A 450,183-nucleotide genomic window follows, 5' to 3' on the forward strand; every position below is an offset into this window, starting at 1 on the left:
TCCATTGTCCGGCAACGTCATGCCTGCATAGACGCCCGTCGCCATCACGAGTGGAGAGGCCGGACGTATAACCAATTCCTCATGATTATCGACAGCGGCGACGCCTAACGCAAAGGGAACGCCGGTGGCGGAACGCACGACCATGATCGCACGGGGTCCAGCCTGGACGGACTTTTGCATTCCCAGCACATCTTCCAGATCGATCATGGAGTGCCGCACTGATCGAATCGTCGCGATCTTGGCGCCGCCCACCTCCGCGACATGCAGCGTTTCATTATTATCGTGTAAAATCTCGACGACAGCTGCACGCGGGATGGCGAAATGCAGCCCGCCCGACCGTATGATGAGGCCCGGAATAATCGTCAGCGTCAACGGCACGCGCAGCACGATGCGCAGACCACGGCCGAGCTGATTGTAAAGTGCAATCACGCCGCCGATGCGCTCGACATTGGCGCGTACCACATCCATTCCGACGCCCCGGCCCGAAATGGCGGTGACGGCCTGCGCAGTCGATAAGCCCGGCTGGAAGATGAGGTCCAGCTTCTCCGCCTCGCTCATCTTGGCCGCCATGTCGCGTGACAGCTTGCCCGCGGCGACTGCCTTTTCCACCAGCCGCCCAGTATCGATGCCGCGGCCGTCATCGCTGATTTCGATCACGATCTGGTTGCCCGACTGCCGCGCCTGCAGCCTCAGAGTGCCCGCTTCTGGCTTACCCAGCGCACGGCGCTGCTCTGGTGTCTCGATGCCATGATCTATGCTGTTGCGCACGATATGGGTGAGCGGATCGACGACCATCTCCACCATCTCGCGATCCATCTCGACATCACCACCCTCGAGAACGAGGTCGATCCTCTTGCCAAGCTCGCGACCAAGGTCGCGAACCATGCGGGGAATGGCGGTGAACAGACGATCAACGCGTTGCATGCGCGTTTTGGAGATAGCGTCCCGCATGTCGGCCACGCAGGTCGATAGCCGTTCGAATGCGCTTTCCAACTCCGGATCGCCCGACCGTTCGCGCAATTTACGGGACAGTTCGTTGCGCGCCAGCACCATGTCCGACACGCCGTTCATCAACTGGTCGATCAGCGACAGCGGCAGGCGAATGGTACGGGGGACGGCTTGCACTCCGCCCTGACGCATCGTCTCGATGGCAGGCGCCGCTTCCTCTGCCGCGGAAGTCTGGTCGCGCTCGGCAAGGGCGCCAATTAGATAGTCGTCATTTTCGTCCGGCAATGCCGCGCCGATCGCTACCGCTTCAGCCAGTTCGGCAATACGATCCATGATGCCCAGCACGGCGCTGACCGTCGCCGGATCGGCGGTGCGCTTTCCTGCCCTGATTTCGGACAGCACATCTTCCGCCGCATGACTCAGCCGCTCAAAGCGCGGCAGATTCAGGAAGCCGCAACTGCCCTTAACGGTGTGAAAGAAACGGAAGATCGCGTCCAACCGGTCGCGATCGCTAGGGTCCGCCTCCCAGGCGACGACTTCGCCTGCCAGCGCCTCCAGCGTTTCCTGCGTCTCTGCTATGAATTCCTGAAGTAATTCGTCCATTCCCTTGGCCTTCACGGATGCGCGCGACGGCACCATGGGGATGGCGTGGTTAAAGGCCCGTTAAAGACGTTGGAGGCACAGCAAAAAGGGCGCCGCGACCCTCATCGCGACGCCCTTTCCGAATTGGAAAAGCGGAAGGCTTAATGGTCCGCCTTCTTTTCAGCAGCATCAGCGGCCTTCTCGCCAGCTTCACGCGTCGCGTCAGCCTTATTCTCCAGGGTGTCGGCGGCGTTTTCAGCAGCGGCTTCGGCATTACCGGACAGGTTGTCGGCCATCGCTTCCATATTTTCGGCCTGGTTGTCGATGGCGTCCGCCTGATTCTCGTATGCGTTCTCGACCTTGTTTTCCTGCTTGGAATCGCACGCAGCGAGCGCGATCAAGCTGGCAAGGCCAAGGACTGAGACGATGGTTTTCACGGCGTTTTCTCCTGTTGCGCCCCCCAGGGGCTGACGTCATTCGGCAAGAGGCCCGGCCGCGCAATGCGCCCGGAACTCTGACCGCGATCAACTGGTCGCACGGCAGATGGTTCCCACCGCACAACTCCTTTCGTCGCAGAAACGACTTATTTTTTCAAACTGTCCCGGATTTCGCGCAGCAGCATGATGTCTTCGGGCGTGGCGACAGGCGCCTCCGCGGGCTTGGGCATCAACCTGTTCACCGCCTTCACAAGCAGGAAGATGATGAACGCCAGGATCAGAAAATTCACGAAAACGGTGAGAAACTCGCCCCATCCCAGCATCGCGACGCCCGCGCTCTTCAGGTCGGTATAGCTTTCGGGATTGCCCTTGAACCCCGCCGGAATATCGCCGAGCCGGATGAAGTAGCGGGAAAAGTCGGCGCCCCCGAACAAAAAGCCGATTACCGGCATGATGAGATCATCGGTCAGCGACTTGGTAATCGTAGCAAAAGCGCCGCCGATAATCACGCCGACAGCCAGATCGATCACGTTCCCGCGATTGATGAATGTCTTGAATTCGGAAATCAGCCCCATTTACGAACCCCTTGTCCTGATTATGTGTTTGACAGGATGAGACGTTGCGCCTGCATCCACAACCACCTATTTCCGTCTTCGTAACAAAGCCGAGGATGTTCCATGACGATCCTGCGCCGTTTTTCCCCTGCCTTTCTCCTTCCGCTGCTGTCGGCATTCGCGCTTTCAGCCTGCGGCATCAACAGCGTGCCAGCCGCCGAGGAAGTGGCAAAGGCCAAATGGGCCGATGTCCAGGCGCAATATCAGCGTCGCTCCAACTTGGTCGGCAATCTGGTCGCCACGGTCAAGGCCGCGGGCAAGCAGGAACAGGACACCTTGGTCAAAGTGACCGAGGCCCGCGCCAAAGCCACCTCGGTCCAGGTGAATGCCGAAGACCTGTCAGATCCCGCGAAAGTTCAGCAGTTCCAGCAGGCGCAGGCGCAACTCAGCCAGGGTCTGGGCCGGTTGCTGGCGTCGGTTGAAGCCTATCCCGACCTCAAGACCAATCAGAATTTCCTTGATCTGCAGTCGCAACTGGAAGGCACGGAAAATCGGATCGCCGTCGCCATCCGCGACTATAACGAAGCCGTCCGCGCTTATAATACGCGCATCCGCACTTTCCCCGACGCGATCGGCGCAAAGATCATCCACGGCGCCAAGCCGATGACGCCCTTCCACGCGACGACGCCCGGCGCAGAGGAAGCGCCGAAGGTCGATTTCGGTAACTGACGCTCCGATGATCCGCCGCCTGCTCCTGATCCTTGCACTGCTGGTCTGGATACCCGCCGCGCAAGGACAGAGCTTCCCCGCTTTCGATGACAAGGGGGTGGTCGATGCGGCCAACCTCCTCGATCCCGCGCAGGAACAGGCGCTCAGTCAAAAGCTGATCGCGCAAAAGCGGGCGAGCGGACGGGCCTTGGTTGTGGCCACCATTCCCGACCTGCAGGGCTATGACATTTCCGACTTTGGCTACCGGCTGGGACGAGCTTGGGCGATCGGCGACAAAAACAGCCAAGGCGTCTTGCTGATCATTGCGCCCAACGAACGGAAGGTGAGGATTGAGGCCGGATATGGGGTCGAAGGCATACTGACCGATGCGCTCTCGTCCCAGATCATCCGCAACGCGATTACGCCCCGCTTCAAGGCGGGCGACATGGCGGGCGGTATCAATGCCGGCGTTGACCAGATCTCGGCGCTCCTCGCCCTTCCGCCCGATCAGGCAAGAGCGCGCGCCGCTCAAGCCGAGGCAGAAGCGCGGCAGCAGGATGATGGCAGCAGCGGCATCGCCGGCTTCTGGATCATCCTGTTTTTCATATTCTTCATCCTGTTACCGCTATTGTCGCGGGCGCGCGGCGGCAAACGCTATCGGCGCGGCGGCTTGAACGCTCCGGTCGTGATCTGGGGACCTGGCCTCGGTTCAGGCTGGGGCAGCGGCGGCGGTAGCTGGGGTGGGTCCAGCTGGGGGGGCGGCGACAGCGGCGGCGGCTTTTCAGGCGGCGGCAGCTTCGGCGGCGGCGGCGCATCGGGAAGCTGGTGATGCAACTTCTTTTCAGCCATGCCGACCATGACCTTGTGTCGGCCGCCGTTGCGGAAGCAGAGGCGGACAGCTCCGGTGAGATCGTCACCATCGTCGCCCGGCGTTCCGACAGTTATCATGATGTAGGGCTAAGCTGGGCTGCGGCCGCCATATTCCTTGCGCTGTCACTAATGGCCGCATTCCCCGCCCAGCTGCGCGCCTTTTTGTCGTCGCTGCTGCTCGACTGGGAACATGAGCTGACGGACTGGAAACTCCTGACCGGTATCACCGGCCTTCTTATCCTGAAGTTCCTGGCAGTGCGCTATCTGCTCGCCATCATGCCGCTTCGGATGCTGATGACGCCGCGCGCCACCAAGGCCAGGCGGGTCCGTCGCCGCGCAATCCTGCTTTTCCGAACCGCCGCCGAAGCGCGAACACGCGGCCGCACCGGCGTCCTGATATACCTCTCGCTTGACGAGCATCGCGCAGAAATCGTCGCTGATCGCGCCATCAACGATAAAGTGGCGCCAGAAGCTTGGGGTGACGCCATGGCAACGCTCATCGACTCGATCCGGTCCGGGCGCGCCGGAGAAGGAATGGCGCAGGCCGTGGGCAAGGTGGGAGCAATCCTGGCCACGCATTTTCCGCGCGAGCAGAACGACGTCAATGAATTGCCCGACAGGCTGATCGAATTATGAGTGAACAGGATATGGCCGCCGCAGAGGAAATCATGTGGGCCGGCCGCTTCATCACCGCCAAGCGGCGGGGCAGATGGGAATATGTGGGGCGCGCGCGTGGTATCCATGCCGCCGTGATCCTAGCGATCGATGAAGATGCGGACGGCACGCGCCACGTGCTGTTGGTCGATCAATTCCGCGTCCCGCTCGGCCGTCGTTGCATCGAGCTGCCAGCCGGGCTGGTCGGCGACAATGAAGAAGGCGAGGAATCGGCCCTCGCCGCAACCCGCGAGCTGGAGGAGGAGACTGGCTATCGCGCGGGGCGGATGGAGGCTGCGGGCGACTTTTACAGTTCGCCCGGCATGGTGTCGGAAAGCTTCTGCCTCTTCCGCGCCCACGATCTTCAAAAAACCGGCGAAGGTGGAGGCGTCGATGGCGAGGATATTCGCGTCCACCGCGTCCCGATCGCTGATGTGGCTGACCGGATCGAAGCTTGGCGCGCCGAAGGCTTCGCGATCGACGTGAAGCTGCTGCTGTTGCTGGGACCGGAGCTTAGCCGGTAAGCCGTCACGCTACCCTGTACCAGTCCGCCACCCGGTCCAACGCAAGCGTGAGCACCAGCTTGCCCGCCCGGCTGGGCCAGCCCAGCGCGCGCTCTGCCGCCGCAAGCCCCTCACCCGCACAGGCTACTCGCCATAATATATCGCTAAGCCCCGGCCCCGCGGCGGCGATGGCGGCATGGAAGCGTTCGCGTGCGGACAGCTGGGTCAGCGTCGGATCAGGAACGCAAGCCCCTGCCCTGTGCCCGCCTGTCCCCGGCGCCGCATCCCACCGCATAGTCACTCTGGGACCAAGGCCCGCCTTCTCCCAATCGGCGCGCAACAGGTCGCCCGCGCGATAATGGCGTTCGCTTAAATGCCCCCGCGCATGCAGCCAGGCGAGCGGCGATTCGCCCATATTCACCGCCACCGTCTGGACACAGCCAGCCGGGTCCTCGATCTTCTGCTTCACAAACTGGCTCCGCATCGCGCGCCTCCTGTTAGATGAACGATAGGAAGGGCCTTGCCATGACGAACCATTTGTAGGAAAGACGAAAAACCAAATAGGTGAAATATGAGACAGGCATGATCACGCGCATCAGAGAGGTCCGAAAAGCCAAGGGGCTGACGCTCGAACAGGTCGCGGCTCTCTGCCAGCCGCCGACCACTGCGCAGACGATCGGCAGGCTGGAAACCGGCACGCGAACCGTATCGGTCAACTGGGTGAACCGCATCGCCCAGGCGCTGGGTGTCGGATCATCCGAACTGGTGGCCTTGCCAGGACAAAGCGTCGTCCCGGTCGCCGCGCTGCTGGGTCCCGAAGGCGCACGCGCTCCAACACGCAACCTATCCTTCCCGCCCCCTGTCCCCGCCGACGCCATGATCGGCGTCCAGGTGTCCGCCAGCATCGGCGATTACCGCAGCGGCGATGAAATCTGGTGCCGCCGCATCGGCCCTGAAGAATTTGCAAGCGCGCTGAACCGCGACATGCTGCTTCCCCGCCACGCCGGCCGCTTCGTCTTCGGCAGGCTGATCGGCCGCGAAGGGGACCGATTGCACATCCTGCCGCTGGGCAGCGGCAGCAGACAGCAGGTCATCAGCGATCCACCCTGGGGCGCTGTCGCGGTCCAGTTGGTCAGACAATTATAGCCAAGGCACAGCTTCACCCCTAACTCTCGATTAACCGCGATGCCTTAAGGGAGACGGCATGACGCTGAATGTCCTAACGCTATCGACCCTGTTCCCGGACATGAGCCGCCCCAATTTCGGGGTGTTTGTCGAACGACAGGCCCGGGAACTCGCCAGCCGCCCGGATGTGAAGGTAACCGTGGTCGCGCCGCTTGGCGTCCCGGTCTGGCCGATCGGCCTGTCGAACCGCTATGCGCCGCTGCGCGCCCTGCCGCGGAAGGAAAGATGGCAGGACCTGACGGTGTACCGCCCCCTTTTCTCCACCATTCCCAAGATCGGCGCACGGATCAACGTCGGCAACATGACGCGGGCCATCCTGCCGCTGGTGCGCCACCTGCATGAGCAGCAGCCCTTCGACGTCATCGACGCCAGCTTCTTCTTCCCCGATGGTCCAGTCGCACAGCGCCTCTCTCACGCGCTCGGCATACCCTATTCGATCAAGGCGCGCGGCGCGGACATCCATTATTGGGGCAGGCGCCGAGACACTCGCGGCTTGGTCAAGCGCGCGGGAGACGAAGCTGCAGGTCTGCTCGCGGTTTCCAGCGCGATGCGCCGGTCGATGGCCAAGATGGGCATGGGGGCTGAAAAAATCCGCGTCCACTATACTGGCGTAGATCTCGATCGGTTCGAGATCGCCGACCGAGCCGCAGCCAAGGAAGCGCTGGGCTTTGAAGGCCCCGTGATCCTCTGCGTCGGCGCACTCATCCCGCGCAAGGGGCAGGATCTTCTGGTGCAGGCGCTTCCCCGCCTCCCAGGCGTCACGCTGTTATTCGCAGGCCAGGGACAATATCGCCGTGCCTTGGAAAAGCAGGCGGAGGAGCTGGGCGTCGATCGCCGCATCGGATTCCTCGGCTCTGTTCCCCATGACCGCCTGCCGCGTATCTACGCCGCCGCCGATGTGATGGCCCTTCCCTCATCCTCGGAGGGGCTCGCCAATGCCTGGGTTGAATCGCTCGCCTGCGGTACGCCGATCGTCATTACCGACGTAGGCGGGGCACGCGAACTGCTCGACCGTCCGGAGGCTGGCCATATCGTCGATCGTGATCCTGACGCCATTGCCACCGCCATCGGGGACCTTCTCACCAATCCGCCCGAGCGTGAGGCCGTGCGTGACACGGCGCTGCGCTTCACCTGGGAAGCAAATGGCGATCTGCTGCTTCATCATCTGAAAGGCATCGCCCGTAGCGGCTAGAGTATCAGCCGCGCCTTGCCATCGCTGGTTGGAAAACGTCCCTCATCAAAAGGGGTCTCGCCCCAACGCCAGGGCGTCAGCTCATCATAAGCCGGGTTGGAAATCGGCGCATGCCGCCGCAGATTCAGCAGCCTTTCGCCTTCATTGTGATAAGCGGTCAGCCGCGCATGCTCGCGATGGATTTCGGCGGGCCGCTCATAATGAAAAGCATCATGCCACCCCATCGCCCGGGCAACCTGGGTCAGGCTCCACCAGTCGGGCTTGGCTTCACCGGGCAGCGGAAACAGGCGGCGTTGACGGCTGATCAGCCGGTCTGCGCCCGTTATAGTCCCATCCTTCTCGATCCAGACCGGCGCGGGCAGTGCGAATACACGGTCCAGAGCAATCCCTTGCTCAATCCAAGCTGTGGACAGGATGACAGAAGGCACCTTCGCCAGGGCCGCGCGCAGCGGATGCCCCGCAGGCGGTAAGCCACCCACCAACCACAGCGCCTTGATCCCGCCATTCTCGATAGCCTCGACGAGCGCTGCGCCAGCCAAGCCGGTCGCCGCCGCCATCTGCCGCGCGCCCCAAAAACGCGCAGTCTGGGCGATGGCGTCGGCAGAAAAATCCCGATGCGCCGCCAGCTGCCGGCTATCGCAGCCCACCTCCCTTGCGCCCATCGCGTTGGGCGCGCGAGCTATGCCCGTTGGCGCTGCGCCCGGCGCGCCGATCCAGCCCATCGCCAGATGCAAATTGAGGATAGCCCTCGACAAGCTCAGGTCGTCCCCCTCCGCAGCGGGGCCATAGAGCGTCACCACCCGCCGCGCCGGTGTGAACAGGTCATAAAAGGCGCGAACCTCGCCATGCGCCAATCCGCAGCGGCGCGCGACGGACCAGAGATCATGATCCAGCCGCAGCCTGGTCCAAAAGTCCCCCGCCGTCATAACATGCCGCGCCATGAATACGTCCGCCAGACACCCGCAGTCGTGGGCATGCAGCAGCAGCCCGTTCAGCAGCACAGCTGCGCTCCCCGGCTCGACCTTCAGGCGCAGGTCAGCACCCACCTCCTCCTGCACATCTTCGTCCCCGGCCAGCAGGACGAGGCGCACCCCCCTCTGCTCGCGCGCTATTGCAATACGCTCGGCCAAGACCGGATGCCGCAGCAGCGCGGAGGCGCCGACGGCCAAGATCAGATCCGCCTGCTCCACATCCTCATAGGTGCCCGGCACGACATCTTCGCCCAGCGCCGCGCGATAGGCCGCCTCCATGCCACCGTCGTTCCAACAAGGCCCATCGATATGCGCCGAGCCGATGAAGCCCTTCATCAGCTTGTTGGCGACATAATAATCTTCGGTCAGCAGGTCGCCCGTAACATGCATCGCCACGCTGCCCGGACCATGACGGGCCAGCGTGTCTTTCAGTCGCCTCGCGACCTGCCCGATCATGCGACGCCAGGTCACACGCTGCCCATCCAGCACCGGATGGAGCAACCGCCCCTCCAACGGCAGCATCGCCGTCAGGGCATCACTCTGCCCGCAAAGCAGTCCGCCGTTGGCCGGATGCACCCGGTCGCCCGCGAAGGACATTTCCCGTCCCTCCCCCGTCACGGCGCGCACGCCGCAGCCGACAGCGCATTGGCCGCAAAGCGTTCGAACGACAGCCATAAAGCCGGATCAGCGGGACCCGATCATTTCTGGCACGCGACGATCGCCGCAATGACCGAGAGCGTTTCCTGCGGATCGCGCACACGCACAGTATCTAGGCCAAGTTGCTTCGCCGGATAGTCATTGCCGCCGGGGAAGATCGCATCACCGATGAACATCATCGCATCAAGCGCGATGCCGCTCGCATCCCGCAGCTTCTTAAGGCCATAAGCCTTATCGACGCCCTCCCGGGTGATGTCGATGGATGTCGCGCCGCCCATGTTGATCGACAGACCGGGCAGGCGTTCCCGCAAATCCGCCTGGATGATGCGACGCTTGGCGAAATCCGGGTCCCATCCTTCCTTCGCATGGATGGGGGCCTGCTGCCCCAGCGCGGAAAAGGTGATCTGGCTGCCGCGATCCTCGATCCGCTCACCCCAGGTCTGCTCCGGAACGAAGCCTGTCGCTTCCAGCGCCTGGTCGAACGCCGCGAGAATCTTCTGCTTCTGTTCATCGTCGAACAGTTCGGCATAGACCGGCGTCCACACGCCTTCGCGATGGGTATAGAGCTTCGTTCCGGTCGTCGGCATCAGCCACAGCCTGGACAGGTCGGCGCGGGCGGGCAGCCGACTTGCCACCTGCTTGTCGAACTGCGGCCAGTCGCCGCCGGAAATCACCGCGACATGGGCCACCGTCAGCAGGTCGGCCAACGCCTCTCCCATCTCTTCTTCCAGAGGCTGCTTGCTTTCCGCCAGCGTTCCGTCGAGATCGAAGGCGATCAATTCTTTCATAAGGGCAAGCTCCTGGAATCCTTGTCGGCCGCAGCTACCATCAATTGGGTGATCGGCAAATCCATATGCCTTAAGGAAACGACGCAGCCTATGTTCGATCAAATAGGGAGCGACTGGACGCTGCTGGGCCGCGGCAAAAGTTCCGAAGTGTTCAGGATGGGCGACGGCGAGGTCATCAAGATCTTCCACCCGGCCGTATCCGAAGACATGATAGAGCGGGAAGTGGCTGCAGCCCGGCTCGCGACATCGCTTCGCTTGTCAACGGCAGCGCCACGCCTCCGCGTCACGGTCGCGCGGAACTCCGCCTTGATCTATCCCGAAATAAGCGGTGTTTCGATAGCGGCGGCTATCCGCAAGAAACCGCTTTCGGCCGCCTCCTTGCTGCGCGACATGGCGGCCCTTCTCCACTCCGTCCACCGCCAGCCGGTATCGGGACTGCGCACCGTAAAGTCCGTGCTGCAAACCGACATAGACTATGGCCCTGCGCCCGATGCCATAAAGCGTGCCGCAATCGACTATCTGCAAGCTCTGCCGGAAGCGGATCATCTGCTCCACGGCGACTTCCATATCGACAATATCCTGCTCAGCGAGGGCGGCCTCGTGATCCTCGACTGGGCCAAGGCTGCAATCGGCGATCCCGCCGCCGATGCGGTGCGGAGTGAAATGCTCATGCGTTTTGGGGAAGGTCCTGCCGACGCCATCACCACGCTCTGGCGTGATTGGGCGGCGGGGCGGCTTGGCCGTGCCTATCGCGACGTGAGCGGCGTCAGCCAAGATCAGATGAGCCTGTGGCGACCGGTCGTCGCGCTCGCCTGGCTACGTGCGCGCCCGCCAGTCCGCAACCGGGCCTTCCATCGCTATCTGGATCAGGCGTTGCGAAGCGCCGGGCTTCCAACCGTCAATTGACGCTCGCCAGGCTGCCGCGCCGCATACGCCCATACCACGCTCCCTCCGCCCGCTTCGGTTCGGCGCAGAGGCGATCGACCGCATTGCCTACCAGCATCGCCAGACCCTGATCGCTCAGCAGGCCGCCGCGTATCAGGCAACGATCAATCAGCACCCGCCGGAAAGCTGCATATAGCGTCTGGTCGGGCGCACCCGGATTGAGCCAGAACTCGTCCAACGTGCCCTTATAAACCACGCCCGGCACCTTATAGACCGCATGTCCCAGAACCAGCACCGGCTTGTCCTGGTTGAGCGCCAGCGTGCCCACCGTGCTGTTCACCGTCACCACGCCCAGAGACCGGCCGACCACTTCGGCAATATCCCAGTCGGCGAGATAGAAGATCCGGTCCTCCACGCCATAATGGGCAGCAAGGCGACGGGTCAGACGCTCCCATGCGACCAGCCCTGAATCGAGGGGATGCCGCTTCACCAGCAGGGACGTTCCCTCTGGCGCATAGCGGGCAAAGCTCTTGATCACGAAACGCAGCGCCGCGCGCATGTTGCCAAAGGGCGAATGGACGCGAATTTGATAATCCGAATCGAGCTGCAGCGGCAGGGTGAAATAGGGTTTGCCCTTCACCTTCTCCCATTCGACCCGCGATGCGCGGATATCGCGCTTGCGCAGCATCAGCTTCTTGAACCATCCGGCGGCCTCCAACAGGAAGCTTTGCGGCCGGTGCGTGCGGTAAAAGGGAAAGATCGGCCGCATCATCGCTGACGCGAGCCCATTACGCGTTGTATTCACGGCCCGCTGCCGGAAGGTCGAAGGAATCTGCGGCTCCCGCCCACCCTCGGGCGGCAAGCTGCATGCTTGATCCAGATACCATTGGGGGTCGAGCGGTAAGGTGGAATTGCCGTTCACGCCGTCTTCCTGCAACGTCATGAAGTCCGGGCGGATATAGCCCTCCTCCAGCACATGCACCCGCAGGCCCCGCAACCGCGCCATCTTGTGCGCTGAAGCGTGATAGGGGCGGCAGTCGCCATAGAGGATCAGGTCGGTGACGCCATGCTGGACGATGAAATCGTCGAAGAAGAGCGGCCAGTTGCGGAAGGAGCCGCGATAGTCGGTGGCCTCCCCCGGCCAATCGACCTTATCGCCGCCATTGATGTTGATCCGCCGAGCCTCATGCCCCCGCACCCGCAGCGCGTCGGCCAGCATAGCAAAGAACGGTCCGTGCGGGCCCTGCAGGAAAAGGAAGGTCTTCGCCTGGCTGTCAGCCATGGAGATACTCGGCGGACAAAGTCATAAATCTTTGTAATTTCCCCTGTAGCGTCCGTAGCCGGATGAGCCATGAAATAGGTGACGTCGATCCGCTTCCCAGGCGCTCCACCATAATCTCGGGGCCGCAGGGCAACCGGGTTACCGGGTCCAGGTAACATGGATAGAGAATCAAGGCGGCGGCGACAAGCTGATCGATGGTCAGCTGACGCCCTCGCCGCGCGTTGGGTTTGGCCAGGTCCCGCGTCAGCCCCCATCCGGCGTAAAATGGCATGCCATGCACCGTCACCGGCCGGTCGCGCAACAGCGCCTCGAACCCGGCCAGTGAGGACAGCACATGCACCTCATCCACTGCCTGGACGAGCGACATGAGGGGCGCGCCGGTATCCAGGGCATCGGCATGCTGATGCACCACCGCATCGCTCAAATGACCGCGCCGCAATCCAGCCTGCACATCGGGATGCGGGCGATAGATGATATGGGCATCGGGCTCGACCCGCCGCACGCGCCGAAGCAGGTCCAGATTTCCTTCCACTCCAGCTCCGCCCAGCTGCACCGACAGGTCATCCTCAACCTGCCCCACAACCAGCACCGTCCGCTTGGCCGTGGGAAGGTCGAGCATCCGGCCCATCTCCTGCCCATATTTTGTGACCCCGGATGCCCGGATCGCGGCACGCAGTCGATGTGCGCGATCAAGCAGCGCAGGCGAAAAATCATGTGTGGCGAGCAGGCTTTCGAGATCACTCGGTCGCGAGGCATCATAATATATGCCCGTCCGGTCAATCACCACCGACCCTGGCGGCGTCAGCGTTGCGCCGAGCCCTTTCGACCGTAGAAAACCATCTTCAACGCGGGTGATTGGCACAGCCTTCTCCCGTGCCTCATCCAGTAAATCCGCGGGCACCCGCGACGGCCAGACGGCCAGCGATCCACCCGTACGCCGCGCCCGGAGCAGCCCCCCACGGGGTGAAAGGGAGGGTGGCGATCGCGCCCCATCCCACAGAAACCGCCGCATCGCCTCGCGCTTCCAAAAGGCCATGCCACTTGCGGCCGCAATATCGCGGTTTCCGTCCAAATGCCGCCGCCAGTCTGCAAGATGCGCCACCACGGCCTCGGCGCTGGCGGATGCACCGCTAAAGCAATCGCGATAGGCGGCCGCCGCGATCGCCCGCTTCGCCGCGTCACGCAGTCGCTCCGGCGAGACCGCCCCACCGTTGGGTCCATAGACCGGCACGCCCAGCAGACCCGCGATGATGGCCAGTTCATCGTCCGCATCGGCATGCACCGCCCGCGCCTGCGCAATCACGCTCCACGGATCGATAGGTTTCGCCGTCTCGCGCACGGGCAGGATCGCGACGTCCGCCTTATCCAGCCCCTTGAGCTCCACCGGACAGCCCGCACGTGCGACCAGTTTCACGCCTTCCCGCTGATGGCCCCAGAACGTGCCGCCTACCCGCGATTGTGCGATCTGCTCCAACAGGCTGTCAGGCACGACCGCTGCGTCAACCACGGCGCTGCTTACAGCGCTCACCGCAGCAACGGATGGCGCAATGCCGCGAAAAGGCGGTGATCGTAAAAAGGGCAGCGGCTTCATCCTATGAAGCTCGCGCAACAGACAGCGGAAGAGCAGATATGCACAAGGATTTCATGGTTGCCCCCGGCAAGGACGTCAAGCGAAGGCGCAAGCCGTCACATCGTCCAGCAGGCGCGTGATGATGTCGAAATAATCCGACCATCGCGGCGCAACCCATGTTTCAATGCGCGCCATCTGGGCCGTACGTTCGGGTGAGTCCGCCCGGCTATAGGCATTGATCATCTGCATCCAGCCGAGCCCGTCGAGCGGATCAAGATAGTCCGGTGCTGCGCCGCCGACTTCGCGATGGGCGACAATATCGCTGCAGATCACCGGCACGCCGACGGACAGCGCCTCGATCACCGGAATGCCAAAGCCTTCCTCGAACGATGGCATCAGCATCGCTCGTGCCCCCGCGACCAGCGCGTGCATCTCCGTATCGGGCACGCTGCCCGCCTCGATCACATGACCGCGCAATATCTCCGCGCGCTCCAGCATATCCACGACATTCTCATTTTCCCAACCACGGCGCCCGATCAGCACCAGCACCGGCGCCGCATCCCCCAGCCGCTCGACCAGCCGCCGCCAGACATTCAGCAGCAGCAGGTGATTTTTGCGGGGCTCGATGGTGGAGATATAGACGAAATAGGGCCGCGACGGCACGGCATGGCTTTCGCCGCCCACAAGATCGGGCGGATCTGCGCCGAAATGGGCGACGCAGAGGCTTCGTCCCTCCAGCCCGCGAGTCATATGCGGGGCCAGCGCATCGATGGTCGCCTGGCTGTTGCCGATGATGCCATGCGCATAGCGATCGATGGTGCGCACCCGCCTCAGATGCTCGGCCGCGCCTTGCGGCCGCGCGAATTCCGGATGGGTGAGCGGGATCACATCATGCACCAGCGTCACAAAGCGCGCGCCTTCCGCCCGCAGGATCGCACCGACCTGATCGGCGTCGTCCAGATGATGGGGCGAAACCTGCAGATAGACTTGCGGCCCCGTCGCGCGCGGCACCGGACGCGGCCGGAGCGCAATCAGGTGGCGGATGACCGCAGCCCTGCTCGCCGCTTCGTCCTTCACTTTGCTGTTGCGCCAGCGCGCGGCGGTGAACGCCAGGAAATGGCGCACGGCCGCCTCGTTCAGCCGCCCATAATAGCCCCCGGCCGGATGTACCGCGGCGAAGGAAAGCCTTTCCGGCATGCGTTCCAACAGCTCGCGCGCATAAACATATTCGACCCGGTCGATCCCGGTGGGCGCAGCATGGAAACTGCGCGAAAGCAGGCGCGAAATATCGAGGATGACCTCAGCCTCGCCCTCTCCCGCTAGGAAGCGCTGACTGGCGGGCTTGGATCGCAGCGCCAGCCGCGCGCCGGGCACCTTGAATGGCTTCAGCGCCATGTCAAAGCTCCTTCGCTCGCAACTGACCACTCATCGAATGAAACCAACAGTCTAGAACTGCGCACGAATCTCTTCCGCCAGCGCTTCAAGCGCCGCCGCGTCGGCGAAATTGCCCTGTGCATGGGCGGAAAAGCCGGTCGGCCCACCTACCCATCGCGGCACGATATGGAAATGCAGATGATAGACGGTCTGCCCGGCCGGTGCGCCATTAAATTGCGCGACATGGATACCGTCCGGGTTCAACGCCTTGCGCGTGGCGATGGCAACTTTCTTTACCGTCGCCATCACTTGGGCCAGCGCCTCATCCTCAACCTCCAGGATGTTGCGCGCCTTGGACCATTTGGAAATGACCAGGCTGTGCCCCTTCGACTGCGGCTGGATGTCGAGGAAGGCATAGCTATGCTCATCCTCATAAAGCTTCGTCGAAGGGATCTTGCCCTGAAGGATCAGCGCGAAGGCGTTGGCTTCGTCATAGGTGCCGTCAAGGCTCATGCCACTATTCCTCAGCTCACATATTGAGCTGTGGTTTTAGCGGCGACTTCCTCCGCCGTCACGCCCGGCGCGAGTTCAATGAGCTTGAAGGAGCTGTCATGATCGGGCCGCTGGAAAACGCAAAGATCGGTGACGATCATATCGACCACATTCCTGCCGGTCAGCGGCAAGGTGCAGGCAGGGATGAATTTGGGGCTGCCGTCCTTCGACACATGCTCCATGACGACGATGATCTTCTTGACGCCCGCGACCAGGTCCATCGCGCCTCCCATGCCCTTGATCATCTTGCCGGGGATCATCCAATTGGCAATGTCGCCATTTTCCGCGACCTCCATCGCGCCCAGCACGGTCAGATCTATATGCCCGCCGCGGATCATCGCGAAACTGTCGGCGCTCGAGAAGAAGACGGTGTTGGGCAGCTCGCTGATCGTCTGCTTGCCCGCATTGATGAGGTCGGCATCCTCCTCGCCCTCATAGGGAAAGGGGCCGATGCCGAGCATGCCGTTCTCCGACTGCAGCGTCACCTCGACCCCGGCTGGAATGTGGTTCGCCACCAGCGTCGGAATACCGATGCCGAGGTTCACATAAAAGCCGTCCTTCAGCTCCTTCGCCGCGCGCGCGGCCATCTGGTCACGGGTCCAGGCCATTATGCTGTCTCCCTCTGGCGCACGGTGCGAAATTCGATCTTCTTGTCATAGGGCGCGCCGATGATCATGCGCTTCACATAGATGCCGGGCAGGTGGATGCTGTCAGGGTCCAGGCTACCCACAGGCACCACTTCCTCCACCTCTGCCACGCAGATCTTGGCGGCAGTCGCCATCGGCGCGTTGAAGTTGCGCGCGGTCTTGCGGAAGATTAAATTGCCGCTCTCGTCCGCCTTCCAGCCCTTGATGATGGCAACGTCGGCGAAGATCCCGCGCTCAAGAATATATTCCTGGCCGTCGAAGACCTTGACTTCCTTGCCCTCGGCCACCGCCGTGCCCACGCCGGTCTTGGTATAGAAACCGGGAATGCCCGCCCCGCCAGCGCGGCAGCGTTCAGCCAGCGTCCCCTGGGGTGAAAACTCCACCTCCAGTTCGCCAGCCAGATATTGCCGCTCGAACTCCTTGTTCTCGCCGACATAGGAGGAGATCATCTTCTTGACCTGCCGCGTGCGCAGGAGCTTGCCCAGCCCCTCGCCGTCGATTCCGGCATTGTTCGACGCGATGGTCAGGTCCTTGACCCCTGAATCCCGGATCGCATCGATCAGCCGCTCGGGGATCCCGCACAGGCCAAAACCGCCAGCGCAAAGGTGCATGCCGTCGAAAAGAAGGCCCTCCAACGCAGATGCAGCATCGGGATAGAGCTTCTTCACCATCGCACTTCTCCTCCTGAACCCCGGCTAGGCCATAAGAGGAAGCCGCCGCAGCGTCAATTTGCTGCGGCGGCGAAAGTGATAGGGATCTGCAAACATTCGTTCGCTTCGAGCGCAGTCGAGAAGCGGAAAGCGCAGCTATGGCGTCTCTCGACTGCGCTCGAAACGAACGGCAGTTTTGTTCAGATCAACCCAGCCAGCGGACTTGAAGGATCGGCGTACATACGCTTACCCATCCGCCCGGCGCGATAGGCCATCCGTCCGGCCTCGACGCCTGCCTTCATGGCCGCCGCCATCAACACTGGGTCCTTCGCCTCGGCAATAGCGGTATTCATGAGGACGCCGGTGCAACCCAGCTCCATGGCTTGCGCCGCCTCCGACGCGGTGCCGACGCCCGCATCGACCAGCACCGGCAGCTTGGTCCCTTCCACGATCAGCCGGATCGTCACGCGATTCTGGATACCCAGGCCAGATCCGATCGGCGCGCCCAGCGGCATGATCGCCACCGCGCCCACGTCCTCCAGCCGCTTGGCCGCGATCGGGTCATCGACGCAATAGACCATCGGCTTGAAACCTTCCTTGGCCAATATCTCCGTCGCCCGCAGGGTTTCCACCATGTCGGGATAAAGCGTCCGCGCCTCGCCCAACACCTCCAGCTTCACGAGGTCCCAGCCCCCCGCCTCGCGCGCCAGCCGAAGCGTCCGGATCGCTTCCTCGCCAGTATAGCAGCCCGCCGTATTAGGCAGATAAGTGATCTTCCTAGGATCGATGAAATCGGTCAGCATCGGGGCCTTGGGGTCCGACACATTCACGCGCCGCACCGCCACGGTAACGATCTCCGCCCCCGACGCTTCGACAGCCGCCGCATTCTGCTCGAAATTCTTGTATTTCCCCGTGCCGACGATCAGGCGCGACCGGAAGGTCTTGCCCGCAACCGTCCAGCTGTCGTCATCGACGGCCGACACGTCGCCGCCGCCGACAAAGTGCACGATCTCCAGTTCGTCGCCATCTTCAACCAACACCTGCGTCAGCGTCGATCGGGGGACGACCTCCAGGTTGCGCTCCACCGCGACCTTTTCAGGAACGAAGCCCAACTCGCTCGCCAGTTCCGCCAGCGTGATGCCCGCGCGCACCCTGCGATGCTCGCCGTTGATGTGGATGGATAGGGTGCCGTCGATGTGCAATGCTCTGTTCCCAGAAAGAAGGTGTCTCGACTTGGCGCGACACGAAAGGCTAAAGGTCACCGCGCATATAGGGGCCGCCACGGCCCCGCCGCAACATGCTTAGGGGAAATGCCATGGCCGACGCGCGGAAAATCTATGTGTTGAACGGCCCGAACCTCAACATGCTGGGCACGCGTGAGCCCGAAATCTACGGCTATGACACGCTGGACGACATTGCCGAACGGATGGAGGATGCGGCTGGCCGCGCCCATGTGGAGATCGACTTCCGCCAGTCCAACCATGAAGGCCATCTGATCGATTGGCTTCAGGAGGCGCATGCCGAAGGGGCCCATGCCGTCCTCATCAATCCAGGCGGTCTCACCCACACCTCCATCGCGCTGCACGACGCCATCAAGGGCATCAGCGTGCCGGTGATCGAAGTGCACCTGTCCAACCCCCACGCGCGCGAGCCTTTCCGTCACAAAAGTTATGTGGGCCTGGCCGCGAAGGGAACGGTGGCGGGCTTTGGCCCAATGTCCTATATGCTCGCGCTCGAAGCCGCGCTCGAACTGTAGGCGTCCAAGCATTTCGGCGCTCAAAAGTTGCGCTTGGACCCAAATGCGCATAGGCGCGGGCAACAGTAACGATAATTCACCGTCCAGGGACTTCAAATGAACGACAAGGCTGAAAAGGGCGCAATGCAGGTGGACGTCCAGTTGGTGCGGGATCTTGCCGCTTTGCTCGACGACACCAACCTGACGGAAATTGAGGTGGAGGACGGCGATCGCAAGATCCGCGTCGCTCGCAAAGCTGGCGGCGGCAACGCCATCGCCTACGCGCCCGCGCCCTTGGCAGCGGCCCCCGTCGCTGCCGCCGCTCCTGCCGCAGCGGCGCCAGCCGAACCCGCCGCTGGCGCCAATGCCGTCCGCTCGCCGATCGTCGGTACTGCCTATCTCGCGGCAGAACCGGGTGCTGCGCCCTTCGCTCCGATCGGTTCGACCGTGAAGGCGGGCGACACCGTGCTGATCGTGGAAGCCATGAAGGTCATGAACGCCATCACCGCGCCCAACGCGGGCACGGTCAAGGCCGTGCTGGTCGATAACGGCCAGCCGGTCGAATATGACCAGCCGCTGATCGTCATCGAATAAGGCCGCGCAACACATGGCCATCGAAAAGCTGCTGATCGCGAACCGCGGCGAAATCGCGCTCCGCATCCATCGCGCCTGCCATGAAATGGGCATCAAGACGGTGGCGGTCCATTCGACCGCCGACGCCGACGCCATGCATGTGCGCCTTGCCGACGAAGCGATCTGCATCGGGCCGCCCGCGGCCAAGGACAGCTATCTCAACATCGCCGCGATCATCTCCGCCGCTGAAATCTCCGGTGCGGACGCAATCCATCCCGGCTATGGCTTCCTGTCGGAAAACGCCCAGTTCGCGGAAATCGTGGAGGCACATAACCTCGCCTTCGTGGGGCCGAAGCCCGAACATATCCGCATCATGGGCGACAAGGTCGAGGCGAAGCGGACCGCAGGCGCGCTCGGCCTGCCGCTGGTTCCCGGCTCCGACGGCGCGCTCTCCAGCGTCGAGGAAGCACGCGAAGTCGCCGCGAAGATCGGCTACCCGGTGCTGATTAAGGCCGCTTCGGGCGGCGGCGGTCGCGGCATGAAGGTCGTACCGAACGAAGACCAGCTCGAAACGTTGATGAAGCAGGCGGGGTCAGAGGCGAAGGCCGCCTTCGGCGACGACACTGTTTACATGGAAAAATATCTGGGCAACCCCCGGCATATCGAATTCCAGGTCTTCGGCGACGGCAATGGCAATGCCATCCATCTGGGCGAGCGCGACTGCTCGCTCCAGCGCCGCCACCAGAAGGTGCTGGAGGAAGCGCCCTCCCCCGTCCTTTCGACCGCCGAGCGCGACCGGATGGGCGAAGTCGTCCGCAAGGCGATGGCTGACATGGGCTATCGCGGCGCGGGCACGATCGAGTTCCTGTGGGAAAACGGCGAATTTTACTTCATCGAGATGAACACTCGCCTGCAGGTGGAGCATCCGGTGACGGAGATGATTACCGGCGTCGATCTCGTCCGCGAGCAGATCCGCGTCGCCGAGGGCAAGCCCTTGTCCGTCGAGCAGCAGGACATCGAATTCCACGGCCACGCCATCGAATGCCGCATCAATGCCGAGGACCCGCGCACCTTTGCGCCGTCACCGGGCACCGTCACCAGCTATCATGTACCGGGCGGCATGCATGTCCGCGTCGATAGCGGCCTTTATCAGGGCTATAAGGTGCCGCCCTATTATGACAGCATGATCGGCAAGCTGATCGTCTATGGCCGCACCCGCGAAGGCGCGATCATGCGCCTGCGCCGCGCGCTGGAGGAATATGTGATCGAGGGCATGAAGACCACGATCCCGCTCCACCAGAAGCTGCTGAAGGACCCCGAGTTCCTGAAGGGCGACTACACGATCAAATGGCTGGAAGAGTGGTTGGCAAAGGACGACGCCGCGTGACGAAGGCGACCATCTGGCACAATCCCCGTTGCTCCAAGTCGCGGGCCGCGCTCGCGATACTGGAAGGCACGCCGGGGGTGGATGTCGAGGTCGTCGAATATCTCAAGACCCCGCCCAGCCGCGCCCAAATTGAAACGGTGCTGGCCAAGGCGGGCGTCCGCCCTTCCGAAGCCCTCCGCAAGGGTGAAGGCTTCGTCAAGGAAATCAGCCTCGACGTCAACGACGACAAGGCTGTGCTGGACGCCATGGCCGCGCACCCGATCCTAATCGAGCGCGCCATCGTCATCACCGAAAAAGGCGCGGTAATCGCCCGCCCACCCGAACGTGCGAGCGAGGTTCTCAACTAAGAGCCGTCACCCCGGACTCGATCCGGGGCTGCGGCCATCTGTGTAGAAACCCGATGCCGGATCAGGTCCAGAATTACCCGCCCATATGGCATTACCGCACCCGCCAGCGATAATCCTCTTCCCGCACTTCGGTCACCGCATATCCATCCGGGTCTCGCGCAGGTCGGAAACGGTAGCGCTCCATGATGATGCGGCAAGTCATCGCGTCCACCTCGGCATAGCCGCTCTTTTCGATGATCTCACACTGATCGACATGGCCTGATGGGCCGATGGCGTAGCGGACGCCGATCTTTACCCGGCCCGCTCCACGCAGCCAGTCCGGAAAATCCGAATTCCGAAATCGGCCGCCGGTCTGCCTCGCCCGCGAGAATGCTCCGCCGTCGCCAGCGCCAGTGCCAGTCCCAGCGCCCGTACCATCGCCGCTGCCCCCCGACCCACTGCCGCTTCCCGCACCTCCCCCACCCGAGCCCAAGCCATCGACCGCTCCAGCGGGCGGGGCTGCGGCGGGCGAAGCGGGGGCCGGCACAACTATAACGGGAACAGGCGCAACAAGCGGCAGTCTCGCCACATCCTCCTCAGTAGCCCGAGGGCGAGGGGCAGGCGTAGCGCCTCCTTCACGACTGGTTTCACGGACTTTTGCCGGTTTAACGGGCTCAGGCTTTTCTTCAACCAGCGGCTTGAGATCGAACAGCGTCAACCGCGCATCATCCACCGCCCGCAACAAAGGCGTGGCGCGCAGCCCCATTATAAGCGCGTAGCCGATGACGAGATTGACAATGAGCGCCGCGAGCGCCGGAGCGATCTTTCCCCGCCCCGGCCATCGCTGCGCCCAATTGCTTCTCATCTCGGAAAGGTCCGTGCGCCTGGCACGGCGGCCTGTCGCTTAACGGTAAACGCGGTTGCCGTTGCGATCGATATAATATTCGCGTCCACGGCTGTCGCGATGCCACCTGCGTTCGCCGTCCGACGTCGCTACGCCTACAGCCGCACCACCCGCAGCACCGATGGCCGCGCCTTCGGCAACGCCCAGGCCAGGGACGATGGCCCCGGCAACTGCACCGCCGACCGCGCCGATCCCGGCGCCGCGCAAGCCATCACGCGTCGTCTCACGCGAACAACCGCCAACACTGGCAGCAGCCGCCAGACCTGCAACAAGCAAAACTACATTCTTCATGATCCGTCTCCACATTGGTGACTTATGAAACGACAGAGACGCCGATTGGTTCGATTATCATTTCACGGGCACCGGGCGGCCGGACAAAGACCACACTGGAGCGCTTCGGGATAACTCGCTATCCCCTCGCCCATGCCTCAGAATCATCTCTACCTTGTCGATGGCAGCGGCTATATTTTCCGCGCCTATCACCAGCTTCCCCCGCTCACCAACAAGCATGGCCAGCCCGTGGGCGCGGTCTATGGCTATACCACCATGCTCTGGAAGCTGGCCGAGGAACTGGGCAAGGCGGAAGGCCCTACCCATCTCGCAGTGGTGCTGGACAAGGGCAGCCACACCTTCCGCAATGACATGTACGACCAGTATAAGGCGAACCGCCCACCCGCGCCGGAGGACCTGGTCCCGCAATTCCCGATGATCCGCGACGCGACCCGCGCCTTCTCCCTCCCCTGTATCGAGGAAGCGGGGTTCGAGGCCGACGACATCATCGCCAGCTATACCAAGGCCGCCGTAGCGGCGGGCTGGCACGTCACCATCGTCAGCTCCGACAAAGACCTGATGCAGCTCATCCAGCCCGGCGTCGATATGTACGACACGATGAAGAATGAGCGGCGCGGCGCCGACTATGTCATGACCAAGTTCGGCGTGCCGCCGCAGCAATTGGGCGACGTCTTGGCCCTCATGGGCGATAGCGTCGATAACGTCCCCGGCGTGCCCGGCATCGGCCCCAAGACCGCGGCCAAGCTCATTACCGAATATGGCAACCTGGAAGCGGCGCTCGAAGCCGCGCCCGCCATGAAGAAATCGAAGATGCAGGAAAATCTGATCGAGCATGCCGACATGGCGCGCCTGTCACGCAAGCTGGTGGCGCTTCACGATGGCATGGACCTGCCCGAGCCGCTGGAGGAGTTGACGCTCAAGGGCATCCCGCCCGAACCGCTGCAGAATTTCCTCGAACATCATGGCTTCAAGTCGCTGTTGACCCGCCTCGGCGCGCCCGCTGCGGCCGTGGCAATCGCCACCGCAGCCGCCGCGGTTACGGAGGTCACGCCGCCCTCGGCCCCCGTTCTCGAAGAAGAGCCGCCCATAGACCGTAGCCTCTACGAAACGGTGGTGACGGAAGAATCGCTCGACCGCTGGATCGCCGCCGCCCATGCCCAGGGCCATGTCGCCGTCGATACCGAAACGGACATGCTGAATTGCGTATCCTGCGCGCTGGTGGGGATCAGCCTCGCCGTTGGGCCGAACGCCGCCTGCTATATCCCGGTAGGCCATGGCGGAAAGGACATGTTCGCGGAAAAGCCGGAACAGCTTCCCCTCCCCCTCGTCCTCGCCAAGCTGAAGCCGCTTCTCGAAGACGACAGCGTCCTCAAGATCGGCCAGAATCTGAAATATGATCTGACGGTCATGCGCCGCCACGGCATCGAAATCGCACCCTATGACGACACCATCGTCATGAGCTTTGACCTCGACGCTGGCCAAAGCCTCGCAGGCCACGGCATGGACGAAGCAGCGAAGGTCCACCTCAACCACATTTGCATCAGCTTCAAGGACGTCTGCGGCACCGGCAAGAACCAGATCAGCTTCGCCGAAGTCCCGCTCGACAAGGCCACCGAATATGCCGCCGAGGATGCGGACGTGACGCTGCGCCTGTGGAAGCTGTTCAAAAACCGGGTCGCCAATGAAGGCGCCACCCGCGTCTATGAACTGGTCGATCGCCCGCTTGTCTCCGTGATCGCCAGGATGGAGCATGAAGGCATCAAGGTCGATCGCGAAGCCCTGTCCCGCCTCTCCGCCGAATTCACAGCTGAAATCGCCAAGCTGGAAGGTGAAATACACGGCTTGGCGGGCCAACCCTTCGCCATCGGCTCGACCCAGCAGCTGGGCGCGATCCTGTTCGACAAGATGGGGTATAAGGGCGGAAAGAAGGGCAAATCCGGCGCTTACTCGACCGACGTCACCATCCTGGAACAGCTGAAGGCGCAGGGCGCGGAGATCGCCGGAAAAATTCTAGACTGGCGCCAGCTCTCGAAGCTCAAATCCACCTATACCGACGCGCTGCAAGCCCAGATCAACAAGGACAGCAGCCGCGTCCACACCAGCTACTCGCTCTCAGGCGCGCAGACCGGCCGCTTGTCCTCGACCGACCCCAATCTGCAGAATATCCCAATCCGCACCGAAGTCGGCCGCCAAATCCGCCACGCCTTCGTTGCCGAGCCCGGCAATGTCATCCTGGCGGCGGACTATAGCCAGATCGAACTGCGCCTTGCCGCGCACATCGCCGACGTTCCCGCACTGCGCGACGCATTCCTGGCAGGCGAGGACATTCACGCCGCCACCGCCCAGCAATTGTTCGGCGAGGTGAACCGCGACACCCGTGGCCGCGCCAAGACGATCAACTTCGCCATCCTTTACGGCATTTCCCGCTGGGGTCTCGCCGGGCGGCTGGAGATCAGCGCCGACGAAGCGCAGGACATGATCAGCCGCTATTATGAGCGCTTCCCCGGCATCAGCCTCTATATCACCGAAACGCTCGAAAAGGCCCGCGCACGGGGCTACACCGAAACGCTGTTCGGCCGGAAAACTTGGTTCCCGCGCATCAAGGCGCCGGTCCAGCATGAGCGCCAGGGCGCCGAGCGCGCCGCGATCAACGCCCCGATCCAGGGCACCAGCGCCGACATCATTAAGCGCGCCATGGCCCGCATGGGGCCAGCCTTGGCCGCCGAAGGGCTGCACGATGTGAAGATGCTGCTTCAGGTCCATGACGAACTGGTCTTCGAACTGCCCGAAAGCCGGGTTGAACAAGCCAGCGCCATCATCCGCCGCGTCATGGAAAGGGCCGCCGAACCGATCGTGAAATTGAGCGTGCCGCTAGGCGTGGATATCGGCCACGGCCTGAGCTGGGGGGCGGCGCACTGACCGACAATCGTCATCCCAGCGCAAGCTGGGATCCCGGGCGGCAGGTAGCTTCACCATCCCAGCGTTGGCTTCGCCGCCCTTCGGGTCGCTGGGATGGCGACACTCTTAATTCCGCGCGTATCTGTCCTCATAACGGACGATATCGTCCTCACCCACATAGGACCCGGTCTGCACCTCGATGAACACCATCGGGATACGCCCCGGATTTTCTATCCGGTGCACCGCTCCCACCGGAACATAGACGGACTGGTTCTCGGACAGCAGTTGGACCTCCTCGCCCACGGTCACTTTCGCCGTGCCCTCGACGACGATCCAATGCTCCGAACGATGAAAATGGCTCTGCAGGCTGAGCGATGCGCCGGGGAGCACGGTGATCCGCTTCACCTGAAAGCGCGATCCCACGACCAGACTTTCATACCATCCCCAAGGCCGGTGATCCTTCGGAAACGCTTCCGCCTGTGAAGCGCCCTTGCGCTGCAATGCCTCGACCACAAGCTTCACATCTTGTGTGCGCGATTTGTCAGCGATCAGCACCGCATCATTCATCGCGACAGCCACGATGTTGTTGAGGCCGAGACCGACAATCTCAAGCCCCTCGCTCTCCGACCGCAGCAATGTATCGCGGCAATCGATGGCCGTCGCCGAACCGGACAGGGCGACCCCCTCCTCGTCCGGCTGCGAATGGCTCCACACCGCGTCCCAGCCGCCCAGGTCAGACCATTCCGAGTCATAGGGCACGACGGACAGATTTTCCGCCCGCTCCATGATCGCATAGTCGATCGCGATATTGTCCGCCTGGCTCCACGGCTCGGCGGCAAGCCGCAGGAAGCCCAGGTCGCTTTCGGCCTGCTCCACCGCCGCCCGCACCGCCGCAAATATGGCGGGGGCGTGACGCTCAAACGCGGCAACCAGATCCTTTGCTGCAAACAGGAAGATGCCCGCATTCCACAGATAATTGCCCGTCGCGAGCATCTCCTCTGCGCGCGCCGCGTTGGGCTTCTCAACAAAGCTCGCCAGCTTGATCGGCTGGCCGGACCCATCGGGCTTTGCTGCCGCCTCCAGATAGCCATAGCCCGTTTCCGGCCGCGTCGGGCGGATGCCGAACGTCACGAGATCGCCGTCGCGCGCCGCCGTCAGCCCCTTGCCCACCGCGGCATGAAAAGCCGCCACATCCGGCACGACATGGTCAGACGGCGCAACCAGCATGACCGCGTCCGGGTCGCTCGTCAGCAGGTGCAGCGCCGCCGCCAATATGGCGGGCGCAGTGTTGCGCCCTTCAGGCTCGATCAGGATCGCCGCCGGATCGATATTCTCCAGCGCCAATTGCTCGGCGATGATGAAGCGGAACAGCGAATTGGTCAGCACCAACGGCCGGGCGAAAGCGAATTGCTCGCTCTCCCCCGACAACCGCCGGGCGGCCGAACGGAACAGAGTTGTCTCGCCCAGCAGCGGCACAAACTGCTTGGGATAGGATTTTCGTGACAAAGGCCACAACCGCGTGCCCGAACCTCCAGCCAGAATGACCGGAGTAATTTGGAAAGTATCGGCGCTGGAAATCGACATAGCCCTGTTCGTGCAATGGAAACTGACGAACCTCTAGCCGCCCGCCGCACATAGCTCCAACATAAAAAAGGACGGCGCGATGGCCGTCCTTCCTTTAATCGAACAGCTCCTCCAGGAAGCTCTTCTTGCGCTTCTTCTGATAATAGGGACCATCGTCACGATAATCACGATCCGGCCGATAGTGCGGCTGCTGCTGGGCTGGCGGGGCGGCAGGCGCTGCTCCCTGCGCCGACCGCTCGATGATCTTGTCCAGTTCACCCCGGTCCAGCCACACGCCGCGGCACTGCGGGCAAAAGTCGATCTCGACCCCCTGCCGGTCGGTCATGGAAAGTCCGACATGACAGACCGGGCAGAGCATGGCCGACACGGCTTCAGGCGTGCGCATCATTATTCCCGATCGCCAGTCAGGCTGAGCAGCATCTGGAACAGGTTGACGAAGTTCAGATACAGCGACAGCGCGCCCATCACCTGCATCTTCTGCGCCACCTCATGACCGGCATAGTGGAAATAATCCGACTTGATGCGCTGCACGTCCCAGGCAGTCAGGCCGGTGAAGACCACGACGCCAATGATCGAAATCACCATCTGCATGGCCGAAGAGCCGATGAAGATGTTGATGAGGCTGGCGACCAGGATACCGATCAGGCCCATGATCAGGAACGAGCCCATCTTCGACAGGTCACGCCCGGTGGTGTAGCCCCACAGCGCCATCGCCAGGAACATGACCGAGGCCGAGAAGAATGCCTGGGCGATGCTGCCGCCGGTAAAGACCAGGAAGATGCTGGCCAGCGACACGCCCATGACGACCGAGAAAGCCCAGAAGGCCATCCGCGCGCCCGCAGTCGTCATCTTTTCGATGCGGAAGCTGAAGAAGAACACAAAGGCCAGCGGCGCAAAGATCGCCACCCACTTCAGCGGCGTGCCGAAGATCGCGGCGGCTAGTACGGGCGTATTGCCGATAAAGGCGGCGACGAGGCCGGTAATGACCAGGCCGATGCCCATGTTGCGGAAGACGCCCAGCATGTGACTGCGCAGCCCGGCGTCATATTGCGCCGCCTGCGTCGTCCCATAATTCGGTGTACGAACGGGATTGTTCACGGCGTTGAAACTCCATCCTTCAAAACAGATTGCTTGGATCGAGTGGCCCGGCGCGGTCTTCGTGAGGCTTTTGAGGGGGGCGCAAAAGCCCACGAACCTGCACCGAGCGCACTCGATGCGGTCCGACATCACGACCAGCTCCCCGCAGGAAGCCAGCCGCCAGAGGGGCCCGGCCCGCACAAGCAATATCGGTAAGGAAACGCCTCAGCGCAAGTGATCGGCCCATCAGCAACAATTTGTTACAAAGGCGGAGGACAGGCCTCGACAAGATCACCCACGGTTGACGCCCGCCCCGAACCGCCGCATGGCTGCGCCTCATGAGCGACCAGTTCACCCCCGCCGAGCAGCACGCCGACGCTCCCCTGCGCCTCTTCAACAGCCTGACCCGCGCTGTCGAACCCTTCGCCCCCATTCAGGCGAACCACGCGCGCGTCTATAGCTGCGGCCCTACGGTCTATAACTACGCCCATCTCGGCAATCTGCGCGCCTATGTCTTCACCGACACGCTGCGCCGCACGCTGTTGTGGAAGGGCCTGGACGTCACCCACATCATCAACATCACCGATGTCGGCCATCTCACCAGCGACGCCGACGCAGGCGATGACAAGATGGAGGCCGCCGCCCGCGCCCAGGCAAAGAGCATCTGGGACATAGCCGCGCATTACACGGACGCCTTCAAGCAGAATATCGCAGACCTCAACGTCATCGCGCCCAGTGAGTGGACCGTCGCCACCGACTATGTCCCGCAGATGATCGAATTCGCGAAGAAGATCGCACCCGCGCATTGCTACGAACTCGACACCGGCCTCTATTTCGACAGCAGCACCGTGCCCGACTATGGCGCACTGGCGGGAGGCCGCGACGATGCTGCCCATGCCCGCATTGATCCGGTCGCAGGCAAGCGCAACCCGTCCGACTTCGCGATCTGGCGCAAATCCCCGCCCGGCGAGCAGCGCCAGATGGAATGGGACTCCCCCTGGGGCAAGGGCGCACCCGGCTGGCACCTCGAATGCTCGGTGATGAGCGAGGCGCGGCTCGGCCATCCGTTTGACATCCACACCGGCGGCATCGACCATCGCGAAATTCACCACCCGAACGAGATCGCGCAGAATCAGGCCTATTGCGGCTGCAACGACGCGCAGCCCGGCTTCACCGGCGCCCGCTGGTGGATGCACAACAACTTCCTGGTCGATCGCCAGGGCAAGATGAGCAAGTCGAAGGGCGGCTTCACCACCCTCTTCTCCTTGATCGACGCGGGCGTGCACCCGCTCGCCTACCGTCTGCTATGCCTCGGCGCTCATTATCGCAGCGAACTGGAGTTCAGCGGCGAAAGCGTCGCCGCTGCGCTTACGCGCCTCAAACGCCTCGTCATGGGCGTCGAGAACCTCAAGAGCCGCGCTGAAGGCGTCACCTGGCAATCACCGCGTCTCGACTATTTACGCGCCAACCTGCACCCCAAGTTGGCGCCGCTACTGGAGCAATTCGACGCCGCGCTCAGCGACGACCTCATGACGCCCCGCGCATTGCCGCTACTTGAAGAGACGATCGCGCTCAAGAAGGTGCCCGTCGATGAGAAACTCTGCCTGATCGCCGCCTTCGACCAGGCGTTGGGCCTCAATCTGCTGACGCTCAGCCGCGCCGACTTGCGGCTCCAGCCCAAGGATGTTCAGATCACTCCGGACGAGATCGAGGCGGAACTCGACCGCCGCCAGACCGCCCGTGCCGAAAAGGACTTCACGCTGTCCGACGAGATCAGGGACGGCCTGATCGGACGCGGCGTGGAGGTGATGGACGGCGATCCTCTGCGCTGGGACTGGCGCTTGAATATAGGGTAAAAGCCTTATTTACCAAACCGTTACGCCTTCGTCATAATAAGCCGAACCGTGCCGCCGCTGCGCCGGTTCCGCTGGACAGCAGATCGCGAAGGGCGCACCTTCTGCCCATGAAATGGCACATCTTGGCGATCATGAGCGGCCTCGCCGCGGCGGCGCCGCCCCCAGCCAGGACGCAGGTCTTCATGTTCGAAACCGGCACGACCCTGCTCACCAAATGCCGTAACAAAGCGCCGGAATATGCGCTCGCCTGCACGGCCTACATCGTCGGCGCGGTGGACGGCATAAAGAAAGACGTCTTCATCGGCCGAACCCACGCGAATTGCTGGCCCGACCAGATGCAGGCCGAAGACGTGCGGCGCATCGTCGTCGCCTATCTGGAACGCTATCCTGACCAGCGCAAGGCGCCTGCCTCGGTACTTGTCAGCGTCGCGCTGAACGGCCGTTACCCCTGCGAGAAGTAAGCCTGTCCTCGCAGCACCCACGCTCCCGCAGCTATAAACTTGCTTTAACCCCTTCATCAGCGTAGGGGCGGCCCCTATTTTTACATCTTTTGGGAGACTCACTGTGGCGGCGAAGTGGACGCCGGAAAGCTGGCGGGAGCATAAGGGCATTCAGATGCCCGTCTATCGTGACGCGGAGGCGCTCGCCGCCGTGGAGGCGCAGCTCAGCCAGTTTCCCCCGCTCGTCTTTGCCGGCGAAGCGCGCAACCTGAAGCACGACCTCGCCAAGGTCACCAATGGCGAGGCTTTCCTGCTGCAGGGCGGCGATTGTGCCGAGAGCTTCGCGGAGTTCCACCCGAACAACATCCGCGACACCTTCCGCGTGCTGCTCCAGATGGCGGTGGTCCTTACATTCGCGTCCAAGCTGCCGATCGTGAAGGTCGGCCGCATGGCGGGCCAGTTCGCCAAGCCGCGCTCGGCCGACACCGAAACGATCGGCGGCGTGGAACTGCCCAGCTATCGCGGCGACAATGTCAACGACATTGCCTTCACGCCCGAAGCGCGGGAGCCTGACGCGCAGCGCATGGTCCGGGCCTACAACCAGTCAGCCGCGACGCTGAACCTGGTGCGCGCTTTCTCGACCGGCGGTTACGCCAGCCTGGATCGGGTGCATGGCTGGATGCTCGATTTCATGGGCCGCAGCCCTTGGGCCGCGAAGTTCGAAGCCATGGCGGATCAGATCGGCCAGGCGCTCGACTTCATGCGCGCCTGCGGTCTGTCGCCCGAAACCGTGCCGCAGCTCGGCGGAACCAGCTTCTACACCAGCCATGAAGCGCTGCTGCTCCCCTATGAGCAGGCGCTGACCCGGCAGGATTCACTGACCGGCGACTGGTATGACACGTCCGCGCACATGCTTTGGATCGGCGACCGCACGCGGTTCGAAGGCTCGGCGCATATCGAATATCTGCGCGGCATCGGCAATCCGATCGGCATGAAGTGCGGCCCGAGCCTTGAGCCCGACGCCCTCATCCGCCTGCTCGACATCTTGAACCCCTCGCGCGAGGCGGGCCGCATCACGCTCATCACGCGCTACGGTCATGACAAGATCGAGGCGGGCCTGCCCAAGCTGGTCCGCGCGGTGCTGCGCGAAGGCCATCCGGTGGTCTGGTCCTGCGACCCCATGCACGGCAATGTCATCAAGGCGGCCAATGGCTACAAAACCCGCCCGTTCGACCGCATCCTGGCCGAAGTGCGCGGCTTCTTCGCCGTGCACCGTGCCGAAGGCAGCTTCGGCGGCGGCATCCATGCCGAAATGACCGGCCAGAATGTGACGGAATGCACCGGCGGCGCCATCGCCATCACCGATGAGGGCCTAGCCGACCGCTACCACACCCATTGCGACCCGCGCCTCAACGCGGCGCAGAGCCTCGAACTCGCCTTCCTGCTTGCGGAAATGCTGAACGAGGAACTGAAGGAACGCCGCGTCGCGGCCTGATCCTTCGCAACGGTCATAGACAATCCCGCCGCGTGAATGGCTCGCGGCGGGATTTTTTATGGCATGATCGCCTGCGCACCCGCTTTGTTTGAGCGGATTATTTCGCCCCCATAATCCTATCCTTTCTTCCAATCAGACCAAGCTCATCTCCGTTCGGGCTGAGCTTGTCGAAGCCCTCCGCTTTCTTCAGGAGGCGCACTTCGACAGGCGCAGCCGGCGTGGAGGGAAGAAGGACCACTCATGACCCAAGCCATGGCCATCGAAACCCGCAGCTTCTACGATCTGCGCGCTTTTGCCCGCGCCGCCGCAATCCCATCCGAAGCATATGGCGACCCCTTCCTGACCAGCCGCGCCGCTCTCGGCCTTCCCGAAGGTGCAGTCTCGATCTACCTCATCGCCCTCCCCCAGGGCCGCGGCCGGGTGCAAAGCCTGCCCGATGACGAGTTCCTCATCCTTCTCGACGGCACGCTCACCCTCGAAACCGCGGAGGGCGCCACGCAGCTTTCCACCAATCAGAGCGCCGTCATCACAAAGGGCACTGGCTTCACCTGGTCCTCGCGGGAAGGCGCACGACTGATCGCGATGCGCCGCAACGGCAGCCCGGAGGCCCCGCCCGCCATCATTCTCATCGATGAAGACGCCCCGCTCGAATCCTCGGGCACGCCCCTCGCCGAACTGCTGGTCGGCCCGACGCCTAGCTGCCGCAACTTCACCGATTATCGGTCAGCAGACGGCGAATTCGTCTGCGGCACCTGGGATTCCACGCCCTATCACCGCCTCTCCATGGCCTATCGCCACTATGAACTTATGTACCTGCTCGAAGGCAACGTGACCTTCATTGATGGCGCAGGCCGCGAGGGCACTTTCCGCAAGGGCGATATCTTCCTGGTGGAGCAGGGCGCGCATTGCAGCTGGGACAGCCGCGAGCATGTGAAGAAAGTCTATGCCATTTACCGGCCCATCTGACGGGTACGGTCCCGACGGGCTGCGCAAATACCCCCCCTTTGCGCAGCCCGTCACAAGGGCGTAACAATGCTGTGATTGGGTCCTTGCTTTTGCGGTGCAGCAATATAGCCTCCGCATATGGCAAAGGATCCGGCATTGGCGACCATCGCCGTTTACAGCCTCAAAGGGGGCGTGGGTAAAACCACCTTCGCGATCAATCTGGCCTGGGCGTCCGCCTGCATTTCGAAAAGGCGGACGCTCCTCTGGGATCTTGATCCGCAGGCCGCGTCCAGCTGGCTTATCTCCACCGACAGCAAAAGCCGCGACGCCGCGCAGGCGATCTTCAGCAAGGATGTCGAAGTCCGCAAGCTGATCCAGCCATCGACCGTTCAGGGCCTGGACCTGATCGCCGCCGACACTTCCCTGCGCAGCCTCGATCATCTGTTTCGGGAAATGGACAAGAAGAAGCGGCTCGCCAAACTGATCGAGACTGTCGGCAAGGATTACGACCGCATCATCCTGGATTGCCCGCCCGGCCTCACCGAAACCAGCGAGCAAGTGCTGCGCGCCGCCGACATGATCGTGATCCCGGTCATCCCCTCCCCACTGGCTCAGCGCGCGATGGGAGAGGTCGCCCGCTATCTCGTCCAGCGGGGCGGCAGCCATCCGCCGATCATGCCCGTCTATTCCATGGTCGATCGCCGCCGCGCCCTCCACCGCGCCGCGATAGAAGCACAGCCCGCATGGCCTGCCATCCCCATGGCCAGCGCGGTCGAACAAATGGCCGTCCGCCGCAAACCACTAGGCGCCTTCGCCGCCACTTCTCCACCGGCACAAGCGTTCGGCAATCTATGGACGGGGATCGAACGCCAGGTGCAGAGCCGCTAGGTTCCAACGCCCTTCGTTCGCACACGCCTTCCCGTTTCGAGCGAAGTCGAGAAACATGGCGCAGCCTGCTCTAAAAGACGCAAAGCAAACCGCATCACCCCACAGCCCTGAGCCACGCCACGCCAATCCGGCATGACGAGCACAGCGGCCGTAAAGTGACCCGTCGCTATCTCAGGCAGCGATGTCGTAAGGCCGAATTTCGCCCGTCAGATAAAGGTTGCGCGCCTTCGACCGGCTGAGCTTGCCCGAACTGGTGCGCGGCAGCGTGCGCGGCGGCACCAGTTCGACGACGCAGTTCATGCCGGTGATCGCCCGGACCCGCTCGCGAATCTGGTCGCGCAGCCGCGTGCGCTCATCATTGTCGGACGTGCGGCAATGCACCAGCACGGCGGGCGCTTCCTCGCCACCCGGCGTGGTGATGGCGAAGGCGGCGATGTCGCCCTGCTTGAAGCCCGGCAGTTGCTCCACCGCCCATTCGATATCCTGCGGCCAGTGATTCTTGCCGTTGATGATGATCATGTCCTTGGCGCGGCCGACGATGTAGAGATAGCCATCGCTAAGATAGCCCATGTCGCCCGTGTCCAGCCAACCGTCGAGCATGCAGGCGTCGGTCGCCTCCTGATCTCGGAAATAGCCGACCATCAGGCTTGGGCCGGTCGTCCAAACCTTGCCAATCTGCCGCTCGCCCAGCACGCCGCCATCCTCGTCGCGGATTTCCACGATCATGTCGCGCGCGGGCTTCCCGCAATTGACGATCGAGCGGAAGCGCTGTGGACGGCCCTCGGTCGCGTCGCCGCCCGACAGGTCGGTTTCTTCGACCAACTCGACGATGATGCCCTCGCCCGGCGGCATGATGGTGACGGCCAGCGTCGCTTCGGCCAGGCCATAGCTCGGCAGGAACGCCTTGGGTGAAAAGCCCGCATCGGCGAACGCATCGACAAAGCTCTGCATCACGTCCGGCCGGATCATGTCCGCGCCATTGCCCGCCAAGCGCCAGCGCGACAGGTCGAAGCGATCCGCTGCCTTGGTCTGGCTCGACATGCGGCGTGCGCAAATGTCGTAACCAAAGGTCGGCGAATAGCTGATAGAGGTCCCCTCGTTACGGCTGATCAGGTCCAGCCACGCCAGCGGACGGCGGGCGAAATCCTCGGTCTTCATATAGTCGGTCGATACCTGGTTGGCGACGACCGAGAGGAAGCAGCCCACCAGACCCATGTCATGATACCAGGGCAGCCAGCTGATGCAGCGGTCGCTATCCTGAACCTCCATACCATGGCTATGCGCGGCGAGATTGCTCAGCAGCGCGTGATGCGTCACCGCCACACCATGGGGGAAGCGGGTCGAACCGCTGGAATATTGAAGATAGGCGATTTCCTCGCCCTTCGCCTGCGGCAGTTCGCAGGGCACGACGTCTCGCGCGATGAAATCCTCAAAAGCGATGCTCTCGACCGCCTTTTGCCGCCCGGATTCCCCCGCCATCTCTTCCAGTTCCTTCGGGAAGAGGAAAAGCATCGGGTCACAGCTCGACAGCTGGACGTTGAGCTGATCGATATAGCTTTCCTTGCCGCCAAAGCTGGTCGGCAGCGGCAGCGGCACCGGCCAGGCGCCCGCATAGATGATGCCAAAGAAGAGCTGCGCGAAATCCACGCCGGTCTCGGCGACCAGCGCCACGCGATCTTCCGGCTTCACCCCATGGGCGATCAGTCGATGAGCGCAGGCGACCGCATCATCCCGCAGTTCGGAAAAAGGATAGGGCCGCGACAGATTACCGCGAGCATCATGGAAATTCAGCCCCCGCTGTCCCCGCGCCGCGTAATCAAGTGCCTCGCCCAGCGTCTCGAAATCAGAGAAGCGGCGCGGAAGGGCGTCATTTGTCGGCGTCGGTGCCATCATGCTTTGCGAACCCGTCATATTGGTGTCACCCAATGTCAATCTTGTCATCCGGGCGGCCCGCTATCATCTTTGAAGCGAGGATGCACCGGATATTGCATTCCAGCGTCGTCTTCTACAGCATAAGGCGCGGTAAAATTCCGGCCCCACTGTGGCATAATCAAGGCGCGCGCTGCATAAGCATTGCCCATGAAGGCGCTGACATGACCGGCAAACGTCCCCGCCCGCCGCTCGACGGCGACAGCCTGCGCGAACTTGCGCTGCGCTATGTCGGCCGTTTCGCCACCAGCCGGGCGAAGCTGCTCGCCTATCTCAACCGCAAGCTGCAAGAGCGCGGCTGGGGCGGCGAGGACCCGCCACAGCCCGACCTGCTCGTCGATCGGCTGGCCGAGCTACGCTATGTCGATGACCGCAGCTTCGCGGTCATGAAAAGCGCATCGCTCGCCCGCCGCGGTTATGGCTCCCGTCGCGTCGCGGAAACCCTACGCGCGGACGGCATAGCCGAAACCGACCGCGAAGAGGCCGACGCCCATACGCAAAGCGAGGCATGGACCACCGCAGATCGCTTCGCCCGCCGCAAGCGGCTCGGCCCCTACGCTCAGACTCGCCCCGACCCCAAGCTGCGCGAAAAATGGATCGCCGCCTTCCTCCGCGCCGGTCACAGCTACGACATAGCGCGCCGCTGGACCGACGCCGCCCCGGGCGAACCGCCAGAACCCGACTAAATCCTCCCCGCAAGGAGAGGCGGGCCAGCCACAGGCTGGGGAGGGGGATTGCGCCCTATCCTCAAACATGTACCTCCCATCATATGAAGCACCTCCCCCTCCTGCTCCTCCCCCTCCTCGCCGCCTGCTCGCCTACAGCGCCAAAGGCCGAGAAATCCTCGACCCCCGCAACCCAGCAGGCCGCCCTCCTCCCCCTCGCGATCCACACCGCCAAGGGCACGCATCGCTTCGCCGTTGAGACCGCCGTCACCGAAAGGCAGCAGGAACAGGGCCTCATGTTCCGCAAGGCGATCGCCGCTGATGGCGGCATGCTCTTCCCGATGAACCCGCCGCGCACCGCCAGTTTCTGGATGAAGAACACGCTGATCCCGCTGGACATGCTCTTCATCCGCACGGACGGCAGCATCGCCTTCATCGCCGCCAATACCCAGCCCTATTCGCGCGAACCTGTATCGGCGGGCGTTCCCGTCACCGCCGTCCTTGAACTACGCGGCGGGCGGGCGGCGGAACTTGGCATAGCCGAAGGAGACCGGGTCTCCTGGGGCAAGTGCGCCGACCCCGCAGGCAAGAGCCGGCCCGGCCTCGATTTCTGCCCGCCGCAGGCACGCTGACGCCATATCCGCCTTGCCAATGACCCGCCTCGGGCTTAAGCGCTTCGCCCATGGGAATCCTGGCCAAGATCTTCACCTGGTGGAATGGCGCGACCATCGGCACCGCACTCTACACCTCCCGCAAGGGTAAGAAGGTGGGCGAAGACCATCAGGGCAATATCTATTATGAAGGCGGCGCGGACGTGCATGGCCGCACACGCCGCTGGGTGATCTACAACGGCAATAATGATGCGAGCCGCGTGCCGTCCGAATGGCATGGCTGGCTGCATCATACGATCGAAGGCACGCCGGAAAGCTTCCTGCCCCCGGCGCGCATCTGGGAACGCGATTATACGCCGAACGCGACCGGCACGCCCAACGCCTACCGCCCCTCCGGCGCGCTGGAAAAAGGCGGTCAGCGGCAGCGCGCCACGGGCGATTATGAAGCGTGGAGCCCCGACGCATCATGATCCGGCGTCCGGCGGGGACGCCCCTGCCGATCCTGCCCCTTGCCCCCTTGCTCGGCTCGCTATTGATGCTGGCGGCGTGCGGCGGCGATGAGCTTCCCACCGCCAATCAGACCGGCCCGGTGAAGATCGAAGGGCAGAAGATCCGCAACAGCGGTTCCTCCGCGCTGCCCGGCACCCCGATGGCGGAACGGGTCGCCGTGATCGGCCTCCTCAACAAGCGCAACGGCATCACCACCGATCTCACCATGCAGCCTGGCGACGCCCTGCGCGCGGGTGATGCGATCGTCCGCCTCCAAGCGTGCGAGACCACCGCGCCCTGGGAAAATGTGCAGGAAACCGGCGCCTTCGTGCAACTCGACGTACGCAGCACCGCCGACAATAAATGGCGCCGCAACTTCTCTGGCTGGCTGTTCAAGGAACGGCCCGAACGCAACGTCGTGCAGCACCCGATCTATGACGTCTGGGTCAGAAGCTGCACGATGTCCTGGCCCGAAAGCGGCCCCGGCACAGTGAAGCTCGGCAGCAAGGGCGAGCCTCCGGCCGACGCGTCACCCGCCAGCGGCGCGAACGCCAGCTCCGCCCAGCCTCCCGAACCTTCCGCCAATACGGAGCGCCCCGCCCCCAGCGGCACGTCACCCAGCGCCCCCGCCAGCAACCCCAGATAATCCTGCTGGCTGATCTCGATCGCGCCCAACGACCGCAAATGCTCGGTCATGAACTGGCAATCGAGCAGCGTGAACCCGGCAAAGAGCATCCGGCCGGTGAGCCAGGCTAGCGCGACCTTCGACGCATCGGTCCGCCGCGACACCATGCTTTCGCCGAAAAAGGCTTGCCCCAGCGCAACGCCATAAAGCCCGCCGACCAATTCCTCACCGTCCCAGACCTCGATCGAATGGGCAAAGCCGGTCTCATGCAGGTGCCGATATGTCCGCTCGATCTCGCGATTGATCCAGGTGGACGGCCGATCCTCCGCGACCTGCGCACAAAGCGACACGACGCCGCCAAAGTCGCGGTTCGCCGTGACCCGAAACCGGTCCCGCCGGATCGTCTTGGCCAGCGAATGGGACAAGTGAAAGCCACGCAGCGGCATGATCGCGCGGCGCTTGGGCTCAATCCAATAGACCTCCTCCGCATCCCGGTCATCGGACATGGGAAACACGCCGATGGAATAGGCCTGCAACAGGACCAGAGGATCGATCGTCATCAAACAGAGACTTAGCGAGCCCAACGCAAGCGCGCCAGAGGGCCTTTGGTCGTAAACCCAATCGCACCTGCTCTCGATTTACCTCTCTCGCACGCGGGGGAGGGAGAGACCCGCCGCAAAGCGGTGGGAGGGGTGAGGGCCTGTTGCGCAGTACACCCGCACCAACTGCGCCCGGCCAGTAAGCCGCCCGTCAGAACATGCAGCCGCCTCAGGGCCTCACGACTTCTCCATCTTCCTTGGTGAACGTGTCGGGCACCCGATCCAGCAGCGTGAATACGATCTCGGACGGCCGGCATAGCTTCGTGCCCTTGGGGGTGACGACGATCGGGCGGTTCACCAGGATCGGATGCTCAACCATCGCCGAAAGAATTTCATCGTCTGACACCGTATCTGTCAGCAAACCAAGTTCGGCTGCGGGAGTGCCCTTTCCCCGCAGGACATCGCGTGGCGACGCGCCCATGTCCGAAAACAGCCGCTCAAGCAGGGCACGCGTCCAGCCCACCTTGGCATATTCCACTATCTCAGGGACATAAGCCGCTGCTTCGATCATCGCGAGTGCGTTGCGCGAAGTACCGCAGGCAGGATTGTGGTAGATGGTGATCGGAAAGGTATCAGACATGAGGCGGCTCCTCCAAGATGAGCCAGCCGAACACCAGAAGCGCGACGACCGCGCCCGCAATCTGGCTGGCGATGAACAAGGGGACCGACGGTAGAGCGATCCCGGCAAAGCTGTCGGTGAGTGAGCGAGCCAGCGTCACGGCCGGATTGGCGAAGGAGGTCGATGCCGTGAACCAATAAGCGGCGGTGATATAAAGGCCAACGGCGGTAGGCGTGAACTCGGGCCGGGACCGCTGCGTCGTCAATATCGTGCCGATCAGCCCGAAAGTGGCGATGGCCTCCGCAAGGCCCTGCCCCCAGCCGTCGCGCAGTTTGGTGGAGATTTGCCACAGCGGCTCGCCAAACATGACATGGGCGGCCCATACGCCGATCACCGCGCCATTGAATTGCGCCGCCACGTAGAACAGCGCCAAGCGCGGCGCGGTATCTCCCCGCAACAGGAAAGTCAGCGTCACCACGGGGTTGAAATGTGCGCCCGACAGCGGCGCAAACATGTGGATCAGGACGACGAGACCCGCACCTGTCGCGATCGTGTTGCCCAGCAACGCGATCGCATCATTACCAGCGGCCAGCCGCTGTCCCATGATGCCGGAACCGACGACGACCGCCAGCAGCATCGCCGTTCCCAACGCCTCGGCGGCGATATTTCGAGCAAAGCTCATCGGGGCGGGCAACATTGGGCGGCTTCGGCGATTTCCGCCAGTGGCGCGCATATCTCGGGCCGCCCTCCGCAACAGTCCGACACGAGGAAGCTGAGAAGATCGCGCATCCCTTTAAAATCAGCAGAGTAGATCACCGACCGGCCTTCGCGGCGGGACTGGACCAGACCTGCATGTCCTAAAATGTTCAGATGGGTTGAGAGCGTGCTGGGCAACACCCCCACTTCGCGCGATATCTCTCCGGCGGCCACACCTTCCGCGCCTGCGCGCACCAGCAGGCGGAACACAGCCAGCCTGTGGCCATGCGCCAGCGCCGAAAGCGCTTCGACCGCATCAGGCAACCCCACCTGTTCAGGCATGTTCAACGGCGAAATCCTTAGTTCGATATTTCGATCATATCCGAAATATCGAACTATTCGATGCGTGGCAATGGCCGCTTTGGATCAAGATGGAATGGACTCTGCGCTCGCTCACGCAGCGCCCCCACGCTCAATCAACAGGAATGAAGCGAAGCGTCCCTACGCGCCGCACCACGCCACTGTCCGTTGGATGGTTGATCCCATCCATCACCGGCACTTCCGAAAAGTCGAACGGGCTCACGCCATCGAGGCAGGCGACGTTCACCCCATATTCGCCGGGGTTCGACCGTCGCTGGTGGTGCGTGTAGATGCCGCATCGGGAGCAGAAGAAGTGCTGCGCCGATCCTGTATTGAACCGATAGCTCGTCAGAACATCCTCGCCGCGAACGATATCGAGCCCGCCGACCTTAGCCGAAACAGCGATCGCGCCCCGCATCCGGCAGTAGGAACAGGTACACCGGCGTGCGCTGTTGAGGCCATCGCTCAACTCGACTTCGAACCGCACCGCGCCGCAATGGCACTGGCCGCCCTGTCTGTGCGCATCAGCCATTCTATGACCCCTCACCTGCCTCACGCTATTTTATTCCCCTCGCCGGGGACCGCGCAAGACCGTTCCGCCAAACAAAAGGGCGAGCCTCGCAGCCCGCCCTTCATCATTTTACCTGGCGCAGCGTCTTAATAGACGCGCGCCTTGGGCTTGATATATTCCGCCTCGTCCGTGAGCGTATAGTCGTGCACCGGGCGGTAATCGAGCGACACCTTGCCGCCCTTGCCGCCCCAGCCTTCGAACCAGCTGACGGTGTGCTTCATCCAATTGTCGTCGTCGCGGTTCGGGAAATCCTCATGCGCATGCGCGCCGCGGCTTTCCTTGCGGTTTTCCGCGCTGACCATGGTGCAGACCGCCTGGGACATCAGGTTGTCCAGCTCCAGCGTCTCGATAAGGTCGGTGTTCCAGATCAGCGAGCGGTCGGACACGCCGACATCCTGCATGCTGGCATTGACCTGCGCCATCTTGGTGACGCCCTCGCCCAGCAGCGCGCTGTCGCGGAACACAGCGGCATGCTTCTGCATAGTATGCTGCATTTCCAGACGGATCTTCGCCGTCGGCGAACCGCCCTTGGCGTTGCGATAATGGTCGAGGCGGCTAAGCGCCAGATCGGCCGCATCCTTGGGCAGCGGACGATGCGAGCCGTTGGGCTTGATCGTTTCCTTAAGGTGCAGGCCGGTCGCACGGCCGAACACGACAAGGTCGATCAGCGAGTTGGAGCCCAGGCGGTTCGCGCCATGCACCGACACGCAGGCCGCTTCGCCGACCGCATAGAGGCCCGGCACCACGACTTCGGGATCGTCGCCGACCTTCGTCACCACCTGGCCATGATAGTTACAGGGGATGCCGCCCATATTATAGTGAACGGTCGGCGTCACCGGCAGCGGCTGACGGGTCAGATCGACGCCCGCGAAAATCTTGCCGCTCTCGGTGATGCCCGGCAAACGCTCGGCCAGCACCTTGGGATCGATATGATCGAGGTGCAGGAAGATGTGGTCCTTGTTCGGACCCACGCCACGCCCTTCGCGCATTTCCATCGCCATCGAGCGCGACACGACGTCACGCGACGCTAGATCCTTCGCCGAGGGGGCATAGCGCTCCATGAAGCGCTCGCCTTCGGAGTTGGTGAGGTAGCCGCCCTCGCCGCGCGCGCCTTCGGTGATCAGCACGCCCGCGCCGTAGATGCCGGTCGGGTGGAACTGCACGAACTCCAGGTCCTGGAGCGGCAGGCCCGCGCGCAGCACCATGCCGCCGCCGTCGCCGGTGCAGCTATGCGCCGAGGTGGCGGAGAAATAGGCACGGCCATAGCCGCCGGTCGCCAGCACCACGGCCTTCGAACGGAAGCGGTGGATCGATCCATCTTCCATGCAGATGGCGATGACGCCGCGGCACTCACCATTTTCCATGATGAGGTCGATCGCGAAATATTCGATGTAGAAGTCCGCGTCATACTTCAGGCTCTGCTGATACAGAGCATGCAGCATCGCGTGGCCCGTACGGTCGGCGGCGGCGCAGGTGCGCTGCACCGGCGGGCCTGCGCCCATATTCTGCATGTGGCCGCCGAAGGGACGCTGGTAGATGGTGCCGTTCTCGTTGCGGCTGAACGGCACGCCCGCATGTTCCAGCTCGATGACGGCTGCGGGCGCTTCACGCACCATATATTCGATCGCGTCCTGGTCGCCCAGCCAGTCCGACCCCTTCACGGTGTCGTACATGTGCCAGGTCCAGTGGTCCGGCGAATTGTTGCCCAGCGAAGCCGCGATGCCGCCCTGCGCGGCGACCGTGTGGCTGCGGGTCGGGAACAGCTTGGTGATGCAGGCGGTCTTCAGGCCCGCTTCGGCGCTGCCCATGGTCGCGCGCAGGCCCGAACCGCCCGCGCCCACCACGACCGTGTCATAGGTATGATCGATGATCTTGTAGGCTTCGCTCATTACTTGACGATCCCCGTGAAGGCGATCTTGGCGATCGCGAAGATACCAGCGGCGGCGCCAGCGATGGTGTAGAAGTTCAGCAGCAGGATGCAGAAGAAGTTCAGCCCCTTGTCGTGAACATAATCCTCCAGCATCACCTGCATGCCCAGACGCAGATGGTAAAAGACGCTGACCAGCATCAGCATCAACGGCACGGCCACCAGCGGATTGGCGATCCAGTTGCGGACGCTCTCATAATCCAGCCCCGGCAGGCTCACCAGGCTGAAGATCAGCCACAGCACCAGCAGCAGATTGCCAACGGCGGTATAGCGCTGCGCCAGCCAGTGATGCGCACCATGGCGCGCCGATCCAAGGCCACGGACGCGGCCGATTCCGGTTCCCGTTCCCATCAGATTTTCCCCGAAAAGATGGTGGCCCACAGCGCCACGGTCGCAAGGATCGACAGGACCGGGATCACCAGCGACCAGGTCTTGTTCGTGTTCAACTCATAACCCGCGCCCATGTCGAGCACGAAGTGGCGCAGGCCCGACATCATATGCTGGAAGAAGAACCAGCTGATGCCGATCATCACCAGATAGCCGAAGGGCGAAGTCGCGCATTTGACGAAGGTCGCATAGGCGTCCGGACCCATGGCGATCGCCATCAGCCACCAAACCACGCCCAGAATTCCAACGGTGGCAAGACCGTTGCCGGTCACCCGGTGCAGGATGGAGATCGCCATCGCTGGCCCCCATTTCCAGATCGTCAAATGCGGCGAGAGCGGCCGGCTCGTGGTTCGCGCCATATCTACCTACGTCCCTGATGCTTGTCCCTGATTCCCGTCCCCTTAGGAGCGAACGGTCAAGAGGGCAAGCCGCCCGCTCCCCGCGCCCGATCGATCGCGGCTAAGAACTGATTAACCAGATCGCGCTATCACCCGGCGGACAAACAAGAGAATTGAGGTTTGCCGCTTATGACGTCCGTCGCCGCATCGAAGAGCGCAATGATCGCCAGTATGGCGGAGATCGATCCCACCGGTGAATTGGCCGCGGGGCTTCGGGAAATCCGCGACCTGATCGGCGACGGCGCGTCTGCCGCCGCCCGCACTTTCTTCGACAGCTATATGGAACAGTCGCATCTGCGCAGTACCCTGGCCGCCTCGACGATCGCGAAGATCGAGACGGAGGCCCATGAATATGTGCGGCAGAAGCTGAGCTTTTACGAAGCGGGCAGCTGGGCGGGCTCCTGCATCGCCTGCGTCCGGCTGGCGCGCAAGCGCAACCTGCCGCTGGGCGTGGTGCTGACCGCCGTGTCCGAAGCCAACAAGCAGATTAACAGCATGATCTGGCAAAAGGCCGCCGATGATACGACGCGCCAGCGCCTCGTGAATGTCATCACGATGGTCAGCATGGTCGATGCCAGCATGATGACCAACGCTTTCGCGGGCGATGAAGCAGAGGCGCAGCGCGATGAGCGCCAGCGGATCAGCACGCTGTTCGAACAGCGCATCATGGGGGAAATCGACGGCGCCTCGCAGCTCGGCGAATCGCTCCGGGAACAGGCGAAGGACGCCTCCGCCGCCACGCGCGGCATGTTGGGCAAGGCGTCGGAAGTCGCCGCCGCCGCCGAACAGTCGGCCATCGCCATGCGCGAAGCCGCCCGCACCTCCGCCGGCCTCATCCGCGCGATTGAGGATGCCCGCACCGAAGTCGAAAGCGCCGCCGATGTGGCGCAGCGCGCCGCCCGCCAGTCGGGCGACGCGGTCACCATGTCCGCCACCCTGTCGGAACATGCCAAATCGATCGAATCGATCCTCGGCCTCATCCGCGACATTGCGGGCCAGACCAACCTGCTCGCCCTCAACGCCACGATCGAAGCCGCCCGCGCGGGCGACGCAGGCCGGGGCTTTGCCGTCGTCGCGCAGGAGGTAAAGAGCCTCGCGAACCAGACCGCCCGCGCCACCGACGAGATCGCGGGCAAGATCGCCGATATCCAGGCATCCACACGCCAGTCGGTCGAAACCAACGAACGCATCCGCGACACGGTCGGCGAAGTGCAATCCAGCGCCGACCGCATCCGCCACGCCATGGATGCCCAGGCGCAAACCGTCACCATGATCACCGCCGCCGTCGATGAAACCGCGCTCGCCGCCGATTCGATGTCGGGCACCATTTCCGCGATCCGCCAGGATACGGAAGTCGTCGCCTCCGAAATCGACCAGCTCGAACGCGGCTTCATGAGCGTCGAAGGCAAACTCGCCAGCCTCCGCGCCGCCTCCTCCGACTTCGGCCGCCAGGTGGCCTGAGAGCGACCGGGCCAAAGCCGCCGTTCAATCACCCCTCCCTTTCAAGGGAGGGGACGGAGGTGGGTCGCCGGGTAAGCGGCGCTTGTTCTTCAGCCCCACAGAAACACGCTTCCCCCGCCCGTACCCGCCCCAAATCGCGCCAGACGTCACACGGCCGGACAACGCACCCGCTTCCCCTCCCCCCATCAAAGTTCTAAAGGCCGCGCCATGACCGACGCTGCCTCTCCCACCGCCCAAAGCTGGAAAGTCACCCTGCCCTGCACCCGCGCGGAGGCGGAGGCGATCGACGGTGACATCGCGGCCTTCGCGCTCATGGACAAACCGCCGGTCCTGATGACCAGCGAAGCCGCGCCCGATGATGAAAATGCCTGGCGCCTCGACGCCTATTTCGAAGGCGAGCCAAGCCCCGCCGCCATCAAGCTCATCCGCACTCTGGTCCCCAGCGCCGCCGGCGCCAAACCGCAGATCGAAAAGCTTCCCGACGAAGATTGGGTGACGCTGAGCCAGCAGGGCCTCGAACCCGTCACCGCAGGCCGCTTCCACGTCCGCAACCTCGCCACCGATCCCGAACAGCCCGGCCATGTCAATTTCCTGATCGAGGCGAGCCGCGCCTTCGGCACCGGCCAGCATGAAACCACCGCAGGCTGCCTCCTGATGCTCGACCGCATGCGCCGGATCGGCATGCGCTTCGGCAATGTCGCGGACATCGGAACCGGCACCGGCTTGCTCGCCTTCGCCGCCTTGCATCTCTGGCCTCGCGCCTATGCGACCGCGTCGGATATCGATCCCGTCGCTGTCCAGATCAGCGCAGAAAATGCCGCCGCCAACCGCATGACCGTGGGCAAGGGCTTGGGACAGCTGGCCCTCTACACCGCCGCTGGCGTCGATCATCCCGCCATTGCCACCCGCGCGCCTTACGACCTTTTGATCGCCAACATCCTGGCAGGCCCGCTGATCGAACTCGCCCCCTCGCTCTGCGCGATGGTGGAGGAAGGCGGCACCATCCTGCTCGCAGGGCTGCTGAACGAACAGGCCGACGCCGTCCTCGCCGCCTACCGCTCCCAAGGCATGCGCCTCGCCGAACGCACCGACCGCGGCGACTGGCCCACCCTGCGCCTACGCAAACGCCCCCGCATCGGCTGGAAACGCCCAAAACGCATCGACCGCCAAGCCCGAGGCGAAGCGCCGGGATTCGGGAGTTTGTAAGCTCGTCTGTTTTTAGCAACGCCGATAAGCGGCCCCGGCCAGCTGCCGAATGCTCCTAGCCACCTCAGCCTTGCTCCGGGCTATGGGGAACAATCAATATCCCGATTCAGGGAGCCGGCTGAGTTGAAGGCAGCCGAATGTCTCTGCGCACGATCCCCGTTTCGTCCTGAGCTTGTCGAAGGACATTAGCGCCCTTCCCATTGCGTATACGCTTCCAGAGCCGCAGCGCGAGGGGGCCAGGGCCGTCTCCTCCCAACCAATGACAGTCGCCAGTTCTTCGTCACCCCGGACCTGATCCGGGGTCCCTTTCTCCCTCTCTCGGGCGTTCAGCCCTCCAAACACTTGCCACAACCCTCCAGCCCCTTACTCTCGCTTCAGCAATCACCACTTAGCGAGGCCGTCATGCCCATCACCCGCCGCGTCACGACCCATGAAGGCCCCGGTGGCACGTTCGAAAGCCTCGCCGTTTTGGACGCCTCCGCCCAAGCACCCTGTCCCGGCATCCTCCTCTTCCCCAATGTGCTAGGAACGAAGGAAGCCGACTTCGCCTATGCCGAAAAGATCGCCACCCTCGGCTACACCGTCCTCGTCGCGGACATCTACGGGCAGGGCAAGCGCACTACCCGCGAAGATCCCGACATGGGCTGCTACATGGCCGAACTGAACGCCGACCGCGCATTGCTGCGCGACAGGGTCAACAGCGCGCATGCCGTACTCAAAGCGCTGAAAGAAGCGGATGAAAGCCGCACGGCAGCGATCGGCTTCTGCTTCGGCGGCAAATGCGTGCTCGATCTCGCCCGCAGCGGCGCGGATATTGCGGGCGGCGTCGCCTTCCACGGCGTCTATGACGCCCCGCCCTTCGCCAATGCCGCCATCACCGCCAAGCTGCTGATCTGCCACGGTTGGGATGACCCCATCGCGCCACCTGAAGCCACCGTGGCCCTGGCCACCGAACTGACGCAAGCAGGCTGCGATTGGCAGATCCACGCCTATGGCCATACGGGCCACGCCTTCACCGATCATGCGGTCAACATGCCCGACAAGGGTCTCGCCTACAGCGCCGACGCCGACCAGCGCAGCTTCCGCTCGATGAAGGACTTCCTAGGCGACCTGCTCGGCTAACCCCACCTCGTCATCCCAGCGTTGGCTGGATGACCGGCGTTTAATCCTCAAATCTCGCCGATCATTTCCGCCAGCACGCTCAGACAGTCCTTCGCCAACTGCATCGACCGCGCGGGCGACCAGCCAAACTCAGCATCCGGCAGGTCGTCATTATCCTTGAACGGCATTTCCAGCGTCATTGCCACCGCGCCGAATCGCTGGGCGATCTGGTTGGTGGACATGGACAGGTTCGCCTTGCCCGCCGCCGACAGCGGATAGCCGCGCTCCGTCTGGAAATCCGGCGTCCGCAGCGCCAGCGTATCCCGGAACCGATTATAAAGCCCCAGCTGCCGCTCGGTCAGTCCAGCTATCCCCTCGAACCCCGCCAGGAATACCGCGGCGATCGCTTCATCACCATGCACGTCCATCGCGAAGTCAACGCCCGTTTCGTCCATCGCGCCGCGCACAAGGAAGACTTCCGGGCTCCGCTCCATCGAAGGCTCATGCCATTCGCGGTTGAGGTTCACCCCCACCGCATTGGTGCGCAGATGCCCGCGGCGGCTGCCGTCCGGGTTCATGTTCGGCACGATATGGAAGGTCGCTTGTCGGCGCAGCAGCCGCGCAACCGAATCCTCCTCATCGCACAGCCGCTCCAGCGCGCCTTCCATCCACCATTCCGCCATGCTCTCGCCCGGATGCTGGCGCGCATAGAGCCACACCTTCTTCGGCCCCTCGCCCAGCGTCAGCAGGTCGAGCGGCTGTCCATCCAGCGTCACGCCCAGTTCCCGATGCTCGACCCCCGGCTGGCAAGCCGCCCAGGCGATCAGGTCATGGTGCCGCTCCATCGAATAGGGCGCGAAATAGGCGACCCAGACCGCATTCACGTCCGGCGACAGGCGGATGGTCAGCGTGCCGTTGGCATAGCTCGTTTCCGCCTGCGTCCAGGTTTCGCGATCCTCGCTGACCCGCGCCTTGTAGCCGGGCCAGCCGTCGGGATAGGCCGACGTCCCGCAATTGGTGATCGCCAGCTCCACCTCGCGGCCCGCCACGCCAGCCACGCGAAAATGGAACCATTGATAGAAGTCGCTCTGCTGGTCCTTGACGATCTCCAGCTCAGCGCGAACCTGCTCACTGGTATCTCTGATGGAAAGAACGCGAATATTCCCGCTGTCGAAGGCGCTGCTGATCGATATGGTCATTTGACGGTTATAGTGCGGCCTGATTCACCCGGATAGCCCCCGATCAGCGCGCTGGCGAGCTTTTGCGCGGCCAGGCCCGGCTGCGCGGCAGGCGTTCCTTCCCGCGCCTGGCTCACCGCCCGGCCTTCCCAAACCGTCGTCGAATCGGCTCGCCGCCGGATCTGCACCTGCAACTCGGTCGTGACGACATCCTTGGGCCGTCCCGACAGGTTGATCCCGATCCCCAAGCCGACTCCCGAATAGCCGCCGCTTCCCACTGCGCCGCCGACGCCGACGCTCACCGGCCGCCCGTCATTGCCATAGCCCGCCGGGCGGAAGCTCCGCCGAAAGCCCACCAGCGCGACATAATCACTCCGCGCGGCTGTAGTGGTCGGACCAAAGCCCACCCGCTGCAATTCCTGCTCCACCGCCGCCGCATAGGTGCGGAATTCCAGCCCCGCGTCGGGATTGGCGGGCATTTCCTCCACCACGATCGTGCCGCTCCGCGCCGGATCGCCGACATGGAACCGCGTCACTTCGACCGGCGGCACCGCCGTCGCGCATCCTGCCAGCGACAGGGCGAGGAAGGAGGAAAGGAGGATCTGCTTCATCATGCTAGTCTCCAAGAAGGACGCGTCAGCCCATACACGCCGCCGCTCCGGCATTTCCTTCAACGCGTGAAGCCACGGCTTTGCTGCATGCAGGATGAACGGGGCAAAAGAGCGGCTACCCACCCTTGACTTTCGCCTGCCCCGCCCATAGGGGCTGCGCTTCGATTTTCCGATCACGCAAAGATTCATCAAAGGCTGGTTCCATGAAGATCCGCAACTCGCTCAAGTCGCTCAAGGGCCGTCACCGGGATAACCGCGTGATCCGCCGTCGCGGCCGCACCTATGTCATCAACAAGACCAACCGCCGCTTCAAGGCCCGCCAGGGCTAATTGAACGGAGTTGTAGCCGCCGTCATCTTCGACGTCGGCCAGGTCCTCTACCATTGGGAGCCCCGGCTCCTCTACGAGCGCCTGATCGATGATGATCGGGCGCTCGACGCGTTTCTGCGCGATGTGGTCACCATGGACTGGCATGTTCAGCACGACATGGGCCGCCCCTTCGCGCAAACCAGCGCGGAACTGATCGCCCGCCACCCTGAGCATGAATCGCTGATCCGCCTCTGGGGCGAACGCTTCATCGACAGCGTCCAGCCCGCCGTCAGCGGCATGCCCGAACTGGTGCGAGACCTCTACCAGCGCGGCGTGCCGCTCTACGCTCTCACCAACTTCAGCGCGGAATTCTGGGTGCCTTTCCACGCCCGCGAAGCCACGCTCTTCGCCCACTTCCGCGACATCCTCGTATCCGGCGCGGAAAAGCTGGTGAAGCCCGATCCCGCCATCTACCGCCTGGCCCTCGACCGCTTCGGCCTCCGCCCGGAAGAAACGCTGTTCATCGACGATCGCGAGGAAAATATCGCCGCGGCGCAAGCGCTAGGCATCCGCGGTCACCTGTTCCGCGATGCCCCCACGCTCCGCCGCGATCTAGCCGCGCTCGGCCTGCTGGACGCTATTCCCGTCCCTTAAGCTCGTCGCCCCGGATCGCGGCGACATGCAGCACGTTGGTCGAACCTGGCGTACCGAAGGGCACCCCCGCCAGCACCACGATCTTGCCGCCCTTCTGGGTCATGTCGTGCCGCAACGCCATGCGCCGCGCCTTGCCGACCATCTCCTCGAACGTGCCGATATCCTTGGTCCGCACCGCATGCACGCCCCAGGTCAGCCCCAGCTTGCGCGCCGTATCGAGCCGCGGCGTCAGCGCCAGGATCGGCGTCAGCGGCCGTTCGCGCGCGACGCGGCGCACGGTGCTGCCCGATGAGGTAAAGCAGGTGATGGCGCTCGCCCCCACGACCGACACGATGCCCGCCGCGCCTTCCGCCAGTGCGTCGGCCGTGGTCGCATCGGGCTTGGTCACGGTAAAGTGCAGCCGCTCGACATAGCCGGGATCGCGCTCCACGCTATGGGCAATGCTGTCCATCATCGTCACCGCTTCTTCGGGCCAATCGCCCGCCGCCGTCTCGGCCGACAGCATGATCGCGTCCGCTCCATCATAAACGGCCGTGGCGACGTCCGACACTTCCGCGCGCGTCGGCGTCGGCGCCTTGATCATCGATTCGAGCATCTGGGTCGCCACCACCACCGGCCGCCCCATGCGCCGCGCGGTCGCCACGATCTGCTTCTGCAGCGGCGGCACCGCCTGAGGCGGCAATTCGACGCCCAGGTCGCCGCGCGCCACCATGACGCCATCGGCCAGCTCGATAATCTCCTCCAGCCTCTGCACCGCCGCCGGCTTCTCGATCTTCGCCATCAACGAGCCATGCCCGCCCATCAGCTTGCGCGCCTCAGCCAGGTCCTCCGGCCGCTGGACAAAGCTCAGCGCGATCCAGTCGCACCCCTGCTCGACCGCGAAGCTCAGGTCGCGCCGATCCTTCTCCGTCAGCGCAGGCACCGGCACGACCACATCAGGGACATTCACCCCCTTGCGGTTGGACAGCGTCCCGCCCACTTCGACGATGGTGTCGATGCGCCCGTCCGTCACCGCCTTCACCCGCAGCACCAGCTTGCCATCATCCAACAACAGCCGCGTTTCAGGCACCAGCGCCTCATAAATCTCCGGATGCGGCAGGTTGACCCGGCGTGCGTCGCCCGGCGCTTCATCCCGGTCCAGCACGAATGGTGCGCCGGTTTCCAGCACCGCAAGCCCGCTCTTGAACGTGCCCACGCGCAGCTTGGGCCCTTGCAGGTCGCCCAGGATCGTCGTCGGTCGCCCGAATTCCTTCTCCAGTCCCCGGATAGTGGCGATCCGCGCAGCATGCTCCTCATGCGCGCCATGGCTCATATTGATCCGGAAAGCGTCTGCCCCTGCGACAAACAGCGCCCGAATCACTTCCGGGCTATCGCTCGCGGGGCCAAGGGTCGCCAGGATGCGGACCTTGCGCGAGCGGGGCGGCAATTTCGTCATTCGTAAATGCTCCTGACCGTCATGGTCGCCTCTGGCTTGCCAGGGCGCCGTTTTCGATTATCCGTGCTGCACGACAGGATGATGTAGATCAGCGAAAGGATCGCCGTGGCCGACACCATACTCACAGATGCGGTTGCCGCAACCGCCTTCCGCCGCCTGATTGCGCATTTGCAGCATCGCACCGACGTTCAGAATATCGACCTGATGGGCACGGCAGGCTTCTGCCGCAACTGTTTGGCCGACTGGATCGCGCAAGCCGATGGCTCGCTGAGCCGCGAAGAAGCGCGCGAAATCGTCCACGGCATGCCCTTTTCCGAATGGAAAGAGCGCCATCAGAGCGAAGCGACGCCCGAACAATTGGCAAAGATGCAGGAGAGTGTGGCGAAGAACGCCGACAGCCATTAGGAGCAGTCGCCAACCCGATTCACATTCTTCTGGAGATTTGAAATATGAGCGAGGGCAACGTCGCCGCCGATCAGCTACGCCTTCTCATCGAACGCATCGAGCGTCTCGAGGAAGAAAAGAAAGGCATCGGCGACGACATCAAGGATGTCTATCTGGAGGCGAAGGCGACTGGCTATGATCCCAAGATCATGCGCCAGATCATCCGCCTGCGGAAAATGCCGCAGCATGATCGGCAGGAAATGGAAGCCATTCTCCAGACCTATCTCTCTGCACTGGGCATGGAATAAACCTCACTCCGTTCGCCCTGAGTAGCCGCTGAGTTATCGAAGCGGGGTATCGAAGGGCCTTGCCAGCCGCCATGCTTCGATACGAGACTTCGACAAGCTCAGTCTCTACTCAGCACGAACGGGAGAAGAAGATGTCCGAGATCATCGTCAGCACGACCAGCCGCCTGGAAGGGCGGCCCGCCAAGGAATATCTCGGCATCGTCACCGGCGAGGTGATTGTGGGTGCCAACCTCTTCCGTGACCTGTTCGCCAGTGTGCGCGACATCGTCGGTGGGCGCTCGGGCGCTTATGAGGATGTCCTCCAGCGCGCCCGCGAACAGGCGATCGGCGAAATGCGCATGCGCGCTGCGACGCTGGGCGCCAATGCGGTCGTCGGCGTCGATCTTGATTATGAAGTGCTGGGCTCCAACGGCTCCATGCTGATGGTCTCCGCCTCCGGCACCGCGATCCTCGTCTAGTTGCGCTTGGCAAATGCGCCCGCTAGAGAGCGCGCTTCGGATCACAGACAAGTTTAGGAGCAGGCCGTGGCCGGCCATAGCAAATTCAAGAACATCATGCATCGCAAGGGCGCGCAGGACAAAAAGCGCTCCTCGATGTTCTCCAAGCTCAGCCGCGAAATCACCGTCGCGGCCAAGATGGGCATGCCCGACCCGGACATGAACCCCCGCCTCCGCCTCGCCGTCAACGCGGCCAAGGCGCAGTCCATGCCCAAGGACAATATCCAGCGCGCGATCGACAAGGCGCTGGGCGGCGACATGGAGAATTATGAGGAAATCCGCTACGAGGGCTATGGTCCGGGCGGCGTCGCCATCATCGTCGAAGCGCTGACCGACAACCGCAACCGCACCGCGACCAACGTCCGCACCGCCTTCTCCAAAAATGGCGGCAATCTGGGCGCGTCCGGCGCGGTCAGCCATGGTTTCGACCGCATGGGCCTCATCACCTATCCAGCGACCGCTGGCGATGCCGACGCGATCTTCGAAGCCGCTCTGGAAGCAGGCGCGGATGATGTGTCGTCCAACGAGGACGAACATGAAATCTGGACTGCCATGGACGCGCTCCACGAAGTCGCCAAGGCACTCGAATCCAAGCTCGGCCCGGCCGAAGGCGCCAAGCTCGCCTGGAAGCCGCAGACCACCGTGGAAGTCGATGAAGCCAATGCAGCCACCCTGCTGAAGCTCGTCGATACGCTGGAAGATGACGACGACGTCCAGACCGTCTGGGGAAATTACGAAGTTTCCGACGCCGTCATGGAGAAGCTGGGTTGATCAACCCCTTCCCTCTCCCCTCGCGGGAGAGGGTTGCGCAGCCTTGGCGGCTCCGCCCCCTAGGCGAAGCTGGGAGAGGGGGCAGCGCCCTCTCCTCTCGCAACTCCCCTCTCCAACTCCGGCTAACCGGCGGGCCGGAAAGCCTGCCTATCCTTTCCCCTGAAGGGACGAGGAAAATCCGATGATCATCCTCGGCCTCGACCCCGGCCTCGGCATCACCGGCTGGGGCCTGATCGCTGCGGACGGCAATCGCCTCACCCACATCGCCAACGGCCAGATCAAGACCGATGCCGCGATGCCGCTGGCGAGCCGCCTGCTGGCGCTCGACCTCGCGCTCGCCGACCTCATCCTCGAACATCAGCCCAATGGCGCGGCGGTCGAAGAAGTGTTCGTGAACGTGAACCCGCAATCCACGCTAAAGCTCGGCCAGGCCCGCGGCGTCGTCCTGCTCGCAGCCTCCCGTTCCGGCATGGAAGTCGGAGAATATGCCGCCCGCCTCGTCAAGAAATCGGTCGTCGGCGTCGGCAACGCGTCCAAGGACCAGGTCCACGCCATGATCGCGCGCCTCCTCCCCGGCGCGAAGGTCGCTGGGCCGGACGCGTCCGACGCTCTCGCCGTCGCCATCACCCACGCCCACCATCTCGCCAGCGCCCGCCGCATCCCCCGCGCCTGACTACTACCGTCATTCCAGCGAACGCTGGGATCTCATGACGCGCCCACCACCAACCCCATCCCCGTTCGTGTCGAGCGATGTCGAGACACGTTTAGCACTATCGCCCCCTGTCCCGCACTCGCCTCACCGCCAATCAAACCGCAAAGGCGCCTCCCGGAACGCAAAGCGGTCCAGATGCTCCGCCACGACCTGCTTGAACCGCTCCACATCGGCGTCCTCTTTGGGCTCGATCGTCACCGCCAACATATCCGCCCCAGCCGTCAGCCGGATCGGCCCCATCGGAAAGGCGATCACGCCCTTTTCCGCGTCGAACTCCGTTTCGAACTTATGCCCCCAATGTTTGCACAGTTGCTGCAGATAGCGGCTACCCTGGGCAGTCGGCACATTCGCTGTCAAAACCATGTCAGAGCCTTTCAATCTTGCTGGCGGCCTCGTCGATCAGGGACGCAACGTCGAACATGGTCTCGCGGTCCGCGCCCTCACGTTCCAGCCGCGCCCGGACGGCGATCGACAGATTGTGCATCGCCCGCCGGATCGGCGCGCCATCGACTTGCTCGGCCCGTCGCGCCAGCGACGTAAGCAGCTCCATCGCCTCTTCCAGCGCCGCCCTGTTCTCCGCCAGATGCGCACGGCCCGCGTCGCTGATCGCAAACAGCTTGCGACTCCCCGCGCCCGGCTGTTCCACGATCAGGTCCATGTCCGCCAACAGCGTGAGCGTCGGATAGACGACTCCCGGGCTCGGCGCATAGGCTTCGCCTGACCGGCTCTCGATCTCGCGGATCAGGTCATATCCATGGCGCGGCTCCTGGCTCAGCAGTTCCAGCAGGATCAACCGCAGCGCCTCATTACTGAACAGCCGCTTCCGCCCTCCCCGGCCACCACCGCCGCCGCCCATCGGCCCGTCGCCAAATGGCCCACGCCCGCCGCCATGCCGCCCATGATGCCCGGCCATAGCCGCGAAGCGCCCGTTACGCCCTTGGCCGCATTCAGATCTAAAAAAGTGCATAAACCTATTCTCGTTGTTACTAGATACACTACGATATATCTTAAATGCGGCGAAAATCAAGAGTGCGTTCTTCTCGCTATTTCCTTCATCAAAAAACCCCTCCGGTCCAAAGACCGAAGGGGCAAAAACGCTTAAACAAAGGGAAAAAAGCGTCAGTCCGGCTTCTTGGCCACACTCACCAGAGCAGGCCGCAACAGCCGGTCCTTGATCGTATAACCCGCCTGCATTTCGATCATCACCGTTCCCGGCTCGACCTCATCGGACGGTACTTCCATCATCGCCTGATGCTTGTTGGGATCAAGCGGCTGGCCGACCGAAACCATCTTCTCGATGCCGTTCCGCCCGAACACGCTCTCCAGTTCCCGGCCCGTCGCCTCAAGCCCGGCGACCAGCCCCTTGAACTTCTCGTCCTCACGCAAATCCGGCGGGATCGCCTGCAGCGCCCGCCCCAGATTGTCCGCCACCGACAGCATATCCCGGGCAAAGGATGTCGCGGCATAGGACCGCGCATCCGTCAGTTCCTTTTCCAGCCGCCGCCGGACATTCTGAGTCTCGGCATGGGCGTACAGCACTTCCTGCTTCGCCGCCGCCAGCTCGCCTTCCAGGGCAGCCACCCGCTCCGCCGCAGCATCGCCCACGGGCGCTGCATCTTCGGGCAGTTCGTCAACGACTTCGGTATTTTCAATATTCAGCTTGTCTTCACTCATCTCATCAATCTCGACAACGTCTGCGCAGTGAAGTCCACCATGGGGATCACCCGCGCATAGTTCAAGCGCGTGGGGCCGATCACCCCGACCACGCCGACAACGCGGCCATCGCCGCCCCGGTAGGGCGCGGCTATGACCGAAGAACCCGACAGGGAAAAGAGCTTGTTTTCCGAGCCGATGAAGATTTTCGTCGCGCTCCCCGCCAGCGCGCTTTCAAGCAGGCGGGAAATCTCCTGCTTACCCTCCAGCTCATCGAGCAATTGCCGCACGCGTTCAAGGTCCGCAGCAGTCCCATCGTCCAGCAGATGCGCCTGCCCCCGCACGATCAGTACGGGACGGTCATCCGCATCATGAGACCAGACGGCGATGCCTCGTTCCACCAGTTCGCGCGCTGCGCCCTGAAGCGCGTTCCGCTCGCCTTCCATCTCGCGCCGCAACGCCTCTCCCGCTTCCCTCAACGTCATGCCGGCGAAGCGGGCGGACATGAAGTTGGCAGCCTCATTCAGCATCACTGACGTGACGCCTTGGGGCATATCGAGCACGCGGTTTTCGACTGACCCATCCTGCCCCACCAGCACCGCGAGCGCCTGCCGCTCATTCAGCGGGACAAAGCCGAACTGGCGCAGCACCGGCTCCCTCTTGGGAACCATGACGATTCCCGCACAAGCCGACAGCCCAGAAAGAGCCGCAGTGGCCGCGGAAAGCGCCTCTTCGATCGGACCGCCCTCGGCGACGCCCGCCTCAATCGCCCGCCGCTCCTCAAACGAAGGTTCAGCCGCCTGCATCATCCCATCGACAAACAGGCGAAGCCCCGTCTCGGTCGGCATCCGCCCTGCCGAAGTATGAGGCGCGGCGAGTAAGCCCAGCTCCTCCAGATCCTGCATGACGTTGCGGATCGATGCGGGCGACAGGCTGAGCGACGCGATCTTGCTGATCGTCCGCGACGCCACGGGCAATCCGGTGCCGAGATAACTCTCGACTACCAGGCGAAAAACGTCGCGCGCCCGCTCATTGAGTTCGGTGACCGGTGTTACCGCCATGGACCTCTATCTAGGCAAGCACCGGCTCGCACTCAAGTCGTGCTAACGGTTGGGCGCCGGCTTCACCATCGCACTGATGTCCAGCACCTTCGGAATGGTCGCGATAGCTGCCCGCAGCTTGCCATAAGCCGGGTCCATGCAACCAGACTGGAATTCCAGCCGCGTTGAGGGCAGGTCTCCTCTGGACCATTCAAGCGTGTAGGCGGGCATGTCAGTGGCGAAGCGGGTGCAATTCTCGCCATGAGCGATTCGCCTGACCGTTCCCGCAGCCGGCCGGAACTGCGCCAGCGTTGCACGCAAGCGGCGATATTGCGCCGGCGTCACGGTAAAGCGCGTCGCCCCAGGGACCGCCGTAAATCGCTCCGGTTCCAGCAGCCCCGACCCGTCCGGCGTGACTTGCAGGCTGTAGCTTGGGCAAACGCCGAAGCATGGACCTGCCGAAAAGCGAATCGTATCCCCGGCCGCGACCGGCTTTTCCAGCTCCGGCCGCTCCCCTGCGCATCCCGCCGTCAGGGCGAGGCCCGCCAAAATCATCATCCATCGCAACTGCATGGCAGGCTTCCTATCATCTTTCCCGCGTATCGCCACTGGCATGACGTCACGCCCGGCGCTAAGCCCCACCGACTGATCGCTTCGGAGAATTATTTTATGCGTCCTTCCGGCCGCGCGCCCGACCAGATGCGCGACATCACCATGGAGCCCGGCTTCACCATTCATGCCGAGGGCAGCTGCCTCGTCAGCTTCGGCGACACCCGGGTGCTATGCACCGCATCTGTCGAGGAAAAGGTGCCTCCTTTCCTGCGCGGCAAGGGGTCGGGTTGGGTCACGGCCGAATATGGCATGCTGCCCCGCGCCACACACACGCGCGGCAGCCGCGAGGCGGCCAAGGGCAAGCAGTCCGGCCGCACCCAGGAAATCCAGCGCCTGATCGGCCGATCGCTTCGCACGGTCGTCGATCTTAAAAAGCTGGGTGAGCGTCAGATCGTCATCGATTGCGACGTCATCCAGGCTGATGGCGGCACCCGTACCGCCGCGATTTCTGGCAGCTGGGTCGCCCTGCGCATCGCCATCGACAAGCTGCTGGCCTCCGGCGCGCTGACCGAAGATCCAATCCTGCAGAAGGTCGCGGCGATCAGCTGCGGCATCTACAACGGCACGCCCGTCCTCGACCTCGACTATGCCGAAGACAGCAATGCCGAAACAGATGCCAACCTGATTCTCACCGGCGATGGCAAGTTCGCCGAAGTCCAGGCGACTGCCGAAGGCGCCGCCTATGACGAGGAAGAACTGCTCCGCCTGCTCCGTCTCGCCCGGATCGGCTGCGCACAAATCTTCGCGGCGCAGGACAAGGCGACCGGCCGATAATTTCCCCCAAAATCCGTTCGCTTCGAGCTTATCGACAAGCGATAGCGCAATGCGCGCGTTTCTCGACTAAGCTCGAAACGAACGGGGCGAGGTATTCAAAACGATGAGCGACGACTTCGGACAGGAACAGGCGATCCGCAAGCTGGGCCCAGGCAAGCTGGTGATCGCGAGCCACAATCCCGGCAAGGTGCGGGAAATCGGCGAACTGCTCGCCCCCTATGGCATAGAGACTGTCTCCGCGGCCGCGCTCGACCTGCCGGAACCTGAGGAAACCGGCACCACTTTCGTCGCCAATGCGGAGCTGAAGGCGATGCAGGCGGCCGACTTGTCTGGCTTACCCGCGCTCGCGGACGACAGCGGCCTCTGTGTTGAGGCACTAAACGGCGATCCCGGCATCTTCTCCGCCCGTTGGGCTGGGGAAACAAAGGATTTCGGCGTTGCGATGAAACTGGTCTGGGACGCGATAGAGGCCAAAGGGCCAGGCGCGGGACATGGCGCGCACTTCGTCTGCGCCCTCGCGCTGGCGTGGCCCGACGGTCATGTCGAAGCGTTCGAAGGCCGTGTCGATGGAACGATCGCCTGGCCGCCGCGCGGCGACAAGGGCTTTGGCTATGACCCGATCTTTCAGCCGCTTGGCCACGCCATCACGTTCGGCGAGATGGACCCCGCGAAGAAACATGCGATGAGCCACCGCGCCGACGCCTTCGCCCAACTGGTTTCGACCGTCTTCTGACAAGTCCGGCGGGGGCGTCTATTCGCCCCCGCTTGCAAACACTGATCCGCGTGCGCTCACCGCATCGAGCGGCCCCTTGCCAAACTCGTTACCGGCAGGGAAATAGCGGCAGACAAGATATTCATAATTCTGCCCGTCCGCGAGCGCGCAACCTACTTTGCGGGTGCCGCGCCATATCATCTGCGTATAGTGGCCAACATCTTCCCATCGTCCGGATGTGCTCACATTGGGCAGCTTGCCGCCGCGACGGAACAGCCGCCTTTCATCCAGGAAGGAGCCGATCATTACTTCATAGCTATAAAGCCGCCGTGGGCCCATCCACAGATTCTCGCCGCTTGGGACTGCACGCGACGCACGCGGCGAATGCTGGAAGCGATTGGTGAGAGCCATCTGCCGCGCATAGCGAGCGGCATCCTGCGCCAGGGCCGCATCCCAGGCGAGCGGCGAAATGCCAAGCGATTCACGCTCGTCATTATGCATGCCCAGGACGACGTCGCGGAGCAGCCAGTTATCGCGCTCCGCCTCTTCCATGCCGTGATAGGCGGCCGGCATGACTGTCTGCGGCATCGCCGCCCGCCGCGCGGGCGCTGCTGCGACGCCGCCGACTGGAATAGCTACCATCGCTGCCGCCGCGATCGCTGGCCGCGCAGCCCAAAGCCGTCTAAAGACGCCCCCAATCATGCCCCTGTCCCCGCTCGAGTCCCCCGCGCCTGCGCCCGAACCTATGGCCTTATATGTGCACTGGCCATTTTGTGTTTCAAAATGTCCCTATTGCGATTTTAACAGCCACGTCCGATCGGGCATCGATACCGAAGCCTGGCGCGATGCGCTGCTAGACGACCTTGCCCATGAAGCATCGCTGAATGGCGGGCGCGGCCTGTCCTCGATCTTCTTCGGCGGCGGCACGCCCTCGCTGATGCCGCCCGCTATTGTTGCAGGCATCATCGATGCGGCGTCGGATTATTGGCAGCCGACCAGCGACATCGAAATCACCTTGGAGGCCAATCCAAGTTCCGTGGAAGCGGCGCGATTTGCCGATCTCGCGCGCGCGGGCGTCAACCGCGTATCCCTTGGCATCCAGGCCCTCGATGACCAGGCATTGCATTTCCTCGGCAGGGCCCACGATGTCGCCGAGGGGCTTGCCGCGCTGAACGTCGCGCAATCCGTTTTTGACCGAGTGAATTTCGATCTGATCTACGCACGGCCAGACCAGACCGAAGCCGAATGGGAAGCCGAGCTAACACGAGGACTCGCCTTCGGCACGGACCACCTGTCCCTCTACCAATTGACTATTGAGCCCGGGACCCGCTTCGCCACCCTGGTCGCCCAGGGCAAAATGACACCCGCCGATCCAGATCATGCGGCTACGCTGTACGAGCAGACACAGGCCATGACTCAAGCTGCTGGCCTCCCCGCCTATGAGATCAGCAACCATGCCAGACCCGGCCAGGAGAGCCGCCACAATCTAACCTATTGGCGGTACGGCAGCTATGCCGGTATCGGTCCGGGCGCCCACGGCCGCCGCGGGGGAGTGGCGACGCTGCGCCACAAAAAGCCAGAAAACTGGATGACCGCAGTGCGCCGTAACAGCCATGGCCTGCAAAGCGAGGAACCACTCGCCCCCGCTGACCGCGCTCGCGAGGCGCTCATCATGGGCCTGCGGCTGGCGGAAGGCGTCGATCTTGGCCGGATCGCCGCAATGTCAGGATTGGAGCCCGACATGCTGGTTGATGAGCAAGCTGTTACCCGCCTGGCCAAGTTAGCTCTGGTGGAGAGAGACGGCCAACGACTGCGCATCACCTCTGCGGCGATGCTGCTGCTAGACGCGATCCTTCCAGAAATAGTGCAGGTCTGATCCGGCGAGCCGGAACGCGCTCAATTGGCCGAAGCGACGCCCTCGTCCGACATCAACTGCTGAAGCTCGCCCGCTTCATACATTTCCATCATGATGTCGCTGCCGCCGACAAATTCGCCCTTCACATAGAGCTGCGGAATGGTCGGCCAGTCAGAAAAAGCCTTGATGCCCTGGCGAACCAACTGATCCTGCAAAACATCAACGCTTTCATAGGCGACGCCCAGATGCTCCAGGATAGCAACAGCGCGGCTGGAAAAGCCGCATTGAGGGAATAAAGGCGTCCCCTTCATGAAAAGCACCACGTCACTGCTGTTGACGATATCGGCGATCCGCTGTTGCACGGCGTCGGTCATGGGTCGGTCCAGTCCTGTAGGGCGCCGCTGGCAAGCCGCGGCGCGCATGAAAATCGTACGCGGTTAGTTGGGAACGGCGGTGGTCAGTTGCAAGGCATGAAGCACCCCGCCCATCCGGCCGCCAAGGGCCGCATAGACCGCACGCTGCTGAGCCACCCGGTTCAAGCCCCGGAAGCTTTCCGACACCACGCGCGCCGCATAATGATCGCCATCACCGGCCAAGTCGGTAATCTCGACCTCAGCGTCCGGAATAGCCGCCCGGATCATGTCTGCAATTTCGTCGGCAGCCATCGGCATGAGAAAAGTCCGTTCTGCTTACTGAGCTTCAATGAAGTGACGACGGGCGATCACCTGCTGCTCTTCCAGAGCGGTGCGCACCCCTGCCTCGTCTATCTCAACGCCAGCCTGGGTCATGTCACCCACGAGCTTGCGGATGACGTCCTCATCGCCCGCTTCCTCAAAATCCGCCTGCACGACCGCCTTGGCATAGGCGTCGGTTTCTTCGGGCGTCAGACCCATTTTGGCAGCGGCCCATTCGCCCAGCAGCCGATTGCGCCGCGCCTGGATGCGGAACTGCATCTCCTGGTCGTGGGCAAACATATTTTCAAAGGCCTTCTCGCGGTCGTCGAAAGTCGTCATGCCTGTGCCCTGTTAAAAGAAGCTGGATTATCAATCGAAATAGGAAGGTCGGGACGGTTACGCAACGGTGGGAACGAGCCAAGGCCGCAGCCCGGCGTCCTTCGCCTCGAACTGACTGATCGTATCTGCCTGTCCCAGCGTCAACCCAATCTCATCGAGCCCGCCAAGCAGACAGTGCTTGCGAAACGGATCGATCTCGAACTGGAAACGGTCCTGAAACTGCGTGGTGACGGTCTGCTGTTCCAGATCGACATGGATCGGGTCGGTCTTTGCCACTTCCATCAGCCGATCGACCGCTTCCTGCGGCAGGACGACCGTCAAGATGCCATTCTTGAACGCATTGCCGGAGAAGATGTCCGAAAAACTCGGCGCGATCACCACCTTGATGCCCAGGTCAGCAAGGGCCCAGGCCGCATGCTCACGGCTGGAGCCGCAGCCAAAATTGTCGCCTGCGATCAGGATCGGGCTACCGGCATATTCCGGATCGTCGAAGACATTGCCCGGCTCCTTGCGCAGCACCTCAAAGGCACCCTTGCCCAAGCCTGCCCGGGAAATGGTCTTCAGCCAATGGGCAGGGATAACGATGTCCGTATCGACATTCTTCATCCCGAACGGATAGGCCCGGCCGTCAACGATAGTCAGCTTTTCCATCAATTCGCCTGCTTGCTCTCCAGACGGCGCGTATCTTCCGCGCGCCCCAGGGTCGCCGCCATTGCGGCACTGGCCAGCGCGCCCAGCGCCAGCAGCCAGAACACCTTCTTCATGCGACCACCTCTCCCTGTTTTTCGTTCAGCAATTCCCGCACATCGGTGAGATGCCCCGTAATGGCCGCGGCTGCAGCCATGGCCGGAGAAACAAGGTGGGTCCGCGATCCCGGACCCTGGCGGCCCATGAAATTGCGGTTGCTGGTGGAAGCACAACGCTCGCCCGCAGGCACCTTGTCAGGGTTCATACCGAGGCATGCCGAACAGCCCGGTTCGCGCCATTCAAACCCGGCATCCTTGAAGATGCTGTCGAGTCCCTCGGCTTCGGCCTGCTGCTTGACGAGACCTGATCCAGGCACGACGAGCGCCTGCTTGATACCGTCAGCGATGTGACGGCCCTTCAGCAGCGCAGCAGCGGCGCGCAAATCTTCGATACGGCTGTTGGTGCAGCTCCCGATGAAGATATGTTCGACTGCCACATCCTCCATACGCTGCCCTGCAGACAGGCCCATATAGTCGAGCGACTTTTGCGCGGCGGCCCGTTTAGAAGGATCGGCAAAGCTTTCCGGACTCGGCACGACGCCCGTGACCGGCACGACATCCTCAGGGCTGGTGCCCCAGGTCACATTGGGCACGATGTCCGCCGCGTCGATGACGATCGTCTTGTCGAACTGGGCGCCTTCGTCGGTGTGCAGTGTCTTCCAGTAGGCGACCGCCGCATCCCATTCCGCGCCCTTGGGCGCCATGGGCCGTCCACGCAGATAGGCGAAAGTTTTCTCATCCGGCGCAAACAAACCGGAACGGGCACCCGCTTCAATGGACATGTTGGCGACAGTCAGGCGGCCCTCGATCGACATGTCGCGGAATACCGACCCGCGATATTCCATGACATAGCCGGTGCCGCCCGCGGTGCCGATCCGGCCGCAGATCGCCAGCGCGACATCCTTAGGCGTAACGCCAAAGCCCAGTTCGCCCTCCACGACGACTTCCATGGTCTTCGACTGCTTCAGCAGCAGCGTCTGGGTGGCGAGCACATGTTCGACTTCGGACGTGCCGATACCGAAGGCCAATGCGCCCAATGCCCCGTGCGAGCTGGTGTGACTGTCACCACAGACCAGCGTCGTGCCTGGCAGGGTGAAGCCCTGCTCCGGCCCGACGACATGGACGATCCCCTGCTCCAGGTCGGCATCACCGATCAGACGCACGCCAAATTCCGGCGCGTTCCGCTCCAGCGCGGCGAGTTGCTGCGCGCTTTCGGGATCGGCGATCGGGATGCGATTGCCCTGCGCGTCGCGGCGAGGCGTAGTCGGCAGATTATGATCCGGTACAGCGAGCGTCAGTTCAGGGCGGCGCACGGGGCGGCCGGCGATCCGAAGACCCTCGAAAGCCTGGGGGCTCGTCACCTCATGGACGAGGTGGCGATCAATATAGATGAGGCAGGTTCCATCAGGGCGGCGCTCAACAACATGCGCGTCCCAGATTTTCTCGTACAGCGTGCGGGGCTTGACCATAACAAATTCCCCCTAGACCCAGACCGGGTCCGGCGAAAGGGGGAATGGAGCCAATATTTCCTGTTTCCGGCAGTAGCGCCCCTGGGAGAGCAGCGTCAGGATGCGCGATCGTCCTGGATGATGCGTCCAGCAGCGCCAACCTCCGCCTCATGGCTCTCTTCGCGCCACGTCTCTGCCAATGCAGCAGCCTCCCACTCCTGTATCGCGGGATGAGCGATCATCTGATCGACCCATTTCCGCGCGACGGGCCCAACATCAAGATCATAGGTCCGCACCCGAAAGGCGACCGGCGCATAAAAGGCATCAGCCGCTGTAAAGGCCGGGCCCGCAAGAAATGGTCCGCCGAATCGCTTCAGGCCATCGCCCCACAGTTCCGCCAGCCGCGCAATGTCCCGGTTGAGGTGCGGCGAGGGCAAGTCCCGTTCAACGCGCACCCCGACATTCATCGGGCACTCATTGCGCAAGGTTGAAAAACCGCTGTGCATCTCGGCAACGGCACATTGAGCGAAAGCACGTGCGCCCTCCTCCTGCGGCCAAACCCCAGGATGGCGATCGGCAAGGTAGAGCGTGATGCCCAGCGAGTCCCAAGCGGTCCGATCACCGTCAATCAGCACAGGAACCTGCCCTGTAGGAGAGAAGGCGCGGAAGGCGGCATAATTCACGCTATGCACGAATGGCTCGAGCCGATCCGAGAACGGAATGCCGAGAGCCTTCATCAGAACCCATGGGCGAAGCGACCAGCTCGAATAATTCCGATTGGCGGTGATGAGGGTGTAAGACATGGGCGCTTCTCCTGCCAAGGCCACGTTTCGCGACCTTATAGGGCCGGGCGGGCGCGGAAAAGCTGGAACACAGAGGCGGAGCTTCTATGCCGCAGCGAGCCACTCCAGGGCAGCCTGTTCGGTATCGAAATAGCCATAGTCGCCATCCGCCTGCTGCAACCGCTTCGTCTGCATCCGCAGAAGCATGGACGGCGAAACGATCGCTATCCGGCCAGGCTTCGCGTCTCTGTTCGCATAAGATATGCGGCCAAGCGCCTCGCTGACCTCCAACGTATGTATTTCTGTGCGGCAGGTGTTGAGCAGCGTGTCGCAACCATCTGCCGCGACCCTCACCACGTCGGCAATCGCCTGCGCGAAATGCTCGACGACGTCGAGATTCCAGAAGCCATAGGTGATGATTCTGATCAGCTTGCGGCTGCTGTCATAACTGACCTCGAAAAAGCCTTCCAATTTCCGCACATCCCCTCCTCAGCACGGAGGCAGCTATTCGGCCTCCCGCAAATCAAGCCAGGCAACCACATCATTTTCGGTGGCGATGAACAGCCCGTCCTGGACATCCTGCGGCTGTTGTCCGGCGATAAGCACAGCTTGGCTTAACGGGCCGTAAAAGAGGGTCGTCGCGGCCCCTCCTTCTTCGGAGTCGCTCAGGTGATAGAGGCGTACGGTTGCGGAATCATAAGTGCTGCGCATCGCACCGTTATCGACCGGCGGAACGCCTTGTGCAAGCTGAGGGCCGTTAGCGGCGGTCAGTCTGCTTGATGCCGTTCGCCAGGCGATTCGCCCCGATTTTCACCGCGTCATCCGTGAAATTGGCAACGAAGCTGCTGCTGCGCTGCAGGCCCGGCACGAAAGATGCGCTGTTGCCTGCGATGGACAAGCCGCCGCTGTCATGCTCCCGCCCTTCGGGCGCGACAGTGATGAAAGCGCTGTAATTATCCTTGTTCCGGCCCTGCACCATCTCATTGCGGCTAATTTCACCGCTGGCGCCATTGGACAGATCGATCATGTAGTTGGTGAGGCGACCACCGCTATCGTCGAAGCTGTTGTCGTTGATCGTGACGCGCGGCGTGCGTGTTTTCAGATAATGGCCGCCATCGCCCTGATCAAAGCGTGAGCGCGTAACGGTGAGCTTGCCATAACGACCGATATAGATGCCATGAGCGCAATCCAGGTCACGGTCACAGCGGCCCAGATGGCGAAAGGTCGATTTATCGATGGCGACGCTGTTACCCGGCGCATCCCCGCTCAATATTCCTTCTTCGCTGTTGCGGAAGAGGCTGTTGGTCACGGTCAGGTTGCCGCTTTCCAGGCGGATGCCTGCGCCATTGCCGTCGGGCACGCGCAAATTCTGGAAGATGATGCCATCGACACTGCTTGATCGGCCACGCAGCACCAGCGCGGCCTTTCCCTCGCACGGCATGCCGTCCAGGATGACGCTGCCCGGCGTCTGGGCCTGGAACGCGACCTCTCCTGCTTCCTGCACAGCACATTGGGCGTAGGAGCCGGGTGCGATCAGCACCGTGCCCTTGCCATCGCCAATCGCCGCAACCGCATCCTTGAGCGAGGCATAGCTCCGCCCGCCTTCGGCTAAGGTGAAGGGCGTGGGCGTGCCTTGTGCCAAGGCGGCCGCTCCGGCGGCCGCGAAGACGAGCAGTGTGGTGGATAAGATGCGCATATCGAAAGTCATAGGCGCGAGCGGCCGCGCGTCCAATGCGAAGTCATGGTTAACAAAATGCTGTTCCGGGATGGGACAGGTCGTGCTGCGCGCCCCCGGCTGACTCAACAATCGCAGGACGATGAATATAGGTGCAGAAATGCTTCAACTCCGGCGAGACAAACTCTAAGCCTGTTGCACGCATGACCGTGGCCGCCATCCTGCTCCGACCGATTGCCGTCCTATTGGGCGGCGCGGCGCTTCTTGCAGGCTGCTCGCAGGAGGCAAGCGGACCAGTGGCGGTCAGCGTCATAGGATCGCCAGCCGATCTCGACAAACCGCTGGAGAATCTGCCGGATCCTGGCGCCAAGCTGATCCTGGAGGCGACGGCTCAGGGATTGGTGGCGTTCGACGCAGCCGGCGAAATTTTACCCGCCCTGGCGCAGCGCTGGATCGTCGAGGATGAGGGGCGCAGCTACATCTTTCGGCTGCGCCGCGCCAATTGGCCGGATGGAGAAAAGGTTACGGCGGTCGATGTTTCACGGCTGTTGATGGCCCGGATTGAATCGGTGCGGCGGTTGGATCCGGAAGGGCCGCTCGATGCAGTGGAGGCCGTGGTGCCGATGACCGGGGAAGTGATAGAAATTCGGCTGGCCGCCCCCCGCCCATATCTGTTGCAGATGCTGGCGCAGCCGCAAATGGCGCTGCTATCACGCGAAGGCGGGACAGGTCCGTACCGTCGCGAACGCTGGGGAAAGGCGCTCATTCTCAGCCCTGTGGACCGGGTTGGCAGTGGCGAGGATGAGCCGCCGGCGCAGCCTGGGGAAACACGTATCTTGCGGGCGGAGAGGGCTGCGCTGGCGATCATCCGCTTCCGTGAGGGCAAGGCCGCCATGGTGCTCGGCGGCCGCTTTGCCGACCTGCCGCTGCTGGTGCCGGCAGGGGTCGATCGTGATGCGGTGCGGATCGATCCCGTACAGGGGCTGCTCGGGCTGGCGGTTACGGGCAAAGGTAAGTTGCTGGACGATGATGGTGTGCGGCGCGCGATCAACATGGCCATCGACCGCACTCAGTTGCCGGTGTTGTTCCCGCTAGGCGGCTGGGCGATCACCGAACAGATCGTGCCCAGCCAGCTCGACCTGCCGGGGCCGCCCACGCAACCTGACTGGTCGGATAGGAGGATGGACGAACGGCTGGCGCAGGCGGCCGCAGCGGTGGCGCGGTGGCGCAGCGACAATGGCGATCCGCCTGTGTTGCGTGTCGCCCTGCCCGAGGGCCCAGGCGCAACGGCATTGTTCGGCCTGATCCGGCATGATTTGCGCAGGATCGGCCTGCAAGTCGAGCGGGTGGCGAAGAAGGGTGAGGCCGATCTCCGCCTGATCGACGAGGTTGCTGCCTATGACAGCGCACTTTGGTATCTGGGGCGGATCGGCTGTGCGCGGAAGGTTCATTGTTCAGCTGAGGCCGATACCCAGTTGCAGGCCGCGAGCCTGGCCAGCAGCCTGCCCGAACGGATGGCGCGGATAGCCCAGGCCGAGGCGCTGATGCAGGCGCATAATGGCTATATCGCGCTGGGCACGCCTGTGCGCTGGTCACTTGTGACCCGGCGCCTGAACGGATTCATGGCCTCTCCCCGCGCCCGGCACCCATTGAACCATCTGTTGCGCAGCACCAACTAGGCTCCATTGGAGGAGCAGAATGGCGTTTTCGCAAGACCAGTTCGATCGCATGGTACGTGATATGCCGGGCTTTAGCCGTGATCCCGCCTCGATCCGGCGGCGGATAGAGGCGATGGAGGCGATGCTGGAGGGGCTGTTCGTCATCCCCGGCACCAACCGGCGCGTGGGGCTGGACAGCCTGGTCGGGCTGATCCCGGTGGTGGGCGATTTGGCGACCGCCGCGATGGGCGCGTGGATCGTTTGGGAAGCACGCAATCTGGGCATGCCGAAATGGCAATTGGCGCGCATGGCCGCGAATGTCGGGTTCGACACGCTGGTGGGGGCGATCCCCCTTGCAGGCGATGTGTTCGACTTCCTTTTCAAGTCCAATACGAAGAATCTGCGGATCATTCGGAGGCATCTGGACAAGCATCATCCATCGACCGTCACGATCGAGGGTTAGAGACTAATTTGCCGGTGCTTGCGCGTTGGGATCGAGGTTCAGGATCAGCGCGGGGCGGCGGGCCGGAATTGGCATAGGCCGTTGCAAGCGGGCAAAGGCCGGACCGGGCTCGATCCGCAGGCGGCTGCTGGCTTTCACGCCGCGCTGCCGGGCGGGGCAGCGGGCGAATTCCATCGTGCGGTCCATGCACAGCCAGAGCTCGCTTAGATTTCCGCGCGTGGTTCGGACCAGCATCATCTCCGGTTTGAGAGCGGGGTTCGCATGGGCGAAGGCGGCGGCGAACTGTCCTGCGGTCAGCGTGTCGCGGCGCGCGAGCGCGTTCATATCGGGATAGCGGATCGAGTCGTAAAGGGCGCGGGCTAGGTTGAAATACAGGTCCGGCTTGGTTGTCATGCAGCTCCCATGCTTGGCCCATTCATGCTGGAGCAGCTGGGCGGAGGGCGTCGTGCAGAGATTCTGGCGGATCACCTGGCGCGAGAGCAGATCGGTGGCGCGGCAGTATTGCGGCCAGTCCTTCCCGACCCCTTCGGGCCACAAACCATGCAGGACAAAGCCGAACCGGCCGTTGCGGCCGCCGCATTGGAAGACGCTGCTGCTCCCCCGGGCGGTAGCGCAATATTGGGGCGACCAGCTAAGCGCCAGCGTATAGCCGCCGATGGGAAGGAGACGGCGCGGTTCGCCATTGTCGGGCAGTTCCAGGCGCGGGCGCGGGATCTGCGCGGGCAGGCTGCACCCGGCCGCCTGCGCCAGGGCGGTGCCGGGCGCGGCCAGCAGCAGGACTGCCGCAAGGGCTTTATGCAAAGGCGAAGTCCAGGCCGATGTCGGCGGCGGGCGCGGACTGGGTGAGGCGGCCAACGCTGATATAGGTGACGCCGGTTTCCGCCTTGGCGCGGATGGTCTGGAGCGTGACGCCGCCCGATGCTTCGGTCGGCACGCGGCCGCCCACAAGGGTGACCGCACCGCGCAGGGTGGGCGCGTCCATATTATCGAGCAGGAGGTGCGTAGCTCCGGCGGCAAGCGCCGGTTCGATCTGGTCGATGCGATCGACTTCGACGATGATCCTCTCGATCCCGGCGGCGGCGGCGCGGCGGACCGCTTCCTCGACCGATCCGGCGACGGCGACATGATTGTCCTTGATCATCGCCGCGTCCCACAGGCCCATGCGGTGATTGGTCGCGCCGCCTTGCCGAGTCGCATATTTCTCAAGCATGCGCAGGCCCGGGATGGTCTTGCGCGTGTCGAGCAGCGTGGCGCCGGTGCCGAGGATGGCATCGACATAGGCGCGAGTCATGGTGGCGATGCCCGTAAGGTGCTGGACGGTGTTGAGTGCCGACCGCTCGGCCGTAAGCATCGCACGGGCCTTGCCCCGGATGCGCATGATGTCGGTGCCGGCAGCGACGCTGTCGCCATCCTCTTTCAGCAGCTCGATCTCCACCTGCGGGTCGAGCGCGCGGAAAAAGGCGGCGGCGATAGGCAGCCCGGCGAGCGTCACCGCGTCGCGGCTGTCCATCACCCCGTCAAAGATCGCGTCGGCGGGAATCACCGCTTCGCTGGTGACGTCGCGGCCGTCGGGACCGAGATCCTCGGCCAGGGTGGAGGCGATGAAGGCGTCGAGGTCGAAGCCGGGGAGTGAAAAGACAGGAGAATCAGCGCGCATGGCCGAGCGATGTGGCACAGTCGCCGGGCGGTTGACAGTCCCTCTGAGTGGGTCGAGGCTAAGTCCGGACGATCAGCGGAGACCCGGCATGAGCGAGGAACCCGAATCTATCCGCGAAATTACCATCACCCGCCTGATCGATGCCCCTGCCCATCTGGTCTTCGCGGCTCATGCCGATCCGGTGCATGTAAAACGCTGGTTCGGTCCGGTCGGCTGGCCGCTCAGCACATGCGAGATGGATTTCCGGGTGCGCGGGCACTTCCGGTTCCAGATGACGAGCGACAAGGGCGAATTGGGGCCGCCCTTTGGCGGGACCTATCTGGAGATCGTGCCCAACCAGCGCATCCGCTACGACAACAGCTTCGAGGCGCCCGGATCGCCGGTGATGGTGACGACGGTCAGCTTGGCCGAGGATGCTGAAGGGCGCACGCTGCTGACGCATCATACCGTCTTTGAAAGCAAGGCGATGCGGGACGATTATCTGGGTCAGGGGTTCGAGGCTGGGACGAATTCCGGGCTGGATCAGCTGGAAGAAGTGGTACGCGAGATGGTGGCGGAGACGGGCGGGGGCTGACCCCGCCCTTCCGCCCGATCAGCGGTTGCCGACGTCGCCTTTCCCTATCGTACCGCTCGCCATTTCAAGCATGCGGTCGAGGCTTTTCTTGGCGGCGAGGCGGAGTTGCTCATCCATTTCGATACGCGGCTGTAGGTCGCGCAGCGCCAGGTAGAGCTTCTCCATCGTGTTGAGCGCCATATAGGGACAGACATTGCAGTTGCAGTTGCCGTCCGCGCCCGGCGCACCAATGAAGGTCTTTTCGGGAACCGCCTTCTCCATCTGGTGGATGATGTGCGGTTCGGTGGCGACGATCAACGTGTCGCCGGTCATCGTCTTGGCATATTGCAGGATGCCGCTGGTCGAGCCGACATAATCGGCATGGTCGACGATGTAGGGCGGGCATTCCGGGTGCGCGGCGACCGGCGCGTCGGGATGCTGCGCCTTGAGCTTCAGCAGCTCAGTCTCGCTGAACGCCTCATGGACGATGCAGACGCCGGGCCAGAGCAGCATGTCCCGGTCGAACTTACGCATGAGATAGCCGCCGAGATGCTTGTCCGGGCCGAAGATGATCTTCTGGTCCTTGGGGATCTGGCTCAGGATCGTTTCCGCCGACGAGGAGGTTACGATGATGTCGGAGAGCGCCTTCACCTCCGCCGAGCAGTTGATGTAGCTCAAGGCAATGTGATCGGGATGCGCCTCGCGAAACGCCTTAAACTGCGCGGGCGGGCAGCTGTCCTCCAGTGAACAGCCAGCGTCCATATCGGGCAGGACGACGATCTTTTCGGGAGAAAGAATCTTTGCGGTTTCCGCCATGAAGCGCACGCCGCAGAAGGCGATGACATCCGCGTTGGTTTCCGCTGCCTTGCGCGACAGTTCCAAGGAGTCGCCGACGAAATCGGACAGGTCCTGAATTTCAGGCTTCTGATAATAGTGACCGAGGATGACGGCGTTGCGTTCCTTACGCAGCCGGTCGATCTCCGCGCGCAGGTCGATCCCCTGCGGGATTCCGGTGATGGCGTTCATATCCCTACTCCTCACGGCCCATTGCAGCGCGCCCCTAGCGGGCGTTGCGCCAATTGGCCAGCATCTGTTGATCCTCGTTCAGCGCAGCTGCCACCTGCCATCCCCGATGGCGGCGGCGATACCCCGCCCATCGAGGTCGATCAAATGTGCGAGGACAGAGCGCCCCGCGGCGGGGTGAAGCCGCGGATCGACGCCCTTGTACATCTCCGCCACCATGTCGGGTATGTGCGAGGCGCCGTTGCGCTCCAGGAAGCGCACTATCTGTCCCTCGCGCTGCTTGCGGTGCCCCATCATGCCGCGCACCAGCCGCCGGGGATTATCCACGGCATCGCCATGGGCGGGATAATAGACGGCATCTTCCCGGTCGAGCAGGCGCTGCATCGAACGCATATAATCGGCCATGTCACCATCGGGCGGCGAGATGACGCTGGTCGACCAGCCCATGACATGATCGCCGGTGAGCAGCGCGCCCTCCTCCACCAAGGCGAAGCAGAGATGGTTGGAGGTGTGGCCCGGCGTCGCGACGGCTTCGAGCGTCCAGCCCTCTCCCGCCACCTGTTCGCCATCGCCCAGGATGCGGTCGGGCTGGTAGGTGGCGTCGAACGCGGCGTCGGCGCGGGGACCATCATCTTCCAGCGTCAGCGGCGCACAGCCGATGATCGGGGCGCCGGTCAGGTCGGCCAGCGGCCGGGCGGCCGGGCTGTGGTCGCGATGCGTGTGAGTGCACAGGATCGCGCGGACCGGGCGGCCATCTATGGCGGACAACAGGGCGGCGATATGCTCCGCGTCATCGGGGCCCGGATCGATCACCGCCAGGTCCGTGGTGCCCACAAGATAGGTCTGCGTCCCCGTATAAGTGAAGTGCGACGGGTTGGGCGCGAGCACACGGCCCACGCGCGGCGAAATCTGCCGAAGCGCGCCGGTCGGCATATCGGGGTCATGAGCGGTGGCCATGCGTCCCATGTGCCCATTTCGGGGGGATTTTCAAGGGCGTCGGGATGAGGGGATTCCGTTTGGGACGCGCCTGCCTTACTGTCATCCCGCCGTTCGCTTCGAGCGAAGTCGAGAAGCATGGGCTTACCGTGTCTTGACTTCGCTCGACACGAACGGAGGTGGAGAGCCGAACATTGAATGATCTTGTGGAAACATGGCGCTGTCATCTGGCGTTGGATCGGAGGCGCTCGACCCATACGGTGCGCGCCTATGTGGCAACGGCCGAGCGGTTGATCGCTTTTCTGGGGGAGCATCGCGGGGAAGCGATTACGACGGAGTTGCTGGGGAAGATCGATCAGGCGGATCTGCGCGCTTTCCTGACGGCGCGGCGGATGGACGGCATCGGCAATGTGTCCGCAGCGCGCGAATTATCGGCGGTGCGTGGCTTCCTGAAGTTCACGGGCGGCGAGGAGGCGCGGGTGCCGCTGCTGAAGGGACCGAAGGTGAAACGCGGATTGCCCCGGCCCGTGTCACCTGACGAGGCCGTAGCGCTGGCGGAGGATATTGCCGAGACGGCGCGGGAAAAATGGATCGGCGCGCGCGACTGGGCGGTGCTGCTGCTCCTCTATGGCGCCGGACTGCGAATCGGCGAGGCGATGGGGCTGCTGGGCGATGTACTGCCGCTGGGTGAAACCTTGCACGTTACCGGCAAGCGGGGGAAGGCGCGCATCGTGCCTCTGCTGCCCCAGGTGCGAAGCGCGATCGAAACCTATGTAGCGACCTGTCCCTGGCCGATGGAGCGGGCGGCTCCGTTGTTCAGGGGCACGCGGGGCGGCCCGCTGTCGGCGGCCATCCTGCGCCGAGCGGTGCAAGGCGCGCGGGGACGGCTGGGGCTTTCGGAGCGGACCACGCCGCATGCGCTCCGGCACAGTTTCGCGACGCATCTGCTGGGGCGCGGGGCGGACCTGCGATCACTGCAGGAATTGCTGGGCCATGCCAGCCTGTCATCGACGCAGATCTATACGCAGGTGGATGCGGCGCATCTGCTGGATGTGTATCGCAACGCGCATCCGCGGGCTTAGAGTATCATGCTAAATCAGGATCACTCATACGTCCCTTCGCCCTGTTCAAGGCCACTGGTCTCGGTTGACTGTCGAAAGGCTTCCCTATCTTGAAGAAAAGGTAGGGGGCTTCCACAAGTTCAGCCAGAATAGGGCGCAGGATGCTAGCCGCGCGGCTTCCAGGTGAAGAGACGCCAGAGATAGAAGATAACCGCGCCCACGACGCAGGCTGTGGCGACTGGCCCTACATATTTGTCGATGTCCCGAAAATTCTGGCCGAGAATATAGCCGGCATAGGCAAGGATGATATTCCAGATCAGCGCGCCACCGGCGGTCCAGGCGAGGAATTTGAAATGTCCCATCCGGAACAAGCCTGCGGGCAGCGAGATCATGGTGCGGAAAGCGGGCAGGAAGCGGAAAACGAAGACGACCACCTGACCATATTTGCCGAATATATGGTCGAGGGCCTCCACATCCCTCCATTCCAGCGTCGCCCAGCGGCCATAGCGATCTACCAGGGGCTTCAGGCGCGCAAAGCCCAGTATATGTCCGACCAGATACCAGAAATAGTTGCCCACGGTCGTGCCCAGCGTGCCGACAAGCAGCAGCCATTCCATCGCCATGCGGCCCTGCCCTACCCGGATGCCGCCGATACCCATGATGAGTTCGGACGGAATGGGCGGGAAGACATTTTCGATGACCATCAGGGCGAAGATGCCCCAATAGCCGCCCGCATCGATCAGGCGCAGGACCCAGTCTGTCACTTCCCGTCATTCCAGCGGTAACTGGAATCTCCTGCGGACACAGCTTGAGACACGAAATACCAGCCTACGCTGAGATGACGGTGACCGTTCAAGCGGCCGCTCGTGCAGCGAGGCGGGCGTCGATCGCATCCCAGATCATGCCGCCCGTGTCGGTGCCATTGAAGGCGTCGATCGAGACGATGCCGGTGGGCGAAGTCACGTTGATCTCCGTCAGCCATTCACCGCCGATCACGTCGATGCCTACGAACAGCAGGCCACGGCGCTTGAGTTCCGGGCCCATGGCGGCGCAGATTTCCAGTTCGCGATCCGTGAGTTCGGTCTTCGCCGCCGACCCGCCGACTGCCAAGTTCGATCGAATCTCACCCGCGCCGGGGATACGGTTGATCGCGCCCGCGATTTCGCCATCGACAAGGACGATGCGCTTGTCGCCCTGCGCGACGCCGGGAATGAAGGCCTGGACCATGAAAGGTTCGACCCATGACGCGTTGAACAGTTCCACCAGCGCGGAGAGGTTCGCGCCGGACTGGCCGACATGGAAGACGGCGTTGCCTGCGTTGCCATAAAGCGGCTTCACGACGACTTCGCCATGTTCGGCAAGGAAGCTTTTCACCTCGGCAAGGTCGCGGGTGATCATGGTGGGCGGCATGAAGCGCGCATAGTCTAGAACGAACAGCTTTTCGGGCGCGTTGCGGACTGAGCCGGGGTCATTCACCACCAGCGTTTCGGCCTGCACTCGTTCGAGCAGATGGGTGGCGGTAATATAGCTGAGGTCGAAGGGCGGGTCCTGGCGCATCAGCACGACATCGACGTCGCGACCAAGGTCGAGCAGTTCGGTTTCCCCGAAGGCGAAATGGTCGCCCTCCACCTTCTGCACCTTCACCGGCCGCGCCTTCGCCAGCACGCGGCCGTCGCGATAGGTAAGGTCGGGCGCGAGATAATGGTAGAGCCGATGCCCCCTCGCCTGCCCCGCCAGCATGATGTGGAAGGTCGAATCGCCCTTGATGTTGATCCCTTCCATCGGGTCCATCTGCACGGCCACGGTCAGAGGGTTGAGTTGGGTCATCCGATACGCTTCCTTCCAAATCCGTTCGTGCTGAGTAGGACCGAGCCTGTCGAAGTCCAGTATCGAAGCACTGCCATGCACTCACCCGTCGATACGACCCTTCGACAAGCTCAGGGTCCGCTCAGGGCGAACGGAGGTTTGAGTTACCCCCCATGCCAGACATTCGCCAGATGGCGCGGCGGGCGGCCCGGTGCAAGGAGGATCACGTCGATCCGCATGTCGTCACCGGGCTTGGCAAGGTCATAGAAGAGCATTTCGGCCGCCGCGGCGACGCGCGAAGGCGGCGTTCGTCGATGGCGAGGTCGAGATCGGTGCCGGTCGCGCGGGCCTTGACCTCCACGAAGGCGAGCATGGAGCCGCGCCGGGCGACGAGGTCCACTTCGCCCGCAGGCGTGCGCAGGCGGCGGCCGACGATCTGCCAGCCCTTTAGCCGCAGCCACCAGCCCGCAAGGCGCTCCGCTTGGCGTCCGCGCTTTTCCGCCTGCTGACGCTTCACCCCTTGAGCTCCATGGCGCGGGTGTAAAGGGCGCGGCGGTCGAGGCCGAGCTTCTTCGCAACTTCGCCGGCGGCCTTGGAGACGGGCAGGCGCTCCATGGCTTCGATTAGGGCAGCGTCGGCGTCTTCGGCGCTGGCCCGGGGCGCTTCGCCGGGCGGGCCGACTATGACGACGATCTCACCTTTGGGGGGTGCGTCGGCATAGCGGGCGGAGAGTTCCGACAGGGTTCCGGTCTGCGTTTCCTCGAACGCCTTGCTGATCTCTCGCGATACGGCGGCTTCGCGATCGCCCAACCCTTCAGCCATGGCGGCAAGGCTTTCGGAAAGGCGCGGGCCGCTTTCGTAGAAGATGAGCGTTGCGCGCAGGGCGGCGACTTCGGCGAAGGTGTCGGCGCGCGCCTTCTGCTTGGCAGGCGGGAAGCCCATGAAGAGGAAGCGGTCGGTGGGAAGACCTGAAAGCGTGAGCGCGGCGATGGCGGCGCTGGGGCCGGGAAGCGTTATGATCCTGCGCCCGGCGGCGCGGGCGTCACGGACCAGCTTGTAGCCCGGATCTGATATGAGCGGCGTTCCGGCGTCGGAGAGAAGCGCGACCGATTCGCTCGCCATCCGCTCGATCAGGCGCAGGCGGACCCCTTCCGCGCTATGGTCGTGATAGGGGACCATCGGTCGATCCGAGCCCGCGTGGCGCAACAGACGTGCGCTGACCCGTGTATCTTCCACGGCAACCACATCGGCAAGGCGCAGGACTTCCGCCGCGCGAGGGCTAAGGTCTCCAAGGTTGCCGATCGGCCCCGCAACGATGTAAAGCCCGGGTTCCAGCCCAGAAGATTGAGTTTCCATAAGGACGCCAGATGACAGAGACGGATGCCCTCCGGCAAGCGGACATGTTCGCGGCCCTGAAACGCGGTGCACGCATTTTGTTCGCGGCGACCGCGTTGCTGGCCGCAGCCTGTCAAACGGTCGTGCCGCGCGGCCCCAGACCGGCACCCGGCGAACCTGTGCCCAGCAGCCCCGACGTAACCCAAGGGCTGCCCACCGACTCGATGCGGCATCGCGTCGCGCTGCTGGTGCCGCTAAGCGGGCCCAATGCAGGCGTCGGCCAATCGATCGCAAATGCGACGACGCTGGCGCTGCTGGACACCAGGGCGGACCGGGTGCGCATCACCACCTATGACACAGGGCTCGGCGCGGCGGCTGCGGTCAACAAGGCGCTGGCCGAGGGCAATCGTTTGATCCTGGGTCCACTTCTGGCGGAGGATGCGCGGATCATCGGCCCTATCGCATCGCGCGCGAATGTGCCGGTGATCAGCTTTTCCAATGATGTGAGCGTCGCCGGGAACGGCGTTTATATCATGGGCTACAATCCCAACCAGTCGATCGAGCGGGTCGTGGAGTTCGCGCGGGGAAAGGGTCTGTCGAAATTCGGCGCCCTGGTGCCCAAGGGCGTCTATGGCGAGCGGTCCGGCACGGCGCTGCTGCGCGCGGTGGAGCAGACGGGCGGCACGGTGGTGTCGATGCAGACCTTCGACAGGTCGGCGGCGTCGATAACGGCGGCGGTGAAGAAGCTGCAGGCATCGTCCAGCTATGACGCGCTACTGATCGCGGATAGCGGCCGCGTAGCGTTGCAGATCGCGCCGATCGTGCGGAAAAATGGCGGTGCGGGTGCGCGGCTGTTGGGAACAGAACTATGGAATACCGACAATAGCCTCGCGGCGAGCCCGGTGCTGCGCGGCGCGTGGTTCGCCAGCGTGTCGGACGGGCTCTATGGCCAACTCGCGGGCAAATATCGCGCGCGCTACGGCAGCTCGCCTTTCCGACTGTCGGCGCTTGGCTATGACGCGGTGCTGCTGACAGTGCGAATCGCACGCGATTGGAAGCCTGGCACGACGTTCCCGGCGGCGAGGCTGCGCGATCCGGGCGGCTTCTCGGGGATCGACGGCGCGTTCCGGTTCGGGCGCAGTGGCGTGGCCGAACGGGCGCTGGAGGTGTCGGAGGTTGGCGCTGGGACCTATACGGTCGTGGCGGCGGCGCCCAAGGCATTTAGCGAGTAGGAACTCTTTCTCCGCTCGGACGGAGCCTGTCGAGGCCCCCCTTTCTTTTGGGAAAAGTGGCGCACTTCGACAGGCTCAGGACGAACGAGATAGTGCTAGTCCTTGATCCGTCCCGTCGGCAGGATCAGGGGCAAGTCGCGATCCGGTTCGATGCAAGCGGAAATGCCATAAACCTCGGCGAGGCTTTGCTCGGTCAACACCTCCAGCGGCGCGCCATCGGCCACGAGCTTGCCCTTGTCCATCAGCAGCAGGCGGTCGCAATACCGTGCGGCCATCCCGAGATCATGGAGCACCGTGACGACCAGGGATCCCGCGCTTGCTTCAGCCTTCAACAGGTCCATGACATCGATCTGATGCCCCGGATCGAGCGCGGCGAGCGGTTCATCGGCGATCAGGCCGGGCGCACCGACCGCGAGCGCGCGGGCAAGGAGGACGCGAGCGCGTTCGCCGCCTGACAATTCGGTGGCCACACGGCCTTTCAAATGAAGGACGTCGGCGCGGGCGAGAGCGGCATCGACCAACGCTTCGTCGTGGGGAGACAGGCGGGAGAGCGGCCCGAGATGAGGCATGCGGCCTAGCGCGACCAGCCTTTCCACCAGCAACGGCCAGTGCAGCGTCTGTCCCTGCGGCAGATAGGCAATGCGGCGGGCGATCTCCTGGCGCGAGAGGCGCGCCGCGGGGCTGCCATCAATCTCGATTTCGCCGCCGACGAGCTTCGTCAGGCCGAGCAGGGCGCGAATCAGCGTCGATTTGCCCGCGCCATTGGGACCGATGATGCCGACCAGCTGGCCGGGCTCCAGCGCAAGGGTGACGCCATCGACTGCCGGATGGCGGCCGAGGCGGACGGAAATATCCTGCGCACGGATCGTCACCATAGCCGCCGTTCCCGCATCAGATGGACAAGGAAGACCGGGACGCCCAGCAGCGCGGTGAGGACCCCGAGCTTGAGTTCGCTGCTGGTCGGGATCAGGCGCACGCCGATGTCGGCCAGCGTCAGCAGCGCCGCCCCGCCCAGCAGCGACGGAAGCAGGACGGCGGAGGGCGAGCGGTCGGTTAGCGGGCGGACGAGATGCGGGACGATGAGGCCGACAAAGCCGATCGCGCCCGACACGGCGACCGCGCCGCCGACGCCGATCGCAACGCCCAGCATGATGCGCAGGCGCGCCTTGCCTAGGTCCGCGCCAAGGGCCTGCGCCCCCTCCTCCCCCAGTGTCAGCGCGTCAAGGGTGCGACCATCGGCGATGAGCAGCGCCGCGCCGATGAGGACACAGGGAAGCGCAATCCAGACATGGGCGTAGCTGCGATTTTCCAGGCTGCCCATCAGCCAGCTCATGATCTCCATCGCCGCGAAAGGATTGGGCGAGAGATTGAGCGACAGGCTGATCCCCGCCCCCGTCAATGTCGCGACGGCGATGCCCGCGAGGATGAGCGTCAAGGGGCTTTCCGAAGGACCCGCGAGCAGGAACAGTGCGGTGATCGCAATGAGGCTGGTGGTGATGGCGAGCAGCGGGAGAATGGCGGGATGCAGTTGCGCGAGGCCGAAATAGAGGGCACAGACGGCCCCCAAGGCTGCGGCGTTGGATGCGCCCAGCACCGATGGCTCCGCGAGCGGGTTGCGCAGATAGCCCTGGAGCGATGCGCCAGCGAGCCCGAGCATGGCGCCAACGATCAGGCCGAGCAGCATGCGGGGCAGGCGCAGGTCGATGAGGATAGCGCGGGCGATCTCGTCGCCCCCTCCACCAAGGACGGCCAGGATGCGCGGGAGCGACAGCGGGACAGCGCCCAGCGTGAGCGAGCCGAGCGCGGCCACAAGCGTGAGCGCGATGAGCGCGGGCATCAGCAGCGGATGACGCCGGGCGGTCATGGCTTGCGTCCTTGCAGGTGCTTGGTAGAGCTTCGCGACACCGTGGGGGACGCGACAGGATGCGAGGCAGGACTATCATCGCGGCGCTCTGTGTGCTGGGGCTGACGGGTGCGGCCGCCCCTGCTCCCAAGCGGATCGTGTCGCTCAACACCTGCGCGGATCAATATGTGCTGGCGCTTGCCGATCCCCGGCAGATCGTCGCCCTCAGCCCCTATGGCCATGATCCGGAACTGTCGGCAGCGGTGGCGAAGGCGCGCCGGTTTCGCACGCTCCGCCGCCCCGCCGAGGAGGTGCTGGCGATGCGGCCCGATCTTTTGATCGGCCTTCCCGATGGTGCGGGAAGCGTGGTCGGCGCCCCGCCGGGCCAGTGGCGAACGCTGGGGCTGGCCAGTGCGGACAGTCTGGTCACGATCCGGGCCCAAATTCGTGAGGTCGCCGCGGCGGTCGGACATCGCGAGCGCGGGGAGGCGCTGATCCGGCGCATGGATCGCGATCTTGCCCCGCTGCCTCAGGCTGGACGCGGCGGGGTCGCAGCCTATTATCAGCGGCGCGGCTATATGACCGGGACGGGTACGCTGGTCGATGAACTGATCCGGCGCGCGGGGCTCGTCAATCTGGCGGGGAAGCTGGGCAAAGCCTCGCTTGCCCAGGTACCGCTGGAGGAGATGATCGCGGCAAGGCCCGATTGGCTGATCGTCGAGAGCGGCAGCGAGAATGTCGTCGATCAGGGAACGGAGATGCTGCACCATCCGGCGCTGCGTTCCATCCCCCGCATCCGCGTTCCGCAGGCGTGGACGGTGTGCGGCGGCCCCGCCTATGTGGAGGCCGCGCGCAGTATCGTGGCGCAGGTCACCGTTGCGCAGAATTGAGGGGCTGAGGCTCACGCCAGCCCCTCTCGCCAGGCTTTAGAAGCGGACACGCACGCCGCCAAAGGCCGAGCGGCCATAGGTGTTGTAACCATAGACCGTCGAGTATTCTTCATCGGCGAGATTGTCGATGCGGCCGTAAATCTCGAGATGTTCGTTGATCGGGAAGGATGTACGGACGCCCAGCAGAGCATAGCCGTCAAGTCGCTGCGTATTGGCAGCGTCGTTGAAGCTGTCGCCCACCATGGTCAGCGTAGCGCCCATCGACAGGCCGAAGGACCAGACATAGTCGGCCGAGACGCTCACCGCATTCTTGGCACGGCGGGGCAACAGCTTGCCTTCGTTGATGCCGCCTTCCGACCGGTCGATCGCGTCGATATAGCTGTAGGCAGCCGTGACGGTGAGCGCATCGACGGGCTTCAGCGTGACGGCGGCCTCAACACCCTTGGCCCGGGTCCGGGTCAGGTTGATATATTGACCGAAGGGCAGGATGAAGCCGTCGAAATAGAGCTGGTCGCGTGTGTCGCGGCGGAAGGCGGTGACGGAGATCATCGCGCGGCCGCCCACGACGCTATGATCGAAACCGATGTCGTAGCTCTTCGACTTTTCGGGCCGAAGGGCGGGATTGCCGTTGAAGCCATCATAAAGTTGATAGAGCGATGGCGCCTTGAAGCCTTCGCCATAGCTGGCGCGGATGTTGGTGCGGCCAGCATTGGGCGTGTAATTGGCGTTGGCGCCGAGCGTGGTCGCACCGCCGAACTGGCTGTGATCGTCGTGGCGCACGCCGCCGGTGAGCGAGAGGCCGGTGAAGGGCTTCACGACGGCGAGGGCATAGACGCTGTCGATATTCGCCTTGGCGCCGCCGCTGCCGAAGCCGTAGAAATCATAATCCGGCCGCTCATGCTCATAGCCGAAGACCAGCTTGGCCTGATCAATGGGCTGATAGACGCCCTCATATTCGAAGCGAAGGTTGGTGCCCGAATAGCCATAATCCCCGAAGGGCGAGAAATAGTCGCGATCGTTACGAAGCCAGGTGACGGCGCCCCGCTGGGTCAGCTTGCCGTCGAACAGGGCGAGGTTGATGCCCGCATAGCCGACATATTGGTTCAGCTTGCTGCTGTCCGTCGACTCCATCGGCGCGCCGAAGAAGATGTCGGTGTCGAGATCGGCGTGGATATAATAGCCGCGCAAATCGAGGCTGAGATTGTTGGTGAAGGCGAGCTTCAGCTTGGCGTGGGTGGCGATATTCTCATAGCCGTCCTTTTCCGTGCCGCCCTGGGCGGCGGAAATGCCGTCAGTGCGAAAATAAGCGACGCCCACGCCGCCCGACGCGATGCCGCTGCTGCCGGACACATCGGCTTTGGCGTTCAGCGTGTCGGCATAGCCATAGTCGATCGAGGCGCTGCCGCCGAAGCCTTCGGCAGGCTCGCCGGTCATGATGTTGACGACACCGCCAATCGCCTGGCTGCCATAGACGACCGAGTTGGAGCCGCGCAGTATCTCGACTCGGCGGATGTTGCCGGTCAGGAGATTGCCGAAGTCATAGAGATCGCCGATGCCGCTGGGGTCGTTGACCTTGACGCCGTCGAGCAGCACCAGCGTTTGCGTCGTTTCCGCGCCGCGGATCGAGATACCCGTAACCCCGCCCACCACATCAGCACGGTTGAACCGTACGCCCGGCGTCGTGATCAGCAGGTCGGCGATGCTGACCGACTGGCGCGTTTCGATGGTCTGTGCGTCGATTACGGTGACGGCCTGGCCGACTTCATCGCGAGGCTGCTCGATGCCGAGCGCGGTGACGATGATCTCGTCATTATCCCCTGCGAGCGCGGGGGTGGCGGCGAGAAGCGCCAGCAGTGAAATTCCGGTCTTGAACATGTTCGTCTTCCCTGAGCGTCAGGCGACTCTTGGGCGAGGGTCTCCGCGCAAACGGCCGGACACGCGGTAAGGACAGACGCCAGCGCCCCGCCCCGCGCACCGATGCGGCCCCCGCCGCTTCGCGTCGCTCAGACGGAAAACACCGTGCCCGGACCTATCCCTGGATCCTGGACAAGAGCGACCATGCGCTGGCAGGTCTCCTGGCTCGCGGGTCAAGGCAGCGATGCACGGCCTTCCCGGGCCGTCTGGCCCAGTGGCTGGCCCCCATCGCCTCCCCTTTGAAGACGGCGGGTTCCACAGTGCATCGCGCTCGCCGCTTACAGTTGCAGGGACAGCCGCGGAATTGGATAGCCACGCTATCCGCACCGCATTCCCTTTCAAGCCCAATGGGCACCGGCGCGATCTTCTTATGTCAGCGGTTGCCCGCTCACGCGCCGCGCCATAGGGGAAAGCAGAGGTTCTGCCAAGGAGTGGATCGATGCGATTGCTGGGCGCGGTGCTAGCCGGTGGGCGATCCAGCCGGTTCGGGAGCGACAAGGCGCTGGCCGTGATGCCGGACGGGCGCATCCTGCTGGAGCATGCGATGGCGGCGATTGCGCCGCATGTGGAGGCGGTGGTGGTTTGCGGCCGGGCGATGGAGGGGGTGACGGGCCTACCCGATCGGCCTGCCCCAGACATGGGGCCGCTGGGCGGGCTGAACGCGGCGCTGCATCATGCGGCAGGCCAGGGCTTTGACGGGGTGCTAACGATCGGGTGCGACATGCCGGTCTATCCGGCCGCGCTGGCGGAGGCGCTGACCGCAGATGGCGCGGCGGTGCTGAAGGGGCAGCAACTTGCCGGGTTCTGGCCCGCTTCGCTGGCGGGAGAGCTGGACGCGCACCTGGCCGAAGAGAATAACCGCTCCATCTATGGGTGGCTGGAGCGGATCGGCGCGCAGATCGTGGACCGGGCGGATATCGTGCTGCCCAATATCAACCGGCCGGAAGATCTTGATGGTTTGCGCTATCAGGACTGAGCCTGTCGATGCCCCTTACCTTCCTTCCAACTAAGGCAGGGGCATCGACAAGCTCAAGGCGAAGGTGCGGAGGGCTGAGCCTTCAAGCCTGAAGAGCGACGCTTGCGGCGACCTCACCAGGCATGGCCGTGCCCGCCACCGCTTCGCCAATCAGAAGCAGGGTCGGATCTTCATCGCTGATCGTGGCGACCAGGAAGGCAAGCGCGGACAGCTTGCCGCGGATCAGCCGTTCGCTGGGGAGCGAGACATTGACCGCCACCATCACGGGCGTTTCCGGATCACGCCCAGCGGCGATCAGCTGGCGGCTGATCTCTCCGGCAGCGGCGCGACCCATATAGATGCCGAGCGTGCCGCCGGGTCGGGCCAGCGTTTCCCAGTCGAGCTTGAGCGGTTCGCCGGCCTTCAGATGCGCCGTCACCAGGGTCAGGCCCCGCGCCACGCCGCGTAGGGTGAGCGAGGCATGGCCACTCGCCGCCGCCGCGCTGGCCGTGGTGATGCCGGGGCAGATGCGGAAGGAAATGCCGTCTGCGGCCAGATGCTCCATTTCTTCCGCCGAACGACCGAAGACGGAAGGATCACCGCCCTTGAGGCGCACGACGCGCTTCCCGGCCTTGGCAGCGGCGAGGAGCAGGTCGTTGATGCTTTCCTGCGCCTTGCTGTGTCGGCCCGAACGCTTGCCGACACTCACCCGTTCGACCCCCTCGGGGATGAGGTCGAGTACGCCGGGCCCCACCAGCGCGTCATAGAAGACGATCTCCGCTGCCGCGATCAGCTTTTCGGCCTTCCGGGTGAGCAGGTCCGGGTCGCCCGGACCTGCGCCCACCAGCCAGACCTGTCCGGGGGCGATAAGCTCATTCTGCTGCATGGAGTGTCTCCTGCGGAATTTGGGTCAGGATGTTGGCGAGCGCGGGGCGGCATGATCCACAATTGGTGCCCGCGCCGATCGCCTTGCCGATGGCGGGCACATCGACGAGATTCTGCTCGCGTATGGCGGCCATGATCTGATTGAGGCCGATGTCGAAACAGACGCAGATGGTCGGCCCCTTGTCCGGCTGGTTGCCCGGCCCCCGCGCGGCTAGGACGGAGGCGCCCACCTCTTCGACCTGGAGCTGGCCGATCAGCCAGTCGCGCGACGGGAGCAGGCCGGTCTTAGTGACGATCAGGATGCCCGCGAGCTTCCCTTCCGCGATGATCGCGACGCGGCGGGTGCCGCGCGTCTGGTCGATGGCTTCGACCCGATCACCCTTCGGCAGGCAGGCTTCGAGCCGCACCGCATCCCCATTGCCCGCGACCTCGTAAAGCGCACCGCCCGTCACGGTGATGCGGGTCGCCCAGAGGCAGGGGACCTTGGCGGGCTGCTCACCGCGCAGGATCAGGAAGCCCTTCCATTCGGTCGAGACTTTCTCAAGCGCCGCCGGGGTCGCCTTGAAGCCGGGCTGGCCCGAATGCGGATCCACCAGGGGACGGGGCAGCAGGCCAGTGCGGCCGCCGGTCGAAATCTGGTCGGTCCAGTGGATCGGCGTGAATATCTCGCCGACGCGCTGACCTTCACTGACGCTGGCGCGAAAGAGGCTGTTCCCCTGCGCGGTAGAGACGCGGGCGAGATCACCATCGGCGATGCCCAGCGCCTGCGCGTCCTGCGGATGGACTTCGACCAGCGGTTCCTCGCGGTGACGGGCGAGCTTGGGCGCAAGGCCGGTACGCGTCATGGTGTGCCACTGATCGCGATAGCGCCCCGTGTTAAGCGTCAGCGGCCATGCTTTTAGCGGCTCCTGCAACTCCAACTGCTTGGTAAGAACCAGCCGCGCCTTGCCCTCCGGGGTCGAGAAGCGGCCATCGGCGAAGGGCTTGTCGCCGCCCCAGCGGAAGGGCTCCATCGTCTCATAGGCGTCGTTACCGATGGTGGCGTGGCTGCGCAGGTTGAGCACGCGCTGGCCGTCATTCTGATAGGCGGTCAGGCGCGCATGTTCGCGCCAGATGTCGGCGGGCCGATCATAGGCGAAGGCGTTGCGCCAGCCCATGCGGCGCGCGACTTCGGTCACGATCCACCAGTCGGGCTTGGCCTCGCCGGGCAGCGCCAGGAAGGGACGCTGGCGGCTGATGGTGCGGTCCGAATTGGTAACGGTGCCGTCCTTCTCGCCCCAACCGGCGGCGGGCAGGCGAACGTCGGCATAAGCGCTGGTGTCGGTGTCGGCGATGATGTCCGAGACGACGACGAAGGGGCAGGCTTCCAGCGCCTCACGCACGCGGTTGGCGTCGGGCAGCGAGACGGCGGGATTGGTCGCCATGACCCATAGCGCCTTCACCCGGCCTTCGTTGATCGCGCGGAAGAGATCTACGGCTTTCAAGCCCGGCTTGGTCGCCATCTTCGGCGCAGCCCAGAAGCGGCCCACTCGCTCCACATTTTCAGGCGCAAAGTCCATGTGGCTGGCGAGCGTCGAGGCAAGCCCACCGACTTCGCGGCCGCCCATCGCGTTGGGCTGGCCGGTGATCGAGAAGGGCGCGGCGCCCGGCTTGCCGATGCGGCCGGTGGCGAGGTGGACGTTGACGATCGCGTTGACCTGATCGGTGCCGCGGATCGACTGGTTGATGCCCTGGCTGAACATCGTGACGGTGCGCGGGGTCGCGGCGAACAGCCTGAAGAACTGCTCCAGCAGCGCGGGTGCGATGTCGCAGGTCTTGGCCGTGCTCCACAGATCATGGCCGGTGCGGATATGCTCCCAAAAGCCTTCGGGTGCGTTCACATGCTCGGCCATATAGGCTGGGTCGGCGATGCCTTCCTGATCGCACCAGGCGAGCAGACCGTTCATCAGCGCGACGTCGGTGCCGGGCTTTACCGGCAGGTGCAGGTCGGCGCCTTCACAAGTCTCGGTGCGGCGCGGATCAATGACGACCAGCTTGGTGCCGCGTGCGGCGCGGGCGGCCTGGATGCGCTGATAGACGATCGGGTGGCACCAGGCGGTGTTGGAGCCGACCAGCACGATCAGGTCCGCTTCCTCCAGATCGTCATAGCTGGCGGGCACGACATCCTCGCCAAAGGCGCGGTTGTGGCCGGCAACCGCGCTCGACATGCAGAGGCGGCTGTTGGTGTCGATGTTGGAGGAGCCGATGAAGCCCTTCATCAGCTTGTTGGCGACATAATAATCTTCGGTCATCAACTGACCGGACACGTAGAAAGCCACGCTGTCGGGTCCGTAGCGCTCGATCGTCTCGCGAAAGCGCTTCGCCACCATGTCGAGCGCCTTGCCCCAGCTGGCGCGCTTGTCGCCGATCATCGGGTGCAGGAGGCGGCCTTGCAACCCCACCGTCTCGCCAAGATGCGTGCCCTTGGAGCAGAGGCGCCCGCCATTGGCGGGATGCGCTTCATCGCCCTTGATCGTGACCGACCGGGGCCCGGTCGGCGTGGCCGAAATGCCGCAACCAACGCCGCAATAGGCGCAGGTGGTGCGGATGGCCTGAGTCATGCTCTTACCTCTTGTCCAAGAGAGAGAATTGGGTGGAGGCGCATGCCGCAAGGGATGGCCAGCATGCAACCCCCACCCGGGTCCCCGCCGTTGTGGCTGGGGACCGGAAGCTCAAGCCGCCGCCTTCATCTCGGTCGGGCGGGCGATCAGGATGCGACCGCCCTCCTCTTTCACCGCGATGGTCGGCGTGCAGCCTTCATCCGCGCCCTGCGCTTCGCCCGTCTTCAGGGCGATGTTCCAGTTATGGAGCGGGCAGGCGACGCTATGGCCATGGACGATGCCCTGGCTCAGCGGGCCTTTCTTGTGCGGGCATTCATTGACCAGCGCGAAGACCTTGTCGTCGCCGGTGCGGAAGACGGCGATTTCCTTTTCGCCGGCAATCCGCACGGTGCGCGCGCCACGCTGGGGAATGTCGGCCAGCGTTCCGATATCGATCCAATCGGTCATGTCGTTCACTCCGCAGCGATGGCGATGGGGTCGAGATGCTGATGCAGTTCTGCATTCGCACCGGCTGCGCGTTCGGCCCAGGGATCATCCTGGCTGAAGCTCTGCGAATAGAGGAAGCGGGCACGCAGGGCCTCACGGCCAGCGTCGTCTTCCACGATGCGCTGCTTGACATATTCGACGCCGACACGCTCGATCCAAGGCGCGGTGCGCTCCAGATAGCGGGCTTCCTCGCGATAGAGCTGGGTGAAGGCGGCGCAATAATCGAGCGCCTCCTGCTCGGTCGACACCTTGCACAGCAGGTCGGTGGCGCGGACATGGATGCCGCCATTGCCGCCGACATGCAGTTCGTAGCCCGAGTCCACACAGACCACGCCAAAGTCCTTGATCGTCGCCTCCGCGCAATTGCGGGGGCAGCCCGACACGGCGATCTTGAACTTGTGGGGCATCCACGATCCCCAGGTCATCCGCTCGGTCTTGACGCCAAGGCCGGTGGAGTCCTGCGTGCCGAAGCGACACCATTCGGACCCGACGCAGGTCTTCACCGTGCGCAGCGACTTGCCGTAAGCGTGACCCGACACCATGCCCGCGGCATTGAGGTCGGCCCAGACGGCGGGCAGGTCTTCCTTCTTGATACCGAAAATGTCGAGACGCTGGCCGCCGGTGACCTTCACCATCGGCGCATCATATTTCTCGACCACGTCGGCGATCGCGCGCAGCTCACGCGGGTTAGTGAGGCCACCCCACATGCGCGGAACGACCGAATAGGTGCCGTCCTTCTGGATGTTGGCGTGCATGCGCTCATTGACGAAGCGGCTCTGCTGGTCGTCCTGATATTCACCCGGCAGCGCGCAGAGCAGATAATAGTTGAGCGCGGGGCGGCAGGACGAGCAACCGTCCGGCGTCGACCAGTGCAGCTTCTGCATCACTTCGGGGATCGAGCGCATATTCTGCGCCACGATTTCGCGGCGGACATCGTCATGGCCGAAGCTGGTGCATTTGCACATCGTCTTCGGGCCGGACTGAACGTCGTCGCCCAGCACCACCGCCAGCAAATTCTCGACAAGGCCGGTACAGCTGCCGCAGCTGGCCGAAGCCTTGCAGGATCCACGCACCGCATCGAGGCTGCAATTGCCCGCTTCGATGCAAGCGACGACCTGGCCCTTGCTGACGCCGTTGCAGCCGCAAATCTCGGCATCGTCCGAGAGCGCCGCAACGGCCGCCTTAGGGTCCAGTGCGCCCCCTCCAGAGGCGAAAGCCTGGCCGAAGATCAGCAGGTCCCGGATCTCGCCGACATCCTCGCCCCGCTTGAGCAGGTCGAAATACCAGCCGCCGTCCGCCGTATCGCCGTAGAGCACCGCGCCGATGACCTTGTCATCCTTGACCACGACACGCTTGTAAACGCCGCGCGACGCGTCGCGCAGGACGATGTCCTCGCAACCTTCGCCGCCCGAGAAGTCACCAGCGGAGAAAACGTCCAGGCCCGCGACCTTGAGCTTGGTCGAGGTGACCGAGCCCTTATAGCCCGTATGCTGGTCGGTGAGGCCGTCCGCGAGGCTGCGGCACATGTCCCAGAGCGGGGCGACGAGGCCATAGACATTGCCGTCATGCTCGACGCATTCGCCAACGGCGAGGACGTCAGGGTCGCTGGTGACCATATGGTCATCGACCTTGATGCCGCGATTAACGTCGAGGCCGGCTTCGCGCGCCAAGGCGGTCGAAGGGCGGATGCCCACCGCCATCACCACCAGGCTCGCCGGGATTTCGCTGCCATCCTTGAGGCGGACGCCCTCGACCTTGCCGTCGCCATAGATCTCAGCGGTGTTGGCGCCGGTCAGGATGGTCTGGCCGCGGCCTTCGAGCGCTGTCTTAAGCAGCCAGCCGGCCGCTTCGTCCAGCTGCCGCTCCATCAGCGTGTCCATGAGGTGGATGACGGTCACCTTCATGCCGCGCAGGGTCAGGCCGTGTGCGGCTTCCAACCCAAGCAGACCGCCGCCGATCACCACCGCGCTGCCGCCGCCATTCGCGGCCTCCAGCATGGTGTCGACATCCTTCATGTCGCGGAAGCTGATGACACCGGGCAGATCCTTCCCCGGAACCGGGATGATGAAGGGATCCGACCCGGTGGCGATCAGCAGCTTGTCATAGCCAACAGTGCGACCCGACTGGCTCGTGACGGTCTTGGCGGTGCGGTCTATTCCCGTCACCGGATCACCCGCGATCAGCTCGATATTATTTTCCGAGTACCATTCGCGGCTGTTGATGATGATGTCATCGAAGCTCTTCTCCCCGGCCAGAACCGGCGAGAGCATAATGCGGTTATAGTTCACATAGGGCTCGGCGCCGAAGATGGTGACGCGATAGCGTCCCGCATCCCGTGCCAGCAGTTCCTCGATCGCGCGGCAGCCGGCCATGCCGTTGCCAACAACCACCAGATGCTCACGAACATCGTCGGAGGGCACGAAGATTTCCTCTTCGCTGGCCGTCTCCGGTCCGGTGTTGTTCTGAAAATCCATCCCTTGACTCCAGAATAAAAAAAAGCCGCCATCCGGACACCTGGGCTTTGAACCCAGAGGTCTGGATGGCGGCTTTGCCATCATTCACGCTTCATGCGATCCGTCCATGGACCCAGTCAGCTATGTAGTTCGAGGACAACCTTGCCCTTCGCATTGCAGCATAAATGAATCACGGGTCGGGTCAAGTGATTCCTTAGCCAAACTTTTCTTTGCAAACTGCGAAAGTGAACCCTTCGCAAACGCGAAAAGGGCGGCAGCCTTCGCGGGCCGCCGCCTCCTCTCCTGCTAATTCATCAGATGCGCGCGGCGCTGCTCCATGTCGCGCGCCAGCGGGCGCGGACCAGCGAAATGCCGAGGAACGCGACCACGCAAAGGCCCGCGAAGATCAGGAAGCCGGGCGCGAAGCTGCCGGTGAACTGCTTGGCGATGCCCAGCGACGAGGCAAGGTAGAAGCCGCCGATGCCGCCCGCCATGCCGACCAGCCCGGTCATTACGCCGATCTCCTGCTGGAAACGCTGCGGCACCAGCTGGAACACCGATCCGTTGCCCACACCCAGCGCCAGCATCGCGGCGACGAAGAAGCCCAGCGCGGACACCAGGGTCGGCGCATAGGACACACCGGCGAGCGCCAGCGCGGCGGCGATATAGACCATCATCAGCGCCTTGACGCCGCCGATCTTGTCGGCGAGCGCGCCGCCCATCGGACGGACCAGCGACCCGGCGAACACGCAGCCCGCGGTGCAATAGCCCGCAACGATCGGGGTCAGGCCGAACTGGTCGGTGAAGTAGATCGGCAGTGAGGCAGCAAGGCCCACGAAACCGCCAAAGGTCACCGCATAGAAGCCCATCAGCCACCAGGCGTCAGCCGACTTGAGCGGCCGGAAATAGTCGACCAGCTTCTTCGGAGCGGGCGCATTGGGCGCATTCTTCGCCATGAACATATAGGCGATGAAGACGATGGTCAGCGGAATGCAGGCAAGGCCCAGCACCGAGTTCCAGCCGAACAGCTTGGCTAGGATCGGCGCGAAGAGCGAAGCCAGCACCGTGCCCGAATTGCCCATGCCGGCGAGGCCCATGGCCTTGCCCTGATGCTCTGGCGGATACCAGCGGCTGGCTAGCGGCAGCGCGATCGCGAAAGAGGCACCGGCAAAGCCCAGGATCACGCCCAACGCCAGCGTGCCACCAAAGCTGTTGACGCCCATGAACCACGCCGTCGCAAGGCCGACGATAACGATCACCTGGCTGATCGCGCCCGCCTGCTTGCAGCCGATGCGATCGACCAGCAGGCCATTGACCACGCGCAGCAAAGCGCCTGCGAGCGTCGGAACGGCGACCATCAGCCCCTTTTCAGCAGGCGTCAGGCCCAGCGTCTTGGAAATGGACGGCGCGAGCGGCCCCAGCAGCACCCACACCATGAAGGCGAGGTCGAAATAGAGGAAGGCAGCGATAAGGGTCGGCGTGTGGCCAGCTTTCCAGAAGCTGGTCGGAGCGGCTTGCCCCTCTGCGCCTTTCTCGCTGTCCCAATAAGCAGTTGCCATGATGACGTCCTTCAATCTTGTGAAATGGACACAAAAAAAGCCGCTCTCCGGACGCTCGTTCTTCACGAGACCCGGCCAGCGGCTTTGCTGCAAAATTCTGTTTGGAGAGCGCGACCCCATCCTTGGGCGTGCTCATCCGTAAACGCGCTTCGTCGCGCGACCTCTCCCTTATCTAATGATTCGCCTCATGTTGCAAGGCACAATTTCCTGAAGGACGCTGTGGCCGCGTCGAGCCAAAGCTAAAAACTCGCCAGAAAATCCTCGATCCGTTCGGGGTCGAACACGCGTCCGTCGAAGAATCTGTCCGGTCCCAACGTCAGTTCACCCCGCTTGGAGCCCACGGCCAGCGGCGTGGCGACAGCGCCTTCCACCTTCATGCTGGCTCCGGGGATAGGCACATTGCTCTCTGCGAGTGCGCGGCGAAAAATATCCGGCCGAAAGACCGCTCCCGCCTTCGCCGCATTCTCCGGCGTATGCTCCACCATCTTCCAGCGGACCATCTGCGAATACAACCACAGCGCCTGACTGCGCCAGGGAAAGGGCGTGGCCTCACGGGAAAAAAGCATGAAATCAGGCATGTCGAGCGACGGCATGTCCGCCCGCGCCGTGATGCGGCCGGACAGCGCGCGCTGGATCAGGTCGGCGGGCTGATCGACGAAATGCGGTTGAGACAGCAGATGCGCCAGTGCTTCGTGGTTGGCGGGCTCGTCGCACCAGGCGGCCGCCCGCGCGAGCGCTCGGATCAAACCATCAACGACATGGGGATTTTCTTCCAGCCAGGGCGTGCGAAAGGCCAACACCTTCTCGACTCCCCGCTGCCAGATGCGCTCCCCGATCGCAACCGCTTCGGCAAGGCCGGCATCAACCGCGGCGCTACCCCAAGGTTCGCCCGCAATGAAACCGTCGATCTCGCCCGCGCGCATGGCTTCCACAGTTAGCGAAGGGGGCACGACGCGCAACAACACGTCCCGGTCGGGATCGACACCCGCGCTCGCCAGCCAATAGCGCGACATGAGAGAGTGGCTCGAAAAGCGATGGACGACGCCGATCACGGGCTTGCGCTTCCAAAGCCCGATCGCGGCGGCAAAGTCATGCGCGGTCCCCAGCGGATCGTCGAGCCGGGCAGCCACATCCGGGTCGAGCGCCTGGGCGAACTCCTTCGCCATCACCAGCATATTGCCGTTAACATTCAGCTTGTAGGGCGCGGAAAGAGGCGCAGGTTGCTGGCTCAGACCCAGCGTGACGGCGATGGCGAGCGGAGCCAGCATATGCGCGGCCTGCACCTGCCCAAAGGCAAGCCGGTCGCGTAACGTCGCCCAACTGGTGGTGCGGACAAGGTCGAGCGTGATGCCCTCTTCTTCTGCGAAGCCCTTTTCCCGCGCCACCGCCAGCACGGCAGAATCGGTCAGCGGCAGATAGGCGATGCGCAATGCTGTCGTCACAGGCCCCCTCCCAACAGGTCGCTGGCCGTAATCAGAGCCTGAGCGACATCCACGATTTTCTTCCCTTGATTCATCGCGCTCGACCGCAGCAGCGTATAGGCGTCCGGTTCGCTGAGGCCACGCTGGCTCATGAGAATGGATTTGGCGCGGTCGATGATCTTGCGGTCGGACAGCGCGGTGCGCGCCTCGTCCAACTCGGTCTGCAGCCGGGCAAACGCGTTGAAGCGGCGCACCGCCAGTTCCAGCACGGGCTTCACCCGCTCCTTGCGCAACCCATCGACGACGTAGGCGGACACGCCCGCATCGATCGCGGCGCCGATCATCGATTCGTCCGATTGATCGACGAACATGGCGATCGGCCGGGCGAGAGCGCGGCTGACCGAGAGCATTTCCTCCAGCGTGTCGCGGCTGGGACTGCCAAGATCCATCAGCACGACATCAGGCGCCATGCGTTCGAGCCGCGCAACGAAGCCGCCGCGCGGGGGAACGATATGGATGTCGTCATAGCCTGCTTCGCGCAGTCCTTCTTCCAGAACCGTCGCGCGCAGGCCACTGTCATCGATGATGACGATTCGCATCTGACCCAGCCCTTTTGGCCCTTCAGTGACCGCGATGCCGCGCCGCGTCAATCGGTGCCGGGTGTCACCGGTTGCCAGCAGCACGGCCCTGCTATATTAGCACGAACCAGTTTTCGGAGGATCATCAACATGGACATGCACCTGATCGCGCTGCCCCAACGCTCTGCTTTCAGGAAGTTTTTTGTCCATGCCTTCGATCATTCTCTCTCGTTTAAGCTGGTCCGCGCCTGACGGGACCAGCGTCCTTTCGGACCTCGATTTTCGTTTCACTTCCGAGCGGATTGGGCTTGTCGGACGCAATGGCGTCGGCAAATCGACGCTGCTCGCGCTCATCTCCGGCCGACTGAAGCCAGGCGGAGGAAGTGTCCAGCTCAATGGCAAGGTGGCCGAACTGCGCCAGACGGTGCAGGTCAATCCCGGTGAAACAATCGCCGACCTGTTCGGCGTTCGGGACGCTGTAGCGCTGCTCGTCAAGGCGGAGCGCGGGGAAGCCACAGTTGATGAGTTGGAGGCGTGCGATTGGACGCTGTCGGCCCGGCTGGAGGAAGCGCTGGCCGAGGTCGGCCTCACCGCCGCCCTGGAAACAGAGTTGGCTAAACTGTCCGGCGGCCAGCGCACGCGGGCGGCGCTTGCTGGAGCGGTTTTCGCCAAACGCGACTTCCTGCTCCTGGATGAACCGACCAATAATCTGGATGCGGAAGGCCGAACCGCGCTCATTGCGCTGCTGGGACGCTGGCGTGCGGGAGCGATCGTTGTCAGCCATGACCGCGCCCTGCTGGAAGAGATGGACGCGATTGCCGAACTGACCAGCTTGGGCATCAACCGCCACGGAGGAAACTTCTCGTCTTGGCAGGCGCGTAAGGCGGTCGAACTCGCAGCGGCGGAACAGGACCTCGCCCAGGCCGAAAAGCGGATGAAAGACGTCGCCAAGCGAACGCAAACGGCTACTGAGCGCAAGCAACGGCGAGATGCCGCAGGTGCGCGAAAGGGAGCGAAAGGCGATATGCCGCGCATCCTGATCGGCATGCGCAAGGACCGGGCCGAGGGCTCAGGCGGCGAAGCGGCCCGGCTCGCGGATCGCTTACGGCTGGAGGCCGCAGAGGCCGCGAGCGCCGCGCGCGAGCGGATCGAACGGGTCGAAAGTCTGACGGTCGCGCTGCCATCGACGGGCCTATCGGCGGGGCAAAGGATCGTTGTGATGGACCATATGACCGCGGGTCGGGCGGGGGGCAAACCAGTGCTCCACGACTTATCGCTAAATATCACCGGCCCCGAACGGATCGCGACCAGCGGCCCCAATGGCGCAGGCAAATCGACGCTGCTGCACGTCATCGCGGGCACCCTGTCCCCATTGTCGGGGCGCGTCGATCGGCCCGTCGCCTGCGCACTGCTCGACCAGCGGGTGGACCTGCTCGACCCGAGCGCCAGTATCGCCGAAAATTTCTCGCGCTTGCACCCTCAAGCGACGCATAATGAGGTGCGAGCGGCGCTGGCGCGCTTCCGGTTCCGCGCGGACCTCGCGTTGCAAAGCGCCGGGAGCCTTAGCGGCGGACAGTTGCTGCGCGCCGGGCTGGCCTGCGTGCTGGGCGGTGCGGTGCTCCCGCCGCTGCTGATGCTGGACGAGCCGACCAACCATCTTGACCTCGATAGCATCGCCGCGATCGAACAAGGGCTGGCCGGTTATGACGGCGCGCTGATCGTCGTGAGCCATGACGAGGCATTTCTGCGCGCCATCGGGATAAGCCGGGAAATCCGCCTCGGTCAGTGAGCGGCCGACATGTCCACTCGGGCGGTCGGCTTGGGCGCGATCCAGACCAGCGCCCCGGCGAGGAACAGGACCAGCGCGGCGACGAAGAAGACATTGTTCATCGACAGCACGGTCGCTTGCTGATCGACCAGATCGGCGATCATCTGCGGCGTCTGTGCAGCGGTTATGCCTGTTCCGGCCAGCGAGGAGCCTACGCCCGGATCCAGCGCGGACACCAATCCGTCGCGCGCGACGCGTTGGCCGTTGCCCCAGCCAGTGAGGACGATCGAGGTGGAGATCGCAACGGCAAGAGTTCGCAGGAAGCTCTGCATGCCCGCTGCCGAAGCGGTTTCCTCCGGCCGTACGGAGCCCAGGGTCAAGGTGGTCAGCGGGATCATGAAGAAAGGCATGGCGAAACCCTGGACAACCTGTGGCAGCGCCAGCGTCCAGAAATCAGCCGTAGTGGTCCAGCCAGAGCGCCAAAGCGTGACAAAACCCATCCAGATCACCGACCCGGAAATCAGGAAGCGCACATCGATCTTACCCACGGCGCGTCCGGCGAAAGGGGCCGCCAGAATCGCGGTCATCGCGGTGAAGGCGGTCACGAAACCCGCCGAATAGGCCGTGTAGCCCATCGACATCTGAAGCCATTGCGGGATGATGACGATGCCCGCAAAATAGGCGCCAAAGCACAGGGACAGCGTCACCACGCCCGATGTGAAGCCGACATGGCGGAACACCCGCAGATCGACGATCGGATGCTCTTCGGTCAGTTCCCATATGATGAAGACGAGGAAGCCGACCGCGGCCATCACGGCCAGCGCGACAATCATCGGATCGCCGAACCAATCATGGTCGCGGCCCGTATCCAGCATGATCTGAAGGCACCCGATCCAGAAGACCAGAAGGCCAAGACCTATATAGTCGATCGGCAGCTTGCGTCTTTCGGTTTCGACAGGCCCCAGCAACGCCATCGCCGCAAAGACGCAGACGGCGGCGATCGGAAGGTTGATGAAGAAGATCCAGTGCCAGCTCCAATTGTCGCTGATATAGCCGCCGACGATCGGCCCGACCGCGGGTCCCGCCAGCGTGGTCATGGCCCACAGCCCCATCACCTTCGCACGCTGTTCGGGCGGATAGATGCGCATCAGCAGCGTCTGCGACATCGGCATCAGCGGACCGCCGCACAAACCCTGCCCGATCCGGCAGGCGACGATCATGCCGAGCGTGGTCGATAGACCGCACAGCAAGGAGAAGAGCCCGAAGCCGATCATGCCCCAGATGAAGAGGCGCACCGTCCCGAACCGCTGGGCAAGCCAGCCGGTAAGGGGCACGCAGATCGCTTCCGCCACAGCGTAGGATGTGATGATCCAGGTGCCTTGGTCCGGCGAGATGCCGAGATTTCCCGCGATGTGCGGCACCGACACATTGGCGATCGTCAAGTCCAGCACGACCATGAAATTGCTGAACGCCAGCACCATCCCCGCCAGCATGCGCTGGCGTGGATTCAGCGGAAAGGTTTCGGCCGCGCCGGTCACCGCACGGCTCCTCAATCGCCCGACAGATCGATTTCGACCTCGGTCGAAAGCCCCACGCGCAGCGGATGTGCGGCCAGTTCCTTGGGATCAAGCGCGATGCGCACCGGCAGGCGCTGAACCACCTTGATCCAGTTGCCGGTCGCGTTCTGCGCCGGGATCAGCGCCATGGATGAGCCTGTGCCGCCCGAGAAACCGATGACCTTGCCATGATAGACGACGTCGCCGCCGTAGATGTCCGCCACCACCGTTGCGGGCATGCCAATGCGGACGCGACGCAGCTGCCGCTCCTTGAAATTGGCATCGACATAGACCTGGGCAAGCGGAACGATGCTCATGATCGGGTTGCCCTGCGCCACACGCTGGCCGACCTGCACCTGTCTGCGCGTCACGACGCCATCGATGGGCGCACGGATCACGGTGCGATCAAGATCCAGCCGTGCATTTTCGAGTTTCGCTTTGGCGGCGAGTACGGCGGGATCGGTTTCGATCGTCGATCCGCGCACCAGCGCATCATTGGCCGCCAGCTCCCCTTCTGCCGCGCCCTGGGTCGCCTTGGCTGTCGCCACCCCTGCCCGCGCTTGCGCCAGCCCCGCCCGTGCAGAGGCAAAAGCCTTGCGCGCGCTGGTGACCTCATCGCCCGACACTGCGCCTTGGGGCGCAAGCGCCTCGCGCCGCTGCAGATCGATGCGCGCCTTGTCATAGTCGGCCTGCGCGGCTGCGAGTTGAGCGTTCGCTTGAGCGATAGCGGCTCCCCGCGCGTCAACCTGCGCGGCGAGCGAGGTGCTGGTTGCTGCTGTCTGGCGGAAACGGCGGCGCGCTTCGGCAAGGTCCGCTTCCGCCTGCGCTATGGCGATCCGCGCGTTGGTCGGGTCGAGCCGCACCAATATGTCGCCGCGCTTCACCGCCTGCGTGTCGGTCACCCGCACCTCGATCGCCTGCGCGGAGATGAGCGGTGTGACCTGCGCGATTTCCGCATTCACATAGGCATTGTCGGTGCCGACATACGTGCGGCCGACCAACAGATACCAAAGGCCATAGACGGCCCCGAGGATGAGCACGGCTAAACCCAGGCGGACCAGCCATTTCTTGCGCTGTTCCATCCGCGCGCTCTTATCGACCGTGCCGGCTTCGGACGTGAATTCGGGGGCTGCATCAGCCATTGGAGAGGTCCTTGGACGAAGTGCCGCTGGCGGCGAAGCCGCCACCCAGCGCACGAATGAGGGCAATGTCCAGCGTGAAGGCGCTGGCTTCCAGCTCCGCAACGGACTGACGCGCCGCGAGCAGCTGGTCTTCGACGTTCAGCACATCGAGATAGGTGAACAGGCCGCCGCGATAGCGTTTCTGCGCGATCGCATAGGCTTCTGCCGACGCCGCCAACGCCGCGCGCGCTTCCGTCAGCCGCTGGTCGAGGATGCGGCGGCTAGTGACGGCATCGGCCACTTCCCGATAGGCGCCCAAAACGGTCTTGTCATAGTTGGCCACCGCTTCGTCAAAGGCCGCGCGAGCGCCGCGATAGCGACCTCTGAGTTCACCGCCATGGAAGATAGGCAGGCTGATCGCCGGACCGACTGTGCCGAACAGCGAATCCTTACTGAACAAGGTGTCGAGGAAGGAACGCGGGCCTGATGCAGATTGGTCCAGGAAGGAAGTATTGTATCCCAGCGACTGGACGCCGACGAGTGCACTCAGGCTGATGGCGGGGAAGAAATCCGCCCGCGCCACTTTGATGCGCTTGGCCGCTGCCTCCGTACGGGCGAGCGCCGCGGCAATGTCGGGACGGCGCGCCACCAGGTTGGTGGTGACGTCGGCCGGCAGACCAAGTGGAGCGAGGTTGCCCAGCCGAGGCTGCGCGATCGCAAGCCCCCGATCAGGACCCGCGCCGATCAACGCCGCGATCTGATGACGGCGAACCGCGATCGACTGGTCTATGCCAGCCAGCGTCGCCCGCGCAGAAGCGACCGTCGCGTCAGCCTGCCGTACGCTGCCGCGCGTTTCGAGGCCGTTGCGCTGCCGCTGCGTCACCAGCTTCTGGCTGGCGGCGCGGATATCGAGCGCCCGTTGCTGAATCGCCCGTTGGTCGTAAAGCCGGGCGAGATCGGCATAGGCGTCTGCAACCCCGGTGGTGAGCGCCAACCGCGCCTGCTGCGCATCAATGCGCGCCGCCTCCGCCTCCGAAGTGGCTGCGGCCAACGCCGCGCGGTTCTTGCCCCACAGGTCGAGGTCGAAATTGAAATCCAGCGCAACCTGCCCGGTGCCAAGCCATCCCTTGGGCACGAAGTCCTTGGGGAAGCCCATATTATAGCTCTGCTTGGTCGCAGCGGCTGATCCCTTCAGATCGACCGACGGCAGGAGCGGCGCTCCAGCCTGCTGTGCGGCGGCGGACGCTTGGCGGAAACGAGCGGCGGCGGCCGCCATATCGGGCGAGGCAGCAAGCCCCTCTTCCATCAGGCCGTCAAGTTGGGGATCGCCATAGACCTTCCACCAACCCTCCTCAGGCCAGAGGGCACTGCCCTGCCCCAAGGTCTGGGACGCCGCGACGCTTTGTGCCGTTCGGGGAGTCGGCTTGGAACCAAGATCGGGCACCGACGCGCAGGCGGCCAAGGCCAGCATCGCCGCTGCCGAAGCGCCGGTACGCAAGGAAGGGATGAAACGACTCACGGACATATAAACCGTACTAACTGGTATGAAAAATGCCCTTGCTCCTGCTACAGAGCCTTGTCAATAAAAATATCGTACTCTATGGTACGCTTTTATGACAGAATCGACCGACACCCCTTTGATGTCCCGCCGCGAAGCGCGCCGACGTGACCGTCGCGGCGCTATAATCGCGGTGGCGCGGCGATCGTTCCTGGAAAATGGCTATGCAGCCACGACCATGTCTTCAATCGCTGCTGATCTGGGTGGATCGAAGGGGACATTGTGGAGCTATTTCCCGAGCAAGGAGGAATTGTTCGCCGCGGTATTGCGTGATGCGACGGAAACCTATCATGCCAGCCTGATCCAGTTGCTCGATCCGCGCGGAGAGCTTGAGCCGACCCTCCTTCGCTTCAGCCATGATTTGTTGCGCAAGGTGACGTCGCCCGAAGCGATCGCGCTGCACCGGCTCGTCGCCGCGGAAGCCAGCCGTTTCCCCGAAATGGGCGCTATCTTCCTCGAACTAGCGCCACTCCACACGCGCAATCTGCTCGCGCGGTTTCTGGAGGGCTGGATGGAGCGAGGGCAATTGCGGCGCACCGATCCGCAACTGGCGGCAAGGACCCTGGTCGTCCTGACCCTGTCGGGCTGCCACCAGCAGATGATCTGGGGCAATAGCGAACCGCCCACGGCAGAGCAGATCCAGACGGATGTCGCCTTCGCCGTCGATTGCTTCCTGCGCGCCTACGCGCCTGATGGGGAAGCGCGGCCACAGGCAAGCGCGCATTAACCATTTCTTTGCGCAGTTATCCTAGATCAAGCTGTGCAGGAGATGCACGCGATGCAGTTTTTCAAGCCCAATGCCGTCCGGCGGAGCGCAAACAGCGACAATATCGGGACGGGCGTTCCGCAGCGCCGCCGCCGGTTGTTGCTGATTGATGAGGATGACACCGCCCGCGCGGTGATGGCGCGCCGGCTGTCGCACCTGAACTATGACGTCGCCCTAGCGGAAAACGGCTTTTTGGCGCTGAACTGCCTGCTCGCTCGTCCCGTCGATGTCATCATGATCGACATGAACCTGGTCATCCTCCCCGGCATCGCGACGATGAGGAAAATCCGTGCCGCAGGGCTGGCGGGCCAGGCAAGCTTCGTCATGATCGCCGGGCGCCAGGACAGTATCAGCGTGGTGGAAGCGCTGGAGGCGGGGGCCGACGATCATATCACCAAGCCGTTCGACTTTGACGTGCTGGACGCGCGGCTGCGCCATCTCTGCCAACGCGCAGACGAAGTGAGCGCGCTTGCCCGACATAATGCGGAACTGGACGCGCGCATCGCCCGGCGCGCCGTGGAACTGGGCGAGACGCGCGATGCGCTTCAGGAACTGCAAGCCGACAGGGCGCGCCTGGTCTCGTCGATCCAGGCGCTGAACGAGGAGATTGCGCGCTTGAGCGCCAGCCGGAACTGAAGGTCAGCGCCTCAACCAGTGGGTTGCGGCGAACCAGCCGCCAATCCCCGCCGCCATCGCGACACATACCGCCACCACGCCCCAAAAGGCCCAGGCTTCATGGGCGAAGGGGATGCCGTTCACGTTCATGCCCAGCAGGCCGGTCAGGAAGGTCAGCGGCAGGAAGACAAGCGCCACGACGGAAATGATCAGCGCTTGCCGGTTCATCTGTTCGGCGCGCAGGTCGGTCAGTTCTTCATGCGCAAGCGCGGAGCGTTCGCGCACCGCCTCCAGTTCCTCGGCCATGCGGGCGCAACGGTCAGCCGCTTCCTGCAGATGCAGCCGGTCGTCTGCGTGGAGCCAGGGCGCATCGGCGGCCGACAGCCGTTCGAGCGCCTGCCGCTGGGGCGCGATGAAGCGGCGGTAGCTGATCGCCGTGGCGCGGATCTCCGAAACCTCGCGCCGCACCTCGGGCGACCCGGTGTCGCTCAGCGTGCTTTCAATCTCATCCAGATTGTCGCCCAGTTGTGCGATCTCCGGATCAAGCGCCTCGGTGATTTCCTGCGCGAAGGCTGCGATCAAATCGCCGGGGTCGTGGATCGTACCTGCCAACATGCGCTTCATCACAGGCTCGAAGGCGGCGAGCGGACGGTAGCTGACCGAAATGACGCGCGCCTGTTCGGCCCACAGGCGGATCGACACCAGCGGATCGCCGGAAGCGTCATCCTCACTCCCCAGCCCGCGCAGGTTGATGAGCGCACCATGGGCCATCAGCGTGCAACGGGGCCGTGTTTCCTGCGCCAGCAGAGCGGAGAGCGCCGCTTCCGGCATGTGATCGCAGCGGGAGACGATGTCGCGCGCATCCTCCCGCCAGCCGTCGGCATGAATCCAGCTGAAGGTCGCATGATCGGCCTCCGCGCAAAAGGCGTCGAGGGTGATTTCCCGGGCATGGCCGCCCTCATTGACGAAGACCCGGCTCATCGCGGTAGTTCCAGCCAGAGCGAGAGACCTTCGCCCGGATCGGCCGGCGGCGCGGCCGCCCGGATGCGCGCAGCGTCGGCGCGGGCGCGGTCGAGAATTGCGGGCGGCACTTCCGGTGCATGATAGATGCGGTCGGCCTCCCCCAGCAGGCGCGCGGCCCGCAGCGTCAGGTCGTCAGGCTCGCCGGACAATAGAGAGATGTGAATGAAGCGAGAGGCGGCCGCATCGCCCTTCTCGGCCAGCCACAACGGCACCCGGTCCGCCGCATCGTCGCGCATGGGATCGATCACCCCGCCAGCCGCCAGCCCAGCGTCGATCGCGCGGCGGCGCGCGCTCGCATCGGGCCAGCGCGCGCGGATCGCGGCGCGGGCATCGTAAAGCGCGGTGGCAAGCGAACCGAGCTTCTGCGGCAGCAGCGCCTCGATCCGCTGGCGCAGCGCCTTGGCGAGCCCCGCCGACGCGCCACCCGTACCGATGGCGATCAGCACCGGATCACGATCGATGATCGCAGGCAAAGTAAAGTCGCACAGGTCAGGGCGGTCGGTAGCGTTCACCAGCACGCCCCGCGCCTTGAGCCGGGCGACCGTCGCGTCGTCGCCATCGGCCACGATGGCGATTGCGGCCTCATCACCCTCACCCACAATGCGCGCGCCCGCGCGTTCGAGCAGACGCCGCTTGGCGTCCGCCGCTTCCCCTTTTCCAGTCAGGATGACGGCCCTGCCCGTCAGCGCCAGGAAAACGGGCAGGCTCTTCATCAGTCCTTGACCCAATCCGGGATGCTATCCGCTTCGATCAGCGCCTGGATCGGCGGCCGCGCGCGGACCACGGCCCATTTGTCGCCGGAAACGAGAACTTCGGGCGTCAGTGGACGGCTGTTATAGGTCCCGGCCATGGTTGCGCCATAAGCGCCTGCGGTCATGAAGGCGACCAGATCGCCCGCCTGCACCACATCCATGTCGCGGTGCATCGCGAAGGTATCGCCCGTCTCGCACACTGGGCCGACCACATTGGCGGTCGCCCGTCGTCCCACCGGATCGACTGCGCGAATGTCGTGCCAGGCGTCATAGAGGCTGGGACGCATCAGATCGTTCATCGCCGCATCGACGATGACAAAAGGCGCCTGCGCCCCCTGCTTCACCCGCACGACACGGGACAGCAGCGCGCCCGCATTGCCGACGATGACGCGGCCGGGCTCGAACATCAGGCGGACGTTCCATCCCTGGGTCACACGCGTCACCATCTCGCCATAGGCTTGCGGAAGCGGCGGGATCGGCAGCGACGGATCATAGGGCACGCCAAGGCCGCCGCCCAGATCGGCGGTGCGGATCGCATGACCCGCGGCGCGCAGCTGCTCGATCAGCGCGCCTACCTTGGTGAAAGCGGCTTCCAGCGGCGTCAGGTCGGTCAGCTGGCTGCCGATATGAACGGCGACGCCCTGCACATCCAGGCCGGGAAGATCGCGCGCGGCGGCGTAGCTGTCCAGCGCACGATCATAAGGGATGCCGAACTTGTTTTCAGACTTGCCGGTCGAGATCTTCGCATGGGTCCCTGCATCGACATCGGGGTTGATGCGGTAAGCAACCGGCGCCTTCTTCCCCATCGACAGCGCGACTTCGGACAGCATTTCCGCTTCCGGCTCGCTTTCCAGGTTGAACTGGAAAATGCCATGCTCCAGCGCGAGGCGCATTTCCTCGGCCGTCTTGCCGACACCGGAAAAGACGATGCGGTTCGCCGGAATGCCTGCCGCGATCGCGCGCAGAAGCTCACCGCCCGAAACCACGTCCGCACCCAGCCCCAGCTTCGCCAGGGTCGCCAGCACCGCGCCATTGGGGTTAGCCTTCACCGCAAAGGCGATCAGCGGGTCGCTAAGCTGCGACAGCGCGTCGCGAAAGACATTGACGTGGCGCGTCAGCGTGGCGGTGGAATAGATATAGACGGGCGTGCCGACCGCTTGCGCGATCTGTGCCATCGGCACCTGCTCCACATGCATGGCGCCGTTCACATAGTCGAAATGGTCCAAGGCTTCTTTGTCCTAGCGGGTCTTATCGGGGCTGGCTTTCAGGCGGCAGGTCGAACGGATCATCCTTGCGCTGCTGCGACTGGGTGAGCAGTTCGACGTTGCGCTCGGGCCGCGCCTGGGTCGATGGGGTCATGAGTTGCTGCGCGGTGGGCGCGGCGGCGGCGCCTACCGGCACGGCAGGCATCTTCTGCCCCGCGACGGGTTTCAACGGCTGACGGCCGCCACAGGATGCCAGGGCGAGCGCCAATGCACCAAGCGCCAGTCCCCGGGCGAGGCTAATCCTCATGCCTTCTCCTTCCGCGCCTGCGCGATCCGCGCCCTCACCTGATCGGGCGCGGTGCCGCCATGGCTCTTGCGGCTGGCGACCGAGGCATCGACCGTCAGCACTGCATAGATGCGCTCATCGATGCGCGGGTCAATGGCTTTCAACGTCTCGATCGGCAGGTCGGCGAGCGGCGTGCCCGCGCTTTCCGCCGCCGCGACGGCACGGCCGGTGATATGATGGGCTTCGCGGAAAGGCACGTTCGCCTCCCGCACCAGCCAGTCGGCCAAGTCCGTGGCGGTGGCAAAACCGCTCTCCGCCAGCGCACGCATGCGGTCGGTGCGGAAAGTCACCGTCTCGATCATGCCGGTCATCGCCGCGATCGATAGGCCGATCAGGTCATGCGCTTCGAACACCGGGGGCTTATCGTCCTGCATATCCTTCGAATAGGCAAGCGGCAGGCCCTTCATCGTGACGCACAGCGCATTCATGCAGCCCATGATCCGTCCTGCATGACCCCGCACCAGTTCGGCGGCATCGGGATTGCGCTTCTGCGGCATGATCGAGCTGCCGGTCGAATAGGCGTCGGGCAGCTTGATGAAGCCGAAGGGCTGGCTTGCCCAGATGATGAACTCCTCCGCCAACCGCGACAGGTGCAGCGCCAACTGGGTCGCGGCCATCAGATAGTCGAGCGCGAAGTCGCGATCCGACACGCTGTCCAGGCTGTTGTCGGTCGGCTTGGCAAAGCCCAAGGCCGCCGCCGTTGCGTGGCGGTCGATCGGGAAGCCCGTCCCGGCCAGCGCCGCCGCGCCCAGCGGGCATTCGTTGAGGCGCGCACGCGCATCCGCAAAGCGGCTGCGGTCGCGGCGGACCATCTCACGATAGGCCATCAGGTGATGGCCCAACGTCACCGGCTGTGCCGACTGGAGATGGGTGAAGCCCGGCATCACCGCATCGTCATGCTCCTCAGCCCGGGCGAGCAGCGCCTGCTGCAACTGCTCCAGTCCCGCCTCCACCTCGTCGATGGCGTCACGCACCCACAGGCGAAAATCGGTCGCCACCTGATCGTTGCGGCTGCGCGCCGTATGCAGCCGTCCGGCGGCCGGGCCGATCAGTTCGGCAAGGCGCGACTCCGTGACCATGTGAATATCTTCCAGGTCCAGATTCACCGGCACGCCGCTCGCTTCATATTCGGCCGCGATGGTGTCGAGTCCGCCACTGATCGCCTGCGCGTCTTCCGCGCTGACGATGCCTTGCTTGGCCAGCATCGCGACATGCGCCTTGGACCCGGCGATGTCCTGCTTCCACAATCGCTTGTCGAATGGGATGGAGGCATTTATCTCGCGCATGACCGAAGCCGGGCCGGCCGCAAAGCGCCCGCCCCACATGCTGTTGGAGCCGTCCCCCGTGCGAACTTCCTTGCCCTGCGTAATGACACTGCTCCTGCTGGCTGGCCTCGGCGCGTGCGATAGGCAATCACCGGCTCCGGGGCAAGGTCAAGCAAATAGCAGCGCCGAAGTCCCGGCGGCCAGCGGCGAGGCCAAGGAGCCTGCGACAAGCGGCAAGGGTGAATTCAGCTATACGATCGACCGATCGAAGGCGGGGAGCCCCGCCCCCGATTTTACCTTTGCTGGACCGGACGGCGCGGATGCGACGCTCAAGGATTTCGTGGGCAAGCCGATGCTGGTCAATCTCTGGGCAACCTGGTGCGCGCCCTGCGTGGCGGAAATGCCGACGCTGGACGCGGTCGCGAAGAATTATGGGGCCAAGGGGCTGGCCGTGCTCACCATCTCGCAGGACAGCCAAGGTGAGAGCGCGGTGAAGGCTTTCTTCCAGAAGCACGAGCTGCCCCACCTTAAGGGCTGGATCGACCCGGAAAATCAGTTCGGCTTTCACTATGCCACCGGCATGCTGCCGACGACAGTGCTCTACGACGCGCAAGGCAAGGAGATGGCCCGCGTGGTTGGGGCGCTCGACTGGAACAGCAAGGAAGGTCGCGATCTGATCGACGCGGCGCTGGCGTCCTGAGTCCACTCTACCACGAAGAACCAGCAGACGTATGGCGGCAGAAAATCCGCCATCCTCCCTGCATGCAAAATGCGCCGGCAAATTGCGCGTTTCTCAACCAGCTCATTGTGCGCTGCAATAGCGGCTAATCCGCGGCCCTTCGTCTTTCCCACTGCACGATAAATCAACAATCAGGGGGCAATAGATGAAACGACTATCCGCTCTTCGACTTTCTCTTATTCTGGCGTCCTCATGGTCCGCCTGCGCCATTGCGCAAGAAGCACCGCAAGAGCCGCAGGCCGATGACGGCGGTGCGATCATCGTCACCGGTACCCGCGCGGTCGGCATGCAGGCCGCCGAAGCCGCAGCCCCTGTCCAGGTGCTGAGCGAAGAGGCGATCAGCCATGTGGGCCAGCCCAATCTAAACCAGGTGCTGACCCAGATCGTCCCCAGCTTCACGGCGCAGACGCAGGGCACCGACCTTTCCAGCTTCTCGCTGTCCGCCCGCCTGCGCGGCCTTAGCCCCAACCACACGCTGGTGCTGGTCAATGGCAAGCGGCGTCATGGCAACGGCATTCTTCAGGTGATCTCGGGCGCGTTCCAGGGTTCGGCCGCGCCCAGCATCGACCTCATCCCGCCGGATTCCGTCGCCCGCGTCGAAGTGCTGCAGGAAGGCGCGGCCGCCGTCTATGGCACCGATGCGATCGCGGGCGTCATCAACTTCATCCTGAAGGACGAAGATGAGGGCGGCAGCTTCAAGGTCACCGGCGGCCAATATTATGATAGCGAAGGGGAGCTTTTCTCCGCCTCCGGCAATATGGGCTTCAAGCTCGGCGAAGACGGCTTCTTCAACCTGACGCTGTTCCACCGCCGACAGGACTATACCACGGTGGGCACCGGCCAGGTGCAGATCACGCGCGCCGACGGCACGCTGCAATCTAACACGCCCGCGCAATGGTCGAACCTGGCCGGCGATGCGCTGGCCGGCATCAACGGCGGCCAGCCCCGCACGAAGCTGACGCTCGGCTTCTACAATATGGGCTATGATTTTGGCGGCGTCGAACTTTACAGCTTCGGCGATTACGCCCGCCGCGAAGGCTGGGCAAGGCAAGGTTACCGCCATCCCAAGCGCATCTGCTACGAAACCGGCAATCTGGGCGGCAGCGTAACGACCGCGCCCTATAATCCCAACATCTGCTATAGCGATACGGGCGTATGGGGCATGGTCCCGCTGCAGCATGTGGTCGAGGACGAATATAGCTTCACGATTGGCGCGAAGGGCGAGTTCGGCGGGGGCTGGAACTATGACATCAGCGGCACCTACGGCGCACAGAAGGACAGCATCTACACCGAACAGTCCGCGCATCGCGAACTCTGGCAGGAAAGCTTCGCAGCGGGCGGCGTAGCCCGCGCCATTACGCCCAGCAGCGCCTATGACGGCGGTTTCAAACTGGCCCAAACGACCATCACCACCGACATCCGCAAGGAATTCGAAGTCGGGATGGCCAACCCGCTAACGCTGGCCTTTGGCGGCGAATATCGGAAGGACGAATATGAGATCCTTCAGGGCGACGCGGTTTCGACATATAAGACCGGCGTCCAATCCTTCCCTGGCTACAAGGCGACCGACGCGGGCGACTTCCAGCGTAGCTCCAAGGCCGCCTATCTGAACCTGATCGCTGAACCGGTTGAGGGCTGGAGCGTCGATCTTGCCGGACGCTACGAAGATTATACGGACTTCGGCGATACGGCGATCTGGAAAGCCACGACGCGCTATGACCTCTCCGACGCCATCGCGATCCGCGGCACCGTCAGTACAGGCTTCCGCGCACCGACTCTCGCCGAACAGAAATATTCGACCATCAATGTCGGCCCGACCAGTGCCGTCGCCCAGTTGCCCGCCGGCACACCCGCCGCGGCGCTGCTCGGCTTTGGTCCTTTGAAGCCGGAAAAGTCGAAGAATTTCTCGGCTGGTATCGTGCTGCGGCCGGTGCCGAAGCTGGCGATCACGATCGATGGCTACCTCATCAAGATCAAGGACCGCATCACCGGAACGGCCGCGCGCAACGCGGTGCTGAACGGCGTGGTTCAGCCGGGGGCAGCCGACATCCTGAACGCGCTCAGCGCCGCAGGTATCGTGCTTGATAGCGCGCTCTTCACCAACGGCACGATCGGTGTGTCGAGCTTCACCAACGGCATCGACACCCGCACCTGGGGCATCGATTTCTCCGCCACCTATCCGGTCGCGCTGGACTTCGGCTCGCTCAACCTATCGCTGACCGCCAACTACAACAAGACGAAGATCACCGACAACAAGGTCGGCTATCCGATCTTCAACGCCGCGTCGGAAAGCAATATCGAACGATCCAACCCTGACTATAAGGTTGTGGCCAATGCCCTGTTTAAGAGCGGCAAGTTCTCGCTGAACCTGCGTGAAACCTTCTACGGCAAGACCAGCGTGCTGGTGCGTCCCGCCTTCACGTCCACCGCGGGTGGATCGATCGTGATACCGGAGGGCGGCTTCCTGATCGCCGATGGCGCAGGCGGCGCTAACCAGCTCTACTTCAACGGCGTGGTCAAGGCGACGGCGATCACCGATCTGGAAGTGGGTTACGACTTCACCGACTTCGTCAAATTTTCGGTCGGAGCGAACAACCTGTTCAACAAGCGGCCCGAAGTGCCCAAGCTGCTGCAGGGCGTGACAGTGCCGGTCGGCGTGTCGCCCTATCAGAACGGCGCTGGCGCCTATAACAGCTATTATGGTCACGGCCCCTACAGCACGTCAGGCGGCTATTATTACGCTCGACTGGATTTTAAATTCTGAAAGCTCCTGCGGGTCGCGAAGGAAGGCCGGTCCGGTTCGCCGGGCCGGTTTTTTTCGATCCTACCCCTAGACCGTCACCCCAGCGAAAGCGGGGATGACGAAAGTTAAAGCGGTCGCGCCTCGCGCACCACCAACACCGGCACACCGTCGCGCACCGGAAAGGCCAGACCGGCCGCGTCCGACACCAGTTCATCCCGCTCCGCATTCCAACGCAGCGGCGTGCGCGTCACAGGGCAGACGAGCTTGGACAAGAGATACGGGTCCAGCGCCGCACTCATTGCATCGTCGCCCCGCCATTGCGCTCGATCCGGCCGACGATCTGCATCAACTGGATGATCCGTTCCGACCGCTCGTTCAGCGTGTCCGCCTCCAGCAGCGTCTGCTTGGCGGCGGGATCGAACGGAGCGATCTGGGCGATGCCGTTAACGAGCGACATATCGTCCAGCCGCGACACGGCGGTCCAATCGACGACATAGCCCAGCGCATCGGCAAAGCGCCGCGCCTCCTGCTCCAGCGCCGCGCGTTCGACGGCATGGAGCACCTCATCCTCCGGCGCCTGTTCGACGTCCGCCTCAATCTGGCGGAAGGCGGTGGCGACATCCAGTTCGCGGATCACGCGAAAGCGCGCCAGCCCCTTAAGGATGATGTTAAAACGGCCGTCCTCCAGCGCTTCGATCTCGCTGATATGGCCCAGGCAGCCGACGTCGAACAGCGGCGGCTTGGGCCCTTTCTCCCGCGGCTGGATCATGCCGATGCGGCGGTCGCGCGCCATCGCGTCGTGGATCAGCGCCCTGTAGCGCGGCTCGAATATATGCAGCGGCAGGTCCATGCCCGGCAGCAGCAGCGCGCCCGACAAAGGGAAGATGGAGACGCGGGCGCGGTTCACTGGGGGAGCCGTCAGGAAAAGAGGATTTGCGACAATTTCCGGCGCTGCGCCGCGACCCAAGGGTCCTCAAGGCCCGTGGCTTCGAACAGCTTGACCAATTGCGCGCGCGCCGCGCCGTCATTCCAGGCGCGGTCGCGGCGGACGATCTCCAGAAGTTCATCAGCCGCCCGGTCGCGATCGCCATTGGCCATCAACCCGCCCGCCAGTTCGAAACGCGCCTCATGATCGTCGGGATTGGCCGCAACCTTCGCTTCAACGCCCGACAGGTCGGACACCGGCCTTGCGTCGCGAGCGAGCGCGATGGCGGCGCGGGCGCGATCCACCGCTTGATCCTTCGCCACATCGGCGGGCAGTGCATCCAGCACCGCCTCAGCCTCGTCCAGCCGCGCCAGCGCAACCAGCGCCCGCGCATGGCCGGAGGCGACCTCTGCATTGTCCGGCGCCATCGCGCCAATCTGCTCAAATATAGAGAGCGCGCGATCATATTCGCCGCCCGCCAGCATTTCCTCGCCCATTTCGATCAGCGGCGCGATCTCCTGAAGCTGCGCCTTTTCATCCGATTCGATCGGTAGCTGAGCAAGCAACTGGTCAAGAAACTGCTTCAGCTGTCCCTCGGTCCGCGCCTGGCTCAAGTCGGCGACTGGCTGGCCTTGAAACACCGCATAGACGGTCGGGATCGACTGCACGCGGAATTGGGCGGCGATGAACTTATTCTCATCGACATTGATCTTCACCAGCTTCACGCCCTTGGGCGCATAGTCGGCGCAGACCTTCTCGATCACGGGGGTCAGCTGCTTGCAGGGGCCGCACCATTCGGCCCAGAAATCGACGATGACGAGGCTGGTGCGCGACGGGTCCACCACGTCACGGCGGAATGCCTCCACCGCCTCCTTGTCGCCATCACTCAGTCCAAGGGTCGCCACTGTCTTCGTCTCCTGCCTTCATGCGGTTGGGTGCCGCCTCCATACAGCGCCTTATGTGGGGCGTCACCCTGTCCGCACAAGATCAGAAGGTATAGCCGACGCCCACCGCGCCCATCCATTGATTCTTCGATCCCGCGATGCTGACCACGGGCGAGTCCGCATAGTCGCCCAACATGCGCGAATAGCCGCCCAGCGCGAACAGGGCCCAGCCCTTGCGCAGGTCGCCCGACAGGGACAAACCGCCAGTCAGGTTCACGCCGACCTTCTTAAAGCCGGAGCTATCGCCCGCCGCCGAATAGGCGGGGAGCCCCGACGCCAGCGCCCCGGCGGCATCGACATCATAATAATAGCGGCCATATTTCTTGCCGACATAATCGGCCGACACGCCAAGGCCGACGAAGCTGCGCGTCGATAGCGGCGCGAAATATTCGATCGCCGGGGTGACGACATAGCTGTCATGCGCGCCCGCTACATCCTTGGTGATAGCGACGCGGACGGACAGATTGTCATAATCGCTGGTCAGGACGCCGGTCTTGCCGATCCCGACAAAGCCGCCCACTTCCACCGCCACGTCCCGCTCCCCTAGCGCGCGGACAGCGGCGTCCTTGATGCTCTTGCGGCTGGATCGGTCGAAGCGCACGCCAGCGACCGGCCCCAGCTGGAAATCTATGCCCTCGCCCCGATTGGGAATGGCGTCGATGTAGAGGCTGGGCCCGCGCGTCCAGAAGGCGAAATCGCTGACCTTCCCGCGCAGTTGAGGAACCGGGATCACCCGATAGTCGTCCGACCCCTCGTAGCTGGGAATGACTGCCGCACCGACACCTACGGTGAGGACATTGCTGTCTTCTACTTGAGCAAAGGCAGGATGAACGGCGCTCAGGGCGACGAAAGCTATCCCTGCAGCGAGAATTTGACGATGGTTCATAAATCCCCTGTTCCACGAAATAGTCAGCAGCCTAGAATGTTTCGCTGCCATTACGGTTCCAGTTCGGGGCAATCAGAGGAAATATTTGATCTTTATTTCCTGCCTGACCGCTGATCCCGCCACCGGGAACTGCGCGGAACGGAAGCTGGGCGCGCCGAAGCGGATGGCGGGATTGCGGGAAAAGCCGACGCCTTCGCGCGGGATGCCTGCGAACGTATCCAGCTTTCCATTGCCATTTTCGTCGTGGATGATGGCGATGGCATAGTCGCCGGGCGCCACCTCTCCCAACGGGATCGCCCCTGACGCCACTGGGACCGTCAGGTGCCGCTTGTCAGGATCATGGCTGCAATCGGGGAAATAGGCTGGCGAGCGCGTAATGCAGACGAGCAGGTTGCCCTTGCCCGATCGCAAGTCGCGCACGCCCATGCTGAGCGGCTGCGGCTGATTGTCCGGAGCAGCGCCCGGCAGGGTTACCAACATCGCAACCAAAAACAGCAATCTCGCCCTCATGCGCGCCCCTTTTCAAAGTCGCCCAACCCCCGATCGGTCCCGCACAGGCGGTCCCATACACGGAAATAAAGGCCGTAATTGCAGCTATAAAGCTCATGATGCCGTTGATGATGGCTGGCCGTGATCAACCAGCGCCCGGCCGGCCCCTGCACCAGCCAGCGCGGAAACATCTCCCACCCCATATGGTTCGACACGCCCATGACAGTCATGATCGCCAGCACCGCGCCCAATGCGCCGACATGAATGGGGATCAGCAAGACGAGCGCCGGAATGACGAGCGCCCCCGTCAGCGCTTCCCAGGGATGAAAGCTCATCGCCGCCCAGGCCGTGGGCGGGCGGCTCGCATGATGGACGGCGTGAGCTATGCGGAACAGGCGAGGCCGGTGCATCCAGCGATGGGTCCAGTAAAACCAACTGTCATGCGCCGCGAGATAGAGCAGCACCGATACCGGCAGATACCAGAGCGGAAAGGCATGAACGTCCGTGTAGATTCGCGTCCACCCCTGCGCTTGCCAGCCCCAGGCTATAATACCTGCCGGAATGCCATAGATCAGCGCGGACGCCAGCGACCAGCCGATCTCCCGCCTGACCTGGTCCCCAAGATGCGCGTAAAGCCCGGGCTGGCGCACATGCGTCGCCAGCGCGAAGCCGCCGCTGGTCAGCAGATAACGCACGCCCACGATGGCGCTCATGGCGAGAGCAGAAAGGAGGAGCGCGGCGGCCATCACCGCCAACTATAAGGAGCGCGGCGCGTCCCGTCACCCCATCGGCGCGTCAAGTGCGCGGCCGCGCCTGCCGATAGCTGCCCAGCATCCGCACCCATTTGCTGTGGAACTCCAGTTCCGCCAGCGCCCGGTCGATCGCCGGATCACCGGGCATCCCTTCGATGTCGCAGAAAAACTCGGTCGCGGCGAAGCTCGCCCCGCGCTGATAGCTTTCCAGCTTGGTCATGTTGACGCCGTTGGTCGCAAAGCCGCCCATCGCCTTGTAAAGCGCAGCGGGCACATTCTTCACCTCGAACAGGAAGGTCGTCATCACCGGACCGACGCCGGGTTCCGGCATCTTGGGCTCACGCGACAACACCAGGAAGCGCGTCATATTGTCGTCGCTATCCTCGATATTCTCCGCCACCAGCTTCAGGCCGTACAGTTCCGCCGCGAGATAGGGTGCGACCGCACCCTCCCCCGGCTTCTTTGATTCTGCGACCAGAGCGGCCGCGCCTGCGGTATCGGCATAAGCCACCGGCTGGATGCCCCGCTCACGCAGATAGTGGCGGCACTGGCCCAGCGCCTGCGGGTGGCTCATCGCGCTTTTGACCGGCGCGTCATCGATCGCCATCAGGCAGTGCCGGATGCGCAGGAAATATTCGTCGATGATGTGCAGCCCCGATTCGGGCAGTAGGAAATGCATGTCGGCGACCCGGCCATGCAGGCTGTTTTCGATCGGGATGATCGCCCGCGCGGCCTGCCCATTGCGCACCGCATCGATCGCATCTTCAAAGGCGAAGCAGGGCAGCGGCACGCAATCGGGCGCGTAATCCAACGCCGCCAGATGCGAATTGGCGCCTGGCGCGCCTTGATAGGCGATCGCGCGCGAGGGATCGGCTGCCGCCTTCGCGGCCAGGTCCGCGACGATGACGCGGGCGGGGGCGGGATAGTTTTCCATCGGTGCGAGCGCGCTTAGGCACTCCTTCGCACGCGCGCAAGCATGCGCAGGGCAGCGCTCCTGCAAAAGCGGGCGTCAGGGCGTTCAACCATGCTTGCGCGTTCGCTCTTGCGCCATTATGGCAGCGCGCTAAAGGGGGCGCGGAAACCAAGCCGCCAGAACAAAATTCAAGGGAATCCAAGCGAAATGGCCGATCGTTTCAACACCGTTGCAGGCTGGGCGTTGTTTGCGGGGATCGTTGCGCTGGGCGGCGGAATCGTCAGCTCCAAATATTTCCATGACGAACGCCCTGAGAAGATGGGCTATGCGATCGAAGGCGTGGAAGCCGAGGGCGAAGGCGGCGCAGCTGCTGGTCCGGGCCTCAACACCCTGCTTGCCAGCGCCGATGTGGCCGCCGGTGAGAAGGTGTTCGCCAAGTGCGCCGCCTGCCACACCGTGAACCAGGGCGGCGCCAACGGCATCGGTCCGAACCTCTACGCCACCGTTGGCGAGGGCATCGGTCAGGGCAAGGGCGGCTTCGCCTTCTCCGACGCGCTCAAGAGCAAGGGCGGCAACTGGACGTTCGAGGCGCTGGATCACTGGCTGACCAGCCCGCGTGAGTTCGCGCCGGGCACCAAGATGACCTTCGCGGGCCTCGGCAACCCCGCCGACCGCGCCAACCTCATCGCCTGGCTGAACACGCAGGGCTCGAACCTGCCCCTGCCCGCCGCCGACGCCGCACCGGCGGAAGCGAGCGCCACGCCCGCTGAAGCCGCAAGCAACGCGACCAATGCAGCGGAAAGCGTCGCGGGCAAGGCCCCAGCCAACGCCGCACCCGCCACCGGCCCGGCCGCTGCTGGCAAGTAACAGGCTTTCACCGAAACTAAAGGGGCGCGGCACTGATTGCCGCGCCCCTTGCGTTTACAGCATGCAGCCGTGAATAAGAATCGCTCGAGCTGACCTGTCGAAGCCTGTTCTGAGCGCCTGATGCGGCAGTAGGGAAAGACGCCTCACGCCAACCTGCGGAACGACAAATTCAGAGCAAACCGCCGCGATTGCGAATAGCTATGACGGACCGGTCCTCCGCCAATTCTATGACCATGTCAGCCCAGCGGGGAAGGTCATCAAGCATATGACGAGTCAGCCGTTCATAATGCTGGATGAAGCGGGCAATTTCTTTACCAGACATGACGCCTGGTGAAGGCGCGCGGCCGCGTAATTCTTCTTCTTGCTCATTCCGCCAGCGCAAGACCACATCAAAGCTTGGTGCAGCGAGAAAAACAAGCCGGTCGATGCGGGCAAACAGCGCCTGATAGCTGCCCGCCAATGCGCTGTTTACGAAATGACGCCAGATGCCCTCTGCGTCTTCTTCTCGCTCCAACTGATTCACGGGGGAAGCCAAGTCTGCCTCTGATTGGGGGCGGGCGCCTACGCACCAGCCTTCCAACAGCAGCAGCCGAGTGCCGGGCGCTGCTTCTTCCCACGCGCTGTCCGGCAATCGATCGTCGGCAGCCTTGTCAAACCGGGGCAACGGTGCCGCCTCCCCACGCTCCAATGACGCGATGATCCCAAGGCCAAGGTCTATATCATGCGTTCTCGGCACCCCGCGCGTGCGCAACAGCGGGTGGCTGGCGCGGCCGAGCATCTCACGCTCAACTCGTGTGCGATAAAGGTCGTCGATCGACAGCAGCGCGGTGGGCACGCCGTTTCGATCGAAACGCTCCTTCAGTGCGCGTGCCAGCGTGGATTTGCCGCTTCCTTGCGCGCCACACAGGCCGATAATCGTCAGCGAGGTGTTCAGCCCGGACAGGGCTTGCTGGACGAGATGCTCTAGCGCTTGGATAGCGCTGCCATTGTTGCCCGGTGCATCGCCAGGCAGCGTGGTCACCGCTCCGCCACCAGCAGCTTGTCGATCTTCCGCCCGTCCATATCGACGATCTCGAACCGCCATCCCTGGTCATCGATAAAATCGCCCACCTCGGGCAATCGCTTGAGCAACCAGAGAGCGTGACCGGCGACGGTCGCATAATCCCGCCCTTCCGGCAGGTCGATCCCAATCCGGTCCGCCAGCAGGTCCACCGGCATCTGCCCCGACACCAGCAAGCTGCCATCCTCGCGCTCGACAACATCGGGCTCATCATGGGCGTCCCGATCCGACGCGAAATGGCCCGCGATCGCGGACAGCAGGTCTGCGGGCGTGGCGATGCCTTCGAAATGGCCATATTCGTCATGAACCATGACCATGGGCACATCGGCACGGCGCAGCACTTCCAGCACATCCATCGCATCGACCTGATCGGGGACGACCTCCACCCGGCGCATCAGGGCTTCAAGGTTGAGCCGATCTCCCCGGAACAGCGCGGTCATGATGTCGCGCGCCTGGACGACGCCGATAATATCTTCAACCGTTCCGCGGCCCACAGGCAGTCTGGTGTGCGGCGTTTCGAGCAATCGGGCGCGGATCGTTTCGTCGTCGGCGCTGATGTCGATCCAATCGACGTCCATGCGCGGGGTCATCACTTCGCGTACCGGCCGGTCGGCGAGACGGACAACGCCAGAGATGATCGCGCGCTCGCTCTCCTCGATCACCCCCGATCGGCTCGCCTCGGCGACGATCAGGTGCAGTTCCTCTGCCGTCACATGGCTCTCGGATTCGCGTGTCATCCGCAACAGGCGGAAGATGAGCGCGCTCGATCCGTCCAGCACCCAGACAATCGGCGCAGTCAGCCTCGACAGCCACAGCATCGGCGTCGCCACCAGCGCCGCAATGGGTTCGGGCGCGCGTAGGGCGAATTGCTTGGGCACCAACTCCCCGACGATCAACGAAGCATAGGTGGTGAGGCCGATCACCAGCGCAAAGCCGAGATTGGCCGCGCCGCTAGGTGACAGGCCCAGCCCCTGCAGCCGTTCGCCCACCGGCCCGCCCAGGCTCGCGCCCGAATAGGCACCCGCGACGATACCGATAAGGGTAATGCCGATCTGCACGGTCGAGAGGAACTTGCCAGGATCGCTCGCGAGCGCCAGCGCGGTCTGCGCCCCGCGCCGCCCCGCCTTCTCCATCGCCTGAAGTCGTGGGCGGCGGGCGGAGACGATCGCCAGTTCCGACATGGCGAAGACGCCGTTCAGCGCCACCAACGCCAGGATGATGACAAGATCTGCCCAAGGAAAGGGCGTCGGAGCGTGCGGGGGGATCGTGGCCATGGCGGTCAGCTACGCCCTATAACCTTGTTTCTTACAATTTCACAACCGCCGCATCACACGGGGTTCAGTTCGCTTGTGGAACAAAGGACGGCGCTCGACCATTGGGTAGTGCATCCGATCCTTTCGGGCGCACGATAATAAGGGAATTGAATCTATGCGGATTTCTCATCGCATCATGGGCGCGGCAGGCTTGGCCGCGATGCTAGCGACGACGGCGTGCACGACCGACCCCAACACCGGGCAGCGGCAGATTTCGAAGGCGGCGATCGGCGGCATCGGCGGCGCGCTGGGCGGCTATCTGCTGGGCGACCTGGTCGGCGGGCGGCGCGACCGGACCGAGAAGATCCTCGGCGCGGGCATCGGCGCGGTCGCGGGCGCGGGCATCGGCGCCTATATGGACGCACAGGAACGCAAGCTGCGTGAGGAAACCGCTGGCAGCGGCGTTGATGTGATCCGCGACGGTGACAATCTGGTGCTTCGCATGCCGTCCGGCATCACCTTCACCACCGACAGCGCCGCCGTTCAAACGCAGTTCCGGCCGACGCTGGACGATGTGTCGTCTGTCCTGGCCCAATATCCCAAAACCTATATCGACGTGTACGGCCACACGGACAGCGACGGGTCCGACGCTTATAACCAGACCCTGTCGGAACGCCGCGCGCAGTCCGTGGCGGATTACCTTACCACCCACGGCGTCCAGTCGGCCCGCATCGCGACGCGCGGATTTGGCGAGACCCAGCCGATCGCCTCCAACGAAAGCGCCGAGGGCAAGGCAAGCAACCGCCGCGTCGAAATCAAGATCGCGCCGGTAACGGAGAATGACGTCCGGGCTTAAAATCCCCGTTCGCTTCGAGCGAAGCCGAGATGCCGCGCAAGCGGTTTCTCGACTTCGTCCAACCGCGGGTTAAAAACTCGCCTTCAACCCATCGATCACGAACTGCGCCGCGAGCGCGGCCAGCAGCACGCCGAGCAGCCGGGTTATCACCGCCTCGATCTTGCTGCCCAGTAGCGCCATGATCGGCCCCGCCGCCAGCAGCGACCCAAGCATCAGCGCCAGCGTCACCACGACCGCGCCCATCACGACCAACCGTTCGCTGATGCCATCGGCCTGCGACATCAACAGCATCACCGTCGCGATCGATCCTGGCCCCGCGATCATCGGCATCGCCATGGGAAAGACCGAGACATCCTCCACTTCCGGCGTCTCGGCGATCTTGTGCGCCCGATCCTCGCGCCGCTGGGTGCGCTTCTCGAACACCATGTCCATCGCGATGATGAACAGCATGATGCCGCCCGCAATGCGGAAACTGTCGAGCGCGATGCCGAGCACGCCCAGCAGCTGCTTCCCCCACAGCGCGAAGATCAGCAGGATCACTGCCGCGATGCCCACTGCGCGGATCGCCATGACACGCCGCTGCGCGTGGCTCGCGCCGGTCGTCAGGCTGGCATAGATCGGCGCGCAGCCCGGCGGATCAATGACGACGAACAGAGTCACGAAGGCGGAGATGAACAGCTCGATCATGCGCCCGGCGCCGCTACCTTGTCATCGATCACCACATCATAGCCGCTGCCATTCCATGCGCGCACCCTGACATGGCGGCTGCCATCGGCCGCAACATCGGCGGTCCAGATCAGGCTGTCATCGGCGGGCGGCGCTGGTGTCTTCGCTCCGGGCGCGGGGCGAGCGCCGAGCCCCGGCTCCCGCCGCTTGCATGTCGCCACCTTCCCCACCAGAAACTCCGGCGCTTCCCGCGGCGCGGCCAGCGTGTCGCCATGATCCAGCACCCATTTCCACGCGCCATTCTTTTCGCGCCGCCAAATGGTCGTGAAATAGCCGACGGAGCCGTCCGGCCGCCGCCAGTTGCCGGTGCTGGCGGCAAGGTTGCCATCGCAGGATACATGGATGACGGACGGCGTCCAGCTCACCGGCTTGGGCGGATCGGTCCGTCCTTTCAGCCACTGTTTCGCCATCACGCGCTGCGGCACGAACATCACCGCATCGTCAGCCGCCGTTTCGCGGAAGGCAGTCCACTGCCCCTTGTCCCGCGCCAGGCGATTGAAAGCGATCTCGGCCGCAAAGACCGAACTCGGGTCCGGCTGATACCGCATCGGCGGCCGCGCGGCCACCAGCCCCAACAGGCTGGCCGCGATCAGAGCCGCCCGCGCTGCCTTCACAATCCCTCCGGCTTCGCCAACCCAGCGCGCGCATGCGCCGCGACCAGCGTATTGCGCAGCAGCACCGCGATCGTCATCGGCCCTACTCCGCCCGGCACCGGCGTGATCGCCCGGACATGGGCCAGCGCCTCGGCCGTGGCGACGTCGCCAACGATCCGGCTCTTGCCATCTTCCGTGTCGGTCACGCGGTTGATGCCAACGTCGATCACCGTGGCGCCGGGCTTGATCCATTCGCCCTTCACCATTTCGGCGCGGCCGACCGCCGCCACCACAATGTCGGCCCGGTGCACGACCGAAGCCAGATCGCGCGTCCGGCTGTGCGCGATGGTGACCGTGCAATTTTCCGCCAGCAGCAGCTGCGCCATGGGCTTCCCCACGATGTTGGAGCGGCCGACAACCACCGCCTCCATGCCCGTCAAATCGCCCAACTCATCCTTCAACAGCATGACGCAGCCCAGCGGCGTGCAGGGCACCAGCGCCTCCTGCCCGGTCGCCAGACGACCGGAATTGACGACATGGAAGCCGTCCACGTCCTTGGTCGGGTCAACCGCGCCGATGACCGCGGCTTCATCGATATGGCCGGGCAGCGGCAGCTGGACGAGGATGCCATCCACCCGGTCGTCCGCGTTCAGTTCCTCGACCAGGTCCAGCAGCTCTTCCTCGCCGATGCTGGCAGGCAGCTTGAACTCCAGGCTTTCCATGCCCGCCTCGACCGTCATCTTGCCCTTGTTGCGGACATAGACGGAACTGGCCGGGTCCTCGCCCACCAGCACCACGGCCAATCCCGGCTTGCGGCCGGCGCTTTTGACGAAGGCAGCGACGCCGTCCGCCACCTTGCCCCGCAGCGTGGCGGCGAAAGCCTTGCCGTCGATGATCTTGCCGATGGTCATGCTGCCTCAACCCGTCCCTTGATGATGGTGGAAAGCCGTAAAGCCATCATCGCCGCATTTCCTGAGCCGTCAGACGGTTCAATCTGACTTGGAAATGCTCCAGCGCCAACGCTTCACCGCCGCCCTTGATCCGCAGCCGCTTTAGCCGGTTGCTGTCGCCCGATTCCAGCGAAATCGCGCTCCGCGGCCAATCCAGTTCCTTGGCGAGCAGCGCAATCAGCGCCGCGTTCGCCTTGCCCTTTTCGGGGACAGCGCGGACGCGCGCGCCCAGCCAGTCAGCGCCCTTCTCGTCCGTCCACCGTCCACCCAACTCCTCCCGCGCGGCACCGGGCGTCAGGCGGACGGAAAGCAGCAGGTCGTTGCCGTCCTGCCGCCAGACGCTCACACCAGCCCGAAGAGCGGCGGCAATATGGCCTGGCGGATGATCAGGATGGCCAGCAGCACGACCATGGGCGACAGGTCCAGCGCGCCCAGATCGGGCATCACCCGCCGGATCGGATTGTAGATTGGCGCCGTCATGCGATCGAGCGCAACTATGACGGTGCGGACCACATCGCTTGAGGTGTTGATGACGTTGAAGGCGATCAGCCAGCTCATGATCGCCTGGATGATGATGATCCACCACAGCACATCGAGCAGGATGACGATGATCTGATAGAAGGCGTAGGCCATGCGGTCTCCGAATTGACTGCCGATGCTCTAGCCGAGGGGGACGGCGCACGACAAGGCTTAGCGCAGGATTCCAGCGCCTTTCCCCTCGTCATGCCAGCGAAAGCTGGCATCTCCTCTGCCCGGGCGCAGCCTCGCCTTGCAAGATCCAGCTTTCGCTGGGATGACGAGGGAGAGAACAACCGGCAGCGTATGACTTACCGGCGCACTAAAGTGCCCGCACCGCGCTTCGTGAAGATTTCCAGCAGCATAGCATGGGGAACCCGGCCGTCCAGGATGACGGCGGCGTCCACTCCGCCTTCCACAGCCTTCACGCAGGTTTCGAGCTTGGGGATCATCCCGCCGCTGATCGTGCCATCCTCTTGCAGCACCCGGATTGCCGCGGGATCGAGGTCAGTCAGCAGCTGCCCCTGCTTGTCGAGCACACCGGCCACATCGGTCAGCAGGAAGAAGCGCGAAGCCTGAAGCTCGGCCGCAATCGCGCCCGCCATCGTGTCCGCATTGACATTATAAGTATGTCCATCCGCACCAATGCCCACCGGCGCGACCACCGGAATGATGCCGCTTTGCGAGAGCGTATCGAGGATAGAGCGATCGACCTTCACCGGATCGCCGACAAAGCCCAGATCGACATTGCGCTCAATCCCCGAATTGGGGTCCGCCTCCCGCTTGCCCAGCACCTTCTCGCACAGGACCAGGCCACCGTCCTTGCCGGAAATGCCGACAGCCTTGCCACCCGCGCCAGCGATCCAGCCCACGATCTCCTTGTTGATCGAACCGGCCAGAACCATCTCCGCAACCTGCGCCGTCTCCTTGTCGGTCACGCGAAGGCCACCGACGAACTTCGATTCGACGCCCAGTTTCTTCAGCATCGCGCCAATTTGCGGGCCGCCGCCATGAATCACGACGACATTGATGCCGACCGCCTTCATGAGCACCACGTCCTCGGCGAAATCACGCGCCGCCTCCGGGTCGCCCATGGCATGGCCGCCATATTTGACCACAAAGGTCTGCCCTGCATAACGCTGCATATAAGGCAACGCCTCAACGAGGGTTTCAGCCTTGGCGAGGAGTGCGGGATCGGGCGCGTGCTTGTTATTCATGCGCGCGCGCATACGGCCTAATGGGTGCGGGGGCAAGTTTTGGGCTGTTCAAGCCATTCCCCTCCCGCAGGCGGGAGGGAAGCAGGTAGTTGCCTCACCACGCCAGCCGATACTTCACGCCCATGGCCTGCGCCAGATGCCGCTGCCGCCGCTCGACCGCCTCGCCGAACAGTTCTGCATCCACATTCCGCAGCCGCAGCTCCAGCGTATCGCCGACCATCTCCAGCTTCGAGGCTAGCAACGGCCCCTCGACACCGCCGGAAAGCCGCTGGCCGAGCCGGATCGCAAGGCCCCAAAGCGTCGCCCGCTTGAGCGCGGCAGCCGATGCCAGCCCTTCAATGGCGGGCGGAACCGTAGCCCCGCCGCCGAAATTGCTATGCAGCGCCTGCGCCAGCATCGCCCGTTCAGGCGCGGTGATGCCAACCCAATTGCTGTGCAACGCGATCTCGACGCCGCGTTCGGCTCGAAAATCAGGGTTCGCGCGCCAGCCCACATCGGCCAGCAGGCAAGCAGCCCTGCGGATGCGTCGCCAGGATGGTTCATCATCCTCGAACAGCGATGCGATCCAGCGTTCGATCATGTCGCCATGGCCGACGAAGCGCCCCTGCGCCTCCCCTTCCGCCTCGGCCGCGACCAGCAGCGGATCGTGCGCGCGAATCTCCGGCGGCAAATCCTCGAACAACAGCCCTTCGCGCAGGCCATAGGCGGACACGATCAGTTCGCTCGACTTCAGTTGGCGCACGACAACCGACAGCAGCGCGGCGGCGTCCGGCAGCGTGGGAACGCGTGACCCGGTGATCGCCGGAATATCCTTCAATCGCGCGCGGCCGACATGCGACACGATTCGCGTCAACTGCTCCGCCCGGGACGCGGGCATCGCATATTGATGCACCACCGGCAGCGGGAAATGGGTGAGCTGCATGTCGAAGCGGGCAAGCGAGCGCCAGGAACCGCCCACAAGGTAGAAGGGCACGCCCGGTTCGACGACCCAGCCCGCCTTCTCCAGCATCTTCTTCACCTGCCGCTCCAGGACGGCAGGGCCTTTCGCGCGGATCTGGGGCAGGCGCAGCACGCCCAGCGGCAGCGAAATGGTGTCATGCACAGCGCCATCGCGCACCCGTGCCAGCTCCAGGCTGCCGCCGCCCAGATCGCCCACCACGCCATTGGCCCCAGGAATGCCCGACAGCACGCCATGGGCCGCCGCGATCGCTTCCTGAGCCCCGGAAAGCAGCTCGACCTTAAGTCCCATCGCACGCGCGCGCAGGATGAACTCCTCGCCGTTGGCCGCGTCCCGCACTGCGGCCGTGGCGACACAGCGGACGTCCTGCACCTCCATTTCGCGGCAGAGATGGGCGAAACGTCCCACTGCGCGCAGCCCGCGCTCCATCGCCTCCGGCTCGATGCGGCCGGTCTTGCCAAGTGACGCGCCCAGCCCCGCCATCACCTTTTCATTGAAGAGGGTGAACGGAATGCGGCGGGGTCCGTCATACACCACCAGGCGGACGCTGTTGGAGCCGATGTCGATGATCGCCGTGCGCGCATTGGCATGCTCTGGCGATGTCGCCATCGTCTCGGCGATGGCGCGCACCTGGCTCAGCATGGAGTTCATGCGGGTCAGGCTCGCCCGCGCAGGCGTAGCGTCGGGACGGCTTCGCTATCCAGCGCCGCACCCCGGCCCGACAGCGACGGATTGGTCATGAAATAGCGGTGGAGATTGAAGGGGCGATCGCTTGCGCGCACGCGGGCATAGTGGCCATCGCTGTCCAGCTCCCAGCTCTGCTCGGTATCGATGAGATTCGCCACCATCACCTGGTCCAGAATCTGGTCGTGCACGGTCGGGTTTTCCACAGGAGCCAGAAATTCAACGCGGCGGTCAAAGTTCCTCGGCATCCAGTCGGCCGAGCTGATGAACACCTTCGCACCGTTATTGGGCAGCGCCTTGCCATTGCCGAACACGGTGATGCGGCTATGCTCCAGGAACCGGCCGACGACCGACTTCACCCGAATATTCTCCGACATGCCCGGCACGCCTGGACGCAGGCAGCAGATGCCGCGTACGATCAGGTCGATCTGAACCCCCGCATTGCTGGCGGCGTAGAGCTTTTCGATGATTGCCGGATCGACCAGCGAGTTCATCTTGGCCCAGATGGTGCCGGGCCGGCCCGCGCGAACATGCACGATCTCCGCCTCGATCAGCTCGCACAGGCGATTACGCAGGTCGCGCGGCGACATGACCAGCTTTTCCAGCGCCTGCGGCTCGACATAGCCGGTGATGTAGTTGAACAGCGCCGCCGCATCGCGGCCATAGGCCGGGTCCGCGGTGAAGAAGCTCAGATCGGTATAGATGCGCGCGGTGATCGGGTGATAATTGCCCGTGCCGAAATGACAGTAGGTGCGGAACGCCTCGCCTTCGCGGCGGACGACCATCGACACCTTGGCATGGGTCTTCCAGTCGATGAAGCCATAGACAACCTGCACGCCCGCGCGTTCCAGCGCGTCGGCCCACATGAGGTTCTGTTCCTCGTCGAACCGCGCCTTCAACTCGACCACTGCCGTCACCGACTTACCCGCCTCCGCCGCGTCGATCAGCGCGCGGATGATCGCCGACTGCTTGCCCGCGCGATAGAGCGTCTGCTTGATCGCGACGACATCGGGGTCGGATGCGGCTTGTTTCAGGAACGAAACGACAACGTCGAACGCTTCATAGGGGTGATGGACGACAATGTCCTTCGCCCGGATCGCGGCAAAGCAATCCCCGCCATATTCGCGGATTCGTTCAGGAAATCGCGGCGCATAGGGTTCGAACTTCAGGTCCGGCCGGTCCTCATCCACCACGCCGGACAGGTCGCCGATGCCGACAAAGCCCTCCACCTCGGCGATAATCGCCTCATGCCCCTGGAGCATGTCCTGCAGCATTTCCTCGACCGGCTCGGGAATGCGCTCCTCTATCTCCATCCGGATCACGCGGCCCCGGCGGCGGCGCTTGATGGCGCTGCGGAAATAGCGGACCAGATCCTCCGCCTCTTCCTCGATCTCAATATCGCTGTCGCGGATGATGCGGAACACCCCGCTGTTGCGCACGCGGTAGCCGGGAAAGAGATCGGCGGAAAAGCGCCGGATCACCGCCTCCAACGCCATGTAGCGCGCATGGTCGCCCGGTATCCGCACGAAGCGAGCGAGCGAAGACGGGATCATCACCAGTTCGCGGATCGGCTGCTTGTCCGACAGCCGCTCCAGATCGAAGACGATCGAGAGCCCCTGGTTGGGAATGAAGGGGAACGGATGCGCCGGGTCAAGCGCTTGGGGCGTGAGGATCGGGAAGACCTGGCTCAGGAAATGGTCGCGCAGCCATGTCTCGCTGGCCGCATCCATCGGGCTGGACGGGCCGATGACCTCGATGCCGACCTTCGCAAGTTCACCATGCAGCGCGCCCCAGACCTTCTGCTGAGCGCCCATCAACCGCGCGGTCTCCTCCGCGATCGCGCCAAGCTGCTGCGCTGGCGTCAACCCATCGGCGGAGCGCATGTCGACGTCCTGCAACTGCTGCCCCTTCAGGCCCGCCACGCGCACGCTGAAAAATTCGTCAAGATTCGCGCCCGAAATCGACAGGAAGCGCAGCCGCTCCAGCAGCGGATGCTCGCGGTTCATCGCTTCCTCCAGCACCCGCTGGTTGAAGGCCAGCCAGGACAGCTCCCGGTTGAAATAGCGGTCGCTGGGCAGGGTCAGGCTGGCAGAGGGATCAGCTTCGGCCACGTCTCTCTCAATTTGATGAGGGGTGCGGATCATCGGGCATTATAGGCAAGAATCCGGCCGCTTGCAGGGCCTCTTTCGCCATAGCGGCAGAAATCTTACGTCCAGATGACAGCGCCGCCTCGTTCAGCAGCCGCGTCACGCCTGCAATCGCCGCATAGCTGCGCTCTATCCGGCGCAGCAGCCATTCGGGCAGGTCAGCCGCATAATTAGCGCCCATCGCTCCCAGCGCCCGTTCGACCAGCGCGCGAGCGAGCGGTTCGTCGGGCTCCTCAATGGCGATGTGCGGCGCCGCTGCCAGCCGGGATTTAAGGTCAGGCAGCGTGACATCCCACAGCGTCGGCGCACGCAATCCGATCAGAAGCAGCGGCCTGCGGCTGGTCTGCGCATCATTCCAGGCGTTGAAAAGAAGGCGGTCCTCCTGCCCTTCCGCATCGTCGATGACCCTGCCGGCGCTCATGGCCGCAAAGCGCCGGCCCAGCATCGACCGGCCGGAGAGGGAAGGACCGCTCAGCACGCTGATCGCCAGCGGCCAGTCGCGCCAACCTTCCAGATGACGCACGGCGACGCTATTCGCATCGCTGACCAGGAAGTCCCCGTCCGTCCCCTGCCCTGGCCAATCAAATGGCAGGCTGATCTGCCTCATTGCGGCGCTGCCGCTCCTGCAGGCGCTGCGCCGCCTCCACGCCGGATACGCAGGGCGGAGCCAGAGCCGGAGACCGTGAAACCCCGCGCCTGAAGCGCCGCGCGCAGCGCATCGGCTGTGCCGTCGAAGCTCACCTGCATCACCGATGTGCCACCCAGCGCCAGGCTGCTGGTGATCGCGGACCGCACGCCCAGGATCGAGCGAACCGCCGCCTCACCCTGCGCGACCGATCCGGCGTCCGGCGTGTCGAACTGGATCGAGAAGCTGCTGGTGGCAGCGGCAGGAACAGGCGCCTCCAGCGTTTCCACAGGCGCTTCGGTGGTGTTTTCTATCTCCAGAGCATCCGGATCAACCGGCTCCTCGATGATGAGCGAGGGGTCGGGCCGCAGGCGTCCATCATTAAGGGCAGCGGTATAAAGCTGGTCGATCCGCCGCGCTGCTTCATCCAGCATCTGCGGAATGGCGCTTTCGGCGGAAGCGCGCAGGGAGAAGCTGCCGATCAGCCGGTCATCGGGACCATAGCGCGCGGTGAAGGTGCCCGTGACAGGACCACCAGGCCATTGCCGCTCCAGCCGCGCGATCGGCACCACCACATCGGCCGCGCCATATTGGTCGAGCAGCACGCGCCACCAGAGACGCCCGCGACGCCCCACCTGGCCGGCATTGAGCAGGACCGGGTCGGCGATTGATCCGGCGACGCGCACATAATCGATGGCGCTGTCGCCGGTGCGGAACCGCGCCCAGGCTTTCTGCCATTCATTGATCCGTTCGTAGGACACGGCCGATCCCCCGTCCCACATCACCGGGATGACGAGCAGCGGCGGCGAACGCATGACATGGCCAGACACGCCCAGCAACTGACCCGTGCGCGCGCGGTCGAACAAAATGCCCAGCGTTGCGACATAGCGGGTGGGGCCGATCTGCTCATATTCGATTTCGACGCCGGAGATCATGCCTTCCAGCTGCGAATCGGACAGGCTGGGCACGCCTGCATTGCCGTGGGTGCGCGTCCAAAGCATGCGCCAGCCCTGCCGCTGCGCCAGCCGCCATCCGGCAAGGCGCGCGCTATTGGCATCCTTGCCCAGCACATCGACCTTGATGCCGCTCACTTGATAGTCGCCGCCGCTGGCGATCGGGGGCACGCCGCGCTCCCCCTCCATCTGCGCGAACAGCGCCGCCGCTGCGAGACCAAGGACGATGGCGCCCAATATCTGCGCGGGACGCGACAGCAGGCGAAGCAGCTGCGATGGCCGGAAATTCAGGCGGGGCAAGGCAGGGGACAGGCTCACGCGCGCCCTTTTGGCGGGATTTCCCCCATCTGCCAAGCGCCAACCCATTTCCCGTTCCGTTTTCCGCGCCATTGTGCACTCTCTGGGTTGCCGCATTTTCTTAAGCCGCCAGATGTTTCCATCTGGCTCGAAAATGCTTTAGGGGGCGCGAGCATGAGCGACACCGAATCCTACAGCTACGCCAAGGCTGGCGTGGACATCGCGGCAGGCAATGCGCTGGTCCGCGCCATCGCCCCTCTTGCCAAGGCGACGCGCCGCCCCGGCGCCGACGCCGAACTGGGCGGCTTTGGCGGCTTCTTCGACCTCAAGGCCGCCGGCTATGACGATCCGCTGCTGGTCGCGGCCAATGACGGCGTCGGCACCAAGCTGAAGCTCGCCATCGACCATGATGCGCATGACGGCGTGGGCATCGACCTTGTCGCCATGTGCGCCAACGACCTTATCGTTCAGGGCGCGGAGCCGCTTTTCTTCCTCGACTATTACGCCACCGGCAAGCTGGAGAGCGGCGTCGCCGAGCGCGTGATCGCGGGCATCGCCGAAGGCTGCAAGCAAGCTGGCTGCGCACTGATCGGCGGCGAGACCGCCGAAATGCCCGGCATGTATGCGGCCGGGGATTATGACCTTGCCGGTTTCTGCGTCGGCGCGGTGGAGCGGTCGCAGGCACTGACCGGCAACAAGGTGAAGGCCGGCGATGTGCTGCTCGGCCTCGCCTCCTCGGGCGTGCATTCCAACGGCTTCTCGCTGGTCCGCCGCCTCGCCGCGGACAAAGGCTGGAAGCTCGACCGCCCGGCGATCTTCGACAATGAAGTGCTGCTGATCGACGCGCTGATGGCGCCGACCCGCATCTATGTGAAGGCGCTGCTGCCGCTGGTGCGCGGCGGCAAAATCAATGCGCTGGCCCATATCACCGGCGGCGGCCTGCTGGAAAATATCCCGCGCGTTCTGCCCGACGGCTGCCATGCCATGGTCGATGCCGATGGGTGGGAACAGCCGCGCCTGATGGCCTTCCTCCAGGTGCAGGGCAATATCGAGCCGCAGGAAATGGCGCGCACCTTCAACTGCGGAGTCGGCATGGTGCTGGCGGTGGATGCGGACGTTGCCGATGCCGTGGCGGCCGAGCTGGAAGCGGCAGGCGAAACCGTGGTCCGCGTCGGTGTCGTGGAAGCGGGCGAGAAGGGCTGCACCGTCAAGGGATCGCAAGAAACCTGGAGCGCCAAGGCCGACTGGACCGCCACGCATCTGGGTTAGCAATTATTCCCACCGTTCGTGCGGAGTAGGGACTGAGCTTGTCGAAGGCCCGTATCGAAGCAAGGGCGGGGCGCAACATCCTTCGATACGCCGCATCGACTTCGCTCAGCGGCTACTCAGGACGAACGGAGGTCGTTCGATTATGGCCAAGGCAAAAGTCGGCGTTCTGATTTCCGGACGCGGCTCGAACATGGCGGCGCTGCTCTACGCCGCCAAACATCCGTCCTGCCCCTATGAGATCGTGCTGGTCGCCGCCAACGACCCGGAAGCCGCTGGCCTGACACTGGCACAGGCGGAGGGTATCCCCACCTTCGCGCAAAGCCACAAGGGCCTGAAGCGCGCCGAGTTCGACCAGATCATCGACGCGGAACTGCGCAAGGCAGGCGCGGAATATGTCGCCCTTGCCGGTTACATGCGCCTGCTCTCGCCCGAGTTCGTCTCCGGCTGGGAAGACCGGATGCTCAACATCCACCCCAGCCTGCTCCCCAAATATAAGGGCCTCGACACCCATCAAAAGGCGCTGGATGCGGGCGACAGCCATGCCGGTTGCTCCGTCCATGTCGTCACCAGCGAACTGGATGACGGCCCTGTGCTGGCGCAAACCGAGGTCGCCATCCTCCCCGGCGACACCGCCGACACGCTTGCCGCGCGCATCCTGATCGCCGAGCATCAACTTTATTCCCGCACCCTCGCCGACTTCGTGACCCGCGAGCGCCAGCCCGAATGGCTGCTAAACAAGGTGCGCGAACGCGCCCTCGCGCTGCCCCAGGCGGACGAGGTCACATCCCACGGCATGCCCTGCTTCGGTATCGAGAAGGGCAAGAAATTCGCCTATTTCAGCCAGGATCATCATGGCGACGGCATCACGGCGGTGCTGGTCAAGACGACCGCGCCGGAAGAACAGGCGATGCTGATCGACAGCGATTCCGCTCGCTACTTCCGCCCGGCCTATTTCGGCGACGGTTGGGTCGGCATCCGCCTCGACCTGGGCGACACGGATTGGGATCAAATCGAGGACCGGCTACACAAAAGCTGGCGTGAAGTCGCGCCCAGGAAGCTGCTGGGCCTGATGGACGTGGCCGAAGAATTCTAACAGCAGCCGTTCGTTTCGAGCGATGGTGGGGAAATCCCTTCCCGAATGTTCGCGCCATCCCCATAAAGATCAGCCATGACCGACATAACCGCCCCCGCCATAGAGATCACCAACCTCACCAAAGTCTATAAAGGTGGCAAGCGCGCGCTCGACAATATCAACCTGTCCATCCCGCGCGGCCAGATTTACGGCCTGCTCGGCCCCAATGGGGCAGGAAAATCCACGACGATCAACATCCTCGCCGGGCTGGTGAACAAGACGTCGGGAACGGCCAAAATCTGGGGCTTCGACATCGATCAGAACCCCCGCAATGCCAAAAACTCGATCGGCATCGTGCCGCAGGAAATCGTCTTCGATCCCTTCTTCACGCCCTTCGAGACGTTGGAAAATCAGGCGGGCTATTATGGCGTGCCGAAGGAACGCCGACGCTCGCTGGAACTGCTCCGCGCGGTGCATCTGGAGGACAAGGCCCATGCCTATGCCCGCACCCTGTCGGGCGGCATGAAGCGGCGGCTGCTGGTGGCGAAGGCGATGGTGCACAGCCCGCCGATCCTCGTGCTGGACGAACCGACTGCCGGCGTCGATGTGCAGCTACGTCAGCAGCTGTGGGAATATGTGCGTGAACTCAATGCGCGCGGCGTGACGATCGTGCTGACGACCCATTATCTGGAAGAGGCCGAGGAGCTGTGCGACCGCATCGGCATCATCAACCACGGCCGCCTCATCACCGACAAACCTACCCGCGAGTTGATCGCCATGGCGCAGGAGAAGGTGGTGCAGGTCACCGTCGATCGCGACATAACCGCCACGCCCGACGCACCCTGCTTCGAGAAAGTCGAACTTTCCGATCCACGCACGCTGACGATCACCTACATGAAGGACCGCGCCAACGCAGGCCAAGTGCTGAGCGCCGTGCAGGCGAGCGGCCTTTCCATCGTCGATGTGGTGACGCGCGACCCGGACCTGGAGGACGTGTTCCTCCATCTGACGGCGGCTGCGTGAGGGAAGACGATCCTGTTCCCCCTCCCGCTAGCGGGAGGGGCGATTGGGGTCGGGCAATCGGGAGGTGGGCCCGCGCAACGCTTCAAACGACGCAACACAGCGCGCGCCAAGAGCTGAGAAACGCCGCTCCCCCACCAGAACGTCTCTTGTGGCAACAGCTACGCGCCCGCAAACTCCGCTATAAATTCAACCGTCAGCTACCGATCGGCCCTTACTTCGCCGACTTCCTGTGCCGCGAACTTAACCTCATCATTGAAATAGACGGAGCGAGCCACGACCGCAGCGTTGATTATGATGCGCGCCGAGAAGATTACTCCCGCTCCCGAGGCTATCCAATCTTGCGCTTTTCAAATGCTGATGTGATGGAAAACCTTGAAGGCGTTGTGTCGCATGTCCAGGCGACGCTTGCCCAGGCCCACCCCCAGTCCCTCCCGTCAACGGGAGGGGAGTAAGGTTTCGAATGCCCACCACCACCCATGACGTCGTCATCATCGGCTCCGGAGCCGCCGGGCTCACCGCCGCGATCAGCCTGGCGCAGGACCGCAAGGTGTTGGTGCTCGCCAAGGCGGCGCTCGACAGCGGCTCCACCAACTGGGCGCAGGGGGGCATTGCCGCCGTACTCGACGCAGGTGACAGTTTCGAGGCGCATGTCCGCGACACAATGGTCGCTGGCGCGGGGCTCAACAATCGTGAGACGGTCGAGTTCGTCGTCTCCGAAGCCCCTGCGGCAATCGATCGGCTGGCGGAACTCGGCGTCCCCTTCAACGGCGGCGAGGAATTTGGCGAACGCTGGCACCTGACGCGCGAAGGCGGGCACAGCCATCGCCGCATTGTCCATGTCGATGACGCCACCGGCCATGCCGTGCAGGTCGCGCTGCTGAAGGCCGCACGCGCCAATCCCAACATCACTCTGCTGGAGGACATGGTCGCCATCGACCTCATCACCAGCCGCCACGCAGAGAAATATTCGGGAGACGGTCACGTTTGGGGCGTTTACGCCTTCAACAAGAATAGCGGCCATGTCGATGCGCTGCTTGGGAAAGCGACGATCCTGTGCACCGGCGGGGCGGGCCGCACTTATCTCTTCTCGACCGCGCCGCGAGGAGCGACCGGCGACGGCATCGCCATGGCCTGGCGCGCGGGCTGCCGCGTCTCCAACATGGAGATGAACCAGTTCCATCCGACCTGCCTTTACAATCTGGAGGTCAAGAATTTCCTGATCACCGAAGCCGTGCGCGGCGAAGGCGGCCACCTGAAGCTACCGCCCGGCGTACCCGGCGGCGGAGAGCGGTTCATGCCACGCTTCGACCCGCGCGCCGAACTAGCTCCCCGCGACGTCGTCGCCCGCGCGATCGACCATGAGATCAAGCGCCTCGGCCTCGACTATGTCCATCTCGACATCAGTCACAAGCCGCCGGAGTTTGTGCGCACCCACTTCCCGACCATCTATGCGCGGCTGCTCGACCTCGACATCGACATCACCAAAGAACCGATCCCCGTCGTCCCGGCGCAGCATTATACCTGCGGCGGCGTGGTCATCGACCTGGACGGCCGCACCGACCTGCCCGGCCTCTATGCCGCTGGCGAAGTCACGGAAAGCGGCCTGCACGGCGCCAACCGCCTCGCCTCCAACTCGCTGCTCGAATGTTTCGTGTTCGGCGAAACAGCGGCGAAGCACATCCGCGCCCATTGGGACGAACTCCCCTCGCCCCCGTCGATCCGGCCGTGGGACGAAAGCCGCGTCACCAACAGCGATGAAGAAGTGATCGTCCAGCATAACTGGAAGGAAATCCGCCGCTTCATGTGGGATTATGTCGGCATCGTCCGCACCACCAAGCGGCTGGAGCGGGCGCAGCACCGCATCGACCTGCTCGCCAAGGAAGTGGACGAATATTACGGCCATTTCCGGGTGACTTCGGACCTGATCGAACTGCGTAATCTGCTGGAGGTCGCGCGCCTCGTCGTCCGCTCGGCGCTCAAGCGCAAGGAAAGCCGAGGGCTGCACTATACGCTCGACTATCCGGACATGCTGCCCGAGGCCGTGGACACGGTTCTGACGCCCTGATCAGGGGCTGAGGAAGTCCCTCACGACTGTCGCGAAGCGCGCGGGTTGGTCCGCCATGACGACATGACCGCTAGGACCGATCGGCACCAGACGGACGCCTTTCTTGGCGGCATAAGCAGCACGGAAGGTGCGCCCGATGGCGTTCGCCTGCGTCGGGTCTGCGCCCACCGCATAGACAACCTCCATGGGCGCGGCGATCCGGCCAAGCTGCGGCTCAAGGTCGATGCTCGCCAAGTCCCGCAGCGCATTGGCGATGACGTCAGGATCGCTCCCCTTCGCGCCCGGAGCCTGCGCCAATATCTGCGCCAGATAGGTCCGCCCCGCCTTGGTCCCCGTAAAATATTGACTCAACTGATCGGCCAGATAGCCCATGCCCTGCGCGGTGCCGCCGACCATCGCCGCGCCCTCAGGCAGCATATCGACCACCATCAGCCGCCCGGCCAGACCCTTCAGCCCCAACATCATCGCCAGAGTGCCGCCCATGGAATGGCCAATGATCGCCGGACGCTCCAGCCCCGCCGCCCCCATATAGCGCGCAACCTCATCGGCCAGCGGCTGCACCAGCGGCCCGCTGGCATTGGCATCGGCCGCCAGCCCCGCAAAACCGCGCACATGAACGAGGTGCCAGCGGCAGCCCGGCACCGCCGCCATCAGGCCATTCCATAAACCCGGTCCGCTCGCCAGCCCGGCGATCAGCACCACGTCGCGCCCCGTGCCCCGCACCGTCACCGCGATCCGCCGCGACGTGAAGGGGGCAGCCAGCGCCGCGCCGCCCAGCATCACCCCGCCGGCCGCTGCCATGCCGCTCAGCAGCAGCGTGCGCCTATCCACAAGTCCAGCCATCATCGCGCTCTCATCACCCGTCGCGGCTTAACCTTAACTGAGCGCAAGCAGCAGCCCGTTCAGACTCCTTACATCGCAATTGTGGAATCATTCATCGCATGAACCTTGTCAGCAATGAGGCCCGCGCCACGAAGGACGAGTGGGAGAGCGCGGGGACGCACATGAATGATGGAAATAACGGGCGCGGGTTGCGCCCTGATGGCGGTTCGGCCCGCCTTGTCTTGTTGATGGCGGCGCTGTCGGCTTGCGTCAGCGCGCCTGTCGAACCTCAGGCCAAAACACCGCAGCGGGTGCAGCCGACCACATCGACCTATCCGATCAAGCCGGTCGCCAATCCGCCCAAGCCGTTCCAGGCGCTGGACGTCGATCAGCGCGAAACCCCGCCGCCCGCTCTCGTCAGCGTCGTGCGCAACCTTGGCCAGAGCTTCAATGGCAAGGTCGGCATCGCCGTCCGCCGGATTGGCAGCGACTGGACCGTGGCATGGAACGGCAGCGCCCTCTTCCCGCAGCAGAGCGTGTCCAAGCTCTGGGTGTCGATGACCTTCCTCGATGCGGTCGATCGCGGCAAGATCCGCCTGTCCGACACGACGACGATCACGCGCAAGGACCTTACCCTCTTCCACCAGCCGACAGCCGCTCTGGTCGGCAATAGCGGCTGGACCACCAGCTATTCCGATCTGATGCGCCGCGCGATGACACAAAGCGACAACACCGCCAACGACACGCTGCTGCGCGCCGTGGGTGGGCCGGAAGCGGTGCGCAGCTATCTTGCCCGCCGCTACATCAAAGACATACGCTTCGGCCCCGGCGAGCGGTTACTGCAGGCGACCGCGGCGGGCTTGGAATGGCGGCAGGATTATTCGATCGGCCGCAGCTTCTATGCCGCGCGCGACAGGGTGCCGATGGCGGCGCGCGTCAAAGCGCTCGACAATTATCTCGCCAGCCCCCCCGATGGCGCAGCGCCCTCGTCCATCGTGAATGCGCTGGCAAAGCTCAAGGAGGGCAGCATGCTCTCCCCCGCTTCCGCGCAATTGCTGATGTCGATCATGAGCGAGGCAAAGACCGGACCGCAGCGGATCAAGGGCGGCGTGCCGGCAGGCTGGCACTATCTGCACAAGACCGGCACCGGCCAGATTTTGGGCGCACGCTCGACCGGCTTCAACGATGTCGGCATCATGACCGCGCCGGACGGCACCAGCTACGCCGTGGCGGTGATGATCGGCAGCACCACCGAGCCCATACCCACGCGCTGGCAGCTCATGCAGGCCGTGGCGAAGGCGGTCGCCGCCAATCACGAGAAACGGTAACCTAATCCTCCCCATTGCAAGATGGGGAGGGGGGACCATGCGCAGCATGGTGGAGGGGCGACGGTGAAACCGTCGCTGTCGCGAAGGGCCCTCCACCATTCGCATCGCGAACGGTCCCACTCCCCACGCTTCGCGCAGGGAGGATATCCAGAGGTCAATCCATGTTCGGCCGCAACCAGCGCTCCGCCGTCTCCAGATCGACCCCGCGGCGCTGCGCATAATCTTCCAGCTGATCGCGACCCACCCGCGCGACGCCGAAATATTCCGCCTGCGGATGGCCGAAGTAAAAGCCGCTGACCGCCGCAGTCGGCAGCATCGCAAAGCTTTCCGTCAGCGTGATCCCCGTCGCATGATGCGCGTCCAGCATGTCGAACAGCAGCGGCTTCAAACTATGCTCCGGGCAAGCCGGATAACCGGGCGCGGGCCGGATGCCGCGATATTGCTCCTTGATCAGCGCCTCATTGGTCAGCTGCTCCCCTTCGGCATAGCCCCACAGCGCGGTGCGGACATAATGGTGCAGCCGCTCGGCAAAGGCTTCCGCCAGACGATCCGCCAGCGCCTTTAGAAGAATGTCCGAATAGTCATCGATCGCGGCCTTGAACCGCGCCAGATGCGGCTCGATGCCGTGGATCGACACGGCAAAGCCGCCCATCCAGTCGCCATTGGGGCTGATGAAGTCAGCCAGGCACATATTCGCCCGCCCCTCGCGCTTCGCGATCTGCTGGCGCAGCATCGGCAGGCGGACATGATTTTCGTCCTCGACATGGACGATGATGTCGTCACCCTCGCGGCGGCAAGGCCACAGGCCGCACACACCGCGCGCGGTCAGCCATTTCTCATCAATGATGCGGTCAAGCATCGCCTGCGCGTCGTTGAAAAGACTGGTCGCGCTTTCCCCCACCACCGCATCTGACAGGATCGCCGGATAATTGCCCGCCAATTCCCAAGCGCGGAAGAAGGGCGTCCAGTCGATATAGTCGCGCAGATCCTTCAGGTCCCAATCGGGAAAGCGATGCACGCCGGGCAGGCGTGGCTTGCCAGGCTTCAGGCTCTCGTCGATCTCAAACCCGTTGGCGCGCGCGTCTTCGATCGGCACCAGCGCACTATGCCCCTTGTTCGCACGGGCGACGCGCACATGCTCATAGTCGTCCTTTGTCTTCTGGACGAAATCGTTTTTCTGCGTTTCGGAGACCAACGCCGTCGCCACGCCCACCGCTCGGCTGGCGTCCAGCACATGCACCACAGGCCCGGTAAAGGCCGGATCGATGCGCAGCGCCGTATGCACCTTCGACGTGGTCGCCCCGCCGATCAGCAGCGGCATGGTCATGTTGGCGCGCTGCATTTCGGCAGCTACCGTCACCATCTCGTCCAGCGACGGCGTAATGAGGCCCGACAGGCCGATCATGTCCGCGTCATTCTCGTTTGCGGCCTTGATGATGTCCTGCCAGGGCACCATCACGCCCATGTCGATCACCTCAAAGCCGTTGCACTGCAGCACGACGCCGACGATATTCTTGCCGATATCATGGACGTCGCCCTTGACCGTCGCCATTATGATCTTGCCCTTGCCCTTGGCGCCCGGCTCCTTGGACGCTTCGATGAAGGGCAGCAGATGCGCCACCGCCTTCTTCATGACGCGCGCCGATTTCACCACCTGCGGCAGGAACATCTTGCCCGCCCCGAACAGGTCGCCCACGACGTTCATGCCGTCCATCAGCGGGCCTTCGATCACCTCGATCGGCTTCACGGCGGCGAGGCGGGCTTCCTCCGTATCCTCGACAACATACATGTCGATGCCCTTGACCAGCGCATGCTCCAGCCGCTTGGCGACCGGCCAGCCGCGCCATTCCTGCGCCGCCTTTTCGGACGCCGCGTCCTTACCCTTATAGCTTTCGGCCAGCGCCACCAGGCGATCCCCGGCTTCAGGATCGCTATTCAGCAGCACATCCTCGCACGCCTTGCGCAGCGCCGGATCGATGGCGTCATAGACGTCGAGCTGCCCGGCATTGACGATCGCCATGTCCAGCCCCGCCGGGATGGCGTGGTAGAGGAAGACCGAATGCATCGCCCGCCGCACCGGCTCATTGCCGCGGAAGGAAAAGGAGAAGTTCGACAGCCCGCCCGAAATATGGACATGCGGGCAGCGCGCCTTGATCTCACGGCACGCCTCGATGAAGTCCATGCCGTAATTATTATGCTCCTCGATCCCGGTCGCGACCGCAAAGATATTGGGATCGAAGATGATATCTTCAGGCGGGAAGCCGATGCTCATCAGCAGCTTGTAGGCGCGCTCGCAAATCTCGACCTTGCGGGCCTTGGTGTCTGCCTGCCCCGTCTCGTCGAAGGCCATGACCACCACCGCCGCGCCATAGGCCATGCAGAGCCGCGCATGATGCAGGAAAGCCTCTTCGCCCTCCTTCATGCTGATCGAGTTCACCACCGGCTTGCCGGACACGCATTTCAGCCCCGCCTCGATCACTTCCCATTTGGAGCTGTCGATCATCACCGGAACACGGCTGATGTCCGGCTCGGAGGTCATGAGCTTGAGGAAGGTCGTCATCGCCTCGACCGCGTCGAGCAGGCCCTCGTCCATGTTGACATCGACGATCTGCGCGCCGTTCTCCACCTGATCGCGCGCGATATCGATGGCCGCGGCATAGTCGCCCGCCATGATCAGCTTCTTGAATTTGGCCGATCCGGTGACGTTGGTGCGCTCACCGATGTTGACGAAAGTGGCGGTGGAGGTCTTGGTCATTTCAATTCTCTTCTCCCCTCCCGCAAGCGGGAGGGGCCGGGGGTGGGCCGTCTCGGGATGGCGCCTGGATCAGCCCACCCCCTAGCCCCCTCCCGCCTGCGGGAGGGGGAATAATCTTACGCCGCGATATGCATCGGTTCGAGGCCCGCAAGCCGCGTCACCACCGGCAACTCCGGCACCACGCGAGGCTTATGCCCCGCCAGCGCCTTCGCGACCGCGCCGATATGAGCAGGCGTCGTACCGCAGCAACCGCCGACCATATTGACCAGCCCCTCATCCACCCACTGGCGAATGAGCGAAGCGGTCGTTTCCGGCAGCTCATCATACTGCCCCAGCTCATTGGGCAGCCCCGCATTGGGATAGGCCAGGATCAGCGTATCGGCATTCTTCGCCAGTTCGCTCAGATAAGGCCGCAGCAAATCCGCCCCGAAGGCACAGTTCACCCCGATGGTCAGCGGCTTCAAATGCCGCAGCGAATACCAGAAGGCATTGATCGTATGCCCCGACAGGTTCCGCCCGGACATGTCGGTGATGGTGAAGCTCAGCATCAGCGGCACCGGCCGCCCGGCCGCAGCCTCGGCCTCCCGCGCCGCCATGCCTGCAGCCTTGGCGTTCAGCGTGTCGAAACAGGTTTCGACCAGCAGGAAGTCCACCCCACCCTCGATCAGCGCGTCGCACTGCTCGCGATAGTCGGCCTTGAGCGTATCATAGTCGACCTCTCGATAGGCCGGGTCGTTCACATCGGGCGAGATCGACAGCGTCTTGTTCGTCGGCCCGATCGACCCCGCCACGAAACGCGGACGCCCATCCTTTGCCGTAGCGGCCTCGCACGCCTTGCGCGCGATGTGGGCAGCGGCGATGTTGATCTCCCGCACCAGATGCTCACAGCCATAATCGGCCATGGCGATCTTGGTGGACGAGAAGGTGTTCGTCTCGATCATGTCCGCCCCGGCGTCGAGATAGGCGGTGTGGATGCCCTCGACGATATCCGGCCGGGTCAGACAGAGCAGGTCGTTATTGCCCTTCTGATCCTTCGCCAGATCGAGCGACCCACGATAATCCGCCTCGGTCAGCCCATGCTTCTGGATCGACGTGCCGTAGCCGCCGTCGAAGATCATGATCTTTTCCGCCGCCAAGGCGCGGAATAATTGTTCAGCGGTCATATTTCGTCCAACTCCGCCCAAAAATTCAGCCGTTCGTCCTGAGTAGGGGCTGAGCTTGCCAAAGACCCGTATCGAAGGAACCTTCGATACGCCATTTCGACTTCGCTCAATGCTACTCAGGACGAACGGAACTCAACATCTTACGCCATCGCCGCCACCTGCGGCCGAAGCCCGAGCAGATGGCAGATCGCATAGCTCAGTTCCGCCCGGTTGAGCGTATAGAAATGGAAGTCGCGCACCCCACCCGCATAAAGCTTGCGGCACAGTTCCGCCGCCAGCGTCGCGGACACCAGCTGCCGCGCAGCGGGCAGGTCGTCCAGCCCCTCGAACAGCTTGCCCATCCAGCCGGGAACATCGGTGTTGCACATGGCCGACATGCGCTGAACCGCCGCGAAATTGCTGACCGGCATGATGCCGGGGATGATCTCCGCATCGATCCCCGCCGCCGCAACCGTGTCGCGGAAACGGAAGAAGGTGTCCGGCTCGAAGAAGAATTGCGTGATCGCCCGGCTCGCGCCCGCGTCCAGCTTGCGCTTGAGATTATCGATGTCGCTCTGCGCATTCAGCGCGTCGGGATGCGTCTCGGGATAGGCCGCCACCGAAATTTCGAAAGGATGCCGCTTACGCAGCCCTTCGACCAGTTCCGCCGCGCCTTGGTAGCCTTCCGGATGCGGCTCGAATTTGCAGCCCGCCTCAGGCGGATCGCCGCGCAGCGCGACGATATGCCGCACGCCTGCTTCCCAATAGGCGTCCACCACCTCGTCGATCTCGGCCTTGCTCGCCGCCACGCAGGTCAGATGCGCCGCCGCCGACAGGGGCGTTTCCTTCGCGATCCGCGCCACCGTGTTATGCGTCCGCTCCCGCGTCGAACCGCCCGCGCCATAGGTGACCGATACGAACTTCGGCGCCAACGGCGTCAGCGTCTCGATCGCGGACCAGAGCTGCTCCTCCATCTTCTCCGTCTTGGGCGGGAAGAATTCGAAGCTCACATTCAGGTCGCCCGCGAGGTCCGCATAGAGCGGCGCGTCCAGCGCCCGCCGGGCCTCTTCGACGGAAGGAAAGGAAAGTGTCATGCGGAAAGTCGTCCTTCATGTCGCAGGATGCGCGCGCCCAGACGCCGCCCCAGCCATAATACCACCGTCAGTTCCTGGCCGGGCATCACCTCCACCCGCTCCAGTTCCAGGCCCGCCTGCGCGAACCAGCTTTCGATCTGCTCGTCGGAAAAGCCCAACCGCGCATGCTGGTCGCGCAGCCGCAGCTCTTCCCTCTCATGCGCCGCAAAGTCCGCGATCAGCACCCGGCCCCCTGCCGCAGTCACCCGAGCCGCCTCGGCGATCACTACCTCGGGCGCCTGCGCATAGTGCAGAACCTGGTGCAGCACCACCGTGTCGATGCTGCCCGGCTCCAGCGGAAGCGCGCCGAAGTCGCCCAGCACCAGCGCATATTTGCCCCCTGCATCCTCAGGCAGCTTGGCACGCGCCAGGCGCAACATGTCGGGGCTGCGATCAAGCGCTGTGACCTGATCGGCCGACGGGCCGAACAGCTCGATCATCCGCCCGGTGCCGGTGCCGATATCCAGCAAATGCCCGATCGCCTCCGCCCCCAGCAGCGCCGTCATCGCGGCTTCCACATCCACATCAGGCACATGCAGCGACCGGATCGCGTCCCATTCCTCGGCATGTTCGGCGAAATAGCTCTCCGCTGCGCGCGAACGGTCCGCCCGCACCGCCGCCAGCCGGGCAAGGTCGGCCTTCTGCCACAGCTCTTCGCTTTCGGACGGGACCAACTGATCGAAAAGCGTCAGGAACGGCGCGATCGCGACGGCTTGCCCCAATCGCAGAAAAACCCAATTGCCTTCCTTGCGCCGCTCGACCAATCCCGCTTCGGCAAGGATGCGGACATGGCGGGAAACGCGCGGCTGGCTTTGGCCCACGACCTGCGCGATCTCCCCGACCGCCAGCTCCATCGCGCGCAGCAGATAGATGATACGCAGCCGCGTCGGATCGCTCAAAGCTCTGAAGATGTCGAGTGCGGCGCTCATGCTTTATCCATATAAAGAAATCTTTATATACGTCAATGGCCGCGCCGCGACTTCCCTTTACCACTTCGACAAAAGCCAGCAAAATGGCGAGTCGCATGAATGGGATTGCCATGAGTCGCCCAATTCATTACGAATCGGCCCCGCAGGCGCAAAGGGGGGTGAACTTTTCTCCGAGAGTGGTCTGCACTGTTTTTATCTCTGAGAGGGGTTTGCCCATGACCAAGTCGATTGCTCTTTCGCTCGTTCTCGCCGCGTCGCTCGGCCTCGCCGCTTGCTCGGGTAACGCCGACAACGCCGCCAATGCTTCGGCCAACGCTGCTGAGAATGCTTCGAATGCTGCCGACAATGCCATGAACGCCGCTGAGAACGCTGCCGTGAACGCTGCCAACGCTGCTGAAAACGCCAGCAACGCTGCCGCGAACGCCACCGCCAACGCGATGTAATTCCCTTTCGGGATATGTTGGGAACAGGGCCGCCCGGCAACGGAGCGGCCCTTTTCTATTGGGCTTGGGTGACAGCTCCACCCCCAGCCCGCGGCGGGCAAAAAAAAGGGCCGCCCAACGGGCAGCCCTTCTTCTTTAATAATGCGGACCGTAATCAGCAGTCGCGATCGATCGCCCGGCCGGCCAGCGCACCCACGCCCGCGCCAACGATGGCGCCCGTCGTGCCGTCACCCCGGCGTCCATAGCGGCCGCTGCCCTTGCCGATCTCATTGCCGAGCAGGCCGCCCGCGATCGCACCGATGATGGTCCCGCCGGTCCCATTGTCCCGGCAACGATAGCCGCCCCGGTAACCGCGATAATAATTGTCGCGATAATAGCGGTCGCCACGATAGCCGCGATAATAGTCGCCGCGATAACCACGATAGCCCCTGTCGCCGCGATAATAGTCGCCGCGTTCATAACGGCCCCAGCCATCGCGCGCCTGGGCCGGCGCCGCACTGACGGCGAGAGAGGCAGCGCCCATTGCCAGCGCCGCCCCCATATTGATCAAAAACTTGGTCTTCATGGCGTTGCTCCTCAAAATCTTGCCATCGATCCCGGTGCATATTGGTGTTGCCCGCACCATCGATTGCACCCCTTTTGCCCGATTCGCATTGAGCCAAGCCTGAATGGGCGTGTCAGCCGCCGTTCAGATAAAATCACCTCAGTCCAAATGCTTGTCAGCGCTTTCTCGTGATCCGCCATTCTACGCTTAAAAAGAGCACATGTCCCATGCGCGGACTGATTAGGCAGGAAGGCCATTGGTTCGCGGCACCGGATTGCTTATGGCGGGGGCGATGCGCCGAATATTGATCGTTTTGCTCCTTGCGATCCTGCTGTTGCCGGCGCCGCACAAGAATAAGCCTGAATTGTTTGGCCCTGGCCCCCTGCTCGTCACCGCGCGGGCGCTGCCTTTAAGCGCTACGGACCCGGCGATCCACAGCAGCGGCGCGCTCGACTATCTCGGAGGCTGGCAGCTCAGCAGCCCCCATCGCGGCTTCGGCGGCATCTCCTCGCTCCTGGTCGATGGGCGGGACGAAGTGCTTGCGCTGAGCGACTCCGGCACGTTAATGGGCTTCACCCTCCATCCCGGCCCCGGCAGCCGCCATCCCTTCATCGCGCCCCTGCCGGTGCGAACGCAGGACCAGGATCAGCCCTGGTGGGCCTGGGATTCAGAAGCGATTGCCCATGATCCGGTCACGGATCGCTACTGGGTCGGCTTTGAAATGCTCCAGCGCATCTGCCGCTATGCGCCCGGCTTTTCGCGGGTAGAATCCTGCCGCACATGGCCGGAGATCGAAGCATGGCCGGAGACCGGCTCGATAGAATCGATGGCGCGCCTGCCGGATGGCCGCTTCCTCGTGATCGCCGAGATGGGGATGAGGGGCGACGGCACCCACGATACGCTGCTGTTCAGCGGCGACCCTGCGGAGAGCGCCACCCCATCCCCCATCCACCTGCGCTATGTGCCGCCAAAGGGATACAGGCCCACGGACGCCGTTGCGTTGGATGGACGGCGCTTGCTGGTGCTGAACCGCCGCGTCACGCTGAAGGACCTTTTCACCGCCACCTTGGCGGTGATCGAACTGCCCGCCAGCCCCCGCCCCGACGATCGCCTGTGGGCCCGCCCGATCGCCCGGCTCGCGCCACCGCTCTTGGCCGACAATTTCGAAGGGCTCGCAATCACCCGCGAAGGCAGCAGGATTATCCTGTGGATCGCGTCAGACGATAATCACGAATTTTTCCAGCGCACCCTGCTGCTGAAATTTGCGCTGAAGCAGGGCAGGCCCGACATTCCCTAACCGTCACCCCGGGCTCGACCCGGGGTCCCGCTTATTCGGAAAGCGCAGGAAGGAAGCGGGACCCCGGATCACATCCGGGGTGACGGATTGCCCATCCCGAATCCGCCTCGACCCTCGAGCAACGCAAAAAAGCGGCCCATCGCCAGGCCGCTTCTTAAAGCCGAATATCGAACCGAATCAGGCGGCCGCAGCAGCCTGCTTCTTCACGATGTCGCGCTTCAGGCGGCGCGCCTTCAGCGACAGCTTTTCATCGTTGGTCTTCAGCAGCCAGTTGTCCAGGCCGCCATTATGTTCGACCGAACGCAGACCATGGGTCGACACGCGCAGCTTCACGGTCGTTTCCAGCGTTTCGGAGATGAGCGACACGTTCTGCAAGTTGGGCAGGAACACGCGCTTCGTCTTGTTATTGGCGTGGGAAACATTGTGACCCACCTGGCGGCCCTTGCCGGTCAACTCGCAAATGCGCGACATAGTCAATCAACCTTGTAGTTCATGTACGTTCGGAAAGCGGCGCCACTAACCGGATTCCCACCGCGCGTCAAGCCGCTCCGCCCGATGGTCGGACCGCTTTCGCAACCCTTTTCCCCGCTCGGACGTTTGCTGCCCATAGAGGAAAGGAAGGCGCAATGCGACTCATTGGCGGCTTGTTGCTGATTGTGCTGCTGCTGCTGGCTGGGGGCATCGCCACCGGCTTCATCAACCTGCAGAAAACGCAGGAAGGCAGCCTGCCCAAGATCGCGGTAGAGGGCGGGCAACTGCCTAAATTCCAGGCCGATGTGGCGAAGGTCGAAGTAGGCACCCGCAACGAAACGGTCGAAGTACCGACGGTGGACGTGAAAAAGCCCTGATCATTCCGTAACGCAGGAACATGCTGTAGGGGGCGGTGTCATGGTGCCGCCCTTCCCACTGCCCTCCCCCATGCGCCGGGCGCTTGACCTCGCCATCGCGGCTGAGCGCGCGGGCGAAGTGCCTATTGGCGCAGTCGTGACGCGCGATGGACAGATTATTGGAGAGGGCGAAAACCGCAACCGGCGGGATAATGATCCGACCGCCCATGCCGAAATCGTCGCCTTGCGCGCGGCGGCGGCGCAAATTGGCGATTTCCGCCTCACCGGCTGCGACCTCTGGGTGACGCTGGAGCCCTGTCCCATGTGCGCGGGCGCCATTTCCCATGCACGCATCGCCCGCCTCTATTATGGCGCGTCCGATCCCAAGGGCGGCGCGATCGAGCAAGGTCCCCGGCTCTTCACCCAGCCCCAATGCCTGCACCGGCCGGAGGTCTATGGCGGGCTGGGCGAAGCAGAGGCGTCAGCGCTGCTGCGAGACTTTTTTGCCGTCCGCCGCTGAATAATCGATCCGGTAGAGCGTATAAGGCAGGGTGAAGCCGCTCTTGAGCGGCACACGATGCAGCCAGCTTGGCACATCGCCCCGCATCATCCCCGCATAAAAGCCGCGCGGGCTGCGCGACTGATAGACGGTCCCTTCCGGGAAGCCGGGGCAGATCAGCAAATAGGTGGCGTGATGCCGCGCCGCGATCGGACGGAAAGCCTCGGGCGACCCGTCAAAGGCATGGTGCAGGTCCAGGATCACCTTGCCATTGCGATGATAGGGGCCGGCAAGCGCTCTGTGATGCGTCGTCGCGATCAGGCGCGGCCCAAGATCGACCATGGTGAAAATGGTAGCGGGGGGCAGCTGGTTCAGCACTTCCAACGCTGGCAGCGAGCGGCAACGGCCATTGGCCTTGTTGATCGTCTGATACCTGGTCTTGACCCCGGGCTTCTGCGGCTTGGGCTTCTCGCCCGACACAGCCGCCCATAGCTGGTTCATCTGTGGATAAAGAGGTGTTGCGAAGGCCGCTGTCGCGAGCAGCGCGGTTCCCGCGATGCCCAATATGCGCGCCAGGGGCCTGCCGAAGAAGACCGCCTGGATCACGCGATGCGCGGCCCAGGCCGCGGCCGGGATAGCCAGCAGTTGCGCCGCAGGGCCCGCACGCAGCTGCCAGAAGAGCAAGGCGGTCGAAAAGAGCATCATCAGCCCCACCGTCGCCCAGGCCCACAGCCGGTCACTGTCGCGCCGCGATTCCCATAGCGCCCAGATCAGGCCGAACAGTCCCGCCACCGGAATCGCCATCAGCGGCACCACCAGGCTGCGCGCCTGCACTGTGATCGGCTTGGCTTCCCGGATGTTGGCCAGCCACAACCGCTCCAGCTCGGGCGAAATCTGGTACGCGCCGGTCAGGCATTGGGGCCAGTTGAACCAGGCGAAGGCCGCGACGGCGGCCCCAACCACGATACCCGCCCCCAGCCGTGCAGGCCAACTGCGCAGCGGCAGCAGTGCGAGCAGCGTCATGCCAGCGCCGACCGCGCCGAAGATCGCGACCCAGATCGGCGAGATCGCATCGCACACCATCTGCCGATTGGCGTAGCTCGCAAAGATCAGGAACAGGATGGATACCGATCCTGCGAGGCTTAGCGCATAGGGCAGCATCCGCCGCCCCGCGCCTTCCTTGAACACCCAGCGCAGCGCGATCAGCGCCCCGCCTGCCGCCAGATAGACGATCATCTCCATGCCGATGGCGATCGACAGCGCGCTGCTGACCCCCGCGATGATGCCACCGCGCAGCCAGTTGCGGTCAATCAGCCCCGCCAGCATCGTGACGGTCAAGGCCAGCTGCCAGCCATGATGATCGATGCGCATCGGCACGAACATGCTGATCCCCATCTGCGCGGCGAAGGGGGCCAGCGCGGCCAATATCCAGCCATTGCCGCCAGCGAGCCGCCGCGCGATGAAACCAAGCGCCAGCATCAGCGGCAGCAGCGGGATCATCGGCGCGATCGCGCACGCCAGCCGGTCGGCAAGCCCCTGTTCGACGAACGCGCGGAAGAACAACATCAGGGCGGCGATCGGCAGATCGACCAGACGCGACCAATGGATGTCGAACCCTGCGGGCGGGTCCAGCCGATATTGCCGCAGGTCGTACCAACCCTGCCCGGCCAGCCAGTCCTTCACCTGGACGAAGCGGATATTGTCGTCCGTGTCGTTCAGGGTCAGCCAATGGATAGAAGGCCAGCGGGAATAGAGCAGCCATGCCACGGCCACGACCCACAGGAGGAAGGTCAGCCATTTCCAGTGCCGCTCCGCCCTTGTGGACAGCATGGTCAAGGCGCGCATCGCACGGCCGCGCAAGGGAACACCGCTTTGCAAGTTCATGGCGGGTGGATTAGAGGCTCCGCATCAAATCGCAACGGGGCCTTCATGAAATTGCTGTCACGCCTGCCGCCGGAAAGACAGGCCCTGTTCTGGCAGATCGTCCGGTACGGCGTCAGCGGCCTCTTCATCACCGCTTGCCAGGCGGCGATTTACTGGACGCTGGCGGCGTTGGTCGGATGGCATCCGCAAATCGCCAACGTCACCGGCTATCTGGCTGCGGTCATGATCGGCTATGTCACGCACAGCGCCTTCACCTTCCGCGGACATGGCGGCGATGCAGGGCATGCGGCGCGGGGGATCAAGTTCGTCGCGGTCTCACTACTCAGCTACGCCCTCAACGCCCTCTGGGTATTCCTCTGCGTCACCCATATGCAATGGCCGGAATGGTCTCCCATCCCGGCTATGATTTTCGTGACGCCGGCAGTGATGTTCGGCCTCAACCGCCAATGGGTTTTTCGTTGAAACTCAGTGCACGAACCGCGCCACCACATCCCGATAGGACCGGCTGACCTTCACCTGAGCGCCCGACTCTAGCACCAGGAAACATTCGCCATTAGTATGCGGCTTCACCTGCCGAACTTGACTTAGGTTAACGATCGTCGACCGATGCACCCGCTGGAAATTCCTGGGGTCCAATCTTTTCTCCAGATCCTTCATGGTTTCGCGCAAAATCAGCGAATTATCGGCAGTATAAATACACATATAATCGCCCGCCGCGTCGATCCGCTCGATCGAATCTACGTCCACGCGGAAAATCTGGCCCCGATCCTTGATATTGATGAGCTTTTCGAAGCGATTGGAGGACGGCGCATCCTCGTCGCCGCCAGCGTTGAATTCATTCATCGCGTCCGGCGCAACCTCGGCCAGCACTTCGCGCAGCTTTTCCGCCTCCTGCACCTGCTTCTTTTCAGAAAGGCGCTGGCGTACCCGGTCGAGCGCATCGGCGAGGCGCCCTTCATCCACCGGCTTCATGAGGTAATCGACCGCCTGCGCCTCAAAAGCGCGGATCGCGTGGTCGCTATAGGCGGTGCAGAATATGAAAAGCGGCGGCTCGACTTCCATCAAGCCCTGGACGACAGAAAAGCCATCAAATCCAGGCATCTGAATGTCGAGGAACACAAGGTCGGGTTTATGCGTCTTGATTGCTCGGATGGCTTCGCGGCCGTTCGAGCAGGTTTCTACGATTTCGACATCCTCATGCGCTTCCAGACGCAGCTTGAGGCCTTGGATAGCCAGGCTTTCGTCGTCGACGAGGATTGTTCTTATGGTCATGCGGCCACTTTCGATGGTTCATCCAGATTAAGCGGCATTTCGATCTGCACCGAAAAACCGCCTGGCGTGGAACGCGTTTCAAAGCTCTGTCGTTCCCCGAACGCCTGAATCAGGCGGTCACGGATATTCGCCAAGCCAACGCCTGTTCCTTCGCTTGACGGATTGTTCGGGCGGGTGAACCCCTCGTTCAATCCCGGACCCGTGTCCGACACGACGATCCGGACGTTTTCACCGGCAGGCTGCGCTGTAATGGAGATTTCCGCACCTTCTTCCTTGGGCGTCACCGCATATTTGATCGCATTTTCGACCAGCGGCTGCAGCAGCAGGGAAGGCAGACGCGACTGCGCCACGGCGGGATCGATGTTAAAGACGGGCCGCAACCTGTCCTCGAACCGCATCTTCTCAATCTCCAGATAGAGTTTCAGCGTTTCCACCTCCTGCTCGATCGTCACCTGCGCCGTCGGCTCATTGATCAGTGTATAGCGCAGAAAGGAGGACAAGCGTGAGAGCATTGCATTCGCCCGGTCCGTTTGCTTCAGCAGCACCAGCGTCGAAATGCTGTTCAGCGTATTGAACAGGAAATGGGGATTGAGCTGATAACGCAGCATGGCGAGCTGCGCGCTTGAAGCCTGGTTTTCCAGCCGCAGCAGCTGATCGGCCTGCTCCTCCACCGTCAGGTAGAAGTTGATCGCATAATAGAGCGCAGACCAAGCTCCGAGCAATGTAATGCTAAGATAAAAGGCACCCAGGAAAAGCTGGAGCCCCGCTGTATCACTGCCGCGATTTTGCGTGGAAAACACCCAGGCGTCGATAAATGCCACCAGTCCCGCCGCGGTGACCACGGTCACGATCGAAGCGCCCCAGGTAACGATCGGCCGCTGTCTCTGCAGGAAACGAAAGATCACCGCGATCAGCAACGTCACCGAATAGCCGGTGACCGTCGAAATCATCACCGGGATTAGGCTGGAGAGCGGCTGACCATTGGCGATGGTCGAAGAGCCGCGGAGCAGGAAAGCGCCCGCCCAGCCTACTGATTGCAGGTTCCAAAAGGCGCGGTTCTTGTCAGCAAAGAAGGGCTGAGGCTGGATGCGATGCACAGACATTGCCGCCAGCCTAGAACATCCGGCAAAAAAGTGGGAACCGCTTTTTTGCCGGGACCTGCCCTAAGCAGCCGCAGCGGGCTCCGAACCCATCGGCGTAATCTCGTCGGGACAGAGCCACACCAGATCGCTCAATTCCAGCGGCCGCCCGTCATGCGCCTGAATGGTCATCTTCCGGATCGGTTGGCCATCACGCCGATCAGCCAGCACTTGGGAGGACACAGGACCGCAACCCCACTTTTCTCCCCACTGCCGCAGCGCGATCATGACGGGGGCCAACTCCTGACCCTTTTCCGTCAGTCGATATTCAATCTTGCGCCGGTCGCACTGCATCGGTTGCCGCAGCATGATGCCGTTTTCCACTAGCCGCGCCAGACGATTGGCCAGGATGTTGCGGGCGATGCCCAGGGTGGATTGAAATTCCTCGAAATGCCGGATGCCGGACAGAGCGCCTCGCAAGATGAGAAAAGACCAGCGCTCACCCATCGCTTCCAATGCGCTGGGTAGCGCGCATTGTTCCAGATCCTGCGCCAGATTGTGCTTCATCGTCCTGCCTAGATAGCTCAAAGCCACAGCCGTTGCAAAAGCGCGGCCATTTTACGCCAAGATGGGATTTTTTTGTTGCACAGCAAGATGCTTCCCGGACAATCGGGTAACAATGCTGCGTCAATATGAACTTGTTGAGAGAGTGAAACGCTACGATCCGAACGCGGACGAAGCGATGATCAACCGCGCCTACGTCTTTTCCGTTCAGAAACACGGGTCCCAGAAGCGCGCCAGCGGCGACCCCTATTTCAGTCATCCCATTGAGGTCGCGGGCATTTTGACCGACTTCAGCCTGGATGACCAAACGATCGTCACCGCGCTGCTGCACGACACGATCGAAGATACGCTTGTCACCTATGAGGAGATTGAAAATGCGTTCGGCAAGGATGTCGCGCGCATGGTCGATGGCGTGACCAAGCTGTCGAAGATTGAGGCGATGTCCGAAAATGAACGGGCGGCGGAAAATCTGCGCAAATTCCTGCTCGCCATGTCGGACGACATCCGCGTGCTGCTGGTGAAGCTCGCCGACCGGCTGCACAATATGCGTACGCTGCACTTCATCAAGAATGAAGCGAAACGCCGCCGCATCGCGCGCGAGACGATGGATATCTATGCGCCGCTCGCCGAGCGGATCGGCATGTACGACTTCATGCGCGAAATGCAGCTCCTGTCTTTCCGCGAGTTGGAGCCGGAAGCTTATGACAGCATCACCAAGCGTCTGGAACAGCTGAAGGAAGGCGGGCACGACAAGGTCGATCGCATCGGCGCGGAACTGCAGCTGCTGCTGGGCGGGAAGAACCTGCCTGTCACCGTTTCCGGCCGGGAGAAGCACCCCTACTCCATCTGGAAGAAGATGCAGGAACGGCACATCAGCTTCGAACAGCTGACCGATGTTATGGCGTTCCGCGTCATTACCGAGACGACGGAAGATTGCTACCGCGCGCTGGGCGTCATCCACCAGACCTACAAGATGGTTCCGGGGCGCTTCAAAGACTATATCTCCACGCCCAAGCGCAACGGCTACCGCTCGCTGCACACGACCGTCATCCATCAGGACAATGCCCGTATCGAGGTGCAGATCCGCAGCCGCGACATGCACCATGACGCGGAATTGGGGCTCGCCGCGCACTGGGCCTACAAGCAAAAGGGCGACGCGGCGGACCACCACGCCGCTTGGCTGCGCGACCTGGTTGAAATTCTGGAGCAGAGTCAGGACGCGGACGAGCTTCTCGAACATACCCGCATGGCGATGTACCAGGACCGCATCTTCGCCTTCTCCCCCAAGGGCGAGCTGCATCAGTTGCCCAAGGGCTCGACCCCGGTTGATTTCGCCTATGCAGTGCACACCTCGCTCGGCAACCAGACGGTGGGCGCGAAGGTCAACGGCCGTGTGGTGCCCCTCCGCACGCCGCTTGAAAATGGCGATCAGGTCGAAATCCTGAAGTCGGAAGGGCAGGAACCGCAACCGGGATGGCTCACCTTCGCCATAACCGGCAAGGCGCGGGCCGCCATCCGCCGGTTCATCCGGCAAAAGCAGCGGGGCGAGGAAATCGCGCTCGGCGAAAAGCTCTACGACGAGATTATCGGCCGCCTCTCCCCCGAACTCGCCAGCGAACTGGGAGAAAAGGCGCTGAAAGCCGCTCTCAAACGCTTGAAGCTTGAGGATCGCGGCGCGCTGATGATCGCCATCGCCACTCATCGCTTGCGGGATTCAGAGGTCATGGAGGCTCTTGTTCCGGGATCGACCAGCGCCGAGGGCATGGAAGAAGCGCATCCCCGCCAACATGCGCCGGTCTCCATCCGCGGCCTGACGCCGGGCATTGCCTATAATCTGGGCGACTGCTGCCATCCCGTCCCCGGAGACCGCATCGTCGGCGTGCGCCGCACCGGCGAGCCGATCGAGGTCCATACCATTGATTGCCGCTCGCTCGAAGCCGGCCAGGACGACGATTGGATCGACCTTGCCTGGGACAGCAAGTCCAAGGGAGGCACCGCGCGGCTTCAGGTGATCGTCAAGAACCAGCCGGGTGCGCTCGCTGCCGTCGCCAATGTGTTCGGCGCGACGAAGGCGAACATTCTCAACCTCCAGCTGGTGAACCGCGAAGGGCCGTTCCACACCGACATTATCGACCTGGAGGTAAGCGACGCCCAGCATTTGAACCGCATCCTCTCGGCCCTTCGCGCGCTGGATGCCGTGGTGCAGGCAGACCGGGTGTAGGAGAGTGAGGGGTGGACCCCAGCTCTCCATTTAAACACCGTTCGGTTCGAGTAGGCTTCGAGCTTGTCGAGAAGCCGTATCGAGAAAGTGGTCCTCAGGTGCGTCTCGACTTTGGTTCTCGACAAGCTCGAACCTTCGCTCGAAACGAACCGGCTTTATGAGGGGCCACTGCTGATCGGATCCGACGCTGCTCCCCCCAACTGTAACCCGCACGCCACGGCTTACCCAAAAACATCCTATTTGTCTCGAGAACCCATTCTTCCCTGTCCTACATCCCTCCGACCTGCTTATCCCGCCCCGGTCTTTGAAATATCGGCCCTGCTTCTCACGCCGCCTACGCGCGCCTGCGCACGCGCGCGCATATGGTGTGAACTTCGACGGAAAACGGCCGTTTTCCGCCATTCGCCACGCCCAACCGCCAGATTTTGCGTGACAGGGCTCCTACAAATATGTAGGGGCGCCCGCAGCGGACCCCCGGCAGCAATGTCGATGGTCTTCCGTCCGAGACAGTTGGTGAAGGGAATTTGCCCTTCTTAATCTCCAACCTAGACGGGGAAAAGTTCTTTACCGGCCGGGCCTTTGCCCTGTCCGGGTCTGCCTGTTTTCCCATGAGGATGCGGGCCAGTCGATCTCTCCCCTTCGGACCAATGCCCCGTGATTCGTCGCGGGTTTTTGCCGTTCATCGGGTCGTCCGATGGACATGAAGTGGAGAATGGCATGGATCGTAATCAGAAAGCTGAGGTCGTTTCCGCGCTGAACGCACATCTGGCAGAAGTTGGCGTGGTCGTCGTGACCCGCAACCTCGGCATGACCGTCGCCCAGTCGACGGACCTGCGCCAGAAAATGCGCGAAGCCGGCGCGACCTTCAAGGTTACGAAGAACCGCCTCGCCAGGATCGCCCTTGAAGGCACCGACTATACCAGCCTCAGCAGCCTGCTGACTGGTCCGGTCGCTCTTGCCTCCTCGGCCGATCCGGTCGCAGCCGCCAAGGTTGCGGTCGAATTCGCCAAGACCAACGACAAGCTTGAGATCGTTGGTGGCGCGATGGGCGAAGTGCTGCTGAACGCGGAGGGCGTCAAGGCGCTCGCCTCGATGCCGTCGCTGGATGAACTGCGTGCGAAGATTGTCGGGCTGCTCGTTGCACCCGCGACCAAGCTCGCGACCGTCACCCAGGCGCCGGCTGCGCAGCTCGCGCGGGTCTTCAACGCCTATGCGGAAAAGAACGCGGCCTAAGGGCCCCGGCTTTTCCGGCAAGACAGGTTTTCAACTCTCATATCAGGGGCACATGCCCCGCCCAGAAGGGAATATAGTAACATGGCAGACATCAACGCACTGGTCGATCAGCTCTCGGCCCTCACCGTCCTCGAAGCCGCTGAGCTCTCGAAGGCTCTGGAAGAAAAGTGGGGCGTTTCGGCCGCCGCTGCCGTCGCCGTCGCTGGCCCGGCCGCTGCCGCTGCCGCTCCGGCCGCTGAAGAGCAGACCGAATTCGACGTCGTTCTCACCGGCGACGGTGGCAAGAAGATCAACGTCATCAAGGAAGTCCGCGCCATCACCGGCCTGGGCCTGACCGAAGCCAAGTCGCTCGTCGAAGGCGCGCCGAAGGCCGTCAAGGAAGGCGTTGGCAAGGACGAAGCCGAGAAGATCAAGAAGCAGCTGGAAGAAGCTGGCGCGACCGTCGAGCTCAAGTAATCGGCCTGGCTCCGCATCATGCAGAGCTGACCGGTCCAGCATAGCTGGAATGGGGCGGTATCTTCGGATGCCGCCCTTTTTCTGCGCTTCCCCGGAGAGGGGCCTCGAGTGTACGGTAAACCTTCGCCACTCTTCCTTCGTCCTGAGTAGCCATTGAGCTTGTCGAAATGGCATATCGAAGGAGTGGCCTGTTATGTCCTCCGGTCACATGAGGAACCGCCAACCTCGTCCAATGCCGCGATCAGCGCCCCGCCCAGATCCGCCAGCGCCGTACCGTCAAGCTCCCTTTCTATCCCGTCCTCCAAAGCCGACGCCCGCACGCTGACCTCTCGATAGCCGAAGATGGCGGCGATCCCCGCCAACCCATGGGCCAGTCGCAACAACTGCGGAAGGTCGCCCTGCCGGAGCGCCACAACCATTTCCGCTCGGTCTGACGCTGCCCGCCGGTGGAAGCGCTCACGCAGCATCTCCATCTTCTGATCCGGCCCGCTCATCAACGGAGCAAGGTCCGCACCGTTGCCGCCAGGGTCATGGGATCGAAAGGCTTGGCCAGCACCGCGCAGGCGCCGAGCGACTTCAAGTCATTCACGTGGCGCGGATGCGTCTTGGCAGTGATGAACGCCACAGGGATGGATTGCGTGGCTGGATCAATCCCCAATGCCGTCAGCGTCGCGGGTCCATCCATGCCGGGCATCATAACGTCGAGCAGGATAAGCGCAGGTTTCCATTGCTTCGCCTGCTCCAGTGCTTCGCTGCCCGACGCCGCGGTTCTGACTTGCAGTTCAGGGTCCAGCTCCAGCGACATAGCCGCGATTTCCCGCAGGTCAGCCTCATCATCGACATACAGGATGCGAGTCATCTCCGCTTTCCCTTCTTAATCTATGGGGGAAAGAGGCAATTCGACCAGGAAAGTCGCCCCCCTCTCCGCTGCCGGATCCAGCGCGATGGTCCCGCCATGCGCCTCGACAATGGCCTTGCTGATGGCGAGGCCCAAGCCGGTGCCGTTATGGCCAAGCTGATGCGCACCATCCTCCTGTTCGAAACGCTTGAACAGCCTCGTCTGAAATTCGGCTGAGATGCCAGGCCCGTCGTCGGCGACACATATGCGAGCCACTTGGCCCGCGCGCTCAAGCGAAACGCGCACATGCCCTCCGGCGGGCGAGAATTTGCAGGCGTTCGACAAAAGGTTGGCCATCACCTGGCAGACACGGTTCCCGTCAACCTTGGCGATGACGGGCGCGGCGGCCGGATCGAAATCGACCTGTACGCTGAACCGCTGCGCATAAGGCTCGATCTGCTCAACCGCCTCGGCCAGCAGAGCGCCCAGGTCGTGGTCCTCAAAATGGAAGGCCAGCTTGCCCGACTGCAGCTTATCCATGTCCAGCAGGTCGTTCACCAGATGGATCAACCGTTCGGCATTCTTACTACCGATCGCGACCAACTGCTTGGCGCGCTCCGGCAACTCGCCCGCAGCGCCGCCCGCCATGAGACCCAATGCGCCGAAAATAGCGGTCAGCGGCGTCCGAAGTTCATGGCTCACGGTCGAAACAAGCTCATCCTTGATCCGGCTAATCTGTCTTTCCTGCGTGACATCGCGGGCAGTCATGATGAACCGCCCACCCCTGATTGACTCCCGGCGAATGTCGAGGATGCGACCGTCGCGGCGCTGTATTTCCAAGCGGCGGCTATGATTGGTACGAATGGATTGGACAAAGCCAGCGACGATCTGATCAGGATCGCCAGGCCCCAATTCGCCGCGTTGGGCCGTGAGACGGATGAGATTGCATGCGTCCACTCCGTCATCCACGCTGTCGGGGGCATAGTCGAACAGATCGACAAAAGCCTGGTTCCACAACATCAGCCGCAGGTCTTGATCGACCACGGCCACCCCGCCGCTGACATTTTCCACCGTCAGTTTCAACAACTGCCGTTCTTCATCCAGCTTACGGCGATGCTCCTCGGCCGCGAAGCCTTCAACCCGCAATTCGATCAAATCGATAACTGTCCGCGCCAGTTGGGCTAGGAGGCTTTTGTCCTGCTCACTGAACAACCGAGGCTTGTAATCAATGATGCACAGAGTGCCTATGGGTTGCCCATTGGCCACCCGCAGCGGCGCGCCAGCATAAAAGCGGATATGCGGCTCGCCCCTCACCAGCGGGTTACCGCGGAAGCGCGCATCCTGCATCGCATCGGGCACCACCATGACGTCTCGCTGCAGGATCGCGAAAGCGCAAAATGCGATATCGCGCGAAGTGTGAGTTTGGTCGATGCCGCAGGCCCCGCGGAAGCATTGCGTGTCCGACCCGACGATCGACACAAGCGACATGGGCACATCGAACAGGCTTGCTGCTAACTGGGTTATACGATCAAACGCTAATTCGCGGCCAATGCCACCAAGGCGGTAATGTTCCAGCGCCTCCAACCGATCGAGCTCGTCCTCCGGAATCGGCGGCTTTGCCGTTTCGGCGTTCGTCTGCTGACGATCCTGCGATACCGGCATGGGTTCCTGACGTTGCGAAATGTGGATTGCGTAATCCACACCTTAATCCATCTGAAATCAACAACTTCCTTGAAGGCTGCCGTCAGAGCGGATCGGGATGGGGATAGAGATAACGATCGTCGAAATCAGCCACGGCCTTTAACCCGTCCAGGTCAAGTATCTGTGCCTCCCCACGCCGATAGTTGAGCAAGCCCCGGTCCCGTAACAGCCGCAATGTGCGGTTGACATGAACCGCCGTCATTCCCAAGCTCTCGGCAAGCTGTGACTGGCTCATGCCCAGATTAAAGCTGACACCAGTCCTGCCGACGACCTTCAGCCGGAAATGAAGTTCGCAGAAAAGCGCGGCCAATCTTTCCACCGCGGATCGCTGGCCGAGCGACAGTTCCCATTCGCGATTTATGCAGGCGTCCAAATTAGTGCTGAACCAATAGAGCCGGCCCAAGCGCGGCCATTTCTCAATGAACTGCCGTATATGCTCATGCGGCACGAGCGCGATAGTGCAGTCCGTCAGCGTCATGACATCATGTTCGAGCCGCTTCAGCGTGAAGCCATGCAGGTCCACGAAGTCGCCCGCCACATGGATTTGCGTAATCTGCCTCTTGCCGTCGGCTAGGTCCTTCAGGCGGCACATGACGCCATCCAGCAGCAAGGTGCTCACCTCCAACCGCTCCCCTTCCTGCACCACAGCCGTGTTGCGGAGGACGGTCCGCCCGGGAGGCACGATAGCGCGCACCGCCTGTTCCTCTTCGAGGGTCAACAAGTGCCGGAACCTAAGCTTGGCGAGATGGGGCTCTACCATCGCGGTCTCCTGGGTCGAGCCGGAGACACACAGCCTCGCTGAAACACACCCGCCCGAATTGTATGCCCGATTCACTCCTGATGTCGATCCAGCCTGTGAGATCAACGATGCCCTTTATCACCTCTTCGCTGAGGATGGAGCGAATACTCCGGATAGCGAAGGCACGGGGATCGTCATCATCTTCCAGCTCGCGGCCCTCATCGTCCGCAGTAAAGCCGGTGCCGTTGTGGAGATCGAAATGAAGGCGGCGCATGGCGGGAGAACGCCGCCCCCCTGTTGGAAGTTTCCCGGCGGGCTGAAGAGGCGCCAAATGATTATGGCGCCTCATCGACCCTCCGTCTGATTAGCGCTGGGCAATAAGAATGGGGCGGTCGGCTTCTGCCTGTGCCATCGTTTGCGCCCGGTGTTCAGCACGCAGACTGGTCAGCATATTTTCCCTTTCCGTGGCGTCATTCGCGACGATGACCCAGGCTTCAAATTTGGACCCTGAGCGGACATCCTGCGGCAAGGGGTATAGGGAACCAATCGATCGGATCGCACGCATCGAAATGCGATTGATGCTGGTCGATGCGGAAGACCCAGCCAAGGCGATATTTTCTGGCTTGCCCTGTTCTCCCAATCGGAATTGCACACGCGCATAGCCGGTCGAAGCGCTGTCGCGGTAAAGCAATGTTGCTTGGCGGATGCTCCGCGACAGCCTCGATGCGGTCCGGTCCGTCCATTTCTCATAACTTATTGCGTCTTTGTCAGGCGCCACGACCGTCAGTTGGCCGGGGCCCTGCCGCGCACCTGCAGCTACGGGCAAAGCCAGGAAGACGCAAAGCGCCGCCATCACAGGTTTGGCATACATAGAGGCCTCCTCTGTCTATTTGTTGATTTTCACTGAGAGCTACTGCGGCAGCGTCGGACCGGCCGAGAGCAGCGGAAACTGTATATTGCATACAGGGCCGCATGGGTAATAAATATACCCCAACAATGTCATCGGGATATGAATATTTCATGTACGCTTCAGGTTGCGACAAAAAACGTCTTTGGCAGCCGCCTTTTTGTCTTCGCAGGAAGAAGATCGGCTAAGTCTCGGCTGTTGCTGCCTTTTAGCTCGTTTCCGCTACGGCACGGCCTAGACGACTCGCAGTGTCAGCTATTAATGGCCAGTCCTACGGCTTCCGCGACCTTAATCCCATCGATCGCTGCGGACAGAATGCCGCCTGCATAACCCGCACCCTCACCCGCAGGATATAGACCCGCAACGTTTAGGCTTTGAAGGTCCCTGCCCCGAGTGATGCGGATCGGGGATGATGTGCGGGTTTCAACGCCCGTCATAACTGCATCGGGATGATCATAATTGGCGATCTGGCGGCCAAACACGGGCAGCGCCTCCCGGAAAGCATCGATCACGAAGGCAGGCAGGCAGCGCGACAGATCGGTCATGGTGACGCCAGGTTTGTAGGACGGCACAACCTCCCCAGGTTCGGTCGAGGCACGTCCAGCCAGGAAATCCCCGACCTTCTGCCCGGGAGCCCAGTAGGAGGAACCGCCCGCAGTAAAGGCCATGCTTTCCCAATGGCGCTGGAGATCGATTCCCGCCAGCGGCCCGCCCGGATAATCCCGTTCCGGCTCAATGCCGACGACAAGGCCTGAATTGGCGTTGAACTCGGCGCGGCTATATTGGCTCATGCCGTTGGTGACGACACGACCTTCTTCGGATGTAGCCGCGACCACCCGGCCTCCCGGGCACATACAAAAGCTGTAAACGGTGCGGCCATTCTCGCAATGATGCGCAAGGCTGTAGGCGGCCGCGCCCAGCGCAGGATGGCCAGCGCACTTGCCGTAGCGCGCGCGATCGATCCAACCTTGCGGATGTTCTATGCGGACGCCGATCGAAAAGGGCTTGGCTTCAATATGGACGCCGCGCCTGTGCAGCATCTTGAACGTAGGGCGCGCGCTGTGCCCCACGGCCAGCACGACATGATCCGCTTCGATGAAACTGCCGTCCGATAAGTGGAGGCCACGCAAACGCTGCGAACCGTCGCCCTGCCGCTCCAGTTCCAGTTCTTCGACCTTATGCTGCCAGCGATATTCGCCGCCCAATCCCTCGATCTGGCGGCGGAGGCTTTCCACCATGGTGACAAGGCGGAAGGTGCCGATATGCGGATGCGCCTCGGTCAGGATGTCGTCGGGCGCGCCTGCCGCGACAAATTCCTCCAGCACTTTGCGGCCTAAAAAGCGTGGGTCCTTCACCCGGCAGTAGAGCTTGCCGTCCGAAAAGGTCCCGGCTCCGCCTTCCCCGAACTGGACATTGCTGTCCGGGTTCAGTTCAGCGCGCCGCCACAGGCCCCAGGTGTCCTTCGTCCGCTCCCGTACCACCTTGCCGCGATCGAGGATGATGGGGCGGAAACCCATCTGCGCGAGGACCAGCCCTGCGAAGAGCCCGCAAGGGCCCGCACCCACCACGACGGGGCGCTTACCCGACCAATGTTGTGGCGCATGCGTGACGAAGCGATAGTCCGTGTCGGGGCGTGGCCGCACATCATGGTCGCCCACCAAGCTGTCCAGTATAGCCTGCTCGTCGATCAGTTCGACATCAACGGTATAAACGAGCTGGATCGCATTCTTCCGACGCGCGTCATTGCCCCGGCGGACGACGACATGACGGATCAGCTCCGACGCTCCGATTCCCAGCCGCGTGCAGATGGCGGCGGGCATCGCCTCGGCCGGGTGGTCGAGGGGGAGTTTAAGGCCGGACAGACGCAACATGGCGCCGCCTCTAGCCCCATTTACCGCCCCGCTCCACCCCCTCATGAGGATAGGCCGCTGCCTTTTCAGAGACGCGCGCGCAGCCCCGCATAGATGGCGCGCCGTTCGATCGGGTAGAAGGTGGCCTGACCAACGTACCCGACCACCGCGCTTATGTCGCCAATCGCCCGCTTCTTCATCAGATTGCGTGCATCGACGAATAATGTGACGCCGGAGCGCAACTCAGTCTGCGCGGCAAGATTGAGCGTGGCATAGCCGTCCACGCGCTTGCTGTTCTGATAGTCAACCCACGCACCCTGCGGGACCCATTCGACTGCGGGGGAAAAACTGGCGCGCTCAGTGCCCAGGCGCAACTCCCCACGATAGACATGGCGTGGCACAACCGGCAGGCAATTGTCGCCGTAGAGCGCGTCGCCTCGAAAACGGAAGTCGCTATATTGATAGACCTGCCGCAGAAGCGCCCAAGGCGTGAGCGTCACGTCCAAACCCGCTTCGATGCCTTGGTGCCTTGTGCGGTCAGCGTTGAAGGTCGCCGCAGGTATCACGCCCGGCTGCACATTATATTGCAGCATCTCGCCTTTGATCTCGGCGCGATAGAGACTGACATCCCAACGCGCGATGCCCCAACGACCGCGCGTTCCGACCTCCGCGGTCCAAGCCCTTTGCGCAAACAGTGGGGTGAAGCCGGGGGCGCCGCCAGCAGGAGCCTGTCCCAACTCGATGAAGCCCGGCAGTTCGACCGATCGGCTATAGTTCGCATAAAATTGCGCCGTCTTGGAGGGTTCGAACAACAAGCCCAACTTGGGAGCGAAGCTGTCGAACTTCGCCTCCCCGCTGCGCGCCGGGGCAAGGCGATTGTCGAGCCGACGCTCGCCATGGGTGTAGATGCCGCCAGCGATCAGCCATAACCCTGGCAGCGGCGCGATCCGCGCCTCGCCATAGCTGTTGATGGTTTGGGCATGCGCTTTCTGCAGAGAGGTGAGCGCGCCCGCCTTGCCATTTACGTTGAGGAACTGGCGGAAGTCGCCACGGCCGAAGCGCGCCTGACTGCCTAACGTCAGTGCGACCGGTAGACCGCCAAGTTCTCCTGCCAAATCCAGGCTGGCGAAGAGGCCGCGATCTTCCGAGTTCTGATCCACGACCTGATAGATCGGGTGATTGAGCGACTTGCTGTTGTAATAAGCGCCAAAGGCCAATTGGCCGCCATCCAGTTGAACCATGGTGCGGTTCTGAAGCCGGATTGAATCGATGTTGCGCGCCTGATCTCCAATTGAGTTGCCCTTGCCTGGATCGTTCAGCGCGTCGGCTTCGTTGAGTGCGCCTGACAGCTTCTGCCGGATGGTCTGAACGCTGGCGTAGAAGCGGGTCTCCACCCGGTCACTTAGTTTCAGGCCCACATTGACGTTGAAGCGCATGGCCTTGCGCCGCCCATGATGACGGTCGCCATCGGATCGATCTGCAGTGACCGCCGCCCAGGCGTCGCCCTGCTCGTCGGCATAGCCGTAAGCCGCCTTGGCGCGCAGCGTGTCGAACGAGCCGCCGTCGATTCGCGCTTCCACTCCTGGCGCACTCCTCCCGGTGGGCGTGACCGCGTTGATCGCCCCGCCCAAGGTGGATCCGCCCAGGCGCAGGGCGTTGCCACCGCGATAGACTTCGAGATGCTGGAAGACCTGCGGGTCAAGCTCCTGGAAGTCGCCGTTATCGTCGGCCATGTTGATCGGGATGCCGTCCTGCAACAGCGTCAGGCCGCGCATGTGGAAGGCGCGCGATAGGCCGGAGCCGCGGATCGAGATGCGGACTTCCTGGCCGAAGCGGGGCTGGGTGTAAACGCCCGGAGAGAAGCTCAGCGCATCGCGGAGGGAGACGGCGAGCTTGTCCTGAAACTCCTCTGCGGAGACCACATTCGCGCCGCCGGCGGTGCGATCGGCACGCTCGGCGGCAGCTTCGATCACGGGGCTGGCGGTGACGATAATGCGGCTTTGGTCGGCAGCTTCATCGGCCAAAGCGGGAGCGGACAGAAACGAACAGGCAAGGACGCACAGCGAAGCGCCGCGCGCAAGGGTAAGAGCGGACATGATAAGAAACCTCGAGAAATAGGGACGCACCGGTGGCGGCGCGGAAAGGCCGAAATTCAGGAGGCGGCGGGTGGTCCGGAGGAAGGTGGCGGCGGCGCGGAAAGGCGCGCGATCAGGCCGGTCTTGAGCGCGAAGGCAATGGGGCCGAACGCCCGCTGCCAGGAGGGCAGCGGAAGGTCAGAGAGGATGAGCGGCGGGACCGCAGGTTGGACGGAGGCCGCGAATGCGCAATGCTGCTGCACTGGCGCGCCTTCATCCTGCCGGTGGGGCGCTTTTTCCCGATCAACCAGCACATTGACGGCGCCCTGACCGGTACACAGCGTCACCACTATCCCGCGATCGGTGCGGACGGGCATGAAGCCGGACGGGGCGATCAGTTGGATGGAAAGGACAAGCAGAGCCAGCGCGGCGAGAAGGCCGCGAGCGCTTTCCGATTGTCTGATTGCCCCCAACATGATGCGGCTCGCTTAGCGGCGAGGGGAGTTGCTGTCATCAGGCCAAATCGTCCATGATCTGCAAATTGATGAATGAAATAGCGAAAAAAAACGGTTTTGGAGGGGCAGCAGGATCGCGCTTGACGTTAACGTAAACCTCTCCTAGCTAGTGGCCATGGATCAGCGCAGCAGCATCGCGGGCATAGAACTGCCCGACCATAAGGAACGGCAGACCTATACGATCACCGATCTGTCGGAAGAGTTCGGCGTAACGGCGCGCGCGCTGCGCTTTTATGAGGATGAGGGGTTGATCGCCCCGGAGCGGCATGGGCTGGCCCGCATCTATTCGCGGCGGGATCGCGCCAGGCTCGCCTGGATCCTGCGCGGCAAGCGGGTGGGCTTCAGCTTGGCCGACATTCGCGAGATGATCGACCTGTATGACGCGGACGAGGAACATGAGGAGCAGCGGCGCGTCACCGTCGCGAAATGCAAGGGGCGGATCGAACTGCTTACCCGGCAGAAGAGCGACATCGATGCGGCCATCGCCGAACTGTCCGATTTCGTAAAGGCGTTGGCCAAGCCCTGACATCCCCACCCCCGCAGAACAGAAAAGCCCGGAGAGAAGAAGATCATGCCCAGCTATACCGCCCCGCTTCGCGAGACCCGCTTCGTGCTCGACCATGTCGTGGGGCTCGACCGCTATGCCAATCTGCCGGGATTCGAGAATGCGACGCCGGACCTTGTCGAGGCGATCCTGGCCGAAGGGGGCAAGATGGCGGAAGAGGTGCTGTTTCCGTTGAACGCCGTTGGCGACAAGGAAGGCTGCATCCGCCATCCCGACGGCAGCGTAACGACTCCTCCTGGGTTCAAACAGGCATTCGATACCTATGTTGAGGGCGGCTGGACGACGCTGCACGCGCCGGTCGAATATGGCGGCCAGGGCCTGCCCAATGTCGTCGCATCGGCGGTGGGCGAATATGTGCTGTCCGCCAATCACAGCTTCGAAATGTATCATGGCCTGACCAGCGGCGCCGTCTCCGCCCTCATCGCCAAGGGCAGCGAGGAACAGAAGCAAAAATATCTGCCCAACATGGTATCGGGCAAATGGACCGGCACCATGAACCTGACCGAACCGCATGCCGGCACCGACCTTGGCCTCATCAAGACCAAGGCAGTGAAGCGGGATGACGGCAGCTACACCATCACCGGCACGAAAATCTTCATTTCGTCCGGCGAGCAGGACCTGACCGAAAATATCATCCACCTCGTCCTCGCCAAGACGCCCGACGCGCCGGAAGGCAGCAAGGGCATCTCACTTTTCGTCGTGCCCAAGGTGCTGGTGAATGAGGATGGATCGCTGGGCGAGCGCAACGCGGTGTCCTGCGGGTCGCTCGAACATAAGATGGGCATTCACGGCAACGCCACCTGCGTCATGAATTATGACGGAGCCAAGGGCTGGATCGTGGGCGAGGAGAATAAGGGCCTTGCCGCGATGTTCATCATGATGAACGCCGCGCGCATGTGGGTGGGCATGCAGGGGCTGGGCCAGGCGGAGATCGCGTTCCAGAATGCGGTCCATTATGCCCGCGAACGGAGGCAGGGCCGCGCACTGACTGGGCCCAAGGACAGCCAGGAGAAGGCCGACACGCTGTTCGTCCACCCCGACGTCCGCCGCATGCTGATGGAAGCGAAAGCGCTGACCGAGGGCCTGCGGGCGCTGATGCTGTGGGGCGCGCTGCAGGTCGATCTGGCGCAGCATGCCGCGACGGATGAAGAACGGCAGGCGGCCGATGATCTGGTCCAGCTGCTGACCCCGGTGCTCAAAGGCTATGGCACGGACAAGGGCTTTGACGTCGCGGTCATGTGCCAGCAGGTGTTCGGCGGCCATGGCTACATCTGGGAAAATGGCGTTGAGCAATATGTGCGCGACGCCCGCATCGCTCAGATTTACGAGGGCACCAACGGCATACAAGCGATGGACCTTGTCGGCCGCAAGCTGCCGATGAATGGCGGTCGCGGGCTACAGGCTTTCCTCAAGATCGTTGCTGACGATGTGGCCGAGGCCAAGGGCAATGAGAAACTGGCGAATGTTGCCCAGGCGTTGGAAAAGGCCAGCGGACAACTGGGCGCGGCCACCATGTGGCTGATGCAGAACGCCATGCAGAACCCCGACAATGCCGGGGCTGGCGCGGTGCATTATATGCACATCCTTGGCATCGTTTCGACGGGGCTGATGTGGCTGCGCATGGCGAAAGCCGCGGCCAGCCTGCTGGAGGCGGACGATAGTGATGCGCGTTATCTGGAAGCAAAGCTGGTCACGGCCCGGTTTTTTGCGGAGCGCATCATGCCCGATGCCGGGGCGCTCAGGCGGAAGATCGAAGGTGGGGCGGAGAGCCTGATGGCGATTGACCCGGATATGTTTGTGGCGGCTTGAGGCGGGGGCGAAGGCCCTTTCAATCGTCATTCCGACTGGCTCGCATCGCCGTTCCTATCCGGCCTCTAGAGATCCCAGCTTCCGCTCGGATGACGAGGATGGGAGTCCAGATTTCAGCGTTCGATAGGTGATGAGCGCGCCATTTCAAGACATGATGCAACATTGCCACAGCTTGTTGTGCAATGCGGCATGCCTTTGTTTACAAGACTTTACTCCTCCCGATGAGCCAATCTAGATCGCGCCGGACGAAGATTGGAATCAGGAGAAGTCCTATGAAAAAGTTCATCGCTTCGGCGCTGCTGCTCGCCAGCGTTTCCGCACCGGCCTTTGCGCAGGATGCAGTGCCCTTCTCGGGCCCTTATATCGGCGGCGTCGTTGGTCTGGACCATGTTGATCTCAACTCGGTCAATCACGACAGCGGCCTGCTCTATGGCGGCGTGATCGGCTATGACGTCAACGTCAACGGCGCTGTCTTCGGCGTCGAAGGCGAGTATGCGGATTCCGACGCCAAGGAACTGGGCGTTCGCACCGACCGCGACATCTATGCCGGCGTGCGCATCGGCGGTGAAGTCGTCCCGAACGTGCTGGCTTACGCCAAGGGCGGCTACACCAATGCCCGCTTCGAAGACGCGGCCGGCGACGGCACCAAGCTGGACGGCTATCGCCTGGGCGCGGGCCTCGAAACTACCGTGCAGGGCTTCATCGCCCGCGCTGAATATCGTTATTCGAGCTATGAGCAGGTCGGCGGCACCAAGCCTGAGCGCCACCAGGCTGCACTGATCCTCGGCTACCGCTTCTAAGAACCGGCAAGCATCAAAGGAGGGGCATCTCACGCGGTGAGGTGCCCTTTTTTGCGTGCCATGGGGCACCCTCAGGGCAACGAGGGGCAGAGCATGATCGTGCGTTGACGCAAACAGAATAGAACCATATCGTGCGATAATAACAAGCTGCGAGGGCAGCGGGGCGATCCACGGGACTATCCGATGATCGAATGGTGGAGGATGGTCACGCGTCACAGGATGAACATCGTTGGTCTGTTGGTCATGGCTGGCGTGCATGGCGCGACCCCGGCGCTAGCCCAGTCGAAAGCAAACCCTATTGAAGCGGATGGGACGGTGAACGTCCCAGCCTACCGCCTTCCGCCCTCGGTATATCTAAGTGACGAAGCGAAGAAGGCCCTTCCCCGCCGTCCTTTTGACGCCAATGACATGCTGACGCAGCTGATCAAGAAAGGCCGGGTTCCGGCGACCCGGCAGATGATGGCGCAAGGCATGGCGACCGCTGTCCGCAAATTGGCGGAACAGCATAAGGTTACATATCGCGAAGTCACTATGGGCGGCGTGCACGGCTATCTGGTCACCCCCGCCAAGCAGAGTGAAGGCGGCAAACGCGGCAACATCCTGATCAATCTGCCCGGTGGCGGCTTCATCATGGCCACCGCAGGGGGCGGATTGCAGGAATCCATTCCGTTGGCCGGGCGCACTGGCTTTGAAATTCTGACCATCGATTATCGGCAGGCGCCGGAGGCTGTTTTCCCCGCCGCCAGCGAAGATGTTGCGGCGGTCTATCGGGAGTTGCTGAAGACGCGTAAGCCCTCCCAGATCGGGATTTTCGGCAGCTCTGCGGGCGGCCTGCTGACCGCGCAGGCGATTGCCTGGTTCCAGCATGTGAAACTGCCCTCACCCGGCGCAGCGGGCATATTCTGTGCGTCCGCCGATGCGCGCTGGGCAGGTGACAGCTGGTATTCCTTCAAACCGATGCAGGGTTTGACGGCGCCTGCCACGCTTGATGAGCGCTTCTATTATGGCGATCATGATCTTTTGGACCCGCTCATGTCGCCGATGATGTCGCGCGACGTACTGCGCTTCTTTCCCGCCACTTTACTGCTGACGTCTCTGCGGGCAGGCGAGGTCAGTGCGGCCGTCAACACACATCGCGAACTGATAAAGGCCAAGGTGAGCGCTGACCTTCATGTCTGGGACGGTCTGGACCATTGTTTCTTCGCCAACCAGGCTTTGCCCGAAGCGCAGGAAGCGCTGGATGTCATGACGGACTTTTTCCGTCGCAACCTTCGGAAATAACATCAGCTAATATGCAAAAAGGCCGGGGCAGTTGACGCTGCACCCGGCCTTTCCAATTGCTGAAAGAGCGGAGCGCTCAGTCGCCCCACAATTCCTTGAGCTTGCTGAAGAAGCCGGTGGATTGAGGACATTCTTCGCCGGTTTCCGTATCGCGGAAGGCTTCCAGCAATTCCTTCTGCTTGGCGGTGAGGCGGGTCGGGGTTTCGACCTCCACCTGGATGACGAGATCGCCCTGCCCCCGGCCATTCAGCACCGGCATGCCTGCGCCGCGCTGGCGGATCTGCTTACCCGATTGGATGCCGCTCGGGATTTTGATCTCGTGCCGCTGGCCGTCGAGGCCGGGCACTTCGATGCAACCGCCGAGCGCCGCCGTGGTGAAGCTGACCGGCGCGCGACAGAAGAGCGTCGTACCGTCCCGTTCGAAGAGCGAATGGCGCTTCACATGCAGGAAAATATAGAGGTCGCCTGAAGGCGCACCGCGCGCTCCCGCCTCACCTTCGCCCGAGAGGCGGATGCGGGTGCCTTCATCGACGCCAGCGGGAATGTTGACCGAGAGGGTCTTGGGCTTGTCCACCCGGCCTTCGCCGCGGCAAGTGCGGCAGGGGCTTTCGATCACCTGGCCCGCGCCATGACAGCCGGGGCAGGTCCGCTCGACCACGAAGAAGCCCTGCTGCGCGCGGACCTGGCCATGACCGCCGCAGGTGCCGCAGGTCTTGACACCGGTGCCGGGCTGCGCGCCCGATCCGTCACAGCTTTCGCAGGAGGCCGATACTTCGATTTCGATCTCGGTCTTCTTGCCATGATAGGCTTCGTCGAGCGTGATCTCCATGTCGTAGCGCAGGTCCGCACCGCGCCGCTGCGCCTGACGGCCGCCGCCGCCAAAGCCGCTCTGGCCGAAGATCGTCTCGAAAATATCGCCCAGGTCAGAAAAGCCGCCCGCGCCGCGTCCGTTGAAGCCGCCGCCGCCGCCATTTTGGGCATTGGTATAGGCCGCATGGCCATAGCGATCATAGGCGGCGCGTTTCTGCGGGTCCTTGAGGCATTCATAGGCTTCGGAAACGGCCTTGAACCTGGCCTCGCCGTCCGTGCATCCCCCGGTCTTGTCCGGGTGATATTTCATCGCCAGCTTGCGATAGGCGCTCTTGATCGTGCCCGCGTCTGCCGTGCGCTCGACTTCGAGCAGTTCGTAATAGTCCAATTCGCTACTCATCTCGCCCCCGGCGCGCGCACGTCCCCCGACTTCGCCCCGGGCGAACGGCGATGGCAATCACCATATCCGTTCGGTCCGAGCGAAGTCGAGAACCGTTTCATCGCCCTTAAGCCTTGTTGTCGTCCACTTCCGAAAATTCGGCATCGACGACATCATCATCATCAGCCTTCGGAGCGTCCGCGCCCGGCGACGCGGCACCGGCCTGTTCCTTCTCGTAGATCGCCTGGCCGAGCTTCATCGCGACCTGAGCGAGTTCCTGCGCCTTTGCCTTCATCGCTTCGACGTCGCCGCCTTCAACGGCCGACTTGGTCGCGGCGATCGCCGTCTCGATCTCGGACTTGAGGGCAGCGTCCACCTTGTCGCCATGCTCATTGAGCTGCTGCTCGGTGGTGTGGATCAGGCTCTCGGCATTGTTCTTCGCCTCGGCGCCTTCCCGCCGCTTCTTATCCTCTTCGGCGAAGCGCTCGGCATCCTTGACCATCTGTTCGATGTCGGCGTCGGACAGGCCGCCCGAAGCCTGGATGCGGATCTGCTGTTCCTTGCCGGTGCCCTTGTCCTTGGCATGGACGTTGACAAGGCCGTTGGCGTCGATGTCGAAAGTGACTTCGATCTGCGGCACGCCGCGCGGCGCGGGCGGGATGCCGACCAGGTCGAACTGGCCCAGCAGCTTGTTGTCCGCCGCCATTTCACGCTCGCCCTGGAACACGCGAATCGTCACCGCCTGCTGATTGTCGTCGGCGGTCGAATAGACCTGCGACTTCTTGGCGGGGATCGTGGTGTTGCGGTCGATCATGCGGGTGAACACGCCGCCCAGCGTTTCGATGCCCAGCGACAGCGGGGTCACGTCGAGCAGCAGAACGTCTTTGACGTCGCCCTGCAGCACGCCCGCCTGGATCGCCGCGCCCATGGCGACGACTTCGTCCGGGTTGACGCCGGTGTGCGGTTCCTTGCCGAAGAATTCCTTCACGGCCTCGCGCACCTTGGGCATGCGGGTCATGCCGCCGACGAGGACGACTTCGCTGATCTCGCTCGCGGAAATGCCAGCGTCGGCCAGCGCCTTCTTGCAGGGGTCCATCGTGCGCTTGATGAGGTCGGTCACCAGACGCTCCAGATCGGCGCGGGTGATGTTCTTCACCAGATGCTTGGGGCCATTCTGGTCAGCGGTGATGAAGGGCAGATTGACTTCGGTCGACTGCGCCGAGGACAGTTCGATCTTCGCCTTTTCAGCGGCTTCCTTCAGACGCTGTAGCGCCAGCTTGTCCTTGGTGAGGTCGATGCCCTCATCCTTCTTGAAGCCTTCGGCCAAATATTCGACCAGCTTGGCGTCGAAATCTTCGCCGCCCAGGAAGGTGTCGCCGTTGGTGGACTTCACTTCGAACACGCCATCGCCGATTTCGAGGATCGAGATGTCGAAGGTGCCGCCGCCAAGGTCATATACCGCGATCGTCTTGCCGTCCTGCTTATCGAGGCCGTAGGCGAGCGCGGCCGCGGTCGGTTCGTTGATGATGCGCAGCACTTCGAGGCCCGCAATCTGGCCGGCGTCCTTGGTCGCCTGACGCTGGGCATCGTTGAAGTAGGCCGGAACGGTGATGACCGCCTGCGTCACTGTTTCGCCCAGATAGCTCTCGGCGGTTTCCTTCATCTTCTGCAGAGTGAAGGCGGAAATCTGCGAGGGCGAATAATCCTTGCCGCCCGCCTGGACCCATGCGTCGCCATTGCCACCCTTCACGATGTGATAGGGGACAAGCTCCATATCCTTCTTAGTGGTCGGATCGTCGAAGCGGCGACCGATGAGGCGCTTCACCGCGAAAATCGTGTTGTCCGGATTGGTGACGGCCTGACGCTTGGCGGGCTGGCCGATCAGGCGCTCGCCATCCTTGGTGAAGGCGACGATCGACGGCGTGGTGCGCGCGCCTTCTGCATTTTCAATCACCTTGGGCTTGCCGCCGTCCATCACAGCAACGCAGCTGTTGGTGGTGCCAAGGTCAATGCCGATTACTTTTCCCATCTTGTCCTCTTTGAACCCCAATTCATTCAGCGGTTGACGGCCCCATACCTCACGAAAGCGCCAAGGCAAGACCGGTTTGCGGATGGGATATAGGCGCGATCTTTCTTGGCACAAGAAGTGCGTGCGATTACCGTGACAACCGACCGGAAACGAGACAGTCACGAAAGTGGAACGATGCGCGCCCTTCTCCCCTACATTGCCTTGGCCACCCCCTTTGCGCTGGCCGCCTGCGGCGATCCCGCTCCGACCTATATCGACCAGGCATGGGTGCGCCTGAGCCCCAACAAGGAGACGCCTTCGGCCGGTTATTTCGTGGCGCATGGCGGGGACGCGGCGACTCAGCTTCGCGGCGTGCTGACCGACTATGCGCTGAAGGTCGAGATGCATGAGAGCATGGACCATGACGGCATGATGATGATGCAGAAGCTGGATTCGGTGGACATCCCCGCCAAGACCAAGGTCGCCTTTGCCCCCGGCGGCAAGCATCTGATGATCTGGGGCGTCAATGATACGGCGATCAGCCGGGGCAAGATGACATTCACCTTCCTGCTCGCCAATGGCGACCGCCTGCTGGTGGACGCGGTCATCCAAAAGCCCGGCGCTGCCGCCCCCGCCCCTGCCCCTGCCCCTGCCTCCAAGGATGAGCCCAAGGCGCATTGACCAGCCGCGCCCTCACCCCGGCGGAGGTCGCGCTCGCCCGATCGATCTTCGGCGATGCGATCGCTTATGAGCAGGTGCGGGCGCATCATCGCAAATGGTGGCCGCTCCAGCCGGACCGCGTGACCATGGCGCCGGACGGGCACCTGTGGTTCCCTCCGAAGGGCGGGCTGTTCTGCGCCGACTTCTGCGATCAGCCGCTGCACCTGCAGGGGCATTTCATCCATGAGATGACGCATGTGTGGCAAGCGCAGCGGGGCGGGAAATGGTATCTGCCGCTGATGCGGCACCCCTTTTGCCGCTATGGTTACAAGATCGTGCCGGGACGGCCGTTCCAGCATTATGGGCTTGAGCAGCAGGCGGAGATTGTGCGGCATGCCTTCCTGATGCGGAAGGGCGCGCGCGTCGATGGGAAGCCGCCGCTGGAAGTTTATGAGGCGTTGCTGCCTTTTGGACCGAGTTAGGGTAGGTTGCGCTTATGCGCATGATGACCGCCCTCCTCCCGCTGGCCGCTTTCCTCGCCACGCCTGCGCTGGCCGATACGGCGCAGCGAGCCGGGCATTATTATCTGCGCGGGGTGATGGAGACGGGGTCGGAATTGTTGCTGCGTCCTGACGGGCGTTTTCAGTGGTATCTTGTTTATGGCGCGCTCGACCTGTTCGCCGAGGGGCGGTGGCAGGAGAAGGATGGCGCGGTGCTGCTCACCGCGGAGAAAACCAAGGATGTGCCGGAGCCCGGCTTTCAGACGCTGACGCTGACCATCAAGGATAGCGCACTGGTGCAGCCGGACGGGCGCGGCGCCTATATTCGGCCGTCAGACGAGAAGGACTGAGGCGTCCTCAGCTTACCGCTGCCTCCAGCAGGCGGATGCTGCCCGCGTCGGCATCGATTTCCGCGCGCACGCCCAAGGGAAGACTGAACTGGTTTGCGACATGGCCGATCGCTGCGCCTTGAAAAGCGGGCACGCCCAACGGCGCAAGATGCTGCTGCAACACTTCCGACACTGTAAAGCCGCCATAGGATGGTCCGGTGGGGCCGCAGCCGGTGCATTGACCAAAGACCACGCCCGCGAGCTTGCCCAGCACCCCGGCAAGCGACAATTGGGTCAGCATACGGTCAATCCGGTAGGGCGCTTCGTCCACATCCTCAAGGAACAGGATCGCGCCGCTGAACTCGGGGAGCCAGGGCGTTCCCATGAGTGCAGCCAACACCGCAAGGTTACCGCCCAGCAGCCGTCCGCTCGCACGGCCGCCGCGAAAGGTGCGAATGCGGCCGCCCAGCGGGACTAGCCGGTCTTCCTTCCCCGGCGGGTTCGTGAGCGTCGGGGTCGCCCCATCGAAGGCGATGGCGCGGAAGGCGTCCCAGCTGAACTGCGGCCAGCTGCTCGCGGCATTCGGACCATGGAAGGTGGCAAAACCAGCGCGCGCCGCGAAAGCGAGGTGGAGGGCGGTGATGTCGCTGAACCCCACCAGCAGCTTCGGATTGGCGCGAATCGTAGCGAAATCCAGATGGGGCAGGATGCGGGCGCAGCCCCAACCGCCGCGCACGGCGAATACGGCGCGCACCTCCCTGTCGGCGAACATCGCGTTTACATCTGCCGCGCGATCGGCGTCCTTGCCCGCGAAATAACCATAGCGCTCCGTCAGATGCGCGGCGGGCTTGGGCTTCAACCCCATGGCGGCGATGGTTTCCTTGACCAGATCGAGGTCGAAGGCGTCGTCGGTGAAGCCCGCCGGTTCGATCAGCCCGACCGTGTCGCCGGGGCGCAGCCGGGGCGGCTTGATCAACCCCGGTGAAGGAGACTTCGCCGCGATCAGCGCGCCGCCCATGCCAGCCAGCATCATTCGCCTGTCGAGCGCCGCCGGTCCGCTCAAAAAGCGCTCCCATCCTTGCGCTGATAGCCGCCCCTCGACCAACGCAGGTCGATGTCCGGATAATGCGCGTCGCCGGTTGGGACTCGGCCGAAGGCGAGCAATTCGCAATCGCCGTCGCTTTCATTGACGAGATGGTGGCCGTTCGGTTCCCCCTTCGGGAATGCCGCCATGTCGCCCGGTTGCATCGCGACGCGCCCATCATCCTCCACCAGCACCGCCTGCCCGCTCAGAACGACGACAAATTCATCCTCATCCTCATGCCAGTGGCGTTGCGAGGAGGCAGCGCCCGGTTTCAGCACGACATGGCTAACGCCGAAATCCGCAAGTCCGCTGTCAGGGCCTAGTTTGCGTACCCAGCGTCCATAGACGGCAGCGGCGAAGGGGACCGGATAACCGGTCCTGTTCGTCTGCTGTATGGCTGCAAGATTGATCTTGGGCATGAACCTTTCCTCCGGCTGGCAAAGGCGCTCTGCTTTCGCTAACGCAGCGCCATGAGCATGACCAGCACCAATGCCGACATAGTGGACATAGCACGGAAGCTGATCGCCTGTCCTTCGGTCACGCCGGCGCAGGGCGAAGTTTTCGCCGTGCTGGAAGCGATGCTGGTTCCCCTGGGCTTCACCGTCGATCGCTTCCTCGTGGGCGAAGCGCCTGACGGTCCCGTCGAAAATCTGCTCGCCTGGCGGACGACGGGCGCCGGTCCGCACTTCGCATTCGCCGGGCATCTGGACGTGGTGCCGCCGGGCGAGGGCTGGGCCAGCGACCCGTTCACGCCTGAGTTGCGTGGCGACCTGCTTTACGGCCGGGGCGCGGTCGATATGAAGGGCTCCATCGCTGCCTTTGTCGGCGCGCTGGGTAGCCTTTCGGAAGATTTGGCGGGCACGATCAGCCTGATCATCACCGGGGATGAAGAAGGCCCCGCCGTTTACGGCACGCTGGCCCTGATGGACCGGATGGCGGCGCATGGCCTGCGCCCCGACCTGTGCCTGGTGGGCGAACCGACATCATCGCAGCGACTGGGAGACGTCATCAAGATCGGCCGGCGTGGATCGGTGAACATGTGGATCAGGGTCGATGGCACGCAGGGGCATGTCGCCTATCCGCACCTTGCCGACAATCCGATCCCGCCCCTCATCCGAATCCTGTCCGCCATCGATGCGGAGGTGCTGGACGAGGGAAATGACTGGTTTCAGCCGAGCAATATCGAGATCACCGATCTTGAGGTCGGAAATCCTGCGACCAACGTCATTCCAGCGGCAGCAAAGGCGCGTATCTCGATCCGCTTCAACGATCAGCATAGCGGGGCGGAGTTGATCGAGCGGATCAGCGCAATCGCGGCGGTTGAGGGCGGCGTAGTGACGGCGAAGATCAGCGGCGAGCCTTTTCTTACCGCGCCCGGTCCGCTGTCCGACCTTGTGGCGAGCGCCATTAGGGAGGTGACCGGGGTTGAGGCGGAGCTGTCCACGACCGGCGGGACATCCGACGCGCGCTTCCTCTCCCGGCTTTGCCCTGTGGTGGAGTTCGGGCTGAACAATGCGACGATGCATAAGCTGGATGAAGCGGTCGCGGTGCAGGACCTTAGGGCGCTGGGGGAGATTTATGCGCTGATCGTGCGGCGGGCTTTGGGCGGTTGCTGACGATAGCCGTCATGCTTTCGGGCGAGCGGTTCAGACGATCCGGCGATCGCTCATCCTAGGCGCAGCGAAGCGGGCGAGATAATCCTCCTCCCCCGTCGGCCGGGCGAAATGATAGCCCTGGAACAGGGTGCAGCCGATCACGCGCAGCATGTCCATCTGCGCTTCGGATTCGACGCCTTCCACCACCACTTCCATGCCGAGGCCCTGGATCAGGCCGACGACGGCGCTGCAGATCGTCCGCGCCTCGGCCGAAATGGCGATGTCGCGCACCAGGCTGCGGTCGATCTTGACGCGATCGATCGGCAGTTCCTTAAGGCGCGAGAGGTTGGAATAGCCGGTGCCGAAATCGTCGATGGCGATCCGCACGCCTTCCTGACGCAGCGCCCATAGCTGACCCAGGACCCGCTGATCCATTTCCATCGCCAGTGATTCGGAGATTTCCAGCTCCAGCATATGCGGAGGCGTCTGGTGCGCGGCCATGGCGTGGCGCAGGCGCAGGAAGAAGTCCGCCTGCGACAATTCGCGCGACGAGATGTTGACGGCGATGCGCTGCCCTATGTCCGCCTTCGCCCAGCGCGCGGCGGTTTCGCAGACGCGGCTCATCACCCAGTCGCCCAGCGCGACGATCGCGCCGCTTTCCTCCGCCACCGGTACGAAGAAGCCGGGCATGACGAGGTCACGTTCCGGATGCGCCCAGCGGATGAGGGCTTCGGCGGTGACGACGCGGCCGCTGATCGCTTCGACCTGCGGCTGGAACTCCAGGATGAATTCGTCGCGTTGCAGGGCGAGCAGCAGGTCGCGCTCCAGTTCGGCCCGGTCGGCAGCCTCCAGCGCCAGTTCGGCGGTGAACATCTCCGCGCGGTTACGGCCTTCGTGCTTGGCGTGGTACATGGCGATGTCGGCCGAACGCAGCAGCGCGGAGAGGGTGTCGCCATGATCGGGGTAGCAGGCGATGCCGATCGAAGCGCCGAGTTCAATATGCTGGCTGCCAAGATCGAACCGCTCGCTGAGTGCGAACTGAATGGCGCGGGCGATGCGGCTGGCGGCCTCCCGGCCATGGAGGTCAGGGAAGAACATGGTGAATTCATCGCCCGCGAGGCGGCCAAGCACGGCATCGCTCAGGCCAGCGCTGACCTGCGCCATGACGACTTCGCGCAGCCGGCCGGCGACGCGGGCGAGCAGTTGATCGCCCGCGGCATGGCCGAGCGTGTCGTTGACGCCTTTGAAGCCATCAAGGTCGATGAAGAAGAGTGCTGCGGCGTGATCGCCCTCCCGCTCGGCGAGCAGCCGTTCGACCTGACGGCAGAAACTGGTTCGGTTGGCGAGGCCAGTCACCTGATCGAAAAGGGCGAGCGCCTGCACATGGTCGAGATTGGTGCGTACCTGGCTGAACAGGCTGGTCATGGCCACGGACAGGTCGGGAAGCTCCGCCGCGATTTCAGGGGCGACGGGCGATTGCAAATCGCCGTGGGCGGCCGCGACCAGCCTTTCCGTCGCGGTATCGATGGCGTCGGCGGTGGTGGCGACGGTCTGGCGCGCGGACGCCCAGCTCATCGTGCCGCATAATATTGCGATGATCAGCGAGCGGCCGATGCCGACAATGTCGGTCGCCTGATCCTGTCCCAGAACGAGGGACAGGGTGAACACCAGCGCCCCCGCGGCGCAGGCGAAGGCGGTGGCGCGGCTTTTCAATGTCACGCCTTGCATGTGCCTCCCGCCCCAGAGCGCGGCTCGACGATGAGCCACGGATCAGCAGGGTATGAAGGACGCTGGTTAAGAAAAGGTCAGTGCCTGCGCCGGGCGATCCTATTTTTTGCGGCGCAATATGACGTAGAGCGCGCCTTCTCCGCCATGGCGCGGATGGGCGAGGCGGACGCTAGCGATGCGGTCGGCATAGGCACTGGTTTCGAGCCAATGGCCGATCTCTGCGCGGATCGCGCCACGGCGTGCGTCGCGGCCGAATCCGCTGGCTTTGGGCGGTTTGCCCGTCACGATCAGCAGGATTCGGAGATCGCGGGACAGGGCCGTGGCGAGGGCCTGGTTTAATCTGGCATGGGCGGCGGAAAGGCTGTGGCCGTGTAGGTCGATCGCCATGTCCGGGACCAACGTGCCGCTACGGATTCGGCGTTCCCAAGTGGAATCGAGCGTGGCGGCCGGAGCGCGGGAGGGGCTCGGGACAGTGGGACGCAACGGGGCGGGTGTTAACCCTGGGGGCGCAGACACTGCGAGCGCGGGCGGCGCGTCGATGGGGCGCGAACCGGGCCGCAGGGGCCAAACAGACCGGGTAAGCGCGCTCCAGAGCGCCTGTTCCTCAGACGAAAGATGCCGCCGGGCCATGGCCAGAGACGCTCACTGGCGCGAAAGGCGAGCCGCCGAACCTATCGGCAGCAGGATGAGCGCGCTTCCGCGTGCGGACATGCCGCCGGCGACCGACCGGGCGCGGTCTCCGGCGCCCCAGAAGCTGTCGAAGCGGTTGGCGCCCTTGATCGCGCCGCCGGTATCCTGCGCGATCCACAGGCCATTGGGTTCTGCGCGATCAAGCGAGAGCAGGACGGGAGCCCCGAGCGGCACATATTTGGGATCTGCGGCCACCGTCGCCTCCGCCGTCACGGGCACGCCCAGCGCACCGAGCGGCCCCGCGCCGGTCAGCTCCCGAAAAAAGACGAAGCTCTTATTCTCGTTCATGATCTGCGCGCCCTCCTCAGGGTTGGCGCGCAGCCAGGCCATGATGTCCTGCATCGAGCCCGCCTGGATCAGCCCGCGATCCTTCATCAGCTTGCCTATGCCGGTATAATCCCGGCCATTTTGCCCGTCATAGCCGATCCGCATGACGCCGCCATCGGGAAGCAGAAGGCGACCGCTGCCCTGTACTTGCAGGAAGAAGAATTCCACGGGGTCCGCAGCCCAGGCGATCTCCAGGCCCCGGCCCGCCAATGAGCCGGTGACGATCTGCGCCCGATCATCGAAGGGGACGAAGTTGCTTCCCTGCACCTTGCCGCGAATCGTCTTGCCTTTCAGGCTATCGCTGAACAGGCCGAGATTGACATCGATCAGGTCGGGCGGGCGGCGGTATATCGGGATCTGGTAACCGGGCTGGCGCGTACGCGATCCCGCTATTTCCGGTTCATAATAGCCGGTGACGAAGGCTGTTCCCGGCCCCACCTGCACGGCTTCGAAATTGCGCGAGAAGAATTCATTGGCGTTCGCGTCAGGCCAACTGGACGCGGCGGCGCAGGCGCTGTTCCAATCCGATCCTCGAGTGAGCCCGCTCTGGTCGGTGCGGCGCATCAGCGAGGGACAAGAGATGCGGAAAGCCTCTAATGCCTTTCGGGCGCGTTCTCCGGCGGGGATCAGGCTGGCAATTTCAGGACCCCGAGTGACCCCTGTGGCAAGCGCCGTTCCGGTATCGGTGACTGGAACCGGAGGCGGGGTCACCGGCAACGCCGGGCGCGGCGTGGCGGGACGCGGGCGGGCCGCCGTCTCACCACCGCGTGACGGACGCGCGGGAGCAGGCCCCGTTGCGCCAGGAGGAATCACACCGCCCGCGCACGCCGATAGCAGCAGCGCCGCGAGTAGCGGCGCGCCCGACTTACGCAGGCTCATGCAGCCTCGTCGGTTTCGCTGAGCTTCCAGTTGGGATCAGTGCTGCGCAGGTCACGCGTGAAGGTCCAGATGTCGTTTGTGCCGACCGCGTCGGTCAGCGACCCGGCAACGACATTGCCATCATGGTCGCGGGTGACGGCGGCGATGTCGGCTTCGAACCGCAGCGACACTTCGGCGATCCGGCCGTTGACGCTCGCATCGACGATCTGCGCCTTTTCGATGCGGACCAGGCGATTGTCGAGGACATGGCCAGCCGCTTCACGCTGCGCGATCGATTCTTCGAAGGACGCCAGTACATCGGCGTCGCAGAGCCATTCCAGTTCCGAACGGTCGCCGCGCCAGAAGGCTTCGAGCACCATTTTGTACGCAGCCTTCGCGCCTTCGACGAATTGCGGCACGTCGAAGTTGCGGTCAGCGGCGATCAGCGCGCGCACGCCCAATTCGCCACCCGAAGCGATCAGGCCATCGGCAAGGCGAACCGAATCACCGGGAAGGTCGGTCATCGGACGCGGCTGAAGCACAGTCACTTTAGCCCGCTCCTCGGCCGGACGCAGCGCAGGCTCCTGCTCATGCCCCGTCCGCTTACCGAGGACGGAATAGAGCCGCAGCGCCAGAAAACCGGCGATGAGGGCGAGGATGACAATTACATACACGGGGCCAGGCACCCTTTGGTCTAGATCTAGAATGACAACGCAACCAACATAGGCATGTTTCCCCCAAATTCAAATGGCCGCTTTGGCAGCCGCCATTGCCCTGCCCCGCCGCCCCTGCTAAGCGCACGGGCCATTGTCCCGGGCGCGTCGCCTGCGGATCAACAGGGAAAATCAGGGAACACAAATGGCCGACGAAGCCGATAGCATCCAGACCGCCAACGTGGGCAACGGCGCGGACACGAGTCCGCAAATCGCGCTGATCAGCCAATATGTGAAAGACCTGTCGTTCGAAAACCCGAACGCTCCGACCGTCTATCAGTGGCCGGACCAGCCGCAGATCGACGTCCAGTTCAACATCGGCGCCGACAAGGTCGGCGAAGAAGTGGTCGAGGTTTCGCTGAAGATCGAAGTGAAGGCGACCGCACCGCAAGGCACCGCCTTTGCCGTCGAACTGCTCTATGCCGCGATCTTCGGCATGCGCAACGTGCCCGACGAACAGCTTCAGCCCTTCATGCTGGCCGAAGCGCCGCGCCTCATCTTCCCTTTCGCCCGCCGCGTGCTGGCGGACGCGATCCGCGACGGCGGCTTCCCGCCGCTGCTGCTGGACCCGATCGATTTTGGCGCTCTTTACGAACAGCAGGCGCAGGCCATTGCACAGACGGCGGGTGAGCCGGCCGGCCACGCCTGAGCGCGCGCATCACCGTTCGTGCTGAGTAGGGACTGAGTGTGTTGAAGCCCCGTATCGAAGCATATTTATACCTGTCCTTCGATACGCCACTTCGACGTTGCTCAGTGGTTACTCAGGACGAGCGGGGTATGGCATAGTGAAACTCGTCAAAGCGCTTGGCTCGGTCGGCGGGCTGACGCTTGCCAGCCGCGTGCTGGCGCTGGTGCGGGATTCGCTGGCCGCTCGCTATGTCGGCGCGGGTTTCGCGTCGGACGCCTTCAATGGCGTGGCCTTCCGTCTGCCCAACATGTTCCGCGCTCTCTTTGCAGAGGGCGCCTTTTCCGCCGCCTTCATCCCGATGTTCAATCGCAAGGCCGCCGGACCGGGAGGTGTTGCGGAAGGCTATCATTTCGCCGAGCGCGCGCTGGCCGTGCTGCTGCCAGTCCTGATCCTTTTCACCGTCGTGCTGGTCGCCGCGGCCTGGCCCATCACCTGGCTGTTGTCGGGCGGATTTTCGCGGCAGAACCCGACACCTGAACAATTCGCGTTCGCGGTGCTGCTGTCTCGCATCACACTGCCCTATCTGGCGTTGATCAGCCTTGCCTCGCTGCTGGGCGGCATATTGAACTCACTCGACAAATTCTGGGTCAATGCGGCCGCGCCGATCCTGCTCAACCTGGCGATGATTGCCGGGCTGTGGCTGTTCCATGGCGCGGATGAATATGAAACCGCGCGGGTCCAGGCTATTTCGGTGACCGTCGGCGGCGCGCTGCAATTGCTCTGGCTGATATGGGCCTGCCGCCGCGCGGGCGTGTCGATGAAATTGAAGCGGCCACGCCTGGACGCCGACGTACGCGAGCTGTTGCGCCTGATCGTGCCCGCAGCAGCGGGCGCTGGCGCGTCGCAGATCAACTTGCTGATCTCGACCGCCCTGTCGGGGTGGCTGCTGGCGTCGGGATCGATCACCTATATTTATTATGCCGACCGGTTGAACCAGCTGCCGCTGGGGCTGATTGGCATTGGCCTGGGCACCATATTGTTGCCGACGATCTCGCGCCTGCTATCGACCGGGCAGGACGCCGTGGCGATGGAAACGCAAAATCGGGGGATCGAGCTGGCGCTGTTCCTCACCTTACCCGCAACCATCGCCTTCATCACCGTGGCTGAGCCGATCGTGCGGGGCCTGTTCCAATATGGGCGTTTCACGGTCGAGGATGCGCGCCGGTGCGGCTGGGCGCTGTCGGCCTTTTCAATCGGCCTGCCATCCTATGTCCTCGTGAAGGTGCTGACGCCCGGCTATTATGCGCGCGGCGACACGAAAACGCCCGTTCGTTATGCGATGCTTTCGATCCTTATCAACATCATCGGCAATATCGCACTGATCCCGCTGATGGCCCGCGTGGGACTGGGGCATGTCGCGCCGCCGCTGGCCACCGCGCTGTCCTCCACCGTCAACGTCGCGATGCTTTATGCAACACTGGTGAAGCGCGGCCATTTCACGGCCGATGCTCAGCTACGCCGGCGGCTACCCCGCCTCGCGCTGGCGGCGCTGGTGATGGGCGGCGCGCTGCTGGCGGGGGAAAGCTTGTTAGAGCCGTGGCTCGGCGGCGCGATGGTCCAGCGTTACATAGCTCTCGCCATGCTTGTCGGCGCGGGGATCGCCCTTTACGGGGTGGCCTGTTTCCTTACGGGCGCTTATCGGGTGTCCGACCTCAAGGCGCTGATGCGCCGTCGGGGATCAACCGCAACATCGAAGAACGGATAGAAGAATGCGCGTCCTTTCCGGCATCCAGCCGACCGGCAATCTACACCTGGGCAATTATCTGGGCGCGATCCGCAACTGGGTGCGGATGCAGGATGAGATGGACGCGAGCAGCCAGTGCTTCTTCTTCCTGGCGGACATGCATTCGATCACCGCGCATGAAGGGCGCGAGCAGCGCATCCGCAATGTGCGCGACATGGCGGCGGCTCTGGTCGCGGCCGGGATCGATCCGGATCGGTCGGTGCTGTTCAACCAGGCCCGTGTTCCGGCCCATGCAGAGCTGTGCTGGTTGCTGAACGGCACCGCGCGGATCGGCTGGCTCAACCGCATGACCCAATTCAAGGACAAGGCGGGCAAGAACCGCGAGGGCGCATCGATCGGACTGTTCGTCTATCCCGTCCTGCAGGCAGCCGACATCCTCGTCTATAACGCCACCCATGTGCCCGTGGGCGAGGACCAGAAGCAGCATCTGGAACTGGCGCGCGACATCGCCACCAAGTTCAACACCGACTTTGGGGTGGAGTTGTTCACCCTGCCCGATCCGATCATCCCCAAGGAGTCGGCGCGCATCATGTCCTTTCGCGATGGCACGGCGAAAATGTCCAAGTCCGATCCCAGCGACATGAGCCGCATCAACCTGACCGACGATGACGACGCGATCATGCAGAAGGTGAGGAAGGCGAAGACCGATCCCGAACCGCTGCCTGAGCGCGCAGAGGGCCTTGTGGGGCGGTCGGAGGCGAACAACCTTGTCGGCATCTATGCGACGCTGGCCGGGATGAGCGCCGACGCAGTGTGCGCAGAATTTGCTGGCAAGGGCTTTGGCGCGTTCAAGCCTGCGCTGGGCGAGTTGCTGGTGGAGACGCTTCGGCCGATCCGCACCCGCTTCCTGGAACTGCGCACCGACGATGCCGCGTTGGATGCGATCCTGAAAAAGGGAGCCGCCAAAGCGTCGGCTGCGGCCGAACCGACGCTGCGCGCCGCCTATGACGCAATGGGCCTGATGCGCTGAAGCATGACTGCCGGTAGTGACGGGAAGATGATGGCCGCGCCGTCTTGAAGGATGGCCGGACATGATTTGCGCCCGCGCGCCCTGTGCGAGCGTTCAAATGATGTTCAGTTGCGTTCTGCTACGCCAGAGCGCAAGGTTGTAACAGGCTTACCGCCTACAGGACGCAGAACAATGACTCTTTTCAAGAAGATCGGACTGGCTGCGGCGCCCGCTCTGGCGCTGGTGGCCCTGTCTGGCTGCGCGACGTCGTTCAAGGCGGACGTGGCCCGCTTCCAGCAGCTACCCGCCCCCGCCGGGCAGAGCTTCATCATCGTAGCCGACGATCCGCGCCTGGCAGGCGGTCTTGAATTTTCGCAATATGCGGGCCTCGTCGGCCAACGCTTGTCGCAGACGGGCTATGTGCCTGCGAGCGATCCGGCGCGAGCCGACCTGATCGTCCGCGTCGCCTATCATGTCGATAATGGACGGGAGAAGGTGCGATCGACCGGCTTCGGTCCGCCCGATCCATTCTTCTACGGCGGTTGGGGCTGGCGCGGGCGTTGGGGCCGTCCATGGGGGTATGGCTTTTATGATCCCTGGCTGTTCGGCCCAGGATATAGCGATGTCAGCAGCTATACCGTCTATACCAGCGATCTTAGCATGAAGATCGACCGGGCGGCGGATAACCGGCGGCTGTTTGAAGGCAAGGCGAGCGCGCAGTCGCTGTCAAACAGGCTGACTTATCTGGTGCCCAATTTGATCGACGCCATGTTCACGGGCTTTCCGGGGCAGAATGGCGAGAATGTGAAAATCACCCTGCCGCCTGAGCGAAAAGGCTGAATGGATCGAAACGGGGCGGCTCCCAGCCATGCCCGATTGGCCCGGCGGTCTGTGATCGCCGGGCTTTTCTTTTGCGGAGTCAGGGAAGCCGGCGAGCAGTCAGTATCGTGACGGGTTGGTCGAGCATCTGGCCCTTCATTACGCCCTCGCCCGCCGTGGCCGATTTGGGCGCGACGAGGATCGCGCGGACGGCGTCCATCCCGTCCACCACATGGGCGAAGACGGCAAAGCCCTGATTATCGCCAGCGGCTTCGGGATGGGCGTCCATGCCGGGCATCTTGCCCAGCACGATGAAGAAGTCGCCTGTCGCGCTCCCCGGCGCGTAGCGGGCCATGGAGAGTGCGCCGTCATCATGGGTGAGGCCGGTTTGCGTGGTCGGCTCATGCGCGATGGGCGGCAGGACGCGCGCCGGAGCATTTTGCGTGCCGCCTTGGACGAAACCATAATCGGGCGAGCCGACGCCGCGATAGAAGCTGGTGCCGTCAAACCTCTTCTGATCGACATAGCGCAGGAAATTGCGTGCGGTGATGGGCGCCTTGTCCGCATGGACCGCGATGACGATGCGCCCCGCGCCGGTATCGAGCGCGACGCGTACGTCGGCTGGTGGAGGCGCCGGCGCGGGCTGCGCGGCAGCGGGTGAGAGGGACAGGAGAGCGGCGAGCAGCAGGGCGGCGGAGCGGATCATGGCTCTCACCCTAACCCCGTCGCCACCCTCTTGTCAGCGTCAGTTTTCCAACTGACGCAGCAGCGCGCGAATGTCCGCGTCGATATCCGCGTTGGTCTGGCGCAATTCCTCTATCGTGCGAACGGCGTGAATGACCGTGCTGTGATCACGGCCGCCGAAGATGCGGCCGATTTCGGGAAGCGAACGCGGCGTCATCTTCTTGGCGAGATACATGGCGACCTGACGCGGACGAGCGACGGCGCGGGCGCGGCGCTTCGAGCGCATCTCGGACGCGTCGATCTTATAATGTGCGGCGCAGACCTTCTGAATTTCGTCCACGGTGATGCGGCGGGCGTTGGCGCGGACGGCGTCGGCCAGCATGCTCTGTGCAAATTCGAGATCGACCGAGCGGCCGGTCAATTGGCCATAGGCGATCAGCTTGTTGAATGCGCCCTCCAACTCGCGGATGTTCGAGCGGATCGAACGGGCGAGGAAATCCACAACCGCGTCAGGCACGGGCGGATCGCCCGCGATGGCCCGCTTGGCCTCCAGGATGGCGAGGCGTAGGTCGAGGTCGGCCGGGCGAATGTCCGCCACCAGCCCCCCCGCAAGGCGCGAGAGGATGCGGGCGTCGATCGAATCAAGCATCTGCGGCGCACGGTCGGCCGTGACGACGATGCGAGCGCCCGAATCGATGAGGTCGTTGATCGTGTGGAGAAATTCTTCCTGCGTCGATCCCTTGCCAGCGATGAACTGGATATCATCGATCAGCAGCAGCCGCGCAGCACGCAGGCGCGCCTTGAACAGCATGGTTTCATTCGCGCGCATGGCGTTCACAAATTCCATCATGAACCGCTCGGCCGACATGTAGAGTACCGGCGCGCTCGGCGAATGGATGGAGAAATGCTGGGCGATGGCGTGCAGCAGGTGCGTCTTGCCCTGCCCGGTGCTGCCATGGATGAAGAGCGGGCTGAAACGCGGCTGAGCTTCGCCAGCGACGGCCTGCGCCGCCGAAAAGGCGAGATGGTTGGAATCGCCCGTAACGAAATCGGCGAAGCTGTGGCGCGGCTGGAAATTGCAGGCGGCGACGGCTTCGGCCGGGACGGAGCCGAGCGCCGGGGTAGCGTCCTGCGCCGGAGCGGCTTCGAGCAGGCGCGGACCGACTGCATTGGGCGCACGGCGCAGCCGCACCTCCCGCACGCCGACACCTGCACAACGCCAAGCCATGCGCAGCCGGTCGCCGAAATGGCCGGACACGAAATTGGCGGTGAAGTCGGACGCGAACAGCAGATCCAGCGTCTGGGATTCCGGGCAATAGTCGCCCAGTTGGCCAGCCTTTAGCCACTGGTCGAACATGCGCGGACCGATATCCCGGCGGAGCCCCGTACGGATGGCGTCCCAGGCGGATTCGAGGCGCGCATGATCATGCGAAGCCTGAGCGCTCGAATTTCCTGACACTGCCGCTAAACCCTTCATAAACAGTCGACCCCCATCAACTGTGCCCCTGACGGACAGGAGCTATCAGACACATGAAACCGTTTTGAAAAGCGTGTGCTTTCCAACGCAACTGTGCCGAACAACCCAATGACGATCGCCGAGATTCGATTCGAGTGGCGATCAGAGAGTTGAAAATAGACAGGCAATCTCCGCCGGATCAAGGGCGGGCCGGGTCAAAAATGTGAAATAAAGGCGTTGACTCGGAAAACCGGGAAAAACGGATGGATTGGTATTTTTATCAATAATTTCAATTATTTAGCAAATATACGGTCCCGACGGCTTTTCCCCGAATCATGAGAGAATCGCGGAAATCCGCGAGTCTCCGTTACGGCCGCGTGACGGAATCATGAAAAAACCCGCCCCGCAGTGCGGGACGGGCTTTCAACCTGTTCGACGATCGAGTGGTGCGGCTCAGGCGAGCGCGCTGACGCGCTTCGTCAGGCGGCCGAACTTGCGGGCCGCAGTATTCTTGTGCACGACGCCGCGGGCCACGCCGCGCGCCAGTTCCGGCTGGACCGTCTGCAGCGCCGCAGCCGCAGCCGCCTTGTCGCCAGCGGCGAGAGCAGCTTCGACCTTCTTCACCAGGGTGCGGATCCGGCTGATGCGGGCGCCGTTGATTTCGGCACGGCGTTCGTTGCGGCGGATGCGCTTCTTGGCTTGCGGCGTATTGGCCATTTAAAGTCCTCGGTCTCGTCAAATCTCGTGAAAAGAGCCGGTAGGAATCGCCCACCAGCCCCTGTGAAGGTGCGCCCCTTACAGGGGATAAGCCGCATCGTCAACGGTTGGGGACGCGCTATTTCTGGCATTTTGGGCAGTAAAAGGTGGACCGCCCCCCATCCACGCGACGCCGGATCAGCCCGCCACAGGTGCAGCTTTCACCCTCCCGGCCATAGACGCGCCACTGTTTGGAGAAATAACCTAGCTCCCCGTCCGGCCGGGCATAATCACGCAGAGTTGAGCCCCCCGCAGCAATGGCGGCCGTTAACACGTCGCGAATCGCATCGGCCAGCAGTGCGAGGCGGGCGCGGCTGATCCGCCCTGCTTCGCGCATCGGGGAAATCCCGGCCATGTTGAGCGCCTCGCAGACGTAGATATTGCCCAACCCCGCGACTATGCGCTGGTCGAGCAGCGCGGCCTTGATGGACGTCGCCTTCCCCTTCAGCGCTTGCGCGAGATAGGCGGCGGAGAAACCGGGTCCCAAAGGTTCCGGCCCCATGCGCGTGAACGGTGCATAGGTTTGCCAGGCATCGCTGCGCACCAGATCAAGCGAACCGAAGCGCCGGGGATCATTCAAGGAGAGCAGCCGACCCGCCCCTGTCTCCAGCAGCAGATGGTCATGCGCGCCGATCTCCGCCGGATCGATCCGCCAGCGCCCCGACATGCCCAGGTGAAAGATGAGCGTATCGCCGCGATCCGTTTCGATAAGTCCATATTTGGCACGGCGGGAGAGCGAGGTGACGGTCGCGCCGGTCAACCGCTGCCGCAGGTCCACCGGGATCGGGAAACGCAGGTCGGAGCGGCGCGGCTCGACGCGGGTAAGGACGGCGCCCTCCAAAACCGAGCGCAGGCCTGCGACGGTGGTTTCGACTTCCGGCAGTTCGGGCATTCAGATCATCCTTGGAGAAATACATATGATCGGCCGTTTCTCGACTGCGCTCAAAATGAGCGGCTGGGAGAAGTGCCTGAACATTTTCGCTGATCTGGGGTGTTTCCTCGGGACATGCAAATGCTCTAGGAGGCTCGGCCATGAACGACACTGCTTCTTTCGGCTATCGCGATGTGGATGCTTCTGAAAAGCAGGGGATGGTGCGGGCCGTCTTTTCCAATGTCGCGTCCAAATATGACCTGATGAACGACGCCATGTCCGTGGGCGCACACCGGCTTTGGAAGGACCAGTTCATCGGGCGTGTGAAGCCGCGCAAGGATGAAGCGATCCTGGACATGGCGGGCGGCACGGGCGATATCGCCTTCCGCTTGGCTAAGCATGGTGCGCGGGTCACGGTGTCGGACATCAACCCGGAAATGCTGGCCGTCGGTGTCGAGCGGGCCAAGAAGAAGGGGCTCGAAGGGCTGATCTGGTCGGAACAGAATGCGGAAGAGCTGACGTTCAAAGACCGCAGCTTCGATGCCTATACGATCGCCTTCGGCATCCGCAATGTGACGCATATCGACAAGGCGCTGCGTGAGGCCCACCGGGTGCTGAAGTTCGGCGGGCGCTTTTTCTGCCTGGAATTTTCGACCACCACCTGGCCGGGCTTTTCCGATGTATATGATGTCTATTCGCATCGGCTGGTGCCCAAGCTCGGCAAGCTGTTGGCGGATGACGAGGACAGCTATCGTTACCTCATCGAATCGATCCGCCGCTTTCCGCCGATGCCCGAGTTTGAGCGGATGATCCGGGAGGCCGGGTTCGTCCACACGAAGATCGAGCCGATCCTGGGCGGATTGGTGGCGATCCATTCGGGGTGGAAGATTTGATGGCGGCGCAGGCCAGTACGAAGCCCAGTCCTTTCAAGGCAACGGGTCACCTCCCCAATCCCTCCCTTGAAGGGGAGGGGCTAAACTAGGATGCCTTCTCATCTGACGCATATCTGGCGGCTACTGAAATGGGGCCGGACCTTGGCGCGGCATGGGGCGTTGCGGGGGATAGAGCGCGATCCGCTGACGCCGACGCCGGTGCGGCGGCTGGTGCGGCTGGCGCGGGTGGGCGCGCGGGTGCCCAAGCAGCCGCGCTATGCCGATGCGTTTCAGGCGATCGGCCCGGCGGCGATAAAGCTGGGGCAGACGCTGGCCACCCGGCCCGATCTGGTTGGCGAGCAGGCGGCGGACGACCTGCTGCGTCTGCAGGATGCGCTGCCGCCAGTGCCGTTCGCCACAGTGCGAGCACAGATCGAGCAGAGTTTCGGGCGGCCGTTGGAAAGCATGTACCGCGATTTCGATGAAGTGCCGGTCGGCGCGGCTTCGATCGCGCAGGTGCATCGCGCCATCACCCAGGACGGCCGCGACGTGGCGGTGAAGGTGATCCGGCCGGGCGTTACCGATCAGTTTAATCGCGATATCCAGACCTATGAGTGGGCGGCAGCCCATATGGAGATGCTGGGCGGCGAGGCGTCGCGGCTGCGGCCCCGGCTGGTTATCGCCAACATGAAGCGCTGGACCGCTCGCGAGCTGGACTTGCGGCGTGAAGCCGCCTCCGCATCGGAACTGAGCGAAGCGATGGAGGCGATGCCGGGTTATCGCGTCCCCGCCATCGATTGGGATCGCACGACCGGCAAGGTCATGACGATGGAATGGATCGACGGGATCAAGATCTCCGACCGGGAGGCGCTGATCGCGGCGGGCCACGACGTCAAGGACCTGGCCGCCCGGCTGGTCAACGCCTTCCTGCGGCAGGCGATTGCCGAGGGCTTCTTCCATGCCGACATGCATCAGGGCAATCTGTTCGTCACCGCCAATGGCGACATCGTCGCAATCGATTTCGGCATCATGGGCCGGATCGACCGGCGCGCGCGGATGTGGCTGGCGGAGATTCTCTACGGTCTGATCACCGGCAATTACAAGCGCGTGGCCGAGATCCATTTCGAGGCGCAATATGTGCCGGGCCATCATAATGTCGAGGAGTTCGCGACGGCGCTGCGCGCGGTTGGCGAGCCGATGCGCGGAAAGCCGGTACGCGAACTGTCGGTGGGCGGGATGCTGGACGGGCTATTCGCCATCACGCGCGACTTCGACATGCAGACCCAGCCGCACCTGTTGCTGCTGCAGAAGACGATGGTGATGGTGGAGGGCGTCGCGACGGCGCTCGACCCCGACATCAACCTGTGGGAGACAAGCGGCCCCTATGTGCGGGAATGGCTGCGCGCGGAACTGGGCCCGGAGGCCAAGGCGGCCGATGCGTTGATCGAGAATTGGCGGACGCTGCAAAGGCTCCCGGGTCTGGTGCGCCGGATGGAGGAAGCCTTCCCCGAGAAGGGTGGCGCGCCGCCGCCGCCGCCGCTGAGCGAAGTCAGGCTGATCCGCATCGGCGGCGGGTGGCGCTATGCCGCTGTCGCGGGTGTTGCTGCGGTGGCTGGAGCGGTCGTTACGGCGCTGCTACATCTGCAGCTATGACTCAGTCTCGCATCCTCCTCATCGTCTCCGGCGGCATCGCGGCCTATAAGTCGCTGGAACTAGTGCGACTGCTGAAAAAGCGCGGCATCGCGGTGCGCGCGGTGCTGACCGAGAGTGCGGGCAAGTTCGTGACGCCGCTCGCTTTTGGCGTGCTGACCGAAGACCATGTCTATGGCGACATGTTCGACCTTAAGGAAGAGCGCGAGATCGGGCATATCCAGCTGAGCCGCCAGGCGGACTTGGTGGTAGTAGCGCCCGCGACGGCGAACATCCTGGCGAAGATGGCGAACGGCATTGCCGATGATCTGGCGACCACGCTGCTGCTGGCGACCGACAAGCCGGTGCTGGCGGTGCCCGCGATGAATGTGCGCATGTGGCATCATCCGGCGACACAGCGGAACCTGAAGCAGCTGCGGGCCGATGGGGTGCAGGTGATGGAGCCGGACGACGGCGAGATGGCTTGCGGCGAATATGGCAAAGGCCGACTGCCTGAGCCGGAAGCGATTGCGGCCGAGGTAGAGCGGCTGCTTGCACGGCCGGGCTCGAACGATCCCCTGGCGGGGCAGCCTGATTTCGAGACAGTGGAACGGCCCCTGAAAGGACGTCACATCCTCGTGACCGCTGGGCCGACGCATGAGCCGATTGATCCGGTGCGCTATATCGCCAACCGATCGTCGGGGAAGCAGGGCTTCGCCATCGCAGCTGCCGCTGTAAAGGCAGGGGCGCGTGTTACGCTGGTGGCGGGGCCGGTGCATTTGCCGACACCTGCCGGGGCGGACCGGATCGATGTGGAAAGCGCGCGGGAGATGCTGACCGCCGTTGAAAAGGCGCTGCCCGCCGATGCGGCGATCATGGTCGCGGCGGTTGCCGACTGGCGCACAGCGGACGCGTCGGGCCAGAAGCTCAAGAAGGATGGCTCTGGCAAGCCTGCGCCGCTGACACTAATCGAAAATCCAGACATTCTCGCTACGCTGGGCAAGCATGGACAGCGCCCTTCCCTGCTGATCGGTTTCGCTGCCGAGACGGAGAAGGTCGCCGAACATGCGCAGGCGAAGCTGGCGCGCAAGGGGGCCGACTGGATCGTCGCCAATGACGTTTCGGGAGACGTGATGGGCGGCGACAGCAACAGCGTGCATATCGTCACCGCGCAGGGCGTCGAAAGCTGGGAGCATCTGCCCAAGGACGACGTCGCCACCCGTATCATCGAAAAGGTCGCCAATGCCCTTCCACCTCTCACCCATTGAAATTCGCCTGAAGCGCCTGCCTCATGGCGCGGGGCTGCCTGTTCCCATCTATGCGACGGCCCATGCGGCGGGGATGGACGTGGTGTCGGCGGAAGATGTGATCATCGTGCCGGGCGGACGGCATGCCGTGGCGACTGGCTTCGCCATGGCGATTCCCGAAGGTTATGAGGTGCAGGTCCGGCCGCGCTCCGGCTTGGCGCTGAAGCATGGCATCAGTCTTCCCAACACGCCCGGCACGATCGATGCCGATTATCGGGGGGAGTTGAAGGTCATCCTGATCAATCTGGGATCGGAGCCCTTCGTCATCGCGCGCGGCGACCGGATCGCCCAGCTGGTGGCGGCGCCGGTGCAGATGGCCCGCTTTGCCGAGGTTGAGGAACTGGACGAGACGGTGCGGGGTTCCGGTGGTTTCGGATCGACCGGAGTGACGTCATCATGACCCCTGCCCCGCTGACGCTCTCCGACGAGCAACTGGAACGCTATGCGCGCCATATCGTCCTCAAGGAGATCGGCGGCGCAGGGCAGGCGCGGCTGTTGTCGGCGGATGTCGCGGTGATCGGCGCGGGCGGGATCGGCAGCCCGGCGATTCTCTATTTGGCGGCGGCGGGCGTGGGCACGATCCGCGTCATCGATGATGATCATGTCGCGCTGTCCAACCTGCAACGGCAGGTGCTGTTCGGCACGGACGACATCGGCGCGGCGAAAGCGGAAAGCGCCATGGCGGCGGTCGCACGGCTTAATCCCGATGTGAAGCTCATCCCGATCAACGCGCGAATCGATGCGGACAATGCCGCGCTGATGCTGCGTGACGCCGATGTGGTGCTGGACGGATGCGACAGTTTCGCGACGCGGCTGGCTGTGGCGGATTGCGCGCAAAGGCTGCGTATCCCGCTGGTGTCGGCGGCCGTGGGATCGTTCGAGGGCCAACTCGCCACCTACCGGGGGTGGGAGAGCGGCCAACCCTGTTATCGTTGCCTGGTGGGCGACCCGCAGGATGCACCGGAGCGCAACTGCGCAGAGACGGGCGTGATCGGCGCGCTGACTGGCGTCATGGGGAGTTTGGCCGCGCTGGAGGTGATCCGCGCGCTGGTGCCTTTTGGCGCGGATATGGCGGGCAAGTTGCTGCTGGCAGACCTGCTGGCAATGCGCTTCCGGACCGTTTCAGTCGCCAAGGACCCAGGCTGCAGCGCGTGCGCCGCAGAGCTATGCGCGAACTGAGAATTATCGTTGCGACCGCCGATGCCGAGCGGCTGCGTGGCGCGCTCGTGCTGGCAAGCGCGCAGGCGGCGTTGGGCGGGCGGGCCAGCATCTTCCTGCAACTTGACGCGGTAGCCCTGCTCGCACCCACTTTTGAAGCGCCGAGGGATGCGGCGCATGGCGAGGCCGGGTTGCCGACGCTAAGGCAATTGATTGCAGAGGCGTCGGGATTGGGCGTCGCACTTCTCGCCTGTCAGAGCGGGATGGCGCTGCACGGCATTGGCGCGCAGGACTTGCCGGACGATATCGCAGTGAGCGGACCCATTGCCTTCCTGCAGGAAACGGGCAAGGAGGCCCGCCTGATCTTCGCCTGATCAGAAGGGCTTGCCCCAGAATTTCGCGACTTTCGGGTCTTTGGCACAGGAACTGCGGAGCGCCTGCCATTGCGCCGGGTCGAGCGCGGAACGATAGCGCGTGCCTGGCTGCATCGCTGCGGCGAAGCGGCGGCGGCGGTCGGCGGAAAGCGGGTGGGAGGAGAACCAAGTCATCGCCCTTGCGCCTGTCCCTGCCTCCTTACCGCCGATCCGCTCGAAGAAAGCGGCCGTGCCCGCGGGGGAGATGTTCGCGCTGCGCATTTGCTGAATGGCGACCTCGTCAGCTGCAGTTTCGGCCTCGCGGCCGTAGCTCATGGCCAGTACGCCGTTGAGATAGCCGCCCGCATTGCCGCCTGCTCCGCCCAGGACGACACTGAGGCCGAGTTGGCGGATGAGGCCCGTCATCGTGTCACGGTGGCGGACATGGCCGAGTTCATGGCCCAGAACGCCAGCGACCTCGTCAGGCGACCCGGCCTGCTGGATGAGCCCGTCGAACAGGATCACGCGGCCGCCCGGCAAAGTGACGGCATTCACCATCGGGATGTTGGCGAGCGCGATCTCGCGCGCTTCATGCTGCGGATCGACCTGCGCGACCAATGTGCGAAGCGCGGCGTCCCCGGCAGGCGTGTGGCAGAAGCGGCCGCCGAAGTCGCCCACCATCGCATCGCCCATGCGGTTTTCCCAGCTGCGCGGGATAAACGGTGCAACGATTCCTGGCGCTTCGGCTGCGCCCCAGACCACCAGCACCGCCGCTATGGTGAACAATGCCGCCGCTGGCCAGAATCCGAGACGGTCGATCCATCCACCATAGCGTGCCCCCTTGGGCAGATGGGCGGCAATGCCGTCAGGGGCTTCCCCGGCAAAGCCCATACGCCAGCCGGGAATGGCGCTGTGTCCATAGGCGGAGCGCCCGCTTTCGACGCCGATGACAGTGAGATCGGACCAAGCCGCAGGCGCGCCAGCCCACCCACTTTCCGGCTCTTCAAGCACGAAGCCGTCCGCAGCCTGGCGAAGCAGCACGCTTCGCCGGACCGCGGTGACACCGTCATAATGCCAGAGCCGGAAATCCGACATCGGCGTCAGAAGGCGCCCACGTCGAGCGCGTCGAGAAGGCCCTCACCATGGCGGCTTGTCTTCGTCTGCGACTGGGTGAGTTCGTCCGTATAGATCTCGCCGGTCGCTCCCATATGGGCGACGAAGAATTTCCAGTGACGATATTGCAGGAAGATCGATCCGACGCCGAGCGTGCAAGTGACGAGGGCAATGTCGCCAAGGAACAGCAGCAGCCAATCCTTGGTGCGAGCGCAGAATTGGAAATTGAGGCCAGCAAGCGACAGTCCCTCGACCGCCTGGCGGAAGAATTTGGCGTAGAAGGCGAGCGCGATGAGGCCCATGCCCAGATATAAGGCAAACACCAAGCCGATGATCGCCAGGATGCCAGCGACTGCCGCGCCTCCAGCATTCTGCATGTCACCGAACGGGATGGCCATGGTAGCGATAATGCCGCCGACCACTACAAGGGCGATCGGAAACAGATAGAAGAGCAGGAACCGCTTGAAGGCCGGGCCGTGATCCCCCGCCGCCTCGAACAGGTGCGGGCCGAAGCTCATCTTGTTCCAGCGCTCGTTCCACAACGACATCATCGACCAGGGAATGAGCAGGCCGAGGGCAAGGCTGCCCACAGCGCTCTTCCACATATAGGAGACGCCGTAGCCAAAGCCCTGATCGTCGCTGCCGCCACGGATGCCGTGCCACCAGGTTCGGCTCAGCCGGTAACGCAGCGCGCGGAATCGGGCGACACCGACCATATAGAATATCCCGCCAAAAGCGGCCAGCGTCAGAATGGCCGCCACGCCGCCATGCCCCTGGAGGATCAACGCCTGCGCACTGAATTGAAGAATCAGGAAGGGCACGCCGACCATCGCGACCACCATCAGGAAGCCAAGGAACAATTCCTTGCCCGTCCCGGTCCATTCGAGCCGGTCGTCGATGAAGCGCGTGTTCGCCCAAAGATAGCACCGCGTCCGCGTCGTCGCCCAGAAGCGATAGATGCCCAGCGTGACGATCGTCAGCAGAAGATTAGTGAAAGCGATTGGCGCATATTCACGCCAGCTTCCTTCAAAGGCGAAGCTGTCGCCGTAAAAGCGTTCCTGATCCATGGATCCCCCCTGTAGTCCCCGACGGGAGAAGACTATGAGCCGGACGGCGGGTCAAGGGGGATCATGCTGACGGACCGCTTGCGTCAGAATTGAGCGTAACGCTCATTGCCGATGAAGCCGAGTTTCTTCACCCCGGCGCGACGGATGTCCGGAGCACTTCATCCACCGCGACGTAGCGGGCGGCGGCGTCCGGTTCGAACTGCAACTCAGGCTCGACCGGCATCCGCAGGGACGCGGCGAGATATTGGCGGAGCGTGATCCGGTCAATCGCCGCCCCGTTCCAACGGATCAGGCCGTCGGCATCAATGCTGACCTTGTTCTTGATGAGGTTCATATCGACAGAGCGTTCTATCCGCCCTTGCGGAAGATCAACACCGACGCTGTGCGTCTGGATCGGGATGGTCAAGATGAACATGATCAGCAGCACCAGCATCACATCGATCAGCGGCGTCGTGTTCATCTCGCCCATCGGATGTTCCATTTGGGCCGTGTCGGATTGCGCCAAGCTTAAAGCCATGAACCCCTCCTATTGAATGTTATATCAACACATGAATTATGCTTGTACGGGCTGCGCTTGGCAAGAGTGCTTCTATTGACAGGCCGGGCCGCCCATTTATGGGGAAAGCGCGGCATTTTGCGCCGCTTCATCCACTCACAGAAAGACCCGACCCTTGTCCGCCATGCTCAAGATCACCCTGCCCGACGGTTCCGTGCGCGAAGTCGCGCCCGGCACTACCCCGGCGGACATTGCAGCGGCGATCGGGCCGGGTCTGGCCAAGGCGGCCATCGCCGCGCGCGTCGATGGAGAGTTGCGTGACATCATGCGGCCGCTGGAAAATGACGCCCAGCTGGCGCTGGTGACGTCGCGGGACGAGGCCGACGCGCTGGAGCTGGCGCGGCATGACTTCGCGCATATATTGGCAGAGGCGGTGCAGGCGCTGTTTCCGGGCACGCAGATCACCTTTGGCCCTTCGACGGACGATGGCTTCTACTATGATTTTGCACCCAAGGACCGGCCATTCACCGAGGAGGATCTGCCCGCGATCGAGGCGAAGATGCGCGAGATCATCGCCGCCGACAAGGCGCTGCGCCGCGAGGTGTGGAAGCGCGAGGACCTGATCGCCCGCTGGCGGGCCGACGGCGAGACGTTCAAGGCCGAATGGGCCGCAGAACTTCCCGAAGGCGAGGAGTTGACGGTTTACTGGTCGGGCGGGGACTGGCTCGACATGTGCCGGGGGCCGCATCTCGCCTCCACGGGGAAGCTTGATCCGGCGGCGTTCAAGCTGACGCGCGTGTCGGGCGCGTATTGGCGCGGCGATCAGAAGAATGCGATGTTGAGCCGCGTCTATGGCACTGGCTGGCTCAACAAGAAGCAGCTCGAGGCGCATCTCCACAAGCTGGAGGAAGCGGGCAAGCGCGACCATCGTAAGCTGGGCGCGGAAATGGACCTGTTCCACCTCCAGCAGGAAGCGCATGGGTCGGTCTTCTGGCACCCCAAGGGCTATCTGATCTGGCGCGAACTCGAAGCCTATATGCGCCGCGCCATCGACGATGCAGGCTATCGCGAGGTCAAAACGCCGCAGGTGATGGACGCGCGCCAATGGGAGCAGTCCGGCCATTGGGGCAAATATCGCGAGAATATGTTCGTGATCCCCGACGAGGTTCCCAATGTCGAGGATGAAGGGCCGCTGGTGTCGGACGATGCCGACTGGATGGCGCTGAAGCCCATGAACTGCCCGGCGCACATCCTGATCTTCAAGCAGGGGATCAAGAGCTATCGCGACCTGCCGCTGCGCTTCTATGAAAATGGTTGCTGTCATCGCAACGAACCGCATGGCGCGCTCCACGGACTGATGCGGGTGCGCCAGTTTACGCAGGACGATGCGCACATCTTCTGCCGTGAGGATCAGATCGTCGAGGAAGTGCGCGCCTTCTGTGCGCTGGCCGATCGGATCTACAAGGATTTCGGCTTTACCTATTCGATCAAGCTGGCGTTGCGCCCGGACAAGCGCTTCGGCAGCGACGAGATGTGGGACAAGGCCGAGGAAGAGTTGCGCAACGCCGTCGCGGCGGCGGGGCTCAACACGCCTGAATATGGCTGGGAGGAGTTGCCGGGCGAAGGCGCCTTCTATGCGCCCAAGCTCGAATGGCATCTGACCGACGCAATCGGGCGGACTTGGCAGGTCGGCACGATCCAGTCGGACCGAGTGCTGCCCGAGCGACTCGACGCATCCTATGTGGCCGAGGATGGCGAGCGGCACCGGCCGGTGATGCTCCACCGCGCGATTTTCGGCTCCTATGAGCGCTTCATCGGCATATTGATCGAACATTATGCGGGTAAATTTCCGCTCTGGCTGGCGCCAGTTCAGGCAGTCGTTGCGACGATCGTATCGGACGCCGATGGCTATGCCCAAACGGTCGTGGAGCAGCTCCGCGCGGCCGGCATTCGGGCCGAAACCGACCTGCGCAATGAGAAGATCAACTATAAGGTACGCGAGCATAGCCTGGCTAAAGTGCCCAATTTGCTGGTCGTGGGCCGCCGCGAAGCCGACGAAGGGACGGTGGCCCTGCGCGAACTTGGCAAAGAAGGGCAGAGCGTTCTTTCGGTCGAGGACGTCATTGCACGTCTTGCAAAAGAGGCGCTCGCCCCCGATATGCGCTGAGGCAGCGATGCCACATGGGGCCGGTGAATCCGCAGATGCGGGCTTGCCGCCCCTTTCGGCTTTGCGCTAAAGGGCCGCCAGAGCCATTTTTGTGATTACCATAGGAGAAGCCGCTATACGTCCCCCAATGATGCGCCGCCCGATGGCGCCGCCGCCTAAGTCCGGTCCCCGTTACAATGAGTTCATCACGGTGCCCAAGGTACGCGTGATCGACGACGAAGGCGAAAATCTGGGCGTGATGTTTACGCAGGAGGCCATGGAGCGCGCTTATGAGATCGGGCTGGACCTGGTCGAAGTGTCGCCGACCGCCGATCCGCCGGTTTGCAAGTTCCTGGACATCGGCAAGTTCAAGTACGAGGCCCAGAAAAAGGCGAATATCGCCCGCAAGACCCAGAAGACGCAGGAACTCAAAGAGATCAAGATGCGTCCCAACATCGACGATCATGACTATGATACGAAGATGAAGAAGGTCCATGACTTCATCGGCGACGGCGATAAGGTGAAGATCACCCTGCGCTTCCGTGGCCGCGAACTGTCGCACCAGCAGCTCGGCATGCAGTTGCTCCAGCGCGTGGCGGAAAATGTGGGTGAAATCGCCAAGGTCGAAGCCTATCCGCGCATGGAAGGCCGCCAGATGCTGATGGTGCTGGCGCCGAAATAAGCTTTGCGGCTTTAGAATGAAGTTGTCGGGCGGGGTCTGGATGCAGGCTCCGCCCGATGTGTTTTGCTGCGGCTTTACGAAGCTGCGGCTTCGGGACATTATAGCGGCGTTCGCGCGACTGGCGAGATGAGGTGGCGTAGCATCGGGGAAAGCGAATCGGATACGCCGTTCGCCTAGGCACCCTCTTCGAACGCGGAGCAGTGCCATGGCCATGAATAATGGGGTATATGACCCGAGCGGCATCTTCATGTGGCGTCGGATTGACGAGCGGCTGACCACCTCTGGCCAGCCCAGCGAGGAGCAATTGGCTGCGCTGGCTGGTCTAAATGTCACGCATATCGTCAACCTGGGCCTGCACAGCCATGATAAGGCGTTACCCGACGAAGCGGCGAGCGTCCGCGCGCTGGGCATGATCTACATCCATATTCCCGTCCCATTCGACCAGCCGTCGGAGAGTGATTTCGAGCGGTTCCGGGAAGTGATGGCGGCGCTTGCTGACAAGACCATCCATGTCCACTGCATCGCCAATTTGCGAGTTTCGGCCTTCCTCTACCGTTATAGGCGAGACATACTCCATTGGGAGGAAGCGGAGGCGCGCGCGGAGATTGAGCGCATCTGGCGGCCAAGTGACGTTTGGGCCGAATTCATAGGGGACGTATCGGGCGCAACGTCACCGCATCGCTATGCGGGGCGAGATTATTGATCGAGCAGGACAGCGATCAGTTCGGCACGATCAGATATTTCTCACCCGTGCGCCGAGCGTTGTACGTCAGGACGGCGTCTCGCGCGAGTGCGTCTCGTAGCGAGATGCGGGCCTTGTAGTGACTGGCGAAAGTGGTGGTGAGGCTGTCGAGGACGCGTTGGCGCATGCGCTGCGCGGTGTCGGCCCCCGCACTTTGCAGGAAGGGGAAGAGCAGCCAACCGCCGACATTCCAGCTGAAGCCGAAGCTGCGCGTGAGGATCGTCGGGGAGGTGTCGAGCATGCCGTAAATATAGGCTTGCTTGGGACTATCCGATCCATAGCGGCTGTACGGGGCGTCCTTGGCTGCGGCCAACTCCATCGCGTGAAGGATCTGGCTGACAAGCGTGCCACCGCCGATTGCGTCGAAGGCGATGGTTGCTCCGGTCGCAGCGATGGCGCCCTGGAGTTGAGCGGCAAAATCATCCTTCGAGCTGTCGAGCACAATGTCTGCGCCCAAATCCCTGAGGATCGCCACCTGCGCTTCGTTGCGGACGATGTTCACCAGCGGGACGCCATCCTCCTGACAAATGCGGACCAGCATCTGGCCGAGATTGGAGGCGGCGGCGGTGTGGATTATTGCGCGATGCCCTTCCCGCCGCATGGTCTCGACAAAGCCGAGCGCGGTGAGCGGGTTGACGAAAGCTGCCGCGCCCTGCTCCGCCGTCACGTCATCCGGCAATGCGATGCAGGCGCCTGCCTGAACTAGACGATATTGCGCGAACATGCCGCCCGCGATGAGCGCCACGCGCTTGCCAAGCAATGCCTGAGCGTCTGGGGCGTCACCGGCGGCGATCACAGTGCCCGCGCCTTCATTGCCGACCTCCATCGCCTGGCCCACCCGGCCCGCCATGGCGCGAAGAGCGGCGTCGGACATCGGGGCGATGACCCGGTCTCCGCTATAATCCGCATTTTCGAGATCGGCGGCCGGGAAGAGCAGGCCGAGATCGGACGGGTTGATCGGGGCGGCTTCCACTCGGACCAGCACTTCATTGCCCTTGGGCGCAGGGAACGCTTCTTCGGCCAATTCGACGATCAAGCGGCCATCGGCGTGGAGGGTGGAAAGAAGCTTCAAACCGCGCGTGCCGCTCATATTCGTTTCCCTTATTAGGCGGAGGGGCGATCAGTGTAGAGTTTCGGGAACATCGCCTTGAACGCCGCCAACTTAGGCATGTCCCAGCGTTGAATATAGGGGTGGCGCGGGTTTCGGGTGAGGAAATTCTGGTGATAGGCATCGGCCGCCTGGAAGCCGGAGAAGCGTTCCACGCGGGTGACGATGGGATCGCGCCAAAGGCCCGCTTTGCCGAGCTGGCCGAGATAGGCACGCGCCGCCTTGTCCTGACTGGGTGAAAGTGGGAACAGCGCGCTGCGATATTGGGTGCCGCGATCGGGACCCTGATAGTTGAGAGTCGTGGGATCGGCGATCACTGAGAAGAAGACGCGCAGCAAGGTGCCATAGCTCACTTGCTTGGGATCATAGGTAACCCGCACCGCTTCGGCGAAACCGGTGTCGCCCCCGCTGACGCGCTCATAATCGACCTTGAAGCTGCTCGGCCCCCCGGCAAAGCCAGAGGTGACGAGGCGAACGCCCTTCACATGGGAGAAGACGCCTTCGACGCCCCAGAAGCAGCCACCGGCGAAAACCGCTGTCTCCAGTTTGCGGGTGGGGGCGGCATCGACAGCAGGCGGGGGTGCGAGGACGGGGCGTTCGGCGCGCAGGGGAGAGACGACGGCGAGCGCCGCCAGAAATGCAAGAAGGAAACCGTCAGAGCGACGCATTGTCCGCAACTTGCGGAGCGGCGCTGGCCGAAGCGGCCATGGCGGGCGTCGTGAGGGCGGGAGGAGCGCTCGGCTGGAGGGCGAAGACGCCAACTGTTCCCAGGACGAAACCGCCCAGGAAGCGCAGGAACAGGTCGGATTTCAGGAATGCCAACATGGCGCTGTTCCTTTTTATCTTGGCCCGCAACGGGATTAGCAGCGGGTAGCTTAGCCAGTCGTTAACAGGCGAAATTAGGTTGTTAATTGAAATGGGATATAATCGGCTACGCCCTCTCTGCAAGACGGCGCGCGGGAAAATAACCGTTTCCGATTGTGGCGTAATGGGAAGAACAGAGGCTGCTGCCGCAGTTTTCCTTCCGCCGCCATTTGCGAAGCAAAGCGGCCCCCCCATCTGTCGATGGGGAGGGTTGGGAGCTTATTTTAGAGCGGCGCAGGCTTCTTGGATGCGCTTGCACGCCCTGGCCAGCACCTCTTCCGATGTTGCATAGCTGATGCGGAAGGCAGGCGAGAGGCCAAAGGCCGCGCCGTGGACGGCGGCGACACGGGCTTCGTCGAGGAAATAGCCGATCAGCTTCTCATCGCTGTCGATCAGCTGACCCTTAGGCGTGGTCTTGCCCATCACGCCGCTAGCGTCGGGATAGACGTAGAAGGCGCCTTCGGGCGTCGGGCAGTCGAGGCCCGGCGCGTCGTTGAGCATCGATACGACCATGTCGCGGCGGCGCTTGAAGGCCGCGTTGCGTTCCTCAAGGAAGTCCTGATCGCCGGTCAGCGCGGCGACGGCCGCGGCCTGGCTGATCGAGCAAGGGTTGGAAGTGGACTGCGACTGCAGCTTGCCCATCGCCTTGATGATCCATTCAGGGCCACCGGCAAAGCCGATGCGCCAGCCGGTCATGGAGAAAGCCTTAGAGCAGCCGTTGACCGTCAGCGTGCGCTCGTAGAGGTCCGGGCAGACCTGCGCGATGGTCGCGAAGGGCGTCGGCGCGTACCAGACATGCTCATACATGTCGTCCGTCATGATGAGCACCTGCGGGTGGCGGCGCAGCACTTCGCCCAGATCCTTGAGCTCGCTCGCCGAATAGGCCGCCCCCGAAGGGTTGGAGGGCGAGTTCAGGATCAGCCACTTGGTACGCGGCGTGATCGCGGCATCAAGCTGCTCGGCGGTGATCTTGTAACCCTGGCTCGCGGGACCTTCTACGAAGACGGGCGTGCCGCCCGCGAAGTTCACGATATCGGGATAGCTGACCCAATAAGGCGCGGGAATGATGACTTCATCGCCCACATCGACGGTCGCGACGAGCGCGTTGAACAGGGTGTGCTTGCCGCCAGAGTTCACGCTGATCTGGCTGCGCTTGTAGGTAAGGCCGTTGTCACGGCTGAACTTGAAAGCGACCGCGTCCTTGAGCTCGGCGGTGCCGTCCACATCGGTGTAGCGGGTCAAGTTCTTGCGGATCGCGGCGATGCCCGCTTCCTTGACGAAATCGGGCGTGTCGAAGTCGGGCTCGCCCGCCGAGAGACCAATAACATCGACGCCATCGGCTTTGAGGGCATTCACGCGCGCGCTCATCGCCAGGGTGGCGGAGGGCTGGATGCGGCCGAGGGCAGCGGAAGTCTGGCTCATCGTGACACTCTTTCTGAAGGATTGCCTAGAGTCCGCGTCAGGCGGACGGGGGCTCCTTAGTGCGCTATGGGTTTGGGGGCAACCGCCAGTTGGCGTGGGATGGCCCTTGCCTGCCATTCCAGCGAAAGCTGGGAGACGGGAGCTTAGGCAGCGTCAGGCTCACTTCACCAGCGAAGCGGCGACCATTCCCCGAGCGGCGTTGCCGATGAAGAAGCCATTTTCCAGATCATGGGGCTTCAATTCGCCCTCCACCGCCTCGCCCATGTCGAGGAGGCTGCGGCGAAGAACGCCGGGAAGGATACCGCGCGTCAAGGGCGGCGTCACCAGCTTGTCACCGCGCTCGACGAAAATCGAAGAGAAGCAGCCTTCGGTGAGAAAGCCATTGCGATCGGTCATCAGCACCTCATAGGTGCCGCCGCGCCGCAGGGCATCGCGGTAAACCGCGCGGTCAGTGGTCTTATGGACGAGCCGTGGGTCGTCGCCGGGAACCTCACGCGGCACGATCGAAACCTGCATGATCGCCTGGGGCCAGGTGCGATGTTCGCGCACCTCGATCGCGATCGAGCCACGGCGGGACACGAGCAGGCGCAGGCGGCTGCGTTCGCGCAGGCGGAAGGTCGCGGCCTGAAGTTCATTGCGCACGTCATGGCGGTCAAAGATGAAGTCCAGCGCAGTAGCGCTCGCCTTCAGCCGTTCAAGATGCAATTCCAGCAGCCTGATCCCGTCGATCGGATCGAAGGCCATGGTTTCGAGCAGGTCGAACCGTCCGTCAGCCAATGACATCGAAACTATTCAAGCCCCCTTAGCCCAACTGTTCCTGCGGCGGTGAGAAAGCGCCCTTTGGCCAGGCATTCCGCCCATTCGGATGCCGCATCCGAGTCCGCGATGATGCCCGAACCCAATCCGAGGCGCCCCTCACTGCTGCCTTCTTCAACCCAAATGGTTCGAATGGCAACATTGAAGGCGGCATCGCCATTGGGATCGATCCAGCCCATCGCGCCGGTATAGACGTCGCGCGGAAAAGCTTCGACCGCGTCGATGATCTCCATCGCCCGCACTTTGGGCGCGCCGGTGATCGAGCCGCAAGGAAAGAGGACGCGCAATATGTCGATCGGGCCAAGGCCGGGCAGCAGCCGCGCGCGGATGGTCGAAACCATCTGATGGACGGTAGGATAGGTTTCGACATGGAAGAGGTCGGGAACCGTCACCGTGCCTGCGCGCGCGACGCGGGAAAGGTCGTTGCGCAGCAGATCGACGATCATCAGATTTTCGGCGCGTTGTTTGGCGTCAGTCTCAAGCTGCTCCGCCAGCGCCGCATCGCGCGCCGGATCGACGGCGCGTCGCGCGGTGCCCTTCATTGGCCGGGCGGTGAGTTGGCCGCGCACATTGGTGAAGAACAGCTCCGGTGAAAAAGAGAGGATATTTTGCGCGCCGGTGCGGATGATGCCGCCATAGCCCGCGCGCTGCCGAGGGCGAATTGCGGCATAGAGCGCCATGACGTCGCCAGTGAAGCGTGTGGCGCAGGGGAAGGTCAGGTTCACCTGATAAATGTCGCCTGCGCGGATATATTCCTGCACGCTGTCGAAGGCGACCCGATAGGCCTGTTCGTCCACGAGCGGCCGGGGTGGCTCAATGCCTGCGGTGGCGGGATCGGGCAGGAGGTCCGGCATCAGATCAGGATCGATCAAGCGATGACCTTCAAACAGGCCGAACCAGAGCAGCGGCATGGCGGGCGGGCGACCCTTTTGCCCGGCGGCGAGCTGGAGCAGCCGGTCCTCCAGCACCAGTCCCGCTTCATAGCTTATATAACCAGCGGCGTGCAGGCCCCTCTCTCCGGCTTCGGCGAGACGGTCGAGCGCGGGCTGCACATCCTCAAGCCGGTGGGCGACGATAACGTCCACCGGGTCGCGATAGAGGCGCGCCGGGGCGGGATTACGCTCTCGCGCATCGTCGAATAGGACAAAGGCTTCGGAAGGACCCGGCAGTCGCATCGCGCCCTCTTAACAGCCTTTTGGAGAGGCGAAAGGGTCATGGGCGCTTTATCCATGGCTTGATCCATGGGTTGCGCACCCTCTCGCTTGACCATAGGGACGGGCGCATGAGCAACCACCCTGCCGCAGACATCGCCGAACGGCCGCTTCGCCCCGCATTGACGCGAGCGCTGCGGGGACGTTGCCCGGCGTGCGGCGAAGGGGCGATGTTCGCTGGCTTTCTGAAGCCCAGTGCGGCGTGCGAGGCGTGCGGGCAGCCATGGGACTTGTCGCGGGCGGATGATTTTCCCGCCTATATCGTCATCCTGCTGTTGGGGCACATTTTGGTGCCGCTGATGATCGAGGTGAACAGCGCGCTGGCGATCCCGCTGGGGGTGCAGGCGGCGCTATGGCCTGGGCTGGCGGTGGTGTTGGCTGCGATCATGATCCAGCCGGTGAAAGGCGCGGTGATCACCTTTCAATGGGCGCGGCGGATGGATGGGTTCGCACAGACGAAGGGCTGAATACGCTCCGTTCGGTCAGGCAGGGTCGATAACGGAAAGAGCGGGACGGTTTCTCGACTTCGCTCGAAACGAACGGAGATTTGAGCGCGAACCAGTAAGCCCTTTTTTTGGCACCCAGCTCGCTAGAGATGACTTACGCCGGTTTGCGTAGGAAATTGCGTTCCATCGCTTCGCGCAGGCTAGCATCGATGACGCGGCGGCCTTCCGAACCGTGGGTGACGACTGTGGTGTCGCAGGTGGCGACGCAGACGCCCTTCTGGAAGGCGGCGGAGCTGACCGTCCAGCTTGTGCGACCGATATGGCCGATGCCGCAATGCACCTCGAACGGATAGGGGAAGTGCGATTCCTCAACGAAGTTCAGCGACACGGCGGCGACCAGCCAGCGCACGCCCTGTTCCTGGGGATGACGGCCAAGATGATGATGAAAGCGGATGCGGGCGGTTTCGAAGATGCCGGAGATGGCCACATTGTTGATGTGGCCCATCGTGTCGATATCCTGGAAGCGCGTGTCCATGCTGGTGATGAAGCTGTAGGCTTCGGGGCTCAAGCGCCAGGATTCGGGTTTTGCCATGTCCTGCTTTCCAACCAGTTATATCCTAAAGGCTCTTAGCCAGTGCGGGCGGCGATGCAATCGCCGCAGGAAAATTGGCCAAACTGCGACCTTTTTGACACAGGCGATGTTAGCTGCAGCGCAAAAAGGAACGCTGTGTTTCCGCTTGCAGCCATGGACTTTGACCCGGCGGTTTCATAGCGTTGGCGGATCTGCCTTACCCTCGGTCGAGGACCTATGCGCCGCTACAGCCTTATCGCCATCTTCCTCCACTGGGCGATCGCCGCCCTCCTGGCTTTTCAGATCGCCGTCGGGTCGGCGCTGGAGGATTTGGGCGCGCGGGGCTTCGCGCTTTTCCAGCTGCACAAGTCGATTGGCATCACGATTCTGGCGCTGACGGTCGCGCGCGTGGTCGTGCGCTATACAAGGCCGCGTCCGGCGCCCGTCGAGGGCGGCTGGCAGGGCGCATTGGCGAAGGGGGTGCATGGCGGGCTGTACCTCTTCATGCTGGGCGCGCCGCTGACCGGGTGGGCGCTGGTATCGACGGCCAAGGTCAAGGTGCCGACGCTGGTCTTCGGGATCATCCCCCTGCCCCATCTTCCTTTGCCAGCCGGAGCGAATGACCCGGCCCTGGCGGCGCATGCACTGCTGGCCTGGGTCGGCATCGCCTTGTTTGCGCTGCATGTCGCGGGCGCGTTGCGGCACCACATATTGCTGCGTGACGGCCTGCTGTGGCGAATGATGCCGGCGCGATCGCCGCTGCTGCTGGTGGCGCTACCCGGCCTGATGGCGGCCGGCTTCCTGCTGGGGCGTCTCATCCTGCCTGCGCCTGCGCCAAAGGCTGCAGCCGCGCAGGAAAAGATCCTCACGGTCGAGGAACAGTCGCCGACCGATACAACCGCTGTGGCCGACAATGCCGTGAATGCAGCGCCTCCGGCCGAAGTGGAGAATAGTGCAGCCGAGCCGGTGGGACCGCCGCCCGCCTGGACCGTGCAGCCGGGCGGAACCATCGGCTTTTCGGTGGGCAATGGCGGCGACACGATCCGGGGCAGCTTCTCCAGATGGACGGCGAAGATTGTGATGGACCCCGACCATCCTGAAACCGCCGACCTTCGCGTCGAGATCGATCTGGCGAGCGCGAGCGTGGGGGATGCCTATCAGGACGGCATGCTTGCAGGGGACGAGTTTTTCGGCGTGGCCGCGCATCCCAAGGCGGTCTTCACGGTCAAGGGCGCGGAAAAGACCGGCGCGAACAGCTACCGCGCGTCGGGAACGCTGACCTTGAAGGGGGCGAGCGAGCCGCAGGCCATTCGCTTCACCCTGTCCGGCGCGGGCGCAAAGCGGAAGGTATCGGGCTCAGCCAGCATCGCGCGCGCCGCCTTTGGCGTCGGCAATGGTGAAAGCAGCACGGGCCTGGACCCCAAGGTAGCGCTCAATTTCCGGTTCAATGCGAAGGCCGAATAAGCGGGCATGGATTTGCCGCCGCGCTTATGCCAAAGCGCGAGCATGAGCGACCAGCCGCAAAATGTCCGCATCGAGGATGGAGTCTTTCTAGGCTTCGTGCTGCTGGTGTCGGTCGGTTTCGCGCTGGTGATCGAGCCGTTTTTCGCGGCGATCCTGTGGGGCGTGATCGCCGCAATCCTGTTTGGGCCGGTGAACCAGAATCTGCTGCGGCAGATGCCGGGTCGGCGCAACAGCGCGGCGGGGCTGACGTTGCTGCTGATCGTTGCGGTCGTTATTTTGCCCGCGATCATCCTGGCCGTCGCGTTGGTGCAGGAAGCTACGCTCTTCTACGGCAAGGTGCAGTCGGGCGAGATCAATATCGCGCATACATTCTATCAGTTCCAGGCGCGGTTGCCGGACTGGGCGTCGGCGATGCTGGCGCGGGTGGGCATCACCAATTTCGCGACGGTGCGCGAGGCGCTGAGCCAGGGGATCGCCAACAGTTTCCGGTCGGTGGCGGCGCAGGTGTTCCAGATCGGGCAGAGCGCGTTCAGCTTCTTCGTGGCGTTGAGCGTGACGCTCTACCTCACTTTCTTCCTGCTGCGGGACGGGCCTGCGCTGGCGGCGCGGCTGGACCGGGCGGCGCCGCTGCGCTCCACGCACAGGCGCGCGCTGATGGAGCAGTTCGTCGTCGTCACCCGCGCCACCATCAAGGGCAGCGTTGTCGTCGCCATCGTCCAGGGGATGATCGGAGGCGTGGTCTTCTGGGCGCTGGGGCTGCAGGGGCCGCTGCTCTGGGGCGTGCTGATGGGCTGCTTCTCGTTGATCCCAGCCGTCGGAACGGGGCTCGTCTGGGTGCCGGTCGCGCTCTATCTGCTGGCGACGGGAGCGGTGGTCAAGGGCATTATCCTGATCGTCTGCGGCCTGTTCATCATCGGCATGATCGACAATCTGTTGCGCCCGATCCTGGTTGGACGCGACACCCGTATCCCAGACTATGTGGTGCTGATCACCACGCTGGGCGGGATCGACATGTTCGGGTTCAACGGCATCGTCATCGGCCCGGTGATCGCAGCCCTGTTCATCGCCACTTGGAACATCGTAACGCGGATGCGCACCGGCAACGGCATTGAAGGGCCCCTTACCCAGGAAGAGCCGCTACCCCCTGCCCCTGCTCCATGATAGGTTGAGGAGGCCCACGACTCCACAGGAGGGAGATGATGGCACTCTCGATCGGCAGCAAGGCCCCCGACTTCACCGCGCAGACCACGCAAGGGCAGATCAGCTTTCATGAATGGCTGGGCGACAGTTGGGGCATCATTTTTTCACACCCCAAGGATTTCACCCCGGTCTGCACGACCGAACTGGGCTATCTCGCGCGGCTGACGCCGGAATTCGAGAAGCGCAATTGCAAGGTGATCGGCCTGTCGGTCGATCCCGTCGGCAATCATGAGCGCTGGTTGGGCGACATAAGGTCCGCGACCGGCGGCGATGTCACCTATCCCATCATCGGCGATAGCGACCTTAAGGTAGCCAAGCTCTACGAGATGCTGCCTGCCGAGTCAGGCGATACGTCCGAGGGGCGAACGGCAGCGGACAATCAGACGGTGCGAACGGTCTATCTGATCGGTCCCGACAAACTGATCAAGGCGATGCTGAGCTATCCCATGAGCAGCGGGCGCAACTTTGACGAGGTGCTGCGCCTGCTCGACAGCTGCCAGCTCACCGCCAAGCACAAGGTCGCTACGCCGGTGAATTGGAAATGGGGCGAGGATGTAATTATCGTACCGTCCGTGTCGGATGAGGAAGCAAAGGAGCGTTTCCCGGACGGGTGGAACAGCGTCACGCCCTATTTGCGGGTCGTGCCACAGCCTCAGGAATAGGCGCCATGTTCTTCGCGGTCTTCCAGGATGGCGAAGGGTGCAAATCCTACATTATCGCCAACGAGCAGTGCTGCGCCGCGGCCATCATCGATCCGGCGCTGGATCAGGTGGACCGTTATCTGGGCGAGGTGAACAAGCAGGGATTGCGCGTCCGCTACATCATCGACACCCATACTCATGCCGATCATTTCTCCGGCGCGCGGGCTTTGCGGGAGGCGCTGAACGCGCCGATCGTCATGCACCGATTTTCGCCCGCGCCTTATGTCGATCTGCATGTCGAAGATGGCCATTCGCTCCCCCTGGGCGACATGCGCATGCATATCCTCCACACGCCCGGCCATACGCGCGATTCGATGGCGATCCATGTCGAGGATCGGGTCTTTACCGGGGATACGCTGCTGATCGGCGGCACCGGACGCAGCGATTTGCCCAGTGGCGATCCGGAACAGCTATATGACAGCCTGTTCCGCAAGCTGCTGGCGCTGCCAGGCGATACGCTGGTCTATCCAGCGCATGACTATAAGGGACGGGAGAGTTCCACCATAGCTGAGGAGCGGGTGACCAATCCCCGGCTCGCCAAGGTCGATCGCGCCGAGTTCGTCGCAATGATGAACAGCCTCAACCTGTCCGCCCCCACCCATCTGACCGAAGCGCTGCGCACCAACATGTCCGGAGGCAAGACGGTACGCCAGCTATTGCAGGAAGCGGCGGCCAAGGTGCCATTCATGGCGATGGCCGAGTTGCGGCAGCGGCTGGTGCAGAGGGCGAACGACTTCGTGATATTGGACGTTCGAGAGAAAGAGGCGTTCGCCGCGAGTCATGTGCCGGGCGCGACCCATGTGCCGCGCGGTCAGTTGGAACTGCGGGTGAATGAGGTGCTGCCCGATCCGCATGTCGAGATACTGACCGTCTGCGAACTGGGGAAGATTTCGACCCTGGCCGCCGCCACTTTGCGCGAGCTGGGATTTCCGCGCGCGACCGCGCTTGACGGAGGAATGGCGGCCTGGCGGGAGCAGGGCAATCCTGTGGAGAGCGGTTTGACGGCCTGAAGCCAAGCCGCTTTGCTGATGACCAAAATTTCATGATCGGCACATCCTCCGCCAAGACATGGGGGTCTAGTGGCCATTGGTTTAGAGCAACGTAGCCTGATCAGCATCACTCCCCGCCCGTTCGACCAGAGCTAGTCGAAGGGCTTTTCTTCTCTTCAGATAGCAAGAGCGGGCTTCGACAGGCTCAGCCCGAACGGGATGAGCGGGTCGCAAAGGGCGGATGAGGCGGTGGCGGTTCCTGGCCCGTTCTCGACATAAGCATGTTCGTGCGACGGGACTTCAAGGCAAGCAGATGACGAGACCTATCTTCTTCGATCCGACTGGGCGGCGGGGGCTGTGGGCGCGGCGATCGCTTGCAGCGGGCTTGGTCGTGATGCTGCTGACCGCACTCGCCTTTGCCACGACATTGATTGAGGTGCCTGCGGGCACCGCGCTCCCCCTGCCCTTTCCCCACCTCCACGCCGCGCGGCTGGTCGGCCTGTCTGACGGGCGTCATTCGCTGCGGTCCTGGCTGCCCCATTGGCTGGGTGGGCGGCGCGGGCAGGTGAAGCATAAACTGTCGATCGGCTTCTACGTACCCGATGATGAGAATAGCCTGGCGTCGCTGCGGCGCCATGCAGGACAGCTGGATTGGGTAGCCCCCGCACTGGTGAGCGTGGCCGGGCGAGGCCATGCGCTGCACATCATCGACGACCCGCGCTTCGACCGGCTGATCGCAAGCCAGCCTCATGCGCCCAAGATCTTACCGATGGTGCAAAATATCGGCGGTGGAAGCTGGGAAGGCGGGAATGTCGCGCGACTGCTCGCCAGCCGGACGGCCAGCCACCATGTCGCCGGCCAACTCGCAGCCTTTGTAGCGCAGCGGCATGCGGCGGGGCTGGTCATGGATTTCGAAGCACTGCCCGAAAGCGCGACCGGTGATTATCTGCGCTTCCTGCAGGAACTGCGACTGGCCCTGCCGGCGGGCGCGCATCTGGCGGTGACGGTCGCGGCGGAAGAACAGGGCTGGCGCCTCCGCCAATTCGCGCGGGTTGCGGATTAGGTGATCTTCATGGCCTATGACCAGCATTGGCAAGGCGGGACGCCGGGGCCCATCGCCGCACAGACTTGGTTCGCGCAGCATGTGCAGGATGCGTTGCGGGCGATTGGTCCCGAGAAGATCGTCGTCGCGCTCGGCAGCTACGCCTATGACTGGCATGATGGCGGGACAGACGCGCTGTCGCTCGACGAAGCCTGGCTCGCGGCACATGACAGCAGCGCGACAGTCCGCTTCGACGCCGCGAGCGGCAATGCAGGCTTCGCCTATGATGAAGGGACGAGGCATCACCAAATCTGGATGCTGGATGCGGCAACCTGCTGGAACGAGATGCGAGCGCTCAAGCGCTTGGGCATCGCAGGGATCGCTCTTTGGCGGCTGGGCAGCGAAGACCCCGGTTTCTGGAACGACCTGGCCGCCTTCCGGTCGGGCGGGCTGCCGGACCTGCGCCACGTCGCGAGCTTATTGAACACCGATGTGGAGGGGACCGGCGAGATATTGCGGATCACGGCGACGCCCAGCGAGGGCGCGCGCGACGTGCAGTTCGACAATGACGATCTGATCGCGCGGGAACGCTATCGCCAATTGCCGACCCCCTATCAGGTTCAGCGGACCGGCGCGCAGCCTCATATGGTGGCGCTGACCTTCGATGATGGCCCCGATCCCAAATGGACGCCGAAAATCCTGTCGATCCTTGAGCGGGCGCATGTTCCCGCCACCTTCTTCGTTGTCGGCGAAAATGCGCTGGAACATCCGGGGCTGCTCCGCCGCAACGTCGCGGACGGGGACGAAATCGGCAACCACACCTATTCCCATCCCAATCTGGCGACCGCTTCACCTGGGCAGACGGAACTGGAATTAAACGCCACGCAGCGGCTGGTGCAGGCTTATACCGGGCGCAGTACGCGGCTGTTCCGCGCGCCCTATTTCGGGGACGCAGAGCCAACGACGGCCGATGAGCTGCAGCCCGCCCTGGCGGCGCAGCGGGCAGGCTATACGGTGGTGGGCCTGCATGTCGATCCCAATGACTGGCAGCGGCCGCAAGCGGACAAGATCGTGCGGGAAGTCGATCGGCAGGTGGGAGACGTCACGCCCGACAGGTCGGCGAACATCATCCTGTTGCATGACGGCGGCGGGGAACGGTCGCAAACGGTTGCCGCCCTCCCTCGCATCATCGCCAACCTGCAAGCGCGCGGCTATCGCTTCGCCCTGGTGTCCCAGCTTGCGGGGCTGAACCAGGCCGATGCGATGCCGCCGGTCAAGGCGAATGATCTGACCGCGGTGCGGATCGATGTCGCGATCTTCATTCTGCTGGCCGGAGGATCGGCGCTGCTCGGCTGGTTGTTCTACCTCGCCATCTCGCTGGGGATCGGACGCGCCGTGCTGATGGCCTCTTTGGCCTGGTTCCAGTCCCGCCGGGACCAGGCCGCGCCGCCGGTGCATCAGCCGAGCGTGTCGGTCATCATTCCCGCCTATAATGAGGAGCGGGTAATCGAGGCGTCGGTGCGTCGGGTGCTGTCCAGTGCCTATCCCGGATTGCAGGTGATCGTCGCCGATGACGGATCGAGCGACGCGACAAGTGCAGTCGTCGCCCGCGCGTTCGGCAGCGATCCGCGCGTGCAACTGGTGACGCTGGCAAATGGCGGCAAGGCGGCTGCGCTGAATCGCGCGCTGCTGCATGCCGATGGCGACGTCATCATCGCGCTGGATGCCGACACGCAGTTCGAGCCCGAGACGATCGGCCGCCTGGCGCGCTGGTTCGCAAACCCGGAGATCGGCGCGGTGGCAGGCGACGCGCGGGTGGGTAATCGGGTCAATCTGGTGACCCGCTGGCAGGCGCTGGAATATATCACCGCCCAGAATTTGGAGCGGCGCGCCCTGGCGGGTTTCGACGCCATGACGGTGGTGCCGGGCGCGGTCGGCGCCTGGCGGCGGCGAGCGCTGGACGCGGTGGGCGGCTATCCCGAAGACACGCTGGCGGAGGATCAGGACCTGACCATCGCGATCCAGCGCGCGGGATGGCGGGTCACCTACGATCCCGATGCGGTCGCCTGGACCGAAGCGCCGGAAAGCTTCAAAGCGCTGGCGCGTCAGCGCTATCGCTGGGCGTTCGGGACGCTGCAATGCCTGTGGAAGCATGGCCCCATCCTGCGCGAACGCCGGCCGACCGGGCTGGCGCTGGTCGGCCTGCCCCAAGCCTGGCTGTTCCAGATCGCCTTTGCCGCGATATCGCCGGTGATCGACCTGGCGTTGTTGCTGTCGGTTATCAGCACCATCTTGCGTGTGCAGCAGCATGGCTGGGCGCAGACCAATGGCGATGTGGCCGCGATGGCGCTTTACTGGCTGATCTTCACCGGGATCGACATAATATGCGGCTGGGTGGCCTATCGCCTGGACGGCCGCAGCCCGCCTTATCCCGCGCTGCTGCTGGTGGCGCAGCGCTTCATCTATCGGCAGATCATGTATTGGGTGGTGATCCGCGCCATCGCATCGGCCATCGGCGGCTGGGTCGTCGGCTGGGGCAAATTGGAGCGGTCGGGCCGGGTGGCTATGCAGCAGCCCGCGGCCGCATGACCCTTGCGTGAACAAAGCTTAACGTGACCGGCCGCGACTTTCCCGCCATGGTCCAGGACAGGCGGAACGGAGACCATGCCCCCTGTACCCTCCTCCGTTCCGCCGAACCGATGAAGGAGAGCGACTGCATGAGGCGTGGCTTGGGCGATCCTGCTGTCACGGGCGGTTTGCTCGCAGCGCTGGCCCTGTGCACCCTGCTCATCAGCCTTGCTTTCTTCCTCCACTTGCGTCGCGATCCGATGGGCGAGGCGGTACGTGGCCGGATGTTACCCGGCCTTACGATCGGCGCGACGGGACCCGCGCTGACCGTAACCAGCATAAGATCGGGAGGAGAAGCAGCCCGGCATGGGGTTGCCGTGGGGGATGTCATCGTCGCGATCGACGGAAAATCCTTTCGCTCGCTGGATCAGGCGGAGGCTTATCTGATAAGCCAGCCCAGCGATGATGTCGTGCTGGATCTGAGGGGAAGCGGTGGGCGGCATGTCGTCGCGCTGGATCGGGGATTGCGATGAGCCACAAATTGCTGGTGGTGGAAGATGACGAGGCGACAGCGGCCTATATCGTCAAGGGGCTGACCGAAGCAGGCTTCACCGTAGATCATGCCGCGGACGGCCGCGAAGGCTTTTTCCTGGCAAGTGACGGAAGTTATGGTGCAATCATACTCGACCGCATGATGCCCGCCATGGATGGCATGTCGGTGTTGAAGGCGCTGCGCGCCGCCGGCATCGACACACCGGTTCTCATCCTGTCAGCACTCGGCACGCCGGAGGATCGGGTGGAAGGGTTGACGAGCGGATCGGACGATTATCTCGTAAAGCCATTCAGCTTCGCCGAATTGCTGGCGCGGGTCCAACTTCTGCTGCGGCGGGCGGGCGCGGGCAATGCCGTGGTCACCGTCTTGCGGCACGACGACCTGGAAATGGACCTGATGGCGCGGCGGGTGAAGCGGGGCGGCAAGGCTGTCGATCTGCAACCGCGCGAGTTCCGGCTGCTGGAATTCTTCCTGCGCCATGCCGGGCAGGTGGTGACGCGCACCATGTTGCTGGAAGGCGTGTGGGATTATCATTTCGACCCTGGCACAAATGTGATCGATGTGCATGTGAGCCGCCTTCGCCGGAAACTGGACGACGGGTCTGAGCGGCCACTGCTCCATACGGTGCGGGGCGCGGGCTATCGCCTTGGCCTTGCCGCATAGGGGCGTGCGGCGCTGGCCGCCGATCCTGCGATCCTCGATAGCTCGGTTCATCGGACTCGCCTTTCTGGGGCAGTTTCTTGTGACTGGGGGCGTGCTGCTTTACGTCCAGCAGGCGAGCCAGCGCACGGTGATCGCCGCTGAGCGGGAGGCGGCGGACGAACTGCGCGACGACCTGATCGCTCTCTATCGCGCCGGGGGATCAGACGCGGTGCGCAGGGATGTCGCGGAGCGATTCCGGGCGAGCCGGGACGAAAATGTCGCGATCCTGCTGGCGGACCGTCATGGAAAGGCGCTGGCTGGCAATCTGAGCGCCTGGCCCGCCACGGTGCCCGAGCGGACAAGCTGGCGCAGCATCAATCTCTATCGCGTCGGCCGCGTCGAGCCCGAGCCGATCGGCGTGGTCGCGCAGCCCCTGGGCGATGGCAACCGCCTGCTGACAGGGGTGGTCGTCGCAAACAGCCTGCGCCTCGCCGCCATTCATGAGGAAGCCCTGAGCATCGCCTTTGCGGTCAGCCTGGTCCTGACGCTGGCCATGGCGATCATCCTCGGCCGCATCCTGGCAAGGCAGGTGTGGGGCATCGCTGCAACGGCACAGGAGGTTGCCGTGGGCGCGCTGCACCACCGTGTCGAGACGGACGGCAGCGGTGATGCGTTCGACCGGCTCGGCCAATCGATCAATGCTATGCTGGAGCGGATCGACAGTCTGGTCAGCCAATTGCGGATGATGACCGATGGGCTGGCTCATGACCTGAAATCGCCGGTCACGCGCCTGATGACCGTAATCGAGCAGGCCAGCACGCGCACGCAGGACGAGGGTGCGCTCGATGCATTGGACGAGGTACGGCGAGAGGCCGAAACGTTGCAGGCGATGCTGTCCACCGCGCTGCTGATCAGCCGGACGGAGGCGGGCTTGGGCGCGGACATGCTGCGTGAAACTGACCTTGGCAGACTGCTGGCTGACATCGCGGAAATCTACGGGCCGCTGGCTGAGGAAAGCGGCTTTGCGCTGACGGTGGAAGCGCCGGAGGAACCGCTGCTTTTTCCCGTACATCGGGAGCTGTTGAGCCAGGCGGTCGCGAACCTGATCGAAAATGCGCTGAAATATGCGGATGCGGGCGACCATATCCTGCTGACGGCGGCGCACCTGGACGCCCGCACCGCGCGCATCAGCGTCAGCGATAATGGATCGGGCATAGCGGCCGGCCAGCATGAGGAGGCGCTGCGGCGTTTTGGCCGCCTGGACCCGGCGCGCGGCAAGCCGGGGTCAGGGCTCGGCCTGTCGCTGGTCCGCGCGGTTGCGCGGCTCCATCATGGGACTGTCATGCTGCAGGATGCGGGCCCCGGATTATGCGTAACGCTGGAACTGCGCCGCTCCGGCTGAACATGGTCAGGAAGCAGGGCTATCCGCGACACCGCATTAAGAGGTGACATTATCCGCAATGTCCTCCGCCAGGCGATCCAGTTCGGCTGGGCGCTTTCTCTTGCTGATCAAGGCGTAAGCAAGTTCCCCCTCCTGCCAATAGGCAACCGTCTTGCCATTGCGGGTAAGCACCGCGGGTTTCGCGGGCGCTACGCCATCGTCGCGGACTGCAAAAAGCGAGACCGGGCGGCTGATATCATTGGTGATGGTCATTTGCAGGCTGGGGCCGCTGTCGGAGGGGAAAAGCTGGACATCGGTTACGCGCCAACCCCGAGGCAGGATCGGAAGCGCGATGCGGGCGTATGAGCCGACTTCGCCGACGTTGAACACCGCAGGGGGCGAACGCCGAAGGGCTGCCCGCATTTCCGCCACATGGTGCGATTGCAAGGCTTCCTGAATGAAATATTCCTCCGCCTGCCCCCGATCGACGGGAAGGCCCTTTCCGACGATGAACCAGCCACCCGCCAGCACCAATAAGGCCGCGGCGACGCGCGCAAGGTTCGCCGCTCCCCGATGGCGGCTGAGCGAGGCGGGACGCGCGCGAGAGCTTCTGTGCGGAAGGGGGATTACGCTGGCCGCAGGCGGATTGGCGACGGCGCTTTGGCGATGAAAGACTGCGTCGAAATGCTGGCCCGTGTCGTCGGGATTGACGCGCTTGAAGCCATGACGCTCCAGCAGGCCGAACACCTCGCTAGCCTTGGCGCCGTAGCGGCCAAGATTGCGGTCATCGACTTCGACGACGGCCGCGCGGGTCTGCGGCAGGTCGAGAATCGGCTGCAATCCCTGCAGCACCGCATATTCAAATCCCTCCACGTCAATTTTCACGGTGATGGACCTGTCGCCGATCAGCTTGAGGAGGCCGGGAAAGTCGCTGATCGACAAGGTCATGACCCGCTCGCCCGTCTGAACAGGCTCATTTGCGATGGAGAAGCGGCCGGAGTGGCCAGACGCGCTGTTATCGAGCAGTTCGGGCTGGGTCAGCGCCGCAAGCGCCATATTAAAGGGCAGGACATTGTCCAACGCATTGAGGCCGATGTTCCGGACGAGCTTGGCGAAGGTGGAAAAACACGGTTCGAAGGCGACGACCAGCCCATCGGCCCCGACCTGCTCGGCCGCCAGAAGCGTGAAGACGCCGCAATTGGCTCCAACATCGATGAAACAGTCGCCCGGCTGAAGATTTGTCACTTCATTGGACACCCGCTCGCCATATTTACCCGTCAGCCCAAGCAGATGAGTCCGGTCCCGGACATCGAAGCCAAGGCAAACATCGCCATAGCTGGACCGGACCGGCGTGCCATCCAGCATCGCGGCAAAGGGTGACAGCAGCCGCCATTTGCCACGGAAGCGAGGCAGGTGATGAATATAGAGGTTCAACAGCCAAGATCGAACCATCCTGGAATCAGGCATCAGCGCACCTCGCTTTAATCCCGAACATGTCTAAGCCACGCTATCCGCCAATGGTGAACTTTTCCGGGTTACTCCCCTTGCCGGTCACCTGAGAATCGAGGCACCGCAACCTACATGCGGTCCGGCGCTACTCCGCCGCGACGGCCTCTACGATTTTGGGGGCTGGCGCGCCTGTAAGCCAATGGCTGAGATCCTTCTGCAGAATGTCCTGAAGGATAAGGATGTCCTCGCGGTAGAACTCCCGAAGCATCTGCTGCAATTCCTCGGTCAGGGGCGGGTAACGAACCGGCGCCGCCAAAGATGCCCGCAGCTTCACCATCCATGGGTGAGAGCGTAGTGGGTCGAGGATCGGCCGTATCGGTTGAAGGATACGGCGCAGCGGCAGCGGCAGCATCGGGCTGGCGCTGTCATTCTTGCGGCTCGCAACTTCTTCCGGTGCGATATGCACGGGTACGCCGATATGTGCGCACACATCCGCTACCGCCTTTTCGGGTGCCTGCCGCAGCGATTCATACAGGATCACGTGAATCTGGTGGCGCGGATAGTGCAGTAGGAAGCGCCCTAGATGCGCGCCGTAAAGGCCGCCGGTCAGAAAGCGTGCCCCTTCCGGCTTCGCGCCTTGAAGATATTCGCGCAGATCGCCGCTCACCCATCCCCGCCGGAACAACATGCAATAGTCGGAATATGCGCGCCGAACCGGATCGCGCAGCTGGACGATCAGCCTGGCTTCGGGCAACGCGCTCGCCATACGGACGGCCGCCAGAGGATGAGCGAAATAGTCCGCCGACTTTTCCCCCACAATCCTGCCCGCCGGGGCGGGATCGAAGAGGGAGGCATACCATGCCGGCCCCCGCTCATATTCCGAACTGAAATAGTGCGGTTCGGCGTCAGGCAGCCACAGCTGAGGATGATTGCGGAGTTGATGTGCGATCCAGGTGGTCGCGCCCTTTACAGCGCCGATCACGATAAAGGCTGGCTGGCGATCAGTCATGGCCGTTCGATTTGCCTTTCCAGTCGTGGACACAGCAGTGCTATTTCCGGCGGCAGAAGGACGCGGATTTTGCGAGCATTAGCCAAAGGCTTGCCCGCTCCGACGTCCCGGATCATCTGCCTTTCCCCATCACGAGGATTTCCAGAATTTTCGCCAGGTTAGGCGAATATCGGCCTGCGGGCAGTTGTGCATCGGTACGAACCGATGAGGGGTAGCGCCACCACTCTTTTGGGTAGCAGGCACCCCAAGAAACTCGACACCTACCCGAAAGGATGCACCAGCCGCGCGACGGCTGTTCATCAGTATAGGTCGCGAAATGGTGCCGTTAATTTCAATGGCTTCCCCCTAAGATGAGCCAAGTCCCCGGTCGCGAACGGGGTGAGCCGTCAATCGCCGGAACAGATTGGCGCAGGCATCAGAAAGGACGCTGCCCGTGCAGCATGAAATGGCATGAAAATCATTGTCGTCGCCAGTCTTGCCTATTCGCTGATCAACTTCCGCGGGCGCCTGATCGCCGCGATGATAGAGAATGGGCATGAGGTCCTGTTGTGCGCGCCGGACCATGATCCGGAAATCGAAGCCAGGTTGAAGGCGATGGGGGCAACCTATCTGCAGATGCCGATGGCCCGTGCCGGCATGAATCCGTTCATCGATATTGTGACGCTGGCATGGCTGGTTCGCTGCTTCTGGCGCGAACGCCCGCAGGCCGTCCTGGCCTACACACAAAAGCCCATCATCTATGGCGGCATCGCAAGCCGATTATTCCGCAACATCGACTTCTACGCGATGGTGAGCGGCCTTGGCCATGTATTCAGCGACGGCGGATCGCGCCTGCTGACCTGTGTTCGAGCGATCGTTTCCGTCCTTTACCGGCTGGCGATCGGCAAGTCCAAGGCGGTATTCGTCTTTAACAGCGACGATCGCGGCGAGATGTTGCGGCACCATATCATCAAGCCGGAAAGCCGGGTCATACAGGTGCCGGGATCGGGCGTGGACCTGTCCCACTATGCGCAGGCTCCCCTGCCGGACGGGCCGGCGGTGTTCCTGATGATCGCACGGCTGCTGCGGAACAAGGGCCTGATCGAATATGTCGAGTCAGCAAAGATCGTGAAGGCCCGGTTTCCTGAAGCGCGCTTCCTCCTGCTGGGGCCGCTCGATGAAAACCCGGCCGCCATTTCCCGCGGAGATATTGCGCAATGGCACGAGGACGGGATCATCGAATATCTTGGCGAGACGCGCGACGTACGCCCCTATCTGGCGGGGGCGAGCATTTTCGTGCTGCCCAGCTGGTATCGCGAAGGGTTGCCCCGCACCATATTGGAAGCAATGTCGGTGGGTCGTGGCGTGATCACGACCGATATGCCGGGTTGCCGTGAACCGATTGTCCAGGGGATCAACGGCTTTGTGGTCGAACCGCGCAGCGTCCGGGCGCTTGCGGACGCGATGCTCACTGTCTGCGCACAGCCGGAGCTGCCCTTGCGCCTCTCCCGCGCTGCGCGAAGGACGGCGGAGGAGCGTTATTCGGTTGAGCGGGTGAATGCCATGCTGCTTTCAGCCATGGAGATAAAGGGCGTCAGCGCCGATCGAGGCGGAAGACCTGCCCTGAACGGGCGGTTGGCGGCCGGAGAATCCTGATGCCAACAAGGCGATTGGTCGATGTCCTGCTTGCTTCCACGGGGCTTGTGCTGTTCGCTCCGCTGATGGCGGTGATTGGCGGCTCTATCCGCATAGTGGATGGCGCGCCGGTGTTGTTCAAACAGACCCGAGTGACGCGGGGAGGCCGGCTGTTCGAAGTGCTCAAGTTCCGCACGATGAACGACAGGCGCGACTCCGAAGGGCGGTTGCTGCCCGACAGCATGCGCACCACCGCGCTGGGCGGCTTCCTCCGGCGCTTTCGCCTGGATGAACTGCCGCAGCTCTGGAACATCCTGACGGGCGCCATGACCCTGATCGGGCCACGACCGCTGCTACCCCCAACGATCGCGCAAGCCGGTGAGAGGGGACGGTTGCGATGCACCGTGCGGCCCGGCCTTACGGGATGGGCGCAGGTCAATGGCAACACGCTGCTGAACGATCAGGACAAGATCGCGCTGGACCTTTGGTATATCGCGAACCGCTCCTTGCGGCTCGACCTCACCATTCTTGCGCGCACCGTCAGGGTTGCTTTGGGCGGCGAGCGTTTCAACCTTTTGTCGATAAGGAGGGCGCATGAAGGCCATACTCGTAGGCGCGGTTGAAAGCACCAAGATCGCCCTCAAATGCCTCGCCGCCTCGGCCAAATGGGATCTGGCTGCCGTCTTCACGCTTCCGCCGGATCTTTCCGGGCGTCATTCCGATTTCGTCGATCTTGCCGAGGAGGCCGCAAGAGCGGGCACGCGGATCGTGCGCACCGCGAACATCAATTCCGATACTGCCCTGCAGGCGATCCGCGAGATGGAGCCGGACTATATTTTCGTCATCGGCTGGTCGCAGATTTGCGGTGAGCAGTTCAGGGCGACGGCAAGCAAAGGTGTGGTGGGCTATCATCCTGCGCCCCTGCCCCGCCTGCGCGGGCGCGCGGTCATCCCCTGGACCATCCTGCTGGACGAGCCCATCTCCGCCTCCTCCCTTTTCCTGATCGACGAAGGCGTGGATAGCGGCCCCCTGCTTGGCCAGCGATATTTCCACCTGGCGCCCGACGAGACGGCGGCGACGCTTTACGCCAAGCATATGGCGCGGTTGGAAGAGATGCTGCCTATGGTGCTGGAGGATATCGCCAGCGGATCCCCGATACTGTCGATCCAAGATGAACGCTGCGCCACCTATGCCGCGCGTAGGCGGCCCGAAGATGGCCTCATCGATTGGGCGCAGCCTGCATCGGCCGTCTGGCGCTGCGTCAGGGCCTGCGGCGATCCCTATCCGGGGGCGTGGACCAGCTATGGCGATGACCGGATCGTCATAGAGGCGGCCGTTCCCATACCGCTCCACCATCATGCCGCAGCATTGGCGGGTCAGATTGTGGAGCGGGGCGAAGGGGGCTTCACCGTGAAATGCGGCGACGATCAGGGGCTGCTTGTATCGCGATGGCGGACGGCTCGAGAAAAGCCCTTGCCTAATCACGCCATATTGGGGCGGCCGAAGGCGGCGGCATGACAATGATAGACAATATTCAGCGCGCCATGGTGATCGCTCCCCACCCGGATGACGAAGTGCTGGGGTGCGGCGGGACGATCGCGCGCCTGGTCTCGCTCGGCCGCCATGTCGAGGTCGTCGTGGCGACACGGGGCAGCGCGCCGATGTTCGATGCTGAACAGGTCGAGAAGGTACAGACTGAGGCGCGGCGGGCACATGCCATGCTGGGCATCGCGCGCACGCATTTTTTGGACTTTCCCGCAGCGATGCTGGATTCCCTACCGCGTGCCGAGCTGAACCAGGGCATCGGCACGCTCGTCGCCCAATGCCGCCCCGACGCCCTGTTCATACCCTTCGTCGGTGATTTGCACTTCGATCATGGGCTGATTTTCGAAGCGGCGATGGTGGCGGCAAGGCCGGTCGGCGCGCACTATCCCGCGCGCGTGCTCGCTTATGAAACCGTGTCGGAGACGAACTGGGCGGCCCCCTATCTAGGGCCAGCATTCCAGCCAAACCTGTTTGTCGATATAAGCGGCCATCTCGATCGCAAGATCGAGGCATTCAGCTGTTTCGCGTCGCAGGTGCGCCCCTTCCCCAACGAACGATCCGTCGAAACATTGCGGGCGCTGGCTCAAGTCCGGGGCAGCTGCGTTAACCGGGAAGCGGCCGAAGCATTCGTCCTGATCCGGGAGGTGTCCTGACATGGACTTGGCCACGACAAGCCATCGAGAAGGTTCCGCACTATTGGGCACGGAAATGGAGCAAGGGACACCCGGCGGGCGGTCGCTGCGCATGATGTTGAGCTCGGCAGGCCGCCGGGTCAGCCTCTTGCGCAGCTTTCGTGAGGCGGCAGGTGCGTTGGGCGCAGACCTGACCATCTTCGCATGCGACATGACGCCGGAGTGGAGCCCAGCCTGCATGGAAGCGGACAAGGCCTTTGCTGCGCCTCCAGCGGAAAGCGGCGAGTTCATCCCGGCGATGCTCGACATCTGCAAGGGTGAGCAGATCGGGTTGGTCGTGCCTACCATCGACACCGAACTGCTGGCCTATAGCCAGGCGCGGGACCAGTTCAGCGCCATCGGCTGCCATGTTGCCGTGAGCGACGAGCCGCTGGTTCAAATGGCGCGCGACAAGCTGGCGACGGCGACCTTCCTGGCGCAGGCCGGCCTCCCCTCCCCCCGCACCATTGCGCTCGAGGAGTTTTTGGACGGCGCTGCAAACCTTACACTGCCGCTCCTCGCCAAGCCGCGGCATGGCAGTTCGAGCCGCGGCATCATGATGGTGCATGATCGCGAACAGCTGCTGGGCCTGAAGAAGGCCGAACCCTATATTTTGCAGGAATATCTGCACGGCCGTGAATTCACCATAAGCCTTTATTTCGATCAGGAAGGCGCGCTGAAATGCGCGATCCCGCACGAGCGGCTGCGCGTGCGTTCAGGCGAGGTGGAAAAGGGAATCACGGTTCGCGATCGGGCGCTGCAGGACGTCGCCTGGCGGCTTGGCGAAAGTCTGCAGGGCGCGCGCGGCGCCCTGTGTTTTCAGGTGCGCGTGGATGCGAGTGGCGCGCCCTCCATTTTCGAGATCAACGCGCGTTTTGGCGGAGGCTATCCCTTGGCGCATCAGGCGGGCGCGCGCTTTGCCTTATGGATGCTGGAGGAACGGCTCGGGCTGCCCAAGACAGCGGATGACGGCTGGCGAGATGGCGTACTGATGCTGCGGTTCGACGATGCGGTCTTTGTCTGACCCAGGAGAGGCCATGCGCCGTCGGTTCAGCCGGGTGATCGTCTTCGACCTGGACGACACGCTATATCTGGAGCGTGATTATGTGTTCAGCGGCTTCAAGGCGGTAGGCCGATGGGCTGCGGCCGCCTTGGGTGTCAGTGGGCTCGGGCAAGTTATGCGCAACCGTTTCGATGCCGGTTGCCGCACAAAAATCTTCGACGACAGCCTGAGGGACTTGGGGATTGACGCCCAGCCAGCGACTATCGCGCGGATGCTGGCCACCTACCGGCAGCATCGCCCGGAAATCGGCCTGGCTCCCGACGCGGAGCGGTTTTTGGCAAGCCGTGATGCGGCAACGGCCTTCGCGGTGATAACCGACGGCTTCCTCGACGCGCAAAGGCGCAAGATCAGGGCCCTCGGCCTTTATGGGCGCGGGATTCACATGGGGATATGCACCGACAAATGGGGCCGGGACTGCTGGAAACCGAATCCGCGCGCGTTCGAACATGTAGAGCAGCTGTTTGGCCGGTCGGGTGGGGCGCTGACCTATGTCGCCGACAATCCGTCGAAGGATTTCACCGCCCCCCGCTCGTTGGGATGGAACACGGTGCAGATCGTGCGGCCGGGGCGGATACATGACTATGCGCACCGGCAGATGGTGCCAGCCGACAGAATTATCGAAACAATGGAGCAATTCTGAAAAAGGCCGGGCCAGTCAGGCGGCGGCGGCTTTCAGTGGAACTGCCTGGGGCTGGGCAGGCGCGAGCGCATCGGTGATCGCACCCTCCCACTGGCCCAATATGCTGTCTATCCTGAAGCGCATCGACGCGATCCGGGCGGCCTGAGACAATTGCGCGCGGCGCTCAGGGTCTTTGCACAAGGCCGCGATCGCTTCGCCCATTGCGGCGACGTCGCCGTCGGGAACGAGAATGCCGCTGACATTATCGACGATCATTTCCCCAGGCCCCCACTGGCAGTTGAAGGAAATAGTGGGCACGCCTGCGGCCATGGCTTCGCCGATGACGATCCCCCACCCTTCGAACCGGGAAGACAGAACGAATATGTCAGCGCCACGCAGCCAGCCGCCATGTTCTTGAGTAACGCCGGGCATCGCCACCCGGTCGCGCAGCCCCAATGCGTCCCGCTGCGCTTCCAGCGTGGCTCGTTCGGGACCTTCGCCCCAGATGACGAGCGACCATTGGGGAATATGATCCGCAACGCGCGCAAAGCTTTTCAGCAGCAGGTCAAAGCCCTTTTGCTGCACTAGGCGCCCGACGGCCACGATAGTGTGGCCGGGCGTGCGGTGCGGATCTAGTTCGATCGGCGCGTACGTGGGATTGGGGATCACCCATTGGCGGCGGCGCATGGATGGCGGGAACTGGTTCATCGCGCCTTGCGTCATCGTCACAAGGCCATAAGCCCGCGCGTAGGCGTAACGGCGCAGGGCGGACCAAACGACGCCGGGCCGCTGCAGGGCCGGATTATTGCGTTCGGATACGATGACCGGAATGTCGAGCGGCCCTGCCGCCAACACGCTGATGACATTGATACGCGTCAGAAAGCTGACCACCAGATCGGGCTTGGCCGCGCCCAAGGCGTTACGCAATGCAGCGACCCTCTGGAACATGGCGGATGCCGATTGCAGGAGGGGCAGCCGTCCCGGCGGGAAGCCGATCTGCGACACGCGTACGGCCGGGTCGTGGGGATAGTAGGGATCGGTGCCGGGCTCTTCAAAAGCGAAAAGGCTGACGGTCCAGCCCAAGCGGCTGAAATGATTGCAAAGCAAGCTTACGATATGTTCCGACCCGCCCGCGCGCAGGCCCGCGAGAACGAAGGCGACATGAGGCTTGCCCGACGGGGCGCTCGTCCTGACGAATGTCTTCATTTGGTCAGAATGCGGCGAGTAAATTCATGAATCCATGGCCATTGAGTATGATATCGGATGAACGCCCGTGCTGAGCTTTGGGGCTTAGCCAGCAGAGCGCGGCCGCTCGCATTCGGACTAATCCCTAATGGCCTGACGCTAGCCAAGCGCCCAGCTTCCTGAAGAGCCAACAAATTGTAATTTCAGGTCTATGACCATTGCAGCCTCCCAATTCTTTTCGCGCGCGGCCGACGCCCTGCCCCAGCAGGTGGAGGACGCCTTCTTCAGTTCGATCAAAAATCCGAACAACACCTTCAAATGCACATGGGGAGGACGGTTTGACGAGATTGACCAGCGCCTGGTGCAGGCACTTAGGCAACGGCGCGTCGAACTGAATGAACTGCTCGACGTAGGCGTGTCGTCCGGCGCGACGACGCTGGACCTGTGGGACACATTGCGTCGCGAAGGCTTTCGGCCGCGCATCACCGGGACCGACTATACGATCCACGCCTGGATTGTCCCGCTTGGCCCGAACTGTTCCGCCCTGCTGAACGAGGAAGGACAGCTGTTGCAGGCGGACCTGTTCGGCTGGTCCATGCGGCCTTGGCGGCGGCGCATGGATTATCTTACCGGCATGTGGCTGGTCCGGCCGCTGCTGAGGCGGCTGCTCGGCCGAAGGGCGGCGCGCAAGCTACGCGAGGGGATCGGCGTCAGGAAGGTCGAACTCGTCAGTCCGCGGCTCCGCGATCATGACAGCATCACCGTGGTTCAGGATAATGTGCTGGTATCTCGCGATACGTTCGCCGGGCGGTTTGACCTGATCCGCGCTGCCAATGTCCTGAACGAAAATTATTTTCCGAAAGGCGAGTTGAAGCAGGCGGTGGAAAATCTGTGCACCTATTTGCGGGGACCAGGATCACTGCTCTTCATCATCCGCACCCTTCCCTCAGGCGAGCATCATGGGACGTTGTTCGCCCTGCGCGAAAAAGGCGCGCTGGAGGTTGTGGAGAGGATCGGGGCCGGGTCGGAAATCGAGGAACTGCTGTCGGCTGCCTGATCCGTCGTCGCGGGCCTCGTTTGCCGACTTTCAGGAGCAACTATGAAAATTGCCCATGTCATCACGGCCCTGAATGTCGGCGGCGCAGAAACCATGCTGGCCAAGCTGGTGGAACATGAGCGCGCGCAGGGTGGCGATATAGAATCTTGCGTGATTTCCCTGATGACACCGGGCGTGGGAGGCGACCGTATCCGCGCGAGCGGCGTACCGTTGCACAGCTGCGGACTCGACGGCGCACTGGCGCTGCCGGCCGCGCTAGCCCGGCTGCGCTCGATCATCGGGCAAGAGCGGCCGGACATCGTCATGGCCTGGATGTATCATGCGCATCTCGCGGCGGTCATAGGTGCAGGGCTGCAACGGCCATCCATTCCCCTGATCTGGAATGTGCGCCACAGCCTCGCGGATCTGGCTCAAGAAAAGCCCGCCACCCGCGCGATTATCCGTGTGGAAGCGCTTTTGTCCCGACTGCCGCGCCGGATCATCTACAATTCCCATGCCGCCGCACAGCAGCATGAGCGGCTGGGCTTTTGCGCATCGCGGACGATGGTCATTCCCAACGGGTTCGACTGCGGACATTTCCGTCCGCAGCCGGGAAGCCGGGAGCGGCTGATAGAGCGGCTGGGGATCGACCCAGCCGCCTTGATCGTGGGCATGGCCGCGCGCAACCATCCTATGAAGGACGCAGCCACCCTGGTCGAAGCCGTGAGGCGAGCGAGAGAAGCCGGGGCGGACATCCACCTGCTGTTGAGCGGCGAGGGCATGGAACGACCTGTTGGCGATCTGGCGCGAACGCTGCAGGCAATTCCGGCCGATCGAGTGACATTGCGCGGTCATGACAGGTCGCTGGCAGAATGGGTGCCTGGCCTGGACCTGCTCGTCCTTCCATCGGCCTGGGGCGAAGGGTTCCCGAACATATTGGGCGAAGCCATGTCATGCGCCGTACCCTGCATCGCGACGGATGTGGGGGATAGCCGCTTCGTCATCGGCGATACGGGCATCATCGTGCCGCCGCGCGATCCTGCACTGATGGCCAAGGCGATCCTGACGCTGGCGGAACACGGCCCGGATGGCCGCCGGGAGCTTGGATTCTCCGCGCGCGAGCGTGTCCGGCAGAAGTTCGCCATGGACAGGATCGGCGCGCTTTACGCCGCGCTTTATGACAGCGTGAGCGGCATGGCTGTCCAGCGGCCAAACCGGTCACAATCCTCCATCCGACGGGCACAGGTGATGTGATGCTGCAGCGCTTTTCTGCGACTGAGGTTATGGAGCCGGCGCCACGACAGGTGGGCGGCATCGCGCGAACGGCGGCTCCTGCCCGAATCTGCTTTCCCTTCGGCGGCGGGGCAGTAGGCGGCAGTCATATATCGGCGATAAAGCTGATCCAGGGGCTCGACCGCACACGCTTCGCTCCCTTGATTGTGCTGCACTATGGTGGAGGACAATTGGGGCAACTGCTTCGTTCCGAAGGACTGGATTACATCACCTTGCCCGGCAGGCGGTTCTTCGGCCAGTCGCGGGGTGTTCCTCAGACGGGAGGAGCGATATCCTTCATCAGCACCTGCTTCGATCAGTGGCGTCTCGCCGGCTTTCTCAAGATGAACGGCGTCCAAATCGTGCATAGCAATGAGGGGGCCATGCACATTTCCTGGGCCCTGCCTGCGCGGTTGGCGGGAGCAAAGCTGCTCTGGCACCATCGCGGCATGCCCGATGCGCGAGGCGTGCGTTTTCTGGCACCCTTGATCGCCAGCCGGATCGTAGGAGTGTCGCAGTTCGCCTTGTCGGAAGTGCGGCGCGGGAAGAAGGCCGTGCGCAAGACTGCGGTTGTTTACAGCCCCTTCGACACTGACGCCGAACCGATCGACAAGGCGAGGGCACATCAGGCCCTTATCGAAGAATTGAATGTCGATCCCCGAACCAAGCTGATCGGCTTCTTCGGCAATCTCGTCGAGCGCAAGCGGCCCATGCTGTTCGTGGAAACAGTGGCCCGCCTAGCGGAAAAGCGGCCAGCGCTCCCCTTCCTGGGGTTGATGTTCGGCTCCGCGCTGGAACCGGGCGTCGAGGACCAGTTGACCGAGCGGGCACAGACGCTCGGGATCAGCCATCGGCTGCGCCTCATGGGATTCCGCTATAACTCGGCCGAGTTGATGGCGGCATGCGACATTCATGCAGTGCCCGCGATCGACGAGCCCTTCGGCCGATCATTGATTGAGGCGATGCTTCTGGGCACACCGGTAGTTGCGGCGGCATCCGGGGGCAATCTGGAGGCGATCGAAGAGGGTGTCACAGGGCTCCTTTCCGCCGCCGACGATCCCGCCGCCATGGCCGAGGCGATCCTGCGGTTGCTCGACTCGCCGGATCAAGCGGAAACGATTGCGGCTAAAGCGTTGAAGGCCGCGACCCAACTTTATGGGGCCGACCGTCACGTTGCGCAGATCAGCGCGATCTATCAGTCGCTCCTTTCTGCTGCCAAGACGGGCGCCGATCAGCCATGGTGAGTCATAACACAACCACTCTTCTCTGCGCGGGCATTGCCGCGCTGCTGGTGACGCCCTTCATCGCGACGACGGATTGGGGCGCGGGCCAAAGCGAGGAGCGTGGCCCGGCAGATTTCAGCGGATCATCAGTCCTTCCGGATGTCCCCGGAGTCGATGCCTTTCCCGGCGCGGAAGGTTTCGGCCGGCGCGCGCGTGGCGGACGTGGGGGCGCAATCATTCCGGTCACCACGCTGGCCGATCATGGCCCCGGCTCCCTGCGCGACTGCATCGAGGAAAAAGGTCCGCGAACCTGCGTCTTCCGCGTCGGCGGCGTGATCCGCTTCACCTCCCGCCGACCACTTATCCGCAATCCCTACATCACCATCGCCGGGCAGACGGCCCCTGGCGGCGGCATCCTGATCACACACGCCGGCGGTGCAGAGGGATATACGCCGATCGTGGCGGAGGGCACGCATGATGTCATCATACGGCACATCCGCGTTCGCACCGACCTGAACGGCTCGCATCGGGGAAGTAATGGATCCTTCCTCTACAAGAACAGCCGCAACATCATTTTTGATCATGTCAGCGGCGCCTGGGCGCTCGACCAGATCATGAGCGGCTATGCCGACAATGACAATATCACCATCTCCAATTCGATCTTCACCCAGGGCGTGCCACGGCATGACAAATGCGCGCTGCTCGCATCGGACCCCAAGGATGCGCAGAAGCTCAGCTTCATCGGCAATTTGTGCGCTCATAATGGAGATCGCAATCCGGATGTGAACTTCCCGCCCCATTCCTGCGTGGAAGTTCTTAACAACGTCTTCTACAACGGCTCGTCTCAATTTACCGAAGTGCACGAGACATTCGGCGGTACGCCCGTCAACATCATCGGGAACTATTATAAGAAAGGTCCCAACAGCAAGGCCGTCATCCCCGCCATAGATCGCGTCTTAGTCGCCAGCACGGGAGAATCGAAAATCTTCGCTGCCGACAACAAGCTGGACCATGTCAAGATCATGGCGACCAGCCCCGCGGAGGCAGCCATGGCGCAGCACCCCATATGCCCATTGAGTGTGCGGGTCATGTCTGCCGAAAATGCTTATGCGAAAGTCTTAAAGCAGGCGGGAGCCTTTCCGCGCGACTCTCTGGACGTGCGCACAGTAGCGGATGTGACCGGACGTACGGGGGCGATCCTGCGTAATCCGGCCGACCTGACCGGTCCGCGCACATTGCCTGCCATCTCGTCCGGAGCGCCTTATGTCGATCTGGACGAGGATGGCATGGCCGATAATTGGGAACGCGCCCATGGCATGAACCCGATGCGGAACGACGCATGGCAGGATACTGACCATAATGGTTGGGCGAACCTGGACGAGTTCCTGGATTTTGCGCACCGGGAACGCCTCGCCGGACGCGAGGTGCGCTGAACCGTGGGGATCAGGGCGGTGCGGCAGGTCAATATTGGAAACGAATCTCCCCGCCCAAGATGCTCCGGTCAAAGTCGTCCAAGTCGATCGTGCTGTTGCGAGAGGCGAGGCGCCCGGTGATCGCGAAGGCGATATTGCGGTTCAGTAAATATTCCAGCTCGAGAAGCCCCGCGAGCGTACGCTCATGCTGGGCGCTGCCGAGGAAGCTGCTGCGGCGGTAGATGACCGCACCCTGCCAGCGGAGGTTATGATAGATCTCATTTTGAAAGCCGAGGCGGAGCCGAGTGTCCGTTCGCGACTGCGCGCCTGACCTGACCGTGGCCACATCGCCTCGGAAGCCGTCAAGCGTGATGACCAGGCGGGGTGTGGGCGTGTAGGTCAGCGCTGCCGAAACGGAAAGGCCGGTTCTGGAATCCTGCGTCGCGGCATCCGGCTCGAAGCGAAAAACGCCGATGCCCGCCTCGCCCCGAATGAGGCCGCCCGGCTCGAACGACACGCCGCCACGTGCGCCATATGTCTTGGAATCGCGATCGATCCCCGACGAATCGACCGGCAACCTGAATTCGCGGGCCGCGATGAAGACTTCTCCAAAGGTCGTAATGATCCCGCTGACCCGGTAACCGACACGGGCTGAGCCCGTATATTGATTATAGTCACGCTCGGCATCGATCGAACGCAGCGCGTTATTGTGCAGCACGCCGCCTTTAAGGCCGAGGGTGATGCGCGCGCCCTCATGCGTGTAGCCCAGTTCGCCGCGCAACTGGTCATATTTGCGAGGGCCGATGTTGGTGATGCTCAGCCCTTCGGGTTCGCCACGTTCCTCCACCAGCCGTAGCCAGCCAGCCTGGCCGCTGATGCTGTCGCTGCCGGACAATTTGAAAACGCCATTGAACCGGACCGAGCCCGACTCCGAGTTTTCCGTCTTATTATCAAAATAGCGGCGCACGACAGCACGGGCCTGCAGCCCCAGGTCCAAAGTATCGTCCTTCATCTGCAGGTTCACCCAGGGCGAAGCAGTGAAGCGCATGTCGTCAATTTCGTTCGACGGCAGGGCATAGATGTTGGAGTCATATTCCAGGCGAGCATCCGCCCCTACAAAAGCGGCGATCCGTCCGAGCTGGATGGGCACCGGGTCATATTCAGATGGCGCCTCCAGCAAGGGAGTGGCCCGGTCGAGTTCCTGTGCTGCCGCTGGAGAGATCAAGGCAGCAGTGGCTACTGCTCCGTACGAAAGAAAAGAAGCGAAACGGGCAGATATCAGAACCATTTTTCGACCACCTTGATAGTATCGCCAGGTTGAACGGGAGTGCTTTCAAATGCTTTTGCCGTCGTCGCCTGCCCATTGACTTGGCGAATGATGGCCACGGTGCCGCGATTGGCGCGGAAGGTGAAGCCACCTGCCACTGAAACGGCGGTCACGACTGTCATTCCGGGACGATACGGATATTCTCCAGGGCTGCGGACCTCACCAAGAACATAAATGGGCCGCAGTTTCACAGGCTGCACACTAACCGCCGGCGAAACCATCAATCTTTTTTCCACAAGCAAGGCGGCAATGCGCTGCTCAAGTTCAGGGATCGTCGATCCGCTCGCGGGAATACCGCCCATAAGGGGAATGGTGAGCTCACCCCTGTCATTGACGACAAAGGCCGTGCCGTTTTCCACTTCGGCAAGCCCCGGAATGATGACACGCAATTCGTCACCAGGCGCGAGCCTATATTGATTGGCATTGGCGGTCGAAACCGCGGGAAGACCGGAAACGGAACCAGTGCAAGCGGTCATGAGGCTGACCAGCAGCGACAGGCCAATGATAGGAAGAAAGCGCATCATCGTCTCCCCTTTCGTCGCAGCAATGCTCTAAGGCATTTCTGCTGTTTCAGAACAGCAACGAATTAAAGTCAATCGGAATTGCTTGAGCCGCTGATTTCATGGGCCGCAGCCTGTCCGGCCCAAAGCGTTCAGCAATCTATCCGCCATGAAATTCATCGCCTTCTCTCCTAAGAGATGATCGACCGGAAGCATGAGACTGCGTTCGCCCACTTCGGCTGCAACCGGGAGAAGGCGCGTGTTGGGATGAAGGCTGTTGCGGACGGCAAGTTCGCGCGACATATCCGGGCAGGAGCCGCTGCCCGCTGCCATGCCATTTTGGACCAGCTCTGCTACGATGTCCGACCTGTCGGCCCCTGGCGCAAATCCTTCCAGGTTCAGCATCAGGTAGAATTTATAATAAGCATGCTCCACTCCGTCGGGTACGGTGGGCAGCTGTACCAATGGATGATCGCTGAGACGCTGCCGTAACACAGCCGCGTTGCTGCGCCTCTGCCTCAGCCAATCCGGCAGCTTGCGCAACTGCACCCGCCCGATCGCCGCCTGCATTTCGGTCAGCCGCCAATTGGTGCCGAAACTCTCGTGGACATAGCGGAAACCATGTCCCGATGACGGCGCGGAAAGCAGCGCGACATTCTTGCCATGATCCTTGTACGCCCAGGCGCGGCGCCAGTGCGCGGCATCCCTGAGCAGCAGCATTCCGCCCTCCCCTCCGGTGGACATGATCTTGTCCGTGCAGAAGGAAAAGGCCGCCGCGTCGCCAAAGGACCCCACTTTTCTGCCCCGAATCGCCGCCCCATGCGCCTGGGCGCAGTCTTCGACCAGGGCAAGCCCGTGCGCCTGCGCAAGAGCGCAAAGCGCATCCATGTCGCATGGCCAGCCTGCGAGGTGCACACAGAGGATCGCTCTCGTTCGATCGGTGATCAGCGCCTCGACGGCGCCTGGGTCAATGGTGTGGCTTTCGACGTCAATGTCGGCGAAAACCGGCACGGCCCCCACCGCGACGACCGCCGACGCGCTGGCGAAGAAGCTACGTGCGGGCACAATGACCTCATCCCCGGCGCCGATGCCAAGAGCGCGAAAGGCGAGTTCCAGCGCCAGCGTTCCATTGGCGAGCGAGATGGCGTGCGGCATGCCGCAATAGTCGGCAAACTCTTGTTCAAACGCCCGGCACTCGTCGCCATGCACCAGCGAGTTGACGCGGCCGCTCGCCAGCACGCGGACGACAGCGTTGATTTCGTCCTGCTCATATTGCGGCCAGCGGCGGTCGGCCGCTGGCGAATATGGGAGCGGCGGTGCCGCGATAAGGGGCTGCGGGTCGGTCATCGGCTTCATGCTATCCCCCAGGGTCATTCATTCGCTGCCTTGCCCACGACATCGATTTCGCGCGTCATCTCGCGCAGCGTCTTTGCCCAGGTGGACTGCGCCGGCGCTCGCAACAGCTCCTTCATGAGGTCGCGCACGCCATCCTCGTCACAGGCAGCGATGAGGTGCGATAATTCGGCAAATGCCTGGACAAGCTTCTCCAGCGGCACCGGACAGGGCGTCGCTTCTATGACGCCGGGGATCGAGGATCGGGCGCGCTCCTCGGTACTATCAAACAATTCCTCGTAGAGCTTTTCGCCCGGTCGAAGGCCGACGAACTGGATCGGAACATCAATATCGGGGCGTAACCCAGCCAGGCGGATCATGCGCCGGGCGATGTCCACGATCTTGATCGGCTCGCCCATGTCGAGCACGAAGATCGTGCCGCGATCGATCTTCGCCTCCATGGCGCGCGCGCTGCTTTGCAAGATGAGCTGAACCGCTTCGCCGACCGTCATGAAATAACGCTCGATCTCAGGATGCGTGACGGTCAGCGGCTTTCCGGCGGCCATCTGCTGCTGCAACAGCGGGACCAGCGATCCGCTGGAGCCTAGAACATTTCCGAAACGCACGGTCATGAAGCGGGGGCTATCCGGATCGCACTGCCCGATCAGGTCCAGCGCCTGGCAGTAAAGTTCGCCCAGCCGCTTGGTTGCGCCCATGACGCCCACCGGATTGACGGCCTTGTCCGTCGATACCTGAATCATGGCGAGCGCACCATGCGCACAGACCGCGTCAGCGACATTGCGAGTGCCAAGCACATTGGTATGCGCGCCCGCGCAGGGATTGCCCTCCACAATGGGCACATGTTTGAGCGCAGCAGCGTGAAAGACGATTTCGGGCTGATGGCGGCCAAACACGTCTTCGACTGCTGAACGCTCGCGGATCGAGCAGAGTTCGGGCCGGCAGATGATGTCCGGGAAAAGGTCCCTCACCTGCATCTCGATCGTATAGAGATTGAACTCGCTATGATCGAGAAGAACGATCTCGGCAGGCTTGAAGGTCGCGATCTGCCGGACGAGTTCGCCGCCGATCGTTCCCCCTGCGCCCGTCACGAGAATGCGGCGGGAACGGATCAGCCGATCGACGATGTTGCGATCGAGCGAGACTTCCGGACGGCCCAGCAGGTCGGCCAGTTCGAAGCGCTTGATCTCGATGCGTGGCTCGCCGTCTTCGCTCCGCTGCAGATCGTTGGCGCTGGCGACGGTAAGGTCACACTGATCCGCCAACTTCACCAGATGCGAAAAGGCGCGTCGCGGCATGGACTTGTCGCCGCGAATGACAAGGCATTCCGGCTTGAGGCGCTTGAGCGCAAGAGTTTCGACGATCTGCGGCAGTTGGTCCGGGGAGCCCAGCACGGGGACGCCCGCAACCTGAAGCCGCGTTTCGCGCCCGTCAAAGGTCAGCGCACCGACCACATTATAGCGGTTTTCCCGGTCCGCCTTCAGCATCTCCACGAGCGAGCGGATCCACTCCAATTTGCCGAGCAGCAGAATATTGTGGCTGTCTTCGGGAGGCGCCATTCGGCCCCGCGCAAACTCCCTCAGGCCGCGCCGCAGGGTGCGAACGCCAATCATCGTCACCAGCAAGAGCGCGGTATGCAGAAGCGCGAAGCCCAAGGCATCGAGTGGCGCCGACCTGATCCTGACAGAGATGATGAAACATAGCGCCCAGCCCGACGCCATTCCGCCCATGACTGAGGTCGAAATGGCTATACCATCTCCAAAAGACAGAAACCGCCAGCTCCGCCAATAAAGACCCGTAAGGCAAATGGTGAACACCGCCGTGAGGCTGAAAAAGCCCATGAGGCTGGGCCTGCCGTAAAAGGCAGAGGAAACAGCGCCGGGAATGGCCAACGTGACTAGAAGCAACGTCAACAGGATAAGCGTCCCGTCGATAAGCATGAGGGCGGCGAAGCGCGCGGGCCCGGGGAAGCCGGTCGGCCGCGTGAGCAGGTCATGGAGCAGAATGGCCCATAGCGGCCCGCCATCGGCAAACTTCTTCCGCCTTTCCCCAAGTTCATCAAAATAGGGTTCGGATGCTGCAGGCGAAGTGCTTACTGCCATGATAACCCCTTGCGCGGTCGTAAACGTCTGATTTGACCGGCACGTGCCTGAATGAAGCGATCCACATTCGTCGCGCATGCAGTAACGCCATGGTCAATTGGCTTGCGTAAAAGCCTAGCGACTTGGCTTGGGGCCGCAATGAACCAGACAGCTATCATCCCTTGTCGCAAACTTCGGTAGCAAGATAGCTGAATGGGAGCATTCAGGGCGTCTGCGGCGCTCCAGCGGATGTTCCAGATGGCGAAGAACTACGTCTTCAGGATTATTGACAGGCGCGAAACTCGATTTTCATTTCCCACGCCGATTGCGAGGTCCAGCGCGAAGGCGACCGACGGCACAGAAGGAATTTTACGGCGCGACTCGCTTGGCCTGAGCAGTCGTGGCTCAAAGGCGACGGAAATCGCCCCAGGCGAGTAGCTATATAGCTCAAAGGGTTAAGCTGGAATCATATCATCGGAGATCAATGTAGATCAATTTTACAATCGAATGAGACACTTGTTGAAGTTTCCATATGTGCTACTGTCCCGAAACACAAAAAAATTGGTCGCAATATTCCAGTAACTTCATGTTTCGACGCATTACGGCTCGCCGTGATATGAACGGAGTGACGGGTATGACGACGACCTCCGATGTTGCGCTTGTCGGCTGCAACTCCATAGCCAGCGAAAGCCTCAAGCGCCTTCTTTCCGAAGAACACCGTCGAATCATCTATGCAGGTCCTTCAGTCGAGGAATTGCGCAGGAGCGGCTCCACGGACGCTGCATTCCTGCTCATCTTGATGGAGGATCAGCAACTCAAATGGAATGGCGCGGCCTTGGCCGCCGCTCACCAGCAGCATCCGGCCGCCAAGATCGTCATTCTGGCAACCGAGTTCGATTATGACGCCATGCTGGGAGCTTTCCGGGCTGGCGTGCAAGGCTATCTGACCAATGATCTGCCTTGGGAGCGGCTCGCCGGTTATCTGGACCTCATCGCTTTTGGCGAGAAGATCTTCCCGTCGCAATTGGCGGAACGATTAATCGGTGAGAATATGGATGGCATTCCTAGCGGCGGCGCAGCAACAATTGACTCCGTCAATTTGTCGGCCCGCGAAATGGAGATTCTCCAGCGCCTCATAAGCGGCCTGCCCAACAAGATCATTTCGCGCCAACTGTGCATCAGCGAAGCCACGGTGAAGGTCCACGTCAAGGCAGTGCTGCGGAAACTCGGTGTGGCCAATCGGACCCAGGCGGCCATCTGGGCGGCGGCGCAAGGCTTGCAGGCATTGGGTCCCGCCACCGAGCCCGCAGCTTCGAAAAGGACGGCAGCGGCGCGCAGCTATCCTGCCCTGATCGATGATGCAGCTATCCAGTCGGCGGCGGGCGCCGTGCTAGGAAAGGGTAATGTGAATGGACATGCCGCTCGCGCATGATAACGGACGAGACATCAATCCTGCCGAACATTCGACATGGGATGAGATTGCAAGCACGGCCGAAACACAGCCAATCAAGCTGATCTACATCTGCGGATATGGTCGCAGCGGCTCAACGCTGCTCGACATATTGCTGGGCCAGCAGCGTTCCATGTTCGGCGGCGGGGAGATCATCGGCCTCAGCCAGCACGTTTATCTCAACGATGAATATTGCGCCTGCGGCGAACGGGTCAGAAGCTGTTCCTTCTGGCAGCCGGTCGTCGAACAATGGCATGCTCAACAGCCGCCCCGCTTCATTGAAGAATTTCGGCGCGCACAATGGAAGGTGGGCACGGTCTTCAGCCCGCGAAGATGGTTTGGTAGCCGCGACCTCGAAACGTTCTCCAGCCATACCGCGCGGCTGATGCGGCTGATGTCTGACCGATCCGGAAAAGCCGCCATCGTCGATTCATCCAAATGGCCTGGGCGCGGCATGGCGCTGGCGAAGATCAAGGGCATCGATCTTCACGTCATTCACCTCGTTCGCGATGTCCGGGGCGTGGCATGGTCCCTGTCGAAAGCTTATGAAGCCGACGCGTCCAAGGGATTACAAAGGGTGATCGTGCCCAAGCCGCTCCTCTACAGCGCCGCTCGCTGGGCCTATGTGAATCTCGCGGCGGAATGGCTGTGCCGGAAGGTAGGGCCGTCGAAATATCTGCGCATCCGTTATGAGGATGTTGCAGCCGATCCGGCCGGCAGCCTCCAACGCATCGCCTCGCTTGCCGGCATAGCGCTCGACCCACGCGATTACGAGGCTGGCGAGTTTAACCCGGTCCATCAGGTGGCAGGCAACCGGCTGCGGATGCAGAAGGGAATCCGCGTCAAAAGCGATGATTCATGGCGGAAACAGATGCCGGAGGGGAAGCGCAGGCTGCTGACGCGGGCATGCGGTTTTCTACTGGCGCGATACGGATACCCAATGGGCGTATAGCGCTGCTCCTTATGAATAAGGCGCTGAAATTATGTGCAATGGACTAAGCTGAACCAGATTTGCATGCTGCTGACGAACCATTGCTAATGTGGCGGGCCCGGAGCGCGACGTGCGGACAGACTATCATCAGGCAAATAGGTTCGCTGCGCCCGCCCGTCCCCCTGTCAATGACATGCGCGGCCTGACGCAGAATTGGACGGAAGAGCTGCACCGGTGGGAGTTTATCCTACTGCAAGGCGCGGTCTTTTTCGCCCCCTACGTCGCCTTGCACCCGCCCAGCCTTTATTTCACCCTGGGCGATGGCCTCTTCCTGGGCGCCTTCATGCTGCGCCTTTCCACCGGTCGCATGGCGCGTCCTTTCGCCGAGCTTACCTGGATGTGGGTGCTCGGCCTCCTGTTGCTGACTGGCGGGCTGTTCCTGGGCAGCATCTTCAATGGCGACATGGCCCGCTGTCTCACGCTCATTTCCCAATATTTCTTCGCTTATCTGATCGTGCCCCTGGTTCTGCTGCGGCGGCCTGAAAAGGAAGTGATCCGGCTGATCAAATGCGGCCTTTGGGGAATGGCAATCATGTGCGCGATCGGCATTGTCATCTACATGTCTGGTTACACCAGCATGGCGAAAGGCCAAATGCAGCTGGTCACCGGCGGCAAGCGCCTTTCAGGATTCGTCGATAATCCCAATGCCATGGCGGTGCTGACTGTCATGTCCATGCCCCTCCTTTGGTTCCTGCTGCTGTCGCGCCAGATGAGGCCCATGGTTGCGCTGCCATGTATGGGACTTCTGGTCACGGGCGTCATCCTGACAAGTTCCAACACGGGACTTTACAGCATGATAGCGGCGACGCTGATCTTCTTTGGCGGGCGCCGGAACTTCAAGACGCTGATCACGGTGGTTTGCCTGGGCGGCTCTGTCTTGATGTTTGGCCAGGATTATCTGCCCAAGACTTTCCAGACGCGTGTCCTTTCGGCTCTAGATTCCGGCGACATCTCCGCAGCTGGAACCTTCGAGCATCGCCAGGAGCTGAATATGGAAGCCTTGGGCATGGCTGATAATAATCTGATCGTCGGCCTGGGCGCGGACCAGTATCGCTATACCAGCCAATATGGCTTGCCGGTTCACAATACCTATCTGCTGCTTCTGAACGAAGGAGGCGCCCTGTCCCTATTGGGCTATCTTGTCATTCTGGCGGTGCCGATCGTCGCAGGCGTGGCTGCACGACGGCTGCCTCATGGCAAACTCATATTATTGACAACGGTTACGGCAGTCGTGGTCTTCGCCAATGCCACGATGGGGGTGGCACATGTCTATGGCCGTGCGTGGTTCCTGTTCATCTATCTGGCGGTCAGCCCGGCGCTGATCTGGTATAGTGCAAGAAGTCCGCAGCCCGCCGCATATCCGGGCCGAAGACCGCCCGGCAGTGCCTTCCCACCCCTGAAAGCCTGAGGAATTTTATTGCATGCGGATAGTCGCATCCGTGCTGAATGGGCCGATGGGCCGCCGCTTGATCAACATCGGCCATATGCTGACCGGCAATTTCGTCAATCTGGGCGTGATGCTGATCAGCGTCGCTATCGCTGCGCGCGGGCTGGGCCCGGAAAAATGGGGATCGATGGTGATCGTGCTCGCCTTGGCCAGCACGATCGAACGGCTGATACGCTTCGAATCCTGGCAACCGCTCATCAAATTTGCCGCCGAGGAGGAGAGCGACGCCAATCCTGTGCGCATGGCCCGGCTATATGGATATGGCCTGCTGCTGGACATCACCACCGCCACCCTCTCCTCCATCTTGCTGATCTGCATCGCAGCGATCTTCGCCCCTGTGCCTTTGGACGTGGCGGCGATCTATGCGCTCGCGATGCTATGCAGGATAGTCGGCGCGCCCGGCGCCGCCCTGCGGCTCGACGGCCGGTTCCGGGAAGTGGCCTATTCGCAGATATTGTCGAACATCCTGCGCGCATTCCTGGCCGCCTTTTGCCTCTGGATCGGGGCGGGAGTCATCGGATTCATCCTGGCCTGGACGGTCGCCGAGGTCTTCAACAGCCTGCTATTCCTCTGGCTTGGCTCCAAGGCATTGAAACGGCAGAATATCCCATCGCCGTTCAGCGTCTCTCTCCGGGGCCTTCGAAAGGATTTCCCGGACTTCCTTTCATTCGCCTGGACCGTCAATCTGTCCACAACGCTCCGGACATTGACCCATGAAGCGGACGAACTGCTCGTGGGCGCGCTTGCAGGCCATGGCGCGGTGGGCATGTACAACCTTGCCAAGCGGGTTGCCAAATTGGGCCAGCAGATGGGAGCACAGGTTCAAACCGTGCTTTACCCAGAACTTGCCCGCATGTGGCAGAGCGGCAATTACGCCACTTTCCGCTCCACCATCTTCAATACGCAACTGCTGTTGAGCGGAACGGGAACGGTCATCGCCATCATTACCTGGTTCTTCGGAGAATGGCTGCTCCGCATCGGACCAGGTGCGCAATATGTCGCCGCTTTCCCTCTGCTTATGAGCCAGGTAATCGCCGTCCTGTTCATCATGCACTCGATCCCGGCGAAAAGCGCGTTGCTGTCTATGGGCCAACCCAAGCGGGTTCTTCAGATATTCGCGCTGAGCACAGTCATCTTTTACGCGATCGCGGTGCCCGGCGTCCTCTATTTCGGGCCAGCCGGCGCCAGTGCTGCGCACATCTCCTTGGCAGTAGTGACGGCGATATTGCTGGACATCGCCTGGGTCACACACAGCAAGCTTCGGTCGGCCGCGGGACAACGGGCGGTCGAGCAGATGCCCGCGGAATAAGGCGAGGCAGCGACCGAGCGCCCGCCAGTCAAGCAGCTTCCTGCACGATCATCAATTTAAGGGCGTCCCATGCCGCCGCACTGGCGGGGTCTTCGCGATCGAGCGGATGATCCTCATCAGCCGTGATTTGCCCGGTGCGGGCGGGCGCGATAGACACGGCTGGCCCACGGACTAAGCGGGCCGATGGGCTATCCGTCAGTTCGGTGAGCGCAAAACATGCGAACTGCGCCTTGACCGCGCGGGTCTAACTGCCTGCGCAAAAAAGAACCGGGCTCCTGCTCAAGCAGGAACCCGGTTTGTCAGCATCAGGATATTGGGTGGCGGGCGTCAGGCGACGCCATCAGCGCTCCTGCGCCACGGGAAGCCGCCCAGACGCTGATACCAGCGACGGGGACGCGGCAAGTCGCCTTCGAAATATTCGGCCGAGTCCATGTAGAACTGGACAGCGTCTCCATAGCCGCGGCGGGCGTGCTCGGCATAATCGACGCGGTTGATTACCACCCCGTCCACGGGCCGCTGAAGGACCTGCAGGGAAGCCCGCACCTGTTCGATGGTCGTGCGCCCCCAGCGCACCACGAGCAAGGTGTGATCGGCGGCATCCATCAGCATGCGCGAGTCCCGCGTCGCAAGCGTCGGGGGCGCGTTGATGATCATCAGGTCATATTGATCCCGCAGTTCGTCCAGCAAGTGATTGACCCGGCCGATGCGCATAAGCGCCACAGGATTGCGCGCAGGCTCCCGCGCGCTGATGACGACCGGCTCATAGGTGACTAGGTCGCGTACCTCTCCGTTCCCCAAGGTCATTGCCGGAGGGGCGGGCAGCACATGCCGGGCATCGGCCGCACCCGTCAGATAGTCGATGAGGTCAGGCCTTGTGTCCCCCTCCTCAGCCGGGCCCATCGTGCTGTCTCCACCACGGCGCAGGTCCAGGTCGATGACAATCGCGCGCCGGCCCATCGCCACCGCGGCCGCCAGCAGGGACAAGGTCACCGTCGATTTTCCGTCCCCGGTGATGGGAGAGGTAATCAGCACGGTTTGCGCCCGCCCAGGCGTCGCCAGATCGGCGACCTCGCTGCCCAGCCCCCGCGCAACCTCCGCAAACAGGGATTGCGGATCCTGGATTACGGGATTGGCCTTCGCCGATGTCAGGGCGTCGCCGGTGAGTTCAGGCAGCATCGCGAAGGTCCGCAGGCCGAACTGATTATAAATCTGCTCTGCACTCCACAGCCTGTTGTCGGTCAGTTCGATGCCGAACACGATCACTAGCCCTATGATCAGCGATCCGACGAAGGCGGCGAAGGTCGCCGACTTGGGCCGCGGAGAGATGGGGCTCTGCGGAACTGCGGCGGGCGACATCAGGCGGGAGTGGATGCCCGAAGCGGCAAGGCTGGCCTTAACCTCCTGCGCGCGCGTGCTCATCGCGGCGAAGGCGCTGCGCGCGACTTCTGCATTGCGTTCCAGAGCGTTGAGTTCGACGGATGCGGCGGTGTTGGCGAAGGCCTTGCCGGTGATGGAGCGTAGGGTTCCCTCCAACTGCCCGGCTCTTGAGGACGAAGCCGCCGCCTCGCTCCTCGCCATGCCAGCCTGGCGCGCTGCTTCAGCCTGCGCCTGCTGCATCGCCGCTGTGACGACCCGTGCCTGCTCTCGCTGCATGTTGGCGCTCGTTTCCGCAATCTGCGCCTCCAACCCGCGCATGCGCGGGTGTTCAGAGCCCAGCATCTGGGACATTTCGCTGCGCGTCCGCATCAGATCATCCATCTGCCGCTTCTGCTGGTCCAGCAGGGGTGAAGTCGCCCCTGCGGTGCTGATGTTGCTGACGGCGCTGGTGACGACAGCGGCACGCGCATTCTGCGCGGCGCGCATGGCGGCAGCTGAGGCTGCTTCCACGGCGATGCGGTTGATCTGCTGATAGTCCTCCGCTCCGCCGGCGCCTGTCAGCATCTGATTCTTACGGCGAAAATCCGCAACAGCCTGCTCCGCCTTATGGGCTTCGATGGCCAGCCGGTCGCGTTCGCCATCCAGTTGAGCAACGATTTTGCCCTGGCGATCATCGCGCATTTCAGAGCGGTATGCCGCCAGGCTGACCGGATATTGGTTGGCGATCTCCGACGCGAGTTCCGGCGAGGAGGATCGCACGGTGATATCAACGAAGTCGGAATCGCGGAGGTTAGATACCGACGTCATCGACATCAGCCTTCCCGCAAGACGGGTAAGCCGCTGGGTGTCGAGTATGGCATTCGACGGCAGCGGCGCAGAGGCAAAGCGCGGGTCCTGCGCCAGCTTCAGGTCCTGCACCACACGTTCGGCAAGGGAGCGCGAACGGTAGATATTCGCTTCATTCGATACGCGCTGCTGGTTGCGGGCGGCCATGTCAGGCGACCCGCTGTCATCGTTAAGCTCCACTTGCACCGTAGCCGTGGCTTCATAGATCGGGGTGGCCGTCAATTGCACCGCAAGGACTACCGCCACAATGATGAAGACGATGGCGCCGAGCAGCAATTCATGCCGCCTGATGATCTTGAAAATCTGGCGCGCGGAGAGACTTGAAGGCGCGCTTCCGCCCTCCACCGGCTGATCGAGCCTCGCCTCGAGAAGTGGGGTATTGATCGTTCCCGATTGCGACAACATGAGTATGCTCTCCAGATGATCTAGTCCCGCCGGAGTTTGCGACCCTCCTGCTTTTAGGTCTTTCGATCAAACAATCTTCGGGCGCGAATGGCAGGCAAAGTGATTAACCCGTTCGAGTATGGCGAAGCACCAAACGGTAAGCGGGAGGACGCGCCGGATCTCGATTCAACAGCATGACAAGCGGAAGACTTTCACCTCTGCCGCTTTTTCTATAAGCTACCGCTCACGGTAATTTCCGAGGGCGACTCGAAAGAAGCCGGAATACGGCAACGAGCGCCCACATCGATGGGAGAGGGCTTGTGCCGATTGCGGTCGCCATCGCCATGCTGGTGTTGGGTTCGGTCGCATTTCATCTATTCAGCCCCTGGTGGCGCACGCCGCTTGCATCCAATTGGGGTTCCATCGACACCGCGCTCGACGTGACGCTATGGATTTGCGCGGCCGCCTTCATCCTGCTCAACCTCTTCATGGCCTGGACGCTGGTCCGTTACAGGCACCGGGTGGGGCATCGCGCCCATTACGAGCCGGAGAACAGTTCGCTGGAAAAGCGGCTGACGATCTGGACAGCGATCGGCATCGCCGGAATGCTGGCTCCCGGCCTCGCGGCCTGGGGCCGCTATGTGTCGGTGCCGCAGGACGCCACGATTATCGAAGCGGTGGGTCAGCAATGGCAATGGTCCTTCCGCTATCCTGGCCCTGATGGAGTGCTGGGCGCCGCGGCGGTCAAATATGTGACGCCCGACAATCCGATCGGCCTCGATCCGCTGGATCCGTTCGGACGGGACGACCTTCTGGTCGAGGCGGGCGATCTGCACCTGCCGCTGGGCAAGCCGGTGAAGATCGTGCTGCGATCGAAGGATGTGCTGCACGACTTTTACGTACCCGAGTTCCGGGCGAAGATGGACCTGGTGCCGGGCATCGTCACCTATTTCTGGATGACGCCGACCAAGGCGGGGACGTTCGATATTCTCTGCGCAGAGCTGTGCGGCACCGGTCATCATGAGATGCGGGGGAAAGTCATTGTGGAAACGCCCAGGGCCTTCGCAGACTGGCAGGCGCAGCAGACGAGTTTCTCCCAGATACTGGCCGACATGCCAAAGGCCGCCATGTCGATCATGCTGATCAAGGCCAATGCCTGCACTATTGCCGCCACCCGGAGCTCTATCTGATGGCTACTACACTGGCTGACGACCTACGCCCGCTGCATCATCCGCACAGTTGGGTCACCAAATATGTCTGGAGCCAGGATCACAAGGTCATCGCCATCCAATATAGCGTGACTGCCATTTCGATCGGGCTGGTGGCGCTGATACTGTCCGCGCTGATGCGGTTGCAGTTGGGCTTTCCCGGCGCCTTTCCCGCGATCCAGCCGGACAATTACCTCCAGTTCGTGTCGATGCACGGCATGATCATGGTAGTATATCTGCTGACCGCTTTGCTCTTGGGCGGCTTTGGCAATTACCTGATCCCGCTGATGGTCGGGGCGCGCGACATGGTGTTCCCCTTCGTCAATATGCTGAGCTACTGGCTCTATCTGCTGTCGGTGATCGTGCTGGTGACGGGCTTCTTCGTGCCGGGCGGCCCGACCGGAGCAGGATGGACGCTCTATCCGCCGCAGGCGATCAGCGAGGGGACGCCGGGGCACCAATGGGGCATCGCAACCATGTTGGTCAGCCTTGCGATTTTCGTTGCGGCCTTCACCATGGGCGGCCTCAACTATGTGACCACGGTGTTGCAGGCGCGGACCAAGGGCATGACCCTGATGCGGATGCCGCTGTCGGTATGGGGCATCTTCACCGCGTCGGTGATGGGCCTGCTCGCTTTCCCGGCGCTGTTCGTCGCGGCGATCATGATGCTGTTCGACCATTTCGCCGGCACCAGCTTCTTCATGCCGACGATGCAGAGCATGGGAAAGATCACCCCGACCGAAGGGGGCAGCCCGCTGCTATTCCAGCATCTCTTCTGGTTCTTCGGCCATCCCGAAGTCTATATCGTCGCGCTGCCCGCCTTCGGCATCGTGTCCGACCTGATCAGCGTCCATGCCCGGCGCAACATCTTCGGCTATCGCATGATGGTGTGGGCGATCGTCATCATTGGTGCCTTGAGCTTCGTCGTCTGGGCGCATCATATGTATGTGAGCGGCATGAACCCCTATTTCGGGTTCTTCTTCGCCACATCGACGCTGATCATCGCCATTCCGACCGCGATCAAGGTCTATAACTGGCTACTGACCCTGTGGCGCGGCGACATCCATCTGCGCGTGCCGATGCTGTTCGCGATCGCGTTCATCTTTACCTTCATCCACGGAGGATTGTCGGGGCTGTTCCTGGGCAATGTCAGCGTCGATGTGCCGCTGTCCGATACCTTCTTCGTCGTCGCGCATTTCCATATGGTAATGGGCGTGTCGCCGGTGCTTGTGATCTTCGGCGCCATCTACCACTGGTATCCCAAGATTTTCGGGCGCATGTGGAACGAGACGCTAGGCAAACTCCATTTCTGGATCACCTTTCTGGGCGTCTATGCGATTTTCCTGCCGATGCACTATTTGGGCATATTGGGCGTGCCACGCCGCTACTATGCGCTGGGCGAGACAAGCTTCATCCCGGAATCGGTGCATCTTGCCAATGAATGGATCAGCATAGCCGCGCTGATCGTGTTCGCGGCGCAGGGCCTGTTCTTCTTCAACATGATCTGGAGCCTGTTCCGCGGCCCCCGCGCCGAACCCAACCCCTGGGGCGCAGCCAGCCTGGAATGGCAGACACCGCAGACGCCCCCCGCCCATGGCAATTGGGGACCGAAGCTGCCGGTCGTTTATCGCTGGGCCTATGATTACAGCGTGCCAGGCGCGCCGCGCGACTTCATCGCGCAGACCGAGCCGCGCACATGACCATCCTTGCGCGCCTTGCCGAAAGAAGCTGGGAGCCCGCAAGCGACCGCGATCCGCGTGAGCCGGAGGGTCGCCCTTCGGCGGGCAGCGTCGGGCTGACCGTCTATTTCGCCGTTGCGATGGTGATGTTCTCACTATTGGGTGCGGCCTATTACATGCGCATGGGACTGCATGCCGCCATGGGCCATGCGGATGATTGGGTCTCCATGCCCGATCCGCCACTGCTCTGGATCAACAGCGCCATTCTCATGGCAAGCAGCCTTGCCTGGGAAATGGCGCGCCGATCAAGCGCAGAAGGCCGGGCAGCGCGTGCTTCACTGGCTGGGGCTGCACTGGGCCTTTGCTTCCTCGTCGGTCAATGGTTGCTGTGGCGTCATTATCAAATGGCGGGCTATTATCTTTCGTCCAATCCGGCCAACGCCTTCTTCTATCTGCTAACCGCGCTGCATGGCCTTCACATAGTGGGCGGCCTGGTTGCCGCTGGTTGGGTGCTGACTGAAAGCAACCCGGCCCATCTGCGCCTCTGCGCCATTTATTGGCACTTCCTTCTCTTCCTTTGGATTTTGATTGCCGCCCTGCTCTTATCGACATGAGGTTACATCGCCATGTCCAACGCCATGACGGACAGAAGAGACCGAGAGGTTCTGACGCCCTCTCTGCGTGAGATTGCTGCGGATTGGTCGGCCGATCAGGAAGTCTTTCGCCAGACCCATTGGGGCAAGGCGATGATGTGGATCTTCCTGCTCAGCGACACCTTCATCTTTTCCTGCTTCCTCACCGGCTACATGACGATGCGGTCGTCCGCCGTGCTGCCTTGGCCCAACACGGCAGAAGTGTTCGCGCTCAACATCGGCGGGCAGGATATCCCGCTGGTGCTGATCGCGATCATGACCTTCGCCCTCATCAGTTCTAGCGGCACGATGGCGATGGCCGTGAACTTTGGCTACCGGCATGATCGGCGAAAAACGGCCGGGCTCATGCTGCTGACGGCGCTGTTCGGCCTGGTTTTCCTTTCCATGCAGGCGTTCGAATGGAGCAAGCTGATCTTCGAGGAAGGCGTGCGCCCCTGGAGCAATCCGATGGGCGCGCCGCAATTCGGCGCATCCTTCTTCATGATCACCGGCTTTCACGGCCTGCACGTGACATGCGGGGTCATCCTTCTGCTGATCATCGCGTCGAAGGTCGCCCGCGGCCATTATGACCGGACCGGCGACTATAGCCCGGTCGAGATTGCCGGGCTCTACTGGCATTTCGTGGATCTGGTCTGGGTTTTCATCTTCGCCTTCTTCTATCTCTGGTGATCGCCATGAAGCATGAGATGCCCAGCACCGAAACCTCCGTGGCCCATGAAGGGCAGCATCATCCGATCAGCCTGTACCTGAAGGTCTGGGCCTATCTGTTCGTGCTCAGCACGCTGTCTTATCTGGTCGACTACATGCATGTGCAGGGTATCGTCCGCTGGACGCTTATCATCCTGTTCATGCTGATGAAGGCCGGGCTGATCCTGTCCATCTTCATGCATCTTGCATGGGAAAGGCTGTCGCTGATCTACGCGATCCTGGTGCCGCCGCTGGTGCTGCTTGTGCTGGTACGGATCATGACGATCGAGGCCGATTATGCCTATTGGACCCGGGCGATCTTCATGGGCGGCGGAGGTTGAAGCCATGAGCAGGACGCGCTGGCTGATGACAGGTTTGTGCGTGGCAGGAGCAGCGGGCGCGCTCTGGAGCTTCAGCTGGTTCGCAGGCCAACTCTATCCGCACGCCACTGCCGGGGACCTCGCCTATAAGCCCGCCGACGATATGCCGCCGCGCGTGGACATGGCGTCGGTTCAACGCGATTGGCCCGCCAGCCTCGGCGATCCGGGCGATGGCAACAGGCTGATTGCCTATCATCGGGGGATGCGGGGTAAGGCGCCCATGCCTTCCGCATCGACCGGGCCGGTCGCCGCTGCACCGGCCGTTGATCTTGGCACGCTGCTGGTCGGTGCAGACGCCGCTGCGGGGAAGGCAAAGACGCAGCTTTGCGCCAGTTGCCACGACTTTACGCAGGGCGGCCCAAACCGCATCGGGCCCAATTTGTGGGGCGTTGTGGGCCGGCCGGTGGGGAGCCATGCAGGCTTTGCCTATTCCCCCGCGATGAAAGCGCATGGCGGCAGTTGGACCTATGACAAGTTGTTCGAATTTCTCGCCTCGCCGGGACGGGATGTGCCTGGGACCAAGATGAGCTTTGCCGGGCTGCGGCGGCCGGAGGACCGGGCCGCGCTGATCAAATATCTTGCAACCCTGGGGAATGGCGCTCCGTCCATGCCAAAGCCAAAGGCGTTAGCCAGCACCGCCCAATAACTCCCCTCGGGAGCCTGAGCTTGTCGAACGGGCTCGACAAGCTCAGGCCGAGCGGGTGTCTGTTTCAGCGAACCACCGCGCGCGTATAGAGATGCCAGGTCGCATATCCGAGTAACGGCAGTACGACGGCCAGACCCACCAGCCCCGGCAGCGCGCCCAGGATCAACAGGGCCACGACGATCAGTCCCCACGCCGCCACCGTCACCGGATTGTTCCAGGCGACCTTGACTGATGTCCGCAGCGCGATCCCCCAATTAACATTTTTGTCGATGATCATCGGGAAGGACACAACGCTGATCGCCAGCGCCACAATGGCGAAGCCAAGCCCCACCAAGTTGCCGATGATGATCATGCTCCAGCCTTCGGATGTGCCGAACACGGCATTGAGGAACGCGCCCACGGAAGACACCGCCTCGTGGCCCAGCGTGCCAACGGTTGAATTATAAATGAACCAGGCGGCGGCGATCCAGGCCAGGAACAACATGGCCGTGACGCTGGTCAGGTCCAGCAGCGAAGGCGCGGACGGGCCGCGGACCACATCCAGGAAATGCCGCCAGCGAGAATCCAGCCCTTGTTCGCGGCGTCGCGCCAATTCGTAAAAGCCGCTCGCCAGTGGCGGACTGAACAGGACGGAGCCTGCCAGGAGCGGGAAGAGCAACGGCAGGATCGATACCCGGCTGGCGATCAGAATGGCGAAAAGCACCACGAGCGGGTAGATGAAGCCGATGAAGACCAGGTCGCCGCGCTTGGCCTGGAAATCTTCCCAGCCTTGCCGAAGCGAGATGCGAAGGTCTTCAAAGCCGATCTTGCGAATTTCATATTCATCGCGGCGGGATGTCAGATCAGCTGGTTGCGTAATTGCCATGGTCGCTCTCCCTTGGAAGCCGCCATGACGACGCTTGAGCTTCCTAACCCTCAGTCGGGACTGGTGCCGGGAGCGGCCTTCTTGACCTACGCAGCGCATCGTCTCGGCATGAGAAACGCCTCATGGCCAACAGCTGCACGTTACACCAAAGGATAACGGAGCGGAACCAAAAAGCCGCAATGGATTCGGGCCTGGACCGCTCGTGCGCCAGACGCTTGTGATCGCTTTTATCGATCATGATGACCGATGTTAATCGCTTTCCTGCATCCGCGACGAAGCCTACGCTTCCAATCGCAATCTAAAGGAGAGCCATGTCATGGACGCAAAAACCGGGGGAAGCCCGCTCAGTTGCCCTGCCAAGGAAATAGCGGCGCTGCGGTCGCTGCTCGGCCGAACCAACCGCGACTGGTGGCCGAACCAATTATCTCTGGAGATCCTTCATCAAAATGGCGCTCACGCCAATCCGATGGGCGAGTCCTTCGATTATGCGAAAGAATTCCAGTCGCTCGATCTGGAAGCGGTCAAGCAGGACCTGCATGCGCTGATGACCGACAGCCAGCCCTGGTGGCCTGCGGACTATGGGCATTACGGTCCCTTCTTCATCCGCATGGCCTGGCACAGCGCTGGCACCTATCGCACCGGAGACGGTCGCGGCGGCGCTTCGTCAGGCGGGCAGCGCTTCGCGCCGCTCAACAGTTGGCCCGACAATGCCAATCTGGACAAGGCGCGCCGCCTGCTCTGGCCGGTCAAACAGAAATATGGCCGCAAGCTGAGCTGGGCGGATCTCATGATCCTGACCGGCAATGTCGCGATCGAATCCATGGGCGGTCCCGTGTTCGGCTTCGGCGGCGGACGTGAGGATGTTTGGGAACCCGAGAAGGACATTTATTGGGGCACCGAGGAACAGTGGGTCGGCAATCCCGACAACCAGACCCGCATCCAGCCTGACAAGGAAATGGCCCTTGAAGAGCCGCTCGCCGCGATCCAGATGGGGCTCATCTACGTTAATCCCGAAGGGCCGGGCGGCAATCCCGATCCGCTCCAGTCCGCCCGCGATATTCGCGAAACCTTCGCCCGCATGGGGATGAACGATGAAGAGACGCTGGCGCTAACCGCGGGCGGCCATACCTTCGGCAAGGCGCATGGCGCAGGCGACGCATCAAAGATCGGCGCGGAGCCGGAGGGCGCGGACATCGCTCAGCAGGGGTTGGGCTGGCACAGCGGACATGAGTCGGGCGTCGGCGATCACACGATCACCAGCGGCATCGAAGGCGCGTGGACGCCAACGCCCATCCAATGGGACATGAGCTTCTTTCACATGCTGCTCGACTATGAATATGAGCTGGTGAAGAGCCCGGCGGGGGCGCATCAATGGCAGCCGGTGAATCAGAAGCCGGAAGACCTCGCCCCCGGCGCGCACAGCCCGGATAAGCGCCTGCCGACGATGATGACGACGGCCGACATGGCGTTCCGCGAAGACCCGGAATATCGCAAGATCGCCGAACGCTTCCGCAACGACCCCGACGCCTTTGCCGATGCCTTCGCGCGCGCTTGGTTCAAATTGTGCCATCGCGACATGGGTCCCAAAACCCGCTATCTGGGTGCCGACGTGCCTTCCGAGGATCTGATCTGGCAGGACCCGATCCCTGTGGCTGACTATGCGCTGATCGATGAGACGGATGTAGAAGCGCTCAAGCAAAAGATTTCGGCGTCGGAACTGACGGTGACCGAACTGGTGCAAACGGCCTGGGCGTCGGCCTCCACCTTCCGCGGATCTGATAAGCGCGGCGGCGCAAATGGTGCGCGTATTCGCCTCGCCCCGCAGAAGGATTGGGACGTCAACCAACCTCGAGAACTTGCTCATGTGCTTGGCGTCCTGGAACGGATAAAGGCCGAGTTTGACGGCAGCGCGGCGGGTGGGAAGAAGGTCAGCATCGCCGACCTCATTGTGCTGGGCGGTTCGGTTGGCATCGAAAAGGCGGCGAAAGATGCGGGCCATGGCATCGTGGTGCCTTTTACCGCCGGCCGCACGGATGCGTCGCAGGAGCAGACAGATATGGAAGGCTTCGCCGTGCTGGAGCCCAAGGTCGATGGTTTCCGCAACTATCTGCCGGTCAGCTATCGCGTGCCGGTCGAAGAACTCTTGATCGACCGCGCCAGTCTGCTGCGCCTCAGCGCACCGCAGATGACCGTTCTGGTGGGAGGGTTGCGCGTACTCGGCGTCAACCATGGCGGATCGCGGCATGGCATGCTTACTGATCGGCCGGGCCAGCTGACCAACGACTTTTTCGTCAACCTGCTGGACATGGGCACCGCTTGGAAAGCGGGAAGCGACAAGGGCGATTTGTTCATCGGCACATGCCGCAGGACGGATCAGCAGAAATGGACGGCGACGCGGGTCGATTTGGTCTTCGGATCAAACTCGCAGCTGCGGGCGCTGTCTGAAGTCTATGCCGGTGCAGACGCAGGCCGGAAGTTTGTGGATGATTTCGTCGCGGCCTGGGTCAACGTGATGAACGCCGACCGCTTTGACCGCCGCCGCTCGAGCCTGACCGCCACGGCCTGAATATGATTGCCGCCGCGAAGACGAACTTCGCGGCGGCAGTGACAGTTCAACTCTTAGTGCAGGTCACGCCTGCCATAGTCAGTGTCACCAAAGCGGCTGGGCCGGGGAATGTGCGAAGCGCCATTGGGCTCGCCCGGTTCGTGCACCAGTTCCTCGAACAGCGCGCGATAATGGATCATCGCCTGGCGCAAATCCTCGGTGTCCGCTTCGCCGCGAGCATGGCGGATGGCGATATCATGTGCCGAGCGATAATTCTGCACAACTTCGGGATGATCGACAGACAGGTCGGCCGAGCGGCGGTCGAAATCGACGATCGGATAGCCGCGCGCTTCCATCACTTCAGTAAGCAGGACATCTGCACGAGACACCGCGCCTTGCGGATCATCGACAAACTGGTTCTGCACCTTCATCCAGCCATCGGTGAACATGTCCACCTGCTGCGGCGAGAGACGGCGGAGCGAAAAACTCGCCACGCGCTTTTCCCTTTCCTGCAGCTCGGCTTCCGCCTTGCGCGAACTGCCGACCTCTTCAACCGTCCGGGAATATTCGGGTCCGAACTTGGACCTCAGATTTGCGCGCTGCCGGTTGCGTACGACGAGAGCCACAATCCCGGCCAATAGGACAAGAACGACCAGTCCCAGGCCAATTTCCAGGGGAGTAAGCGTCACCATGACATCCTCCGTTGGCCTGTTTGAGGCCGCTGATGGCGCCCCACCGCACGTCTGTTCAACCCAGCTTGGCGGAGCTTGTTCCGCTCTCAGCGGCGGCGCAGAAACAGGAAGCTCAAGGCGATGACGGCAAGCCCAACCCCGATCGTCCAGCCCGTGGAATGCGTAGCCAAAGCCCGCGCCTGCCGCTCTTCGGGGGGGCTGACCGGAACGGAACGAGGCAGTGTTTGCTGCATTGGCGCGGGGTGTAGCGGGTAGGGCGACTGGCTGCCGGCGGGAACGTGGGGCTTATGGGTCATCTCTGTCTCCTCGGCCGTCCAACGCCGCGCATGCAACATGGCTCCCTGACTGTCCCGATGGAACGATGCGCCGCCTTGCCGGTTGCGGTCACTCAAAGAGGAAGGAGTGGCTCCTATGCATATCCAAACCCCCGAAGGTCATGCGATTCACGTAAAGGACATGGGATCCGGCCACCCCGTCATCCTCATTCATGGCTGGCCGTTATCCGGCGACATGTGGGAATATCAGACACTGGCGCTGTTGGAGGCAGGCTACCGCGTCATCACCTATGACCGGCGCGGGTTCGGCCAATCGGGTCATCCGGCGGGCGGCTATAATTATGATATTTTCGCGGACGACCTTGCGGCGGTGATCGAAAAGGTTGGCGCGCCCAAAGTCTCTCTGATCGGCTTCTCCATGGGGGGAGGCGAGATCGCCCGCTATCTGTCGCGCTATGGTTCGGCCAAGGTGGACCGAGTGGCGCTTGTTGCGTCGGTCGTCCCCTATATCCTCAAGGATAACAGCAATCCGGATGGCGTGGACGAATCCGTTCTGGACCAGATGCAAGCGCAGGTGCGGGAGGACCGCTTCGCCTTTCTTCAGACCTTCGCCAAGAGCTTCTATGGCATCGGCCTCGTTTCCAAGCCGGTCAGCAGCGCGCTGTTGGACTGGACCTTCGCGCTGGCGATCATGGCGAGCCCCAAGGCGACGATCGATTGCATCAGCGCGTTCGGTCGCACCGATTTCCGGCCGGACCTCGCCGCCTTCGACATCCCTACCCTGGTCATTCACGGGACCAGCGACAAGACGGTGCCGATCGATCCCACCGGCCGGGCAGCGGCGGCAGGCATAGCTGGCGCGGAGCTGATCGAGTATGAAGGTGAACCGCACGGCCTGTTCGCCACGGCGCCGGACCGGCTGAACGGTGATCTGCTGAGCTTCCTGGCGGAATAAGTGAAGCTCAGCCTCCGGACGACGGAACCCGAACGGGAGGCGAGCCCTTCTGTCATCATGCAGAAGATCAATCCGTTCGGGCTCGCCATCGAAAGTTGGCAATTGGGTGTGGAAGCTTGGACGGTGATCGGCATCCGAATACCCAAGCTTCTCGCCGGCAATCCAGCCGCTGCGCTGGAGGCTCAGCGGATGGTGGTCGAAAAAATCGAAGCCATAAGCGTCCTGCAATGGAAGGCGATGACCGGCACGCTAGGCGCGACGCCCGACGCGGCGATGCGCGCCTCCATCGCCCATTACCGCAAGGCGGTGGACAGCAATAGGCGGCGGCTGGGACGGCGAAGAAAATGAGGCAGCCAAGCCTCTTCGAAACGCCGGTTATCCCCGGCCTTTCCTACGAAGAGGAGTTCGTCGCCCCGGACGAAGAAGCGATACTGATCGCGCAGATGAACACCCTGCCCCTCTCGCCCTTCCGCTTTCAGGGATGGACGGGAAAGCGGCTGACCCTGTCGCTCGGATGGACCTATGATTTTGAAAATGGTCGCTTCGGGCCAAGCGACCCGATCCCCTCCTGGCTTGCGCCGATCAAGGCGCGCGCGGCCCGCTTCGCGGGACTTGCCGACGCCGATCTGGTCCAGGCGCTGCTGATCCGCTACGATCCAGGTGCGGGCATCGGGTGGCACCGGGATAGGCCGGTGTTCGACCATGTTGTCGGCATCTCCTTGGAAACGGCTGCGGCGCTGCGGTTTCGCAAGCGAACGGCCACGGGCTTCGACCGCCTTAGCATTCCCTTGGCGCCACGATCCGTCTATCATCTTTCAGGTGAAGCGCGTCATGACTGGGAACATAGCATTATGCCCCAGGACAGGGGCCGCTTGTCCATCACCTTCCGCTCACTTTCCGCCAAGGGGATAATGTTAGCCGCCGCCAAGCAGTGAGCTTGCGCGCAAAACCCCTTGTCCTGTCGGAATGGCGACCCATATCCCGGTCATCGTCAACAATGGAAAGGAGGTGGTCTGATGTCTCATTGTCACGTGCCGGTTACGGCAAAAACGAAGAGCCTGACCTCCGCCGCGGGGGTCCGCCTCTTCTGAGCGCGTCCAATCGGCTGACAATGGAAAGGCCGTCCGGAATTTTATCCGGGCGGCCTTTTGCTTGGTGCCTGTTCAGAATCCTTCCGTCCCCTTGTGATCGCCGAAACCCTGTGAACGCAGTTCCTCCTGATCCTTCTTAGCGCGTTCCTTAGCATCGGCGATTTGCTGCTTTTCCTTCTCCGTCGGCGTCGCAGGTTTGGGAGACGCCTGCTTTGCTAGGCTGGCCTCGTTCGCGGGCCGCTCCGTCCGATCATCTGCCATCATTTGCTCCGATGCTGTACCTCGAGCGACAGGAACGGGCCTGCGCGGATGGCGTTCCTGCGGCCGTCGAACCAATTGCGCTGCGGAACGTCTAGCTTTTCAAAAGCCATGAAGATCGCAACTTACAATGTTAATGGCGTCAATGGACGGCTCCCAGTACTGCTGCGATGGCTCGACCTCGCCGCGCCCGACATTGTTTGCCTGCAGGAATTGAAGGCTCCGCAGGAGAATTTCCCAGAGAAAGCGATCAAGGATGCCGGTTATCAGGCTGTCTGGCACGGGCAGAGTCGATGGAACGGCGTCGCTATATTGAGCCGCGTTGGAGACATTCACGAAACGCGCCGGGGCCTGCCGGGCGATCCCGAAGACGTCCAGAGCCGCTATATCGAGGCGGCGGTGAACGGCGTGCTGGTCGCCGGTCTCTACCTACCCAACGGCAATCCGCGTCCGGGACCCAAATTCGATTTCAAGCTGCGATGGTTCGAGCGACTGCGGCTTCACCTTGCCTCATTGATCGATCTGGATGCGCCGGTAATTGTCGCGGGCGATTATAATGTCATGCCCGCCGACCTTGACGTCTATGCGCCTGAGCGGTGGCGCGACGATGCGCTGTTCGCGCCGGAAGTTCGCGCCGCCTACCAAACGCTGCTGAACCAAGGGTGGAGCGATGCGATCCGGCAGTTGCATCCCGACGACATCATTTACAGCTTCTGGAAATATTGGCGTGGGGCCTTCGAGCGTAATGCGGGCCTGCGGATCGACCATCTGCTGCTGAACCCGGTAGCGGCGCGGATGCTGAAGGCAGCGGAAGTCGATACCGTCCCGCGCGGGTGGGAGCGGACGAGCGATCATGCGCCGGTCGTCATCACGCTTGATCAATCGGGTGAGGTCCGGTGATGACTTCCGGCGAGCCCATATCCCTGCCCTTGCCGATGGAGGCGCGGCTGGTTGCAGAACTGCCCTTGCCGCCAGGCTGGCAATATGAGCCCAAATGGGACGGCTTCCGTGCTGTGGTCGGGCGGAACGGCAAGAGCGCGGACATCCGCTCGAAGTCTGGCAAATCGCTGGCCCGCTTCTTTCCGGAGATCGTTGAGGCCCTGCTATCGACAAAAGAGCAGCGCTATATTCTGGACGGTGAGCTGATCCTGCCCCTGGGTGGAGCTCTATCCTTCGATGCGCTGCAACAGCGGCTCCACCCTGCCGAGAGCAGGATCCTGCGGCTGTCTCGCGAAACCCCGGCGCAGCTGATGCTTTTCGACTGCCTGATACTTGGCCATGAGGACCTGACGGGCGCGCCGCTACGCGAACGGCGGCCCGCTCTAGAGCGCTTTTATGAACAGGAAGGCACCGCGACTCTGCTCCTCTCGCCGGCCACAGAAAGGGAGAAAGTGGCCACGACCTGGCTGGAGCGGAGCGGCGGTGCGCTGGATGGGATCATCGCCAAGCAGATCGACCTGCCCTACCGCTCAGGCGAGCGAGCCATGATGAAGGTCAAAAATTATCGGAGCGCGGATTGTGTTGTCGGCGGCTTTCGCCGGACCGAAGACGGAAAAGGTGCGGCGTCATTGCTGCTGGGCCTTTATGATGAGGTTGGGGCGCTGAACCATGTCGGCTTCACGTCCAGCTTCAAGGCTGACGAGCGCCCTTTGCTGCTGCAACGACTGACGCCGTTTGTGGGAGCGCCGGGCTTTACGGGTAAGGCGCCGGGCGGACCCAGTCGATGGAATCGGGGCGAGGAAAGCGCATGGGAACCGCTCCGTCCGGAGCTGGTGGTGGAAGTCGTTTATGACCAGGTGACTGCCGGGCGGTTTCGCCATGGCACGCGTTTCTTGCGGTGGCGGCCCGACAAGGCCCCACGACAATGCACATGCGATCAACTACAGATGGAATTGCGCCCTGCCGAACTGGATCAGCTGCTGAAAGCCTGATCCAGGCGCCGTTGCGCCCGCTGCGCAGAGCCGCCGTCGAGCGCCCAGCGCAGGAAGGCCGCCATGGAGGCGAGCTGCGCGCGTGTCCGATGGCGACCGGGGCCGGAATGGAAGCCATGCATGCGGGCGGCCCAAGGCGGCAGAAGATCGATGGCGGCATCGATCGCAATCTTGCTGAAGGGCGAGCTCAATAGCCCGGCTTGGGGTTTCAGAAGGAAGGACGAAACCTCTTGCGTGCGAGCATCGGAGCGAAGCTGCGGCCGCATCGCAAAGAGATAATCCTGCACTTGAGCGGCGGTGCGCGGAACTTCGGTGGCGCCGAGCCGCTCAGCTAGGCGCGCCATCTCACCATAGTAGCGATCCTGTTCGCGGGTCGTCAGAAACGGCGCGCGATAGCGGCGGTAAGCTGACAGGAAAGAATAGACCTCTGCGACATGGACCCAGCGCAGCAGAGCCGGGTCGTTGGCCCGATAGTGCCTGCCGTCCGGCAACTGCCCCTCCACCCTGTCGTGAACATCACGGACGCGCGCGATCAGGCGTTCGGCTTCGGCGGTTCCGCCATAGGTCGTGCCCGCAATGAATTGCGCGGTGCGACGCAGGCGGCCGCTGCGGTCTTCGCGGAAACGGGAATGATCCCAGATACCTGCCAGCGCCGCCGGGTGCAGCATCTGCAGGAGGAGGGCGGCGATGCCGCCGATCATCATCGTGGTGAAGTCAGCATGTACGCGCCACGCCATCGATTGGGGACCGAACAGTCCCTGATCGCCGAGAGGGGAGTCGAGATTGATACGCTCACCGCCGGAGCCGAACAGCCTGGCGACGCTCTGCTGAACCGCTCGCTGGATCGAACGATGGGGAAGTGAAAGCATCGGTTCCTCCTGCTTTTAGGAACGCGCGACGCGAGGCTGCGATGCGTTTTCATGGATGAAACAGCAAATAGAATGATCTTGATTAGGCACTTTAGGGGGAACGCGAGGCGCTCCGCCGAATTGAACAGGGGTACAATCAGGAGAGAATTTTTCGTGGCTACACGTTTCGTCGCACCAAGTTGCGAGTCGCAGTTTCTTCAGCAATCCTTTCAGGAACGGCTCAGCCATTGGAACCGGCAGCGGCTTGCCCCGGCCTATCCCGACGATTGGGAGGAAAGGTTCCGGCAGGATGAGGTCATACTGCGGCTGGAGCATGGATTTATCGAGGAGTTGCGCGCGCAGATACGCGACCGGGCAGCGCAGGCTCCAACCGATCCTGATGGGTTCATTCATTGGTTCGAGGATCTGGAACAGTCAGGCCCCGGACAGCATGACCCTCTGTTCCCCTGGCTGGCCGAGCAGGCCGAGCGGGACGAGATACGCTGGTTCCTGACCCAGGAAGCCGCTGGCGAGGCCGGGTTTGACGACCTTGTCGCGATGACCCAGGTGAAGCTGCCGGATTCGCCCAAGCTCGAACTCGCCCGAAACTATTGGGACGAGATGGGGCGCGGCAATGAAAAGGGCATGCATGGCCCGATGCTGGCGCAGCTAGTCACCACGCTGGACCTGTCGCCGTCGATCGAAGCAACCGCCTGGGAAAGCCTGGCGCTGGCCAATGCGATGACCGCGATGGCGACGCAGCGATGCTATGCCTGGCACAGTGTCGGCGCGTTGGGCGTGATCGAACTGACGGCGCCCGGACGGTCGGCGCATACCGCACGCGCGCTGCGGCGGATCGGGCTCAGCCAATCGGAGAGGCGTTATTTCGATCTGCACGCGGTTCTGGACGTCAAGCATAGCCGCGACTGGAATGAGTTGGCGATCAAGCCTGCAGTGGCGGAAGACCCGCGCCGGGCGACCGCGATTGCCGAAGGCGCTCTGATCCGGCTGACTTGCGGAGATCGCTGCTTCAACCGCTATCGCAGTCATTTCGGGCTGGAGCGACGATGATGGCGGGCAATCATGGACGCATCCTGCTGGTGGAAGACGACCCGACGCTCGCCGGACCGATGGTCGATCTGCTGCTGGCGGAGGATTATGAGGTCGATGGTCCCTATGCGAGCGTCAGCGACGGCATGGCGGCGCTCGCCAGCCAGTTCCCCGATGGCGCGGTAGTGGACCTGCATCGTCCGAGCCAGGGCGCCAGCCTGCTGAAAGATGATCTGGAAGCCTATGCCATTCCGTTTTTGGACGGTGAGGAAAATGGCACCGGCGCGCTGGAACGGCGGCTGCTTCCCTGGCTGCGACACATGCACCATTAAGCCGCGAAGGCGGGGCCGCCTCTTGCCCCTCGCCCAAGGGTGGCTATGACCCTGCATGGTGATCATCGCAGGAGACGGCATGGGGCTCATCATCGGGAAAATCGTGCGCGGAGCCGGGGTTGCGCTGCTGTTTCTCGTCATTGCGCTCTGCCTGGCGATCACGATTGTCCCGCCTTTTCTCGACCGCATCTATTATAAAGGACCGGTCAGCCGCCATTATGATGGCGAGCGCTTCTTCAATCCTGATGGCGAAATCCGCTTTTCCGCGCCGCCCGGGAGCAACAGGCGCGGCTTCATCGCCCGCTGGCTGATGGGGCGGGACGACCGGCCCGAATGGCCCGATGCGGTAGCGGTAAAGCCCTCGCGTCCGCCTGCCTTCGCAGCGCCGCGCGGCATGGTGGCCACCTGGGTCGGCCATGCGACGGTGCTGGTGCAGGCCGCTGGGATCAACATTCTGACCGATCCGATCTGGTCGGACTATGCCAGCCCTTTCCCGCCGCTGGGACCCAAGCGCGTGGCGCAGCCGGGCATCCGGTTCGAGGACCTGCCCAAGATCGACCTGATCATCATCAGTCACAATCATTATGATCATATGGACATCCCCACGCTGAAAAGACTCTGGGAGCGGGACCGGCCCCAGATCATCACCAGCCTTGGCAATGACAAAATCCTCAAGGACAATGGCATCCCATCGACGGCGATCGATTGGGGGCAATCGGTCAGCGGCGCGGCGCTTAACGGCCTGGGCACGGATACGGTCATCCAGTGCGAAAATTACGAACATTGCCCGGACTATCGCGTCCATGTGCTGCGTAACCATCATTGGAGCAGCCGTTGGGGCACCGACCGCAGCCGGGCCTTGTGGTCGAGCTTCTTCATCGAAACGCGGGCCGGCAACATCTTCTTCGCAGGCGATACGGGCGCAGGGGATATGGCTTGGCCGGAGGAAGCGGCGCGATTGGGACCGATCCGGCTGGCGATGATCCCCATCGGCGCCTTCCGTTTCTGGCCGGGGCAGATGGAGTCGGATTCGCATATCGGACCAAGACAGGCGGTCGGCGTCTTTGAAAAACTCAACGCCTCAACGGCGATTCCCATTCATTGGGGCACGTTCCGCCTGTCCTACGAACAATGGAGCACGCCGCCGCGCATGCTGGAACTATATCTGCGCTGCGAAGGGATCGCACGCAAGCGGTTCGCGCCGCTGCGGATCGGGCAGGCGATACATGTGCCGGTTTATTCGGCGGTAACGCGGGGTTCCAAACGGTGCGATGAGCGGGCGATCAGGGCGTTGGAATGAAGATCAGCAATCGCCCGTTCTAATGATTTCACGCCGGCCCGACGCCACCAGCAGATAATTGCCGCCAGTCTCTTCGGTGACGCGAGCGATCGCATCGACATCGAAGGTGACATAGTTTGGACCGAGCGAGCCATTGCCGCGAGCGGTTACCAAAACATCGTCCTGCTCGCCACTTGGCCGACAACGTACCAGCACCTGCACATGGGCGCCTTCGGAAGTTAGCTGTTCAAGTTCACAACGAGCAAATTTTTCATTGAGCAGCGCCTGCATCTCCCCACGGTCTCGCGGGTGCGGTTCGCCGCAATAGCGATCATCCTTGTTAAATTTGTCAAAAATCTTCCGCAGTTGGGGCGGAACTTCCTCTTCCTTCAACGCTCTGTCGTTCAACCTTATACTGGTCAGCATCATACGGTCATGCCACTGACCTAGGCGCGGAGGGTTGGCCGGATCGTCCTGAGGCTGAACGCAGCTTACAAGAGCCAAAGTTCCGATGACGAAAAGCCCAATCTGAGTGAGTTGCATGCCTGTCCTTCCCGCAGAGAAGGCTAGAGGCACATATTTGCAAATAGCTTAAGAGCGCATCATGCCGACGGGGGCGGCGAGAACATGGTGCGGTAATTGGCGCCCGCCATCGCGGCGAGATATTCGGCCTGCATTGCCGGGGTCAGCAATTCCATCATCTGCCGCCCTTCGATCCACAGTTCGACCACGCCAAAGGCTCCGCCGCGCTTGCGAAATTTGGCGGGCCAGCCTTCCCGCGCGGCAATTGCCATTATCTCGTCCTGGGTCAGCGGCGTGGCCAGGGCGGCGTGGGTGGCGGTGAAGCGGGTTTCGCCCGTGCGGTCGCCGAAGGAGTCGGCGTCGCCTTCCTCCTCGCGCAGGACGGTGTCGATCGGATAGACCTCCACAGCGGTGCCGCGATCGTCGCCCGCCATTGCGATCCAACTGCCGGGCGTCACCGGCGGGAAATAATGAGCTTCGCCGCGCCACATTTCCGCGATGACCTCTGCGACATGCCTGGGATCATGGGCCGCAATCGAAAGATGAAACAGCATGGGACGAGTCTCCGCCGCTAAGATGCCGGGCGGCAGGATGCCACAGAATGGGCGCGGCTGCATTGGCGATTTCAGGCAGGCGCGCTGCTGAAACCCCCTTGGTCCATTCGCTAAAGGCCGTTCGATCGAGGGAAGTCGGGAGCACAGCGCTTCCTGCGTCTCGACTTCGCTCGACACGAACGGGCAAATGACTGCCGGGACGTTAGGTCTTACTACATTCGCCTGCGCGCTTGCCGCTGAGATCGTGGGTCGTGCGCAGTACCGGGCTACCGCCGACGGTCTTGGTCATGGTGCTGCCGAGCGTCAGCGTATCAGCGGTATAATTGCCCTCCAGCACGATTTCCGACGTGCCCGCGCCAGACTTGCAGGACAGGGTGGCGATCAGCCGGCCCTTGCGCAGCAGCTTATCCTTGTAAGCGCAATTCTTCCCTTCATCGCCGGCCAATGCGTTGGCGTCCGGCACACCCGCGGCATCGACGGCGATGCAGAGCTTGTCCTCCTCCGTCTGCTTGAGCGCGGCCTGATATTCGGCCGGGGTGACGGTGGGGGTGTTGTAACCAGTGGTCTTGCGGGTGATCGTCCATTCCCCCGCCTTCATCAGGATCGGCGCTTCCACGGCTTCAGGCTCAGGCGCCTCATTGCCGCATCCTGTCAGGCCAAGCGTCATCGCCAGCGGCAGCGCCGCCAGAATCGTCTTTCGCATATCCTCTCCCCTGTTCACTTACGGAACGGCGGGAGGCTCGCTCCACGGACGGGAAAGCGCAAGAGAAATATGCGGGTTAGGGGATCAACGCCTCCTATGTGTGGGCGCGTGGAAATCCGGAGGCTTGCTCGCGACCCAATTCAGGAAATGAGCGATGCCGGGATGCGCGCGCAGTTGAGCGGGATCGCCCCGGATCCGCGCTAGTTCGGCATTGCTGAGTTGCGCATGGATGGCGCGATGACAAATGGGGTGAACGGGCGCGGTTTCGCGCCCGCCTCGGCTTTTCGGGATGGGATGGTGCCATTCTATACGTTTGCCCAGCGGGCGGGCGCAGAGCCAGCACGCTGAGCTATCGTTCATTTTTCGGTGCAGTTGGCGGCAACCCATTTGCCGCTGGTCTTCGCCTTCATGCTCATGTCCATACCGCCCGGTGCGCCGGTCATCTTCATGTCCATGTGCATTTCATAGCTTTCAGGCGCGTAGCTGCCGGACATGACCGCGTTCATCGCGCCATGTTCGGACTTGCAGGCGATCTCGCCCTTCACCGATCCGCCCGTGGCGTCGAAGCCCTTATAGGTGCAGTCCTTATTCTCCTGGCCGGAGAACATCTTGCCGCTGGGGTTGGCCGCTTCTTCGGGTGAAACGCAGTATTTGATAGAGGTGCGGTTCATCACCTTCTTCATCTGCTCTTCCATCTCATCGCCGCTGCCGCCGGGCATGTTCGGCATGTCGATGTCTTCGAGCGTGTAGGCGCCTTCCCACTGGCCCGGCTTCAGCTGGACCTTCTGGACCTCCTTGGCGACCTGCTCCTTCGTCTGCGGGTCGCCGGACGGCTTTTCGCCGCAAGCGGCCAGCATCGCAGTCATTCCGGCCAGCGCCAATAGCGGTTTGCGCATCGATATCCTCCCTGTTGCACCCCCGGTGGTGCGAGACCATATCAAGCGGCGATGACAATTCAAATCCGCACCACGCTGGACGAGCCCGAGACCGGCGAAGGCTTCGTCCCCCACCGCCCCGCGCGCCCGGAAAAGAGCGAGGGAGGGCGACCGTTCAAGCTGGTTTCGGACTATGAGCCATCGGGCGACCAGCCCACGGCCATCGCCGAACTGGTGGAAACGGCGCTGCAGGGCGAGAAGGACCAGGTGCTGCTGGGCGTCACGGGCTCGGGCAAGACCTTTACCATGGCAAAGGTGATCGAGGCGTTGCAGCGGCCAGCGCTGGTGCTGGCGCCGAACAAAATCCTCGCGGCGCAGCTTTACGGGGAGTTCAAGAGCTTCTTCCCGGAGAATGCCGTCGAATATTTCGTCAGCTATTATGACTATTACCAGCCCGAAGCCTATGTGCCGCGGTCGGACACCTATATCGAGAAGGAGTCGAGCGTAAACGAGGCGATCGACCGGATGCGGCACTCGGCCACGCGGGCGCTGCTGGAGCGGGACGATGTGCTGATCGTCGCTTCGGTGTCCTGCCTCTATGGCATCGGGTCGGTGGAAACCTATTCGGCCATGACCTTCTCGATGAAGAAGGGCCAGGTCGAGGACCAGCGGGAGATCATCCGCAAACTGGTGGCGTTGCAATATAAGCGCAACGATGCGGCCTTCGCGCGCGGGAATTTCCGGGTGAAGGGGGATAATCTGGAGATTTTCCCGTCCCACTATGAGGATACCGCCTGGCGGGTCAGCTTTTTCGGCAATGAGATCGAGGACATTGTCGAATTCGATCCGCTGACGGGGAAGAAGGTCGCTACGCTGGAATATGTGAAGGTCTTTCCCAACAGCCACCATGTCACGCCGGGGCCGACGCTGAAGCAGGCGATGGAGGCGATCCGGCATGAACTGACCGAGCGGCTGAAGGAGTTGACCGCCGAGGGCAAGCTGCTGGAAGCGCAGCGGCTGGAGCAGCGGACCAATTTCGATCTGGAGATGATCGCGGCGACCGGGAGTTGCGCGGGGATCGAGAATTATTCGCGCTTCCTGACCGGGCGTCTGCCGGGCGAGCCGCCACCGACTTTGTTCGAATATCTGCCAGAAAACGCGCTGCTGTTCGTAGATGAGAGCCACCAGACGGTGCCGCAGATCGGCGCGATGGCGCGCGGCGACCATCGGCGCAAGATCACGCTCGCTGAATATGGCTTCCGCCTGCCGAGCTGCATCGACAACCGGCCGCTGCGCTTCAACGAGTGGGACGCAATGCGGCCGCAGACGGTGAGCGTGTCCGCAACGCCGGGGCCGTGGGAGATGAATCAGACGGGGGGCACCTTCTCCGAACAGGTCATCCGCCCGACTGGCCTCATCGACCCGCCGGTGGAGATCAAGCCGGTCGAGGATCAGGTGGACGACCTGATCAACGAATGCCGCAAGGTCGCGGCGCAAGGATACCGCACGCTTGTCACCACGCTGACCAAGCGGATGGCGGAGGACCTGACCGAGTTCATGCATGAGGCGGGGATCAAGGTCCGTTATATGCATTCGGACGTCGAGACACTGGAGCGTATCGAGCTGATCCGCGACCTGCGGCTGGGCGTCTATGACGTGCTGATCGGCATCAACCTGCTGCGCGAGGGGCTGGACATTCCCGAATGCGGGCTGGTGGCGATCCTCGACGCGGACAAGGAGGGCTTCCTGCGTTCCGAAACCTCGCTGATCCAGACCATCGGCCGCGCGGCGCGCAATGTCGATGGGCGGGTGATCCTCTATGCCGACCGGATCACCGGGAGCATGGAGCGAGCGCTCAATGAAACCTCGCGGCGGCGCGAGAAGCAGATGGAATATAATGCCGAGCATGGCATCACGCCGACCACGATCAAGCGCCATATCGGCGACATCATCGCCCATGTGGCGAGCAAGGATCAGGTCACGATCGACACAGGGATCGACGACCGGCCGCACCTCGTCGGCCACAATCTGCGCGCTTATATCGAGGATCTCGAAAAGAAGATGCGGACCGCCGCCGCAGATCTGGAGTTTGAGGAAGCCGGGCGCATCCGCGACGAAATCCGCAAGCTGGAGGCGGAAGAACTTGGCCTGCCCGCCGACCAGCAGGTGGCGGCTCCCCGCGGGCGGGCGACCGAGGGGAAGCCGGGCACGCGGAAGCTGCGCTACGGCAAGACCCAGAGGAAGTTCGGGCGCTGACGCAAGTTCAGCATGACGAAAGGTGCCAGGCGGTTTAAGCGGGCATGATGAAGAGCTTACCCCTTGCTCGCCCCCTCGCCTTGGCCGTGCCGCTGCTGTTGCTGGGGGGTGCCTATGCGTCGCAATATATTGGCGGCCTGCATCCCTGCCAGATGTGCTGGTGGCAGCGTTACCCGCATTTCGCCGCGATCCCGCTGGCGCTGATCGCCTATGGTGCGACGGGGCGGCCCTGCGTCAGCGCGCTTTTCGCGGGGCTTGCGGGGCTGGCGATCGGGATCAGCGGCGGCATCGGGCTGTTCCACGCGGGCGTCGAATATGGCTGGTGGCAAGGGCTGACCGCCTGCTCCACCAGTCCGGCGGGAGGCAATCCTGCCGACATATTGAACCAGATCATGGCGACACCGATCACGCGGTGCGACGTCGCGCCCTGGACGCTGATGGGCATTTCGCTGGCGGGTTTCAACGGGCTCTTGTCGGGCGCCAGCGCCCTCGCCATCTTGGTGCTGCTGATCAAGGCAAGGAAAGAGGCATGAGCGCGCCGAAGAATTTCCCCCGTCCCGGCCGGAAAGTGACGGACGCCGAACGCGCCGCCATGCTGCGCGTCGATCAGGCGGGCGAGTTTGGCGCGACGCGCATCTATGCGGGGCAGCTCGCCGTGCTGGGCGATCGCCATCCCCATGCGCGCGTAATCGCGGGCATGGCGGCACAGGAGGAACGGCACCGCAAGATTTTCGATGCGATGATCACGCGGCGAGGCGTACGGCCAACGGCGCTGCAGCCGGTCTGGGATATGGCGGGCTTTGCCCTGGGCGCGGTAACGGCCGCGATTGGCCCCAACGCCGCCATGGCCTGCACCGCCGCGATCGAGACCGAGATTGATCGCCACTATGCAGAACAGTTGGACGCATTGGCCGGGGACGATCCGGAACTTGCCGCCACCATTAAGGATTTTCAGGCGGAAGAGGTGGAGCATCGCGACACCGCCATAGCTCATGGCGCGGAGCAAGCGCCCGCCTATCCATTGCTGTCGGGCGTCATTCGCCTGGGATGCCGCGCCGCGATCGCGCTGTCGAAGCGGATCTGAGGAGACGAAGTCAATGTTGAAGACCGCGATGACCGCCATGCTGCTGATGGCTGCGAGCGCCCTCCCCGCCTTGGCGCAACAGCAGGCCGGGCCGGCGCCGGAACAGGCGCCTACTGCGGCGGCCGGGACGACAGGATCGGAACGCGTCAACCTGGTCATCGTCTATGGCGAAGACCCCTGCCCGCAGAGCGCAGGCAGCGACATCGTCGTGTGCGCCCGCAAGGGTGAAGAGGAGCGCTACCGCATCCCCGAGCCCCTGCGCGGCGATCCGAACAAGCCGAGCAACCAGGCCTGGGCCGAGCGGGTGAAGGCGATGGAATATGTCGGCCGCACCGGCACAGAGAGCTGTTCAGCTACCGGCCCCGGCGGTTTCACCGGCTGCTTCAACCAGCTTGCAAGGCTTGCCAAGGCGGAGCGGCAAGCAGCGGATAATGCCAGCTGGAAGGATCTGGTCGAGGCGGAGCGCGGACGGCGGCTTTCCAACATCGACGAGGAAAGCAAGCAGATCGAGGCGCGCGCCGTTGCGGAGGAGAAGGCGAAAGCTGGGCAACAACAGCCGCAGCAGGCCACAACCCGGCCGGGAACTGCGACACAGCCGTGACGGTTTTCCACATGGCGCGACGTTAGGGATGAAGACTTGCGGAGATTGGGCACTCCGCTGGGGAATAGGGGCGAGTAAGGATGATGACCGATGCGTTTCCCTGTTCATTCCCGCCTTCTGGCGGCGACGCTTTTGCCATTTGCGCTGGGAGCGCCTGCGCAGGCTGAACCGCCGCAGCGCGTGTTCAACCTGATCGTCTATGGCGACGATCCCTGTCCCAAGGGGCAGGGTGACGAAATCATCGTTTGCGCGCGCAAGCCTGAATCCGAACGCTATCGAATCCCCAAGAAGCTGCGCGAAAAGCCCGCGCCTGCGGGTGGTCCGGGCTGGGGAAGCCAGGTCGCGACCATGGAGCAAGTCCAGCGGCAAAATTTGCCGGGGAGTTGTTCGGCAATCGGCAGCAACGGCTTCACCGGCTGCACCGCCAAGATGCTGGAGCAATGGTTCGCCGAGCGGAGGATGCAGGAGTCGAAGGGTGAACCTTGATTAAATCCTCCCGATGCTTGCAGGAGGAAGGCACCAGCCGAACGCAAATTGCGGGAAATGGATAAGCTTGCGCTATTTCCGTCCGGCCCGTTTGGCGCCCCCTCCCCATCTACGATGAGGAGGATTTATTTTGCGAAACCATCAGTGGCACGGATCAGGGCATCCAATATGCCGGGTTCATTATAGGCATGCCCCGCCCCTTCGATCATCTCGAACCGCGCCTCTGGCCATGCCTTGTGCAGCGCCCAGGCGGTTTCCGCTGGACAGGCCATGTCATAGCGGCCTTGGACGATGACGCCGGGAATATGGCGCAGCTTTGCGGCATCGCGGATCAATTGACCTTCCTTCAGCCAGCCGCCGTGCATGAAATAATGATTTTCGATGCGGGCGAAGGCTAAAGCGAAGTCATCGGCCTCATGGCTTGCGGACAAGGCGTCGTCAGGCAGGAGCCGTATGGTTTCGCCTTCCCACACGCTCCATGCCTTGGCGGCGGCGATCTGCGCTGCACGGTCATCCCCCGTCAGGACGCGGCGATAGGCGTGGAGCAGGTCGCCGCGCTCAGCTTCCGGGATCGGCGCGACGAACCTTTCCCACTTGTCGGGATAGATGCGGCTGGCGCCCTGCTGATAATACCATTCGATTTCCTGCTTGCGGATAGTGAAGATGCCGCGAAGAACGAGTTCGCTCACGCGATCCACATGGGTCTGCGCATAGGCCAAAGCGAGCGCGGAGCCCCAGCTGCCGCCGAAGACGAGCCATTGCTCCACCCCGGCAAGCCTGCGCAACTGCTCTATGTCATTCACTAGATGCCAAGTGGTGTTCGCTTCCAGTTCCGCATGCGGCGTCGATCGGCCGCAGCCACGCTGGTCGAACAGCAGCACGTCATAGCGATCCGGATCGAACAGGCGGCGATGGTCGGGCGCTATGCCGCCGCCCGGCCCGCCATGGAGGAAGACTGCTGGCTTGGCCCCTGGCGTCCCTACGCGCTCCCAATAGATATGATGCCCATCGCCCACATCGAGATGGCCGGAGGCGAAGGGTTCGATCGGAGGATAAAGGGTGCGCATCGGGCGATCTTAGAAAAGCTCCGGGCCAATGGAAACGCCGCCTGCCCTTGCGCATGATCTCCGCGATACATTTTGCGACAAAATGGCCTTGGCGCTGCCAATATTTTGAGACAACTCGCCTCTAACGACAGACGGGTAAGGTTCTGCTTTTTCCAAAGGGGTATTTCGTGCGCCGATCGGCTTCGCTGATGCTATTTCTGACGATGGGCGCTTCGCCCGCAGCGCTGATGGCGCAGACCGATGCGCCGCAGGAGGAAGGTGAGGAAATCATCGTCACCGGCCAGCCGCAGCGCGGCTCCGTGATCGGCAACATCAAGCCCGAGCAGCAACTGTCCGCCGCCGATGTCCGTGCGCTTGGCGTCACATCCATATCGGAGATGATCAGCGAGCTTTCGGCGCAGACCAACGGCACGCCCGTCGTGTTGCTGAACGGAAAACGCATCTCCAGCTTTTCCGAGATTCAGGATATTCCGTCCGAAGCGGTGGCCCGCGTCGATATCCTGCCTGAACAGGTGGCGCTGTCCTATGGCTATGCGCCGACGCAGAAGGTCGCCAACATCGTGCTGCGCCAGCGTTTCCGTGCGGAATTGGCCGATCTGCGGGCGGGCACAACGACCGATGGCGGGCGGGAAAATGGCTCTGCCGAGGCGGGCCTGCTGCGTATCCGCGGCGACAATCGTTTCACGCTGAACCTCAAATATAGCAACGCCGCCGCGCTGTTGGAGAGCGAACGGAATATCGACCGGCCGATGAGCGGTCCTGCTTTTATCGACCTAACCCATTTCCGCACCCTGAGTCCCGCGACGGAAAGCGTGTCCGCCAATGCGACCTATGCTCGTGCACTTGGCGGAGTGTCGATGACGGTCAATGGCCGCGTGGAATTGTCGGACAATGATACGCTGCAAGGGTTGTCGGCCGCCGCGTTGGCAGCGCCGCTTGGCGACGGACCGCTCTATCGCGATTTCCTGCGGGAGAACGCCCTGGATCAGCAGGTTCGTGGAACCACGGGTCATGTGGGCCTGACCTTCAACGGCCTGCTGGGCAAGGGATGGCAATGGTCCTTCACCGGCAACGGCGATGTGTCGGACACACGCACCCGCACCGAAAGGTCGGCTTCGATCGACCGGGCAAGCGCGCGGTCGCAGGCCGTGACCGGGGACTTGCTGCTGTCCGGGCCGCTGTTTGACCTGCCCGCCGGCACGGTGACCAGTTCCGTCCGCGTAGGCGCCTCTGCCAATGGCTTTGAAGGCTGGTCGATCCGCAATGGAGTCGAGCGGAACAATGATTATGACCGGCAGATCGCCAGCGGTCAGGTCAGCCTGGACATGCCGATCACCAGCAAGGCGCGAGGCGTGCTGGGCGGGGTCGGCGACATCGGCATCACTCTCAACGCTGCGGCGCAGGAACTTTCCGATTTCGGCACGCTGTCCACGCTCGGCTACGGGATGCGCTGGCGGCCTATCCCGGCGGTTCAACTGCTTGTATCCGCGAACCAGGACCGCGCGGCGCCGACCGGCAACCAGCTTACCGATCCGGAGGTCAGGACCGACAATGTGCCGGTGTTCGACTACCGCACCGGAGAGACCGTGTTCGTAACCCGGGTTACGGGTGGCAATGCGCTGCTGAAAGAAAGTGTGCGCGATCAGTTTCGCCTGAGCGCGACAGTGAAGCCGTTCGATAAGCCTAACCTGACGCTGACCGCGACCTATCTCAACAGCCGGACGGCCAACCCGATTGCGGCTTTTCCCGAGCCCACTCCGGCGATCGAAGGGGCCTTCCCCGACCGTTTCCTGCGCGACACAGACCAGCGGCTGACGGAAATCAGGGCTTCTCCCGTCAATTATCTCCGATCGCAGAGCGAACAATTGCGTTGGGGCTTTGACCTTTCATTCCCCTTGAAATCGCGCATCCAAAAGCTGGTTGAGGCGTGGCGGGCGGCAGGTGCGAAGCCGGAGGATCGGCCCAAGGAATTGCAGGACTTGCGCGGCCTGTTCGGCAATCGCGGGGGACGCCGCGACGGTCAGGGTCAAAGCCAGACACAGGGCCAGGGCGGTCAGGACGGCGCGCCCGCGCTAAGTCAGGACAGCGGCGATCGGGCGCATGGTGAAGGCGGCTTTGGCGGGCCGGGCGGCGGCGGTGGACGGCCGGGCGGTGGTTTCGGCGGACCAGGCGGCTTTGGCGGCGGACGCGGCGGTGGCGGCGGACGGCTGAGCTTCAGCCTCTATCACACGTGGCATTTCACGGAGAGCATTCTGATCGCGCCCGGAGTGCCCGAACTCGACCTGCTGAATGGCGATGCGACCGGATCGTCGGGCGGCCAGCCGCGGCATGAGGTCGAAGCGCGCGTGGGCTACAGCAATAATGGCTTGGGCGCGCGGCTGAGCGTCGATTGGGAAAGCGGCACGCATGTCGATGGCGCGCTGGGCGGCACATCACGGCTGAACTTCGGAAGCCTGGCGACGGCGAACCTGCGTCTCTTCGCCAATTTGGGGCAGATGCCTTCGCTGGTGAAGAACCATCCTTTCCTGCGCGGTGCGCGCGTGTCGATCGGCATCGACAATATCTTCAACACGCGCCGGGAGGTGACCGATGCCACTGGGGTGACGCCGCTGCGCTATCAGCAGGGTTATCTCGATCCGTTGGGCCGGACGATCAGCATCTCCTTCCGCAAGCTGTTCTTCTGAACCGGCTAAATGTCTCCATTTCCGATCCGTTATGAACATGAGAAAAAGGGTCGGAGGAATCTATGGCAAAGCCGATACGGATTGTGGTGGTCGATGACTCGCTCACCATCCGCGCGATGATCGAGACGCTGCTGGAGCGCGACTGCCGCTTCGAAGTGGTGGGCATTGCGCGGGATGGCGAGGAAGCGATCGACCTCATCAGCCTGGAAAAGCCCGATGTGGTGACGCTGGACGTCGCCATGCCGGGCAGGGATGGCCTGACCATTCTGGACGAGATCATGGACATTGCGCCGTGCCCCGTGATCATGTTGTCAAGCCTGATGCGCGACGGCGCGCCGATCATGGTGGAAGCGCTCGAACGCGGTGCGGCCGCTTGCTTCAACAAGGCGATGATCGCGCGGGATGCAGCGCGCTTCATCGCACTGGTGAAGGATGTCGCCCGCGGCGCGGTGCAGGCGGAGGGGATTGCCATCGCCGCCTGAACCAAAGGGTCATAAGGAACAAGGGGCTGCGTTTTGCGGCCCTTTTTTTTGTGCTCGGTTACCCTATCGGCTCAGGAAGCGAGCGACCGGGGCATGGAGCAGGCGGCGGCGATGTCGATGCTGCCGGTGAATTCCACGCCCATGCGATCGTCGCGGGACCAGCGTACCACTGCGTTGACGCTCAGACCCTCGTTGAACTCAATGGCCATCAGCGCCCCTGCAGGCACATGCCATAGACCTTCGACCAGCGCGCCCGTCGAGGAGATATTGCGGATGCGTCCGGTGTAAGCATTGCCTTCATGATGCACGGCGACCGTGCGCAACATGGTCTTGCGTTCGGGACGGCTGGACTGGAAACCTTCGATCAAGGGAACGGCGCCGTGGCTGCTTTGCCGCTGCATCACTTCGCCAGCCTCCAGCGGGCGGCCATAGACATAGCCCTGGATATGACTGCAGCCCAGCTGGCGGATAAGAGCCAGTTCGTCCTGCGTTTCCGCGCCTTCGGCGGTCGTGTCCATGCCAAGTGCTTCGGCCAGACTGACGATCGCCTTGATGATCGCGCTGTTGCGGCTGCCATTGATCACCGCCCCGCGTACGAAGCTCTGGTCGATCTTGATCTTGTCGAACGGCGCTTTCTTGAGATAGCCGAGCGAGGAATAGCCGGTGCCGAAATCATCCAGCGCTAGCCGCACGCCGATGCCCTTGAGCCGGGCAAACATCGAATCCGTCCCGTCATCATCGTTCAGGAACACGCTTTCGGTGATTTCCAGCTCCAGCCGTTCGGGCGCAAGCTGCGAAGCGGCGAGTGCGCTCATGACCGTGGCGGGAAGTCCCGGATTGGCGAATTGGATCGGCGAAACATTGACGGCGACGCGAATGTCGTCGGCCCATAGCGCCGCGTCCCGGCATGCGGTACGCAGCACCCAGTCGCCGATCGGCCCTATAAGACCGGTATCTTCCGCGATCGGCACGAAGATCGCCGGAGAAATCGCGCCGCGCACTGGATGGTTCCAGCGCAGCAGCGCCTCATAGCCAGTGATCCGTTCCGTCCGCGAGGACACGACCGGCTGATAAACAAGATGCAACCCATCGCACGCGAGGGCGTGGCGCAGATCCTCCTCCAGCTTCCGCCGGTCTTCCGCGTCGGCATGCATTTCTGAGGAATAGAAGCGATGGATGCCGCGTCCGTCGCCTTTGGCGGCATAGAGGGCGAGGTCCGCGTTCCGGATCAGCGCGTCGGCCGTATCGCCGTCATGCGGGCAGGCGGAAATGCCGATCGATACGCCGATGACCACCGCCGTACCCTCGACAGTATAAGGTTGGGACAGCGAATTGATGATCGTTTGCGCCAACTGGGCCAGAAGCGCGCGGTCGTGGCGGCCGGGGAAGAGTATCTTGAATTCGTCGCCGCCCTGCCGCCCCACCAACCCGCGGTCGCCCACGACACGTTCAAGCCGTTGGCTGACCTGCCGCAAGAGGGCGTCTCCGGCAGGATGGCCAAGCGTATCATTGACCGACTTGAACCGATCAAGGTCCAGCATCATCAGCGCGCAATCGCCGGGCCGCCCGCGTGATGCCGCGATCGCCTCCTCCAGCGACCGCAACATCTGCACCCGGTTAGCGAGGCCGGTCAGGGAGTCGAATTGGGCAAGCCGCTTCACCTCCGCCTGGCTGCGGCGCATTTCGGTCAGGTCCGTGCCGCTGCCCCGAAACCCGTGGAACTGGCCATATTCATTAAAGACAGGCTGGCCGGAGATTGACCACCAACGCTCATCCTGGGTGGCGGCGGCGCGCACATGGATATCGGAAAAGCCGGTGCGCGCGGACAGATGGAAACCCAGCGTGCGTTCGCCCGCGCCATGCTGATTATCGCCCGCGCAGACGATGTCGCTGATCGGCCGGCCCGCCAGTTCCTCTTCGGGAATGTCCAGCGTTCGCGCCAGCGTATGGGAGATATAGGTGAGGCAGCCTTGACGGTCAGTTTCCCAGAACCAGCCCTGCCCCGACTGTTCATATTCCTGCAGCAAGCGGTCGGAGCGCCGAGCGCGCAGGTCCTGCTGATGGAGGGCGATTGCGCGATCGAGGTCTGCTGTCGCTTGGCGCACTGCCGCGATCAGCATGACCGCGATGCAGCTCAGCAGCAGGCCGATCTGCGCGAAACCCGCACCCTGGATGGCGGAGACGAGGAGCGTGCCGAGGAAATAGCCGACGCCCAGTAGCCGACGGTCGCCGAAAACCGACACGGCAAGCAGCGCCACCGCGACCTCCGCCGCCAGGGACATCGACAAAGGGCCAGCAAATTCGGCGGGACCGAGGAGCAGGCTGAAAGACATGCCCGACAGCAGCACCACAAACAGCATCAGCCATTTTTGAACATGCGGGCGCTGGTCTTGGAAGCGGTTGCCGCGCGGGCCGAAGATCAACAGGCCATCGACCAGCAGCATGAACGTCAGGATCAGCGCATGGGATATACGGCCGGACTGAAATAGTGGAATGTGCAGCAGCGCCATCGTGCACAGCTTGCTCATCAGGATCAGCGGCCAAAGCCGGGCGATGGGGGTGAAAGCGCCGGATATCCAGAAGGCGGATACCTCCGTTCCCCCTTCTCTCAAGCCTAGCGCAACGGCAAGATCGCCCGGGCGGGACAATGTATCGTTGAGCTTGATGCGCGAAGGAGCCATGCCCGATGCGTAACGCGCAGATGTTGAAAGAAACTTACCTTATCCGCTGGCGACGCGCTCGGGCGGACATCTCTTCGTCATGCTGAACGGCGTTCAGCATGACAAGAGCTAAACCTAGACCCGCATCGGCATCAGGACGTAGAGCGCCGGGCTGCGGTCATTTTCACGGATCAGCGTGGGTGCAGCAGCATCGGCGAGATGCAATTCCACCGTCTCGCTGTCGATCTGCCCGAGAATGTCGAGCAGGTAGCGCGCGTTGAAGCCGATATCGAAGCCTTCGCCCTGGAACGCGCCGGGGACTTCTTCTGCCGCGGTGCCATTTTCCGGGCTGGTGACGGACAGGGTGATCTTGTCCCGGTCCAGCGTCATCTTGACCGCGCGGGTCTTTTCCGTGGCGATGGTGGCGACGCGATCCACACCTTCCTCGAAGCTGCGCGGATCGATCTTGAGCAGCTTGTCGTTGGCGGTCGGAATGACGCGGCTGTAATCCGGGAAGGTGCCGTCGATCAGCTTGCTGGTCAGGATTGCGCTGCCCAGGCCAAAGCGGATCTTGCTGGCCGACAGGGTGATCTGGACCGAGCCTTCGACCTCGTCCAGCAGCTTGCGCAGTTCGCCGATGCACTTACGCGGGATGATGATGCCCGGCATGCCGTCCGCGCCATCAGGCCGAGGAACAGTGACGCGCGCGAGGCGGTGGCCGTCAGTCGCGGCGGCCTTCAGCACCGGCTGCCCTTCATCGGAGACATGGAAATAGATGCCGTTGAGGTAGTAGCGCGTCTCTTCGGTGGAGATGGCGAAGCGCGTCTTGTCGATGATCTGCTTCAGCGTCTCGGCTGGCAATTCGAAGCTGGTCGGCAGGTCGCCTTCCGCGATCACCGGGAAATCGTCGCGCGGCAGGGTCGACAGGTTGAAGCGCGCACGGCCCGCCTGGATCAGCATCTTGCCTTCAGCCGCCTGCAGCGACACCTGGCTGCCTTCGGGCAGCTTGCGGGCGATGTCGAACAGGGTGTGGGCGGAAATGGTCGTCGCACCGGGCTGTTCGACCTGGGCGGAGATGCTTTCCACGATTTGGAGGTCAAGATCGGTCGCCATCAGCTTGATCGCGCCATCGGCCGACGCTTCGATCAGCACGTTGGACAGGATCGGTATGGTGTTGCGCCGCTCGACCACCGACTGGACGTGGCTCAGGCTCTTGAGGAGCGTTGCGCGTTCGATGGTGGCCTTCATGTCCCTGTTTGTCCGTTTCTTTTCTGCGCAATGCCCGAAGACGGTCGAATCCGGGCGACAATGATGGATAATCCTTCATAGCCACTGTGGCGGCGGCGGCAAGCGCCTGCTGATCGTTTCGCTTCTCCAAGGGTTGCAAAAGAGGACACGATGCGCTTTGCCACGGTGGATGAGACGCTATTTGGCCCTGCTGGTGCTGGTTGCCACGCCCGCGGCGGCGCGGGATTCGCTGGGCATGTTCGAAGCCTGGGGCGCCTTTCGCGATCCGTCCAGCCCCCGTTGCTATGCCATTTCCAAGCCGGTGGGACGCGCCGGGAACGGCTTTGCCGCAGTGGGCAGTTGGCCGCGGCAGCGCGTCCGCGGGCAGGTGCATTTCCGGTTGAGCCGCGTTCGAGCTGATGACGCGCCGGTGGTCCTGAACGTGGGCGAGCGCCGCTTCGCGCTGGTGGCGGGCCAGGCGGATGCCTGGGGAGCCGATGCGCGGGCCGATGCTGCGATCATCGCGGCCATGCGGTCGGCCAGCAGCATGAGCGTGCAGACGCAGGGCGCGAACGGGCGGGCTTTTGCCGATACCTATATCCTGCGTGGCGCGGCCACGGCGATCGACGCGGCGGCGCTGGGTTGTGCAAGGTTGCGGTAGGACCGCATCCTCCCCCTTTGTTGGTCGAAGCCTTCCTCCTCAAAAAAGAGCCGTTCGACAGGGCTTAGAGCGACGACAATGTGGGCTGACGCAGCCGCTTTAAAATTCGGCCAAAATCGGCTATGGGCGCGCCATGCATTCATCCGTCAGCCCCCTCATGCCGATTCCCGGCGCTATTGATCCTGTGCCTGTGCCGCGTGCGGTGACGCCGCGTGAGGATGGGCGTGTCGATTTGATGGGACTTTCACGTCCGCAGATCAAAGGCGCGCTCGAGGAAGCGGGTCTTGACCAGAAACAGGCAAAGCTGCGCTCCAAACAGTTGTTCCACTGGCTCTATCATCGCGGCGAGACCGACTTCGACGCTATGACCGATCTTGCCAAGCCGATGCGCGGCTGGATGGCGGAACGCTTTATCGTCGGGCGGCCGCAGGTGGTGGAAGCGCAGGTTTCGAGCGACGGAACCCGCAAATGGCTGCTGCGCTCCGACGATGGGCAGGATTATGAGATGGTGTTCATCCCCGACGCGGACAGGGGAACTTTGTGCGTTTCCAGCCAGGTCGGCTGCACGCTCAATTGCCGTTTCTGCCATACCGGCACGATGCGACTGGTGCGCAACCTGACGCCAGGCGAGATTGTCGGGCAGGTCATGCTGGCACGCGACGCGCTTGGCGAATGGCCCAAGGGCAGCATGGCATCGGCCAATGACGATGAAGCCGACGACGCCTTGCAATATACGACCGATGGCCGGATGCTCACCAACATCGTGATGATGGGCATGGGCGAGCCGCTCTACAATTTCGACCATGTGCGTGACGCGCTAAAGGTCGTGATGGACGGAGATGGGTTGGCCCTGTCCAAGCGGCGCATCACCCTCTCCACCTCTGGCGTGGTCCCGATGATGGCGCGCGCGGGCGAGGAGATTGGCGTCAATCTCGCCGTGTCGCTCCATGCCGTGACCAAGGACGTGCGGGACGAACTGGTGCCGCTCAACAAGAAATATGGCATCGAAGAGCTGCTCCAGGCATGCGCCGACTATCCGAGCGCGAACAATGCGCGGCGCATCACCTTCGAATATGTGATGATCAAGGACAAGAATGACAGCGACGCGGACGCGCGCGAACTGGTTCGGCTGCTCCGCCAGTATAAGCTGCCCGCCAAGGTCAATCTGATCCCGTTCAATCCCTGGCCCGGCACCGACTATGAATGTTCGACGCCGGAGCGGATCAAGCGCTTTTCCGACATCGTGTTCGAAGGCGGAATCTCAGCGCCGGTACGTACCCCACGCGGGCGCGACATCATGGCGGCCTGCGGGCAGCTCAAGTCCGCCAGCGAAAAGAAGAGCCGGGCGGAGCTGGATCGGCTGGCGGCGGAGAAGCAGGCCGCGCTGGGCTAAGCAAACTCAGCGAGGGGAGCCAGGCTTACTGATCTCCTCCTCTTCGCCTCGTTCATTTTCCTCCGGCTTGAGCGGCGCCATGACCCAGAAGGTCAGTAGCGTGAAGGCGGTTAGAACGATCGCGACATCATAGCTGCCAAGCCCCGCTGCAAGCCCGATCGCGCCGGTGATCCACAGGCTGGCGGCGGTTGCTGTGCCTTTCACCGAATGTTTCTGCTGCAGGATCGCGCCGCCGCCCAGGAAGCCGATGCCAGCGATCACGCCTTCGAGCACGCGAGCGAGGGCCGATGGATCATGCGACATGGTGGACTCAACGGCTTGGACGAAACCGCAGCTGGCGACCGCAACAAGGGGAAAGGTGCGCAAGCCCGCGCTGCGCTCCGCCTGCTCCCGGTTCCAGCCAATAGGCAAGGCCAGGCAGTAGGCGATGACGATCGGAACAAGATGGGGCAGGATAGAAAAATTGTCGCTCATGACGATCAAACGCGCAAAGATGAATTCGGATGCGGAACGACTAAGGCTATTTGCAGCCGGGCTCCTCTAGCAGGCGGGGGATCAGCGGGAGAAGCTCGCGCGCGAGGAAGCCGATTGGTCCTACGGTGCGGGCAAGTTCGCGGCCCGCTCGGCCATGAAGCCAGCTTCCCCACGCCGCCGCCCGCAATGGCTCCGTCCCACGTGCAGCGAGTCCCCCGACGATCCCCGCCAGCACATCGCCGGAGCCTCCGGTGGCCAGCCCAACGCAGCCGCCCTCATGCAAAAGGCAGTCGCCGTCCGGACCCGCGATGACGCTGCGCTCGCCCTTAAGGACCACTATGGCTTGAAAGTCGCTCGCCACGCGGCGGGCGATGGCGGCGGGATCGGCGGCGATGGCCTCCGCGCTTTCGCCGGTAAGGATCGCCATCTCGCCGTGATGCGGCGTCATGATGATGTGCCCTTCATGTCGGGCTATCAGCGATTGCAGACCCCGTGCGGAGGTCAGCGCGGCGGCGTCAAGAATGGTGGTGACATGCGGTTCGGCGGCAGCGAGGATCGCCGTCACCAGTTCGTCTGTCTGCGCGCTGACATTCATGCCGGGACCAAGGACCAGCGCGTCGCAGCGCGCGAGCAGAGGCGCCAATATTTCGGCAGCACCTGCGGCGATCTCGCCATCCTCCTGCGCGGGCAGCGCGATCATCGCCGCTTCGGGCACCAGCACGCCGAGCGACATAGCGGCCGACCTGACGGTCGCCATCTGCAGCTTGCCCGCCCCTGCCCGCAGCGCAGCCTCGCCCGTCAGGCGTAATGCTCCGGGCACGAACTCCGCGCCGCCCACCACCAGCACGCGGCCGCGGCTATTCTTGTCCGAATCGCTTTCCAGGATCGGGAGCGGGTGCGAGCGCAGCCATTCGATATCGAGCGGATCGGCGGGGATCATCCGCGGGCGCCCGCGATTGCGTCAGGCTCGCGAGTGACAGGTGTCGCCTCTTCTTCCATCGGCGCTGTCACATTGTAGCGCCGCAGCACCAGCCCGCCATCGCGCCCTTGCGACGGGTCATAGACATAGTCGGTGATCGCGCAGTTGGCGACGTCGCCTGCCCGGTCGATCGCCAATATCTCCGCCTCGTTCAGCCCCTCTATGATGTAGCGCAGACACAGCACAACGACTTGATGGGTGAAGATCATCACCCGTCGCCCGGCATAGTGCAGCGATATGGTGTCCATGACCGACCGCAGCCGCAGGATGACGTCGCACCAGCTTTCTCCACCAGGCGGGCGATGATAGAATTTTCCTAGCATCTGGCGAAATTCAAACTGCGCGGCTTCGAGATTTCGGATGCCTGAAGTCGTCAGGCCGTCCAATATGCCGAACTCCTTTTCGCGCAACCGCTCGTCAAAGCAGATCGGTTCGTCGCTGCGGGCACCTCCGGCTTCGCGGAAAACCTGCGCCGTCTGGAATGCGCGAAGATAGGGGGAGGAGAGAAGTATTTCCGGGCGATGATCCTCCGCCGCACTGGCGAACCAATGACCGAGCGCCTGCGCCTGTTCACGTCCGAGCGCGCTCAGGGGCACATCGGCGTCACGCACGGAAAGGGCGATCCGGTCCGCCTGCGCCTCTGTCGCAGCATCGCGCGCGACATTCCCCGCGCTTTGGCCATGACGGACGATGATGAGCTGGCTTGGCCAATGGAGGGACGCCACGCGATCTTCTGCCTTTCGGGTTTGCCGAGGCATGAAGAACGGTCGCGCTGCAGCTTTGATCCAACGGCCAACACCTCGCAATGGGAGGGTGGCGCAGAAAATGGTGACCCCTACGGGAATCGAACCCGTGTTTCAGCCGTGAAAGGGCCGCGTCCTAACCGCTAGACGAAGGGGCCACATGCAGAACCGCTTAGGCAGCGCTGCGAAGCGAGGGCGGCTTTAGGGGGGGAGCCTGCAACGGTCAACCCCCTTGCGACAGGAAAAACGACCTCATCTCTCAATCTGCCCAGGCGGCGTCTTCCAGATGCAGTTCGGCGGCCGGGCGGCTCCCCCAGTCATCGATCTTGGCCCGGCCTGCGACCCAGAGTCTGCGATCGTGGGGGGCGCCGAGGATTGCCTGGCCAAGGTCAGTTTCAGCTTGGCGGAAGGCGATGGTCTTGATCGAGCGACCGTCCTCACCCGCCATGATCGCGCGCAAATGGCCGTTGCCGACGACATCGGCCTTGATCACGCGCATGGGTCCGGCAGCGACGAGCGGCGCGGGCCAGCCAGCTCCATAGGGTCCACCCGCTTCGATTGCGGCGACAAAGTCCGGATTGATGCCCGCGGGGGCCAGCACGGCGTCGATGAGCAGCGCCCGGTCATCACGGGCGCGCGCGACTGACGAGGCGAGCCGTTCGTCCAGAAAATCCGCAAAGGCGTCCAGCTTGTCCGCTGCCACCGTCAGCCCGGCCGCCATGGCATGGCCACCGCCCGCAACAAGCAAGCCGCTATCCTTCGCCGCCAGTACCGCCGCGCCCAGATCCACGCCTGAGATGGATCGGCCAGACCCCTTACCCGTCCCAGCCTCATCAATGGCGATGACGATGGCCGGGCGGCCGGCTTTCTCCTTGATGCGGCCAGCGACGATGCCGATCACGCCGGGGTGCCAGCCGGGACCAGCGATTACGGCGACGGCCCGGTTGCCCTGCGCGGCTAGCAACTCCTCCGCCTCAGCCTGGACAGCCGCTTCAATGGCGCGGCGCTCCTCGTTCAACTGGTCGAGTTCGGCAGCGATGTGCGCGGCTTCCAGCGGGTCTTCGGTCGTAAGCAGGCGCACTCCCAGATCCGCCTTGCCAACGCGGCCGCCCGCATTGATGCGTGGGCCAAGTGCAAAGCCCAGGTCGTGGCAGAGCGGCGCGCGGCTGAGGCGGCTGGCGTCGATCAAGGCGGAGAGGCCGATATTGCGGCGCTTCGCCATGACCTTCAGCCCTTGGGCGACAAAGGCGCGATTGAGGCCCTTCAGCTGCGCAACATCGGCAACGGTGCCGAGCGCCACGATGTCGAGCAGTTCCATGAGGGCGGGCTCGGCGCGCTGGCCGAACCAGCCCCGCCTGCGCAGGACGCGGATCAACGCGGCGCCCAGTAGGAAGGCGACCCCGACGGCCGCAAGATGGCCGTGGGCGGCCGCTTCCTCCACCTCGTCCAGGCGATTGGGATTGACGAGGGCGAAAGCCTCCGGAAGGGCGGCGGCGCATTTGTGGTGGTCGATGACGACGACATCGACCACCACCGCCTTCGCCATGGCGAGCGCTTCAAAAGCCTGCGCGCCGCAATCAACAGTGACGATCAGGGTCGCCCCCTCCCCTGCAAGGCGAACCAACGCTTCGCCGGAGGGGCCATAGCCTTCCATCAGCCGATCAGGGATATAGGGCTGCGCTGCAAGGCCAAGGTCACGCAGCAGGCGGATCAGCAAGGCCGCGCTGGTCGCGCCATCGACATCATAGTCGCCGAAGATGCGGACCTGTTCGCCCTTTTGAACGGCGTCCGCCAAGCGCTCGGCAGCGTGGTCCATGTCGCGAAACAGGCTGGGGTCCGGCATGAAATGGCGGATCGTGGGATTGCGATGGGCCTCGACAGCCTCGCGCGGACAGCCCCGGGCCAGAAGCAGTTGGGTTACGAGATCGTCGGGCAGATAGCCCGGTCCACGCGCGTCCGCCCCTGCCCCACGCCAGCGCCACGGTTGTCCAAGGATCGAGCGGGAAACATTGAGCGCGACAGTCATGTCCGATCCCTAGACGGGTCGAGCGACTGAGGGAAGCGGTTCACCGAGAGGCGCGGAACCCAAGTGCGCTTTTGCGCGTATTCCTCTTCCGCGCGCGTGCACGGCGGACTGAAAGGGGCGGCGAAGTTTAGATGGGTCCAAGGCAGGCGAACCGCGTCCGGCATGCCTTGGGCGTCCTAATGATTGCTGCATCCCCCTTGGCGCTTCACGCCCAAACTCCGCCCAGTTCCGCTACGGCCGAGCAGGAGCCGCCGATCCTGCCGGACGAAGAATTTGAAGCGCGTCTTCCCAAGGCGAGCGAAGCCGACCCCGCCAACCCTTCCGCACCGCTGCCGTCGATCGAAAGCTGGATCGATCAGCAGATGCCGCAGGCCAGCGGCGCTGCAGAGCTGCCTCCCGCCACCGAACCGGCTGCTGAAGCAGAGCTGGCCCAGCCGCTGCCGCCCCTCGACAGCGTCACTGTCCCAGCGCAAGTCGCAACCACAGATCCAGACAAGAAGACACCCGTCGTGCGCTATGCCATCGAGATCGACGGGTTCGGCAAGACGGGGCTGGAGGACGAGTTCCGCGACGAGTCCGCGCTGGTTGATGGAGACGGGCGTGCTGAGACCGCCGCTATGGTGCAGGCGCGCGCGCATGAGGATGAAGCGCTGGCCGTGCGGCTGCTCTATTCACAAGGCTATTATGACGCCGCGGCCCTTGCGTCGCTCGATCAGACCGGCGATGGCGGGCTGAAGGCGGTGCTGTCCGTCACGCCGGGGAAGCGGTACAAGATCGGAGAGATCGTCGTAAATGCAGGGCGCACCGTACCGCCTAGTCTCATCCGCGACAGCCTATTGCTGAAGACCGGCGATTATATCATCGCAGCCGACGTCGAGGCCGCCGAGGCGAATGTCGGCGTGAAGTTGCCCGAAAATGGCTATCCTTTCGCCAAGGTGGGCGAGCGCGACATATTGCTCGACCCCGCCACCGTGACGGGAGACTATACCCTTCCCGTAGAGGTCGGACCGCGCGGCTCCTTCCGGGGGATCACCACTGCAGGCCCCAAGCTGGCGTTTGGCGCCGATCATGTGAAGGTCATCAGCCGCTTCAAGCCGGGCGAGCTGTACGACAGCCGCAAGGTGGACGATCTGCGGCGCGCGCTGGTTGCGACAGGTCTATTTTCCAGTGTCACCGTCGATCCGGTGCGGACGAACGAGCCTGGGCCGGACGGCACCGAATATGTCGATCTGCATGCCGAGCAGGAAGCCGGGCCGCCGCGCACTCTGGCAGGCGAGGTTGGCTATGGCACCGGCCAAGGCTTCCGGGCCGAAGCGACATGGACGCACCGCAATCTTTTCCCGCCAGAGGGCGCGCTGATCGCCAAGGTGATCGCGGGCACGCAGGAGCAAGGCGTGTCGGGCACCTTCCGCCGTTCCAATGCGGGCAAACGGGACAAGACGTTCCAGGCAGGCGTGCTGCTCAATCATCAGAAATATGATGCCTATGAAGCCTTCACGGCGGGCCTCAACATCAGCTGGGCGCGGCAATCGACGCCGATTTTCCAGAAGCGCTGGACCTATACCTATGGCGCGGAGATCCTGCTTTCCAACGAAAAGACCACGATCGATCCAGCGACGGGGGAAAGTGAAAGGCTGACCTATTTCATCGGCTCGCTGCCGGTGCAGCTAGGCTATGACCGGTCGAACGATCTGCTCAATCCCACCAAGGGTTTTCGCGCCAACCTGCGCGTTTCGCCCGAAGCATCGCTGCAGGGCAATGTGTCGCCCTATGCGCGCGCGACCTTCGACCTTAGCGGCTATTACCCGCTGTCCGACGCGTTGGTAATCGCGGGCAGGACCCGGCTGGGCACGATCAGCGGCGCGGCCCGCGACCAGATCGCGCCTTCGCGCCGGGTCTATGCGGGCGGCGGCGGTTCGGTGCGCGGCTTTGGCTATCAGGAATTGGGACCCAAGGACGTCAATGACGATCCCATTGGCGGCCGTTCAGTCAATGAATTCGCGGTAGAGGGCCGCTACCGCTTCGGCAATTACGGCGTGGTCGCCTTCGTCGATGCGGGCCAGGTCTATGAAAGTTCGATCCCGAAATTTTCCGACATCCGTTATGGTGTGGGAGTCGGCGGACGCTTCTACACCGACTTCGGCCCGTTCCGCGCCGACATAGCCATGCCGATTAATCGCCAACCTGGGGAATCCAAATTCACCCTCTATATCGGCATCGGGCAGGCATTCTGATGGCAGAAGATACGCCTCCCACCGACGACGCCGAAACCATCGTGATCCGGCAAGGTCGGCCGCTGTGGCAAAGGATCGTGTTGGGCGCGACTGGCCTGATCGTCGCTTTAGTCGTTCTGGCAGCAGGATTACTGCTGTTCCTGAACACCCAGCCGGGCAAGAAATTCCTGATCCGGCAGATCGCGGCCCTCAAGCTGGAATCGGGCATGGCGATCGAGGTCGGGCGTATCGAAGGTTCGGTTTACAGCGACATGGTCATCCATGACCTGGTGCTGCGCGATCCAAAGGGGCCTTTTGCAGTCAGTCCGCGCGTTCATGTCGTGTGGAACCCGTTCCGCTACCTCAACAATCATATCAGCGTGCGGCTGCTGGAAAGCCCGCTGGTGATTCTGGCCCGCAGTCCACAGTTCAACGTCACAAAGAGCGACCCGAACGCGCCGATCCTTCCGGATTTGGACATCGATGTCGGTCGGATGAAGATCGCAAAGTTTGTGCTTGCAAGGCCCGTCATCGGCCAGAAGCGCGAGATCGCAATCGATGGCGTCACGCATATCGCGGACGGCCGCGCGCAGCTTAGCGCCGACGCGGTCGTCAACAGTGGCGATCGTCTGCAAGCCTGGCTCGACGCGGTGCCGGGCCAGAACCGCCTTGCGATGAAAGGCACGCTGACGGCTCCTAAAGGCGGCGTGATCGCAAAGATGAGCGGCCTGACCGATGGCATGACCGCCACGCTGGACGGCCGAGGAACATGGCAGGCGTGGAATGGGCGGATCGTTGCGACATCGCCAAAGGGTCAGCTTGCCGACATCGCGCTGGCGGCGCGGGACGGCAATTTCACGGCGAAAGGTCCGGTGCGGCCGGGCTTGGTCTTCGCCGGGACCATCGACCGGCTGACAGCGCCAGCACTGAGCATCGACCTTTTCGCGGGACTGAACGAACGACGGGTGAACCTGAAGGGATCGCTGCGTTCTACCGCGATAGCTGCGACGGCGCAGGGGCTGATCGATCTGGGTCGGAGCAGGTTCAGCGGTCTCAAGATCGACGCCGCGCTGCTAACCCCCGGGGCAATCATGGAAAAGGTGCGCGGCAAGGATGTTCGCGCGTCGGTGATCCTGGACGGGCCGATGGCGACGCCCTTCATCGACTATGATCTAAGCGCCGCTCTGCTTGCCTTCGACCAGACCGGCATCGAGGGATTGAAGGCCAAGGGCCGGGCGGTCCTCGACGCCGATCGCATCCGCATCCCGGTGAACGCCACCGCGCGACGGGTGACGGGGCTCAATGCTGCGGCGGGCGGATTGCTGCAGAATCTGCGCGTGAAAGGCGATTTCGCTTATGCCGCAGGCAAGCTTATCAGCGACAATCTGAAGATCGACAGTGATCGGGTGGATGCGACCGCGATCGTGCTCGCTGACCTTGACAATGCGATCTATCGTGGTGCGCTCAAAGGGCGGGTGAACGACTATAAGATCGACGGCGTAGGTATCGTCAACCTGAGCACGGACGTCGAACTGGTGCCGGGCCCCAAAGGCGGTTGGGGCTTGTCCGGCAAGTTCGGCGTGCGGACGGCGCGATGGGAGAATGCGTCGGTCCGCGATTTCCTGGGCGGCAATGCGGTCATGTCCGGGCGCATCGGCATGACGCCGGAGGGCAAATTCACTCTCGCGGGCCTTAAAGGCGCAGCACCCAATTTCCGCGTCCATTCTGGGACGGGCAGCTATGATACGAATGGCGCGATCACGTTCGATGCCGCCGCTTCATCTCGCCAATATGGCCCCTTAGCGCTGAGCGTGCGCGGCACGATGGAACGTCCACGGGCCGTGCTACGCGCGCCGCGTCCCAATGTGGGCGCGCAACTGTCCAACGTCGTCGCGAAGCTGAATGGCGAAGCGGCTGGTTACCGGCTGGAGGCGACAGGCAGGTCTGCCTATGGCCCCTTCTTCGCCGATGTGCTGATCCGCACGGCAAAGGGTCCCCTGACCATAGACATAAGGCGAGCGCGCTTCGCTGGCGTGGACATGAATGGCCGCGTGCAGCAGACCGCCGCTGGCCCGTTCGCAGGGCAGCTCGCGATGAACGGGTCGGGCATCAACGGGACGGCCCGGCTGTCGGCCGTTGGCAAGGCGCAGGGCGTTGCCGTCAACGCAACCGCGAGTAATGCCAAATTGCCTGGCGAGGCAGAGGTGGTGATCGGCCGCGCGATCCTGACGGCGAACATGGTGCTGACCGATCAGCCGCGCATTACCGCCGATGTGCAGATGGCGAACGCGGCCTATGGCGACTATGTCGTGCGGAAAGCGCGTGGGCGCATCGATTATCAAGGCGGTCGCGGGCGGGCACAGTTGGTCGCGGATGGATCGACCGGGGTGCCTTTCTCCATCGCGATGAATGCGGCGCTGCGTCCGGCCCTTTATGCGGTGGCGATTGAGGGCAAGGCGAGCAACATCCCCTTCCGTTTCGCGCAGCCGGCGATCATCCGGATCGAACGGCAGGGTTATAGGCTGGAGCCGGCAACGCTTGTGCTGCCGCAGGGCCGGGTCGATCTGGCCGGGCGTTTCGGCGCGCAGACCGCATTGCAGGCGCGGTTCAAGGATTTCGACCTGGCGATCATGAACCTGATGAGCCCCGGCCTTGGCATCAGCGGCAAGGCGACAGGCGCGCTTGACTTTGCCCAGAGCGGCGGCGCCTTCCCCACCGCGACCACGCGCCTTGCCATCGCCGAATTCCGCCGCTCCAGCCTGACAGCCGTGTCGGACCCCGTCTCTATGGCAGTGGAGGGCCGCCTTTCCGGCCGGGGCGGCGACCTGCGGGGCCTCATCCGGCGGGGCAATGCGCCTCTCGGCCGCTTCATCGCAACGTTTGCGCCGCCGGGTCCGGGAGCAAGCTGGACGCAGCAGCTTCAGTCTGCGCCGCTGGGCGGAGGCATCCGTTATGCAGGGCCTGCCGATGTTCTCTTCTCCTTCGCCGGGCTCGCCGACCAGCAGTTGAGCGGTCCCATCGCCGTTGCTGCCGATTTCAGCGGCCGCCTGACTGCGCCGCGGCTCAACGGGATCGTCCGGGCAAATGCGCTGACTTATGAAAATGAGACGTTCGGGACGCGGCTGACGCAGATGCGGCTCGACGGGCGCTTCACTAATGATCGGCTGGAGATACGCGATTTCTCGGGCCGGGCGGGTGATGGCACAGTGCAGGCGAGCGGTTCGGTAGGGCTGGCGGCGGACAGCGGCTTTCCCATGAAAATCGCAGTGAAGCTGGACCGCGCGCGCATCGCTCGCAGCGAAGCGATCACCAGCGTCGTAAGCGGGACCGTCAATGTCACCAACAGCGCAGCCAATGGCGGGTTGATAAAAGGCGACCTTTGGTTGCCCGAAACACGATATCGCATCGCGTGGCAGGGAGGGGCCAAGATCCGGCAATTGCAGGGCGTCCGGCGGAAGGGTGAAGGCACCGACCTGCTCGACCAGCGGCTCGCCTCACGGCAGGCCGCAGCTGCGCCAGCCGACTGGAAACTCGACATACGCGTGCGCGCCGACAATGAAATCTACCTGACCGGTATGGGGCTCGATTCTGAATGGAAGACCAACATGCGGGTCACCGGCACCACCACGGCGCCGCGTATCGTTGGCAAGATTGAAGTGATCCGGGGCCGCTACAGCTTCTCGGGCCATCAGTTCGATTTGGAACAGGGCGTCATCACCTTCAACGGGCCGATGATGAACCCGGTGCTGGCGGTCCGCGCTGAAACGCGCATCAACACTGTGACAGCCGGTATCGCTGTCGGCGGGACGGCGCAGCGGCCCGACATCAGCTTTATATCGACGCCCACCCTGCCGCAGGATGAAATCCTGGCGCGCATCCTGTTCGGCGACAATGTCGCGAACCTGTCGGCGACGCAGGCGATCCAGCTCGCGGCGGCTCTCAATGGTCTGCGTGGCGGCGGCGGCGGGCTCAACCCTATGGGCAAGTTGCAGAATGCCTCCGGCGTCGATCGCATTGGCATCGTGAGCGGGGACGAGGCATCAGGGCGTGGTACGTCGCTGGCGGTGGGGCAGCATATCTCCAACAATATCTATGTGGAGGTGATTACCGACCCCAAGGGCTTTACCGCAACGCAGCTGGAAATCTCGCTGTCCAAAACGCTGAGCCTGCTGTCGAAGACAGGCACCAATGCGGGATCGTCGGCGAACCTGCGTTATTCGAAGGATTATTGAGCCCGTTCGGATCGGTAACGGGCGATCAGCCCTTCATATTCTTCCATAGCGGGAAAGCGGTCGAAGCTGACCCTTGCGCCCGTGGTCGCCCAAGGCAGTTTCTCGGCGGTCTGCGTTTCCATCCAAGGCGCGAACCAGCTCGCATCGTCGAGCAAAGTGGCGCGGACATTGACAAAGCCAAGATCGGACGCAGGCCGAGTGAAGACCCAGCTTTTGCACCAGTCGCAATGATGATGATGGACATGCTCGCCATGAAGGCCGCCGATAACAGTGTCGCCAGCGATCAGTTCAAAGCCGCTCAACGGCATGACGAGGGTGGTGGAAAAGGCGCTGCCGGTCATCTTCTGACAGCCATGGCAATGACAGGCGGTTTCGCTCCAGGGAGCCTCGCTTAGCCGGAAGCTGATCCGGCCACAGCGGCAACCCCCTTCGATAGGAAAGTTGGGCAGTGTCATAGGCTGTCCTTTGCGCGTTCAGAGTGATCCCTCAAAATAGCGGCAGTAGCGGATTTCGTCCCTTTCCTCATTTGGGTGGACGGAAAATCGTTTGCTGCTGCCTCCAATCCTCAATGAAAATCCCGCGATTTGGGCAATATCCGCACGTTGCGGGGATGTCCGGAAGTGCGCGGGTGCTGGGGGTGGATGAATTCGTCCGCGCGAGACAGGGCGATGTGCGACCGGTGCACATCGGACAGGCGCGACAATTCGGCCGTGCGATCATGCACGCGGTTCGCCATCAGGTGGACCACTCCTTCCTTGCTGCGCTGCACCTCTCCTTCGACCAGCATCAATCGCGAGGCCATGACAGGCCGGCGCTGCATTTCGAACAGCCGCGCCCAGAGCAGGATATTGGTGATCCCCGTCTCATCCTCGATCGTGATGAAGACGGCATTGCCCTTGCCCGGCCGCTGCCGCACCAGCACCACTCCGGCGGTCCGCACCAGCGCGCCATTTTTCGCCGCGCTGGTCTGCGCGCAGCTCAGCACGCCTTCCGCATCAAAGAGCGGTCGCAAAAACTGCATTGGATGGCCTTTAAGCGATAGCCGCGTCATCTGATAATCGGCCGCAACCTGTTCGGCGAGCGGCATGGCGGGCAGCTTCGCATCGGGCTCCTCACCCAGTTCCCGTGCGGCTTGGTCCCGCTTTCGGGCAGCGGCGAACAGCGGCAGTTCGTTCGAAGGGGTCCGCCGCGCTTCCCATAATGCCGTCCGCCGGTCCTGCCCCAAGGAACGGCAGGCGTCGGCATCGGCCAGCAGCCGCAGCGCCCGAGCAGGCGGCCCCGCCCGCCGCGCCAGATCCTCAAGGCTGGTGAACAGCCCCTGCCCCCGCGCCTCGACCAGCCGGTTTGCCCACTCTTCGCGAAAACTATCGATCTGCCGGAAGCCTAGCCGCAGCGCGAGCGCACGCCCGGTTCCCTCGCCCCGGCGGCTGTCGCGCGACCGCAACAAGGGTTCGAGGCTGTTGTCCCATCCGCTCATGTTCACATCGGCATCATGCACGGCAACCCCATGCTCGCGCGCATCGCGCACGATCTGAGCCGGTGCGTAAAATCCCATGGGCTGGGAGTTCAGCAGCGCGCAGGCGAAGACGGCGGGTTGATGGCATTTGATCCAGGCCGACACATAGACCAGCCGTGCGAAGGACAGAGCGTGGCTTTCAGGGAAACCATAGCTGCCGAACCCCTCGATCTGCTTGTAGCAACGCTCGGCAAAATCCGCCTTGTAACCGCGCCTCACCATCCCGCGGATCATCTTGTCCCGGAACTTGTCCATGCCCCCGACCTGACGGAAGGTGGCCATCGACCGGCGGAGCTGGTTCGCTTCGTCAGGCGTGAACTCGGCGGCAATGATGGCGAGCTTCATCGCCTGTTCCTGGAAGAGGGGAACGCCGTAGGTATGGCCGAGCAGGGTTTTCAACTCATCCGAACGGCCATGATCGGGGCTTGGCGATGGAAATTGCACCTTCTCTTCACCGCAGCGTCGCCGCAGATAGGGGTGCACCATATCCCCTTCGATCGGGCCAGGCCGGACGATCGCCACCTGCACCGTCAGGTCATATAGGGAGCGCGGCCGCAGCCGCGGCAACATGTTGATCTGTGCCCGGCTTTCCACCTGGAACACGCCGATGCTGTCGCCCTTAGCCAGCATGTCATAAACTCGCGGATCGTCGGACTTGAGATCGATGGTCAGGTCATGATCGCCAAGATCATGGGCCCGCATGAGGTCATAAGCCTTGCGAATGCAGCTCAACATTCCGAGTGCGAGCACATCGACCTTCATCAGTCCCAGAGCGTCAATGTCATCCTTATCCCATTCAATGAAGCTACGGTCCACCATGGCCGCATGATGCAGTGGAACCGTTTCATCGAGCCGGTTCTGAGTCAGTACAAAGCCGCCCACATGTTGTGACAGGTGGCGGGGAAAAGGCGCTTCCAGCAACTGATTCACAATGCCCCGCAGCCGCACCATCTGTGGATTATCAAGGGCAAAACCCGCCTCCACGATACGTGCATCGCCCATGTCGCCTGAATAACTGCCCCAGACTGTAGAGGAGAGACGCGAAGCGAGGTCTTCGCTGAGGCCCAGAACCTTGGACACTTCCCGCACTGCACTGCGGGAACGATAATGGATGACGGTTGCAGCTATGCCGGCGCGGTGGCGGCCATAGCGTTCATAGACATATTGCATGACCTCTTCGCGGCGCTCATGTTCGAAATCCACATCGATATCGGGAGGCTCGTCCCGTTTTTCCGACACAAAGCGGGAAAAAAGCAGGTCATGCTTCAACGGATCGACGGATGTAACGCCCAGCAGAAAGCAGATCATCGAATTGGCGGCAGAGCCCCGCCCCTGGCACAATATGCCTTTCATCCGTGCAAAGGCGACAATGTCGTGAACCGTCAGGAAGTAGCTGGCGTAATTCCGATCCCGGATTAGCTGAAACTCATCATCCAGCAATTTTCGAACAGCTTGCGGAATACGGGGACCATAGCGCGCATGCGCCGCCGAAAGGGTAAGTTCCTCCAGCCACTGCTGCGCCGTCCAGCCTTCGGGCACCGGCTCATGGGGATATTCATAGGCTAGCTGATCCAGGGTGAAATTCACTTTATCCAGAAGGCGACGCGTCTCCGCCACGGCTTCCGGGCAGGTTCGAAACAGCCGTGCGATTTCCGCAGGCGCGTGGATGTGCCGCTCCGCATTGGCTTCGAGCAGACGCCCCGCCTTGGCGAGAGTGGTCCCTTCGCGAATGCAACTCAGCACATCCTGCAAGGGTCGCTGCGCCGGACTGGCGTAAAGCGCGTCCATAGTAGCAATCAAAGGCACGCCACTACGCTCGCCCAAAAGCTTGAGATGGGCCAGACGCCGCCCATCACGCCCATCCCGCCGAAGCGCAGCGCCCAGCCATATGCGGCCCGGCGCCAAACGGGACAGCCGGATCAGCAAAGCCTCCAGATCAGCGGGGCGCGGTGGAGGGACGAGGCTTAGATGCCCTTGGCGGATCGCTTCCTTGGACGGCCTCTCATCATATTCATAAGCCACGGGTCGGCGGTGCGCCGTCTGTTCGGTAGCGGTGGAATAAGGCAGCACGATCAAGAGCAGATCGTCGAGATAAGCCGTCAATTCCTCATAGCTAAGGATGCAATCTCCCTTTACCGACTTCAAATTGCCTTTGGTCAGCAATTTGGTGAGTTCACCCCAGCCTCTTCGCGTCGATGGATAAGCGACAATGTCGGGCGTGCCATCGGCAAAGACCAGACGTGCCCCGACGATCAGCCGCAGATCGGTCTTGCACGCCTGCTCCTCTTCCTCAGTAAGCCCCAATGGCTGGCCCGCTTCCTTTTTGGCTTCAAGCAGGCGGGCCTTGGCGAGTTCTGGCGCACGCTTGCGGGCCACATGCGCGCGCACAACACCTGCCACGCTATTGCGGTCGGCAATGCCCAATCCTGTGAGCCCAAGATGGATGGCCTGCGCGACCATGTCGGAGGCATGCGATGCCCCTCGCAAGAAGGAAAAATGGGTTGCGGCCACCAATTCCGCAAAAGCAGGCCCTTCCTTGGCCGGTCGCCGAGGCTCGGCCCGCTTCAGCCTCTCCTTCCCCCTCGCCGCCTCGATCACATTCAACTCGCGCCGATCGATCGACTTGGGCTTGGCAGGATCAGGATAGCCCCGGCCTTTCATGCGAACAGGCCTGGATATACCAACGTGGATGGGCGGCTTCTGCGTCGTAGAGGCCGTGGCGGAAAATCCAGTAGCGCCGCCCGCGCGCATCCTCGATCCGGTAATAATCGCGGGTGAGGCCGATGCTTTCACCCGCCAAGGCGCCATCCTTCGCCTTCCACCATTCAGGTGCGATCCGCTCGGGCCCTTCATAACGAGTGACTTCATGCGCCCCTCGGCGCCAGCGAAAATGATGCGGAGGGCCGTCGGGAACCTCCGCTATCACCTCTAAAGGTTGGGGCGGATCGAACAGGTGGATGGGGCGCATCGGGGGGTCGCCTGGATCGGACTGACGCGGCCAACTGGATGGCATGCGGCTTTCGACGGCAGGCAAGGCGAGCTGCGCCTGTTCGGGAATATGGCTGTCGCGCGGCTCGAGACGCTGGATTCGTCCCCGGCCCGTACGGACGGAAAGGCGATCGATGAGCGCGGCGATCGCTTCCTCGCGACGCGCTTCTCCGCCTTCCAACGCCAGCTGGGTGGCGGCCATCCTTTCAGTCTGGGGCACGACGAGGCACAGCATGTCGAACCCGAAACCAGGGTCGAGCAGGTCGGAGAGGCTGTCGATCCGTTCCTGCACCAGGCGCATGATGGAAGGCGCATCGCGCACGGGCAGGCTGGTTTCGACCCGCAGCGGAAAGGCGAGGCCGTCGGTGCGGAAGAATAATATCTCGAACCGGCGCCCACCCTCTCCCCGTTCGCCAAGACGCTCCCCCGCTTCTGCGGCCATTCCCTCCAGGGTTCGAAGCGCATAGGCGGTGCTGCCTAATGGTTCGGCAAAGCGGCGTTCAATGCGGACAGCGGCGCGCGGGCGACGCGGGGCAAGGGGGCGGTGGCCAAGGCCCAGCAGGCGGTGAAGCGCATCCACCGCTTCCTCGCCAAAACGCGCCGCCAGGGTTGGCGCGGGACGCGCGGCGAGGTCTCCCACCGTGCGCAACCCTGCCCGGCGCAGCGCAACCGCGCTTTCCTCCTCCAGCCCCAGCGCCTCGATTGGCAGGCGCCGCAGGGCGCCATCCTCGTCAGCGGCAGGGACGGAGGCGAAGCGGGCGAGCGCGTGGGCGCCTTCGGGTGTACCCGCCAGCGCATGGCGCACACGCATGCCGTGCCGTTCCAGCCGCTCCATCGCCTCACGCGCCAACGCTTCCTCACCATTCCAAAGATGCGCGCAGCCGCTGATGTCGAGCATCAACCCCTGGGGCGGATCCAGCGCAGCGATCGGCGTATAGCGGGCACAGCCGTCGCACAGCCGCTCCAGCCAGTCCTGATCGGCATGGGGATCGGTTTCGAACACTCGCAGATCGGGCTCGCGTGCCCGCGCGTCGGCCAGCGTCATTCCAGCGCTGAGGCCGATCGCCAGCGCATCGGCGTCCAACGCCATGAGCCGCATCGCCCCGCGAACCGTCTCGACAATGACAGCGGGGGCATCCTGCCCCTTTGCCGTCCAGAGATCAGGCCGCGCGATGCGCAGCCGGTCGAGCGGGAGGAACGGGAACCACAGCGCAAGATAACAGCGAGTCCGCACTGTCACTTCTCCGGTTATGGCGTTCATCGCATTCTTCTCCAAACACGCCCCGGTCGCTGTTCCACACAAGGCGCCATGTCATGCCGTCGGGTCCTGACCGGCGGCGCAGCAAGCTAAGGTCAAAGGCGGTCATTCCCGGCGCATTGCCCGCCAGTGGCACGGAAGGCGCAGCCGTCACCCGCCAGCGCGTGTCAGCTGCGCTGGGCGCCGGATCACCACCGATGCGCAGCAGAAAGGCGGTAACCCCTGATGCTTCCGCCGCGAGCGCGAGACGACGGCTGGCGGTCAAGTCCAGGAGCGGGGCGCGCCCTCGCAATTCGATCACGAGCGCACCTAATGCGGGGCAACGCAGTGCATCGACCGCCGCGCGCAGCAGCAGCGCTTCATCTTTCATGACCCCGATCAACAAATGGGCGGAATCTATTCCGAGCGCGGTAAGGCCGGGGCCATAGGGCTGTCCGGCCGCTCCATTTGCGAGGCGCAGCCAGAACAGAGGAGACTCGTTCGCTGCGAGATGAGCGAGAATCAGGGATAGACCGGCGGTGGCACCTTCATCTTCCTCATTTCCGAACAGTTCATGTATGCGGCCCTGCGCCAGACCGCCCTGAAATGCCTGGTCAAAGGGCCTATGGCCGGTTGCGATGCACGCACCCTCTTGGGTTGCTGGAATTCCTTCCAACGATGCGATGTGCCGCCTGAGGGCTGCAAGCGTGTTCACCGACTCGACCATATAAATGTTCTCTATATGTTCTTTTCGGGGGTCGCATCCCTCCTGTCAATAAAGTTAGCGCAGATTAGGACAGCAAGGAAACTGTTTCACCTTCGTTACACACTTTGGCCATCATCCAGAAAAGTTCCACACGCCAGCGGCTTGCCAAGCTAATCTATATTTATGGACACGCCACTGATCGCCTCACTCACCCAGGCTCCCTCTCTCCTGGCCCGCCGGATTTCTTCAGCCCGTAGTCTGCGGCTGGTATCCAGTGCCGCGACGGCTCTTCTCGCTTCCTATCCGAAGTCAGGCAGGACATGGCTGAGGTTTATTTTGGCGCAATATTTCCTCGCGTCGCGCGAATATTCTCCGATCACAACGCAGAGCATGTTCACCTTTGCGCCGAATTTTGATTTGGATCCTGTGCGCGGCATACCGGCCTTCGTCCGCAGATCGGAAGAGGCTTCCTTTCCTTTGATCCCTTCCACCCATCTGCGCTTCAAAACGACCCTGCCCAGCCGGCTTCCGGTCATATTTCTGATCCGTGATCCGCGGGCGGTACTCACGTCCGATTATCACCATGTCACGCGGCACAAGATGTCCTTCCGCGGCAACATTGACGATTTCCTTGTGGATGAAGACCGGGGCCTGCCGCACTACATAAAATATATGAATAGCTGGTCAACTGGCCTCGCACGGCATGATCATCATATCATATATTATGAGGATCTACTGGCCCATACGGCGTCAGAAGTAGAAAAGTTGCTCAACTTCCTGGGTGAAGCGGTCAACACCCAAGCCCTACAATATGCCGTGGAGAATTCGTCTTTTGAAAAACTGAAGGCATTGGAACTTGCCCAGGGCATTCCCGGTCATGTCTATGACAGGTCGGATGCAGATGCCTTGCGGATGAGAAAAGGACAGTCCGACAGCTTTCGCGAAGAGCTGACAATTGATCAACAAAAATTCATAGAGGATAGCTGCAAATCTCAGTTGAACCGGCGCATGCTGACGAAACTGGACCGGTACGGCTTCCTGGACACGCACCCGTCCGCTGCTGCCGGACAGAGTGGAAGTGCAACACTCGCAGCACCGAAGGAACCGGCGAACGATTCCACGATCAAGCGCCGTCTGACAAATCTCGGGGTGCAACTGCTGAGCGAAGCGATGGTCATCATTGGCCTTGCCGCCATGCTCATCGCTCCGCCCATATTGGCCATAGAGGCGGGCGAATGGCTGTTCCGGCGAGAATGGGACGGCCATTCCCTGGAAGATGGCCTCGCCCTGTTCGGGATCGACAGGGTGGGCCCTGTGGAAACACCGACTGAACAGGTCCTGGACGTTCTTCTGGCGCTACCGCTTACGATCACCTTGTTCATGTATGGCCTCCTCACGCTGTTGGCGGGGGTGCATTTTGGTGACTGGGGCCTGCAGGGAGTGAAGCTCAAGAAAAATCTCGCGGTCCGACAGAGCAGAACGCCCCGCAAGGTCATGCCCAAGAAACCGCCCTCCGATCTTGAGCCGGCATGACAGGCGCCCAATCCGATCCTTGTCCCGCGCCAGCGCAAAGGTAAAAGGCCCGCCCCGCGGTGAAGCGTGGACGGGCCTTTTCAGTGCATGAAACGAGAGGCGGGCAGAGCCACGCAACTGTCCTGCGGCTGATCCGACCGCAGGCGCTTGCCGCGCTTATTCGCCATCATCCTCCGCTTCGGGTCCGGTCATCATCCCTTCGGCGACCTCTTCGGTCTTGCCGCGAATGGCCCGTTCCAGACGGTCGGCCATTTCGGGATTTTCCTTGAGGAAGGTCTTAGCGTTCTCGCGGCCCTGGCCGATGCGAACCGAGTCATAGGAGAACCAGGCCCCCGACTTCTCGACCACGCCAGCCTTAACGCCCAGGTCGAGAATCTCGCCGATCTTCGAAATGCCCTCACCATACATGATGTCGAATTCGACCTGCTTGAACGGTGGCGCAACCTTGTTTTTCACCACCTTCACGCGGGTTGCATTGCCGACGATATCGTCGCGATCCTTGATCTGGCCGGTGCGGCGAATGTCCAGACGGACCGAGGCGTAGAACTTAAGCGCATTGCCGCCGGTCGTCGTTTCCGGATTCCCGTACATGACGCCGATCTTCATGCGGACCTGGTTGATGAAGATGACGAGGCATTTGGAGCGCGAGATCGAACCTGTCAGCTTGCGCAACGCCTGGCTCATCAGACGGGCCTGCAGGCCGACATGGCTGTCGCCCATCTCGCCTTCAATTTCCGCGCGAGGGACGAGGGCTGCAACCGAGTCGATCACCAGAACGTCGATCGCGTTGGAGCGGACGAGGGTATCTACGATCTCCAGTGCTTGTTCGCCCGTATCCGGCTGTGACACAATCAGCTCGTCGATATCGACGCCGAGCTTCTTGGCATAGGCAGGGTCAAGGGCATGTTCGGCATCGACGAAGGCGGCGATGCCGCCCGTCTTTTGCGCTTCGGCGATGGCATGCAACGCCAGCGTCGTCTTGCCCGAGCTTTCCGGCCCGTAAATTTCAATGATGCGACCGCGCGGCAGGCCCCCTATTCCGAGTGCGATGTCGAGCCCCAGCGATCCGGTCGGGATCGCTTCGATCTCGATCTTCTCGCGGCTGCCCAGCTTCATTGCCGAGCCTTTACCAAAGGCGCGATCAATCTGGGAAAGGGCCGCTTCCAATGCTTTCTGTCTGTCCATTGTCCCTGTCTTCTTGGAATCGATGAGTGAGAGCATTGCTGTCATCGGCCTATCCCCTGTCAAGCGGAAGCGCCGATTCAGTGGCGCCTTGGCCACTACGTATCCCCTTTGTTCTTCAAGAACAAGAGGGGAACGGAATTTTCCTATTAGACTGCGAGCACCTTCGTCAAAGCGCGCTCAACCGCCCCGATCGTATAGGGTTTCGCCAGCGTCGGACGGTCCGAATGGCTCGACGGGACATCATCGGCCATGCCGCCCGTAGCGAAAATGAAGGGAATGCCACTTTCTGCAAGCAGGTCGGCGACGGGCCAGCTTTTTTCGCCCTGAAGATTGCAATCGACCAACGCGGCGTCAAAGCCGCCCCTGCGCGCATGATCGCACGCCTCTTCAACCGACACAGCGATAGCATGCAACCGGTATCCTAGGGTGTCGAGATAATCTTCCAGCATCATGCCGATCATCGCTTCATCCTCGACCACCAGGATGGTCTTGCTGTCCGACATGTGCGATCCCCTATTTTCGTTACGCTCGCCATCTTATCATCGGCGCGCCGACCAGCATAAACGCTTGATCGTTCAAGAAGTTCAATCCACCGCGGGCCGCATCGCCAACGCGTCGCGCGCGGCCTCCGCCAGCTGGCTGACGGAGAAAGGCTTGGGCAAAAATGCGACATTGGCGATGTCGATCGATTTGCGCAGCTGTTCCTCGGCATAGCCCGACATGAACAACACGGGGAGGTCGGGACGGCTGTTTCGCGCCCTGGCGACCATCGACGGACCATCCATATTGGGCATGACCACGTCAGATATCAGCAGGTCGATCTTCTCGTTCCCGGCCAGCACCTCCAGCCCCTGTTCGCCATCATTGGCGGTCAACACCTTATAGCCTTGGCGGGCGAGGGCGCGTTCCGCAACGGCGCGCACCATATCCTCATCCTCGACCAGCAGGACGGTTCCCGTGCCCCAGGTTTCGCTCCGCTTAACCGGAGCCTTGGACAGCTGGACTTGCTCCATGTCAGCGCCCTGATAGACCGGCAGATAAATGACGAAGCTGGCGCCCCGGCCGAGTTCGGATTCCGCAAAAATATAGCCGCCTGACTGTTTGACGATGCCATAGACCGTCGAGAGGCCAAGACCGGTGCCCTTACCCAGTTCCTTCGTGGTGAAGAAGGGTTCGAAGATCTTGGACAATATGTCGGGCGGGATGCCAAGGCCCGTGTCGGACACGCGCAACGCCGTATAGTCGGCGGCAGGCAATATCTCCTGCCGCATCTCCCGCACCTTGGCCGCCGGAACGGAATAGGTCTGGATATTGAGGACGCCGCCTTCCGGCATCGCATCGCGCGCATTCACGGCTAGATTGACGATCACCTGTTCCAACTGCCCCGGATCGGCACGCACCGCGCCGAGGTTACGGCCATGGCTGACCTCAAGCTTTACGCTTTCGCCCAGCAAGCGCTTGAGGAGGTTGGAAACGTCCGCCACAATGTCGGGCAATTGCAGGACTTGCGGGCGCAGCGTCTGCTGGCGGGAAAAGGCGAGCAGTTGGCGCGTCAGACCCGCGGCGCGATTGCTGTTCGACTTGATCTGCTGAATATCGTCATAATCGCTGTCGCCTGGCGTATGGCGCATCAGCATCAGGTCGCAATGGCCGATGATGGCGGTCAGGATGTTGTTGAAGTCATGCGCGACGCCGCCCGCCAGCTGGCCGATCGCTTGCATCTTCGTCGCCTGCGCGACTTGCCGCTTGAGCTTGCTTTCCTCGCTATTGTCCTTGAGGCTGAGCAACACCGCCGCTTCCCCCAAGCCCCGCACGCCCGCAAGGCTCAGCGCAGTCGGTTCTTCCGGCTCGTTGCGAAGCCTGATCGCGATGTCGCCGGACATTTGCGGCCCCACCGCAAAACGGCGCACCGCGTCAGCGACCGCCGCCTGGTCCTCGCGCACGACGAGGTCACCGGGGTAGCTGGGCCGGTCGGAGCGCTTGAGCCCGGCTGCGCGCGAAAAGGCGCTGTTGAGAAACAGCACCCGGCCGTCACGGTCCGCCATCGCAAGGCCGAAGGGCAGCAAGGAAAGCAGCGTTTCGATATAGGATAGCGCCGACGTACCACCCGCGCTGCCCGCCGGTTCGTCGATCAGCAGCAGGAGCATCGGCCCGTCCTGGCCACCCCCCTGATTACCCGCAGGCTGCGTTGTTCGCCGCAATGGCACCTGGAGGAGCCGCAGCGGCAAGCCGCCCGACTCTTCGCGGGCCAGGAACAGCCGCCCCTTGTCATCCACACGCATATGAGCGGCGAAGTCACGCCCCGTGATATTCGCGTCGATGCGCCCCGCCGCGCGCAACAGGAAGGCGCCGTTCGCGGCGCGGATCCGCCCTTCGCCGCCGATCATGACCGCCATGATCCCAGCCTCGCCCATTTGCCGTCCGGCGTCGCCAGTCAGCAGCCTGTGCACGTCGTCGAGGGCATTGGGCTGACGCACCGGGGTGAAGCGCCAGAGCAGATAATCTTCTGATCGGCCGGTGCGGCATATGTCCACATCAAGCCGCAGCGCGCCCTGCGCCATGCCTTCCACCCGCGCTTCGCCATCCCGCCACGCACCACGTGCGGCTGCGCTCAGGCTTTCCGACAAGCCGGGTTCAGCCGTGATATTGGGAGGCGTGGGAAAACCGGGAAACCATTCGCCAAAGAGGTCGCTCGCACAGACCAGCCGCCCGGCCCGGTCCGTCACCGCGATCGCCATGTTGGACGCGTCCGCGGCAACACGCGCCACCGTCCAGTCCGGCATCGCCTCACGATCGGCGGCTTCTTCAGGAAATAGGCGGCGATACCAGTTGAGCAGCGCCGCAGCCGCCAGTACCATGGCGGCAAAACCCGCCGCCAGCGCCCGGTCCCCGACAGCATAGATGACGAGGGCGGCCGATAGCAGCGCAGCCAGGATCAGCAGCGGCAGGGACAGGCGTGATGGGCTTTCGCCTGTCCACGCTTCCTCATCCCTTTTGACGCGCGAGGCCATGGCCCGGCCTTCCCCCTTGAAAACGCATGGACAGTTTCGCCGCCGTCAGACGGGAGCGACTTCTTCCAATGCGCTGCTTTCGGGTGCCTTGCCAATCCTCAATTTGCGCGCATGCCATTTCCGGCCCATGCGATGACGCCAGATCCAATCCGCGATGAAGTAACCAACAACCGCCACCGCGATGGAGATCAGCGTGAGTCCGAACAGCATCGCGGGCGCCGCTTCGGAAAAGAGCCATGCGACCCACTGACGAATTGTTGCATGATCGTTGACCAGCGCCATGAAACCCGATGCGTCGGCGGTCCGCCCCAGCATCCAGTTGCCGATATAGACCGATACCCAAAGAATGAGCGGCGTCGTCGCGGGATTGGACAGGAAGGTCATTGCCGCGGCGATCGGAATATTGGCGCGGAAAGGCAGTGCCAGCAGCGCCGCGCCGGCAATCTGGATACCAGGGATCAACAGAAAGATGCCGACCAGCAACCCCAGCGCTACGCCGCGCGGCACCGAGCGCCGGGTAAAACGCCAGAGCGACGGCTCTAAAACGCGGTGGGCCACGGGGGCGAGGAAACGATTATCTTCGAGCGATTCGCGCGTCGGAGCATGAGCATGCCACCAGCGGCTGAGCCTGTTGTCCATCAGCGATGCGCCTTCATGATGCGCTGCTGATCGCGCTTCCAGTCGCGCTCCTTGATCGTTTCCCGCTTGTCGTGAGTCTTCTTGCCCTTGGCAAGCGCCAGTTCGACCTTCGCCTTGCCACGGCCGTTGAAATAGATGCTCAAGGGAACGAGCGTCATGCCCTTGCGCTCGACCGCGCCGTGCATCCGGGCAATCTCCCGCTCGTGCAGCAGCAGCTTGCGGGGGCGTTTGGGCTCATGGTTGAAACGGTTGCCGTGGCTGAATTCAGGAATGTTGCTGTTGACCAGCCAAACCTGGTTACCCTTCACCTCGGCATAGCTTTCGGCGATGTTGCCCTCACCGAAGCGAAGCGACTTCACCTCCGTCCCCTGCAGCGCGATGCCCGCTTCGAACACATCCTCCAGGAAATATTCAAAGCGCGCGCGCCGGTTCTCGGCGACGATCTTCTTCTTGTCGAACAATTCGGGACGGGGACGGGCCATGGGACTCTTAACTAACTCACTTCACCATATAAGGCCGCAGCCCTTTTAGACGAGACCCGCAATTTCCAGCGCCCGATCAACCGCCGCGCGGCTCGATTCCGACGGCCAGGTGATCGGCAGACGTATGTCACCGGGCATGTCCGACCGCACGCGGGTGAGCGCATATTTAACCGGACCAGGTGAAGAATCGCTGAACAGGGCGTCATGCAAGGGGTAGAGACGATCCTGCAGCGCAAGCGCACCGTTCCAATCGCCGGACGCGCAAGCGGCCTGGAACTCCGCACACAGCCGCGGCGCGACATTCGCCGTGACGGAGATGCAGCCCTTGCCCCCCATTGCATTGAATCCCAGAGCGGTTTCGTCATTGCCGGACAGCTGGCAGAAATCCGCCCGGCAGGCGAGGCGCTGCGCGGTGACCCGCCCCAGATTTCCGGTGGCGTCCTTGATGCCGACGATCGACTGATATTCCTCAGACAAGCGGTGAATCACCGGAACGCCGATGTCGGTGATAGTGCGGCTGGGCACATTGTAGAGGACTATCGGCAGGTTGCAGCGTTCGGCCAGATAGGCAAAATGCTGATAAACGCCGTCCTGGTTCGGCTTGTTATAATAAGGCGCGACGACCAGCGCGGCGTCTGCGCCAGCTGCTTGGGCGGCGAACATATGTTCCAGAGCGATGCGCGTGTCATTGGAACCGCAGCCCGCGATCACCGGCACCCGGCCCGCCGCCTGATCGACGCAGATGGCGACCACGCGATTATGCTCTTCCACCGTCATGGTTGCGCTTTCGCCGGTGGTGCCGCAGGGTACGAGCGCGCTGCTTCCCTCCTCGATCTGCCAATCCACGAGGGCGCGAAATGCCGCCTCGTCCACCGTCCCGTCGCGAAACGGGGTGACCAGCGCCGGAATGGACCCGGAAAACATCAACAAACTCCTTCAATTCACCGGCATTCCGGGGCACACTGTCGAGTGAGGGCGACGTGGCGCTATAGCGCGTCATTCATGGCCTGATAAGGATGGAATTGCGATGATGTCCAGTAGGCTGTCACCTCGCCGCCCTGAAACAGCAATGGTCCGCATGCCTTTGATCGCTCTTCTTCTTTTCACCGCCGGCGCCAGCGCCCAGACCGAAGCGCCGGTTTACCCTGCAGCAACGCCCTACCCGGCCGGTGCAGTGGTGCAGCCGACTCCGGCACCAACTCAATCGACACCCTGGAGCCAAGTGAGCGGGCGAATCGGCGTTGCGTCCGATCCCGCCATCTCCGGCACGATCAGCCAATGGCGCGCGCTGCAGCAGAGCGACGGCCTGGGTTTTTCCACCTATACCAGCTTCATCCTGGCGAACCCCGGCTGGCCGGGCGAGGACCGCATGCGGCGGCTGGCGGAAACCAGCATCAATCCCAACAGCTATGATCCGCGGCAGGTTACGGCCTTCTTTGCCCGCTTCCCGGCGCGGACCGCGACCGGGCATGCGCGCAATGCACTCGCGCTGGTGCAGATGGGGCGCATGGCCGAAGCGCGCATCGCCGCGCGTAGCGCATGGGTCGGTGGCTCGCTCTCCCCCGATGACGAGTCGCGACTGCTGTCGCTCTTCGGTTCTAGTTGGACGAGCGCGGATCATGATCAACGCGCCGACATGCTGTTGTGGGGCAATGACACCGCAGGGGCGCAGCGAATGCTGGCCTATGTGACGCCAACGCGCCGCCCCGTCTATGACGCGCGGATCGGCTTCCGCCAGAAGCTGCCCGATGCAGCCGCTCGGATGCAAATCGCCGAGAGCGTAGGCGTATCTGACGCAGGTTATATTGCCGATAAGGCGACATGGCTGATCAACACCGGCAATTGGATCGCTGCACGGCAATATTTGGCCAACCGTCCGGCGCTGACCTTCCGCCCCGGCAATGCCGAGAAATGGTATGAGACGCTGCTGGGGCAGGCGCGCGCAGCCGCCAATGACAGCCAGTGGAGCTTCGCCTACGGCATCGCCAGCAAGATCGATGACGCTTATGCTCCTGGCGTCGACATCTCCAGCCGCCCGATTGGGGAACGCGACGATTATACAAGCCTCGCCTGGCTCGCGGGATCTACTGCTTTTTACAATTTGAATCGTCCTGCCGATGCAGCGGCGATGTTCCGCCGCTATGCCACGGCGGCGAAGTCTCCACAGACGCAGTCCAAGGGCTATTATTGGGCGGGACGCGCCGCTCTGGCCGCCGGGGATACGGCAACTGCCAACAGCTATTTCGCGCAAGCATCGGTTTTCCCAGATCAGTTTTACGGCCAACTGGCACTCGAGCGTGTCGGCAAGCCCGTGCCCGCTCCCGCAATCGTCGAACGGCCGGTCGAGATTTCAGCCGCTGAGCGGACGGCCTTCAACAATCGCTCCGTCGTCCGCGCCGTCAAGGCGCTGGGACAAATGGGATATTGGGAAGATCAGAGCAAATTTGCTCGCGCCATCGCGAATAATGCCGACAGCGACAGCGACCATTATCTCGCCGCCGAATTGGCGAAAAGCATCGGGCGGCCGGACATGGGCGTCATGGTGGGCCGCCGCGCGGTGTCGAGCGGCCTTACCGGCTATGGGGAAAGCGCCTTCCCGCGCGTGCCGGTGCCGCCTACCGCTCAATCCAACTGGACGATGGTTCACGCCATTGCGCGGCAGGAAAGCCAGTTCGACCGGCAGATCGTCAGCCATGCGGGCGCGCGCGGCCTGATGCAGCTGATGCCCGGCACCGCGCGGGAGCAGGCGGGCAAACTGGGCCTCGGCTATGATCCAAGCTCACTCAACGATCCGAGCTACAACATCATGCTGGGTTCTTCCTATTTCCAGCGGATGCTCAACTATTATGGCGGCAGCTACCCGCTGGCGGTCGCGGCCTATAATGCGGGTCCGGGCAATGTGAACCGCTGGATCGCCTCCAATGGCGATCCGCGCATGCCCGGCGCCGACATGCTGCGCTGGATTGAGCAGATACCGCTCTTCGAGACCCGCAATTATGTCCAGCGTGTTCTGGAAAACGCCGTGGTGTATGAAGCGATGAACCCGGAACGGGCGCGTTTTCGCGGCTCCAGCACGCCGCTGTCCAAATATCTCGGCAAGCAGACGCCGGGCTAAGACGCTTCCATTCGTTCGAGCAGGGTCGGGAAACTTCGCGTAACAGTTGCTCGACTTCGCTCGGCACGAAGGGCTAGGCTATGCTGCCATGACCGCCCATCCCAACTACATCACACCCGACGGCTTTTCGAAGCTGCGCGCCGAATATGACCAGCTTCTGGGCGTCGAGCGCCCGCGCGTCGTCGAGATTGTAAGCTGGGCAGCGGGCAATGGCGACCGTAGCGAAAATGGCGACTATCTCTACGGTCGCAAGCGCATGCGTGAGATTGACGGCCAACTCCGCCGATTGTCGAAAAAGATGAAGGACGCCAAGGTCGTCGATCCGCGGCAGCAGCCCGACAAAAACAAGGTCTTCTTCGGCGCGACCGTCACCATCGTGGACGAGGATGACAATCATCGCACCGTCACCATCGTGGGCAATGACGAAGCGGATGCCAGTGCGGGGCGGATCGGATGGGGATCGCCCATCGCACGAGCCTTGCGCGGCGCTGCTATCGGCGATCTGCGCCGCGTCCTGCTCCCGGCCGGGGAGAAGGAATATGAGGTGATGGCGATCAGCTATCCGGCGTAAGAAACCGCCATTTTCCGCCGAAGTTCACACCATATGCGCGCGCGTGCGCGAGCGCGCGTAGGCATCGTGGAAAGCAGTTTGACGGTTCAAAGAGGGGCGCGGGATAGACAGGCCGGAGGAATGTAGGACAGGCTAAATCGAGGTCTGTTGGTGAAATAGGATGCTTTTTGGGAGGCTGTGGCGATTAGGTTACACACGCTTCGTTGGAAGATGGCCCGAGAAAAATGTCCTGTCCGCTGCTGGTAATGCGCCACAGGTGACGGGTCTCCGTTAACGCCGTCAACCAGAGGAAGCGGGATCCCGGCTCAAGGCCGGGATGACGGAAAATTGTTTGCTTGCGGCTAATCAAACCCTCCCTTGGAAGGGAGGGGCTATGTCCGCAATCCACCCAAGCCGATACTGATCTGCAGGCTTAGCGCGCCGGCTTGCGCATCATCGGCTGCGCCTGCGCCACCACGGCACCCGGCTTCGCCGCCAGCCGGCCGATGGTCTTCAGCGCATAGTCGAGCTGGAAGTCCTCGATGCCCTTCTTCTTCAGTTCCTCGGCGGTCATGGCGAAGCGAGGATCGTCCTTAATATCCTCTTCGAGCGCGGCGTTGTCCGTCTTGATCTCGTTGATCAAATGGCGGCGCAGGTCGCTTTCGCGGAACTTCGGCCGGTTCTTGTAATCGGGATCGGACAGCTGCGGCACGCGAACGTCAGGCTCGATCCCGCCTTCCTGCACAGAGCGGCCGGACGGCGTGTAATAGCGCGCCGTCGTCAGCTTAAGGGCGGTCGTGTTGCTCAGCGGCAGCATCGTCTGCACGCTACCCTTGCCGAAGCTACGCTCGCCCATCACCAGGGCGCGATGCTGGTCCTGCAGCGCGCCTGCGACGATCTCCGATGCCGATGCCGAGCCCGCATCGACGAGAACGATGACCGGCAGACCCTTCGCGTCGTCACCGGGCTTGGCATAATAGCGCTCGACATCGCCCTTCTGACGGCCGCGCTGGGACACGATTTCGCCGCGCTCCAGGAAGCTGTCGCTGACCGACACCGCCTCGTCCAGCAGGCCGCCGGGGTTGGAGCGCAGATCAAGAATATAGCCGGTCGGCTTGTGGCCGAGCGATTTATCGATGCTGCGGATCGCCTGGCGCATGTCGGCGCCGGTATTGGCCGAGAAGCTGACGATGTTGATCACACCGACATTGTTCTTCACTTCCCACTTTACGGGCTTTAGCTGAATGATTTCGCGAGTTAACGTGAGTTCGATGGGCTTGTCGCGGCCCGGCCGCACGATGGTGAGCTTGATCGACGTGCCGGCGGCGCCGCGCATCTTGTCGACCGCCTCGTCCAGCGTTCCGCCATAGATGAGCTGCCCATCGAGATGGGTGATATAGTCCCCCGCCTTGATCCCCGCACGCCAGGCCGGGGTATCCTGCGTCGGCGCGATAACCTTGACCGCGCCGTCTTCCTGCGTGACCGACAGGCCAAGGCCGCCATAGCTGCCTTCGGTCTGGGTGCGCAGATTTTGGAAGTCGCGGGCGTCGAGGAAGCTGGAGTGTGGATCGAGGCTGGCGAGCATGCCGTCGATCGCGCCCTTGATCAGCTTTTCGTCATCGACCTTCTCGACATAGTCGCTGCGAACCTTCTGGAACACGTCCATGAACTCGTCGAGCGCCTTGTAGCTGCTGGCTTCCCCATCGGCGAGCGCGGCGGTCGTGGCGGGGATGAGCGCGAGCGCGCCAAGGGCAACGGCGCCCCGGAAGAAATTGGAAGTCATTGCTGTCCTGAGTCCTGGCATCAAGCGGCCAGTATAGGCGGGTTGTCAGCCAGACGCAAAGCATGGCTGGAGCCAACCGCCTTTCTGCCGCTTTAGGAGTTGCCTGCCCTATTCATGAGGCCGGAGCGCCTGGTTCAAACTGTCCATCACCTGGGCGATCGGTTCGGAGACCGTCACGCTGCGCCCTTCGCCAAAGCGGATGCGGGTGCCGTCCGTGACCGATGAAACGAAGGTGACCTGCGCAGCATTGATGGCGGTTTCGGTCCGGTCGGCGCCCACGAACATGACGAGCATGGCATTCCTCTCCTTCTTATTGGAAGGCGAAGGTAACCGCATTTCCGCAGCATGCCAGCCGTTTTCTTGGCTCGGGGTCAGTCGAAGCTAATTGCCTGGATAAAAAGGCTCGCGCGCGCATCGAGGCGGTGCGCCTCCTGCGCCAATTGACCGGCGGCATGCCGGATGTTGCTCGCGCCCTCCACCGCCGCCCCGGCATTGTCGCTGATACGGCTCGCGCTGACCCGGATATGCTCGCTGGAGACGCCCGCCTCTGCGACGCTGCTCGCGATCGTCCGGCTGAACGCGCCATGCCGCGCCACCGCCTCGAACACGGAGCCCGAAAGCCGGTCCGCCGTGGCGATGGCCGAGTTCATGAGGGCGTGTCCCTGCGCCACATGACCGACGGTGGCGCGGATATGCTCAATCCGGTTAGCGATCTCCGCTGCCGCGTCGCGTGTCTGACCAGCCAGCAGCTTCACCTCCCGCGCGACCACGGCAAATCCCTGCCCCGCCTCGCCAGCACGCGCCGCTTCGATCCCGGCATTGAGCGCCAGCGTGGCCGTGGCGCGGGCGATCGCGTCGATGAGCGCGGTTACCTCGCCGATCCCATCCGCCTGCACCGACAATTGCTGCGTCTGGGCGGAGCCGAGGCGAGTCTGTTCGACAGCGGAGCGGACCGCCGCTCCGGCGTCGCGCACCTCTTCCTCGATGGTCTGGAACAGCAGCCCAAGATCGCTGGCCGACGCAGCAATGCCGGAAAGATTGTCTGCCGTCTGCGCGGCCGCCACCGCCATGCCTGCCGAAGCGTCGCCATTATGCGCCGCCCGTTCCGCCGCTTCGGTCGCCAGACGCGACAGCATGTCGGCCATGGCGACGAGATCGGCGATCAGTGCTTCGACATCATGGCGAAAGCTGCCGCTCTCCCGCGTCACCCGTTCCAGACGCTCAGCCCGCACGATGGCCACGCGCGCATCACGTTCGGCGGCGAGCTTCAACAAAAGCTGCCCACCAACCACCCCTGCATAGCGCCCGCCATCAACCACGATCAGCCCTTCGCATGCCTGGCCCTGCGCAGCATAGAGGTCGATCAGCGCCTCGATCGTGGCGCTCCGCTCCACCCAGGCGCAGGGACGGACATGATCGTCCAGCCGCCCGCCGAAGCTGGGATTGCGCAACAGCGCGTGGCCGAAAGGATTGAAGAGGATGCGCCGCATGTCGCGCTCATAGATCGCCCCTGCGGGCCGTCCCTGACTGTCGAGGACCGGGAGCAGGCGGAGCGCGGGATCGAGCTGAAACTGGTCCACCGCTTCGCTCAAGGGCCTTCCCAACCGGATCACCGGACTGTCAGCCACAAAGGGCAAGCCTTGTGCGCGCGGCAGAGAGGGAGCGGGATCGAGCATCTGGGGCGAAAACATGAGCGCCGATTACGGCCTGAATGGTAAACGCGCGGTTAGGTTTTGATGACAGTTCGATGACAAATGGCTGTTTTTAGCGGTTTTTCGTCAGAGCGCCTTATAACCGAATGCCTCCGCTGCGAGCTTCACCACTTCGGGGTCGGGCTCGGGAAAGTCCATCGGCACCAGCTTCTCAAGCGTCTTGGCCACATATTTCAGCGCGGCGATGCGCCCGGCCTTCCGGTTGTTATTGTCGATCACATGCCATGGGGCGGATTTGCTGTCCGTCTTGGCGAACATGGCGTGCATGGCGTCCAGATAATCGTCGCGCCGCGCCCGGTTGCGATAGTCATCGGCGCCCGTCTTCCACCGCTTCCACGGGGTATCAAGCCGCTGGGCGAGTTGCTCGTCCTGCGTTTCCTGCGTGATGTGGACGAACAGCTTGACGATGTTGGTGCCCGCGTCCGCCTGCTGTTTCTCGAAGGCATTGATTTCATCATAGGCCCGCTTCCATTCGGCCTTTGAACAATAGCCTTCCACCCGTTCGACAAGCACGCGGCCGTACCAGCTACGGTCGAAGATCGCGATATGCTTGCCCGCGGGCAGGCGGGTCCAGAAGCGCCAGAGGAAATGGTGGTCGCACTCCTCCGGGGTGGGAGCGGCGATGGGCCATACGCGGTAATAGCGCGGGTCCCAATCGGCCGTCATGCGCTTGATGATCCCGCCCTTGCCCGCCGCGTCCCAGCCTTCCAACAGGATGACGCTGCGCCGGTCATGGATGATGTGGGCGACTTGAATCTTGGCCAACCGCTCCTGCAGGCCGGCCAGTTCGGCCTCATAGTCGCCCTTGAGTTTTACGCCCTTCTCATAATCGGCAAGGTCGATGGCCATGCGATCTTCTCCTTCTCCGTCGCGATCAAGCAACGCTTGGGCAAAGGAAAAGTCAAATCGCAGTCAGTCCGGCACGAAGGAGATCCCAGCTTCCGCTGGGATGACGGGTAACGGTCAGGCTTTGGCCTGTGGCTCCACGACCCGGATGTGCAATTCGCGGAGTTGCTTGAGTTCAGCCTGCGAAGGTGCTCCCATCAGCAGGTCCTCGGCGCGCTGGTTCATCGGGAACAGCGTGATCTCGCGCAGGTTGTGCGCGCCGCAGAGCAGCATCACGATGCGATCCACGCCCGCTGCCATGCCGCCATGCGGCGGCGCGCCGTACTGGAAGGCGCGGTAGAGGCCGCCGAAGCGTTCCTCGACATCGGCCTGGCTGAGGCCCACCTTCTCAAACGCCTTGACCATCAGTTCCGGCGACTGGTTACGGATCGAGCCCGAAGCAATCTCATAGCCATTGCAGACCATATCATATTGATAGGCCTTGATCGTCAGCGGGTCTTGATGTTCCAGCGCGTCCATGCCGCCCTGCGGCATGGAGAAGGGATTGTGCGCGAAGTCGATCGACTTCGATTCCTCATCATATTCGTAGAAGGGGAAATCGACGATCCAGCACAGTTCGAAGCGATCCTTGTCGATCAGGTCGAGCTGCTCGCCCACGCGGATGCGCGCAAGGCCGGCGAGCTTGGCCGCCTGGCTTTCCTTGCCCGCCGCGAAGAACACGCCGTCATTCGGCCCGAGGCCCAGTGCGTCGATCAGCTTCGCCGTGCGTTCTTCGCCATGATTCTTGGCGATGGGACCGCCGGGCACGCCATCCTTGATGTTGATATAGCCCAGGCCCGAATAGCCTTCTGCCCGCGCCCAGTTGTTCATCTCGTCAAAGAATTTGCGGCTGCCAGCGCCCGCACCCGGCGCCGGGATCGCGCGAATGACGCTGCCGCTCTCCACCAGAGAGGCGAAGATGCCGAAGCCCGAGCCGTGGAAATGCTCGGTCACGTCCTGGATGATGATCGGGTTACGCAGATCGGGCTTGTCCGAGCCATATTTCAGGATCGCTTCATCATAGGGGATGCGCGGGAAGCTGCCGGAGGGGGTGACCGGCTTGCCATCGGCGAACTGTTCGAACACCTGGGCGATCACCGGCTCCATCGTGTTCCACACATCTTCCTGGGTGACGAAGCTCATTTCGAGGTCGAGCTGGTAGAACTCGCCCGGCAGGCGGTCGGCGCGCGGGTCTTCGTCGCGGAAACAGGGCGCGATCTGGAAATAGCGGTCGAAGCCCGCCACCATCAGCAGCTGCTTATATTGCTGCGGCGCCTGCGGCAGGGCGTAGAATTTCCCGGCATGGATGCGGCTCGGCACCAGGAAATCGCGCGCACCCTCCGGGCTGCTCGCGGTCAGGATCGGCGTTGAATATTCGGTAAAGCCGATCCCTTCCATGCGGCGGCGCATGTCGGAGATGATCTTGGTCCGCTTGACGATGTTCGCGTGCAGCGTCTCACGCCGCAGATCGAGGAAGCGGTAACGCAGGCGGATATCCTCGGGATATTCCTGCTCTCCCGCGACCGGCAGCGGCAGGTCGGCGGCGGCGGACAGCAGCACGGCGTCCAGCGCGCGGATTTCGATCTCGCCGGTCGGAAGGTTAGGGTTCACAGCCTCCTTGGCGCGCGCCACGACCTTGCCGGTCACGGTCACGACGCTTTCGGCGCGCAGCGATTCGATCACCTTGAACACCGGACCGTCCACTTCGGTGACGATCTGCACCATGCCATAATGGTCGCGCAGGTCGATGAAGACCAGATCGCCATGGTCGCGCTTGCGATGGACCCAGCCCGATACGCGCACCTCATTACCAACTTCGGCCGATGTCAGGGCGCCGCAGGTATGAGTGCGATAGGCGTGCATGGCGTTTTGGTCTTTCGCTTGCGTTTTACGGAAATGACAAATTGTTGCAGCCCCGCTATGGGCGGTCTTGTCGAACATCGACGAGCCCGCCGGGGAGCGGGCCAGCCCATAATAAGATCGAAGACCATATGCAAATCCATCCGCTGATTACCGACAGCAAGACTCTCGCTTCATTTTGCGCCCGGATCGCCCAATCGCCCTATATCGCGGTCGATACCGAGTTCATGCGTGAAAACAGCTATTGGCCCGACCTTTGCCTGGTGCAGGTCGCCGACGAGAATGAAGCTGCCGCCATCGATCCCAAGGCGCCCGGCCTGGACCTTTCGCCCCTGCTCGACCTGCTGGTCGATAATGAGGATGTGCTGAAGGTCTTTCACGCTGGCGGGCAGGACCTGGAGATCATCTACAATCTGACCGGCAAGACGCCGCATCCGCTATTCGACACGCAGATCGCGGCGATGGCGCTCGGCCTGGGCGAGCAGATTGGCTATGGCAACCTCGTCGATGCGTGGCTGGGGGTGCAACTCGACAAGGGCGCGCGTTTCACCGATTGGGCGCGCCGTCCGCTCGACAAGCGGCAGATCGACTATGCCATCGGCGACGTCACCTACCTCATCCAAATCTTCCCGAAGATGCTGGAAGAGTTGAAGCGCACGGGACGCGGCGACTGGCTCGACCAGGAAATGGAGCGGATCAGCGACGCGGAAAATTACGTGAATGAGCCCGCCGAAGCGTGGAAGCGCGTCCGCATCGCCAGTCGCAAGGCCGATGTGCTCGGCCGCCTGAAGGCGCTCGCCGCCTGGCGCGAGATCGAAGCGCAGGACAAGAACCTCCCCCGCGGCCGCATCGTCAAGGACGAGACGCTGGCCGACATCGCCAGCCACCCGCCCCGCGCGCAGGAGGATCTCGGCAAGGTGCGAGGCCTGTCCGCCACCTGGAAGACGAATGATATCGGCGCGCGGTTGATGCAGGCGCTCGCCAGCCACCAGCCCCTGGACAAGGACGAAATGCCCGAGCGCGATCCCAAGCGCCCCGGCCTGGGGAAGGACGGCGCGCTGGTTGCCGACTTGCTCAAGCTGCTGCTCAAGATCCGGTCGCGCGACATCAATGTGGCCTCGCGGCTGATTGCCCGGTCCGATGATATCGATGCGCTGGCGGCGGGGGTTCGCGACGACCTCTCCATCCTCGAAGGCTGGCGTTACGAACAATTCGGCCGCGATGCCGTTGATCTGGTCGAAGGCCGCCTAGCCTTTGCGGTCAAGGGCGGGCGCCTCAAGATGACACGCACCGAATAGGAGCAGATGATATGCGGATCGCCGCGCTTCTTCCCTTCGCCCTGCTGGCGGCTTGCTCGGGAGCTGGCGGTCAGGGCCCCGCCGGCCCGCAGCCTGTCGAAGGGGCGTGCCGGAATGACGGGCTGGACCGCTTTGTCGGACAGAAGGCAAGTGCGGAGGTGGGGGCGCAACTTCTTGCCGCCTCGGGAGCCCGCACGCTGCGCTGGGGTGCGCCGGGGATGGCCATGACGATGGACTTTCGCGCGGATCGGCTGACCGTCAGCTATGATGAGGGGATGACGATCACTTCGGCGCGGTGCGGTTGATCATGGAGAGCGGGACAACGGCGTCGGAGCTGATCGACGGGCGGATTCGCGAACTGCCGGATTGGCGCGGCGACATGCTTGGGCATGTCCGCAGCCTGATCCATGCGGCGGTGCCCGAAGTTGTCGAAGAATGGAAATGGCGCGGCGTGCCGGTCTGGTCGCATGGCGGCATCCTCTGCACCGGAGAGACTTACAAGGACAAGGTCAAGCTGACCTTCGCCAAGGGTGCCGCGCTCCCTGACCCGTCAGGTTTGTTCAACGCCAGCCTGGACGGCAATGCCCGACGCGCGATCGACATTTACGAAGGCGACCACGTCGATGCGGAAGCGCTGAAGGCGCTCATCCGCACCGCAGCGCAACTGAACGCAGCCAAGAGCAAGGCAGGCCGGCAGGCGTAGCCTCAGCACTCCAGCCCGATCAGCGTGCCGCCACCGACGCGGCCGACATGGCGCTTCCCATCGATTTCCAACCAGTCGGGCGTCACTTCCAACCGCCGTCCCCGGATCGTGGTGCGTAGATGCTCCACCGCGATACGGTTGCGCGCCACGATCCTCAGCACCGCCATGCCATCGCCGCGCGCCGCCATGACGCTGTAGCGGTCGCCTCGGAGCAGAAAGTGCCAGCTGCCATCGGTTGGCAGCCATTCATTGCCGTCGATCACCTGCACCGGCGCCCCGTCGGCCGCGCCCATGCGCAGGCTGATCCGGGTCGCGCCATTGCTGCGCCGGGGCGGCGCGAAGATCAGGATCGGCTCGCCATCCAGCGTCAGAGGAATGGGCGTGTCACGCAACTGCCGCGAGCCGCCCAGGATCAGGGTCGGCAGCTCAGGCGAAAAAGGCAGGCGGTCGCGGGCGAAATGGCGCTGCCGCACCACCGGATTGGTATGAAAACTGTGCACCTGCGTGGATGTCAGCCGCCCCTCCTCCACCAACCCATGGCATGTGGGGCAGAGCAACGTCGCGCCGTTGCTTTCGGGCAATCGCAGATAGCGGTAGATGGTGACGCCGCAACGGACGCAGGCGAAGCCGCATGCCTGCCGGATATCTTCTCGCTGCTGGCTCGAAAGCAAAGGCAACGGCGGCATCACGGGCAAGCTCATGGACGAAAATCCCCTTGCAGCGCCGCCCCGCTTCATTGCGGATCGGCGTTACCCTGGAGGCGTCCTTCCCATGTCGGGGCTCTGGCAGGCCCTTCATCTGTACATCGTTAAAATAATTGGCGCGAAGTCAAGTAGGATTGCGAATCAGCGCTGCGGCAGCAGGTCCAGATTGCGGGATGCTGCTATGTTGCGAATGCGCCCAGGGCGCGGCATGGACTTGATCGCAATTTCCGCAATGTCGCCAGCACTGAAAAGCTCCACATTGCCAACGTCGAAGATGCGTTGACCGAAAGTCTGGGTGATGCGCACACTCCGGATGCTCGACAGCGCAATCTCCGTCCGCTGCTTCGACAGCAGACCGCGCTCCATCAGCACTTCGCGGTCGGACAGCGCCAACCGCTCACCCTTGGCCCGCAGCCACCACACGCCGATCGCGAGCAGGCCGACAACCGATATCAGCAGCAGAATGAACAGAAAAGGATGCGCGCGGAACATCGCAGGATGCTCGTCATACAGCCACGCTTCACTCATCAGTCGCCCCGTCCAAAGATGCAGCCGGACATGATCATGGATGGCGTGCCTGCGTCAATCCTTGGCTAGCGCATCCTTTTTGTGGGCGGCGCGCTTGCCATCGCCGGTTTCGACGATGAACTGCGGATCATCCTTTGACGCCGCAACCTTGTGCCCTTTGATCTGCGTAGGGCTGGTCTGCTTCTTCACAACCTTGCCATGCGCCTCGCTCCCATGGCTTTTCCAACTTACCTTGTCACCGGGCTTGGGTTCCTGCTTCATGCTGCATCCTCCTCACGAACGAGAACCCAGCAGCATGACGCAGGTTGCGCGTGGCCCTAGCTTTCGTCGCCCATACGGAGCGCGGCGATGAAGGCTTCCTGCGGAATCTGGACGCTGCCATATTCGCGCATCCGCTTCTTGCCCTCTTTCTGCTTTTCGAGGAGCTTCTTCTTACGCGTGATGTCGCCGCCATAGCATTTGGCGGTCACGTCCTTGCGCATCGCCGCGATGGTCTCGCGCGCGATCACCTTGCCGCCGATCGCTGCCTGGATCGGAATCTTGAACAGATGGCGGGGGATCAGGTCCTTCAGCCGCTCGCACATATGCCGCCCGCGCGCTTCGGCGGCGCTGCGGTGAACGATCATGCTGAGTGCATCGACCGGCTCATTGTTGACGACGATGCTCATCTTGACGAGGTCGCCCTCGCGCGTGCCGATCTGGTGATAGTCGAAGCTCGCATAGCCCCGGCTGATCGATTTCAGGCGATCGTAAAAGTCGAACACCACTTCGTTGAGCGGCAGCTCGTAAGTCACCTGGGCGCGCCCGCCGACATAGGTCAGGTTCTTCTGGATGCCGCGCCGGTCCTGGCAGAGCTTCAGGATCGAGCCGAGATATTCGTCAGGACAATAGATCACCGCCTCGATCCACGGCTCCTCGATCATCTCGATATGATTGGGATCGGGCATGTCGGCCGGGTTGTGCAGATGGCGCACCGTCCCGTCCTTCATGTGCATCTCATAGACCACCGACGGCGCGGTGGTGATGAGGTCGAGATCATATTCACGGGTCAACCGCTCCTGGATGATCTCCAGGTGGAGCAGGCCCAGAAAACCGCAGCGGAAGCCGAAACCGAGCGCCGCCGACGTTTCCATTTCGAAGGAGAAACTGGCGTCGTTGAGGCGAAGCTTGGAGATACTGTCGCGCAGCTTTTCGAAATCATTGGCATCGACAGGGAAGAGGCCGCAGAAAACCACCGGCTGCACTTCCTTGAAGCCTGGCAGCGGCGCCTTGGCCGGATTCTTGACCGTTGTGATCGTGTCGCCGACGCGGGTCTGGCTGATGTCCTTGATCTGCGCGGTGATGAAGCCGATCTCTCCGGGCCCCAGTTCCGGCAGCGCTTCGATCTTGGGCCGCATGCAACCAACGCGATCGATCAGATGCTCCGTGCCCCCGATCATGAACTTGATGTTCTGGCCCTTCTTGATGACGCCGTTGACGACGCGCACCAGGATGACGACGCCGAGATAAGGATCATACCAGCTATCGACCAGCATCGCTTCCAGCGGAGCGTCGCGATCACCCTTGGGCGGCGGGATCTTGGCGACGATGGCTTCGAGCACCTCGTCGATGCCGATGCCGGACTTCGCGCTCGCCAGCACCGCTTCGGATGCGTCGAGGCCGATCACTTCCTCAATTTCCGCGCGCACCTTTTCCGGCTCGGCAGCGGGCAGGTCGATCTTGTTGAGTACCGGCACGATCTCATGATCATGCTCGATCGACTGATAGACGTTCGCCAGCGTCTGCGCTTCCACACCCTGCGCGGCGTCGACGACCAGCAGCGCGCCTTCGCACGCGGCAAGCGACCGGCTCACTTCATAGGCGAAGTCCACATGGCCCGGCGTGTCCATGAGGTTGAGTTCGTAGGTTTCCCCATTTTTCGCGACATAGTCGAGACGCACGGTCTGCGCCTTGATGGTGATGCCGCGCTCCTTCTCGATATCCATATTGTCGAGCACCTGCGCGCTCATCTCGCGGTCGGTGAGGCCCCCGGTGCGCTGGATCAGCCGGTCGGCCAGCGTCGATTTGCCATGGTCGATATGGGCGATGATCGAGAAATTGCGGATATGCGAGAGGTCGGTCATGGCCGCGCCCTAGCAGCCATTTGCCGGCCTGTCAGCAGTGCAGCGAAGGGCGCGCGCCGTCTGTAGGCAAGAGCGGTGGGCTATGCTAAAGGCCGCTTGTTCTTCGCGGGCTCGCATCATAATCAGAAATGGCTTTTCATCCGCACAAACAGGGGAATTGGGGCAATGTTGAAGACGGTTTCCGCGCTGCTCGTTACGGTGTCGGTGGCGGTGACGCCGATCGCGGCAAGTGCGCAGACGAACATGAGTTCGTCCGGCAAGACGTATAAGGATGGCACTACCAAGGGGGCTTCGTCCGGCCGCCGCGCACAGGAGCGCGCCACCCAGGAAATCCCACGCTGCACCCGCCGCATCGGCACCGTCGCTATCGTCGAGCCGGACAATCAGTGGTGGCGTGAGCTGAACCTGGGTAGCCCGGAGGCGATCCTGAAGGTGTTCATCCAGCAGTCTGGCTGCTTCGGTCTCGTCAACCGCGGTCGCGCCATGCAAAGCCGCGCGATGGAACGCGCCATGGCTGATTCGGGCGAGCTCCAGGCCGGCTCCAACCTGGGTCGGGGCCAGGTGAAGGCCGCCGACTATTATCTGGAGCCCGACATCGTCTCTTCCAACCGCAATTCGGGCGGTGGCAATGTCGGCGGCATGCTGGGCGGCCTGATGGGCGGTTTTGGCGGCGCGGTCCTGGGCGGACTCAACATCAAGAAGAAAGAAGCCAACGTCACGCTGTCGATCGTGAACGCCCGCACGACCGAGGAAGAGGCGCTGACCGAGGGCTACGCCCGCAAGACCGATATCGGCTTCGGCGGCGGCGCGGGTGGCGGCTGGTGGGGCGGTTTTGCGGCCGCCGGCGGCAGCGGTTACCAGAATACGGAGATCGGCCAGGTCATCGTGCTCGCCTATCTCGACGCCTATACCAAGCTTGTCACGCAGCTGGGCGGCCTGCCCGCCAATGCTGCTGCGGCGGCTCCGCGCGCGCAGTAAGAACAGTGATCAGGAAGGGGCGCTGCCGGATAGAGGCGGCGCCCTTTTTTGTGTCTTCGATTGGCTGGGGTGCGCCGACTTCTTTAGCGGGTCAGGTGGGATCTACCGCCACCTCGCCCGGTATCCTGACCTTCTCACGCCGCCTGCGCCACCAGGCCAGAATAGCTTCGCCAACGGGCCGCTCGACCAAGCGATTGATCGCGGTTCCGAGCGTCAGGGCAACGAGGAAGGCCGTCGAAAACGCGATCCATGGGCTGTAACCCAGCTCCGCCAGCTTCAGCATCACGACAAAGCCCACATGCTGGTGGATCAGGTAGAAGGAATAGCTGATGCCGCCAATCCACAGCAGCGGCCGCGCCGCGATCCACCGCAGGCGGCCGGCAATCAGCGCGGCGAAGCCCGCCAGCAGCAGGCAGGCGATCAGCGTCACGTCCCAGCTTTCCATCGCGGCAACGGACAACAGCGCAAGCACTGCATAAGGCATCTGCTGCCGCCAGCGGCGTCGCCCCGCCCAGACGCGATAAGACAGCATGCCGATGACGAAAAACGGCACATAGCGCAGCACGAAGAGCATCACGATGCGTTCGGGCATGTCCGGCCAGAACCCGTAGATCCCGCGCAGCACCAGCCAAAGCGCGAGCATGGGTTCCAGCCATTTCATCCCCACCCATTTCCACAGGGCGATCATGCAGAAGTAAAAGGCGATCTCGACCGTCAACGTCCAATAGGCCCCATCCACCTCCGGCAAGAAGGCAAAGCCCTGAAGCATGGTGATATTGGCCAGGATCGCTGCAGGGCCAATCAGCAATTGGGACGCTTTGGCGAGATATTCGACGGACAGCGTCAGCAGCATCGCGACGAGATAGGCGGGGTAGAGCCGCGCAACGCGGTTCACTACAAAGTCGGCGACGCTGCCAATCCGATCGAGCGTGAAGAAGATGGCAAAGCCGGAAATCGTGAAGAACAGCAATACCCGGTAATTGCCTCCCGGGAAGCTGAACGGCACATGCGCTGCCTGCGGAAACAGCTCATGAAAGCGCGTCGAATAATGGAAAACCAGCACGCAGAGAGCGCCGATCCCGCGCAAGGCGTCCAATTCCGACAGGCGGGTTCGATGAGGCGGTCCACTCACCCGGCGGGAATAGCAATCAAACAGCAATCAATCGTTAAAATGACCGCCAATCGGAAACAGAATGGCATTTCCATGTGCTGCGGAGCAGCTGGGTGGACCTAAGGCTTACGAACCTCTGCTACCCGTTTCAGCTGCGCAAGCTGTTCCCCGAGAACCTTATCCACCATCGGCGCGATCGGGGCCATGCCCATGCGTACATAGCCGCCCGCCACATAACCCACCGTGACCCGGACGCCCTTCTTCGTCGGGGTAATGGTGATATCGAGCGTTCCCATGACGCCTTCCGCCTGCAACGGTCCCAAGGCTCCCGATAGACGCAATTGCTTATGGGGCGCGGCAAAAATGACGCGGGCATGTTCAACGCTGCCGGAGGAGCCACCGGGGCCCGGCAGGCGCTCACAGAAACAGCCTCCAGCGCGCGGCTCCAGGGTGAGATTTCCCGCAACGCCGCTATAGGTGTGTGCGCTGCTCCACCAGCGATCCGGGGCCGCGAGCAGCGCGTAAACGCTCTGGGCATCTGCAGCAATTTCGACGCTGTTTTCAATCGCGAAGCCGCTGTCCTTGATCGACGTCACGGCCCCATGTGCGGCGGACGCGCCTAACAAGGCAAAAGCGCTGATCGCGGAGAAAATTCGTCGCATGGCTGCCCCCTCCCCCAATCATGTTCGGGGAGGGGAGAGTAGCTCAGGACTTGCTGCTGTCCAATATCGCGGCAATCGCGGCCGTCACATCGTCCATGTCAGCCATGCCATCGACCCGCGACACGATGCCGCGCGCTTCGTAGATGGGAAGGATCGGCGCGGTCTTGGCGCGATATTCAGCCATGCGGGTCCGCACGGTTTCTTCATTATCGTCTGGACGGCGCTTGAAATCGTGCCCGTGGCACTTGTCACACTCGCCTTCGACCTTCGGCTGCTTGAAGCTGTCATGATAGCCTTCGCCGCAGCTGGCGCAGGTGAAGCGGCCGGTGATGCGCTCGACCAGCGCGTCCTCATCGACGTCGAGTTCGATGACATGATCCAACGTCCGGCCGCGATCCGCGAGGATGGCGTCGAGCGAATGGGCCTGCGCCTCGGTGCGCGGATAGCCGTCGAAGATCACACCGGTTCCGGCGGTCAGACCATCCAGCGCCTCGCCGATGATACCGGACACGATCTCGTCCGAAACCAGCTCGCCCGCTTCCATCACTGCCTTGGCCTTGAGGCCGATCGGCGTCTGGGCCTTTACGGCGGCACGCAACATGTCGCCGGTCGATAGCTGCACCATGCCGCGGCTCTCAACCAGACGGCTGGCCTGCGTGCCCTTACCCGCTCCTGGAGGACCCAGCAGAATGATATTCATGCGCGCATACTCCCCTGTTCTTGCGCCTTGACGTGATGCGCCTTTAGCGCAGGCGACCCTTCAGCTTGGCCTTCTTGATCAGATCGCCATATTGATGAGCCAGCAGATGGCTCTGGATCTGCGTCACGGTATCGACCGTAACGTTAACGACGATCAGCAGGCTGGTGCCGCCGAGATAAAAGGGAATGCCCGCCCGCGCGATGGCAAATTCCGGCACCAGGCAGATAATCGCCAGATAAGCGGCCCCGATCACCGTGATCCGGGTCAGAACATAATCCAGATAATTTTCCGTGTTCTTGCCAGGACGGATGCCAGGAATGAAACCACCGTTGCGCTTCAGATTATCGGCCGTCTCTTCCGGATTGAACACAACCGCCGTGTAGAAGAAGCAGAAAAACACGATGCCGAGGCCATAGAGCCCCATATAGACGGGACTGCCGTGCGACAGATACTGATTGAGCGTCAGCACGAAGTCGCCAAGCCTGCTCTCGCCTGCCACGGTCTGGCCGGCAAATTGCGAAATGGTCAGCGGCATCAGCAGCAGCGAGCTTGCGAAGATCGGCGGGATCACGCCGGCCGTGTTGACCTTCAACGGCAGATGACTGCGATCGGCCTGCATCAATCCCTGGCGCGTCTGGCGCTTGGGATATTGGATCAGCACCCGGCGCTGCGCGCGCTCCATGAAGCAGATCAGCAGGATCAGGCCAACGGCCATCGCAATGACCAGTACGATCAACAGGCCAGAAATCGACCCTTCGCTGCCGGACTTGAACAGGTTGCTGAGCGTAACAGGCAGCTGCGCGACAATGCCCGCCATGATGATGAGGCTGACGCCGTTGCCGATGCCACGCGAGGTAATCTGCTCACCCAGCCACATCAGGAACATCGTGCCGCCGATCAGCGAGATGACCGCCGCGATCCGGAATAGGAAGCCGGGATCGACCACGGCCTGAACGCCCGACTGCGCGCCGAAACTTTCCAGGCCCACAGCGATGAAATAGCCCTGGACGGCGGTCAGGCCGACCGTTCCGTAACGCGTATATTGGTTGAGCTTCTTGCGGCCGCTTTCACCTTCCTTTTTGATCGCCGCGAGTTGCGGCGAAAGGGAGGCGGCGAGCTGAACCACGATCGACGCCGTGATGTATGGCATCACGCCGAGCGCGATCAAGCTCATGCGTGAGAGCGAACCACCCGAGAAGGTGTTGAAGATGTCGAGAATACCGCCATTCGTCTGCTTGTAGAGCTGAGACAGCGCGGTCGGATCGACGCCCGGCAGCGGCACGAAGCTCAGAAAGCGGAAGACGATCAGCGCGCCCAGCGTAAACCACAGGCGCTTCTTGAGGTCGGTCGCCTGGCTGAACTTCGCCAGGCTGAGATTGGATGCGAGCTGGTCGGCTCTCGATGCCATGGTGGCTGCCCTTCAAAACACTCTTGCCGGAGTCACGGCCCGGCGTGAATCGCTAACCCATTAGCGAGCGCGATCCGCCCTGTCGAACGGGGAGTTGCGCTTCACGCGACAAAGCTTCCCTGAAACAGATGACCCCGCCGGCCCATATCGGACAGCGGGGTCATGCTTGCAAGCCTCGGAAGTCGGCTCAGCCCTTCTTGGCGGCCTTCTTCGCAGCCAGGGCGGTGCCCTTCTTGGCCTTTGCCTTCTCGGCCGCCGGCACGACCTCAATCACTTCGACCTTGCCGCCAGCCTTTTCGACCGCCTCGATGGCGCCCTTCGAAGCTCCGGAGACGAGCAGGTTGACCTTGGCGGTCAGCTCGCCCTTGCCGAGCAGACGGACGCCGTCCTTGCCGCCGCGCGACAAAGCAGCAGCCTTCAGCGCCGCATGGTCGATGGTCGCATTGGCGTCCAGCTTGCCGGCGTCGATCGCCTTCTGCAGCGCGCCCAGGTTCACGATCGCGTAATCCTTGGCGAAGATGTTGTTGAAGCCCCGCTTAGGCAGACGCATGTGGAGCGGCATCTGACCGCCCTCGAAGCCGTTGATGGCGACGCCCGAGCGTGCCTTGGCACCCTTCTGGCCGCGACCGGCGGTCTTGCCCTTGCCCGAGCCGATACCGCGGCCGACGCGCATCCGGCCCTTGCGGGCGCCGGCATTGTCGTTGAGTTCGTTAAGCTTCATGATGTGCACTCGCTTTCGCTATGTTCGCGCTGAAAACACGTAATCCTCTCCCGCACGCGGGAGAGGATATGGAGGCTTGCCAGCTTGCTGGTTAGCCGAAGCGGGAGAGGGCTTCTGCCCTCACCGCTGCAACCAAGGCCCACCCTGCGGACCCAAGTCTCGCTGCCTCCCCCGCACGCGGGAGAGGCAAGGGGTCAGTCGACCACCTGCACCATATGGGGCAGCTTCTTGATGGCACCGCGGACTTCCGCCGTGTCTTCCAACTCCACCACTCGATGCATCTTGCCGAGGCCCAGGCCGATCAGAATCTTCTTCTGGTCGGCAGGGCGGCGGATCGGCGAACCGATCTGCTTGATCTTGATCTTCGCCATGTCGCTTTACTCCGCAATCGCTTCGGCATCAGCCTGCGCGACTTCGGCCGAGGCGCCACCGCGACGCAGAAGGTCGGCGACCTTCTTGCCACGACGCTGCGCCACCGACTTCGGGCTGGTCTGTTCGCCCAGCGCCGCGAAGGTCGCACGGATCATGTTATAGGGGTTGGACGTGCCGTTCGACTTGGTCACGACGTCCGCCACGCCGAGGCTTTCGAACACGGCGCGCATCGGACCACCGGCGATGATGCCGGTACCGGCCGGAGCCGAACGGACCGTCACCTTGCCCGCGCCAAAATGGCCAAGGCCATCATGGTGCAGCGTGCGGCCTTCCTTCAGCGGAACGCGAACCATCGCCTTCTTGGCCGAAGCGGTCGCCTTGCTGATGGCTTCGGGCACTTCGCGCGCCTTGCCATGGCCGAAGCCCGCGCGGCCCTTGCCGTCGCCGACAACGACCAGAGCAGCGAAACCGAAACGCTTACCGCCCTTGACGGTCTTCGAGACGCGGTTGATGTGAACCAGCTTCTCGATCAGCTCTTCGCCCTGCTCCTCGTCGCGGTTGCCGCGACGGTCGTCGCGACGGCCACGGCCGCCACGCTCGCCACGGTTGCGGTCACCGCCACCCCGGTTGCCACGGCCACGGCCGGGACCACGACCTTCGGTCGGTGCGGCTTCGCCGCCCTCGACAGCAGCGGGAGCGCCCGCCTGCGACTGGATATCGTTTTCGTCAGCCATGATCAGAACTCCAGCCCGCCTTCGCGGGCGGCATCGGCCAGCGCCTTGACGCGGCCATGGAAGAGGAAGCCACCACGGTCGAATACGACGCGGGTGACGCCGGCAGCAGTCGCCGCGGCGGCGACACGCTTGCCGACTTCAGCGGCTGCTTCGGAAGTGGCGCCGGTCTTACCACGCACGTCCTTGTCCAGGGTCGATGCGGCGGCCAGGGTCTTGCCCTGCGCATCATCAATGACCTGGGCGTAGATGTGGCGGCCCGAACGGTGGACGCTGAGGCGGGGCTTGTGGCCCGAAACTGCCTTGAGCGCGGTGCGGACGCGGCGACGACGCCGCGCGAAGAGGGAAAGCTTTGCCATCTTACTTCTTCTTCCCTTCCTTGCGGAAGATGAACTCGCCGGCGTACTTGATACCCTTGCCCTTATAGGGTTCGGGCTTGCGCCAGCGGCGGATCTCGGCGGCGACCTGACCCACCTTTTGCTTGTCAATGCCGCTGATCTCGACCGTGGTGTTATCCGGGGTCTTGATCTCGATCCCTTCAGGGATCTCGAAATCGACATCGTGCGAATAGCCGAGCTGCAGCTTCAAAGTCTTGCCCTGCGAGTTGGCGCGGTAACCCACGCCGGTGATCAGCAGCTTCTTCGAGAAACCCTCGGTCACGCCGGTGACAAGGTTCTGGATCAGCGTGCGCTGCATGCCCCAGAAAGCCCGTGCGGCTTTGGTGTCATTGGCCGGCTTCACCAGAATGCTGCCGTCCTCGATCGTGTAGCTGATCTCGTCGCGCAGCGGCAGCGCCAAGGTGCCCTTGGGGCCCTTGACCGACAGCAGCCCGCCTTCGATCGACGCCGTCACGCCCGAAGGCACGGCAATCGGCTTTTTACCCGTGCGGCTCATCAGAACACCTCCGCCAGCACTTCGCCGCCGACATTCTGCTCGCGCGCTTCCGCGTCGGACAGAACGCCGCGAGGCGTCGAGACAATGGTGATGCCCAAGCCGTTGCGCACGATCGGCAGTTCCTTGGAACCCGAATAGACGCGGCGACCAGGCTTGGACACGCGAGCGACATGCTTGATCGCAGGCTGGCCCTCGAAATATTTCAGTTCAATGCGCAGGCCGGGATGCTTGCCGAGCGTTTCCTCGGAATAGCCACGGATGTAACCTTCGCGCTGCAGCACGTCGAGCACACGGGCCCGAAGCTTCGAAGCGGGGGACACAACGCTGTCCTTCTTCGCCTGCTGCCCGTTGCGGATGCGGGTGAGCATATCACCCAGGGGATCGGTCAATGCCATCTCAAATGATCCTTACCAGCTCGACTTGGTGACGCCGGGGATCAGGCCCTTGTTGGCCAGATCACGCAGCTGCACGCGGCAGAGACGGAATTTGCGGTAGTAGGCCCGGGGACGGCCCGTCAGCTCGCAGCGGTTACGCACGCGAGTCGGGTTGCCGTTGCGGGGGATCTCCGCCATCTTCAGACGCGCGATCAGACGATCGCTGTCATCAGCCGTCGTATCATTCGCGATCGCCTTGAGCTTCGCATAGCGGCCGGCATATTTCTTCACCAGCTTCTTGCGGCGCTCGTTCTTGTTGATCGAACTCAGTTTCGCCATGACTTAAGTTCTCTTCCTTAGCTTTTAGCGTTTGGGAGAGAAGCGGGACCCGTTCAGGCCGCCTGCTTCTCTTCGAGCGGGAAGGGGAAGCCGAAGAGACGCAGCAATTCGCGCGCTTCCTCGTCCGTCTTCGCCGTGGTGGTCACGATGATGTCCATGCCGCGCACCTTGTCGATGCGGTCATAGTTGATCTCGGGGAAGATGATCTGCTCCTTGATGCCGAAGGCATAGTTGCCACGGCCGTCGAAGCTCTTCGGATTGAGACCTCGGAAGTCGCGCACACGGGGCAGAGCGACGTTGATCAGACGATCAAGGAACTCGTACATGCGCTCGCGACGCAACGTGACCTTGGCGCCGATGGGCATGCCTTCACGCAGCTTGAACTGCGCGATCGACTTGCGGGCCTTGGTGATGACCGGCTTCTGGCCGGCGATCAGCTCCATTTCCTCGGCGGCCGAAGTGACCTTCTTCTTGTCCTGGGTCGCTTCGCCGACGCCCATATTGAGCGTGATCTTTTCGATCTTGGGCACTTCCATGACGTTCTTGTAACCGAACTTCTCGGTCATCGCCTTGGCGATTTCGGCGTCATAGAGCGACTTGGAGCGCGGAGTGTACTTGTCGCTCATTACAGCACCTCACCGGACTTGACGGCGACGCGGACCTTCTTGCCGTCGCGGTCCTCGAAACGGACGCGGGTCGGCTTGCCATCCTTGTCGGCGACAGCGACGTTCGAAATGTGGAGCGGCGCGGGCTTGCGCTCGATACCACCCTGCGGGTTCGCCTGGTCGGGCTTGCGGTGACGCGCGTGCACGTTGATGCCTTCGACGAGGACCTTGTCGTCCTTCGGCAGCACCTGCAGGACGGCGCCGGTACGGCCCTTGTCCTTGCCAGCCAGGATGACGACCTTGTCGCCCTTCTTGATTCTAGCAGCGCTCATTACAGCACCTCAGGGGCGAGCGAGATGATCTTCATGTGCTTCTTGGCGCGCAGTTCGCGAACGACCGGGCCAAAGATACGGGTGCCGATCGGCTCCTCATTCTTGTTGATGAGCACAGCGGCATTGCCGTCGAAGCGAATCACGCTGCCATCAGCGCGACGCACGTCCTTGGCGGTGCGCACGATGACGGCGCGATGCACGTCACCCTTCTTCACCTTGCCACGAGGCGCAGCTTCCTTGATCGAGACGACGATGATGTCGCCTACGCTCGCGAAGCGACGCTTCGAGCCGCCCAGCACCTTGATGCACTGGACGCGCTTGGCGCCGCTGTTGTCAGCGACGTCAAGATTGGATTGCATCTGGATCATGGATCCGGTTCCTTCTTATTTGGCCTACCGGGACGATCCCGGCGGTTCCGAATTCGTGGTTTCGACCGGAAGATTCGAAACACGAAGCGCGGGCCTGTAACCTCTTCTTTCCGAAAAGGCCAGCCCCGCGTCCGAAATTTCGACCCTTAAGGTCGGTGACTGACCTCAGGCGGCCGTTTCCGGCGACTTGTGGGTGTCCACGCGCTCGATGACCTTCCAGGTCTTGAGCTTGGAAATCGGAGCGGTCTCCTCGATGCGGACCGTTTCGCCTTCCTTGTAGACATTGCCCTCGTCATGGGCATGGTACTTCTTCGAACGGCGGATGATCTTGCCGTAGAGCGCATGCTTAACCTTGCGCTCTACGCGAACCACCACCGTCTTGTCGGTCTTGTCGGAAACCACCGTTCCCGTCAGCACGCGCTTGGGCATCGTGTGTTTCCTTTACTTCGCGGCCGAGCGCGAACGCTCGGTCTGCAGGGTCTTGATCTGCGCGATCGACCGGCGGACTTCCTTTACCCGGCTGGGCTTTTCCAGCTGGTTGGTGGCCGCCTGGAAGCGCAGATTGAACTGCTCACGCTTCAGGTTGTTGAGTTCGGTCGACAGTTCGTCGTCCGTCTTGGTCTTGAGGTCGGCAACGTTCGCCACGGCTTAGCCCTCCAGGTGCGAGGTGTCGCCGAGGCGGGCAACGACCTTGGTCTTGACGGGCAGCTTCATCGCGGCGCGCGAGAATGCCTCTGCTGCGAGCGGGCCGGGTACGCCGTCCAGTTCGAACAGGATGCGGCCGGGCTTAACGCGGGCCGCCCAATATTCGACCGAACCCTTACCCTTGCCCTGACGGACTTCGGCGGGCTTCTTCGACACCGGAACGTCGGGGAACACCCGGATCCACAAACGGCCCTGACGGCGGATGTGACGGGTGATCGCACGGCGGGCCGCCTCGATCTGGCGCGCGGTGATCCGCTCGGGCTCCAAAGCCTTAAGACCATAGGAGCCGAAGTTCAGAGCCGAACCGCCTTTGGCGTCGCCCTTGATCCGGCCCTTGAAGGTCTTGCGGAACTTCATTTTCTTCGGTTGCAGCATGACGCTATTACCTTCTTATTCTTAGCGCGCCGGGCGCACGCCGGAGGTCTGAGCCTCCAGCATCAGCCGGTCGGTGGCCATCGGATCGTGGCCCAGGATCTCACCCTTGAAGATCCAGACCTTGATACCGCAGACGCCATAGGCGGTGTGCGCCGTGGCTTCGGCATAATCGACGTTCGCACGCAGCGTGTGCAGCGGAACGCGACCTTCGCGATACCATTCGACGCGCGCGATCTCCGCGCCGCCCAGACGGCCGCCGCAGGTGATCTTGATGCCTTCGGCGCCGAGACGCAGAGCCGACTGCACCGCACGCTTCATCGCGCGACGGAACGCCACGCGGCGCTCCAGCTGATCGGCAATGCCCTGCGCAACCAGCTTGGAGTCGATTTCCGGCTTCCGGATCTCGACGATGTTCAGGCTGACGTCCGAAGAGGTCAGGCTGCCCAGCTTCTTGCGCAGCTTCTCAATGTCCGCACCCTTCTTGCCGATGATGACACCGGGACGGGCAGCGTAGATCGACACGCGGCACAGCTTTGCCGGACGCTCGATCACGACCTTGGAGATCGCAGCCTGCGGCAGGTTCTTCATGATATACTGGCGGATCTTCAGATCCTCCAGCAGCAGGCGGCCATAGTCAGCGCCTTCGGCGAACCAGCGGCTGTCCCAGGTACGGTTGATCTGCAGGCGCAGACCGATCGGATTGCTCTTGTGACCCATAGTCTTACGCCTCCGCTTCTTCAGCTGCTTCACGCACGACGATGCGCACGCGGCTGAAGGGCTTCAGGATCCGGGTCGACTTGCCACGGCCGCGAGCGTGGAAGCGCTTCATGGTGAAGCTCTTGCCCACCGATGCTTCCGCGACGACCAGAGCGTCGACGTCCAGATTGTGGTTGTTTTCCGCATTGGCGATGGCCGAAGCCAGCACCTTGCGCACATCGACCGCCATCGCCTTCTTCGAGAAGGCGAGGATGTTCAGCGCTTCCTCGACCTTGCGACCGCGGATGAGCGTGGCGACCAGGTTCAGCTTCTGGGCCGAACCACGGATCTGCGTGCCAACGGCCAGCGCCTCATTGTCGGCGACGCGACGGGGAGCCTTTTCCTTGCTCATTAGCGCTTGCCCTTCTTGTCGGCAGCGTGGCCGGGGAAGTAGCGGGTCGGGGCGAACTCACCCAGCTTGTGACCCACCATGTCCTCGTTCACCGAGACCGGCACATGCTTGCGGCCGTTATAGACGTTAAACGTCAGGCCAACGAACTGCGGCAGGATGGTGGAACGGCGCGACCAGGTCTTGATCGGACCCGAACGGCCACCGGCGTCCTGCGCCACTTCCGCCTTCTTCAGAAGGCTGAGGTCCACGAACGGACCTTTCCAGACGGAACGAGCCATCTCGCTTACCTCTTCTTCTTAGCGTGGCGGCTACGGATGATGAACTTGTCCGTCGCCTTGTTGTGGCGGGTGCGCGCACCCTTGGTCGGCTTGCCCCAGGGGGTGACCGGGTGACGGCCGCCCGAGGTGCGGCCTTCACCACCGCCGTGCGGGTGATCGACCGGGTTCTTCGCCACACCGCGCGTCAGCGGACGCTTGCCAAGCCAGCGGTTGCGGCCGGCCTTGGCGAGGTTGGTGTTAGCATTGTCCGGGTTCGACACGGCGCCGACGGTGCCCATGCAGTCCGAACGGATGTAGCGCTGTTCGCCCGAGGACAGGCGAACCATGACCATGCCACGATCGCGACCGACCAGCTGGGCGTAGGTGCCCGCCGAACGGCAGAGCTGCCCACCCTTGCCGGGCTTCATCTCGATATTGTGGATGATGGTGCCGACCGGCATCTGGCCGAGTTCCATCGCATTGCCCGGCTTCACATCGGTCTTCTTGCCCGCGACGACCTTGTCACCGGGAGCCAGACGCTGCGGCGCCAGGATATAGGCCTGGGTGCCGTCGGGATAGTTGACCAGCGCGATGAAGGCGGTGCGGTTAGGGTCATATTCCAGACGCTCGACCGTACCCTCAACGTCCCACAGACGACGCTTGAAGTCGACGATGCGGTAACGCTGCTTGTGACCGCCGGCGATGCCGCGCGAGGTCACATGGCCCTTATTGTTGCGGCCACCGGTCTTGCGCTTGCCTTCGGTCAGCGCCTTGACGGGCTTGCCCTTGTGCAGGCCGCTGCGATCGACGAGAATCAGACCGCGCTGAGCGGGGCTCGTCGGGTTGTAGCTCTTAAGCGCCATGATCAGCGCACTCCTTCGGTGATGTCGATCGACTGACCATCAGCCAGACGAACGATCGCCTTCTTCACATCCGACCGCGTGTAGGGCTTGCCCTTCCACTTCTTGGTCTTGCCCTTGGCGACCAGCGTGTTCACGCTCTTGACGGTCACGCCCCAGAGCGCTTCAACGGCCGCCTTGATCTCCGGCTTGGTCGCATCGTTGGCGACCTTGAAGACCACGGCATTGTTCTCGGAGAGAAGGGTTGACTTCTCGGTGATGACCGGAGCGACAACGACGTCATAATGACGGTTATCGACGGTTGCGGCCTGCTTCTTAGCCATTAAAACGCGCCTCCAGCTTTTCGACCGCGGCGCGCGTCAGCACCAGCGAATCCGCCTTAAGGATGTCGTAAACGTTGGCGCCGACAGCCGGCAGCAGGTTCACGCCGACGATGTTCGCCGAAGCCTTCGCGAAGCTGACATTCACCGCGTCGCCGTCGATAAATAGCGCCTTGTTGAGGTTCAGCTTGGCGAGATGTGCGACCAGAGCCTTGGTCTTGCCTTCCGCCACATCGAGATTGTCGAGGACGATCAGCGAGCCGTCCTTCGCCTTCGACGACAGAGCCATTTTGAGGCCCAGCGCACGAACCTTCTTGTTGAGGTCGTGGCCAAAGTCGCGGGCACGGGCGCCGTGCGCCTTACCACCGCCGATGAACACGGGCGCCTTGCGATCGCCGTGACGGGCGGTACCACCACCCTTCTGGCGGCCGAACTTCTTGCCGGTACGGGCAACGTCCGAACGCTCACGGGTGGCGCGAGCCGGAGCGCGACGCTTTTCCAGCTGCCAGGTAACGACGCGATGCAGAATGTCGGTGCGGGGCTCGACGCCGAACACGGCATCGTTCAGCTCCAGCTCACCAGCCGCTGCTGCGTCGAGGGTCTGTACATTGACCTTCATGATTAGCCCTCCTGGCCTTCGGTCGCTTCGGGAGCGGCCGCTTCTTCAGCGGGCGTCTCGGCCGGAGCGGGGTTGCTGTTGGCGGCCTGCTTGAGACTCGCCGGATAGGGCGCATCAGCCGGACGCTTCACCTTGACGGCGTCGCTGACGGTCAGCCAAGTGCCCTTGGCGCCCGGAACGCTGCCCTTGACGAACAACAGGCCACGCTCGACATCGGTGCGGACGATTTCGAGGTTCTGCTGGGTCCGCTCACGGTCACCCATGTGACCCGCCATCTTCTTGTTCTTGAAGACGCGGCCCGGATCCTGGCGGTTACCGGTCGAACCATGGGCACGGTGGCTGATCGACACGCCGTGGGTGGCGCGCATACCGCCGAAGCCCCAACGCTTCATGGCACCGGCAAAACCCTTACCCTGGGTGTGACCGGCAACATCGACCAACTGACCGGCAATGAAGTGATCGGCCGCGATTTCAGCGCCGACATCGAGGAGCGCATCCTCGGCGACACGGAATTCCACCAAGCGCGCCTTGGGCTCCACTTCCGCCTTGGCGAAGTGACCGCGCTGCGGCTTGGCGACATTCTTAACCTTCGCGACACCCGCGCCGAGCTGAACCGCGACATAGCCGTCCCGATCAACTTCCTTGCGAGCCACGACCTGATTGCCCTCAAGGGCCAGAACCGTAACCGGTACATGCCGTCCGTCCTCCTGGAACAGACGGGTCATCCCGACTTTCTTAGCGATCACGCCTGTGCGCATCACTGATTACTCCCATAGAGGCCCGCCTTAGCAGCGGGCGTATCCAACGAAAAAACCGCTCAGGATCCCTCCTTCGCGGCCCAACCCAAATATAGATCACCCCGTCCGGGTTGGATGCCACCCCCTACTCGGGAACGGCGACGGGGGACCAGGACCACGAGCCTTTCCGGTTCACCGGATCGCCGTGCGGTATCCCTTGTGTCGTTTGAGCTTCCGGATCCCGGAATGCCCGATACCCTGCCCTCCCCAAGGAAAGCAGGGACTTGCCAGCTTAGGCCAGCTTGATTTCGACGTTCACGCCGGCAGCCAGGTCCAGCTTCATCAGCGCATCGACCGTCTGCGGCGTCGGCTGCACAATGTCAAGCATACGCTTGTACGTGCGGACTTCGAACTGCTCGCGCGACTTCTTGTCGATGTGCGGACCACGGTTCACCGTGAATTTTTCGATGCGCGTCGGAAGGGGAATCGGACCGCGAATAAGGGCGCCGGTGCGGCGGGCGGTGTCGGCGATGTCGCCGGTCGCCTGATCAAGCACGCGATGATCGAACGCCTTGAGGCGAATGCGGATGTTGCTGTCCATTGTTCCTGTACCGATGCGAAAGAGCCAAAAACAAACCGCCCCAGCCTTGCCCTTCTAGCTCATTCGAGCCGGAGAAAGGCGATCCGAGGCGGTTGAAATCCTCAGCGGCGCGAATCAGACGATTCGCGCCGCTGCGGTCCTATATTACTTCGAGATCGTGCCGACAACCCCGGCACCGACGGTGCGGCCGCCTTCACGGATGGCGAAGCGGAGACCCGCGTCCATCGCGATCGGGGCGATCAGCTTCACGCCGAGCTTCACATTGTCGCCAGGCATGACCATCTCGGTGCCTTCCGGCAGGATAACTTCGCCGGTGACGTCGGTGGTGCGGAAGTAGAACTGCGGGCGATAGTTCGCGAAGAATGGGGTATGACGGCCGCCTTCTTCCTTCGACAGAACATAGACTTCCGCGTCGAACTCGGTGTGCGGCGTAACCGAACCGGGCTTCGCCAGAACCTGACCACGCTCAACGTCTTCACGGCCAACGCCACGAACCAGAGCACCGATATTGTCGCCGGCTTCACCCTGATCGAGCAGCTTGCGGAACATTTCGACGCCGGTGACGGTGGTCTTGCGGGTGTCGCGGATGCCGACGATCTCGACTTCCTCACCAACCTTCACGATGCCGGTCTCGACGCGGCCGGTCACGACGGTGCCGCGGCCCGAGATCGAGAACACGTCTTCGATCGGCATCAGGAACGGCTTGTCAACCGGACGCTCCGGCTGCGGGATGAAGCTGTCAACGGCAGCCATCAGCTTCAGGACAGCCTGCTTGCCGATTTCGTCGTTGGAACCGTCCAGCGCCTTCACGGCCGAGCCGGGGATGACGGGGATGTTGTCGCCGTCGAAGTCGTAGGACGACAGCAGCTCGCGGATTTCCAGCTCAACCAGCTCGAGGATTTCCGGATCATCGACCAGATCGACCTTGTTCATGAACACGACGAGCTGGGGAACGCCGACCTGCTTGGCGAGCAGGATGTGCTCACGGGTCTGGGGCATCGGGCCGTCGGTGGCCGAAACGACGAGGATCGCGCCGTCCATCTGGGCAGCACCGGTGATCATGTTCTTGACGTAGTCAGCGTGACCCGGGCAGTCGACGTGCGCATAGTGACGGGCTTCGGTCTCATATTCGACGTGGGCGGTCGAGATGGTGATGCCGCGCTCGCGCTCTTCAGGAGCCTTGTCGATGTTGGCGTAATCAACGAAGGTCGCGCCGCCGGTTTCGGCGAGCACCTTGGTGATCGCTGCGGTCAGCGAGGTCTTGCCATGGTCGACGTGACCGATGGTGCCGATGTTGCAGTGCGGCTTGTTCCGCTCAAACTTAGCCTTAGCCATTTTATCCTACCTTCTAATCAAATCAGCTTTGGTCTGACCGCTCGGCCGCGCCTCGCGAAGGCGCGTCCATAGCAGCAAATTCACAGATTACCAGCCCCTAACCGAGCCGTTTGCACGGCCCGGCCAAGGAAAATCATCAGGCCATCTTCGCCTTGACTTCGTCCGCCACATTCTGCGGCACTTCGTCATAGTGGGAGAAGATCATCGAGTAGTTCGCACGCCCCTGGGTGAAGGAACGCAGCGAGTTCACATAGCCGAACATGTTGGCCAGCGGGACCATCGCCTCGACCACCTGCGCGTTGCCGCGGCTGTCGGTGCCCTGGATCTGGCCACGGCGGCTGTTCATGTCGCCGATGACGTCGCCCAGATATTCCTCCGGAGTGACGACTTCGACCTTCATGACCGGCTCGAGCAGCGTGATGCCCGACTTCTGCGCCGCTTCGCGCATCGCAGCGCGGCCGGTGATTTCGAACGCCAGCGCCGACGAGTCGACGTCGTGGTAGGCGCCGTCATAGAGCAGGATTTCGAAGTCGATGATCGGGAAACCGATGAGCGAGCCGGTGGCCGCCGTTTCGCGCATGCCCTTTTCGATCGCGGGGATATATTCCTTGGGAATATTACCGCCCTTGATCTCGTCCTTGAAGATGATGCCCGCACCGCGCTCGCCCGGAGTCAGCTTCACCTTGATGCGGCCGAACTGGCCGGTGCCGCCCGACTGCTTCTTGTGGGTGTAGTCGATATCGACCGGCTTCTTGAGATATTCGCGATAGGCCACCTGCGGCGCGCCGACATTCGCCTCAACCTTGAACTCACGCTTCATGCGATCGACGAGGATTTCGAGGTGCAGTTCGCCCATGCCCTTGATGATGGTCTGGCCCGATTCGTGATCGGTCGTGACGCGGAAGGACGGATCCTCGGCAGCCAGGCGGTTGAGCGCGACGCCCATCTTTTCCTGGTCCGCCTTGGTCTTGGGTTCGACCGACAGCTCGATGACCGGCTCCGGGAATTCCATCCGCTCCAGGATGATCGGCTGGCGCTCGGCGCACAGCGTATCGCCGGTGGTGGTTTCCTTCATGCCGGCCAGCGCGACGATGTCGCCGGCATAAGCGGCATCGATGTCCTCACGCGAGTTCGCGTGCATGAGGAGCATACGGCCGATCTTTTCCTTCTTGTCTTTGACCGAGTTCAGATAGGTGCCCTTGGTCAGGGTACCCGAATAAACGCGCAGGAAGGTCAGCGAGCCGACAAACGGATCGTTCATGATCTTGAACGCCAAGCCCGAGAAGGGCGCGTCGTCTGCGGTCGCGCGGCTGTCGGGCTGATCGTTGTCGGGGTTGATGCCCTGAACGTCCTCGATGTCGAGCGGCGAAGGCAGATAGTCGACGACCGCGTCGAGCAGGGGCTGGACACCCTTGTTCTTGAAAGCCGAGCCGCACAGCACCGGCACGAACGACTGGTTCAACGTGCCCTTGCGGATCAGCTTCTTGAGCGTAGCGACGTCGGGCTCATTGCCTTCCAGATAGGCTTCCATCGCCTCGTCGTCCTGTTCGACGGCAAGTTCGATCAGCTTCTCGCGATATTCGGCAGCCTTGTCGGCGAGGTCGTCCGGGATCGCTTCATAGGAGAATTCGGCGCCCAGATTCTCATCCTTCCAGATGATGGCGCGATTCTCGACCAGATCGACAAGGCCCTTGAACTCCGATTCCGCGCCGATGGGCAGATAGAGGACGGCCGGGGTCGCGCCCAGGCGATCGATGATCGTCTGCACGCAATAATAGAAATTGGCGCCGGTGCGGTCGAGCTTGTTGATGAAGCACATCCGCGGAACCTTGTACTTGTCCGCCTGGCGCCACACGGTCTCCGACTGCGGCTCGACGCCGGCAACGCCGTCGAACGCGGCGACCGCGCCGTCCAGCACGCGCAGCGAACGCTCGACTTCGATGGTGAAGTCGACGTGGCCGGGGGTGTCGATGATGTTCAGGCGATGCTCGGGGCCCTTGCCCTCTTCGGCCTTCCACACGCAGGTGGTCGCAGCCGAGGTGATGGTGATACCACGCTCCTGCTCCTGCTCCATCCAGTCCATGGTGGCGGCGCCGTCATGGACTTCGCCGATCTTGTAGGACTTGCCGGTATAGTAAAGGATACGCTCGGTCGTGGTGGTCTTGCCGGCGTCGATATGCGCCATGATACCGAAATTGCGATAGCGTTCGAGCGGATGGCTGCGGGCCATGATGCTTCTCCGTTGCCGGCACGCCGGCGGTGAGTGAATGAGTCTTGCGGCTGGCCCCTAAACCAATCCGTCCGCCATGGGTAGCCCCACGGCGAACGGACCGATCTTCAAAACCATGATAGTGAGCGGGCACGGGAGCGCCCGCTTCACATTACCAGCGGTAGTGCGAGAAGGCGCGGTTCGCTTCCGCCATGCGGTGCGTGTCTTCGCGCTTCTTCACGGCATTGCCGCGGTTGTTGGCGGCGTCCAGCAGCTCACCCGACAGACGGGCGGCCATGGTGGTTTCGCTGCGGTTGCGCGAAGCCGTGATCAACCAGCGGATGGCCAGCGCCTGGGCGCGCTCGGGGCGCACTTCGACGGGAACCTGGTAGGTCGCACCACCAACGCGGCGGCTGCGGACCTCGATGCCGGGCTTCACATTGTTCAGCGCATCATGGAACATCGCGATTGGGTCCTTCTTGGACTTCGTCTCGACGGTTTCGAGCGCACCGTAAACGATGGACTCGGCGACGGCCTTCTTGCCGTCCTGCATGATGCTGTTCATGAACTTCGACAGCACGATATCACCGAACTTGGGATCGGGCAGGATAACGCGCTTTTCTGGGCGACGACGACGTGACATGCTCTAGTCTCCCTTACTTCGGACGCTTCGCGCCGTACTTCGAACGGCTCTGCTTACGGTCCTTGACGCCCTGGGTATCCAGAACGCCGCGCAGCACATGGTAGCGCACACCGGGAAGGTCGCGTACGCGACCGCCGCGGATCAGCACAACGCTGTGCTCCTGAAGGTTGTGGCCTTCACCCGGAATGTAGGTGATGACTTCGCGCTGGTTGACCAGACGCACCTTCGCCACCTTGCGGAGAGCCGAGTTCGGCTTCTTCGGGGTCGTCGTGTAAACACGGGTGCAAACGCCGCGCTTTTGCGGGTTCGCTTCCATTGCAGGGACCTTCGACTTGGTCTTCTGCAGCTCGCGGCCCTTGCGGACCAGCTGGTTGATTGTTGGCATGAAGCCCTTCACCTTTTCAGTTACTTTACCGGAACCATCCCCGCGTTGCTTGCTGCAGAAAGGCGCGAAGCCTTAAAACAGCAAAGGTCCCGGAGGGCAGATGCCCCCTGGACCGCAAGAGCAGCCGGCAATGTTCAGCTCTGCCCAGCACCCTTGGCCTGAAGACGAATCTGTCAGGATTTCCGGTAGCTGAGCAGGCGCGCCTATAGACATGGCGTCATTCAGGGTCAAGCGGCGGCCCGACAAACTTCGTTTCGCGTGCGAACCGGCATGGTGAACGACTCATTAGGAAATTGCTAAGGGTAGGCAAGCTATTGTTTCTAAACAGGCGCCCACTCACGAGCGCCCATATGGACAGGTCGTGACCCCACTTTCTCCTTTTACCGGCGAGTTTTGCAACCCGGCCCGGGAAGCTGCATTTCAGGGGGAGCGGCTGCCTGAGTCGTGCCGCCATGCGCGCACCCTGTTTATCCTTTCTGCGATCCTCAATGCGCTGTTCCTGATAAGCGATTGGCGTTTCGCCGGTACGCCTCATTTTTGGGTAGCCATTCCGGCGCGGCTGACGGTCGTACTCTGGTCGCTGGTCTGCCTGTCATTCAGCCGCAGGATGACTGATTTCAAGGCGGTCGAGCGCCTCTGCTTCATATGGCAGATCGTCACCGCGATCGGCGTCGCCTTCCTAGTCAGTTCACGCAGCGACATAGCCATTTTCGTGTTGGTGATGCTGCCGCTGGTCTTCTATCTTGTCGTGCCTACCAGCTTTCGCGGCAATTTCGGGGGCGGTCTCGGCTGTGGGATCGCGCTGCTGATCGGCTATCTCTCGCCTGCGCCTTTATCGCCGACGACGCCAGGAATGATCCTGGCAGTGCTGATGCTCCACTGCGGCATGTGGATCGCCATCAGCCGGACCAACCGCCTCCAACGGCAGGAATGGTTGGCGAGCCAGGCGGCCCAGGAAGCCCGGGCAGCCCTTGCGAGCAACAGCGAAACGCTTGAGCGCATGTTCATGAGCGTGCCGATCCCTCTGCTGGTTACGCGCCCGGACGGCACCGTTGTCCGCTTCAACGACGCAGCCGCCCGCGCTTTCGGCTCGGACGGTGATATCTCCCGCGTACATCTGTTGGGCGAAGGCGCAGCAGCCAAGGCCAGCCTGCGCGACCAGATCGCAACCGGAGAAGCGGTGGACAATCAGGAATGCCGCATCGTGGGCAAGGACGCCGTTGTTCACGACGTCCTGCTTGCCTCGCGCCCTATCATGGTGGGGGGGGAGGAATGCGTCCTTTCCAGCATCGTCGATATAACCGACCGGAAGGAGGCAGAGCGGCATCTTGCCCATCTCGCCATGACCGACGCGCTCACCGGCCTTGCCAATCGATCGCACTTCATGGCGACGCTGGCGCAGGCGGCCAGTGCGACCGACCGGGCCGGCGGGCAGATGGCGGTGGTGCTGATCGACGTCGATGAGTTCAAGCGGATCAACGATAGCGCGGGGCATGATGTGGGCGACGCGCTGCTCTGCGCAGTCGGCGAGCGACTGCGCACTGCGGTTCGGCCCGGGGATCTGGTCGCGCGCATGGGTGGGGATGAATTTGCCGTACTGCTGACCCGGCTACGCAACGCATCCGACCTGGAGACTATATTGGCGCGGATGACGGCACAGTTGCACCAGCCGTTGAGCCACGGCGCTCGCGATGTGGACTGCCGTGTAAGCATGGGTGTAGCGCTCTTCCCCGAACATGCGGGCGACATCGCGGACCTCATGAAATTCGCCGACATCGCCCTTTATGAAGCAAAGAATGGCGGCCGCGGCCGGGCTTGCCTGTTCGAGCCTTGGCTGCTGGAGCGATGGCAGCGCGAGGCCCGTATGCTGGAACGCGCGCGCCATGCGCTGGTCCACGCGCCGCCCGCACCCTGGTATCAGCCCAAGGTCGATCTTGCGACCGGAGCGATCATCGGCTTCGAAGCGCTCCTCCGCTGTGTCCGTGCAGATGGAACCATTATCATGCCCGGCGAGATCGCCGCGGCGTTTGAACATTCGGAACTGGGCCGCACAATCACTGACCGGATGCTGGCACAAGTGCTTGCCGACTGCCGTCGATGGCACGAACATGGGCTTGATATCGGCCATGTCGCGATCAATGTGCCGGGCGTGGAACTGCACGACAGCGGCTTTCCCGATCGCCTGATCGCGCAATTGGAAAAAGTGGGCGTGCCGCCTTCGAAGATCGAGTTGGAGGTGACCGAATCAGTCTTCCTTGGCCGCAATGCCGAAGTTGTGGAACGCAGCCTGCACCGGTTGAGCAGCGCGGGCATATCCATTGCGCTCGATGATTTCGGCACGGGCTATGCGTCGCTCTCTCACCTCAAGCAATTTCCGATCGACGTCATCAAGATCGACCAGCGCTTCGTCCGCGATCTCGAGACTGATCCGGATGATGCGGCCATTGTACGGACGTTGCTCAATCTCGCCTACAGCCTCAATATCCGTACTGTGGCGGAAGGCGTCGAGAATGTGCACCAGCTCGACTATCTTCGAGCGGGCGGATGTCATTATGCACAGTGCTTCCACTTTGGCGCCGCCGTGCCTTCAGCCGAGGTTCCTGCCCTGCTTGGCTGGCATGCCGCCGCGATCTCCCAAATCGGCTGAAAATATTTTGTCGGGTCGGGAACCGGACTGCCGATAACACGTTTCACCCCACCTTCATTTCGACTCGTCACGAGTCCGTTCCAGCGGATTCGCGCGTCCTCTCTCCTTTTGCTACCGGCCCGAATCTCGAAAAAATCGAACGCGGGGTCGCAATTGTTATATCGGAGTAAGAAGGGGGTTGCCGCCCTCTGGGCCAGGATTGTCGCCCTGTGTTCGGAGCGGGAAATCTTCCTGCGATCTGGCGGACAGGTCAAGTTCATCCGGATATCCACCCGCGTTCAGCTGTCGGCCGCCGCCGTCCTATCGTCGCTCCTGCTCGGATGGATTGCGCTCACCCTTTCCATGGCGCTTCGTCCATCATCAGTGGATCGCGAACGGGCCGCGCTCGATGCTCAGGGCCGCGCCGTTGCCAAGGCAGCGAGTAAGGTGGAGGGCTATCGCCAATCAGTCGAGAACCTCGCCCGCGACCTTGAGGCGCGGCAGAACTTCATGGACGATCTGTACCGCACCCATTTCGGCAAGGAAGAAAGCGGTGCGGCGGAAGGACTGGTCGGCCAGCCGGACAAGGCTACCTCCAAGGACGGCGCGCATGCGCTCAAGGTCCGCATCGGCGCCGCCCCTGAAGCCGAGCCCCTGCTGACGATCGATGCGCGCCAGCGGCGTTTCGCGATGCTGCTGACCCGTGCCGTGGAGCGGCGCGCGGACAAGACGGCGGCGGCGATCCGCAGCTTTGGCCTCAACCCCGACACGCTGGCGCGAACCGCGGCCCGAGCGCAGGGCGGCCCCTTCGTCCCCTGGCGCGGCCAGCGCGACGCGATGCCGAAGGAGTTCGAACGGCTGGCAAGCGCGCTGTCCCGCATGGAATTTCTGGAAAGCAGCCTGATGACAATCCCTTCAGGCCGCCCGACCCTGGCGCCGATGCAGTCCAGTTCCTACGGCTATCGCCGCGACCCGTTTAACGGACATGCCGCCTTTCATGCAGGCATCGACTTTCCCGGTAGCCATGGCCAACCGATCCTGGCGGCCGCTGCAGGCAAGGTCAGCTTTGTCGGCCAGCGCAGCGGTTATGGCAATGTGGTGGAAGTGAGCCATGGCAACGGCCTCATGACCCGCTACGCCCATCTATCCGGCTTTGCCGCGCGGGTCGGTGAGCAAGTCGATCGCGGCGTCATGATCGCTCGCATGGGTTCGACCGGCCGATCGACCGGCGACCATCTGCATTTCGAGGTACGGCTGAACGGTCAGCCCATCAATCCCCGCCGTTTTCTAGAGGCACGCAAAGATGTTCTCCAAGTCCAGCAAATCGCCACGGCCCGCCTCGCCGATGTCGGTCACCGTGGCTAAGGGCTCGTCCTTCTCGCTGATTGCGGGCGGCGTTTCGATCAGCGGCGACATCAGCGCTTCGGTTGATTTGCATATCGACGGCGAGGTGACTGGCGACGTCAGCTGTGTGGCGCTCGTCCAGGGACCGGGCAGCCAGGTCACCGGCCATATCAACGCGCAAAGCGCGCGGCTCGCAGGGCTAGTGGACGGATCTATCACCGCTGATGATCTGGTCATAGAAAGCAGCGCGCGGATCAGCGGCGATGTTTTCTATGAGCGCATTTCGATCGCACCCGGCAGCCGCATCGATGGACGCTTTACGCACAAGGAAAACGGCCCTGCGGGCGGCGGCGAGCTGAAGCTGATCACCGCCGAGAACGCCGCCTGATCTTCGTCAATTCACCGGAGCGCGTCGCCGGTAGCTGAGCGCTTCTGCGACATGCACGCGGCCCACTCTTTCCGCTCCGGCGAGGTCCGCGATGGTCCGCGCCACCCGCAACACCCGCGTATAGCCACGCGCCGACAGCTTCATCGCGGCCGCCGCCTGAGCCAACAGATCGCGCCCTGCCGCGTCAGGGCCAGCCACATCCTCCAGCCGCTCGCCATCCACCTCCGCATTGGTACGTATCTTGCTGCCTGCATAGCGTTGCGTCTGCACCTGCCGGGCCGCAGCGACGCGCGCCGCGACCTCGACCGAACCTTCCGAGGGCGGCGGAAGGACGAGATCGGCGGCGGTTACGGCCTGCACCTCAACATGCAGGTCAATACGGTCGAGCAGCGGGCCAGAGACCTTTGCCTGATAGTCGGCGGCGCAGCGCGGGGCGCGTGAACAGGCCAAGGCGGGATCACCGAGATGGCCGCAGCGGCAGGGGTTCATCGCAGCTACCAGCTGCACCCGCGCAGGGAAGGTCACATGCGCATTGGCGCGCGCCACCGTCACTTCGCCAGTCTCCAGCGGCTGGCGCAGCGAGTCGAGGACGGTGCGTTGAAACTCGGGCAGCTCGTCAAGGAACAGCACCCCCAGATGCGCCATGCTGACCTCACCGGGCCGCGCCTTATTCGCAACAGGGAGGCATCTGATGTGCGAGCCTACAGTAGCAATCGCCATCGTGGCGGGCGTGACCTCGGTCGCCTCCACCGCCGCGTCCATCGTTGGCCAGATGCAAAGCGCCAAGGCCCAGAACAAGGCCATTGAGCAGCAGGCCGAAGCCGTCGCTGAAGAGAACCGACTGTCCGCCTCGGCTGACATGTTCGAACGCGACCGCGCCGCCCGCCGTGAGCAATCGCGCATCCGCACCGCAGCTGGTGAAGCTGGTCTCGTGCTCAACTCAGGGGCCATTGAAAACCTCCTGATGGACAGCGCCATGCAGAACGAGCTGGCGAACGACCGAACGCTCGCCAACCGGGAAAGCCGGGACAAGGCGAACATCGCGGAGGCCAACTCCATGTACTCCAAGGTCCAGTCACCGACCGCCCTCGGCGCGGGTCTCCAGATCGGAGCATCGGCCGCAAGCGCGTGGTCCGGCGTCAGGGACGCTCAGATGAAGGTGAAGGTCGAAAAGGCCAAGACGAAGAAGGCCGGTTATAAAATACCATGAAAATCTGAAGCCCCATATACGCACACCGTCGAACCCGGTCCCCCCTGGGGGGCGGGGTAGCTGGGGTGCGGCAGGGAGTTCCCGGGGGTAGGGTCACTATGGACGTCCATCCCCGGCACACCTTCAGGCCGCCTATTGCGCTCGAAGCGGCCGGGCCACCTCGAAGCAGTAGGTCTTCCTGCCTAGCCGCAGCGTCGTGCGGGTGTGCTTCAGGGACGGACCACCCCACTGCGCCCGCGCCTCCCATGCTTCCCGCGCAATACCGATGCGCTTGTCGGGTGGCATGAGGCCCGCCTCTTCCGCGTAGTCCAGATCAATGGAGACCACACGCAGTGCGCGGGAGTGGTTCACGGCTATTTCAAACATCATATTGTGCCACCTTGTTGGCGTTGAGGGCTGCCCATCTAGGGTGGAGAGGCATCTAAGTCTCTAATAATAAACCACCTTTAGCCGGACCTTCAGGCTACCGGGAAGGCCCCACGGATTTCTGCGGGTCCCTTCAGGCCCCCCGCGTCCAAGCGAGTCCGATCTACGATGAAGCGAATTATGGATCAGGCGCGAAAACGGTCGATTTAGATACAACCTCCGCCACTGTATCGGAAAATAGCTTTACAGGTATTTCGATCCACTCCTATTTCCGGTGCACGTTTCCGATACAGAAGGATCACCATGGCCCGCACCTTCGCTTACTGCCGTGTCAGCACCACCGATCAGACCACCGACAACCAAGTCCGCGAGATTGAGGGGGCAGGATTCGCCATCGAACCTAAGCGGGTCGTGAGCGAGACCGTCTCCGGCTCCGTCGCCGCCATGGAGCGCAAAGGCTTCGCGCAGCTGGTGGATCGACTGGAGGCTGGCGATGTGCTGATTGTGACGAAGCTGGACCGGCTGGGCCGTAATGCGATGGACGTTCGCGCCACGGTGGAGAAGCTGGCCGGTGAAGGCGTCCGCGTCCACTGCCTCGCCTTGGGTGGAGTGGACCTGACCAGCCCGGCGGGGAAAATGACCATGGGCGTTATCAGCGCCGTGGCCGAGTTCGAGCGCGACCTCCTGATTGAGCGCACCCAAGCGGGCCTGAGCCGCGCCAAGGCTGAGGGGAAGACCTTAGGTCGCCCGTCTGCCCTTTCACAGAAGCAGCAGGAAGCCGTGAGGTCACGCCGGGCCGCTGGGGTGTCTTTGGGGACGCTGGCGAAGGAGTATGGCGTCAGCCGCGCCGCGATCCAACGGGCGGAGAAGCGGGCCTGAGGTTTCCCCTCGGGTGGCCGCTGCCCTGCTTTGTTTTTTCCGCCGTTCAGCGCCCACAGCCTCCATAGGAGGCCCTCAGGCATCCTCATTGGTTCGAACATCATCCCGTCCGCTGCCGTCCCATTCGGGCGGGATTTTTCAGCCACCATCAGCACAGGAGGGCGCATGCCCCGAAAGAAAATACCCGTACCGGTTCCACCGGCTTCCAAATGGTGCCACCAGTGCCAGCAAGTGAGGCCAATCCAGATGTTTGGGCAGGACCGAAGCAAGAAGGACGGGATGCACTACTGCTGCCTGCGCTGTGCGGACGAGAAGGACCGCCAACGGGCTGCAAGGGGCGCGGAGTTTTCTCGACTGGCCTGCCGGTCAGTTTTCCACGCCTAAACGCAACGTCGTGCTTCTATTCTACTTCTTCGCTCCGACAGCTGCGGCGGTAGCGACGAGGCCCGCACCAGGAAAGCCCAGCATACTTAAGACAACTTCCGAGAGCCCGGCGACAGCGAAAGGGAGAGGGTCGCGGCATACCGCCGACTTTACGCGACCGAGCCACCGAGCAGCATCTATGACAAGTCCGTCACCATACTGCCCCCACTTCTCATCCGCCGCAGCGTCTAGAAGAAGGCCTAGCGCGCTGTGAAGGCACCTGAGGTCTTCTAGGAGCGCCTCCCGTTCTTCGAGGGGCGGCCCTCCGTTGCCTCCAGGAGCATCGTAGTGGGCGATCAGCGCATCGATTGAGGACAACGCTGCGGGGACCATCATGCGAACGGCCTGAGCCTTCTCCGCCGGGGACGCGAAACCAGTCCAAGATGCAGAGTGGATGGCGATGGTCGCATCACTCGTGCCCGTAGGAGCCGTTTGGGGCATCCCCAAAGTGATAGGCTCACCGCCTATGGTAAGGCGCTCGCCCTCGATAGTGAGATGAGTCGTCTCAGTGCCGTTAGCCTGATGACGATGGACGGTGTCCAAAATAGGGGACTGGGAAGCTGTCTCCGCTTCATTGGCGAGATAGCCATTCTGGACGTAGCCATTTTCAACATAGCTGTTACCGAGAGGCTGCGCCGCTCCCCCCAATGGCGTCGACCCGATTGGTCCGCTTCCCAATACCAACGGTCCCTCCCTTCCTTGATCGGATATTCTATCCTGCATTACCGGTCTTCAGGAACCACGCCAATCGCTGAAGCAGTAGCCGCCGCCCACGAGGGAGAAAAAGCCAGCCGCCGGTCTATCCTCGACTCCATCACGTGGCAGGCATGAGCATCCGTGAGGTAGCGAAGGTCGCTGCGGCTTCCTTTGCCATGGTCCCGAAGGCCCTAAGGAAAGTCGCCTAAGTCTCCGCCTTGCCTTATTCCGCAGCGGCTTGAGCGGCCGGAGCTGCCTCCCGCCTGCTCTTCATGATGTCCAACAGGCTGGTCTTCAGTTCAGGCACCTTGTCGAGCGCCTTTTGAAATGCGGGGCTGGCGGTAAGCTCATGCCACGGGCTTCCGTAGGTCTCGTCATCAACTAACCTGAGGGGAGCTTCCTCCAACCTGGTAAGCGCCGATGCAAAAAGCCTAGCTTCGAAGCTCTCATCGATCCTTGCAGCTTCCCGCCGATAGCCCTCGTATGCCTTAGCTACGGATGCTTTGAAGGAATAGTCCTCCTGGAGCTTGAAAAGCTGACCAATCTGCTTGGTCGACAACCAAGCGAACCAAAGCGGCGCACCGATGCTGAGTATAGAGATAACTAGGCTGGACCAAACCCGCACCCCGTCAGCATCGGATGTCAGCAACTTTTGCAGTTCCGAGATGCGGTAGGCTCCTGCGCACCCGATAATTAGCAACGAAACGACGAGCCCGGCGACCCAACGACGTACCGACCAATGTAATTTGTCCGCGCGACTGTCGAAAGCCGCTGCCAGTCCGACTGTTGTCGTCACCCGATATGCTTCGCTGCATTCAGCGACGAGCTTCGCTGCCGTTTCCTTATGTTTCTCTAACGCACTTACGGCCGACGTTGCCTGCTCGAGCGCAGCATCTATCCGCCCTGCAGCGGATGAGGCCGACGTCCGATGGCCCTCGATTTCCGAGCGAGCCTCAGTGAGCGTCGCGAGATCGGTTGGCAAATTAAGGGCGGCCTCTCGAGCCGCCTCTATGTCCTCTATCGCCTTGTCCAACGCAGATGTGCGCGGTTCGAGAGACTTGAGCCGCGCTTCTACGCTGCGCAGCCTTGTCGCCAGCGGCTTCGGAAGAACGTCAGCCGGGACCGATTTCCAATCCACTGGAGCCGGTTCTGCGGGCAACTCGTGGCCAATAACCAGGAAAAGGTCAAAAAGCTGCTGAACGACAATGGTGGAATTTCCGCCGGGCAAGTTTGGCAGGACGTTTCCAATTTCGTATGTAATGCGGGCTGGCAATTCTCGAAGTAGGTTTTCGAGAGTGACGTCTAAATCGTCCGCCGTGAGCGACCGAACTCGCTGAGCTAGCCTGTCAGGGACTGCAGCAAGCTCGCGCCGAGTAATAGCCGGGTACTGCCAGCCCCACACCTGATTGTAAGGCGGCTCCTCATTATGAGTCGCGAGGATTTTTTCTGATAGGTTTTCTAATGCCGCTGCCGCTTCTTCGATAATCTTGTCCATCCCGCCGATCGTGTCCCAACACATGGTGTAGGTTCGCCGGCGTAGCCATGGCGATCTCCGGCTAGAGCCGGGTTGATCATGCTGCCATAGGCGGCAGCGTGACGAGGGGATCATCGCCGATTTGGGCGACGCTTTCCAGTGTCATGTAGCGGGAGCGCTGGACGGCCCATTCATCATTTTGTTCCAGCAGGATAGCCCCGACTAAGCGGGTGATGGCGTCTTCGTTGGGGAAGATGCCGACCACTTCTGTTCGCCGCTTGATTTCGCCGTTGAGGCGCTCGAGCGGATTGGTCGAGTGCAACTTCGTGCGATGCTGGGGCGGGAAGGACATGTATGCCAATACATCTTGCTCTGCATCATCCATCAGCTTGGCGAGCTTGGGCACTGCCGGTCGAAGCTGATCAGCCACCTTGCGCCACTGGATCGTGGCGGCCTCGGCGGTTTCCTGAGCGTAAGCGGTGGCGATCAGTGCGGAGACGACACGGTTCCGGCTCCGCCCGGCATGAGCGATGGCATTGCGGGCAAAATGGACGCGACAGCGCTGCCAGGTGGCATTGAAGACACGCGACACCGCCGCCTTGATACCCTCATGGGCGTCGGAGATGACGAGCTTCACACCGCGCAGGCCCCGCCGCGCCAGATTGCGCAGGAAGTCGGTCCAGAAAGTCTCGGCTTCCGATGCGCCGATCGCCATGCCCAGCACCTCGCGGCGGCCGTCGCTATTGACGCCGACCGCTATGGTGACCGCCACTGAGACGACCCGCCCCGCCTGCCGTACCTTGAGGTAAGTGGCATCGACCCAGAGATAGGGCCAGTCGCCTTCGATGGGCCGATCGAGGAACGCCTTCACCCGCTGGTCGATCTCCTGGCACAGCCGGCTGACCTGGCTCTTGGAGATGCCGCTCATGCCGAGTGCGTTACGCCCTTCGGGCGTGGCCTTCGGCTGACCAGATCGTCGACGGAGCGCGTCGAAATGCCCTGTATGTATGCCTCCTGGATTACGGCTGTCAGCGCCTTCTCCGCCAACCGGCGAGGCTCCAGGAAGCCGGGGAAATAGCTGCCGGTGCGCAGCTTGGGGATGCGCAGTTCGACCGTTCCGGCCCGCGTCTCCCAATCCCGATCGCGGTAGCCATTGCGCTGGGCCTGCCGCTCTGCGCTCTTCTCGCCATAAGCGGCGCCCGTCAGCCCACCGACCTCGAGTTCCATCAGCCGCTGCGCCGCAAAGCCGATCATCTCGCGTAGAAAATCGCTGTCGGCACTCTTTCCCAGCAGCGCCTGAACGTCCATCATCTCCTTGGTCATCGGGATCTCCATAGCTTGAGTCTCGCAACCCAAATCTATCCGAGATCTCCGATGGCCACCCGCGAAACTGACCGGCCGCTACTGCGCTTGATCGATGAGCGCGCGTCCGGTCAGCTTCGCTAACCGTCGAGCTACACCATCACCGGGGACACGACCATCCCGCCCCCTTTAGTGCGAACAATTAGCTATTCCGAAACTTGATAGTTGCACCTGCCCACCATTCATCACGCTAGCACAAGCCTGCCATGCGGCCTTGATACCTATTCCGCTAGCAGCGCGTATTCGAAAGCCATTGGTTTAAGCTGGTCGGGATTTAATCGCCAAGGCTGAAGGCGATGGACGGTCCCACCCGATGCGATAGGCTGGGGTCCATGCCGATCCAAGTCTATGGAGTGAACCACGAACAGCGCGTTGTTAATAGTACCACTCTGATGCAGCGTCACCTCGTTCGCTGTGAGCATGATAGGGCCTAAACCGCCAGTCGTGCCCTTAACCTCGACCACGGTTTTGCAGCCGTTCTTCGAGGCGAGAAAGTCGTATGATGCTGTTGCAGAGTGGTCTTCAACGGTGAAACCCTCACGCTCCAATATCGACTTCGCAAGCTCCATCGCTCGCCTTTCCACCGCCTGTCGCTCTGGCCCCGAAAGACCGCGCCCTTGCCCAGCCCTGGAGCGCCCCATAAGGGGCTTTGCAATTTCATCGACTGCCTCAACGGCCTCAATGATCTCAGGCGCTATCTCCCCAGGCATTCGCCTTTGATCCTGGGCACAGTAGAGCTGTCCCAAGAGCCCGGCGAACATGACTGCATCGGCAGTTAGCTGAGCTTCATCTGGAAGATTGTCAGCCGGATACCAAATGCCCGCCACAGTCGATTTTTCGTAAGGCTTCGCCAACTTCCCTGGGCCCTCGCCCAGATCAATCTTGCTTTGCACCCTTGGGTCGCGCAAAAGCGCATCCCCCAACGTTGTGCGGGCCCAGGTCAATAAATCAGCGAGCTGTCCGTCAGCTCGCGGCACGAACATCCCGTTGAGGAACGATGTGGATCCATGAGCCAAGGCCAAATAGACACCAGATCCATCGGACCGGAAGAGATAGACGCAATACCAGCCATTTTGGGCGGACGGTGAACGGCTGGCGGAAAGAAACGCGCCCAGGGTATGGCCGTCTTCCTGCCGGTCCCATCCCTCCCTTCGAAGCGCAGATCGCTTATCAGCGGGCCCATTGCATGCTGAAGGTTGCCGGATATGCGGCTGAGTTCGGCAGGAAGCTCCTTCCGAACGACGACCCCTCGGCGCTCCATGGCAGGCGTGTTTGCGCTGTCCCATTCGAGTTGCAGCTCTAAAATTTCGGCGAGTACGTTCCGCATCTTGCCCTCAACATTTGAATGGGTCTTTACGCTCTCATCGGGAATAAGTTGTGACCTCCGGCGGCCGCGATCTCCAGCGCACGCTTCGCGGTTTCCTGCCCTTTGACCTGCTTGAGGTCAGAGGTGCGCAGCGGCGGTTCGACCGCGCCGGGCCGTGGAGGCGAGAGCGCCGCACTGCCCTTGAAATGGTTGAGAAGGCTGAGCAAATCGGGAGCCGCGATCACCTCAACCTGACCCGCCCATGCCGCCTCCGGTCCTTGGGATACCGGGCACACCAAGCCGAGTTCTCGTTCTCCGGCGTGCAGGGCGGCGAGCAGGACGCCCGGGGTCGAGGCGATGCGTCCGTCCAAGCCAAGCTCCCCGACCACCACATAACCGGCCAGCGTCTCGGCATCGATCACGCCCATCGCGCCGAGAAGTGCAAGCGCTATGGGCAGGTCGAAATGAGAGCCTTCCTTTGGCAAGTCAGCGGGAGAAAGGTTGACGGTGATGCGCTTGGGCGGGAGGGACAGGCCAATCGCCGCGATGGCGTTACGCACACGTTCGCGGCTTTCCGCCACCGCCTTGTCAGGCAGTCCCACAACGATGAAATTGGGCAAGCCGGGAACCAGTTGGCACTGTACCTCCACGCTGCGCGCGTCCAGCCCGAGATAGGCGACCGTCGATACCGTCGAAACCAATGTGCCCCCATTTTCCTATAAAAGCCGCGCGTACTGCGGCGTCAGCCCTGCTCGATGGGGCGTCCCTTGAAGCCCTGCGCCACGACATACCATTCGACGCTGCCTTTCCGGCTCGCGGGTGGCTTGGCATGTTTGATCGTGGTGAAATGCTTCTTCAATATGGCGAGCAGGTCAGCGTCGGTGCCGCCCGCAAATACCTTTGCGACAAAGGTGCCGCCCTTTCGCAGATTTTCCACAGCAAACCAGGCGGCCGCTTCGACAAGCGCCATGGTCCGCAAATGGTCGGTCTGCGCATGGCCTACCGTGTTCGCCGCCATGTCTGAAATAACGAGGTCGGGCGCATCCCCCAGCGTCTCGGCCAAGAGAGCAGGCGCCTTGTCATCCATGAAGTCCATCTGAAACAGGGTGACGCCGTGGATGGGATCAGTAGGCAGCAGGTCGATGCCGACAACCTTGGCCTTGGGCGCCAGCTTCCTGACCACCTGCGCCCATCCGCCGGGCGAAACGCCCAGATCGACGACGGCACGCGATCCCTTCACAAAGTGGAACTTCTCATCCAGTTCGATCAACTTGAAGGCGGCGCGGCTGCGCCAGCCTTCCGCCTTGGCGCGGCGGACGTAGGGGTCATTGAGTTGCCGCTCGAGCCACCGCGTCGATTGCGCCGTCCGCCCTTTGGCCGACTTGACCCGGACCTTGCCCGCACCTGCACCTCTCACATCATTGCTCCGTCGCGGTCCATGAGGCCCCGTAAAATTCCCTCGCGTATGCCGCGATCGGCCACACCCAGCCGTTCGGCGGGCCAGATGTCGAGGATGGATTCGAGGATCGCGCATCCTGCCACCACCAGGTCCGCTCGCTCCGATCCGATGCAGGGCAGCTTTTGCCGTTCCGGCAACGCCATGGTGGACAGCCTGCCGGAAATTGCGCGCATCGACGCCGACGGTACGATCAGCCCGTCGATCGCCTGCCGGTCATAGCGCGGCAGATTGAGATGCAGGCTGGCCAGCGTCGTCACCGTGCCCGAGGTGCCCAGCAGCCGGATCGCGGGGGCCTCACGAGGAAGGCGGCGGGCGAGCGGCGCGAAAGCATCGGCGACCCGCGACCGCATTCGCGAATAGGCGGCTAACCGCTCGCCAGGGTCGGCATGTTCGAACAATTCGCTTTCTGTCAGCGAGACGACACCCCAGGGAGCGCTGACCCAATCGACGATATGCGGCGCGCCGGAGCGATTGGCGTCAACCAGGACCAGTTCGGTGGACCCGCCGCCAATGTCAAAGATCAGCGCGGGGCCATCGCCCGGTTCCAATAAGGCATGGCAACCCATCACCGCCAGCCGCGCTTCTTCCTGCGCACTGATGATGTCGAGCGCTATCCCGGTTTCGCGATAGACGCGCTGGATGAATTCAGCGCCGTTGGAGGCACGGCGACAGGCTTCCGTCGCGACCGACCGGGCCAGGGTGACATGGCGGCGGCGTAACTTGTCGGCGCAGATCGACAGGGCCGCAATGGCGCGATCGATGGCAGCGTCGCTGATCCGGCCCGTCGATGCCAAGCCTTCACCCAGCCGGACGATACGGGAAAAGGCATCGACAACAATGAAGCCATCGGCAGAGGGCTTGGCGATCAGCAGGCGGCAATTATTGGTGCCAAGGTCGATCGCCGCATAAGAGCGTCTGCCGCGCGGCAAATGAGGCAAGGAGCCCCGCTGCTTCGACGGGGGAGGTATGGCCGCAGCCTTGCTCCCATTACCCTGGCCGGAAAGGGCGTCCTTGCCCGAAGCGCCCCCGGCGGGACCGGAACTCTGCGGCAATGGGCGGCTGTGCTGCACCATGGCCGTAACTCTTTTCTTCTTCGCCGACACCGACAGGTGACGGAACTTGGGTTCAGCCTATGCGGATGCAAGGCAAAGCGCAAGACGCGGCCAGAAAAGCCGATAACATTGCGCTACGGCATGCGGGCTTGATCAGAGCGGCAGTAAAGCCGCCACGATCCAGCGCTCTTCGGCCCGAAGCACGCCCCAAGCGCGCGCCGCGGCGCGGCTGTCCATGGCTTCGACGCCGATGCCTTTCGCTTCCAGTTCGCGAACGAAGGCGCGCGGCGGTTGGCGCAAACCTGCTCCGGTGCCTAGCAGCAGGAATTCCGGCAGCGGGTCGGTGTCCAGAAGATCCCCCAACGCGGCGATCGACAGTTCATCGGCCGTGGGCGCATCTTCCCATGCAAGTGCGCGCGCGGGGTTTAGAAGCAGTCCGCCGGGAAAGACATCATCCCTAACCCGAAAACCGCGACCCGCAAAGCCGGTGATAATCGGCCCCTGCCCCGCCTCATCGCGGCGCAGTTCGATGCCGGTGCGCTTGTCGGTCAGGGCCGCGCCCCATCATCACGCGGCCCGAGGCGCTCGGCGCGATCGGCAATGTTGGTCTTGCTCGCCTTGCGCTCCGCCAGCTGGGGCGAAAGACCGAGCGTGATCAGCAACGACGACGACACATAAACCGAAGAATAGGTGCCGACGATGATGCCCAGCATCATGGCGGCGGTGAAGCCGCGCAGCACATGGCCCCCAAAGAGCAGCAGTGCGCCAAGGGCGAGCATCACGGTGACCGAGGTCATGACCGTACGCGGCAGCGTTTCGTTGACGGACAGATCGATGAGCGCCTTCATATCCATCTTGCGATATTTGCGCATATTCTCGCGGATACGATCGTCGATCACCATCTTGTCGTTGATCGAATAGCCGACGATCGTCAGCACGGCGGCCACGATATTGAGGTCGAATTCAAGCTGGGTGATGGCGAAGAAGCCGAGCGTCATCAGCACGTCGTGCATGATCGCGACGAAAGTCGAGACGCCGAACTGCCATTCGTAGCGGAACCAGGAAAAGATCGCGATGCCGATCACGGCCAGCATCACCGCCAACACGCCGTTCTGGATCAACTCGCCGGATACCTTGCCCGACACCGTGTCGTAACGGGAGAAGGTAACGCCCGCGAATTGGGCCGTCATGGCGTTACGCGTCTTTTCGACAACCGCGTTCGCTGCACCAGCACCGCCCTGTTCGGGCAGCGGAAGGCGGATCTGCACGGTGTTGGGATCGCCAAACTGCTGGAGCGAGCTTTCGCCCACATCCAACGCCGCGATCGTGCTGCGAACACGGTCGGTTTCGACAGCCTGCGGAAAGCGCGCCTCGATCATCAGGCCCCCGACGAAATCGACGCCCAGGTTGAGGCCGCGATAGGCGGTGGCGCCGACGGCAAGCACGGTCAGCAACGCCGTCAGGGCGAAGGCCCAGTGGCGCAGCTTCACAAAGCCGATATTGGTATTGTCGGGGACGAGCTTCAGAAGTTTCATGGGTCTTTCTCCCGGCCCCTTAAATGTGGATCTCGGTCGGACGCTTGGCACGGAGCCAGCGCGACGCGAGCAGGCGGGTGAAGGTCACGGCAGTGAACACGCTGGTCGCGATGCCGATCAGCAGCACGATGGCGAAGCCCTTGACCGGGCCGGAACCCAGCGCAAGCATGATGCCGCCCGCGATGGCATGGGTCACGTTGGCTTCGAAGATGGTGCGGCTGGCTTCTTTGTAACCGAACTGGATCGCCTGCACGACGCCGCGCCCGCGCCGCCGCTCTTCGCGGATGCGTTCATAGATGAGGACGTTGGCGTCCACCGCGGTGCCGATCGTGAGCACAAATCCCGCAATGCCTGGCAGCGTCAGCGTCGCGCCGAGCATGCCCATGACGCCAAGGATCACGAGCACGTTGATGGCGACGGCCATGTTCGCATACATGCCGAAGCGGCCGTAGCTGGCGAACATGAAGATCGCGACAGCGGCAACGGCGATAACCGACGCCAGCAGGCCCGCGCGGATCGAGTCAGCGCCGAGCTGCGGGCCGACAGTGCGTTCTTCGACGACAGTCAGGGCCACCGGCAGCTTGCCCGAGCGGAGCGCGATGGCTAGCTGATTGGCGCTTTCCACCGTGAAGTTACCGCTGATCTGAGCGGAGCCGCCAAGGATCGGCTCGTTGATGTTCGGCGCTGACAACACCTTGCCGTCCAGGATGATGGCGAAGGGCCGGTTGACATTCTGCGACGTTACTTGGCCGAATTTACGGCCTCCCGATCCGTTGAAGCGGATGTTGACGATCGCCTGGTTATTCTGGTCATAGCCCTGCGTGGCGTCCGTCAAATCCTCGCCCGACACCATGACCTGCCGCTTCACGGCGATCGCCGGAACGCCGGATGGATTGGCGGGATAAGGCAGCACTTCGCTGCCGACCGGAGCGCGGCCTTGGGCGACTTCGGCAGGATTGGCGCTGGTATCGACGAGCTTGAATTCGAGCTTGGCGGTCTGCCCGAGGAGGTCCTTGAGCGCCTTTGGATTCTGAAGGCCCGGCACCTGGACAACGATGCGGTTTCCACCCTGCTGCTGGATCGTGGGCTCGCGGGTGCCCATTTCGTCGATGCGCTTGCGGATCACTTCGGTCGCGACTTCCATCGCGCCCTTGACCGCATTGTCGATCCCCGCCTCTGTCGGCGTGATCACGACCGTGGAACTGTTCACCACCTCCACATTGAAGTCGCGCTGACCCGTAAGACCCGCGCCTTGGGTCAAAGGTCGGATGCGCTCGACCGCGGCATCGACCTGCGCAGGATCGCGGACCATGAAGCTGAGCTTCCCGTCGCGGCTGGAGATGTCACCGATCGCGATCCGCGGCGCGCCACGGCGCAGTTCGGTGCGAACCTGCTCCTCCATGTTGGCGAGCCGCTGTTTGGCCACATCCTGTGTCGAGGCTTCGAGCAGCAGATGGCTGCCCCCCGAAAGGTCGAGGCCCAGATTGACACGGGTCTGCATGAAGTGCGGCAGCCGCTCGACCGTCGTGTCGGGCAGGAAGCTCGGCACCGCGCACAGGATGCCGATGACCAGAGGCAGCAAAATCGCCGCGATGGCCCAGCGCGAGAAGTTCAGCATCAGGCGATCAGTCGTTTGCGGGCTTGGCGGTCGCCGGATCGACGACGTCGGTCAGCGTGGACTTGACGGCCTTCACCTTCATGCCGGGCGCGAGTTCGACATCGACATAATGTTCATCGACGCGGGCGACCTTCCCAACCAAGCCGCCACCGGTCACCACCTGATCGCCCTTTTTGACGGCGTCGATCTTCGCCTTATGCTCCTTCATCCGCTTTTGCTGCGGGCGGATCAGCAGGAAGTAGAAGACGACGAAGATGAGGACGAGCGGCGCCATCTGCACCAGCATGGAAGCGCCGGACGATTGCTCGCCCGCGGTCTGGGCAAAGGCTGGGGTAATGAGCATTGGTGGGACTTTCGCCTTATTGTCTTGTCGTGCCGCTGGCTGTTCAATCAGCTGCGGATCAAGGGCGCGCGGCTAACACAGATGGGGATAGCGAAGCAATATGATTAGGGATTGTGAAATGAGGCAAAAAGGCTGCGCCGAAACGCTTGCATGTTCTCAAACATGCTTCTATGTGCCGCCGCTCCGGTCGGGACGTAGCGCAGCCTGGTAGCGCATCACACTGGGGGTGTGGGGGTCGGAGGTTCGAATCCTCTCGTCCCGACCAAAATCATAAATGAAGTAGCGAACTGAACGCGTTTTCGCGGGCGCTCTTCCATCCCCAACCAGAATCCAACTTTTCCTATTTCTGCTCGGCGGCAGCGATTTTTGCTGTCCTACAGCGAACCAGATGGGATAAATGATCCGCCTCATTCGGACAGAGGAGGCAGGTTAATGGATGTTGCGGCGCTGATCGATGAAGTGATTGCGCGGGAGGGCGGCTATAGCAACCACCCGGCGGATCGCGGCGGTCCTACCAATTTCGGCATCACCCAGGCCGTTGCGCGCGCCAATGGCTATGCGGGCGATATGCGACAGTTGCCACGCGCCGTGGCGGAAGCGATATACCGGCGGCTCTATTGGGAGCGGCCCGGTTATGGCTTCGTCACGGAGATCGCGCCGAATGTCGCGGGGGAGTTGTTCGACAGCACGGTCAACATGGGACCCGCGACAGCCACCCGCTTCCTGCAGCGGGCGCTCAATGCACTTAACCGCAATCAGCGGGACTATCCCGACCTGAAGGCCGACCAACTGATCGGGGCGAAAACGCTGGCGGCGCTCGGCGCCTTCATGCGGCTGCGCGGCAAGGCGGGGGAAAAGGTGCTGCTGAAGGCGATGGAGGCGCTGCAGGGGGACGCTATGTCGCGCTGGCGGAGGGCCGGCCCGCCAATGAGGCGTTTCTCTATGGGTGGCTGGCGAACCGGATCGGTTACTAATGAGCCACATCAAGCTCAGGCGGACCCGGACCGACCGAGGGACGGCGCGGGCGCGGCCGGCCTTTCTCTATGTCATGTATGGACTGCTGCTCTGGTCGGTGCCGCTTGGGCTGATTGGCGGGGCGCGGCCGGAGGTTGCAGCGGCGATCGTGCGGGCGATGCGGGCCTATTTCGAGGCGCTGCCGGAGCCGCTCTATGCGCTGTTTGGCACGGGATATCTGGGATACACTGCGGCGCGGGCCTGCGGGAAGGTCAAGGGGGTCGAGCGGTAGGATGACGGCCCCTCTCGCTCTCCTTGGAAGGGCGAGGGAATTGAAACGCACTGCACCCCATAAATGAGAGGGGCCGCTGGGTAGATAAGTCCCAGCGGCCCATCATTGACATGGTCACAGCGGCCGGAAGTGCCGCCCAAGGAAAACGTGGATCGCGCTATCTTCGCGAGTATGAGACGTCCTTCGCGACATATCGCGTGTCAGATGTCCCAATGCTGAAGAAGATCGACGCTGACGGCGTCGCTCAGCGGCGCGTTTCCCGAATGGACTTGACCGACCTCACTGCTGAACCATGAGACATCGGATCACCTCCTTTCGACTGTTGAAGCCCCGCGCGGCCCATCTTGGAAAACCATCCTAGACCTGGCCACGAGATGGACTGTGAATCAGACGGAAGACATGATCAAGTCTTGTAAAATTCTTTTTTGGAATCATACTAGCGCGTCCGTCCGAAAAGCCGATCTGGTGCTTGGCACGGCAATCGGCCCACAAGATATGCGAGAAGCACGCTTTAGCGGCGGCAATCCTCTATGACGCGGCCAACCTCTGCCCAGGCGGGTATGATGAGCGTATCGAGCCCTTGCACTTCCACAGCGAAACGGCCGCGGCTGTAAGCGATCTGATCGAGCGCCGCGTCACTGGCGGCACGAGTGGCAATCGTGCCGGAAGGCGAGGCGGCGGCGGGCCAGTTGACGGCGCCGTAGCTGGTGCGCAAGGTCATCGCCACCTGGCCGGCTCCCGCGCGGAGCAGGCTGATGCGGCCGGCCGCAGGGTCGCAGCGCAGCGTCAGCAGCGGCCCGGCCGCGGGGCTGGTGAAAAGGGCCGCCGATCCCTGCCCTTCCTGACGATAGGTCCAGTTGCCGGGCGTGGCGGGACGATATTGCCACTCGAGCGGCGCGGGAGCGGAAGCGGGCGCAGGAGCCGGAGCGGCGCGCGGCGGGACTTGCCGGGGCGCCGGGCGTTGCGCCTGATCGGGCGCGCCGACACAGGAAGGGAGCAGAAACAGCAAGGGCGCGAACGCGGCCGGGATCGGGTGAAGACGCATAATGCCGTCATGCCCGAGGCCGGGGGCGCGCTTCAACCGGAAAAGGGCCGGATGAGGCGAAGGGGCGTTGGCGAGGGGAAGGCCCCCGGCAGACTTGTCCTTATTCCCAGATGCAAGCGCTCTTCGACTTGCCGCCAAGGACAGGCTCGTGGCGAACGGCGACCAGGAGCCGTCCAGGGCTAAGGAGGCGCATCTCTCAGCGTGCAAAACAAGCGCCGCGCCATTGACAGTTTCCCGCCGAATCGCTAGGGGCTGGCCCATCCCGGACACGCTGGTGAGCGGCGGTGCATGGCACTGGCCGTCTTTTTTGCGTCTCGGGGGCTATCGAATCGGCCGAAGTCCTTCTAGGGCTCCGGCCTGGACGCTTTGAGATGGGACGGCGCCAACCGCCCCGTGGAGCAGGAGTACAGATTACCATGGCACGTATTGCGGGTGTCAACATCCCGACCAACAAGCGCGTGATCATCGCGCTCACCTACATTCACGGCATCGGTCGCAAGACCGCCGTCGATCTGGCCGACAAGCTGGGCATCGACCACGGCCGCCGCGTTCAGGACCTGTCGGACGCCGAAGTCCTGCAGATTCGCGAAGCCATCGACGCCGACCTTACCGTTGAAGGCGACCTGCGCCGCGAAACCGCGATGAACATCAAGCGCCTGATGGACCTGGCCTGCTATCGCGGCCTGCGTCATCGCAAGGGCCTGCCGGTCCGCGGCCAGCGCACGCACACCAATGCGCGCACCCGCAAGGGCAAGGCGAAGCCGATCGCCGGCAAGAAGAAGTAATCGTTGAGGGTCGGCCCTTCGGCTTGACCCTCCGGCGACTTCTGCTTTTAAACGATTTCAGTAGGATAGAGCAAAATGGCACGCGAACCCCAGCGCATTAAGCGCCGCGAACGCAAGAACATCTCGGCCGGCGTGGCGCACGTCAACGCCAGCTTCAACAACACCATGGTGACCATCACCGACGCCCAGGGCAATGCGATCAGCTGGTCCTCGGCCGGCATGATGGGCTTCAAGGGCAGCCGTAAATCGACCCCTTATGCCGCGCAGGTTTGCGCCGAAGACGCTGGCCGCAAGGCCGCCGAACATGGCGTGCGCACCCTGGAAGTCGAAGTGAAGGGCCCCGGTTCGGGCCGTGAATCGGCTCTTCGCGCGTTGCAGGCCGTTGGCTTCCACATCACCTCCATCCGCGACGTGACGCCGATCCCGCACAACGGCGTGCGTCCTTCCAAGCGCCGCCGCGTCTAACTCCGGCGCGAGGCTTGCCGGGCGGCGGACGCGCCGCCCGCTCACCCGTTTGCATCGGCCGGAACGTCCTGTCGGGTCAGGATTTCAGCGTTACCGGCCTCATCCCTAGGGGAAATACATGACTGTCAACATGAAGAACTGGCAGGAATTGAAGAAGCCCAACAGCCTGGAGATCAAGGCGGCGGGCGACGGCAAGCGCAAGGCGACCTTCGTCGCCGAACCGCTGGAGCGCGGCTTTGGCCTGACGCTTGGCAACGCGCTGCGCCGGGTTCTTCTCTCCTCGCTCCAGGGCGCGGCGGTCACCTCGATCAAGATCGAGAACGTCCTGCACGAATTCTCCTCCCTCGCCGGTGTGCGTGAGGACGTCACGGACATCGTCCTCAACATCAAGCAGGTTGCGCTGCGCATGGAAGGCGACGGTCCTCGCCGTCTCCAGCTGTCCGCCACTGGCCCCGGCGAAGTGCGCGCGGGTGACATCACCACCGTCGGCGACATCGAAGTGATGAACCCCGACCTGGTGATCTGTCACCTGGACCAGGGCGCGACGCTGAACATGGAACTGACTGCTGACATCGGCAAGGGCTATGTCCCCGCCGTCGCCAACCGTCCGGCCGACGCGCCGATCGGCCTTATCCCGATCGACGCGCTCTACTCGCCGGTCCGTCAGGTCGCCTACAAGGTGGACAACACCCGCGTCGGCCAGGAACTGGACTATGACAAGCTGTCGCTGACCGTCGAAACCGACGGCACCGTCACGCCGGAAGACGCGGTGGCCTATGCCGCGCGCATCCTGCAGGACCAACTCCAGCTGTTCGTCCACTTCGAAGACGCGCTGCCCGTCGCCGCTCCGGCTGCTGGCGCTGCTGCTTCGGCCGCTGCCGAGGGCGAGAGCGACACCAACCAGATCAACCGCTACCTGCTCAAGAAGGTGGACGAGCTGGAACTGTCGGTCCGTTCGGCAAACTGCCTCAAGAACGACAACATCATCTATATCGGCGATCTGGTTCAGAAGACTGAAGCCGAGATGCTGCGCACCCCCAATTTCGGCCGCAAGTCGCTGAACGAAATCAAGGAAGTGCTGTCGTCCATGGGTCTGCGTCTGGGGATGGACATCCCCGGCTGGCCGCCGGAAAATATCGAGGAAATGGCCAAGAAGCTCGAACAGGAGCTACTGGGCTGATCCAAACTCGTCACCCCAGCGCACGCTGGGGTCTCGGGCCACACGGGCGACCTTGGGGCAGGAGATCCCAGCTTTCGCTGGGATGACGAATTATGGGCTGATGGGCGGTGGCCCTGAACACCGCCTGGTCTGGGCTACCTTACACGGGCCCTTAACGAACGAAGGAAGAAGATATGCGTCACAAGGTTGGTCATCGTAAGCTGCAGCGCAGCGCCGGGCATCGTAACTCGCTGCTCCGCAACCTCGCCGCTTCGCTCATCAAGCATGAGCAGATCCTGACGACCACGCCCAAGGCGAAGGAACTGCGTCCTTACGTCGAAAAGCTGATCACCCTCGCCAAGAAGGGTGGCCTGTCGAACCGCCGTCTGGCCCATGCCCGTCTGCAGGACGACACCCAGTTGACCAAGCTGTTCGAAGTTCTGGCCGAGCGCTACAAGGATCGCAACGGCGGCTACACCCGCGTGATTAAGGCCGGCATCCGCGCTTCGGACGCGGCGCCGATCGCGATCATCGAACTGGTCGATCGTGATGTCGATGCGAAGGGTCAGGATTCGGGTCCGGTCCAGAACGCCGACGCGGACGAGCTGGAAGCGGCCTGATAGGCACATCCGCTTTACCAAAGGCGGATCAATAGATTAGACACAGGCCATGGCTCAATCGAGCCGTGGCCTGTTTCATTTTCAACGATACGAACGGGAGAGATGCGCGCTTTTCGGCTGCTACTGGCATCGCTGGTCCTGCTCGCGGCGGCCTCCCCCGCTGCAGCCGAACCCGATGCGGTCGCCGCAGATCGCGGCGGCGCGCTGCGCTATCCGGTGGCCAAGCGGACGGACCTGGTCGAGGAGCATTTCGGCATAAAGGTAGCCGATCCCTATCGCTGGCTGGAAAATGACGTGCGCACCGACCCGGCCGTACGCGACTGGGTGGCGCGGGAAAACGCGCTCACCCGCCGGTCGCTCGACGCGTTGCCGGGGCGCGAGATCCTGCGCAAGCGGATCGAGGCGCTGTTCTCCCACGGCCGCTTCACCCTGCCGCGCAAGGCCGGGAAGCGCTATTTCTACGGCTATAATAGCGGGCTGGAACGGCAGACCCCGCTCTATGTGCGGGAGGGGCTGAACGGGGCCCAACGGCTGGTGATCGATCCCAATAGCTGGGCGGAGGACGGCGGAGTGGCGCTTGCCGAATGGGCGCCCTCCCCCGACGGCCGCCGCCTGCTCTATGCGGTTCAGGAGGCGGGCAGCGACTGGCGCACGCTCAAGATACTGGACGTCGACAGCGGCAAGGTGCTGGACGATCGGATCGAATGGGTGAAATTCTCGCAACTGGCCTGGGACGGGCGGAGCGAGGGATTTTTCTACGCGCGTTTCGCCGCGCCGCAGGAAGCCTATCGCTCGGAAAATCTGGGGCAGCAGATCTTCTATCATCGCCTGGGACAGGCGCAGGCGCAGGATGTGCTGGTCTATGCGACGCCGGATCGGCCCAAGCTCGGCCATATGGCGCAGGTGACGGGCGACGGGCGCTGGCTGCTGGTCAGTTCCTTCGAGGGCACCGATCCGCGCCGCGAATTTCGGGTGGCGGAGCTGACCGGCGGGCGGCTGAAGCTGCGGGCGCTGGTGCGGGGGATCGCCAACGACTGGCGGCTGATCGGCAGCCGGGGATCAACGCTCTATTTCATCACGGACCTGAATGCGCCGCATCGGCGGGTGGTCGCAATCGATGCGCGCCACCGCTGGCGGGACCTGCGGGAAGTGGTGCCGGAGCGAAAGGACAGCCTGGCCGGCGGCGCGCTGGTCGGCAACCGGCTGATCCTGGCCTATGCGACCGATGCGCAGACGGTGGCGGAACTGGTCGAGCTGGACGGACGGCGCGTGAGCGACGTGCCGCTGCCAGGAGTGGGCACGGCCGCGGGCTTTTCGGGGCGGGACGGTGATCCGGAAACCTTCTTTAGCTTTTCCGGTTTCGTGAGCCCGGCGAGCATCTACCGCTTCGATACGGCGACCATGCGCTACGACCTGTTCGCGCGGCCGGAGTTGCCCTTCGACCCGGAGCAGTTCGGTATCGAACAGGTGAGCTATCCGTCGAAGGACGGCACGCTGATCCCGATGACGATCATCCGCAAGAAGGCGCTGGCGCTGTCGAAAACCCCCGCGCCGACGATCCTGTACGGCTATGGCGGTTTCAACATATCGCTGACGCCCGGCTATTCGGCGACACGGCTCGCCTGGCTGGAACAGGGCGGCGTCTATGCGGTCGCGAACCTGCGCGGCGGCGGAGAATATGGCCGCGCCTGGTATGATGCCGGGCGGGCGGCGAACAAGCAGAATGTGTTCGACGATTTCATCGCGGCGGGCGAGTGGCTGAAGGCACAGGGCTATACGTCCAGGGACGGGCTGGCGATCGAGGGGCGGTCCAATGGCGGGCTGCTGGTGGGGGCGGTGGTGAACCAGCGGCCCGACCTGTTCGCCGCCGCGCTCCCGGCGGTGGGCGTGATGGACATGCTGCGCTTCGACCGCTTCACGGCCGGGCGCTACTGGATCGAGGATTACGGGTCGCCGGATCGCGAAGCGGACTTCCGGCTGCTGCGTGCCTATTCGCCCTATCATAATATCCGCGAGGGGCAGGATTATCCGGCGATCCTGGTGAGCACCGCCGATACCGACGACCGCGTGGTGCCGGCGCACAGCTTCAAATATGCCGCCGCGTTGCAGGCGGCGAACCTTGGCCCCAAGCCGCGACTGCTGCGCGTGGACACCCGCGCGGGACATGGATCGGGCAAGCCTATCGACAAGCTGATCGAAGAATACGCCGATAGCTACGCCTTCGCGGCCTATCATACGGGGCTCAAGATCCGCGCAGCGCCCTGATCAGCGTTCAGCCGCGCGACAGCCGGTCGGGTGTAGGAGCCTCCCCGCAATGAAGAGGAGCCACCGGGATGACGGGCAAAGCGGGTTGGATCAAGGGATCGGTGCTGGCCGCAGCGCTGCTGGCGAGCGGCGTAGCGGTAGCGCAGGGCTATCAGCCGCGGCAAAGCGACCCGCAGGAACAGGACGACTGGCCGGACGACGCCCAGCCCTCCGCGCCCGATGACTCCGAGAGCCAGGCCGCCCAGCCCCGCGCCGACGATGATTTCTCAGACGTCGCGGCGAAAGACCCCAACCAATCGGACTCCGACCCACGCGATGATCGTCTCCGCCGCCAGGATGCCGTGACCCAGGCCGAGCCCGAGGAGGACGAGGACGCGATCACCAGCTGTGCCCTTGCCGCCCGGGAAGAGGCCGAACGCGATGGCGGCTATGCCGAGGTTCGCCAGGTGCAGGAGCCGCGCGAAACCCGGAACGGCTATGATGTGGAAGGCGATATCGAGGTCCGCTCCGGCTGGCGGACGCAGGACGGCAGATCGCGGCATTTCACCTGCTCCATCCAGAACGGCCGGATCGCGAACGTCTATGTCCGTCGGGAGCCCGCGCCGCGCTGATCGGCCACTGCTTCAAACGGCAATTCACTTCCCCAATGGAGTCATGACCGCTTTCGAATGCGTTGAAGACAGACCTTTCCGCGTCTGACAGGCTTCTTTCCTGTTTCCGCCCGATGTTCCGCATTGCGTGAAGCTTTGCCCGAGGCTAGCTGCCGCACGGCAGAAAATGGGGCGGCAGGGAAAAGCTATCATGTTGCGCGGAATATTTCGTCTTGGGGTGGCGGGCTGCCTTGCATCCTGCGCGAGCGTGGCTGCGGCCGCTCCTGCCGCCAGGACTATCGACAAGGCGGACACGCTGCTGCTGATCCTTGGCGCCGCGCTTGTTCTGTTTATGACATTGCCGGGCCTGGCGCTTTTCTATGGCGGGCTGGTGCGCGCGAAAAATTTCCTGTCGGTGCTGATGCACTGTTTCGGGCTCGCGGCGCTGGCGTCGATCCTGTGGTTCCTCTTTGTCTATAGCCTCGCGTTCCGGGGCGATAATCCGTTCATTGGCGACCTGTCTGCAATCGGGCTCAATGGGCTGAGCGCCATCCGCGAAGGGCTGACCGTGCCCGAAAATGTCTTTGCGCTTTATCAGATGACGTTCGCGATCATCACGCCCGCGCTGATCGTCGGTGCGTTTCCCGAGCGGGTGCGGTTTGGCTGGCTGATGCTGTTTTCCGCACTGTGGCTGGTGCTGGTCTATGCCCCGACCGCGCATTGGCTGTGGGATAATGGCTGGTTGGCGCAATCGGGCGCGCGGGACTTTGCGGGCGGCATCGTGGTTCATACCACGGCGGGCATCGCAGCGCTGGTGATGGCGATCATGATCGGGCCGCGGAAGGGCTTCCCCAATTCGATGATACCGCCGCACAGCCCGGCGATGACGATGATCGGCGCAGGCATGCTGTGGGTCGGCTGGTTCGGTTTCAACGGCGGATCGGCTCTGGTCGCCGATGGTGCGGCAGGCTCCGCCATCATCGCAACGCATCTGGCTGCGTCGTCGGCGGCGCTCACTTGGGCAGCGGCCGAGCATCTGAAGATCGGCAAGCCGACGTCGATCGGCGTCGTGACCGGCGCGGTGGCGGGGCTGGCGACGATCACGCCTGCTGCCGGATATGTTTCACCCACGGGCGCGGTCATCATCGGGATTCTTGGCTCGCTTGTCTGCTTCGCCGCCGTGCTGGGGGTGAAGCATCGCTGGAAGGTGGACGACAGCCTTGACGTGTTCGCCGTTCACGGCGTGGGCGGGATGCTGGGCTCGATCCTGCTCGCGGTCTTCGCCAGCGAAACGCTGGGCGGCACCGGATTGGGCACCGGCCTGAGCGTTGGGAGTCAATTGCTGGTGCAGGCGGAAGCGGTGCTGATCGTCGCCCTTTGGTCGGCAGTCGCGACACTGATCGTGGCGCGGGCGGCGGCCCTGCTTCTGCCGATGCGGGTCAATGCCGAGCAGGAACATGACGGTCTTGACCTCAGCCTTCATGGCGAGAGGGCTTATGAGTTCGATTGAGCGCATATAAGCGGAGCGGACATCGGCGGCGCTGAACGGCCCCTTGGCATCCGCCGCCCATGGCTCTAGCGCAGCCTCATGTCCTCTCCCCCTGCCCCTCCCCGCGCGGCGATCGCCTTCATCCTGGTGACCGCACTGCTCGACGTCATGTCGATGGGGATCATCATCCCGGTGCTGCCGCAACTGATCGAGCAGCTTTCCGGGTCGACCAGTGCGGCGGGATTGTGGAACGGGCTGTTCGTGGCGCTGTGGGCGGCGATGCAGTTTCTCTGTTCGCCGGTGATCGGTTCGCTGTCCGACCGTTTCGGGCGACGGCCGGTGATCCTGATTTCAGTCGCTGGGCTGGCGCTCGACTTCCTGCTGATGGCGGTTGCGCCCAATCTGTGGTGGCTGGCGCTGGGCCGCATTTTGGCAGGCGTCACATCGTCCAGCTTTACATCGACATTCGCCTATATGGCCGACATCACCCCGCCTGACAAAAGGGCGCGCGGCTATGGGCTGATCGGCGCGGCGTTCAGCGGCGGCTTCGTCGCCGGGCCGCTGTTGGGCGGAGTGCTGGGCGAGATTTCGGTGCGCGCGCCCTTCTGGGCGGCGGCGGGGCTGTCCGCCCTCGCCTTCTTCTATGGGCTGTTTGTGCTGCCCGAATCACTGGCGCGCGAGAAGCGCATGGAATTTTCCTGGAAGCGCGCCAACCCCTTCGGCGCGCTCAAGCTGCTGCGGTCGCATCCGGAACTGTCGAGCCTCTCCATCGTCAATTTCCTGCTTTATTTCGCGCATCACCTCTTTTCGGCGGTGTTCGTGCTCTATGCGGGCGACCGCTATGGCTGGGGCGCGTGGCAGGTAGGGACGTTGCTGGCGCTGGTGGGCCTGATGGATATGGGTGTGCAGGGCATATTGGTGGGCCCGGTGGTGAAGCGGCTGGGCGACCGGGCGACGATGGTCGCGGGCCTCGGCTTCGGCGCGGTCGGCATAGCGGCGATGGGACTGGCCCCGACCGGCTGGCTGTTCGTGGCGGCCATGTTCCCCAATGCGCTCTGGGGCCTTGCCATGCCGACGATCCAGTCGCTGATGACACAGCGCGTGTCGGAAACCGAGCAGGGCCAGTTGCAGGGCGCGAACAACAGCGTCGGGTCGATCGCGGGCATTTTGTCGCCGCTCTTTTTCGGCGCCATCTATTCCATGTCGGTGGGACCGGGCCCGATGCTGCCCTTCATAGGCAGCGCCTTCCTGATCGCGGCGGCGGTGCTGGCGGGCGCGGCGCTGCTGGGATGGGCGGCCGGGCGTGAGGGGAAGGCCAAGGTGTTCTTGTAACGGTTTTCTTGACCGTTTCTCGACTGCGCTCGAAACGAACGGAGGCAGGAAACTGGACATATGGCCGCCCAGAGACTAACCGCGCGGCATCCCATTCTCTCCGGTTCGTAAAGGCGATTCGATGACGCTGCCCCTTCAGGATTCCATCCTTATCGTGGACTTCGGCAGCCAGGTGACGCAGCTGATCGCCCGGCGCGTGCGTGAAGCGGGCGTCTATTCCGAAATCGCGCCGTTCAACAGCGCCGCCGAAGCCTTCAAGCGACTGCAGCCCAAGGGCATCATCCTGTCGGGCGGCCCCTCCTCCGTCATGTGGGAGGACAGCCCGCGCGCACCGCAGGCTTTCTTCGAAGCGGGCATCCCGATCCTGGGCATCTGCTACGGTCAGCAGACGATGATGCAGCAGATGGGCGGCCAGGTGGAAGGCGGCGAGAGCGGCGAGTTCGGCCGCGCCTTCATCGAGGTGAAGAAGCGCTGCGCCCTGTTCGACGGCCTGTGGGCAGAAGGCGAACGGCATCAGGTGTGGATGAGCCATGGCGACAAGGTGACCAAGCTGGCGCCCGGTTTCGAAGTGGTTGCGGTGAGCGAGGGCGCGCCCTTCGCCATGACGGCCAATGAGGAAAAGCGTTTCTACGCCACGCAATTCCACCCCGAGGTCGTGCACACCCCTGATGGGGCCAAGCTGCTCGCCAATTTCGTGCGCCATGTCTGCGGCCTGAAGGGCGACTGGACGATGGCCGAATTCCGCGCGACCAAGATCGCCGAGATCCGCGAGCAGGTCGGCGACGGCAAGGTGATCTGCGGCCTGTCGGGCGGCGTCGATAGCGCGGTGGCCGCGGTGCTGATCCATGAGGCGATCGGCGACCAGCTGACCTGCGTCTTCGTCGATCATGGCCTGATGCGCAGCGGCGAGGCGGAGCAGGTCGTATCGCTGTTCCGGGGCAGCTATAATATCCCGCTGGTCCATGTGAACGCGGAAACGCTGTTCATGAAGGGGCTGGAAGGCGTCACCGATCCGGAAGCCAAGCGCAAGTTCATCGGCAAGACCTTCATCGACGTGTTCGAGGATGAGGCGCGGAAGATCGGCGGGGCCGGTTTCCTGGCGCAGGGCACGCTCTATCCCGACGTGATCGAGAGCGTGAGCTTCACCGGCGGCCCTTCGGTGACGATCAAGAGCCATCATAATGTGGGTGGCCTGCCCGAGCGCATGAACATGAAGCTGGTCGAGCCGCTGCGCGAGCTGTTCAAGGACGAAGTGCGCGCGCTGGGCCGCGAACTAGGGCTGCCGGAAATCTTCGTCGGCCGCCACCCCTTCCCCGGGCCGGGCCTCGCCATCCGCATTCCGGGCGAGGTCAGCAAGGAACGCTGCGATATCCTGCGCAAGGCCGACGCCATCTATCTGGAGGAAATCCGCAACGCGGGCCTTTACGACGCGATCTGGCAGGCCTTCGCCGTGCTGCTGCCGGTGCGGACGGTCGGCGTGATGGGCGACCACCGCACCTATGACAGCGTCTGCGCGCTGCGGGCGGTGACATCGACGGACGGCATGACGGCAGACATCTATCCGTTCGACGCCTCCTTCCTCAGCCGCGTGGCGACGCGGATCATCAACGAGGTCAAGGGCATCAACAGGGTGTGCTATGACTTCACATCCAAGCCACCGGGCACGATCGAGTGGGAATAAACCGGATTAAGTGACCGTCCGGGGGACGGTCATCCGGTTTATTCGGCACCGTAAGGTGCCGCAGCCTCGTACGCTGACGAAAGGCTTCGACAGGCTGATCCCGAACGGGGATATGTTCGGGATGCTATACTCCGGGCTTGAGAGCCATTACCTCTCACCCCATGACCAGCGCTCCCATCGGCCATCCCGTCTATCGGGACATGCCAGCGACCATCTTCGAGAAAATGTCGGCACGCGCGCGGGAGACGGGCGCGATCAATCTGGGCCAAGGTTTCCCCGACGCGCAGGGGCCGGACGATATCCTCAGCGCCGCTGCCGATGCGCTGCTCAACCGATCCAACCAATATCCGCCGAGCGCCGGCCTGCCCGAATTGCGGCAAGCGGTGGCGGCCCATTATGGGCGGCACCAGGACCTGGATTTGCGCACGGAGGAGGTGATCGTGACGTCCGGCGCGACGGAGGCGATCGCGGCGAGCCTGTTCGCGCTGGTGCAGCCGGGCGATGAGGTGCTGCTGCTCGCGCCGCTATATGACGCCTATCTCCCGCTGGTGGAGCGCGCGGGCGGCGTCGCGCGGGTGGTGCGGCTCATGCCTCCCGACTGGTGGATCAGGCGAGAGGCGCTGGAGGCGGCGGTCGGGCCGCGCACGCGCCTGCTGATCTTCAACAATCCGCTCAATCCCAGTGGCAGCGTGGCGACGCAGGAGGAGTTGGCGATGCTGGCGTCCTTTTGCGTGGATCATGATCTGATCGCGATCTGCGACGAGGTTTGGGAGCATGTGACGTTCGACGGCATCCGGCATCAGCCCTTGATGGCGTTCCCCGGCATGCGCGAGCGGACCGTGAAGATCGGATCGGCGGGCAAGATTTTTTCGCTTACGGGCTGGAAGATCGGCTGGATGTGCGCGGCGGCGCCCCTCGCCACGCTGCTAGGTCGGGCGCATCAGTTCCTGACCTTCACCAGCGCACCGAGCCTGCAATGGGCGGTGGCCGAGGGGCTGGGCAAGCCGGACGCGTGGTTCGCCGCGATGCGCGCGGATTATCAGGCGTCGCGCGACCGGCTGGTGAACGGGCTGCGCGGCGCAGGCTATGCCGTTAAGGAGAGCGCGGCGACATGGTTCGTGACGCTCGACCTGACGGCGTCGGGCATCGGCCTGGACGATGTCAGCTTTTGCGAGCGGATCATCGGCGAGGCGGGGGTCGCGGCGATCCCGATTTCGGCCTTCTATCCCGACGCTGCCGTCACCCATCTGGTGCGTCTGTGCTTTTCCAAGAGCGACGCGGTGATCGATGGGGCGGTCGCGCGGCTGGGCAGGTTCCGGGCGTCGATCGGCTGACCGCAACAAGACTTGCGGGGACCGGCCTGGGTCGCTAGGTTCACCTTTCGTTCCATAAGGGGGATCATCATGGACAGCCTGGCCGTTATCTTATGCCTCGCGGCGCTCGTTGCCGGGCTGGGGCTCGGCTGGCTGCTGCGTGGCAAGGCGGTGGCGCCGCTGGCTGCGGAGAAGGTGGAGCTTGCGGGTAAGCTGGGCCAAGCCGAGGCGCAGCGGAACGGCGCGCTGCAGGAGTTGGTGGTGGCGCAGGAACGGGCGGTGCAGGCGGGCGACCTGGCGCGGCGGCTAGACGATGAGCGGGCGGCGCGGGGCCTTGTCGAACGCGAACTGGCGGCGCTGCGGTCCGAGGCACAGGCGCGAGCCGAGGCGTTCGAAGCGCAGATCGCGGCGCTGAAGGATGCGAAGGAGCAGTTGTCGGCGCAGTTCAGCGAGATCGGCGGCAAACTGCTCCATCAGGCGCAGAGCCATTTTCTAGAGCGTGCCGACCAGCGGCTGGCGCAGGCGCATGAGAAGAGCGAGGCGCAGCTCAAGCAGTTGCTGCACCCCGTCAACGAGACGATCCAGCGCTACGATCAGAAGATCAGCCAGATCGAGCAGCAGCGGACGGAGGCATACGGCATCCTGCGCGGCGAGATCGAATCGATGAAGTCGGGGCAGGAAGCCGTGCGCGCCGAAGCGCAGCGGCTCGTCGATTCGCTTCGTCATGCGCCCAAGGCGCGGGGCCGCTGGGGTGAGCAGCAGTTGCGCAATGTGCTGGAGACGTGCGGGCTGTCCGAGTATGTCGATTTCCACACCGAGGTGAGCGTCGAGGGCGAGGACGGGCGGCTGCGGCCCGACGCGATCCTGCGCGTGCCGGGCGGCCGCGCACTGGTGATCGATGCCAAGGTGTCGCTGAACTCCTACCAGGACGCCTACGGGGCCGATGGCGAGGATGAAAGGAAGCGACTGCTCTCCGCCCATGCCGCGGCGATGCGCGCGCATGTCGATACGCTGGGGCGCAAAAGCTATGCCGACCAGTTCGATGAGGCGCCCGACTATGTGATCATGTTCGTGCCGGGCGAACATTTCCTCTCCGCCGCGCTGGAACATGATCCGCAACTATGGGACCATGCGTTCGGCAAGCGCGTGCTGCTGGCGACACCGACCAACCTCATCGCCATCGCCCGCACCGTTGCGGCGGTATGGCGGCAGGAGAAGATGGCGGACGAAGCCAAGCGGATCGGCGCGCTGGGCAAGGAACTGTATGAGCGGCTTGCAGGTGCGGCGGGATCGCTCAAGAAGCTGGGCAACCGGCTGACCGGGGCGGTAAGCGACTATAACAGTTTCATCGGCAGCTTTGAGAGCCGGGTGCTGGTGACGGGCCGCAAGCTGCGCGACCTCAATATCGAGACGGGCGCACGGGAATTGGAGGCGCTGGAACCGGTCGAGGCGCTGGTGCGCGAACCGGCGTCCGCCGAGGCGGTGCGCGCCCTGCCGGAGGTGGTGGCGGACGCGGCGGAGTAGGGAGGGCGATAGTTGGTTCCGTGAGGGTGGTTAGCGACCGGCCACTGTTGGGAACTCGATTAGCGGACGTCGCGTCGATGCGCAGGCCGCGTTTGCGACACCTTCAAGAATGGCCCATCTGAAAAATGGCAATAGCCGAGCACCATCATCGCGCCAGGCCACTCCGTCTTGCAGGATGCGTAGATCCAACAACGGTGAAGGGTGTCGGTCGGCGGGGAGCCTTCTTGAAGGTGCGCTCGTCGGCGTAGATGCCAACGCGCCGCCCGTTAAGCCTTGGTGTAACGACGGACTTTGCAAGGTCCGCATCGGCTTCGTTGGCGTAGATCGCTCCCCCCTACCAATACGCTGTAATCGACACGCAGGCTCCGCTTACCGCTCCACCATCGCGCGCCGCGTCGGCGAACCGAATGGGCGAGGCATTCGTGAGATTGCACGTCGTCGGATCACCCCATGCCGCGGAGATGATCTGATCGCTCAAATCCTCTTTAGCCGAAGGCGTCTGGGCCGGAAGCCGTGCCGCCAATCCTATAGCCAAAGCCATAGAGCAGATTATATGCAAGCTGTTCATCTATGCACGCTACCACGACGCAGACCGTCCGCAATCAAGTATGTCCGCATGGTCATCGAAGGGCCGAGTTTGGTCGTTAGCCGACAACTCTACCGTCATGCCGGCCTTGAGCCGCATCCCGCTTCTTCTGGTTACAATGTCAAGCGGGACCCCGAATCAAGTCCGGGGTGACGAAGAACTGGCGACCGTCATTGGTCGGTAGCCGACAACTTTCCGTCATCCAAATCTTGAGCCGGAATCCGCGTCCGATCATCGACGAAGTTATGGGATTCCGGGGTACAAAGGACTGACGGCTACTGGCCGTTTCCGCCCCATCTCCTCACCGCCAACCGGCCTTTGGGCCGGAATAGCTGCTCAGAATGATGGGTGACCCAATGGCTACAGATTCTTCCTAAAAATCCCATGTCCCGACACGGTCGCTTCACCATATTCTATTTCGCGCCGAACAGCTGATCCCGCATTCCTCATTGAATCGTTCGATTAATCGCACCTCTCCCACAAGCGGTCGTAAGCACGAACGCCCCAACAGCGCGTGAACTTCGGGGCAAAATGCCGGAACCGCCGAACATCTTGTTTCCACCGCCAATCTTCCGTAAAGGCCCCTTGTCATCTGGGGAGTAGCCAGCCGTTCGCAGAAGCGAGCGGGCCGTATGTCAACATATTTGGCCGAGAGGCCGTGGCATGCGGGATGCGGGGTGGACGGGCGAAGGCTCGGGCCGGCCGTATCGGGCGAGACCAATGGCATCGGCTCTTCCCTGTCCGGCCGGGCGGGAGGAGGCGGTGGCATTGCGTCTTCAACCCTTCGCCCGGCCCGGATCGAACCTTATGGAAGCTCTCTTCACCTCCACTGCCCTGGTCGCGCTTGCGGAAATGGGCGACAAGACGCAGCTGCTCGCCATGCTGCTCGCCACCCGCTTCAGAAAGCCGGTGCCGATCATTATGGGCATATTATTCGCGACACTGGCCAATCATTTCCTGGCGGCGCTGGTCGGTCATTCGATCGCGGGCGTGCTGACGCAGGATTGGTTCCGCTACGCCGTCGCGGCGAGCTTTATCGTGATGGCGGCCTGGACGCTGATCCCGGACAAGATCGATGAGGATGAGCCGCTGAAGGCCCCATCCAAGGCAGGCGTGTTCCTGACCACGCTGATCGCCTTTTTCCTGGTCGAGATGGGCGACAAGACGCAGGTGGCCACGGTGGCGCTGGGCGCGCGGTTCGAGAATGTCTTCGCGGTGACGGCTGGCACGACGCTGGGCATGATGATCGCCAATGTCCCGGCCGTCCTGTTCGGCGAAGCGTTGGCGAAAATGGTGCCGATGCGCGCGCTGCAGATCGGCGCGGCGCTGCTGTTCCTTGCGCTCGGCCTGTGGATGATTGCGGGTCTTCAGGGCTGGATCGCCTAAAAAGGAACATGCCCGGCCGCCCGCCTGTTGTCAGCGGGCGGCGGCTGTTGCAAGGGGAGCGCTTGCAGTCATTCCCCCAAGCAGGACAGGCATGGAACGCGTGATGAAGAACAGTCTGGTTACGGTGTTCGGCGGCGGCGGCTTCCTCGGCCGTCAGGTCGCCCAGGCGCTGATGGAGCGCGGCGCGCGCGTGCGCGTGGCGCAGCGGGACCTGGCAGGGGCGATGCGCGTGCAGCCGCTGGGGGCGCTAGGCCAGAAACAGTTCGTCGCAGCCGACATTCGCAAGCCGCAAAGCGTCGCGCGCGCGATTGCGGGCAGCGACATTGTCATCAACCTGGTGGGCGTGTTGAGCGGCGACCTCGAAGGATCGCATCATGACGGCGCGGCCAATGTCGCCAAGGCGGCGGCGGAAGCGGGCGTGCAGGCGTTGGTCCATGTCTCGGCGATCGGCGCCGATCCGCAAAGCCCATCCGAATATGGCCGGTCGAAAGCGGCTGGCGAGGCGGCGGTGAAGGCCGCCTTCCCGCAGGCGACGATCATCCGCCCATCGATCATCTTCGGCCCCGAGGATCAGTTCCTCAACCGCTTAGCCGACCTTATCAGCCGCCTGCCGGTCGTCCCGGTGATCGGCGCGGACACGAAATTCCAGCCCGTTTATGTCGCCGATGTCGCGCAGGCGATCGCCAATGCGGCCGCCAACCCCGGCCTTCATGGCGGCAAGACATTCGAGCTGGGCGGGCCGCGGCAAATCAGCATGATCGACCTCAACCGCTGGATCGCCAAGGCAATCGGCCGCGATCGCAGCCTGGTCGCCGTGCCGCCTTCGATCGCATCGACCATCGCGAGCTTTGGCTGGCTTCCGGGCGCGCCAATCACGCGCGATCAATATGCAATGCTGCAGAGGGACAATGTTGTAACGGCGGGCGCTGCTGGCCTGACCGAATTGGGCGTTTCGCCAACTCCGATGGAGGCGGTGGCCGAAAATTGGTTGGTCCGCTATCGCCGGCACGGACGCTTCGCCGGACGCGCCAAGGTCTGACGGACAGGCCGCCCCTGCCCCCCGCCCTGCCCTACTGTCGGCGGGACGACAGGCTGGCGCGGCCGATATGCCCGCGCGGCCATTGCGTGCGCCCGTTGCTTCTGCACAATAGGCACACCGATCTTGCATCCGTCCCGTCCGGGGCGGATTTCCCCTTTCAGTTCAAGGACCAGCGCCGCCCATGGACCTGCATTATCTGACGGTCATCCTGCTTGGCATCGTCGAAGGGCTCACCGAGTTCCTGCCGGTTTCCTCCACCGGGCACCTGATTTTGGCGAGCGAACTGCTGGGTTATGACGCGTCGGTCTGGGCGATGTTCAATGTCGTCATTCAGCTGGGCGCGATCCTGGCGGTGGTGGTGCTGTATTGGCGCACATTCTGGGCGGTCGGCATGGGACTGCTGCGGCGCGAACCGACCAGCTGGCGTTTCCTGCGCAATTTGGTGCTTGCCTTCATCCCCTCTGCGGTCATTGGGCTGGCGTTACACGATTATATCGAGATGCTGCTGGGCGCGCCCCACGTGGTCGCTTGGGCGCTGATCGCGGGCGGCGTTGCGGTCCTGCTGATCGAGCGGATGATCCAGGCCGGGCGCTTCCATGGCATTGCCGACATTCCGCTGGTGCGCGTGCTGGGCATCGGCTTGATCCAATGTATCTCGATGATCCCAGGGGTCAGCCGGTCGGGCGCGACGATCATGGGCGCGCTGGCGCTGGGCGTGGAGCGGCGGACAGCGGCTGAGTTCAGCTTCTTCCTCGCCATCCCCACGATGTTGGGCGCAACGACGCTGGAACTGCTGAAGAAGGGCGAGAAGATCACGTCGGCGGCGGTAGGATGGGACAGCATCGCCTTGGGCTTTGTCGTATCCTTTATCGTTGCGCTGCTGGTGATCCGCTGGTTCGTCGGGCTGGTTTCGCGCCATGGTTTTGCGCCCTTCGCTTGGTATCGAATCGTTGTGGGAATCGCGGCGCTGATGTGGCTGGCCTTGCGATAGGGCCGACTTGGAACTAAACTTAGAGCGTATTTTGCCCCTATCGGCGAAATGAGCCAAAAATCCCTCGAATTTAGGTCACAATAGCTGCCTTACTTTTCAAAATCCGCGTGACTCTGCGGGTTTTTCTGCTATGTGCGCCCCTGACTCATTTTAGGGACTCATCATGGCTGACAATCCGATGCTGAAATTCGTGGGAACGGGCCAAGCCTATCCCGAGAAGCGTTCGGCCGATGATCGCGCCGACGACTTCCTGGAAATCAGCCGCAGCTTCCTGCTGGAGCGCGCGGAAGAGCAGGCGTCGCGCTGCTCGCAATGCGGCGTCCCCTATTGCTCGACGCATTGCCCGCTGCACAACCATATTCCGGATTGGCTGCGCCTGACGGCCGAGGGGCGGCTGCGCGAAGCCTATGAGCTGTCGAACCTGACGAGCACCATGCCGGAAATCTGCGGCCGCATCTGCCCGCAGGACCGCCTGTGCGAAGGCAATTGCGTCATCGAATTCTCCGGCCATGGCGCTGTCACCATCGGCTCGGTCGAAAAATACATCACCGACACCGCCTGGAAGGAAGGCTGGGTCGAGCCGCTGGTCCCCGGCAAGCCGCTGGGCCAGTCGGTGGGCGTCATCGGTTCGGGCCCGGCGGGCCTCACCACCGCGGAATATCTGCGCGTCGCTGGTTATGAGGTGCATGTCTATGACCGGCACGACCGCGCGGGCGGGCTGCTGACCTACGGCATCCCAGGCTTCAAGCTGGAGAAGGACGTCGTCATGCGCCGCGTCCAGCGGCTGAAGGATGGCGGCATCATCTTCCATGAAGGTTTCGAGGTCGGCCGCGAGGCAACCCTTGAGGAATTGCGCGCCCGCCATGACGCGATCCTGATTGCGACCGGCGTTTACAAGCCGCGCGACATCAAGGCGCCCGGTGTGGGCGCAGCGGGCGTGGTCAAGGCGCTAGACTTCCTGACCGCCTCCAACCGCGCGGGTTTCGGCGATTCCGTGCCCGAGCATGAAGACGGCACGCTGCATGCGAACGGCAAGAAGGTCGTCGTCATCGGCGGCGGCGACACGGCGATGGACTGCGTCCGCACGGCGATCCGCCAGGGCGCGACTTCGGTGAAGTGCCTCTACCGCCGCGACCGGGACAATATGCCCGGATCGCAGCGTGAAGTGCAGAACGCCGAGGAAGAAGGCGTCGAGTTCGTCTGGCTTTCCGCGCCGATCGCGTTCGAGGGCACGGAGCATGTGACGGGCGTCAAGGTCACCAAGATGCGCCTGGGCCAGCCCGACGCGTCGGGCCGCCGTGCGCCCGAGCCCGATCCGGGCAGCGAATATTCGATGGAAGCCGACCTCGTCATCAAGGCGCTGGGCTATGATCCGGAAGAACTGCCCAAGCTGTTCGGCGCGGACGACCTGTCGGTCACGCGCTGGGGCACGCTGCGCGTCGATCACAAGACGATGATGACCAGCGTCGATGGCGTATTCGCGGCGGGCGACATCGTGCGCGGCGCTTCGCTGGTCGTCTGGGCCATCCGCGACGGTCGGGACGTGACCGAGCATATGCACCGCTACCTGAAGGCCAAGGCCAAGGCAGCGGTGGGCGAGAAAGTCGCCGCCTAAACCGCATATTCAGCCCGTTCGGTTCGCGCTTGTCGAGAACGTGGCACAGAGATTTTGAAGACAAGCATGTCCTGAGCCCGTCGAAGGGCTTGAACCGAACGGAATGACGAGGAGGCATTATGGCCAACACCCCCTATATGGCGAGCCCCGAAGAGCGCGCGCGCCTTGCCGCCGAGGGCATGTATCATCCGGAGATGGAAGGCGACGCCTGCGGCGTGGGCCTGGTCGCGGCGACCGATGGCCGGCCGAGCCGCCGTGTGGTCGCTTCGGCGATCGATGCGCTGAAGGCGGTGTGGCACCGTGGCGCGGTCGATGCGGATGGCAAGACCGGCGACGGCGCGGGCATCCATGTCGATCTGCCGGTGCGCTTCTTTGACGACGCGATCGCGGATTCGGGGCACAAGCCCCTGCCCAACCGCCTTGCCGTCGGCATGATCTTCCTGCCGCGCACGGACCTTTCCGCGCAGGAAACCTGCCGCACGATCGTCGAGAGCGAGATCATCGACGCGGGCTACACCATCTATGGCTGGCGCCAGGTGCCGGTGGACGTGTCGGTCATCGGTGAGAAGGCGCAGCGCACGCGCCCCGAGATCGAGCAGATCATGATCGCCGGGCCGATGCCCGAAGAACGCGACATCGCCGAGTTCGAGAAGGACCTTTACCTCATCCGCCGCCGGATCGAGAAGAAGGTGATCGCCGCGCAGATCCAGGATTTCTACATCTGCTCGCTGTCGTGCCGCTCGATCATCTACAAGGGCCTGTTCCTCGCTGAATCGTTGTCGGTCTTCTATCCCGACCTGCAGGATGAGCGGTTCGAGAGCCGGGTGGCGATCTTCCACCAGCGCTATTCGACCAACACCTTCCCGCAATGGTGGCTGGCCCAGCCCTTCCGCACGCTGGCGCATAATGGCGAGATCAACACGATCCGCGGTAACAAGAACTGGATGAAGAGCCACGAGATCAAGATGGCCTCGCTGGCCTTCGGCGATCATTCGGAGGACATCAAGCCGGTGATTCCGGCCGGTGCGTCCGACACCGCCGCGCTCGATGCCGTGTTCGAGGCGATCTGCCGTTCGGGCCGCGATGCGCCGACCGCGAAGCTGATGCTGGTGCCCGAAGCCTGGCAGGCGGCGGCGAACGAAACGCCGCAGTCGCATGTCGATATGTATGAATATCTCGCGTCCGTGATGGAGCCATGGGACGGCCCCGCCGCGCTCGCGATGACCGACGGCCGCTGGGCCGTGGCGGGCGTCGATCGCAACGCGCTGCGTCCGCTGCGCTACACGCTGACCGGCGACAATCTGCTGATCGTGGGTTCGGAAACCGGCATGGTGGTCGTTCCCGAAACCACCATCGTCAAGAAGGGCCGCATGGGCCCCGGCCAGATGATCGCCGTCGATCTGCAGGAAGGCGAAATCTATGACGATCGCGCGATCAAGGACCAGATCGCGAGCGAGCGGCCCTATGCCGAACTGATCAAGGACTTCATGACGATCGGCGATCTGCCGGACGCGGGGCGCGCGCTGCCCGACTGGGACAAGGCGGAGCTGACGCGCCGCCAGGTCGCGGCGAACCTGACGCTGGAGGATATGGAGCTGATCCTCGCCCCGATGGTCGAGGACGCGAAGGAAGCCGTGGGATCGATGGGCGACGACACGCCGCTGGCGGTCATTTCCGACAAGCCGCGCACGGTCAGCCACTTCTTCCGCCAGAATTTCAGCCAGGTCACCAATCCGCCGATCGACAGCTTGCGCGAACGGCATGTGATGAGCCTGAAGACGCGCTTTTCCAACCTCCACAACATTCTGGAGCAGGACGCGCAGAACAGCCATGTGCTGGTGCTGGACTCGCCCGTTCTGACCTCGTCCGAATGGGCGCGGTTGAAGGCGCATTTCGGCCCGGCCGTCGCGGAAATCGACTGCACCTTCCCGGCCGAGGGCGGGCAAGAGCAACTGCGTGCGGCGATCGCCCGCATTCGCGAGGAAGCCGAGCAGGCGGTGCGCGAAGGCCGCACCGAAATCTTCCTGACCGACGAATATGTGAATGAGGACCGGGTCGCCATCGCTGGCGTGCTGGCGGCGGCGGCGGTGCATACGCATCTCGTCCGCAAGGGGCTGCGGAGCTACGCATCGATCAACGTGCGCTGCGCCGAAGCGCTCGACACTCATTATTTCGCGGTGCTGATCGGCGTCGGCGCGACCACGGTGAACGCCTATCTGGCTGAAGCCAGCATCGCCGACCGCCATGGACGCGGCCTATTCGGCGACTTGGACCTCGACCAGTGTTTCGAGCGGTTCCGGGTCGCGATCAACGAGGGCCTGCTGAAGATCATGTCCAAGATGGGCATCGCGGTCGTCAGCAGCTATCGCGGCGGCTATAATTTCGAGGCGGTGGGTCTGTCCCGCGCGCTGGTGAACGACCTCTTCCCCGGCATGCCTGCGAAGATTTCGGGCGAAGGCTATGCCTCGCTGCACCATAACGCCAAGCTGCGGCATGAGGCGGCCTATGACAGCGCGGCGGTGCGTTTGCCCGTCGGCGGCTTCTATCGCCAGCGGAACGGCGGCGAGAGCCATGCCTATTCCGCGCAGTTGATGCACCTGCTGCAGACGGCGGTCGGGACCGACAGCTATTCGACCTATCTGCAGTTCGCGCGCGGCGTGCGCGACCTGCCGCCGGTCTATCTGCGCGACCTGTTGGAGTTCAACTTCGCTCGCGAGGCGGTGCCGATCGACGAGGTCGAGGCGACCACCGAGATCCGCAAGCGCTTCGTGACGCCGGGCATGTCGTTGGGCGCGCTCTCTCCCGAGGCGCACGAGACGCTGGCGATCGCGATGAACCGCATCGGCGCAAAGGCTGTGTCGGGCGAGGGCGGCGAGGATGCGACCCGCTTCAAGCCCTATGAGAATGGCGATAATGCGAACAGCGTGATCAAGCAGATCGCGTCGGGCCGTTTTGGTGTTCACGCGGAATATCTGGGTTCGGCTGAAGAAATCGAGATCAAGGTCGCGCAAGGCGCCAAGCCCGGCGAAGGCGGCCAGCTGCCCGGCTTCAAGGTGACCGAGTTCATCGCCAAGCTGCGCCATTCGACGCCCGGCGTGATGCTGATCTCGCCGCCGCCCCACCATGATATCTACTCGATCGAGGATCTCGCGCAGCTCATCTACGACTGCAAGATGATCAACCCCCGCGCGCGGGTGTGCGTCAAGCTGGTGAGCCAGGCCGGCATCGGCACGGTCGCGGCGGGCGTGGCCAAGGCGCATGCCGACGTCATCCTGGTCGCGGGCCATGTCGGCGGCACGGGCGCGTCGCCCCAGACCTCGATCAAATATGCTGGCACGCCATGGGAAATGGGCCTGTCGGAAGCGAACCAAGTGCTCACCCTCAATGGCCTGCGCCATCGGGTGAAGCTGCGCACCGACGGCGGCCTAAAGACCGGGCGCGACATCGTGATCGCGGCGATCCTGGGCGCGGAAGAGTTTGGCATCGGTACGCTGAGCCTTGTGGCCATGGGCTGCATCATGGTGCGCCAGTGCCACTCGAACACCTGCCCTGTCGGCGTCTGCGTGCAGGATGAAAAGCTGCGGCAGAAGTTCACCGGCACGCCAGAAAAGGTCATTAACCTCATGACCTTCATCGCCGAGGAAGTGCGCGAGATATTGGCGCGGCTGGGCTATCGCAGCCTGGATGAGGTGATCGGCCGCACCGAACTGCTGAAGCAGGTCAATCGCGGCGCCGAGCATCTCGACGATCTCGACCTCAATCCCATCCTGGCCAAGGTGGATGCGCCCGACGATCAGCGGCGCTTCTCCCTCACCGAATGGCGCAACGAGGTGCCCGACAGCCTGGATGCGCAGATGATGCGTGACGCCAAGGCCGTGTTCGAGCGTGGCGAGAAGATGCAGCTGACCTATACGGTCCGCAACACGCATCGCGCGGTCGGCACCAGGCTTTCCGCCGCCGTGACCGAGCGGTTCGGCATGTCCACGCTGGCGGACGGGCATCTGACCGTGCGTTTGCGCGGGTCGGCTGGCCAGTCGCTGGGTGCGTTCCTGTGCAAGGGCATTACGCTGGAAGTCTTTGGCGACGCCAACGACTATGTGGGCAAGGGCCTGTCGGGCGGCACGATCGTCGTGCGCACGACCGTGTCATCGCCGCTGTCGAGCAAGGACAACACGATCATCGGCAACACCGTGCTATACGGCGCGACCGCGGGTAAGCTGTTCGCGGCGGGTCAGGCGGGCGAACGCTTCGCCGTCCGCAACTCGGGCGCGCAGGTCGTCGTGGAAGGCTGCGGGGCCAATGGCTGCGAATATATGACCGGCGGTACGGCTGTGATCCTGGGCCGCACCGGCGCGAACTTCGGCGCGGGCATGACCGGCGGCATGGCCTTCATCCTGGACGAGGACGGCAGCTTCGAGCGGCGCGCCAACCCGGAAAGCATTGTCTGGCAGCGACTGGAAAGCGCCCATTGGGAAGCCCAGTTGAAGGCGTTGATCGCCGAGCATGCGGTGACGACCGACAGCAAGTGGTCGAACACCATCTTGGACGATTGGGACCGCTGGAGGCGCTATGTCTGGCAGGTCTGCCCGAAGGAAATGGTGCACCGGCTGACCCACCCGTTGAGCGATGCGTCTGCTGAGGTGGTCGCCGCGGAATAAGGGACAATGGGGGAGCGAGGCGGATGTCTCGCTCCCCTTTTCGTGCTTCGCTTGTGGGATAAGGCCCCCTTTCCGACCCTACCCTTCAATAAGAGGTGGCGGTCACAGGCGAAGCCGTAGCTACGCTGCCTTGGGCGATTTGAACCGGCTGGGACCCGTCACTCTCGCCTGCTGCAAACCGCTCGATATTCGCGGGTAGCCGGACCGGCGTCGGCTGTTCATAATCTTGCGGCAGTGGCGCATCGTCGTCGGCGGAATATTCCTGCGCCATATAGTCGCGTACGGCAGGATCGTCATAGCCGCTCCATCCCCCGCCCATCATCGCCGCCATCTGCCGGTCCGCCAAAGTCGGGCCGCAGCCTTGGCACTTAATATCGGTCGGCCCGCTCAAACCCGTGACGTCCGGTTGTGAGGCGCTCTCCTGCTGCGCGGAATAGGGTATTTCCGCGTCGGTGAAGGCGATGCGCGGCGGCGTCGTCGCATAAAGGCCAAGCGCCAGACCGCCCGCCAGCGCCGCTCCTGCACTCGCCATGCTGAACAACCAGAAACGGGCAGACATGCGACCTTCTCCTTTTGCGCCCGGCGCCCTGTTCGTCATCACCACCGGCAAAAGAAACGCGCATGAAGATCGGTTGTTGCATGGGGCCAAAGCCTTTGCTAAGGGCCGCCTCCTACCAAGGCACCGGCCCCGCCGGTTCCCCGGAAAATGTGCGGTCGTGGCGGAATTGGTAGACGCGCAACGTTGAGGTCGTTGTGGCCGAAAGGCCGTGGAAGTTCGAGTCTTCTCGACCGCACCATTTCTTCTCTCGGGAGAAGCGGAAAGAACCGGCGTCGCGTTGGAGATGCCGCTTGGTCGTTTATGACCGATTGTTCTTGGCTGAAGCGCCGGACAGTGCCGCTTCCTAGATTTTCCCCAACTCATTGCGGATGAAAAGCCGCTCAAGGCTGTCGCGCCGGGGCAGCCCCGCGCCTTCCAAGGATGTCCCGTCCCCACCCTTTCGCCGCGAAGCGCGCCGCGCCGCGAGGTAGCAGGGGTCAAGCAGCGACAGCAGCGTGAGGAGCGGCGCTGTGCCGGGCCACCGCAGCTGGATCAGCCGCCGCCCATATTGCAGCCGCGCGCGGACGCCGCGCGTAAGGGAGCGGGGCACCTTCAGTCCCAATAATTTACGGGCGGTGAGCAGCTGCGTCCGCATCGCGTTGCGCGCATAGGCCGAGCCGAACAGCCGGTTCAATTCCGTCCAATCCGCCTCTTCAAAGTGCGCGGTATAGGATTGCATGTCGAGAAGGTGGCGCAGATCGATCCGGCCCCGCAGATAATCGCGGCCTTTGAGCTGGTCGTGCAGCAGCAGGATGGCGGTGCAAGCGACGGGAGACGGCAGCAGGACCATGCTGCCGGGCAGATCCACTTCACTCGCCGCGCTTGCGAGATCGTCGTAGCGGTAGAAGAGCGTGCTGGGGCTGCCATATTCGGAGTGGAGATCGATCGTCGCGGCATCCTGTGGCCGTGAAAGGACGGCAGGGACGCCCGGCGGAAGATCCAGCGACTCCGGCTGATAGCCAATGCTGCAAAGCTGCTCGATCATGGCGCTGAAGCGATCCGCCGCAACCATAAGATCGATGTCCGCCAGCATCCGGCCCGATCGCTGCTGTGGCGGGCTGTGGGCGAGCCAGGCGGTGCCCTTCAGCAAGATCGGGCGAACGCCATGGGCGTTCATCACCGCAGCCGCTTCATCCAATTGGGCCAGGAGCCGATCGTTGCGCTCGGCATTACGGCTCTCCATCTCGCCCAGGAACAGGTGAACGTCGGGTGGCACGTCCGCCAGGCGTCCGGCGTCGCGCAGCCGCGTCGCGACGGTGGGACTGCACAGCGTTTTGTTGGCAAGAGCGATGATCGCAGGCCAATCGGCAACGGCAGGCATCTCTCCGCGCAGGCAGGCGAGCAGCCCGTGAAGGGGATCAAGCCGCGCCACAGAAAGTGCCAAGCAGCGCTGCCGCCTCGTCCAGATCATCATAATGAAGTTCGCAGGTCCGTGCCGCGCTTACGGTCCGGATCAGCGTGTCGAGTGCGAGCGGATCGGCCTCACCGCTGGCGGAGGCGGCTTCCGAGAGAAGATGTTTGATGAGCGCGGCGGGATGCTGCGGCACCAATTGCGCGCGCGCGCCTCTTACCCGCCGTAGCTTGACGATCCAGCCGACCGGCACCGGACTCTGCTCTGCCATGGCGGGCACAGAGAGGTAGCGCACCCGCCGGCGGTCAGGCCGCCAGTGAACCTGGGTCTCAAGCTGGCCCGGATAACGCAACCCCATCATGGGCCAGGCACCGGATTTGATCGTTGGGAGGAAAGGCAGGCCCTGCACCCTTCCGCGCGAGTCCAGCATGACGATATCGTCGCCATGATAGGCGAAGTCGCATTTGAGCAGCCAGGAGATCAGCGTGGTCTTTCCAGCGCCGGGATGGCCGGTCAGCAGCAACGCCTGCCCGTTGCGGCTCACACAGCCTGCATGAAGGGCCAAGCTCCAGCGGGGATCGTTGATGATGTCCTGTGTGAGTTGCGCCTTGACGATGGTTGCCGCCTGATTGAGCTGCAAGACCGAAGCATGGCCCTCATCGCGGCTGAACAGGCACAAGTCATGGGCTGACCAGAGATGATAGGTCGCGTCGATCGGGCGGTCGGATACCTGCGCCTGCAAATGAGTGAACAGCGGGGCGACATGCCGAACCAGCGCTTCGTCATGATACCGGAGTACGACGCTGCGCCCGCCGAGCGATATTTGCTGGAGCAGGAGGGGAGAAGAGACGGGCGGACGGTTGGTGGCATGCACCAGCCCTGATTGGGACCAGTCCGCCAACACGGTCTTGAGCATCGCCGATGCGGGCGTGAACCCGCGCTCGACAACCTCCTGCGCAAGCTGCGGCAGGCTCACACCCTCTTCCAGGCGGCACCCAATATAGCCGGCGATCTGGTTCAGCTCGAAAAGGGCATGGCGGGACCGCGACACGATAATCGGCTGGTCGTCGATGAAAGTCATCGAGGTCCCCGGAGTAAGGCGCAGCATCAGTTCAGCCCCGTCACGGGCGCTCCGCCCATCTGCCATTTCGTCGCTGAGGTACAAGGTCAGGGTTTATGCGCGCCGCCCTTGTTCCCCGGATTGCCGGGGCCGGTGCCGGGGCCGTCGTTGATCGGCGGGTTGCCCGGAGGCTGCGGGTCCGGGCCGTTGCCGACGCCGTTATTGCCCTTGGGTCCATGACCATGGCCGCCACCGCCGCCGCCGCTCGACTTCGCGATCGCAGCAGAGGAAAGGGAGGTCGATAACATGATCGTCATCGCCGGTGGAACAGTCGCTGCGAAGCGGCCGCAGTTCATGAGAAAACGGCGCCGGTCTTCGACCGCGGACAGGATGGTAGGTTCCTCAGCCAAGGGTAGCCTCCTTTAATGCAGGGTTGGCTGAAACTACCACCTGCCCGGCGCGGGGCGCAGTGCTATGGCGGGGTATATCAGAAGGTATAACGCGCCCAAAGCCGCGTCAGCGTTCCCGTCCAGCCTCGGCCGCCGTCGCTTGCAGCGGGCTGATCAGATAGCTTGCGATGCTCCGCCTTCCCGTGCGGATATCGGCAGTTACCTCCATACCGGGGATCAAGGAAATCTCGCCACCGTCGCGCGTGCGCCATGTCCGATCCAAAGCGACCCTCGCCACATAGACCAGCCCCAGCTTCTCATCCGGAATAGCATCAGTGCTTATGGTTTCGACTCTGCCCGACACGACTCCGAAGCGGGTGAAGGGGAAGGCGGCGACCTTCACCGCTACGTCCTGGCCGGTGCGCACGAAGCCCACATCCTTGTTGAGCATCTTGACCTCCGCCACGAGCTGCCCTTTGGCAGGGACGATCACCATCAATGGCTTACCCACATCCACTATGCCGCCCACGGTATGCAGGGAAAGCTGCGCCACCGTGCCATCAACTGGGCTCACCAGCCGCTGGAAGGTGGACCTGCGGCTCGCCTTCACCAGCTCTTCCCGCCGCAGGCGCACCTCCGCTTCCGCCTGGGCCAGGTCCTGCAACAGCTTCGCCCGCGCTGCGCCGTCCGACTGGCGGATATTACCGCTGACCGACGCTATCTGGGCGCGCGCCTTTCGCGCCGTCTCTTGCGCGATCTCCCTGTCCTTGATCAGGGCAAGCCGCTGCCGGTTCATCTCGATCAGACGCAGTTTGGAGACATAGCCCTTGGCGAGCAGCTTCTGGTTGGCTTCGATCTGCTGTTCCACAAGGGGAAGCGTTTCGCTGATCTTGGCAGTCTGCAGCATCGCTTCGGAATAGGCTGAACTTGCCGCCTGCCGCTCTGCGTCGTGCATCGAGGAACTCCCCTGGATATTTTCCAGCTCCGCCCGCGCAAGCGCCGTCTGAACATCGACAACGGACTGAGGCGTGCCCGGCGGTGGGAGAAAGACGAGGCCCTTTCCATCGAGCGATGACAGGACCGCCCTGCTCCGCGCCGCCTGCAATTCCGCGGTCTCCAGCGCCTTTTGCGCTTGCGCCGTATCTGCTGAAGACAAGGTGGGGTCCAGCTCCACCAGCACCTGCCCCTTTTTGACAGGCTGGCTCTCCCGCACCAGAATCGCGCGCACGACCCCGCCGTCTGCAGCCTGGATGACCTTCACGGCATCCGTCGGCGCCAGGCGTCCCGCCGCCGATACGACGATGTCCAGCCGCCCGAGGATCAGCCATAAAATGGCGATCGCCACCCCTGCGGCAAGGATCATGGCGGTATAGCGGGCTGTTGGAGATACCGGGCGTTCGATTATCTCGAGAGCGGCGGGCAGGAAATCGACATCATCGACCTGCGTCATCGACCGGCTGCGCGCCTTCTCTTCCTTTATCAGCTGGCGCGCCATCGCCCAGTGGTTCGCAAGGCTCGTCATTCTTCCGTCAGCCCATTTTGCAAGCGGAAGAGCAAGGCGTAGCGGCCATTGAGCGCCATCAGCTCCTCATGGGTTCCACGCTCGACTATCCGCCCCTTCTCCATCGCGATGATCGTCTCGCAGGTCCTCACCGCAGACAGGCGGTGGGCGATGATGAGGACGGTTCGGCTCCGGGCGATGGCCTGAAGATTGTTCTGGATGATCGCCTCGCTCTCTGCGTCGAGGGCCGATGTGGCTTCGTCGAAGACCAGGATGCGGGGCTTGGTGACGAGCGCGCGGGCGATTGCGATGCGCTGCCGCTGCCCTCCCGACAGGTTGACGCCCCGTTCCTCGATCATCGTGTCATAGCCGTGCGGCAGCGCCATGATAAAGTCGTGCGCGCCCGCCAATTTCGCCGCCGCGATGACCTGCGGCAGGGGCGTCGCCGGGTCGGCCAGTGCGATATTTTCCCGCAGGCTGCGATTGAAAAGCAGATTTTCCTGAAGGACCACGCCGATCTGCCGCCGCAGCCATGCGGGCTCCACCTGCGCAATGTCGATATCATCGACGAGGATGCGGCCGCCGGCGGGCAGGTACATGCGCTGCAGCAGCTTGGCAAGCGTCGATTTGCCCGATCCCGAGGAGCCGACAATGCCGACCGACCCACCGGCGGGAATGGCGAGATTGATGTCGCGCAGGATCCACGGGCCCTCGTCCGAATAACGAAAGCGGACGCCTTCGAACCGGACTTCGCCCTTCATGGATGGGAGCGCCAGGCGGGACGTCGAGCTGGGCTCCGGCTGCGCGTTCAGCACCTCCCCCAGCCGATCGACGGAGAGCCGCACCTGCTGAAAATCCTGCCACAGCTGAGCCATGCGGATCACGGGGCCAGACACGCGCTGCGCGAACATGTTGAACGCCACCAGCCCGCCCACCGACAAGGTTCCGGCGATGACCTCCTTCGCACCGAAATAGAGAATGGCAGCAAGACTGAGCTTCGAGATCAGCTGCACCATCTGGCTGCTGCCGTTGCCGAGATTGATCGCCCGCTGGCTGGCGGCGCTGTAGGAGGCCAGCTGCATCTCCCAGCGACGCTGCCATTGCGGCTCGACAGCCGCCGCTTTGATCGTCTGCATGCCCGAGACGCTCTCGATAAGGAGGGCGTTGGTCGCCGCGCTGCGTTCGAACTTCTCGCTCAACCTCTGGCGCAACGGCCCGGTGACCATGAAGGACACGGCGAAATAGGCAGGCAGCGTCAGCATCGCGACGCAGGCGAGCATCGGGGAATAGAGCCACATCGCGATCAGGAAGACGATGGTGAATGGCGGATCGACCAGGACCGACAAGGACGCGTTGGTCAGGAACTCGCGGATGGATTCAAGCTGCCTTGCCCGCGTCACGGTATCGCCGACGCGCCGCCCTTCGAAATAAGCGAGCGGCAGGCGCATCAGATGGCGGAACAGCCGGGATCCAAGCTCAACATCGATCTTCTGGCTCGTTTCGGAATAGATGCGCGTCCGCAGCCAGCCGAAGGCGACCTCCCAGCAGGACACGATCACAAAGCCGAGCATGAGGACCTGCAGGGTCGCCATGCTGTTATAGACCAGCACCTTGTCGATCACATTCTGGAAGAAAAGCGGCGCCGCAAGGCCCAGCAAATTGAGGCACAAGGTGATGAGCAGCACTTCACCGATAAGGCGGCGATAGCGCACGATCTGGGGAATGAACCAGCGCAGGTCGAAGCGCGGCTTGGCGCCAACGACGCCGGCGCGCGTGGCGATCAGCACGAGTTCGCCGGACCAGATATCGCCAAGCGCGTCGTGCGTCATCTTTTGCACGCCTTCGCCGGGACGGTGGATCATGACGCCGTCGTCCGTGACCCGGCCCATGATGAACCACTCGTCCGTTCCGCGCGCCAAGGCAGGCAAGGCAGCGCGCTTCAGACGGTCCCCGCCGGGCTCCACGGCGCGGGCGCGAACCCCTTCGTGACGCTTGGCCAGGCGAAGCATGTCGCGCGTATCGAGCGGATCGGAATGACCCAATTCGTGCCGCAATAGCTTTGGGTCGGCGGAAATGCCGTGCATGCCAAGCAAGGCCGCCAAAGCGGCCGGCCCGCTATCTGCAGGCGGCACGCGCTTACCTTGTCGATCAGCGGCTTGTGCGTTCATCGTCCGTCGTTCAGCTCCGCAGCGGACGGAGTCGCAAAGATACTGGCCCAGCGCCCGCCGATCGCTGGTTTTGGCTCACCGCATGGGGCATGCAGACCCGAGCCGCACAGAGGCATTTTCTGAAATTTCCCACCCCGAGGACCGGCCAGAACGCCTGTCAGCATGCGCGCAGAATAACTGACGCAGCCGTGCATTTCCGATCGGTCAAACAGCGCTGTCATTCCTGCTCCAGCTAGCGTCAAGTTGATGGAGCCGTTGAAATGACAGAAGACCATAAATTTACGGTGAACTGCTCAACAGTTAAGTGCAGCGCGTTCCAGATGATGCACGGAATAACATTCAGTCAATGAGCCTGGAACCACTGATTTTTCCGCACGCACTTAAATAAAATATGATTTATCTACTAAAAACAACGAACTGCTTGGAAGATGGCGACGCACCGATCGAGTCCCTGATGCAATAGGACAGGTTTTCTGCACATTTTGTGAGCAACCGGATGGATGAAGGTGCGTCCATTCGGCTTGCTGATCAGACGAACGGAAAAATCCCTCAGGAACCGAAGCTCCGCTCATTGATAATAAAAGACAATTTTCCGATGCGATTTCGTAACGATTTGCCGTTATCTTGCGATGGACATGCTTCAGCAGCATCTTCGATTCAGCCTGTAAATATAGCGTTCATAAATCTGTGGTCATTCGTCCGGTCCGCCCGGGGAGGGCTGCACGCAGATTTTGGGAGAAGCGGAATGGGGCGCATAAACGGAACGGTCATAAATGACCTGCTGAAGGGAACGACGTTAGCCGACAGCATCTATGGCGGCGCAGGCGACGATCAAATCTGGGGCGATCTGGGCGACGATTATATTGAAGGCGGCGACGGCCACGACATTCTGCACGGCCAGGGCGGCGTCGATTATATCAAGGGCGGCCTAGGCGATGATCAGATCTGGGGCGAAGACGGAAACGACAAGCTCGACGGCGGCGATGGCAATGACCGGCTCTATGGCGGTATCGGCAACAACATCATGTCGGGCGGCACAGGAAATGACTGGATCGAGGGGGGCGACGGCCATGACCAGATCCTGGGCGATATCGGCAACGACACCATCTATGCCGGAGGCGGTCGCGATTATATCGACGGTGGTGCTGGCGACGATATCATCTATGCCGGCGCGGGCGACGATGGCTTCCTGAACGAGATCAACCCGGCGACCGGACTGATGACGTCTCAGGCTGTGGGCGGCGGCGCTGGTAATGACTGGATCTACGGCGAGGACGGCAACGACAAGTTGAAGGGCCAGTCAGGCGACGACCATGTCTTCGGCGGCAACGGCAATGATCGCGTTGATGGCGGTGACGGCAATAATTTCCTCTACGGCGACGCAGGCGATGACATTCTCGATTCCGAATGGGGCATGGATCGTCTCTATGGCGGCACAGGCCGCGATACGATGGAAGCCGGAGCAGGCAATGACTTTCTCGACGGCGGAGCGGACGCGGACTCGCTGAACGGCGAGGCGGGTGTCGATATCCTCTATGGTGGTGACGGCGATGACCTGCTGCTGGGCGGCGACGGCGCGGACGAGCTGCACGGCGATGCCGGGTTCGACAAGCTGACGGGCGAACTTGGCGCGGACAAGCTGTGGGGCGGCGCGGGCGCTGACTGGTTCGTCTTCAAGGGCGCTGGAGCATTGGACGGCGGCGACCAGATCCAGGATTTCGAGGACGGCGTGGATCGCATCGTGCTGGAGAAGCTGGGCGTCAGCAAATATGCAGCGGGCGGGGCACCGGGCACCATATTCGCGCGGAATGGCGCATCGGGCAACGTGCTGCTGGACGTGGTCACATCGGCCGGGGTTAAGTTCAGCATCGACATTGCAGACCCTACGGCCACGCTGTCGGCGCAGAATTTTTCATCAAGCGATTTTCTTTTCGCCTGAACCTGTTTTCGCAAAAGTAATCGGGCCGCTCTGAAACGGGCGGCCCGAGATCAACAATTATGCACTAGGCAGCATTGCTTGGTCGTAGCGAGTGCCGAACGGGTGCCTGCCGCCAGCCGGGCGGCCGATTCAGTGCCTCTCTGGATGAGCAGAGCCAGGGACGTCAGGCGGGTTGATGCGGGTTTGTAGCGAATCGACGCCATCATGGCCCTTGCCATCGCGGCCGCCGTCAGCGCCACCGCCCCCGCCGCCGCCACTTGAGGCCGCAATCGCTGCGGACGTCAGCGAGGTCGAAAGCATGATCGTCATCGCAGGCGGCACGGTCACTGCGAAACGCCCGCAGCTCTGAAGAAAACGGCGTCGATCTTCTTTCACACCAACGGGGGCATCATCCTCGGTCATGACAAACTCCTGCGACACTCGAATGGCGAACGCTACCACCCCGCGGGTTGCCGACCGATTGCAAACAAGGATGATATCCAATGGTATAGGTGCCCGCAACGCCGGGTAGAGCCAGGGCCTAACCTTCGATCAACTCAAGCGTCGTCGTCGATCATCCCGATGGCTGGGAAGATATGTCTGATCCTGCTGCGGTGGATGGACGCAGTAACCTTGTCGCGATGCTGGGTCAGGCTAATGAGATTGCAGTCTCGCGCGCTCAGCCTGCCTATCGTCCAAAGCGACAGCGCGCCATCGTCCTGCAACTGCACCAACACGTCAGCGCCTATCGAGGCAGGCTTTACCCTGTCGAGAATGATGCGCTCTCCTGCCCGGAAACGCGGTTCCATCGCTTCGCTGGGAATGTAGATAGCGAAATAGCGGTTTGCATCCCCCAGGGCGAACGGAGGCGACATGAAGGCCGCGGGCCGGGCCAGATCGCCTTCCCAAATCTCCAGCTCGCCTGCCAACGACAGGCTCTCCTCGGCAGGAAACAGGAGCGATGCCGCGTAAATCGGGATTTGCCGCTGGTTTGGCATCGAAAAAGACAGGGGCCTTTCCTTCAGCATGACCGGAGCAGCAACCGTGGACGAGGGCGTGGTTCCGATCGCCTCACACATGGCGAAGGGTTCAGGAAACGCCTCCTTCAATTTCGCGATGCTACGCGACGACAGGGAATAGCCGACAGACGGCGACGATCCGACGGCATGCCTCTCCCGGTGTCAACGGGTCGAGCCACTCGCGCAACATGTTGTCGATCCAGACTATCGCGCTGTAGAAGCCGCCTTCCAGCAAGCGGGGATCCATCCGGTGTTCCATCGAAGTGAAATAGTCTTCAGGGAAATCCTTCAGGGCTTCCGATAAAATGGTGATGAACATGAAAATGGCGGTGGAATAGACAGACGCCTTATATTGGAAATGCAGTTCCGCTCGGTCCAGTGAGGGACCACCCTGTGCGCTGCACTCCTCAATGAAGAGATCGATCATGCGGTTCACCAGCTCGATATGCTTTTCCGGCTCAGGCATCATCATCATGCCACTGAGCGCCTGGGCGAGGCTCGCCTGACCCGCGCCGCCCCAGTCGAGTAACCCAGCGTGAAGTTGGCCCCCCTCGTCCCGCCAGAACCAGGCATTATCGACATTTAAATTGATGTGACACAAGCCGGTATAATCGACATCTGACAGCAGGTAGGCGAGCACCGCATCCTTGTGCTCCAACCCGAACAGCACATCCTCGCGCCATCTCGCGAGGAACTGCGGGCGGGTCACCTCTGGTGCGAATAGGTGCGGCGCGACCCGGCCGATAAAGTCGATCAGCCGATCGAGCGCGGGCTCGGGGTGCGCGATCGGCTCGAAATCGCGCGCAGCGGCGGCGAAGGGAAAAATCTCTTCCAGATCATGGCCGAGGTCGCCGCGCTTATGCGCCGCCACCAAGCGGGCAAGGTTGCGCGTAAGTACCGCATAATGTTCTTCTACGCAGGGCACCTCATGATCGTAGCCCTTGCGATAAGCGGGCTCGACGGTGCCGACGCCGAATGGAACCCGTTCCGTTATGAGGATATAATTTCCCGTATGCGAACTATGGTCGCCGAAATAATAGCGGCTGACGGTGACGGGGAGTTGCCGTTCGCGCGACAAACGAGCCATTCGAATCTCGCCATCGGACAGGCGGAGAAGCCCATATTTGTGATGAGCGTCGGCCGGCGGGAACTTTACGAACAGGTGCGTCTGCAATCCAGGCTCGTCCCGTGCATAGGCCAAGGTGAGCAGGCCGTTTTCCGACGCCCCGCGAATGTCCAGCTTGTTGAGGGAAACGATCTGCGTAACGCGATTGTCTGCCGAGAGCGCGCCAGATGCCCGAAATGCGGCGGTTAGGAAGGCCGGCCCCGCTTCCCGGAGTCCCGCAAGATCGATTGGAAATTCAAGTCCATAATGGTCGCCCGGTGAGACCTGCCGATGTCGCGCGGTGAAGGTGTCGTAATCCAGCGTGGCCTTCACCACCGCCGGAACAGGGCCGAGCGCGTCAGCATTCACCCAGCCGGCGGGGCTGGCGATGCGGACGCACTGGCGGCCGCCGACGTCCCTCCCGCGTTCCGCACACACCACCAGCACTCCGCTGGGCAGATGATGAAGTTGCCGGCTATCGCTAGCCACGCCCGCCCGCACGACGGCACCGTTGGGCGCGACAATCCGGTATCGCGTACCGGGCGACAATGCGAGGTCTTCAATCATGGGCCGTCATCTCTCCAAACTCCTACACGCAGCCTTACCTGGCAGGCGCTTATATTACAGTACAATGTGCATTTATTGCGGTAAAGCGGATTATTTTGAGAGGGTGTGGCACCAGAGGGTTCATCGCGATGGTCCGGAACCGTTTTCAGTCCTCATCGTCCATGAAGACGTCACAGCCCCTAACGAATGAGGACACGCAGAACATTCGCAAGAATTTCTGGATAACCTTGCATCGGTCGCGATCTGTCATCGGCGAGTGCTGCCAGGATCGGCGCCCAGCATGGATATGATGCCGACGCTATTGAACACCATTCTGCTTAGGACTGGCATATCGCGCCCCAATAGGGCGAACCAGATCCAGGAATTCTTGTTATAGAAACAATCTTAGATCTCGGAATAGAGCACAACGCCGCGCTTCGCGGACATCCCCAATATATAGAACTCAGGGACATATCCCCGTCGGTTTAAAGCCTTCTGGCACGGCGTCAGAGGCGGATACCATTCACCTCTTCGGGCGACTTGAAGTGCTCAGCAACGATCCGCTGCCATGGCTCGGGGCCACTGGCAGCGCTTCTACATGAATAAGGGCGAAGGGATTACGATCGTTCAGATTGACAGCAGCGACATGGGGCGCGGCGCACGCTTTTCGACGTTCGGCCGATATGTAAGGACGAAATGCTCCATTTCGGGTTGGCGCATCGCATGCCAGACCGTGGAGTTGTGACGCGGCGTCGCGATGACGATGCGACCGCTATCGTCGTGGCGATAATAGCCGTGCGCACTACCCTTGCGATACCAGGCCGTGTCTAGCAGCTTCTCCTGCGTCCAGTCATTATAGGCGCGTGTGGCCTCGACATCTGGTTCTACAGCCGCGATGTCCTCATCGATCATCGTCTGCAACAGCTCAACGATATAATGCACCTGTTGCTCGCCTATGACCGCCGCATTAGCGGTGAGGTTGCAGTTCGGCCCATGGGTGATGAACAGGTTGGGGAACCCCGGCACGGTGATGCCTTCATAGGCATAGGGGTAGGGTGTGAAGGTTTCCTTCAGCGTCCTGCCGTCCCGTCCTGCGAAATGCATGTTGCTATACCAGTCCAGATGGAAGCCTGTCGCGAGTACGACAGCATCACATTCGATGCGTGTCCCGTCAGCCAATATGACGGCATCCTCCTCGAAGCCCGCCAGCTGCCCCTCTATAAGATCGACGTTCGGGCGCTTGAGCGCATCATAATAGCCGCAATCGAGGATCGGCCGCTTGGCATAGAGAGGATAAGGAGGGGTAAGTTTCCGTACCATTTCCGGATCATCGGGGAAATGGCTCTTGAGATAATCGAGGCTCATCTTCGTGACGGCATCGTTGAGCGGACCGAATCCGCCGGTCTTCTCGTTCCACTCCTTGTCGAATCCCATCATGCCGCGCATGTCCATCATCTGGCTGGCAAGGCTCTGCATCCGCTTCCACTGCGTGACATAAGGAATACGCTCCATCGCCAAGCGTTCCAACTCGGGCACGGGCGCGAGCGCCTGCGGATTGGGAATGATATAGTCGGGCTGGCGCTGTACCGTGGTAACATGACCCGCAAATTCGGATATGGCGCGGGTAAGCTGTACGCCGCTGCAGCCGGTACCCACGATCACGACGCGCTTGCCTGTCAGATCAACGTCTTCGTCCCAAGCGGCAGAATGGAGCACCGGCCCATTGAACCTGTCACGACCCCGGACGTCCGGCCAGCGCGGGCGGGATAGCACGCCAACACTCAGGATGACGGCATTCGCCTCATAGGTAACAGCCTCTCCGTCCCGGATGGCCTTGACGATCCAAAGCTGCCGCGCCTCGTCCCAGTCGGCCGATTGCATTGTCGTATTGAGGTGGACGTGCGGCCGGATACGATGCTTGTCGGCGACCCGCTCTAGATATTGGAGGAACTCATCCTTCATCGGGTAGAATTTGGTCCAGGACGGATTGGGGTCGAAGGAATAGGAATATTGCACACTGGGTGTATCCACGGCAGCGCCCGGATAGCGGTTCACGGACCAGGTGCCGCCGATCTCATGCCGACTTTCCAGAACCGTATAGGAAAAACCGGCTTGCTTCAGCTTTACTGCAGCGTTGATCCCGTGCATCCCGCCGCCGATCACCAACACGTTGAAATCGGCAGGCGGCGCAACTTCCGGCTTGTGGACACGCGTATCAGTGACGAATCCGCCATGATGGCGCGCCGGCTCGATCGACGCTTCGGGCAACTCCTGACCCAAGGCCAGCTTCAACATATCACGAAATAGCGCGGGATCCGGTTCCCTCATCAGCGGTTCCGGCGAGCGCGCCATTTCCTGGGCCAGCATAGCGCGAATTTCGGCGACTACAGCCGGATCGGCCTGCTTATGCTCGCGACTGCCGAGATTGACGAAGGCGGCGCGCTTTTGGTCCTCCGTTCCTTCGAGGAGCGGACCATATCGATGAAGCAACTGCCTATCGCCGGTTATGTGGATTAAGCTAAGCAACGCCACGATCGGGTCAAGATCACCGATGACAGCTTCCAGGCGGACGGCAGGCTCTCCGCCGCTGTGGATAGGATTGAACATGACATTATCTCTCCTAAACGTCGGTGTTATGGCCGATCTCTATCGTCACGAATGTTGTGGAGGAGCTTTTGGATCAAGCCGTTTAGAGGCTGTTCCATCTATCCAGAACAGGAGCCCTACCGCCCCCTTGACGTCGATAGGTTTCTCTGCGGCTCCCGATGATCTGCGACTGACTGGTCAGCCGCCTATTTGGCTGAGTTGCAGGACATGCCCCTCTGGATCGGCGATGAACGCTACTTGCATTCCGCCCATCCCAGGCACCTCCCGCGCAGGCTCAAGCACACGTGCGCCAGCGGCCTCCGCCCGTTCGATCAAACCGGCGATGTCCTTAGTTGCGAGGCCAAGGATCAGTTCGTTAGCAGCCGGAGTCCCGGTGTCGTGGAACTGGGCAAGGATGAACAAGGGACCGCCAGCATAGGTCGGCATGAACACGACTTCACTGACTTTGCGTCCTACGATTTCAGCTTCGACACGGTTCATTTCGACAAGGCCGATCACAGAGCTGTAAAACGCAACTGCGCCTTCGAGGTCTTTTACCTGAAGCTTGGTGAACATGAAGTCGGTATCTTGTGTTTTCGCGTGCGGTATTTGGCTTGCCATTACACTCTCCAGTTTTTCAAATTTCGCGCAATATGATCATTGTCGCCTTCGCTGAACTGTCGCCCCTCTTGAGCGCCATGCAAGCGCCGACGATCACCAATTTCTGCCCGATGCTGGCGCGTCCGGCACCTATCCTCGGGTCCCTACCGGGTGATCGCCTGATCGAAGCCGCGGATTGTCAGCATCTGCAAATAGCCTTCAGGTCGAAGGTCATTCTTCACGTGAATATTTCAACGACATGATGGATCGGAGCCGCCTTCAGGCAGCTTCGTCCAGCGCGTCTGGCGGGATATTGGCCGGCCCGCCGATGTCATAGACCCTGGCGAGCAGACCGACGAACGCATTGTCGTGCAACGGGTCCGTCGGTACTTCGAACTCGACGCCACGCTTCTTCATGTCATCGATCAGCATGTTGATCGCCATCTCATGCGTGATGTCGTCGCGGTGGTCGTAGGTCAGCTTGAAATCGTCCAGGTCCTTGAACAGGCGCGCGCCCCAATGGACGAGAAAGCGCATTTCCCGCTCCGGCACCTTCTGATTGACCTTGCCGAAGGTTTCGATCTGCCAGCCAGTCGGATCTTGCGGATCCGCGCCGAAAGTGGAGCTGATGTCCATGCCCTGCGGCTTGCGCAGGGCTGCCGGGCCGGTGGCCTGACCATGGTGGAACATCATCTCATTTTCGACGACCACGGCCCGGCCCCACATGGGTGCGTTGATCTGAAATGGCTCGCCGCTTGGGCCGTTCGGCCAACAATTGAACCCGCCACCAACCTTGCCTTTATAATACCAGGCGATGACTTGACCTTTCTTCGACCGCCAGCGATCGAACAGGCAGGACTTGGCCATGGTCAGCAGCAGCCAAAGCGGCGTATTTTCCATCGTGAGGCCCCGAAAAACGGTGCCGTCCAGATGCGGCGGGCCGCCGATTGGCGTCGGACCCTGGATGTTGAACAGGAAGGTCTCGGGCTCCGCATATTGGCAGTTCCAATATTTGCGGACGAGGTCCAGGAAGCGGCTGTTATAATAGCAGTCCTCGATCTCGGGATAGAAGCAGGTGCCGCCTTGCGCCAGATAGCCGCGGAACACGGGGTTGAGCCCGATCATGTCCCAAGTCAGCTTGACGCCTTCGGGAATGGTGCCGGACGTGGTGGCGATCACCTCTTCCGGCGTCTTGAAATTCTCCGCCAGGATCAGCGGCCATGGGCCGTTGTCCCGCACGACCTGCAACAGCCTTGCGTGCTGATCGTTGCTATAGGCGTCGTCGATCAGCTGGGGCGGAGCAACCGGACGGAAATTTTCGGCGAGATCGCGAAGCATAATCTGTGTCTCCAATATCTTGCAGCTGTCACCGCAAAAGAAGGAGGGTGGCCGGCCTAGAGGCCCAAAAGCCACCCTGAGCGGATCAAATCGTCAACGTTTCCATGTCGCGCTGCGCAACCGGGGCGTCCCCGTCCTTGCGCGTGACGTTGAAATCCTCTTCGCGTGGACTACGCAGATCGTGCCAGATGCGCGAATTATGGCGCGGGATGGCCAGGATCACCTTCTTCTGCCCATGCGCGCCCTTGTCGCGATAATAGCCATGGGCGCTGCCGCACTGAACCCATGCGGTCTTCGCCAGCTTCGTATCGACATCGTCGATGAACGCCTGCGTCGCCTCCTGCGAGACGTCGAAGGACGACAGATGATCGTCCACCATCCATTGCAGAAGTTCGACGATATAATGGACCTGCTGCTCACTGACGACCGCATGATTGGCGACCAGATAGCTGTAGGGCGCGCCCATGAAGACGAAGTTCGGAAAGCCCGTGATCAGCATGCCTTCATAGGAGAAGGGATGCGGATCGAACGCGTCCTTCAGCGTCTTGCCGCCGGTTCCACGAATGTCGAACTGGCGTCCGAAATGGAGATTGTAGCCGGTCGACAGCAGCAATACGTCGCATTCGATGCGCGTGCCGTCGGCCAGGATCACCGCGCTCTCATCGGCTTCCGCCAATTCACCGCGCACGATCGAAACATTGGGCTTCTTGAGTGTGTCGTAGAAGCCGCAGTCCAGGATCGGGCGCTTGGCGAAGACCGGGAAATTGGGCGTCAGCAGCTCGACCATCTCCGGATTGTCGGGGAAATGGCTCTTCAGATAGCCCTCGCACATCATCCGCATGCCGTCGTTGATCGGACCGAAGCCGCCGGTTTTGGCGGCATATTCCTCGTCCTTCATGATCATGCCGTGCATGTCGCGCATCTGGCTGTGCAGGCTCTGCAGCCGCTTCCACTGCGCCACGAAGGGGATATACTCCATCGCCCAGCGTTCCAGTTCGCCCACGGGCGCATGCGCCTGCGGATTGGGGATGATATGTTCGGGCTGGCGCTGGACGATAATTAGCTCCCCGACATTGTCGGCGATCGCGGTCGCGACCTGCACGCCCGAACAGCCGGTGCCGACCAGCACGACCTTCTTGCCGGTGAGGTCGACGCTATGATCCCAGGCGGCGGAGTGGATCACCGGACCCTTGAACGAGTCCAGATTCTTGACCTTGGGATAGTTGGGATTGTTGTTCGGTCCCACTGCCATGATGAGCACGTTGCACTCATAGGTTTCGGCCTTGCCGTTCCGTACCGCCTTCACGGTCCAAATCTTGCGCGCCTCGTCCCACTCCGCGCCTTCGACCCAGGTTCCGAACTGGATACGGTCGCGCAGATTATATTTGTCGGTGACGCGGTCGAGGTAAGACAGGAATTCAGGACCGCGCGGATAGAATTGGGTCCAGGACGCATTGGGTTCGAAGGAGAAGGAATAGATGCGGCTGGGCGTATCGACCGCAGCGCCCGGATAGGTGTTGGTCAGCCAGTTGCCGCCGACCTTGTCCAGCGCCTCCAGCACCGTGAAGTCGAAACCCGCCTGCTGCAGCTTGATCGCGGCGTTGATGCCCATCATGCCTGCGCCCACGACCAGCACTTTGAAATCGGCCGGGGGCACGTCCTTAGCCTTGCGCACGCGTGTATCGGTGGTGAACCCGGCATGCTGGAAGGCAACGTCCACCGACATTTCGGGCAGGTCATTACCCAGCAGCAGGCGGCTCATCCTGCGAAACATCGGCATGTCGATCTGCGGCATCACGGCGGGCTTTTCCGCCTTCACCGCCGCACGGAGCCGGTCGCGGATCTCAGTCGCCACTGCAGGATCGATCGTCGGGCGCTCTTCATGCGCGTGGATATCGACAAAGGTCTCGATCAGCTCTTCCTGGCGGCTGTCGATGGCGTTCCAATAATGGTTCAGCAGCGTACGGTCGCCAGTGATCTGAATTAGCGCCATCAGCGCCATCGTAGGATTCAGCGCATCAATGGCGGCGTCAATTTTTGAATCGGTGTCCAGCACAGGCGCGTGCATCCCGTCTCTCCTTGAATCTTGCTCGTTCGTAGACTCGCTATCAAGGAATTACATCTCAATGTGTAATTTGTCAACAGACATCCGCTTTGCTGCCGATTTTGCGCCGCGCACCGGTGCGAAAGATGGATGAACCGAGCACCAAACGACGTGTCGGCCGCCCTACACGCTAACGGAGCATGGCACCGTCGACGATTTCCTCGATCTCCTAGGTGCTTGGTATGCACCCGCCGGCGGTCGCGACTGCGACGGCGATGTCCTCGTGGTGGCGACCGCCCACCGCCATGGTGTCGGCTATCTATGGCCCGGCGGTCGCCTAGTCATCCGGCGAGAGGACGGCATCGGTAGCTTCGACCGGATGATGGCAGCGGCATCGTTGGCCCAGCGCGACTTCCATCGCGTCGGCGGCATGGGCGACCAGTTCCCCGCCATCGCCCATGACCGGCTCGGCCAGCCTAACGAGGCGGCGGGCCAGGAATTCGAGGCAGCGGTCCGCGCCCATTTCGGACCGGGAAGGCTTCGCAATGCGCTCCCCCAAGGCACGGCCGCGCGCTCACTGCTCGCCATCCCCGCGCTCCCGGTCCCGATCGGCGCACTGGTCGCACTGGAGACGGACGCAGCCGTGGCGCAGGAGGTGAGCCTGCGCCAGGCGCCGCCCGACCGGCCGATCCGGCGCGTCGCCATCTGGCCCGGCTCGACGATGCACGCGGGCTTCGAGGTCGAGGCACTCGAGCGCGTCGCGGCCCAGGCCGGGTGGCACCTGGAGATCGGGACGGATGGGGATGACCCCGAGGCGTTCGTCCGCTTCTATGAGCAGGCGGAGGCAGACCTGCTGTGGGTCATCGGCCACGGCGAGCATTCGCCCTACCGGCTGGACGAGAGCGGCCTCGCGATCAGCGAGGGGCTCGTCGGCGCCGAGGCGCTGCGCCGGATCCCCGCCGGTGGCGGCCGGCGCCTACTCGTGCTCAACGTCTGCAGCGGGGCGGCGATCCAAGTCCACGGCGGCACCGCAAGGATCGGATTCTCCCACGAATTGACCACGCCCGAACAGCAGGTGATCGCCCACTTGTGGCCGATCGGCATGTACACGGGCCTTGCCTTCGGCGCGAAGCTGGCGCTCGAACTGGCCCGAGTTCCTGTGGCCGATGCCTATCGCAGCTCCGTGCGCGGGCTCGCGCAGCCGGGATCCTTGTGCGACGAGCTCGTCGCCCTGCTCGGCGGCGATCCGGCCTCCACGATCGCATCCGGCACCAACACGCTCAGATCGGCAGCATCCTGTCATGGGGGGCACCCGTCCTGCTGACCTGATCGCCGGCGCTGCACCTGCGAAGGTACGCCGTTCACCGGTGCGGCCAGCCGGCCGGTCCGCCATTTTCCTTCGTCGGTCGGGACAGAGGCATTGCCGCGCCTCGTGCGACGGGCGCACGACCGCGCTCTCGCGGCGGGGTCGCCGAGCCGCGATGCGTCTCGGCCATCAACGCGGCTGCGATCATCGCTAATGGGGCCTGACGCAGCGGGCACCAGCCTCGATGGTCGTGGCGAGTGACGAGCATCGGCGCAGCTGCCGATCGTCCGCTTCCGGCGTGAGCTGTCGTTCCGAATGCGTCGTCGGAACGGCGATGTTGGTCGGCAGCCGACCCCAAGTCAGCGTCAGCTTTCCCGCAACCCGGCCCCGAACCGGACGGTCGCCTGACCGGTCAGAACAGGCCATCGAATTGCCAACCGCGAGCCTTGCTGCTTTTCGCGCCAAGACCGCTTGGCGAGGTGAAATCGAACTCTGTAAGCGTTTTGGAGCGTCCCCCTTGAACCGCAGCCGCCGCCGCGATTCGATCGCGTGCCGAAAAATTCATCGATGCCGTTCGCAGGCCGTTACGGGGATGAATGCTGGCTCACCATATCCAGCATAGACATCGCTATTCAGCCAGGCGCGTTCGACATCACTCTCGTCCTGGCCGACGCTCTTCCACCAGAAACGCATGGCTGCGTCCCAGCGATAGCCCCGTGCCTTCAACCGATCCTTGGCATCAAAAGGCGCATCGATGGCATTCACCCGATATGTCGGCCGTTCTGAGCACTCGATGAGCTTCGACAGGATCGTCGTTCCGTCGGATAATCCGTGGGAGAGCAGATACAGAAGCGCAAGAATATCGTTTTCGGCCCTGTGCCCTTCATAGAACCAACCGCATTGCGCGACGAGATGCGCGAGGGCACGCCCCTCGAACCCGAGCTCAAGCCAATCCAGTTCAGCCATCGAGCAGGCCCAGGGCTTGTCGGCAATGGCCGGCAGACGCCGATCAATAAACGGCCTGTCGAACGCGGCATTGTGAGCAATGATGATGTCGGCGGACGAAAGAATTTCCACAGCCATCTCTTCGTCAATTGCCTGGCCGGCAACGTCGTCTACTGCGAGGCCGGTAAGTTTGGTGATCTTCGGATCGATCGGGATGCCGGGATCTTCACGCCACACCCGCGGCAACCCTACCTGTACGATCCGCCCACGATCATCGAACCGGAAGCGCTGCACAGCCAACTCGATGATGCAATCGGTTTCGCGATCGAGACCGGTCGTCTCCACATCGATTACCACGCCGATCCGACCGGACGTTAGCGGATTCACCTCATGGAAGTGGGTGACAGGAACAAGGCGGCGCTGCACGCGGTAATCAGGATGCATGTTCAAAAGATCGGCCGCCTGAGAATGGCGATCGGATGCGGTAGCATTCATTTCACAGCCAATCCCGCCATCAGTCCTCTACTACCCTGAAAACCGCGCCGCTTCCGGCATCCCGAACAAGATCCACCCGCTTTCCATCCCAATGATAATCGAGATGCCGGCCTTGAATGGGGTTGGAGGCACAGTCTGGATAGAAAAGCGCGACACATTCGCCGCCTGCCTGCCGGACGCTTGGATAGGCAATTCCGTCCGAGCCTGCGCCTCGCAGACTAGCAGCGAGTTGCTGGGGCGCCTGGTAGGTCTGAGGATCAAGCCAAAGGCCAAACTCATCCGATCCCCCGCGAAGATCATGCAGCGCAGCATCGACCTTAAGGATGACCTCCCGGAATTGCGACGTCCACCCGGCCGGCTCGGCCGTCCGAGCCATGAAGCGTGCATGATGATAGATCGTCTCGAACAGCGCGGTTTCATAGCTTCGCGCGACATAGAGAACGCCGTAGCTTCCGCCCGAGAATCGGCTCGGGCGGTCAGGGCTGACGTGAGTAAACGAGGCCATCAGATAGGATGCCCCCAAGCCACCGACCCGCCGGCCCGGAGGGACAAGGTCGATGTTACCGACCGACGCCATGATGCGTGGGTTTGTCTTCTGCTCGGCCGAAATGAGGAGAGGCCAGTCGGCTGGGTCTGCAATATCCTCGAACAGATCGATAGGAGGATAGATGCTGCGGATGATCCTGACCGCGCCCTCCCATTCGACCCTGTTGACCGGCGGCACCGCAACTCCCGTCACCAGCCGCCCCGTTCCGCGTCGAGATAGCGCCGCACCCGCATAATGTCGGTAAGTTCGCCGCCAAGCATGACCGCCAGCGCACTCGCTCCCTCGAAGGCCGCATTGGGTGCTTTGATCCAGTCATAACCGCGTTGCGGCTCCTGAAAGATGAGGCGCAGCGCCTTGTGAATACCCATGAGGTTGGAGAGCCGGGCAAGCCCGTCGCGGGAGATGCGGCCCGGTCCCTCCGCCTTCCACCGGCGGAAACTGCGCACCGGCATATCGGTCAGGACGGCAGCCTGCTCGTCCGTCACCCCCCATTTGGCGAAGAGGTTGAGTGCTGCACGAAACATCGCGCCACCCTCTGCCTGGGTGAGCGGTTCCGGCCGAAACGGGGCCGGGATCGTCTCAACGGGTTGCAACATGGCCATAAAGCATCTCCATGTGGCATGATATAAATAGATGACTGCCAAATGGCAACGTCGTGCGCTGCCTTATGCTCTATTTCGCATAAACGCCGGGTATGCGCTGAATCGCATAAGTCATCACTCCCTTAAACCCCGATGAAGTTTTGCGTCACACCTTCCGCCGCACGGCGATCACCCACCTGGTGCAAGCTGGCGTTGATCTTCCCACTGTCCAAAAGGTGAGCGGGCACAAACCCTAGCTATGGTGGCGCGCTATGCCCATGCGAATGGCGAACTATCGACGCCGCCATGGATAACCTTGAGCAGCGCATCGCACTACCATTGCGGGATCCGTACACCATGTCGCGGAGGGCTGCTTCGGCAAATGTGGGCTCATTGGTCGTCATCATTCCCCCTGCACTCATTCCCGCCGCATTTCCTGACCCATCCTCCTGCTCACGATAAAGAGACCCTCGGCAGGTCAGACTCTGGCTAATCTGCCGCACCGTTTTGCGGCATCTGGAGCAGAGGGGAGATGATGTATGAGCTATTATTCATCTATCACATCGTATATATGCAATGAAAGATTGTAATTTGATGTTTTATATATCATACAGATGCCCATGATCACATCTCAGCAAATGCGGGCTGCGCGAGCCTTGCTCGGTATCGATCAACGCCAACTCGCCGCACTGGCGAGCGTGTCCCTGCCGACGATCCAGCGGATGGAAGCATCCGATGGGCAGGTGCGAAGCGTGGTTGATACATTGGTGAAGGTGATCAACGCGCTCGAGGCGGCAGGGATTGAGATCATCGGGGAGAATGCCCCGAGCAATGGCGCAGGGCGCGGCGTCCGCCTCAAGGAAACAACCGCCGGTCAACAGCCCAGACGCGTACCGTCAGTCCTGTTCGATCAAACGGCCGAAGATGATGCATGCTGATGGACGACTGATCGCTTTCACACCGAAGTTGATCACGGTCCTGCGCGAGGGCTATTCGATCGACCGGATGCGGCGCGATTGCGTTGCCGGCCTCACGGTCGCGATCGTCGCACTACCCCTGGCCATGGCGCTCGCGATTGCGAGCGGCGCTTCTCCTGACAAGGGACTGGTCACGGCTATCATAGCCGGTTTCCTGATTTCGGCCCTTGGCGGTTCGCGAGTCCAGATCGGTGGGCCGACCGGCGCCTTCGTCGTCGTCGTTTTCGGAGTGATCGCGCAACACGGCTATGACGGCCTACTTATCGCGACACTGATGGCGGGACTCATGCTGATCGTCGCCGGATATTTAGGTCTGGGCAGCCTCGTGCGCTTCATTCCGCAGCCGGTGGTAACGGGTTTCACCGCAGGCATCGCGGTCATCATCGCGTCGAGCCAAGTGAAAGATTTCCTCGGCCTGTCGATGGCCCACGTGCCCGCCGATTTCCTGCCCAAATGGGGAGCCTATTTCGCTGCCCTGGACAGCGTCCGGATCGTCCCGCTGGCGGTGGGCGCAGGGTCGCTGGGGCTGATCATAGCCCTCCGCAAATGGGCACCACGCTTGCCCGGCTTCCTGATCGCCGTCATATTGGCCGCAGCGGCCGTGGCGCTTCTGCATCTTCCGGTCGAGACGATCGGGTCGCGCTTTCCGGACCTGCCCACCGACCTTCCCGCCCCAGCGTTCCCGGACTTTTCTCCTGCCAAGCTTCAGGCGGTTATACCGTCGGCGTTCACCATCGCCTTTCTCGCCGGGATCGAGGCGCTCCTGTCTGCGGTCGTGGCCGATGGAATGATCGGTTCAAGGCATCGATCCAATCAGGAACTGGTAGGTCAGGGCGTCGCGAACATCGCGTCGGCATTGTTCGGCGGCTTGCCCGCGACAGGGGCAATCGCTCGCACGGCGACCAACATCAAGGCCGGTGCGATCACGCCCGTGGCGGGTATAATGCATGCCCTGTTCCTGCTCCTGTTCATCCTGTTCGCCTCGGATCTTATGGCCTATGTGCCCCTGGCGGCGCTCGCGGCCATCCTGTTCATGGTCGCGTGGGGCATGAGCGAGCATCATCGCTTCATCCAGTTGCTGCGCATGCCTAATGGCGATCGCAGCCTACTGCTGCTAACTTTCGGCCTTACCGTGCTGGTCGATCTCACGGTCGCCATCGGCGTTGGCGTGACGCTCGCTTCCCTGCTCTTCATGATGCGCATGAGCCAAATGGTGGAGATTGCAAACGACAGCGGCAACGGCGCGTTATCATCCGAGGAAGCGGGGGAGGATATTCATCAGCGCGATGCGCTTCCCCCAAGGGTCGAAGTATTCCGTATCGAAGGCCCCGTTTTCTTTGGCGTCGCGAACGAATTGCTCGACACGCTGCGACGGATCGGGCTTCCGCCAAAGGTCATCATACTTCGCATGCGGCGGGTGCCCCTGCTCGATGCCAGCGGCGTGACGACGATCGAGGAAATCGTTCGGCAAGCCGGGTCGGCAAGCACGCAGATCATAGTTTCAGGCATCCAGGCGCAACCCATGGCGATGCTCGAGCGGGTTTCTCTGGGACCAGCAGACCGGCGTGTAATCTTCTGCGGTGATTTTCCCGAGGCCCTGCGCGTCGCGAGAGCGATCGCGGGCGCGCCAACAGCGGCAGCCGAACAGCTCAATTGATCAACAGCCAGATGGATTTTGAAATGACTCCAACGAATGATGACTATGTCTATGATGAAACTTCGGGTAAGTGGATATCGGCAGAAGAGGCTGCAGGGAAGGCCCAGGATGCCGGCAGAATCGAAGTGCGAGATTCCGCCGGTAATCTTCTGGCGGACGGCGACAGCGTCATCACGATCAAGGATCTGAAGGTCAAGGGCGCCGGCCAGACCTTGCGCAAGGGCACCGTGATCAAATCGATCAGGCTCACCGGCGACCCACAGGAAATCGACTGCCGCTATGAAGGCATCAAAGGCCTGGTTCTCCGCGCCGAGTTCGTACGTAAGCACTGATTTTGGCGTATCTTGAGAATGTGGCGGTCTAACATCTTCTCATCGTGGCCAATCATCTTATAGAAATACGTCGCTCGTTTGGAACATTGACCGATGCTCACAGTCGTACGCCATTGAGCCGAGCGCATTCCCGGTAGCGGTCATCCTGCCGATGCACTCAACCCAGCCTTGAACCGTTCCAGCCATGCGCGAACCATAGCGGCATAGGCGGGCAACCCGGCCGCAGCGATGACGCTTCCACCCTCATCCGATCGCTCCACCCCAACGGATCGATGCCAATCGCCCTGGCACGCGGATCCCGAATTGTGGGTATTCGCAGCGCAGAATGGCGAGATCCAAACGGCCGGTTCTAGCGCTAGGATTTCGTCTCTGAAGGACTGACACTGGGGCATAGTGGCCGCAATCGCCCACTTTAAGAGCATCGTTTCCGCAGACTGGCAAACAGGACGCCAGAGAATTCCGGGGCTTAGCGCACCGTCCTATCGGGCCAGAATGGTCTCACCCGCCATGGTAGGGCGTTGGTCGAGGCCATAAGGCACGGCAATGTCGGCACTATTTGCACCGCCCATCGAATGATCTAAGTCATTGAATTTAAAGGACAAATATGTGGTGCCCGGGGACGGAGTCGAACCGCCGACACTGCGATTTTCAGTCGCATGCTCTACCAACTGAGCTACCCGGGCACGGGTGCCGGTGAGGACCACCGGCAGCGTTGAGAGGCGTGCCTATAGGCATCAATCCAGGGGGCTGTCCACCCCATAATCGTCGCTTTTTTTCATCTCGTCGGCGGCAGGCGAGCCGGGAACGCGATATCCTTCGCCGAGCCACTGCAGCAGGTCGCGATCGCGGCATGCTTTTCCACAGAAGGGGCGGGTTTCAGCCGCCGAAGGCCGGCCGCAGACCGGGCAGGAGGAGGCTTTAGGCAACATGGCCGCCGAATATGGCGAGGTTGGTGTCCACCTTCAAGCTGATCGCTCCGCCACGGCGGCGGGCGAGATGTTCGATCCAGTCCGTGGCCTTGCGCAAGCGTTCGATGACCGCGGACGCCGCGGTGATCGTGGCCGGGCCGCCATTGCCATGACGTTCCGCGCGGCGGAGGAGCGCGAGGGCCGCCGTTTCCACGGGATCGGCCCTCAGCAGTTCCATGAGGTTCATGCGCTCGCGGCGGCGGATGACCTGGACGAAGCCGAAGCCGTTGACCGCAGTGCGTTCAAACGGGAGCGGGAGATATTTGTCGATCTGGGCCGAGGCGACGGCGCGCTCGTCCTTGTTGTTCATCGTCGGCAAGTCGATGCCGATCGAGCCGGTCAGGCCCATGCGGCGGATCGCCTGCGCGGCCAGCTTCGCGCCCTTGGGGCCAAGCTTGGCGGGCGGCAGCGAGCCGTCCACATCGATCAGGATCATCGCTGGCGTCGGGAAAATACGCAGGGCCGATTCCTCCGTGCCGATCTCGCCGGAGATCGCCTCTTCCATCAGTTCGCTCCAGCCATGGGCTTCGAAGCGGTCTTCCTCATGCGCGGGACATGGGACGATCGGCAGGCCGGTGGCGCGCAGGCGCTGGAGCAGGCTGGGGGCAGGATGCGCTTTGGAGCCGGGCTGGGCTATGCGGGCCTTGGCAAGCTTGGCGCGGCCTTCCTCAGGGATCGCTTCGCGTAGGATTTCGAGGAGGACCGTCGCGCCCTCCGCGATTTTCGGCGGGATGGGTTCGACCAGCACTTCCTCGCCGGAAATGAGGCGGGCGATGCCGCGTTTCTTCGGAATGACGGTGCGGACAAGCTTACCCTGAACGACCGAACCAGCGCGCACGGCGTCGGTTTCCCGTTCAATCTGCGCTTCGACCAGCCGGCCCTTTTCGATCAGCGCGGCGCGGGCCTCGCCAATGCCTTCTTCATAAAGCCATTCGGCCATGTCGGTCAGTCCAGTGGATAGCCCGCTGCCTTCAGCAGCGCGCGGGTTTCGTAAAGGGGCAGGCCCATGATCGCGCTGTGGCTACCCTGGATGGCGCGGATGAGGCCAGCGGCGCGGCCCTGTATAGCGTAGCCGCCTGCTTTGCCGTGCCATTCTTCCGACGCGATATAAGCGTCGATCTCGACACGATCGAGGCGTTTGAAGATAACGATGTTGGTCGAGAGGCGGTGGCGCGCCCTCCCCTCCGCATCAATCAGGGTGATCGCGCTCAGTACGCGGTGGCGCCGGCCGCAGAGGAGTTCGAGGCACTTGCGCGCTTCGGCTTCGCTTTCGGCCTTTGGCAGGATGCGGCGGCCCGCCGCGACCACCGTATCCCCGGAGAGGACCAGCGCGCCGGGGTGACGCTGCGCCACCAATGCAGCCTTTTCAGCGGCGACGCGAGCAGCATAGACAGCAGGAAGTTCGGATTTCAGTGGTGTTTCGTCGAGGTCAGCCGGGTCCACCGCGTCGGGAGACACGCCGATCTGACCCAGAAGTTCACACCGTCTGGGAGAAGCCGAAGCAAGGATGAGCCGCATCAAAAAAAAGCGGCTTATTTGAAGCGGTAGGTGATCCGACCCTTGGTCAGGTCGTAAGGGGTGAGTTCGACCAGCACTTCGTCGCCCACCAGCACGCGGATGCGGTTCTTGCGCATCTTGCCGGCGGTGTGGCCGAGGATCTCGTGATCATTTTCAAGCCGTACGCGGAACATGGCGTTGGGGAGAAGCTCCACAACCTGTCCACGCATTTCAAGCAGTTCTTCTTTTGCCATAATATCCTGGGAAGTCGAAAAATCGCGCCGCCATAGCGCCTAAATGCGGAAAATGAAAGTCAGGCCGGAACGCCGAAAATATCACCGGCTTTTGAGAGAGCCGCGAATATGCGATCAAGCTGATCTACATCAAGGCAATAAGGCGGCATCAGATAGATGGTGTTGCCCAAGGGCCGCAGCAAGATGCCTTGTTCCAGAAAGAAGGCGCGCAGGCGCGGACCAAGATCCGACAGATAGCCTGCGTCAGCCGCGATCAAGTCGATGGCTGCGATGACGCCAAGCTGACGCGGATTCGTGAACGCGGGATCCTCGCCGAGCTGGGCGAGTCGCTCCGCCATTCCCTTCGATAGGGTGGCGATGCGGCCCAGCACATCTTCCTCCCGCCAGATGGCGAGATTGGCAACCGCAGCAGCGCAGGCGATTGCGTTCGCCGTGTAGCTGCTGGAATGGTAAAAGAGGCGCGAGCGGTCGGTGGAGCGATGTGCGTCGAAGATGCGCGAAGTCGCCAGCGTCGCCGCCAGCGGTATTGCGCCGCCGGTAATGCCCTTGGCCACGGCCATGATGTCCGGAACGACGCCTGCCTGCTCACACGAGAAGAGCGTTCCGGTGCGGCCCCATCCGGTCATCACCTCATCCACGATGAAGAGGACGTCATGCCGGGCGCAGATCGCCGCCATTTCCTGCAGGACGGCTGGCGAATAGATCAGCATTCCCCCTGCCCCCAGGATCAGCGGTTCGACGATGAAGGCAGCGGGGTTTTGCGCGCAGGCTGTCTCAAGGGCGTCGAGCGTTTCCTTCTCCTGGCCGTGATACGGGAAGGGTATGGTGCCGACGTCGAACAGCAAGGGCGTCCAAGCGGCATTATATACGCCGCGCTCACCCACGGACATCGCCCCGATCGTGTCCCCATGATAGCTGTGCTGAAGGACCAGAATGCGGTGACGGGGATCGGCCAAGCCGTCCAGCGCACGATTGTGCCAATATCCGAGCGCCATCTTCAGCGCGACTTCGACGGCGGTGGAGCCGCTGTCCGAAAAGAAGACATGCGCGAGCGGGTCGCAATCCGTTGAATGCGGCGCCAAATCGATGAGGCCGCGTGCGACCTGTTCCGCAGGCTCGTGCGTGTAGCCCGCGAAGATAAGCTGGTCGAGCTGCCCTGCCTGCGCGGCGATGGCCGCGGCGATGCGCGGATGACAATGGCCATGGGTAGTCACCCACCAGCTGGAAATGCCGTCGATCAGCGTTCCGCCGTCAGCGAGGTGCAGCAAAGCGCCCTCCGCTCGCGACACGAGCGGAATGGCTTCTTCAAGGCCGTGCTGAAAGAAGGGATGCCAGACAGGGGAGGTCATGCCGTGACGCTTAGAAGAGCAAGCGCGTCAGGCCAAGCTCCTCCCCTGTGATAGCCCGTTTATTTCGCGGGGGCGGCTGGGGTCGCGGGATTTGCAGGCGTAGCGGAAGCGGCAGGGGCTGCCGCCTGGATACGCTGCTGAAGCGCGGGGTCAGCGGCGGCCGCCTGGCCGATCTCGTTGAATTTTTCCGGCGCGATGCCTGACGCCTGAAGCGCAGCAAGCATCTTGGGCTGCTTTTCCGCCTCGGCAATGGACGCGTCAGACTGAATCTTGGTCACTTCCACCGCTGCGGCAGCGAACTGCTTGAGGTCGGCCTCACTATATTTCGCCGCGCCAGCCGAAGGGGTTGCCGGAGCGGCGGGTGTGGCTGGGGTGGTCGGAGCAGTCGCGCCCTGCGCCAGAAGCGGCGCTGCGGCAAACAGGGTGGCCGACGCCAGGCCAGCTTTCAGAAAGATCGTAGAACGAAAACCCGTCAACATGCTTCTCCTCACAAATTAATGAAGGAAAGCTGTGGAAGAGCGCCGCGAGATTAAAGAGCGATCCGGCGAAGCGTGAGATTTGAGGGATAACGGCCATTACTAAAACAGCTCGTCCCCAAAATAGCTCACCCCGCCGCAACCACGAATCATTGCGACGGGGAAATGGATCACCAGATCTTCACTCTTTCTTGCGGCGCAAGGTAGAGTTTGCCGCCCTGTGCGGGCTTAAACGCCGCATACCATTGGTCGAAATTGCGCACGGTATCAGCGCGATATTGGGACGGCGAATGCGGATCGGTGACCAGCCGCTGGTGCAGATTCGGCTCGCGGTAGTTGCGACGCCACACCTGCGCCCAACCCAGGAAGAAGCGTTGGTCGCCGGTGGTGCCGTCGATCACTGGCGCCGGCTTGCCGCCGAGGGAGGCATGATAGGCGTCCAGCGCGACAGCGACGCCGGCAAGGTCGCCGATATTCTCACCCAGCGTGAAGGCCCCCTTCACATGCGCGCCGGGAAAGGGTTCATAGGCGTCATATTGCTTCACCAGCTTGTCGGTCAGCCCCTTGAAGGCGACGACATCGGCATCGCTCCACCACTGATTGAGCTTGCCGGTCTCGTCATATTTAGCGCCCTGGTCGTCGAAATGATGGCTGAGTTCATGGCCGATGACAGCGCCGATGCCGCCGTAATTGACGGCCGGATCGGCATGGGGATCGAAGAAGGGCGGCTGAAGGATCGCGGCCGGGAAGACGATCTCCACCATGGAGAAGTCCGCATAGGCGTTGATCTCCATCGGCGTCATCTGCCATTCCCAGCGGTAGATGGGCTTGCCGAGCTTCCCCACCTGATAGTCGAATTCATATTGTTTCGAGCGGAGCGCATTGCCGAACAGGTCGGCGGGTTTCACGATCAGGCCGCTATAGTCGCGCCATTTTTCCGGATAGCCGATTTTCGGCGTGAAGGCGGCGAGCTTCTTGTGGGCGCGAGCCTTGGCCGCGTCGCTCATCCAGCTGAGGCCGTCGATGCGGCGGCCCATGGCGGCGATGACATTTTTGACCAGTTGATCCATCGCCGCCTTGGTTTCGGGCGGAAAATATTTCGCGACGTAGATCTTGCCGACCTCCTCACCCATCGACTCTTTCACGAAATCGACGGCGCGCTTCCACCTTTCCTCGCGCTGGGGCGTACCGGACAGGGTCGTGCCATAGAAAGCGAAGTCGGCGTCGGCGATCCGGTCGGGCAGATAGGTGGCGTAGGCATGCAGGCTGCGCAGCAATAGCGCATCCTTCAACAGTTCCAGCGGGGTCCGGGCGATCAGCGCCGCTTCGCCGGTGATGGCGCTTGGCTGGGCGACGATCAGTGCAGCGGGCTGCAACTGGTTGGCGGCGAAATAGTCCGTGAAGGGGAAGGATGGCGCGGCCTTCTGCAGGTCGGCCAAGGTCATCCTATTATAGGTCTTGTCAGCGTCCCGGCTATCGACCTGGGTCCAGTGCAGCTTCGCCACTTCGGTTTCGAAGGCCGTGAGCGCGGCGGCGCGGCGCTTCGCATCCGACTGACCTGCCAGCGTCAGGATCTGCTCAAGATGCGCGACATAGGCGGTGCGGATCGCCGCCATCTTTTCGTCCGGCTGCAGGTAAAAGTCACGATCGGGGAGGCCCAGGCCGCCCTGCCGCAAGTTCAGGATATAATGGTCCGGGTCCTTGTCATCCTGCCCCACATAGAAGGCGAACGGCCCAGGAATGCCCGCGCGGGCCGCTTCGGCTGCGAGGCGGGCATAGCTGCGCTTGTCCTTGATCGACTGGATTTTCGCGAGCCAGGGCTGAATGGGGGTTAGTCCCTTCGCCTCGACCGGCGCAGCGTCGAGATAGCTCGCATAGGCGATGCCGATCATGCTCGCCGGGTCGGACTTGGCGGCTTCCAAAATGCCCTTTGTCCGTTCGCGCGACAGGTCGTCCAGCACATTGAATGCGCCATAGTTGGACTTGTCGGCCGGGATCGCCGTGGCGCCGGCCCAGCCGCCATTGGCGTGAAGGTAGAAGTCGTCGCCCGGCGCGACCGCCAGGTCCATGCCCTTCGTATCGAAGCCATAGCTGCCATAGGTCGGCTTCGCGGCCGGGGCCTGGTCGGCCTGCGCCACCGAAGCGGCGACGACCAGCGCCGAGGCTGCGGCGCCGAGGAGGAGAAATTTCATCGAAGCGTCCCTTGCTTGACCCAATTGCAGGGAGTTGAGCCGGGACAGCGGGTCAGGGCAAGCGGATATTCGCCGCGAATGCCTGGCTCAGGCTTTGGGCGTTCAGCGGATCGAGGCGCGGGAGGCGGCCGAGGCTGGGAATATTGCCGAGCGCCGGGATGATCCGTTCATTTTCCGCATGAGCGTCCCCGATGAAGGCGATACCGGCCAAGGGCACGCCACGGCTGCGCAGCGCTTCGATGCTGAGCAGGCTGTGATTGATCGTGCCAAGCGCGGTGCGGGCGCAGAGAATGACCGGAAGGGCCCAATATGCGAAGATGTCCGCCATCAGCAGCGTCTCGCTGACCGGGACCAGCACGCCGCCCGCGCCCTCCACCACCAGCGGGCCATCGACAGGGGGCAAGGCGAGCTGGTCGAGGCTGATCGTCACGCCGTCCAGGCGCGCGGCCAGATGCGGCGAGGCGGGCGTCCTGAGGCGATAGGCTTCGGACAAGATCCGGTCGGGGGGCAGGTTCGCAAGGCGCGAGACCGCTTCCTTGTCGCCTTCCGGATCGATCCCGGCCTGGACCGGCTTCCAATAATGGGCGCCAAGAGCGCCCGCGAGTCCGGCGGCGAAGACCGTCTTGCCGATATCCGTGTCGGTGCCGGTGACGACGAAGCGGGTCATGCCAGCATCCGCTGCAATTGTTGCCCGAGCGCGGCGACATCGGCGCGGCCGACATTCAGGGTGAGCGAGATGCGCAGGCGGCTGGTGCCGGGCGGAACGGTGGGCGGGCGGATGCCGCGAATGTCGAACCCGGCCTCTTGCAGCGCGGCGGCGGCGGCCATGGCGCGGCGGTCCTCGCCCAGCAGGACGGGAATGATCTGGCTGCGCGGCTGCGGCAAGCGCAAGGGAGCGCAGATCGATTCCGCCGCATCCACGCGCAACGTCTTGAGCCGAGCGCGCAGGTCGTCGGCCTGTTCGATCCGGTCGAGCGCGGCCGAGACGGCGACGGCCATCAAGGGCGAGGGCGCAGTCGAGAAGATGAAAGCGCGCGCGCGGTTGATGAGATAGTCGATGATGATCTGCGGCCCGCAAATCAGGGCGCCTTCCACCCCCATCGCCTTGCCGCAGGTGTGCAGCGTCACGACATTGTGAAGGCCGTCCAGTCCGGCGGAAAGGCCGCGTCCCCCCGGGCCGAAGACGCCGGTGCCATGCGCTTCATCCAAGATCAGCATCGCTTCATGGCGGGCGGCGAGCGTGGCGAGGTCGGAGAGCGGTGCGGTGTCCCCGTCCATCGAATAGAGGGTTTCTACGGCAATCCAGATCCGGCCCTTGCCACCCTCCATCCGCCATGCGGTGATGAGATCGGCGAAGCTCTGCACATCATTATGCCGGGCGAAAACGGTCGCCGCCTTGGACAGGCGGATACCGTCATGCACGCTGGCGTGGATGAGTTCGTCGGCGACGATCAGGTCGCCGCGCTGTGGCAGCGTGGAAAAAAGCGCGCAATTGGCGGCAAAACCGTTGGCGAGGAACAGCGCAGCCTGGGTGCGGAAGAAGGCGGCGGCCTTCGCCTCCAGCCCTTCATGCTCGGGCGCGTTGCCGCGCAGCAGGCGCGATCCGCCGGAGCCCACAGGCACGCCGCGCGCCACCGCGTCGGCGACGGCCTGGCCGATCAGCGGGTCGGACGCGAGGCCAAGATAATCGTTGGAGGCGAAATCACGCCCGGCGCGCGGCGCCAGACGGCGCAGGCGCCCGCGCTTGTCGAGGGCGGCCAACTGCGAGCGGAAAGGTTCGCTGGTCATGGAGGGGCCCTATAGGCCCTTGGACGTGAGAGGGGCAAGCTGGATGGAGAAGGGCGCCCCGCCCCGCCGGATGATAAAGTTAACGTCTCCCCGGCCTTGAGCCGGGGGCCTGCCTTTTTCTTCCCGCTCTGTCGCGTTGAGGCAGCGGGGCCCGGACCAAGTCCTGGGAGACGTTAGCCAATTCGATGTTAGAAGCTGAAGCTGAGCGCGAAGGACGCCACATTGTCATTTGGGTCGTCGGCATCCGGGCGGAAGCCATGCTGATGCAGATAGCCGATCTCCGCATTCACATTCTTCGCCAGCGGCGTCGTGATGGCGATGAGGTTGCGCATCCGTTCTTCGCCCTCGACCCGCTGAAAATTGGTGGTGTTGAGGTCGATGAAGCTTTCGTGGCTCAGCACCAGGGCGGTCTTGCCGCCTTCCTTGAAGGGCAGGACATATTTGACATAGGGCCGCAACCGCCACGCAGTCCCGTCCACCCCTTCGCGCCAGCGTTCCTCCAGCCGCAAGCGGGCGCTCAACTGGCCGGGGCCGATCTTCACGATATTGTCGAAAGTCACCTGCTGGCGGCTGCGATGCTCCATCACGGTGAAGTCGCCGCTCACATAATTGGGATCATGGGTGTAACCCGCCCAGACCGTGACCTTCTTGTTGATCTTGTAGCCGATCAGCGAGTTCATTTCGACTTCGTACAGGCCATCGCGCTCATTGCCGAAACGGCCGATCACCTCTTGCGAGAAACGCCATTTGTCGCTGAGCTTCACCGTCGCGGTGACGCCGGTCCAGAGCTGCTCATCCTCGCTGGCGTGCGCGACTGCCGGAAGGGCCAGCACGGCCATGGTGGACAAGAAAAGCTTGAAGGTCGGTCGCATTGGAATCTTTCTCCCTCGCCTGGTGGCGTGGGGCGCCGACTATGACCAATGTGTGACTCGTTCATTTCTGTTTTATGTCAGATTGATGACAATGTTAGACTGGACAACAGCAGAGTTACGGCGGGTCCGTTTGGTTTCTTGCCATAACCACAACGGAATGACCCCGCCCTGATCATGGGGCGGGGTCATGCTACCGTCCTAAATTTAGGACAGTGCCTTAGGCGCCATGCGCCAAGGCGGCGAGCAGCAGCAGGGCGACGATGTTGGTGATCTTGATCATCGGATTGACGGCAGGGCCCGCCGTATCCTTGTAGGGATCGCCCACGGTGTCGCCGGTCACGGCCGCCTTGTGCGCCTCCGATCCCTTGCCACCGTGATTGCCGTCCTCGATGAACTTCTTCGCATTGTCCCAGGCTCCACCGCCCGAGGTCATCGACAAGGCGACGAACAGGCCCGAGACGATGACGCCGAGGAGCAGTGCGCCCAGCGCCGCGAAGCCGTTGGGCGTGCCCGCCACGGCCGAGATGGCGAAATAGACGACGATCGGCGCCAGCACCGGAAGCAGGCTGGGGATGATCATCTCCTTGATCGCGGCGCGGGTGACGAGGTCCACCGTGCGGGCATAATCGGGGCGCGAAGTCCCTTCCATGATGCCGCTGTTGGTGGCGAACTGTTCACGCACATCCTTCACAACGTCGCCCGCCGCACGGCCGACCGCCGTCATGCCCATTGCCCCGAACAGGTAGGGCAGCAGCGCGCCGAGCAGCAGCCCGACGATGACATAAGGGTTGGAGAGGCTGAAATCGACCGGCTCGGTGAGGCCGAGGGCCGAGTTGTAGAATTTCAAATCCTCCGTGTAAGCGCCGAACAGGACGAGCGCGGCGAGGCCCGCCGATCCGATGGCGTAGCCCTTCGTCACCGCCTTGGTCGTGTTGCCGACGGCGTCGAGCGCATCGGTCTTGCCGCGCACACTGTCGTCGAGGTGCGACATTTCCGCGATGCCGCCCGCATTGTCGGTGACCGGGCCGTAGGCGTCGAGCGCCACGACCATTCCGGCAAGCGCCAGCATCGCGGTGGCGGCGAAGGCGATGCCGATGAGCCCCGCCAGTTGATGGGCGACGATGATGCCTGCGACGATCACGAGCGTGGGAAGCGCGGTGGCTTCCAGGCTGACGGCCAGGCCCTGAATCACATTGGTGCCGTGGCCGGTTTCCGACGCGCGCGCGATGCTGCGCACGGGGCGATAGTTGGTGCCGGTATAATATTCGGTGATCCAGACGATGAGGCCCGTAACAGCGAGGCCCACCATCATCGACCAAAAGAGCGCCATGCCGGTATAGCCGCCATTGCCGTCCAGATCGGTTCCGAAACGGGCGTGGAGATCGCCCAGCGTAAACTGCGCGGCGAAATACAGTGCGGGGATCGACAGGATCGCGGTGGTCCAGAAGCCCTTGTAAAGCGCGCCCATGATCGACTGGCTGGCGCCGAGACGCACCATATAGGTGCCGATGATCGAGGTGATGATGCACACACCGCCGACGATAAGCGGCAGCGACATGAGCTGCTGCAGGAAGGCGTTGTCCACGCCCTTCACCAGCAGCGCGGTCAGCACCATGGTGGCGCCGACGGTCACGACATAGGTTTCGAAAAGGTCAGCGGCCATGCCTGCGCAGTCGCCGACATTGTCGCCCACATTGTCGGCGATGACGGCAGGGTTGCGTGGATCATCCTCCGGGATGCCTGCCTCGACCTTGCCCACCAGGTCCGCGCCGACGTCGGCCGCCTTGGTAAAGATGCCTCCCCCCAATCGGGCGAAGATGGAGATGAGGCTGGCGCCGAAGGCCAGAGCCACCAGGGAGTCGATCACCAGACGATCGTCAGGCGCGTGGCCGGCCGGGCCTGTCAGATACCAGAAGAAAACGCTGATCGCGAGCAGGGCAAGGCCCGCCACCAGCATGCCGGTGATGGCGCCAGCGCGGAAGGCGACGGTCAGGCCACTTTGCAGCGTGGTGCGCGCGGCTTCGGCTGTGCGGACATTGGCGCGCACGGAAATGTTCATGCCGATGAACCCCGCCGCCCCCGACAGAATCGCACCGATCAGGAAGCCGATCGCCGATGTCGCACCGAGGAAATAGAAGACGAGCGCAGCGACGACCACGCCGACCATGCCGATGGTCATATATTGCCGGCTGAGATAGGCCTTCGCCCCTTCCTGGATCGCGCCGGCGATCGCCTGCATGGTTTCGTTGCCGGCGGAGGCCGCCAGCACCTGACGACTGGTGAACAGGCCGTAGAGCACGGCCAGCAGGCCGCACCCTATGGCGATATAGACAATCTGCATGAATGTTCCTCTCCCCCTGTTTTTCCTGTCATCGGCCGCTCCGCAGGGAATGACGGGCAGACGAAAGGCGTGAAACGGGGCGGCCGGAATTCGCGCATCCGGCATCGGGCACCGCGTCAATCAGCAACAAGGTCACGCACTTCATGGGCGTCCAACCGGGCTGAGAAAAGGATGGGGGGAAGCTACAGCCAGGACGAGCGGCGTCAAGCGGTTACGGAATTGACCTGAATCAGCGACTTGGCTCGACGCCGGTCAGCCATGTTCCCAGCCGAGACGGGCGGGCAACGGTATCGCTGCCCCGTCGATGACGAGGCTGAGCCCTGATCCTTCGGAGAAATACCCTACGGGAATAGCCCTGACCGGGGGCTTGAGCGTAGGCGGCAAGGCGAAGAGCAGCTCATAATCGTCGCCCGCCTGGGCTGCCGCGATCTGCGCGGCGGTGCTGGCCCCCCGAACTGCCTCCAGCGCGGGAGAGAGGGGTATATGATCGATGGTGACGGCAAGCCCGCTCGCCTGCGCCATGCGCGAAGCGTCGATCAGCAGGCCGTCCGACACATCCATCATCGCGTGAGCATGGGGGGAGAGCAGCGCTCCTTCGGCGAGGCGCGGTTTGGGGCGGCGATAGGCATCCACCAATGGCCCCGAGGCGCGGGCGTCGGCGCGCAGCAGGTCCAGGCCCACGCCGGCATCGCCCACCGGGCCGGTGATGTAGAGGCGATCCCCCGCCTGAGCGCCCGTCCGGAGGGGCACTGGTCCGCTCGCCTCGCCGATGGCGGTAAGGCTGTAGCTGCGGGCGCTGCCTGCAGGCATCTGCACGGTGTCACCGCCCAGCAACGGCATGGCGTGGCGGCTGAGCGCTTCGCCGAGCCCTTCAAGGAAGGCAGCGTCCCAGCTGTCGTCACCCGACAAGGCATAGTTGAGCAGGCATCCCATGGGCCTTGCGCCCTTCGCGGCCAGATCGGACAGGTTCACGGCAGCGAGCTTCCAACCGATGTCGGCGGGCGGATCGGTTGGAAGGTGATGCACCCCCTCTACCATCGTATCGCTGGTGAGGATCAGACGGGTGCCGCCGACCTGCAGGATTGCCACATCGTCCTGCAAGCCCTGGGCTGCGGGGTCACTGGCCAGTAGGCGGAGCAGGGTTAGAAAGCGGGATTCAGCGGACATGGTTAGGACCTGACGCCTTTCAGCAGCCCAAACCCCTCATCCGTTCGCTTCGAGCGAAGTCGAGAAGCGGCTAGGCCGTCCATATCATTTCTCGACTGCGCTCGAAACGAGCGGAGGGAAATGCCTATTTCCGCACATCCTTCGCCACGCCATCGAGCAGGCCGTTTACGAAGCCTGCCTCCCGCTTGTCGTAGAAGGCGTGCGCGACATCGACATATTCGCTGATGACGGTGCCGGTCGATACGTCGTTGCGGGCCAGCAGTTCATAGGCGCCCGCGCGCAGGATTTGCCGCATGGGCTTGTCGAGCCGGTCGAGGCTCCAGCCTTTCGACAGGCGTGCGGCGACGAGGCCATCGATTTCGTCCCGCCGCTTGTCAACGCCGGTCACGATGTCATCGAAAAAGCTTTCCTCGGCTTGGGCGTAGGTCACGTCTTCGATCGTCGCGCCGAGGCGATGCTGGTGAAATTCATGCAGCAGGGCGGCGAGCGGCGTGCCTTCCATTTCCAGCTGATATAGCGCCTGGACCGCGGCAAGGCGGGCGGCGGAGCGGGATTTGGCGCGTTCGTTCATAAGGATTCCATGTAGCCGTTCGCCCGGAGCTTGTCGAAGGGCAGTGTTTCTTGAGAAGGGCGGGGCTTCGACAAGCTCAGCCCGAACGGGGGTTAGGTAAGCCGCACCGCGACCGAAGCGGCGTGGGCAGGAAGCCCTTCCGCCTCCGCCAGCGCAACCGCTGCGGGACCGATCGTGTCGATGCTGCTCTGGTTCAGGCTGAGAAAACTGGTGCGCTTCATGAAGTCGAGCACCGAAAGCCCGGAGGAAAAGCGCGCCCGGCGGCCGGTCGGCAGCACATGGTTCGGCCCTGCGACATAATCGCCCACAGCCTCCGGCGTCATGCGGCCAAGGAAGACCGATCCGGCATGGCGCACCTGCGCGAACAGGGCGTCGGGATCGTCCACGGCGAGTTCCAGATGCTCGGCAGCCAGGCGGTTCACCAGCGGCATCGCCTCTGCAAAGTCGGGCACCAGAATGATAGCGCCATTGGCGGCCCAACTGGTCGCCGCCACCGCCTGCGTCGAGAGCAGCGGCAGACGCTTTTCGACGGCCGCCGCGACGGCGTCCGCAAAAGCGGCATCGTCGGTGAAGAGGATCGACTGGCTGGTCGGATCATGTTCGGACTGGCTGAGCAGATCGGCGGCGATCCAGTCGGGATCATTTTGCGCATCGGCCACAACGACGATCTCGGAGGGACCGGCGACCATGTCGATGCCGACGACGCCGTATAGCTGCCGCTTGGCCTCCGCGACCCAGGCATTGCCGGGGCCGGTAATGACATCGACCGGCTTGATCCGATCCGTTCCATAGGCAAGCGCCGCCACCGCCTGCGCTCCGCCGATGCGCCAGATTTCCTCGATCCCGGCAATGCTTGCCGCTGCCAGGACCAGCGGATTGATCTCGCCATTAGGCGTGGGCGTCACCATCGCGATGCGCGAGACGCCTGCGACCTTGGCGGGGATGACGTTCATCAGCAGCGAACTGGGATAAGCGGCGCGGCCGCCCGGCACATAAAGACCGGCGGCATCGACGGGCGTCCAGCGCGCGCCGAGGCGGACCCCGGCCGCATCAACGCTGTCGCTATCCTGCGGCTTCTGCTTTTCATGATAAGTGGTGATGCGCGCTGCGGCGAGTTCGAGGGCGTCGCGTAGTTGCGGTGAAATGCCCTGCAGCGCCGCGCGGCATTCGGCCGGGGTCACTGCCCAGCCACTCGCGGCCAGATCATGCCGGTCGAAGCGGCTGGTATAGTCGGCGATCGCGGCATCGCCCTCCGCGCGCACCCGCTTCAGGATGGCGCTGACATCGCGCGACACATCTTCGTCGGCCTCACGCCGGGCATCGACGAGGGAAGTGAAGGCGGCGGAGAAACCCGCGTCGCGGCTGTCGAGCCTAAGCGGCATCCTTTACCCCCACGGCCTTGCGGAAGCCTTCGACCAGCGGCGTGAGGTCGGCAGAGCGCATCTTGTAGGCGGCGCGATTGACGACCAGCCGCGCCGATACCTGCATGATGACATGGGTTTCGACGAGCCCGTTGGCTTTGAGCGTCGCGCCCGACGACACCAGATCGACGATCCGCCGCGACAGGCCCAGCGAAGGCGCCAGCTCCATCGCGCCGTTGAGCTTTACGCACTCGGCCTGAATGCCGCGCGCTTCATAATAGCGGCGGGTGAGATAGGGATATTTGGTGGCGACGCGGACATGGCTCATCGCGGCCTCATCCTCATCGGCGAGATCGACGGGCTCCGCGACCGACAGGCGGCAATGGCCGATGTCGAGGTCCACAGGCGCATAAAGCTCCGAATAATCGAATTCCTCGACTACGTCGGAACCGACGATCCCGATCTGCGCCGCGCCGTGGGCGACGAAAGTGGCGACGTCGAAAGCGCGCACGCGGATGATGGAAATGTCTGGCCGGTTGGTGGCGAAGCGCAGCGCCCGGCTCTTCTTGTCATGAAATTCCGCCTCCGGCTCTATGCCGACGCGCGCGAGCATCGGCAGCGCTTCATCGAGAATGCGGCCCTTGGGGATGGCGAGTGTGAGCGGACGAGTCATGACCGGCGGGCCTTACTTCGCAGGGGGAAAAAGGGCAAGGTTGGGGCGGAGTGCGGCAGATCAGGCCGCGTCAGCCAACGCTGCCTCGGTCGCCGCAATCCATCCGCCGCCCAGCACGCGATCGCCTGCATAGAGTACCGCAGCCTGGCCCGGCGCGACGCCATATTCGGGCGCGTCGAAGATCAGCCGTTCGCCCTCAAGCCGTGCGGGCACCGGCTTCGCCATCGACCGCACCTTGGCGCTCAGCGGGCCGGTGAAATCACGGCCCAGCCAGTTGATGTCCGACAGCTGCGCCGCAGATATCGCCAGGGCCGCCTTGGGTCCGACGATCACCCGCCGCGCTTCGGCGTCAAGGCGCACCACATAAAGCGGTTCGGCCTGGCCGCCGATCTCCAGCCCCTTGCGCTGTCCCACCGTATAGTGGATCAGCCCCTTGTGCGCGCCCAGCACCCGGCCATCGACATGGACGATATTGCCGCCTTCATCGGAATCGGGACGCAGCTTGCGCACGATCTTGGCATAGTCGCCGTCCGGCACGAAGCAGATGTCCTGGCTATCGGGCTTCAACGCAACCGAAAGGCCCAGTTCCGCCGCGATTTCGCGCACCTGCGGCTTGGGCAGGCCGCCCAGGGGGAACCGCAGATAGTCAAGCTGCGCCTGGGTGGTGGCGAAGAGGAAATAGCTCTGATCCCGCGCGGGATCGGCGGCGCGGTGCAGTTCGGCGCCCTGTGGCCCTTCGACACGCCGGACATAATGGCCGGTGGCGAGGCAGTCCGCCCCCAGGTCGCGCGCAATCTGGAACAGGTCGGTGAACTTCACGCCCATATTGCACTTCACGCAGGGGATGGGGGTGCGTCCCACCATATATTCATCGGCAAAATCAGCGATCACCGAGTCCCGAAACCGGCTTTCATAATCGAAGACATAGTGCGCGATGCCGATGCGGTCGGCGACGGCGCGGGCGTCCCGGATATCCTGCCCGGCGCAGCAGCTGCCGGTGCGGCCCACGGCAGCGCCATGATCGTAGAGCTGCAGCGTCACGCCGATGGTTTCAGCGCCGGTTCGCGCGGCAAGCGCGGCGACGACGCTTGAATCCACGCCCCCGGACATGGCGACGACGATTCGCCGCTGCTTAAGCGGCTCGGGCAACTGAAACTGGGGCTGCATGGGCGCGCATATAGTCGCGCGCGCGCCTGCATTCCAGCGGGATTCCGCTGTCACGCCCGCCAACATCATTCCGGTAGGGCAAGTTTACCGGACTTTATCCTTTCTTCCCTATCCATCGCCTCATGGATTTCAGTTTTCTTCGGGCGGGGGGGCTTCGGCCAGCCAATGCCAGACCCGTCAGCCGGCCGCACGCGCCGGTCTGGCCGATGCTGCGAGCCGCTTCGGCGGCGGCGCAGGCGGCCAGTCCGACCGCGCAGGCCGTTGCCGGGGTCCTGCGGGGGCAGGACAGTTCGGGCGACTGGATCCAGGACCTGGCCGAAATCTTCGCGCCACGTCCAAGCGGCATGATCGAAGCCGCGCGTCCAACGGGCAGCTTCAACCCGTTGATCGCACAGCATTTAAGAGTGGGGCAAGGATGATGAAGGGGGCGTTTACCGTGGCGCTTTAGCCGATCTTCAGGGCTGACGCGCATATCGGTTGCTGCTGCTGAATTCGGCAACGCCAGTGCCGCTTTTTGAGGGTGAGAATGATAGAAAATCAGAAAATTCGGCCTGCTCAGGTCGTCGGGCCGCTGGGGGAACCCCTAACTCTGGAGAGCCTTCCCCCGGTGAATACGACCCGTTGGGTCGTGCGCCGCAAGGCCGAGGTGGTGGCCGCCGTCAATGGCGGGCTGCTGACCGTTGATGAAGCCTGCGCGCGCTATTCATTGACGCTGGAAGAATTTGCAGGTTGGCAGCGCGCTGTCGATCGGTCGGGCATGCATGGCCTGCGCGTCACGCGCATCCAATATTATAAGTCGCTCTACGAACGGCAGCAGAAATACTGATCATCTGGCCGCCCCCTGCGATTGCGGGGCGGGATTGGAAAAGGGCCGCCGGATGCGCATCCGGCGGCCCTTTCCTTTTTGAGCGCGCCGCGATTCATCCCCAATTGTCAACCCAGAAACATTTTCGACGGAACGCGAAGCCGACTTCTCCGTTGAACAGATCAGCCAACCCGCTGGGGGCGCTGGTCCAAGGAGAGTGTGAAATGGGTATCATTTTGTGGCTTGTTGTCGGCGGTATCATCGGCTGGCTTGCTAGCATGCTAATGCGCACCGATGCGCAGCAGGGCATCCTTTTGAACATCGTCGTGGGTATCGTGGGCGCTTTCATCGGCGGCCTGATCTTCAGCGGCGGTTCGATCAACGAAGGCCTGACGCTCTATAGCTTCCTCGTTTCCCTGGTGGGCGCGGTCGTGCTGCTCGCCATCGTCAACCTGGTCCGTCGCGGATCGGTACGCTAACCGACCCGAAAGCTTAGCTGGCGGGTATGAAGGGCTGCGTTTCGGCGCAGCCCTTTTTGTATGCCTAGCGACGGTTGGCGAACAAGCGATAGATAATGAGTACGCCGATCGATCCCAGCACCGCCGCCAGGAAGCTTGCGCGCTCCCCTGGCTCATAGACGCCGAGCAGACGGCCGACATAGCCCGCGAGCAACGCCCCGGCGATCCCTAGCAATACGGTCAGCACGCAGCCGCCCGGGTCGCGGCCGGGCATCACCAGCCGAGCGATCGCGCCTGCGAACAGGCCAACGATGATCCACCCGAGCAATTCCATCCTAGCCTCCCGCGCTTAACTTAGGTCATAGCGCCATAGCCGCGCCGGTTTGGCAAGGGAGACGCTCACCCGCCAGCGTTGCTCCACCGATGCGCAAAGTGTATGGAGGGTTGAGCCAGGTGCGTTATTTAGATAATACAGCGCTTGAACGGCCAGGCCGCCGAATGATGGAAGCAGGATGAACTACGAAACTCAGGTCGCCGGGGATGCCCCGGTGCGCATCTTCGCTGAGGAACCGCAGCCTGCGCGGCGGCGGGCGCTGGTCATCGGCTCGATCGTGGCGATCATCCTGGTCGCCATTGCAGCGTGGGTCTCGATGCACGGCAAGGGCGCGGAAGCGCCCGCCGCGGAGCAGGCCCCGGTGGTTACCGTCATCGTCCCCGGTCAGTCGGTGGTCCCGCGCACGATCAGCGGCACTGGTTCGCTCGCCGCCCGCGTGGAAATGCCTGTAGGTGTCGTGGGCGAAGGCGGTGAAGTACGGCAGGTGCTGGTGCAGCCGGGCGATTGGGTTCGGGCCGGGCAGGTGCTGGCGGTGATCGAACGGTCGGTCCAGGCCGAGCAGATCCGGTCGCTGGCGGCGCAGGTTGAGGTCAACCGCGCTGATGCGAAGCTGGCTCAGGCCCAACTCGACCGAGCGCGTGCGCTGGTGAAGCGTGGCTTCATCAGCCAGGCGGATATTGATCAGCGCACCGCTACTCGCGATGCCGCGAACGCGCGCGTGAACGTCGCCGTGGCGCAACTCGCCGAACAGCGCGCGCGGACGGGTCGGTTGGACATCCGCGCACCTGCGGCGGGTCTGGTCCTGACGCGGGATGTCGAGCCGGGCCAGATCGTCGGATCGGGCAGCGGCGTGCTGTTCCGCATGGCGAAGGGCGGCGAAATGGAATTGCTGGCGCAGTTGAGCGAGGGCGACCTCACCACGCTGCGACCGGGAAACAGCGCAACGGTCACCCCAATCGGCAGCCAGGCGCAGTTCAGCGGACGGGTATGGCAGGTCTCGCCAGTGGTCGATCCGCAAACCCGGCAAGGCATCGCCCGCATCGCCATAGCCTATAATGCGGCGATCCGCCCGGGCGGTTTTGCGTCCGCTTCGATCGTCAGCGGCAGCGGCACCGCGCCTATGCTGCCGGAATCGGCTGTCCAGACCGACGCCAAAGGCCATTATGTCTATGTCGTCAACGCACGCGGGGAGACCGAGCGGCGCGATGTCGAGGTGGGCCAGGTGTCGGAGAAGGGCGTTGCGGTAACGCGCGGCCTGAATGGCAATGAACGCATCGTGGCGTCGGCGGGCGCCTTCCTGCGACCGGGGCAGAAGGTCCGACCGCAACTGCAAAAGGCCGGATAAGACCGCGCCGGCGAGGAAGCCGTCATGAGTTTTCGCAATATTTCAGCCTGGGCCATCCGTAATCCGGTGTCGCCGCTCGTGCTGTTCGTCGCGCTGCTGATCGCTGGCGCGGTCAGCTTCGGCCGCATGGACATCAACCAGCAGCCCGACATCAGCTTTCCCATCGCACAAGTGCTGGTGCTGCAGCCAGGCGCCGCGCCGCCCGAACTGGAAACCCAGGTGACGCAGCGGATCGAGGCCGCCGTGCGCGGCATCAGCGGCGTCGATGAAATCACCTCGACCGTGTCCGAAGGTCAGTCGATGACGATCGTGCAGTTCCAGATAGGGACGCCGATCGACCGCGGGGTCAATGACGTCAAAAATGCCGTCGATCAGATCCGCAGCGACTTGCCCGAAGGCATTTTGGAGCCGCAGGTGACGCGGCGGGATGCTGACGGGCCGATCGCCTATTTCAGCGCTGAAGCCACCGACATGACGCTGGAGCAATTGTCCTGGTATGTGGACAATACGGTCGCCAAGCGGCTGCTCGCCGTTCCCGGCATGGCTGCGGTCAAGCGCGGGGGCGGCGTCACGCGCGAGATCCGTGTGATACTGGACCCCGTCAAGCTGCAATCGCACGGCATCACCGCTGCGCAGGTCAATCAGCAGTTGCAGCAGGTCAATCTCAACGCGGCTGGCGGCCGCACGGAAATTGCCGGGGCGGAGCAGGCCATCCGCGTCCTTGGCAACGCCCGCGACGCCTATGCCCTGGGCCAAACTCAGATCGCGATCGCAGGCGGACGCACAGTGAAGCTGGCCGACCTTGCAGACGTGCGTGACATGTATGCGGAGCAGCGGTCGCTTTCGCTGATGAACGGCACGCAGGTGACGAGCTTCAGCATGGAGAAGGCCAAGGGTTCGTCAGACGTCAACGTCTTCGACAATGCGCTCAAGGTGCTGGAGCAGTTGAAGAAGGAAAATCCGAAGATCCGCTATAAGCAGCTCTTCACCAGCGTCGAATATACCAGGAGCCAATATCATTCGGCGATGGCGTCGATGATCGAAGGCGCGGTGCTGGCGGTCGTCATCGTGTTCCTGTTCCTGCGGGACTGGCGCGCGACGATCATCGCGGCGCTGGCCATTCCCTTGTCGGCCATCCCGACCTTCTGGTTCATGGACATGATGGGCTTCACGCTCAACATGACCTCGCTGTTGGCATTGAGCCTAGTGGCGGGCGTGCTGGTGGATGACGCGATCGTGGAGATCGAGAATATCGTCCGCCACATGCGCATGGGCAAAACCGCCTATCAGGCGGCGATCGACGCGGCCGACGAGATCGGCCTCGCCGTGCTCGCGACGACAATGGCGATCGTGGCCGTGTTCCTACCGGTCGCGCTGATGCCGGGCATTTCGGGGCAGTTTTTCATCCAGTTCGGCATGACCGTGGTCGTGGCCGTGTTGCTGAGCCTGGCCGTAGCGCGCCTGATCACGCCCATGGTCGCCGCCTATTTCCTGAAGGCTCATGGGCAGGAAAGCCATGGCGAAGGGTGGTTGATGGACGTCTATATGCGCGTCCTGCATTGGTCGCTCGACGAACGTGCATCGAACGCCTATCGGGCGCGCGGCGCACGGCCACGCTTTGCCGCCTGGTTGCGTGACCACCGCGTCTGGACGGTGGGCATAGGGGCGCTAGCCTTCGCCGCAACCATGGTCGCCTTTGCGACACTGCCGATGGCCTTTCAGCCGTCGATGGACACGGACTTCAGCCAGGTAAAGATCGAAACCGTGCCGGGCAGCACGCTGGAGCAGACGGCGGGGGTCGCCCGGCGCGTGGCGGACATATTGGCGGCGGACAAGGACTATGTCGATGCAGCCTTTGCCGATATCGAACCAACCAGCGCTAACATCTATCTGACGCTGCGGAAGGACCGGCCTGCCTCGTCGGTCGAATGGGAGCGCAACGTAGCGCCGAAGTTTCAGCAGATCGCCGACGCGCGGGTCAATTTCCAGTCGCAGGCAGGCGGCGGTTTTGGCCGTGACGTAACGATCATGCTGGGAAGCGACAATGCGGAGTTGCTGGAGCAGACGGCCAACAAGCTGGTTTCCGAGATGTCCGGAGTGCGGGAAGTCCGCGCACCGCGGGTGCAGGGCGACATGAACCGGCCGGAAATCATCATCAAGCCGCGCTTCGATCTGGCTGCAAATCTCGGCGTCACCACCGCCGCGCTCAGCCAGACGATCCGGGTGGCGACGATCGGGGAGATCGATCAGAACAGCGCCAAATTCTCGCTATCCGACCGGCAGATCCCGATCCGCGTCGCGGTTGCCGAAGACAGCCGGCGCGACATTGCGACGATCGAGAATATGCCTGTGCCGACGGTCAGCGGAGGCTCCGTGCCGCTGAAGGTCGTCGCCGACGTCGAATTTGGCGCCGGGCCGACGCAAATCCGCCGCTATAACCAAATTCGCCGCATCGTCGTTGACGCGGACTTTGCGCCCGGCATCGTCAGCAGCCAGGCGATGAAGAAGATCAACGCCCTGCCGACGATGAAGGCGGTTGAGGAAGGGCGCATCGCAGGCATCCAGAAAATCAACACCGGCGAGTCCAAATGGCAGGCCGAAATGGTGATGAACTTCGTCGTCGCGGTGATATCCGGCGTCATGCTGGTGCTGGCGGTGCTGACGCTGCTCTACAAGCGGCTGATGCCGCCCTTCGTTAATCTGGGCTCGCTGCTGCTGGCGCCGCTGGGTGGGGCACTGGCGCTGCACCTGACCGGCAACCCGATTTCCATGCCGGTGCTGATTGGCCTGTTGATGCTGCTCGGCATCGTCGCCAAGAATTCGATCCTGGTGATCGATTTCGCGCTGGAGGAAGTGCAAAAGGGCGTGCCGCGCTTCGACGCGATCGTGGATGCAGGGCACAAGCGGGCGCAGCCGATCGTCATGACCACGGTCGCCATGGTCGCGGGCATGGTGCCGACCGCATTGTCACTGGGCGGCGACAGCGCCTGGCGTGCGCCGATGGGCATCACCGTGATCGGCGGCCTGCTGCTGTCCACCCTGCTGACGCTGGTGATCGTGCCCGCGACGTTCAGCTTGGCACTGGAGATCGAGGAATGGGCGGGCCCGCGCCTCAGCCGCCGTCTGCTCACCTACAAACCGGGTGATGACGCGGCCCATGAAGGCGCGGCGCAACCGGCTGAATAAGGCAGAGGACAGGCGGCGTGGCGAAAGAAGCGCTTGTCTGAACGAAACGGCGGCGTAACCGTTGGTCGGACAATGAAGCTGCTTCCCGTTCCCCTTCCCGCCGCCGATGCGCCGGTTCGCTCCTCGCGCGATATGCGTATGGTGGCGACGGGCATGTTGCTCGCCATGGCGGCGCTGTTCCTGATCGCGCGGGCGACAACCCATGTCCATCCCGCCATCGGCTTCGTCCAGGCGTTCGCCGAGGCGGCGATGGTGGGCGGCCTTGCCGATTGGTTCGCCGTCACCGCGCTGTTTCGCCATCCGTTGGGCCTGCCCATCCCGCACACGGCGATCATTCCGCGCAACAAGGACCGGATCGGCGACACGCTGGCGCTGTTCCTGCGCGATAATTTCTTGACCCCTGCCGTCGTCGCCCGGCGCATGCAACGGCTGGACGTCGCGGGCGCGACGGGGCGCTTCCTCGCCAGCCCTTCAGGCGGAGATGGCCGACTGCGCGAAGGCGCGTCACGGCTGGCCGCGGACATGCTGGAGGCGTTGGACCAGGAACGGCTGGGCGGCATGGTGAAGGGCGCCATCGCGCAGCGGCTTCGGGGCGTGAACCTGTCGCCGCTGATCGGCCAGGCGATCGAAGCGGCGATGCGCGACGGCCGCCATGCGCCGGTGATGGACGGCATCATACATTGGGCGGACCGCACGCTGGAAGCCAATGACCATCTGATCCGCCAGATGGTTCATGACCGCGCAGGCAAGATATTGCGCTGGACTGGGCTGGATGAAAATCTTTCCAATGCGATCATCGATGGCCTGCGGCGACTGCTGGCGGAAATGGCGGCCGATCCCGGCCACAGCCTGCGCCTCAAGGCGGAAGAAGGCATGACGAAGCTGGCGCAGGACCTACAATTCGATGCCGGCATGCAGGAGCGCGTCTCCCGCATCCGCGACGAGATCGTCGATAATCCCGCAATGCAGCGCTGGATCGACGGCCTGTGGGAGCAGGCCCGGTCCGGGCTGCTGCGCGCAATACGCGATCCGGGGAAGGCAATGGCAGGGCGTCTGGGCGAAGCGCTGCAGCAATTGGGCGGGACGCTGCAGGAAAATGCCCGGCTGCGCCTATTGATCAACCGTTTCGTGCGGCGCGCGGCGGTAGGCGCGACGGCGGCCTACGGCGATTCCATCGTGACACTGGTCAGCGAAACGGTGCGCGGCTGGGACGCGGGCACAGTGACCAGCCGGCTAGAGGGCGCAGTGGGACGGGACCTGCAATATATCCGGATCAATGGAACATTGGTTGGCGGGCTGGTGGGCCTGGCGATTCACTGCGTCGATACATTCTTCTGAAATTTGCGCTCTAAAATCCTTGAAAGAGCCTCCGGCCATCCCTAGCTGGCGTCGGCAAGGTAACTGCGTTGCAATTTGCAACTTTGATAAGGGGAAATCATGACCAGCCTCTTCGATCCCGTACAGCTCGGCGCCGTCACGGCCCGCAACCGCATCTTCATGGCGCCCCTGACCCGCGCCCGCGCGACCCACGATCATGTGCCCACGCCGATCATGGCAGATTATTACCGGCAGCGTGCATCGGCCGGGCTGATCATCAGCGAAGGCATCGGCGTGTCGCAGCAGGGGCTTGGCTGGCCCTATGCAGCCGGTATCTGGTCTGCCGAGCAAGTGGCTGCGTGGAAGCCGGTGACGCAGGCAGTGCATGACGCGGGCGGCCGCATTTTCGCGCAGCTCTGGCACATGGGCAGGCTGGTGCATTCGAGCGTCACAGGTGAGCAGCCTGTATCATCCAGCCCCGTCACGGCCCCAGGCCACGCGCATAGCTATGAAGGCAACAAGCCCTATGAGCAGCCGCGCGCGTTGGAAGCAGAGGAAATCCCGGCCCTGATCGCGACTTATGTCACGGCCGCGCGCAACGCCCGTGAAGCAGGATTTGACGGCGTGCAGATCCATGCCGCCAATGGCTATCTGATCGACGAGTTCCTGCGTGATGGCGTCAATCAGCGGCAGGACGCTTATGGCGGCAGCCCGGAAAATCGCGCACGTTTGTTGCGCGAGATCACACAGGCGGTTGCGGACGCGATCGGTGCGGATCGCACGGCGGTTCGGCTGTCGCTGAACGGCGCGTCGCAGGGAACGGACGACAGCGATCCTGCGAGCCTATCTGCCGCCATCGCACAGGCGTTGGAACCGATCGGCCTCGCTTTCGTGGAAATGCGCGAACTGCGGCAGGACGGGACGCGTGGCGCCAGCGACGTGCCACGCCAGTCTCCGATCGTGCGCCGTTACTTTAGCGGCCCGTTGGTGCTGAACAGCGATTATGATGTGGCCCGCGCTCAAGAGGATCTGACCAGCGGCCTAGCCCAGGCGATCAGCTTTGGCCGGCCCTTCATCTCCAACCCCGACCTGCCCGACCGCTTTTCGGCGGGCGCGCCGCTCAATGCGTTGAGCGAAGGCACGCTCTATACGCAGGGCGCGGAAGGCTATGTCGATTATCCAGTGCTTGCCAAGGCTGGGTGACGGGCTTCAGCCGCTTGGGTCGGGCGGGTGCGGGAAGTTGCGCCTAGGTGTCTGGACTTCGCCCGAGACCAACGGATTTTGATAATGGAGGAAAGGGCCGCCTGTATTAGGGGGCGGCCCTTTCTTCATTTCAGCTTAAGCTCAGGCGCTGAATTTCTCGCGGAGCGCCAGCATGGCGAGGGCCGCCTTAGCCGCCTCGCCGCCCTTGTCCTTTTCGTCCGGACGGGCGCGGGTCAGGGCTTGCGCCTCGTTTTCCACGGTCAGGATGCCGTTGCCGATCGGGATGCCGTCCATGCTGAGCGCCATCAGGCCGCGCGCGCTTTCGTTCGAGACCACTTCGAAATGATAGGTCTCGCCCCGGATCACGACGCCGATCGCGACGAAGCCGTCATAGCGGCCGGTTTCCGCCGCCAGCGCCACCGCACCGGGAATCTCAAGCGCGCCGGGCACGGTCACGACCTCATATTTATGCCCTTCCGCATCGAGCGCAGCGGCGGCGCCTTCGATCAGAAGGTCGTTGAGATGGTCGTAGAAACGCGCTTCAACGATCAGGAATTTCGCCACGGCTGATGTCCTTCTTATAGCTCGACGGACCGCTGCCCAACCACGGCGAGGTCATAGCCGTCAAGCGCGATCAGGCTGTGATGCGTGTTGCTGAGCAGGATCATGTCATGGACGCCGAGGTCGGCGAGGATCTGCGCGCCGACGCCATAGTCGCGAAGCTCATCCATACCGCTGCCAGGCTGACCGGCATGATGGCGCAGGATGCGGCTGACAAAGTCCACCGGCGAGGTGCCGGTCAGGACGACGATGATGCCCGCCCCTTCCTGCGCGATGATTTCCATCGACTTGGCGAGCAAACCGCGACGAGGGCCGGTGGCGCCATAAACGTCGTCGAGCAGCGAAAGCTGATGGACGCGGACCAAGGTGGGCTCGTCGGGAGCGACATGGCCCTTTTGCAGCACCAACTGCTCGCTATGCGTCGCCTTGTTGTAGAAGCTGATTGCCTTCCAATCGCCGCCCCACTCACTCTTGAACGTGGTTTCGGCGCGGCGTTCGACCATATGATCGTGGCGGCGGCGATAGGCGATGAGATCGCGGATCGTACCGATCTTCATCTTATGCTTCTGCGCAAAGGGGATGAGGTCGTCGAGGCGTGCCATCGTGCCGTCGTCCTTCATCACTTCGCAGATGACGCCGGAAGGGTTGAGCCCGGCGAGGCGCGCTACATCGACCGCCGCTTCGGTATGGCCGGTGCGCACCAGCACGCCGCCATCCTTGGCGACCAGCGGGAAGACATGGCCGGGGGTGACGATATCGTCCCGGCCCTTCGATCCGTCGATCGCGACGGAGATGGTACGGGCGCGGTCGGCGGCGCTGATGCCGGTCGTGACGCCTTCACGCGCTTCGATCGAGACGGTGAAAGCGGTTTCGTGCCGAGTGCCATTGTTGCGGCTCATGAGGTCGAGGCCCAGTTCCTCGACCCGGTTCTTGGTCATGGCTAGGCAGACGAGGCCGCGGCCATGGGTCGCCATGAAATTGATCGCGTCGGGCGTCGCCATTTGCGCAGGGATGACGAGGTCGCCCTCATTCTCACGGTCTTCGTCATCAACCAGGATGAACATGCGGCCGTTGCGCGCTTCGTTGATGATCTCTTCCGGACTGGCGAGCGCGGTCCCGCCTTCGCGGCGAAGGAGGTAGCTTTCCAGCTTGCCCAACGTGTCGGCGGTCGGGTTCCAATCGGGTTCGCCCAGCTTGCGCAGGCTGTTGGCGTGCAGACCAGCGGCGCGGGCCAGACCGGAACGGGACATGCCGCCTTCGTTGACCAATGTACGGACGGTATCAATAAGCGCAGATGACATGACACGACTCTCCTGTGGCACAAGGGCCTTGTCAGGAGGGTATCACATTATAATGTGATTTTATCAAGCAGGAATCACACTGCTCCGCGAAGGCTTTGCATCCGGTCGAGATAGCGAGCAAGCACGTCAATCTCCAGATTGAAGGTCCGGCCGGGTGTCAGCTGGTCAAGCGTGGTTGCTGCGGCGGTGTGCGGGATGATGTTGAGACCGAAATGCACCGAACCGTCCGGCTGGTCCTCCACGCTATTCACGGTCAAAGAAATGCCATCGAGCGTGATCGACCCCTTGGCCGCGAGCGCCGGGGCCAGAGCGGCGGGGGCGTCGATGACGAGGCGCGTTGAATCGCCTTCGGGGGTGGCGGACACCAGGGTGCCGATCCCATCGACGTGGCCGGTGACGATATGGCCGCCCAACTCGTCGCCGACCTTGAGTGCGCGTTCGAGGTTCAGCCGTCCGCCCTGCACCCAGAGCCCCGGCGCCGTGCGCGTGACTGTTTCGGCGGACAGATCGACGGCGAACCAGCCCTCCCCCTTTTCCACTACAGTGAGGCACGCTCCTGAGCAGGCGATCGACGCGCCGATCGCGACGCCGTCCATGTCATAGGCCGAAGCGATGACTAGGCGCAGGTCGCCGCGCTGCTCGGTAGAGCGGATGGTGCCAATATCGGTGATGATGCCGGTGAACATGGGTGGTGCGGTCCTGCTGCCTATAAGCCGCGCTCTAGGCGCTGCGCTGCCTTTCGTAAACCTCGAGCCGGTCCTCGCCCAGCTTGCGCTCGTCCGTCAGCCGCCAGCGGCCATGGGCCTGCGCGAGATCGGAGAGGCCGATGTCGCCGAGACCGGGAAGCCCTGAACCGATCAGGATCGGGGCGCGGTAGAGCAACAGCCGATCGACCAGATCGGCGTGGAGGAAGGAGGCTGCGGCAGCGGCTCCGCCCTCTATCAAAAGATGATCGACATGGGCGAGCGCGGCGATGTCCCCCGGGTGCTCGATCGCCTCCCAGCCCTTTGGCGCGGCGCCACGGCTCAACAACAGGCGGCGGGGGGAGCGATTTTCCAGCCCTCTGAGCCGTACGTCGAGACGCGGCTTGTCGGCGCGAAGCGTGCCGCCCCCGACCAATATGGCGTCATGCCGCGCACGTTCGAGATGGGCATGGGCGCGCGCGGCTTCGCCAGTGATCCAGCGGCTCGACCCATTCTTGAGCGCGATGCAGCCGTCGAGCGAAAGGCCAAGCTTCAAGGTGACGGCGGGGCGGCCCAGCGTCTGGCGCAGCACGAAGCCACACATGGCGGACGCTGCTTCCTGGGCCATCAGGCCCATTTCAACCTGGATGCCGCGCGCACGCAGATGCTCCGCGCCCTGTCCATCGGTGCGGGGATCGGGATCGCGCAAGGCGATGACGACGCGCGTCACCCCTGCCCGCGCCATCAGGTCGGCGCAGCGAGGGCCGCGTGCGGAAAGGTGGAAGCAGGGCTCCAGCGTCACATAGGCCGTCGCGCCACGCGCCTGGTCCAGCGCTTGGTCAAGCGCCTGCGCCTCCGCATGGGGACGGCCGCCTTTTTGCGTCCAGCCGCGCCCGACGACCACGCCGTCGCGGACAATCAGGCAGCCGACATTGGGATTGGGCGTGGAAAGCCCGCGCCCGCGTTCGGACAGGGCGATGGCCGCTGCCATGAAACGGCGGTCGTCAGTGGAATCGGCCATAGCGCGTTCGGTCAAGGCTGACGGGTTTGAGGTGCGGCCTTCTCCGCCGCCTCCGCCTTTGCAAGCCGCGAGTCGAGCTGCGCGTTGATTTCCTTCAGCGCTTCCTTCCGCCGAGCGCTGTTGCGAGCTTCTTCGGTCCGCCAGTCGATGCCGAAGGCGTCGGCCCAGCCCTGCATCTGCTTCTGGCGCTTCTGCAGCGCCGCCTCGCTCTTCGCGAGGTCGATCTTCTGCTGCAGGATGATAGCCGCGTCTGACCGGCTGGCATCCCAGCTTTGTATGTAGATGATCTTGTTGCGGGTCGGCATGGTGTTGGTGTTGGCATCGACCACGAAGACCCAGATGATCACATAGGTGATCGCGATCGACAGGCCGAGCAGCGGCCATTTATGTGGCCGATTCTCGCGAAAATAGGTCCACAGGTCGCTGAGAGCGCTCTTGGGAGAGACCGGACGGGGGAAGATCGCCATCGTGGATATATAGGGGATGCCGCAGCCGGATGCAAAGCCGGCGCTTGCATCCGGCGAGAGCGCGCTCACCTGTCGGTCAGCTTGAAGTGGACCGTCAGCACCTTGCTGCTGGCGACCGCAACGCCATCGCGAGTCGCGGGGCGGAAGCGCCATTTACGCAGGGCGTGGCGCTGAGTGGCGATCCAAAAGGCTTCATCGGTTGCGGATATGCGCGCTATGTCCGTTACCCGTCCGTCGGCGTTGATGGTGACGCGGACCGTGACGGAGCCTTCCAGCCCCTGGCGGATCATCGATCCCGGATAGTCCGGCTGGAAGGCCGCGAGCGCCTTGGGATCGATTTTGGGTTCGACCAGTACGGGCTCATAAGGAGGATTGATGGGCGGGAGGATGATCTCATTCCCGCCAGAACCCTCACCAGTATCGCCGCTACCGAGCAGGTCTTTAGCGCCACTATCGGGCACATTCACCACACTGTCCGTCTTGCCGGGCGCGGGATCGGTTTTGACCCGAACCGGCAGCTTGGATTCCGGAGGCTGGGGCTGCGGTTCGGGCGGCGGCGGCGGGTGGAGTGGGATCTGGTTGCCGATGAAGATTTGCGGCACATAGGGGGCGATGACCTCCTTGGGCATCAGGAGGAAGGCCCCTGCGACCAGAGCATGTACCGCTATCGTCGCGCCGATCCCAACGGGCGATCCGCCACTTCCCCGGTAGCCCGACTGCCCCTGACCGCCCATTGGGTGCATCGCCATAAACGTCATCGCATCCTCCATCCTCTGCGCGATCTTGCTCACCGCTCCAAAGATGATGTTACATCATATCTCATGATATGTTGCAACATCATCTTTGGAGGGGAGGCGGGGCGCTTGTGCGTGAGGCAGCCGGACCTTACGATAGGCGCTATGAGTCCATTGCCTGAAGACCCGACCCTCGACGAAGTCCGCGCCTATCTGGCGCCGATCCTGCCGCGCCATGCTGCGTTCGACGGCTGGCGCGCTGAAGCGGTGATGATGGCCGCGGCGGAAGGAAGCGTGGACAGAGAGATCGCGCAACTCGCCTTCTCGGCGGGCGCCATGGACATGATCGACGCCTGGTTCGCTAGCATCGACGCGCGCATGATCGAAGCGCTGCCCCCCGAAAAGATCGCGACCATGTCGATCCGCCAGCGCATCACGGCGCTGATCACCGCGCGGCTCAAGCTGCTGGCGCACGACCGCGAAGCCTTGCGCCGGGCGCTGGCCGTGATGGCCATGCCGCAAAACAGCGCGCGGGCGGCAAAGCTCGGCTGGCGCGCGGCGGATGTGATGTGGCGCGCGGGCGGAGACAGCGCGACGGACTTTAATCATTACAGCAAGAGACTGACCCTGGCGGCAGTCTATGCCGCGACCCTGCTGGTCTTTGTTGATGACGAAAGCGAAGATTGGGCGGACAGCCGCGCCTTCCTCGATCGGCGGATCGAAGGCGTGATGCGGTTCGAACGCGCCAAAGCCAAGTGGAAGGGCGTCGGCGGCGGCGAGCGGCTGAGCCTTTCCCGCTTCATCGGCAGGCTGCGCTACCCGGCGGTATGATCTGCCGGGGCCGGACGGCGATTCAGTCTGGCCTTTTCCTATCTATATTGATAGTCACTCGCAGCTAATGTCTGCGAGTTTTCCTTCCTTGCGCCTGACCGAACTGCCGCTGCGCCAGCCCGCCTATGTGGATCTGATCGACTGGAGCGCGCTATCCGCTTCGGACGGGCAGCGATTGCGCGAATTTGGGCTTTGCCAAGGTGCAAGCGTCGAAGCGCTGCACCATGGCGGGCTGCTGGGACGGGGTCCCATCGCCTGCAAGGTCGGACGCATGACCATAGCGATGCGGCGCAACCATGCGGCCGCGATCAGCGTGTGCATCGGCCCCCGGGACGATGAGACATGAGCACGCTGCCGCTGGTCGCGCTGGTCGGCAATCCCAATGCAGGCAAGAGCGCGCTGTTCAATGCGCTGACCGGCGCGCGACAGAAGCTGGGCAACTATCCCGGCGTCACCGTGGAACGGAAGGCGGGCCGCCTATCGCTGTCGGACGGACGGCCGGTCGAGCTGGTCGATCTGCCCGGCACCTACAGCCTTAATCCCACCAGCCCGGACGAGCAGGTGACGCGCGACGTGGTGCTTGGCAAGCAGCAGGGCGAACGGCTGCCCGACGCGCTGGTCGTCGTGGTCGATGCGTCGAACCTCGACAATCATTTGCGGTTCGCGCTTGAACTGCTCTCGCTTGGCCTGCCTACGGTCATCGCGCTCAACATGGTGGACCTCGCCACCCGCGATGGATTGGAACTGGACGCCGCCATCCTGTCACGCGAGCTGGGGGTGCCTGTCATCCCCACCGTTGCCGTCCGCAAGCGCGGGCTTGACCATCTACGCACCGAACTCGACACGCTTTTCGACGACAGCACGCACCTGGTGCGGGCTTCCAGCGGGCCACGCGACTTCGACATGCTGCGCAGCGAAGCGCGGCGCATCGCCCAGACGGCAGTGGTACGGGAAACGCCGTCGCGCCGCCTGACCGCTGCGGTCGATCGGGTCGCCTTGCATCCCATTGCTGGCCTTGCCCTGTTACTGGGCCTGCTGTTCGTCATGTTCCAGGCGGTCTATGCTTGGTCCGAAGCGCCGATCGCAATGATCGAGGGGATGGCCGAGGCGGCTAGCAACGGGGTCCGCGACGCCCTGCCTGATGGCTTGCTGCGCTCCTTCCTAGTGGACGGCGTCATCAACGGCGTGGGATCGGTCGTCGTGTTCCTGCCGCAAATCCTGATCCTATTCTTCTTCATCCTGATGCTGGAAGCCACCGGTTATATGGTTCGCGCCGCCTTCCTGATGGATGGGCTGATGGCGCGGGTCGGGCTATCGGGCCGGGCCTTCATCCCGCTGCTTTCCTCCTTCGCCTGCGCTGTGCCGGGGATCATGGCGACCCGCACCATTGCGGACCCCAAGGATCGGCTGACCACCATTTTGATCGCGCCGCTCATGACCTGTTCGGCGCGGCTGCCGGTCTATGCGGTCATCATCGGCGCGTTCATCCCGGCCCGCAATGTTGGGTTGGGAATCGGGCTGCAGGGGCTGGTCCTCTTTTGTCTTTATGTCGCGGGGATCCTGGGGGCCATGCTGGTGGCGCTGGTGCTGCGCATGACCGTCACCAAGGGAGCAAGTGGCGGCTTCCTGATGGAGATGCCGAAATATCAGTGGCCCCGCCCGCAGGACGTACTGCTGGGCCTATGGCAGCGCGCCGTCATCTTCCTGAAGCGCGCGGGCACCATCATCTTCACATCGACAGTGATCCTATGGGTGTTGCTGAGCTTTCCCAAGACGCCCGAGAATAGCGGCGTCAGCCAGGTGAATTATTCCATCGCCGGACGCATCGCCAATGGCCTTAACGTCGTGCTGGAACCCATCGGTTTCAATCGCGACATTTCGCTGGCGCTGATCCCCGCCATGGCGGCGCGCGAGGTCGCGGTATCGGCGCTTGCTACCGTCTATTCGCTCGACGCAGGCGATGACGAGGCGAAGCTGGAGCGGAGTTTGGGCGACCGGCTAAAGGATAATTGGCCGCTGCCGACCGCCCTCGCCTTCCTGGCCTGGTTCGTTTTTGCGCCGCAGTGCATTTCGACCATTGCGGTGACGAAGCGGGAGACCAATGGTTGGAAATGGCCGCTCTTCATGATCGGCTACCTCTTCGCGCTGGCCTATGCGGCTGCTGGACTGACTTTTTGGACGGCGACCGCCATCGGTTTAGGGTAGCGTCCGCAAGCCAGCCGATTATAAGAACCTCCAAAGTATCGGAGGAAATATGGCGGGTTCGGTCAACAAGGTCATTCTGGTGGGCAATCTGGGCGCGGACCCGGAAGTCCGCAGCTTCCAGAATGGCGGCAAGGTGTGCAACATCCGCATCGCGACGTCCGAAACTTGGAAGGACCGCAATTCGGGGGAGCGCAAGGAGCGCACCGAATGGCATAGCGTCGCGATCTTCTCCGAAGGTCTGGCGGGCGTCGCCGAGCGCTATCTGCGCAAGGGCAGCAAGGTCTATGTCGAGGGCAAGCTCCAGACCCGCAAGTGGCAGGACCAGTCAGGCAATGATCGTTATACGACCGAAGTCGTGCTGCAGGGGCCGAGCGCCGTTTTGACGATGCTCGACGGCGCGGGTGGTGGCCAGGGCGGCGGACGGTCGCAGGGTGGCGGTAGCGACTGGGGCGGTGGTTCCGGCGGCGATTACGATGATTTCGGCGGTAGCGGCGGCGGCTTCGGTGGCAGCAGCGGCGGTGGCCGTCCGTCAGGCGGCGGCCGGGGTGGCGCAGGCGGGCCGAACTTCGACAATGACCTGGATGATGAAGTGCCGTTCTGAGGGGTGGCCGTTCGGTAAACAAAAGCGCCCCAGCCAGTTGGCGGGGCGCTTTATTTTTTCCTCATCCTTAACCTCGTTCAGCATGAGCGGAGGCTAAAGGGTTTGCGCCGCTTTCAGGCAGCCGCAGCGATCTGAGTGGCGGCAAGTTCTTCCGTTGCGAAGCGGCGGATATGGTCGCCCAAGTCCTCGCGCTCGAGCGCCAGTGCGAAGTTCGCCTCGATATAACCCGCCTTCGACCCGCAATCGAAGCGGCGGCCGTCGAAAGTGACGCCGTGAAAAGGTTGCTTTCCAATCATCGACGCCATGGCGTCGGTCAGCTGAATCTCGCCGCCTGCGCCCTTTTCCTGGGTCTCCAGGATCTTCATGACCTCCGGCTGCAGGATGTAGCGGCCCGGCAGGATGAGGTTGGATGGAGCGGTGCCTGGAGCAGGCTTTTCCACCAGACCCTTGATCTCGGTCAGCGCCCCATCGCGCTTGCCCGGATCAATCACGCCATAGTTAGGCGTTTCGGCCATCGGCACTTCAAGCGCGCAGACCAGATTGCCTCCCACCTGATTATAGGCATCAACCATCTGCTTGAGACATCCCCGGCCAAGTGCGCCCTTCATGAATTCGTCGGGCAGCAGGATAGCGAAGGGTTCGTCGCCCACGATATCGCGGGCGCACCATATGGCGTGACCAAGGCCCAGCGGCTCCTGCTGGCGCAGGAAGACGGCGTTGCCAGGGGCAAGGCGCGTGCCGTCCAGGGCAGACAGATCCTTGCCGCGTTCGCGCTGTGTCGCCTCGGCCTCATAGGCCATGTCGAAATAGTCCTCGATCGCGCCTTTGCCGCGGCCGGTGATGAAAATCATCTGCTCGATGCCCGCCTCACGCGCTTCATCGACGGCATATTGGATCAACGGGCGATCGACGACGGGCAGCAATTCCTTGGGCACCGATTTGGTTGCAGGCAGAAAGCGCGTGCCGAGGCCTGCGACGGGGAACACGGCTTTGCGTATCGGCTTGTAAGGCATGGTACTCCATTCTCGCTAGACGCGCGGACAGGCTTCGCCCTCCGCGCCTTAAAGGTCAAGCATAGCGGGAGGATTACCTCGCCCGGTCAGACGGCCAGCAGGCGCTGCGCCACCGTTTCGAGCGAAGAGATCTCCGCATCGAGATGATCAAGCGAGACATGCGTATGATTGTTCCGCGCGTCGCGGCAGGTGAAGCCGCCGGGCGCAGGCTGCTGAAAGCCGCCAATGATAAGCGATCGGAAGCGATCGATCCTTTGCATGTGTCGCTCGATATCCGAAATCTCCGACAGGGCGCTGGCGTTGCGCTTGTCGCGCATCGCCACCATCGTGCGGAGTTCGGTCATCAGTTTCGCCATGCCCGGGCGGGTCCGGGCGCCGACGGTTCGGACGTCACCCATAGCCTCCCGCATCATGGCGATCTTCGCCTCCAAACTCTGTTCCAGCATCGTCCAGGCACAGACCAGACGACCTACGGCACAGAGAAGCGCCGCATCCTCCGGCGCATAATCAGACACCGCCCTCACCTTTATCTCGGTTATATGATTCACGACCCACCCCCGGCTCTGTTTTGATCTTTTGCCCGGACGAATCCTGCACGGAACAAGGCGGTAAAGGCTAGAGGCGCGGGTCACACCGCCCGCAACGGGGGCACAGGCCAGCGGAAGACGTGCCAAATCAGCGATGAACCGATCGCGGTTGAAACCGACCCAGTCAAAAATCGATAGCGATTCCCTTGCGTTCCCAGTCCCCGTAACGGACAGGGCTGAATTCTTCCTCGTGCCGTGAGGGGTTATGGAGGGGGTCGGGTTGGGGCAACGGCGGGCTCTTGGACAGGTGCGCAGGCGGCTTCACGTGCGCCGGGCGCTTGCCGTTGAATGTTCCCATGTTCGAAGCCTTTCATTTGCGATGGCGCGCGGGCCATCCCATATTCATGCGCGGCCCGCTATCTGGGCCGTGAGGGAGTAAAAGACAAGTGAGTGGTATGAGGACGGTGATGCTGTTGTCTGCGCTGACGGCGCTGTTCATGGCATTGGGCTATACGCTGGGCGGCAGCGGCGGCGCGGTGATCGCGCTGCTGGTGGCGGCGGGGATGAACCTTTTCACCTTCTGGAATGCCGACAAGATCGTGCTGTCGATGCACAATGCGCGGGAAGTGGATAGCGAGAGCGCGCCCGAATATTATGGCCTGGTCCGTGATCTTGCGCAGCGCGCGGGCCTTCCCATGCCGCGTGTCTATCTGATCGACGAGCCGCATCCCAATGCCTTCGCGACCGGACGGGATCCCGATCATGCCGCGGTCGCCGCGACCACCGGCCTGCTGTCCATGCTCACCCGTGAGGAAGTCGCGGGCGTGATGGCGCATGAACTTGGCCATGTAAAAAATCGCGACACGCTGATCATGACGATGGTCGCAACGATTGCGGGCGCCATTTCCATGCTGGCTAATTTCGGGCTGTTCTTCCGCGGCGGCGACCAGGAAAACGGCCATGGCAACATCGTCGCGACGCTGCTGGCCGTCATAGTTGCGCCCTTTGCCGCGATGATCGTCCAAATGGCGATCAGCCGGACGCGCGAATATGGCGCGGATGCCGCCGGTGCGCAGATCAGCGGCAATCCCCGCGCGCTCGCGTCAGCACTGGCCAAGATTTCGGGCGGGGCGGAGATGATCCCCAATCCGGTCGCGCAGCGCAATCCGGCCGCTGCCCAGCTCTATATCGTGCCAGTACATGTGAGCGAACTCTTCTCGACCCATCCCGCAACGGAAAAACGCATCGCGGCGCTGGAAGCGATGGCGGGAAGGACGGGAGCGGCAGCACCCACCCCGCGAGCGTCGGCGCTCAGCCCTGTGGCCACGCCGATGCGCCGCCGGTCGAGCGCGCTTGATCCGCTGCGCCGGGACTGAGTCGCTCGGTCATCCTGCCCGCAGGAGATCCCAGCTTTTGCTGGGATGACGAAGTTGGCGACGGGCGCCGAACGGTAGTTACTTTTCGCCCCGATTGTCCTAGGCGCGGCTGATGGCACGCCACCTCGCCTCCCGATCCGATGACATTCCCGGCCTCCCGACGCGGCGGGCGGCGCTTCGCCTGCTGGACGCCGTGCTGCGGCGGGGCGATCCGCTGGAGCTAGCGCTGCATGGGGCGGCGCAGGGTTTGGCGCCTGCCGATCGGGCGCTGGTCCACGCCATCGCTGCGGAAACCTTGCGCCACCTGCCCGATCTGGATGCGCTGATCGATGGCGCTACTCGGCAGCCGCTTCCCTCCGACGCCAAGGCGCGGATGGTTTTGCGCATCGCGCTTATCCAGGTGCTGGCGTTGGGCACAGCGCCTCATGCCGCGATCGCCACCGCTTTGCCGCTGGTCGATGGAGGGCCGCGCAAGTTGGTCCACGGCGTCTTCGGAACGATCACACGCGCCGCCCCCACCCTGCCCGAGCCGCCGACCTTGCCCGCCGAGGTGGTCACGCGCTGGTCGGCGCTCTGGGGGGAGGCCATGCCTGCTGCGGCCGCCCGCGCCTTTTCGGTACGTCCGCCAATCGATGTCAGCCTGCGCGATCCGGCGGAGACTGCCGATTGGGCCGAAAAGCTCGGCGGCCGGAGCTTAGCATCGGGCCATGTCCGCCTGCCCAGTCACGCATCAGTGACAGAACTGCCCGGCTTTGCCGAGGGCGCCTGGTGGGTCCAGGATCTTGCCGCATCCTGTCCGGCGCGGCTTCTGGCTATGGGCGAGGAGCGGACGGTGCTCGACCTCTGCGCAGCGCCGGGGGGCAAGACAATGCAACTCGCCGCCGCCGGATGGCAGGTGACGGCCGTCGATCAATCGAAGAAACGACTGGAACGGCTTAGCGACAATCTGAAGCGAACCGGCCTTTCCGCTGCCATTGTGCAAGCCGACCTGCGGCAATGGGAGCCCGCCGCGCCAGCCGACGCCATTCTGCTCGATGCACCGTGCAGCGCCACCGGCATCTACCGCCGTCATCCCGATGTACTGCACCGGATCGGGCCGCGCCAAATCGATGAGCTTGCCGAGTTGCAGGCGGCGCTGCTCAAACGGGCGGCACAATGGCTGAAGCCTGGGGGGACGATGGTTTATGCCACCTGTTCGCTGGAACGGGCCGAGGGTGAAGAACAACTGCACGCGTTCCTGCAGGAAAATTCCGACTTCACGATAAAGCCCGCAGACACGGCCCTACTGCCCCAAGGCATTGAGCCCAGTGCGGAAGGCTGGCTACGCACATTGCCGGACACGCTGGCTGACGAGGGCGGCACGGACGGCTTTTTCATCGCCCGGCTTGTCCGCGCCCCGCAATAATCTTAAGCTCGCGCCGTCTAGAAAGGTCCAGCGTGCGCCCGACCGAGCCCCTTCCCCTGCACCATAGCTGGCCGCTGCACGACCTGCATCAGCATCTGGCATCGGCGACGCTCGACGACCATACGGCGCGTGACGACGAAGCGCTGGCGGAGCGGGGCCTTGGCCTGTGGCATTGCGACCTTGGCGACAATAGTCTGTCATGGACCAGCGGCGTCTATGATCTGTTCGGGATAGAGCGGGACATGGTCGTGCCCCGCGACCTGGCCGTCTCCCTCTACGCACCGGATTCGCGCGAGGCGATGGAAAGGCTGCGCGCCTATGCCATCCGGCATCGACGGGGCTTCACTCTGGACGTTGAAATCCGCCCGCTGGACGGCGGCGACTGCACGATGCGCCTTATCACCGCGCCGATCCTGAAGGGTGCGCAGGTAATTGCGCTGCATGGAGTGAAGCAGTTTTTGCCGCGTGGCTCCGCGGCTTCACGCGGGCTTGATCCGACCATTTTCGTTCTCCCTTGAAGCTGCGGCCGCCTGAGCCGAAAATCCCTGTGGATAAGCTTGAAGAGGAGCGTTGCCCTGGGCTCTAGGCGCGGCTAGAGCCGACTGTTGATGACCAGCCCGATCCTTATCTCGCCCTCCATCCTGTCCGCCGACTTCGCCCGTTTGGGCGAGGAGGTTCGCGCCATCGACGAGGCGGGCTGCGACTGGATCCATATCGATGTGATGGACGGCCATTTCGTGCCCAATATCACCATCGGCCCCGGTGTGGTGAAGGCGCTGCGTCCCCACAGCAAGAAGCCGTTCGACGTTCATCTGATGATCTCGCCGGTGGACCAGTATCTTGACGCCTTTGCGCAAGCGGGCGCTGATATCCTGACCGTTCATCCGGAAGCGGGGCCACACATCCACCGCTCGATCCAGCATATCAAGTCGCTGGGCGTGCAAGCGGGCGTAGTGCTGAACCCCGGCACCCCGGCAAAGATGCTCGATTATCTGATCGACGATGTCGATCTGATCCTGGTGATGAGCGTCAATCCGGGCTTTGGCGGCCAGAGCTTCATCGAAAACCAGCTCCGCAAGATCGAAGCCATCCGCAAGATGATCGAAAAAAGCGGGCGCGACATCCGTCTGCAGGTCGATGGCGGCATCGACTTCACCACCGCGCCGCGCGCGATCGAGGCGGGTGCGGACGTACTGGTCGCGGGCACGGCCACCTTTCGGGGCGGCCCGGCGGCCTATGCGGACAATATCCGGAAGCTCAAGGGCGGGTGAGCGACGCAAAGCGCAATCCCAGTCCTTCGACCGCCGATCCGGCAGGATCAGAACCAGCCGACGACGGTATCGAACAGGGCAAGCGGCTCATCCGCGTCGCGGATGACAAGGGGCTGTCGCTGGCTCAACGGATTGCCAACCGCTTTTATTTGATGAGTTGGAAGACGCCGATTCACGGACGGCGGCTCAAGGGCAAATATCCTCTCAAGCTGCTCGCCGTTCCGGATGATGAAATCCCTGGCGATCCCAAGGCGGGCCAGGCGATACGCGCGGGCTATTTCCTGTTTCGCGGTTTGAAGCAGCCGATCAATGCGCTGGATTTCGAGCGGCTGGCGCTAATCCCCGCTTTCGCCGACTATTTGCACAGCTTCGCCTGGTTGCGGGATCTCGCCTCGGCCGCAACCCGCGAGCAAGGCGCGCCGGTGGCGGAAGCGGTGCTGCGCAAATGGCTGGAGGTGCATGCCGACACGCCGAGCGAGCCAGCATGGCGCGCCGACAATGCGGGCTGGCGGCTGCTCTTCTGGTCGGCCCATGCGCCACTGATCCTGTCGTCGAGCGATCTGGTCTATCGTTCGCTGGTTCTCAACTGCATCGCGCGCACCGCCCGGCACTTGGACCGGGGTGCGGACAAGGCTCCGCCGGGCCTGCCGCGTCTGGTCTCCTGGGGCGGCATCGTCGCGGCGTCGATGCTGCTGCCGGGCGGCGCTGCACGCAAGATTTTCGGCGAAGCGGGGCTTAAACGAGCAATTGAAAACGCCGTCCATGGCGATGGCGGCATCCTGTCCCGCTCACCGCTGGATCAGTTGGAAGCGATCATGCTGCTCACGATGGTGCGGGCCGTCTATGACGTGCGCCGCGAGCAGGCCCCGGCGTTCATCACCGAAGCGCTCGGCCGGATGGTTCCGGCGCTGCTCGGCCTTTGCCATGGCGACGGCGGCCTTGGCAGCTGGCAAGGCGCTGGCGCCATCGATCCCGCCACCATCGAAGCGGTGGTCCGCGCGAGTCGAGTGCGCGCCCGTCCGCTTCGCCAAGCGAGTGATTGGGGATATCAGCGGCTGGTGGCCGGAACCACCATCGTCCAGATCGACGCCGCACCGCCCCCCGTTGCGAGACTGGCGGACGCGGGATGCGCTTCCACCACCGCGATCGAGATTAGCGACGGTCCGCAGCGGCTGATCGTCAATTGCGGCGGCGCAGCGCTGAGCGGGGCATGGATGCCCGATGGACTGGCGCAGGCGCTGCGCACTACCGCAGCGCACAGCACGTTGGTGCTCGACGACAGCAATTCCACCGCCCTTTTGCCGGATGGCACGCTGGGCCGCGGCGTGACCGAGGTGGAACTGCACCGGCAGGAGCAGGAAAGCGGCAGCCGTATCGAGATCAGCCATGACGGCTATGTCCGGCGGCTAGGCTATGTTCATCGCCGCTTGCTGCTGGTGAGCAGCGACGGCAAGGAAATCCGCGGTGAGGATATGTTGACCCCCGCTGCTCGCCGTCGCAGGCCGGTGAAACTCCCCGCGCAGCTCCGCTTCCACCTCGCCCCCGGGGTAGAGCCCACCGCGACTGCGGACGGAATGGGCGCCCTGCTGCGCATCGATCTTGGCGCGATATGGCAGTTCCGCGCCAATACCGGCAAGCTGGCGATCGAGGAAAGCCTGTGGGTGGACAGCGAAGGCCGGCCCCACGAAAGCCGCCAGCTCGTGATCACGGCCGAAGCTCTGCCTGGCGGATCGACCATCGGGTGGCTTTTCAAACGGATGGGTTGACGAGTCCCTCCCGCCAAATCCTATCGCTTGCCGCATCCGCCCAGCAGGATTAGAGGGCGCGGCGAGCCATTGCAGCACACAGGACCCTTCATGACCGACGTCACCATCAAGCGCGCCCTTCTTTCCGTGTCGGACAAGTCCGGCCTTGTCGAACTGGGGCAGGCGCTGGGCAAACATGGCGTCGAACTGGTATCCACTGGAGGCAGCGCCAAGGCGCTGCGCGAGGCTGGGCTGGAGGTAAAGGATATTTCCGACGTCACCGGCTTCCCCGAGATGATGGACGGCCGCGTCAAGACGCTGCACCCAAAAGTGCATGGCGGCCTGCTGGCGGTGCGCAACAATCCCGAGCATGTCGAGTCGATGCAGGAACATGAAATTGGCGCGATCGACCTGGTCGTCGTCAACCTCTACCCCTTCGCCGCGACGGTCGCCAAGGGCGCCGAGCGCGAGGAGATCATCGAGAATATCGACATTGGCGGTCCGTCGATGGTCCGATCGGCAGCCAAAAATCATGAAAGCGTAGCGATCGTCACCGACCCGGCGGATTATGCCCGCCTGATCGCAGAGATGGGCGAAAAGGGCGGCGCGACCAGCTATGACTTCCGCCGGATGCTGGCGGCTAAAGCTTATGCTGCTACGGCCGCCTATGACTCCATGATCGCCAGCTGGTTCGCCTTTGCCGATCAGGGTGTGGATTTCCCCGAAACGCTGGCTGTATCAAGCAAGCTCGGATCGACCCTGCGTTATGGCGAAAACCCGCACCAGGCGGCGGCGCTCTATCTTCCGCTCGGGCCTTCAGCCAACGGCATTGCCCAGGCTAGCCAAATCCAGGGCAAGGAGCTCAGCTACAACAATTATAACGACGCGGACGCAGCGCTGGAGCTGGTCAGCGAATTCCGCGATGGTCCGCCGACCGTAGTGCTCGTCAAGCACGCCAATCCGTGCGGCGTTGCGACGGGCGACACGCTGATCGAAGCCTATGAAGCGGCGCTCGCCTGTGACAGCGTGTCGGCCTTTGGTGGCATCATTGCGGTAAACCGCCCGCTGGATGGTCCGACCGCAGAAGCGATCAGCGGTATCTTTACCGAAGTGGTGGCCGCCCCTGACGCTGATGACGACGCCAAGGCGATCTTTGCGAAGAAGAAGAACCTCCGCCTGCTGCTGACCGGCGAACTGCCTGATCCGGCCCGCACCGGCCTGCAGATCAAGAGCATCGCTGGCGGCATGCTGGTGCAGAGCCGGGACAATGGCCGGATCAGCCGCGACATGCTCAAGGTCGTCACCAAGCGCGCGCCTACGGAACAGGAGCTTAACGACTGCCTATTTGCCTGGACCGTCGCCAAACATGTGAAGTCCAACGCAATCGTCTATGCCAAGGGCAACAGCACCGCTGGCATCGGCGCAGGCCAGATGAACCGCCTGGAATCTGCGCGCATTGCCGCTTGGAAAGCCAAGGACGCCGCAGAAAAGGCGGGCTGGGCACAGCCACGCACCATAGGCTCGGCCGTCGCTTCCGACGCCTTCTTCCCCTTTGCCGACGGTCTGCTGGCTGCCGTCGAGGCGGGCGCAACGGCGGTGATTCAGCCCGGTGGATCGATCCGCGATGAGGAAGTCATCGCTGCGGCCGACGAGGCGGGGCTCGCCATGGTCTTCACGGGCATGCGGCACTTCCGCCACTAAGCATATGATGCGGGTGCGAAGACTGGCATTTCCTTTCGCACCCGCAAAAATCACGCTTTTCCGCCACTTTCTAGCGACTGGCCTCTTTTCATCCACTTGCAGGGGTCCTATTTTCCTCTCGACCCTCCACCCACGTCAGGCGTTGGGCAGACCTTCATAAAAGTTCGCAGGAGATATGAGGATGACCAGAAAGACGTTGGCGGCATTTGCCGCCGCGATGACCCTAGCCCTTCCCGCCGCAGCGCCGGCTTTCAGCAATGACATGAACGTAATCGTGGATGGCCGCGCTGGCACGGAAACGCGTAGCGTCGTGGTGCCGGTGGCCGACCTCAACCTCGCCAGCGCTCATGGCGCACGCCTTGCCGACTCGCGGATTACGCGGGCGGCCAAGCAGGTCTGCGGATGGCTGAACGGCTCCATCCAGCAACCGACGCGCGAATTTCGCGCCTGCTATGGCGCCGCGCTCGACGACGCGCGCAACGACCTCGAAAGCCTTGCTCAGCAGCATCAGAGCTGATCGCCTGGCAAACGGGGCCGTCATCATGCGGCCCCGTCATGCTTACCCCGCCGTTAACCATTCCTTAGATGATTTCCTTCACTCCCGATGGTAGAAGCAAGCCTACGGGGGGCATTGAATGCCGGGTATCGACCAGAATTTGGATGTCGCCATCATTGGCGCAGGTCCGGCCGGCCTTACCGCGGCCTATCTGCTCACCAAAAAAGGCTATTCGGTCACCGTCATTGAAAAGGATCCGATTTATGTCGGCGGCATCAGCCGCACGGTGGAACTGAACGGGTTCCGCTTCGACATTGGCGGCCATCGTTTCTTTTCCAAGTCGAAAGAGGTTGTCGATCTCTGGAACGAGATTCTGCCGGACGATTTCATCCAGCGGCCACGGATGAGCCGCATTTATTATGAAGGGAAATTCTACAGCTATCCGCTTCGCGCTTTCGAAGCGCTGTGGAATCTCGGCCTTTGGCGTTCGACCCTTTGCATGGCGAGTTTTGCAAAGGCCAAGCTGCTGCCCAACCGCACCGTCCGATCCTTTCAAGATTGGACGGTGAACGCGTTCGGGCACAAGCTGTTCTCCATCTTCTTCAAGACCTACACCGAGAAGGTCTGGGGCATGCCCTGCGACGAAATGTCCGCCGACTGGGCCGCCCAGCGGATCAAGGGCCTGTCGCTCTGGGGAGCCGTGAAGGACGGGTTGAAACGCTCGCTCGGCCTCAACAAGCGACCCAATGACGGCATGGCCACCAAGACGCTGCTGGAAAGCTTCCGCTATCCTCGCCTCGGCCCGGGCATGATGTGGGAAGCCGCGCGCGATTCGGTGGTGGCTGGCGGCAATCAGGTGCTGATGGCCCATAGCCTGAAGCAGCTTGCCCGCGATGACGCGGCGGGGCTCTGGCAGATGGCCGCCCAAAGCGCTGACGGCGAAGTGCTGCTGAAGGCGAAGCATGTCATCAGTTCTGCGCCCATGCGCGAGTTGGCCGGACGCATCCATCCCTTGCCCGCGACGCTGGGCAACGCGATGGAGCTTAAATATCGCGACTTCCTCACCGTGGCGCTGATGATCAAATCGGACGATCTTTTCCCCGATAACTGGATCTACATCCATGATTCGAAGGTACAGGTCGGCCGCATTCAGAATTTCCGCAGCTGGTCGCCGGAGATGGTGCCCGACCCCTCGCTCGCCTGCGTGGGACTGGAATATTTCTGCTTCGAAGGCGACGGCCTCTGGTCCGCACGCGACGATGAACTGATTGACCTCGCCAAGCGTGAAATGGCGATATTGGGTCTTTGCGACCCGGCGGATGTCGTCGGCGGCGCGGTGGTTCGTCAGGAAAAGGCATATCCCGTCTATGACGATGATTATGCCGCCAATGTGGTGGCCATGCGGACGGAGCTTGAGCAGCTTTACCCGAGCCTCCACCTGGTCGGCCGCAACGGCATGCATCGCTACAACAATCAGGATCATGCGATGATGACGGCGATGATGACGGTGCGCAACATCGAGGCGGGCCAGCGGCTGTTCGATACCTGGGCCGTCAATGAAGACGCTGAATATCATGAGGCGGGCGAAGAGGGCGAAGGCCCGGCAGGCCAGAAAGCCGCTCTTAGCAGCCTGCGGCTCGTGCCCAGCCGTCTCAAAGCCGCGTGAAGGCGTGGCAGTGACGTCTGTGAACTTAGGCAGCCTGACGGCGGCAATTGCCGCCCGCTTTACATTCATCCGCTATTTGCTGGCGAGCCTGTGTGCGCTTTCAGGCGACATGCTGCTGTTCCTGGCGCTGCTGCGGCTGAACATCACTCCTGCAGCGGCTGGCGCGATCGGCTATGTTGGCGGGCTCTTGCTCCATTGGCTGATCAGCATCCGCTTCGTCTTCACTTCGGCCCGAAGGCCGACGCATGGTCAACGCCTGGGCTTCGTGGTGAGCGCGGCCGTAGGCCTTGGCATTACCACGGGGTTGATCAGCGCGCTCGGCGCTGCAGGGCTGGCGCCTGCGATCGGCAAGCTCTTCGCCATTCCCGTTAGCTTCCTGTCGGTTTACGCGATCCGGAAATATGGCGTCTTCGCCGTTAGCTAGGGTCCGGTCGGGCCTGACACGCGACTTGGGTGTCACGATCGCGCCCCATCCGCGCTGGCTTATGCTGGCGTGGATATGCTGTTGCGCGGTTTTTCTGTGGCTTTGGCACAGCGAACTCGATGCGCTAGGCTTTCGCGATCCCGATGACGCCATGCGCCTGCAACAGGTGCGCGACTGGATCGGCGGCCAGCCTTTTCTGGACGTTAGCCAACATCGGGTAAATCCGCCCCTGGGTGGCCCCATGCACTGGTCGAGAATTGTCGATATGCCGATCGCGGCTATAATCCTGCTTCTGCGACCGGTTCTGGGCACGCATTTGGCGGAAGTTCTCGCCTGCGCGATCGTACCGCTGCTGTTATTGGGCGGCCTCGTCTGGGCGCTCCATGTGGCGACCCGCCGGATCGCTGGCGAGGCAGCGGCGATGCTCGCACCTCTGCTGCTGCTGACCACGCCGACGATTCTCGTACAATT

At 62.9% G+C, this 450,183-nt stretch carries 442 protein-coding genes, 4 tRNA genes, 9 pseudogenes and 2 riboswitches (2 of these 457 only partly in view); of the genes and pseudogenes, 192 read left to right on the forward strand and 263 right to left on the reverse strand.

Features of this window, described 5'->3' with window-relative positions:
* The 3 genes from EP837_RS04380 to mscL form a co-directional block, all read right to left on the reverse strand.
* On the reverse strand, positions 1-1,551 hold the 5' portion of the coding sequence (locus EP837_RS04380; protein WP_066528681.1) for a chemotaxis protein CheA. It extends 813 nt beyond the left edge of the window; the window shows 1,551 of its 2,364 coding nt (coding positions 1-1,551); it begins with the start codon at positions 1,549-1,551; the stop codon falls past the left edge of the window.
* A 140-nt stretch (positions 1,552-1,691) separates the two neighbouring features.
* Positions 1,692-1,967, reverse strand: coding sequence for a hypothetical protein (locus EP837_RS04385; RefSeq protein ID WP_066524755.1), 276 nt, complete (start codon positions 1,965-1,967; stop codon positions 1,692-1,694).
* 146 nt (positions 1,968-2,113) lie between these two features.
* A complete protein-coding gene (gene mscL / locus EP837_RS04390; protein ID WP_066524758.1) occupies positions 2,114-2,542 on the reverse strand; it encodes a large conductance mechanosensitive channel protein MscL in 429 nt (142 codons plus the stop codon).
* 102 nt (positions 2,543-2,644) lie between these two features.
* Between mscL and EP837_RS04395 the strand changes: the two genes are divergently transcribed.
* Genes EP837_RS04395 through EP837_RS04410 form a run of 4 tightly spaced genes read left to right on the forward strand, consistent with a single transcriptional unit; the run spans position 2,645 to position 5,277 of the window.
* Positions 2,645-3,250, forward strand: coding sequence for a LemA family protein (locus EP837_RS04395; RefSeq protein ID WP_066524759.1), 606 nt, complete (start codon positions 2,645-2,647; stop codon positions 3,248-3,250).
* Positions 3,251-3,257: 7 nt separating this feature from the next.
* On the forward strand, positions 3,258-4,058 hold the full coding sequence (locus tag EP837_RS04400; RefSeq protein ID WP_066524760.1) for a TPM domain-containing protein: 801 nt from the start codon (positions 3,258-3,260) through the stop codon (positions 4,056-4,058).
* The gene (locus EP837_RS04405) at positions 4,058-4,735 is read left to right on the forward strand and encodes a TPM domain-containing protein (RefSeq protein WP_066524761.1); all 678 of its coding nucleotides are present in this window, start codon (positions 4,058-4,060) and stop codon (positions 4,733-4,735) included. The genes EP837_RS04400 and EP837_RS04405 overlap by 1 nt, the downstream gene beginning before the upstream one ends.
* Positions 4,732-5,277, forward strand: coding sequence for an NUDIX hydrolase (locus tag EP837_RS04410; RefSeq protein WP_066524764.1), 546 nt, complete (start codon positions 4,732-4,734; stop codon positions 5,275-5,277). The genes EP837_RS04405 and EP837_RS04410 overlap by 4 nt, the downstream gene beginning before the upstream one ends.
* Positions 5,278-5,281: 4 nt before the next feature.
* Here EP837_RS04410 and EP837_RS04415 read toward each other — a convergent pair whose 3' ends face one another.
* Complete coding sequence (locus EP837_RS04415) at positions 5,282-5,740, reverse strand: DUF6456 domain-containing protein (protein ID WP_066524767.1); 459 nt, start codon at positions 5,738-5,740, stop codon at positions 5,282-5,284.
* A gap of 98 nt (positions 5,741-5,838) precedes the next feature.
* On the opposite strand from EP837_RS04415, the gene EP837_RS04420 reads away from it, so the two are divergent.
* Positions 5,839-6,402, forward strand: a complete 564-nt coding sequence (locus EP837_RS04420; RefSeq protein WP_066528683.1) for a helix-turn-helix domain-containing protein — start codon at positions 5,839-5,841, stop codon at positions 6,400-6,402.
* Positions 6,403-6,460: 58 nt separating this feature from the next.
* Entirely contained in the window at positions 6,461-7,633 is a 1,173-nt protein-coding gene (locus tag EP837_RS04425) for a glycosyltransferase (protein WP_066524769.1), read from the forward strand.
* On the opposite strand, the gene EP837_RS04430 is transcribed toward EP837_RS04425, so the two are convergent.
* Together EP837_RS04430 and EP837_RS04435 are read right to left on the reverse strand one after the other, a co-directional pair.
* A complete protein-coding gene (locus EP837_RS04430) occupies positions 7,630-9,279 on the reverse strand; it encodes a molybdopterin-dependent oxidoreductase (RefSeq protein WP_066524772.1) in 1,650 nt (549 codons plus the stop codon). The two genes, EP837_RS04425 and EP837_RS04430, sit on opposite strands and share 4 nt — an antisense overlap.
* Before the next feature lie 23 nt (positions 9,280-9,302).
* Entirely contained in the window at positions 9,303-10,049 is a 747-nt protein-coding gene (locus EP837_RS04435) for an HAD-IIB family hydrolase (RefSeq protein WP_066524774.1), read from the reverse strand.
* A gap of 90 nt (positions 10,050-10,139) precedes the next feature.
* Here EP837_RS04435 and EP837_RS04440 point away from each other — a divergent pair, with 90 nt between their 5' ends.
* Positions 10,140-10,955, forward strand: coding sequence for a phosphotransferase family protein (locus tag EP837_RS04440; RefSeq protein ID WP_066528690.1), 816 nt, complete (start codon positions 10,140-10,142; stop codon positions 10,953-10,955).
* On the opposite strand, the gene EP837_RS04445 is transcribed toward EP837_RS04440, so the two are convergent.
* The 7 genes from EP837_RS04445 to thiS form a co-directional block, all read right to left on the reverse strand.
* Complete coding sequence (locus EP837_RS04445; protein ID WP_066524776.1) at positions 10,948-12,216, reverse strand: capsule biosynthesis protein; 1,269 nt, start codon at positions 12,214-12,216, stop codon at positions 10,948-10,950. The two genes, EP837_RS04440 and EP837_RS04445, sit on opposite strands and share 8 nt — an antisense overlap.
* Entirely contained in the window at positions 12,209-13,807 is a 1,599-nt protein-coding gene (locus EP837_RS04450) for a capsular polysaccharide export protein, LipB/KpsS family (protein ID WP_066524779.1), read from the reverse strand. The genes EP837_RS04445 and EP837_RS04450 overlap by 8 nt, the downstream gene beginning before the upstream one ends.
* A gap of 75 nt (positions 13,808-13,882) precedes the next feature.
* Positions 13,883-15,181 (reverse strand): glycosyltransferase family 4 protein, encoded by a 1,299-nt coding sequence (locus EP837_RS04455; RefSeq protein WP_066524781.1) that lies wholly within the window; start codon positions 15,179-15,181, stop codon positions 13,883-13,885.
* A gap of 51 nt (positions 15,182-15,232) precedes the next feature.
* Positions 15,233-15,673, reverse strand: coding sequence for an HIT family protein (locus EP837_RS04460; protein WP_066524784.1), 441 nt, complete (start codon positions 15,671-15,673; stop codon positions 15,233-15,235).
* Positions 15,674-15,684: 11 nt separating this feature from the next.
* A complete protein-coding gene (locus EP837_RS04465; RefSeq protein WP_066524787.1) occupies positions 15,685-16,320 on the reverse strand; it encodes a CoA transferase subunit B in 636 nt (211 codons plus the stop codon).
* Positions 16,320-17,030 carry a CoA transferase subunit A gene (locus EP837_RS04470; protein WP_066524790.1) on the reverse strand — a complete coding sequence of 237 codons (711 nt, stop codon included), beginning with the start codon at positions 17,028-17,030 and terminating at the stop codon, positions 16,320-16,322. Before EP837_RS04470 ends, EP837_RS04465 begins: the two co-directional genes overlap by 1 nt.
* Positions 17,031-17,209: 179 nt before the next feature.
* On the reverse strand, positions 17,210-18,211 hold the full coding sequence (thiS, locus tag EP837_RS04475; protein ID WP_082919542.1) for a sulfur carrier protein ThiS: 1,002 nt from the start codon (positions 18,209-18,211) through the stop codon (positions 17,210-17,212).
* 113 nt (positions 18,212-18,324) lie between these two features.
* On the opposite strand from thiS, the gene aroQ reads away from it, so the two are divergent.
* The 4 genes from aroQ (at position 18,325) to arsC (EP837_RS04495) (ending at position 21,051) form a co-directional block, all read left to right on the forward strand.
* Positions 18,325-18,765 carry a type II 3-dehydroquinate dehydratase gene (gene aroQ / locus EP837_RS04480; protein WP_066524793.1) on the forward strand — a complete coding sequence of 147 codons (441 nt, stop codon included), beginning with the start codon at positions 18,325-18,327 and terminating at the stop codon, positions 18,763-18,765.
* 96 nt (positions 18,766-18,861) lie between these two features.
* Positions 18,862-19,338 (forward strand): acetyl-CoA carboxylase biotin carboxyl carrier protein, encoded by a 477-nt coding sequence (accB, locus tag EP837_RS04485; protein WP_066524795.1) that lies wholly within the window; start codon positions 18,862-18,864, stop codon positions 19,336-19,338.
* Positions 19,339-19,351: 13 nt separating this feature from the next.
* Positions 19,352-20,704, forward strand: coding sequence for an acetyl-CoA carboxylase biotin carboxylase subunit (gene accC / locus EP837_RS04490; protein ID WP_066524798.1), 1,353 nt, complete (start codon positions 19,352-19,354; stop codon positions 20,702-20,704).
* Positions 20,701-21,051: an arsenate reductase (glutaredoxin) gene (arsC, locus tag EP837_RS04495; RefSeq protein ID WP_225870573.1), complete on the forward strand. Its 351-nt coding sequence runs from the start codon at positions 20,701-20,703 to the stop codon at positions 21,049-21,051. The genes accC and arsC (EP837_RS04495) overlap by 4 nt, the downstream gene beginning before the upstream one ends.
* Before the next feature lie 91 nt (positions 21,052-21,142).
* Here arsC (EP837_RS04495) and EP837_RS04500 read toward each other — a convergent pair whose 3' ends face one another.
* Entirely contained in the window at positions 21,143-21,895 is a 753-nt protein-coding gene (locus tag EP837_RS04500) for an energy transducer TonB (RefSeq protein WP_066524803.1), read from the reverse strand.
* A gap of 39 nt (positions 21,896-21,934) precedes the next feature.
* The gene (locus tag EP837_RS04505; RefSeq protein WP_066524804.1) at positions 21,935-22,225 is read right to left on the reverse strand and encodes a hypothetical protein; all 291 of its coding nucleotides are present in this window, start codon (positions 22,223-22,225) and stop codon (positions 21,935-21,937) included.
* A gap of 132 nt (positions 22,226-22,357) precedes the next feature.
* Here EP837_RS04505 and polA point away from each other — a divergent pair, with 132 nt between their 5' ends.
* Complete coding sequence (gene polA / locus EP837_RS04510) at positions 22,358-25,144, forward strand: DNA polymerase I (protein ID WP_066524805.1); 2,787 nt, start codon at positions 22,358-22,360, stop codon at positions 25,142-25,144.
* 105 nt (positions 25,145-25,249) lie between these two features.
* Here the strand turns inward: polA and EP837_RS04515 are convergent, their stop codons facing one another.
* From EP837_RS04515 to EP837_RS04525, 3 genes are all read right to left on the reverse strand, one after another.
* Positions 25,250-26,707 (reverse strand): mannose-1-phosphate guanylyltransferase/mannose-6-phosphate isomerase, encoded by a 1,458-nt coding sequence (locus EP837_RS04515; protein ID WP_066524806.1) that lies wholly within the window; start codon positions 26,705-26,707, stop codon positions 25,250-25,252.
* A 94-nt stretch (positions 26,708-26,801) separates the two neighbouring features.
* Positions 26,802-27,092, reverse strand: a complete 291-nt coding sequence (locus EP837_RS04520) for a TFIIB-type zinc ribbon-containing protein (protein WP_066528694.1) — start codon at positions 27,090-27,092, stop codon at positions 26,802-26,804.
* Positions 27,093-27,094: 2 nt separating this feature from the next.
* Entirely contained in the window at positions 27,095-27,805 is a 711-nt protein-coding gene (locus EP837_RS04525) for a Bax inhibitor-1/YccA family protein (RefSeq protein ID WP_066528696.1), read from the reverse strand.
* Between the two features lie 317 nt (positions 27,806-28,122).
* On the opposite strand from EP837_RS04525, the gene cysS reads away from it, so the two are divergent.
* The 5 genes from cysS (at position 28,123) to EP837_RS04550 (ending at position 33,408) form a co-directional block, all read left to right on the forward strand.
* Positions 28,123-29,640, forward strand: coding sequence for a cysteine--tRNA ligase (gene cysS / locus EP837_RS04530; RefSeq protein ID WP_066524817.1), 1,518 nt, complete (start codon positions 28,123-28,125; stop codon positions 29,638-29,640).
* Between the two features lie 107 nt (positions 29,641-29,747).
* Positions 29,748-30,101 carry a Rap1a/Tai family immunity protein gene (locus EP837_RS04535; RefSeq protein ID WP_197486309.1) on the forward strand — a complete coding sequence of 118 codons (354 nt, stop codon included), beginning with the start codon at positions 29,748-29,750 and terminating at the stop codon, positions 30,099-30,101.
* A gap of 103 nt (positions 30,102-30,204) precedes the next feature.
* The gene (locus EP837_RS04540; RefSeq protein WP_066524818.1) at positions 30,205-31,575 is read left to right on the forward strand and encodes a class II 3-deoxy-7-phosphoheptulonate synthase; all 1,371 of its coding nucleotides are present in this window, start codon (positions 30,205-30,207) and stop codon (positions 31,573-31,575) included.
* A 240-nt stretch (positions 31,576-31,815) separates the two neighbouring features.
* Positions 31,816-32,541 (forward strand): cupin domain-containing protein, encoded by a 726-nt coding sequence (locus EP837_RS04545; RefSeq protein ID WP_066524823.1) that lies wholly within the window; start codon positions 31,816-31,818, stop codon positions 32,539-32,541.
* A gap of 117 nt (positions 32,542-32,658) precedes the next feature.
* A complete protein-coding gene (locus EP837_RS04550; RefSeq protein ID WP_066524824.1) occupies positions 32,659-33,408 on the forward strand; it encodes a ParA family protein in 750 nt (249 codons plus the stop codon).
* A 171-nt stretch (positions 33,409-33,579) separates the two neighbouring features.
* Here EP837_RS04550 and EP837_RS04555 read toward each other — a convergent pair whose 3' ends face one another.
* Positions 33,580-35,301: a fatty acyl-AMP ligase gene (locus EP837_RS04555; RefSeq protein ID WP_197486329.1), complete on the reverse strand. Its 1,722-nt coding sequence runs from the start codon at positions 35,299-35,301 to the stop codon at positions 33,580-33,582.
* A 200-nt stretch (positions 35,302-35,501) separates the two neighbouring features.
* Between EP837_RS04555 and EP837_RS04560 the strand changes: the two genes are divergently transcribed.
* From EP837_RS04560 to EP837_RS21760, 4 genes and pseudogenes are all read left to right on the forward strand, one after another.
* Entirely contained in the window at positions 35,502-36,023 is a 522-nt protein-coding gene (locus tag EP837_RS04560; RefSeq protein ID WP_066524826.1) for a regulatory protein RecX, read from the forward strand.
* 83 nt (positions 36,024-36,106) lie between these two features.
* On the forward strand, positions 36,107-36,634 hold the full coding sequence (locus EP837_RS04565; RefSeq protein ID WP_066524830.1) for a DUF192 domain-containing protein: 528 nt from the start codon (positions 36,107-36,109) through the stop codon (positions 36,632-36,634).
* 50 nt (positions 36,635-36,684) lie between these two features.
* Positions 36,685-37,083, forward strand: a complete 399-nt coding sequence (locus EP837_RS04570) for an NADH:ubiquinone oxidoreductase subunit NDUFA12 (protein WP_066524833.1) — start codon at positions 36,685-36,687, stop codon at positions 37,081-37,083.
* 245 nt (positions 37,084-37,328) lie between these two features.
* A pseudogene (locus EP837_RS21760) lies at positions 37,329-37,499 on the forward strand (DUF2155 domain-containing protein); the annotation flags it as partial.
* 35 nt (positions 37,500-37,534) lie between these two features.
* On the opposite strand, the gene aat reads toward EP837_RS21760, so the two are convergent.
* The 8 genes from aat to sdhC all read right to left on the reverse strand — a co-directional run bounded on the left by aat (position 37,535) and on the right by sdhC (position 43,185).
* Positions 37,535-38,287: a leucyl/phenylalanyl-tRNA--protein transferase gene (gene aat, locus EP837_RS04580; RefSeq protein WP_066524835.1), complete on the reverse strand. Its 753-nt coding sequence runs from the start codon at positions 38,285-38,287 to the stop codon at positions 37,535-37,537.
* A 208-nt stretch (positions 38,288-38,495) separates the two neighbouring features.
* On the reverse strand, positions 38,496-38,906 hold the full coding sequence (arsC, locus tag EP837_RS04585) for an arsenate reductase (glutaredoxin) (RefSeq protein ID WP_066524838.1): 411 nt from the start codon (positions 38,904-38,906) through the stop codon (positions 38,496-38,498).
* Positions 38,899-39,567 (reverse strand): MIP/aquaporin family protein, encoded by a 669-nt coding sequence (locus EP837_RS04590; protein WP_066528703.1) that lies wholly within the window; start codon positions 39,565-39,567, stop codon positions 38,899-38,901. Before EP837_RS04590 ends, arsC (EP837_RS04585) begins: the two co-directional genes overlap by 8 nt.
* The gene (locus EP837_RS04595; protein WP_066524841.1) at positions 39,564-39,923 is read right to left on the reverse strand and encodes an ArsR/SmtB family transcription factor; all 360 of its coding nucleotides are present in this window, start codon (positions 39,921-39,923) and stop codon (positions 39,564-39,566) included. The genes EP837_RS04590 and EP837_RS04595 overlap by 4 nt, the downstream gene beginning before the upstream one ends.
* A 130-nt stretch (positions 39,924-40,053) precedes the next feature.
* The gene (locus EP837_RS04600; protein WP_066524849.1) at positions 40,054-40,473 is read right to left on the reverse strand and encodes a GFA family protein; all 420 of its coding nucleotides are present in this window, start codon (positions 40,471-40,473) and stop codon (positions 40,054-40,056) included.
* Positions 40,474-40,598: 125 nt separating this feature from the next.
* Positions 40,599-42,401 (reverse strand): succinate dehydrogenase flavoprotein subunit, encoded by a 1,803-nt coding sequence (gene sdhA / locus EP837_RS04605; RefSeq protein WP_066524850.1) that lies wholly within the window; start codon positions 42,399-42,401, stop codon positions 40,599-40,601.
* Positions 42,401-42,790, reverse strand: a complete 390-nt coding sequence (gene sdhD / locus EP837_RS04610; RefSeq protein ID WP_066524852.1) for a succinate dehydrogenase, hydrophobic membrane anchor protein — start codon at positions 42,788-42,790, stop codon at positions 42,401-42,403. The genes sdhA and sdhD overlap by 1 nt, the downstream gene beginning before the upstream one ends.
* Positions 42,790-43,185 carry a succinate dehydrogenase, cytochrome b556 subunit gene (gene sdhC / locus EP837_RS04615; protein ID WP_066524854.1) on the reverse strand — a complete coding sequence of 132 codons (396 nt, stop codon included), beginning with the start codon at positions 43,183-43,185 and terminating at the stop codon, positions 42,790-42,792. Before sdhC ends, sdhD begins: the two co-directional genes overlap by 1 nt.
* 168 nt (positions 43,186-43,353) lie before the next feature.
* Between sdhC and EP837_RS04620 the strand changes: the two genes are divergently transcribed.
* From EP837_RS04620 to EP837_RS04630, 3 genes are all read left to right on the forward strand, one after another.
* Complete coding sequence (locus EP837_RS04620) at positions 43,354-44,685, forward strand: methyl-accepting chemotaxis protein (protein ID WP_066524856.1); 1,332 nt, start codon at positions 43,354-43,356, stop codon at positions 44,683-44,685.
* Between the two features lie 207 nt (positions 44,686-44,892).
* Positions 44,893-45,891, forward strand: coding sequence for a 50S ribosomal protein L11 methyltransferase (locus tag EP837_RS04625; protein WP_066524859.1), 999 nt, complete (start codon positions 44,893-44,895; stop codon positions 45,889-45,891).
* A gap of 402 nt (positions 45,892-46,293) precedes the next feature.
* A complete protein-coding gene (locus EP837_RS04630) occupies positions 46,294-47,013 on the forward strand; it encodes a dienelactone hydrolase family protein (protein ID WP_066524860.1) in 720 nt (239 codons plus the stop codon).
* 47 nt (positions 47,014-47,060) lie between these two features.
* On the opposite strand, the gene EP837_RS04635 is transcribed toward EP837_RS04630, so the two are convergent.
* Positions 47,061-48,191 (reverse strand): M14 family metallopeptidase, encoded by a 1,131-nt coding sequence (locus tag EP837_RS04635; RefSeq protein ID WP_066524863.1) that lies wholly within the window; start codon positions 48,189-48,191, stop codon positions 47,061-47,063.
* Positions 48,188-48,784, reverse strand: coding sequence for a DUF4136 domain-containing protein (locus EP837_RS04640; protein ID WP_066528705.1), 597 nt, complete (start codon positions 48,782-48,784; stop codon positions 48,188-48,190). Before EP837_RS04640 ends, EP837_RS04635 begins: the two co-directional genes overlap by 4 nt.
* A gap of 200 nt (positions 48,785-48,984) precedes the next feature.
* Between EP837_RS04640 and ykgO the strand changes: the two genes are divergently transcribed.
* Together ykgO and EP837_RS04650 are read left to right on the forward strand one after the other, a co-directional pair.
* Complete coding sequence (ykgO, locus tag EP837_RS04645; RefSeq protein WP_004210176.1) at positions 48,985-49,110, forward strand: type B 50S ribosomal protein L36; 126 nt, start codon at positions 48,985-48,987, stop codon at positions 49,108-49,110.
* Complete coding sequence (locus EP837_RS04650; RefSeq protein WP_066524865.1) at positions 49,111-49,743, forward strand: HAD family hydrolase; 633 nt, start codon at positions 49,111-49,113, stop codon at positions 49,741-49,743. It begins immediately after the preceding gene.
* Here the strand turns inward: EP837_RS04650 and pyk are convergent.
* Positions 49,727-51,178: a pyruvate kinase gene (pyk, locus tag EP837_RS04655; protein ID WP_082919544.1), complete on the reverse strand. Its 1,452-nt coding sequence runs from the start codon at positions 51,176-51,178 to the stop codon at positions 49,727-49,729. The genes EP837_RS04650 and pyk overlap by 17 nt on opposite strands.
* A 105-nt stretch (positions 51,179-51,283) precedes the next feature.
* On the opposite strand from pyk, the gene EP837_RS04660 reads away from it, so the two are divergent.
* From EP837_RS04660 to ruvC, 5 genes are all read left to right on the forward strand, one after another.
* A complete protein-coding gene (locus EP837_RS04660; protein ID WP_066524868.1) occupies positions 51,284-51,583 on the forward strand; it encodes a DUF1244 domain-containing protein in 300 nt (99 codons plus the stop codon).
* Positions 51,584-51,627: 44 nt separating this feature from the next.
* Positions 51,628-51,870: a DUF2312 domain-containing protein gene (locus tag EP837_RS04665; RefSeq protein ID WP_066524871.1), complete on the forward strand. Its 243-nt coding sequence runs from the start codon at positions 51,628-51,630 to the stop codon at positions 51,868-51,870.
* A gap of 131 nt (positions 51,871-52,001) precedes the next feature.
* Entirely contained in the window at positions 52,002-52,328 is a 327-nt protein-coding gene (locus tag EP837_RS04670; RefSeq protein ID WP_174525906.1) for a heavy metal-binding domain-containing protein, read from the forward strand.
* Between the two features lie 66 nt (positions 52,329-52,394).
* Entirely contained in the window at positions 52,395-53,138 is a 744-nt protein-coding gene (locus tag EP837_RS04675; RefSeq protein WP_066524873.1) for a YebC/PmpR family DNA-binding transcriptional regulator, read from the forward strand.
* 181 nt (positions 53,139-53,319) lie between these two features.
* The gene (gene ruvC, locus EP837_RS04680; RefSeq protein WP_066524876.1) at positions 53,320-53,811 is read left to right on the forward strand and encodes a crossover junction endodeoxyribonuclease RuvC; all 492 of its coding nucleotides are present in this window, start codon (positions 53,320-53,322) and stop codon (positions 53,809-53,811) included.
* A gap of 123 nt (positions 53,812-53,934) precedes the next feature.
* Here the strand turns inward: ruvC and EP837_RS04685 are convergent, their stop codons facing one another.
* From EP837_RS04685 to EP837_RS04705, 5 genes are all read right to left on the reverse strand, one after another.
* Complete coding sequence (locus EP837_RS04685) at positions 53,935-54,213, reverse strand: DUF2218 domain-containing protein (RefSeq protein ID WP_066524879.1); 279 nt, start codon at positions 54,211-54,213, stop codon at positions 53,935-53,937.
* 1 nt (position 54,214) lies between these two features.
* The gene (locus EP837_RS04690) at positions 54,215-54,817 is read right to left on the reverse strand and encodes a PadR family transcriptional regulator (protein ID WP_066524881.1); all 603 of its coding nucleotides are present in this window, start codon (positions 54,815-54,817) and stop codon (positions 54,215-54,217) included.
* 152 nt (positions 54,818-54,969) lie between these two features.
* Positions 54,970-55,524: a nucleotide exchange factor GrpE gene (gene grpE, locus EP837_RS04695; RefSeq protein ID WP_066524884.1), complete on the reverse strand. Its 555-nt coding sequence runs from the start codon at positions 55,522-55,524 to the stop codon at positions 54,970-54,972.
* Complete coding sequence (gene hrcA, locus EP837_RS04700; protein ID WP_066524885.1) at positions 55,521-56,564, reverse strand: heat-inducible transcriptional repressor HrcA; 1,044 nt, start codon at positions 56,562-56,564, stop codon at positions 55,521-55,523. The genes grpE and hrcA overlap by 4 nt, the downstream gene beginning before the upstream one ends.
* A 42-nt stretch (positions 56,565-56,606) precedes the next feature.
* Positions 56,607-57,116, reverse strand: a complete 510-nt coding sequence (locus EP837_RS04705) for a DUF6438 domain-containing protein (protein ID WP_066524887.1) — start codon at positions 57,114-57,116, stop codon at positions 56,607-56,609.
* 96 nt (positions 57,117-57,212) lie between these two features.
* On the opposite strand from EP837_RS04705, the gene rph reads away from it, so the two are divergent.
* Together rph and rdgB are read left to right on the forward strand one after the other, a co-directional pair.
* A complete protein-coding gene (gene rph, locus EP837_RS04710; protein WP_066524889.1) occupies positions 57,213-57,929 on the forward strand; it encodes a ribonuclease PH in 717 nt (238 codons plus the stop codon).
* Positions 57,930-58,032: 103 nt separating this feature from the next.
* Positions 58,033-58,662, forward strand: coding sequence for an RdgB/HAM1 family non-canonical purine NTP pyrophosphatase (rdgB, locus tag EP837_RS04715; protein WP_066524892.1), 630 nt, complete (start codon positions 58,033-58,035; stop codon positions 58,660-58,662).
* Positions 58,663-58,680: 18 nt separating this feature from the next.
* Here rdgB and EP837_RS04720 read toward each other — a convergent pair whose 3' ends face one another.
* Entirely contained in the window at positions 58,681-59,214 is a 534-nt protein-coding gene (locus EP837_RS04720) for a CAP domain-containing protein (RefSeq protein WP_082919545.1), read from the reverse strand.
* Between the two features lie 127 nt (positions 59,215-59,341).
* Here EP837_RS04720 and hemW point away from each other — a divergent pair, with 127 nt between their 5' ends.
* Positions 59,342-60,517, forward strand: coding sequence for a radical SAM family heme chaperone HemW (gene hemW, locus EP837_RS04725; protein ID WP_066524895.1), 1,176 nt, complete (start codon positions 59,342-59,344; stop codon positions 60,515-60,517).
* A gap of 20 nt (positions 60,518-60,537) precedes the next feature.
* Here the strand turns inward: hemW and grxD are convergent, their stop codons facing one another.
* The 9 genes from grxD to EP837_RS04770 all read right to left on the reverse strand — a co-directional run bounded on the left by grxD (position 60,538) and on the right by EP837_RS04770 (position 66,181).
* Positions 60,538-60,870, reverse strand: a complete 333-nt coding sequence (grxD, locus tag EP837_RS04730) for a Grx4 family monothiol glutaredoxin (protein ID WP_066524896.1) — start codon at positions 60,868-60,870, stop codon at positions 60,538-60,540.
* 63 nt (positions 60,871-60,933) lie between these two features.
* A complete protein-coding gene (locus EP837_RS04735; RefSeq protein WP_066524897.1) occupies positions 60,934-61,167 on the reverse strand; it encodes a BolA family protein in 234 nt (77 codons plus the stop codon).
* A gap of 18 nt (positions 61,168-61,185) precedes the next feature.
* Complete coding sequence (locus EP837_RS04740; protein ID WP_066524901.1) at positions 61,186-61,509, reverse strand: DUF1476 domain-containing protein; 324 nt, start codon at positions 61,507-61,509, stop codon at positions 61,186-61,188.
* A 57-nt stretch (positions 61,510-61,566) separates the two neighbouring features.
* On the reverse strand, positions 61,567-62,160 hold the full coding sequence (gene leuD, locus EP837_RS04745; protein ID WP_066524902.1) for a 3-isopropylmalate dehydratase small subunit: 594 nt from the start codon (positions 62,158-62,160) through the stop codon (positions 61,567-61,569).
* Between the two features lie 109 nt (positions 62,161-62,269).
* Positions 62,270-63,724, reverse strand: coding sequence for a 3-isopropylmalate dehydratase large subunit (gene leuC, locus EP837_RS04750; protein WP_066524903.1), 1,455 nt, complete (start codon positions 63,722-63,724; stop codon positions 62,270-62,272).
* A 95-nt stretch (positions 63,725-63,819) separates the two neighbouring features.
* Positions 63,820-64,506: a glutathione S-transferase family protein gene (locus EP837_RS04755; RefSeq protein WP_066528710.1), complete on the reverse strand. Its 687-nt coding sequence runs from the start codon at positions 64,504-64,506 to the stop codon at positions 63,820-63,822.
* Between the two features lie 84 nt (positions 64,507-64,590).
* Positions 64,591-64,965: a hypothetical protein gene (locus tag EP837_RS04760; protein ID WP_156518386.1), complete on the reverse strand. Its 375-nt coding sequence runs from the start codon at positions 64,963-64,965 to the stop codon at positions 64,591-64,593.
* Positions 64,966-64,989: 24 nt separating this feature from the next.
* The gene (locus EP837_RS04765) at positions 64,990-65,196 is read right to left on the reverse strand and encodes a hypothetical protein (protein WP_066524906.1); all 207 of its coding nucleotides are present in this window, start codon (positions 65,194-65,196) and stop codon (positions 64,990-64,992) included.
* 46 nt (positions 65,197-65,242) lie between these two features.
* The gene (locus EP837_RS04770; protein ID WP_066528712.1) at positions 65,243-66,181 is read right to left on the reverse strand and encodes a right-handed parallel beta-helix repeat-containing protein; all 939 of its coding nucleotides are present in this window, start codon (positions 66,179-66,181) and stop codon (positions 65,243-65,245) included.
* Positions 66,182-66,363: 182 nt separating this feature from the next.
* Between EP837_RS04770 and EP837_RS04775 the strand changes: the two genes are divergently transcribed.
* Together EP837_RS04775 and EP837_RS04780 are read left to right on the forward strand one after the other, a co-directional pair.
* Positions 66,364-67,839: an ABC transporter substrate-binding protein gene (locus EP837_RS04775; protein WP_066524909.1), complete on the forward strand. Its 1,476-nt coding sequence runs from the start codon at positions 66,364-66,366 to the stop codon at positions 67,837-67,839.
* A gap of 19 nt (positions 67,840-67,858) precedes the next feature.
* A complete protein-coding gene (locus EP837_RS04780) occupies positions 67,859-68,281 on the forward strand; it encodes a DUF4112 domain-containing protein (RefSeq protein WP_066524911.1) in 423 nt (140 codons plus the stop codon).
* A gap of 3 nt (positions 68,282-68,284) precedes the next feature.
* Here the strand turns inward: EP837_RS04780 and EP837_RS04785 are convergent, their stop codons facing one another.
* Together EP837_RS04785 and nadC are read right to left on the reverse strand one after the other, a co-directional pair.
* Positions 68,285-69,082 carry a ribonuclease T2 family protein gene (locus tag EP837_RS04785; RefSeq protein WP_066524914.1) on the reverse strand — a complete coding sequence of 266 codons (798 nt, stop codon included), beginning with the start codon at positions 69,080-69,082 and terminating at the stop codon, positions 68,285-68,287.
* Positions 69,075-69,938: a carboxylating nicotinate-nucleotide diphosphorylase gene (nadC, locus tag EP837_RS04790; RefSeq protein ID WP_066524915.1), complete on the reverse strand. Its 864-nt coding sequence runs from the start codon at positions 69,936-69,938 to the stop codon at positions 69,075-69,077. Before nadC ends, EP837_RS04785 begins: the two co-directional genes overlap by 8 nt.
* A gap of 88 nt (positions 69,939-70,026) precedes the next feature.
* Between nadC and EP837_RS04795 the strand changes: the two genes are divergently transcribed.
* Positions 70,027-70,512: an SRPBCC domain-containing protein gene (locus EP837_RS04795; protein ID WP_066524917.1), complete on the forward strand. Its 486-nt coding sequence runs from the start codon at positions 70,027-70,029 to the stop codon at positions 70,510-70,512.
* Between the two features lie 18 nt (positions 70,513-70,530).
* On the opposite strand, the gene nadA is transcribed toward EP837_RS04795, so the two are convergent.
* Entirely contained in the window at positions 70,531-71,517 is a 987-nt protein-coding gene (gene nadA / locus EP837_RS04800) for a quinolinate synthase NadA (RefSeq protein ID WP_066524920.1), read from the reverse strand.
* A gap of 78 nt (positions 71,518-71,595) precedes the next feature.
* Positions 71,596-72,471: an MBL fold metallo-hydrolase gene (locus tag EP837_RS04805; RefSeq protein WP_066528713.1), complete on the reverse strand. Its 876-nt coding sequence runs from the start codon at positions 72,469-72,471 to the stop codon at positions 71,596-71,598.
* Between the two features lie 173 nt (positions 72,472-72,644).
* Between EP837_RS04805 and EP837_RS04810 the strand changes: the two genes are divergently transcribed.
* Complete coding sequence (locus tag EP837_RS04810; protein WP_066524922.1) at positions 72,645-73,532, forward strand: tyrosine recombinase XerC; 888 nt, start codon at positions 72,645-72,647, stop codon at positions 73,530-73,532.
* A gap of 143 nt (positions 73,533-73,675) precedes the next feature.
* Here the strand turns inward: EP837_RS04810 and EP837_RS04815 are convergent, their stop codons facing one another.
* From EP837_RS04815 to rsmI, 4 genes and pseudogenes are all read right to left on the reverse strand, one after another.
* Complete coding sequence (locus EP837_RS04815) at positions 73,676-74,275, reverse strand: DedA family protein (protein WP_066524924.1); 600 nt, start codon at positions 74,273-74,275, stop codon at positions 73,676-73,678.
* An 88-nt stretch (positions 74,276-74,363) separates the two neighbouring features.
* Positions 74,364-75,338, reverse strand: a complete 975-nt coding sequence (gshB, locus tag EP837_RS04820; RefSeq protein WP_066524926.1) for a glutathione synthase — start codon at positions 75,336-75,338, stop codon at positions 74,364-74,366.
* 143 nt (positions 75,339-75,481) lie between these two features.
* Positions 75,482-75,834 (reverse strand): annotated as a pseudogene (locus EP837_RS04825) (YraN family protein).
* The gene (rsmI, locus tag EP837_RS04830; RefSeq protein WP_066524928.1) at positions 75,831-76,673 is read right to left on the reverse strand and encodes a 16S rRNA (cytidine(1402)-2'-O)-methyltransferase; all 843 of its coding nucleotides are present in this window, start codon (positions 76,671-76,673) and stop codon (positions 75,831-75,833) included. Before rsmI ends, EP837_RS04825 begins: the two are co-directional and overlap by 4 nt.
* Before the next feature lie 11 nt (positions 76,674-76,684).
* Here rsmI and EP837_RS04835 point away from each other — a divergent pair, with 11 nt between their 5' ends.
* The gene (locus tag EP837_RS04835; RefSeq protein WP_066524930.1) at positions 76,685-77,884 is read left to right on the forward strand and encodes a penicillin-binding protein activator; all 1,200 of its coding nucleotides are present in this window, start codon (positions 76,685-76,687) and stop codon (positions 77,882-77,884) included.
* A gap of 95 nt (positions 77,885-77,979) precedes the next feature.
* On the opposite strand, the gene EP837_RS04840 is transcribed toward EP837_RS04835, so the two are convergent.
* Together EP837_RS04840 and EP837_RS04845 are read right to left on the reverse strand one after the other, a co-directional pair.
* Complete coding sequence (locus tag EP837_RS04840; protein ID WP_066524932.1) at positions 77,980-78,759, reverse strand: ABC transporter ATP-binding protein; 780 nt, start codon at positions 78,757-78,759, stop codon at positions 77,980-77,982.
* Complete coding sequence (locus EP837_RS04845) at positions 78,753-79,748, reverse strand: FecCD family ABC transporter permease (protein ID WP_066524934.1); 996 nt, start codon at positions 79,746-79,748, stop codon at positions 78,753-78,755. The genes EP837_RS04840 and EP837_RS04845 overlap by 7 nt, the downstream gene beginning before the upstream one ends.
* Positions 79,749-79,807: 59 nt before the next feature.
* Between EP837_RS04845 and EP837_RS04850 the strand changes: the two genes are divergently transcribed.
* Positions 79,808-80,617 carry an ABC transporter substrate-binding protein gene (locus tag EP837_RS04850; RefSeq protein WP_066524936.1) on the forward strand — a complete coding sequence of 270 codons (810 nt, stop codon included), beginning with the start codon at positions 79,808-79,810 and terminating at the stop codon, positions 80,615-80,617.
* A 36-nt stretch (positions 80,618-80,653) separates the two neighbouring features.
* Here the strand turns inward: EP837_RS04850 and EP837_RS04855 are convergent, their stop codons facing one another.
* Positions 80,654-82,492: a TonB-dependent receptor plug domain-containing protein gene (locus EP837_RS04855; RefSeq protein WP_066524939.1), complete on the reverse strand. Its 1,839-nt coding sequence runs from the start codon at positions 82,490-82,492 to the stop codon at positions 80,654-80,656.
* Positions 82,493-82,665: 173 nt separating this feature from the next.
* Positions 82,666-82,905, reverse strand: a riboswitch (cobalamin riboswitch).
* A gap of 65 nt (positions 82,906-82,970) precedes the next feature.
* Here EP837_RS04855 and mobA point away from each other — a divergent pair.
* Positions 82,971-83,507 carry a molybdenum cofactor guanylyltransferase gene (gene mobA / locus EP837_RS04860; RefSeq protein WP_066524941.1) on the forward strand — a complete coding sequence of 179 codons (537 nt, stop codon included), beginning with the start codon at positions 82,971-82,973 and terminating at the stop codon, positions 83,505-83,507.
* Positions 83,508-83,589: 82 nt separating this feature from the next.
* Here the strand turns inward: mobA and cobA are convergent, their stop codons facing one another.
* The 7 genes from cobA to EP837_RS04895 form a co-directional block, all read right to left on the reverse strand.
* A complete protein-coding gene (gene cobA / locus EP837_RS04865) occupies positions 83,590-84,372 on the reverse strand; it encodes a uroporphyrinogen-III C-methyltransferase (protein WP_066524943.1) in 783 nt (260 codons plus the stop codon).
* Positions 84,359-86,971, reverse strand: a complete 2,613-nt coding sequence (locus EP837_RS04870) for a nitrate reductase (protein WP_066524947.1) — start codon at positions 86,969-86,971, stop codon at positions 84,359-84,361. Before EP837_RS04870 ends, cobA begins: the two co-directional genes overlap by 14 nt.
* A gap of 111 nt (positions 86,972-87,082) precedes the next feature.
* The gene (nirD, locus tag EP837_RS04875) at positions 87,083-87,418 is read right to left on the reverse strand and encodes a nitrite reductase small subunit NirD (protein WP_066528717.1); all 336 of its coding nucleotides are present in this window, start codon (positions 87,416-87,418) and stop codon (positions 87,083-87,085) included.
* Positions 87,419-87,423: 5 nt separating this feature from the next.
* Positions 87,424-89,931 carry a nitrite reductase large subunit NirB gene (gene nirB, locus EP837_RS04880; protein ID WP_066524950.1) on the reverse strand — a complete coding sequence of 836 codons (2,508 nt, stop codon included), beginning with the start codon at positions 89,929-89,931 and terminating at the stop codon, positions 87,424-87,426.
* Positions 89,932-90,224: 293 nt separating this feature from the next.
* The gene (locus EP837_RS04885; RefSeq protein WP_066528720.1) at positions 90,225-91,469 is read right to left on the reverse strand and encodes a nitrate/nitrite transporter; all 1,245 of its coding nucleotides are present in this window, start codon (positions 91,467-91,469) and stop codon (positions 90,225-90,227) included.
* Positions 91,470-91,708: 239 nt separating this feature from the next.
* Positions 91,709-92,911, reverse strand: coding sequence for a CmpA/NrtA family ABC transporter substrate-binding protein (locus EP837_RS04890; RefSeq protein ID WP_066524953.1), 1,203 nt, complete (start codon positions 92,909-92,911; stop codon positions 91,709-91,711).
* Positions 92,908-93,489, reverse strand: a complete 582-nt coding sequence (locus tag EP837_RS04895) for an ANTAR domain-containing response regulator (RefSeq protein ID WP_066528723.1) — start codon at positions 93,487-93,489, stop codon at positions 92,908-92,910. Before EP837_RS04895 ends, EP837_RS04890 begins: the two co-directional genes overlap by 4 nt.
* A gap of 187 nt (positions 93,490-93,676) precedes the next feature.
* On the opposite strand from EP837_RS04895, the gene EP837_RS04900 reads away from it, so the two are divergent.
* Positions 93,677-95,257, forward strand: a complete 1,581-nt coding sequence (locus EP837_RS04900) for an ABC-F family ATP-binding cassette domain-containing protein (RefSeq protein WP_066524955.1) — start codon at positions 93,677-93,679, stop codon at positions 95,255-95,257.
* On the opposite strand, the gene EP837_RS04905 is transcribed toward EP837_RS04900, so the two are convergent.
* From EP837_RS04905 to EP837_RS04915, 3 genes are read right to left on the reverse strand one after another with little or no spacing between them, the layout of a single operon-like run.
* Positions 95,251-96,729 carry a DHA2 family efflux MFS transporter permease subunit gene (locus tag EP837_RS04905; RefSeq protein WP_066528726.1) on the reverse strand — a complete coding sequence of 493 codons (1,479 nt, stop codon included), beginning with the start codon at positions 96,727-96,729 and terminating at the stop codon, positions 95,251-95,253. The genes EP837_RS04900 and EP837_RS04905 overlap by 7 nt on opposite strands.
* 56 nt (positions 96,730-96,785) lie before the next feature.
* Positions 96,786-97,934, reverse strand: a complete 1,149-nt coding sequence (locus EP837_RS04910) for an EmrA/EmrK family multidrug efflux transporter periplasmic adaptor subunit (RefSeq protein ID WP_066524957.1) — start codon at positions 97,932-97,934, stop codon at positions 96,786-96,788.
* Positions 97,927-99,438 carry an efflux transporter outer membrane subunit gene (locus EP837_RS04915; protein WP_066524960.1) on the reverse strand — a complete coding sequence of 504 codons (1,512 nt, stop codon included), beginning with the start codon at positions 99,436-99,438 and terminating at the stop codon, positions 97,927-97,929. Before EP837_RS04915 ends, EP837_RS04910 begins: the two co-directional genes overlap by 8 nt.
* 88 nt (positions 99,439-99,526) lie before the next feature.
* Between EP837_RS04915 and EP837_RS04920 the strand changes: the two genes are divergently transcribed.
* Both EP837_RS04920 and EP837_RS04925 read left to right on the forward strand, forming a co-directional pair.
* Entirely contained in the window at positions 99,527-100,198 is a 672-nt protein-coding gene (locus tag EP837_RS04920) for a TetR/AcrR family transcriptional regulator (protein ID WP_082919546.1), read from the forward strand.
* Positions 100,199-100,249: 51 nt separating this feature from the next.
* On the forward strand, positions 100,250-100,873 hold the full coding sequence (locus EP837_RS04925; protein ID WP_066528730.1) for a response regulator transcription factor: 624 nt from the start codon (positions 100,250-100,252) through the stop codon (positions 100,871-100,873).
* A 3-nt stretch (positions 100,874-100,876) separates the two neighbouring features.
* On the opposite strand, the gene EP837_RS04930 is transcribed toward EP837_RS04925, so the two are convergent.
* The 5 genes from EP837_RS04930 to argH are packed head-to-tail and all read right to left on the reverse strand — an operon-like array spanning position 100,877 to position 105,503.
* Entirely contained in the window at positions 100,877-101,833 is a 957-nt protein-coding gene (locus EP837_RS04930) for a zinc transporter ZntB (RefSeq protein WP_066524962.1), read from the reverse strand.
* Positions 101,830-102,588 carry a precorrin-2 dehydrogenase/sirohydrochlorin ferrochelatase family protein gene (locus tag EP837_RS04935; RefSeq protein WP_066524964.1) on the reverse strand — a complete coding sequence of 253 codons (759 nt, stop codon included), beginning with the start codon at positions 102,586-102,588 and terminating at the stop codon, positions 101,830-101,832. Before EP837_RS04935 ends, EP837_RS04930 begins: the two co-directional genes overlap by 4 nt.
* On the reverse strand, positions 102,588-103,853 hold the full coding sequence (lysA, locus tag EP837_RS04940; RefSeq protein WP_066524967.1) for a diaminopimelate decarboxylase: 1,266 nt from the start codon (positions 103,851-103,853) through the stop codon (positions 102,588-102,590). Before lysA ends, EP837_RS04935 begins: the two co-directional genes overlap by 1 nt.
* 22 nt (positions 103,854-103,875) lie before the next feature.
* Positions 103,876-104,139 (reverse strand): hypothetical protein, encoded by a 264-nt coding sequence (locus EP837_RS04945; protein ID WP_066524970.1) that lies wholly within the window; start codon positions 104,137-104,139, stop codon positions 103,876-103,878.
* Positions 104,136-105,503, reverse strand: coding sequence for an argininosuccinate lyase (gene argH, locus EP837_RS04950; protein ID WP_066524977.1), 1,368 nt, complete (start codon positions 105,501-105,503; stop codon positions 104,136-104,138). The genes EP837_RS04945 and argH overlap by 4 nt, the downstream gene beginning before the upstream one ends.
* A 43-nt stretch (positions 105,504-105,546) precedes the next feature.
* Here argH and EP837_RS04955 point away from each other — a divergent pair, with 43 nt between their 5' ends.
* Positions 105,547-106,143, forward strand: a complete 597-nt coding sequence (locus EP837_RS04955) for a TlpA family protein disulfide reductase (RefSeq protein ID WP_066524978.1) — start codon at positions 105,547-105,549, stop codon at positions 106,141-106,143.
* A gap of 184 nt (positions 106,144-106,327) precedes the next feature.
* Positions 106,328-108,946 carry a TonB-dependent receptor plug domain-containing protein gene (locus EP837_RS04960; RefSeq protein WP_066524980.1) on the forward strand — a complete coding sequence of 873 codons (2,619 nt, stop codon included), beginning with the start codon at positions 106,328-106,330 and terminating at the stop codon, positions 108,944-108,946.
* A gap of 104 nt (positions 108,947-109,050) precedes the next feature.
* On the opposite strand, the gene EP837_RS20380 is transcribed toward EP837_RS04960, so the two are convergent.
* The 7 genes from EP837_RS20380 to EP837_RS04990 all read right to left on the reverse strand — a co-directional run bounded on the left by EP837_RS20380 (position 109,051) and on the right by EP837_RS04990 (position 113,855).
* On the reverse strand, positions 109,051-109,224 hold the full coding sequence (locus EP837_RS20380) for a Trm112 family protein (protein ID WP_082919548.1): 174 nt from the start codon (positions 109,222-109,224) through the stop codon (positions 109,051-109,053).
* Positions 109,221-109,832 (reverse strand): LON peptidase substrate-binding domain-containing protein, encoded by a 612-nt coding sequence (locus EP837_RS04965; protein ID WP_082919549.1) that lies wholly within the window; start codon positions 109,830-109,832, stop codon positions 109,221-109,223. The genes EP837_RS20380 and EP837_RS04965 overlap by 4 nt, the downstream gene beginning before the upstream one ends.
* An 11-nt stretch (positions 109,833-109,843) precedes the next feature.
* Positions 109,844-110,755 (reverse strand): tetratricopeptide repeat protein, encoded by a 912-nt coding sequence (locus EP837_RS04970; protein ID WP_066524982.1) that lies wholly within the window; start codon positions 110,753-110,755, stop codon positions 109,844-109,846.
* Positions 110,756-110,837: 82 nt separating this feature from the next.
* Positions 110,838-111,680 (reverse strand): MipA/OmpV family protein, encoded by an 843-nt coding sequence (locus EP837_RS04975; RefSeq protein ID WP_066524984.1) that lies wholly within the window; start codon positions 111,678-111,680, stop codon positions 110,838-110,840.
* Between the two features lie 72 nt (positions 111,681-111,752).
* Entirely contained in the window at positions 111,753-112,190 is a 438-nt protein-coding gene (locus EP837_RS04980) for a DUF2141 domain-containing protein (RefSeq protein ID WP_066524985.1), read from the reverse strand.
* Positions 112,187-112,915: a sterol desaturase family protein gene (locus tag EP837_RS04985; protein WP_066528733.1), complete on the reverse strand. Its 729-nt coding sequence runs from the start codon at positions 112,913-112,915 to the stop codon at positions 112,187-112,189. The genes EP837_RS04980 and EP837_RS04985 overlap by 4 nt, the downstream gene beginning before the upstream one ends.
* Before the next feature lie 49 nt (positions 112,916-112,964).
* Complete coding sequence (locus EP837_RS04990) at positions 112,965-113,855, reverse strand: prephenate dehydratase (RefSeq protein WP_066528734.1); 891 nt, start codon at positions 113,853-113,855, stop codon at positions 112,965-112,967.
* 186 nt (positions 113,856-114,041) lie between these two features.
* Between EP837_RS04990 and EP837_RS04995 the strand changes: the two genes are divergently transcribed.
* The gene (locus EP837_RS04995; RefSeq protein WP_066528735.1) at positions 114,042-114,701 is read left to right on the forward strand and encodes a c-type cytochrome; all 660 of its coding nucleotides are present in this window, start codon (positions 114,042-114,044) and stop codon (positions 114,699-114,701) included.
* 169 nt (positions 114,702-114,870) lie between these two features.
* On the opposite strand, the gene EP837_RS05000 is transcribed toward EP837_RS04995, so the two are convergent.
* Positions 114,871-115,722 (reverse strand): kinase, encoded by an 852-nt coding sequence (locus EP837_RS05000; protein WP_443019126.1) that lies wholly within the window; start codon positions 115,720-115,722, stop codon positions 114,871-114,873.
* Positions 115,719-117,035, reverse strand: coding sequence for a hemolysin family protein (locus EP837_RS05005; protein WP_066524987.1), 1,317 nt, complete (start codon positions 117,033-117,035; stop codon positions 115,719-115,721). The genes EP837_RS05000 and EP837_RS05005 overlap by 4 nt, the downstream gene beginning before the upstream one ends.
* A gap of 154 nt (positions 117,036-117,189) precedes the next feature.
* On the opposite strand from EP837_RS05005, the gene EP837_RS05010 reads away from it, so the two are divergent.
* The gene (locus EP837_RS05010) at positions 117,190-117,870 is read left to right on the forward strand and encodes an OmpA family protein (protein WP_066524989.1); all 681 of its coding nucleotides are present in this window, start codon (positions 117,190-117,192) and stop codon (positions 117,868-117,870) included.
* A gap of 69 nt (positions 117,871-117,939) precedes the next feature.
* On the opposite strand, the gene EP837_RS05015 is transcribed toward EP837_RS05010, so the two are convergent.
* The 10 genes from EP837_RS05015 to EP837_RS05060 all read right to left on the reverse strand — a co-directional run bounded on the left by EP837_RS05015 (position 117,940) and on the right by EP837_RS05060 (position 127,605).
* Positions 117,940-118,557 (reverse strand): MarC family protein, encoded by a 618-nt coding sequence (locus EP837_RS05015; RefSeq protein ID WP_066524992.1) that lies wholly within the window; start codon positions 118,555-118,557, stop codon positions 117,940-117,942.
* Entirely contained in the window at positions 118,554-119,210 is a 657-nt protein-coding gene (locus tag EP837_RS05020) for a YybH family protein (protein ID WP_066524993.1), read from the reverse strand. The genes EP837_RS05015 and EP837_RS05020 overlap by 4 nt, the downstream gene beginning before the upstream one ends.
* Positions 119,207-120,100, reverse strand: coding sequence for a bifunctional methylenetetrahydrofolate dehydrogenase/methenyltetrahydrofolate cyclohydrolase FolD (folD, locus tag EP837_RS05025; RefSeq protein WP_066524994.1), 894 nt, complete (start codon positions 120,098-120,100; stop codon positions 119,207-119,209). Before folD ends, EP837_RS05020 begins: the two co-directional genes overlap by 4 nt.
* A gap of 46 nt (positions 120,101-120,146) precedes the next feature.
* Entirely contained in the window at positions 120,147-120,485 is a 339-nt protein-coding gene (locus EP837_RS05030; RefSeq protein ID WP_066524995.1) for a DUF167 domain-containing protein, read from the reverse strand.
* Positions 120,482-120,772, reverse strand: a complete 291-nt coding sequence (locus EP837_RS05035) for a YggT family protein (protein WP_066525001.1) — start codon at positions 120,770-120,772, stop codon at positions 120,482-120,484. The genes EP837_RS05030 and EP837_RS05035 overlap by 4 nt, the downstream gene beginning before the upstream one ends.
* Positions 120,773-120,966: 194 nt before the next feature.
* On the reverse strand, positions 120,967-121,884 hold the full coding sequence (gene argB / locus EP837_RS05040) for an acetylglutamate kinase (protein WP_066525003.1): 918 nt from the start codon (positions 121,882-121,884) through the stop codon (positions 120,967-120,969).
* A gap of 82 nt (positions 121,885-121,966) precedes the next feature.
* The gene (locus tag EP837_RS05045; protein ID WP_066525005.1) at positions 121,967-123,481 is read right to left on the reverse strand and encodes a Ppx/GppA family phosphatase; all 1,515 of its coding nucleotides are present in this window, start codon (positions 123,479-123,481) and stop codon (positions 121,967-121,969) included.
* A 5-nt stretch (positions 123,482-123,486) separates the two neighbouring features.
* On the reverse strand, positions 123,487-125,625 hold the full coding sequence (locus EP837_RS05050) for an RNA degradosome polyphosphate kinase (protein ID WP_066525007.1): 2,139 nt from the start codon (positions 125,623-125,625) through the stop codon (positions 123,487-123,489).
* Between the two features lie 7 nt (positions 125,626-125,632).
* Complete coding sequence (locus EP837_RS05055; RefSeq protein ID WP_066525009.1) at positions 125,633-126,268, reverse strand: chromosomal replication initiator DnaA; 636 nt, start codon at positions 126,266-126,268, stop codon at positions 125,633-125,635.
* Positions 126,265-127,605, reverse strand: a complete 1,341-nt coding sequence (locus tag EP837_RS05060) for a heavy-metal-associated domain-containing protein (protein ID WP_380801972.1) — start codon at positions 127,603-127,605, stop codon at positions 126,265-126,267. The genes EP837_RS05055 and EP837_RS05060 overlap by 4 nt, the downstream gene beginning before the upstream one ends.
* Before the next feature lie 105 nt (positions 127,606-127,710).
* Here EP837_RS05060 and purM point away from each other — a divergent pair, with 105 nt between their 5' ends.
* The 5 genes from purM to nadB all read left to right on the forward strand — a co-directional run bounded on the left by purM (position 127,711) and on the right by nadB (position 132,965).
* Positions 127,711-128,805 carry a phosphoribosylformylglycinamidine cyclo-ligase gene (purM, locus tag EP837_RS05065; protein WP_066528744.1) on the forward strand — a complete coding sequence of 365 codons (1,095 nt, stop codon included), beginning with the start codon at positions 127,711-127,713 and terminating at the stop codon, positions 128,803-128,805.
* A gap of 142 nt (positions 128,806-128,947) precedes the next feature.
* Positions 128,948-129,898: a phosphoribosylglycinamide formyltransferase gene (gene purN, locus EP837_RS05070; protein WP_066525012.1), complete on the forward strand. Its 951-nt coding sequence runs from the start codon at positions 128,948-128,950 to the stop codon at positions 129,896-129,898.
* 75 nt (positions 129,899-129,973) lie between these two features.
* Positions 129,974-130,900: an ABC transporter ATP-binding protein gene (locus EP837_RS05075; protein ID WP_066525013.1), complete on the forward strand. Its 927-nt coding sequence runs from the start codon at positions 129,974-129,976 to the stop codon at positions 130,898-130,900.
* Positions 130,897-131,352: an endonuclease domain-containing protein gene (locus EP837_RS20385; protein ID WP_225870574.1), complete on the forward strand. Its 456-nt coding sequence runs from the start codon at positions 130,897-130,899 to the stop codon at positions 131,350-131,352. The genes EP837_RS05075 and EP837_RS20385 overlap by 4 nt, the downstream gene beginning before the upstream one ends.
* Before the next feature lie 8 nt (positions 131,353-131,360).
* The gene (gene nadB / locus EP837_RS05080) at positions 131,361-132,965 is read left to right on the forward strand and encodes an L-aspartate oxidase (RefSeq protein WP_066525016.1); all 1,605 of its coding nucleotides are present in this window, start codon (positions 131,361-131,363) and stop codon (positions 132,963-132,965) included.
* Here nadB and EP837_RS05085 read toward each other — a convergent pair whose 3' ends face one another.
* A complete protein-coding gene (locus EP837_RS05085; RefSeq protein ID WP_066525018.1) occupies positions 132,966-133,811 on the reverse strand; it encodes an alpha/beta fold hydrolase in 846 nt (281 codons plus the stop codon).
* Positions 133,812-133,969: 158 nt separating this feature from the next.
* On the opposite strand from EP837_RS05085, the gene EP837_RS05090 reads away from it, so the two are divergent.
* Complete coding sequence (locus EP837_RS05090) at positions 133,970-135,115, forward strand: serine hydrolase (RefSeq protein ID WP_066528747.1); 1,146 nt, start codon at positions 133,970-133,972, stop codon at positions 135,113-135,115.
* A gap of 154 nt (positions 135,116-135,269) precedes the next feature.
* Here EP837_RS05090 and metH read toward each other — a convergent pair whose 3' ends face one another.
* The 4 genes from metH to EP837_RS05110 all read right to left on the reverse strand — a co-directional run bounded on the left by metH (position 135,270) and on the right by EP837_RS05110 (position 141,074).
* A complete protein-coding gene (metH, locus tag EP837_RS05095; RefSeq protein ID WP_066525019.1) occupies positions 135,270-137,870 on the reverse strand; it encodes a methionine synthase in 2,601 nt (866 codons plus the stop codon).
* Between the two features lie 116 nt (positions 137,871-137,986).
* Entirely contained in the window at positions 137,987-139,033 is a 1,047-nt protein-coding gene (locus tag EP837_RS05100) for a homocysteine S-methyltransferase family protein (protein WP_066525021.1), read from the reverse strand.
* Between the two features lie 140 nt (positions 139,034-139,173).
* Entirely contained in the window at positions 139,174-140,106 is a 933-nt protein-coding gene (metF, locus tag EP837_RS05105) for a methylenetetrahydrofolate reductase (protein ID WP_066525022.1), read from the reverse strand.
* On the reverse strand, positions 140,103-141,074 hold the full coding sequence (locus EP837_RS05110; protein ID WP_066525025.1) for an ArsR/SmtB family transcription factor: 972 nt from the start codon (positions 141,072-141,074) through the stop codon (positions 140,103-140,105). The genes metF and EP837_RS05110 overlap by 4 nt, the downstream gene beginning before the upstream one ends.
* Positions 141,075-141,289: 215 nt before the next feature.
* Here EP837_RS05110 and EP837_RS05115 point away from each other — a divergent pair, with 215 nt between their 5' ends.
* Complete coding sequence (locus EP837_RS05115) at positions 141,290-141,517, forward strand: circumsporozoite protein (RefSeq protein ID WP_066525028.1); 228 nt, start codon at positions 141,290-141,292, stop codon at positions 141,515-141,517.
* A 154-nt stretch (positions 141,518-141,671) separates the two neighbouring features.
* On the opposite strand, the gene EP837_RS05120 is transcribed toward EP837_RS05115, so the two are convergent.
* On the reverse strand, positions 141,672-142,082 hold the full coding sequence (locus EP837_RS05120; protein WP_066525032.1) for a glycine zipper 2TM domain-containing protein: 411 nt from the start codon (positions 142,080-142,082) through the stop codon (positions 141,672-141,674).
* Positions 142,083-142,353: 271 nt separating this feature from the next.
* Between EP837_RS05120 and EP837_RS05125 the strand changes: the two genes are divergently transcribed.
* Entirely contained in the window at positions 142,354-143,358 is a 1,005-nt protein-coding gene (locus EP837_RS05125) for an esterase-like activity of phytase family protein (protein WP_066528750.1), read from the forward strand.
* 177 nt (positions 143,359-143,535) lie between these two features.
* Here EP837_RS05125 and rpmB read toward each other — a convergent pair whose 3' ends face one another.
* Positions 143,536-143,829, reverse strand: a complete 294-nt coding sequence (rpmB, locus tag EP837_RS05130) for a 50S ribosomal protein L28 (RefSeq protein ID WP_066525033.1) — start codon at positions 143,827-143,829, stop codon at positions 143,536-143,538.
* Positions 143,830-143,984: 155 nt separating this feature from the next.
* Here rpmB and EP837_RS05135 point away from each other — a divergent pair, with 155 nt between their 5' ends.
* Together EP837_RS05135 and EP837_RS05140 are read left to right on the forward strand one after the other, a co-directional pair.
* Positions 143,985-144,206: a hypothetical protein gene (locus EP837_RS05135; RefSeq protein WP_066525034.1), complete on the forward strand. Its 222-nt coding sequence runs from the start codon at positions 143,985-143,987 to the stop codon at positions 144,204-144,206.
* A 40-nt stretch (positions 144,207-144,246) separates the two neighbouring features.
* Positions 144,247-144,705: a nucleoside deaminase gene (locus EP837_RS05140; RefSeq protein WP_066525036.1), complete on the forward strand. Its 459-nt coding sequence runs from the start codon at positions 144,247-144,249 to the stop codon at positions 144,703-144,705.
* Here EP837_RS05140 and EP837_RS05145 read toward each other — a convergent pair.
* The gene (locus EP837_RS05145; RefSeq protein WP_066525039.1) at positions 144,667-146,568 is read right to left on the reverse strand and encodes a hypothetical protein; all 1,902 of its coding nucleotides are present in this window, start codon (positions 146,566-146,568) and stop codon (positions 144,667-144,669) included. The genes EP837_RS05140 and EP837_RS05145 overlap by 39 nt on opposite strands.
* 45 nt (positions 146,569-146,613) lie before the next feature.
* Here EP837_RS05145 and EP837_RS05150 point away from each other — a divergent pair, with 45 nt between their 5' ends.
* Positions 146,614-147,030, forward strand: a complete 417-nt coding sequence (locus EP837_RS05150) for a GtrA family protein (RefSeq protein ID WP_066525051.1) — start codon at positions 146,614-146,616, stop codon at positions 147,028-147,030.
* Positions 147,031-147,033: 3 nt separating this feature from the next.
* Here EP837_RS05150 and EP837_RS05155 read toward each other — a convergent pair whose 3' ends face one another.
* The 3 genes from EP837_RS05155 to EP837_RS05165 are packed head-to-tail and all read right to left on the reverse strand — an operon-like array spanning position 147,034 to position 149,486.
* Positions 147,034-147,840 carry a LytR/AlgR family response regulator transcription factor gene (locus EP837_RS05155; protein ID WP_062118703.1) on the reverse strand — a complete coding sequence of 269 codons (807 nt, stop codon included), beginning with the start codon at positions 147,838-147,840 and terminating at the stop codon, positions 147,034-147,036.
* Positions 147,837-148,943: a sensor histidine kinase gene (locus EP837_RS05160; protein WP_066525054.1), complete on the reverse strand. Its 1,107-nt coding sequence runs from the start codon at positions 148,941-148,943 to the stop codon at positions 147,837-147,839. Before EP837_RS05160 ends, EP837_RS05155 begins: the two co-directional genes overlap by 4 nt.
* A gap of 60 nt (positions 148,944-149,003) precedes the next feature.
* Positions 149,004-149,486 carry a winged helix-turn-helix transcriptional regulator gene (locus EP837_RS05165; RefSeq protein ID WP_066525060.1) on the reverse strand — a complete coding sequence of 161 codons (483 nt, stop codon included), beginning with the start codon at positions 149,484-149,486 and terminating at the stop codon, positions 149,004-149,006.
* A 112-nt stretch (positions 149,487-149,598) separates the two neighbouring features.
* Here EP837_RS05165 and EP837_RS05170 point away from each other — a divergent pair, with 112 nt between their 5' ends.
* From EP837_RS05170 to rplL, 3 genes are all read left to right on the forward strand, one after another.
* Positions 149,599-151,704 carry a RelA/SpoT family protein gene (locus EP837_RS05170; protein WP_066525061.1) on the forward strand — a complete coding sequence of 702 codons (2,106 nt, stop codon included), beginning with the start codon at positions 149,599-149,601 and terminating at the stop codon, positions 151,702-151,704.
* 717 nt (positions 151,705-152,421) lie between these two features.
* Positions 152,422-152,937 carry a 50S ribosomal protein L10 gene (gene rplJ, locus EP837_RS05175; RefSeq protein ID WP_066528753.1) on the forward strand — a complete coding sequence of 172 codons (516 nt, stop codon included), beginning with the start codon at positions 152,422-152,424 and terminating at the stop codon, positions 152,935-152,937.
* 81 nt (positions 152,938-153,018) lie between these two features.
* Entirely contained in the window at positions 153,019-153,393 is a 375-nt protein-coding gene (rplL, locus tag EP837_RS05180) for a 50S ribosomal protein L7/L12 (RefSeq protein ID WP_066525063.1), read from the forward strand.
* Positions 153,394-153,584: 191 nt separating this feature from the next.
* On the opposite strand, the gene EP837_RS05185 is transcribed toward rplL, so the two are convergent.
* The 9 genes from EP837_RS05185 to EP837_RS05225 all read right to left on the reverse strand — a co-directional run bounded on the left by EP837_RS05185 (position 153,585) and on the right by EP837_RS05225 (position 161,979).
* On the reverse strand, positions 153,585-153,887 hold the full coding sequence (locus tag EP837_RS05185; protein WP_066525064.1) for an Hpt domain-containing protein: 303 nt from the start codon (positions 153,885-153,887) through the stop codon (positions 153,585-153,587).
* The gene (locus EP837_RS05190) at positions 153,887-154,252 is read right to left on the reverse strand and encodes a response regulator (RefSeq protein ID WP_066525067.1); all 366 of its coding nucleotides are present in this window, start codon (positions 154,250-154,252) and stop codon (positions 153,887-153,889) included. Before EP837_RS05190 ends, EP837_RS05185 begins: the two co-directional genes overlap by 1 nt.
* Positions 154,253-154,267: 15 nt before the next feature.
* Positions 154,268-155,932 (reverse strand): GAF domain-containing sensor histidine kinase, encoded by a 1,665-nt coding sequence (locus tag EP837_RS05195; protein ID WP_197486311.1) that lies wholly within the window; start codon positions 155,930-155,932, stop codon positions 154,268-154,270.
* A gap of 43 nt (positions 155,933-155,975) precedes the next feature.
* Positions 155,976-156,692, reverse strand: coding sequence for a Crp/Fnr family transcriptional regulator (locus EP837_RS05200; RefSeq protein ID WP_066525071.1), 717 nt, complete (start codon positions 156,690-156,692; stop codon positions 155,976-155,978).
* Positions 156,664-157,020, reverse strand: a complete 357-nt coding sequence (locus EP837_RS22000; RefSeq protein WP_380801716.1) for a DUF6894 family protein — start codon at positions 157,018-157,020, stop codon at positions 156,664-156,666. Before EP837_RS22000 ends, EP837_RS05200 begins: the two co-directional genes overlap by 29 nt.
* 15 nt (positions 157,021-157,035) lie before the next feature.
* A complete protein-coding gene (locus EP837_RS05210; protein WP_066525081.1) occupies positions 157,036-157,542 on the reverse strand; it encodes a hypothetical protein in 507 nt (168 codons plus the stop codon).
* Between the two features lie 287 nt (positions 157,543-157,829).
* Positions 157,830-159,449 (reverse strand): NAD(P)/FAD-dependent oxidoreductase, encoded by a 1,620-nt coding sequence (locus EP837_RS05215; protein WP_066525086.1) that lies wholly within the window; start codon positions 159,447-159,449, stop codon positions 157,830-157,832.
* Between the two features lie 65 nt (positions 159,450-159,514).
* Positions 159,515-161,524, reverse strand: a complete 2,010-nt coding sequence (locus EP837_RS05220; RefSeq protein WP_066525088.1) for a TonB-dependent receptor family protein — start codon at positions 161,522-161,524, stop codon at positions 159,515-159,517.
* Positions 161,525-161,580: 56 nt separating this feature from the next.
* A complete protein-coding gene (locus tag EP837_RS05225; protein WP_066525090.1) occupies positions 161,581-161,979 on the reverse strand; it encodes a DUF2946 family protein in 399 nt (132 codons plus the stop codon).
* Positions 161,980-162,133: 154 nt separating this feature from the next.
* Between EP837_RS05225 and EP837_RS05230 the strand changes: the two genes are divergently transcribed.
* The 4 genes from EP837_RS05230 (at position 162,134) to EP837_RS05245 (ending at position 166,473) form a co-directional block, all read left to right on the forward strand.
* Complete coding sequence (locus EP837_RS05230) at positions 162,134-162,544, forward strand: MerR family transcriptional regulator (protein WP_066525091.1); 411 nt, start codon at positions 162,134-162,136, stop codon at positions 162,542-162,544.
* A 45-nt stretch (positions 162,545-162,589) separates the two neighbouring features.
* Positions 162,590-164,392: an acyl-CoA dehydrogenase C-terminal domain-containing protein gene (locus EP837_RS05235; protein ID WP_066525092.1), complete on the forward strand. Its 1,803-nt coding sequence runs from the start codon at positions 162,590-162,592 to the stop codon at positions 164,390-164,392.
* 272 nt (positions 164,393-164,664) lie between these two features.
* Positions 164,665-165,192, forward strand: coding sequence for a porin family protein (locus EP837_RS05240; protein ID WP_066525099.1), 528 nt, complete (start codon positions 164,665-164,667; stop codon positions 165,190-165,192).
* 219 nt (positions 165,193-165,411) lie between these two features.
* Positions 165,412-166,473, forward strand: a complete 1,062-nt coding sequence (locus EP837_RS05245) for an alpha/beta hydrolase (RefSeq protein WP_225870575.1) — start codon at positions 165,412-165,414, stop codon at positions 166,471-166,473.
* A gap of 76 nt (positions 166,474-166,549) precedes the next feature.
* On the opposite strand, the gene dnaJ is transcribed toward EP837_RS05245, so the two are convergent.
* Both dnaJ and dnaK read right to left on the reverse strand, forming a co-directional pair.
* Entirely contained in the window at positions 166,550-167,683 is a 1,134-nt protein-coding gene (dnaJ, locus tag EP837_RS05250; protein ID WP_066528758.1) for a molecular chaperone DnaJ, read from the reverse strand.
* Between the two features lie 106 nt (positions 167,684-167,789).
* The gene (gene dnaK / locus EP837_RS05255; protein WP_066528763.1) at positions 167,790-169,691 is read right to left on the reverse strand and encodes a molecular chaperone DnaK; all 1,902 of its coding nucleotides are present in this window, start codon (positions 169,689-169,691) and stop codon (positions 167,790-167,792) included.
* Between the two features lie 174 nt (positions 169,692-169,865).
* Here dnaK and EP837_RS05260 point away from each other — a divergent pair, with 174 nt between their 5' ends.
* Genes EP837_RS05260 through EP837_RS05270 form a run of 3 tightly spaced genes read left to right on the forward strand, consistent with a single transcriptional unit; the run spans position 169,866 to position 171,180 of the window.
* Positions 169,866-170,351 (forward strand): copper chaperone PCu(A)C, encoded by a 486-nt coding sequence (locus EP837_RS05260; RefSeq protein WP_066525103.1) that lies wholly within the window; start codon positions 169,866-169,868, stop codon positions 170,349-170,351.
* A complete protein-coding gene (locus EP837_RS05265) occupies positions 170,348-170,812 on the forward strand; it encodes a vgr related protein (protein ID WP_066525106.1) in 465 nt (154 codons plus the stop codon). The genes EP837_RS05260 and EP837_RS05265 overlap by 4 nt, the downstream gene beginning before the upstream one ends.
* A gap of 14 nt (positions 170,813-170,826) precedes the next feature.
* On the forward strand, positions 170,827-171,180 hold the full coding sequence (locus EP837_RS05270) for a hypothetical protein (protein ID WP_066525114.1): 354 nt from the start codon (positions 170,827-170,829) through the stop codon (positions 171,178-171,180).
* 7 nt (positions 171,181-171,187) lie between these two features.
* Here the strand turns inward: EP837_RS05270 and EP837_RS05275 are convergent, their stop codons facing one another.
* Entirely contained in the window at positions 171,188-172,192 is a 1,005-nt protein-coding gene (locus EP837_RS05275) for a S66 peptidase family protein (protein ID WP_066525117.1), read from the reverse strand.
* Between the two features lie 26 nt (positions 172,193-172,218).
* Positions 172,219-172,662: a cupin domain-containing protein gene (locus EP837_RS05280; protein ID WP_066525123.1), complete on the reverse strand. Its 444-nt coding sequence runs from the start codon at positions 172,660-172,662 to the stop codon at positions 172,219-172,221.
* 51 nt (positions 172,663-172,713) lie between these two features.
* Between EP837_RS05280 and dapE the strand changes: the two genes are divergently transcribed.
* Positions 172,714-173,859 carry a succinyl-diaminopimelate desuccinylase gene (dapE, locus tag EP837_RS05285; protein ID WP_066525126.1) on the forward strand — a complete coding sequence of 382 codons (1,146 nt, stop codon included), beginning with the start codon at positions 172,714-172,716 and terminating at the stop codon, positions 173,857-173,859.
* A 30-nt stretch (positions 173,860-173,889) separates the two neighbouring features.
* Here the strand turns inward: dapE and EP837_RS05290 are convergent, their stop codons facing one another.
* The 4 genes from EP837_RS05290 to EP837_RS05305 all read right to left on the reverse strand — a co-directional run bounded on the left by EP837_RS05290 (position 173,890) and on the right by EP837_RS05305 (position 178,115).
* Positions 173,890-175,566: a putative bifunctional diguanylate cyclase/phosphodiesterase gene (locus tag EP837_RS05290; protein ID WP_066525129.1), complete on the reverse strand. Its 1,677-nt coding sequence runs from the start codon at positions 175,564-175,566 to the stop codon at positions 173,890-173,892.
* 99 nt (positions 175,567-175,665) lie between these two features.
* A complete protein-coding gene (locus EP837_RS05295; protein ID WP_066525131.1) occupies positions 175,666-176,196 on the reverse strand; it encodes a Smr/MutS family protein in 531 nt (176 codons plus the stop codon).
* Positions 176,197-176,208: 12 nt separating this feature from the next.
* Positions 176,209-177,462, reverse strand: coding sequence for a murein transglycosylase A (mltA, locus tag EP837_RS05300; RefSeq protein ID WP_066525134.1), 1,254 nt, complete (start codon positions 177,460-177,462; stop codon positions 176,209-176,211).
* Entirely contained in the window at positions 177,459-178,115 is a 657-nt protein-coding gene (locus tag EP837_RS05305) for a Tim44/TimA family putative adaptor protein (protein ID WP_066525136.1), read from the reverse strand. Before EP837_RS05305 ends, mltA begins: the two co-directional genes overlap by 4 nt.
* Before the next feature lie 184 nt (positions 178,116-178,299).
* On the opposite strand from EP837_RS05305, the gene secB reads away from it, so the two are divergent.
* The 4 genes from secB to EP837_RS05325 all read left to right on the forward strand — a co-directional run bounded on the left by secB (position 178,300) and on the right by EP837_RS05325 (position 182,375).
* Positions 178,300-178,803, forward strand: coding sequence for a protein-export chaperone SecB (gene secB, locus EP837_RS05310; protein ID WP_066525138.1), 504 nt, complete (start codon positions 178,300-178,302; stop codon positions 178,801-178,803).
* Between the two features lie 136 nt (positions 178,804-178,939).
* A complete protein-coding gene (gene murJ, locus EP837_RS05315) occupies positions 178,940-180,547 on the forward strand; it encodes a murein biosynthesis integral membrane protein MurJ (protein WP_066525141.1) in 1,608 nt (535 codons plus the stop codon).
* Between the two features lie 4 nt (positions 180,548-180,551).
* Positions 180,552-181,556 (forward strand): tryptophan--tRNA ligase, encoded by a 1,005-nt coding sequence (gene trpS, locus EP837_RS05320; protein WP_066525144.1) that lies wholly within the window; start codon positions 180,552-180,554, stop codon positions 181,554-181,556.
* A 171-nt stretch (positions 181,557-181,727) separates the two neighbouring features.
* Positions 181,728-182,375, forward strand: coding sequence for a DUF4136 domain-containing protein (locus EP837_RS05325; RefSeq protein ID WP_066525148.1), 648 nt, complete (start codon positions 181,728-181,730; stop codon positions 182,373-182,375).
* 79 nt (positions 182,376-182,454) lie between these two features.
* Here the strand turns inward: EP837_RS05325 and EP837_RS05330 are convergent, their stop codons facing one another.
* The 4 genes from EP837_RS05330 to mutM form a co-directional block, all read right to left on the reverse strand.
* A complete protein-coding gene (locus tag EP837_RS05330) occupies positions 182,455-183,060 on the reverse strand; it encodes a peptidylprolyl isomerase (RefSeq protein WP_066525151.1) in 606 nt (201 codons plus the stop codon).
* 39 nt (positions 183,061-183,099) lie between these two features.
* Entirely contained in the window at positions 183,100-184,515 is a 1,416-nt protein-coding gene (dnaA, locus tag EP837_RS05335) for a chromosomal replication initiator protein DnaA (RefSeq protein WP_066525152.1), read from the reverse strand.
* A 432-nt stretch (positions 184,516-184,947) separates the two neighbouring features.
* The gene (gene rpsT / locus EP837_RS05340) at positions 184,948-185,211 is read right to left on the reverse strand and encodes a 30S ribosomal protein S20 (protein WP_066525153.1); all 264 of its coding nucleotides are present in this window, start codon (positions 185,209-185,211) and stop codon (positions 184,948-184,950) included.
* Positions 185,212-185,329: 118 nt separating this feature from the next.
* Complete coding sequence (mutM, locus tag EP837_RS05345) at positions 185,330-186,142, reverse strand: bifunctional DNA-formamidopyrimidine glycosylase/DNA-(apurinic or apyrimidinic site) lyase (RefSeq protein WP_066525155.1); 813 nt, start codon at positions 186,140-186,142, stop codon at positions 185,330-185,332.
* A gap of 140 nt (positions 186,143-186,282) precedes the next feature.
* Between mutM and EP837_RS05350 the strand changes: the two genes are divergently transcribed.
* The 6 genes from EP837_RS05350 (at position 186,283) to EP837_RS05375 (ending at position 191,461) form a co-directional block, all read left to right on the forward strand.
* Positions 186,283-187,014 (forward strand): class I SAM-dependent methyltransferase, encoded by a 732-nt coding sequence (locus tag EP837_RS05350; RefSeq protein WP_066525158.1) that lies wholly within the window; start codon positions 186,283-186,285, stop codon positions 187,012-187,014.
* A gap of 90 nt (positions 187,015-187,104) precedes the next feature.
* Positions 187,105-188,646 (forward strand): 2-polyprenylphenol 6-hydroxylase, encoded by a 1,542-nt coding sequence (ubiB, locus tag EP837_RS05355; RefSeq protein WP_066525161.1) that lies wholly within the window; start codon positions 187,105-187,107, stop codon positions 188,644-188,646.
* Entirely contained in the window at positions 188,643-189,890 is a 1,248-nt protein-coding gene (gene coaBC / locus EP837_RS05360; RefSeq protein WP_066525164.1) for a bifunctional phosphopantothenoylcysteine decarboxylase/phosphopantothenate--cysteine ligase CoaBC, read from the forward strand. The genes ubiB and coaBC overlap by 4 nt, the downstream gene beginning before the upstream one ends.
* Complete coding sequence (dut, locus tag EP837_RS05365; protein ID WP_066525167.1) at positions 189,865-190,329, forward strand: dUTP diphosphatase; 465 nt, start codon at positions 189,865-189,867, stop codon at positions 190,327-190,329. Before coaBC ends, dut begins: the two co-directional genes overlap by 26 nt.
* The gene (locus tag EP837_RS05370) at positions 190,326-191,108 is read left to right on the forward strand and encodes a HesA/MoeB/ThiF family protein (RefSeq protein WP_225870576.1); all 783 of its coding nucleotides are present in this window, start codon (positions 190,326-190,328) and stop codon (positions 191,106-191,108) included. The genes dut and EP837_RS05370 overlap by 4 nt, the downstream gene beginning before the upstream one ends.
* Positions 191,096-191,461: a DsrE family protein gene (locus EP837_RS05375; protein ID WP_066525172.1), complete on the forward strand. Its 366-nt coding sequence runs from the start codon at positions 191,096-191,098 to the stop codon at positions 191,459-191,461. Before EP837_RS05370 ends, EP837_RS05375 begins: the two co-directional genes overlap by 13 nt.
* On the opposite strand, the gene EP837_RS05380 is transcribed toward EP837_RS05375, so the two are convergent.
* The 3 genes and pseudogenes from EP837_RS05380 to EP837_RS05390 all read right to left on the reverse strand — a co-directional run bounded on the left by EP837_RS05380 (position 191,462) and on the right by EP837_RS05390 (position 194,137).
* Positions 191,462-192,535, reverse strand: a complete 1,074-nt coding sequence (locus EP837_RS05380) for a M48 family metallopeptidase (protein WP_066525174.1) — start codon at positions 192,533-192,535, stop codon at positions 191,462-191,464.
* Between the two features lie 5 nt (positions 192,536-192,540).
* Positions 192,541-193,620 carry a YjgN family protein gene (locus EP837_RS05385; protein WP_066525177.1) on the reverse strand — a complete coding sequence of 360 codons (1,080 nt, stop codon included), beginning with the start codon at positions 193,618-193,620 and terminating at the stop codon, positions 192,541-192,543.
* Positions 193,621-193,703: 83 nt separating this feature from the next.
* Positions 193,704-194,137 (reverse strand): annotated as a pseudogene (locus tag EP837_RS05390) (ExbD/TolR family protein).
* A gap of 163 nt (positions 194,138-194,300) precedes the next feature.
* Between EP837_RS05390 and thrS the strand changes: the two are divergent.
* From thrS to EP837_RS05405, 3 genes are all read left to right on the forward strand, one after another.
* Positions 194,301-196,283, forward strand: a complete 1,983-nt coding sequence (gene thrS, locus EP837_RS05395) for a threonine--tRNA ligase (protein WP_197486330.1) — start codon at positions 194,301-194,303, stop codon at positions 196,281-196,283.
* A 127-nt stretch (positions 196,284-196,410) separates the two neighbouring features.
* Positions 196,411-196,944: a translation initiation factor IF-3 gene (gene infC / locus EP837_RS05400; RefSeq protein WP_037464624.1), complete on the forward strand. Its 534-nt coding sequence runs from the start codon at positions 196,411-196,413 to the stop codon at positions 196,942-196,944.
* A 205-nt stretch (positions 196,945-197,149) separates the two neighbouring features.
* Positions 197,150-197,647: a protein tyrosine phosphatase family protein gene (locus tag EP837_RS05405; RefSeq protein ID WP_225870577.1), complete on the forward strand. Its 498-nt coding sequence runs from the start codon at positions 197,150-197,152 to the stop codon at positions 197,645-197,647.
* Between the two features lie 16 nt (positions 197,648-197,663).
* Here EP837_RS05405 and EP837_RS05410 read toward each other — a convergent pair whose 3' ends face one another.
* The 6 genes from EP837_RS05410 to pabB form a co-directional block, all read right to left on the reverse strand.
* Positions 197,664-198,776, reverse strand: a complete 1,113-nt coding sequence (locus EP837_RS05410; RefSeq protein WP_066525182.1) for a zinc-binding dehydrogenase — start codon at positions 198,774-198,776, stop codon at positions 197,664-197,666.
* Between the two features lie 14 nt (positions 198,777-198,790).
* On the reverse strand, positions 198,791-199,462 hold the full coding sequence (msrA, locus tag EP837_RS05415) for a peptide-methionine (S)-S-oxide reductase MsrA (protein WP_066525186.1): 672 nt from the start codon (positions 199,460-199,462) through the stop codon (positions 198,791-198,793).
* Entirely contained in the window at positions 199,449-199,619 is a 171-nt protein-coding gene (locus EP837_RS21235; RefSeq protein WP_197486312.1) for a hypothetical protein, read from the reverse strand. The genes msrA and EP837_RS21235 overlap by 14 nt, the downstream gene beginning before the upstream one ends.
* A gap of 258 nt (positions 199,620-199,877) precedes the next feature.
* On the reverse strand, positions 199,878-201,080 hold the full coding sequence (locus EP837_RS05420) for a pyridoxal phosphate-dependent aminotransferase (RefSeq protein ID WP_066525188.1): 1,203 nt from the start codon (positions 201,078-201,080) through the stop codon (positions 199,878-199,880).
* Positions 201,081-201,239: 159 nt separating this feature from the next.
* A complete protein-coding gene (locus EP837_RS05425; protein WP_066525190.1) occupies positions 201,240-201,863 on the reverse strand; it encodes an aminotransferase class IV in 624 nt (207 codons plus the stop codon).
* A gap of 5 nt (positions 201,864-201,868) precedes the next feature.
* Complete coding sequence (pabB, locus tag EP837_RS05430) at positions 201,869-203,071, reverse strand: aminodeoxychorismate synthase component I (RefSeq protein ID WP_066525192.1); 1,203 nt, start codon at positions 203,069-203,071, stop codon at positions 201,869-201,871.
* A gap of 107 nt (positions 203,072-203,178) precedes the next feature.
* Between pabB and EP837_RS05435 the strand changes: the two genes are divergently transcribed.
* Positions 203,179-203,574, forward strand: a complete 396-nt coding sequence (locus EP837_RS05435) for a DUF983 domain-containing protein (protein ID WP_066525194.1) — start codon at positions 203,179-203,181, stop codon at positions 203,572-203,574.
* Between the two features lie 133 nt (positions 203,575-203,707).
* Here EP837_RS05435 and EP837_RS05440 read toward each other — a convergent pair whose 3' ends face one another.
* Positions 203,708-204,145, reverse strand: coding sequence for an acyl-CoA thioesterase (locus EP837_RS05440; protein ID WP_066525203.1), 438 nt, complete (start codon positions 204,143-204,145; stop codon positions 203,708-203,710).
* Between the two features lie 216 nt (positions 204,146-204,361).
* Here EP837_RS05440 and EP837_RS05445 point away from each other — a divergent pair, with 216 nt between their 5' ends.
* The 8 genes and pseudogenes from EP837_RS05445 (at position 204,362) to EP837_RS05480 (ending at position 214,685) form a co-directional block, all read left to right on the forward strand.
* Positions 204,362-205,588, forward strand: a complete 1,227-nt coding sequence (locus tag EP837_RS05445; RefSeq protein ID WP_066525205.1) for a YceI family protein — start codon at positions 204,362-204,364, stop codon at positions 205,586-205,588.
* A 42-nt stretch (positions 205,589-205,630) separates the two neighbouring features.
* The gene (locus EP837_RS05450) at positions 205,631-206,749 is read left to right on the forward strand and encodes an AI-2E family transporter (RefSeq protein ID WP_066528775.1); all 1,119 of its coding nucleotides are present in this window, start codon (positions 205,631-205,633) and stop codon (positions 206,747-206,749) included.
* Positions 206,750-206,787: 38 nt separating this feature from the next.
* Complete coding sequence (locus EP837_RS05455; protein WP_066528778.1) at positions 206,788-207,450, forward strand: peroxiredoxin; 663 nt, start codon at positions 206,788-206,790, stop codon at positions 207,448-207,450.
* Between the two features lie 5 nt (positions 207,451-207,455).
* Positions 207,456-208,499, forward strand: coding sequence for an MBL fold metallo-hydrolase (locus EP837_RS05460; RefSeq protein WP_066525207.1), 1,044 nt, complete (start codon positions 207,456-207,458; stop codon positions 208,497-208,499).
* A gap of 292 nt (positions 208,500-208,791) precedes the next feature.
* Positions 208,792-212,109: pseudogene (locus EP837_RS05465) on the forward strand (glycosyltransferase).
* Positions 212,110-212,237: 128 nt separating this feature from the next.
* Positions 212,238-212,621 carry a PDZ domain-containing protein gene (locus EP837_RS05470; RefSeq protein WP_066528780.1) on the forward strand — a complete coding sequence of 128 codons (384 nt, stop codon included), beginning with the start codon at positions 212,238-212,240 and terminating at the stop codon, positions 212,619-212,621.
* A complete protein-coding gene (locus EP837_RS05475) occupies positions 212,618-213,304 on the forward strand; it encodes a winged helix-turn-helix domain-containing protein (protein WP_066525209.1) in 687 nt (228 codons plus the stop codon). Before EP837_RS05470 ends, EP837_RS05475 begins: the two co-directional genes overlap by 4 nt.
* A complete protein-coding gene (locus tag EP837_RS05480) occupies positions 213,288-214,685 on the forward strand; it encodes a sensor histidine kinase (protein ID WP_225870578.1) in 1,398 nt (465 codons plus the stop codon). Before EP837_RS05475 ends, EP837_RS05480 begins: the two co-directional genes overlap by 17 nt.
* A 36-nt stretch (positions 214,686-214,721) precedes the next feature.
* Here EP837_RS05480 and EP837_RS05485 read toward each other — a convergent pair whose 3' ends face one another.
* Both EP837_RS05485 and EP837_RS05490 read right to left on the reverse strand, forming a co-directional pair.
* The gene (locus EP837_RS05485; protein WP_066525212.1) at positions 214,722-216,116 is read right to left on the reverse strand and encodes an FkbM family methyltransferase; all 1,395 of its coding nucleotides are present in this window, start codon (positions 216,114-216,116) and stop codon (positions 214,722-214,724) included.
* 142 nt (positions 216,117-216,258) lie between these two features.
* Complete coding sequence (locus EP837_RS05490; protein WP_066525213.1) at positions 216,259-217,122, reverse strand: sulfotransferase family protein; 864 nt, start codon at positions 217,120-217,122, stop codon at positions 216,259-216,261.
* 450 nt (positions 217,123-217,572) lie between these two features.
* Here EP837_RS05490 and EP837_RS05495 point away from each other — a divergent pair, with 450 nt between their 5' ends.
* From EP837_RS05495 to EP837_RS05520, 6 genes are read left to right on the forward strand one after another with little or no spacing between them, the layout of a single operon-like run.
* The gene (locus EP837_RS05495) at positions 217,573-218,757 is read left to right on the forward strand and encodes a glycosyltransferase family 4 protein (protein ID WP_066525216.1); all 1,185 of its coding nucleotides are present in this window, start codon (positions 217,573-217,575) and stop codon (positions 218,755-218,757) included.
* Positions 218,757-219,359 carry a sugar transferase gene (locus EP837_RS05500; protein ID WP_066525220.1) on the forward strand — a complete coding sequence of 201 codons (603 nt, stop codon included), beginning with the start codon at positions 218,757-218,759 and terminating at the stop codon, positions 219,357-219,359. Before EP837_RS05495 ends, EP837_RS05500 begins: the two co-directional genes overlap by 1 nt.
* Complete coding sequence (locus tag EP837_RS05505) at positions 219,331-220,254, forward strand: methionyl-tRNA formyltransferase (protein ID WP_066525223.1); 924 nt, start codon at positions 219,331-219,333, stop codon at positions 220,252-220,254. The genes EP837_RS05500 and EP837_RS05505 overlap by 29 nt, the downstream gene beginning before the upstream one ends.
* The gene (locus EP837_RS05510) at positions 220,251-220,934 is read left to right on the forward strand and encodes a PIG-L deacetylase family protein (RefSeq protein ID WP_066525225.1); all 684 of its coding nucleotides are present in this window, start codon (positions 220,251-220,253) and stop codon (positions 220,932-220,934) included. The genes EP837_RS05505 and EP837_RS05510 overlap by 4 nt, the downstream gene beginning before the upstream one ends.
* Before the next feature lies 1 nt (position 220,935).
* Positions 220,936-221,976: an ATP-grasp domain-containing protein gene (locus EP837_RS05515; RefSeq protein WP_156518393.1), complete on the forward strand. Its 1,041-nt coding sequence runs from the start codon at positions 220,936-220,938 to the stop codon at positions 221,974-221,976.
* Positions 221,977-221,989: 13 nt separating this feature from the next.
* Positions 221,990-222,655, forward strand: a complete 666-nt coding sequence (locus tag EP837_RS05520) for an HAD family hydrolase (RefSeq protein WP_066525227.1) — start codon at positions 221,990-221,992, stop codon at positions 222,653-222,655.
* A gap of 15 nt (positions 222,656-222,670) precedes the next feature.
* Here the strand turns inward: EP837_RS05520 and EP837_RS05525 are convergent, their stop codons facing one another.
* Positions 222,671-223,840: a glycosyltransferase family 4 protein gene (locus EP837_RS05525; RefSeq protein ID WP_066525228.1), complete on the reverse strand. Its 1,170-nt coding sequence runs from the start codon at positions 223,838-223,840 to the stop codon at positions 222,671-222,673.
* Positions 223,841-224,030: 190 nt separating this feature from the next.
* Between EP837_RS05525 and EP837_RS05530 the strand changes: the two genes are divergently transcribed.
* From EP837_RS05530 to EP837_RS05545, 4 genes are read left to right on the forward strand one after another with little or no spacing between them, the layout of a single operon-like run.
* Positions 224,031-224,876 carry a hypothetical protein gene (locus EP837_RS05530; protein WP_066525229.1) on the forward strand — a complete coding sequence of 282 codons (846 nt, stop codon included), beginning with the start codon at positions 224,031-224,033 and terminating at the stop codon, positions 224,874-224,876.
* Positions 224,877-224,918: 42 nt separating this feature from the next.
* Entirely contained in the window at positions 224,919-226,109 is a 1,191-nt protein-coding gene (locus EP837_RS05535; RefSeq protein WP_066525231.1) for a glycosyltransferase, read from the forward strand.
* A complete protein-coding gene (locus EP837_RS05540) occupies positions 226,109-227,371 on the forward strand; it encodes a glycosyltransferase family 4 protein (protein ID WP_082919553.1) in 1,263 nt (420 codons plus the stop codon). Before EP837_RS05535 ends, EP837_RS05540 begins: the two co-directional genes overlap by 1 nt.
* Positions 227,368-228,783, forward strand: coding sequence for a pectate lyase family protein (locus EP837_RS05545; protein WP_197486313.1), 1,416 nt, complete (start codon positions 227,368-227,370; stop codon positions 228,781-228,783). Before EP837_RS05540 ends, EP837_RS05545 begins: the two co-directional genes overlap by 4 nt.
* A 28-nt stretch (positions 228,784-228,811) precedes the next feature.
* On the opposite strand, the gene EP837_RS05550 is transcribed toward EP837_RS05545, so the two are convergent.
* The 4 genes from EP837_RS05550 to EP837_RS05565 all read right to left on the reverse strand — a co-directional run bounded on the left by EP837_RS05550 (position 228,812) and on the right by EP837_RS05565 (position 234,041).
* Positions 228,812-229,987 carry an outer membrane beta-barrel protein gene (locus EP837_RS05550; protein WP_197486314.1) on the reverse strand — a complete coding sequence of 392 codons (1,176 nt, stop codon included), beginning with the start codon at positions 229,985-229,987 and terminating at the stop codon, positions 228,812-228,814.
* A 53-nt stretch (positions 229,988-230,040) separates the two neighbouring features.
* Positions 230,041-230,613, reverse strand: coding sequence for a polysaccharide biosynthesis/export family protein (locus EP837_RS05555; RefSeq protein ID WP_156518396.1), 573 nt, complete (start codon positions 230,611-230,613; stop codon positions 230,041-230,043).
* 96 nt (positions 230,614-230,709) lie between these two features.
* Positions 230,710-231,963 (reverse strand): DegT/DnrJ/EryC1/StrS family aminotransferase, encoded by a 1,254-nt coding sequence (locus EP837_RS05560; protein ID WP_225870579.1) that lies wholly within the window; start codon positions 231,961-231,963, stop codon positions 230,710-230,712.
* Entirely contained in the window at positions 231,960-234,041 is a 2,082-nt protein-coding gene (locus EP837_RS05565; RefSeq protein ID WP_066525238.1) for a polysaccharide biosynthesis protein, read from the reverse strand. The genes EP837_RS05560 and EP837_RS05565 overlap by 4 nt, the downstream gene beginning before the upstream one ends.
* 613 nt (positions 234,042-234,654) lie before the next feature.
* Here EP837_RS05565 and EP837_RS05575 point away from each other — a divergent pair.
* From EP837_RS05575 to EP837_RS05590, 4 genes are all read left to right on the forward strand, one after another.
* Positions 234,655-235,452 carry a LuxR C-terminal-related transcriptional regulator gene (locus EP837_RS05575; protein WP_066525241.1) on the forward strand — a complete coding sequence of 266 codons (798 nt, stop codon included), beginning with the start codon at positions 234,655-234,657 and terminating at the stop codon, positions 235,450-235,452.
* On the forward strand, positions 235,430-236,422 hold the full coding sequence (locus tag EP837_RS05580; protein WP_082919556.1) for a sulfotransferase family protein: 993 nt from the start codon (positions 235,430-235,432) through the stop codon (positions 236,420-236,422). Before EP837_RS05575 ends, EP837_RS05580 begins: the two co-directional genes overlap by 23 nt.
* 109 nt (positions 236,423-236,531) lie before the next feature.
* The gene (locus EP837_RS05585; protein WP_156518398.1) at positions 236,532-237,869 is read left to right on the forward strand and encodes an O-antigen ligase family protein; all 1,338 of its coding nucleotides are present in this window, start codon (positions 236,532-236,534) and stop codon (positions 237,867-237,869) included.
* Positions 237,870-237,882: 13 nt separating this feature from the next.
* On the forward strand, positions 237,883-239,217 hold the full coding sequence (locus EP837_RS05590) for a lipopolysaccharide biosynthesis protein (RefSeq protein WP_066525245.1): 1,335 nt from the start codon (positions 237,883-237,885) through the stop codon (positions 239,215-239,217).
* A 28-nt stretch (positions 239,218-239,245) separates the two neighbouring features.
* Here EP837_RS05590 and EP837_RS21850 read toward each other — a convergent pair whose 3' ends face one another.
* Positions 239,246-239,374: a hypothetical protein gene (locus EP837_RS21850; RefSeq protein WP_257784373.1), complete on the reverse strand. Its 129-nt coding sequence runs from the start codon at positions 239,372-239,374 to the stop codon at positions 239,246-239,248.
* Positions 239,375-239,544: 170 nt separating this feature from the next.
* Positions 239,545-241,845 carry a GumC family protein gene (locus EP837_RS05595; RefSeq protein WP_066525247.1) on the reverse strand — a complete coding sequence of 767 codons (2,301 nt, stop codon included), beginning with the start codon at positions 241,843-241,845 and terminating at the stop codon, positions 239,545-239,547.
* A gap of 299 nt (positions 241,846-242,144) precedes the next feature.
* Here EP837_RS05595 and EP837_RS05600 point away from each other — a divergent pair, with 299 nt between their 5' ends.
* Genes EP837_RS05600 through EP837_RS05625 form a run of 6 tightly spaced genes read left to right on the forward strand, consistent with a single transcriptional unit; the run spans position 242,145 to position 247,077 of the window.
* Complete coding sequence (locus EP837_RS05600; RefSeq protein ID WP_066525250.1) at positions 242,145-243,014, forward strand: cytochrome c oxidase subunit II; 870 nt, start codon at positions 242,145-242,147, stop codon at positions 243,012-243,014.
* Entirely contained in the window at positions 243,014-244,732 is a 1,719-nt protein-coding gene (locus tag EP837_RS05605; RefSeq protein ID WP_066525254.1) for a cytochrome c oxidase subunit I, read from the forward strand. The genes EP837_RS05600 and EP837_RS05605 overlap by 1 nt, the downstream gene beginning before the upstream one ends.
* Complete coding sequence (locus EP837_RS05610) at positions 244,729-245,325, forward strand: cytochrome c oxidase subunit 3 (RefSeq protein WP_066525257.1); 597 nt, start codon at positions 244,729-244,731, stop codon at positions 245,323-245,325. The genes EP837_RS05605 and EP837_RS05610 overlap by 4 nt, the downstream gene beginning before the upstream one ends.
* 24 nt (positions 245,326-245,349) lie before the next feature.
* Positions 245,350-246,033, forward strand: coding sequence for a heme-copper oxidase subunit III family protein (locus EP837_RS05615; RefSeq protein WP_156518533.1), 684 nt, complete (start codon positions 245,350-245,352; stop codon positions 246,031-246,033).
* A gap of 5 nt (positions 246,034-246,038) precedes the next feature.
* Entirely contained in the window at positions 246,039-246,392 is a 354-nt protein-coding gene (locus EP837_RS05620; protein WP_066528803.1) for a cytochrome C oxidase subunit IV family protein, read from the forward strand.
* A gap of 4 nt (positions 246,393-246,396) precedes the next feature.
* Entirely contained in the window at positions 246,397-247,077 is a 681-nt protein-coding gene (locus EP837_RS05625) for a c-type cytochrome (protein WP_066525263.1), read from the forward strand.
* Between the two features lie 64 nt (positions 247,078-247,141).
* Here EP837_RS05625 and EP837_RS05630 read toward each other — a convergent pair whose 3' ends face one another.
* Positions 247,142-247,942 (reverse strand): DUF2189 domain-containing protein, encoded by an 801-nt coding sequence (locus tag EP837_RS05630; protein WP_066525265.1) that lies wholly within the window; start codon positions 247,940-247,942, stop codon positions 247,142-247,144.
* 316 nt (positions 247,943-248,258) lie between these two features.
* On the opposite strand from EP837_RS05630, the gene katG reads away from it, so the two are divergent.
* Positions 248,259-250,508 (forward strand): catalase/peroxidase HPI, encoded by a 2,250-nt coding sequence (gene katG, locus EP837_RS05635; RefSeq protein WP_066525267.1) that lies wholly within the window; start codon positions 248,259-248,261, stop codon positions 250,506-250,508.
* A gap of 53 nt (positions 250,509-250,561) precedes the next feature.
* Here katG and EP837_RS05640 read toward each other — a convergent pair whose 3' ends face one another.
* Together EP837_RS05640 and EP837_RS05645 are read right to left on the reverse strand one after the other, a co-directional pair.
* Positions 250,562-251,176, reverse strand: a complete 615-nt coding sequence (locus EP837_RS05640; protein ID WP_197486315.1) for a hypothetical protein — start codon at positions 251,174-251,176, stop codon at positions 250,562-250,564.
* Between the two features lie 89 nt (positions 251,177-251,265).
* Positions 251,266-251,475 carry an MYXO-CTERM sorting domain-containing protein gene (locus EP837_RS05645; protein WP_156518400.1) on the reverse strand — a complete coding sequence of 70 codons (210 nt, stop codon included), beginning with the start codon at positions 251,473-251,475 and terminating at the stop codon, positions 251,266-251,268.
* 115 nt (positions 251,476-251,590) lie between these two features.
* Between EP837_RS05645 and EP837_RS05650 the strand changes: the two genes are divergently transcribed.
* From EP837_RS05650 to EP837_RS05660, 3 genes are read left to right on the forward strand one after another with little or no spacing between them, the layout of a single operon-like run.
* Complete coding sequence (locus EP837_RS05650) at positions 251,591-252,409, forward strand: alpha/beta fold hydrolase (RefSeq protein ID WP_066525274.1); 819 nt, start codon at positions 251,591-251,593, stop codon at positions 252,407-252,409.
* Positions 252,410-252,757 (forward strand): hypothetical protein, encoded by a 348-nt coding sequence (locus EP837_RS05655; protein ID WP_225870580.1) that lies wholly within the window; start codon positions 252,410-252,412, stop codon positions 252,755-252,757.
* Entirely contained in the window at positions 252,754-253,344 is a 591-nt protein-coding gene (locus tag EP837_RS05660) for an alpha-ketoglutarate-dependent dioxygenase AlkB (RefSeq protein ID WP_066525277.1), read from the forward strand. Before EP837_RS05655 ends, EP837_RS05660 begins: the two co-directional genes overlap by 4 nt.
* A 228-nt stretch (positions 253,345-253,572) precedes the next feature.
* Here EP837_RS05660 and EP837_RS05665 read toward each other — a convergent pair whose 3' ends face one another.
* On the reverse strand, positions 253,573-253,761 hold the full coding sequence (locus tag EP837_RS05665) for a hypothetical protein (RefSeq protein ID WP_066525278.1): 189 nt from the start codon (positions 253,759-253,761) through the stop codon (positions 253,573-253,575).
* A gap of 108 nt (positions 253,762-253,869) precedes the next feature.
* On the opposite strand from EP837_RS05665, the gene xth reads away from it, so the two are divergent.
* The gene (gene xth / locus EP837_RS05670; protein ID WP_066525279.1) at positions 253,870-254,658 is read left to right on the forward strand and encodes an exodeoxyribonuclease III; all 789 of its coding nucleotides are present in this window, start codon (positions 253,870-253,872) and stop codon (positions 254,656-254,658) included.
* On the forward strand, positions 254,658-255,689 hold the full coding sequence (locus EP837_RS05675) for an ATP-dependent DNA ligase (RefSeq protein WP_082919557.1): 1,032 nt from the start codon (positions 254,658-254,660) through the stop codon (positions 255,687-255,689). The genes xth and EP837_RS05675 overlap by 1 nt, the downstream gene beginning before the upstream one ends.
* Here EP837_RS05675 and EP837_RS05680 read toward each other — a convergent pair.
* Positions 255,671-256,558 carry an oxygenase MpaB family protein gene (locus EP837_RS05680; protein ID WP_066525280.1) on the reverse strand — a complete coding sequence of 296 codons (888 nt, stop codon included), beginning with the start codon at positions 256,556-256,558 and terminating at the stop codon, positions 255,671-255,673. The genes EP837_RS05675 and EP837_RS05680 overlap by 19 nt on opposite strands.
* A gap of 153 nt (positions 256,559-256,711) precedes the next feature.
* On the opposite strand from EP837_RS05680, the gene EP837_RS05685 reads away from it, so the two are divergent.
* From EP837_RS05685 to EP837_RS05695, 3 genes are all read left to right on the forward strand, one after another.
* On the forward strand, positions 256,712-257,608 hold the full coding sequence (locus EP837_RS05685) for an iron-containing redox enzyme family protein (RefSeq protein WP_066525281.1): 897 nt from the start codon (positions 256,712-256,714) through the stop codon (positions 257,606-257,608).
* Positions 257,608-257,919 (forward strand): response regulator transcription factor, encoded by a 312-nt coding sequence (locus EP837_RS05690; protein ID WP_082919652.1) that lies wholly within the window; start codon positions 257,608-257,610, stop codon positions 257,917-257,919. The genes EP837_RS05685 and EP837_RS05690 overlap by 1 nt, the downstream gene beginning before the upstream one ends.
* Before the next feature lie 79 nt (positions 257,920-257,998).
* Positions 257,999-259,219, forward strand: coding sequence for an MBL fold metallo-hydrolase (locus EP837_RS05695; RefSeq protein ID WP_066528811.1), 1,221 nt, complete (start codon positions 257,999-258,001; stop codon positions 259,217-259,219).
* Positions 259,220-259,222: 3 nt separating this feature from the next.
* On the opposite strand, the gene EP837_RS05700 is transcribed toward EP837_RS05695, so the two are convergent.
* The 5 genes from EP837_RS05700 to EP837_RS05715 form a co-directional block, all read right to left on the reverse strand.
* The gene (locus EP837_RS05700) at positions 259,223-259,624 is read right to left on the reverse strand and encodes a hypothetical protein (protein WP_197486316.1); all 402 of its coding nucleotides are present in this window, start codon (positions 259,622-259,624) and stop codon (positions 259,223-259,225) included.
* A gap of 176 nt (positions 259,625-259,800) precedes the next feature.
* Positions 259,801-260,274, reverse strand: coding sequence for a hypothetical protein (locus tag EP837_RS05705; protein ID WP_066528813.1), 474 nt, complete (start codon positions 260,272-260,274; stop codon positions 259,801-259,803).
* 202 nt (positions 260,275-260,476) lie between these two features.
* Positions 260,477-260,977: a DUF3617 domain-containing protein gene (locus EP837_RS05710; RefSeq protein WP_066525295.1), complete on the reverse strand. Its 501-nt coding sequence runs from the start codon at positions 260,975-260,977 to the stop codon at positions 260,477-260,479.
* Positions 260,978-261,061: 84 nt separating this feature from the next.
* The gene (locus tag EP837_RS21505; RefSeq protein ID WP_156518406.1) at positions 261,062-261,337 is read right to left on the reverse strand and encodes an HNH endonuclease; all 276 of its coding nucleotides are present in this window, start codon (positions 261,335-261,337) and stop codon (positions 261,062-261,064) included.
* Positions 261,334-261,873 (reverse strand): DUF3617 domain-containing protein, encoded by a 540-nt coding sequence (locus EP837_RS05715; RefSeq protein WP_066525297.1) that lies wholly within the window; start codon positions 261,871-261,873, stop codon positions 261,334-261,336. The genes EP837_RS21505 and EP837_RS05715 overlap by 4 nt, the downstream gene beginning before the upstream one ends.
* A gap of 51 nt (positions 261,874-261,924) precedes the next feature.
* Between EP837_RS05715 and uvrB the strand changes: the two genes are divergently transcribed.
* From uvrB to EP837_RS05740, 5 genes are all read left to right on the forward strand, one after another.
* Positions 261,925-264,108 (forward strand): excinuclease ABC subunit UvrB, encoded by a 2,184-nt coding sequence (gene uvrB / locus EP837_RS05720; RefSeq protein WP_066525299.1) that lies wholly within the window; start codon positions 261,925-261,927, stop codon positions 264,106-264,108.
* A 47-nt stretch (positions 264,109-264,155) separates the two neighbouring features.
* A complete protein-coding gene (locus EP837_RS05725) occupies positions 264,156-264,641 on the forward strand; it encodes a disulfide bond formation protein B (RefSeq protein WP_066528814.1) in 486 nt (161 codons plus the stop codon).
* Positions 264,638-265,192 carry a demethoxyubiquinone hydroxylase family protein gene (locus EP837_RS05730; RefSeq protein WP_066525302.1) on the forward strand — a complete coding sequence of 185 codons (555 nt, stop codon included), beginning with the start codon at positions 264,638-264,640 and terminating at the stop codon, positions 265,190-265,192. Before EP837_RS05725 ends, EP837_RS05730 begins: the two co-directional genes overlap by 4 nt.
* Before the next feature lie 13 nt (positions 265,193-265,205).
* A complete protein-coding gene (locus tag EP837_RS05735; RefSeq protein WP_066525305.1) occupies positions 265,206-265,793 on the forward strand; it encodes a hypothetical protein in 588 nt (195 codons plus the stop codon).
* Between the two features lie 90 nt (positions 265,794-265,883).
* A complete protein-coding gene (locus tag EP837_RS05740) occupies positions 265,884-266,279 on the forward strand; it encodes a hypothetical protein (protein ID WP_066525307.1) in 396 nt (131 codons plus the stop codon).
* A 125-nt stretch (positions 266,280-266,404) separates the two neighbouring features.
* Here EP837_RS05740 and pip read toward each other — a convergent pair whose 3' ends face one another.
* Positions 266,405-267,346, reverse strand: coding sequence for a prolyl aminopeptidase (gene pip, locus EP837_RS05745; RefSeq protein WP_066525309.1), 942 nt, complete (start codon positions 267,344-267,346; stop codon positions 266,405-266,407).
* A 167-nt stretch (positions 267,347-267,513) separates the two neighbouring features.
* Between pip and EP837_RS05750 the strand changes: the two genes are divergently transcribed.
* Both EP837_RS05750 and EP837_RS05755 read left to right on the forward strand, forming a co-directional pair.
* Positions 267,514-270,030 carry a TonB-dependent receptor gene (locus tag EP837_RS05750; RefSeq protein WP_066525311.1) on the forward strand — a complete coding sequence of 839 codons (2,517 nt, stop codon included), beginning with the start codon at positions 267,514-267,516 and terminating at the stop codon, positions 270,028-270,030.
* A 62-nt stretch (positions 270,031-270,092) separates the two neighbouring features.
* Positions 270,093-270,512 carry a response regulator gene (locus EP837_RS05755; RefSeq protein ID WP_066525313.1) on the forward strand — a complete coding sequence of 140 codons (420 nt, stop codon included), beginning with the start codon at positions 270,093-270,095 and terminating at the stop codon, positions 270,510-270,512.
* A 71-nt stretch (positions 270,513-270,583) separates the two neighbouring features.
* Here the strand turns inward: EP837_RS05755 and EP837_RS05760 are convergent, their stop codons facing one another.
* Both EP837_RS05760 and dnaN read right to left on the reverse strand, forming a co-directional pair.
* Positions 270,584-273,193 carry an EAL domain-containing protein gene (locus EP837_RS05760; protein ID WP_066525315.1) on the reverse strand — a complete coding sequence of 870 codons (2,610 nt, stop codon included), beginning with the start codon at positions 273,191-273,193 and terminating at the stop codon, positions 270,584-270,586.
* 114 nt (positions 273,194-273,307) lie between these two features.
* On the reverse strand, positions 273,308-274,420 hold the full coding sequence (gene dnaN, locus EP837_RS05765) for a DNA polymerase III subunit beta (RefSeq protein ID WP_066525317.1): 1,113 nt from the start codon (positions 274,418-274,420) through the stop codon (positions 273,308-273,310).
* 169 nt (positions 274,421-274,589) lie between these two features.
* Between dnaN and EP837_RS05770 the strand changes: the two genes are divergently transcribed.
* Both EP837_RS05770 and rlmN read left to right on the forward strand, forming a co-directional pair.
* The gene (locus EP837_RS05770) at positions 274,590-275,060 is read left to right on the forward strand and encodes a hypothetical protein (RefSeq protein ID WP_066525320.1); all 471 of its coding nucleotides are present in this window, start codon (positions 274,590-274,592) and stop codon (positions 275,058-275,060) included.
* Between the two features lie 133 nt (positions 275,061-275,193).
* Positions 275,194-276,453 (forward strand): 23S rRNA (adenine(2503)-C(2))-methyltransferase RlmN, encoded by a 1,260-nt coding sequence (gene rlmN, locus EP837_RS05775; protein WP_066525323.1) that lies wholly within the window; start codon positions 275,194-275,196, stop codon positions 276,451-276,453.
* A gap of 6 nt (positions 276,454-276,459) precedes the next feature.
* On the opposite strand, the gene EP837_RS05780 is transcribed toward rlmN, so the two are convergent.
* The 5 genes from EP837_RS05780 to recJ form a co-directional block, all read right to left on the reverse strand.
* Positions 276,460-276,927 (reverse strand): MgtC/SapB family protein, encoded by a 468-nt coding sequence (locus EP837_RS05780; RefSeq protein WP_066525326.1) that lies wholly within the window; start codon positions 276,925-276,927, stop codon positions 276,460-276,462.
* Between the two features lie 46 nt (positions 276,928-276,973).
* Positions 276,974-277,867: an NAD(P)H-hydrate dehydratase gene (locus tag EP837_RS05785; RefSeq protein ID WP_066525327.1), complete on the reverse strand. Its 894-nt coding sequence runs from the start codon at positions 277,865-277,867 to the stop codon at positions 276,974-276,976.
* The gene (locus EP837_RS05790) at positions 277,864-278,664 is read right to left on the reverse strand and encodes a histidine phosphatase family protein (RefSeq protein ID WP_066525329.1); all 801 of its coding nucleotides are present in this window, start codon (positions 278,662-278,664) and stop codon (positions 277,864-277,866) included. Before EP837_RS05790 ends, EP837_RS05785 begins: the two co-directional genes overlap by 4 nt.
* A gap of 68 nt (positions 278,665-278,732) precedes the next feature.
* Positions 278,733-278,807 (reverse strand) — tRNA-Glu (locus EP837_RS05795).
* Between the two features lie 101 nt (positions 278,808-278,908).
* A complete protein-coding gene (recJ, locus tag EP837_RS05800) occupies positions 278,909-280,675 on the reverse strand; it encodes a single-stranded-DNA-specific exonuclease RecJ (RefSeq protein ID WP_066525332.1) in 1,767 nt (588 codons plus the stop codon).
* Between the two features lie 131 nt (positions 280,676-280,806).
* Between recJ and EP837_RS05805 the strand changes: the two genes are divergently transcribed.
* On the forward strand, positions 280,807-282,909 hold the full coding sequence (locus EP837_RS05805; protein ID WP_066525334.1) for an autotransporter assembly complex protein TamA: 2,103 nt from the start codon (positions 280,807-280,809) through the stop codon (positions 282,907-282,909).
* The gene (locus EP837_RS05810) at positions 282,909-287,120 is read left to right on the forward strand and encodes a translocation/assembly module TamB domain-containing protein (RefSeq protein WP_066525338.1); all 4,212 of its coding nucleotides are present in this window, start codon (positions 282,909-282,911) and stop codon (positions 287,118-287,120) included. Before EP837_RS05805 ends, EP837_RS05810 begins: the two co-directional genes overlap by 1 nt.
* On the opposite strand, the gene EP837_RS05815 is transcribed toward EP837_RS05810, so the two are convergent.
* From EP837_RS05815 to EP837_RS05830, 4 genes and pseudogenes are all read right to left on the reverse strand, one after another.
* Complete coding sequence (locus EP837_RS05815) at positions 287,114-287,575, reverse strand: GFA family protein (RefSeq protein ID WP_066525341.1); 462 nt, start codon at positions 287,573-287,575, stop codon at positions 287,114-287,116. The two genes, EP837_RS05810 and EP837_RS05815, sit on opposite strands and share 7 nt — an antisense overlap.
* 110 nt (positions 287,576-287,685) lie before the next feature.
* On the reverse strand, positions 287,686-291,297 hold the full coding sequence (locus tag EP837_RS05820) for an error-prone DNA polymerase (RefSeq protein ID WP_066525344.1): 3,612 nt from the start codon (positions 291,295-291,297) through the stop codon (positions 287,686-287,688).
* Positions 291,294-292,885: pseudogene (locus EP837_RS05825) on the reverse strand (Y-family DNA polymerase). The gene EP837_RS05820 and the pseudogene EP837_RS05825 overlap by 4 nt, the downstream one beginning before the upstream one ends.
* Complete coding sequence (locus tag EP837_RS05830) at positions 292,785-293,588, reverse strand: ImuA family protein (RefSeq protein ID WP_066525348.1); 804 nt, start codon at positions 293,586-293,588, stop codon at positions 292,785-292,787. The pseudogene EP837_RS05825 and the gene EP837_RS05830 overlap by 101 nt, the downstream one beginning before the upstream one ends.
* A 162-nt stretch (positions 293,589-293,750) precedes the next feature.
* On the opposite strand from EP837_RS05830, the gene EP837_RS05835 reads away from it, so the two are divergent.
* Entirely contained in the window at positions 293,751-295,100 is a 1,350-nt protein-coding gene (locus EP837_RS05835; RefSeq protein ID WP_082919560.1) for a sulfotransferase domain-containing protein, read from the forward strand.
* A gap of 156 nt (positions 295,101-295,256) precedes the next feature.
* Here the strand turns inward: EP837_RS05835 and recA are convergent, their stop codons facing one another.
* From recA to dapA, 6 genes are all read right to left on the reverse strand, one after another.
* Positions 295,257-296,330 carry a recombinase RecA gene (gene recA, locus EP837_RS05840; RefSeq protein ID WP_066525351.1) on the reverse strand — a complete coding sequence of 358 codons (1,074 nt, stop codon included), beginning with the start codon at positions 296,328-296,330 and terminating at the stop codon, positions 295,257-295,259.
* A 101-nt stretch (positions 296,331-296,431) separates the two neighbouring features.
* Entirely contained in the window at positions 296,432-296,788 is a 357-nt protein-coding gene (locus tag EP837_RS05845; RefSeq protein WP_066525352.1) for a response regulator, read from the reverse strand.
* Between the two features lie 81 nt (positions 296,789-296,869).
* Positions 296,870-299,296, reverse strand: coding sequence for a hybrid sensor histidine kinase/response regulator (locus tag EP837_RS05850; protein WP_066525353.1), 2,427 nt, complete (start codon positions 299,294-299,296; stop codon positions 296,870-296,872).
* 45 nt (positions 299,297-299,341) lie between these two features.
* Positions 299,342-299,935 carry a DUF2062 domain-containing protein gene (locus tag EP837_RS05855; RefSeq protein WP_066525355.1) on the reverse strand — a complete coding sequence of 198 codons (594 nt, stop codon included), beginning with the start codon at positions 299,933-299,935 and terminating at the stop codon, positions 299,342-299,344.
* Positions 299,935-300,417 carry an SsrA-binding protein SmpB gene (smpB, locus tag EP837_RS05860; RefSeq protein WP_066525357.1) on the reverse strand — a complete coding sequence of 161 codons (483 nt, stop codon included), beginning with the start codon at positions 300,415-300,417 and terminating at the stop codon, positions 299,935-299,937. Before smpB ends, EP837_RS05855 begins: the two co-directional genes overlap by 1 nt.
* A 45-nt stretch (positions 300,418-300,462) precedes the next feature.
* Complete coding sequence (dapA, locus tag EP837_RS05865; protein ID WP_066525358.1) at positions 300,463-301,341, reverse strand: 4-hydroxy-tetrahydrodipicolinate synthase; 879 nt, start codon at positions 301,339-301,341, stop codon at positions 300,463-300,465.
* Between the two features lie 154 nt (positions 301,342-301,495).
* On the opposite strand from dapA, the gene EP837_RS05870 reads away from it, so the two are divergent.
* Positions 301,496-303,532 (forward strand): transglycosylase SLT domain-containing protein, encoded by a 2,037-nt coding sequence (locus EP837_RS05870; RefSeq protein ID WP_443019130.1) that lies wholly within the window; start codon positions 301,496-301,498, stop codon positions 303,530-303,532.
* Positions 303,533-303,620: 88 nt separating this feature from the next.
* A complete protein-coding gene (greB, locus tag EP837_RS05875; protein WP_066528822.1) occupies positions 303,621-304,103 on the forward strand; it encodes a transcription elongation factor GreB in 483 nt (160 codons plus the stop codon).
* A gap of 412 nt (positions 304,104-304,515) precedes the next feature.
* Here greB and EP837_RS05880 read toward each other — a convergent pair whose 3' ends face one another.
* The 5 genes from EP837_RS05880 to aspS all read right to left on the reverse strand — a co-directional run bounded on the left by EP837_RS05880 (position 304,516) and on the right by aspS (position 310,325).
* On the reverse strand, positions 304,516-305,865 hold the full coding sequence (locus tag EP837_RS05880) for a S41 family peptidase (protein WP_066525359.1): 1,350 nt from the start codon (positions 305,863-305,865) through the stop codon (positions 304,516-304,518).
* 108 nt (positions 305,866-305,973) lie between these two features.
* A complete protein-coding gene (locus EP837_RS05885; RefSeq protein WP_066525361.1) occupies positions 305,974-306,159 on the reverse strand; it encodes a hypothetical protein in 186 nt (61 codons plus the stop codon).
* 77 nt (positions 306,160-306,236) lie between these two features.
* Positions 306,237-307,556, reverse strand: a complete 1,320-nt coding sequence (locus tag EP837_RS05890) for a methyl-accepting chemotaxis protein (RefSeq protein WP_066525364.1) — start codon at positions 307,554-307,556, stop codon at positions 306,237-306,239.
* Positions 307,557-307,643: 87 nt separating this feature from the next.
* Positions 307,644-308,426 (reverse strand): polyphosphate kinase 2 family protein, encoded by a 783-nt coding sequence (locus EP837_RS05895; RefSeq protein ID WP_066528823.1) that lies wholly within the window; start codon positions 308,424-308,426, stop codon positions 307,644-307,646.
* Positions 308,427-308,540: 114 nt separating this feature from the next.
* Positions 308,541-310,325: an aspartate--tRNA ligase gene (aspS, locus tag EP837_RS05900; RefSeq protein WP_066528824.1), complete on the reverse strand. Its 1,785-nt coding sequence runs from the start codon at positions 310,323-310,325 to the stop codon at positions 308,541-308,543.
* Positions 310,326-310,453: 128 nt separating this feature from the next.
* Between aspS and rnd the strand changes: the two genes are divergently transcribed.
* The 3 genes from rnd to EP837_RS05915 are packed head-to-tail and all read left to right on the forward strand — an operon-like array spanning position 310,454 to position 312,323.
* The gene (rnd, locus tag EP837_RS05905) at positions 310,454-311,620 is read left to right on the forward strand and encodes a ribonuclease D (RefSeq protein WP_066525367.1); all 1,167 of its coding nucleotides are present in this window, start codon (positions 310,454-310,456) and stop codon (positions 311,618-311,620) included.
* Between the two features lie 11 nt (positions 311,621-311,631).
* Complete coding sequence (locus tag EP837_RS05910) at positions 311,632-311,925, forward strand: I78 family peptidase inhibitor (protein ID WP_066525371.1); 294 nt, start codon at positions 311,632-311,634, stop codon at positions 311,923-311,925.
* Between the two features lie 2 nt (positions 311,926-311,927).
* A complete protein-coding gene (locus EP837_RS05915) occupies positions 311,928-312,323 on the forward strand; it encodes a DUF1801 domain-containing protein (protein ID WP_066525374.1) in 396 nt (131 codons plus the stop codon).
* A gap of 2 nt (positions 312,324-312,325) precedes the next feature.
* Here EP837_RS05915 and EP837_RS05920 read toward each other — a convergent pair whose 3' ends face one another.
* The 4 genes from EP837_RS05920 to lepA form a co-directional block, all read right to left on the reverse strand.
* Positions 312,326-313,024, reverse strand: a complete 699-nt coding sequence (locus EP837_RS05920; protein WP_380801880.1) for a hypothetical protein — start codon at positions 313,022-313,024, stop codon at positions 312,326-312,328.
* 144 nt (positions 313,025-313,168) lie between these two features.
* Positions 313,169-313,555, reverse strand: coding sequence for a PH domain-containing protein (locus tag EP837_RS05925; RefSeq protein WP_066525376.1), 387 nt, complete (start codon positions 313,553-313,555; stop codon positions 313,169-313,171).
* A gap of 54 nt (positions 313,556-313,609) precedes the next feature.
* Positions 313,610-313,816: a DUF2945 domain-containing protein gene (locus tag EP837_RS05930; RefSeq protein WP_066525379.1), complete on the reverse strand. Its 207-nt coding sequence runs from the start codon at positions 313,814-313,816 to the stop codon at positions 313,610-313,612.
* Between the two features lie 56 nt (positions 313,817-313,872).
* Positions 313,873-315,678, reverse strand: coding sequence for a translation elongation factor 4 (gene lepA / locus EP837_RS05935; RefSeq protein WP_066525383.1), 1,806 nt, complete (start codon positions 315,676-315,678; stop codon positions 313,873-313,875).
* Between the two features lie 243 nt (positions 315,679-315,921).
* Between lepA and EP837_RS05940 the strand changes: the two genes are divergently transcribed.
* Positions 315,922-316,656, forward strand: a complete 735-nt coding sequence (locus EP837_RS05940; protein WP_066528826.1) for a CsgG/HfaB family protein — start codon at positions 315,922-315,924, stop codon at positions 316,654-316,656.
* A 91-nt stretch (positions 316,657-316,747) separates the two neighbouring features.
* On the opposite strand, the gene EP837_RS05945 is transcribed toward EP837_RS05940, so the two are convergent.
* From EP837_RS05945 to rpsL, 29 genes are all read right to left on the reverse strand, one after another.
* The gene (locus tag EP837_RS05945) at positions 316,748-317,788 is read right to left on the reverse strand and encodes an acyltransferase family protein (RefSeq protein WP_066528832.1); all 1,041 of its coding nucleotides are present in this window, start codon (positions 317,786-317,788) and stop codon (positions 316,748-316,750) included.
* A 98-nt stretch (positions 317,789-317,886) separates the two neighbouring features.
* Entirely contained in the window at positions 317,887-318,429 is a 543-nt protein-coding gene (locus EP837_RS05950) for an SRPBCC family protein (RefSeq protein WP_066525389.1), read from the reverse strand.
* A 43-nt stretch (positions 318,430-318,472) separates the two neighbouring features.
* Complete coding sequence (locus EP837_RS05955; protein WP_066525391.1) at positions 318,473-319,129, reverse strand: adenylate kinase; 657 nt, start codon at positions 319,127-319,129, stop codon at positions 318,473-318,475.
* 43 nt (positions 319,130-319,172) lie between these two features.
* Complete coding sequence (secY, locus tag EP837_RS05960) at positions 319,173-320,537, reverse strand: preprotein translocase subunit SecY (protein ID WP_066525393.1); 1,365 nt, start codon at positions 320,535-320,537, stop codon at positions 319,173-319,175.
* Positions 320,538-320,724: 187 nt separating this feature from the next.
* Positions 320,725-321,258: a 50S ribosomal protein L15 gene (gene rplO, locus EP837_RS05965; protein ID WP_066525395.1), complete on the reverse strand. Its 534-nt coding sequence runs from the start codon at positions 321,256-321,258 to the stop codon at positions 320,725-320,727.
* Between the two features lie 194 nt (positions 321,259-321,452).
* The gene (rpmD, locus tag EP837_RS05970; protein WP_066525397.1) at positions 321,453-321,629 is read right to left on the reverse strand and encodes a 50S ribosomal protein L30; all 177 of its coding nucleotides are present in this window, start codon (positions 321,627-321,629) and stop codon (positions 321,453-321,455) included.
* 6 nt (positions 321,630-321,635) lie between these two features.
* The gene (gene rpsE, locus EP837_RS05975; protein ID WP_082919562.1) at positions 321,636-322,364 is read right to left on the reverse strand and encodes a 30S ribosomal protein S5; all 729 of its coding nucleotides are present in this window, start codon (positions 322,362-322,364) and stop codon (positions 321,636-321,638) included.
* A gap of 2 nt (positions 322,365-322,366) precedes the next feature.
* Positions 322,367-322,720, reverse strand: coding sequence for a 50S ribosomal protein L18 (gene rplR, locus EP837_RS05980; protein ID WP_066525400.1), 354 nt, complete (start codon positions 322,718-322,720; stop codon positions 322,367-322,369).
* Between the two features lies 1 nt (position 322,721).
* Positions 322,722-323,255: a 50S ribosomal protein L6 gene (gene rplF, locus EP837_RS05985; RefSeq protein WP_066525402.1), complete on the reverse strand. Its 534-nt coding sequence runs from the start codon at positions 323,253-323,255 to the stop codon at positions 322,722-322,724.
* The gene (rpsH, locus tag EP837_RS05990; protein WP_066525405.1) at positions 323,255-323,650 is read right to left on the reverse strand and encodes a 30S ribosomal protein S8; all 396 of its coding nucleotides are present in this window, start codon (positions 323,648-323,650) and stop codon (positions 323,255-323,257) included. Before rpsH ends, rplF begins: the two co-directional genes overlap by 1 nt.
* A gap of 12 nt (positions 323,651-323,662) precedes the next feature.
* Complete coding sequence (rpsN, locus tag EP837_RS05995) at positions 323,663-323,968, reverse strand: 30S ribosomal protein S14 (protein ID WP_007686564.1); 306 nt, start codon at positions 323,966-323,968, stop codon at positions 323,663-323,665.
* 53 nt (positions 323,969-324,021) lie between these two features.
* A complete protein-coding gene (gene rplE, locus EP837_RS06000) occupies positions 324,022-324,594 on the reverse strand; it encodes a 50S ribosomal protein L5 (protein WP_066525408.1) in 573 nt (190 codons plus the stop codon).
* A complete protein-coding gene (gene rplX, locus EP837_RS06005) occupies positions 324,594-324,905 on the reverse strand; it encodes a 50S ribosomal protein L24 (protein ID WP_066525414.1) in 312 nt (103 codons plus the stop codon). The genes rplE and rplX overlap by 1 nt, the downstream gene beginning before the upstream one ends.
* Positions 324,905-325,273 carry a 50S ribosomal protein L14 gene (gene rplN / locus EP837_RS06010; RefSeq protein ID WP_007686569.1) on the reverse strand — a complete coding sequence of 123 codons (369 nt, stop codon included), beginning with the start codon at positions 325,271-325,273 and terminating at the stop codon, positions 324,905-324,907. Before rplN ends, rplX begins: the two co-directional genes overlap by 1 nt.
* 165 nt (positions 325,274-325,438) lie before the next feature.
* Positions 325,439-325,702 (reverse strand): 30S ribosomal protein S17, encoded by a 264-nt coding sequence (rpsQ, locus tag EP837_RS06015; RefSeq protein WP_006960320.1) that lies wholly within the window; start codon positions 325,700-325,702, stop codon positions 325,439-325,441.
* Between the two features lie 12 nt (positions 325,703-325,714).
* Entirely contained in the window at positions 325,715-325,918 is a 204-nt protein-coding gene (gene rpmC / locus EP837_RS06020) for a 50S ribosomal protein L29 (protein ID WP_021244952.1), read from the reverse strand.
* Positions 325,919-325,921: 3 nt separating this feature from the next.
* Positions 325,922-326,353 carry a 50S ribosomal protein L16 gene (rplP, locus tag EP837_RS06025; protein WP_037464435.1) on the reverse strand — a complete coding sequence of 144 codons (432 nt, stop codon included), beginning with the start codon at positions 326,351-326,353 and terminating at the stop codon, positions 325,922-325,924.
* A 21-nt stretch (positions 326,354-326,374) separates the two neighbouring features.
* Positions 326,375-327,070, reverse strand: a complete 696-nt coding sequence (rpsC, locus tag EP837_RS06030; RefSeq protein ID WP_066525416.1) for a 30S ribosomal protein S3 — start codon at positions 327,068-327,070, stop codon at positions 326,375-326,377.
* 4 nt (positions 327,071-327,074) lie between these two features.
* Positions 327,075-327,461 carry a 50S ribosomal protein L22 gene (gene rplV / locus EP837_RS06035; RefSeq protein ID WP_066525420.1) on the reverse strand — a complete coding sequence of 129 codons (387 nt, stop codon included), beginning with the start codon at positions 327,459-327,461 and terminating at the stop codon, positions 327,075-327,077.
* The gene (gene rpsS / locus EP837_RS06040; RefSeq protein ID WP_007686576.1) at positions 327,461-327,739 is read right to left on the reverse strand and encodes a 30S ribosomal protein S19; all 279 of its coding nucleotides are present in this window, start codon (positions 327,737-327,739) and stop codon (positions 327,461-327,463) included. The genes rplV and rpsS overlap by 1 nt, the downstream gene beginning before the upstream one ends.
* Positions 327,740-327,744: 5 nt before the next feature.
* On the reverse strand, positions 327,745-328,581 hold the full coding sequence (gene rplB / locus EP837_RS06045; protein ID WP_066525423.1) for a 50S ribosomal protein L2: 837 nt from the start codon (positions 328,579-328,581) through the stop codon (positions 327,745-327,747).
* A gap of 2 nt (positions 328,582-328,583) precedes the next feature.
* Positions 328,584-328,901: a 50S ribosomal protein L23 gene (locus EP837_RS06050; RefSeq protein WP_066525425.1), complete on the reverse strand. Its 318-nt coding sequence runs from the start codon at positions 328,899-328,901 to the stop codon at positions 328,584-328,586.
* Positions 328,894-329,517 carry a 50S ribosomal protein L4 gene (rplD, locus tag EP837_RS06055; protein ID WP_066525428.1) on the reverse strand — a complete coding sequence of 208 codons (624 nt, stop codon included), beginning with the start codon at positions 329,515-329,517 and terminating at the stop codon, positions 328,894-328,896. Before rplD ends, EP837_RS06050 begins: the two co-directional genes overlap by 8 nt.
* A gap of 2 nt (positions 329,518-329,519) precedes the next feature.
* Positions 329,520-330,275 carry a 50S ribosomal protein L3 gene (rplC, locus tag EP837_RS06060; protein WP_066525430.1) on the reverse strand — a complete coding sequence of 252 codons (756 nt, stop codon included), beginning with the start codon at positions 330,273-330,275 and terminating at the stop codon, positions 329,520-329,522.
* Positions 330,276-330,546: 271 nt separating this feature from the next.
* A complete protein-coding gene (rpsJ, locus tag EP837_RS06065) occupies positions 330,547-330,855 on the reverse strand; it encodes a 30S ribosomal protein S10 (RefSeq protein WP_007686587.1) in 309 nt (102 codons plus the stop codon).
* 144 nt (positions 330,856-330,999) lie between these two features.
* Positions 331,000-332,190 carry an elongation factor Tu gene (gene tuf / locus EP837_RS06070; protein ID WP_066525434.1) on the reverse strand — a complete coding sequence of 397 codons (1,191 nt, stop codon included), beginning with the start codon at positions 332,188-332,190 and terminating at the stop codon, positions 331,000-331,002.
* A 136-nt stretch (positions 332,191-332,326) separates the two neighbouring features.
* Positions 332,327-334,420 (reverse strand): elongation factor G, encoded by a 2,094-nt coding sequence (gene fusA / locus EP837_RS06075; RefSeq protein WP_066525438.1) that lies wholly within the window; start codon positions 334,418-334,420, stop codon positions 332,327-332,329.
* Positions 334,421-334,571: 151 nt separating this feature from the next.
* Entirely contained in the window at positions 334,572-335,042 is a 471-nt protein-coding gene (gene rpsG, locus EP837_RS06080; protein WP_037464411.1) for a 30S ribosomal protein S7, read from the reverse strand.
* A 13-nt stretch (positions 335,043-335,055) separates the two neighbouring features.
* Complete coding sequence (rpsL, locus tag EP837_RS06085; RefSeq protein ID WP_007686591.1) at positions 335,056-335,427, reverse strand: 30S ribosomal protein S12; 372 nt, start codon at positions 335,425-335,427, stop codon at positions 335,056-335,058.
* Positions 335,428-335,788: 361 nt separating this feature from the next.
* On the opposite strand from rpsL, the gene EP837_RS06090 reads away from it, so the two are divergent.
* The 3 genes from EP837_RS06090 (at position 335,789) to EP837_RS06100 (ending at position 339,785) form a co-directional block, all read left to right on the forward strand.
* Positions 335,789-338,074: a putative bifunctional diguanylate cyclase/phosphodiesterase gene (locus EP837_RS06090; RefSeq protein WP_066525441.1), complete on the forward strand. Its 2,286-nt coding sequence runs from the start codon at positions 335,789-335,791 to the stop codon at positions 338,072-338,074.
* A 153-nt stretch (positions 338,075-338,227) separates the two neighbouring features.
* Positions 338,228-339,418, forward strand: coding sequence for a M23 family metallopeptidase (locus EP837_RS06095; RefSeq protein WP_082919563.1), 1,191 nt, complete (start codon positions 338,228-338,230; stop codon positions 339,416-339,418).
* The gene (locus EP837_RS06100; protein ID WP_197486317.1) at positions 339,399-339,785 is read left to right on the forward strand and encodes a bactofilin family protein; all 387 of its coding nucleotides are present in this window, start codon (positions 339,399-339,401) and stop codon (positions 339,783-339,785) included. The genes EP837_RS06095 and EP837_RS06100 overlap by 20 nt, the downstream gene beginning before the upstream one ends.
* Positions 339,786-339,791: 6 nt before the next feature.
* On the opposite strand, the pseudogene EP837_RS06105 reads toward EP837_RS06100, so the two are convergent.
* Positions 339,792-340,454, reverse strand: a pseudogene (locus EP837_RS06105) (ATP-binding protein); the annotation flags it as partial.
* A 52-nt stretch (positions 340,455-340,506) separates the two neighbouring features.
* Here EP837_RS06105 and EP837_RS06110 point away from each other — a divergent pair.
* The gene (locus EP837_RS06110; protein ID WP_156518408.1) at positions 340,507-340,995 is read left to right on the forward strand and encodes a virion core protein, T7 gp14 family; all 489 of its coding nucleotides are present in this window, start codon (positions 340,507-340,509) and stop codon (positions 340,993-340,995) included.
* A 132-nt stretch (positions 340,996-341,127) separates the two neighbouring features.
* On the opposite strand, the gene EP837_RS06115 is transcribed toward EP837_RS06110, so the two are convergent.
* Entirely contained in the window at positions 341,128-341,364 is a 237-nt protein-coding gene (locus EP837_RS06115; protein WP_066525448.1) for a hypothetical protein, read from the reverse strand.
* A gap of 300 nt (positions 341,365-341,664) precedes the next feature.
* Between EP837_RS06115 and EP837_RS06120 the strand changes: the two genes are divergently transcribed.
* Positions 341,665-342,240 carry a recombinase family protein gene (locus EP837_RS06120; RefSeq protein ID WP_066525451.1) on the forward strand — a complete coding sequence of 192 codons (576 nt, stop codon included), beginning with the start codon at positions 341,665-341,667 and terminating at the stop codon, positions 342,238-342,240.
* 1,342 nt (positions 342,241-343,582) lie between these two features.
* Here EP837_RS06120 and EP837_RS06130 read toward each other — a convergent pair.
* From EP837_RS06130 to yajC, 10 genes and pseudogenes are all read right to left on the reverse strand, one after another.
* Positions 343,583-344,854: a hypothetical protein gene (locus EP837_RS06130; RefSeq protein ID WP_156518410.1), complete on the reverse strand. Its 1,272-nt coding sequence runs from the start codon at positions 344,852-344,854 to the stop codon at positions 343,583-343,585.
* Positions 344,855-344,930: 76 nt separating this feature from the next.
* Positions 344,931-346,156: pseudogene (locus EP837_RS06135) on the reverse strand (IS256 family transposase).
* A gap of 260 nt (positions 346,157-346,416) precedes the next feature.
* Complete coding sequence (locus tag EP837_RS06140) at positions 346,417-347,481, reverse strand: MrcB family domain-containing protein (protein WP_082919564.1); 1,065 nt, start codon at positions 347,479-347,481, stop codon at positions 346,417-346,419.
* An 85-nt stretch (positions 347,482-347,566) separates the two neighbouring features.
* Positions 347,567-348,202 (reverse strand): annotated as a pseudogene (locus EP837_RS06150) (magnesium chelatase domain-containing protein); the annotation flags it as partial.
* A gap of 41 nt (positions 348,203-348,243) precedes the next feature.
* Entirely contained in the window at positions 348,244-348,918 is a 675-nt protein-coding gene (locus EP837_RS06155) for an RlmE family RNA methyltransferase (protein WP_066525464.1), read from the reverse strand.
* Complete coding sequence (locus EP837_RS06160; RefSeq protein WP_066525467.1) at positions 348,915-350,033, reverse strand: Ppx/GppA phosphatase family protein; 1,119 nt, start codon at positions 350,031-350,033, stop codon at positions 348,915-348,917. Before EP837_RS06160 ends, EP837_RS06155 begins: the two co-directional genes overlap by 4 nt.
* Before the next feature lie 132 nt (positions 350,034-350,165).
* The gene (locus EP837_RS06165; RefSeq protein WP_066525469.1) at positions 350,166-350,504 is read right to left on the reverse strand and encodes an Mth938-like domain-containing protein; all 339 of its coding nucleotides are present in this window, start codon (positions 350,502-350,504) and stop codon (positions 350,166-350,168) included.
* A gap of 56 nt (positions 350,505-350,560) precedes the next feature.
* The gene (gene secF / locus EP837_RS06170; protein WP_066525472.1) at positions 350,561-351,547 is read right to left on the reverse strand and encodes a protein translocase subunit SecF; all 987 of its coding nucleotides are present in this window, start codon (positions 351,545-351,547) and stop codon (positions 350,561-350,563) included.
* 19 nt (positions 351,548-351,566) lie between these two features.
* On the reverse strand, positions 351,567-353,165 hold the full coding sequence (secD, locus tag EP837_RS06175) for a protein translocase subunit SecD (RefSeq protein WP_066525474.1): 1,599 nt from the start codon (positions 353,163-353,165) through the stop codon (positions 351,567-351,569).
* A 7-nt stretch (positions 353,166-353,172) separates the two neighbouring features.
* Positions 353,173-353,508 (reverse strand): preprotein translocase subunit YajC, encoded by a 336-nt coding sequence (yajC, locus tag EP837_RS06180; protein WP_066525477.1) that lies wholly within the window; start codon positions 353,506-353,508, stop codon positions 353,173-353,175.
* 188 nt (positions 353,509-353,696) lie between these two features.
* On the opposite strand from yajC, the gene EP837_RS06185 reads away from it, so the two are divergent.
* The 3 genes and pseudogenes from EP837_RS06185 (at position 353,697) to EP837_RS06195 (ending at position 354,754) form a co-directional block, all read left to right on the forward strand.
* A tRNA-Pro gene (locus EP837_RS06185) sits at positions 353,697-353,773 on the forward strand.
* 167 nt (positions 353,774-353,940) lie between these two features.
* Positions 353,941-354,482 (forward strand): annotated as a pseudogene (locus tag EP837_RS06190) (glycoside hydrolase family 108 protein).
* Positions 354,482-354,754 carry a 3TM-type holin gene (locus tag EP837_RS06195; protein ID WP_066525479.1) on the forward strand — a complete coding sequence of 91 codons (273 nt, stop codon included), beginning with the start codon at positions 354,482-354,484 and terminating at the stop codon, positions 354,752-354,754. Before EP837_RS06190 ends, EP837_RS06195 begins: the two are co-directional and overlap by 1 nt.
* 511 nt (positions 354,755-355,265) lie before the next feature.
* Here EP837_RS06195 and EP837_RS06205 read toward each other — a convergent pair.
* The gene (locus EP837_RS06205; protein ID WP_066528838.1) at positions 355,266-355,799 is read right to left on the reverse strand and encodes a hypothetical protein; all 534 of its coding nucleotides are present in this window, start codon (positions 355,797-355,799) and stop codon (positions 355,266-355,268) included.
* A gap of 416 nt (positions 355,800-356,215) precedes the next feature.
* Between EP837_RS06205 and rpsM the strand changes: the two genes are divergently transcribed.
* From rpsM to gltB, 16 genes are all read left to right on the forward strand, one after another.
* Entirely contained in the window at positions 356,216-356,584 is a 369-nt protein-coding gene (rpsM, locus tag EP837_RS06210) for a 30S ribosomal protein S13 (protein WP_066525485.1), read from the forward strand.
* A gap of 75 nt (positions 356,585-356,659) precedes the next feature.
* Entirely contained in the window at positions 356,660-357,049 is a 390-nt protein-coding gene (rpsK, locus tag EP837_RS06215) for a 30S ribosomal protein S11 (protein WP_004208752.1), read from the forward strand.
* A 118-nt stretch (positions 357,050-357,167) separates the two neighbouring features.
* The gene (locus EP837_RS06220; RefSeq protein WP_066525487.1) at positions 357,168-358,229 is read left to right on the forward strand and encodes a DNA-directed RNA polymerase subunit alpha; all 1,062 of its coding nucleotides are present in this window, start codon (positions 357,168-357,170) and stop codon (positions 358,227-358,229) included.
* 173 nt (positions 358,230-358,402) lie between these two features.
* Entirely contained in the window at positions 358,403-358,828 is a 426-nt protein-coding gene (rplQ, locus tag EP837_RS06225; RefSeq protein WP_013847805.1) for a 50S ribosomal protein L17, read from the forward strand.
* Positions 358,829-358,930: 102 nt separating this feature from the next.
* A complete protein-coding gene (locus EP837_RS06230) occupies positions 358,931-361,093 on the forward strand; it encodes a prolyl oligopeptidase family serine peptidase (protein ID WP_066525488.1) in 2,163 nt (720 codons plus the stop codon).
* 68 nt (positions 361,094-361,161) lie between these two features.
* Positions 361,162-361,704 (forward strand): hypothetical protein, encoded by a 543-nt coding sequence (locus tag EP837_RS06235; RefSeq protein WP_066525490.1) that lies wholly within the window; start codon positions 361,162-361,164, stop codon positions 361,702-361,704.
* Positions 361,705-361,894: 190 nt separating this feature from the next.
* Entirely contained in the window at positions 361,895-363,193 is a 1,299-nt protein-coding gene (locus EP837_RS06240; protein ID WP_066528841.1) for an ammonium transporter, read from the forward strand.
* Positions 363,194-363,271: 78 nt separating this feature from the next.
* Positions 363,272-364,504, forward strand: coding sequence for a TCR/Tet family MFS transporter (locus EP837_RS06245; RefSeq protein ID WP_066525492.1), 1,233 nt, complete (start codon positions 363,272-363,274; stop codon positions 364,502-364,504).
* 121 nt (positions 364,505-364,625) lie between these two features.
* Complete coding sequence (gene guaA / locus EP837_RS06250; RefSeq protein WP_066525497.1) at positions 364,626-366,185, forward strand: glutamine-hydrolyzing GMP synthase; 1,560 nt, start codon at positions 364,626-364,628, stop codon at positions 366,183-366,185.
* Positions 366,186-366,346: 161 nt separating this feature from the next.
* On the forward strand, positions 366,347-367,519 hold the full coding sequence (locus EP837_RS06255; RefSeq protein ID WP_066525499.1) for an aminotransferase: 1,173 nt from the start codon (positions 366,347-366,349) through the stop codon (positions 367,517-367,519).
* A gap of 69 nt (positions 367,520-367,588) precedes the next feature.
* On the forward strand, positions 367,589-369,022 hold the full coding sequence (gene rmuC, locus EP837_RS06260) for a DNA recombination protein RmuC (RefSeq protein ID WP_066525502.1): 1,434 nt from the start codon (positions 367,589-367,591) through the stop codon (positions 369,020-369,022).
* A 1,167-nt stretch (positions 369,023-370,189) separates the two neighbouring features.
* Positions 370,190-370,317: riboswitch (yybP-ykoY riboswitch) on the forward strand.
* A gap of 98 nt (positions 370,318-370,415) precedes the next feature.
* The gene (locus EP837_RS06265; RefSeq protein ID WP_066525504.1) at positions 370,416-370,994 is read left to right on the forward strand and encodes a TMEM165/GDT1 family protein; all 579 of its coding nucleotides are present in this window, start codon (positions 370,416-370,418) and stop codon (positions 370,992-370,994) included.
* Between the two features lie 91 nt (positions 370,995-371,085).
* Entirely contained in the window at positions 371,086-372,033 is a 948-nt protein-coding gene (locus EP837_RS06270) for a complex I NDUFA9 subunit family protein (protein WP_066525506.1), read from the forward strand.
* 181 nt (positions 372,034-372,214) lie between these two features.
* Entirely contained in the window at positions 372,215-373,024 is an 810-nt protein-coding gene (locus EP837_RS06275) for an undecaprenyl-diphosphate phosphatase (RefSeq protein WP_066525509.1), read from the forward strand.
* 163 nt (positions 373,025-373,187) lie between these two features.
* Complete coding sequence (locus EP837_RS06280; RefSeq protein WP_066525512.1) at positions 373,188-374,639, forward strand: NAD(P)-dependent oxidoreductase; 1,452 nt, start codon at positions 373,188-373,190, stop codon at positions 374,637-374,639.
* A gap of 119 nt (positions 374,640-374,758) precedes the next feature.
* Complete coding sequence (gene gltB / locus EP837_RS06285) at positions 374,759-379,297, forward strand: glutamate synthase large subunit (RefSeq protein ID WP_066525515.1); 4,539 nt, start codon at positions 374,759-374,761, stop codon at positions 379,295-379,297.
* Between the two features lie 85 nt (positions 379,298-379,382).
* Here the strand turns inward: gltB and EP837_RS06290 are convergent, their stop codons facing one another.
* The gene (locus EP837_RS06290; RefSeq protein ID WP_066528844.1) at positions 379,383-379,856 is read right to left on the reverse strand and encodes a hypothetical protein; all 474 of its coding nucleotides are present in this window, start codon (positions 379,854-379,856) and stop codon (positions 379,383-379,385) included.
* A 151-nt stretch (positions 379,857-380,007) separates the two neighbouring features.
* Between EP837_RS06290 and EP837_RS06295 the strand changes: the two genes are divergently transcribed.
* Positions 380,008-380,094 (forward strand) — tRNA-Leu (locus EP837_RS06295).
* 105 nt (positions 380,095-380,199) lie between these two features.
* On the opposite strand, the gene EP837_RS06300 is transcribed toward EP837_RS06295, so the two are convergent.
* From EP837_RS06300 to EP837_RS06320, 5 genes are all read right to left on the reverse strand, one after another.
* Positions 380,200-381,279 (reverse strand): nucleotidyltransferase family protein, encoded by a 1,080-nt coding sequence (locus EP837_RS06300; protein ID WP_197486318.1) that lies wholly within the window; start codon positions 381,277-381,279, stop codon positions 380,200-380,202.
* Positions 381,254-382,327: a hypothetical protein gene (locus EP837_RS06305; protein ID WP_156518412.1), complete on the reverse strand. Its 1,074-nt coding sequence runs from the start codon at positions 382,325-382,327 to the stop codon at positions 381,254-381,256. The genes EP837_RS06300 and EP837_RS06305 overlap by 26 nt, the downstream gene beginning before the upstream one ends.
* Before the next feature lie 86 nt (positions 382,328-382,413).
* Positions 382,414-382,716, reverse strand: coding sequence for a hypothetical protein (locus tag EP837_RS06310; protein ID WP_066525521.1), 303 nt, complete (start codon positions 382,714-382,716; stop codon positions 382,414-382,416).
* Positions 382,717-382,822: 106 nt separating this feature from the next.
* A complete protein-coding gene (locus EP837_RS06315; protein ID WP_066525523.1) occupies positions 382,823-384,217 on the reverse strand; it encodes an HlyD family type I secretion periplasmic adaptor subunit in 1,395 nt (464 codons plus the stop codon).
* The gene (locus tag EP837_RS06320; RefSeq protein WP_066525526.1) at positions 384,214-386,364 is read right to left on the reverse strand and encodes a type I secretion system permease/ATPase; all 2,151 of its coding nucleotides are present in this window, start codon (positions 386,362-386,364) and stop codon (positions 384,214-384,216) included. Before EP837_RS06320 ends, EP837_RS06315 begins: the two co-directional genes overlap by 4 nt.
* A 745-nt stretch (positions 386,365-387,109) precedes the next feature.
* Here EP837_RS06320 and EP837_RS06325 point away from each other — a divergent pair.
* On the forward strand, positions 387,110-388,303 hold the full coding sequence (locus EP837_RS06325; RefSeq protein ID WP_066525528.1) for a calcium-binding protein: 1,194 nt from the start codon (positions 387,110-387,112) through the stop codon (positions 388,301-388,303).
* A gap of 129 nt (positions 388,304-388,432) precedes the next feature.
* On the opposite strand, the gene EP837_RS06330 is transcribed toward EP837_RS06325, so the two are convergent.
* The 5 genes from EP837_RS06330 to EP837_RS06350 form a co-directional block, all read right to left on the reverse strand.
* Positions 388,433-388,705 carry a hypothetical protein gene (locus EP837_RS06330; protein WP_066525530.1) on the reverse strand — a complete coding sequence of 91 codons (273 nt, stop codon included), beginning with the start codon at positions 388,703-388,705 and terminating at the stop codon, positions 388,433-388,435.
* Between the two features lie 134 nt (positions 388,706-388,839).
* A complete protein-coding gene (locus tag EP837_RS06335) occupies positions 388,840-389,391 on the reverse strand; it encodes a S24 family peptidase (RefSeq protein ID WP_066525533.1) in 552 nt (183 codons plus the stop codon).
* A gap of 10 nt (positions 389,392-389,401) precedes the next feature.
* Positions 389,402-390,973, reverse strand: coding sequence for a hypothetical protein (locus tag EP837_RS06340; RefSeq protein ID WP_066525534.1), 1,572 nt, complete (start codon positions 390,971-390,973; stop codon positions 389,402-389,404).
* 606 nt (positions 390,974-391,579) lie between these two features.
* Complete coding sequence (locus EP837_RS06345) at positions 391,580-393,559, reverse strand: flavin-containing monooxygenase (RefSeq protein ID WP_066525536.1); 1,980 nt, start codon at positions 393,557-393,559, stop codon at positions 391,580-391,582.
* A gap of 177 nt (positions 393,560-393,736) precedes the next feature.
* Positions 393,737-394,159, reverse strand: a complete 423-nt coding sequence (locus EP837_RS06350; protein WP_066525539.1) for a VOC family protein — start codon at positions 394,157-394,159, stop codon at positions 393,737-393,739.
* 32 nt (positions 394,160-394,191) lie between these two features.
* Between EP837_RS06350 and EP837_RS06355 the strand changes: the two genes are divergently transcribed.
* Positions 394,192-394,401, forward strand: coding sequence for a hypothetical protein (locus EP837_RS06355; RefSeq protein ID WP_066525541.1), 210 nt, complete (start codon positions 394,192-394,194; stop codon positions 394,399-394,401).
* Positions 394,402-394,417: 16 nt separating this feature from the next.
* Here the strand turns inward: EP837_RS06355 and EP837_RS06360 are convergent, their stop codons facing one another.
* Complete coding sequence (locus EP837_RS06360; protein ID WP_066525543.1) at positions 394,418-395,476, reverse strand: hypothetical protein; 1,059 nt, start codon at positions 395,474-395,476, stop codon at positions 394,418-394,420.
* 85 nt (positions 395,477-395,561) lie between these two features.
* On the reverse strand, positions 395,562-397,544 hold the full coding sequence (locus EP837_RS06365) for an NAD(P)/FAD-dependent oxidoreductase (RefSeq protein ID WP_066525544.1): 1,983 nt from the start codon (positions 397,542-397,544) through the stop codon (positions 395,562-395,564).
* A gap of 259 nt (positions 397,545-397,803) precedes the next feature.
* Here EP837_RS06365 and EP837_RS06370 point away from each other — a divergent pair, with 259 nt between their 5' ends.
* The gene (locus EP837_RS06370; protein ID WP_066525547.1) at positions 397,804-398,844 is read left to right on the forward strand and encodes a CHAT domain-containing protein; all 1,041 of its coding nucleotides are present in this window, start codon (positions 397,804-397,806) and stop codon (positions 398,842-398,844) included.
* 543 nt (positions 398,845-399,387) lie between these two features.
* Here EP837_RS06370 and EP837_RS06375 read toward each other — a convergent pair.
* Genes EP837_RS06375 through EP837_RS06385 form a run of 3 tightly spaced genes read right to left on the reverse strand, consistent with a single transcriptional unit; the run spans position 399,388 to position 401,415 of the window.
* Positions 399,388-400,266: a 3'-5' exonuclease gene (locus EP837_RS06375; protein ID WP_066525550.1), complete on the reverse strand. Its 879-nt coding sequence runs from the start codon at positions 400,264-400,266 to the stop codon at positions 399,388-399,390.
* Between the two features lie 19 nt (positions 400,267-400,285).
* Positions 400,286-401,005: an RES family NAD+ phosphorylase gene (locus EP837_RS06380; protein WP_066525555.1), complete on the reverse strand. Its 720-nt coding sequence runs from the start codon at positions 401,003-401,005 to the stop codon at positions 400,286-400,288.
* Positions 401,002-401,415, reverse strand: coding sequence for an MbcA/ParS/Xre antitoxin family protein (locus EP837_RS06385; RefSeq protein ID WP_066525558.1), 414 nt, complete (start codon positions 401,413-401,415; stop codon positions 401,002-401,004). The genes EP837_RS06380 and EP837_RS06385 overlap by 4 nt, the downstream gene beginning before the upstream one ends.
* Positions 401,416-401,594: 179 nt before the next feature.
* On the opposite strand from EP837_RS06385, the gene EP837_RS21770 reads away from it, so the two are divergent.
* The 4 genes from EP837_RS21770 to EP837_RS06400 all read left to right on the forward strand — a co-directional run bounded on the left by EP837_RS21770 (position 401,595) and on the right by EP837_RS06400 (position 404,360).
* Entirely contained in the window at positions 401,595-401,651 is a 57-nt protein-coding gene (locus EP837_RS21770) for a hypothetical protein (protein ID WP_237234885.1), read from the forward strand.
* 363 nt (positions 401,652-402,014) lie between these two features.
* Positions 402,015-402,332, forward strand: a complete 318-nt coding sequence (locus EP837_RS06390; RefSeq protein ID WP_066528848.1) for a helix-turn-helix domain-containing protein — start codon at positions 402,015-402,017, stop codon at positions 402,330-402,332.
* On the forward strand, positions 402,319-404,028 hold the full coding sequence (locus EP837_RS06395; RefSeq protein ID WP_225870583.1) for a SulP family inorganic anion transporter: 1,710 nt from the start codon (positions 402,319-402,321) through the stop codon (positions 404,026-404,028). Before EP837_RS06390 ends, EP837_RS06395 begins: the two co-directional genes overlap by 14 nt.
* A gap of 23 nt (positions 404,029-404,051) precedes the next feature.
* On the forward strand, positions 404,052-404,360 hold the full coding sequence (locus tag EP837_RS06400; RefSeq protein WP_066528846.1) for an alkylphosphonate utilization protein: 309 nt from the start codon (positions 404,052-404,054) through the stop codon (positions 404,358-404,360).
* Positions 404,361-404,967: 607 nt separating this feature from the next.
* Here EP837_RS06400 and EP837_RS06405 read toward each other — a convergent pair.
* From EP837_RS06405 to mnmA, 17 genes are all read right to left on the reverse strand, one after another.
* Positions 404,968-405,043 (reverse strand) — tRNA-Phe (locus EP837_RS06405).
* Positions 405,044-405,094: 51 nt separating this feature from the next.
* Positions 405,095-405,289 carry a DNA gyrase inhibitor YacG gene (locus EP837_RS06410; protein WP_066525560.1) on the reverse strand — a complete coding sequence of 65 codons (195 nt, stop codon included), beginning with the start codon at positions 405,287-405,289 and terminating at the stop codon, positions 405,095-405,097.
* Positions 405,279-406,268 (reverse strand): ribonuclease, encoded by a 990-nt coding sequence (locus tag EP837_RS06415; RefSeq protein WP_066525562.1) that lies wholly within the window; start codon positions 406,266-406,268, stop codon positions 405,279-405,281. Before EP837_RS06415 ends, EP837_RS06410 begins: the two co-directional genes overlap by 11 nt.
* 5 nt (positions 406,269-406,273) lie before the next feature.
* Complete coding sequence (locus EP837_RS06420; RefSeq protein WP_066525565.1) at positions 406,274-406,846, reverse strand: Maf family protein; 573 nt, start codon at positions 406,844-406,846, stop codon at positions 406,274-406,276.
* A gap of 14 nt (positions 406,847-406,860) precedes the next feature.
* Positions 406,861-407,079: a translation initiation factor IF-1 gene (gene infA / locus EP837_RS06425; RefSeq protein ID WP_003049127.1), complete on the reverse strand. Its 219-nt coding sequence runs from the start codon at positions 407,077-407,079 to the stop codon at positions 406,861-406,863.
* Positions 407,080-407,138: 59 nt separating this feature from the next.
* The gene (locus tag EP837_RS06430; RefSeq protein WP_066525570.1) at positions 407,139-408,428 is read right to left on the reverse strand and encodes an adenosylmethionine--8-amino-7-oxononanoate transaminase; all 1,290 of its coding nucleotides are present in this window, start codon (positions 408,426-408,428) and stop codon (positions 407,139-407,141) included.
* 59 nt (positions 408,429-408,487) lie between these two features.
* The gene (locus EP837_RS06435) at positions 408,488-408,904 is read right to left on the reverse strand and encodes a DUF4168 domain-containing protein (RefSeq protein ID WP_066528852.1); all 417 of its coding nucleotides are present in this window, start codon (positions 408,902-408,904) and stop codon (positions 408,488-408,490) included.
* A gap of 170 nt (positions 408,905-409,074) precedes the next feature.
* On the reverse strand, positions 409,075-411,096 hold the full coding sequence (locus EP837_RS06440) for a M13 family metallopeptidase (protein ID WP_066525572.1): 2,022 nt from the start codon (positions 411,094-411,096) through the stop codon (positions 409,075-409,077).
* A 52-nt stretch (positions 411,097-411,148) separates the two neighbouring features.
* Positions 411,149-411,763 (reverse strand): dethiobiotin synthase, encoded by a 615-nt coding sequence (gene bioD / locus EP837_RS06445; protein WP_066525573.1) that lies wholly within the window; start codon positions 411,761-411,763, stop codon positions 411,149-411,151.
* Positions 411,760-412,884, reverse strand: coding sequence for an 8-amino-7-oxononanoate synthase (locus EP837_RS06450; RefSeq protein WP_066525574.1), 1,125 nt, complete (start codon positions 412,882-412,884; stop codon positions 411,760-411,762). Before EP837_RS06450 ends, bioD begins: the two co-directional genes overlap by 4 nt.
* A 188-nt stretch (positions 412,885-413,072) precedes the next feature.
* Complete coding sequence (locus tag EP837_RS06455) at positions 413,073-413,756, reverse strand: DUF2490 domain-containing protein (protein WP_066525577.1); 684 nt, start codon at positions 413,754-413,756, stop codon at positions 413,073-413,075.
* A 217-nt stretch (positions 413,757-413,973) separates the two neighbouring features.
* The gene (locus EP837_RS06460) at positions 413,974-416,097 is read right to left on the reverse strand and encodes a sodium-translocating pyrophosphatase (protein WP_066525579.1); all 2,124 of its coding nucleotides are present in this window, start codon (positions 416,095-416,097) and stop codon (positions 413,974-413,976) included.
* A gap of 252 nt (positions 416,098-416,349) precedes the next feature.
* On the reverse strand, positions 416,350-417,264 hold the full coding sequence (gene thiL / locus EP837_RS06465; RefSeq protein ID WP_066525582.1) for a thiamine-phosphate kinase: 915 nt from the start codon (positions 417,262-417,264) through the stop codon (positions 416,350-416,352).
* 124 nt (positions 417,265-417,388) lie between these two features.
* Positions 417,389-417,835, reverse strand: a complete 447-nt coding sequence (nusB, locus tag EP837_RS06470) for a transcription antitermination factor NusB (protein ID WP_066525585.1) — start codon at positions 417,833-417,835, stop codon at positions 417,389-417,391.
* A gap of 92 nt (positions 417,836-417,927) precedes the next feature.
* A complete protein-coding gene (hisD, locus tag EP837_RS06475) occupies positions 417,928-419,217 on the reverse strand; it encodes a histidinol dehydrogenase (protein WP_066525589.1) in 1,290 nt (429 codons plus the stop codon).
* Positions 419,207-419,869, reverse strand: coding sequence for an ATP phosphoribosyltransferase (gene hisG / locus EP837_RS06480; RefSeq protein ID WP_066525592.1), 663 nt, complete (start codon positions 419,867-419,869; stop codon positions 419,207-419,209). Before hisG ends, hisD begins: the two co-directional genes overlap by 11 nt.
* A 60-nt stretch (positions 419,870-419,929) precedes the next feature.
* On the reverse strand, positions 419,930-421,036 hold the full coding sequence (gene mnmA / locus EP837_RS06485; protein ID WP_066528853.1) for a tRNA 2-thiouridine(34) synthase MnmA: 1,107 nt from the start codon (positions 421,034-421,036) through the stop codon (positions 419,930-419,932).
* A gap of 122 nt (positions 421,037-421,158) precedes the next feature.
* Here mnmA and EP837_RS06490 point away from each other — a divergent pair, with 122 nt between their 5' ends.
* From EP837_RS06490 to EP837_RS06500, 3 genes are all read left to right on the forward strand, one after another.
* Positions 421,159-421,455 (forward strand): hypothetical protein, encoded by a 297-nt coding sequence (locus EP837_RS06490; RefSeq protein WP_066525597.1) that lies wholly within the window; start codon positions 421,159-421,161, stop codon positions 421,453-421,455.
* Between the two features lie 107 nt (positions 421,456-421,562).
* On the forward strand, positions 421,563-421,862 hold the full coding sequence (gene sciP, locus EP837_RS06495; protein ID WP_062112932.1) for a CtrA inhibitor SciP: 300 nt from the start codon (positions 421,563-421,565) through the stop codon (positions 421,860-421,862).
* A 203-nt stretch (positions 421,863-422,065) separates the two neighbouring features.
* Positions 422,066-422,320, forward strand: a complete 255-nt coding sequence (locus tag EP837_RS06500; RefSeq protein WP_066525599.1) for a GlsB/YeaQ/YmgE family stress response membrane protein — start codon at positions 422,066-422,068, stop codon at positions 422,318-422,320.
* Between the two features lie 64 nt (positions 422,321-422,384).
* Here EP837_RS06500 and EP837_RS06505 read toward each other — a convergent pair whose 3' ends face one another.
* On the reverse strand, positions 422,385-422,633 hold the full coding sequence (locus EP837_RS06505; protein WP_066525602.1) for a GlsB/YeaQ/YmgE family stress response membrane protein: 249 nt from the start codon (positions 422,631-422,633) through the stop codon (positions 422,385-422,387).
* A gap of 178 nt (positions 422,634-422,811) precedes the next feature.
* On the opposite strand from EP837_RS06505, the gene EP837_RS06510 reads away from it, so the two are divergent.
* The 4 genes from EP837_RS06510 to EP837_RS06525 all read left to right on the forward strand — a co-directional run bounded on the left by EP837_RS06510 (position 422,812) and on the right by EP837_RS06525 (position 429,684).
* Positions 422,812-423,978, forward strand: a complete 1,167-nt coding sequence (locus EP837_RS06510; RefSeq protein WP_066525605.1) for an efflux RND transporter periplasmic adaptor subunit — start codon at positions 422,812-422,814, stop codon at positions 423,976-423,978.
* A 24-nt stretch (positions 423,979-424,002) separates the two neighbouring features.
* A complete protein-coding gene (locus EP837_RS06515) occupies positions 424,003-427,164 on the forward strand; it encodes an efflux RND transporter permease subunit (protein ID WP_066525607.1) in 3,162 nt (1,053 codons plus the stop codon).
* Between the two features lie 72 nt (positions 427,165-427,236).
* Positions 427,237-428,502, forward strand: a complete 1,266-nt coding sequence (locus EP837_RS06520) for a DUF445 domain-containing protein (protein WP_066525610.1) — start codon at positions 427,237-427,239, stop codon at positions 428,500-428,502.
* 99 nt (positions 428,503-428,601) lie between these two features.
* Positions 428,602-429,684, forward strand: coding sequence for an alkene reductase (locus EP837_RS06525; protein ID WP_066525613.1), 1,083 nt, complete (start codon positions 428,602-428,604; stop codon positions 429,682-429,684).
* A 141-nt stretch (positions 429,685-429,825) separates the two neighbouring features.
* Here EP837_RS06525 and ribH read toward each other — a convergent pair whose 3' ends face one another.
* The 6 genes from ribH to EP837_RS06555 all read right to left on the reverse strand — a co-directional run bounded on the left by ribH (position 429,826) and on the right by EP837_RS06555 (position 434,475).
* Complete coding sequence (gene ribH / locus EP837_RS06530; protein WP_066525615.1) at positions 429,826-430,248, reverse strand: 6,7-dimethyl-8-ribityllumazine synthase; 423 nt, start codon at positions 430,246-430,248, stop codon at positions 429,826-429,828.
* Between the two features lie 14 nt (positions 430,249-430,262).
* On the reverse strand, positions 430,263-431,546 hold the full coding sequence (gene ribB, locus EP837_RS06535; protein WP_066525617.1) for a 3,4-dihydroxy-2-butanone-4-phosphate synthase: 1,284 nt from the start codon (positions 431,544-431,546) through the stop codon (positions 430,263-430,265).
* Positions 431,547-431,620: 74 nt separating this feature from the next.
* The gene (locus EP837_RS06540; protein WP_066525624.1) at positions 431,621-432,232 is read right to left on the reverse strand and encodes a riboflavin synthase; all 612 of its coding nucleotides are present in this window, start codon (positions 432,230-432,232) and stop codon (positions 431,621-431,623) included.
* A gap of 34 nt (positions 432,233-432,266) precedes the next feature.
* Positions 432,267-433,250 carry a bifunctional diaminohydroxyphosphoribosylaminopyrimidine deaminase/5-amino-6-(5-phosphoribosylamino)uracil reductase RibD gene (ribD, locus tag EP837_RS06545; protein WP_257784351.1) on the reverse strand — a complete coding sequence of 328 codons (984 nt, stop codon included), beginning with the start codon at positions 433,248-433,250 and terminating at the stop codon, positions 432,267-432,269.
* A gap of 11 nt (positions 433,251-433,261) precedes the next feature.
* Positions 433,262-433,717 carry a hypothetical protein gene (locus tag EP837_RS06550; RefSeq protein ID WP_066528858.1) on the reverse strand — a complete coding sequence of 152 codons (456 nt, stop codon included), beginning with the start codon at positions 433,715-433,717 and terminating at the stop codon, positions 433,262-433,264.
* A 65-nt stretch (positions 433,718-433,782) separates the two neighbouring features.
* The gene (locus EP837_RS06555; RefSeq protein WP_066528860.1) at positions 433,783-434,475 is read right to left on the reverse strand and encodes an energy transducer TonB; all 693 of its coding nucleotides are present in this window, start codon (positions 434,473-434,475) and stop codon (positions 433,783-433,785) included.
* 141 nt (positions 434,476-434,616) lie between these two features.
* Between EP837_RS06555 and EP837_RS06560 the strand changes: the two genes are divergently transcribed.
* The 4 genes from EP837_RS06560 to ssb all read left to right on the forward strand — a co-directional run bounded on the left by EP837_RS06560 (position 434,617) and on the right by ssb (position 438,088).
* Positions 434,617-435,282, forward strand: coding sequence for a COQ9 family protein (locus tag EP837_RS06560; RefSeq protein ID WP_066525625.1), 666 nt, complete (start codon positions 434,617-434,619; stop codon positions 435,280-435,282).
* 88 nt (positions 435,283-435,370) lie between these two features.
* Entirely contained in the window at positions 435,371-435,628 is a 258-nt protein-coding gene (locus EP837_RS06565; protein WP_066528863.1) for a FeoA family protein, read from the forward strand.
* Complete coding sequence (gene feoB / locus EP837_RS06570) at positions 435,625-437,487, forward strand: ferrous iron transporter B (RefSeq protein WP_066525627.1); 1,863 nt, start codon at positions 435,625-435,627, stop codon at positions 437,485-437,487. Before EP837_RS06565 ends, feoB begins: the two co-directional genes overlap by 4 nt.
* A 49-nt stretch (positions 437,488-437,536) precedes the next feature.
* On the forward strand, positions 437,537-438,088 hold the full coding sequence (gene ssb / locus EP837_RS06575; protein WP_066525633.1) for a single-stranded DNA-binding protein: 552 nt from the start codon (positions 437,537-437,539) through the stop codon (positions 438,086-438,088).
* Between the two features lie 113 nt (positions 438,089-438,201).
* Here ssb and EP837_RS06580 read toward each other — a convergent pair whose 3' ends face one another.
* From EP837_RS06580 to EP837_RS20400, 3 genes are all read right to left on the reverse strand, one after another.
* Positions 438,202-439,101: a UTP--glucose-1-phosphate uridylyltransferase gene (locus EP837_RS06580; RefSeq protein ID WP_066525636.1), complete on the reverse strand. Its 900-nt coding sequence runs from the start codon at positions 439,099-439,101 to the stop codon at positions 438,202-438,204.
* Between the two features lie 86 nt (positions 439,102-439,187).
* Positions 439,188-439,616: a hypothetical protein gene (locus tag EP837_RS06585; protein WP_066528867.1), complete on the reverse strand. Its 429-nt coding sequence runs from the start codon at positions 439,614-439,616 to the stop codon at positions 439,188-439,190.
* Between the two features lie 196 nt (positions 439,617-439,812).
* On the reverse strand, positions 439,813-439,986 hold the full coding sequence (locus tag EP837_RS20400) for a DUF1674 domain-containing protein (RefSeq protein WP_082919566.1): 174 nt from the start codon (positions 439,984-439,986) through the stop codon (positions 439,813-439,815).
* A gap of 88 nt (positions 439,987-440,074) precedes the next feature.
* Here EP837_RS20400 and htpX point away from each other — a divergent pair, with 88 nt between their 5' ends.
* The 10 genes from htpX to EP837_RS06635 form a co-directional block, all read left to right on the forward strand.
* Positions 440,075-441,004 carry a zinc metalloprotease HtpX gene (htpX, locus tag EP837_RS06590; RefSeq protein ID WP_237234877.1) on the forward strand — a complete coding sequence of 310 codons (930 nt, stop codon included), beginning with the start codon at positions 440,075-440,077 and terminating at the stop codon, positions 441,002-441,004.
* Positions 441,005-441,116: 112 nt separating this feature from the next.
* Complete coding sequence (locus tag EP837_RS06595) at positions 441,117-442,409, forward strand: RsmB/NOP family class I SAM-dependent RNA methyltransferase (protein WP_066525642.1); 1,293 nt, start codon at positions 441,117-441,119, stop codon at positions 442,407-442,409.
* Between the two features lie 32 nt (positions 442,410-442,441).
* The gene (locus tag EP837_RS06600) at positions 442,442-442,927 is read left to right on the forward strand and encodes a diguanylate cyclase (RefSeq protein ID WP_066525644.1); all 486 of its coding nucleotides are present in this window, start codon (positions 442,442-442,444) and stop codon (positions 442,925-442,927) included.
* 90 nt (positions 442,928-443,017) lie between these two features.
* Positions 443,018-443,680: a ribulose-phosphate 3-epimerase gene (gene rpe / locus EP837_RS06605; RefSeq protein ID WP_066525646.1), complete on the forward strand. Its 663-nt coding sequence runs from the start codon at positions 443,018-443,020 to the stop codon at positions 443,678-443,680.
* Positions 443,677-445,446 carry a heparinase II/III family protein gene (locus tag EP837_RS06610; protein ID WP_066525648.1) on the forward strand — a complete coding sequence of 590 codons (1,770 nt, stop codon included), beginning with the start codon at positions 443,677-443,679 and terminating at the stop codon, positions 445,444-445,446. The genes rpe and EP837_RS06610 overlap by 4 nt, the downstream gene beginning before the upstream one ends.
* A gap of 90 nt (positions 445,447-445,536) precedes the next feature.
* Complete coding sequence (purH, locus tag EP837_RS06615; RefSeq protein ID WP_066525650.1) at positions 445,537-447,126, forward strand: bifunctional phosphoribosylaminoimidazolecarboxamide formyltransferase/IMP cyclohydrolase; 1,590 nt, start codon at positions 445,537-445,539, stop codon at positions 447,124-447,126.
* A 181-nt stretch (positions 447,127-447,307) separates the two neighbouring features.
* A complete protein-coding gene (locus tag EP837_RS06620) occupies positions 447,308-447,643 on the forward strand; it encodes a UrcA family protein (RefSeq protein WP_066525651.1) in 336 nt (111 codons plus the stop codon).
* Positions 447,644-447,761: 118 nt separating this feature from the next.
* Positions 447,762-449,288 carry an NAD(P)/FAD-dependent oxidoreductase gene (locus EP837_RS06625; RefSeq protein WP_066525653.1) on the forward strand — a complete coding sequence of 509 codons (1,527 nt, stop codon included), beginning with the start codon at positions 447,762-447,764 and terminating at the stop codon, positions 449,286-449,288.
* A gap of 10 nt (positions 449,289-449,298) precedes the next feature.
* Positions 449,299-449,712: a GtrA family protein gene (locus EP837_RS06630; protein WP_225870507.1), complete on the forward strand. Its 414-nt coding sequence runs from the start codon at positions 449,299-449,301 to the stop codon at positions 449,710-449,712.
* Between the two features lie 25 nt (positions 449,713-449,737).
* Positions 449,738-450,183: the beginning of a hypothetical protein gene (locus EP837_RS06635; protein WP_225870508.1), read on the forward strand. 1,336 nt of this gene lie beyond the right edge of the window; 446 of the gene's 1,782 nt are visible here — the first part of the coding sequence; its start codon is at positions 449,738-449,740; its stop codon lies off the right edge, out of view.

Origin of the sequence: Sphingobium sp. EP60837, from assembly GCF_001658005.1 — a bacterium.
GTDB classification, from domain to species: Bacteria; Pseudomonadota; Alphaproteobacteria; order Sphingomonadales; family Sphingomonadaceae; genus Sphingobium; species Sphingobium tyrosinilyticum.

Excerpts from the sequence above, each read along its gene's own strand:
- EP837_RS06550 (WP_066528858.1), bottom strand. The coding sequence starts at position 433,717 with ATGGCGATCTTCCCCCGTCCGGTCTCTCCCAAGAGCGCTCTCAGCGAC.
- EP837_RS04845 (WP_066524934.1), bottom strand. The coding sequence starts at position 79,748 with ATGACCGCCCGGCGTCATCCGCTGCTGATGCCCGCGCTCATCGCGCTC.
- EP837_RS22000 (WP_380801716.1), bottom strand. The coding sequence starts at position 157,020 with ATGAGGCGCCATAATCATTTGGCGCCTCTTCAGCCCGCCGGGAAACTT.
- EP837_RS05870 (WP_443019130.1), top strand. The coding sequence starts at position 301,496 with ATGCCTTTGATCGCTCTTCTTCTTTTCACCGCCGGCGCCAGCGCCCAG.
- EP837_RS05245 (WP_225870575.1), top strand. The coding sequence starts at position 165,412 with ATGAACATCGTTGGTCTGTTGGTCATGGCTGGCGTGCATGGCGCGACC.
- EP837_RS04685 (WP_066524879.1), bottom strand. The coding sequence starts at position 54,213 with ATGGTTTTGACAGCGAATGTGCCGACTGCCCAGGGTAGCCGCTATCTG.
- trpS (WP_066525144.1), top strand. The coding sequence starts at position 180,552 with ATGCGCGTCCTTTCCGGCATCCAGCCGACCGGCAATCTACACCTGGGC.
- EP837_RS21505 (WP_156518406.1), bottom strand. The coding sequence starts at position 261,337 with ATGAACGATAGCTCAGCGTGCTGGCTCTGCGCCCGCCCGCTGGGCAAA.
- rpsQ (WP_006960320.1), bottom strand. The coding sequence starts at position 325,702 with ATGCCCAAGCGCGTGCTGACGGGAACGGTGGTTTCCGACAAGACCGAC.
- EP837_RS05015 (WP_066524992.1), bottom strand. The coding sequence starts at position 118,557 with ATGATCGAGCTGTTCATCTCCGCCTTCGTGACTCTGTTCGTCGTCATT.
- EP837_RS04420 (WP_066528683.1), top strand. The coding sequence starts at position 5,839 with ATGATCACGCGCATCAGAGAGGTCCGAAAAGCCAAGGGGCTGACGCTC.
- rpsE (WP_082919562.1), bottom strand. The coding sequence starts at position 322,364 with ATGGCTGACGAAAACGATATCCAGTCGCAGGCGGGCGCTCCCGCTGCT.
- EP837_RS04855 (WP_066524939.1), bottom strand. The coding sequence starts at position 82,492 with ATGTTCAAGACCGGAATTTCACTGCTGGCGCTTCTCGCCGCCACCCCC.
- EP837_RS04620 (WP_066524856.1), top strand. The coding sequence starts at position 43,354 with ATGACGTCCGTCGCCGCATCGAAGAGCGCAATGATCGCCAGTATGGCG.
- EP837_RS04640 (WP_066528705.1), bottom strand. The coding sequence starts at position 48,784 with ATGATGAAGCAGATCCTCCTTTCCTCCTTCCTCGCCCTGTCGCTGGCA.
- EP837_RS05805 (WP_066525334.1), top strand. The coding sequence starts at position 280,807 with ATGGGTCCAAGGCAGGCGAACCGCGTCCGGCATGCCTTGGGCGTCCTA.
- rlmN (WP_066525323.1), top strand. The coding sequence starts at position 275,194 with ATGCATTCATCCGTCAGCCCCCTCATGCCGATTCCCGGCGCTATTGAT.
- EP837_RS05725 (WP_066528814.1), top strand. The coding sequence starts at position 264,156 with ATGAAGAGCTTACCCCTTGCTCGCCCCCTCGCCTTGGCCGTGCCGCTG.
- EP837_RS04405 (WP_066524761.1), top strand. The coding sequence starts at position 4,058 with ATGCAACTTCTTTTCAGCCATGCCGACCATGACCTTGTGTCGGCCGCC.
- EP837_RS05470 (WP_066528780.1), top strand. The coding sequence starts at position 212,238 with ATGAGGCGTGGCTTGGGCGATCCTGCTGTCACGGGCGGTTTGCTCGCA.
- lepA (WP_066525383.1), bottom strand. The coding sequence starts at position 315,678 with ATGACCGACCTCTCGCATATCCGCAATTTCTCGATCATCGCCCATATC.
- sciP (WP_062112932.1), top strand. The coding sequence starts at position 421,563 with ATGATAGAAAATCAGAAAATTCGGCCTGCTCAGGTCGTCGGGCCGCTG.
- purN (WP_066525012.1), top strand. The coding sequence starts at position 128,948 with ATGGCCAAGGCAAAAGTCGGCGTTCTGATTTCCGGACGCGGCTCGAAC.
- EP837_RS04630 (WP_066524860.1), top strand. The coding sequence starts at position 46,294 with ATGCCCATCACCCGCCGCGTCACGACCCATGAAGGCCCCGGTGGCACG.
- nadA (WP_066524920.1), bottom strand. The coding sequence starts at position 71,517 with ATGAACGCCATCACCGGAATCCCGCAGGGGATCGACCTGCGCGCGGAG.
- nusB (WP_066525585.1), bottom strand. The coding sequence starts at position 417,835 with ATGAACGAACGCGCCAAATCCCGCTCCGCCGCCCGCCTTGCCGCGGTC.
- rplC (WP_066525430.1), bottom strand. The coding sequence starts at position 330,275 with ATGCGCACAGGCGTGATCGCTAAGAAAGTCGGGATGACCCGTCTGTTC.
- EP837_RS05035 (WP_066525001.1), bottom strand. The coding sequence starts at position 120,772 with ATGGCCTACGCCTTCTATCAGATCATCGTCATCCTGCTCGATGTGCTG.
- EP837_RS05115 (WP_066525028.1), top strand. The coding sequence starts at position 141,290 with ATGACCAAGTCGATTGCTCTTTCGCTCGTTCTCGCCGCGTCGCTCGGC.
- EP837_RS06350 (WP_066525539.1), bottom strand. The coding sequence starts at position 394,159 with ATGGCAAGCCAAATACCGCACGCGAAAACACAAGATACCGACTTCATG.
- EP837_RS04570 (WP_066524833.1), top strand. The coding sequence starts at position 36,685 with ATGGGAATCCTGGCCAAGATCTTCACCTGGTGGAATGGCGCGACCATC.
- recA (WP_066525351.1), bottom strand. The coding sequence starts at position 296,330 with ATGACAGCAATGCTCTCACTCATCGATTCCAAGAAGACAGGGACAATG.
- EP837_RS05500 (WP_066525220.1), top strand. The coding sequence starts at position 218,757 with ATGCCAACAAGGCGATTGGTCGATGTCCTGCTTGCTTCCACGGGGCTT.
- EP837_RS06375 (WP_066525550.1), bottom strand. The coding sequence starts at position 400,266 with ATGAATGCTACCGCATCCGATCGCCATTCTCAGGCGGCCGATCTTTTG.
- EP837_RS04805 (WP_066528713.1), bottom strand. The coding sequence starts at position 72,471 with ATGGCCACCGCTCATGACCCCGATATGCCGACCGGCGCGCTTCGGCAG.
- rplP (WP_037464435.1), bottom strand. The coding sequence starts at position 326,353 with ATGCTGCAACCGAAGAAAATGAAGTTCCGCAAGACCTTCAAGGGCCGG.
- EP837_RS04990 (WP_066528734.1), bottom strand. The coding sequence starts at position 113,855 with ATGGAAAACTATCCCGCCCCCGCCCGCGTCATCGTCGCGGACCTGGCC.
- EP837_RS05605 (WP_066525254.1), top strand. The coding sequence starts at position 243,014 with ATGGCTACTACACTGGCTGACGACCTACGCCCGCTGCATCATCCGCAC.
- EP837_RS05940 (WP_066528826.1), top strand. The coding sequence starts at position 315,922 with ATGAGTTCGTCCGGCAAGACGTATAAGGATGGCACTACCAAGGGGGCT.
- EP837_RS05610 (WP_066525257.1), top strand. The coding sequence starts at position 244,729 with ATGACCATCCTTGCGCGCCTTGCCGAAAGAAGCTGGGAGCCCGCAAGC.
- EP837_RS05210 (WP_066525081.1), bottom strand. The coding sequence starts at position 157,542 with ATGTATGCCAAACCTGTGATGGCGGCGCTTTGCGTCTTCCTGGCTTTG.
- EP837_RS05090 (WP_066528747.1), top strand. The coding sequence starts at position 133,970 with ATGAATGATGGAAATAACGGGCGCGGGTTGCGCCCTGATGGCGGTTCG.
- EP837_RS06540 (WP_066525624.1), bottom strand. The coding sequence starts at position 432,232 with ATGTTCACCGGCATCATCACCGATATTGGCACCATCCGCTCTACCGAG.
- EP837_RS04975 (WP_066524984.1), bottom strand. The coding sequence starts at position 111,680 with ATGAACCATCGTCAAATTCTCGCTGCAGGGATAGCTTTCGTCGCCCTG.
- EP837_RS05455 (WP_066528778.1), top strand. The coding sequence starts at position 206,788 with ATGGCACTCTCGATCGGCAGCAAGGCCCCCGACTTCACCGCGCAGACC.
- EP837_RS05890 (WP_066525364.1), bottom strand. The coding sequence starts at position 307,556 with ATGTTTTCGCCCCAGATGCTCGATCCCGCTCCCTCTCTGCCGCGCGCA.
- EP837_RS06245 (WP_066525492.1), top strand. The coding sequence starts at position 363,272 with ATGTCCTCTCCCCCTGCCCCTCCCCGCGCGGCGATCGCCTTCATCCTG.
- EP837_RS05045 (WP_066525005.1), bottom strand. The coding sequence starts at position 123,481 with ATGAACTCCATGCTGAGCCAGGTGCGCGCCATCGCCGAGACGATGGCG.
- EP837_RS04955 (WP_066524978.1), top strand. The coding sequence starts at position 105,547 with ATGACACTGCTCCTGCTGGCTGGCCTCGGCGCGTGCGATAGGCAATCA.
- feoB (WP_066525627.1), top strand. The coding sequence starts at position 435,625 with ATGAGCACGCTGCCGCTGGTCGCGCTGGTCGGCAATCCCAATGCAGGC.
- folD (WP_066524994.1), bottom strand. The coding sequence starts at position 120,100 with ATGACCATCGGCAAGATCATCGACGGCAAGGCTTTCGCCGCCACGCTG.
- rpsC (WP_066525416.1), bottom strand. The coding sequence starts at position 327,070 with ATGGGTCACAAGAGCAATCCGATCGGTCTGCGCCTGCAGATCAACCGT.
- grxD (WP_066524896.1), bottom strand. The coding sequence starts at position 60,870 with ATGACCGACGCCGTGCAACAGCGGATCGCCGATATCGTCAACAGCAGT.
- cysS (WP_066524817.1), top strand. The coding sequence starts at position 28,123 with ATGAGCGACCAGTTCACCCCCGCCGAGCAGCACGCCGACGCTCCCCTG.
- EP837_RS04980 (WP_066524985.1), bottom strand. The coding sequence starts at position 112,190 with ATGAGGGCGAGATTGCTGTTTTTGGTTGCGATGTTGGTAACCCTGCCG.
- EP837_RS05735 (WP_066525305.1), top strand. The coding sequence starts at position 265,206 with ATGTTGAAGACCGCGATGACCGCCATGCTGCTGATGGCTGCGAGCGCC.
- purM (WP_066528744.1), top strand. The coding sequence starts at position 127,711 with ATGAGCGACACCGAATCCTACAGCTACGCCAAGGCTGGCGTGGACATC.
- EP837_RS04755 (WP_066528710.1), bottom strand. The coding sequence starts at position 64,506 with ATGTCTTACACCCTCATCACCGCCAATCGGAATTATTCGAGCTGGTCG.
- aspS (WP_066528824.1), bottom strand. The coding sequence starts at position 310,325 with ATGCACGCCTATCGCACTCATACCTGCGGCGCCCTGACATCGGCCGAA.
- EP837_RS05370 (WP_225870576.1), top strand. The coding sequence starts at position 190,326 with ATGACCCCTGCCCCGCTGACGCTCTCCGACGAGCAACTGGAACGCTAT.
- EP837_RS06235 (WP_066525490.1), top strand. The coding sequence starts at position 361,162 with ATGACGGGCAAAGCGGGTTGGATCAAGGGATCGGTGCTGGCCGCAGCG.
- EP837_RS05120 (WP_066525032.1), bottom strand. The coding sequence starts at position 142,082 with ATGAAGACCAAGTTTTTGATCAATATGGGGGCGGCGCTGGCAATGGGC.
- EP837_RS06120 (WP_066525451.1), top strand. The coding sequence starts at position 341,665 with ATGGCCCGCACCTTCGCTTACTGCCGTGTCAGCACCACCGATCAGACC.
- EP837_RS06455 (WP_066525577.1), bottom strand. The coding sequence starts at position 413,756 with ATGCGACCGACCTTCAAGCTTTTCTTGTCCACCATGGCCGTGCTGGCC.
- rplN (WP_007686569.1), bottom strand. The coding sequence starts at position 325,273 with ATGATCCAGATGCAATCCAATCTTGACGTCGCTGACAACAGCGGCGCC.
- EP837_RS05680 (WP_066525280.1), bottom strand. The coding sequence starts at position 256,558 with ATGCTTTCACTTCCCCATCGTTCGATCCAGCGAGCGGTTCAGCAGAGC.
- EP837_RS05895 (WP_066528823.1), bottom strand. The coding sequence starts at position 308,426 with ATGGCCATCGACCTTGCCGATTATGAGAAGGGCGTAAAACTCAAGGGC.
- EP837_RS05560 (WP_225870579.1), bottom strand. The coding sequence starts at position 231,963 with ATGACCCTGGGGGATAGCATGAAGCCGATGACCGACCCGCAGCCCCTT.
- EP837_RS06305 (WP_156518412.1), bottom strand. The coding sequence starts at position 382,327 with ATGACTTTCATCGACGACCAGCCGATTATCGTGTCGCGGTCCCGCCAT.
- EP837_RS05230 (WP_066525091.1), top strand. The coding sequence starts at position 162,134 with ATGGATCAGCGCAGCAGCATCGCGGGCATAGAACTGCCCGACCATAAG.
- EP837_RS05450 (WP_066528775.1), top strand. The coding sequence starts at position 205,631 with ATGAGCGACCAGCCGCAAAATGTCCGCATCGAGGATGGAGTCTTTCTA.
- EP837_RS06130 (WP_156518410.1), bottom strand. The coding sequence starts at position 344,854 with ATGGACAAGATTATCGAAGAAGCGGCAGCGGCATTAGAAAACCTATCA.
- ykgO (WP_004210176.1), top strand. The coding sequence starts at position 48,985 with ATGAAGATCCGCAACTCGCTCAAGTCGCTCAAGGGCCGTCACCGGGAT.
- leuD (WP_066524902.1), bottom strand. The coding sequence starts at position 62,160 with ATGGAAAAGCTGACTATCGTTGACGGCCGGGCCTATCCGTTCGGGATG.
- infA (WP_003049127.1), bottom strand. The coding sequence starts at position 407,079 with ATGGCAAAAGAAGAACTGCTTGAAATGCGTGGACAGGTTGTGGAGCTT.
- EP837_RS04415 (WP_066524767.1), bottom strand. The coding sequence starts at position 5,740 with ATGCGGAGCCAGTTTGTGAAGCAGAAGATCGAGGACCCGGCTGGCTGT.
- rplB (WP_066525423.1), bottom strand. The coding sequence starts at position 328,581 with ATGGCGCTTAAGAGCTACAACCCGACGAGCCCCGCTCAGCGCGGTCTG.
- EP837_RS05850 (WP_066525353.1), bottom strand. The coding sequence starts at position 299,296 with ATGGCCTCGCGCGTCAAAAGGGATGAGGAAGCGTGGACAGGCGAAAGC.
- EP837_RS05495 (WP_066525216.1), top strand. The coding sequence starts at position 217,573 with ATGAAAATCATTGTCGTCGCCAGTCTTGCCTATTCGCTGATCAACTTC.
- mnmA (WP_066528853.1), bottom strand. The coding sequence starts at position 421,036 with ATGCAGCCCCAGTTTCAGTTGCCCGAGCCGCTTAAGCAGCGGCGAATC.
- EP837_RS04770 (WP_066528712.1), bottom strand. The coding sequence starts at position 66,181 with ATGCGCATCTTATCCACCACACTGCTCGTCTTCGCGGCCGCCGGAGCG.
- hisG (WP_066525592.1), bottom strand. The coding sequence starts at position 419,869 with ATGACTCGTCCGCTCACACTCGCCATCCCCAAGGGCCGCATTCTCGAT.
- EP837_RS04410 (WP_066524764.1), top strand. The coding sequence starts at position 4,732 with ATGAGTGAACAGGATATGGCCGCCGCAGAGGAAATCATGTGGGCCGGC.
- EP837_RS05505 (WP_066525223.1), top strand. The coding sequence starts at position 219,331 with ATGAAGGCCATACTCGTAGGCGCGGTTGAAAGCACCAAGATCGCCCTC.
- EP837_RS05920 (WP_380801880.1), bottom strand. The coding sequence starts at position 313,024 with ATGAGCTTGCCCGTGATGCCGCCGTTGCCTTTGCTTTCGAGCCAGCAG.
- nirD (WP_066528717.1), bottom strand. The coding sequence starts at position 87,418 with ATGACCGATTGGATCGATATCGGAACGCTGGCCGACATTCCCCAGCGT.
- EP837_RS06420 (WP_066525565.1), bottom strand. The coding sequence starts at position 406,846 with ATGCGGCTCATCCTTGCTTCGGCTTCTCCCAGACGGTGTGAACTTCTG.
- EP837_RS05405 (WP_225870577.1), top strand. The coding sequence starts at position 197,150 with ATGGCCATGAATAATGGGGTATATGACCCGAGCGGCATCTTCATGTGG.
- rdgB (WP_066524892.1), top strand. The coding sequence starts at position 58,033 with ATGAGCGACGACTTCGGACAGGAACAGGCGATCCGCAAGCTGGGCCCA.
- EP837_RS06555 (WP_066528860.1), bottom strand. The coding sequence starts at position 434,475 with ATGACGTTTATGGCGATGCACCCAATGGGCGGTCAGGGGCAGTCGGGC.
- EP837_RS05740 (WP_066525307.1), top strand. The coding sequence starts at position 265,884 with ATGCGTTTCCCTGTTCATTCCCGCCTTCTGGCGGCGACGCTTTTGCCA.
- EP837_RS05520 (WP_066525227.1), top strand. The coding sequence starts at position 221,990 with ATGCGCCGTCGGTTCAGCCGGGTGATCGTCTTCGACCTGGACGACACG.
- EP837_RS05625 (WP_066525263.1), top strand. The coding sequence starts at position 246,397 with ATGAGCAGGACGCGCTGGCTGATGACAGGTTTGTGCGTGGCAGGAGCA.
- EP837_RS04435 (WP_066524774.1), bottom strand. The coding sequence starts at position 10,049 with ATGAAAGAATTGATCGCCTTCGATCTCGACGGAACGCTGGCGGAAAGC.
- aat (WP_066524835.1), bottom strand. The coding sequence starts at position 38,287 with ATGACGATCGATCCTCTGGTCCTGTTGCAGGCCTATTCCATCGGCGTG.
- EP837_RS04520 (WP_066528694.1), bottom strand. The coding sequence starts at position 27,092 with ATGCGCACGCCTGAAGCCGTGTCGGCCATGCTCTGCCCGGTCTGTCAT.
- tuf (WP_066525434.1), bottom strand. The coding sequence starts at position 332,190 with ATGGCTAAGGCTAAGTTTGAGCGGAACAAGCCGCACTGCAACATCGGC.
- EP837_RS06525 (WP_066525613.1), top strand. The coding sequence starts at position 428,602 with ATGACCAGCCTCTTCGATCCCGTACAGCTCGGCGCCGTCACGGCCCGC.
- EP837_RS06115 (WP_066525448.1), bottom strand. The coding sequence starts at position 341,364 with ATGATGTTTGAAATAGCCGTGAACCACTCCCGCGCACTGCGTGTGGTC.
- smpB (WP_066525357.1), bottom strand. The coding sequence starts at position 300,417 with ATGGCCCGTCCCCGTCCCGAATTGTTCGACAAGAAGAAGATCGTCGCC.
- rmuC (WP_066525502.1), top strand. The coding sequence starts at position 367,589 with ATGGACAGCCTGGCCGTTATCTTATGCCTCGCGGCGCTCGTTGCCGGG.
- rplJ (WP_066528753.1), top strand. The coding sequence starts at position 152,422 with ATGGATCGTAATCAGAAAGCTGAGGTCGTTTCCGCGCTGAACGCACAT.
- EP837_RS05675 (WP_082919557.1), top strand. The coding sequence starts at position 254,658 with ATGACTTCCGGCGAGCCCATATCCCTGCCCTTGCCGATGGAGGCGCGG.
- rpmD (WP_066525397.1), bottom strand. The coding sequence starts at position 321,629 with ATGGCGAAGATCAAGATCAAGCAGATCGGTTCGCCGATCCGCCGCCCT.
- EP837_RS06390 (WP_066528848.1), top strand. The coding sequence starts at position 402,015 with ATGATCACATCTCAGCAAATGCGGGCTGCGCGAGCCTTGCTCGGTATC.
- rpsM (WP_066525485.1), top strand. The coding sequence starts at position 356,216 with ATGGCACGTATTGCGGGTGTCAACATCCCGACCAACAAGCGCGTGATC.
- EP837_RS06330 (WP_066525530.1), bottom strand. The coding sequence starts at position 388,705 with ATGACCGAGGATGATGCCCCCGTTGGTGTGAAAGAAGATCGACGCCGT.
- mutM (WP_066525155.1), bottom strand. The coding sequence starts at position 186,142 with ATGCCCGAACTGCCGGAAGTCGAAACCACCGTCGCAGGCCTGCGCTCG.
- EP837_RS05110 (WP_066525025.1), bottom strand. The coding sequence starts at position 141,074 with ATGAGCGCCGCACTCGACATCTTCAGAGCTTTGAGCGATCCGACGCGG.
- EP837_RS05770 (WP_066525320.1), top strand. The coding sequence starts at position 274,590 with ATGAGACGCTATTTGGCCCTGCTGGTGCTGGTTGCCACGCCCGCGGCG.
- EP837_RS05565 (WP_066525238.1), bottom strand. The coding sequence starts at position 234,041 with ATGGCAGTAAGCACTTCGCCTGCAGCATCCGAACCCTATTTTGATGAA.
- EP837_RS05915 (WP_066525374.1), top strand. The coding sequence starts at position 311,928 with ATGGAGAGCGGGACAACGGCGTCGGAGCTGATCGACGGGCGGATTCGC.
- EP837_RS04400 (WP_066524760.1), top strand. The coding sequence starts at position 3,258 with ATGATCCGCCGCCTGCTCCTGATCCTTGCACTGCTGGTCTGGATACCC.
- EP837_RS05055 (WP_066525009.1), bottom strand. The coding sequence starts at position 126,268 with ATGAGGCAGATCAGCCTGCCATTTGATTGGCCAGGGCAGGGGACGGAC.
- secD (WP_066525474.1), bottom strand. The coding sequence starts at position 353,165 with ATGCTGAACTTCTCGCGCTGGGCCATCGCGGCGATTTTGCTGCCTCTG.
- EP837_RS05460 (WP_066525207.1), top strand. The coding sequence starts at position 207,456 with ATGTTCTTCGCGGTCTTCCAGGATGGCGAAGGGTGCAAATCCTACATT.
- EP837_RS06280 (WP_066525512.1), top strand. The coding sequence starts at position 373,188 with ATGGCTGACAATCCGATGCTGAAATTCGTGGGAACGGGCCAAGCCTAT.
- EP837_RS05515 (WP_156518393.1), top strand. The coding sequence starts at position 220,936 with ATGGACTTGGCCACGACAAGCCATCGAGAAGGTTCCGCACTATTGGGC.
- EP837_RS05695 (WP_066528811.1), top strand. The coding sequence starts at position 257,999 with ATGGGGCTCATCATCGGGAAAATCGTGCGCGGAGCCGGGGTTGCGCTG.
- EP837_RS04470 (WP_066524790.1), bottom strand. The coding sequence starts at position 17,030 with ATGGTGAAGAAGCTCTATCCCGATGCTGCATCTGCGTTGGAGGGCCTT.
- EP837_RS05615 (WP_156518533.1), top strand. The coding sequence starts at position 245,350 with ATGACGGACAGAAGAGACCGAGAGGTTCTGACGCCCTCTCTGCGTGAG.
- EP837_RS05190 (WP_066525067.1), bottom strand. The coding sequence starts at position 154,252 with ATGACTCGCATCCTGTATGTCGATGATGAGGCTGACCTGCGGGAAATC.
- EP837_RS04500 (WP_066524803.1), bottom strand. The coding sequence starts at position 21,895 with ATGAGAAGCAATTGGGCGCAGCGATGGCCGGGGCGGGGAAAGATCGCT.
- dnaA (WP_066525152.1), bottom strand. The coding sequence starts at position 184,515 with ATGAAGGGTTTAGCGGCAGTGTCAGGAAATTCGAGCGCTCAGGCTTCG.
- EP837_RS05845 (WP_066525352.1), bottom strand. The coding sequence starts at position 296,788 with ATGTCGGACAGCAAGACCATCCTGGTGGTCGAGGATGAAGCGATGATC.
- EP837_RS04595 (WP_066524841.1), bottom strand. The coding sequence starts at position 39,923 with ATGCCTGAACAGGTGGGGTTGCCTGATGCGGTCGAAGCGCTTTCGGCG.
- EP837_RS05925 (WP_066525376.1), bottom strand. The coding sequence starts at position 313,555 with ATGAGTGAAGCGTGGCTGTATGACGAGCATCCTGCGATGTTCCGCGCG.
- EP837_RS05785 (WP_066525327.1), bottom strand. The coding sequence starts at position 277,867 with ATGATCCCCGCCGATCCGCTCGATATCGAATGGCTGCGCTCGCACCCG.
- EP837_RS04985 (WP_066528733.1), bottom strand. The coding sequence starts at position 112,915 with ATGGCCGCCGCGCTCCTCCTTTCTGCTCTCGCCATGAGCGCCATCGTG.
- argB (WP_066525003.1), bottom strand. The coding sequence starts at position 121,884 with ATGCGCGCGCGCATGAATAACAAGCACGCGCCCGATCCCGCACTCCTC.
- EP837_RS05275 (WP_066525117.1), bottom strand. The coding sequence starts at position 172,192 with ATGATGCTGGCTGGCATGGGCGGCGCGCTGATCGCGGCGAAGTCTCCT.
- EP837_RS06140 (WP_082919564.1), bottom strand. The coding sequence starts at position 347,481 with ATGGGACAGCGCAAACACGCCTGCCATGGAGCGCCGAGGGGTCGTCGT.
- EP837_RS05075 (WP_066525013.1), top strand. The coding sequence starts at position 129,974 with ATGACCGACATAACCGCCCCCGCCATAGAGATCACCAACCTCACCAAA.
- dapE (WP_066525126.1), top strand. The coding sequence starts at position 172,714 with ATGAGCATGACCAGCACCAATGCCGACATAGTGGACATAGCACGGAAG.
- EP837_RS04565 (WP_066524830.1), top strand. The coding sequence starts at position 36,107 with ATGAAGCACCTCCCCCTCCTGCTCCTCCCCCTCCTCGCCGCCTGCTCG.
- rph (WP_066524889.1), top strand. The coding sequence starts at position 57,213 with ATGCGTCCTTCCGGCCGCGCGCCCGACCAGATGCGCGACATCACCATG.
- pyk (WP_082919544.1), bottom strand. The coding sequence starts at position 51,178 with ATGACGAAATTGCCGCCCCGCTCGCGCAAGGTCCGCATCCTGGCGACC.
- EP837_RS05580 (WP_082919556.1), top strand. The coding sequence starts at position 235,430 with ATGGACATGCCGCTCGCGCATGATAACGGACGAGACATCAATCCTGCC.
- EP837_RS04915 (WP_066524960.1), bottom strand. The coding sequence starts at position 99,438 with ATGTCCGTGAGTCGTTTCATCCCTTCCTTGCGTACCGGCGCTTCGGCA.
- EP837_RS05660 (WP_066525277.1), top strand. The coding sequence starts at position 252,754 with ATGAGGCAGCCAAGCCTCTTCGAAACGCCGGTTATCCCCGGCCTTTCC.
- EP837_RS04895 (WP_066528723.1), bottom strand. The coding sequence starts at position 93,489 with ATGCGAATCGTCATCATCGATGACAGTGGCCTGCGCGCGACGGTTCTG.
- EP837_RS04395 (WP_066524759.1), top strand. The coding sequence starts at position 2,645 with ATGACGATCCTGCGCCGTTTTTCCCCTGCCTTTCTCCTTCCGCTGCTG.
- EP837_RS05575 (WP_066525241.1), top strand. The coding sequence starts at position 234,655 with ATGACGACGACCTCCGATGTTGCGCTTGTCGGCTGCAACTCCATAGCC.
- secF (WP_066525472.1), bottom strand. The coding sequence starts at position 351,547 with ATGAAACTTCTGAAGCTCGTCCCCGACAATACCAATATCGGCTTTGTG.
- rpsN (WP_007686564.1), bottom strand. The coding sequence starts at position 323,968 with ATGGCGAAACTGAGTTCGATCAACAAGAACGAGCGCCGCAAGAAGCTG.
- EP837_RS06505 (WP_066525602.1), bottom strand. The coding sequence starts at position 422,633 with ATGGAATTGCTCGGGTGGATCATCGTTGGCCTGTTCGCAGGCGCGATC.
- mobA (WP_066524941.1), top strand. The coding sequence starts at position 82,971 with ATGCGATTGCTGGGCGCGGTGCTAGCCGGTGGGCGATCCAGCCGGTTC.
- EP837_RS04430 (WP_066524772.1), bottom strand. The coding sequence starts at position 9,279 with ATGGCTGTCGTTCGAACGCTTTGCGGCCAATGCGCTGTCGGCTGCGGC.
- dnaJ (WP_066528758.1), bottom strand. The coding sequence starts at position 167,683 with ATGAGTAGCGAATTGGACTATTACGAACTGCTCGAAGTCGAGCGCACG.
- EP837_RS05135 (WP_066525034.1), top strand. The coding sequence starts at position 143,985 with ATGCGACTCATTGGCGGCTTGTTGCTGATTGTGCTGCTGCTGCTGGCT.
- EP837_RS05140 (WP_066525036.1), top strand. The coding sequence starts at position 144,247 with ATGGTGCCGCCCTTCCCACTGCCCTCCCCCATGCGCCGGGCGCTTGAC.
- rpe (WP_066525646.1), top strand. The coding sequence starts at position 443,018 with ATGACCAGCCCGATCCTTATCTCGCCCTCCATCCTGTCCGCCGACTTC.
- EP837_RS05260 (WP_066525103.1), top strand. The coding sequence starts at position 169,866 with ATGCGCGCCCTTCTCCCCTACATTGCCTTGGCCACCCCCTTTGCGCTG.
- rplF (WP_066525402.1), bottom strand. The coding sequence starts at position 323,255 with ATGAGCCGCACGGGTAAAAAGCCGATTGCCGTGCCTTCGGGCGTGACG.
- EP837_RS04780 (WP_066524911.1), top strand. The coding sequence starts at position 67,859 with ATGGCGTTTTCGCAAGACCAGTTCGATCGCATGGTACGTGATATGCCG.
- EP837_RS05295 (WP_066525131.1), bottom strand. The coding sequence starts at position 176,196 with ATGGCCCGGCGGCATCTTTCGTCTGAGGAACAGGCGCTCTGGAGCGCG.
- EP837_RS05700 (WP_197486316.1), bottom strand. The coding sequence starts at position 259,624 with ATGCTGACCAGTATAAGGTTGAACGACAGAGCGTTGAAGGAAGAGGAA.
- EP837_RS06255 (WP_066525499.1), top strand. The coding sequence starts at position 366,347 with ATGACCAGCGCTCCCATCGGCCATCCCGTCTATCGGGACATGCCAGCG.
- EP837_RS05005 (WP_066524987.1), bottom strand. The coding sequence starts at position 117,035 with ATGGCCACGATCCCCCCGCACGCTCCGACGCCCTTTCCTTGGGCAGAT.
- EP837_RS06515 (WP_066525607.1), top strand. The coding sequence starts at position 424,003 with ATGAGTTTTCGCAATATTTCAGCCTGGGCCATCCGTAATCCGGTGTCG.
- EP837_RS04600 (WP_066524849.1), bottom strand. The coding sequence starts at position 40,473 with ATGGCTGATGCGCACAGACAGGGCGGCCAGTGCCATTGCGGCGCGGTG.
- gltB (WP_066525515.1), top strand. The coding sequence starts at position 374,759 with ATGGCCAACACCCCCTATATGGCGAGCCCCGAAGAGCGCGCGCGCCTT.
- EP837_RS05885 (WP_066525361.1), bottom strand. The coding sequence starts at position 306,159 with ATGCTCGTCATGTTCGTGGGCGCCGACCGGACCGAAACCGCCATCAAT.
- guaA (WP_066525497.1), top strand. The coding sequence starts at position 364,626 with ATGACGCTGCCCCTTCAGGATTCCATCCTTATCGTGGACTTCGGCAGC.
- EP837_RS06400 (WP_066528846.1), top strand. The coding sequence starts at position 404,052 with ATGACTCCAACGAATGATGACTATGTCTATGATGAAACTTCGGGTAAG.
- EP837_RS05855 (WP_066525355.1), bottom strand. The coding sequence starts at position 299,935 with ATGGACAACAGGCTCAGCCGCTGGTGGCATGCTCATGCTCCGACGCGC.
- EP837_RS05165 (WP_066525060.1), bottom strand. The coding sequence starts at position 149,486 with ATGAAGCACAATCTGGCGCAGGATCTGGAACAATGCGCGCTACCCAGC.
- EP837_RS05650 (WP_066525274.1), top strand. The coding sequence starts at position 251,591 with ATGCATATCCAAACCCCCGAAGGTCATGCGATTCACGTAAAGGACATG.
- EP837_RS05435 (WP_066525194.1), top strand. The coding sequence starts at position 203,179 with ATGAGCAACCACCCTGCCGCAGACATCGCCGAACGGCCGCTTCGCCCC.
- polA (WP_066524805.1), top strand. The coding sequence starts at position 22,358 with ATGCCTCAGAATCATCTCTACCTTGTCGATGGCAGCGGCTATATTTTC.
- rpsJ (WP_007686587.1), bottom strand. The coding sequence starts at position 330,855 with ATGGACAGCAACATCCGCATTCGCCTCAAGGCGTTCGATCATCGCGTG.
- dnaK (WP_066528763.1), bottom strand. The coding sequence starts at position 169,691 with ATGGGAAAAGTAATCGGCATTGACCTTGGCACCACCAACAGCTGCGTT.
- rpsT (WP_066525153.1), bottom strand. The coding sequence starts at position 185,211 with ATGGCCAATACGCCGCAAGCCAAGAAGCGCATCCGCCGCAACGAACGC.
- EP837_RS05290 (WP_066525129.1), bottom strand. The coding sequence starts at position 175,566 with ATGCAAGGCGTGACATTGAAAAGCCGCGCCACCGCCTTCGCCTGCGCC.
- xth (WP_066525279.1), top strand. The coding sequence starts at position 253,870 with ATGAAGATCGCAACTTACAATGTTAATGGCGTCAATGGACGGCTCCCA.
- EP837_RS05350 (WP_066525158.1), top strand. The coding sequence starts at position 186,283 with ATGAACGACACTGCTTCTTTCGGCTATCGCGATGTGGATGCTTCTGAA.
- EP837_RS04450 (WP_066524779.1), bottom strand. The coding sequence starts at position 13,807 with ATGAAGCCGCTGCCCTTTTTACGATCACCGCCTTTTCGCGGCATTGCG.
- EP837_RS05330 (WP_066525151.1), bottom strand. The coding sequence starts at position 183,060 with ATGATCCGCTCCGCCGCCCTGCTGCTCGCCGCTCTCCTGTCCCTCTCA.
- mltA (WP_066525134.1), bottom strand. The coding sequence starts at position 177,462 with ATGAGCCTGCGTAAGTCGGGCGCGCCGCTACTCGCGGCGCTGCTGCTA.
- EP837_RS05170 (WP_066525061.1), top strand. The coding sequence starts at position 149,599 with ATGCTGCGTCAATATGAACTTGTTGAGAGAGTGAAACGCTACGATCCG.
- EP837_RS05425 (WP_066525190.1), bottom strand. The coding sequence starts at position 201,863 with ATGTCATTGGCTGACGGACGGTTCGACCTGCTCGAAACCATGGCCTTC.
- ssb (WP_066525633.1), top strand. The coding sequence starts at position 437,537 with ATGGCGGGTTCGGTCAACAAGGTCATTCTGGTGGGCAATCTGGGCGCG.
- EP837_RS04590 (WP_066528703.1), bottom strand. The coding sequence starts at position 39,567 with ATGAGCTTTGCTCGAAATATCGCCGCCGAGGCGTTGGGAACGGCGATG.
- EP837_RS05880 (WP_066525359.1), bottom strand. The coding sequence starts at position 305,865 with ATGACTTCCAATTTCTTCCGGGGCGCCGTTGCCCTTGGCGCGCTCGCG.
- EP837_RS06315 (WP_066525523.1), bottom strand. The coding sequence starts at position 384,217 with ATGACGAGCCTTGCGAACCACTGGGCGATGGCGCGCCAGCTGATAAAG.
- EP837_RS05620 (WP_066528803.1), top strand. The coding sequence starts at position 246,039 with ATGAAGCATGAGATGCCCAGCACCGAAACCTCCGTGGCCCATGAAGGG.
- EP837_RS06270 (WP_066525506.1), top strand. The coding sequence starts at position 371,086 with ATGGAACGCGTGATGAAGAACAGTCTGGTTACGGTGTTCGGCGGCGGC.
- rplL (WP_066525063.1), top strand. The coding sequence starts at position 153,019 with ATGGCAGACATCAACGCACTGGTCGATCAGCTCTCGGCCCTCACCGTC.
- rnd (WP_066525367.1), top strand. The coding sequence starts at position 310,454 with ATGCAAATCCATCCGCTGATTACCGACAGCAAGACTCTCGCTTCATTT.
- hrcA (WP_066524885.1), bottom strand. The coding sequence starts at position 56,564 with ATGGCGGTAACACCGGTCACCGAACTCAATGAGCGGGCGCGCGACGTT.
- EP837_RS05730 (WP_066525302.1), top strand. The coding sequence starts at position 264,638 with ATGAGCGCGCCGAAGAATTTCCCCCGTCCCGGCCGGAAAGTGACGGAC.
- aroQ (WP_066524793.1), top strand. The coding sequence starts at position 18,325 with ATGGCCGACGCGCGGAAAATCTATGTGTTGAACGGCCCGAACCTCAAC.
- purH (WP_066525650.1), top strand. The coding sequence starts at position 445,537 with ATGACCGACGTCACCATCAAGCGCGCCCTTCTTTCCGTGTCGGACAAG.
- gshB (WP_066524926.1), bottom strand. The coding sequence starts at position 75,338 with ATGACCCAACTCAACCCTCTGACCGTGGCCGTGCAGATGGACCCGATG.
- EP837_RS06625 (WP_066525653.1), top strand. The coding sequence starts at position 447,762 with ATGCCGGGTATCGACCAGAATTTGGATGTCGCCATCATTGGCGCAGGT.
- EP837_RS05540 (WP_082919553.1), top strand. The coding sequence starts at position 226,109 with ATGCTGCAGCGCTTTTCTGCGACTGAGGTTATGGAGCCGGCGCCACGA.
- EP837_RS06580 (WP_066525636.1), bottom strand. The coding sequence starts at position 439,101 with ATGCCTTACAAGCCGATACGCAAAGCCGTGTTCCCCGTCGCAGGCCTC.
- EP837_RS05085 (WP_066525018.1), bottom strand. The coding sequence starts at position 133,811 with ATGATGGCTGGACTTGTGGATAGGCGCACGCTGCTGCTGAGCGGCATG.
- rpmB (WP_066525033.1), bottom strand. The coding sequence starts at position 143,829 with ATGTCGCGCATTTGCGAGTTGACCGGCAAGGGCCGCCAGGTGGGTCAC.
- katG (WP_066525267.1), top strand. The coding sequence starts at position 248,259 with ATGGACGCAAAAACCGGGGGAAGCCCGCTCAGTTGCCCTGCCAAGGAA.
- EP837_RS04905 (WP_066528726.1), bottom strand. The coding sequence starts at position 96,729 with ATGCTGGCGGGGATGGTGCTGGCGTTCAGCAATTTCATGGTCGTGCTG.
- EP837_RS05225 (WP_066525090.1), bottom strand. The coding sequence starts at position 161,979 with ATGTTGGGGGCAATCAGACAATCGGAAAGCGCTCGCGGCCTTCTCGCC.
- EP837_RS04835 (WP_066524930.1), top strand. The coding sequence starts at position 76,685 with ATGACAGAGACGGATGCCCTCCGGCAAGCGGACATGTTCGCGGCCCTG.
- EP837_RS04445 (WP_066524776.1), bottom strand. The coding sequence starts at position 12,216 with ATGGCTGACAGCCAGGCGAAGACCTTCCTTTTCCTGCAGGGCCCGCAC.
- EP837_RS05525 (WP_066525228.1), bottom strand. The coding sequence starts at position 223,840 with ATGAAGACATTCGTCAGGACGAGCGCCCCGTCGGGCAAGCCTCATGTC.
- EP837_RS05200 (WP_066525071.1), bottom strand. The coding sequence starts at position 156,692 with ATGGTAGAGCCCCATCTCGCCAAGCTTAGGTTCCGGCACTTGTTGACC.
- EP837_RS05375 (WP_066525172.1), top strand. The coding sequence starts at position 191,096 with ATGCGCGAACTGAGAATTATCGTTGCGACCGCCGATGCCGAGCGGCTG.
- bioD (WP_066525573.1), bottom strand. The coding sequence starts at position 411,763 with ATGACCCGCTTCGTCGTCACCGGCACCGACACGGATATCGGCAAGACG.
- rpsL (WP_007686591.1), bottom strand. The coding sequence starts at position 335,427 with ATGCCAACAATCAACCAGCTGGTCCGCAAGGGCCGCGAGCTGCAGAAG.
- dut (WP_066525167.1), top strand. The coding sequence starts at position 189,865 with ATGCCCTTCCACCTCTCACCCATTGAAATTCGCCTGAAGCGCCTGCCT.
- EP837_RS04455 (WP_066524781.1), bottom strand. The coding sequence starts at position 15,181 with ATGGCGCTGAAGCCATTCAAGGTGCCCGGCGCGCGGCTGGCGCTGCGA.
- infC (WP_037464624.1), top strand. The coding sequence starts at position 196,411 with ATGATGCGCCGCCCGATGGCGCCGCCGCCTAAGTCCGGTCCCCGTTAC.
- EP837_RS04765 (WP_066524906.1), bottom strand. The coding sequence starts at position 65,196 with ATGCGCAGCACTTATGATTCCGCAACCGTACGCCTCTATCACCTGAGC.
- EP837_RS20380 (WP_082919548.1), bottom strand. The coding sequence starts at position 109,224 with ATGAGTGCGGCGCTGGACCCGTATCTCTTGTCCAAGCTCGTCTGCCCT.
- EP837_RS04555 (WP_197486329.1), bottom strand. The coding sequence starts at position 35,301 with ATGATGGCACCGACGCCGACAAATGACGCCCTTCCGCGCCGCTTCTCT.
- EP837_RS06500 (WP_066525599.1), top strand. The coding sequence starts at position 422,066 with ATGGGTATCATTTTGTGGCTTGTTGTCGGCGGTATCATCGGCTGGCTT.
- EP837_RS05690 (WP_082919652.1), top strand. The coding sequence starts at position 257,608 with ATGGCGGGCAATCATGGACGCATCCTGCTGGTGGAAGACGACCCGACG.
- EP837_RS04460 (WP_066524784.1), bottom strand. The coding sequence starts at position 15,673 with ATGAGCCTTGACGGCACCTATGACGAAGCCAACGCCTTCGCGCTGATC.
- EP837_RS05160 (WP_066525054.1), bottom strand. The coding sequence starts at position 148,943 with ATGTCTGTGCATCGCATCCAGCCTCAGCCCTTCTTTGCTGACAAGAAC.
- metH (WP_066525019.1), bottom strand. The coding sequence starts at position 137,870 with ATGACCAAGACCTCCACCGCCACTTTCGTCAACATCGGTGAGCGCACC.
- EP837_RS06510 (WP_066525605.1), top strand. The coding sequence starts at position 422,812 with ATGAACTACGAAACTCAGGTCGCCGGGGATGCCCCGGTGCGCATCTTC.
- EP837_RS05010 (WP_066524989.1), top strand. The coding sequence starts at position 117,190 with ATGCGGATTTCTCATCGCATCATGGGCGCGGCAGGCTTGGCCGCGATG.
- EP837_RS06560 (WP_066525625.1), top strand. The coding sequence starts at position 434,617 with ATGAGTCCATTGCCTGAAGACCCGACCCTCGACGAAGTCCGCGCCTAT.
- EP837_RS05555 (WP_156518396.1), bottom strand. The coding sequence starts at position 230,613 with ATGATGCGCTTTCTTCCTATCATTGGCCTGTCGCTGCTGGTCAGCCTC.
- EP837_RS04560 (WP_066524826.1), top strand. The coding sequence starts at position 35,502 with ATGACCGGCAAACGTCCCCGCCCGCCGCTCGACGGCGACAGCCTGCGC.
- EP837_RS05810 (WP_066525338.1), top strand. The coding sequence starts at position 282,909 with ATGGCAGAAGATACGCCTCCCACCGACGACGCCGAAACCATCGTGATC.
- EP837_RS05150 (WP_066525051.1), top strand. The coding sequence starts at position 146,614 with ATGAAATTGCTGTCACGCCTGCCGCCGGAAAGACAGGCCCTGTTCTGG.
- EP837_RS05835 (WP_082919560.1), top strand. The coding sequence starts at position 293,751 with ATGGACACGCCACTGATCGCCTCACTCACCCAGGCTCCCTCTCTCCTG.
- greB (WP_066528822.1), top strand. The coding sequence starts at position 303,621 with ATGACCGCCCATCCCAACTACATCACACCCGACGGCTTTTCGAAGCTG.
- EP837_RS06195 (WP_066525479.1), top strand. The coding sequence starts at position 354,482 with ATGAGCCACATCAAGCTCAGGCGGACCCGGACCGACCGAGGGACGGCG.
- EP837_RS04795 (WP_066524917.1), top strand. The coding sequence starts at position 70,027 with ATGAGCGAGGAACCCGAATCTATCCGCGAAATTACCATCACCCGCCTG.
- EP837_RS05780 (WP_066525326.1), bottom strand. The coding sequence starts at position 276,927 with ATGAGCGACAATTTTTCTATCCTGCCCCATCTTGTTCCGATCGTCATC.
- uvrB (WP_066525299.1), top strand. The coding sequence starts at position 261,925 with ATGACAATTCAAATCCGCACCACGCTGGACGAGCCCGAGACCGGCGAA.
- EP837_RS05930 (WP_066525379.1), bottom strand. The coding sequence starts at position 313,816 with ATGAAGCAGGAACCCAAGCCCGGTGACAAGGTAAGTTGGAAAAGCCAT.
- rpsG (WP_037464411.1), bottom strand. The coding sequence starts at position 335,042 with ATGTCACGTCGTCGTCGCCCAGAAAAGCGCGTTATCCTGCCCGATCCC.
- EP837_RS05955 (WP_066525391.1), bottom strand. The coding sequence starts at position 319,129 with ATGAATATCATTCTGCTGGGTCCTCCAGGAGCGGGTAAGGGCACGCAG.
- EP837_RS20400 (WP_082919566.1), bottom strand. The coding sequence starts at position 439,986 with ATGGGAACATTCAACGGCAAGCGCCCGGCGCACGTGAAGCCGCCTGCG.
- EP837_RS04995 (WP_066528735.1), top strand. The coding sequence starts at position 114,042 with ATGGCCGATCGTTTCAACACCGTTGCAGGCTGGGCGTTGTTTGCGGGG.
- EP837_RS04505 (WP_066524804.1), bottom strand. The coding sequence starts at position 22,225 with ATGAAGAATGTAGTTTTGCTTGTTGCAGGTCTGGCGGCTGCTGCCAGT.
- arsC (WP_066524838.1), bottom strand. The coding sequence starts at position 38,906 with ATGTCTGATACCTTTCCGATCACCATCTACCACAATCCTGCCTGCGGT.
- EP837_RS06490 (WP_066525597.1), top strand. The coding sequence starts at position 421,159 with ATGGATTTCAGTTTTCTTCGGGCGGGGGGGCTTCGGCCAGCCAATGCC.
- rplD (WP_066525428.1), bottom strand. The coding sequence starts at position 329,517 with ATGAAGGTCAATGTACAGACCCTCGACGCAGCAGCGGCTGGTGAGCTG.
- EP837_RS05485 (WP_066525212.1), bottom strand. The coding sequence starts at position 216,116 with ATGGTTCGATCTTGGCTGTTGAACCTCTATATTCATCACCTGCCTCGC.
- sdhC (WP_066524854.1), bottom strand. The coding sequence starts at position 43,185 with ATGGCGCGAACCACGAGCCGGCCGCTCTCGCCGCATTTGACGATCTGG.
- EP837_RS05950 (WP_066525389.1), bottom strand. The coding sequence starts at position 318,429 with ATGCGACGAATTTTCTCCGCGATCAGCGCTTTTGCCTTGTTAGGCGCG.
- dnaN (WP_066525317.1), bottom strand. The coding sequence starts at position 274,420 with ATGAAGGCCACCATCGAACGCGCAACGCTCCTCAAGAGCCTGAGCCAC.
- EP837_RS05710 (WP_066525295.1), bottom strand. The coding sequence starts at position 260,977 with ATGCGAAAGACGATTCTGGCGGCGCTGCCGCTGGCGATGACGCTTGGC.
- EP837_RS05440 (WP_066525203.1), bottom strand. The coding sequence starts at position 204,145 with ATGGCAAAACCCGAATCCTGGCGCTTGAGCCCCGAAGCCTACAGCTTC.
- EP837_RS04925 (WP_066528730.1), top strand. The coding sequence starts at position 100,250 with ATGCAGTTTTTCAAGCCCAATGCCGTCCGGCGGAGCGCAAACAGCGAC.
- EP837_RS05630 (WP_066525265.1), bottom strand. The coding sequence starts at position 247,942 with ATGGCAATTACGCAACCAGCTGATCTGACATCCCGCCGCGATGAATAT.
- EP837_RS05755 (WP_066525313.1), top strand. The coding sequence starts at position 270,093 with ATGGCAAAGCCGATACGGATTGTGGTGGTCGATGACTCGCTCACCATC.
- mscL (WP_066524758.1), bottom strand. The coding sequence starts at position 2,542 with ATGGGGCTGATTTCCGAATTCAAGACATTCATCAATCGCGGGAACGTG.
- EP837_RS06620 (WP_066525651.1), top strand. The coding sequence starts at position 447,308 with ATGACCAGAAAGACGTTGGCGGCATTTGCCGCCGCGATGACCCTAGCC.
- EP837_RS04920 (WP_082919546.1), top strand. The coding sequence starts at position 99,527 with ATGACAGAATCGACCGACACCCCTTTGATGTCCCGCCGCGAAGCGCGC.
- EP837_RS06100 (WP_197486317.1), top strand. The coding sequence starts at position 339,399 with ATGTCGGTCACCGTGGCTAAGGGCTCGTCCTTCTCGCTGATTGCGGGC.
- EP837_RS05790 (WP_066525329.1), bottom strand. The coding sequence starts at position 278,664 with ATGCCTCGGCAAACCCGAAAGGCAGAAGATCGCGTGGCGTCCCTCCAT.
- EP837_RS05060 (WP_380801972.1), bottom strand. The coding sequence starts at position 127,605 with ATGGGTTGGCGCTTGGCAGATGGGGGAAATCCCGCCAAAAGGGCGCGC.
- rpsS (WP_007686576.1), bottom strand. The coding sequence starts at position 327,739 with ATGGCTCGTTCCGTCTGGAAAGGTCCGTTCGTGGACCTCAGCCTTCTG.
- EP837_RS05820 (WP_066525344.1), bottom strand. The coding sequence starts at position 291,297 with ATGAAAGGCCGGGGCTATCCTGATCCTGCCAAGCCCAAGTCGATCGAT.
- thrS (WP_197486330.1), top strand. The coding sequence starts at position 194,301 with ATGCTCAAGATCACCCTGCCCGACGGTTCCGTGCGCGAAGTCGCGCCC.
- yajC (WP_066525477.1), bottom strand. The coding sequence starts at position 353,508 with ATGCTCATTACCCCAGCCTTTGCCCAGACCGCGGGCGAGCAATCGTCC.
- EP837_RS05240 (WP_066525099.1), top strand. The coding sequence starts at position 164,665 with ATGAAAAAGTTCATCGCTTCGGCGCTGCTGCTCGCCAGCGTTTCCGCA.
- leuC (WP_066524903.1), bottom strand. The coding sequence starts at position 63,724 with ATGGTCAAGCCCCGCACGCTGTACGAGAAAATCTGGGACGCGCATGTT.
- secB (WP_066525138.1), top strand. The coding sequence starts at position 178,300 with ATGGCCGACGAAGCCGATAGCATCCAGACCGCCAACGTGGGCAACGGC.
- EP837_RS05830 (WP_066525348.1), bottom strand. The coding sequence starts at position 293,588 with ATGGTCGAGTCGGTGAACACGCTTGCAGCCCTCAGGCGGCACATCGCA.
- EP837_RS04550 (WP_066524824.1), top strand. The coding sequence starts at position 32,659 with ATGGCAAAGGATCCGGCATTGGCGACCATCGCCGTTTACAGCCTCAAA.
- EP837_RS04690 (WP_066524881.1), bottom strand. The coding sequence starts at position 54,817 with ATGCACTTTTTTAGATCTGAATGCGGCCAAGGGCGTAACGGGCGCTTC.
- EP837_RS05145 (WP_066525039.1), bottom strand. The coding sequence starts at position 146,568 with ATGAACTTGCAAAGCGGTGTTCCCTTGCGCGGCCGTGCGATGCGCGCC.
- cobA (WP_066524943.1), bottom strand. The coding sequence starts at position 84,372 with ATGCAGCAGAATGAGCTTATCGCCCCCGGACAGGTCTGGCTGGTGGGC.
- EP837_RS04910 (WP_066524957.1), bottom strand. The coding sequence starts at position 97,934 with ATGGCTGATGCAGCCCCCGAATTCACGTCCGAAGCCGGCACGGTCGAT.
- EP837_RS05705 (WP_066528813.1), bottom strand. The coding sequence starts at position 260,274 with ATGCTGTTTCATCTTTCGATTGCGGCCCATGATCCCAGGCATGTCGCA.
- EP837_RS05280 (WP_066525123.1), bottom strand. The coding sequence starts at position 172,662 with ATGCCCAAGATCAATCTTGCAGCCATACAGCAGACGAACAGGACCGGT.
- EP837_RS06240 (WP_066528841.1), top strand. The coding sequence starts at position 361,895 with ATGTTGCGCGGAATATTTCGTCTTGGGGTGGCGGGCTGCCTTGCATCC.
- EP837_RS04930 (WP_066524962.1), bottom strand. The coding sequence starts at position 101,833 with ATGAGCCGGGTCTTCGTCAATGAGGGCGGCCATGCCCGGGAAATCACC.
- EP837_RS05100 (WP_066525021.1), bottom strand. The coding sequence starts at position 139,033 with ATGACCGCTGAACAATTATTCCGCGCCTTGGCGGCGGAAAAGATCATG.
- EP837_RS05125 (WP_066528750.1), top strand. The coding sequence starts at position 142,354 with ATGCGCCGAATATTGATCGTTTTGCTCCTTGCGATCCTGCTGTTGCCG.
- EP837_RS06265 (WP_066525504.1), top strand. The coding sequence starts at position 370,416 with ATGGAAGCTCTCTTCACCTCCACTGCCCTGGTCGCGCTTGCGGAAATG.
- EP837_RS06520 (WP_066525610.1), top strand. The coding sequence starts at position 427,237 with ATGAAGCTGCTTCCCGTTCCCCTTCCCGCCGCCGATGCGCCGGTTCGC.
- EP837_RS04935 (WP_066524964.1), bottom strand. The coding sequence starts at position 102,588 with ATGAAGAGCCTGCCCGTTTTCCTGGCGCTGACGGGCAGGGCCGTCATC.
- EP837_RS04665 (WP_066524871.1), top strand. The coding sequence starts at position 51,628 with ATGAGCGAGGGCAACGTCGCCGCCGATCAGCTACGCCTTCTCATCGAA.
- EP837_RS05325 (WP_066525148.1), top strand. The coding sequence starts at position 181,728 with ATGACTCTTTTCAAGAAGATCGGACTGGCTGCGGCGCCCGCTCTGGCG.
- nadB (WP_066525016.1), top strand. The coding sequence starts at position 131,361 with ATGCCCACCACCACCCATGACGTCGTCATCATCGGCTCCGGAGCCGCC.
- rplX (WP_066525414.1), bottom strand. The coding sequence starts at position 324,905 with ATGAGCGCTGCTAGAATCAAGAAGGGCGACAAGGTCGTCATCCTGGCT.
- metF (WP_066525022.1), bottom strand. The coding sequence starts at position 140,106 with ATGACACTTTCCTTTCCTTCCGTCGAAGAGGCCCGGCGGGCGCTGGAC.
- EP837_RS04870 (WP_066524947.1), bottom strand. The coding sequence starts at position 86,971 with ATGACTCAGGCCATCCGCACCACCTGCGCCTATTGCGGCGTTGGTTGC.
- EP837_RS04625 (WP_066524859.1), top strand. The coding sequence starts at position 44,893 with ATGACCGACGCTGCCTCTCCCACCGCCCAAAGCTGGAAAGTCACCCTG.
- EP837_RS05910 (WP_066525371.1), top strand. The coding sequence starts at position 311,632 with ATGCGGATCGCCGCGCTTCTTCCCTTCGCCCTGCTGGCGGCTTGCTCG.
- EP837_RS05535 (WP_066525231.1), top strand. The coding sequence starts at position 224,919 with ATGAAAATTGCCCATGTCATCACGGCCCTGAATGTCGGCGGCGCAGAA.
- fusA (WP_066525438.1), bottom strand. The coding sequence starts at position 334,420 with ATGGCCCGCAGCCATCCGCTCGAACGCTATCGCAATTTCGGTATCATG.
- EP837_RS06345 (WP_066525536.1), bottom strand. The coding sequence starts at position 393,559 with ATGTTCAATCCTATCCACAGCGGCGGAGAGCCTGCCGTCCGCCTGGAA.
- thiL (WP_066525582.1), bottom strand. The coding sequence starts at position 417,264 with ATGTCCGCTGAATCCCGCTTTCTAACCCTGCTCCGCCTACTGGCCAGT.
- rpsK (WP_004208752.1), top strand. The coding sequence starts at position 356,660 with ATGGCACGCGAACCCCAGCGCATTAAGCGCCGCGAACGCAAGAACATC.
- EP837_RS04840 (WP_066524932.1), bottom strand. The coding sequence starts at position 78,759 with ATGGTGACGATCCGTGCGCAGGATATTTCCGTCCGCCTCGGCCGCCAT.
- EP837_RS05235 (WP_066525092.1), top strand. The coding sequence starts at position 162,590 with ATGCCCAGCTATACCGCCCCGCTTCGCGAGACCCGCTTCGTGCTCGAC.
- sdhA (WP_066524850.1), bottom strand. The coding sequence starts at position 42,401 with ATGAGCGAAGCCTACAAGATCATCGATCATACCTATGACACGGTCGTG.
- pabB (WP_066525192.1), bottom strand. The coding sequence starts at position 203,071 with ATGCGACTGCCGGGTCCTTCCGAAGCCTTTGTCCTATTCGACGATGCG.
- EP837_RS04900 (WP_066524955.1), top strand. The coding sequence starts at position 93,677 with ATGCCTTCGATCATTCTCTCTCGTTTAAGCTGGTCCGCGCCTGACGGG.
- msrA (WP_066525186.1), bottom strand. The coding sequence starts at position 199,462 with ATGCGTCGCTCTGACGGTTTCCTTCTTGCATTTCTGGCGGCGCTCGCC.
- EP837_RS05490 (WP_066525213.1), bottom strand. The coding sequence starts at position 217,122 with ATGACTGATCGCCAGCCAGCCTTTATCGTGATCGGCGCTGTAAAGGGC.
- EP837_RS06050 (WP_066525425.1), bottom strand. The coding sequence starts at position 328,901 with ATGGCTAAGAAGCAGGCCGCAACCGTCGATAACCGTCATTATGACGTC.
- EP837_RS04515 (WP_066524806.1), bottom strand. The coding sequence starts at position 26,707 with ATGTCGATTTCCAGCGCCGATACTTTCCAAATTACTCCGGTCATTCTG.
- rplV (WP_066525420.1), bottom strand. The coding sequence starts at position 327,461 with ATGAGCAAGGAAAAGGCTCCCCGTCGCGTCGCCGACAATGAGGCGCTG.
- EP837_RS04545 (WP_066524823.1), top strand. The coding sequence starts at position 31,816 with ATGACCCAAGCCATGGCCATCGAAACCCGCAGCTTCTACGATCTGCGC.
- EP837_RS05510 (WP_066525225.1), top strand. The coding sequence starts at position 220,251 with ATGACAATGATAGACAATATTCAGCGCGCCATGGTGATCGCTCCCCAC.
- EP837_RS06205 (WP_066528838.1), bottom strand. The coding sequence starts at position 355,799 with ATGCGTCTTCACCCGATCCCGGCCGCGTTCGCGCCCTTGCTGTTTCTG.
- EP837_RS04740 (WP_066524901.1), bottom strand. The coding sequence starts at position 61,509 with ATGACGACTTTCGACGACCGCGAGAAGGCCTTTGAAAATATGTTTGCC.
- EP837_RS04945 (WP_066524970.1), bottom strand. The coding sequence starts at position 104,139 with ATGAGGATTAGCCTCGCCCGGGGACTGGCGCTTGGTGCATTGGCGCTC.
- secY (WP_066525393.1), bottom strand. The coding sequence starts at position 320,537 with ATGGCATCGAGAGCCGACCAGCTCGCATCCAATCTCAGCCTGGCGAAG.
- nirB (WP_066524950.1), bottom strand. The coding sequence starts at position 89,931 with ATGGATTTTCAGAACAACACCGGACCGGAGACGGCCAGCGAAGAGGAA.
- EP837_RS04720 (WP_082919545.1), bottom strand. The coding sequence starts at position 59,214 with ATGCCGGCCGCCTATCACGGCATGGAAGAGGCGGAGCGCGATAACTGG.
- EP837_RS06440 (WP_066525572.1), bottom strand. The coding sequence starts at position 411,096 with ATGAAATTTCTCCTCCTCGGCGCCGCAGCCTCGGCGCTGGTCGTCGCC.
- argH (WP_066524977.1), bottom strand. The coding sequence starts at position 105,503 with ATGTGGGGCGGGCGCTTTGCGGCCGGCCCGGCTTCGGTCATGCGCGAG.
- EP837_RS06460 (WP_066525579.1), bottom strand. The coding sequence starts at position 416,097 with ATGCAGATTGTCTATATCGCCATAGGGTGCGGCCTGCTGGCCGTGCTC.
- ribB (WP_066525617.1), bottom strand. The coding sequence starts at position 431,546 with ATGTCATCTGCGCTTATTGATACCGTCCGTACATTGGTCAACGAAGGC.
- EP837_RS04535 (WP_197486309.1), top strand. The coding sequence starts at position 29,748 with ATGAAATGGCACATCTTGGCGATCATGAGCGGCCTCGCCGCGGCGGCG.
- rpsH (WP_066525405.1), bottom strand. The coding sequence starts at position 323,650 with ATGGCATTGACCGATCCCCTGGGTGATATGCTCACCCGCATCCGCAAC.
- accC (WP_066524798.1), top strand. The coding sequence starts at position 19,352 with ATGGCCATCGAAAAGCTGCTGATCGCGAACCGCGGCGAAATCGCGCTC.
- grpE (WP_066524884.1), bottom strand. The coding sequence starts at position 55,524 with ATGAGTGAAGACAAGCTGAATATTGAAAATACCGAAGTCGTTGACGAA.
- EP837_RS06340 (WP_066525534.1), bottom strand. The coding sequence starts at position 390,973 with ATGATTGAAGACCTCGCATTGTCGCCCGGTACGCGATACCGGATTGTC.
- EP837_RS06595 (WP_066525642.1), top strand. The coding sequence starts at position 441,117 with ATGGCACGCCACCTCGCCTCCCGATCCGATGACATTCCCGGCCTCCCG.
- EP837_RS06430 (WP_066525570.1), bottom strand. The coding sequence starts at position 408,428 with ATGACCTCCCCTGTCTGGCATCCCTTCTTTCAGCACGGCCTTGAAGAA.
- EP837_RS05380 (WP_066525174.1), bottom strand. The coding sequence starts at position 192,535 with ATGTCGGATTTCCGGCTCTGGCATTATGACGGTGTCACCGCGGTCCGG.
- hemW (WP_066524895.1), top strand. The coding sequence starts at position 59,342 with ATGCCCCTGTCCCCGCTCGAGTCCCCCGCGCCTGCGCCCGAACCTATG.
- EP837_RS04705 (WP_066524887.1), bottom strand. The coding sequence starts at position 57,116 with ATGCAGTTGCGATGGATGATGATTTTGGCGGGCCTCGCCCTGACGGCG.
- EP837_RS06275 (WP_066525509.1), top strand. The coding sequence starts at position 372,215 with ATGGACCTGCATTATCTGACGGTCATCCTGCTTGGCATCGTCGAAGGG.
- EP837_RS06450 (WP_066525574.1), bottom strand. The coding sequence starts at position 412,884 with ATGACCAGCGAACCTTTCCGCTCGCAGTTGGCCGCCCTCGACAAGCGC.
- ruvC (WP_066524876.1), top strand. The coding sequence starts at position 53,320 with ATGATCATCCTCGGCCTCGACCCCGGCCTCGGCATCACCGGCTGGGGC.
- EP837_RS04670 (WP_174525906.1), top strand. The coding sequence starts at position 52,002 with ATGTCCGAGATCATCGTCAGCACGACCAGCCGCCTGGAAGGGCGGCCC.
- EP837_RS04960 (WP_066524980.1), top strand. The coding sequence starts at position 106,328 with ATGAAACGACTATCCGCTCTTCGACTTTCTCTTATTCTGGCGTCCTCA.
- EP837_RS04885 (WP_066528720.1), bottom strand. The coding sequence starts at position 91,469 with ATGGCAACTGCTTATTGGGACAGCGAGAAAGGCGCAGAGGGGCAAGCC.
- rplE (WP_066525408.1), bottom strand. The coding sequence starts at position 324,594 with ATGAGCGACAAGTACACTCCGCGCTCCAAGTCGCTCTATGACGCCGAA.
- EP837_RS05645 (WP_156518400.1), bottom strand. The coding sequence starts at position 251,475 with ATGACCCATAAGCCCCACGTTCCCGCCGGCAGCCAGTCGCCCTACCCG.
- accB (WP_066524795.1), top strand. The coding sequence starts at position 18,862 with ATGAACGACAAGGCTGAAAAGGGCGCAATGCAGGTGGACGTCCAGTTG.
- EP837_RS04440 (WP_066528690.1), top strand. The coding sequence starts at position 10,140 with ATGTTCGATCAAATAGGGAGCGACTGGACGCTGCTGGGCCGCGGCAAA.
- EP837_RS05595 (WP_066525247.1), bottom strand. The coding sequence starts at position 241,845 with ATGTTGTCGCAATCGGGAACGATCAATACCCCACTTCTCGAGGCGAGG.
- EP837_RS06160 (WP_066525467.1), bottom strand. The coding sequence starts at position 350,033 with ATGGTGCAGCACAGCCGCCCATTGCCGCAGAGTTCCGGTCCCGCCGGG.
- nadC (WP_066524915.1), bottom strand. The coding sequence starts at position 69,938 with ATGCGCGCTGATTCTCCTGTCTTTTCACTCCCCGGCTTCGACCTCGAC.
- EP837_RS04775 (WP_066524909.1), top strand. The coding sequence starts at position 66,364 with ATGACCGTGGCCGCCATCCTGCTCCGACCGATTGCCGTCCTATTGGGC.
- EP837_RS06410 (WP_066525560.1), bottom strand. The coding sequence starts at position 405,289 with ATGTTGCCTAAAGCCTCCTCCTGCCCGGTCTGCGGCCGGCCTTCGGCG.
- rsmI (WP_066524928.1), bottom strand. The coding sequence starts at position 76,673 with ATGGAAACTCAATCTTCTGGGCTGGAACCCGGGCTTTACATCGTTGCG.
- EP837_RS05420 (WP_066525188.1), bottom strand. The coding sequence starts at position 201,080 with ATGAGCCAGACTTCCGCTGCCCTCGGCCGCATCCAGCCCTCCGCCACC.
- hisD (WP_066525589.1), bottom strand. The coding sequence starts at position 419,217 with ATGCCGCTTAGGCTCGACAGCCGCGACGCGGGTTTCTCCGCCGCCTTC.
- EP837_RS05760 (WP_066525315.1), bottom strand. The coding sequence starts at position 273,193 with ATGGCTCCTTCGCGCATCAAGCTCAACGATACATTGTCCCGCCCGGGC.
- EP837_RS04465 (WP_066524787.1), bottom strand. The coding sequence starts at position 16,320 with ATGGCCTGGACCCGTGACCAGATGGCCGCGCGCGCGGCGAAGGAGCTG.
- EP837_RS06415 (WP_066525562.1), bottom strand. The coding sequence starts at position 406,268 with ATGGCCGAATGGCTTTATGAAGAAGGCATTGGCGAGGCCCGCGCCGCG.
- sdhD (WP_066524852.1), bottom strand. The coding sequence starts at position 42,790 with ATGGGAACGGGAACCGGAATCGGCCGCGTCCGTGGCCTTGGATCGGCG.
- EP837_RS05185 (WP_066525064.1), bottom strand. The coding sequence starts at position 153,887 with ATGAGCGGGCCGGATCAGAAGATGGAGATGCTGCGTGAGCGCTTCCAC.
- EP837_RS06395 (WP_225870583.1), top strand. The coding sequence starts at position 402,319 with ATGATGCATGCTGATGGACGACTGATCGCTTTCACACCGAAGTTGATC.
- EP837_RS05270 (WP_066525114.1), top strand. The coding sequence starts at position 170,827 with ATGCGCATGATGACCGCCCTCCTCCCGCTGGCCGCTTTCCTCGCCACG.
- EP837_RS05215 (WP_066525086.1), bottom strand. The coding sequence starts at position 159,449 with ATGTTGCGTCTGTCCGGCCTTAAACTCCCCCTCGACCACCCGGCCGAG.
- coaBC (WP_066525164.1), top strand. The coding sequence starts at position 188,643 with ATGACTCAGTCTCGCATCCTCCTCATCGTCTCCGGCGGCATCGCGGCC.
- EP837_RS06365 (WP_066525544.1), bottom strand. The coding sequence starts at position 397,544 with ATGCACGCGCCTGTGCTGGACACCGATTCAAAAATTGACGCCGCCATT.
- EP837_RS05410 (WP_066525182.1), bottom strand. The coding sequence starts at position 198,776 with ATGAGCGGCACGCGCGGTTTGAAGCTTCTTTCCACCCTCCACGCCGAT.
- EP837_RS05715 (WP_066525297.1), bottom strand. The coding sequence starts at position 261,873 with ATGCGCAAACCGCTATTGGCGCTGGCCGGAATGACTGCGATGCTGGCC.
- rplR (WP_066525400.1), bottom strand. The coding sequence starts at position 322,720 with ATGGCAAAGCTTTCCCTCTTCGCGCGGCGTCGTCGCCGCGTCCGCACC.
- EP837_RS05220 (WP_066525088.1), bottom strand. The coding sequence starts at position 161,524 with ATGTCCGCTCTTACCCTTGCGCGCGGCGCTTCGCTGTGCGTCCTTGCC.
- EP837_RS04425 (WP_066524769.1), top strand. The coding sequence starts at position 6,461 with ATGACGCTGAATGTCCTAACGCTATCGACCCTGTTCCCGGACATGAGC.
- EP837_RS06385 (WP_066525558.1), bottom strand. The coding sequence starts at position 401,415 with ATGGCCATGTTGCAACCCGTTGAGACGATCCCGGCCCCGTTTCGGCCG.
- EP837_RS06325 (WP_066525528.1), top strand. The coding sequence starts at position 387,110 with ATGGGGCGCATAAACGGAACGGTCATAAATGACCTGCTGAAGGGAACG.
- ubiB (WP_066525161.1), top strand. The coding sequence starts at position 187,105 with ATGCCTTCTCATCTGACGCATATCTGGCGGCTACTGAAATGGGGCCGG.
- EP837_RS06220 (WP_066525487.1), top strand. The coding sequence starts at position 357,168 with ATGACTGTCAACATGAAGAACTGGCAGGAATTGAAGAAGCCCAACAGC.
- rplQ (WP_013847805.1), top strand. The coding sequence starts at position 358,403 with ATGCGTCACAAGGTTGGTCATCGTAAGCTGCAGCGCAGCGCCGGGCAT.
- EP837_RS04635 (WP_066524863.1), bottom strand. The coding sequence starts at position 48,191 with ATGACCATATCGATCAGCAGCGCCTTCGACAGCGGGAATATTCGCGTT.
- EP837_RS05815 (WP_066525341.1), bottom strand. The coding sequence starts at position 287,575 with ATGACACTGCCCAACTTTCCTATCGAAGGGGGTTGCCGCTGTGGCCGG.
- pip (WP_066525309.1), bottom strand. The coding sequence starts at position 267,346 with ATGCGCACCCTTTATCCTCCGATCGAACCCTTCGCCTCCGGCCATCTC.
- dapA (WP_066525358.1), bottom strand. The coding sequence starts at position 301,341 with ATGTTTTCCGGGTCCATTCCGGCGCTGGTCACCCCGTTTCGCGACGGG.
- EP837_RS21235 (WP_197486312.1), bottom strand. The coding sequence starts at position 199,619 with ATGTTGGCATTCCTGAAATCCGACCTGTTCCTGCGCTTCCTGGGCGGT.
- EP837_RS05530 (WP_066525229.1), top strand. The coding sequence starts at position 224,031 with ATGACCATTGCAGCCTCCCAATTCTTTTCGCGCGCGGCCGACGCCCTG.
- EP837_RS05475 (WP_066525209.1), top strand. The coding sequence starts at position 212,618 with ATGAGCCACAAATTGCTGGTGGTGGAAGATGACGAGGCGACAGCGGCC.
- EP837_RS04735 (WP_066524897.1), bottom strand. The coding sequence starts at position 61,167 with ATGCCGATGGCTGCCGACGAAATTGCAGACATGATCCGGGCGGCTATT.
- EP837_RS06230 (WP_066525488.1), top strand. The coding sequence starts at position 358,931 with ATGCGCGCTTTTCGGCTGCTACTGGCATCGCTGGTCCTGCTCGCGGCG.
- ribD (WP_257784351.1), bottom strand. The coding sequence starts at position 433,250 with ATGGCCGATTCCACTGACGACCGCCGTTTCATGGCAGCGGCCATCGCC.
- EP837_RS05590 (WP_066525245.1), top strand. The coding sequence starts at position 237,883 with ATGCGGATAGTCGCATCCGTGCTGAATGGGCCGATGGGCCGCCGCTTG.
- EP837_RS05155 (WP_062118703.1), bottom strand. The coding sequence starts at position 147,840 with ATGACCATAAGAACAATCCTCGTCGACGACGAAAGCCTGGCTATCCAA.
- EP837_RS05445 (WP_066525205.1), top strand. The coding sequence starts at position 204,362 with ATGCGCCGCTACAGCCTTATCGCCATCTTCCTCCACTGGGCGATCGCC.
- EP837_RS05665 (WP_066525278.1), bottom strand. The coding sequence starts at position 253,761 with ATGGCAGATGATCGGACGGAGCGGCCCGCGAACGAGGCCAGCCTAGCA.
- EP837_RS05385 (WP_066525177.1), bottom strand. The coding sequence starts at position 193,620 with ATGGATCAGGAACGCTTTTACGGCGACAGCTTCGCCTTTGAAGGAAGC.
- EP837_RS06320 (WP_066525526.1), bottom strand. The coding sequence starts at position 386,364 with ATGAACGCACAAGCCGCTGATCGACAAGGTAAGCGCGTGCCGCCTGCA.
- EP837_RS04850 (WP_066524936.1), top strand. The coding sequence starts at position 79,808 with ATGCGAGGCAGGACTATCATCGCGGCGCTCTGTGTGCTGGGGCTGACG.
- EP837_RS06355 (WP_066525541.1), top strand. The coding sequence starts at position 394,192 with ATGATCATTGTCGCCTTCGCTGAACTGTCGCCCCTCTTGAGCGCCATG.
- EP837_RS06360 (WP_066525543.1), bottom strand. The coding sequence starts at position 395,476 with ATGCTTCGCGATCTCGCCGAAAATTTCCGTCCGGTTGCTCCGCCCCAG.
- rplO (WP_066525395.1), bottom strand. The coding sequence starts at position 321,258 with ATGAAGCTTAACGAACTCAACGACAATGCCGGCGCCCGCAAGGGCCGG.
- recJ (WP_066525332.1), bottom strand. The coding sequence starts at position 280,675 with ATGACTGTCGCGCTCAATGTTTCCCGCTCGATCCTTGGACAACCGTGG.
- EP837_RS06290 (WP_066528844.1), bottom strand. The coding sequence starts at position 379,856 with ATGTCTGCCCGTTTCTGGTTGTTCAGCATGGCGAGTGCAGGAGCGGCG.